The sequence below is a fragment of the Cellulosimicrobium protaetiae genome (assembly GCF_009708005.2).
GTDB classification, from domain to species: domain Bacteria; phylum Actinomycetota; class Actinomycetes; order Actinomycetales; family Cellulomonadaceae; genus Cellulosimicrobium; species Cellulosimicrobium protaetiae.
Map to the genome: position 1 here is coordinate 2239841 of NZ_CP052757.1, position 461373 is coordinate 2701213.

Annotated in this window: 395 protein-coding genes, 7 tRNA genes, 1 other RNA gene and 1 pseudogene (2 of these 404 only partly in view); 242 read left to right on the forward strand and 162 right to left on the reverse strand. The window is 73.9% G+C overall.

Annotated features, from left to right (window positions below):
* Together FIC82_RS09380 and FIC82_RS09385 are read left to right on the forward strand one after the other, a co-directional pair.
* Positions 1 to 641 carry the end of a ThuA domain-containing protein gene (locus tag FIC82_RS09380; RefSeq protein ID WP_154798369.1) on the forward strand. Its footprint begins 4060 nt before the window's first position, so 641 of the gene's 4701 nt are visible here — the last part of the coding sequence; the start codon falls outside the window, past its left edge; it ends in the stop codon at positions 639 to 641.
* 136 nt (positions 642 to 777) lie between these two features.
* Positions 778 to 1623, forward strand: coding sequence for an aldo/keto reductase (locus tag FIC82_RS09385; RefSeq protein WP_154798370.1), 846 nt, complete (start codon positions 778 to 780; stop codon positions 1621 to 1623).
* A gap of 96 nt (positions 1624 to 1719) precedes the next feature.
* Here the strand turns inward: FIC82_RS09385 and FIC82_RS09390 are convergent, their stop codons facing one another.
* Positions 1720 to 2166 carry a ScoMcrA-related endonuclease gene (locus FIC82_RS09390; RefSeq protein ID WP_168731672.1) on the reverse strand — a complete coding sequence of 149 codons (447 nt, stop codon included), beginning with the start codon at positions 2164 to 2166 and terminating at the stop codon, positions 1720 to 1722.
* A 79-nt stretch (positions 2167 to 2245) separates the two neighbouring features.
* Positions 2246 to 3178 carry an aldo/keto reductase gene (locus FIC82_RS09395; protein ID WP_154798371.1) on the reverse strand — a complete coding sequence of 311 codons (933 nt, stop codon included), beginning with the start codon at positions 3176 to 3178 and terminating at the stop codon, positions 2246 to 2248.
* 133 nt (positions 3179 to 3311) lie between these two features.
* Here FIC82_RS09395 and FIC82_RS09400 point away from each other — a divergent pair, with 133 nt between their 5' ends.
* From FIC82_RS09400 to FIC82_RS21080, 3 genes are read left to right on the forward strand one after another with little or no spacing between them, the layout of a single operon-like run.
* The gene (locus tag FIC82_RS09400; protein ID WP_154798372.1) at positions 3312 to 4265 is read left to right on the forward strand and encodes a LysR family transcriptional regulator; all 954 of its coding nucleotides are present in this window, start codon (positions 3312 to 3314) and stop codon (positions 4263 to 4265) included.
* The gene (locus FIC82_RS21075; RefSeq protein ID WP_253691673.1) at positions 4262 to 4894 is read left to right on the forward strand and encodes an MFS transporter; all 633 of its coding nucleotides are present in this window, start codon (positions 4262 to 4264) and stop codon (positions 4892 to 4894) included. The genes FIC82_RS09400 and FIC82_RS21075 overlap by 4 nt, the downstream gene beginning before the upstream one ends.
* The gene (locus FIC82_RS21080) at positions 4827 to 5585 is read left to right on the forward strand and encodes an MFS transporter (protein ID WP_253691675.1); all 759 of its coding nucleotides are present in this window, start codon (positions 4827 to 4829) and stop codon (positions 5583 to 5585) included. The genes FIC82_RS21075 and FIC82_RS21080 overlap by 68 nt, the downstream gene beginning before the upstream one ends.
* On the opposite strand, the gene FIC82_RS09410 is transcribed toward FIC82_RS21080, so the two are convergent.
* Positions 5558 to 6160, reverse strand: coding sequence for a response regulator transcription factor (locus FIC82_RS09410; RefSeq protein WP_154798373.1), 603 nt, complete (start codon positions 6158 to 6160; stop codon positions 5558 to 5560). The genes FIC82_RS21080 and FIC82_RS09410 overlap by 28 nt on opposite strands.
* Positions 6157 to 7260, reverse strand: a complete 1104-nt coding sequence (locus FIC82_RS09415) for a sensor histidine kinase (protein WP_154800048.1) — start codon at positions 7258 to 7260, stop codon at positions 6157 to 6159. Before FIC82_RS09415 ends, FIC82_RS09410 begins: the two co-directional genes overlap by 4 nt.
* A 312-nt stretch (positions 7261 to 7572) precedes the next feature.
* Here FIC82_RS09415 and FIC82_RS09420 point away from each other — a divergent pair, with 312 nt between their 5' ends.
* The 6 genes from FIC82_RS09420 (at position 7573) to FIC82_RS09445 (ending at position 11872) form a co-directional block, all read left to right on the forward strand.
* Positions 7573 to 8487 (forward strand): ABC transporter ATP-binding protein, encoded by a 915-nt coding sequence (locus FIC82_RS09420; RefSeq protein WP_154798374.1) that lies wholly within the window; start codon positions 7573 to 7575, stop codon positions 8485 to 8487.
* Positions 8488 to 8528: 41 nt separating this feature from the next.
* Complete coding sequence (locus tag FIC82_RS09425; protein WP_154798375.1) at positions 8529 to 9248, forward strand: ABC transporter permease; 720 nt, start codon at positions 8529 to 8531, stop codon at positions 9246 to 9248.
* Positions 9245 to 9934, forward strand: coding sequence for a GOLPH3/VPS74 family protein (locus tag FIC82_RS09430; RefSeq protein ID WP_154798376.1), 690 nt, complete (start codon positions 9245 to 9247; stop codon positions 9932 to 9934). Before FIC82_RS09425 ends, FIC82_RS09430 begins: the two co-directional genes overlap by 4 nt.
* 98 nt (positions 9935 to 10032) lie before the next feature.
* Positions 10033 to 10284, forward strand: a complete 252-nt coding sequence (locus FIC82_RS09435) for a hypothetical protein (protein WP_154798377.1) — start codon at positions 10033 to 10035, stop codon at positions 10282 to 10284.
* Positions 10285 to 10391: 107 nt separating this feature from the next.
* Entirely contained in the window at positions 10392 to 10985 is a 594-nt protein-coding gene (locus FIC82_RS09440) for a carboxymuconolactone decarboxylase family protein (RefSeq protein WP_168731673.1), read from the forward strand.
* Positions 10982 to 11872 (forward strand): RNA polymerase sigma-70 factor, encoded by an 891-nt coding sequence (locus tag FIC82_RS09445; protein WP_168731674.1) that lies wholly within the window; start codon positions 10982 to 10984, stop codon positions 11870 to 11872. Before FIC82_RS09440 ends, FIC82_RS09445 begins: the two co-directional genes overlap by 4 nt.
* On the opposite strand, the gene FIC82_RS09450 is transcribed toward FIC82_RS09445, so the two are convergent.
* Positions 11859 to 12077 carry an SCO4848 family membrane protein gene (locus tag FIC82_RS09450; protein WP_168731675.1) on the reverse strand — a complete coding sequence of 73 codons (219 nt, stop codon included), beginning with the start codon at positions 12075 to 12077 and terminating at the stop codon, positions 11859 to 11861. The genes FIC82_RS09445 and FIC82_RS09450 overlap by 14 nt on opposite strands.
* Positions 12078 to 12247: 170 nt before the next feature.
* On the opposite strand from FIC82_RS09450, the gene FIC82_RS09455 reads away from it, so the two are divergent.
* Complete coding sequence (locus FIC82_RS09455; RefSeq protein WP_253691677.1) at positions 12248 to 13078, forward strand: siderophore-interacting protein; 831 nt, start codon at positions 12248 to 12250, stop codon at positions 13076 to 13078.
* A 75-nt stretch (positions 13079 to 13153) separates the two neighbouring features.
* Here the strand turns inward: FIC82_RS09455 and FIC82_RS09460 are convergent, their stop codons facing one another.
* Both FIC82_RS09460 and FIC82_RS09465 read right to left on the reverse strand, forming a co-directional pair.
* Entirely contained in the window at positions 13154 to 14263 is a 1110-nt protein-coding gene (locus FIC82_RS09460; protein ID WP_154798378.1) for a fatty acid desaturase family protein, read from the reverse strand.
* A gap of 178 nt (positions 14264 to 14441) precedes the next feature.
* On the reverse strand, positions 14442 to 15395 hold the full coding sequence (locus FIC82_RS09465) for a helix-turn-helix domain-containing protein (RefSeq protein ID WP_154798379.1): 954 nt from the start codon (positions 15393 to 15395) through the stop codon (positions 14442 to 14444).
* 90 nt (positions 15396 to 15485) lie between these two features.
* Here FIC82_RS09465 and FIC82_RS09470 point away from each other — a divergent pair, with 90 nt between their 5' ends.
* Positions 15486 to 15902, forward strand: a complete 417-nt coding sequence (locus FIC82_RS09470; protein ID WP_154798380.1) for a hypothetical protein — start codon at positions 15486 to 15488, stop codon at positions 15900 to 15902.
* 153 nt (positions 15903 to 16055) lie between these two features.
* On the opposite strand, the gene mqo is transcribed toward FIC82_RS09470, so the two are convergent.
* The 4 genes from mqo to FIC82_RS09490 form a co-directional block, all read right to left on the reverse strand.
* A complete protein-coding gene (mqo, locus tag FIC82_RS09475) occupies positions 16056 to 17576 on the reverse strand; it encodes a malate dehydrogenase (quinone) (protein ID WP_168731676.1) in 1521 nt (506 codons plus the stop codon).
* Positions 17577 to 18562: 986 nt separating this feature from the next.
* Positions 18563 to 19438, reverse strand: coding sequence for a maleylpyruvate isomerase family mycothiol-dependent enzyme (locus tag FIC82_RS09480; RefSeq protein WP_253691679.1), 876 nt, complete (start codon positions 19436 to 19438; stop codon positions 18563 to 18565).
* The gene (locus tag FIC82_RS09485; RefSeq protein WP_154798381.1) at positions 19429 to 20106 is read right to left on the reverse strand and encodes a pyridoxine/pyridoxamine 5'-phosphate oxidase; all 678 of its coding nucleotides are present in this window, start codon (positions 20104 to 20106) and stop codon (positions 19429 to 19431) included. The genes FIC82_RS09480 and FIC82_RS09485 overlap by 10 nt, the downstream gene beginning before the upstream one ends.
* Complete coding sequence (locus FIC82_RS09490; protein WP_168731677.1) at positions 20103 to 20675, reverse strand: TetR/AcrR family transcriptional regulator; 573 nt, start codon at positions 20673 to 20675, stop codon at positions 20103 to 20105. Before FIC82_RS09490 ends, FIC82_RS09485 begins: the two co-directional genes overlap by 4 nt.
* Positions 20676 to 20796: 121 nt before the next feature.
* Here FIC82_RS09490 and FIC82_RS09495 point away from each other — a divergent pair, with 121 nt between their 5' ends.
* A complete protein-coding gene (locus FIC82_RS09495; RefSeq protein WP_253691682.1) occupies positions 20797 to 22188 on the forward strand; it encodes an MFS transporter in 1392 nt (463 codons plus the stop codon).
* A gap of 37 nt (positions 22189 to 22225) precedes the next feature.
* Here the strand turns inward: FIC82_RS09495 and FIC82_RS09500 are convergent, their stop codons facing one another.
* Complete coding sequence (locus FIC82_RS09500; protein ID WP_154798384.1) at positions 22226 to 23404, reverse strand: aminopeptidase P family protein; 1179 nt, start codon at positions 23402 to 23404, stop codon at positions 22226 to 22228.
* A 124-nt stretch (positions 23405 to 23528) separates the two neighbouring features.
* Between FIC82_RS09500 and FIC82_RS09505 the strand changes: the two genes are divergently transcribed.
* Positions 23529 to 23909 (forward strand): cupin domain-containing protein, encoded by a 381-nt coding sequence (locus FIC82_RS09505; RefSeq protein ID WP_154798385.1) that lies wholly within the window; start codon positions 23529 to 23531, stop codon positions 23907 to 23909.
* A gap of 77 nt (positions 23910 to 23986) precedes the next feature.
* Here the strand turns inward: FIC82_RS09505 and FIC82_RS09510 are convergent, their stop codons facing one another.
* The 4 genes from FIC82_RS09510 to FIC82_RS09525 all read right to left on the reverse strand — a co-directional run bounded on the left by FIC82_RS09510 (position 23987) and on the right by FIC82_RS09525 (position 28020).
* Positions 23987 to 24922: an NADP-dependent oxidoreductase gene (locus tag FIC82_RS09510; protein WP_154798386.1), complete on the reverse strand. Its 936-nt coding sequence runs from the start codon at positions 24920 to 24922 to the stop codon at positions 23987 to 23989.
* Positions 24923 to 25022: 100 nt separating this feature from the next.
* The gene (locus tag FIC82_RS09515; RefSeq protein WP_154798387.1) at positions 25023 to 25430 is read right to left on the reverse strand and encodes a VOC family protein; all 408 of its coding nucleotides are present in this window, start codon (positions 25428 to 25430) and stop codon (positions 25023 to 25025) included.
* Positions 25431 to 25531: 101 nt separating this feature from the next.
* Positions 25532 to 26776 carry an amidohydrolase gene (locus FIC82_RS09520; protein WP_154798388.1) on the reverse strand — a complete coding sequence of 415 codons (1245 nt, stop codon included), beginning with the start codon at positions 26774 to 26776 and terminating at the stop codon, positions 25532 to 25534.
* Positions 26773 to 28020 carry a YncE family protein gene (locus FIC82_RS09525; RefSeq protein WP_154798389.1) on the reverse strand — a complete coding sequence of 416 codons (1248 nt, stop codon included), beginning with the start codon at positions 28018 to 28020 and terminating at the stop codon, positions 26773 to 26775. The genes FIC82_RS09520 and FIC82_RS09525 overlap by 4 nt, the downstream gene beginning before the upstream one ends.
* Positions 28021 to 28071: 51 nt before the next feature.
* Between FIC82_RS09525 and FIC82_RS09530 the strand changes: the two genes are divergently transcribed.
* A complete protein-coding gene (locus FIC82_RS09530; RefSeq protein WP_154798390.1) occupies positions 28072 to 28779 on the forward strand; it encodes a GntR family transcriptional regulator in 708 nt (235 codons plus the stop codon).
* A 5-nt stretch (positions 28780 to 28784) separates the two neighbouring features.
* Here FIC82_RS09530 and FIC82_RS09535 read toward each other — a convergent pair whose 3' ends face one another.
* The gene (locus FIC82_RS09535; RefSeq protein WP_154798391.1) at positions 28785 to 29282 is read right to left on the reverse strand and encodes a nitroreductase/quinone reductase family protein; all 498 of its coding nucleotides are present in this window, start codon (positions 29280 to 29282) and stop codon (positions 28785 to 28787) included.
* A gap of 84 nt (positions 29283 to 29366) precedes the next feature.
* Positions 29367 to 32078 (reverse strand): ATP-dependent DNA ligase, encoded by a 2712-nt coding sequence (locus FIC82_RS09540; protein ID WP_154798392.1) that lies wholly within the window; start codon positions 32076 to 32078, stop codon positions 29367 to 29369.
* Positions 32079 to 32334: 256 nt separating this feature from the next.
* On the opposite strand from FIC82_RS09540, the gene FIC82_RS09545 reads away from it, so the two are divergent.
* A complete protein-coding gene (locus FIC82_RS09545) occupies positions 32335 to 33033 on the forward strand; it encodes a GTP pyrophosphokinase (RefSeq protein WP_154800054.1) in 699 nt (232 codons plus the stop codon).
* Between the two features lie 51 nt (positions 33034 to 33084).
* Here the strand turns inward: FIC82_RS09545 and FIC82_RS09550 are convergent, their stop codons facing one another.
* Positions 33085 to 33891, reverse strand: coding sequence for an ABC transporter permease (locus tag FIC82_RS09550; RefSeq protein WP_154798393.1), 807 nt, complete (start codon positions 33889 to 33891; stop codon positions 33085 to 33087).
* Positions 33888 to 34859: an ABC transporter ATP-binding protein gene (locus tag FIC82_RS09555; protein ID WP_154798394.1), complete on the reverse strand. Its 972-nt coding sequence runs from the start codon at positions 34857 to 34859 to the stop codon at positions 33888 to 33890. The genes FIC82_RS09550 and FIC82_RS09555 overlap by 4 nt, the downstream gene beginning before the upstream one ends.
* 172 nt (positions 34860 to 35031) lie before the next feature.
* Here FIC82_RS09555 and FIC82_RS09560 point away from each other — a divergent pair, with 172 nt between their 5' ends.
* Together FIC82_RS09560 and FIC82_RS09565 are read left to right on the forward strand one after the other, a co-directional pair.
* Positions 35032 to 36228, forward strand: coding sequence for a sensor histidine kinase (locus FIC82_RS09560; protein WP_154798395.1), 1197 nt, complete (start codon positions 35032 to 35034; stop codon positions 36226 to 36228).
* On the forward strand, positions 36225 to 36893 hold the full coding sequence (locus FIC82_RS09565) for a response regulator (RefSeq protein ID WP_154798396.1): 669 nt from the start codon (positions 36225 to 36227) through the stop codon (positions 36891 to 36893). Before FIC82_RS09560 ends, FIC82_RS09565 begins: the two co-directional genes overlap by 4 nt.
* Positions 36894 to 36934: 41 nt before the next feature.
* Here the strand turns inward: FIC82_RS09565 and FIC82_RS09570 are convergent, their stop codons facing one another.
* On the reverse strand, positions 36935 to 37237 hold the full coding sequence (locus FIC82_RS09570; RefSeq protein WP_141390492.1) for a DUF1905 domain-containing protein: 303 nt from the start codon (positions 37235 to 37237) through the stop codon (positions 36935 to 36937).
* A 140-nt stretch (positions 37238 to 37377) separates the two neighbouring features.
* Between FIC82_RS09570 and ku the strand changes: the two genes are divergently transcribed.
* The 3 genes from ku to FIC82_RS09585 all read left to right on the forward strand — a co-directional run bounded on the left by ku (position 37378) and on the right by FIC82_RS09585 (position 40877).
* Positions 37378 to 38409, forward strand: coding sequence for a non-homologous end joining protein Ku (gene ku / locus FIC82_RS09575; protein WP_154798397.1), 1032 nt, complete (start codon positions 37378 to 37380; stop codon positions 38407 to 38409).
* A 150-nt stretch (positions 38410 to 38559) separates the two neighbouring features.
* Positions 38560 to 39012, forward strand: a complete 453-nt coding sequence (locus FIC82_RS09580; protein WP_154798398.1) for a VOC family protein — start codon at positions 38560 to 38562, stop codon at positions 39010 to 39012.
* Positions 39013 to 39146: 134 nt separating this feature from the next.
* Positions 39147 to 40877 (forward strand): hypothetical protein, encoded by a 1731-nt coding sequence (locus FIC82_RS09585; RefSeq protein WP_154798399.1) that lies wholly within the window; start codon positions 39147 to 39149, stop codon positions 40875 to 40877.
* A gap of 79 nt (positions 40878 to 40956) precedes the next feature.
* Here the strand turns inward: FIC82_RS09585 and FIC82_RS09590 are convergent, their stop codons facing one another.
* Entirely contained in the window at positions 40957 to 41583 is a 627-nt protein-coding gene (locus tag FIC82_RS09590) for a TetR/AcrR family transcriptional regulator (protein WP_253691684.1), read from the reverse strand.
* A gap of 220 nt (positions 41584 to 41803) precedes the next feature.
* Between FIC82_RS09590 and FIC82_RS09595 the strand changes: the two genes are divergently transcribed.
* From FIC82_RS09595 to FIC82_RS09625, 7 genes are all read left to right on the forward strand, one after another.
* The gene (locus FIC82_RS09595; RefSeq protein WP_253691686.1) at positions 41804 to 43372 is read left to right on the forward strand and encodes an MFS transporter; all 1569 of its coding nucleotides are present in this window, start codon (positions 41804 to 41806) and stop codon (positions 43370 to 43372) included.
* Positions 43373 to 43468: 96 nt separating this feature from the next.
* Positions 43469 to 45316 carry a metallophosphoesterase gene (locus FIC82_RS09600; RefSeq protein ID WP_168731678.1) on the forward strand — a complete coding sequence of 616 codons (1848 nt, stop codon included), beginning with the start codon at positions 43469 to 43471 and terminating at the stop codon, positions 45314 to 45316.
* Positions 45317 to 45370: 54 nt separating this feature from the next.
* Complete coding sequence (locus tag FIC82_RS09605) at positions 45371 to 46075, forward strand: YceI family protein (protein WP_154798401.1); 705 nt, start codon at positions 45371 to 45373, stop codon at positions 46073 to 46075.
* Between the two features lie 35 nt (positions 46076 to 46110).
* The gene (locus FIC82_RS09610) at positions 46111 to 46869 is read left to right on the forward strand and encodes a metal-dependent transcriptional regulator (RefSeq protein ID WP_168731679.1); all 759 of its coding nucleotides are present in this window, start codon (positions 46111 to 46113) and stop codon (positions 46867 to 46869) included.
* A 124-nt stretch (positions 46870 to 46993) separates the two neighbouring features.
* Positions 46994 to 48289: an MFS transporter gene (locus tag FIC82_RS09615; protein WP_154798402.1), complete on the forward strand. Its 1296-nt coding sequence runs from the start codon at positions 46994 to 46996 to the stop codon at positions 48287 to 48289.
* A 633-nt stretch (positions 48290 to 48922) separates the two neighbouring features.
* Positions 48923 to 50140 (forward strand): IS30 family transposase, encoded by a 1218-nt coding sequence (locus tag FIC82_RS09620; protein WP_154797467.1) that lies wholly within the window; start codon positions 48923 to 48925, stop codon positions 50138 to 50140.
* Positions 50141 to 50379: 239 nt separating this feature from the next.
* The gene (locus FIC82_RS09625) at positions 50380 to 51036 is read left to right on the forward strand and encodes a vitamin K epoxide reductase family protein (protein ID WP_253691688.1); all 657 of its coding nucleotides are present in this window, start codon (positions 50380 to 50382) and stop codon (positions 51034 to 51036) included.
* Positions 51037 to 51078: 42 nt separating this feature from the next.
* Here FIC82_RS09625 and FIC82_RS09630 read toward each other — a convergent pair whose 3' ends face one another.
* Positions 51079 to 51525: a YbjQ family protein gene (locus FIC82_RS09630; protein WP_168731680.1), complete on the reverse strand. Its 447-nt coding sequence runs from the start codon at positions 51523 to 51525 to the stop codon at positions 51079 to 51081.
* 68 nt (positions 51526 to 51593) lie between these two features.
* Between FIC82_RS09630 and leuS the strand changes: the two genes are divergently transcribed.
* Positions 51594 to 54593, forward strand: a complete 3000-nt coding sequence (gene leuS / locus FIC82_RS09635) for a leucine--tRNA ligase (protein ID WP_418884351.1) — start codon at positions 51594 to 51596, stop codon at positions 54591 to 54593.
* 66 nt (positions 54594 to 54659) lie between these two features.
* Here leuS and FIC82_RS09640 read toward each other — a convergent pair whose 3' ends face one another.
* Together FIC82_RS09640 and FIC82_RS09645 are read right to left on the reverse strand one after the other, a co-directional pair.
* Positions 54660 to 55565, reverse strand: coding sequence for a hypothetical protein (locus FIC82_RS09640; RefSeq protein ID WP_154798404.1), 906 nt, complete (start codon positions 55563 to 55565; stop codon positions 54660 to 54662).
* A gap of 138 nt (positions 55566 to 55703) precedes the next feature.
* Positions 55704 to 57698, reverse strand: coding sequence for a helicase HerA-like domain-containing protein (locus tag FIC82_RS09645; protein WP_154798405.1), 1995 nt, complete (start codon positions 57696 to 57698; stop codon positions 55704 to 55706).
* An 84-nt stretch (positions 57699 to 57782) separates the two neighbouring features.
* Here FIC82_RS09645 and FIC82_RS09650 point away from each other — a divergent pair, with 84 nt between their 5' ends.
* The 4 genes from FIC82_RS09650 to holA all read left to right on the forward strand — a co-directional run bounded on the left by FIC82_RS09650 (position 57783) and on the right by holA (position 64034).
* Positions 57783 to 58664, forward strand: coding sequence for a DegV family protein (locus tag FIC82_RS09650; protein ID WP_154798406.1), 882 nt, complete (start codon positions 57783 to 57785; stop codon positions 58662 to 58664).
* 132 nt (positions 58665 to 58796) lie between these two features.
* Positions 58797 to 60203: a helix-hairpin-helix domain-containing protein gene (locus FIC82_RS21260; RefSeq protein WP_154798407.1), complete on the forward strand. Its 1407-nt coding sequence runs from the start codon at positions 58797 to 58799 to the stop codon at positions 60201 to 60203.
* Positions 60200 to 62926, forward strand: coding sequence for a ComEC/Rec2 family competence protein (locus FIC82_RS09660; protein WP_168731681.1), 2727 nt, complete (start codon positions 60200 to 60202; stop codon positions 62924 to 62926). The genes FIC82_RS21260 and FIC82_RS09660 overlap by 4 nt, the downstream gene beginning before the upstream one ends.
* 97 nt (positions 62927 to 63023) lie before the next feature.
* A complete protein-coding gene (gene holA / locus FIC82_RS09665; protein WP_154798408.1) occupies positions 63024 to 64034 on the forward strand; it encodes a DNA polymerase III subunit delta in 1011 nt (336 codons plus the stop codon).
* A 214-nt stretch (positions 64035 to 64248) separates the two neighbouring features.
* Here holA and rpsT read toward each other — a convergent pair whose 3' ends face one another.
* The 4 genes from rpsT to FIC82_RS09685 form a co-directional block, all read right to left on the reverse strand.
* A complete protein-coding gene (rpsT, locus tag FIC82_RS09670) occupies positions 64249 to 64509 on the reverse strand; it encodes a 30S ribosomal protein S20 (protein ID WP_047232984.1) in 261 nt (86 codons plus the stop codon).
* A 276-nt stretch (positions 64510 to 64785) separates the two neighbouring features.
* Positions 64786 to 65415: a type II toxin-antitoxin system PemK/MazF family toxin gene (locus tag FIC82_RS09675; protein ID WP_168731682.1), complete on the reverse strand. Its 630-nt coding sequence runs from the start codon at positions 65413 to 65415 to the stop codon at positions 64786 to 64788.
* Positions 65416 to 65446: 31 nt separating this feature from the next.
* Positions 65447 to 66151, reverse strand: coding sequence for a maleylpyruvate isomerase family mycothiol-dependent enzyme (locus FIC82_RS09680; RefSeq protein WP_154798409.1), 705 nt, complete (start codon positions 66149 to 66151; stop codon positions 65447 to 65449).
* An 85-nt stretch (positions 66152 to 66236) separates the two neighbouring features.
* Complete coding sequence (locus FIC82_RS09685; protein WP_154798410.1) at positions 66237 to 66794, reverse strand: type 1 glutamine amidotransferase domain-containing protein; 558 nt, start codon at positions 66792 to 66794, stop codon at positions 66237 to 66239.
* A gap of 280 nt (positions 66795 to 67074) precedes the next feature.
* Here FIC82_RS09685 and lepA point away from each other — a divergent pair, with 280 nt between their 5' ends.
* The 5 genes from lepA (at position 67075) to FIC82_RS09710 (ending at position 74892) form a co-directional block, all read left to right on the forward strand.
* A complete protein-coding gene (lepA, locus tag FIC82_RS09690; RefSeq protein WP_269808406.1) occupies positions 67075 to 68967 on the forward strand; it encodes a translation elongation factor 4 in 1893 nt (630 codons plus the stop codon).
* Positions 68964 to 70328, forward strand: coding sequence for a radical SAM family heme chaperone HemW (gene hemW, locus FIC82_RS09695; protein WP_168731683.1), 1365 nt, complete (start codon positions 68964 to 68966; stop codon positions 70326 to 70328). Before lepA ends, hemW begins: the two co-directional genes overlap by 4 nt.
* Complete coding sequence (locus FIC82_RS09700) at positions 70325 to 72433, forward strand: acyltransferase family protein (RefSeq protein ID WP_154798411.1); 2109 nt, start codon at positions 70325 to 70327, stop codon at positions 72431 to 72433. Before hemW ends, FIC82_RS09700 begins: the two co-directional genes overlap by 4 nt.
* Before the next feature lie 210 nt (positions 72434 to 72643).
* A complete protein-coding gene (locus tag FIC82_RS09705) occupies positions 72644 to 73651 on the forward strand; it encodes a DUF2189 domain-containing protein (RefSeq protein ID WP_154798412.1) in 1008 nt (335 codons plus the stop codon).
* 116 nt (positions 73652 to 73767) lie between these two features.
* The gene (locus FIC82_RS09710; protein WP_154798413.1) at positions 73768 to 74892 is read left to right on the forward strand and encodes a DUF2189 domain-containing protein; all 1125 of its coding nucleotides are present in this window, start codon (positions 73768 to 73770) and stop codon (positions 74890 to 74892) included.
* 41 nt (positions 74893 to 74933) lie between these two features.
* Here FIC82_RS09710 and FIC82_RS09715 read toward each other — a convergent pair whose 3' ends face one another.
* On the reverse strand, positions 74934 to 75560 hold the full coding sequence (locus FIC82_RS09715) for a TetR/AcrR family transcriptional regulator (RefSeq protein ID WP_171445701.1): 627 nt from the start codon (positions 75558 to 75560) through the stop codon (positions 74934 to 74936).
* Between the two features lie 59 nt (positions 75561 to 75619).
* Here FIC82_RS09715 and FIC82_RS09720 point away from each other — a divergent pair, with 59 nt between their 5' ends.
* Positions 75620 to 76027, forward strand: coding sequence for a RidA family protein (locus tag FIC82_RS09720; RefSeq protein ID WP_154798414.1), 408 nt, complete (start codon positions 75620 to 75622; stop codon positions 76025 to 76027).
* Positions 76028 to 76041: 14 nt separating this feature from the next.
* On the opposite strand, the gene FIC82_RS09725 is transcribed toward FIC82_RS09720, so the two are convergent.
* Complete coding sequence (locus tag FIC82_RS09725) at positions 76042 to 76905, reverse strand: DUF3097 domain-containing protein (protein ID WP_168731684.1); 864 nt, start codon at positions 76903 to 76905, stop codon at positions 76042 to 76044.
* Positions 76906 to 76999: 94 nt separating this feature from the next.
* Here FIC82_RS09725 and FIC82_RS09730 point away from each other — a divergent pair, with 94 nt between their 5' ends.
* The 15 genes from FIC82_RS09730 to FIC82_RS09800 all read left to right on the forward strand — a co-directional run bounded on the left by FIC82_RS09730 (position 77000) and on the right by FIC82_RS09800 (position 95202).
* The gene (locus FIC82_RS09730) at positions 77000 to 78460 is read left to right on the forward strand and encodes an MFS transporter (protein ID WP_168731685.1); all 1461 of its coding nucleotides are present in this window, start codon (positions 77000 to 77002) and stop codon (positions 78458 to 78460) included.
* 78 nt (positions 78461 to 78538) lie between these two features.
* A complete protein-coding gene (hrcA, locus tag FIC82_RS09735; RefSeq protein WP_168731686.1) occupies positions 78539 to 79555 on the forward strand; it encodes a heat-inducible transcriptional repressor HrcA in 1017 nt (338 codons plus the stop codon).
* A 121-nt stretch (positions 79556 to 79676) separates the two neighbouring features.
* Complete coding sequence (gene dnaJ / locus FIC82_RS09740; protein ID WP_168731687.1) at positions 79677 to 80798, forward strand: molecular chaperone DnaJ; 1122 nt, start codon at positions 79677 to 79679, stop codon at positions 80796 to 80798.
* A gap of 11 nt (positions 80799 to 80809) precedes the next feature.
* Positions 80810 to 81622 (forward strand): 16S rRNA (uracil(1498)-N(3))-methyltransferase, encoded by an 813-nt coding sequence (locus FIC82_RS09745; RefSeq protein WP_154798416.1) that lies wholly within the window; start codon positions 80810 to 80812, stop codon positions 81620 to 81622.
* Positions 81619 to 81981 (forward strand): HIT domain-containing protein, encoded by a 363-nt coding sequence (locus FIC82_RS09750; protein WP_154798417.1) that lies wholly within the window; start codon positions 81619 to 81621, stop codon positions 81979 to 81981. The genes FIC82_RS09745 and FIC82_RS09750 overlap by 4 nt, the downstream gene beginning before the upstream one ends.
* A 121-nt stretch (positions 81982 to 82102) precedes the next feature.
* Entirely contained in the window at positions 82103 to 83215 is a 1113-nt protein-coding gene (locus FIC82_RS09755) for a PhoH family protein (RefSeq protein WP_253691013.1), read from the forward strand.
* The gene (ybeY, locus tag FIC82_RS09760) at positions 83212 to 83664 is read left to right on the forward strand and encodes an rRNA maturation RNase YbeY (protein WP_168731688.1); all 453 of its coding nucleotides are present in this window, start codon (positions 83212 to 83214) and stop codon (positions 83662 to 83664) included. Before FIC82_RS09755 ends, ybeY begins: the two co-directional genes overlap by 4 nt.
* Positions 83661 to 85010, forward strand: a complete 1350-nt coding sequence (locus FIC82_RS09765; protein WP_168731689.1) for a hemolysin family protein — start codon at positions 83661 to 83663, stop codon at positions 85008 to 85010. The genes ybeY and FIC82_RS09765 overlap by 4 nt, the downstream gene beginning before the upstream one ends.
* Complete coding sequence (gene era, locus FIC82_RS09770) at positions 85007 to 85957, forward strand: GTPase Era (RefSeq protein ID WP_168731690.1); 951 nt, start codon at positions 85007 to 85009, stop codon at positions 85955 to 85957. Before FIC82_RS09765 ends, era begins: the two co-directional genes overlap by 4 nt.
* Positions 85958 to 86051: 94 nt before the next feature.
* Positions 86052 to 87650 (forward strand): alpha/beta hydrolase family protein, encoded by a 1599-nt coding sequence (locus FIC82_RS09775; RefSeq protein WP_168731691.1) that lies wholly within the window; start codon positions 86052 to 86054, stop codon positions 87648 to 87650.
* A 140-nt stretch (positions 87651 to 87790) separates the two neighbouring features.
* Positions 87791 to 89254, forward strand: a complete 1464-nt coding sequence (locus FIC82_RS09780) for an outer membrane protein assembly factor BamB family protein (protein ID WP_154798418.1) — start codon at positions 87791 to 87793, stop codon at positions 89252 to 89254.
* A gap of 131 nt (positions 89255 to 89385) precedes the next feature.
* The gene (locus FIC82_RS09785; RefSeq protein WP_154798419.1) at positions 89386 to 91425 is read left to right on the forward strand and encodes a DUF7937 domain-containing protein; all 2040 of its coding nucleotides are present in this window, start codon (positions 89386 to 89388) and stop codon (positions 91423 to 91425) included.
* Positions 91426 to 91713: 288 nt separating this feature from the next.
* Entirely contained in the window at positions 91714 to 93492 is a 1779-nt protein-coding gene (leuA, locus tag FIC82_RS09790; RefSeq protein WP_154798420.1) for a 2-isopropylmalate synthase, read from the forward strand.
* Positions 93493 to 93571: 79 nt separating this feature from the next.
* A complete protein-coding gene (gene recO, locus FIC82_RS09795) occupies positions 93572 to 94405 on the forward strand; it encodes a DNA repair protein RecO (protein ID WP_154798421.1) in 834 nt (277 codons plus the stop codon).
* Positions 94405 to 95202 carry an isoprenyl transferase gene (locus FIC82_RS09800; protein ID WP_154798422.1) on the forward strand — a complete coding sequence of 266 codons (798 nt, stop codon included), beginning with the start codon at positions 94405 to 94407 and terminating at the stop codon, positions 95200 to 95202. The genes recO and FIC82_RS09800 overlap by 1 nt, the downstream gene beginning before the upstream one ends.
* A 65-nt stretch (positions 95203 to 95267) precedes the next feature.
* On the opposite strand, the gene FIC82_RS09805 is transcribed toward FIC82_RS09800, so the two are convergent.
* From FIC82_RS09805 to FIC82_RS09830, 6 genes are read right to left on the reverse strand one after another with little or no spacing between them, the layout of a single operon-like run.
* Positions 95268 to 95945, reverse strand: a complete 678-nt coding sequence (locus FIC82_RS09805) for an alpha/beta fold hydrolase (protein ID WP_154798423.1) — start codon at positions 95943 to 95945, stop codon at positions 95268 to 95270.
* A 30-nt stretch (positions 95946 to 95975) separates the two neighbouring features.
* The gene (locus tag FIC82_RS09810; protein ID WP_216609891.1) at positions 95976 to 96602 is read right to left on the reverse strand and encodes a DedA family protein; all 627 of its coding nucleotides are present in this window, start codon (positions 96600 to 96602) and stop codon (positions 95976 to 95978) included.
* A gap of 3 nt (positions 96603 to 96605) precedes the next feature.
* The gene (locus FIC82_RS09815) at positions 96606 to 96998 is read right to left on the reverse strand and encodes a Fur family transcriptional regulator (protein WP_154798424.1); all 393 of its coding nucleotides are present in this window, start codon (positions 96996 to 96998) and stop codon (positions 96606 to 96608) included.
* The gene (locus tag FIC82_RS09820; RefSeq protein ID WP_154798425.1) at positions 96995 to 97963 is read right to left on the reverse strand and encodes a metal ABC transporter permease; all 969 of its coding nucleotides are present in this window, start codon (positions 97961 to 97963) and stop codon (positions 96995 to 96997) included. The genes FIC82_RS09815 and FIC82_RS09820 overlap by 4 nt, the downstream gene beginning before the upstream one ends.
* Complete coding sequence (locus FIC82_RS09825) at positions 97960 to 98784, reverse strand: metal ABC transporter ATP-binding protein (protein WP_154798426.1); 825 nt, start codon at positions 98782 to 98784, stop codon at positions 97960 to 97962. The genes FIC82_RS09820 and FIC82_RS09825 overlap by 4 nt, the downstream gene beginning before the upstream one ends.
* Positions 98781 to 99770, reverse strand: a complete 990-nt coding sequence (locus FIC82_RS09830) for a metal ABC transporter substrate-binding protein (protein ID WP_154798427.1) — start codon at positions 99768 to 99770, stop codon at positions 98781 to 98783. The genes FIC82_RS09825 and FIC82_RS09830 overlap by 4 nt, the downstream gene beginning before the upstream one ends.
* 155 nt (positions 99771 to 99925) lie before the next feature.
* On the opposite strand from FIC82_RS09830, the gene FIC82_RS09835 reads away from it, so the two are divergent.
* Entirely contained in the window at positions 99926 to 101329 is a 1404-nt protein-coding gene (locus FIC82_RS09835; protein WP_154798428.1) for a glycine--tRNA ligase, read from the forward strand.
* A gap of 99 nt (positions 101330 to 101428) precedes the next feature.
* Here the strand turns inward: FIC82_RS09835 and FIC82_RS09840 are convergent, their stop codons facing one another.
* Positions 101429 to 101587, reverse strand: coding sequence for a hypothetical protein (locus FIC82_RS09840; RefSeq protein ID WP_168731693.1), 159 nt, complete (start codon positions 101585 to 101587; stop codon positions 101429 to 101431).
* Between the two features lie 115 nt (positions 101588 to 101702).
* Between FIC82_RS09840 and dusB the strand changes: the two genes are divergently transcribed.
* Both dusB and FIC82_RS09850 read left to right on the forward strand, forming a co-directional pair.
* Positions 101703 to 102947 (forward strand): tRNA dihydrouridine synthase DusB, encoded by a 1245-nt coding sequence (gene dusB, locus FIC82_RS09845; RefSeq protein WP_154798429.1) that lies wholly within the window; start codon positions 101703 to 101705, stop codon positions 102945 to 102947.
* Positions 102948 to 103016: 69 nt separating this feature from the next.
* Positions 103017 to 103661, forward strand: coding sequence for a hypothetical protein (locus tag FIC82_RS09850; RefSeq protein WP_154798430.1), 645 nt, complete (start codon positions 103017 to 103019; stop codon positions 103659 to 103661).
* A gap of 78 nt (positions 103662 to 103739) precedes the next feature.
* Here FIC82_RS09850 and FIC82_RS09855 read toward each other — a convergent pair whose 3' ends face one another.
* Both FIC82_RS09855 and FIC82_RS09860 read right to left on the reverse strand, forming a co-directional pair.
* Positions 103740 to 105593, reverse strand: a complete 1854-nt coding sequence (locus FIC82_RS09855; RefSeq protein ID WP_154798431.1) for a glycoside hydrolase family 13 protein — start codon at positions 105591 to 105593, stop codon at positions 103740 to 103742.
* A gap of 202 nt (positions 105594 to 105795) precedes the next feature.
* Complete coding sequence (locus FIC82_RS09860) at positions 105796 to 106833, reverse strand: LacI family DNA-binding transcriptional regulator (RefSeq protein ID WP_253691015.1); 1038 nt, start codon at positions 106831 to 106833, stop codon at positions 105796 to 105798.
* A 263-nt stretch (positions 106834 to 107096) separates the two neighbouring features.
* Between FIC82_RS09860 and FIC82_RS09865 the strand changes: the two genes are divergently transcribed.
* From FIC82_RS09865 to FIC82_RS09880, 4 genes are all read left to right on the forward strand, one after another.
* On the forward strand, positions 107097 to 108329 hold the full coding sequence (locus FIC82_RS09865; protein ID WP_154798433.1) for a sugar ABC transporter substrate-binding protein: 1233 nt from the start codon (positions 107097 to 107099) through the stop codon (positions 108327 to 108329).
* Positions 108330 to 108478: 149 nt separating this feature from the next.
* On the forward strand, positions 108479 to 110116 hold the full coding sequence (locus tag FIC82_RS09870) for an ABC transporter permease subunit (RefSeq protein ID WP_154798434.1): 1638 nt from the start codon (positions 108479 to 108481) through the stop codon (positions 110114 to 110116).
* Position 110117: 1 nt separating this feature from the next.
* On the forward strand, positions 110118 to 111035 hold the full coding sequence (locus FIC82_RS09875) for a sugar ABC transporter permease (RefSeq protein ID WP_154798435.1): 918 nt from the start codon (positions 110118 to 110120) through the stop codon (positions 111033 to 111035).
* A gap of 5 nt (positions 111036 to 111040) precedes the next feature.
* Positions 111041 to 112882 (forward strand): glycoside hydrolase family 13 protein, encoded by a 1842-nt coding sequence (locus tag FIC82_RS09880; protein WP_168731695.1) that lies wholly within the window; start codon positions 111041 to 111043, stop codon positions 112880 to 112882.
* A 46-nt stretch (positions 112883 to 112928) separates the two neighbouring features.
* On the opposite strand, the gene FIC82_RS09885 is transcribed toward FIC82_RS09880, so the two are convergent.
* Positions 112929 to 113360, reverse strand: coding sequence for a hypothetical protein (locus FIC82_RS09885; protein ID WP_154798436.1), 432 nt, complete (start codon positions 113358 to 113360; stop codon positions 112929 to 112931).
* 125 nt (positions 113361 to 113485) lie between these two features.
* Here FIC82_RS09885 and FIC82_RS09890 point away from each other — a divergent pair, with 125 nt between their 5' ends.
* Together FIC82_RS09890 and FIC82_RS09895 are read left to right on the forward strand one after the other, a co-directional pair.
* A complete protein-coding gene (locus FIC82_RS09890) occupies positions 113486 to 114247 on the forward strand; it encodes a metallophosphoesterase family protein (RefSeq protein WP_168731696.1) in 762 nt (253 codons plus the stop codon).
* A gap of 62 nt (positions 114248 to 114309) precedes the next feature.
* Positions 114310 to 115602 carry a deoxyguanosinetriphosphate triphosphohydrolase gene (locus FIC82_RS09895; protein WP_253691786.1) on the forward strand — a complete coding sequence of 431 codons (1293 nt, stop codon included), beginning with the start codon at positions 114310 to 114312 and terminating at the stop codon, positions 115600 to 115602.
* 36 nt (positions 115603 to 115638) lie between these two features.
* Here FIC82_RS09895 and FIC82_RS09900 read toward each other — a convergent pair whose 3' ends face one another.
* Positions 115639 to 116091 (reverse strand): VOC family protein, encoded by a 453-nt coding sequence (locus FIC82_RS09900; protein WP_168731698.1) that lies wholly within the window; start codon positions 116089 to 116091, stop codon positions 115639 to 115641.
* A 121-nt stretch (positions 116092 to 116212) separates the two neighbouring features.
* Between FIC82_RS09900 and FIC82_RS09905 the strand changes: the two genes are divergently transcribed.
* Positions 116213 to 117106: an AraC family transcriptional regulator gene (locus tag FIC82_RS09905; protein ID WP_154798439.1), complete on the forward strand. Its 894-nt coding sequence runs from the start codon at positions 116213 to 116215 to the stop codon at positions 117104 to 117106.
* A 56-nt stretch (positions 117107 to 117162) separates the two neighbouring features.
* Complete coding sequence (gene dnaG / locus FIC82_RS09910; RefSeq protein ID WP_168731699.1) at positions 117163 to 119109, forward strand: DNA primase; 1947 nt, start codon at positions 117163 to 117165, stop codon at positions 119107 to 119109.
* Positions 119110 to 119122: 13 nt separating this feature from the next.
* On the opposite strand, the gene FIC82_RS09915 is transcribed toward dnaG, so the two are convergent.
* Together FIC82_RS09915 and FIC82_RS09920 are read right to left on the reverse strand one after the other, a co-directional pair.
* Entirely contained in the window at positions 119123 to 120589 is a 1467-nt protein-coding gene (locus FIC82_RS09915; RefSeq protein ID WP_472843487.1) for an MDR family MFS transporter, read from the reverse strand.
* A gap of 147 nt (positions 120590 to 120736) precedes the next feature.
* Positions 120737 to 121522, reverse strand: a complete 786-nt coding sequence (locus FIC82_RS09920; protein ID WP_154798440.1) for a hypothetical protein — start codon at positions 121520 to 121522, stop codon at positions 120737 to 120739.
* A 151-nt stretch (positions 121523 to 121673) separates the two neighbouring features.
* Between FIC82_RS09920 and FIC82_RS09925 the strand changes: the two genes are divergently transcribed.
* From FIC82_RS09925 to FIC82_RS09935, 3 genes are all read left to right on the forward strand, one after another.
* Positions 121674 to 122207 (forward strand): hypothetical protein, encoded by a 534-nt coding sequence (locus FIC82_RS09925; protein WP_154798441.1) that lies wholly within the window; start codon positions 121674 to 121676, stop codon positions 122205 to 122207.
* An 89-nt stretch (positions 122208 to 122296) separates the two neighbouring features.
* Positions 122297 to 122479, forward strand: a complete 183-nt coding sequence (locus FIC82_RS09930) for a hypothetical protein (RefSeq protein ID WP_168731700.1) — start codon at positions 122297 to 122299, stop codon at positions 122477 to 122479.
* A gap of 219 nt (positions 122480 to 122698) precedes the next feature.
* Positions 122699 to 122971, forward strand: coding sequence for a hypothetical protein (locus FIC82_RS09935; protein ID WP_154798442.1), 273 nt, complete (start codon positions 122699 to 122701; stop codon positions 122969 to 122971).
* 394 nt (positions 122972 to 123365) lie between these two features.
* Here the strand turns inward: FIC82_RS09935 and FIC82_RS09940 are convergent, their stop codons facing one another.
* From FIC82_RS09940 to FIC82_RS09960, 5 genes are all read right to left on the reverse strand, one after another.
* Positions 123366 to 123974, reverse strand: a complete 609-nt coding sequence (locus FIC82_RS09940; protein WP_154798443.1) for a hypothetical protein — start codon at positions 123972 to 123974, stop codon at positions 123366 to 123368.
* A 195-nt stretch (positions 123975 to 124169) separates the two neighbouring features.
* Positions 124170 to 124688, reverse strand: a complete 519-nt coding sequence (locus FIC82_RS09945) for a hypothetical protein (RefSeq protein ID WP_154798444.1) — start codon at positions 124686 to 124688, stop codon at positions 124170 to 124172.
* 77 nt (positions 124689 to 124765) lie between these two features.
* On the reverse strand, positions 124766 to 124981 hold the full coding sequence (locus tag FIC82_RS09950; RefSeq protein WP_154798445.1) for a hypothetical protein: 216 nt from the start codon (positions 124979 to 124981) through the stop codon (positions 124766 to 124768).
* Positions 124982 to 125159: 178 nt separating this feature from the next.
* A tRNA-Asn gene (locus FIC82_RS09955) sits at positions 125160 to 125232 on the reverse strand.
* Between the two features lie 55 nt (positions 125233 to 125287).
* Complete coding sequence (locus FIC82_RS09960; RefSeq protein WP_168731701.1) at positions 125288 to 125803, reverse strand: hypothetical protein; 516 nt, start codon at positions 125801 to 125803, stop codon at positions 125288 to 125290.
* A gap of 59 nt (positions 125804 to 125862) precedes the next feature.
* Here FIC82_RS09960 and FIC82_RS09965 point away from each other — a divergent pair.
* Positions 125863 to 125939 (forward strand) — tRNA-Ile (locus tag FIC82_RS09965).
* 59 nt (positions 125940 to 125998) lie between these two features.
* Positions 125999 to 126358 (forward strand): DUF488 domain-containing protein, encoded by a 360-nt coding sequence (locus FIC82_RS09970; protein WP_154798446.1) that lies wholly within the window; start codon positions 125999 to 126001, stop codon positions 126356 to 126358.
* Here the strand turns inward: FIC82_RS09970 and FIC82_RS09975 are convergent.
* Entirely contained in the window at positions 126331 to 127443 is a 1113-nt protein-coding gene (locus FIC82_RS09975; RefSeq protein ID WP_154798447.1) for an acyltransferase family protein, read from the reverse strand. The two genes, FIC82_RS09970 and FIC82_RS09975, sit on opposite strands and share 28 nt — an antisense overlap.
* Positions 127444 to 127584: 141 nt before the next feature.
* On the opposite strand from FIC82_RS09975, the gene FIC82_RS09980 reads away from it, so the two are divergent.
* The 3 genes from FIC82_RS09980 (at position 127585) to FIC82_RS09990 (ending at position 129617) form a co-directional block, all read left to right on the forward strand.
* Entirely contained in the window at positions 127585 to 128391 is an 807-nt protein-coding gene (locus FIC82_RS09980; RefSeq protein ID WP_253691019.1) for a DUF1206 domain-containing protein, read from the forward strand.
* Positions 128392 to 128459: 68 nt separating this feature from the next.
* Positions 128460 to 128945, forward strand: coding sequence for a peptide deformylase (gene def, locus FIC82_RS09985; protein ID WP_047233027.1), 486 nt, complete (start codon positions 128460 to 128462; stop codon positions 128943 to 128945).
* 171 nt (positions 128946 to 129116) lie between these two features.
* Entirely contained in the window at positions 129117 to 129617 is a 501-nt protein-coding gene (locus FIC82_RS09990; protein ID WP_154798448.1) for a DUF3145 domain-containing protein, read from the forward strand.
* Positions 129618 to 129753: 136 nt separating this feature from the next.
* Here the strand turns inward: FIC82_RS09990 and FIC82_RS09995 are convergent, their stop codons facing one another.
* The 5 genes from FIC82_RS09995 to FIC82_RS10015 form a co-directional block, all read right to left on the reverse strand.
* On the reverse strand, positions 129754 to 130998 hold the full coding sequence (locus FIC82_RS09995) for a beta-ketoacyl-[acyl-carrier-protein] synthase family protein (protein ID WP_154798449.1): 1245 nt from the start codon (positions 130996 to 130998) through the stop codon (positions 129754 to 129756).
* 96 nt (positions 130999 to 131094) lie between these two features.
* Positions 131095 to 131343 carry an acyl carrier protein gene (locus FIC82_RS10000; protein WP_154798450.1) on the reverse strand — a complete coding sequence of 83 codons (249 nt, stop codon included), beginning with the start codon at positions 131341 to 131343 and terminating at the stop codon, positions 131095 to 131097.
* Between the two features lie 165 nt (positions 131344 to 131508).
* Positions 131509 to 132516 (reverse strand): beta-ketoacyl-ACP synthase III, encoded by a 1008-nt coding sequence (locus FIC82_RS10005; protein ID WP_168731702.1) that lies wholly within the window; start codon positions 132514 to 132516, stop codon positions 131509 to 131511.
* Entirely contained in the window at positions 132513 to 133508 is a 996-nt protein-coding gene (locus FIC82_RS10010; RefSeq protein ID WP_168731703.1) for an ACP S-malonyltransferase, read from the reverse strand. Before FIC82_RS10010 ends, FIC82_RS10005 begins: the two co-directional genes overlap by 4 nt.
* Positions 133509 to 133650: 142 nt before the next feature.
* Positions 133651 to 134850 (reverse strand): PucR family transcriptional regulator, encoded by a 1200-nt coding sequence (locus FIC82_RS10015; RefSeq protein ID WP_168731704.1) that lies wholly within the window; start codon positions 134848 to 134850, stop codon positions 133651 to 133653.
* Positions 134851 to 134970: 120 nt separating this feature from the next.
* Here FIC82_RS10015 and FIC82_RS10020 point away from each other — a divergent pair, with 120 nt between their 5' ends.
* The gene (locus FIC82_RS10020; RefSeq protein WP_154798452.1) at positions 134971 to 135657 is read left to right on the forward strand and encodes a hypothetical protein; all 687 of its coding nucleotides are present in this window, start codon (positions 134971 to 134973) and stop codon (positions 135655 to 135657) included.
* Between the two features lie 97 nt (positions 135658 to 135754).
* On the opposite strand, the gene aceE is transcribed toward FIC82_RS10020, so the two are convergent.
* The gene (gene aceE / locus FIC82_RS10025; RefSeq protein WP_168731705.1) at positions 135755 to 138517 is read right to left on the reverse strand and encodes a pyruvate dehydrogenase (acetyl-transferring), homodimeric type; all 2763 of its coding nucleotides are present in this window, start codon (positions 138515 to 138517) and stop codon (positions 135755 to 135757) included.
* A gap of 430 nt (positions 138518 to 138947) precedes the next feature.
* Here aceE and FIC82_RS10030 point away from each other — a divergent pair, with 430 nt between their 5' ends.
* The 12 genes from FIC82_RS10030 to FIC82_RS10085 all read left to right on the forward strand — a co-directional run bounded on the left by FIC82_RS10030 (position 138948) and on the right by FIC82_RS10085 (position 156008).
* On the forward strand, positions 138948 to 139361 hold the full coding sequence (locus tag FIC82_RS10030; protein ID WP_168731706.1) for a DUF3052 domain-containing protein: 414 nt from the start codon (positions 138948 to 138950) through the stop codon (positions 139359 to 139361).
* Positions 139345 to 139842, forward strand: coding sequence for a peroxiredoxin (locus tag FIC82_RS10035; protein ID WP_269808392.1), 498 nt, complete (start codon positions 139345 to 139347; stop codon positions 139840 to 139842). Before FIC82_RS10030 ends, FIC82_RS10035 begins: the two co-directional genes overlap by 17 nt.
* Before the next feature lie 121 nt (positions 139843 to 139963).
* Positions 139964 to 140040, forward strand: a tRNA-Val gene (locus FIC82_RS10040).
* Positions 140041 to 140165: 125 nt separating this feature from the next.
* On the forward strand, positions 140166 to 141104 hold the full coding sequence (locus tag FIC82_RS10045) for an HIRAN domain-containing protein (RefSeq protein ID WP_154798454.1): 939 nt from the start codon (positions 140166 to 140168) through the stop codon (positions 141102 to 141104).
* Between the two features lie 255 nt (positions 141105 to 141359).
* Positions 141360 to 141872, forward strand: coding sequence for a hypothetical protein (locus FIC82_RS10050; protein ID WP_168731707.1), 513 nt, complete (start codon positions 141360 to 141362; stop codon positions 141870 to 141872).
* A gap of 110 nt (positions 141873 to 141982) precedes the next feature.
* Complete coding sequence (locus FIC82_RS10055) at positions 141983 to 145717, forward strand: DUF4132 domain-containing protein (protein WP_154798455.1); 3735 nt, start codon at positions 141983 to 141985, stop codon at positions 145715 to 145717.
* A gap of 13 nt (positions 145718 to 145730) precedes the next feature.
* A complete protein-coding gene (locus FIC82_RS10060; protein WP_154798456.1) occupies positions 145731 to 147062 on the forward strand; it encodes a YihY/virulence factor BrkB family protein in 1332 nt (443 codons plus the stop codon).
* 55 nt (positions 147063 to 147117) lie between these two features.
* Entirely contained in the window at positions 147118 to 148251 is a 1134-nt protein-coding gene (locus FIC82_RS10065; RefSeq protein WP_216609892.1) for an ATP-binding protein, read from the forward strand.
* Positions 148242 to 150752: a DUF5682 family protein gene (locus FIC82_RS10070; protein WP_154798457.1), complete on the forward strand. Its 2511-nt coding sequence runs from the start codon at positions 148242 to 148244 to the stop codon at positions 150750 to 150752. The genes FIC82_RS10065 and FIC82_RS10070 overlap by 10 nt, the downstream gene beginning before the upstream one ends.
* Positions 150749 to 151993, forward strand: a complete 1245-nt coding sequence (locus tag FIC82_RS10075; protein WP_253691021.1) for a VWA domain-containing protein — start codon at positions 150749 to 150751, stop codon at positions 151991 to 151993. Before FIC82_RS10070 ends, FIC82_RS10075 begins: the two co-directional genes overlap by 4 nt.
* A complete protein-coding gene (locus tag FIC82_RS10080; RefSeq protein WP_154798458.1) occupies positions 151990 to 154311 on the forward strand; it encodes a hypothetical protein in 2322 nt (773 codons plus the stop codon). The genes FIC82_RS10075 and FIC82_RS10080 overlap by 4 nt, the downstream gene beginning before the upstream one ends.
* Entirely contained in the window at positions 154308 to 156008 is a 1701-nt protein-coding gene (locus FIC82_RS10085) for a bifunctional 3'-5' exonuclease/DNA polymerase (RefSeq protein ID WP_154798459.1), read from the forward strand. The genes FIC82_RS10080 and FIC82_RS10085 overlap by 4 nt, the downstream gene beginning before the upstream one ends.
* A gap of 58 nt (positions 156009 to 156066) precedes the next feature.
* Here FIC82_RS10085 and FIC82_RS10090 read toward each other — a convergent pair whose 3' ends face one another.
* The 3 genes from FIC82_RS10090 to FIC82_RS10100 are packed head-to-tail and all read right to left on the reverse strand — an operon-like array spanning position 156067 to position 157860.
* On the reverse strand, positions 156067 to 156537 hold the full coding sequence (locus FIC82_RS10090; protein WP_253691023.1) for a VOC family protein: 471 nt from the start codon (positions 156535 to 156537) through the stop codon (positions 156067 to 156069).
* Complete coding sequence (locus FIC82_RS10095) at positions 156503 to 157441, reverse strand: AraC family transcriptional regulator (protein ID WP_216609893.1); 939 nt, start codon at positions 157439 to 157441, stop codon at positions 156503 to 156505. The genes FIC82_RS10090 and FIC82_RS10095 overlap by 35 nt, the downstream gene beginning before the upstream one ends.
* 29 nt (positions 157442 to 157470) lie before the next feature.
* Positions 157471 to 157860, reverse strand: coding sequence for a hypothetical protein (locus tag FIC82_RS10100; protein WP_154798460.1), 390 nt, complete (start codon positions 157858 to 157860; stop codon positions 157471 to 157473).
* A gap of 88 nt (positions 157861 to 157948) precedes the next feature.
* Here FIC82_RS10100 and FIC82_RS10105 point away from each other — a divergent pair, with 88 nt between their 5' ends.
* Genes FIC82_RS10105 through FIC82_RS10115 form a run of 3 tightly spaced genes read left to right on the forward strand, consistent with a single transcriptional unit; the run spans position 157949 to position 160986 of the window.
* Positions 157949 to 158959 (forward strand): Nif3-like dinuclear metal center hexameric protein, encoded by a 1011-nt coding sequence (locus FIC82_RS10105; RefSeq protein WP_154798461.1) that lies wholly within the window; start codon positions 157949 to 157951, stop codon positions 158957 to 158959.
* A 51-nt stretch (positions 158960 to 159010) separates the two neighbouring features.
* Positions 159011 to 159754: a zinc ribbon domain-containing protein gene (locus FIC82_RS10110; RefSeq protein ID WP_154798462.1), complete on the forward strand. Its 744-nt coding sequence runs from the start codon at positions 159011 to 159013 to the stop codon at positions 159752 to 159754.
* Positions 159751 to 160986 (forward strand): bifunctional RNase H/acid phosphatase, encoded by a 1236-nt coding sequence (locus tag FIC82_RS10115; protein WP_168731708.1) that lies wholly within the window; start codon positions 159751 to 159753, stop codon positions 160984 to 160986. Before FIC82_RS10110 ends, FIC82_RS10115 begins: the two co-directional genes overlap by 4 nt.
* 124 nt (positions 160987 to 161110) lie before the next feature.
* Here FIC82_RS10115 and FIC82_RS10120 read toward each other — a convergent pair whose 3' ends face one another.
* Both FIC82_RS10120 and FIC82_RS10125 read right to left on the reverse strand, forming a co-directional pair.
* The gene (locus FIC82_RS10120) at positions 161111 to 161458 is read right to left on the reverse strand and encodes a TfoX/Sxy family protein (protein ID WP_154798463.1); all 348 of its coding nucleotides are present in this window, start codon (positions 161456 to 161458) and stop codon (positions 161111 to 161113) included.
* Positions 161459 to 161522: 64 nt separating this feature from the next.
* On the reverse strand, positions 161523 to 162365 hold the full coding sequence (locus FIC82_RS10125) for a YaaA family protein (RefSeq protein WP_168731709.1): 843 nt from the start codon (positions 162363 to 162365) through the stop codon (positions 161523 to 161525).
* A gap of 86 nt (positions 162366 to 162451) precedes the next feature.
* Between FIC82_RS10125 and FIC82_RS10130 the strand changes: the two genes are divergently transcribed.
* Positions 162452 to 162835 carry a tautomerase family protein gene (locus FIC82_RS10130; RefSeq protein ID WP_154798464.1) on the forward strand — a complete coding sequence of 128 codons (384 nt, stop codon included), beginning with the start codon at positions 162452 to 162454 and terminating at the stop codon, positions 162833 to 162835.
* Between the two features lie 66 nt (positions 162836 to 162901).
* On the opposite strand, the gene recQ is transcribed toward FIC82_RS10130, so the two are convergent.
* Entirely contained in the window at positions 162902 to 164731 is a 1830-nt protein-coding gene (recQ, locus tag FIC82_RS10135) for a DNA helicase RecQ (protein WP_168731710.1), read from the reverse strand.
* Positions 164732 to 164801: 70 nt separating this feature from the next.
* Positions 164802 to 166880: a HelD family protein gene (locus FIC82_RS10140; RefSeq protein WP_253691025.1), complete on the reverse strand. Its 2079-nt coding sequence runs from the start codon at positions 166878 to 166880 to the stop codon at positions 164802 to 164804.
* A gap of 117 nt (positions 166881 to 166997) precedes the next feature.
* Between FIC82_RS10140 and rnpB the strand changes: the two genes are divergently transcribed.
* The 4 genes from rnpB (at position 166998) to FIC82_RS10160 (ending at position 171844) form a co-directional block, all read left to right on the forward strand.
* Positions 166998 to 167410: RNase P RNA component class A (gene rnpB / locus FIC82_RS10145), an RNA gene on the forward strand.
* A 60-nt stretch (positions 167411 to 167470) separates the two neighbouring features.
* Positions 167471 to 168289 (forward strand): bifunctional hydroxymethylpyrimidine kinase/phosphomethylpyrimidine kinase, encoded by an 819-nt coding sequence (gene thiD / locus FIC82_RS10150; RefSeq protein ID WP_154798465.1) that lies wholly within the window; start codon positions 167471 to 167473, stop codon positions 168287 to 168289.
* A 238-nt stretch (positions 168290 to 168527) separates the two neighbouring features.
* Positions 168528 to 171149, forward strand: coding sequence for a phosphoenolpyruvate carboxylase (locus FIC82_RS10155; protein WP_168732257.1), 2622 nt, complete (start codon positions 168528 to 168530; stop codon positions 171147 to 171149).
* A 329-nt stretch (positions 171150 to 171478) separates the two neighbouring features.
* The gene (locus tag FIC82_RS10160) at positions 171479 to 171844 is read left to right on the forward strand and encodes an STAS domain-containing protein (protein WP_253691026.1); all 366 of its coding nucleotides are present in this window, start codon (positions 171479 to 171481) and stop codon (positions 171842 to 171844) included.
* Between the two features lie 37 nt (positions 171845 to 171881).
* On the opposite strand, the gene ppgK is transcribed toward FIC82_RS10160, so the two are convergent.
* Together ppgK and map are read right to left on the reverse strand one after the other, a co-directional pair.
* Entirely contained in the window at positions 171882 to 172679 is a 798-nt protein-coding gene (gene ppgK, locus FIC82_RS10165; protein ID WP_154798467.1) for a polyphosphate--glucose phosphotransferase, read from the reverse strand.
* The gene (map, locus tag FIC82_RS10170) at positions 172676 to 173587 is read right to left on the reverse strand and encodes a type I methionyl aminopeptidase (protein WP_154798468.1); all 912 of its coding nucleotides are present in this window, start codon (positions 173585 to 173587) and stop codon (positions 172676 to 172678) included. Before map ends, ppgK begins: the two co-directional genes overlap by 4 nt.
* A 69-nt stretch (positions 173588 to 173656) precedes the next feature.
* Between map and FIC82_RS10175 the strand changes: the two genes are divergently transcribed.
* Complete coding sequence (locus tag FIC82_RS10175) at positions 173657 to 173878, forward strand: SPOR domain-containing protein (RefSeq protein WP_154798469.1); 222 nt, start codon at positions 173657 to 173659, stop codon at positions 173876 to 173878.
* Entirely contained in the window at positions 173875 to 174795 is a 921-nt protein-coding gene (locus FIC82_RS10180; protein WP_168731711.1) for an N-acetylmuramoyl-L-alanine amidase, read from the forward strand. The genes FIC82_RS10175 and FIC82_RS10180 overlap by 4 nt, the downstream gene beginning before the upstream one ends.
* A gap of 13 nt (positions 174796 to 174808) precedes the next feature.
* On the opposite strand, the gene FIC82_RS10185 is transcribed toward FIC82_RS10180, so the two are convergent.
* Positions 174809 to 175228, reverse strand: a complete 420-nt coding sequence (locus FIC82_RS10185) for an Lrp/AsnC family transcriptional regulator (RefSeq protein ID WP_154798471.1) — start codon at positions 175226 to 175228, stop codon at positions 174809 to 174811.
* A 69-nt stretch (positions 175229 to 175297) separates the two neighbouring features.
* On the opposite strand from FIC82_RS10185, the gene FIC82_RS10190 reads away from it, so the two are divergent.
* Entirely contained in the window at positions 175298 to 175948 is a 651-nt protein-coding gene (locus FIC82_RS10190; protein ID WP_154798472.1) for a LysE family transporter, read from the forward strand.
* A 58-nt stretch (positions 175949 to 176006) separates the two neighbouring features.
* Here the strand turns inward: FIC82_RS10190 and panB are convergent, their stop codons facing one another.
* Together panB and FIC82_RS10200 are read right to left on the reverse strand one after the other, a co-directional pair.
* Complete coding sequence (gene panB / locus FIC82_RS10195) at positions 176007 to 176855, reverse strand: 3-methyl-2-oxobutanoate hydroxymethyltransferase (protein ID WP_154798473.1); 849 nt, start codon at positions 176853 to 176855, stop codon at positions 176007 to 176009.
* Positions 176856 to 176913: 58 nt separating this feature from the next.
* On the reverse strand, positions 176914 to 178617 hold the full coding sequence (locus tag FIC82_RS10200; protein ID WP_154798474.1) for an NAD+ synthase: 1704 nt from the start codon (positions 178615 to 178617) through the stop codon (positions 176914 to 176916).
* A 117-nt stretch (positions 178618 to 178734) separates the two neighbouring features.
* Here FIC82_RS10200 and FIC82_RS10205 point away from each other — a divergent pair, with 117 nt between their 5' ends.
* Genes FIC82_RS10205 through FIC82_RS10215 form a run of 3 tightly spaced genes read left to right on the forward strand, consistent with a single transcriptional unit; the run spans position 178735 to position 183622 of the window.
* Positions 178735 to 180072, forward strand: coding sequence for a glutamine synthetase family protein (locus FIC82_RS10205; RefSeq protein ID WP_154798475.1), 1338 nt, complete (start codon positions 178735 to 178737; stop codon positions 180070 to 180072).
* On the forward strand, positions 180069 to 183227 hold the full coding sequence (locus FIC82_RS10210; protein ID WP_168731712.1) for a bifunctional [glutamine synthetase] adenylyltransferase/[glutamine synthetase]-adenylyl-L-tyrosine phosphorylase: 3159 nt from the start codon (positions 180069 to 180071) through the stop codon (positions 183225 to 183227). The genes FIC82_RS10205 and FIC82_RS10210 overlap by 4 nt, the downstream gene beginning before the upstream one ends.
* 2 nt (positions 183228 to 183229) lie before the next feature.
* Positions 183230 to 183622, forward strand: a complete 393-nt coding sequence (locus tag FIC82_RS10215) for a hypothetical protein (protein ID WP_154798476.1) — start codon at positions 183230 to 183232, stop codon at positions 183620 to 183622.
* 21 nt (positions 183623 to 183643) lie between these two features.
* On the opposite strand, the gene FIC82_RS10220 is transcribed toward FIC82_RS10215, so the two are convergent.
* Complete coding sequence (locus FIC82_RS10220; RefSeq protein ID WP_418884318.1) at positions 183644 to 184375, reverse strand: NADPH-dependent F420 reductase; 732 nt, start codon at positions 184373 to 184375, stop codon at positions 183644 to 183646.
* Here FIC82_RS10220 and FIC82_RS10225 point away from each other — a divergent pair.
* Complete coding sequence (locus FIC82_RS10225) at positions 184374 to 185969, forward strand: SLC13 family permease (protein ID WP_154798478.1); 1596 nt, start codon at positions 184374 to 184376, stop codon at positions 185967 to 185969. The two genes, FIC82_RS10220 and FIC82_RS10225, sit on opposite strands and share 2 nt — an antisense overlap.
* A 125-nt stretch (positions 185970 to 186094) precedes the next feature.
* Complete coding sequence (locus tag FIC82_RS10230; protein WP_154798479.1) at positions 186095 to 187798, forward strand: flavin-containing monooxygenase; 1704 nt, start codon at positions 186095 to 186097, stop codon at positions 187796 to 187798.
* Between the two features lie 64 nt (positions 187799 to 187862).
* On the opposite strand, the gene FIC82_RS10235 is transcribed toward FIC82_RS10230, so the two are convergent.
* Together FIC82_RS10235 and glnA are read right to left on the reverse strand one after the other, a co-directional pair.
* On the reverse strand, positions 187863 to 188762 hold the full coding sequence (locus FIC82_RS10235; protein ID WP_154798480.1) for a glycoside hydrolase family 19 protein: 900 nt from the start codon (positions 188760 to 188762) through the stop codon (positions 187863 to 187865).
* Between the two features lie 438 nt (positions 188763 to 189200).
* Positions 189201 to 190625, reverse strand: a complete 1425-nt coding sequence (gene glnA, locus FIC82_RS10240; RefSeq protein WP_154798481.1) for a type I glutamate--ammonia ligase — start codon at positions 190623 to 190625, stop codon at positions 189201 to 189203.
* A gap of 261 nt (positions 190626 to 190886) precedes the next feature.
* Here glnA and FIC82_RS10245 point away from each other — a divergent pair, with 261 nt between their 5' ends.
* Positions 190887 to 191363 carry an RDD family protein gene (locus FIC82_RS10245; protein ID WP_168731713.1) on the forward strand — a complete coding sequence of 159 codons (477 nt, stop codon included), beginning with the start codon at positions 190887 to 190889 and terminating at the stop codon, positions 191361 to 191363.
* A 130-nt stretch (positions 191364 to 191493) separates the two neighbouring features.
* Here FIC82_RS10245 and FIC82_RS10250 read toward each other — a convergent pair whose 3' ends face one another.
* From FIC82_RS10250 to FIC82_RS10270, 5 genes are all read right to left on the reverse strand, one after another.
* Positions 191494 to 192237 (reverse strand): DUF4191 domain-containing protein, encoded by a 744-nt coding sequence (locus FIC82_RS10250; RefSeq protein WP_154798482.1) that lies wholly within the window; start codon positions 192235 to 192237, stop codon positions 191494 to 191496.
* Positions 192238 to 192247: 10 nt separating this feature from the next.
* On the reverse strand, positions 192248 to 193258 hold the full coding sequence (gene lipA, locus FIC82_RS10255) for a lipoyl synthase (RefSeq protein ID WP_168731714.1): 1011 nt from the start codon (positions 193256 to 193258) through the stop codon (positions 192248 to 192250).
* 106 nt (positions 193259 to 193364) lie between these two features.
* Positions 193365 to 194723 (reverse strand): MFS transporter, encoded by a 1359-nt coding sequence (locus FIC82_RS10260; RefSeq protein ID WP_154798483.1) that lies wholly within the window; start codon positions 194721 to 194723, stop codon positions 193365 to 193367.
* A gap of 83 nt (positions 194724 to 194806) precedes the next feature.
* Positions 194807 to 195493 carry a lipoyl(octanoyl) transferase LipB gene (gene lipB, locus FIC82_RS10265; protein ID WP_154798484.1) on the reverse strand — a complete coding sequence of 229 codons (687 nt, stop codon included), beginning with the start codon at positions 195491 to 195493 and terminating at the stop codon, positions 194807 to 194809.
* Between the two features lie 9 nt (positions 195494 to 195502).
* Positions 195503 to 196006, reverse strand: coding sequence for a MarR family winged helix-turn-helix transcriptional regulator (locus tag FIC82_RS10270; RefSeq protein WP_253691028.1), 504 nt, complete (start codon positions 196004 to 196006; stop codon positions 195503 to 195505).
* Positions 196007 to 196110: 104 nt separating this feature from the next.
* Here FIC82_RS10270 and FIC82_RS10275 point away from each other — a divergent pair, with 104 nt between their 5' ends.
* Positions 196111 to 198405, forward strand: coding sequence for an MMPL family transporter (locus FIC82_RS10275; protein ID WP_336240018.1), 2295 nt, complete (start codon positions 196111 to 196113; stop codon positions 198403 to 198405).
* On the opposite strand, the gene FIC82_RS10280 is transcribed toward FIC82_RS10275, so the two are convergent.
* Positions 198318 to 199031: an HNH endonuclease family protein gene (locus FIC82_RS10280; RefSeq protein WP_253691030.1), complete on the reverse strand. Its 714-nt coding sequence runs from the start codon at positions 199029 to 199031 to the stop codon at positions 198318 to 198320. The two genes, FIC82_RS10275 and FIC82_RS10280, sit on opposite strands and share 88 nt — an antisense overlap.
* 163 nt (positions 199032 to 199194) lie before the next feature.
* Between FIC82_RS10280 and FIC82_RS10285 the strand changes: the two genes are divergently transcribed.
* Both FIC82_RS10285 and FIC82_RS10290 read left to right on the forward strand, forming a co-directional pair.
* Positions 199195 to 200235, forward strand: coding sequence for a Gfo/Idh/MocA family protein (locus FIC82_RS10285; RefSeq protein ID WP_154798488.1), 1041 nt, complete (start codon positions 199195 to 199197; stop codon positions 200233 to 200235).
* A gap of 248 nt (positions 200236 to 200483) precedes the next feature.
* Positions 200484 to 201980 (forward strand): hypothetical protein, encoded by a 1497-nt coding sequence (locus FIC82_RS10290; RefSeq protein ID WP_154798489.1) that lies wholly within the window; start codon positions 200484 to 200486, stop codon positions 201978 to 201980.
* 49 nt (positions 201981 to 202029) lie between these two features.
* Here FIC82_RS10290 and FIC82_RS10295 read toward each other — a convergent pair whose 3' ends face one another.
* The 3 genes from FIC82_RS10295 to lpdA form a co-directional block, all read right to left on the reverse strand.
* On the reverse strand, positions 202030 to 202923 hold the full coding sequence (locus tag FIC82_RS10295) for a TIGR01777 family oxidoreductase (RefSeq protein ID WP_154798490.1): 894 nt from the start codon (positions 202921 to 202923) through the stop codon (positions 202030 to 202032).
* A gap of 148 nt (positions 202924 to 203071) precedes the next feature.
* Entirely contained in the window at positions 203072 to 204880 is a 1809-nt protein-coding gene (gene sucB, locus FIC82_RS10300; RefSeq protein ID WP_154798491.1) for a 2-oxoglutarate dehydrogenase, E2 component, dihydrolipoamide succinyltransferase, read from the reverse strand.
* 30 nt (positions 204881 to 204910) lie between these two features.
* A complete protein-coding gene (lpdA, locus tag FIC82_RS10305; RefSeq protein ID WP_168731715.1) occupies positions 204911 to 206293 on the reverse strand; it encodes a dihydrolipoyl dehydrogenase in 1383 nt (460 codons plus the stop codon).
* 225 nt (positions 206294 to 206518) lie between these two features.
* Between lpdA and FIC82_RS10310 the strand changes: the two genes are divergently transcribed.
* Positions 206519 to 206866 (forward strand): oxidoreductase, encoded by a 348-nt coding sequence (locus FIC82_RS10310; protein ID WP_418884355.1) that lies wholly within the window; start codon positions 206519 to 206521, stop codon positions 206864 to 206866.
* Between the two features lie 94 nt (positions 206867 to 206960).
* On the opposite strand, the gene FIC82_RS10315 is transcribed toward FIC82_RS10310, so the two are convergent.
* Positions 206961 to 208460 carry a leucyl aminopeptidase gene (locus FIC82_RS10315; RefSeq protein WP_168731716.1) on the reverse strand — a complete coding sequence of 500 codons (1500 nt, stop codon included), beginning with the start codon at positions 208458 to 208460 and terminating at the stop codon, positions 206961 to 206963.
* A gap of 103 nt (positions 208461 to 208563) precedes the next feature.
* Here FIC82_RS10315 and FIC82_RS10320 point away from each other — a divergent pair, with 103 nt between their 5' ends.
* From FIC82_RS10320 to FIC82_RS10335, 4 genes are read left to right on the forward strand one after another with little or no spacing between them, the layout of a single operon-like run.
* Complete coding sequence (locus tag FIC82_RS10320) at positions 208564 to 208920, forward strand: hypothetical protein (protein WP_168731717.1); 357 nt, start codon at positions 208564 to 208566, stop codon at positions 208918 to 208920.
* A gap of 16 nt (positions 208921 to 208936) precedes the next feature.
* Positions 208937 to 209479: a hypothetical protein gene (locus FIC82_RS10325; protein WP_154798492.1), complete on the forward strand. Its 543-nt coding sequence runs from the start codon at positions 208937 to 208939 to the stop codon at positions 209477 to 209479.
* Positions 209476 to 210588, forward strand: a complete 1113-nt coding sequence (locus FIC82_RS10330) for a quinone-dependent dihydroorotate dehydrogenase (RefSeq protein WP_154798493.1) — start codon at positions 209476 to 209478, stop codon at positions 210586 to 210588. Before FIC82_RS10325 ends, FIC82_RS10330 begins: the two co-directional genes overlap by 4 nt.
* Positions 210585 to 210794, forward strand: a complete 210-nt coding sequence (locus FIC82_RS10335) for a hypothetical protein (protein WP_154798494.1) — start codon at positions 210585 to 210587, stop codon at positions 210792 to 210794. The genes FIC82_RS10330 and FIC82_RS10335 overlap by 4 nt, the downstream gene beginning before the upstream one ends.
* 38 nt (positions 210795 to 210832) lie before the next feature.
* On the opposite strand, the gene yczR is transcribed toward FIC82_RS10335, so the two are convergent.
* Positions 210833 to 212344 (reverse strand): MocR-like transcription factor YczR, encoded by a 1512-nt coding sequence (gene yczR / locus FIC82_RS10340; RefSeq protein ID WP_154798495.1) that lies wholly within the window; start codon positions 212342 to 212344, stop codon positions 210833 to 210835.
* A gap of 62 nt (positions 212345 to 212406) precedes the next feature.
* Between yczR and yczE the strand changes: the two genes are divergently transcribed.
* Entirely contained in the window at positions 212407 to 213120 is a 714-nt protein-coding gene (gene yczE, locus FIC82_RS10345) for a membrane protein YczE (protein ID WP_154798496.1), read from the forward strand.
* Between the two features lie 63 nt (positions 213121 to 213183).
* On the opposite strand, the gene FIC82_RS10350 is transcribed toward yczE, so the two are convergent.
* The 3 genes from FIC82_RS10350 to FIC82_RS10360 are packed head-to-tail and all read right to left on the reverse strand — an operon-like array spanning position 213184 to position 216044.
* Positions 213184 to 214194: an aldo/keto reductase family protein gene (locus FIC82_RS10350; RefSeq protein ID WP_154798497.1), complete on the reverse strand. Its 1011-nt coding sequence runs from the start codon at positions 214192 to 214194 to the stop codon at positions 213184 to 213186.
* 25 nt (positions 214195 to 214219) lie between these two features.
* Positions 214220 to 215407 (reverse strand): epoxide hydrolase family protein, encoded by a 1188-nt coding sequence (locus FIC82_RS10355; RefSeq protein ID WP_154798498.1) that lies wholly within the window; start codon positions 215405 to 215407, stop codon positions 214220 to 214222.
* A gap of 43 nt (positions 215408 to 215450) precedes the next feature.
* Entirely contained in the window at positions 215451 to 216044 is a 594-nt protein-coding gene (locus FIC82_RS10360) for a DUF3043 domain-containing protein (RefSeq protein ID WP_253691032.1), read from the reverse strand.
* Positions 216045 to 216171: 127 nt separating this feature from the next.
* Here FIC82_RS10360 and FIC82_RS10365 point away from each other — a divergent pair, with 127 nt between their 5' ends.
* The 3 genes from FIC82_RS10365 to FIC82_RS10375 are packed head-to-tail and all read left to right on the forward strand — an operon-like array spanning position 216172 to position 219792.
* Positions 216172 to 217626 (forward strand): MFS transporter, encoded by a 1455-nt coding sequence (locus tag FIC82_RS10365; protein ID WP_253691034.1) that lies wholly within the window; start codon positions 216172 to 216174, stop codon positions 217624 to 217626.
* A gap of 24 nt (positions 217627 to 217650) precedes the next feature.
* Positions 217651 to 218334, forward strand: coding sequence for a TetR/AcrR family transcriptional regulator (locus tag FIC82_RS10370; protein ID WP_154798501.1), 684 nt, complete (start codon positions 217651 to 217653; stop codon positions 218332 to 218334).
* A 57-nt stretch (positions 218335 to 218391) separates the two neighbouring features.
* Positions 218392 to 219792 (forward strand): dipeptidase, encoded by a 1401-nt coding sequence (locus tag FIC82_RS10375; RefSeq protein ID WP_171445702.1) that lies wholly within the window; start codon positions 218392 to 218394, stop codon positions 219790 to 219792.
* A gap of 37 nt (positions 219793 to 219829) precedes the next feature.
* Here the strand turns inward: FIC82_RS10375 and FIC82_RS10380 are convergent, their stop codons facing one another.
* On the reverse strand, positions 219830 to 220651 hold the full coding sequence (locus FIC82_RS10380; RefSeq protein ID WP_154798502.1) for a VOC family protein: 822 nt from the start codon (positions 220649 to 220651) through the stop codon (positions 219830 to 219832).
* 45 nt (positions 220652 to 220696) lie between these two features.
* Positions 220697 to 221227 (reverse strand): acyl-CoA thioesterase, encoded by a 531-nt coding sequence (locus FIC82_RS10385; RefSeq protein ID WP_168731720.1) that lies wholly within the window; start codon positions 221225 to 221227, stop codon positions 220697 to 220699.
* 94 nt (positions 221228 to 221321) lie between these two features.
* Between FIC82_RS10385 and FIC82_RS10390 the strand changes: the two genes are divergently transcribed.
* Positions 221322 to 221714, forward strand: coding sequence for a DUF3817 domain-containing protein (locus tag FIC82_RS10390; protein WP_253691035.1), 393 nt, complete (start codon positions 221322 to 221324; stop codon positions 221712 to 221714).
* A 29-nt stretch (positions 221715 to 221743) separates the two neighbouring features.
* On the opposite strand, the gene FIC82_RS10395 is transcribed toward FIC82_RS10390, so the two are convergent.
* Together FIC82_RS10395 and nadA are read right to left on the reverse strand one after the other, a co-directional pair.
* Positions 221744 to 222343 (reverse strand): DJ-1/PfpI family protein, encoded by a 600-nt coding sequence (locus FIC82_RS10395; protein ID WP_154798504.1) that lies wholly within the window; start codon positions 222341 to 222343, stop codon positions 221744 to 221746.
* Positions 222344 to 222396: 53 nt separating this feature from the next.
* On the reverse strand, positions 222397 to 223605 hold the full coding sequence (gene nadA / locus FIC82_RS10400; protein ID WP_168732259.1) for a quinolinate synthase NadA: 1209 nt from the start codon (positions 223603 to 223605) through the stop codon (positions 222397 to 222399).
* 114 nt (positions 223606 to 223719) lie between these two features.
* Here nadA and FIC82_RS10405 point away from each other — a divergent pair, with 114 nt between their 5' ends.
* Positions 223720 to 224940, forward strand: coding sequence for a glycerate kinase (locus FIC82_RS10405; RefSeq protein ID WP_154798505.1), 1221 nt, complete (start codon positions 223720 to 223722; stop codon positions 224938 to 224940).
* Between the two features lie 12 nt (positions 224941 to 224952).
* Here the strand turns inward: FIC82_RS10405 and FIC82_RS10410 are convergent, their stop codons facing one another.
* Entirely contained in the window at positions 224953 to 225381 is a 429-nt protein-coding gene (locus FIC82_RS10410) for a VOC family protein (RefSeq protein ID WP_154798506.1), read from the reverse strand.
* A 191-nt stretch (positions 225382 to 225572) separates the two neighbouring features.
* Between FIC82_RS10410 and erpA the strand changes: the two genes are divergently transcribed.
* Positions 225573 to 225923 carry an iron-sulfur cluster insertion protein ErpA gene (gene erpA / locus FIC82_RS10415; RefSeq protein WP_047234275.1) on the forward strand — a complete coding sequence of 117 codons (351 nt, stop codon included), beginning with the start codon at positions 225573 to 225575 and terminating at the stop codon, positions 225921 to 225923.
* 98 nt (positions 225924 to 226021) lie between these two features.
* On the opposite strand, the gene FIC82_RS10420 is transcribed toward erpA, so the two are convergent.
* Positions 226022 to 226273: a sulfurtransferase TusA family protein gene (locus FIC82_RS10420; RefSeq protein ID WP_168731721.1), complete on the reverse strand. Its 252-nt coding sequence runs from the start codon at positions 226271 to 226273 to the stop codon at positions 226022 to 226024.
* A complete protein-coding gene (locus FIC82_RS10425; RefSeq protein WP_168731722.1) occupies positions 226270 to 227415 on the reverse strand; it encodes a cysteine desulfurase family protein in 1146 nt (381 codons plus the stop codon). Before FIC82_RS10425 ends, FIC82_RS10420 begins: the two co-directional genes overlap by 4 nt.
* 400 nt (positions 227416 to 227815) lie before the next feature.
* On the opposite strand from FIC82_RS10425, the gene ctaC reads away from it, so the two are divergent.
* Genes ctaC through FIC82_RS10440 form a run of 3 tightly spaced genes read left to right on the forward strand, consistent with a single transcriptional unit; the run spans position 227816 to position 230954 of the window.
* Positions 227816 to 228736, forward strand: coding sequence for an aa3-type cytochrome oxidase subunit II (ctaC, locus tag FIC82_RS10430; RefSeq protein ID WP_154798507.1), 921 nt, complete (start codon positions 227816 to 227818; stop codon positions 228734 to 228736).
* Entirely contained in the window at positions 228736 to 230559 is a 1824-nt protein-coding gene (gene ctaD / locus FIC82_RS10435; protein WP_154798508.1) for an aa3-type cytochrome oxidase subunit I, read from the forward strand. Before ctaC ends, ctaD begins: the two co-directional genes overlap by 1 nt.
* Positions 230556 to 230954, forward strand: a complete 399-nt coding sequence (locus FIC82_RS10440; RefSeq protein WP_168731723.1) for a cytochrome c oxidase subunit 4 — start codon at positions 230556 to 230558, stop codon at positions 230952 to 230954. Before ctaD ends, FIC82_RS10440 begins: the two co-directional genes overlap by 4 nt.
* 224 nt (positions 230955 to 231178) lie before the next feature.
* Here FIC82_RS10440 and FIC82_RS21085 read toward each other — a convergent pair.
* The 5 genes and pseudogenes from FIC82_RS21085 to ctaE all read right to left on the reverse strand — a co-directional run.
* Positions 231179 to 231497: pseudogene (locus FIC82_RS21085) on the reverse strand (superoxide dismutase); the annotation flags it as partial.
* Between the two features lie 278 nt (positions 231498 to 231775).
* On the reverse strand, positions 231776 to 233521 hold the full coding sequence (qcrB, locus tag FIC82_RS10450) for a cytochrome bc1 complex cytochrome b subunit (RefSeq protein ID WP_168731724.1): 1746 nt from the start codon (positions 233519 to 233521) through the stop codon (positions 231776 to 231778).
* Positions 233518 to 234579: a cytochrome bc1 complex Rieske iron-sulfur subunit gene (qcrA, locus tag FIC82_RS10455; RefSeq protein WP_418884319.1), complete on the reverse strand. Its 1062-nt coding sequence runs from the start codon at positions 234577 to 234579 to the stop codon at positions 233518 to 233520. The genes qcrB and qcrA overlap by 4 nt, the downstream gene beginning before the upstream one ends.
* On the reverse strand, positions 234576 to 235355 hold the full coding sequence (qcrC, locus tag FIC82_RS10460; RefSeq protein WP_168731725.1) for a cytochrome bc1 complex diheme cytochrome c subunit: 780 nt from the start codon (positions 235353 to 235355) through the stop codon (positions 234576 to 234578). Before qcrC ends, qcrA begins: the two co-directional genes overlap by 4 nt.
* 73 nt (positions 235356 to 235428) lie before the next feature.
* Positions 235429 to 236079, reverse strand: a complete 651-nt coding sequence (ctaE, locus tag FIC82_RS10465) for an aa3-type cytochrome oxidase subunit III (RefSeq protein WP_154798511.1) — start codon at positions 236077 to 236079, stop codon at positions 235429 to 235431.
* A gap of 318 nt (positions 236080 to 236397) precedes the next feature.
* On the opposite strand from ctaE, the gene FIC82_RS10470 reads away from it, so the two are divergent.
* Together FIC82_RS10470 and trpD are read left to right on the forward strand one after the other, a co-directional pair.
* Positions 236398 to 236835: a response regulator gene (locus FIC82_RS10470; RefSeq protein ID WP_154798512.1), complete on the forward strand. Its 438-nt coding sequence runs from the start codon at positions 236398 to 236400 to the stop codon at positions 236833 to 236835.
* A 33-nt stretch (positions 236836 to 236868) separates the two neighbouring features.
* Positions 236869 to 237966 (forward strand): anthranilate phosphoribosyltransferase, encoded by a 1098-nt coding sequence (trpD, locus tag FIC82_RS10475; protein WP_168731726.1) that lies wholly within the window; start codon positions 236869 to 236871, stop codon positions 237964 to 237966.
* 42 nt (positions 237967 to 238008) lie between these two features.
* Here trpD and FIC82_RS10480 read toward each other — a convergent pair whose 3' ends face one another.
* Positions 238009 to 238290, reverse strand: a complete 282-nt coding sequence (locus FIC82_RS10480; RefSeq protein ID WP_154798513.1) for an Lrp/AsnC family transcriptional regulator — start codon at positions 238288 to 238290, stop codon at positions 238009 to 238011.
* Positions 238284 to 240128, reverse strand: a complete 1845-nt coding sequence (locus FIC82_RS10485; protein ID WP_154798514.1) for a DEDD exonuclease domain-containing protein — start codon at positions 240126 to 240128, stop codon at positions 238284 to 238286. The genes FIC82_RS10480 and FIC82_RS10485 overlap by 7 nt, the downstream gene beginning before the upstream one ends.
* A gap of 152 nt (positions 240129 to 240280) precedes the next feature.
* Between FIC82_RS10485 and FIC82_RS10490 the strand changes: the two genes are divergently transcribed.
* Entirely contained in the window at positions 240281 to 241678 is a 1398-nt protein-coding gene (locus tag FIC82_RS10490) for an NYN domain-containing protein (protein WP_154798515.1), read from the forward strand.
* Between the two features lie 58 nt (positions 241679 to 241736).
* Here the strand turns inward: FIC82_RS10490 and FIC82_RS10495 are convergent, their stop codons facing one another.
* Positions 241737 to 243548: an AMP-dependent synthetase/ligase gene (locus tag FIC82_RS10495; RefSeq protein WP_154798516.1), complete on the reverse strand. Its 1812-nt coding sequence runs from the start codon at positions 243546 to 243548 to the stop codon at positions 241737 to 241739.
* A gap of 240 nt (positions 243549 to 243788) precedes the next feature.
* On the opposite strand from FIC82_RS10495, the gene FIC82_RS10500 reads away from it, so the two are divergent.
* A complete protein-coding gene (locus FIC82_RS10500; protein WP_154798517.1) occupies positions 243789 to 244736 on the forward strand; it encodes an ROK family glucokinase in 948 nt (315 codons plus the stop codon).
* 39 nt (positions 244737 to 244775) lie between these two features.
* Here FIC82_RS10500 and FIC82_RS10505 read toward each other — a convergent pair whose 3' ends face one another.
* Complete coding sequence (locus FIC82_RS10505) at positions 244776 to 245453, reverse strand: hypothetical protein (protein ID WP_154798518.1); 678 nt, start codon at positions 245451 to 245453, stop codon at positions 244776 to 244778.
* A 57-nt stretch (positions 245454 to 245510) separates the two neighbouring features.
* Between FIC82_RS10505 and FIC82_RS10510 the strand changes: the two genes are divergently transcribed.
* The 3 genes from FIC82_RS10510 (at position 245511) to FIC82_RS10520 (ending at position 249011) form a co-directional block, all read left to right on the forward strand.
* The gene (locus FIC82_RS10510; RefSeq protein WP_253691036.1) at positions 245511 to 246296 is read left to right on the forward strand and encodes a lysophospholipid acyltransferase family protein; all 786 of its coding nucleotides are present in this window, start codon (positions 245511 to 245513) and stop codon (positions 246294 to 246296) included.
* A gap of 125 nt (positions 246297 to 246421) precedes the next feature.
* A complete protein-coding gene (locus tag FIC82_RS10515; RefSeq protein WP_154798519.1) occupies positions 246422 to 247648 on the forward strand; it encodes a pyrophosphate--fructose-6-phosphate 1-phosphotransferase in 1227 nt (408 codons plus the stop codon).
* 13 nt (positions 247649 to 247661) lie between these two features.
* The gene (locus FIC82_RS10520; RefSeq protein ID WP_154798520.1) at positions 247662 to 249011 is read left to right on the forward strand and encodes a class II 3-deoxy-7-phosphoheptulonate synthase; all 1350 of its coding nucleotides are present in this window, start codon (positions 247662 to 247664) and stop codon (positions 249009 to 249011) included.
* 96 nt (positions 249012 to 249107) lie between these two features.
* Here FIC82_RS10520 and pknB read toward each other — a convergent pair whose 3' ends face one another.
* Entirely contained in the window at positions 249108 to 251138 is a 2031-nt protein-coding gene (pknB, locus tag FIC82_RS10525; RefSeq protein WP_168731727.1) for a Stk1 family PASTA domain-containing Ser/Thr kinase, read from the reverse strand.
* 91 nt (positions 251139 to 251229) lie between these two features.
* On the opposite strand from pknB, the gene FIC82_RS10530 reads away from it, so the two are divergent.
* The gene (locus FIC82_RS10530; RefSeq protein WP_168731728.1) at positions 251230 to 251655 is read left to right on the forward strand and encodes an Rv2175c family DNA-binding protein; all 426 of its coding nucleotides are present in this window, start codon (positions 251230 to 251232) and stop codon (positions 251653 to 251655) included.
* 51 nt (positions 251656 to 251706) lie between these two features.
* On the opposite strand, the gene FIC82_RS10535 is transcribed toward FIC82_RS10530, so the two are convergent.
* Together FIC82_RS10535 and FIC82_RS10540 are read right to left on the reverse strand one after the other, a co-directional pair.
* Positions 251707 to 252882 carry a polyprenyl synthetase family protein gene (locus FIC82_RS10535; protein WP_168731729.1) on the reverse strand — a complete coding sequence of 392 codons (1176 nt, stop codon included), beginning with the start codon at positions 252880 to 252882 and terminating at the stop codon, positions 251707 to 251709.
* 56 nt (positions 252883 to 252938) lie between these two features.
* Positions 252939 to 253508: a hypothetical protein gene (locus tag FIC82_RS10540; protein ID WP_154798521.1), complete on the reverse strand. Its 570-nt coding sequence runs from the start codon at positions 253506 to 253508 to the stop codon at positions 252939 to 252941.
* A gap of 150 nt (positions 253509 to 253658) precedes the next feature.
* Between FIC82_RS10540 and FIC82_RS10545 the strand changes: the two genes are divergently transcribed.
* The 3 genes from FIC82_RS10545 to FIC82_RS10555 all read left to right on the forward strand — a co-directional run bounded on the left by FIC82_RS10545 (position 253659) and on the right by FIC82_RS10555 (position 257211).
* Complete coding sequence (locus FIC82_RS10545; protein WP_154798522.1) at positions 253659 to 254822, forward strand: DUF4192 domain-containing protein; 1164 nt, start codon at positions 253659 to 253661, stop codon at positions 254820 to 254822.
* Positions 254823 to 254895: 73 nt separating this feature from the next.
* Positions 254896 to 255297 (forward strand): universal stress protein, encoded by a 402-nt coding sequence (locus tag FIC82_RS10550; RefSeq protein ID WP_154798523.1) that lies wholly within the window; start codon positions 254896 to 254898, stop codon positions 255295 to 255297.
* A 348-nt stretch (positions 255298 to 255645) separates the two neighbouring features.
* Positions 255646 to 257211: an RNA polymerase sigma factor gene (locus tag FIC82_RS10555; protein WP_168731730.1), complete on the forward strand. Its 1566-nt coding sequence runs from the start codon at positions 255646 to 255648 to the stop codon at positions 257209 to 257211.
* Between the two features lie 198 nt (positions 257212 to 257409).
* On the opposite strand, the gene FIC82_RS10560 is transcribed toward FIC82_RS10555, so the two are convergent.
* Positions 257410 to 257622, reverse strand: coding sequence for a DUF7455 domain-containing protein (locus tag FIC82_RS10560; RefSeq protein ID WP_253691037.1), 213 nt, complete (start codon positions 257620 to 257622; stop codon positions 257410 to 257412).
* A gap of 164 nt (positions 257623 to 257786) precedes the next feature.
* Between FIC82_RS10560 and FIC82_RS10565 the strand changes: the two genes are divergently transcribed.
* The 4 genes from FIC82_RS10565 (at position 257787) to FIC82_RS10580 (ending at position 261557) form a co-directional block, all read left to right on the forward strand.
* Positions 257787 to 259916 (forward strand): DNA gyrase/topoisomerase IV subunit B, encoded by a 2130-nt coding sequence (locus tag FIC82_RS10565; RefSeq protein ID WP_168731731.1) that lies wholly within the window; start codon positions 257787 to 257789, stop codon positions 259914 to 259916.
* 156 nt (positions 259917 to 260072) lie between these two features.
* Complete coding sequence (locus FIC82_RS10570; protein WP_154798525.1) at positions 260073 to 260531, forward strand: DUF4430 domain-containing protein; 459 nt, start codon at positions 260073 to 260075, stop codon at positions 260529 to 260531.
* Positions 260528 to 261106 (forward strand): DUF6580 family putative transport protein, encoded by a 579-nt coding sequence (locus FIC82_RS10575; RefSeq protein ID WP_168731732.1) that lies wholly within the window; start codon positions 260528 to 260530, stop codon positions 261104 to 261106. Before FIC82_RS10570 ends, FIC82_RS10575 begins: the two co-directional genes overlap by 4 nt.
* Positions 261107 to 261188: 82 nt before the next feature.
* Positions 261189 to 261557 carry a DUF2200 domain-containing protein gene (locus FIC82_RS10580; RefSeq protein ID WP_154798526.1) on the forward strand — a complete coding sequence of 123 codons (369 nt, stop codon included), beginning with the start codon at positions 261189 to 261191 and terminating at the stop codon, positions 261555 to 261557.
* Positions 261558 to 261569: 12 nt separating this feature from the next.
* Here the strand turns inward: FIC82_RS10580 and FIC82_RS10585 are convergent, their stop codons facing one another.
* Positions 261570 to 262010, reverse strand: coding sequence for a VOC family protein (locus FIC82_RS10585; protein WP_154798527.1), 441 nt, complete (start codon positions 262008 to 262010; stop codon positions 261570 to 261572).
* Between the two features lie 46 nt (positions 262011 to 262056).
* Positions 262057 to 262704 (reverse strand): dihydrofolate reductase family protein, encoded by a 648-nt coding sequence (locus tag FIC82_RS10590; RefSeq protein WP_154798528.1) that lies wholly within the window; start codon positions 262702 to 262704, stop codon positions 262057 to 262059.
* A 289-nt stretch (positions 262705 to 262993) separates the two neighbouring features.
* On the opposite strand from FIC82_RS10590, the gene FIC82_RS10595 reads away from it, so the two are divergent.
* The 3 genes from FIC82_RS10595 to FIC82_RS10605 are packed head-to-tail and all read left to right on the forward strand — an operon-like array spanning position 262994 to position 267680.
* On the forward strand, positions 262994 to 264016 hold the full coding sequence (locus tag FIC82_RS10595) for a 3-oxoacyl-ACP synthase III (protein WP_168731733.1): 1023 nt from the start codon (positions 262994 to 262996) through the stop codon (positions 264014 to 264016).
* Complete coding sequence (locus FIC82_RS10600; protein ID WP_253691038.1) at positions 264013 to 266679, forward strand: alpha/beta fold hydrolase; 2667 nt, start codon at positions 264013 to 264015, stop codon at positions 266677 to 266679. The genes FIC82_RS10595 and FIC82_RS10600 overlap by 4 nt, the downstream gene beginning before the upstream one ends.
* A complete protein-coding gene (locus FIC82_RS10605; RefSeq protein WP_168731734.1) occupies positions 266676 to 267680 on the forward strand; it encodes an NAD-dependent epimerase/dehydratase family protein in 1005 nt (334 codons plus the stop codon). Before FIC82_RS10600 ends, FIC82_RS10605 begins: the two co-directional genes overlap by 4 nt.
* A gap of 55 nt (positions 267681 to 267735) precedes the next feature.
* Here the strand turns inward: FIC82_RS10605 and metH are convergent, their stop codons facing one another.
* Entirely contained in the window at positions 267736 to 271329 is a 3594-nt protein-coding gene (gene metH, locus FIC82_RS10610; RefSeq protein ID WP_154798531.1) for a methionine synthase, read from the reverse strand.
* A 194-nt stretch (positions 271330 to 271523) separates the two neighbouring features.
* Between metH and FIC82_RS10615 the strand changes: the two genes are divergently transcribed.
* On the forward strand, positions 271524 to 272657 hold the full coding sequence (locus tag FIC82_RS10615; RefSeq protein WP_154798532.1) for a GNAT family N-acetyltransferase: 1134 nt from the start codon (positions 271524 to 271526) through the stop codon (positions 272655 to 272657).
* Positions 272658 to 272954: 297 nt separating this feature from the next.
* Here the strand turns inward: FIC82_RS10615 and ypfJ are convergent, their stop codons facing one another.
* Positions 272955 to 273863, reverse strand: a complete 909-nt coding sequence (gene ypfJ / locus FIC82_RS10620) for a KPN_02809 family neutral zinc metallopeptidase (RefSeq protein ID WP_168731735.1) — start codon at positions 273861 to 273863, stop codon at positions 272955 to 272957.
* A gap of 257 nt (positions 273864 to 274120) precedes the next feature.
* Here ypfJ and FIC82_RS10625 point away from each other — a divergent pair, with 257 nt between their 5' ends.
* Positions 274121 to 275719 (forward strand): ABC-F family ATP-binding cassette domain-containing protein, encoded by a 1599-nt coding sequence (locus FIC82_RS10625; protein WP_168731736.1) that lies wholly within the window; start codon positions 274121 to 274123, stop codon positions 275717 to 275719.
* Here FIC82_RS10625 and FIC82_RS10630 read toward each other — a convergent pair.
* Genes FIC82_RS10630 through FIC82_RS10640 form a run of 3 tightly spaced genes read right to left on the reverse strand, consistent with a single transcriptional unit; the run spans position 275692 to position 277327 of the window.
* Positions 275692 to 276717 carry an SURF1 family cytochrome oxidase biogenesis protein gene (locus tag FIC82_RS10630; protein WP_168731737.1) on the reverse strand — a complete coding sequence of 342 codons (1026 nt, stop codon included), beginning with the start codon at positions 276715 to 276717 and terminating at the stop codon, positions 275692 to 275694. The genes FIC82_RS10625 and FIC82_RS10630 overlap by 28 nt on opposite strands.
* Positions 276714 to 276962, reverse strand: coding sequence for a hypothetical protein (locus FIC82_RS10635; RefSeq protein ID WP_168731738.1), 249 nt, complete (start codon positions 276960 to 276962; stop codon positions 276714 to 276716). The genes FIC82_RS10630 and FIC82_RS10635 overlap by 4 nt, the downstream gene beginning before the upstream one ends.
* Positions 276959 to 277327, reverse strand: coding sequence for a DUF3099 domain-containing protein (locus tag FIC82_RS10640; protein WP_168731739.1), 369 nt, complete (start codon positions 277325 to 277327; stop codon positions 276959 to 276961). Before FIC82_RS10640 ends, FIC82_RS10635 begins: the two co-directional genes overlap by 4 nt.
* A 210-nt stretch (positions 277328 to 277537) precedes the next feature.
* Between FIC82_RS10640 and fabG the strand changes: the two genes are divergently transcribed.
* The 3 genes from fabG (at position 277538) to FIC82_RS10655 (ending at position 279706) form a co-directional block, all read left to right on the forward strand.
* Positions 277538 to 278263 (forward strand): 3-oxoacyl-ACP reductase FabG, encoded by a 726-nt coding sequence (gene fabG, locus FIC82_RS10645; RefSeq protein WP_168731740.1) that lies wholly within the window; start codon positions 277538 to 277540, stop codon positions 278261 to 278263.
* 124 nt (positions 278264 to 278387) lie between these two features.
* Positions 278388 to 279155: an enoyl-ACP reductase FabI gene (fabI, locus tag FIC82_RS10650; protein ID WP_154798534.1), complete on the forward strand. Its 768-nt coding sequence runs from the start codon at positions 278388 to 278390 to the stop codon at positions 279153 to 279155.
* Between the two features lie 14 nt (positions 279156 to 279169).
* Positions 279170 to 279706, forward strand: a complete 537-nt coding sequence (locus FIC82_RS10655; RefSeq protein ID WP_154798535.1) for a SixA phosphatase family protein — start codon at positions 279170 to 279172, stop codon at positions 279704 to 279706.
* Between the two features lie 75 nt (positions 279707 to 279781).
* On the opposite strand, the gene serB is transcribed toward FIC82_RS10655, so the two are convergent.
* Together serB and glgC are read right to left on the reverse strand one after the other, a co-directional pair.
* Entirely contained in the window at positions 279782 to 280450 is a 669-nt protein-coding gene (gene serB / locus FIC82_RS10660) for a phosphoserine phosphatase SerB (RefSeq protein ID WP_256390420.1), read from the reverse strand.
* Positions 280451 to 280566: 116 nt separating this feature from the next.
* The gene (gene glgC / locus FIC82_RS10665) at positions 280567 to 281808 is read right to left on the reverse strand and encodes a glucose-1-phosphate adenylyltransferase (protein WP_154798536.1); all 1242 of its coding nucleotides are present in this window, start codon (positions 281806 to 281808) and stop codon (positions 280567 to 280569) included.
* Between the two features lie 188 nt (positions 281809 to 281996).
* On the opposite strand from glgC, the gene glgA reads away from it, so the two are divergent.
* The 4 genes from glgA (at position 281997) to FIC82_RS10685 (ending at position 285428) form a co-directional block, all read left to right on the forward strand.
* Positions 281997 to 283208: a glycogen synthase gene (glgA, locus tag FIC82_RS10670; RefSeq protein WP_168731741.1), complete on the forward strand. Its 1212-nt coding sequence runs from the start codon at positions 281997 to 281999 to the stop codon at positions 283206 to 283208.
* The gene (locus FIC82_RS10675) at positions 283205 to 283687 is read left to right on the forward strand and encodes an SRPBCC family protein (RefSeq protein ID WP_168731742.1); all 483 of its coding nucleotides are present in this window, start codon (positions 283205 to 283207) and stop codon (positions 283685 to 283687) included. Before glgA ends, FIC82_RS10675 begins: the two co-directional genes overlap by 4 nt.
* 189 nt (positions 283688 to 283876) lie before the next feature.
* Positions 283877 to 284461 (forward strand): DUF6318 family protein, encoded by a 585-nt coding sequence (locus tag FIC82_RS10680; RefSeq protein ID WP_154798537.1) that lies wholly within the window; start codon positions 283877 to 283879, stop codon positions 284459 to 284461.
* A gap of 187 nt (positions 284462 to 284648) precedes the next feature.
* A complete protein-coding gene (locus FIC82_RS10685) occupies positions 284649 to 285428 on the forward strand; it encodes a hypothetical protein (RefSeq protein ID WP_154798538.1) in 780 nt (259 codons plus the stop codon).
* 296 nt (positions 285429 to 285724) lie between these two features.
* Here the strand turns inward: FIC82_RS10685 and FIC82_RS10690 are convergent, their stop codons facing one another.
* A complete protein-coding gene (locus tag FIC82_RS10690) occupies positions 285725 to 286549 on the reverse strand; it encodes a hypothetical protein (RefSeq protein WP_253691039.1) in 825 nt (274 codons plus the stop codon).
* 27 nt (positions 286550 to 286576) lie between these two features.
* Between FIC82_RS10690 and FIC82_RS10695 the strand changes: the two genes are divergently transcribed.
* The 6 genes from FIC82_RS10695 (at position 286577) to FIC82_RS10720 (ending at position 294267) form a co-directional block, all read left to right on the forward strand.
* Complete coding sequence (locus FIC82_RS10695; protein ID WP_154798539.1) at positions 286577 to 287365, forward strand: ABC transporter ATP-binding protein; 789 nt, start codon at positions 286577 to 286579, stop codon at positions 287363 to 287365.
* A gap of 73 nt (positions 287366 to 287438) precedes the next feature.
* Entirely contained in the window at positions 287439 to 287915 is a 477-nt protein-coding gene (locus FIC82_RS10700; protein ID WP_336240030.1) for an NfeD family protein, read from the forward strand.
* Between the two features lie 73 nt (positions 287916 to 287988).
* Positions 287989 to 289299: an SPFH domain-containing protein gene (locus FIC82_RS10705; RefSeq protein ID WP_154798540.1), complete on the forward strand. Its 1311-nt coding sequence runs from the start codon at positions 287989 to 287991 to the stop codon at positions 289297 to 289299.
* A gap of 224 nt (positions 289300 to 289523) precedes the next feature.
* On the forward strand, positions 289524 to 290300 hold the full coding sequence (locus FIC82_RS20850; RefSeq protein WP_216609895.1) for a TetR/AcrR family transcriptional regulator: 777 nt from the start codon (positions 289524 to 289526) through the stop codon (positions 290298 to 290300).
* A 125-nt stretch (positions 290301 to 290425) separates the two neighbouring features.
* A complete protein-coding gene (locus tag FIC82_RS10715; RefSeq protein WP_154798541.1) occupies positions 290426 to 292159 on the forward strand; it encodes an ABC transporter ATP-binding protein in 1734 nt (577 codons plus the stop codon).
* Complete coding sequence (locus FIC82_RS10720; protein ID WP_154798542.1) at positions 292156 to 294267, forward strand: ABC transporter ATP-binding protein; 2112 nt, start codon at positions 292156 to 292158, stop codon at positions 294265 to 294267. Before FIC82_RS10715 ends, FIC82_RS10720 begins: the two co-directional genes overlap by 4 nt.
* A 99-nt stretch (positions 294268 to 294366) precedes the next feature.
* Here FIC82_RS10720 and FIC82_RS10725 read toward each other — a convergent pair whose 3' ends face one another.
* The 6 genes from FIC82_RS10725 to FIC82_RS10750 form a co-directional block, all read right to left on the reverse strand.
* Positions 294367 to 294639, reverse strand: a complete 273-nt coding sequence (locus FIC82_RS10725; protein ID WP_168731743.1) for a metal-sensitive transcriptional regulator — start codon at positions 294637 to 294639, stop codon at positions 294367 to 294369.
* A 346-nt stretch (positions 294640 to 294985) separates the two neighbouring features.
* On the reverse strand, positions 294986 to 295345 hold the full coding sequence (locus FIC82_RS10730; RefSeq protein ID WP_154798543.1) for a rhodanese-like domain-containing protein: 360 nt from the start codon (positions 295343 to 295345) through the stop codon (positions 294986 to 294988).
* Positions 295342 to 297108, reverse strand: coding sequence for an FAD-dependent oxidoreductase (locus FIC82_RS10735; RefSeq protein WP_154798544.1), 1767 nt, complete (start codon positions 297106 to 297108; stop codon positions 295342 to 295344). Before FIC82_RS10735 ends, FIC82_RS10730 begins: the two co-directional genes overlap by 4 nt.
* A 206-nt stretch (positions 297109 to 297314) precedes the next feature.
* A complete protein-coding gene (locus FIC82_RS10740) occupies positions 297315 to 300227 on the reverse strand; it encodes a cation-translocating P-type ATPase (protein WP_154798545.1) in 2913 nt (970 codons plus the stop codon).
* 70 nt (positions 300228 to 300297) lie between these two features.
* Complete coding sequence (locus FIC82_RS10745) at positions 300298 to 300711, reverse strand: type II toxin-antitoxin system VapC family toxin (RefSeq protein ID WP_168731744.1); 414 nt, start codon at positions 300709 to 300711, stop codon at positions 300298 to 300300.
* A complete protein-coding gene (locus FIC82_RS10750; protein ID WP_154798546.1) occupies positions 300708 to 300959 on the reverse strand; it encodes a type II toxin-antitoxin system Phd/YefM family antitoxin in 252 nt (83 codons plus the stop codon). The genes FIC82_RS10745 and FIC82_RS10750 overlap by 4 nt, the downstream gene beginning before the upstream one ends.
* Positions 300960 to 301046: 87 nt before the next feature.
* Here FIC82_RS10750 and FIC82_RS10755 point away from each other — a divergent pair, with 87 nt between their 5' ends.
* A complete protein-coding gene (locus tag FIC82_RS10755; RefSeq protein ID WP_168731745.1) occupies positions 301047 to 301928 on the forward strand; it encodes a TrmH family RNA methyltransferase in 882 nt (293 codons plus the stop codon).
* A 102-nt stretch (positions 301929 to 302030) separates the two neighbouring features.
* Positions 302031 to 304250 (forward strand): HelD family protein, encoded by a 2220-nt coding sequence (locus tag FIC82_RS10760; RefSeq protein WP_253691041.1) that lies wholly within the window; start codon positions 302031 to 302033, stop codon positions 304248 to 304250.
* A 9-nt stretch (positions 304251 to 304259) separates the two neighbouring features.
* On the opposite strand, the gene FIC82_RS10765 is transcribed toward FIC82_RS10760, so the two are convergent.
* Positions 304260 to 305030 carry an alpha/beta fold hydrolase gene (locus FIC82_RS10765; protein ID WP_253691043.1) on the reverse strand — a complete coding sequence of 257 codons (771 nt, stop codon included), beginning with the start codon at positions 305028 to 305030 and terminating at the stop codon, positions 304260 to 304262.
* 150 nt (positions 305031 to 305180) lie between these two features.
* On the opposite strand from FIC82_RS10765, the gene FIC82_RS10770 reads away from it, so the two are divergent.
* The 5 genes from FIC82_RS10770 (at position 305181) to helR (ending at position 313054) form a co-directional block, all read left to right on the forward strand.
* A complete protein-coding gene (locus FIC82_RS10770; RefSeq protein ID WP_168731746.1) occupies positions 305181 to 306041 on the forward strand; it encodes an ABC transporter ATP-binding protein in 861 nt (286 codons plus the stop codon).
* 119 nt (positions 306042 to 306160) lie between these two features.
* The gene (locus tag FIC82_RS10775) at positions 306161 to 307159 is read left to right on the forward strand and encodes an ABC transporter substrate-binding protein (protein WP_154798547.1); all 999 of its coding nucleotides are present in this window, start codon (positions 306161 to 306163) and stop codon (positions 307157 to 307159) included.
* An 82-nt stretch (positions 307160 to 307241) separates the two neighbouring features.
* Positions 307242 to 309446, forward strand: coding sequence for an iron ABC transporter permease (locus FIC82_RS10780; protein WP_269808393.1), 2205 nt, complete (start codon positions 307242 to 307244; stop codon positions 309444 to 309446).
* Between the two features lie 80 nt (positions 309447 to 309526).
* Positions 309527 to 310519: a siderophore-interacting protein gene (locus FIC82_RS10785; protein ID WP_168731747.1), complete on the forward strand. Its 993-nt coding sequence runs from the start codon at positions 309527 to 309529 to the stop codon at positions 310517 to 310519.
* 267 nt (positions 310520 to 310786) lie between these two features.
* Complete coding sequence (helR, locus tag FIC82_RS10790; protein WP_154800123.1) at positions 310787 to 313054, forward strand: RNA polymerase recycling motor ATPase HelR; 2268 nt, start codon at positions 310787 to 310789, stop codon at positions 313052 to 313054.
* Between the two features lie 79 nt (positions 313055 to 313133).
* Here helR and FIC82_RS10795 read toward each other — a convergent pair whose 3' ends face one another.
* Positions 313134 to 313715, reverse strand: a complete 582-nt coding sequence (locus FIC82_RS10795; RefSeq protein WP_154798548.1) for a YbaK/EbsC family protein — start codon at positions 313713 to 313715, stop codon at positions 313134 to 313136.
* Positions 313716 to 314017: 302 nt separating this feature from the next.
* On the opposite strand from FIC82_RS10795, the gene FIC82_RS10800 reads away from it, so the two are divergent.
* From FIC82_RS10800 to FIC82_RS10820, 5 genes are all read left to right on the forward strand, one after another.
* Entirely contained in the window at positions 314018 to 315034 is a 1017-nt protein-coding gene (locus FIC82_RS10800) for a hypothetical protein (RefSeq protein WP_154798549.1), read from the forward strand.
* Positions 315031 to 316755, forward strand: coding sequence for a DNA polymerase Y family protein (locus FIC82_RS10805; RefSeq protein ID WP_154798550.1), 1725 nt, complete (start codon positions 315031 to 315033; stop codon positions 316753 to 316755). Before FIC82_RS10800 ends, FIC82_RS10805 begins: the two co-directional genes overlap by 4 nt.
* Positions 316748 to 320509, forward strand: a complete 3762-nt coding sequence (locus FIC82_RS10810) for an error-prone DNA polymerase (RefSeq protein ID WP_154798551.1) — start codon at positions 316748 to 316750, stop codon at positions 320507 to 320509. The genes FIC82_RS10805 and FIC82_RS10810 overlap by 8 nt, the downstream gene beginning before the upstream one ends.
* Before the next feature lie 319 nt (positions 320510 to 320828).
* Positions 320829 to 321209 (forward strand): hypothetical protein, encoded by a 381-nt coding sequence (locus FIC82_RS10815; RefSeq protein WP_154798552.1) that lies wholly within the window; start codon positions 320829 to 320831, stop codon positions 321207 to 321209.
* 175 nt (positions 321210 to 321384) lie between these two features.
* Entirely contained in the window at positions 321385 to 322185 is an 801-nt protein-coding gene (locus FIC82_RS10820; protein WP_154798553.1) for a hypothetical protein, read from the forward strand.
* Between the two features lie 10 nt (positions 322186 to 322195).
* On the opposite strand, the gene FIC82_RS10825 is transcribed toward FIC82_RS10820, so the two are convergent.
* From FIC82_RS10825 to FIC82_RS10840, 4 genes are all read right to left on the reverse strand, one after another.
* On the reverse strand, positions 322196 to 322597 hold the full coding sequence (locus FIC82_RS10825) for a DUF6841 family protein (protein ID WP_154798554.1): 402 nt from the start codon (positions 322595 to 322597) through the stop codon (positions 322196 to 322198).
* Positions 322598 to 322657: 60 nt separating this feature from the next.
* A complete protein-coding gene (locus FIC82_RS10830) occupies positions 322658 to 323674 on the reverse strand; it encodes a Gfo/Idh/MocA family oxidoreductase (protein WP_154798555.1) in 1017 nt (338 codons plus the stop codon).
* 88 nt (positions 323675 to 323762) lie between these two features.
* Positions 323763 to 324701: a serine protein kinase RIO gene (locus FIC82_RS10835; RefSeq protein WP_253691047.1), complete on the reverse strand. Its 939-nt coding sequence runs from the start codon at positions 324699 to 324701 to the stop codon at positions 323763 to 323765.
* A gap of 269 nt (positions 324702 to 324970) precedes the next feature.
* Entirely contained in the window at positions 324971 to 325798 is an 828-nt protein-coding gene (locus FIC82_RS10840; RefSeq protein WP_154798556.1) for a metal-dependent hydrolase, read from the reverse strand.
* Positions 325799 to 326251: 453 nt separating this feature from the next.
* On the opposite strand from FIC82_RS10840, the gene FIC82_RS21190 reads away from it, so the two are divergent.
* The 4 genes from FIC82_RS21190 to FIC82_RS10855 all read left to right on the forward strand — a co-directional run bounded on the left by FIC82_RS21190 (position 326252) and on the right by FIC82_RS10855 (position 328018).
* Positions 326252 to 326380: a hypothetical protein gene (locus FIC82_RS21190; protein WP_256390391.1), complete on the forward strand. Its 129-nt coding sequence runs from the start codon at positions 326252 to 326254 to the stop codon at positions 326378 to 326380.
* Positions 326381 to 326535: 155 nt separating this feature from the next.
* Positions 326536 to 326607: transfer RNA gene (locus tag FIC82_RS10845), tRNA-Arg, on the forward strand.
* A 44-nt stretch (positions 326608 to 326651) separates the two neighbouring features.
* Positions 326652 to 326727, forward strand: a tRNA-Arg gene (locus FIC82_RS10850).
* A gap of 58 nt (positions 326728 to 326785) precedes the next feature.
* A complete protein-coding gene (locus FIC82_RS10855; RefSeq protein WP_154798557.1) occupies positions 326786 to 328018 on the forward strand; it encodes an RtcB family protein in 1233 nt (410 codons plus the stop codon).
* 103 nt (positions 328019 to 328121) lie between these two features.
* Here FIC82_RS10855 and FIC82_RS10860 read toward each other — a convergent pair whose 3' ends face one another.
* Positions 328122 to 329702, reverse strand: a complete 1581-nt coding sequence (locus tag FIC82_RS10860) for a sensor histidine kinase (protein ID WP_253691049.1) — start codon at positions 329700 to 329702, stop codon at positions 328122 to 328124.
* The gene (locus FIC82_RS10865; RefSeq protein WP_154798558.1) at positions 329699 to 330460 is read right to left on the reverse strand and encodes a response regulator transcription factor; all 762 of its coding nucleotides are present in this window, start codon (positions 330458 to 330460) and stop codon (positions 329699 to 329701) included. The genes FIC82_RS10860 and FIC82_RS10865 overlap by 4 nt, the downstream gene beginning before the upstream one ends.
* Before the next feature lie 285 nt (positions 330461 to 330745).
* On the opposite strand from FIC82_RS10865, the gene FIC82_RS10870 reads away from it, so the two are divergent.
* Positions 330746 to 332191 carry a ThuA domain-containing protein gene (locus FIC82_RS10870; RefSeq protein ID WP_154798559.1) on the forward strand — a complete coding sequence of 482 codons (1446 nt, stop codon included), beginning with the start codon at positions 330746 to 330748 and terminating at the stop codon, positions 332189 to 332191.
* A 110-nt stretch (positions 332192 to 332301) separates the two neighbouring features.
* Here FIC82_RS10870 and FIC82_RS10875 read toward each other — a convergent pair whose 3' ends face one another.
* A complete protein-coding gene (locus FIC82_RS10875; RefSeq protein WP_154798560.1) occupies positions 332302 to 332883 on the reverse strand; it encodes a CueP family metal-binding protein in 582 nt (193 codons plus the stop codon).
* Positions 332884 to 332972: 89 nt separating this feature from the next.
* Here FIC82_RS10875 and FIC82_RS10880 point away from each other — a divergent pair, with 89 nt between their 5' ends.
* The 4 genes from FIC82_RS10880 (at position 332973) to FIC82_RS10895 (ending at position 340361) form a co-directional block, all read left to right on the forward strand.
* Entirely contained in the window at positions 332973 to 333707 is a 735-nt protein-coding gene (locus FIC82_RS10880; protein ID WP_154798561.1) for a LacI family DNA-binding transcriptional regulator, read from the forward strand.
* A 323-nt stretch (positions 333708 to 334030) separates the two neighbouring features.
* A complete protein-coding gene (locus FIC82_RS10885; RefSeq protein ID WP_154798562.1) occupies positions 334031 to 338587 on the forward strand; it encodes a TIM barrel protein in 4557 nt (1518 codons plus the stop codon).
* Between the two features lie 247 nt (positions 338588 to 338834).
* The gene (locus FIC82_RS10890) at positions 338835 to 340028 is read left to right on the forward strand and encodes an iron-containing redox enzyme family protein (protein WP_154798563.1); all 1194 of its coding nucleotides are present in this window, start codon (positions 338835 to 338837) and stop codon (positions 340026 to 340028) included.
* Between the two features lie 12 nt (positions 340029 to 340040).
* Positions 340041 to 340361, forward strand: coding sequence for a CDGSH iron-sulfur domain-containing protein (locus tag FIC82_RS10895; RefSeq protein WP_336240031.1), 321 nt, complete (start codon positions 340041 to 340043; stop codon positions 340359 to 340361).
* Here FIC82_RS10895 and FIC82_RS10900 read toward each other — a convergent pair.
* The 4 genes from FIC82_RS10900 to FIC82_RS10915 all read right to left on the reverse strand — a co-directional run bounded on the left by FIC82_RS10900 (position 340301) and on the right by FIC82_RS10915 (position 343945).
* Positions 340301 to 341131 (reverse strand): SDR family NAD(P)-dependent oxidoreductase, encoded by an 831-nt coding sequence (locus tag FIC82_RS10900; RefSeq protein ID WP_168731748.1) that lies wholly within the window; start codon positions 341129 to 341131, stop codon positions 340301 to 340303. The genes FIC82_RS10895 and FIC82_RS10900 overlap by 61 nt on opposite strands.
* Complete coding sequence (locus tag FIC82_RS10905) at positions 341128 to 341730, reverse strand: DUF2231 domain-containing protein (RefSeq protein WP_216609896.1); 603 nt, start codon at positions 341728 to 341730, stop codon at positions 341128 to 341130. Before FIC82_RS10905 ends, FIC82_RS10900 begins: the two co-directional genes overlap by 4 nt.
* Positions 341731 to 342509: 779 nt before the next feature.
* Entirely contained in the window at positions 342510 to 342761 is a 252-nt protein-coding gene (locus FIC82_RS20855; protein WP_216609897.1) for an FAD-dependent oxidoreductase, read from the reverse strand.
* On the reverse strand, positions 342752 to 343945 hold the full coding sequence (locus FIC82_RS10915) for a zinc-dependent alcohol dehydrogenase (protein ID WP_154798565.1): 1194 nt from the start codon (positions 343943 to 343945) through the stop codon (positions 342752 to 342754). The genes FIC82_RS20855 and FIC82_RS10915 overlap by 10 nt, the downstream gene beginning before the upstream one ends.
* A gap of 416 nt (positions 343946 to 344361) precedes the next feature.
* Here FIC82_RS10915 and FIC82_RS10920 point away from each other — a divergent pair, with 416 nt between their 5' ends.
* Positions 344362 to 345489: an aromatic acid exporter family protein gene (locus FIC82_RS10920; RefSeq protein ID WP_154798566.1), complete on the forward strand. Its 1128-nt coding sequence runs from the start codon at positions 344362 to 344364 to the stop codon at positions 345487 to 345489.
* Positions 345490 to 345615: 126 nt separating this feature from the next.
* On the opposite strand, the gene FIC82_RS10925 is transcribed toward FIC82_RS10920, so the two are convergent.
* Together FIC82_RS10925 and FIC82_RS10930 are read right to left on the reverse strand one after the other, a co-directional pair.
* Complete coding sequence (locus FIC82_RS10925) at positions 345616 to 349512, reverse strand: PQQ-dependent sugar dehydrogenase (protein ID WP_253691051.1); 3897 nt, start codon at positions 349510 to 349512, stop codon at positions 345616 to 345618.
* A gap of 288 nt (positions 349513 to 349800) precedes the next feature.
* Complete coding sequence (locus tag FIC82_RS10930; protein WP_154798567.1) at positions 349801 to 350277, reverse strand: SHOCT domain-containing protein; 477 nt, start codon at positions 350275 to 350277, stop codon at positions 349801 to 349803.
* A 184-nt stretch (positions 350278 to 350461) separates the two neighbouring features.
* On the opposite strand from FIC82_RS10930, the gene FIC82_RS10935 reads away from it, so the two are divergent.
* The 3 genes from FIC82_RS10935 to FIC82_RS10945 are packed head-to-tail and all read left to right on the forward strand — an operon-like array spanning position 350462 to position 354972.
* Positions 350462 to 350845, forward strand: a complete 384-nt coding sequence (locus tag FIC82_RS10935; protein ID WP_154798568.1) for an SHOCT domain-containing protein — start codon at positions 350462 to 350464, stop codon at positions 350843 to 350845.
* A gap of 2 nt (positions 350846 to 350847) precedes the next feature.
* The gene (locus tag FIC82_RS10940) at positions 350848 to 352242 is read left to right on the forward strand and encodes a hypothetical protein (RefSeq protein ID WP_154798569.1); all 1395 of its coding nucleotides are present in this window, start codon (positions 350848 to 350850) and stop codon (positions 352240 to 352242) included.
* Between the two features lie 60 nt (positions 352243 to 352302).
* On the forward strand, positions 352303 to 354972 hold the full coding sequence (locus FIC82_RS10945; RefSeq protein WP_154798570.1) for a winged helix-turn-helix domain-containing protein: 2670 nt from the start codon (positions 352303 to 352305) through the stop codon (positions 354970 to 354972).
* A 10-nt stretch (positions 354973 to 354982) separates the two neighbouring features.
* Here FIC82_RS10945 and FIC82_RS10950 read toward each other — a convergent pair whose 3' ends face one another.
* Positions 354983 to 357727: a cation-translocating P-type ATPase gene (locus tag FIC82_RS10950; RefSeq protein ID WP_154798571.1), complete on the reverse strand. Its 2745-nt coding sequence runs from the start codon at positions 357725 to 357727 to the stop codon at positions 354983 to 354985.
* Between the two features lie 299 nt (positions 357728 to 358026).
* Between FIC82_RS10950 and FIC82_RS10955 the strand changes: the two genes are divergently transcribed.
* Positions 358027 to 358761, forward strand: coding sequence for a hemerythrin domain-containing protein (locus FIC82_RS10955; RefSeq protein ID WP_168731749.1), 735 nt, complete (start codon positions 358027 to 358029; stop codon positions 358759 to 358761).
* Positions 358762 to 358826: 65 nt separating this feature from the next.
* Positions 358827 to 359273 carry an SRPBCC family protein gene (locus FIC82_RS10960; protein ID WP_171445703.1) on the forward strand — a complete coding sequence of 149 codons (447 nt, stop codon included), beginning with the start codon at positions 358827 to 358829 and terminating at the stop codon, positions 359271 to 359273.
* A gap of 63 nt (positions 359274 to 359336) precedes the next feature.
* Here the strand turns inward: FIC82_RS10960 and FIC82_RS10965 are convergent.
* A tRNA-Leu gene (locus tag FIC82_RS10965) sits at positions 359337 to 359421 on the reverse strand.
* Between the two features lie 195 nt (positions 359422 to 359616).
* On the opposite strand from FIC82_RS10965, the gene FIC82_RS10970 reads away from it, so the two are divergent.
* Positions 359617 to 360909: an AI-2E family transporter gene (locus FIC82_RS10970; RefSeq protein WP_253691053.1), complete on the forward strand. Its 1293-nt coding sequence runs from the start codon at positions 359617 to 359619 to the stop codon at positions 360907 to 360909.
* Between the two features lie 9 nt (positions 360910 to 360918).
* Here FIC82_RS10970 and FIC82_RS10975 read toward each other — a convergent pair whose 3' ends face one another.
* Both FIC82_RS10975 and FIC82_RS10980 read right to left on the reverse strand, forming a co-directional pair.
* Positions 360919 to 361221 carry a DUF1905 domain-containing protein gene (locus FIC82_RS10975; RefSeq protein ID WP_154798574.1) on the reverse strand — a complete coding sequence of 101 codons (303 nt, stop codon included), beginning with the start codon at positions 361219 to 361221 and terminating at the stop codon, positions 360919 to 360921.
* A gap of 75 nt (positions 361222 to 361296) precedes the next feature.
* Complete coding sequence (locus tag FIC82_RS10980; protein ID WP_253691055.1) at positions 361297 to 362640, reverse strand: APC family permease; 1344 nt, start codon at positions 362638 to 362640, stop codon at positions 361297 to 361299.
* Between the two features lie 108 nt (positions 362641 to 362748).
* On the opposite strand from FIC82_RS10980, the gene ald reads away from it, so the two are divergent.
* From ald to FIC82_RS10995, 3 genes are all read left to right on the forward strand, one after another.
* Positions 362749 to 363864 (forward strand): alanine dehydrogenase, encoded by a 1116-nt coding sequence (gene ald / locus FIC82_RS10985; protein WP_154798576.1) that lies wholly within the window; start codon positions 362749 to 362751, stop codon positions 363862 to 363864.
* 96 nt (positions 363865 to 363960) lie between these two features.
* On the forward strand, positions 363961 to 364587 hold the full coding sequence (locus FIC82_RS10990) for a GNAT family N-acetyltransferase (protein WP_168731750.1): 627 nt from the start codon (positions 363961 to 363963) through the stop codon (positions 364585 to 364587).
* Between the two features lie 81 nt (positions 364588 to 364668).
* Positions 364669 to 366822 carry a M3 family metallopeptidase gene (locus tag FIC82_RS10995; protein ID WP_154798577.1) on the forward strand — a complete coding sequence of 718 codons (2154 nt, stop codon included), beginning with the start codon at positions 364669 to 364671 and terminating at the stop codon, positions 366820 to 366822.
* Between the two features lie 68 nt (positions 366823 to 366890).
* Here FIC82_RS10995 and FIC82_RS11000 read toward each other — a convergent pair whose 3' ends face one another.
* Positions 366891 to 367616: a response regulator gene (locus tag FIC82_RS11000; RefSeq protein ID WP_154798578.1), complete on the reverse strand. Its 726-nt coding sequence runs from the start codon at positions 367614 to 367616 to the stop codon at positions 366891 to 366893.
* Complete coding sequence (locus FIC82_RS11005; RefSeq protein ID WP_216609898.1) at positions 367613 to 368911, reverse strand: sensor histidine kinase; 1299 nt, start codon at positions 368909 to 368911, stop codon at positions 367613 to 367615. Before FIC82_RS11005 ends, FIC82_RS11000 begins: the two co-directional genes overlap by 4 nt.
* 166 nt (positions 368912 to 369077) lie before the next feature.
* Between FIC82_RS11005 and FIC82_RS11010 the strand changes: the two genes are divergently transcribed.
* The 3 genes from FIC82_RS11010 to FIC82_RS11020 all read left to right on the forward strand — a co-directional run bounded on the left by FIC82_RS11010 (position 369078) and on the right by FIC82_RS11020 (position 373502).
* Positions 369078 to 369602 (forward strand): hypothetical protein, encoded by a 525-nt coding sequence (locus FIC82_RS11010; RefSeq protein ID WP_216609899.1) that lies wholly within the window; start codon positions 369078 to 369080, stop codon positions 369600 to 369602.
* A gap of 273 nt (positions 369603 to 369875) precedes the next feature.
* Positions 369876 to 371594 carry a multicopper oxidase family protein gene (locus tag FIC82_RS11015; protein ID WP_154798580.1) on the forward strand — a complete coding sequence of 573 codons (1719 nt, stop codon included), beginning with the start codon at positions 369876 to 369878 and terminating at the stop codon, positions 371592 to 371594.
* 528 nt (positions 371595 to 372122) lie between these two features.
* The gene (locus tag FIC82_RS11020) at positions 372123 to 373502 is read left to right on the forward strand and encodes a M20/M25/M40 family metallo-hydrolase (protein ID WP_154798581.1); all 1380 of its coding nucleotides are present in this window, start codon (positions 372123 to 372125) and stop codon (positions 373500 to 373502) included.
* A 15-nt stretch (positions 373503 to 373517) separates the two neighbouring features.
* On the opposite strand, the gene FIC82_RS11025 is transcribed toward FIC82_RS11020, so the two are convergent.
* Both FIC82_RS11025 and FIC82_RS11030 read right to left on the reverse strand, forming a co-directional pair.
* Positions 373518 to 374378 carry a fructosamine kinase family protein gene (locus FIC82_RS11025; protein ID WP_168731751.1) on the reverse strand — a complete coding sequence of 287 codons (861 nt, stop codon included), beginning with the start codon at positions 374376 to 374378 and terminating at the stop codon, positions 373518 to 373520.
* Between the two features lie 36 nt (positions 374379 to 374414).
* Positions 374415 to 374648, reverse strand: coding sequence for a DUF5703 family protein (locus FIC82_RS11030; RefSeq protein WP_009861400.1), 234 nt, complete (start codon positions 374646 to 374648; stop codon positions 374415 to 374417).
* A 101-nt stretch (positions 374649 to 374749) separates the two neighbouring features.
* Between FIC82_RS11030 and FIC82_RS11035 the strand changes: the two genes are divergently transcribed.
* A complete protein-coding gene (locus FIC82_RS11035; RefSeq protein WP_171445704.1) occupies positions 374750 to 375076 on the forward strand; it encodes a primosomal protein in 327 nt (108 codons plus the stop codon).
* 9 nt (positions 375077 to 375085) lie between these two features.
* Here the strand turns inward: FIC82_RS11035 and FIC82_RS11040 are convergent, their stop codons facing one another.
* On the reverse strand, positions 375086 to 376054 hold the full coding sequence (locus FIC82_RS11040; RefSeq protein WP_154798582.1) for an aldo/keto reductase: 969 nt from the start codon (positions 376052 to 376054) through the stop codon (positions 375086 to 375088).
* Positions 376055 to 376263: 209 nt separating this feature from the next.
* On the opposite strand from FIC82_RS11040, the gene FIC82_RS11045 reads away from it, so the two are divergent.
* Positions 376264 to 377139, forward strand: a complete 876-nt coding sequence (locus tag FIC82_RS11045) for an undecaprenyl-diphosphate phosphatase (RefSeq protein ID WP_168731752.1) — start codon at positions 376264 to 376266, stop codon at positions 377137 to 377139.
* Positions 377140 to 377193: 54 nt separating this feature from the next.
* Here the strand turns inward: FIC82_RS11045 and FIC82_RS11050 are convergent, their stop codons facing one another.
* A complete protein-coding gene (locus FIC82_RS11050) occupies positions 377194 to 378303 on the reverse strand; it encodes a CorA family divalent cation transporter (RefSeq protein ID WP_253691057.1) in 1110 nt (369 codons plus the stop codon).
* Between the two features lie 140 nt (positions 378304 to 378443).
* Between FIC82_RS11050 and mshC the strand changes: the two genes are divergently transcribed.
* Entirely contained in the window at positions 378444 to 379718 is a 1275-nt protein-coding gene (mshC, locus tag FIC82_RS11055; RefSeq protein ID WP_168731753.1) for a cysteine--1-D-myo-inosityl 2-amino-2-deoxy-alpha-D-glucopyranoside ligase, read from the forward strand.
* Between the two features lie 13 nt (positions 379719 to 379731).
* Here mshC and FIC82_RS11060 read toward each other — a convergent pair whose 3' ends face one another.
* On the reverse strand, positions 379732 to 380598 hold the full coding sequence (locus tag FIC82_RS11060; RefSeq protein WP_154798583.1) for a PAC2 family protein: 867 nt from the start codon (positions 380596 to 380598) through the stop codon (positions 379732 to 379734).
* Between the two features lie 138 nt (positions 380599 to 380736).
* Between FIC82_RS11060 and FIC82_RS11065 the strand changes: the two genes are divergently transcribed.
* Entirely contained in the window at positions 380737 to 381450 is a 714-nt protein-coding gene (locus FIC82_RS11065; RefSeq protein ID WP_168731754.1) for an HAD family hydrolase, read from the forward strand.
* Here the strand turns inward: FIC82_RS11065 and FIC82_RS11070 are convergent.
* From FIC82_RS11070 to FIC82_RS11080, 3 genes are all read right to left on the reverse strand, one after another.
* Positions 381447 to 382193, reverse strand: coding sequence for a phosphotransferase (locus tag FIC82_RS11070; RefSeq protein ID WP_253691059.1), 747 nt, complete (start codon positions 382191 to 382193; stop codon positions 381447 to 381449). The two genes, FIC82_RS11065 and FIC82_RS11070, sit on opposite strands and share 4 nt — an antisense overlap.
* Positions 382194 to 382244: 51 nt before the next feature.
* The gene (locus tag FIC82_RS11075) at positions 382245 to 384437 is read right to left on the reverse strand and encodes an alpha/beta fold hydrolase (RefSeq protein WP_253691061.1); all 2193 of its coding nucleotides are present in this window, start codon (positions 384435 to 384437) and stop codon (positions 382245 to 382247) included.
* An 80-nt stretch (positions 384438 to 384517) separates the two neighbouring features.
* Positions 384518 to 385615: a class I SAM-dependent methyltransferase gene (locus tag FIC82_RS11080; protein WP_154798585.1), complete on the reverse strand. Its 1098-nt coding sequence runs from the start codon at positions 385613 to 385615 to the stop codon at positions 384518 to 384520.
* A gap of 156 nt (positions 385616 to 385771) precedes the next feature.
* Here FIC82_RS11080 and FIC82_RS11085 point away from each other — a divergent pair, with 156 nt between their 5' ends.
* The 27 genes from FIC82_RS11085 to FIC82_RS11215 all read left to right on the forward strand — a co-directional run bounded on the left by FIC82_RS11085 (position 385772) and on the right by FIC82_RS11215 (position 421100).
* Complete coding sequence (locus FIC82_RS11085; protein ID WP_216609900.1) at positions 385772 to 388513, forward strand: helix-turn-helix transcriptional regulator; 2742 nt, start codon at positions 385772 to 385774, stop codon at positions 388511 to 388513.
* A 49-nt stretch (positions 388514 to 388562) separates the two neighbouring features.
* Positions 388563 to 389741, forward strand: coding sequence for a site-2 protease family protein (locus tag FIC82_RS11090; RefSeq protein WP_168731755.1), 1179 nt, complete (start codon positions 388563 to 388565; stop codon positions 389739 to 389741).
* Positions 389742 to 389811: 70 nt separating this feature from the next.
* Complete coding sequence (locus tag FIC82_RS11095) at positions 389812 to 390942, forward strand: tRNA (adenine-N1)-methyltransferase (RefSeq protein WP_168731756.1); 1131 nt, start codon at positions 389812 to 389814, stop codon at positions 390940 to 390942.
* A gap of 182 nt (positions 390943 to 391124) precedes the next feature.
* Entirely contained in the window at positions 391125 to 392783 is a 1659-nt protein-coding gene (gene arc / locus FIC82_RS11100) for a proteasome ATPase (RefSeq protein WP_154798587.1), read from the forward strand.
* A 169-nt stretch (positions 392784 to 392952) separates the two neighbouring features.
* Positions 392953 to 394572, forward strand: a complete 1620-nt coding sequence (dop, locus tag FIC82_RS11105) for a depupylase/deamidase Dop (RefSeq protein WP_154800136.1) — start codon at positions 392953 to 392955, stop codon at positions 394570 to 394572.
* Positions 394573 to 394724: 152 nt separating this feature from the next.
* Entirely contained in the window at positions 394725 to 394925 is a 201-nt protein-coding gene (locus FIC82_RS11110; protein WP_154798588.1) for a ubiquitin-like protein Pup, read from the forward strand.
* A 19-nt stretch (positions 394926 to 394944) separates the two neighbouring features.
* Entirely contained in the window at positions 394945 to 395877 is a 933-nt protein-coding gene (prcB, locus tag FIC82_RS11115; protein WP_154798589.1) for a proteasome subunit beta, read from the forward strand.
* Entirely contained in the window at positions 395874 to 396653 is a 780-nt protein-coding gene (prcA, locus tag FIC82_RS11120; RefSeq protein WP_168731757.1) for a proteasome subunit alpha, read from the forward strand. The genes prcB and prcA overlap by 4 nt, the downstream gene beginning before the upstream one ends.
* 6 nt (positions 396654 to 396659) lie before the next feature.
* On the forward strand, positions 396660 to 398021 hold the full coding sequence (gene pafA, locus FIC82_RS11125) for a Pup--protein ligase (protein ID WP_154798590.1): 1362 nt from the start codon (positions 396660 to 396662) through the stop codon (positions 398019 to 398021).
* A 13-nt stretch (positions 398022 to 398034) separates the two neighbouring features.
* The gene (locus FIC82_RS11130; RefSeq protein ID WP_154798591.1) at positions 398035 to 399069 is read left to right on the forward strand and encodes an FKBP-type peptidyl-prolyl cis-trans isomerase; all 1035 of its coding nucleotides are present in this window, start codon (positions 398035 to 398037) and stop codon (positions 399067 to 399069) included.
* Positions 399066 to 399836: an imidazole glycerol phosphate synthase subunit HisF gene (gene hisF, locus FIC82_RS11135; RefSeq protein WP_047232850.1), complete on the forward strand. Its 771-nt coding sequence runs from the start codon at positions 399066 to 399068 to the stop codon at positions 399834 to 399836. The genes FIC82_RS11130 and hisF overlap by 4 nt, the downstream gene beginning before the upstream one ends.
* A 291-nt stretch (positions 399837 to 400127) precedes the next feature.
* Positions 400128 to 402041 carry an ABC transporter ATP-binding protein gene (locus tag FIC82_RS11140; protein ID WP_154800138.1) on the forward strand — a complete coding sequence of 638 codons (1914 nt, stop codon included), beginning with the start codon at positions 400128 to 400130 and terminating at the stop codon, positions 402039 to 402041.
* Positions 402038 to 403918, forward strand: a complete 1881-nt coding sequence (locus FIC82_RS11145) for an ABC transporter ATP-binding protein (protein WP_154798592.1) — start codon at positions 402038 to 402040, stop codon at positions 403916 to 403918. The genes FIC82_RS11140 and FIC82_RS11145 overlap by 4 nt, the downstream gene beginning before the upstream one ends.
* An 82-nt stretch (positions 403919 to 404000) precedes the next feature.
* On the forward strand, positions 404001 to 404459 hold the full coding sequence (gene hisI, locus FIC82_RS11150; RefSeq protein ID WP_168731758.1) for a phosphoribosyl-AMP cyclohydrolase: 459 nt from the start codon (positions 404001 to 404003) through the stop codon (positions 404457 to 404459).
* On the forward strand, positions 404456 to 406033 hold the full coding sequence (locus tag FIC82_RS11155) for an anthranilate synthase component I (protein ID WP_168731759.1): 1578 nt from the start codon (positions 404456 to 404458) through the stop codon (positions 406031 to 406033). Before hisI ends, FIC82_RS11155 begins: the two co-directional genes overlap by 4 nt.
* Positions 406030 to 406716: a Trp biosynthesis-associated membrane protein gene (locus tag FIC82_RS11160; RefSeq protein ID WP_154798593.1), complete on the forward strand. Its 687-nt coding sequence runs from the start codon at positions 406030 to 406032 to the stop codon at positions 406714 to 406716. Before FIC82_RS11155 ends, FIC82_RS11160 begins: the two co-directional genes overlap by 4 nt.
* A gap of 109 nt (positions 406717 to 406825) precedes the next feature.
* On the forward strand, positions 406826 to 407092 hold the full coding sequence (locus tag FIC82_RS11165; protein ID WP_154798594.1) for an HGxxPAAW family protein: 267 nt from the start codon (positions 406826 to 406828) through the stop codon (positions 407090 to 407092).
* Positions 407089 to 407541 carry a DUF4190 domain-containing protein gene (locus FIC82_RS21265; RefSeq protein WP_168731760.1) on the forward strand — a complete coding sequence of 151 codons (453 nt, stop codon included), beginning with the start codon at positions 407089 to 407091 and terminating at the stop codon, positions 407539 to 407541. The genes FIC82_RS11165 and FIC82_RS21265 overlap by 4 nt, the downstream gene beginning before the upstream one ends.
* A gap of 15 nt (positions 407542 to 407556) precedes the next feature.
* Positions 407557 to 407982 carry a DUF2752 domain-containing protein gene (locus FIC82_RS11175; RefSeq protein ID WP_154798595.1) on the forward strand — a complete coding sequence of 142 codons (426 nt, stop codon included), beginning with the start codon at positions 407557 to 407559 and terminating at the stop codon, positions 407980 to 407982.
* Positions 407983 to 408170: 188 nt separating this feature from the next.
* Positions 408171 to 408983: an indole-3-glycerol phosphate synthase TrpC gene (trpC, locus tag FIC82_RS11180; protein ID WP_154798596.1), complete on the forward strand. Its 813-nt coding sequence runs from the start codon at positions 408171 to 408173 to the stop codon at positions 408981 to 408983.
* A gap of 127 nt (positions 408984 to 409110) precedes the next feature.
* Positions 409111 to 410379 carry a tryptophan synthase subunit beta gene (gene trpB / locus FIC82_RS11185; protein WP_418884356.1) on the forward strand — a complete coding sequence of 423 codons (1269 nt, stop codon included), beginning with the start codon at positions 409111 to 409113 and terminating at the stop codon, positions 410377 to 410379.
* Entirely contained in the window at positions 410376 to 411293 is a 918-nt protein-coding gene (gene trpA, locus FIC82_RS11190) for a tryptophan synthase subunit alpha (RefSeq protein ID WP_168731762.1), read from the forward strand. The genes trpB and trpA overlap by 4 nt, the downstream gene beginning before the upstream one ends.
* Positions 411290 to 412303 carry a prolipoprotein diacylglyceryl transferase gene (gene lgt, locus FIC82_RS11195; RefSeq protein WP_154798597.1) on the forward strand — a complete coding sequence of 338 codons (1014 nt, stop codon included), beginning with the start codon at positions 411290 to 411292 and terminating at the stop codon, positions 412301 to 412303. The genes trpA and lgt overlap by 4 nt, the downstream gene beginning before the upstream one ends.
* A 138-nt stretch (positions 412304 to 412441) precedes the next feature.
* Positions 412442 to 417025: a glutamate synthase large subunit gene (gene gltB / locus FIC82_RS11200; RefSeq protein ID WP_154798598.1), complete on the forward strand. Its 4584-nt coding sequence runs from the start codon at positions 412442 to 412444 to the stop codon at positions 417023 to 417025.
* Positions 417018 to 418484: a glutamate synthase subunit beta gene (locus tag FIC82_RS11205; RefSeq protein ID WP_168731763.1), complete on the forward strand. Its 1467-nt coding sequence runs from the start codon at positions 417018 to 417020 to the stop codon at positions 418482 to 418484. Before gltB ends, FIC82_RS11205 begins: the two co-directional genes overlap by 8 nt.
* Positions 418485 to 418596: 112 nt before the next feature.
* Positions 418597 to 420027, forward strand: a complete 1431-nt coding sequence (gene pyk / locus FIC82_RS11210) for a pyruvate kinase (RefSeq protein WP_154798599.1) — start codon at positions 418597 to 418599, stop codon at positions 420025 to 420027.
* A 200-nt stretch (positions 420028 to 420227) separates the two neighbouring features.
* Complete coding sequence (locus tag FIC82_RS11215) at positions 420228 to 421100, forward strand: nucleotidyltransferase domain-containing protein (protein WP_154798600.1); 873 nt, start codon at positions 420228 to 420230, stop codon at positions 421098 to 421100.
* Here the strand turns inward: FIC82_RS11215 and FIC82_RS11220 are convergent.
* The 3 genes from FIC82_RS11220 to FIC82_RS11230 all read right to left on the reverse strand — a co-directional run bounded on the left by FIC82_RS11220 (position 421072) and on the right by FIC82_RS11230 (position 424866).
* Positions 421072 to 422400, reverse strand: coding sequence for a glycosyltransferase (locus FIC82_RS11220; protein ID WP_154798601.1), 1329 nt, complete (start codon positions 422398 to 422400; stop codon positions 421072 to 421074). The genes FIC82_RS11215 and FIC82_RS11220 overlap by 29 nt on opposite strands.
* Positions 422397 to 424640: a glycoside hydrolase domain-containing protein gene (locus FIC82_RS11225; RefSeq protein WP_168731764.1), complete on the reverse strand. Its 2244-nt coding sequence runs from the start codon at positions 424638 to 424640 to the stop codon at positions 422397 to 422399. Before FIC82_RS11225 ends, FIC82_RS11220 begins: the two co-directional genes overlap by 4 nt.
* A 152-nt stretch (positions 424641 to 424792) precedes the next feature.
* Positions 424793 to 424866: transfer RNA gene (locus tag FIC82_RS11230), tRNA-Leu, on the reverse strand.
* Positions 424867 to 425058: 192 nt separating this feature from the next.
* On the opposite strand from FIC82_RS11230, the gene FIC82_RS11235 reads away from it, so the two are divergent.
* Both FIC82_RS11235 and FIC82_RS11240 read left to right on the forward strand, forming a co-directional pair.
* Positions 425059 to 425679 carry an ANTAR domain-containing response regulator gene (locus FIC82_RS11235; RefSeq protein ID WP_154800145.1) on the forward strand — a complete coding sequence of 207 codons (621 nt, stop codon included), beginning with the start codon at positions 425059 to 425061 and terminating at the stop codon, positions 425677 to 425679.
* Positions 425680 to 425912: 233 nt separating this feature from the next.
* Positions 425913 to 426578 carry a GNAT family N-acetyltransferase gene (locus tag FIC82_RS11240; RefSeq protein WP_154798602.1) on the forward strand — a complete coding sequence of 222 codons (666 nt, stop codon included), beginning with the start codon at positions 425913 to 425915 and terminating at the stop codon, positions 426576 to 426578.
* A 53-nt stretch (positions 426579 to 426631) separates the two neighbouring features.
* Here FIC82_RS11240 and FIC82_RS11245 read toward each other — a convergent pair whose 3' ends face one another.
* Positions 426632 to 427015 carry a hotdog fold thioesterase gene (locus FIC82_RS11245; RefSeq protein WP_154800146.1) on the reverse strand — a complete coding sequence of 128 codons (384 nt, stop codon included), beginning with the start codon at positions 427013 to 427015 and terminating at the stop codon, positions 426632 to 426634.
* A 97-nt stretch (positions 427016 to 427112) separates the two neighbouring features.
* On the opposite strand from FIC82_RS11245, the gene polA reads away from it, so the two are divergent.
* Positions 427113 to 429815, forward strand: coding sequence for a DNA polymerase I (gene polA, locus FIC82_RS11250; RefSeq protein ID WP_154798603.1), 2703 nt, complete (start codon positions 427113 to 427115; stop codon positions 429813 to 429815).
* Positions 429816 to 429822: 7 nt separating this feature from the next.
* On the opposite strand, the gene FIC82_RS11255 is transcribed toward polA, so the two are convergent.
* Positions 429823 to 430686 carry a class I SAM-dependent methyltransferase gene (locus tag FIC82_RS11255; RefSeq protein ID WP_154798604.1) on the reverse strand — a complete coding sequence of 288 codons (864 nt, stop codon included), beginning with the start codon at positions 430684 to 430686 and terminating at the stop codon, positions 429823 to 429825.
* A 228-nt stretch (positions 430687 to 430914) separates the two neighbouring features.
* Between FIC82_RS11255 and FIC82_RS11260 the strand changes: the two genes are divergently transcribed.
* On the forward strand, positions 430915 to 431940 hold the full coding sequence (locus tag FIC82_RS11260; RefSeq protein WP_168731766.1) for a 6-phosphofructokinase: 1026 nt from the start codon (positions 430915 to 430917) through the stop codon (positions 431938 to 431940).
* Between the two features lie 229 nt (positions 431941 to 432169).
* Positions 432170 to 433654 carry a 30S ribosomal protein S1 gene (gene rpsA, locus FIC82_RS11265; RefSeq protein WP_047232834.1) on the forward strand — a complete coding sequence of 495 codons (1485 nt, stop codon included), beginning with the start codon at positions 432170 to 432172 and terminating at the stop codon, positions 433652 to 433654.
* A gap of 215 nt (positions 433655 to 433869) precedes the next feature.
* Here the strand turns inward: rpsA and FIC82_RS11270 are convergent, their stop codons facing one another.
* A complete protein-coding gene (locus FIC82_RS11270; RefSeq protein ID WP_154798605.1) occupies positions 433870 to 435837 on the reverse strand; it encodes an ABC transporter ATP-binding protein in 1968 nt (655 codons plus the stop codon).
* A gap of 158 nt (positions 435838 to 435995) precedes the next feature.
* Here FIC82_RS11270 and FIC82_RS11275 point away from each other — a divergent pair, with 158 nt between their 5' ends.
* The 3 genes from FIC82_RS11275 (at position 435996) to FIC82_RS11285 (ending at position 437849) form a co-directional block, all read left to right on the forward strand.
* Entirely contained in the window at positions 435996 to 436532 is a 537-nt protein-coding gene (locus FIC82_RS11275) for a MarR family winged helix-turn-helix transcriptional regulator (RefSeq protein ID WP_253691063.1), read from the forward strand.
* A gap of 61 nt (positions 436533 to 436593) precedes the next feature.
* Positions 436594 to 437235: a dephospho-CoA kinase gene (coaE, locus tag FIC82_RS11280; protein ID WP_154798607.1), complete on the forward strand. Its 642-nt coding sequence runs from the start codon at positions 436594 to 436596 to the stop codon at positions 437233 to 437235.
* Complete coding sequence (locus FIC82_RS11285; protein WP_154798608.1) at positions 437232 to 437849, forward strand: pyroglutamyl-peptidase I; 618 nt, start codon at positions 437232 to 437234, stop codon at positions 437847 to 437849. Before coaE ends, FIC82_RS11285 begins: the two co-directional genes overlap by 4 nt.
* A gap of 73 nt (positions 437850 to 437922) precedes the next feature.
* Here the strand turns inward: FIC82_RS11285 and FIC82_RS11290 are convergent, their stop codons facing one another.
* Positions 437923 to 439272, reverse strand: a complete 1350-nt coding sequence (locus FIC82_RS11290) for a choice-of-anchor A family protein (protein WP_154798609.1) — start codon at positions 439270 to 439272, stop codon at positions 437923 to 437925.
* A 246-nt stretch (positions 439273 to 439518) separates the two neighbouring features.
* On the opposite strand from FIC82_RS11290, the gene uvrB reads away from it, so the two are divergent.
* The 4 genes from uvrB to FIC82_RS11310 all read left to right on the forward strand — a co-directional run bounded on the left by uvrB (position 439519) and on the right by FIC82_RS11310 (position 445173).
* Complete coding sequence (gene uvrB, locus FIC82_RS11295; RefSeq protein WP_154798610.1) at positions 439519 to 441627, forward strand: excinuclease ABC subunit UvrB; 2109 nt, start codon at positions 439519 to 439521, stop codon at positions 441625 to 441627.
* A gap of 283 nt (positions 441628 to 441910) precedes the next feature.
* Positions 441911 to 442915 carry a TerC family protein gene (locus tag FIC82_RS11300; protein WP_154798611.1) on the forward strand — a complete coding sequence of 335 codons (1005 nt, stop codon included), beginning with the start codon at positions 441911 to 441913 and terminating at the stop codon, positions 442913 to 442915.
* Positions 442915 to 444045 carry a TerC family protein gene (locus tag FIC82_RS11305; protein WP_154798612.1) on the forward strand — a complete coding sequence of 377 codons (1131 nt, stop codon included), beginning with the start codon at positions 442915 to 442917 and terminating at the stop codon, positions 444043 to 444045. The genes FIC82_RS11300 and FIC82_RS11305 overlap by 1 nt, the downstream gene beginning before the upstream one ends.
* Before the next feature lie 30 nt (positions 444046 to 444075).
* Entirely contained in the window at positions 444076 to 445173 is a 1098-nt protein-coding gene (locus FIC82_RS11310; protein ID WP_168731767.1) for a protein kinase family protein, read from the forward strand.
* A 67-nt stretch (positions 445174 to 445240) separates the two neighbouring features.
* Here the strand turns inward: FIC82_RS11310 and FIC82_RS11315 are convergent, their stop codons facing one another.
* Together FIC82_RS11315 and FIC82_RS11320 are read right to left on the reverse strand one after the other, a co-directional pair.
* Positions 445241 to 445540, reverse strand: coding sequence for a YciI family protein (locus FIC82_RS11315; RefSeq protein ID WP_154798613.1), 300 nt, complete (start codon positions 445538 to 445540; stop codon positions 445241 to 445243).
* A 96-nt stretch (positions 445541 to 445636) separates the two neighbouring features.
* A complete protein-coding gene (locus FIC82_RS11320; RefSeq protein ID WP_154798614.1) occupies positions 445637 to 446344 on the reverse strand; it encodes an MBL fold metallo-hydrolase in 708 nt (235 codons plus the stop codon).
* Positions 446345 to 446482: 138 nt separating this feature from the next.
* Between FIC82_RS11320 and uvrA the strand changes: the two genes are divergently transcribed.
* Positions 446483 to 449515, forward strand: a complete 3033-nt coding sequence (gene uvrA / locus FIC82_RS11325) for an excinuclease ABC subunit UvrA (protein ID WP_154798615.1) — start codon at positions 446483 to 446485, stop codon at positions 449513 to 449515.
* 103 nt (positions 449516 to 449618) lie between these two features.
* Here uvrA and FIC82_RS11330 read toward each other — a convergent pair whose 3' ends face one another.
* On the reverse strand, positions 449619 to 450104 hold the full coding sequence (locus FIC82_RS11330) for an OsmC family protein (RefSeq protein ID WP_154798616.1): 486 nt from the start codon (positions 450102 to 450104) through the stop codon (positions 449619 to 449621).
* Positions 450105 to 450232: 128 nt separating this feature from the next.
* Here FIC82_RS11330 and uvrC point away from each other — a divergent pair, with 128 nt between their 5' ends.
* From uvrC to FIC82_RS11375, 9 genes are all read left to right on the forward strand, one after another.
* Entirely contained in the window at positions 450233 to 452332 is a 2100-nt protein-coding gene (gene uvrC, locus FIC82_RS11335; protein ID WP_154798617.1) for an excinuclease ABC subunit UvrC, read from the forward strand.
* Positions 452333 to 452352: 20 nt separating this feature from the next.
* The gene (rapZ, locus tag FIC82_RS11340) at positions 452353 to 453339 is read left to right on the forward strand and encodes an RNase adapter RapZ (protein WP_154798618.1); all 987 of its coding nucleotides are present in this window, start codon (positions 452353 to 452355) and stop codon (positions 453337 to 453339) included.
* A gap of 5 nt (positions 453340 to 453344) precedes the next feature.
* Complete coding sequence (locus FIC82_RS11345; protein WP_171445705.1) at positions 453345 to 454310, forward strand: gluconeogenesis factor YvcK family protein; 966 nt, start codon at positions 453345 to 453347, stop codon at positions 454308 to 454310.
* A gap of 85 nt (positions 454311 to 454395) precedes the next feature.
* Positions 454396 to 455376 (forward strand): DNA-binding protein WhiA, encoded by a 981-nt coding sequence (whiA, locus tag FIC82_RS11350; RefSeq protein ID WP_154798619.1) that lies wholly within the window; start codon positions 454396 to 454398, stop codon positions 455374 to 455376.
* Positions 455377 to 455727: 351 nt separating this feature from the next.
* Positions 455728 to 456732 (forward strand): type I glyceraldehyde-3-phosphate dehydrogenase, encoded by a 1005-nt coding sequence (gene gap, locus FIC82_RS11355; protein WP_168731768.1) that lies wholly within the window; start codon positions 455728 to 455730, stop codon positions 456730 to 456732.
* 157 nt (positions 456733 to 456889) lie between these two features.
* A complete protein-coding gene (locus tag FIC82_RS11360; RefSeq protein ID WP_154798620.1) occupies positions 456890 to 458089 on the forward strand; it encodes a phosphoglycerate kinase in 1200 nt (399 codons plus the stop codon).
* A 109-nt stretch (positions 458090 to 458198) separates the two neighbouring features.
* A complete protein-coding gene (gene tpiA / locus FIC82_RS11365; protein ID WP_154800150.1) occupies positions 458199 to 458972 on the forward strand; it encodes a triose-phosphate isomerase in 774 nt (257 codons plus the stop codon).
* A gap of 207 nt (positions 458973 to 459179) precedes the next feature.
* Positions 459180 to 459422, forward strand: a complete 243-nt coding sequence (gene secG / locus FIC82_RS11370) for a preprotein translocase subunit SecG (protein ID WP_087472975.1) — start codon at positions 459180 to 459182, stop codon at positions 459420 to 459422.
* Between the two features lie 127 nt (positions 459423 to 459549).
* Positions 459550 to 459897 (forward strand): RNA polymerase-binding protein RbpA, encoded by a 348-nt coding sequence (locus tag FIC82_RS11375; protein ID WP_168731770.1) that lies wholly within the window; start codon positions 459550 to 459552, stop codon positions 459895 to 459897.
* 40 nt (positions 459898 to 459937) lie between these two features.
* Here FIC82_RS11375 and FIC82_RS11380 read toward each other — a convergent pair whose 3' ends face one another.
* On the reverse strand, positions 459938 to 460624 hold the full coding sequence (locus FIC82_RS11380) for an O-methyltransferase (RefSeq protein ID WP_168731771.1): 687 nt from the start codon (positions 460622 to 460624) through the stop codon (positions 459938 to 459940).
* Positions 460621 to 461373 carry the 3' portion of a 6-phosphogluconolactonase gene (pgl, locus tag FIC82_RS11385; RefSeq protein ID WP_168731772.1) on the reverse strand. 39 nt of this gene lie beyond the right edge of the window, so 753 of the gene's 792 nt are visible here — the last part of the coding sequence; its start codon lies off the right edge, out of view — the gene reads right to left on this strand; its stop codon occupies positions 460621 to 460623. Before pgl ends, FIC82_RS11380 begins: the two co-directional genes overlap by 4 nt.

Here is a 461373-nt window from a genome sequence, read left to right on the forward strand (position 1 = left end):
CCACGGGCGACTCCCTGGGCGGCGGGCTGAACGTCGGCTGGCTCCGGGACGGTGCGACGATCCGGTACGACGACGTCAACCTGCGCGGGATCGACTCGATCCGGTTCCGGATGGCGTCGAGCAGCATCGGTGGCACCCTCGAGCTGCGCCAGGGCTCGGCGACGGGCGCCCTGATCGGGTCCACGCCGATCACGAACACCGGCGGCGGTCAGGCGTACCAGTGGTTCGACGTGCCCGTCACGGACCCGGGGGAGACGTTCTCGCTCTGGCTCGTCTTCCGCGCGACCGGTTCGCACTACATCGCGAACGTCAACCTCTTCGAGCTGGTCGGCGACGGCGTCTCCGTCGAGCCCGGACCGGCGGACCTCGCGGTCACGACGGAGGCTGCCGCACGGTGCCTCGCCGGCAAGGCGTACGTCGCGGTCCGCGCGACGAACGACGAGGCGTTCCCCGTCGACGTGACGCTGACGACGCCGTACGGCACCAGGACGTTCACCGACGTCCAGCCGGGCAGGAGCGCCTACCAGTCGTTCGCGACCCGGGCGACGTCCGTCGAGGCCGGCGCGGTGCAGGTGAGCGTCACGGGCGACGGGAGGAGCACCGAGGTCGAGGTCGACCACGCCGCCATCGCCTGCGGCTGAGCACGACCGGTGGCCGTCCCGCGTCCGACCGGGGCGGCCACCGGGCTCCTGCGCGTGCGACTCATGCCTGCGGGCTCTGAGTCGCATGCGCGGCAGTCGTTGGACGCGTCGACGGCCGGTTCCTACGCTGGAGGGCATGACCGTTCCCTCTGTCCCCACCGTGACGCTCAACTCCGGGCACACCATCCCCCAGCTCGGTTTCGGTGTCTTCCTCGTGCCGCCGGACGAGGCCGAGAAGGCCGTGAGCGAGGCCCTCGAGGTCGGCTACCGCCACATCGACACGGCCGCGATCTACCGCAACGAGGAGGGCGTCGGCGCCGCGATCGCGAAGAGCGGCGTCCCGCGCGACGAGCTCTTCGTCACGACCAAGCTCTGGAACGACCGCCAGTCCGGCGAGCAGCCGCACGACGCGATCCGCGAGAGCCTCGACAAGCTCGGCCTCGAGTTCGTCGACCTGTACCTCACGCACTGGCCGGCGCCCGCCCAGGACCAGTACACGAACGCGTGGGCCAAGCTGATCGAGATCCGCGACGCCGGCCTGGCGCGCTCGATCGGCGTGTCCAACCACCTGCCCGAGCACCTCGACCGGATCGTCGCCGCGACCGGTGTCGTCCCCGCCGTCGACCAGATCGAGCTGCACCCGGCGTACCAGCAGCGCGACGTCCTCGCGTGGGCCGACGCGCACGGCACGAAGATCGAGGCGTGGGGACCGCTCGGCCAGGGCAAGTACCCGCTCTTCGAGAAGCAGGCGGTCGTCGACGCCGCGGAGGCCCACGGCGTGACCCCGGCGCAGGTCGTCCTGCGCTGGCACCTGCAGCGCGGGTTCATCGTCTTCCCCAAGTCGTCGCGCAAGGAGCGCATGGCGGAGAACATCGACCTCTTCGGCTTCGAGCTCACGGCCGACGAGGTCGCGACGATCGACGCCCTCGACACGGGCGACGGCTCGGGCCGCGTGAGCGCGCACCCGTCCGAGGTCAACTGACCCGGTCGCCCGCGGCCCTCAGGGGCACCTCGCAGCACGACGAGGGGCGCCGTCCGGACGGACGGCGCCCCTCGTCGTGCGCGGGAGGAGACCCGGTCAGCCGCAGTCGTCGCAGATGCCCGTCGCGGGCAGCACCGTGAAGCACGTGGGGCACACGGCCGGCGGCTTCTCGGGCTCAGAGGCGCGCGGCGTCGTCTTGCGGGGGGTGCGGGGTGCGGTCGCGGCCTTCGCCGCGGTCCGACGGGCGGGCGCCGGCGCCGCGGGCGCCGCACCCGGCACGTCGAAGCCGCGCTTGCGCAGCAGGTCCGCGACGCCCACGGGGCTGTTGCGGAACTCCTCGGCGGTCGCGACGCGGCCGGTCGCGTACCGGTGCGCGACGCCGAGGATCGCCTGGGCGTCGTAGGCGCGGTCCTCGTGGAGGAGGGGCGTGCCGGGGGTCGCGGTGAACCCGTAGACCCCGAGGAAGGCGTCCCGGCCCCGGTCGTCCCAGTCCGCGATCGCCTGGAGGATGTGCTGCCGGGTCACTGCCGAGAAGGTTGCCACGGGACGAGCCTAGACCGCCCCGCACGGCGGCCCGGACGGACGGCGCGTGACCTCCGACACCGGCATCCGGGCGCGCCCGTCAGGGGATGGTGTAGCCCGCCGCGCGGAACAGCTCGTACCACTCTGCACGCGTCAGCGGCACCTCGGAGCCGAGGGCCGCGCCCGCGACGCGCTCGGGGTTCGTCGTGCCGAGCACGACCTGTATCCGTGCCGGGTGCCGCGTGATCCACGCGGTCGCGATCGCGATCGGCGGCACCTCGTAGCGTGCGGCGAGCCGGTCGATCACGGCGTTGAGCTCCGGGTACTCCGGCGAGCCCAGGAACACTCCGGTGAAGAACCCCGCCTGGAACGGCGACCACGCCTGGACCGTGATGTCGTGCAGGCGGCAGTAGTCGAGGATCCCGCTGTCGCGGCTGATCGACTGGTCGAGGCCCTGCATGTTCGCCGCGACGCCCTGCGCGACGACCGGCGCGTGCGTGATCGAGAGCTGGAGCTGGTTCGCGACGATCGGCTGCTCGACGTACCGGCGCAGCAGCTCGATCTGGCCCGGCGTGTGGTTGGACACCCCGAACGCGCGCACCTTTCCCGCGGCGTGCAGGTCGGCGAACGCGCGCGCGACCTCCTCGGGCTCGACGAGGGCGTCGGGTCGGTGCAGCAGGAGGAGGTCGAGATAGTCCGTGCGCAGCGCGCCGAGCGACCCCTCGACGGACGCGACGAGGTGCTCGTACGAATAGTCGAAGTACGGGCCCTCGCGCACGATCCCGGCCTTCGACTGGATGACCCACTCCGCACGCTCGGCGGGGGAGAGGCCGAGGGCCTCGGCGAACCGGCGCTCGCAGCCGTGCAGGTCGGTGCCGTAGACGTCGGCGTGGTCGAGGAACGTGATGCCGGCGTCGCGTGCGGTGCGCACGAGCGTGCGGACCTCGTCGTCGGTCTTGTCCTGGATGCGCATGAGGCCGAGCACGACGTTCGGGACGACGAGGTCCGTGCCGGGCAACGTGAAGGTCTTCATCGGTGGAGCTCCTTCGTCGAAGGTGTCGGACGGCCGGTCGGGTGTGACGGGTCCCGACCGGTGCGAGCCTAGGAAGCGATAACCTAGAAGTCCAACGATTGTCAGCAATGAGATAAAGAAATGTGAGTCATCAATGGACCTTCGGCAGATGGAGTACCTCGTCGCGCTCGCCGACGAGCGCCAGTTCACCCGTGCTGCCCAGCTCGTCGGCGTCTCGCAGTCGGGCCTGTCCGCCGCGGTGCGCAGCCTCGAGGAGGAGCTCGGCGCGAGCCTGTTCACGCGCACGACGCGTCGCGTCGAGCCCACCGAGGCGGGCCTGGCGCTGCTGCCGCACGCACGGTCCATGCTCGCGCAGGCGGCCGCGGGCCGCGACGCGGTCGTCCGCGCCACGCGTGCCCTCTCCGGGTCGCTGCGCGTCGGCTCGGAGCAGTGCCTCGGCGTCGTCGACGTCACCACGCTGCTCGAACGCTTCCACCGCCGCTACCCCCAGGTGGAGATCCACTTCGCGCAGGCCGGTTCGCACGACCTGCTCGCGCGCGTGCGCGAGGGCGACCTCGACGTCGCGTTCGTCGCGACCACCGAGCACCTGGGCCCGCTGTCGCAGACCGTGCTGGGCAGCGAGCCGCTCGTGCTCGTGTGCGCGCCCGAGCACCCGCTCGCCGCGCGCGGCCGGGTCGACTGGGCCGACCTCTCCGGCCAGGAGTTCGTCGACTTCGACCCGTCGTGGGGCGCGCGCCCCGTCAACGACGCGACGTGCGCCGCGCACGGCGTGCACCGCCGCGTGCGGTGCTCCGTCAACGACGTGCACACGCTCCTCGAGCTCGTCGACCGCGGGCTCGGCATCGCGCTCGTGCCGCGGCACGTCGCCGCGAAGCCGCAGGCCGAACGCCTCGTCACGCTCGCGCTGCCGGAGGGCGGTGCGCCGAGCTGGACCGTGTCGGTCGTGACCGGGCGCTGGGACAGCGCGGCGTCCGCCGCCCCCCAGCTGCTCGAGCTCCTCGCCGACGCGCCCGCGTGCCGCGGCGTCGACGTGGTGCGACCCGAGGGCGAGACCGCCGGCGTCGAGGTCGTGGCGGAGGTGCGGTGACCCCGCCCGCGGGCGCCGACGCACCGCTCTTCCCGCTCCGCAGCGTCGTCCTCGGCGCGTTCGTCCCGACGCTCGTCCTCGAGATCGGCATCGGGGCGATGCTGCCCGTCGTCGCGGTCACCGCGACGGGCCGTGGCGCGAGCCTCACGGTCGCCGGGCTCGTCGCGGCACTCGTCCCGATCGGCAAGATCCTCTTCGACCTCCCGGCCGGGGCCCTGGCCCAGCGGCTCGGCGACCGCACGGCGATGCTGCTCGCGGGCGGGGTCGCGGTCGTCGCGTTCACGACGGTCGCCCTCACGCCGAACCTGTGGGGGCTCGCGGCCGGCGTCCTCGCCCTGGGGGCGTCGACCGCCGTCTTCAACCTCGCCCGCCAGGCGTACCTCACGGAGATCACCCCGCCGCTGCGGCGGGCGCGCGTCCTGTCCACGCTCGCGGGCGTGCACCGCATCGGCCTCTTCCTCGGCCCGTTCGCCGGGGCCGCCGTCATCGCGGCCACGGACGTGCGGGGCGCCTACTGGCTCGGTGCGGGCCGCTGCCGCGGCCGTGGTGATCCTCGCCGTCGTGCGCCCGGAACCGGGTCCGGCGGCGCACGACGGGTCCGGCCGCGAGCACGCCCGGGTGCGGCGTGAACGGAGCGGGCCGCGCGTGACCATCGCGCGCGTGGTGCGCGAGCACCGGCGTCTCTTCGCGACGCTCGGCGTCGCGATCCTGCTGCTCAGCGCGGTGCGCGGTGCGCGGCAGACGGTCATCCCGCTGTGGGGCGAGCACCTGGGCCTCGACGCCGAGGTGACGTCGCTCGTCTTCGGCGTCTCCGGCGCGCTCGACATGCTGCTCTTCTACCCGGCGGGGAAGATCATGGACCGGTTCGGCCGGCTCTGGGTCGCGGTGCCGTCGATGCTCACCATGGCGCTCGCGCTCGCGCTGCTGCCCTTCGCCCACACCGTCGTCGCGGTCACGGTCGTCGCGGCGCTGCTCGGCGTCGGCAACGGCATGGGCTCGGGCATCGTCATGACGCTCGGGGCCGACGTCGCGCCCGCGGACGTGCGCCCGACCTTCCTCAGCGTGTGGCGGCTGTTCCAGGACACCGGTGACGCACTCGGCCCGCTCGTGCTCTCGGCCGGGGCGGCGCTCGGGTCGCTCGCCGCCGGGGTGTGGGCGACGTCGCTCCTCGGCGCGGGGTCCGCGGCGGCCCTCGCGCGCTGGGTGCCGCGCTGGTCGCCGCTCGCGAACCTCGTGCGGCGCGGTCGCGGCACCGACCTTCCGCCGCCCGGCGACGCCGGGGCGGACGCTCGTCAGATCCAGTCCCGCTCGCGGGCGTAGCGGGCGGCCTCGTGCCGGGTCCGCGTCTGCGTCTTCTGCATCGCGCTCGACAGGTAGTTGCGCACCGTGCCCTGCGCGAGGTGCAGGCGTCCCGCGATCTCGGCGACCGAGTACCCCTCGCGGGTCACGCGCAGCACGTCGAGCTCGCGGTCCGTGAGCGGGACGTCGTCGATGATCGCCGCGGCGGAGACGTCCTGGTCGACCCACCGGCGGCCCGCGTGCAGCGCCGCCAGGACCTCCGCGATGTGCGTCGGGTCGGCGGACTTGCTCACGAACCCCTGCACGCCGAGCCGCAGGGCCTTGCGCAGCACCCCGGGCCGCGCGTGCCGGGTGAGCATGAGGATGACCTGCTCGGGCAGGGCGCGGCGGATCTCGGCGACGGCGGCGAGTCCGTCCGTCCCCGGCATCTCGAGGTCGATGACGAGCACGTCGGGGCGGTGGGCGAGCGTCGCACGCACGGCGTCGTCGCCGTCGACCGCCTCCGCGAGCACCGTGACGTCCCCCACGAGCGGGAGCAGCGACGCGAGCGCCCTGCGGAGCAGGACCTCGTCGTCGGCGAGAACGATCGTCGTCATCCGGCCCCGCCTCCCGGGCCCGCGCCGGACGGACGGGCGGTGCGTCCCGGCGCCGGGAGCCTGACGGAGGTCCGGAACCGCCCGTCGGCGACCTCGGCCGTGAGCTCGCCCCCGTCGTCGGACACCCGCCGGGCCAGCGCGGCCAGCCCCCGCAGGGTCGGCTGCCCGTCGTCGTCGTCGACGACGCCGTCGTTGACGACGGTGAGACCGTCCCCGGTCACCGCGACGTGCACGAGCGTCGCCCGCGAGTGGCGCAGGACGTTCGTCGTCGTCTCGCGCAGCACCTGCCCGAGGAGGTCGTCGGCGCGCTCGCCCAGGTCCGGCGGCCGGTCGACCCGGACGTGGATGCCCGCCGCCTCGAAGAGGTGGCGCGCGTTCTCGAGCTCGGCCGAGAGGTTGAGCCGGCGCTGCCCGTAGGCGAGCTCTCTCGCCTGCGCGATCGTCTCCCCGACCAGGTCGTACGTCTCGCGCAGCTCCTGCTCCGCCCGGGCAGGGTCCCTCGTGACCAGTCGCTGCGCGAGGGCGATCTTCAGCTTCACGACGTGCAGCGTGTGGCCCTGGATGTCGTGCAGGTCGCTCGCGAAGCGCATCCGCTCGCGGACGACGGCGAGCTCGGCCTCGCGCTCGCGGGCCTCCTCGAGCTCTCGCACGACGTCGTAGAACCCCTTGTTCGGGTACCGCAGGCCGATCAGCGCCACGGTGAAGCCCGTAGGGATGATGACGAGCGAGACCAGGCCGCCCGCCGTCGGGGCGCCGTCGGCGAGGAGGCCCCACGTGCCCACGGCGGCGACGTACGCGCCGACCGCGACCGCCGCCTGGGCCCGGCGGCGCGGGAGCTCGGGGACCACCAGGCAGGCCACGATCGCGAGCGCGTAGTACGCGCCCTGGACGTCGCCGCCGACCGCGAGCACGCCGTACGGCCAGACCGCCGCCGACACGACGAGGCACGGGAGCGCCACGCGCAGCACGTCGCCGGCCGTCCACCGCTCGAACGCGACCAGGGCCGCGACCAGGCCGGCACCCAGCACGAGGGCGTCGGCCCAGGTCTGCGCCTGCCGGGCGATCAGGAGCACGCCGACCGCGACGAGCAGGGGGAGCATCGTCACGAGGTTGAGCCGACGGAACCGGCGGGGCGTGCCCCGCTGTGCCCCTCGGGTGGCCTCCGGGCTGCTCGTCCGGCCGGCCCCTCGCGGCCACGGACGCGCCGTCGTCGGCGCGCCCGGCCCGGCGGGAGCGCGGTGGTCGTCCATGGGCGGCTCGCTGTCTCGAGGGAGGGTTGCCTCCCAGTATCCGGTCGCCGTCGCGGGCTCGGCCAGTGACACCACGTCATGCCCGAGGGGTCCGGGACGTCACGTCGAGAACCTGACGGCACGACACTGGGCACGCCGGGCCGTCGGGAGTCTGATGGAGCCATGACTCCCCACCCTGCGACCACTCCCGTGATCGACGTCGACCGGCTCGGCGTCGCGTACGGCGACTTCCACGCCGTGAAGGACCTGTCGTTCCAGGTCGAGCGCGGCGAGCTCTACGCCCTCCTCGGGACCAACGGCGCCGGCAAGACCTCGACGCTCGAGGTCGTGGAGGGCCACCGCCGGGCGACGTCGGGCTCGGTCCGCGTCCTCGGCTCCGCCCCGACCGACCGCCGCGCCGTACGCCCGCGCACGGGCATCATGCTCCAGGAGAGCGGGTTCGCGCCCGACCTCACCGTCGTCGAGACCGTCCGGCTGATCGGCCGGCTGTCCGGGCGCGAGGACTCGGCCGAGCGCGTGCTGGGCCTCGTGGACCTCCCGCACAAGGCCGAGACCCGGGTCGCCCAGCTCTCGGGGGGCGAGAAGCGACGGCTCGACTTCGCCACCGCCGTCTACGGCCGCCCCGAGCTGATCTTCCTCGACGAGCCCACCACCGGTCTCGACATCCAGTCCCGAGACGCCCTGTGGGACACCGTCCAGCAGCTGCGCGACGACGGCGCGACGGTCGTGCTGACCACCCACTACCTCGAGGAGGCGCAGCAGCGCGCCGACCGCATCGGTCTCATGCACGGCGGGACCCTCCGTCGCCAGGGGACCGTCGCGGACCTGACCCGCTCCCTGCCCGCGTCGATCCGCTTCTCCCTCCCGCCCGACGCCCCGACGCCCCCGAGGCAGGCAGCCCCGCTCGGCGACCGGTCGTGGGCCATCGAGACGTTCGAGCTCCAGCGAGACCTCAAGCACCTGCTCGACTGGGCGGCCGCGGGCGACGTGGCGCTCGAAGGACTGTCCGCCGCCCCCACCCGCCTGGACGACGTCTTCCGCGCCGTCGGCAACGAGCCGGCGGACGTCGCGGCGTGACCGCCGTCCCCCGCTCGTCGACCTGAACCCCAGGAGAACCCATGCTTCCCATCGCGCAGAGCGAGCTGGTCCAGCTCGTCCGCAACCGGGCCGTGCTCGTCACCAGCCTGCTCATGCCCGTCGCGGCCAGCATCTTCTTCATCGGCTACCGCGACGTCTTCGCACGGATCGGCAGCCTCGGCTACGTCGCGGCCGTGCTCGTCTTCACGATCGCCGCGTTCACCCTGTACGCGACGACCGTGACCACCCTGGCCGGACGCCGTCAGGACCTCTTCCTCAAGCGGCTGCGCTCGACCGCCGCGGGCGACGCGGCCATCCTTTCCGGCCTCGTGCTGCCCGTCGCCGCGATCGCCGTCGTCCAGATCGCGGTGATCCTCGCGGTCTTCGCTGCGGTCGGCGGTGCCCCGGCGGACGCGCTGCTGGTCGTCGTCGCGGTCGTCGCGACCTTCGTCATGATGCTCGCCCTCGGGGTCGCGACGGCCGGTGTGACGACCTCGCCCGAGCACGCGCAGGTCACGACCCTGCCGCTGAGCCTGGGGACGATCGCCGTCGCGAGCTGGGTGGGGATCACCGGCACGCAGGACCTCGCGGCCCTCAAGCGCGCGCTGCCCGGCGGCGCGGCCACCGAGCTCGTGGTGGCGGCCTGGAACGGCGGCGTCCCGCTGACCGACGCGCTCCTGCTCCTCGTCCCGACGGTCGCGTGGGTCGTCGTGGCCGTCGCGCTCGCGGCGCGGATGTTCCGCTGGGAGCCTCGGCGATGAGCGCGCGCGAGCTGCTGATCGTCGACGACCTCATGCTGCTGCTCCTGGACGACGACGGGGCATCCATCCAGGCCGCCGGGACGCTCTACTACTCGCTTGGCGGGGCCGTGCTCACCGAGCTCGCGCTCCTCGGCCGGATCGAGGTCGACGAGTCCGGGGTCCTCAACGGCCCGCGCGTCTCCCCGGCGGGCGAGGGTCCGCTGCCCGACCCGCTGCTCCAGTCGGCGTACGACACCATCGCCGAGAAGACCCAGCGCGTCCAGCCGCTGCTCGTCGCGATCGGCGCCGACCTGTGGCGCGAGGTGATCGAGCGCCTCGCGGCCCGTGGCCTCGTCCGGCGCGAGGAGCGCACGGTGCTCGGCCTGTTCCGCAGCACGCGCTGGCCGGCCGCGGACGAGGAGCACGAGGCCGCCCTCCGGGCGCGGATCCGGCGGGTCCTCGAGGACGGCGAGGCACCGGACGCGCGGACCGCGGCGATCGTCGGGCTGCTGTCCGCGAGCGGTGCCCTGCCGTCCCTGCGGCCGCCGCTGCCCTGGACGTCGGTGACCGTGACACGGGCCAAGGAGCTCGAGGTCGGCCACTGGGGACCGGAGGCGGTCGCGTCGGCGGTCACCCGCACGGCAGCCGCGGTCGCCGCCGCGAGCGCGGTCGCCGCGGTCAGCGTCTCGACGGCGGGCGGTCGTTGACGGCGCTCCCTCCGCCCGGTCGGCTGTGCAGGGGGCGTCGAGAGCGGGGCGCTGGGAAAGGGGGTGCGCCGCCCGTCCGGCGCCCCTAGCGTGGCGTGATGGCGAGCCCCCCGACACCCCCGGACCCGTTCCCCGACCCGTTCGACCACCAGGTGACCAAGGACGGCCGCGTCCGCGTCTCGCGCGGCGGGCGCGTCGTCGTCACCGTCGCGGGGACGGCGGCCGACCGGCTCGCGGAGGCCCTGGAGCGGGCCGTGGCCCGCGACGACGAGGGCGAGGTCCAGCTCCTGCTCGCCCGGGCCACGGGGAACTACCGTCGCGGCAACGAGAAGCGCGCGCACCGCCCGTGACGCAGGTCACCCGCCCGGATGTCACGCGGGGCGTCCGGGACGCGTCTGGATGGTCGACCAGTCGCTCGACCGGCGCGCACCGCGCCGGCTGACGGGAGGAGACCCTCGTGGCCCGCATCTCGCTCGACCCGCCCCGGACCCTGCTCAACCGCACGCTCGCCGCGCTCTCCCGGCGCCGGTACGGCGCCGTGCTCGAGCCGCTCGCCGCCGTCGGGCACAACCCGCGCGTCGCGACCACCTACTGCGTCCTCGAGGCGGGCGTCGCGCGCTGGCGTGCGCTCGACCCGGCGCTCGCGGCGCTCGCGGTCATGGCGACGGCCGTCCGGATCGGCTGCTCGTGGTGCGTCGACTTCGGCTACTGGGAGTCCGAGCACGACGACGTCGACCCGCGCAAGCTCCACGACGTCCCCGCCTGGCGGGAGAGCGAGGCGTACACCACCGCCGAGCGACGCGTGCTCGAGTACGCCGAGGCGGCCACCGCCACCCCGCCGACGGTGACGGACGAGCTCGCTGCGGCCCTGGTCGACGACCTGGGCGAGCCGGCGTTCGTCGAGCTGACGGCCCTCGTCGCGCTCGAGAACCTGCGGAGCCGGATCAACGCGGCACTGGGTCTGTCGAGCCAGGGCTTCAGCGACCGGTGCGAGATCCCGCTCGCGGGCGGCCTGCGCACGGCGGGGACGGCTGGCAGGCTGGCGGGGTGAGCGACGACGCGACCCCACCGGTCGAGGCGGCCCTGGAGCCGTTCGCGGCCCACCGGCGCCTGCTCTTCACGGTCGCCTACGAGATGACGGGCTCCGCGGCGGACGCCGAGGACGTCGTGCAGGAGGCGTGGCTGCGCTGGTCGGCCGCGGACCGCTCGGACGTCCTGGACCCGCGCGCCTACCTGGTGCGTGTCACGACCCGGCTCGCGCTCGACCGGCTGCGCACGCTGCGGGCGCGGCGCGAGACGTACGTCGGGTCGTGGCTGCCCGACCCGCTCCTGACGACGCCCGACGCGGCGCTGCAGGTCGAGCGCGCGGAGGACGTGTCGATGGCGCTGCTCGTCGTCCTGGAGACGCTGAGCCCGCTCGAGCGCGCCGTGTTCGTGCTGCGCGAGGTCTTCGACCTCCCCTACGACGAGATCGCGGCCGGGCTCGACCGAGCGCCCGAGGCCGTGCGCCAGACCGCGCACCGCGCGCGCGAGCACGTGCGCGCGCGCCGCCCGCGGTTCACACCGCCCGACGATGCGCAGCGTGCCGCCGTCGAGCGGTTCATGGTCGCGTGCGCGACGGGCGACACGGCGGCGCTGGTCGAGACGCTCGCGCCGGACGTCGTCGTCGTGAGCGACGGCGGCGGGAAGGCGCGGTCGGCCCTGCGACCCGTCGCGGGCGCGGACAAGGTGGCGCGCATGCTCGTCGGCCTCGCGGCCAAGCCCGAGACGATCGCGATGGCGTACGAGCCCGCCCTCGTGAACGGCGCGCTGGGCGGCGTGTGGACAGTGGACGGGGAGACCGTCATGGCGGCGGCCGTCGAGTACGACGGGGAGCGGGTCGCCCGCGTCCTGCTGTTCCGGAACCCGGAGCGGCTGGCGGGCCTCAGACGAGCGTGAGGACGCCCAGCACACCGACGGCCAGGGCGAGCGCGAGCGAGATCGCGATGAGCGCGACGTGCACCGTGAGGAAGCGCGTCGCGCGACCCTCGGCGTCACGCGCACGAGGGTCCTTGGCGATGCGCTGGAGGAAGCGGGGCCAGATGAGCAGGTTCCACGCGGCCGTCACGAGCAGGACGACCGACCAGACGACGGGGAGTTCCACGCGACGAGCATGACAGCGGGTGGCGGCCTCCCGGGACGGGACGGACCGTGCGGCCTGTGGGATCGACCACATCGACTCCGAGGGTCAGGTGAGGCTACCCTTGCCGACGGTCACCGTGGTCGCGGGGCCGCCGTCCGCCCGGTCCCGGGCCGCACACCGAGGAGCCCCAGGTGGCCACCTTCAAGATGGTCAAGCCCACCGACGCCCACGTCGTCACGCTCGACGTCGTCGGGAGCAAGCGGGTGAGCCCGAACGTCGTGCGGGTCACGCTCGGCGGCGAGGGCATGGACCTCTTCACGCCCATGGGCTACGACCAGTGGTTCCGGCTGTTCCTGACCCGCGACGACCAGGACTCCCTGCGCCTGCCCACCCGCACGTCGGGCATGTGGTACGTCCAGTACCTCGCGACGCCCAAGGCGCGCCGCCCCTGGGTCCGCAACTACACGGTGCGCGCCGCGCGGCCCGACCTGCGCGAGATCGACGTCGACTTCGTCGTGCACGGTGACGCCGGTCCCGCGTCGTCGTTCGCACTGTCCGCGCAGCCGGGGGACCGCGTCGGCCTGCTCGACCAGGGCGTCGGCTACAACCCGCGCGTCCCGCACGACTGGACGCTCGTCGTCGCCGATGAGACCGGCCTGCCCGCCGTCGCCGGCATCTGCGAGTCCCTGCCCGACGACGCGCGCGGCCTCGCGATCGTCGAGATCCCCGAGGCGGCGGACGCCCAGGACTTCCGCGTCCCCGCCGGGGTCGAGCTGCGCTGGGTCGTGCGCCAGGACGCGGCGCCCGCGGGCACCGACCCGCACGCGCTCCTGCCCGGCGCGCTGGCGCTCGAGGCCGTGCGGTCGGCGGACCTGCCGTCGGGGCCCGTCTACGCGTACGCGGTGGGGGAGGCGGCGCTCGCGACCGGGGTGCGGCGCCACCTCGTCAACGACCGGGGCGTGCCGAAGACCACCATCGACTTCGTCGGGTACTGGCGGCACGGGCACGCCGCGTCGGCCTGACCGGCCGCGGCGAGGTCGGTCCGACCGGTCCGCGCGCCGTCGGGCCCGCAGGCTCGACGGCGCGCCCGTGCCGCGTCAGACCTTGCGGAGCTGGCGGAACATCGGGCAGTCGAACGGGTCGCGCGCGGACAAGCCCACGCGGTTGAGGTAGCGCACGACGATGCCGTACGACTGCACGAGGCTGGTCTCGGTGTACGGCAGGCCGAGGTTCGCGCAGTGCTCGCGCACGATCTCGCGCGCCCGGGCGAGGTGGGGCCGCGGCATGCTCGGGAAGAGGTGGTGCTCGATCTGGAAGTTGAGCCCGCCCATGAGGATGTTCATCCACCAGCCGCCGCGGATGTTGCGCGACGTGAGGACCTGCTTCGACAGGAAGTCGATCTTCGTGTTCTCGGGGATGATCGCCATGCCCTTGTGGTTCGGCGCGAACGACGCCCCCATGTAGACGCCGAAGACGGCGAGCTGGACCCCGAGGAACGCGAACGCCAGGCCGAGCGGCAGGACCCAGAAGATCGCGCCGACGTAGAGAGACAGGCGCAGCGTGAGGATCACGAGCTCCACGACGCGGGCCCGGACGTTGCCGCGCTTGCGGCCGCCCGCGAGGAGCGAGCGGTACGCCTGGACGTGCAGGTTGAGGCCCTCGAGCGTGAGCAGCGGGAAGAACAGCCAGCCCTGGTACCGGTTGATCACGGCCCGGAAGCCCTTCGCAGCCGCCGCGTCCTCGTCGAGGAAGACCACGACGTCCGGGGCGATGTCCGGGTCCTTGCCGCGCTGGTTGGGGTTCGCGTGGTGGCGGGTGTGCTTGTTCATCCACCACGAGTGGCTGATCCCCACGACGCCGTTGGCGAGCGTGCGACCGAGGCGGTCGTTCGCCGGTCCGGACGTGAAGACCTGCCGGTGCGACGCCTCGTGGGCGACGAACGCGAACTGGGTGAAGATCAGCCCGAGCGCCCCGGCGATCAGGAGCTGGAACCACGAGTCGCCGAGGAGGACGAACCCCGCGACGGCCCCGCCGAGCGCGAGGGTCAGCACGGCGAGCGTCCACAGGTAGTAGCCGTGCGTGCGGTGGAGCAGCCCGGCGTCGCGCACGGTGCGCGACAGCGCGCTGTACGTGCTGGTCACGGCGCCGGGCTCGTCGGTGCGGGGGCGGGTGGCCCGGAAGCCCGGGCGCACTGCGGCAGAGGTCATGTGCGGCCTCGCAGGGTGTCGGTGTCGACTTCCCAGCCGCGGAGGTGAGCGGGTGCTCGTGGTGCAGATCACCCCACCCTACGGGACCGTAGGTTGCACGCGCGAGCGCGGGGGGTGAAGAAGCCGCGCAGGAGTTCGTGGTGCGGTGTCGGCAGGGCGTCTCCCGGCCGGCCGGCCGCTAGGCCGCGAAGCGGAACGTCTGGCGGTACTCCGTCGGCGTGATGCCGACCGCGCGGCGGAAGTGGTGCCGCAGGAGTGCCGCGGACCCGAACCCGCAGCGACGTGCGACCTCCTCCAGGTCCAGCGTCGACTCCTCGAGGAGAGCCTGGGCGTGCGCGACGCGCTGCGACGTCAGCCACGCGAGCGGCGTCGTCCCGGTCTGGGCGACGAACGCGCGCGCGAACGTACGCTCCGAGGTGACGGCGCGCCGCGCGAGGTCGCGGACGGTGAGCGGCTCGTCGAGGTGCTCGGTCATCCATTCGAGGAGCTCGGCGAACGAGTCCTCCGCGCACTCCGGGACCGGCCGCTGGACGAACTGGCGCTGGCCGCCGTCGCGCTGCGGCGGCACGACCATGCGCCGCGCGATCGTGTTGGCGACCTTCGCCCCGAGCTCGCGCCGGACGAGGTGCAGGCACGCGTCGATCCCGGCAGCGGTCCCGGCGCTCGTGACGAGGTTGCCGTCGTCCACGAACAGCACGTCCGGGTCGATGTCCAGGTTCGGGTACTGCCGCCGCAGCTCGTCGGCGTGCATCCAGTGCGTCGTGACCCGGCGCCCCTCGATCACCCCGGCCGCGGCGAGCAGGAAGACGCCCGAGCACACGCTGAGCAGCAGGGCGCCGCGCGCCGACGCGCGCCGCACGGCGTCCAGCACCTCGGGCGGGTAGTGCGAGCCGATGCGGATCGCCGGGACGATGAGGAGGTCGACGTCGTCGGTCGCGTCGAGCCCGTGCTCGGGGACCACCAGTGCCCCGACCGACGTGCGCACGGGGGCGCCGGCGACGGGGCCGCACACCCGGAAGTCGAAGGACGGCACGCCGTCCTCGCTGCGGTCGAGGCCGAACACCTCGCACACGACGCCGAACTCGAACGGGGCCAGGCCGTCGCACACGACGGCCGCGACGGAGCGCACCATGCACGGCACGCTACGCCCGTGGCGGGATCTTGTCGAGAGGTGTCAGTCCTGCCACTCGTCGGTCGAGGCGAGCGGAGCGAGGGTGGAGCCATGGACATCTTCTGGGGTGTGGTGGTTCTTCTCCTCGTCGTCGGCCCGACCGTCGCGGCGCTCGCGGTGCGGCGCGAGGACCCTGCGCGGCCGTGGTTCCCCGCGGGGTCCGACGGCGCGTGGCCGGGTGCGGGCGCGTGGGGCGACCGGACGGTCCACGGCGAGCGCTGGGACCGCGACGCGCAGCGCCTCGACGCCGACCTGCGGGCAGCGGCCTCCCGGCCCGAGTCCCGGCCCGCGTCCGTGGATGCGCACGAGGTCGCGGCCGAGCTCGTGCTGCGGCGCGTCGTCCCGAACCCCGCCGTGCGCGACGGCGTCCGGGGCGTCCTCCCGGCATCGGTGACGCCCGCCGAGCCGTCGTCGGCAGGAACGAGCACGTCGGCGCGCGCGGCGCGGCGTGTGCCGCTCCCGCGCTGACCGTCCCGAGGATCGGCGCGGGCGGAGGGCATCACGCGGCCGCCGACCGGCGGGCGGCTCTGACCGGGCGGGCGCGTCACCCGGGTTCCCACGCACGACGGCCCGGAGCGTGGAGGTCCGGGCCGTCGTCGGGGGAGGGGCGTCAGATCGTGGTCACGCTCGCGAGCCGACGGTGTCGACGTCCGCGCCGCCCGTGAGCTGGTCGAGACCCTCGAGCTCCTCGGCCTCCCACGGGGCCTGGCCGAGGCTCGGGATCATCGTCGCGAGCTCGGGGCGCCACTTGGTGAAGCGGGCGGGGAAGCAGCGCTCGAGCAGGTCGATCATCGCGGGGACCGCGGTCGACGCGCCCGGGGACGCGCCGAGCAGGCCGGCGATGGAGCCGTCGCCCGCGGCGATGACCTCGGTGCCGAACTCGAGGACGCCCTTGCCGTCCTCGTCCTTCTTGATCACCTGGACGCGCTGGCCCGCGGTGATGGTCTCCCAGTCCTTCGGGTGCGCCGTCGGCATGAAGCCCTGGAGCGCCGTGAACTTGGTCTCCGGGCTCGCGAGGAGCTGTCCCACCAGGTACTGGGTGAGGTCGAGGTTCTTCAGGCCCGCGCCGACCATCGAGCCGAGGTTGTGCAGGCGCAGCGACGTGAACAGCCCGAGGTACTTGCCCTTCTTGAGGTACTTGGGGCTGAACCCGGCGTACGGGCCGAACATCAGGTACGTCTTGCCCTCGACGACGCGCGTGTCCAGGTGCGGGACGGACATGGGCGGCGAGCCCACGTCGGCCTTGCCGTACACCTTGGCCTGGTGCTGCGCGACGAGCTCGGGGCTGGCGGTGCGCAGGAACTCGCCGCTGATCGGGAAGCCGCCGTAGCCCTTGGCCTCGGGGATGCCCGCGGCCTGGAGCAGCGGCAGCGCGCCGCCGCCGGCGCCCACGAACACGAACCGGGCCTCGACGGTCGAGCGGCGCTTCGGGGCGTTCCACGAGCGGTCCTTGACCGTCAGGCGCCAGCGGCCGTCCTTCGTCTTCTTGAGGTTCTTGACCTCGTGCTCGAGGTAGAGCTGCGTGCCCTGCGAGACCAGGTAGTCGACGAGCTGCTGCGTGAGGGCGCCGAAGTCGACGTCCGTGCCGCTCGTCGCGCGCGTCGCCGCGACGGGCTCGTCCTCGTCGCGCTCGGCGACGAGGAGCGGCGCCCACTCGGCGATCACGGCGGGGTCGTCGCTGAACTCGAGCTCGCTGAACAGCGGGTGCTGGCGCAGCGTCTCGAACCGGCGGCGCAGGTACTCGACGTTCTCCGCGCCGCGCACGAACGTCATGTGCGGCGTGCGGGAGATGAAGCTCGCGGGCTGCGGGAGAGCGCCCGTCGTGAGCAGGTGGTGCCAGAACTCGCGCGACACCTCGAACTGCTCGTTGATCTTCACCGCCTTGGTGATGTCGATCGAGCCGTCCGCCTTCTGGGGCGTGTAGTTCAGCTCGCACAGGGCGGCATGACCCGTCCCCGCGTTGTTCCACGGGTTCGACGACTCCTGCGCCACGGCGTCCAGACGCTCGTAGATGCGCACGGTCCAGGAGGGCTCCAGGACCTTGAGGAGAGCTCCCAGCGTGGCGCTCATGATGCCACCGCCGATGAGGGCTACGTCGATCTGGTCTGCGCTGCTTGCGGGGTTGCTCGCTCGACTCGACACGCTCCGATTCTACGCTTGTGAAAGAGTGCACTAAGTGTGCGGTGCGTCACGGGCGTGCGTCACACTTTCGCGGGACGAACGTCCCGAGCGGCACAGGCCGGACGTCTCACCCTGCACGGAAGGACCCCGATCTCGCCGAGGTGGAACCGTGGTCGCGCGAGGTAGAACCTTGGTCGGTCGAGGCAGAACCGTGGTTCTTGTGCTCGACGGCGGTCTGGTCGCCCTGGGTGGGCGGGGTGGGTGGTGGTGCCGCGTCTACCATCCGCCGCTCGTTCCTCGCGGCTCCCGCCAGGCCCGCCACGACGCGGCACCACCACCCACCCCGCCCTACTCCGTCTCACCTTGGTCGTCGCTCACCCGGGCGACCGCCCGCGGTGCTGAGTCCGGCCTGCGCCGCACGACCGGCCGGGTCGCCGTACCTCGGCGCCACGCCACTATCGCCGGCTGGAGCGCCGTCGCGTCGAGCAGGTGGTCTTGGTGCGTCGTGCTCGCGGGACGCGCCCAGGTCGCCTGCTCGACCAGCCGGGACGACCTGGTCGGCGTCTCGCTGACCATGGCACGGGTGTCCCGATCCTCACGGGCGCCCGTTCCAGGGGGCACCGGCGATCGCGAGCGGCACGTCGCCATCCCGCTCAGGCGAGACGATCGCCGAGCGGTGGGGGTGGGCTCGGATGCGAAGGGGCGTCAGAGCCGCGCTCCTCGAACCCACGGCCGAACGACCGGGGTGACGGCGCGGCAGCCCCGAGCACCGAGACCACCCCCGCCGCGGACGCAGCCACGCGGGCTCGGGACGCGACCACGCGGGTTTGGGACGCGACCACGCGGGCTTGCGACGGCGACGCCGACGACGGCGAGTGACCCACCGCCGTCGGGCACGACCATGTCGAGGGGGCCCGACCGCACCAGGCGGTGTGACCCCTATCCCGGCGGGCGACCGATCGTCGTCGGGCACCGCAACCAGCGTTCTCCTTCGGCGGACTGTGGGTCTACCTCGCGTGACTGCGGTTCTCCTTCGGCGGACCGGGGTTCTCCTTCGGTGGGGAGTAGGGGGAGGGCCAGGGGCCGATCTCGGGGAGGGAGGCGGCGGCGTCGGCGCGGTGGGCGACCGGCTCGACGGCGGGGGTGCGGCCCGCGAGCCAGGCGGCGATGTCGGTGAGGCGTCCGCGGACGACGACCGCTCTCGGCGCACCGGACCCGGGGGCGTTCTCCTCCTGGGCGTCCGCGTGGGGGATCGACCCGGGTTCGGTCGCCGTGCGGAGACCGGCGGGGCCGACGACGAAGGACGCGGGCTGCCCGACGACCTCGACCACGACGTCGTCCGTGAGCCGGACCCCGAGGAAGTCGAGGAGGTGCAGGCCGAGCGGACGCGGCCAGGTGTCGAGACCGATCCCGGCGTCGAGGTCGACGGCGTGGATCCGGACCTCGCGCCACCAGGCGACGAGGGCGTCGGCGACCGTGCCGTCGCGGTACGTCACCGGAGCGTCCCACCCGGCCGAGCCGGGACCGGGCCACGCGGCGTCGAGGCGCTCGGCGAGGGCCTCGAGCGCGGCGACGTGCTCCGCGACCGACCGGTGTGCGCCCTCCTGGATGCCGGCCTCGCGCCCGGCGGCGCCGCCGTCGTACACCTCGACGAGCTCACCGTGGGCGGCGTGCTCGGCCTGGCGGGCCATCGCGGTACCGATCGCCGTGACGTGCGCGAGCACGTGGCTGCGCGACCAGCCGGGCAGGGCGGACGGGCCGGCGAGGCCCGCCGCGTCCAGGGCACGCGTCGTGGCGGTGACGACGTCGAGTGCGGCGCGCGCGTCGCGACGCACCTCCTCGATGTCGGGCACGGCGAGCGGGCTGGTTCCGGTCAGGGCCACAGGAGCTCCTTCGTCCAGTCGGCGGGCGCGTCGGACGACGCCGTGTAGCGCAGGCGGGTCTGGCCGTCGGGTGAGGACGCCCAGAATTCGACGCTCGTCGGCTCGAGCGCGTAGGCCGTCCAGGCGTCGAGCACGAGGTCCGGCTCGGCGCGCACCCGTTCGAGCGCGGCGTCCCACGCGGCCCGGTAGGCGCCCCGCGACGCGAGCGGGGTGCTCTGCGGGCCCGCGAGCGCGGTCGCGCGCGAGAAGCCGGAACGGGCGAGGAAGTCGGCTGCCGACGCGTCCGGGCCGAGCGGGACGACCGGCCCGCACACCCGCACCTGGCGGCCGTGCTCGCGCCAGAAGAAGGTCAGCGCGGCGTTCGGGTTCTGCGCGATGGCCACGCCCTTGGGTGAGTCGGCGCGGGTCGCGAAGACCCAGCCGTCGCCGTCGACGTCTTTGAGGATCAGCGTCCGGGCGTCGACCCGGCCGCCCGCGTCGGCCGTGGAGAGCGTGGCGGCGTGCGGTGCGGGCAGGCCGGCGTCGATCGCCTGCTGGAGCCAGTCGACGAAGAGCGTGCTCGGGTCGTCCGGTGCCGAGCCGACGTCGAGGCCGGGCAGGTCTGGACCGAACACCGGCAGTGCGCGCAAGCGCTCACGAAGCGTCGGGGGGTCGGGTGTCTCGGTCATGCGTCCTCCGGGGTGGTCGGGCCGGGGTCGAGCAGCGCGACGAACCCGCGGGCCGCGGCGGTCATCGCGTCGGGGTCGTCGAGGGCGCGCGCGAGGACGTACCCGCCCTGCACGATCGCGACGGCGGCGTGGGCGCGGTCGCGGGCCGCGTCGTCGGGCAGCCCGTCCTCCGTGAGGACGGCGGCGGCCAGGTCGACGAGCCCGCGGAAGTAGGCGCGGACCTCGGCGGCCAGCACGTCGTCGTCCATGACGGCCTGGTCGCTGACGAGGCGACCGACCTTGCACCCGGCGAGCGCCGGGCGCGGTCGCTCGAGGTAGCGGACGAGGCGCTCGACGGCGGAGCCGCTCGCGTCGAGGTCGCGGTGCGCGGCGTCGAGCCCGGCGGCCGTCGTGGCGTGGACGGCCGCGGCGGCGAGGTCGTGCTTGGTGGGGAAGTGGTGGTACAGGCTGCCCTGGCCCACACCGCTCACGGCGAGGACCTGGCGCGGGCTGGTCGCGCCGACGCCCTGGGCCCAGAACAGCTCCTGCGCGGCGGCGACGAGGCGCTCGCGGGCGTCGGTCGTCGTCATGCGACCACCGTACCTACCTCTAGGTATGGTGTCGAGCCGTCTCTCTGCGGAGCGCCAGCCGTCACACCTCGCCGTCCCGCTCGGTCGGGACGGCATGAGAGTCCAGTCGTACGGTGGGTCGGTGACGGTGCAGCAGCGGGTGCTGGTGGTCGCGGTCCTCGCGTCGTTCGTGTCGTTCCTGGACGGCTCGGTGGTCAACGTCGCGCTGCCCGCGATCTCGGCCGAGCTGACGACCGGTCCGGTCACGGGGCTGGCGCTGCAGCAGTGGGTCGTCGACGCCTACATGATCACGCTGGGCGCCCTCATCCTCCTCGCGGGATCGCTGTCGGACGTCCACGGCCGGCGCCGCATCATGGCGATCGGCCTCGTCGGCTTCGCGGTCACGTCCGTCGCGTGCGCGCTGGCCCCCGACGGGCTGTTCCTCGTCGTGGCGCGCGGGCTCCAGGGCGTCGCGGGCGCCCTGCTCGTGCCCAGCTCGCTCGCCATGATCATCTCGACGTTCGACGGCGAGCGGCAGTCCCGCGCGATCGGCTCCTGGACCGCGTGGACCAGCACGGCGTCGCTCGTCGGGCCGCTGCTCGGTGGGATCCTCATCGACACGATCTCGTGGCGCTGGGTGTTCTGGATCAACGTGCTCCCCGTCGCGGTGACGCTGTGGCTGCTGCGGGGCGTACCGCGGTCCGCCGCGGAGGAGCCGGGCGCCGGGGCCACCCGCCGCATCGACGTCGCCGGGGCGACGCTCGCCGCCGTCGGGCTCGCCGGGACGGTGTTCGCGCTCATCGAGCAGGGCCGGTTCGGCTGGGCGAGCCCGGTGGTGTGGGGACCGGGCGTCGTCGGGGTCGCGTGCCTGGTCGTGTTCGTGTGGTGGGAGCGGCGCGCCCCCGACCCGATGCTCCCGCCGCGGCTGTTCCGGGTGCGCAACTTCGCGTGGGGCAACCTCGCGACCGCCGCCATCTACGGCGCGCTCTACTTCGGCGGGTTCGTCGTCACGCTGTTCCTCCAGCAGGTCGGCGGGTACAGCGCGACCGCCGCAGGGCTCGCGCAGCTCCCCGTGACGCTCGTGCTCCTCGCGCTGTCGACGCGGTTCGGGGCGCTCGCGGGCCGCTACGGACCGCGCCTGTTCATGACGGTCGGGCCGATCGTCGGCGGTGCCGGCTACCTGCTCCTGCTCACGACGACCGAGGACGCCGTGTACGTCACCCAGGTCCTGCCCGGTCTCGTGCTCTTCGGCCTCGGCCTCGCGATGACGGTCGCGCCCCTCACCTCCGCGATCCTCGGTTCCATCCCGGCGGCCGACGCCGGGATCGGCTCGGCGGTGAACAACGCGGTCTCCCGCGTCGCGGGGCTCGTCGTCATCGCGCTGGCGGGCGTGATCGTCGGCGGCGTGCTCGACCTCGACGGCTTCCACCGCTCGCTCGTCGTGACCGCCGCGCTCCTCGTGCTGGGCGGCGTGCTGAGCTGGGTCGGCATCCGCAACGAGCGCGTGCGCGACGCGGCGCGGACGACCACGTGAGCGGTCACGGTGAGACTGCTTGGCCGGCGCGCGTCCCTCACCGGACCGTCTGCAGGTCGTGCGTGGAGGTGTTGAGGCGACGTGCGCCGTCGGGCACGTCGGGCGGGAACGCGACGACGATGTCCTCGATCCGGACGCCGAAGCGGCCGGGCAGGTAGATGCCCGGCTCGACCGAGAAGCACATGCCGGGCTCGATCGGGCGGTCCTCGCCCTCCACCATGTACGGCGGCTCGTGGGTCGTGGTGCCGATGCCGTGCCCGGTGCGGTGCACGAAGAACTCGCCGTAGCCCGCGTCGGTGATGACGGCGCGTGCGGCGCGGTCGACGTCCTGGCAGGTCGCGCCCGGCCGCACGGCGTCGACCCCGGCCTGCTGGGCGCGGCGGACGACGTCGTAGACCTCGCGCTGCTGCGCCGCGACGGCGTCGTCGGTGCCGCCCTCGACGACGACCGTGCGCGTCGTGTCGGAGCCGTACCCGTCGCGCAGCCCGCCGAAGTCGAGCACGACGAGGTCGCCCGGCTCGATCACGCGGTCGCCGGCGTCGTGGTGCGGGTCGGCGCCGTTCGGGCCCGCGCACACGAGCGTGAAGTCGACCTGCTCGTGCCCGTGCTCGCGCAGGAACCGGTCGAGGTCGGCCGCGACGTCCCGCTCGCGCCGACCCGCGAACGTGACCTCGCGGATCTGGGCGAACGCGGCGTCGGCGGCGACGCCCGCGGCGGCGAGGCGCTCGACCTCCTGCGCGTCCTTGACGGCGCGCAGTGTCGGGACTGCGTCGGTGAACGCGGTGAACCGCGCGTCCGGGAGCGCGCGCTGGAGCCCGAGCACGTGCAGCGCCCACGTCGAGTCCGAGACGGCGTAGGTTCCGGCCGGGTCGAGGAGGCGCGCGGCGGCGTCGTGCTCGTCCTCGCCGTCGCGCCAGGTCGCGACGTCGAGCCCGTCCGCGCCGGGCGCCGCGGCGAGGTCCCCGCGCTCGAGCAGCGGCACGACGACGGAGGGCCGGCCCGAGTCGTCCGGCACGCCCGCGGGGATCGCGAGCAGCGTCAGTCGCTCGGTCTCGGGCGGGGCGTACCCGGTGAAGTACGCGAGGTCGGGTCCGGGGGAGACGAGAAGGCCCGCCATCCCGGCGTCGCGGGCGTGCGCGGCGGCGCGTTCGCGCCGGGCGGCGTAGACCTCGGGGCCGAAGCCGGCCCCCGGACGTGCGGCGTCGGTGCTGCTCATGGTGCCAGCCTGGCATCCCGCACCCGCGAGATCGACCCGAGCGCTCCGTCGTCGACCCCCTGACGCTCCATCTCGGACGTACGGGTCGATCTCGCGACGGGCAGGGCCGTGGCAGGGTGGGCGCATGAGCGACGTGCGCAACCTCTTCGCGGCCCTCGGCGCGTTCGCCGGGCACTGGCAGCCGCACCGCGTGGCGAGCCTCAACGACGAAGACGTCAAGGTGGTGAAGGTGCTCGGCGAGTTCGTCTGGCACACCCACCCCGAGACCGACGAGCTGTTCCTCGTGCTCGCGGGCGAGCTGACGATCGACCTGCGCGAGGGCGGCGTCGAACGGGCGGTCGTGCTGGCCCCGCACGACCTGTTCGTGGTGCCGCGCGGCGTCGAGCACCGGCCACGGGCCGCCGTCGAGACGTCCGCGGTGCTCGTCGAGCGACGGGGGACGGTGAACACGGGGGACGCGGGTGGTGACCTGACGTCGCCGTTGCGCGAGCTGCCCGACGCCTGACGACGAGTTCGACCCGAGCGGCCGAGTTCGACCCTCGGTGGGCCGATCTCGCGACGCTCGGGTCGATCTCGCGGGACTCAGACCCGGACGACGACCTTGCCGCGCACGTGGCCCGACTGGCTCGCGCGGTGCGCGTCGGCGGCGTCGGCGAGGTCGAACACCTCGGCGACCTCCGGGCGCAGCAGGCCCTCGTCGCCAAGGCGCGCGAGCTCGGTGAGGTCCGCCACGTCGGGGCGCACCCAGACGTAGTGCCCGCCGAGCTCGTCCCGGGCGCGGGCGTCCGTGATCGAGGCGACCGTCCCGCCGTCGCGCAGGACCTGGGGCACGGAGTCGAGCGCGTCGCCGCCCACGTAGTCGAGGACGACGTCGACGCCCTCGGGCGCGAGACCCGTGACGCGGTCCGCGAGACCCTCGCCGTACGTCACCGGCTCGGCGCCCAGCGAGCGGAGGAAGTCGTGGTTGCGCTCGGACGCCGTGCCGATCACCCGCGCGCCGAGCGCCCGCGCGATCTGGACGGCGAACGACCCGACGCCCCCGGCCGCGGCGTGCACGAGGACCGTCTGCCCCTCGGCGACCCCGGCACGCCGGATCGTCTGGTACGCCGTCAGGCCCGCGAGCGGGACCGCGGCGGCCTCCTCGAACGACCACGCCGCGGGCTTGCGCGCGAGCGTGCGGACCGGCGCCGCGACCAGCTCGGCGAACGTCCCGCCCGACACCTCGCCGCCGACGACGTCCTTGCGCACGTATCCGTACACCTCGTCACCCACCTGGAGCTCGGGGGTATCCAGCCCGACGCGCTCGACGACGCCCGCGACGTCCCACCCGGGGACGACCGGGAAGACGGCGTCCATGAGCTGGTCGAGGTACCCCTCGCGGACCTTCCAGTCCACCGGGTTGACGCTCGCGGCGCGCACGCGCACGAGCACGGAGTCGGGCCCGACCTTGGGGGTCGGGAGGTCGGTCGTCTCGAGGACGTCTGGGCCGCCGTAGCGGGAGTACGTGATGGCTCGCATGAAGGCGGCAACCGCGTGACCGCCCGCCCGATTCCCGCGGTCGCCGAGACAGAGCCTCTTCCGAGGGGCCCGTGGTCTGCCGAAGTAGAACCGTGGTCGGTCAGCCCTCGAACGCCGTGGGGTCCATGAAGAGGACCTCCCACTGGTGGCCGTCGGGGTCGGCGAAGCTGCGGGAGTACATGAAACCGCCCTCCTCCTGGGGGTCCTTGACGGCCGTCGCGCCGGCGGCGAACGCGGCGTCGGCGAGGCGGTCGACCTCCTCACGGCTGTCGACGCTCAGCGCGTTGATGACCTCGGTCGTCGCGGTCGCGTCGGCGACGGACTTGTTCGTGAACTGCTTCGCGAACTCCTCGGTGAGGAGCATGACGTAGATCGTGTCGCTGATGACGATCGAGGACGCGTTCTCGTCCGTGAACTGCTCGTTCACGGTGTAGCCGAGCGCCGTGTAGAACGCCTTCGAGGCGTCGAGGTCCTTGACGGGCAGGTTGACGAAGATCTGCGTGCTCATGAGTGCGCCTCCGGCGTCGTGGGCGGTTCGCCCGGTACGTGGTGTCGTGGGGATAGACGACGGGTGCCCCACGAACTCATCGGCGGAGGGCTACGCGTGCCTCAGACGAGCACGTCGCCGTCGCGCGCGACGACCCGGCCCCCGGCGATGACGAGCGCGCGGCGCGGGGCGCGCACGACGGCGTCGGGCACGTTCTCGGCCTCGACGAGCACGACGTCCGCGGGCGCGCCGACGGCGAGGTCGTGCACGTCGCGGCCGACGAACCGGGCGGCGTCGGACGTCGCGACGCGCGCGGCAGTGACGAGCTCCTCGTCGTGCCGGAACCGGGACAGGCGCGCGAGCTGCGTCGTGAGGGCGAGGAGGTCCCCGGTCCCGTAGGGCGACCACAGGTCACGGATCCCGTCGGTGCCGAGCCCGACGGCCACGCCCGCGGCACGCAGCGCGTGCACCGGCAGGGGCGCGGCGCCGATCGGCGCGACGGTCGTCATGGTGATGCCCGCCTCGCCCATCGCGGCGACGAGGTCCGCCTGGCGCGACGCCGGGACGTCGCCGACCGCGAAGCCGTGCGCGACGTTGACCCTGCCCTGGAGCCCGGCGCGCAGCGTGCGGTCGATCATGAGCTCGACCTGGAACGCCCCGAGCTCGCCACCGTCGTGCAGGTGCACGTCGATCCCGACGCCGCGCCGCTCGGCGATCGCGAAGAGCCCGTCGAGCTGGCCCACGGGGTCGCGGTCGATGGACGCCGGGTCGAGCCCGCCGACGTGCTCCGCGCCCGCAGCCGCGGCCGCGTCGAGGAGGTCGAGCACGCCCGGGCGGCGCAGCACGCCGTCCTGCGGGAACGCGACGATCTCGGCGTGCACGGCGCCGGCGAGCGCGGCGAGCGCCTCGCGCACGACGTCGATGCCGCGCAGGCCCAGGCCGAGGTCGACGTCCACGTGGGTGCGGATCGCCGTCGTGCCGTGGCGGACGAACTCGCGCAGCACCGCGAGCGTGACGTCGACGCCGGGGATCCCGAGCTCGTCGCGGTGCGCGCGCTCGTGCGCGATGCGCCCCTGCGTCGTCGCCTCGCCGCCGTAGCTGACCCACGGCTTGCCCCACCAGCTCTTGTCGACGTGCGCGTGCGCGTTGACCAGTCCCGGCAGGGCGAGCAGACCTCGACCGTCCACGACACCGTTCGCCCCGCCGTCGCCGGGCGCTCCGGTGCCCGACGGTGCAGGCGCGGCCGGGTCGTGCGGCGTCACCGCGGTGATCAGACCGTCGGTGACGTGCAGGTCGACCCGCTCGCCGCCCCACGGGCGGACGTCGCGCAGGACGCTGACGGTCTCGGGGGTGCTCATGCTGGTCATGCGGCGGGTCCTTCCGGGAGCGGGACGACGACCTGCGGCCGTCCGGGGATCTGGATCTCGTACGACTCGAGCGTGGCGAGGTCGACGACCGTCGCGCCGTCCCACGCCTCGGCCTGCGTGTACCCGCCGGCGAGCACGGCGCTCAGGGCGCCGGTCCCGGGGTCGGTCCACGTGGTGACGGTCTCGTGCCGGCGCGTCAGGGGAGCGACCCGCTCCTCGCCGGTCGCGGGATCGAGGACCGCGACGTTCGGGCCGCCGGTCGCGTTGCCGAACGGCCCGTTGCCCACGACGACGACGCGGCCGTCGGGCGTGCGCGCGACGCCGTGCTGGTGGCTGTCCGCCGCGGAGGGCACGGTCGTCGTCGTGCCCGTAGCCGGGTCCAGGCGGACGAGCACGCGCCCCTGGTAGGGGAGCAGGAGCGCGCCGTCGTCGTCGAGCACCGAGTAGTGCGGCTTCTCGAACGACGCGAGGCCGCCCTCGGTGCCGAACGGCGCGACCTCGATCCGCCGCGTCTCGAACGTCGTCGTGTCGACGACGTGCACGGAGAACTGGTCGTGGTCGACGGTGTACACCTCGCCGCCGTCGGTCGCGACGAGGACGTCGAAGGTTCGCAGCCCGACGGGCGTGCTCGCCACGACCTCGCGCGCCGCGACGTCGACGGTCTCGAGCGTCGACGAGTCGCCGCGGTGGACCGCGACGTGGACGCGTGCGCCGTCGGGCGACACCGCGATGCCCATGCCCCCGCGCCGGTGCTCGCCGAACCCGACCCGGGCGGGCGAGTCCCGGTAGGGGATGAGGTCGACGCGCTCGCGCGACGTCAGGTCGACGACCGCGACGCCCTGCGCCGTCGAGACGTACGCGCGCATGCTCGGGGCGTGCACGGCGATGCCCCACGGCGCGGCCCCGACCTCGACGCGGTCGACGACGGCGCTGCCCTCGCGGACCGTCGGGTCGACGACGGCGAGACCGTCGGACTCCGCCTCGGTCGCGAGGAGGTAGCGGGGGGCTGCGTCCTCCGGCTCGACGGTGGGCTCGGCCTCGGGCGCGGGCACCTCGGGGTCCGAGGCGGGGGAGCTCGGGCCGGGCGGAGCCGGGTCGGGCGTGGTGGGGTCGGCCGGGCTCCCGGGAGAGCACGCGGCGAGGAGCACGGCCAGGCTCGTGATCCAGAGCGCGCCGCGGCGCCACGCACGGGTCGCCGCGGTCGTCCGACCGGGCGCGGTGGTGTGCCGAGGGTTCGCCAGCATGGCAGAATGGTATACCAAAACCCGCTCAGGGGAATCCGGGAGGATGACGGCATGGCACCTCGCTCCGCCTCCGCCACCGGCGCGCCCGGGCTCGACACGCCCGAGCCCGACACGTCCGAGCACGGGACGTTCGAGCCCGAGGCGCTGCGGGTCGCGCGCGTCCTGCGCGACCAGATCGTCGACGGGGAGCGCGGTCCCGGCAGCAGGCTCGTCGAGCGCGAGCTCGCCGACGAGCTCGGCGTGAGCCGCGTCCCCGTGCGCGAGGCGCTCCGCGCGCTCGTCGCCGAGGGGCTCGTCACGCCGCGACCGCGCAGCTGGGCCGTCGTGCGCACCTTCTCGCCCGACGACGTCGCGCACCTGCTCGAGGTGCGCGCGGCCCTCGAGGTGCTCGCCGCGCGTCGGGCCGCCGAGCGCGCGGCACCGCAGGACCTGACCGCGCTCGCCGACGCGCTCGCGCGCGAGGAGCAGGCCGCGGCCCGCGACGACGCGACGGCCGCACGCCGGGCGGCCGCCGACTTCCACGAGGCGCTGCTCGCGGCCGCCGGCAACAGCGTGCTCGACGAGCTCACGGCCGTCACCGCCAGCCGGTCGCGCTGGCTGCTCGGCCAGCACGAGGACCTCGCAGGCATGGCGGGCGAGCACCGCCACCTGCTCGACGCGATCCGCGCCGGCGACGCCGACGAGGCGGCGCACCAGGTGGCCGCCCACCTGGAGACGTCACGCCGCGCCCTCACCGCACGACGCGCCGCCGCGGACTGACCACGTCAGCCCGCGGTGCGCTCCGCCCGCGGCTCCAGGACGACGACCGCGGTCTCGGAGGGGCGACGCGCCGCGAACCCGTCGAGCCCGTCGTCGTACGTACGCCACCGCTCCCAGAGCCGGGCCCGCTCCGCACCCTCGGCCGCCCGGCCGTGCACGGCGCGCGACTCGCCGTGCAGCTCCACGGTCGTGTCCGGGTGGGCCTGGAGGTTGAGCCACCACGCGGGCTCGGGCGCCGCCCAACCGTTCATCGCGAGGGTCACGAGGTTCGGTCCGTCCTCGAAGTACCCGACGATCACGGCGTGCTGGCGACCGGTGCGCCGGCCCACGGTGCGGAGCAGGAGCGTGCCCCACTTCTGCTCCCGGGGCTTCCAGAGGCCGCGCCGGCGGCCCGTGACGCGGTAGTACGCGCGGTGCACGACCCAGGCCGTGCGGACGAACCAGCGCGGTGGGAGCCGGGGCGGGCGCTCGGGGGCGGGAGGTGCGGACGACGTGTCGGTCATGGTCACCGTCCTGCGTCGGAGGGGAGCCGAGGAACCTCGACGCAGCAACCGTCCCGCGAGGCCGCGGTCGACGTCAACGGTCGGTCAGCGGTCTAGCCTCGCGGGCTCCTCGCGCACGACGTCGGTCGGCGCCTTGTCGCGCCGCCACCCCTTCCACACGGGGTGCCGCAGCTTGCCGAACGGGATGTCGTCCGCCTCGCCCTCGCCCGGCCCCGTCCACTCGGCGTAGACCACCTCGGCGACCCGGCGTGGGGAGACCCAGCGCGCGTCGCGCGCGTCCTCGCGCGGGACACCCGTCGCGGGCGGCGTCGTGCGCTCGATCCGGCCGAGCTCGGCGACGAGGTCGCGCCGCTCGGCGTCCGTGAAGCCCGACCCGACGCGCCCCACGTACACCAGCCGGTCGCCGTCGGGCACGGCGAGCAGGAGAGAGCCCATCAGGTGCGTGCGGTCGCCGTGCCCCGGGCGCCACCCGACGACGACGACCTCCTGCGACTGTGCGTGCTTGAGCTTGAGCCAGAGCGCCGACCTGCGGCCCGACGAGTACGTGCCGTCGCGCCGCTTTGCGACCACACCCTCGAGCCCCAGCCGTTTCGACGTGTCCAAGGCGGCGTCGAGGTCGCCGTCGAACGCGGGAGGTACGTGGACCGGCGCGTGCGCGTCGCCCAGCACGTCCTCGAGGATCTCGCGCCGCTCGTCGTAGGGGCGCTTCGCGAGGGAGCGCCCCGCCGTCTCCAGGACGTCGAACACCATGAGGTCGACCGTGACCCGGCGCCGCGCGGCGGCGACGTCCGCCGGCTTGGCGATGTTCGCGCGCTGCTGGAGGCGCCGGAAGCTCGGCCGCCCCTGCGCGTCGAGCGCCACGATCTCGGCGTCCAGCACGACCGGCAGCGCCTCGGCCGGGACCTGCTCGGCGAGCGCCTGCAGCTCCGGGTACGTCACCGTCATGTCCTTGCCCGAGCGGCTCACGAGCCGCACACGGCCCTCGGACACGTGCGCGAGCGCCCGGAACCCGTCCCACTTCATCTCGAAGGCCCAGTCGTCGCCGTCGTGCAGGTCGCCCGCCGACGCGGGCGACGCGAGCATGGGCCGCCAGTCCGTCCGAGCCGGCGCTGGCTCGTCGTGATCGTGGCCGGGCGACACCCCGCGGCGAGGCGACGACGAAGCGGGGGGTGGGGAGGAGGTGCCGGGTCGTGGCGGGCCTGGCGGGAGCGGCGAGGAACGAGCCGCGGATGGTAGACCCGGCGCCTCCTCCCCACCCCCCGCGCCCCGACCCCCGCCCTGGCCCTGACCCTGCGGTCTTCCGCCCGCCCGGCCCGGCTTCGGCGCCATGAGGTGGATGAGCCAGTTGTCCTCGTCGCGGCCGTCGCGGCCGCCCGTGTGGATGAGGGCGAGCCGGCGCGTGCCGTGCTGCTCGCCGTGGAGGGTGACGATGACCTCCTTGCCGTCGCGCCACTTCTCCAGCTCGTACGTGCCGGCGTCCCAGATGGTCACCTCGCCCGCGCCGTACTCGCCCCGCGGGATCGTGCCCTCGAACGCCCCGTAGGCGAGCGGGTGGTCCTCGGTCTGCACGGCGAGGTGGTTCTTCTTCGGGTCGGTGGGCTCGCCGCGGGGGAGCGCCCAGCTCACGAGGACGCCGTCGTGCTCGAGCCGGAAGTCCCAGTGCAGGCGTCGGGCGTGGTGCTCCTGGATGACGAAGCTGTTGCCCTCGCTCGCCGGTGGCGCCTCGTCGGGCACGGGCTCGGGCGTGCGCCGGGCGTCGCGCATGGAGCGGTAGCGGTGCAGGCGGTCGGGCCGCTCGTCGTCGCTCCCCGTCCCGGTGCCCTCCGCGCCGTCGCTGCCCGACGTCGCGGCGCCCTTGCGCTCGAACGTCGCCATGCGCTCGGGCGTGGGCTCGAGCGCGGAGAGGTGGCCCAGCGTGAGCGCCGCGAGCGGGTCGCCGATGGTCCGCACGCGCTCGACGACCTCGTCGGCGTCGAGGTGGCTCAGGTCCGGGTCGTCGAGCTCCTCCCACGTGCGGGGCGCGGCGACGGTCGGGTGCTCGCGCCCGCGCAGCGAGTACGGGGCGATGGTCGTCTTGTTGCCGTTGTTCTGGCTCCAGTCGACGAGCACCTTGCCGCCGCGCAGCGACTTCTTCATGTCGCTCACGACGAGGTCGGGGTGCTCGGCCTCGAGGTAGCGCGCGAGCTCGTGCGCGACGGCGGACACGGCTGCGGCGTCCTGCTTGCCGTCGAGCGCGGCGTACAGGTGGATCCCCTTCGAGCCGCTCGTCACGGGCAGGGGTTCGAGGCCCATGCCCTGGAGGATCCGGCGGGCCAGGCGCGCGACCTCGGCGCACTCGGGCAGCCCGGCGCCCGGGCCGGGGTCGAGGTCGAGCACGAGCCGGTCGGGGTTCAGGTGGACGCCCGTGCGGCCGAACTGCCACTGCGGCACGTGCAGCTCGAGCGACGCCGTCTGGCCGAGCCACGTGAGCGTGGCCAGGTCGTTGACGAGCACGTAGTCGTTCGCGCTGCTCTTGTGCTGGATGCGGCGCGTACGCACCCACGACGGCACGCCCTGCCCGGCGTTCTTCTGGAAGAACACCTGCCCGTCGACCCCGTCCGGCCAGCGCTTGCGGGTCGCGGGGCGGTTGGCGCAGTGGGGGAGCATCACGTCGGCAACGGCGGCGAGGTACGCGAGGACGTCCGCCTTGGTCGTCCCCGTGGCGGGGTACAGGACCTTGTCGAGGTTCGTGAGCCGCAGCCGGTGGCCACCGACGCTCACCGTCTCGCCCGCGCTGCGGCTCGATGAGGTGGCCATGGGCCCATCGTGGCGCGCACGGGACGGCGCCGCCCGCGGGGCGGGGCCGGACGCGGGACCAAGGGCCCTGTCCGCGGGCCGTCGCGGGAACTTCCCGGCGCCCCCGACCGTGCACACTGGAGGAGGCGGCCCGACCGGACCGGGAGGACCGCCGTGACGAAGCAGGACCGAGAGGAACACCGTGACGCACCTGACGACCGACGACGTCCCGCCGTCCGGGGAGATCCGTCCCCGGGTGCGCGAGTTCCGCCGGCTGATGATGACGTACAAGTTCGGCATCGACGAGGTGATGACGAAGATCACCGTCCTGCGCGACGAGTTCCGGCACATCCACGACTACAACCCCATCGAGCACCTGGGCTCGCGCCTGAAGTCGATCGACTCGATCTTCGCCAAGGCGCAGCGCAAGGGGATCCCGATCACCCCGGAGGGCGTGCGCGAGAACATGTTCGACGTCGCGGGCGTGCGCGTGACGTGCAGCTTCGTCTCCGACATCTACCGGGTGCGCGACATGCTCGTCGGCCAGCGCGACCTCACCGTGCTGGAGGAGCGCGACTACATCGCGCACCCCAAGGGCAACGGGTACAAGAGCCTGCACCTCATCGTGAAGGTGCCGGTCTTCCTCTCGGACCGGGTCGAGGACGTCGTCGTGGAGATCCAGCTCCGCACCATCGCGATGGACTTCTGGGCGAGCCTCGAGCACAAGATCTACTACAAGTACCAGCGGGAGGTGCCCCAGCACCTCACCGACGCCCTCAAGCTCGCGGCCGACGTCGCGGCGACGCTCGACACGACCATGGAGCGCATCCACGACGAGGTCCGCGAGCTGGACGGCGCGGCCGAGCCCGTCGAGACGACGGACGCGCTCGTGTCCCCGCGCGAGATGGTCGAGAGCTTCATGCGCACGGTGCAGGTCGCCGACGAGGCGTTCCACGATCGCCGCCGCGACGGCTGACGCCGCTCACCCCACCGGGGGCGAGCGGCGACGGCCGGCGGCGGGGCGGGCTCAGGTCCAGCGGAACCAGCGCGCGGCGCCGACGGTGCCGACGACGACGGCGCCGCCGAGCGCGACGAGGTGCGCCGTGTCCAGGGGCCGTCCCGCCCACGCGTCGCCCAGGGACTGGACGGCCGCGCCGAACGGCAGCAGCTCCCCGGCCCGGGCGACGGGCTCCGGGAGGTTGGACGGGTCGCCGAACATGCCGCCCGTCGCGCCGAACGCGAAGAACGCGACGAGACCGAGCGCGAGCGCGGCGTTGGGGGTCGGCGCGACGGCGGCCACCAGCATCCCGACCGCGTACGTCGCGGCCGACGCCAGGGCCAGCACGCCGAGCGCGACCCCCGGGGACGCGGGAAGCCGCGCGTCGAACGCCGCCGTCGCGACGACGAGCGCGAGCGTGACGCCCCCGGCGGTCTGGGCGACGCTCACCACGACCTGCGCGACGAGCACCATGGCGGGCGACGCGGGCGTGACGGACAGGCGCTTGAGCACCCCGGACCGCCGGTAGTAGGCGAGGAAGCTCGGCATGTTGATGACGCCGATGATCCCGACGACGATCGCGAGCACGACCGGCACGACGAACACGTCGAACGCGGTGCGGCCCCCCGACCCCGGGACCACGACCTCGGTCGCCTCGCTGACCCCGTACATGACGAGGATCAGCACGGGCATGCCGAACGGCATGACGAGACCGGCGGTGTCGCGCACGACCATCCGGGCCTCGGCGCCGACGAGGGCGACCCACGCGCCCGGTCCGGGCCGGTGCGGGGTGCGCCGCCCGGACGGCGTCGTGACGGCGGGCGCGGTGGTGGTCATGCGGCCTCCTCGGTCGGGACGGTCGTCGCGCGGGGATCGCCCGTCGGGACCTCGGTGAGCGGGCGTCCGGTCAGCGCGAGGAACGCGTCGTCGAGCGTCGCGCGCTCGAGCCGGGTCTCGGTCGCGACGACGCCTGCCCGCACGAGCGCGGTGCTCACCTCCTGGAGCAGGTCGCCGCGCCCGGTCACCACGACCTGCTCCCCGCGGACCGCCACCTCGTCCACGCCGGGGACCCGGTCCAGGAGGGCGGGCGGGAGCGGTTCCGCGACGCGGAAGCGCACGCGCTGGTCCAGCCCGGCACCCGCGACGAGGCCCGCCGGGGTGTCGTGCGCGACGACACGACCGCTCTCGATGAGAGTCACGCGGTCGCACAGCCGCTCGACCTCCTCCATGAGGTGCGAGACGAGGAGCACGGTCGCGCCGCCGTCGCGCAGACTCTCGACCACCCGCCAGACCTGGCGGCGGGCCTGCGGGTCGAGGCCGGTCGTGAGCTCGTCGAGGATCACGACGCGCGGGTCCCCGACGAGCGCGAGGACGATCGCGACCCGCTGCTGCTGACCTCCCGAGAGCCGCTCGTAGCGCACGTCGCGCTGCTCCTCGAGCCCCAGCGTCGCGACCAGCTCGTCGGGGTCGCGGCCCGTGCCGTAGAACGTGCGGTAGAGGTGCGCGAGCTCGCGCACCGTCAGCGCGCCGTGCAGGAAGCCTGACTGGAGCTGCACCCCCAGCACCTGGCGCACCGCGGCACGGTCGGTGAACGGGTCGAGGCCGAGCACCTGCACGGTCCCCTCGTCGGGGCGGCGCACGCCCGCGACCATCTCGACCGTGGTCGTCTTGCCCGCCCCGTTCGGGCCGAGGATCCCCAGGACCTCGCCCTCGACGGCGACGAGGCTGACGTCGTCCACCGCCGTCGTCGTGCCGCCCCTGCGCCGGTAGCGCTTGGTGAGGTGCCGTGCGTCGACGGCGTCCATGTCGTCCTCCCTCGTCGTCGGTGCGTCCGTGCGACCGGTCGGGTCGGTCCCGCCCGGTCGCTCCGTCGACGCTAGGGACCACGGTGACCGTCGCGCGCGTGCCGGTCGTCACCGACGGTGCCCATGACTTCCGGCACGTCGCGCCCGGCCGGATGGTCCGTAGGGTGGAGGGATGCGACGGACCGACCCGGAGGTGTGGGCGGGCATCGCGATGCTCGTCGTGGTCCTCGGCATCGGGGCGCTCGTCCTGATCGCCGCGGCCGGCTCCGTGACGGTGCCGCTCGGCGCGTGGCTCGGGGTGTTCGCCGCGTTCGTCCTGGTCACCGTGGGGATCGCCCTCGGGCCGGGGTTCGCGACACCCCGGGCGTACACCTTGCTCGGGGCGCAGGTCGTCCTCGTCGCGACGCTCGTGCTCACGGCCCCCGGCGCGGGCTGGCTCCCGATCCTGCTCGTCGTCGTCTCGGCGCTGAGCGTCTACGTCGCCCCCGTCCGCGTCGTGGCGGTCGTCGTCGCCGTGAACACCGTCGTCGCCGGGGCCGCCGTCGGCCTGCGCGGCTCCGTCACCGACGCCCTGCTCACGGCGACGATCTACCTGCTGCTCCAGGTCGCGAGCGTCGGCTCGACCCTCGCCCTCCAGCGCGAGCGGCGCATGCGCGAACAGCTCGCCGTTGCGCACGTCGAGCTGCGTGCCGCCGCCGTGCTGCGCGACGAGTCGACACGTTCCGACGAGCGCCTGCGGATCGCGCGCGAGCTGCACGACGTGCTCGGCCACCAGCTCACCGTGCTCGCGCTCGAGCTCGAGACGGCGAGCCACCACGACGGCGACCAGGCGCGAGAGCACGTGGTGCGGGCGAAGGGCGTCGCCCGGGAGCTGCTCGGCGACGTGCGCGCGACCGTGGGTGAGCTGCGGCGGCAGGCGCCGAGCCTGCAGGAGTCGCTCGGCTCGCTCGTCGAGCGCGTGACGGTGCCGCGCGTGCGTGTCGTGGTCGACGACGGCGTCACGGTCGACGAGGAGCAGACGGTCGTGCTCGTGCGCGTCGTCCAGGAGGCGCTGACCAACGCGATCCGGCACGCGGAGGCGACCGTGCTCGACGTCGCCGTCACCGCCGAGGAGGGCAGGGTGCTGCTCGTCGCGCAGGACGACGGGTGGGGCGCGGCCCGCGTGGAGCCGGGGAACGGGCTGCGGGGGATCGAGGAGCGCGTCCGGGCCGCGGGCGGGACGGTCCGCCTCGACGGGCGGAGCGGGTTCCGAGTCGAGGTCGAGCTCGCGCTGGAACACCGGGCCGTCCTCGGCGCGGACCGTGCCGGGGGCGCCCGGGTGCTCCCGCGCGGCCCCGGTCCCGTCGGCACGACCACGGCCGACGCATGAGCGGCACCCCGGTCCGTGTCGCCCTCGTGGACGACCAGACCCTCGTGCGGCAGGGGATCCGCAGCCTCCTCGAGCTCGCGCCGGACGTCGAGGTCGTCGCCGAGGCGGAGGACGGGATGGCGGCGCTCGCGGCCGTGCGCGAGCACGCGCCGGACGTCGTGCTGCTCGACCTGCGCATGCCGCGCCACGACGGGATCTGGGCGCTCGAGGCCCTGCGCGAGAGCGGCGACGACACCCCGGTGCTCGTGCTCACGACGTTCGACGACGACGCCCTCGTCCTGCGGGCCCTGCGGGCCGGCGCGCGCGGCTACCTCCTCAAGGACGTGACGCTCGAACAGCTCACCGGCGCCGTCCGGACGCTCGCCTCCGGCGGCACGCTCGTGCAGCCGTCGATCACGGACCGTCTGCTGCGCGCGGTCCGGGCGGGGGAGCCCCCGGCCGAGGAGGCGGACGACGGTCCCGTGGTCGTCCAGGACCTCACGGAGCGCGAGCTCGAGGTGCTCCGCCTCGTCGCGGCCGGGTACTCGAACCGCGAGATCGCGCACGCCCTCTTCCTGGCGGAGGGGACCGTGAAGAACCACGTGTCGACCGTGCTGCTCAAGCTCGGGGCGCGCGACCGCACGCGCGCCGTCCTGCGCGCGCTGCACCACGGTCTCCTCGGCTGACGCGTACACCGTCGCGCCCGGGCGCCCGGCACCGCCCGACGTCAGAGCAGCGTCTCGACGCCGATCCGCACCCGGTCGCCGACGTCGACGCCCTCGGCGCGGCGCACCGCCGCCTTGATGGGGACGACGAACGTCTTGCGCTGCGCGTCCGGGAACACCGACGTCGACCAGCGCTGCGCCCCGAGCGTCACCTCGACCTTGACCGAGCCGAACCCCGCGGGCGGGAGCGGCAGCTCCGCGATCTCGTCGCTCACGTCCTCCGGCAGCGCGGCGAACACCCAGCTGTCGGTGCGCGCCTCCCACCGCCACAGCTCGGCCTCGAACTCGAACCTCGTCCCCGCCACGAGACCATGGTGCCGCGGGCCACCCACACGCGCGCCGTCGTCGTCCGGCGGGCCGCGGACGTCTCCCGGACGCCGCCCGGGCGCCGTCCTGCGAGCCGCCACCCCTCGCGGGCTCGCGGGCGGGGCGCCACCATGGACGGATGAGGGCCATCTGGAAGGGCGCCGTCACGTTCGGCCTCGTCAACGTCCCCGTCAAGGTGTACTCCGCGACGGAGGACCACGACGTGCCGCTGCACCAGGTGCACGACAAGGACGGCGGGCGCATCCGCTACCGGCGCGTGTGCGAGATCGACGGCGAGGTCGTGCCGTACGAGAACATCGACAAGGCCTACGACGACGGCGAGAGCACGGTCGTGCTGACCAAGGAGGACTTCGCCGCGCTGCCCGCCGAGCGCAGCCGCGAGATCGAGGTCGTCGAGTTCGTGCCGAGCGAGCAGATCGACCCGCTGCTGCTCGACCGCAGCTACTACCTGGAGCCCGACTCTGCCTCGAACAAGGCGTACGTGCTCATGCGCCGCACGCTCGAGGAGACCGACCGCACGGCGATCGTGAAGTTCGCGCTGCGCCAGCGCACGCGGCTCGCCGCGATGCGCGTGCGCGACGACGTGCTGGTCCTCCAGACGCTGCTCTGGGCGGACGAGGTGCGCGAGGCCGCGTTCCCCTCGCTCGACGCCGAGGCGAAGGTGACCGACAAGGAGCTCGCCATGTCGGCGCAGCTCGTCGCGAGCTTCGAGGCCGACTTCACGCCCGAGGAGTACGAGGACGACTACCAGGCGCAGCTCCGCCAGCTCATCGAGGCCAAGATCGAGCAGGGCGACGCGCTCGACACCGCCGAGACGTTCGGTGAGCAGCCCGAGGAGGGCGAGGGCGCCGAGGTGATCGACCTCATGGAGGCGCTGCGCAAGTCCGTCGCGTCGTCGAAGAGCTCGCGGGCGGGCGGGTCGTCGGCGAAGGGCTCGGGTTCGACCGGCGGGTCGACGGCGAAGGGCGGGTCGGGCGGCAAGGCTGCGTCGTCGTCGGGCAAGGGCTCGACCGGCGCGCCGTCGAAGAGCGGCGGCAGGAAGGCGGAGGGCGCGAAGAAGCCCGCCGCGAAGAAGGGGGCGAGCCGCTCGACGTCCTCGAAGGAGAAGTCGACCGCGACGAAGACGACGCGGAAGAAGGAGTCGGCGTAGGCGCTGGTCGCAGCGACGCTCCGCCGGGCCGGGCCGGGTCGGCCGGACCGGCAGGCCGAGGCGGACGCGATGAGTTCCGTCCGCGGCGCCCGTCGGAACCCGTGGGCGGTCGCCCGACGGCCCGTACGACCTTGACGAACGGAGACGACGATGCGCGCGATCGTGCCGAGCCTGTGGTTCGACGGCAACCTCGAGGAGGCCATCACCTTCTACGCGAGCGTCTTCCCCGACGCGAAGGTCGGGGACGTGTTCCGCCAGCCCGACGGTACGGCGGTGTCGGCGGACTTCGAGCTCGCCGGGCACCGGTTCGCGGCCATCAACGGCGGCCCGCAGTTCCCGTTCACCGAGGCGGTGTCGTTCGTCGTCGAGTGCGAGTCGCAGGACGAGGTCGACGAGTACTGGGCGGCGCTCACCGACGGCGGGCAGGAGTCGCAGTGCGGGTGGCTCAAGGACCGGTTCGGGCTGTCGTGGCAGGTGGTCCCCGTCGAGTTCCTCGCGATGCTCCAGGACCCCGACCCAGCCCGCGTCCAGCGCGTCGTCGACGTGATGATGACGCAGGCCAAGCTCGACCTGGGACCGCTGCGGGCGGCGTACGACGGCTGACCCCGGACGGCGCAGACGGCGGGGTGCACAGGAGGTTTGCCGGGGATGTCCAGACCGTCCCCAGGTCTGGTTGAATGCGCTCGACATCTCCGCCGACGGCACCCGCCGTCCTCTCGTGAAGGACCACGAACCGAGTGAAGAAGCTCCTTGCCGGCACCGTGGGGACGGTGCTGGCCCTCGGCGGGCTGGGTGTCGTCACCGCGACCCCCGCAGCCGCCGCCACCCAGCACGTCCAGGTCACCTGCAGCTACATCGACATCAGGCTCGACGCCTACCCGGACGGGACGTCGTTCACCTTCGCCCTCGACGGTGAGACCGAGACCACGACGTTCGACGGCTCCTTCGGCGTCTGGCGCGACGTCGACTGGTCGACCACGCACGACTGGAGCGTCGTCGTCGACGCCCCGGACGGCGCCGAGGGCGACTTCTCGGACGGCGGGACGACCACGCCGTGCGAGACCAACCCGAACACCACCGCCTGGACCGACGCCTCCTGCGGGGAGATCACCACGAGCGTCGTCGAGTACCCCGCCGGGTCGCGCGTCGTGGCGACGGTCGACGGGGCCGTCCTCGCCGACGAGACGGTCGACGGTTCCTACTGGAACCTGTGGGCGCTCGACTGGCAGACGGCGCACGACTGGTCCGTCGTGCTCGACGCGCCGGACGACTCCCTCGACCGGACGTGGTCGGGGACCACCGAGCCGTGCCTGTTCGACCCGAGCCTGCGCGTCTCGGTCAACGCCTGGTGCGAGACGTTGTCGGTCTCGGTCGACGGGTACCCCGTGGGCACGGCGGTCGCCGTGCGCGTGGGGGGCGGCGTCGTCGGCGAGGGCGCGATCGACGCGAGCGGGTACTTCTGGGGCGAGTGGGCTATCGACGGGACGTCCGCGCAGGAGTGGGCGGTCGAGATCGACGCGGCCGACGACGCGCTCGACCGCGTCGAGACCGGGTCGTCCGAGCCGTGCTGGGTGCCGCCGAAGACGGTCGAGCCCGTGTCACCGGACGTGGTGACCGACTGTGCGGCCACCCCGGCCGACGTCGTGCTGCCCGAGGACACCGAGGCGATCACCTACACCCGCACCGATGAGGGGGTCGTCGCGACGGCGTCGCCCGGCTACGAGCTCCCCTTCTGGTTCGACCAGTGGCGGCCGCACGGCGACGGGCAGCTTCTCCTCGGCTGGTATGCCGCGCTCCGCCCGTCGTGCGACTTCGCCGACGTCTCCGTCCAGCCGGTGTGCGTCGAGGGCGTCGCGTCCGTCGACATCTCCGTGACGCCGCCTCCCGGCGCGACCGAGGACAACTCGACCTTCTACATCGAATGGCAGGGGCCCGGCGGAGGCTACGACGTGGTGTACGGCGACGCCGGGTTCGGGCACCCGTGGACGACACGCCAGCCGTGGCCGGGGTTCATCACTCACGACGACGGGACCCTCTCACCGACGTACGACCCGACCTGGCGCCTCGACGACGTCGACCTCGTCCTGTACGCGACCGTGGCAGCCGACGGCGGTGCCTACTCGGTCGGGTACCGCGCGCACGTCGAGGACGCGCCGACGGCCGACCCGTGCGCCGACGACCCCGGGCCGCACTTCTCCGTCGACGTGAGCCAGCGATGGCTCGCGGGCAAGCCGTACCTGACCGTGCGTGTCCTCAACGAGGGAGACAGCACCGCGGACGTGAGCGTCGCGACGCCGTTCGGCCGCAAGCACTTCCCAGGCGTCGCGGCGGGTGCGAGCGCGTACCAGGCGTTCGCCGTCCGGACGACGGAGCCGGTCGAGGGCCAGGTGCACGTCTTCTTCACGGCCGACGTCGACGGCGAGCGGGTCACGCGGGAGCGTGTCGTCCCGTTCCGGCTCGGCGGGTAGACGCGGGCGACGCCCGAGCAGGAGGGCCCGGTGGCGCGTCGACGGACGTGCTACCGGGGCCTCCCGCGTGAGGGACTGCTCAGCCCGTCGACGCGCGGCGCAGCGCGACGAGCTCGCCGATGAGCCGGAGGAGGTCGTCGACGTCGTCGCCCGGGCGCGGCCCCCGGAAGGCGAGGTCCTCGCCCGCGGTGTCGTCGCCGTCGTCCTCCTCGTCGCCGCCGGTGTCGCGGCCGAGCACGTCGCTGCTCAGCGCGGCGTGCGCGTACAGCCCGTCGCTGAGCAGGACGATCGCGTTGGCGACGACGGGGTCGCCCACCTCGTCGAGGACGGTGCGGGTCCACGCGTCGTGCGCGCCGTCGAGCGCGGCGCGGGCGCGCGGGTACGACCCCTGTGCGAGCCGGGAGACGGCGAGGTAGACGAGCTCGAACTCGGTGTCGACGAGCGTCGAGGTGCGGATGAGGTAGTCGACGGCGCCAGCGGGTGCGGCACGCATCGCCTCGACGTCGGCGGCGGTGAGCTCGCGCAGGTGCGCGGTGAGGCCGTCGGCGAGCGCGTCCTTGGACCCGAAGTGGTAGAGCAGCCCGCCCTTGGAGACCCCGGCCCGCTCGGCGACCGCCTCCAGGGTGGCGGCGCGCTCGCCCTGCTCGACGAGCAGGGACGCGAACGCGCGCAGGACCTTGGCGCGGGCGGCGGGGGGTGGGGGCATGGTTCCGAGGGTAGTGGGAGGGCGTGCTGCCCCGGCCGTCCGACCGGGGCGGAGCCTGTCGACCAGGGCTCGGCAGGGGAGAGGTCGCGGTGCGCGACGTCACACCGGGCTCGGGATGACGGCGACTCTTTGGATCGTTACTGTACCGTCTGGACGGTCTGGAAGTCCGGCGCCACCGCGCCGCCCCGACCGCCCGCAGAACGTGGAAGGACCTCTCGCCGTGACGACCCCCGTGACGACGACCCCGACGGCCGTCTCGACCGAAGCAGCCCAGCGCGCACCCGCGACGCGCGGACCCGCGCGCGGCTCCGCCGGTCGCTGGTTCGCGCTCGCCGTGCTGATGCTCCCGGTGCTGCTCGTGTCGATCGACAACACCGTGCTGAGCTTCGCGCTGCCCCAGATCTCCGAGTCGCTGCGCCCGAGCGGGACGCAGCTGCTGTGGATCATCGACATCTACCCGCTCGTGCTCGCCGGCCTGCTCGTGCCGATGGGCTCGTTCGCCGACCGCGTCGGCCGCCGCCGGCTGCTGCTCCTCGGTGCCGTGGGCTTCGCCGCCGTGTCGGTCGTCGCCGCGTACGCGCCCACGGCCGGCGCGCTCGTCGCGTCGCGTGCCGCGCTCGGCTTCTTCGGCGCGATGCTCATGCCCTCGACGCTCTCGATCCTGCGCAACGTCTTCGTCGAGCGCGAGGAGCGGCGCCTCGCCATCGCGATCTGGGCGGCCGGGTTCGCCGCCGGGTCGGCGCTCGGCCCGATCGTCGGCGGGTTCCTGCTCGAGCACTTCTGGTGGGGCTCGGTCTTCCTCCTCGCCGTCCCCGTGCTCGTGCTGCTGCTCGCGCTCGCGCCGTTCTTCGTGCCCGAGTCGCGCGACCCCGCCCCGGGCCGCATCGACGTGCTGTCGATCGTGCTCGTCATGGCGACCATGACCCCCGTCGTCTACGGCATCAAGATGCTCGCCAAGTCCGGGGTGAGCAGCCTCGCGGTGGGGAGCGTCGTCGTCGGCCTCGTCGCGGGGGCGCTGTTCGTGCGCCGCCAGCTGCGCCGGCCCGACCCGATGATCGACGTGCGGCTCTTCACGCACGGCGCGTTCAGCGGTGCCGTGCTCGTCAACCTGCTGTCCGTGTTCTCGCTCGTCGGGTTCCTGTTCTTCGTGTCCCAGGACGTGCAGCTCGTGCTCGGGCTCACCCCCATGCAGGCGGGCGTCGCACTCCTGCCGGGCCTGCTCGTCATGATCGTGGCGGGCCTCGGCGTCGTGCGCGTCGTGCGCCGCGTGCGCCCGGCGCACGTCGTCGCCGTCGCGCTGCTGTTCTCCGCGGCCGGGTACGCGATCGTCGCAGCGGGCGCGGGGGAGAGCACCCTCCTGCTGCTCGTCGTGGCGTTCGTCGTCCTGTCGCTCGGCGTCGGCGCGGCCGAGACCGTGTCGAACGACCTCATCGTGTCCTCCGTCCCCGCCGCCAAGGCGGGCGCGGCGTCCGCGATCTCCGAGACCGCGTACGAGGTCGGCGCCGTGCTCGGCACCGCCGTCCTCGGGAGCATCCTCACCGCGTCGTACCACGCGAACGTCGTCGTCCCCGCGGGAGTGCCCGCGGCCGACGCCGTCGCCGCGGCCGAGACGCTCGGCGGCGCGACGCAGGTGGCGTCCACCCTGCCCGCCGGGCAGGCGCAGTCGCTGCTCGACTCCGCGCACGCTGCGTTCGGCAGCGGCGTGGGCACGACGTCGCTCATCGGGGTCGTGCTCATGCTCGTCGCCGCGGGCGTGGCGCTCGTCACGCTGCGCGGCGCGAGGTCCTGACGACGCCCCGCCCCGCGCGTCCCGCGCACCCGAGCGGCGGGACGCGCGGCGCTCGCGGTTGGCGAGGGCGCCACGGATCCGGGAGGCTGGGCGGTGATGAGTCGTCCGCACCGCACCCCGCCCCGCTGGGTCCGCTGGACCCTCTCCGTCCTGCTCGCGCTCGTGCCGTGCTTCGTGTGGGGCGTCACGACCGCGACGGCCGAGCGCAGCCTCGGGCCGCACGAGGCGCTCTACGAGGTGACGACGAACGGCCTCGTCACCGTCGACCTCGGCCCGCTCGGCACGCTCCAGATCGAGTCCCCGCTGCCGCTCGGGCTCGGCGCCGACGTCACGGTGCAGGAGATCCCCGCCGACCTCACCGCGGTCGGCCAGGCGGACACGCTCGAGGGCCTGTCGCAGGACCTCGAGGACTACCTGCGCTTCTTCGGCGGCCCGCAGGAGACGATCGGTTCGGTCTCCCGGGCCCTCGTCGTCGACGCGCTGCGCCGGACCGGGTTCGCGATCCTCGTCGTCGCAGCCGTCGGCGCCGGGATCTACCTCTTGCTCGGCGCGCAGCGCCGCCGCGAACTCACCGGTCGCGTCGCGCCGCGGACCTACGAGATCACCGCGGGGGTCGTCCTCGTCTCGCTCGTCGGCGCGTCGCTGGTGGCCAGCGACCCGGGCACCACGACCGGCCAGTCCCAGCGGGCGTCCGCCGTCTTCGACGGGACCCCCCTCGAGGGGGCGCGGATCACGGGTCGCCTCGCGGGCGTCGTCGACACCTACGGCGCGCTGCTCATCGACCTGTACCGGGAGAACGAGGACTTCTACTCGCGCGCGAACGCCAACCTCGTCGCCGCGTGGGACCGGCGCGAACGCATCCAGCGCCTGACGCGGCCGCTGCCCGCGGCCGAGAGGCCCGACGACGAGACGTCCGACGACGAGGCGCCCGACGGGGGCTCCTCCGAGGGCGAGGCGGGGGCCACGACCGACGGGCCGCCGTCGGGCACGGAGGCCGAGGCGACGGACGACGCGACCGATCCCGGCACGGGCGTCCCCGGTGCGGAGGGCGGGGCGGACGCCCAGGTGACGGAGGAGCCGACGCCCGAGCCCGCTGCCGAGGAGGAGCTCGTGACCCTCCTGGTGGTGAGCGACCTGCACTGCAACACCGGCATGACACCGCTCATCCGGACCGTGGCCGAGCGGTCGGGCGCGACGATCGTGCTCAACGCCGGCGACACGACGATGAACGGCACCGCGGTCGAGTCGTTCTGCGTCGACTCGTTCGCGTCGGCGGTCCCGGACGGCGCGACCATGGTGGTCGCGGACGGCAACCACGACAGCGTCGAGACGTCGGGCCAGGAGCGGGCGAACGGTCAGACCGTCCTGGACGGCAAGGTCGTCGAGGTCGACGGGATCCGCATCCTCGGGGACCGCGACCCGCTCGAGACACGCCTCGGTCTCGGCAGCCAGCCCCCGCGCGAGGAGACGCCCGAGGAGTACGCGGCCCGCCTCACCGAGGTCGCGTGCGCGGAGCAGGAGGACGGCGACGGCATCGACCTCCTCATGATCCACACGCCGCGCATGGGCAACGAGGCGCTCGACTCCGGCTGCGTCCCGAACCAGATCTCCGGCCACATGCACACCCGCTCCGGCCCGGAGCGGATGGGTGGCGGCGTCCGGTACGTGAGCGGCAGCACCGCCGGGGCGGTCAAGGACCAGCTCCGGGTCGGCCCGCTCAAGGGCACGGCCGAGATGACCGTGCTGCGCTTCGACCCCGAGCAGCGACGCATCGTCGACTGGCAGCTCGTGCAGATCGGGACCGACGAGTCCGCGAAGGTGTGGCCGCGGATCGCCTGGCCGACGCCGTCGGGCGTGCCCGTGGTCGAGGAGCCCGACACCCCGGAGGGCGGCGACGTCCCCGCGGACGAGCCGACCGGCGACGTCCCCGCCACCGAGGGCTGACGCGTCGCGCGTCGGTCCTCGCCGCGGGTGGCCGAAGACGGCAGGATGTGAGGTATGAGCAGGTCCACGCGCTGGATCATCGTGTCGGTGGTCCTTGCGCTCGTCGTGGTGCTCCTCGCACCGTTCGTGTACTCGGAGGTGCAGGACGGTCGTACACCGCCCCCGCTCGGCCTCCAGTCGCCGGGGGAGGGGACGGCGTCGGCCGCCCCCGCCGAGCCTGGTCCCTTCGACGTGGACGGCGAGTGGGTCGTCGGGCCGGGCTCCGAGGCAGGCTTCCGGGCCGACGTCCTGGACGCGCCCGTCGACGAGGCGGTCCTCCTCGGCACCACCTCGGACGTCACGGGGACCTTTCGCGTGCGGTCGGGCGAGCTCCAGACGGCGTCGGTGACGGTCGCGACGACGTCCCTGCGGACCGGGTCCGCGGTCGCGGACCGGCAGCTCCAGCAGGCCCTCGAGTCGGACCTCTACCCGACGACCCTGTTCTCCCTGACCTCCCCGCTCGACGTGAGCGAGCTCGCGAGCACGACGGACCCGGTCCTGCTCGAGGCGTCCGGCGCGCTCACGCTGCGCGACGAGACCGAGGCCGTGACGGTGGCGCTCGAGGCGCAGCGGTCCGGGGACGGCGTCCTCGCGACGGGTGCGATCGGCGTGCGCTTCTCCGACTTCGGCATCGCGGTGCCGCCGAGCGCGCCCGTGCAGGTCCGCGACGAGGGCACCGTCGAGGTGCGGCTCCAGCTCGTCCGACCCGCGACTCCCTGAGGCCCGGGGGCGAGCCCGTGACCTAGGGTGGTCGGGTGGACCACCCGACCGACCTGACGCCCGTCGCCCAGGACTACCTCAAGGTCGTCTGGGCCGCCCAGGAGTGGTCGGACGAGAAGGTGACGACCAAGCTCCTCGCCGAGCGCATCGGCGTCGGCGCCTCGACGGTGTCGGAGACGGTGCGCCGGCTCAGCGCCCAGGGGCTCCTCGACCACGCGCCGTACGGCGCGATCACGCTCACCGAGCGCGGCCGCAGCCTCGCGCTCGCCATGGTGCGACGCCACCGGCTCCTCGAGACCTACCTCGTCTCCGAGCTCGGCTACGGCTGGGACGAGGTGCACGACGAGGCGGAGGTTCTCGAGCACGCCGTCTCCGACCTGCTCGTGGAGCGGATCGACGCGCGCCTCGGGCACCCGACGCGCGACCCGCACGGCGACCCGATCCCGGGCGCGGACGGGACCGTCGTCCGCCCGCCCGCCGTCCCGCTCGCGGACCTCGTCGTGGGCGACCGGGGGACCGTGGTGCGGATCTCCGACGCCGATCCCGACGTCCTGCGCTACCTCGCGGAGATCGGGGTCGGGCTGGACACCGGCGTCGAGGTGCGCGAGCGGCGCGAGTACGCCGGCATCCTCTCGGTCGTCTGGTCGCCGCCGGCGACAGCCGACGGGGGTGGCCCCGCGGCGGGTACCGGGTCGGGCGAGCGCGACGCGCCGGGCCCGACACCGCCCGCCCAGCTCGGCCTGCGCGCCGCCGACCACGTGTGGGTCGTGCGCGCGGAGCCTGTGCCCGCCTAGACTGACGGCCAGCCCCTGCTCTCGTCGCCGACGCCGCCGACACGCCTCGAATCGATTCGACACTCGTCGGTCCGAGGTCTCCCCGACACCGACCGACCCACGACGCCCGAGGCACGAGGACACGATGACCGACCGCACCACGCCCGCGCCCCCGGCCGGCGCGACCGCTCCGAGCCCAGGACGGTTGCGCGGGGCAGGCCCCGCGCTCCTCGCGCTCGCGATGGGCGGCTTCACCATCGGCACCACCGAGTTCGCGACGATGGGCCTGCTCTCCGACATCGCGACCGACCTCGACGTCTCCATCCCCACCGCGGGCCACGCGATCACGGCCTACGCCGTCGGGGTCGTCGTCGGGGCGCCGCTGCTCACCGTCGTCGCCGCACGCCTGCCGCGCAAGACGCTGCTCGTCGCCCTCATGGCGTTCTACACGCTCGGGAACCTGTTCTCCGCGACGGCGGGGAGCATCGAGACCCTCGTCGCCGGCCGGTTCCTCGCGGGACTGCCGCACGGCGCGTTCTTCGGTGTCGGCGCGGCGGTCGGTGCCGCCGTGGCCGGTCCGGGACGGCGCGGACGAGCCGTCGCGACGATGATGGCCGGGCTCACCATCGCCAACGTCGTCGGCGTCCCGCTCTCGACCTTCGCCGGGCAGCAGCTCGGCTGGCGCGCCGCGTTCGTCGTGGTCGGCGCGCTCGGCCTGGTGACGCTCGCCGCCCTGTGGTGGCTGATCCCGGCCGGCGCGGGCAACGAGGACTCCAGCGTGCGCCGCGAGCTCGGCGCGCTGCGCAACGGGCCGCTCTGGCTCGGGTTCGTCGGTGCCGCGGTCGGGTTCGGCGGCATGTTCGCCGTCTACTCCTACGTCGAGCCGACGATCACGCGCGTCACCGGGCTGTCGTCCGCCGCGGTGCCGCTCGTGCTCGCGATCTTCGGCGTCGGCATGACCGTCGGCACCGTGCTCGGCGGCCGCCTCGCCGACCGCTCGGTCATGCGCACCGTCTACCTCGGGTTCGTCTCCACCGGCGTGACGCTCGCGCTGTTCGCCCTCACCGGGCAGCACCCCGTCCCCGCCGTGCTGTCGCTCTTCCTGCTCGGCGTGACCTCCCAGGTCCTCGGCCTCGCGCTGCAGACGCGCCTCATGGACCTCTCGCCCGCCGCGCCCTCGCTCGGCGCGGCCCTGTGCCACTCCGCGCTCAACGTCGGCAACGCGAACGGGGCCTTCCTCGGCGGCCTCGTCATCGCCGCCGGCTGGGGCTACCTCGCCCCGGCCTGGACCGGCGTCGTCCTCACCGCCGCCGGCCTCGGGATCATCCTCCTCGTCGGCCGCCGCCCGGCCGGCGTCGTCGTCGCCACCCTGCCGAACGCCACCCAGCCGGACGACGCCCCGGCACCCGCCGAGACCACCACCCCCGCCCTGCCGAAGTAGAACCGTGGTCGCGCGAGGTAGAACCGTGGTCGCGCGAGGTAGAACCGTGGTCGCGCGAGGTAGAACCGTGGTCGCGCGAAGTAGAACTCTGGTTCGCCGAGGTAGGACTCTTGGTCGGGTCAGGCCCGCGGACCCGGGCCACGACGGTGGTCCTGGGTCTCAAGCTCGCGAGGTCGGGCCCACGGCGACCGTGCTCGGTCCTCAGGTCCGCGGGTTCGGGCCCGGGGCGCCCGCCGTCGGACCCGCCATCGCCCGGCGACCGGCCGACCAGGCCGTCCCGGCAGACCGAACAGGCGACCATGGCTCGTCAGACACCCCGGACGAACCGAAGCCACCTGCTCGACACGACGGGGCGACGGCTCGGCGTGCCGCAGCGACGGCGGCCGCCCGGGTGAGCCACGACCAGGGCGAGACGACGCCGGTCGGGGTGGGTGGTGGTGCCGCGTCGTGGTCGGGCCTGGCGGGAGCCGCGAGGAACGAGCGGCGGATGGTAGACGCGGCACCACCACCCACGCCGACCACCCAGCGCAACCACACGCCGTCGGGCACAAGAGCCAGGGTTCTACTTCGCGCGACCTGGGTTGGCGGTCTCAACTGGTCATCGCAACATCCTGATTCGAGGGGTGTTTTCGGATGGTGCGTGGTGGGGTGTCGGTGCCGCGGCAGTGGCGGCGGGAGTTCTGGCGGGCGTTCGTCGATGGCGTGCCTGTGGTCGCGGCGGCCGCGGGGGTGGGCGTGTCGACCCGCACGGTGCAGGCCTGGATCGCTGAGTCTGGCGGGGTGCCTGATATCGATCTCGCCGCGCCCACGGGCCGGTTCGTGTCGTTCGAAGAACGCGAGCGGATGGCGTTGCTGCGTGCCGAGGGTCATTCGTACGCGGCGATCGGGCGGCGGCTGGGCCGTCCACGCTCGACGATCTGGCGTGAGTTGACCAACCCGGGCCGGCGGGCGAGCGATGGTCGGTATGTGCCCTCGGTCGCGCAGGCCCACCGCGACCGGCAGGCCGCGCGTCCCAAACAGGATCGGCGCAAGCTCGCGCTCGACCCGCGCCTGGCGGGCTATGTCTGCGACCGGCTGGACGGCACCGTGCGACCGGACAGCCGCCGCGCACGGGTGTGGAGCCCGCAGCAGATCGCGAACCGCCTCCCGGTCGACTTCCCCGATGATGAGTCGATGCGGATCAGTCACGAGGCGATCTATCAGGCGTTGTATGTCCAGGGCCGTGGCGGGCTGCGCGCCGAGCTGCACACCGCGCTGCGGACCGGACGCGCCCGCCGCCGCCCTCGGGCCCAGGCCCGCACCAAGCGTCAGGGGCAACGCCTGCTACCGCCCGATGTCCTGATCAGCGAACGCCCGGCCGAGATCGCCGACCGCGCCGTGCCGGGCCACTGGGAGGGCGATCTGATCATCGGTGCCGGCAACAAGTCCGCGATCGGGACCCTGGTCGAGCGCAGCACCCGGTTCGTGATGCTGCTGCACCTGCCGCACGGCTACGCCGCCGAGCAGGTCGCAGAAGCGATGCGGACCAAGATCCGGGCCCTGCCCGAGCACCTACGACGCACCCTCACCTGGGACCGGGGCCGAGAGATGACACCGAACGTCGGCATCGACATCGGATTCACCGATCCCATCGACCTGTTCTTCTGCGACCCGCACGCACCCTGGCAGCGCGGCAGCAACGAGAACACCAACGGGCTCCTACGCCAGTACTACCCCAAAGGCACCGACCTGTCCGTGCACCCCGCATCCGACCTCGAAGACGTCGCAGACGCCCTCAACACCCGACCCCGCCAAACCCTCGGCTGGGCCACCCCCGCCGAGAAGCTCGCCGCGCTACTCTCACCAACCTGACCAACCCGATGTTGCGATGACCGGTTGAGACCAAGGTTCTACCTCGCGCGACCACGGTTCTGTCTCGCGCGACCAGAGTTCTACGTCGCGCGACCACGGTTCTATCTCGGCGACGAGTAGCGCGGCTTCGGGGCGCTCCCAGCCGGGATCCAGCGACGCGCGGTAGGTTGTGCCCTGCGCGCACCGCCGTGCGCGCCGTCACGTCCGGCGCGAGCCGGTGACCCACGAGGAGCGTCCCCGTGAGCAAGAGCGCCACCGCCGGTGCGAGCGTGTCCGCCGGCCACGACGACGAGCCGCTGCCGTCGTCGGGCCCCCGCCCGATCAGCACGCGAACCATGGGCTGGCTGCTCGTCGTGCTGGGCGCGATCGGCCTCTTCGGCTCGGCGGCGCTGGCGATCGAGAAGTTCCTCAAGCTCGCGGACCCGAACCACGTGCCGTCGTGCAGCATCAACGCGCTGCTCGATTGCGGCGACGCGATGGACTCCTGGCAGGGGTCGCTCCTCGGGTTCCCGAACCCGCTGCTGGGCATCGCGGCGTTCCCCGTCGTCATCACGACGGGGGTGGTCGTGCTCGTCGGCGCGCGGCTCCCGCGCTGGTACTGGCTCGCGCTCCTCGGTGGGACGACGCTCGGGATGGGCCTGGTCGTCTTCCTCGTCTGGACGACGATGTACGCCATCTCGGCGATGTGCCCCTACTGCATGGTCGTGTGGTTCGCCATGCTCCCGCTGTTCTGGTACCAGGTGGTCCACGCCGTCCAGGAGGGGTACCTGCCCGCGGGTGACGGCGTGCGGCGCACCCTCGTCGGCAACCGGCACCTGTTCCTGGCGATCGGCTACGTCGCGCTGGTCGCGTGGATCTTCCTGGTCAAGGGCCCGGTCATCATCTCGATGTTCTGACCGCTCCGGGAGGTGTCGCCCGACCCGCCATGAGGCCGCTCGTCAGCGCCAGGCGGGCTGGTCCGGCGCGGCGTCCTGCGGGTGTCCGTGGCCGCCCGGCTGCTGAGCGGCGGGCGGCGCCACCTGGGCCTGGTGGGCCGACTGCGCCGTCGCGCCGGGCTGACCCGCCGGGATCGGGCTGACCACGACCGCGGTGCCGTACGCGCACACCTCCGAGAACGACGCCGCGATCTCGCCCGTGTCGAAGCGCATGCCGACGACGGCGTTCCCGCCCCGACGCTGCGCCTCCTGCACCATGCGGTGCATGACCTCCTGGCGGGACTCGTAGACGAGCTTCGTGTACTCGGTCACCTCGCCGCCGCCGATCGAGCGGAACGAGGCGACGAAGTTCGCCCCGATGTTCGCGCTGCGCACGGTCATGCCCATCACCTCGCCGAGCACCGCGTCGATGCGGTAGCCGGGCACCTCGTTGGTCGTCACGATGATCACGGCGCACATCCTCGCACGGGGTGGACGGGCCGCCGTCGGGCCTCTCGCCGGCCGGTAAACTCGGCCGGGTGACCACGCCTGACACCACCTCGATCCCGCACGCCCCGGACACCCCCGCCGCGGGTGGCCCCGCCCACCGCTACACGCCGGCGCTCGCGGAGCAGATCGAGCTCAAGTGGCAGGAGCTCTGGGAGCAGCGTGGCACGTTCTTCGCCGCGAACCCCACGGGGGAGCTCACGGACGGCGACGGCAACGGCCCCGAGGGCGCGAGCCCGTACTTCATCATGGACATGTTCCCGTACCCGTCGGGGGCAGGCCTGCACGTGGGGCACCCCCTCGGGTACATCGCGACGGACGTCGTCGGGCGCTTCCGGCGCATGCGCGGCGAGAACGTGCTGCACGCGCTGGGCTACGACGCGTTCGGTCTGCCCGCCGAGCAGTACGCCGTGCAGACGGGCCAGCACCCGCGCGTCACGACCGAGGCGAACATCACGAACATGCGTCGCCAGCTGCGCCGCCTCGGCCTGGCGCACGACTCGCGCCGCACGTTCGCGACGATCGACCCCGACTACGTGCGCTGGACGCAGTGGATCTTCCTCCAGATCTTCGACTCCTGGTACGACGCCGACGCGCTGCGCCCCGACGGCGGTCGCGGTCGCGCACGCCGCATCGGCGAGCTCGAGGCCGAGCTCGCCTCCGGTGCGCGGCCGGTCCCGGGCGGCGTCGAGGGCGTCGAGGAGGGTGCGGACTGGGCGACGCTCACGCCGGAGCAGCGCCGCGCCGTCGTCGACTCCCAGCGCCTCGCGTACGTCGACGAGTCGCCGGTGAACTGGGCCCCGGGCCTCGGTACGGTCCTCGCGAACGAGGAGGTCACGGCCGACGGCCGCTCCGAGCGCGGCAACTTCCCGGTCTTCCAGCGCAGCCTGCGCCAGTGGAAGATGCGCATCACCGCGTACGCCGACCGCCTCGCCGACGACCTCGACCTCATCGACTGGCCCGAGAAGGTCACGGCGATGCAGCGCAACTGGATCGGTCGCAGCGAGGGTGCGCTCGTGCGGTTCGCCGTGCTCGGCACGCCCGACGGCGCGAACGACGCCGCGGCGGAGTCCGGCGGCGAGATCGAGGTCTTCACGACGCGACCCGACACCCTGTTCGGTGCGACGTTCATGGTCGTGTCGCCCGAGCACCCGCTGCTCGACGAGGTCCCGGCGCACTGGCCCGACGGCACGTCGAGCGCGTGGACGGGCGGGCACCGCTCGCCGGTCGAGGCGGTCGCCGCCTACCGCCGCGAGGCCGCCGCGAAGACGGCGGTCGAGCGCCAGGCCGACGCCGGCAAGAAGACGGGCGTGTTCACCGGGCACCTCGCGGTGAACCCCGTGAACGGCCAGACGATCCCCGTGTTCACCGCCGACTACGTCCTCATGGGCTACGGCACCGGTGCGATCATGGCCGTCCCGGGTGGCGACGAGCGCGACTTCGCGTTCGCCGAGGCGTTCGGGCTGCCGGTCGTGCGCACGGTCGAGCCCGCGGGCGGGCTGCCGGAGGACTTCACGGGCCCGTACACGGGCGACGGGGTCGCCGTCGGCTCGTCGAACGACGAGGTGTCGCTCGACGGCCTCGACGTGGCGGAGGCCAAGCGGCGCATCACCGAGTGGCTCGTCGGCAAGGGCCTCGGCGAGGGCACCACGACCTACCGCCTGCGCGACTGGCTGTTCAGCCGCCAGCGGTACTGGGGCGAGCCGTTCCCGATCGTGTGGGACGAGAACGACCAGCCCGTCGCGATCCCCGACGCCCTGCTGCCCGTCGACCTGCCCGACGTGCCCGACTACGCGCCGCGCACGTTCGACGCCGACGACGCCGACTCGTCGCCCGAGGCACCGCTCGGCCGCAACGACGAGTGGGTCAACGTCACGCTCGACCTCGGTGACGGCCCGAAGCAGTACCGCCGCGACACCAACACCATGCCCAACTGGGCTGGGTCGTGCTGGTACTACCTGCGCTACCTCGACCCGCGGTGGGACGGCGGCGCGGACGACGTCGTGGTCGACGAGGGCCTCGAGCGGTACTGGATGGGACCGGAGCACAACCCGAGCGCCGGTCGCGCCGGGGGAGTGGACCTGTACGTCGGCGGCGTCGAGCACGCCGTCCTGCACCTGCTCTACGCGCGCTTCTGGCACAAGGTCCTCTACGACCTGGGTCACGTGACGAGCGTCGAGCCGTTCCACAAGCTCTTCAACCAGGGCTACGTCCAGGCGTACGCGTTCACCGACGCGCGCGGCCAGTACGTCCCCGCCGCCGAGGTCGTCGAGGAGCCGGCGTCCGACGGCTCCGGCGAGGTCGTGTACCGCTGGAACGGCGAGGTCGTGCAGCGCGAGTACGGCAAGATGGGCAAGTCGCTCAAGAACGTCGTCACGCCCGACGAGATGTACGCCGAGTACGGCGCCGACACGTTCCGCGTCTACGAGATGTCGATGGGCCCGCTCGACCTGTCGCGCCCGTGGGAGACGCGCGCCGTCGTCGGGTCGCAGCGGTTCCTCCAGCGCTTGTGGCGCAACGTCGTCTCGGAGGAGACGGGCGAGGTGACGGTCGTCGACGAGCCCGCGTCGCCCGAGACGCTGCGCGCCGTGCACCGCGCCATCGCCGACGTGCAGGTCGAGATGGAGCACATGCGCCCCAACACGGCGATCGCGAAGCTCATCACGCTCAACAACCACCTCACGTCGCTCGACCGCGTGCCGCGCGAGGCCGTCGAGCCGCTCGTCCTCATGACGGCGCCCGTCGCGCCGCACATCGCCGAGGAGCTGTGGCAGCGCCTGGGCCACGAGCGCTCGCTCGCGCACGAGCCTTTCCCGACGGCCGACGAGCGCTACCTCGTCGAGGACACCGTGACGTGCGTGGTCCAGGTCAAGGGCAAGGTGCGCGCCCGCCTGGAGGTCCCGCCGTCGATCTCGGAGGAGGACCTCACGGCTGCCGCGCTCTCGGAGCCGAACGTCGTGCGCGCGATCGACGGCGCGGAGGTCCGCAAGGTCATCGTCCGCGCCCCGAAGCTGGTCAACATCGTCGTCTGACGCCCCTTTCGCTGAGTGCATGAAATAGTCGCGTCCGACCTGCTCGGGCGCGACTATTTCATGCACTCACGGGCGGGTGGATGTCCGACGGCGGTCCCGTGCCGCACGCACGCGGCGCACCAGGCGCTCCGGGTGGCGGAGCACGTCGTCGGCCGTCGCCGTGACGATGATCCAGCCGGCGTCCTCGAGCCGCTGCCGCCGCTCCACGTCACGCCGCCACGTCGCCGGGTCGGTCCGGTGGACGTCGCCGTCGTACTCGATCGCGATGCGCAGCTCGGGGTAGGAGAGGTCGGGCAGGGCGAGGAACCGACCGGCGTCGTCGTACGCCGGGACGTTCACCTGCGGGCACGGCAGACCGGACTGGACCAGGAGAAGCCGGGTGCGCGTCTCCATGCTCGAGTCCGTCCCCGGCCTGACGAGGTCGATCGCCTCGCGGCACCGCACGATGCCGCGCATCTTGTACGTTGCGTCCAGGAGACGGCGTAGCTCTCGCACGGTCGTGGCAGGGGCCTTCCGCCGGGTCGCGGAGTCGGCGAGCACGACGACGTCGTCCGGCGGGAGCGAGTGGGACAAGTGCAGCCAGGTCTGGGCTGCGGAGGTCACCGGGAGCCCGTGCGCGGTGGTCGTCGTCAGTGCACGCTGGCCGCAGAAGTGCGCGACGACGTTCGCCCGCTGCAGCCTCTGGTCGCGGCGCGGCGTCACGACGTGGATCCGGTCGTCGTCGGCGAGCCGCCAGGGCACCTCGATCCCGAGCAGCCGGAGTGCCGTGACGTGGCTGAACGCCGCGCCGTCGGGCAGTACCCTGGCCGCGGCCCTGCACACGTCGAGGACGGACACGAGGCTCCCGCGCGGGACCCGCACCCCGGCGAACGGTGCCTCGAGCGAGGGGCTGCGCAGCGACGCGGGCGTCATCCCGAAGGTCTGCGCCGTGCGCGTACGGAAGGGGCGGGTCGGGCTCTGCCGGGTCACCATGCCGACCGAGGATGCCGCCCGCTCCGACCCAGCGAAACCCCGCCCCCCGCGGCTGTGGACAACCACACCGTGAGTGCATGAAATAGTCGCGCTCACCAGGCCCGGACGCGACTATTTCATGCACTCAGCGAGTCAAGGTCAGCGGCGGCGCGTGCCGAAGATGGTGCGGGTGAGCTCGCGGCCGAGCTGGGTGCCTGCCGAGCGGAGGAACGAGTCGAGCGGGTTCGCCGGGCGGGAGCGCGACGAGCCGGACGAACCCGACCCGGACTGGGGCTTCGCGGCGTCGCGCTCGAGCTTCGCGCGCATCTTCTCCAGCTCGGCCTGCTCCTTCTTGGCCGCGCGCTCGGCCTCCCTGGCGGCCTCCTTCGCCGCCTTCTCCTGGGCGGCCGCCTCGGCCTCGGCGGCCGCAGCGGCGGCACGGGCGGCGGCCTGCTCCTGCACCCTGACCTGCAGCAGCTCGAACGCCGACTCGTTGTCGACCGCCGTCCCGTAGCGCGCGAACCCGGGGGACGCCGCGACGATCCCGTCGAGCACGGCCGCGGGCGCTGGCTCCATCGACGACTGCGGCGCCCGCACGCGGGTCCAGGCCACCGGGGTCGGCGCGCCCTTCTCCGTGAGGACCGTGACGACGGCCTCGCCCGTGCCGAGCGACTGGAGCAGGCGTTCGAGGTCGTACGGCGAGGTCGGATAGGTGCGCACGGCCGCTCGCAGGGCCGCGGCGTCGTCGGGCGTGAAGGCGCGCAGCGCGTGCTGGACCCGGTTGCCGAGCTGCGCGAGCACGTCCGCGGGGACGTCCTTGGGGCTCTGCGTCACGAAGAACACGCCGACGCCCTTCGACCGCACGAGCCGCACCGTCTGCACGACCTGCTGGAGGAACTCCTTCGACGCGCCCGTGAACAGCAGGTGCGCCTCGTCGAAGAAGAACACGAGCCTCGGCTTCTCCGCGTCCCCGACCTCGGGCAGTTCCTGGAACAGGTCGGCGAGCAGCCACATGAGGAACGTCGAGAACAGCGCGGGCCGGTCCTGCACCGCGGGGAGCTCGAGCGCGGAGATCACGCCCCGCCCGTCGGGCGCCACGCGCAGCAGCTCCGACGTCGCGAACGCCGGCTCGCCGAAGAACACGTCCGCGCCCTGCGCCTGGAGCGCGACGATCTCGCGCAGGATGACGCCCGCCGTCGCGCTCGACACCCCGCCGATGCCCTTGAGCTCCGCCTTGCCCTCGTCCGACGTGAGGTAGGCGATCGTCGACTGGAGGTCCTTGAGGTCGAGCAGCGCGAGCCCCTGGGAGTCGGCCCAGTGGACGATCAGCCCGAGGCTCGACTCCTGCGTCTCGTTGAGCCCGAGGACCTTGGAGAGCAGGAGCGGTCCGAAGTCCGTGACGGTCGTGCGGATCGGCACACCGGCCCCGAGCCCGCCGAGCGAGTAGAACTCGACGGGGAAGGTCGTCGGGCTCCAGGTCTGCCCGATCGACGCCGAGCGCTCCACGATCTTCTCGTTCGACTCGCCGGGTACGGCGAGCCCGGACAGGTCGCCCTTGACGTCCGCGAGGAACACGGGCACGCCCGCGGTCGACAGTCCCTCCGCCATGCCCTGGAGCGTCTTCGTCTTGCCGGTCCCGGTCGCGCCTGCGACGAGCCCGTGCCGGTTGAGCATGCTCAGGGCGAACCCCACCTGCACGTCGGCGCGCGGCGTCGGGTCGGCGCCCGGCTCGCCCTCGAGCAACGCGCCGAGAGCGAGCGTGCCGCCCCGGTAGGCGTAGCCCGCCGCCACCTCGGCGGCGTATCCCTCGAGCGGCCCGGTGCCCGACGACGGCGCCTCCTCGGCAGGCGCGCTCGCCTCCGCGCCCGGTCCTGCGCCCGACGGCGACGCCCCCTCGCGGGAGCCGCTCGCCTCGGCGGTGTCGGAGGGCGAGGACGTGCCGGTGGTCCCGGTGGGGTCGCCTGCAACCGTCGCGTCGGCACCCCCGGGAGCCGCGACGTCGGGAGCGGTACCCGCCTGCGCGGCTGCCTCCGCGGCCTCGAGCGCTGCCTGTGCGGCGACGGCCTTGGCCTCCGCAGCCTCGGCGGCCGCCTGCGCAGCGGCCGCGCGCAGGGCGGCGAGCTCGATCGGGGACTGTGCGGCGTCGTCGGCCATGCTCGGATCGTAGGGGCGGCGGCGGACGGCCGCAGCCGGGCCGGGATGCGCGGCGACCCGTGCGCGCCGTAAGGTGGCGCGGCCATGTCAGACCACCACGTGCACGTCGTCACCGACTCGACGGCGTCGCTCCCGCCCGGCACGGACGAGCGGCTGCGCTCCGTCCCGCTGCACGTGATCGTCGACGACGAGTCCTCCCTCGAGGGGGTCGACCTCACCGCCGACGACGTCGCCGCGCACCTGCTGGCGGGACGCCGCGTGACGACGTCGCAGCCGACCCCGCGCGCGTTCGGCGAGGCGTACGCCGCGGCCGCGGCCGCGGGCGCGAGCGAGATCGTCTCCGTCCACCTGTCGGGCGAGCTGTCGGGCACCGTGCACGCGGCAGCGCTCGCCGCGGCCGACGCACCGGTGCCGGTGCGGGTCGTGGACTCCCGGACCGTCGCGATGGGGTTGGGCTTCGCGGCGCGGGCCGCGGCGCGGGCGGCGGTGGCGGGGGCGGGCACCGACGTCGTCGCCCGCCGTGCCATCGAGGTCGCCGACGCGAGCCGGGCGGTCTTCCTCGTCGACTCGCTGGACCACCTCCGGCGCGGCGGCCGGCTCAGCGCCGCCTCGGCGGCCCTCGGTACGGTGCTCGGCGTGCGACCGCTGCTGGCCGTGCGGCACGGACGGATCGAGGTCGTGCAGAAGGTCCGCACCAAGGCGGCTGCCGTCGAGCGGCTGACGACGGTCGCCGTCGAGTCGGCGGGTCGCCGGTCGAGGCCGGCGCTCGCGGTCCACCACGTCGGCGACGACGACGGCGCGCACCGCCTGGCGGTCGAGCTCACCGACCGGACGGGTCTCGACGTCGTGGTCACCTCGGTGAGCGCCGTGCTGGGAGCGCACGTCGGGCCGGGCGTGCTGGCCGTCGTGGTCGCGGACCTTGCCGACCGCGGGTCGGGAGTCGGGGAGCTCACGGGCTCGCTCTGAGGCACTCTCGACCGCTCCGAGGCGGGTCGGTGCGGGTCGTGGCCGTGCACAGGGCCGCGAGGCGGTGCTCCCGTCCACAGCGTCACTCGCCGACCCGGCACGGCACCGCCCGACGTCCGTACGGTGCGCGACGTGAGCACTCCTCGGCACGAGCCGCGCCAGCACGCCCGCCCCGGTCGCGACCCCGCACGGGAGAGCGCCGTCGTCCGTCAGCGCCTCCGGGCCGTGGCCGGAACCGGGCGGCCCGCGCTCGCCTGGCACCCGGCGACGGCGGCCCTTCCGACGGTCTCCCGGGCTGACGCGGACGCGCGCCCGGTGCACTGGGACGTCCCGCACCCCGCTGCGGACGACATCCCGTGGCGGGGAGCCCTCGGCCTGCCGACGGACGCTCCCCACGACCGTGCAGAGGCGTCGGAGCCGGGCGAGGCCGCGGTCGGGCGCGGGTCGGAGGCGCGACGCGTCGAGAGGACCGGCTGGCTCCCGGAGAGGCCGGGTGCCGTCGACGCATCGCCCGCGCACGAGCCGGTGCCGGGCCACGACCCGGCGCTTCGGCACGACCTCGCACCGGACCATGACCCTCTGCTGGACCACGACTCTTCGTCGGGGCACGACCGCGAGCCGGGCGACGGCAGCGGTCTCGTGCCGGGTCGCCGACAGCAGTCCGAGCCTTCCGGCGCCCGCCCGTCCGTCGGTGCGCGTCCGGGCAGCGCCGAGGCAGCCGTGGACCGCCTGCGGTACCGGGCGGCGGCGACCGCGGCGAGCGCGTACACCGCTGCGCACGGGCACCCGACGGCGCACTCGGGGTTCGCCGACCTCGGTGAGGAGGGCCGCCCCCGCTGGGGGCTGCGACCCCGGGTGGCGGTCGCGGCACTCGTCGTCGTGCTGGCTCTCGCGGCCGGGGTCGTGCTGCTCCGGTCACCGGTGGGCGGTGTGGAGCCGATGGCCCGGCTCGACGTGGCGGGGGCCGGGGCGGTCGCCACCGGACCAGGCTCCGAGGCGGGAGCCGCCGGCGGCACGGGCGGGACCGACGCCGCACCCGACGGTGGCGAGACCGGGTCGCCAGACGCGGGTGACGGCACCCCGGTACCCACCGCCGGCGACCCCGGAGCCGAGGTGGTCGTGCACGTCGTCGGGCAGGTCGCGGCGCCGGGGCTCGTGAAGGTCGCGGCGAAGGCCCGCGTCGCGGACGCGCTCGAGGCCGCGGGCGGAGCGACGCCGGAGGCCGATCTCGCCGCCCTCAACCTCGCGCGGACGGTGACCGACGGAGAGCAGATCGTCGTCCCGCGACCTGGCGAGGCCGTTCCCGCCCCTGCGCCGGCGTCCGGTGCCGTGGCTGGAACGGCCGGCGCTCCGGTCGACCTCAACGCCGCCGACGCCGCGGCTCTCGACGCGCTGCCCGGCATCGGGCCCGTGCTCGCCGAGCGCATCGTCGCGTGGCGGACGGAGAACGGTCCGTTCACGACGGTCGACGAGCTCGGCGAGGTGAGCGGGATCGGGCCCGCCGTCCTCGCGGACGTGCGCGACCTGGTCCGCGTGTGACCGACCTGCGGCTCGTCCCGGCGGCGCTCGCGGCGTGGGCGACGGCGTTCCTCTCCGTGGAGGCGTCTCCGGGGGCGACCCTGCGCGGGGCCGGAGTCGCCGTCGTGCTGCTGGCAGTCGTGCTCGGGGTCGTGGTGCTCGGGGCCGTGGTGCTCGGGGCCGTGGTGCTCGACGGCACGCCGCGCGGGACGCGGTGGGTCCGCCGCGGTGCGACGGCGGCCGCGTCCGGCCCGTCCGCCGGGTCGGCGCGTGCGACGACGTCGGACCGGGCAGTCCCACGGCTCCCGGGGGGCTCCGGGACGCGCGCGCTCGTGCGAGCGGTCGCACGGGCGCCGGGACAGGTCGTCCTCGTGGTCGCGTGCGTGGCGGCGGTGCTCGTGTCCGCCGGCGCGCAGTCCGTCGACCGGGCGGCGCTGGCCGACCTGGCGGGCACGGGCGCGACCGCGACCGTCACGGCGACCGTGCGTTCCGCCGTCGTGCCGCGGACGAACCCGTGGTCCGGAGCGACCGACCGGCACGAGGTCCGGGTCGCCCTCGACGTGCTCACCGCCCGGGGCGTGACGACCGCGGCGCGCGGTCCCGTCGTCGTCACCGGGTCGGGCGAGGGCTGGATCGACCTCGCGTACGGTGCGACCGTCGTGGTCACGGGCCGTCTCGACGTCCAGGGGGACCGGACGGTGCTGCGCGCGGACACCCCGCCGCGCGTCGTCGAACGACCGGGCGCGTTCCTGCGCGGGGTGGACGCGATGCGACAGGGGCTCCTGGAGGCGACCGACGGGCTGAGCCCGCAGGCGCGCGGACTCGTGCCCGGCGTCGCGGTCGGCGACACGTCGCGGCTCGACCCGGAGCTCGACGAGGCGATGCGGACGACGTCGCTCACGCACGTCACGGCCGTGTCCGGCGGACACTTCGCGATCGTCGTGGCGTGCGTCGCCGCGCTGTGCGTCCTCGCGCGTGCGCCACGCTGGGCGCGCGTGGTCGTGACGGGAGCGGCCATGGCCGGCTTCGTCGTGCTCGTCCACCCGGAGCCGAGCGTCCTGCGGGCGGCGGCGATGGGGGTGGTAGGGGTCGTCGGCATCGCGCTCGGGAGGCCGTCGCGCGCGGTCGCCGCGCTCGGCGCCGGCGTCGTCGTGCTGCTGGTCGTCGATCCCTGGCTCGCGCGTTCGTACGGGTTCGTCCTCTCGGTCGCGGCGACGGCCGGTCTCGCGCTCCTCACCGCGCCGATCGCCCGGCGGCTGTCGCCCTGGTGCGGGCGGACCGCCGCGCACGTCCTCGCCGTGCCGGTCGCGGCGCAGGCGGCCTGCGCGCCGGTCCTCGTCCTGCTCGACCCGAGCGTGAGCACGTGGTCCGTCCCGGCCAACGTCGTCGCTGCCCCGGCACTGGGGCCCGCGACGGTCCTGGGCGTCCTGGCGACGCTCGTCGCGCCGTGGTGGCCGGCGGCGGCGACCGCGCTCGGGTGGACCGCGGGCCTCTTCACGGGATGGATCGCGGGGGTCGCGCGGGTGTTCGCCGACCTACCGGGCGCGCGGCTGCCCTGGCCAGGGGGACCCGGTGGGACGGCGCTGCTCGCGGTCGCGACCGCCGTGCTGCTCGCCGTGGTGCTCCGGTCTCGCGCGCTGCGGGAGGCGGGGGAGCGGCGCGCGGTCCGGCGGGCGTCGTCGCCATCGCTGCGCGAGCGTGCCTCCCGCGCCGTGCGTGCGGTCCGGCACACCTGGTCGTGGGACCGGCGCCCTCCGTGGCGCCCCGCCGGCGCCGTCCGAGGCGGGGCGCGCCGCTCCTCGGGGCGCGTCGTCCCCGTGCTGCTCGTCGCGTCGGCGCTGGTCCTCCTCGTCGTGCTCGTGCGGCCGCTCGTCGTCCGGGGCGGGTCGGTGCCGCAGGACTGGGTGGTCGTGGCGTGCGACGTCGGGCAGGGCGACGCGCTCGTCCTGCGCTCGGGGCCCGCCGCGGCGGTCGTCGTCGACGTGGGGCCGCCCGGCGACGCCGCGGACCGGTGCCTCGACCGCTTGGGGGTCGAGACCGTCGACCTGCTCGTGCTCAGCCACTTCCATGCCGACCACGTCGGCGGGCTCGACGGCGTGCTGCGGGGCCGGACCGTCGAGCGCGCCCTCGTGACCGGGACGGCGGACCCCGCGGCGCAGACCGAGCGGACGCTCGGGGCGTTGGAGGACGCGGATGTCCCGGTGCAGGTGGCGCAGGCGCGCGCCGTCGGTGGCGCGGGCGGACCCGAGGGCGCGGTGCCGGGGCACGGCGGCTCCTCGGGCGGCGCGAGCGCCGGCGTGCGCTGGGAGGTGCTCCAGGCCGGAGCGGGTCGCGGAACGTCGGCCGCAGCCGGTACCGACCTCGTGGAGTCCGACGGCGGGGCGAACGACGCGAGCGTGGTGCTCCTCGTGCACGTGGCGGGGCTGGACGTCGTCGCGCTGGGCGACCTGGAGGACGCGGGTCAGACGGCTCTCGCCCGGACGCTCGCGCGGCGCGGCTCCGGTCCCGTGGACGTCGTCAAGGTCGCCCACCACGGCTCGGCGACGCAGTCCGACCGCCTGGCCGAGGTGCTCTCGCCGACGGTCGCGCTCGTCAGCTCGGGGGAGAACACCTACGGGCACCCGACCGACCGCGCGCTCGACCTCTACCGCGGGGTCGGTGCGACGGTCCTGCGGACCGACACCTGCGGGACGTTCGCGCTCGTCGTCCGCGACGGCGTCCTCGCGGCCGCGGGGTGCGGCTGAGCCGGGAGCGCTGCGGTCGCGGGGTGCGGCCGAGCCGGGACCGCCGAGGACGGGGCGCCCTGCTCCCGCCGTGGGCGACTCGTGGGAGGCTGGTGCCATGCCCGCGCCGACCCGTTCCGCCCGTCCCTCCGCCGGTCCGTCGCTCGCGTGGGACGACGTGCGTCTCGCACCGGTCGTGCTGGTCCAGGGCCCGGAGTCGCTCCTCGCGGAGCGTGCGGTGGACGCGATCGTCGGGCTCGCGCGCGAGCGGGACCCCGAGGTCGAGAAGGTCACCCTGGAGGCCGCGACGTACCAGGCGGGCATGCTCACCGTCGCGGCGAGCCCGTCGCTCTTCGGTGAGGCGAAGGTCGTCGTGGTCGAGGGGGCCGAGGGCGCGACCGACGCGCTCGTCGCAGACGTCGTGGACTACGTCCCCGTCGCGGACCCCGCGACGACGGTCGTCGTCGTCCACGGGGGCGGCGTGCGCGGCAAGCGCATGCTCGACGCGATCAAGGCGAGCGGTGCGCCCGTCGTCCCGGTCGAGGCGATCAAGAAGGACTCCGACAAGACCGCGTTCGTGACGGCCGAGTTCCGCCGCGCCCGCCGACGCATCGACGCGTCGGGGGTGCGGGCGCTCGTCGAGGCGCTCGGCAACGACCTGCGCGAGCTCGCCGCCGCGTGCCACCAGCTGGTCACCGACACGGACGGCACCGTGAGCGAGGCCGTCGTGGACCGCTACTACGGGGGTCGGGTCGAGGCGACGGGGTTCCGCGTCGCCGACGCCGCCGTCGCGGGGAACGCGGGGGAGGCGGTCGCGCTCCTGCGCCACGCGCTCGCGACCGGCGCGGACCCGGTGCCGCTCGTCGCGGCGCTCGCGATGAAGCTCAGGGCGCTCGCCAAGGTCGGCGCGATGCGTGGGCGCGGCGGGATCACGGCCAAGGACCTCGGGCTCGCACCCTGGCAGGTCGACCGTGCGCGTCGCGAGCTCGCGGGCTGGACCCCGGAGGGACTCGCGACGGCGATCAGCGCCGTCGCGCAGGCCGACGCCGAGGTGAAGGGTGCGGGGCGGGACCCGGTGTTCGCCGTCGAGCGCGCGGTCCTCACCATCGCGCGCGCCCAGGGTCGCTGACCAAGCCCTACCTGGATCACCAGAGTTCTCCCTCGGGTGACCAGGGTTCTACGTCGGGAGACCGGAGTTCTACCTCGCGGTTCCACGCTCTTGCCCCGGCAGGGCCGGACGCACGGAGGGGCGCCGACCCGTGCGGGTCGGCGCCCCTCCGTGGGAAGCCTGTGCGGCCGTCGTGACGCTCAGCGTGTCACGCCGACGCGGGCGAACCGTGCGCTCAGAGAGCGTTGACGGCCTTCGCGATGGCCGACTTGCGGTTCGCGGCCTGGTTCGCGTGGATGACGCCCTTCGAGACGGCCTTGTCGAGCTTGCGCGACGCGGCCTGGAGCGCGGTGCTCGCCGCGTCCTTGTCGCCCGCGGCGACGGCCTCGCGCACGCGGCGCACGTACGTCTTGAGCTCGGACTTGACCGCCTTGTTGCGCAGGCGAGCCTTCTCGTTCGTACGGATGCGCTTGATCTGGGACTTGATGTTTGCCACGTGTGGACTCTCTGGTTCTGTTCGCCGGAGCGAGCGGATAGGTCGTAGAGGGCGGCTCCAGCTCCGGGACTGGGGTGGGGAACCCGTGGAGAGGTGCTGGGGCTGTGCCCGCCGACCTGGGCGGACACGCGACCACCAAGACTACCAGCGGTCGTGGTCCGAACTCCAATCCGTCGGACTCGCCGCAGGATCCGCCGACCGCGGCCCCGACGGAACCCGCCGCATACCGCGCGTCAGACCCTCCGCGACGGGACCCTGGTGCACCGCTCCGCGCTCTCAGCGGTGCTGCGAGACGCCCGCCACCACGCGGTCGAAGACGTCGCGGCCCACGACGGCACCCTCGCGCCGGACGGCACCCGGGTCGACGCGGATCACGCGGTCGAGCCGGACCTCGCTGTCGCGGCCCCTCGCGTCCCACGGGCCGGACCCGATGTCGAGCCAGTAGCGTCCCCAGCGCGCCTCGTCGCGCGCGTCGCGCGAGTGGTCCTTGCTCGTCAGCATCACGCCGAGGAGCCACGCCCCGTCCGACCCGACGAGCAGCACGGGGCGGTCCTTGCCCTGCGAGAAGTCCTCCTCGAACGGCACCCAGGTCCAGACGATCTCGCCGGGGTCCGGGTCGCCGTCCAGCCGCGGAGCGTACCGGGCGCGCACGCGGCCCTCGTAGTCGCCGGGGTAGCCGCCGCCTGCCGCCTGCCGAGCAGGAGCTCCGGGCCGGGCCGGGGGCGTGGGGCGGGGCCCCGGGCGCGGGGACGGGGTCCGGCCCGACGTCGTCCGTTCCCTCCCCGGAGCGCGGGTCGCCCCGGTGCCCGAGCGCGAGCCGCCCCGCGAGTGCGACGAGCGCGTGAGCCCGGAGACGACGGCGCGTGCCGCGTCGGTGAGAAGTCCCAGCCATCGGTTGCGTGCCACGCGCGCACCCTACCGGGCGTCGTCGTCGTGGTCAGGGCGTGATGCGCCCGCCGAGCGCGGCGGACAGCGCACCGGCGTCACCGTCGACCACCACGCCCGCCTCGGCGGGTTCGAGCCGCCCCCACAGCAGGAGCGCGAGCTCGCGCGCGGGCGCGGAGGCCGTCGCGGCAGGGCTTCCGTCGCCGAGCACCCACGACCGTCCGGCGTCCGTCGCCCGGAGCGCGACGGGCAGGGAGATCGGCTCCGCGCGCCCGAGGCGGACCTGGCGGGGTGCCACGACCGTGACGAGCTCGTCCACGGTGTCGGCCCAGACCTCGGGCGCGACGTCGTCCACCGTGGATCCCGTGGCGGCGCGCAGGTCGTGCAGGTGCACGAGCGTCTCGTGGACCTGGCGCCGGTGCCAGAAGCGCACGGTCGAGGCCGGGTCGTCGGGCTCGATCAGCGTCCACGCGCGGGAGTCCGGGTCGAGCCCGCCGAGCGTCGCCCGCAGCTCCGCCGCGTGCTGCGCGTAGAAGGCAGGCAGGTCCGACGGCGCGGGGTCGACGGGGGAGTCCTCCTCGCGGCGCGCCTGCGCGGCCGCCCAGTGGTGCACGTACCCGAGGTGCTGCGCGAGGTCGCGCACGCGCCAGCCGCCGCACGCCGGCACGGGAGCCCCGGGGTCGGCGCCGGCGAGGCCGGCGAGGAACGTGTCCTGGAACCGCGACAGGAGCGCGAGGTGGTCGAGGGCGTCGTCCATGGCGGGAGTATGCCCGCGTCAGGTGCCCGCGCGGCAGTCCCCGGCGCACGGGTCGGGCGCGCTGCCTCGCCCGGCGGCCCGCTGCTCAGCCGGCGAGGACGGCGTCCACCTCGCGCAGGAAGTCGTCGAGGTCGCCGGGGTTGCGCGACGTGACGAGCGTGTAGCCGTCGTCGTCGCGCACGACCGACCGGTCGACCCACGCCCCGCCGGCGTTGAGCACGTCGGTCTCGAGCGACGGGTAGCTCGTGAGCGTCTTGCCCTCCACCGCCGCGGCCTCGACGAGCGCCCACGGGCCGTGGCAGATCGCCGCGACGGGCTTGCCCGCCGTCGTGAAGGCCCGCACGAGGCTCACGGCGTCGTCCTGCAGGCGCAGCGCGTCGGCGTTGATCGTGCCCCCGGGCACGAGCAGCAGGTCGTACTCGGCGGGGTCGGCGTCGGCGTGCGTGAGCGTCGGGGTCACGGTGCGGCCGGGGTCCTTGTCGTCCACGAGCGTCTGCACGTCGTCGGCGGAGACGGCCGCGACGTCGACCTCGACCCCCTCGGCGCGCAGGTGCGCGAGCGGCACGACGAGCTCGTCCTGCTCGACGCCGTAGTTCGTCACGATCGCCAGCACGCGGCGTCCGGCCAGGTCGGTGGCGGGCATCGGGGCTCCTCTCGTCGACCGGCCGACGACGTGTCGGCCGGTCTCTCACGCTATGCCGGGCGTCGCGGTCCCGCAGGACGGCGGGCGAGCGCGTCCGCGCACGGCAGGGAGCGGGTCGAGCGGCGGGCGGACGGGCCGACGCAGGACGCGGTGGTGCGCGGACGGGCCCGACGCAGGACGTGGGACAATGGTCGTTCCCGCCCGCCCGAGAGCGACCGTCGGCGCGCCGCCCCCGAGCGCGCGGCCCGACCCGCACGCCACTCCCAGGAGCGCACCCGCGTTGTCCCCGATCCCCAGCGCCCAGCTGAGCACCCGCATCCAGCCCGCGGCCACGCCGCCCGAGCTGATCCGGAACTTCTGCATCATCGCGCACATCGACCACGGCAAGTCGACCCTGGCCGACCGCATGCTGCAGCTCACCGGTGTCGTCGAGCCGCGCGCCATGCGCGCCCAGTACCTCGACCGCATGGACATCGAGCGCGAGCGCGGCATCACGATCAAGTCGCAGGCCGTCCGCATGCCGTGGGCGGTCGTCGAGGACGGGGTCGAGACCCCGCACGCGCTGAACATGATCGACACCCCGGGGCACGTCGACTTCACGTACGAGGTCTCGCGCTCGCTCGCCGCGTGCGAGGGCGCGGTGCTGCTCGTCGACGCCGCGCAGGGGATCGAGGCGCAGACCCTCGCGAACCTCTACCTCGCGATGGAGAACGAGCTCGAGATCATCCCGGTGCTCAACAAGATCGACCTCCCGGCCGCGCAGCCGGAGAAGTACGCGGAGGAGCTCGCGAACCTCGTCGGCGGCGACCCGGACGACGTGCTCAAGGTGTCGGGCAAGACGGGCGCGGGCGTCGAGGTGCTGCTCGACCGCATCGTCGAGCGCGTCCCCGCCCCGGTCGGCGACGCGGACGCCCCGGCGCGCGCGATGATCTTCGACTCGGTCTACGACACCTACCGCGGCGTCGTGACGTACGTGCGCGTCATCGACGGCAACCTCAACCCGCGCGAGCGCATCGTCATGATGTCGACGCGCGCGACGCACGAGCTGCTCGAGATCGGCGTCATCTCGCCCGAGCCGATCGTCACGAAGGGCCTCGGCGTCGGCGAGGTCGGCTACCTCATCACGGGCGTGAAGGACGTGCGCCAGTCCAAGGTCGGCGACACGGTGACGAACTCCGCGAAGCCCGCGGCGGAGGCGCTCGGCGGCTACTCGGACCCCAAGCCCATGGTGTTCTCGGGCCTGTACCCGATCGACGGCACCGACTACCCGGTGCTGCGCGACGCTCTCGACAAGCTCAAGCTCAACGACGCCGCCCTCAACTACGAGCCGGAGACGTCGGTCGCGCTCGGCTTCGGTTTCCGCGTCGGGTTCCTCGGGCTGCTGCACCTCGAGATCGTGCGCGAGCGCCTCGAGCGCGAGTTCGACCTCGACCTCATCTCGACCGCGCCCAACGTCGTCTACGACGTGACGCTCGAGGACGGCACGCTCGTCAAGGTGACCAACCCGTCGGAGTTCCCGGGCGGCAAGATCAAGCAGGTCAGCGAGCCCGTCGTGCGCGCGACCATCCTCGCGCCGAGCGAGTTCGTGGGCACCGTCATGGGACTGTGCAACGACCGTCGCGGGCAGATGCTCGGCATGGACTACCTGTCCGAGGACCGCGTGGAGCTGCGCTTCACGCTGCCGCTCGCCGAGATCGTGTTCGACTTCTTCGACCAGCTCAAGTCCCGCACGCGTGGGTACGCGTCGCTCGACTACGAGCCCTCGGGCGACCAGGTCGCCGACCTCGTCAAGGTCGACATCCTGCTCCAGGGCGAGCAGGTGGACGCGTTCAGCGCGATCGTGCACAAGGACAAGGCGTACGACTACGGCGTGATGATGACCGCCAAGCTCAAGGAGATCATCCCGCGCCAGCAGTTCGAGGTGCCGATCCAGGCCGCTGTCGGCGCGCGCGTCATCGCGCGCGAGACGGTGCGCGCCATGCGCAAGGACGTCCTCGCCAAGTGCTACGGCGGCGACATCAGCCGCAAGCGCAAGCTGCTCGAGAAGCAGAAGGAGGGCAAGAAGCGCATGAAGAACATCGGGTCCGTCGAGGTCCCGAAGGACGCCTTCATCGCCGCGCTCTCCTCCGACGCCGCGGGCGGCAAGGACGCCAAGGACAAGTCCAAGAAGTGAGCCCGGCCCTGCCCGACGGCGAGCCGGTCCCGCCCGACGGCTCGCTCCCCGCGTGGGTCGCGGCGGGCGGGGCGGCCGCGGACGGCGGGGGAGCGTCGGGCCCGACGACCCCGCGCGGGTTCGGCGTCTACCTGCACGTCCCGTTCTGCTCGGTGCGGTGCGGGTACTGCGACTTCAACACGTACACGGCGTCGGAGCTCGGCGGGGGCGCGAGCCAGGCGTCGTACGCGACGACGGCGCTGCGCGAGATCGACCTCGCGGCGCGCGTCCTGCGCGACGCCGGTCTGCCCGAGCGGCCGGTGTCGACCGTCTTCGTCGGCGGCGGCACGCCCACGCTGCTCCCTGCGGGTGACCTCGCACGCCTGCTCCACGGCGTGCGCGACGCGTGGGGCCTCGCGCCGGGTGCCGAGGTGACGACCGAGGCGAACCCCGACTCGGTGACGCCGGAGTCGCTCGCGCAGCTCGCCGACGCCGGGTTCACGCGTGTCTCGTTCGGCATGCAGTCGGCCGTGCCCCACGTGCTCGCGACGCTCGAGCGCACGCACGACCCGCGGCGCATCCCCGACGTCGTGCGGTGGGCCGGTGACGCCGGGCTGAAGGTCTCGCTCGACCTCATCTACGGCACGCCGGGGGAGAGCCTCGACGACTGGCGGGCGAGCCTGGAGGCCGTGCTCGCGACCGGCGCCGACCACGTGTCGGCCTACGCGCTGGTGGTCGAGCCGGGCACCAAGATGGCCGCCCAGGTGCGCCGCCGAGAGGTCGCGCTGCCGAGCGAGGACGACCAGGCGACGAAGTACGAGCTCGCCGACGAGCTCCTCACCGCCGCAGGGCTCACCTGGTACGAGGTGAGCAACTGGGCGCGAACGAACGACGACCGCTGCCGCCACAACCTCGCGTACTGGCGGGGCGACGACTGGTGGGGGATCGGGCCCGGGGCGCACTCGTACGTGGCCGCGCCGCCGGTCCCCGCCGCGCACGCGACGACGGACCCGAGGACGGACCCGACGACCGTGATCGACGACACGGGCGCGCCGGGGCAGGACCCGCGGGTCGGCGTGCGATGGTGGAACGTGAAGCACCCGCGCCGGTACGCGGCGCTGCTCGAGGCGGGCACGAGCCCCGCGGCAGGGCGTGAGCTCCTCTCGCGGGACGAGGGACGGCTCGAGCAGGCCATGCTCGGCGTGCGGCTGCACGAGGGTCTCGACCTCGCGGTCCTGTCCCCGGCGGGACGCCGTGCCGTCGCCGGGCTCGTCGCGAACGGGCTGCTCGACGGCCGCGCGGCGATCGCCGGACGCGCGGTGCTCACCCTGCGGGGGCGGTTGCTGGCGGACACGGTGGTACGGGAGATCACGGACGAGTGACGACGACCCACGAGGCACCTCGACCCGGGACGACCCCTGCGCGGGCCGATCGCCCGACGTCGGAGGAGCCTCGCGTCGTCGGGCACGTGCGCGCGCCCGAGGCGGGCCGGCGGCCGGGCCGACCGACCGTGCGCTACCGCCGCATGCCGGGTCTGGACGGGCTGCGGGCGCTCGCCGTCGTGGTCGTGGTCGCGTTCCACCTCGCCCCGGCGACGTTCCCCGGCGGGTACGTCGGGGTCGACGTGTTCTTCGTCCTCTCGGGCTTCCTCATCACCACCCTCCTCGTGCGCGAGCACCGCGACCGGCACCACGTGGGCCTGCGCTCCTTCTGGGCTCGCCGGGCCCGTCGCCTGCTCCCGGCGCTCGTGCTGGTCGTCACCGTGTGCACCGCGGTCGCCGCGGTCGTGGGCGGCGACGTGCTCGTCGGCATCGGGCCGCAGCTCTTCGGCGCCGCGACGTTCACGAGCAACTGGGTCGACGTCGCGAGCGGCGCGACCTACTCCGGCGCGCTGCTCCCGCACCTCTTCGGGAACCTGTGGTCGCTCGCGGTGGAGGAGCAGTTCTACCTGCTGTGGCCGCTCGTCGTCGTGCTCCTGTGCGTCGTGCGGCCGCTGCGCCGCCGGGCGCCGTGGATCGTCACCGGGCTGGGGCTGGCGTCCGCGACGCTCATGGCGCTCCTGTACGCGCCCGGCACCGACCCGACCCGCGTCTACGTCGGCACGGACACCCACCTCTTCGCGCTCATGGCCGGGGCCGCGCTCGCGTTCTGGCACGTGCGCCCGGTCCCGCGGCCAGCCGTCGACGCCCCGGTGAGCGGCGACGCGCACGCGCTCCTGCCGGGCGGTCCACGGGTCCGGACGGCACGCGGCCGCCTCGCGGTCCTCGTCGCCGGGGTGGTGGGTGCCGTCGTGCTCGTCGTCGCGGTCGCGACGATGCGCTGGGACGACGCGCTCGCCTACCGCGGCGGGCTGCTCGTGTGCGCCGTCGCGGCGACGGGGGTGCTCAACGCCGTCGTGTGCCTGCCGGGGATCGGCACGCAGCTCGACCGTGGCGTGCTCGGCTGGGTGGGACGCCGGTCGTACGGGCTCTACCTGTGGCACTGGCCGGTGCTCGTGCTCACGGCTGCCTCGCTCGCGTCGGTGGTCGGTCCCGTCCCGCCGGGCACCGTGCACCCCGTGGTCGTCGTCGTGACGCTCGTCGTCACGGTCGCCGCGGGGGCTCTGTCCTTCCGGTACGTCGAGCGACCCGTCCTGCGGCGCGGGCTGCGCGGCGCGGCGCGCGACCTCGCCCGGCGCCTCCAGCCGACGCCCGGCGAGGGCGGGCCGCGCGTCCTCACGCGCCGGGGCTGGGCGCTCGCGGCGTCGTGCGCGCTGGTCGTCGGGCTCTCCGTCGCGGGGGTGGTCAACGCGCCGTCGACGACGAGCGTCGAGCAGCAGATCGCCGCAGGGGAGCGGGCCGCGCGGGCCACGCAGGTCGTGCCCGACGACGCGGCGCCGGTCGTGCCGGGACCCGCACCCGGGGAAAGCGGTCCCGCGGACGGCACCGCGCCGCCGGCCCCGCCCGAGCAGAGCCCGCCCCCGGAACCCGACGTGCCGCCCGTCGTCGCGCCGACCGGCGACCAGGTGACCGTCGTCGGGGACTCCGTGACGCTGGCGAGCGCGCCCGCGCTCACGACGGCGCTCCCCGGCGCGTACGTCGACGGCGCCGTCTCGCGCCAGGTCAAGGACGGGCCGGCCGCGCTCGCCGCGGCCCGTGACGCAGGCGCGCTGCGCCCGTACGTGGTGCTGTCGCTCGGCACCAACAGCACCGCCGGTGCGGCCGCGCTCGACGAGCTGCTCGCCGCCGTCGGTCCCGGCCACCGCGTCGTGCTCGTCACCGGGTACGCGGACCGTCCGTGGGTCCCCGGCACGAACGCCGAGATCGTCGCCGCGGCCGGTCGTCATCCTGGCGTCGTCGTCGCGGACTGGTCCGCCGCGGTCGCCGCGGACCCGTCGGTGCTCGGCCCCGACGGCGTGCACCCCACGGCGGGAGGGACGTCGGCCTACGCGGCCGTCGTCGTCGACGGGCTCGCCCGCGCGGCGGCGCTGGGCTCGACCACGGTCTGAGGGCCAGCCCTCCCGCGCTTCTCCGACGCTCGCGAGCGGGTGACTTCTCGCGCGACACCGGCCGATCCCGGCGTTTCCTCTAGCGCGCCCGGCGGAATCCCGACAGGGTGTACCCGACCGCGAAATGTGCGACCGACACAGGACGTCCACATCCGCGTCCTGCGGCGAGCACGCGCACCACGGTCCGAGGACGACCGACCGAGGAGACCCATGAGCGAGAGCACCGCCGGCGGCCCGCCGCGCGACGAGAACGAGCCGCAGCCATCCGAGGGCGCCGCACCGGTTCCCCCGACCCCACCCGCGTCCCCGCAGACGCCGCCGTCTCCCCAGCCGCCGGCGTCTCCGCAGCCGTCACCGTACGGCGCACCGCCCGCCGGTGCGTACCCGCCCCCGGCGGGGCCGCCTCCCGCGCAGCCTCCCTACGGCCAGCAGCCGCCCGGGCAGCCGCCGTACGGCGGACCGCCGCCGGGGCAGCCGCCCTCCGCGGGCCAGCCGGGCGGCTACCCGCCGCCCGCCGCGCCGTACGGGCAGCCGGGCTACCCCGGCCAGCCGATCCAGGTCCAGGACGCGTTCTCCTACGGCTGGAACAGGTTCACGCAGAACGCCGGAGTCATCATCGGCGGCGTCCTCACGTACGTGGCCGTCTTCGCGGGGCTGTCGATCGCCTTCTGGGCGATCCTCGTCGGGACGGCGACGACGACCGTGGACCCGGAGACGGGCGCCGTCAGCACGGCGGGCGGCTTCGCGTTCGGGTTCGGGCTGTTCGCCTTCATCGCGATCGTCGTGGTGCTCGGCTTCCTCGTCCAGGCTGCCGTCGTCAACGTGTCGCTCCTCGTCACGCGGGGCAAGAAGCTCGAGTACGCGGACTTCTTCCGGTACCCGAACCTCGGGAACGTGATCCTCGTGGCGCTGCTCGTCGGCCTCGCGACCGGCGTGCTCGCGATCACGTTCGTGGGGCCGATCGTCTTCGTGTTCTTCGCCCAGTTCACGCTGTTCTACGTCATCGACAAGAAGCTCGGGGTGTTCGACGCCTTCAAGGCGAGCTTCACGGTCGTCAGCAGGAACCTCGGCACCGTCGTGCTGCTGTTCCTCGGCGTCTACCTCGCGCAGCTCGTCGGGACGCTCCTGTGCTACGTGGGCCTCCTCGTGGCGCTGCCCGTCGCGCAGATCGCGACGGCGTACGTGTACCGCCGCCTCAACGACGAACAGCCCGTCTGAGCCCGGGGACGGTGCGCCTCCCCGCGCGGGCAGGCCCCTGAACAGCCAGGATAGGACCGAGCACGTCGAGGACGCGTGCTGCCCGCAGCACGTGACGACGAGGAACGAGGTGCACGATGACGGACCCCACGAACCCGGGCGGTCAGCCGCCCCGCGAGGACGAGCCGACGCCGGGGGACGGTTCCGGGACCCCGCAGCAGCCCACGGAACCGCCGACCGGCCCGGTCCCCGACCAGCCCGCCGGTCCGCCGGCGTCGACCCCTGACGCGGACGTCCCGCCGGCCTCGCCGTACGGCCCGGGCGGCGCGGCGCCGCAGGACCCGGCCGCTCCGCCGTCGGGCCCGCCTGCGTGGGGCGCACCGCAAGAGCCTGCCGCTCCGCCGTCGGGCCCGCCCGCGTACGGCGCGCCCGGTGCGTACGGCGCTCCCGCGGGTGCGCCGGGCGACCCCACGGCACCGGGCCCGACGGCGCCGCCGTCGGGCGCGTACCCGCCCCCGTCCGGCTCCTACCCTCCGCCGCCCGGCTCGTACCCGGTCGCGGCCGGTGGCTACGGCGCCCAGCCCGGGTACACCGGTCCCGCGTTCGCGGTGGGTGAGGCGATCTCCTACGGCTGGCGCAAGGTCACCTCGAACCTCGGGCCGTGGATCCTCGTCGCGCTCATCTTCATCGCGGTGAACGTCGCGTGGAGCTGGATCACGGGCGGGTTCGACCAGTTCCAGGACCAGTACGACTTCACGGACACGAACTTCGCCGCCGTCAGCGGCATCACGTTCACGAGCATCCTGCTCGGGATCGTCGGCACGGTCATCGGCTACCTCATCACCGCGTTCTTCACGCGCGGTGCGCTCCACGAGGTGGACGGGCGCCGGCCCGACGTCGCGGCGTTCTTCCGGATCGGCAACGTCGTCAACGTGCTGCTCGCGGCGCTGATCGTCGGCATCCTCACGGGCGTCGGCCTCGTGCTGTGCATCCTGCCCGGCCTCGCGGTGCTGCTCTTCTCCGCGTTCGTCTACTACGTCGCGCTCGACCAGGGCGTCGACGCGATCACGGCGATCCGGACGAGCTTCTCCCTCGTGGCCAAGAACTTCGGGCAGGTGTTCCTGCTCCTGCTCGCCCTCGTCGGCATCAACATCCTCGGCGCGATCCCGTGCGGCCTCGGGCTCTTCGTCACGATCCCGCTGAGCTACGTCGCGGTGGGCTTCGCGTACCGCCGCCTCACCGGGGGCGTCCCGGCCGTCTGACCCGGAGGCGTCGTGCCGGCTACGCCCCGGCGCGACGCCTCTCAGAGATCCGTGCCGAGCCCCCTCGCCCAGCCCCGCTCCACGGACCGGGCGGCGCTGCGGGCATCGTCCCCCGCAGCCCGGTAGAGGTGCACGAGCCCCGACGTCACGACGGGCTCGACCTGCTCGAACGAGAGCACCCGGGTGACGAGCAGCATGCACGCACCGTGGCCCAGCATCCACAGCTCGTGCGCGAACCCGAGGACGTCGACGTCGTCGTCGAAGCGACCGGAGGCCACCGCACGACGCACGGCCCCGACGAGGTGACCGAGCGTGGCGTCCGCCGCCCCGGAGTCGGGCAGCGGCAGCGAGCCGTCGAACATCAGCGAGTACAGCTCGGGGATCTCCCGGGCCGAGGCGGCGTAGGCCGCCCCGGCGGCGGCAGCGTCGCCGACCGGGTCGTCGGTCGCGGAGAGCGTGCCCAGGCGTGCGGCGAGCCGGGTGAACCCTTCCTGGCGCACGGCGCCGAGAAGGCCCGGCATGCCGTCGAAGTACGTGTAGACGGCCATGGTCGAGACCCCGGTCCCGGCGACGACGCCGCGCAGGGTGACGGGCTCGCGGCGGGCCAGCATGCCGGCGGCGCGGTCGATCAGCAGACCGCGGACTTCGGGGCGAGGAGGACGGACCACTGGACCATTCTATATCGGCGCTATAAAATAGCAGCGATACAGAATCGAGGAGGTCCGCCATGTCCGTCCGACTGATCAACCCACCCGCCCTGCCGCAGCCCGAGGGCTACGCCCAGCTGTCGGTCGCGGAGGGCTCCCGGCTCGTGTTCGTCTCGGGGCAGGTGGCGCGCGACGCCGAGGGCAACCCCGTCGGGGACGGCGACCTGGTCGCCCAGACCGAGCAGGCCTACGTCAACGTGCACGCTGCGGTCGTCGCCGCCGGCGGGTCGTTCGCCGACGTCGCCAGGCTGACGGTCTACGTCGTGGACTGGGAACCGCCCAAGATGGCGCAGCTCGTCGAGGGCGCGGTGCGCGCGGCGCAACGCCTGGACCTCGACCTCGTCCGTCCCATCACCCTCGTGGGCGTCGCAGCCCTCGGCGAGCCCGACCTGCTGGTCGAGGTCGAGGCGGTCGCGGTGCTGCCCTGACCCGGACGGTCCGGTCAGGGTGCCGTCACGAAGTCGATGAGCTCCTCGACGCGGCCGAGCAGCGAGGGCTCGAGGTCGGCGTAGGAGCGCACCGTGCCGAGGATGCGCTGCCACGCGCGGCCCACGTCCTCGGCGGTGTCCGCGGGCCAGCCGAGCTCGCGCAGGATGCCGCGCTTCCACTCGGTGCCCCGCTCGATCACGGGCCAGCGATCGAGGCCGACGCGCGCGGGCTTCACGGCCTGCCACACGTCGACGTACGGGTGACCGAGCACGAGCACGGTGCCCGCGGGGGAGCGGCGCAGCGCCTCGTCCGCGATGCGTCGCTCCTTGCTCCCGGGGACCAGGTGGTCCACGAGCACGCCCACGCGGCGTTGCGGCGTCGGGCCGAAGTCCGCGAGCGCCGCCGCCAGGTCGTCGACACCGTGCAGGGGCTCGACGACGACGCCCTCGACCCGCAGGTCGTCACCCCACACCTTCTCGACGAGCTCGGCGTCGTGCTTGCCCTCCACCCAGATGCGGCTGCCGCGGGCCACCCGGGCACGCTGCCCGACGACGGCCCGCGAGCCGGACGCGGTCCGCGTCGGGGCGGCGGGGGCCCGCGAGGTGACGGGCGGCGTGAGCTCGACGGGCTCGCCGTCGACCCAGAACCCGGGCCCGAGCGGGAAGGTCCGCGTGCGGCCGGAACGGTCCTCGAGCACGACGACGTGCATGCCGCCCGACTTCTCGACCCGGACGACGGCGCCGACCCAGCCGGTCTGCACCTCCTCGACGACGAGACCCCGTTCCGCCGCCTGCGGTCGGGACACCGGTCGCACGCGGTGGTGGGCGGGGGCGGGCGTGCCGCCGAGGACGTCGGAGCCGTAGCGGTCGAAGGACACGGCGTCACCCTAGGTCAGTACAGGGTGGCTGCGCGCGGTATCGGCTGCGGCTCCCGACGCGCGCGGAACCGGGCGCGGGTGGTACGACGGACCGGTGAGCCAGCAGAGCGCGGAGCCGGACCCGAACCGCTGGCGCGTGCTGCCCGTCTGCCTCGCGGTCGGCTTCATCACGACGCTCGACGTCTCGATCGTCAACGTCGCGCTCCCGTCGATCGAGTCGTCTCTCGACGCGGGCCCGACGGAGCTCCAGCTCGTCGTCGCCGGGTACACGCTCGCGTTCGGCCTTGCGCTCGTCCCGGCAGGCCGCCTCGGCGACGCGGGCGCCCGGCGATCCCTGTTCATCGCCGGGCTGGTGGGCTTCGCCCTCATGAGCCTCGCGTGCGGGCTCGCGCCGACCGACACGTGGCTGGGCGTCGCGCGCCTGCTGCAGGGCGTGAGCGCGGGCATCCTCAACCCGCAGGTCGTCGGGCTCATCCAGCAGCTGTTCTCCGGGTTCGAGCGCGGCCGGGCGTTCGGCATGTTCGGCGCGACGATCGGCGTCTCGACGGCGCTCGGCCCGCTGCTCGGCGGCCTCATCATCGCGGCGGCCGGGTCCGCGGCCGGGTGGCGGTGGGTGTTCCTCGTGAACATCCCGGTCGTGGCCGTCCTGCTGCCGTTCGCGTGGCGGCTCGTGCCGGGCCCACCACCCCGTGCGCCCGGAGGAGGGCGGCGACGGCGCCTGGACCTCGTCGGGCTGGGGCTGCTGGGCGCCGCGACGCTCGGCGTGATGATGCCGTTCGTCACGACGACGGGCCAGGGCGACGACGCGTCGCGGTGGTGGTGGCTCGTCGCGGCCGCCGCGGCGGGGCTCGCCGCCGTCCTCTGGGAGCGTCGGTACCAGCGGCGCACGGGAGAGGCCGTGCTCGACCCGCAGGTCGTCGGGCTCGGGTCGTTCCGCAACGGCGCGCTGCTCGGCCTCGCGTACTTCGCGGGGTTCACCGGGATCTTCCTCGTGGTGACGCTCTACCTCCAGGACGAGCTCGGCTACACGCCGCTCCAGGCCGGGCTCGTCGGCACGCCGTTCGCCGTCGCGTCCGGGGTGTCGGCGTGGTTCTCGGGCCGTTGGGTCGCGCGCTGGGGCCGCCAGCTCGTCGTGGGCGGCGTGCTCCTCGTCCTCGTCGGGGTGGTCGCGGCCGACGCCGTGGTGCGGCTGCTCGGGGACGACCCCGGCGCCGTCGGGCCGGCGCTCGCGGGCGCGCTGCTCATCGCCGGAGCGGGCAGCGGCACGGTCATCGCGCCGAACCAGACCCTCACGCTGTCCGAGGTCCCCGTGAGCCGCGCGGGGGTCGCGGGGAGCATGCTCCAGCTCGGCCAGCGCATCGGGTCGGCGGTCGGGATCTCGGTCGTGCTGTCCGTGTACTACGGCGGACTGGCGAGCGGTGACTCGGCGGCGCACGCGACGGGGCGCGCGCTGCTCGTGACGATAACGCTCGTCGCGCTCGCGCTCGTCGTCGGGCTCGTGGACCTGCGTTCGCGACGAGCGGAGGACCGCGGGGCGGGCCGCGCGGACGCGTAGGATTGGCACTCGGAGGTCGAGAGTGCCGACGCCCGCCCGCCCGCCCGGGCGGCACGGTGCGGCACGCGGGAGGTGGACGTGAGCGAGGAGCGCCGGCTCGAGGTGCTGCGGGCGATCGTCGAGGACTACGTCCTCACGCGCGAGCCCGTGGGGTCGCGCGTGCTCACCGAGCGGCACAGCCTCGGCGTGTCGCCCGCGACGATCCGCAACGACATGGCCGCGCTCGAGGACGCCGGGCTCATCGCGCAGCCGCACACGTCCGCCGGGCGGATCCCGACCGACAAGGGCTACCGCCTCTTCGTCGACCGCCTCTCGGGCGTGAAGCCGTTGTCGGCGCCCGAGAAGCGCGCCATCGAGACGTTCCTGTCCGAGGGGGTCGACCTCGACGACGTCATCGCACGCGCCGGTCGCCTGCTCGCGCAGCTCACGGGTCAGGTCGCGGTCGTGCAGTACCCGTCCCTGAGCCGGTCGGGGCTGCGCCACCTCGAGCTCGTCCCGGTCGGGGAGTCGCGCCTGCTCGTCGTGATCATCACCGACACCGGGCGCGTCGAGCAGCGCACTCTCGAGGTCGGGAGCGTGCCCGACGAGGGCACGCTCGTCGAGGTGCGTGCGCGGCTCAACGCCGCGGCCGCGGGCAAGCGGCTCACCGACCTCGCGTCGGGCCTCGCCGCCGTGACCGAGAGCTTCCACCCCGACGACGCCCCGCTCGTGCGGGCCGTCGGCGACCTCGTCGCCCAGACGCTCGCCGAGGAGAGCGAGGAGCGCCTCGTGCTCGCGGGCACCGCGAACCTCGCCCGCGCGGGCATGCGGTTCGAGCACGCGCTGCGCCCGGTGCTCGAGGCGCTCGAGGAGCAGGTCGTGCTGCTCGGCCTCCTCACCGAGATGGCCGCGGAGTCGGGCGTGAGCGTGCGGATCGGTCACGAGACCCAGCTCGAGGGCCTCGTCGACACCTCCGTCGTGACGACCGGTTACGGTAACGACGGGGACACTGTCGCGCTGGTCGGCTCGATCGGCCCGACCCGCATGGACTACCCCGGCACGATCGCGGCGGTGCGTGCCGTCGCGCGCTACCTGTCCCGGGCGCTCGGCACGTGAGCCGCGCCGCGCTCGCCCTGCCCGCGACGGTCCGCCTCCACGGGCGCCCGACGCACCCACCAGCCTCTTCCCCGACCGGCCCGGCGCCGGCCTCACCACCCGCACCAGCAGAGAGTGACGCGTGAGCGACTACTACGAGATCCTCGGCGTGGCCCGTGACGCCAGCCAGGACCAGATCAAGAAGGCGTACCGCAAGCTCGCGCGCGAGCTGCACCCCGACGTCGCCGGCGAGGAGGCGGGGGACCGCTTCAAGGACGTCGCGCGCGCGTACGAGGTGCTCTCCAACCCCGAGAAGCGTCAGCAGTACGACCTCGGCGTCGACCCGAGCGCGCCCGGCGGCGGCAGCGGCCCCATGGGCGGAGGCTTCGGCTTCCAGGACATCTTCGAGACGTTCTTCGGCGGCGGGCAGGCGCAGCAGGGTCCGATCCCGCGCGCCCGTCGCGGGCAGGACGCGCTCGTGCGGCTCGACATCGACCTGTCCGAGGCGACGTTCGGTGCGCAGCGCGAGCTCCAGGTCGACACGGCCGTCGTGTGCGGGACGTGCGGCGGGTCGTGCTGCCGCCCGGGCACCTCGCCGCGCACGTGCGACGTCTGCCACGGCCGCGGCACGGTCCAACGCGTCGCGCGCTCGTTCCTCGGCCAGGTCATGACGAGCGCCCCGTGCGCCGCGTGCCAGGGTTTCGGCACCGTCATCCCCGAGCCGTGCGCGGAGTGCTCCGGCGAGGGCCGCGTGCGCAGCCGCCGCAGCATCACCGTCAACGTCCCCGCGGGCGTCGACACCGGCACGCGGATCAAGCTCACCGCGCAGGGCGAGGTCGGCCCGGCCGGCGGCCCCGCGGGCGACCTCTACGTCGAGATCCGCGAGCGCAACCACGACACGTTCGTGCGCCGCGGCGACGACCTGCACTGCACGCTCCAGGTGCCCATGACCGCGGCCGCGCTCGGCACGGTGCTCGAGCTCGAGACGCTCGACGGCGCGCAGGAGATCGACCTGCGCCCGGGCACGCAGCCGGGCCAGATCGTCACCCTCAAGAACCTCGGCGTGGGGCACCTGCACGGCAGCGGTCGCGGCGACCTCAACGTGCACATCGAGGTCCAGGTGCCGCGCGAGCTCGACGAGGAGCAGGAGCAGCTCCTGCGCTCGCTTGCGACGCTGCGCGGCGAGGAGCGGCCCGAGCCGCGCCTGTCCGCCGCGCACCCGGGCGTGTTCTCGCGCCTGCGCGACAAGCTCTCCGGTCGCTGAGCGGGCCGCGCATGAGTGCTCCGGTGTTCCTCGCCGAGACCGGGCTCGACGCCGTCGGGCCGGGCGACCGCTACGTCCTCGACGGGGCGGAGGGGCGCCACGCGGGCGTCGTCCAGCGTCGCGGGACGGGGGAGCGGGTCGACGTCGTGGACGGGGACGGGCTGCGCCTGCGGTGCGTCGTCGAGCAGGTCGAGGCGGGCCGCGTGATCCTGCTCGTCCAGGAGGTCGACCGCGAGCCCGCTCCCGCCGTCGTCGTGACGCTCGTGCAGGCGCTCGCCAAGGGCGACCGCGACGAGATGGCGATCGAGGCGGCGACGGAGATCGGCGTGGACGTCGTCGTGCCGTGGCAGGCGGAGCGCTCCGTCGTCGTGTGGCGCGGCGAGCGCGCCGCGAAGTCGCGGGCGCGCTGGCTCGCGACCGTCCGCACCGCGACGAAGCAGGCGCGGCGCGCGCGGCTGCCGCACGTCGAGGTGGCGCTCGACTCCCGCGGCCTCGCGGCACGGGTGGCCGACGTCGTCGCGGCCGGCGGCCAGGCGATCGTGCTCCACGAGGAGGCCGCGTCGCCGCTCGCCGACGTCGCGCTGCCCGACGGCGTGACCACGGAAGGTGGCGCGGCACCCGAGGTGCTGGTCGTCGTCGGCCCCGAGGGCGGGATCTCCGAGCGTGAGGTCGCCGACCTCGCCGCGGCCGGGGCCGTCGCTGCCCGGCTGGGCCCGCACGTGCTGCGCACGTCGACCGCGGGACCAGTCGCCGTCGCGCTGCTCGCCGAGCGGCTCGGCCGCTGGGGCGTGGCGGGCGGGCCTGGACTACCCTCGGGCGCATGACGAGCACCGCACCGCGCACGGAACCGGACTGCCTCTTCTGCCGCATCGTCGCGGGCGGGCTGCCCGCCGACGTCGTCGCGACGAGCGAGCGCGCGATCGCGTTCCGTGACATCAACCCGCAGGCGCCCGTGCACGTGCTCGTCGTGCCGCGCGACCACCACGGCGACATCGCCCAGCTCGCCGCGGCCGACCCGGCGCTGCTCGCGGACGTCGTCGCGCTCGCCGACGAGGTCGCGGGCGAGCAGGCCGACGGGCAGTTCCGGCTCATCTTCAACTCCGGGCCGCGCGCCGGGCAGAGCGTGTTCCACGTGCACGGCCACGTCATCGCGGGTGCCGAGCTCGGCTGGACGCCCGCCTGAGCCCTGCGCGAAAGGACGTGTGGGGCCCGGGCGCGCTCGGTACGATGGAGGCGATCTGCGGGGCCGTGGCGGCCCCGGCCCCACCGCCCGACCGAAGGAGCGCAGCGGCGCAAGCCGGCTCATGACCTCTCTCTCCCGAGACCTGCCCCGAGAACCCGACCCCCAGCCGCACCGGGTCGAGCACCGCATCGTCATCCCGACCCACGTGCCGATGGTGGCGCTCCTCGGCAGCCGTGACTCCGTGCTCCGGGCCGTCGAGTCCGGTTTCCCCTCGGTCGACGTGCACGTGCGCGGCAACGAGATCGCGGTCTCCGGGCCTCCGGGGGACGTCGCGCTCGCCTCGCGCCTGCTCGACGAGCTCGTCGAGGTCGTGGAGGCCGGCACGCAGCTCACGGCCGACGTCGTGTCGCGCTCGATCGCGATGCTCACGGCCGCGACGGCGTCGCGACCGGCCGAGGTGCTGACGCTCAACATCCTGTCGAGCCGCGGCCGCACGATCCGGCCGAAGACGGTCGGGCAGAAGCGCTACGTCGAGGCGATCGACGCGAGCACCATCACGTTCGGCATCGGGCCCGCCGGTACCGGCAAGACGTACCTCGCGATGGCCAAGGCCGTCCAGGCGCTGCAGTCGAAGCAGGTCAACCGGATCATCCTCACGCGCCCCGCCGTCGAGGCGGGGGAGCGGCTCGGGTTCCTGCCCGGTTCGCTCACCGAGAAGATCGACCCGTACCTGCGCCCGCTGTACGACGCGCTGCACGACATGATCGACCCGGACTCGATCCCCAAGCTCATCGAGGCGGGCACGATCGAGGTCGCTCCGCTGGCCTTCATGCGCGGCAGGAGCCTGAACGACTCGTTCATCATCCTCGACGAGGCGCAGAACACGACGACCGAGCAGATGAAGATGTTCCTCACGCGCCTCGGGTTCGGGTCGCGCATGGTCATCACGGGCGACGCGACGCAGGTCGACCTGCCCGGTGGCACCCAGTCGGGGCTGCGCGTGATCGAGGACGTCCTCACGGGCGTCGACGACGTCGAGTTCTGCCGGCTCACGTCGTCCGACGTCGTGCGCCACCGGCTCGTGAGCGAGATCATCGACGCGTACGCGCGGTGGGACCTCGCGTCCGGGTCGGGTACCGGCGCGCGACAGGGGACGGGCGGCGGTCGCCGCCGCGACGACGAGCGCCGCGGACGCCCCGCGGGCAGGGACCGACGGACGAGGGACGACGCGTGAGCATCGAGGTCAACAACGAGACCGAGACCGAGGTCGACGAGGCCGAGTTCGCGGCTCTCGCGCGCTACGTGCTCGACGCGATGCGCGTGCACCCGCAGAGCGAGCTGTCGATCCTCTTCGTCGACACCGACGTCATGACCGAGCTGCACGTGCGCTGGATGGACGAGCCCGGCCCGACCGACGTGCTCTCCTTCCCCATGGACGAGCTGCGGCCCGGCCGCGACGGCGAGGTGTCCGGTCCCGGCCAGCTCGGCGACGTCGTGCTGTGCCCCGAGGTGGCCGCTCAGCAGGCGGTCACCGCGGGTCACTCGACGGCGGAGGAGATGCTGCTGCTCACGACGCACGGCATCCTGCACCTGCTCGGCTACGACCACGTCGAACCGGAGGAGGAGAAGGAGATGTTCGCGCTGCAGCGCAAGCTGCTCCTGACCTTCCTCGCCGGCCGGTGAGCGGCGAACCCGTCGCGCTCCTGGCGGTCCTGACCGTCCTGACGGTCGTGCTGGCCGCCGCGCTGAGCGCCGGCGAGGCGGCCGTCCTGCGCGTGACGCGCGCCGCCGTCACCGACGCGACGACGGGCGACGACCCGGCAGCCCCGGCGATGCCGTCCGGGCGCCGTGCGCTCGCGCTGCTCGTCGACCCGGCCGCGACGGCCCGCTCCGTCGGCTTCGTGCGCGTCGTCGCCGAGGTCGCGGCGATCACGTGCCTCACGCTGCTCGTCGCGGCGTGGCTCGAGCCGTGGTGGCAGGTCCTGCTCGTCGCGCTCGCGGTGAGCGTCGTCGTGGGCCTCCTGGTCGTGCGGGTCAGCCCACGCTCTCTGGGCCGCCGGCACGCCGTGCGTGTCCTCCTCGCGCTCTCCGGCCTCCTCACGGGGATCGTCGCCACGACCCGCTGGCTCACGCGCCTCGCTCCTGCGCCCGACTCCGGGGCGCACGAGCGCGAGCTGCAGGACATGGTGGACCGCGTCAACGAGTCCGAGGTCATCGAGGAGGAGGAGCGCGAGCTCATCCGCTCGGTGTTCGGGCTCGGCAGCACGCTCACGCGCGAGGTCATGGTCCCGCGGACCGACATGGTCACGACCTCACGGGACACCCCGCTGCGCAAGACGCTGACGCTGTTCCTGCGCTCGGGCTTCTCCCGCATCCCCGTGACGGGCACGTCCGCGGACGACCTCGTGGGCGTCGCCTACTTCAAGGACGTCGTACGGGTCCTGCAGGGCGGCGCGGGGTCGGACGCCCGACCGGTCGGCGACGTCGCGCGTCCCGCGATCTTCGTTCCCGAGTCCAAGCCCGTCGACGACCTGCTGCGCGAGATGCAGGCGTCGTCCTCGCACATCGCGATGGTCGTCGACGAGTACGGCGGCATCGCCGGGCTCGTGACCATCGAGGACGCGCTCGAGGAGATCGTCGGCGAGCTCACCGACGAGCACGACCAGCCCGAGCCCGAGGTCGAGGACCTCGGCGAGGGCGTGCTGCGCGTCCCCGCACGGCTCGGCGTGGACGAGCTCGGCGAGCTCTTCGGGCTCGACCTGGACGACGACGACGTGGACACCGTCGGCGGGCTGCTCGCCAAGGCCCTCGGCAAGGTCCCGCTGCCCGGTTCCGTGGCGGACGTCCACGGCCTGAGGATCGAGGCGGACCGGGTCGAGGGCCGGCGCAAGCAGCTCGCGACCGTCCTCGTCTCCCACGCCGCGGCACCTGCCGCACCCGCTCCACCCGCCGACCCCGGCGGGCCCGACGCGCCGGAGACCCCGGCCGGCACCCGATCCTCCCTCCCGACCGTGAAGGACACCCCGTGAGCACGACCACCCCCGAGCACCGCTCCGGATTCGCCTGCCTGGTCGGACGGCCCAACGCGGGCAAGTCGACCCTGACCAACGCGCTCGTCGGCCAGAAGGTCGCCATCACGTCCGGGCGCCCGCAGACGACGCGCCACACGATCCGCGGGATCGTGCACCGGCCCGACGCGCAGCTCGTGCTCGTCGACACCCCGGGCCTGCACCGGCCCCGCACGCTGCTCGGCGAGCGACTCAACGACCTCGTGCGCGAGACGCTCACCGAGGTCGACGTCATCGCGTTCTGCCTGCCCGCGGACCAGAAGATCGGTCCGGGCGACCGGTTCATCGCGAACGAGCTCGCCGAGCTCATGCGGGGGCGCCGCGGGACGCCGGTGGTCGCCGTCGTGACGAAGGCCGACCTCGTGGACCGCGGCACGCTCGCCGCGCACCTGCTCGCCGTGGACCGGCTGGGGGAGATCGCGGGCGGCTGGGCGGACATCGTGCCGGTCTCGGCGCAGGACGGCTACCAGGTCGACGTCCTCACCGACGTCCTCGTGTCCCACCTGCCCGAGGGACCGGAGCTCTACCCGGGCGGTGAGCTCACGGACGAGCCCGAGGCCGTGATGGTCGCCGAGCTCGTGCGCGAGGCCGCGCTCGAGGGCGTGCGCGACGAGCTCCCGCACTCCCTCGCCGTCCAGGTCGAGGAGATCGTGCCCCGCGAGGGCAGCGGGGACGAGGCCACGGGACGCCCGCCGCTGCTCGACGTGCGGGTGAACCTCTTCGTCGAGCGCGACTCGCAGAAGGCGATCGTCATCGGCCGCGGCGGTTCGCGGCTGCGCGACGTCGGGACGCGCGCCCGCCACGGCATCGAGGCGCTCCTCGGGACCCGCGTCTACCTCGACCTGCACGTCAAGGTCGCCAAGGACTGGCAGCGCGACCCGAAGCAGCTGCACCGCCTCGGGTTCTGAGACCGGTCACCCGGAACAGGCGGGGGAGAGCCCCCGTCCGCGCGTCGGGGCGCCACCAGGGACCGAGGCCGGGGCCGCGACGTACGATTCCTCGGTGATCTTCCGGACCGCCGCGACCACCGCCGCCCTCGCGATCGTCCTCGCGGTCGTCGGCGCGGTCACGGGACCGCAGTGGGACCCGGTGCCCGTGACCGAGCACCTGCGGCCCGCGACTCCCGACACGACGATCGGCGGGCAGCCCCCCGGCGGGGCCGACCCGGTCGGGACGTACGCCGTGCGCGAGACGGACGTGACGATCCGGCTCGACGGCGCGACGGTCGGCGGCATCCTGCGCGAGCCCGTCGACGCCGGGGACGACCTCCCGGGCGTCGTGTTCGTGCACGGCGCGGGTACCGGGCTGGCGACCGAGGCGTTCGTCGACGTCGCAGCCGACCTCGCGAGCGCGGGCGTCGTCACGCTGGTCCCCGACAAGCGCCTCGACACGTACACGACACGGCACCGCGACTACGAGGCCATGGCGCGCGACTACGCGCACTCGGTCGACCTGCTGCGCGCCCGGCCGGGCGTCGACCCCGACCAGGTCGGGCTGTACGGGGAGTCGGAGGGCACGTGGATCGTGCCCGTGATGGCGGTCGACGACCCGACGATCGCGTTCTCGGTGCTCGTGTCCGCACCGGTCGTGCCGCCACGCCAGCAGGCCGCGTTCGCGGTCGACAGCTACCTGCGCAACACCGACGTCCCGCACGGGGTGTTCCGCGCGATCCCGCGCGCCGTCGGCATGGCGATCCCCGGGGGCGGGTTCGAGTACGCCGACTTCGACGTCGAGCCGTTCCTCGAGCGGCTCACCCAGCCCGTCCTCGTCGTCTACGGCACCGCGGACCCGTCGATGCCCGTCGAGCAGGGGGCGCGGCAGGTCCTCGACGCGACGGGCCCGTCCTCCTCGTCCGGCGGTGCCGACGTGACCGTCCGGTTCTACGAGGGGGCGAACCACGGGATCAAGATCGACGACGTGCTCGTCCCCGACTTCCCGCGCGACCTCGGCGCGTGGATCACCTCCCTGCCGGCCAGCGCGTCCGCGCTGCCGCAGGTCGCGGGCGCCCAGCCGAACCAGCAGTACCTCGCCGGACCGGTCCCGACCCCGCGGTGGCTCGGCAACGGCGACCTCCTCGTCGCGATCGTGCTCGGCGCCGTGGGTCTGCTCGTGGTCGGTCCGCTCGTCGCGCTCGCCGGGGGTCTCGTGCGGCGCCTGCGCCGTGTCGCCGGGCGACCGAGCGCCCCTGCCGGGCTCGCGCCGGGCTTCCGCGTCCCCCTCGCCGGCCTCGGTGCCGGGGCGCTCGGCACGACGGTGGCCCTCGTGGTCTACCTCGTCGGCGTCGCCCGGCTCGCGCTGGACTACGAGAAGGACGCCTGGGTCGTGCAGGGCGGATGGATCGGCGTCCGGCTCGTCGGGCTCGCGACGCTCGTCGCGGCGGCCCTCCTCATCAACCGCTCCGCCGAGGTCCGGGCGGCGCGACGCGCCGCGGCGGACGTCGCCGACGCTCCCGCGGCGGGTGCCGTCGAGGAGGGCCGGGCCGGTGTGCCGAGGGTCGCGCGCGGCGTGACGACGCGCGTCATGCTGTGGTGCGTCGTCGCGGGCTCCGCGACCCTGCTCGTGATCCTCGCGTACTGGGGCGTCTACCAGCTCGGCATCTGACGCCTCGCGCGGCACGACGGTCGTCGCGTGCGTATCGTGGACGGGTGAGGCGTCGTCGGCTCGCGCAGGACCGGGCGGCTCGTGCACGGCAGGTCGCCCACGAGCCGGCACCGGGCGGTGCCAGAGGGTCGTCGCACGTCGTGAGCTTCGAGCTCCTGCCTCCCGAGCTGCGCACGGACGAGCGCTTCGACGCCGTGTTCGACGGCGATCGTGGCCCGGGCACTCCCGATCCCTCCGTGAAGACCCCCCGCTCCCCGGACGCCCACCGCGCGCAGCACGGTGCGGCCGACCGGGCCGACCGTGACGGCCGTGACGACGCCCACCCGGACGTCGCGTCGGACGGCGACGGCCCGTCGCGGCGCGCGTGGTACGCGCACCCCGTCCCCTGGGTCGCCGTGGCCGTGGCCGTGGCGTTCGCCGGGTCGGTCGCGTTCACCGCGTCGATGGAGGACGCCCGGCCGGTCGACGTCACGGCGCTCTCCGGGGGGATCCGCCCGCTGGAGGCGCCGCCCGCGCCGCGCTGGTCGGTGCCGGTCGCGCCGGGGACGGAGGTCGTGCCGGCGGTCGGCGCGGTCGTCACGGTCGCGGACGAGCTCACCGCGTACGCGGTCGAGGACGGGTCGGTCCTCTGGCGGTCGGACCCGCTCGGGGAGCGCGTCACCTGCCTGCCCGGTCCGGGGCGGCCGGCGCGCGAGGTGGTCGTGTGCGCCACCTCGACGGGGTGGCGCGAGCAGGCCGCCCGCCTGACCGTGGTGCGCTCGACGACGGGCGAGACCCTCGGTGAGCGGACGGTCGCGACCGCCGGACGGCTGTCGGTCGCGCCGATCGGTGCCACCGACGTCGTCCGTGCGTGGTGGCGAGCGGGAGAGGTCGTTCTCGTGCGGGAGGACGCCGTGACGGGAGAGGTGCGCTGGGAGCGGACGCTCCCCCACGACGGGCTCCGGAGCGGGGGAGACGTCGTGCTCGACGTCCGGCGCGGCGTCGTCGACGTCCTGGCGCCCGGCGTCGCGGCCGCGGTCACGGAGGACGGGCACTCGTTGGTCGAGGACGACGTGTGGACCATCGTGCGGCTCCAGGACGGGCGCTACGTGGGGAACGAGTACGGGCGGGGGACCGCGACGGTCTTCACGGCGGAGGGCGACCCCGCGTTCCGGATCACGGGCCGGGTGCTCGAGGCCCCCCTCTCGGACGGGTCGGCCCCCGGGGTCCTCGTCACGAACTCGCTCGGGAGCGTCGTCGGCGTCGACGCGGCGACGGGCTCCGAGCTCTGGTCCCTGCCCGGCACGGGCCTGCGAGCGGTCGCCCGCGTGGACGGCCGGATCGTCGTCCAGACGGACTCGTCCTACCGCAGCGTCGACGTCCGCACGGGCGAGGAGGCGTGGACCCTCGACCTCGAGGACGGCGGACCGTGGCCGGTCCTCACCGACGGGGAGTCGCTCTTCGTGACGGAGCGCCGCCGGGACGGCACGGGACTCGTGTCGTTCGCCCTCGCCGACGGGACCGTGGACTGGCGCTGGACCCTGCCCGACGACACCTACGACGTCGTCGCGGTCGAGGGCCGACTCTTCCTGCTCGGCGTCGACCGGCTGACCGCCGTCTCCTGAGCCCTCGTCGGATCCGGGTCCGCGCCGCGTGGGCGCTTGAAGACGGACGTGATGAACCGGTAGAAACGGTCGGGGCCCGTCGGCCCGGCGTGCGTGCGTCCGGCACCGCGCGACAGCGTAGGGAGTGCACGATGACCAACCAGACAGAGCCGGCCGAGGACCCGCAGCCCGGTGCTGCGGGCGCCGGGCCGACCACGGCGCCCGAGGGCGTCGCGGTGGGTGACGGTGAGTCCACGGCCGAGCGCGCACCCGCGGGCGAGGAGGCGGAGAAGGCGACCACGGGGGCGGACGAGGCGCCGGCCGGACCGCGCGCCGTCTCGCCCTTCGCCGGGATCCCCGTGAGCGACTACGTGCGCGACGGCGTCGCCGCGCTCCTGCTGCTCGTGTCCCTCGCGCTGCCGTGGGACGTCGCGAGCCGCGCGTCCGACAAGATCGAGGTCGTCCTGCTGACGATCCTCTCGCTGCTCACCCTCGCGCTGCCGTACCTCGCCCGCACCGGGGTGCTGCCCGCGACCTGGACCGTGCACACGACGCGCAGGGTCCGCCTGCTCGCCAACGCCCCGTACGTCCTGCTCGTCGGCGTGTACCTCGTCGTCGACGTCGTCGGGGGTGGGGACTTCAGCGACGGGTGGGGCGGCGTCGGGTCCGCCGCCGCGCTCGGCCTCGCCGGCGCGCTCCTCGCGGCGCAGCCGCGCGAGAGCGAGCTCGGGCCCGACGACCAGGACCGTGCGGTCACGAACCGCTGGCTCCAGGTGCTCCTCGCCGCGGCGGCCGTCCTCGCGGCGACCGTGCTGCTCACGGTCATCCTCACCGTCACGGGGACCCGCCTCGGCGGGGCGCTCTTCGTCCTGCTCGTGCTCGTCTCCGCGCTGTTCGTGCTCGCGCTCGTCGGGCTGCCGACGTACGGGACGTGGCGCAGGTCCGAGGCGTCGCGCCTCACGCTCGTCGGGCTGGGTGTGATCCTCGCGGTCGCGTTCGTGCTCGGCTCGGGCAACAACGGGCTCGTCACGATCGAGAGCACGCACGGCGGCCGCTTCGGCCTCGTGCTCGTCCCGGCGCTCGCGGCGATCGCCTCCGCGCCGGCCGTGCACCGGGCGATGACCGTGGCCGACCCGGTGACGACCTGGGTGCGCGTCGCGGTGAACGCCCTCGACCTCGCGCTCGTCGTCGCGGGGTACGTCGCCGTGAGCGCGGTGCTCACGCTGGCCGACGGCGCGCGGGGCGTGCCCGTCGTCCTCGCCGTCGTGGTGGGGGTGCTCGCGGCGGCGGTCGCGTTCGTCGCGCGCCGTTCGCTGTCGCGCGACGCCGCGACGGGTCGCCCGCTCGCGCTGGGCGGTGCCGGCGTCGTGGCCCTGCTCGGGATCGTCCTGCTCGTCGTGACGTCCAACCGGGTCGTGCTCGGTGGCGGCGTCGAGCACGTGCTCCTCGCGTTCGGGCTCCCGCTGCTCGTCGTCGGTGCGCTGACCGTCCCGCGCGAGGTGCGTGCCTACTTCGCGGAGCACCGTCCCGTCCCGGCGGCGGCCGCCGGCGACTCGGCCCGCGCGTACGTGTGGGAGCCGCCGGCGCCCAAGCCTGCGCGCCCGGCACCGGTCGCGCCCGTGGCGCAGGCCCCCGGCGGCGAGGGGCCCGCGGCCGCGTACCCGACGACCGCGCACACCGGCCCGGTCGCCGGCCAGGACCGGTGGGCACCCGCGGGCGGGGGCGCGACCGAGGTCATGCCGGTCCAGCAGGTCGAGCCCGAGCGCAGCGGGTACGCGGCCCGGCCCGGGCTCGACCCCGACCAGGGTCCCGCGACGGCCGTCCTCCCGGCCTACCAGGAGGGGCAGCCGGGCACCGGTCCGCAGCCGACGACGTCGTACGACCCGAGGCAGCCCCAGCAGGGCTACGGTCAGCAGGGCTACGGCCAGCAGGGCTACGGCGCCGGCCACGGGCAGCAGCCCGCGGCGCAGCCGCAGCAGTCGTACGCGCCGCCGGCGCAGCCCGCGGGCTTCACCGCGGCCCAGGCGCTCGACCCGGGCACGCCGCTCGAGGTCCTCGCGCAGATCGTCCAGGACGCCCCGCACCTGCGCCCGCAGGTCGCCGCGAACCCGTCGACCTACCCCGCGCTGCTCGAGTGGCTCGGCAACCTCGGCGACCCCGCGGTCGACGCCGCGCTGCGCTCGCGCCGCTGACCACCCGACGACGCCCGGCCGCCTCCCCGCGGAGGCGGCCGGGCGTCGTCGTGCCACCAGCGAGGAGGACGTGCGCCGCGGAGCCCCGGGCCTCCGCGGCGCGCGGACGCGACGTGCCCGAGGAGCGGACGTCCGCAGGGCACGGATCGCGGAGGAGTACAGTGGGCGTCGTGCACCTGATGCGGCAGCTCCTCCTTCGTTGCCGCGGCGAGGCTCTCTAGCCGGTCCCTCGTCGCGGTGGTCGGTGTGCCCGGCTGACACCCGTCAGGACGATCCGAAGGACCCACGATGAACGCCTCAGCCCCTGTCTCGACGCCCACGACCGCGGCCAACGCGCAGCGCCCGTCGGGCATGCCGATCCACAAGTACCTGCCGTTCCACCGGCAGATCGACGTCTCCCTGCCGGACCGGACCTGGCCGGACAAGCGCATCGAGACGGCCCCGCGCTGGTGCGCGGTCGACCTGCGCGACGGCAACCAGGCCCTCATCGAGCCCATGAACGCGGAGCGCAAGCTGCGCATGTTCGAGCTGCTCGTCGAGATGGGCTACAAGGAGATCGAGGTCGGCTTCCCGTCCGCCTCGCAGACCGACTTCGACTTCGTCCGGATGCTCATCGAGGAGGACCGGATCCCCGACGACGTCGTCATCCAGGTCCTGACGCAGTCCCGCGAGCACCTCATCGCGCGCACCTACGAGGCGATCAAGGGCGCGAAGCAGGCGATCGTCCACCTGTACAACTCGACCTCGGTGCTGCAGCGCGAGGTCGTGTTCCGCTCCGACGAGGACGGCATCATCGCGATCGCGGTCGACGGCGCGCGGCTGTGCAAGAAGTTCGAGGAGACCGTCCCCGGGACCACGGTCTACTACGAGTACTCGCCGGAGTCGTACACCGGCACCGAGCTCGAGTTCGCGGCGAGCATCTGCAACGCGGTCCTCGAGGTCTTCGAACCGACACCCGACCGCAAGGTCATCATCAACCTGCCCGCCACGGTCGAGATGGCCACGCCCAACGTCTACGCCGACTCGATCGAGTGGATGAACCGGCACCTGAACCACCGCGAGAACGTGGTCCTGTCGCTGCACCCGCACAACGACCGCGGCACCGCCGTCGCCGCGGCGGAGCTCGGGTACCAGGCGGGCGCCGACCGCATCGAGGGCTGCCTGTTCGGCAACGGCGAGCGCACCGGCAACGTCTGCCTGGTCACGCTCGGCATGAACCTGTTCAGCCAGGGCGTCGACCCGCAGATCGACTTCTCCGACATCGACCACGTGCGCCGCACCGTCGAGCACTGCAACCAGCTGGGCGTGCCCGAGCGCCACCCGTACGCCGGCGACCTCGTCTTCACGGCGTTCTCCGGCTCGCACCAGGACGCCATCAAGAAGGGCTTCGACGCGATGGCCGCGCGCGCCGAGGCCGAGGGCAAGACCGTCGACGACCTGGTCTGGGCGGTCCCGTACCTGCCGATCGACCCGAAGGACGTCGGCCGCTCGTACGAGGCCGTGATCCGCGTCAACTCGCAGTCCGGCAAGGGCGGCATCTCGTACCTGCTGAAGTCGGAGCGCCACCTCGACCTGCCGCGGCGCCTCCAGATCGAGTTCAGCCAGGCGGTGCAGCACCACACCGACGAGCACGGCAGCGAGGTGACGGGCGACGACATCTGGCGGATCTTCTCCGACGAGTACCTGCCGGTCGAGGCCGGCTCCGGCCTGGAGCCCTGGGGTCGGCTCAAGCTGCGCTCCACGCGCGCGTCGTCGAGCGAGGACGGGCCGGACACGCTGAGCGTCGACGTCGTCGACCGGGGCGAGCAGCTCACGCTGGAAGGCACCGGCAACGGCCCCGTCGCCGCGTTCGTCGACGCCGTCGCGCAGGTGGGCGTCGACGTCCGCGTCCTCGACTACGCCGAGCACGCGCTGTCCGAGGGCGGGGACGCGCTCGCGGCCGCCTACGTCGAGTGCCAGGTGGGCGACGACGTCCTGTGGGGCGTCGGCATCGACCCGTCCATCACGACGGCCTCGCTCAAGGCCATCGTCTCCGCGGTCAACCGCGCGGAGCGCACCGCTTCCTGAGTCGTGCCGGAGCCCCCGCCCGACCCGTCGGGCGGGGGCTTCGCCCTGCGCGGTCCGGGTAGCACGAAGCGTGGGTGGGATGACGGACAATGGGGGCGTGGTGCTGTACCGAGACGACGCGATCGTGCTGCGCGCCCAGAAGCTGGGCGAGGCGGACCGTATCGTCACCCTCCTCACGCGCGAGCACGGCAAGGTGCGCGCCGTGGGCAAGGGCGTGCGGCGCACGTCGTCCCGGTTCGGGGCGCGGCTGGAGCCGTTCATGGTCGTGGACGTGCAGCTGTACGTGGGCCGGTCGCTGGACACGGTGACGCAGGCGGAGACGATCGGGCCGTACGCGCGCCGGATCTGTCAGGACTACGGCCTGTACACCACGGGCACGGCGATGCTGGAGACGGCGGAGCGGCTCGTCGCCGACGAGCGGGAGCCGGCGGTGCAGCAGTACTGGCTGCTCGCGGGTGCGCTCCGGGCGCTGTCCGAGCAGTCGCACGCGCCCGGGCTGGTGCTCGACTCCTACCTGCTGCGCGCGCTGGCCGTCGCCGGCTGGGCGCCGTCGTTCCTCGACTGCGCCCGCTGCGGCGAGCCGGGACCGCACCACGCGTTCGCCGTCGCGCAAGGGGGTGCGGTGTGCTCGCGCTGCCGCCCGCCGGGGTCGACGTCGCCCGCGCCCGAGACCTTCACCCTCCTCGCCGCGCTGCTCGCGGGGGAGTGGGGCACCGCCGACGCGTCGGACGTGCGGCACCGCAAGGAAGCGAGCGGCCTCGTGGCCGCGTACAGCCAATACCACCTGGAGAGAACGTTGCGATCACTGCGCATGGTCGAGCGGGACGCGCCCGCACGAACCGCCGGGCCGGCCACCGGTCCAGACGAGGCCGTTCCCGACCTCGCGCGCCGGGCCACCGGGGCGGACGCCTGATGGCGAGGCGCGCCTACGCGGCGCCGTTCCCGCACCCGAGCGGCGCGCGGCCGCCGGCGATCCCCGCGCAGTTCGTCCCGAAGCACGTGGCCGTGGTGATGGACGGGAACGGGCGCTGGGCGAACGCCCGGGGGCTCCCGCGGACGGCGGGCCACCAGGCCGGAGAGGCGGCGCTGCTGGACGTCGTCGCCGGGGCCATCGAGATCGGCGTGAAGCACGTGTCGGCGTACGCGTTCTCGACCGAGAACTGGAAGCGCTCACCGGAGGAGGTGCGGTTCCTCATGGGGTTCAACCGCGACGTCATCCGGCGGCGTCGCGACGAGATGGACTCCTGGGGCGTGCGCATGCGCTGGGCCGGGCGCCGGCCGAAGCTGTGGACCTCCGTGATCAAGGAGCTCGAGGTCGCCGAGGAGCAGACGCGGGACAACGACCGCTGCACGTTGACGATGTGCGTCAACTACGGCGGCCGCGCGGAGGTCGCCGACGCCGCGGCCGCGATCGCGCGGGAGGTCAAGGCCGGTCGGCTCGACCCGGGGAAGGTCACCGAGCGCACGATCCAGAAGTACCTCGACGAGCCCGACCTGCCGGACGTCGACCTGTTCCTGCGCAGCTCGGGTGAGCAGCGCACGTCCAACTTCATGATCTGGCAGGCGGCGTACGCGGAGCTCGTGTTCCTGCCCGAGCCGTGGCCCGACGTCGACCGGCGCCACCTCTGGCGTGCCGTGGAGGAGTACGCGCGCCGCGACCGCCGCTACGGCGGGGCCGTGGACGCCGTGGACGCGGGCTCGCCGGCCTGACGACGGCCCGGGGCTCGCAAGGGCTCTCGGCTCGCACCCGGCCGCCCGTCCCCGGGCTCGGCCGGTCAGACGGCGAGCGCATCGAGCCGGGCGGCGAGCTCGACGGGCCTGCTCAGCGCGACGAGGTGCCCGCCGGGAAGGGTCTCGACGTCGGCGCCGAGCCGCTCACGCGCGACGGCGCGCTGGAAGGGCACGGGGAAGAGGCGGTCGTCGGAGCCCTGGAGCACGACGGTGGGCACCTGCGGCCAGGCGGTCGCCGGCCACGGCTCGGCGAAGGACCGCTCGGACGGCTCGCGGTCGCTCCGCCGCACGACGGCGGCGACGGCCTCGGGCACGTCGTGGAGGAAGTCGTCCACGGGGTCGAACGGCCCGAGCCCCGTCGCGGCGCGCCGCGCGGCGTGGTCGGTGGCACGCCACCAGTCGGCACCGCTCTCGCCCGGCGCGGGGATCATCGGGTTGAGCAGCACGAGCAGGCGCACCGTCTCGCGCTCGCACACGAGCGGGCCGACGTACGCGCCCATGGACTGGGCCACGACGACGAGGTCGCCCCGCGCGGCCGGGGCCGCCGCCCGGTGCAGCGCCGCGACCGCGACGTCGGTGAGGTCGGCCCAGCCGTAGCCCTCGTCGTGCTGGGGCAGGTCGACAGGGACGGGGAGGTGGCCGAGCCGGGCGAGCTCCGGTGCGAGCGCGTCCCAGTACGCGGGGTCGCCGCCGGCGCCGGGAAGCAAGAGGAAGGTCGTCATGCACGTTCGGACGGCCGGGCGCGCGTCATCTCATCGGTCGAGGCGTGGCGCGTCCTTCCCGTCCCGGACGCGTGCGTCGTCTCCGTCGGCTGCGAGGTCGTTCTCGTCGGGGGCGACCGGCGAGCCAAGCGAGCCCGCCGATCCCGCCGAGACGGCGGGCCGTCGCGCGGCACGACGGCGCACCGCGACGACCACCGCGACGGCCACGGCGAGGACGAGGGCGACGAGCGCCGCGACGCCCCCGGGCGACCCGGTCGCCGCGGCGAAGGCGGCGGTCCAGACGGCCCAGCCGACGGTCGCGTAGATCGTGGCGTGGATCGCGCACCCGAGCGCCATCGCGACGAGGTAGCGCCCGAACGGCATCCGCACGACGCCCGCGGCCGCGTTGACGACCGTCTTGGTCCCTGTCGCGAGGAAGGACGCGGGGACGGCGAGGACGCCCCACCGGCGGACGGTCTCGATCCCGCGCGCCGCGGAGCGCCCGGACAGCCAGGCGTGGACGCGTGCGACCCACGGCCTCACGGGCCGGGTGCGGTCGAGCGTCCACGTCGTGACGAGCCGCGCGATCCAGTACGTCGCCTGCGTGCGCACGAACGCGATCGCGAAGAAGAACGCGAAGAGTGCGGCGAACGGGGCGCCGTCGAGCGCGTCGGGCACGGCTCAGTCCTGCGCGGTGGTGGTCCGTGAGCACCCCGCGCACGTGCCGAACAGCTCGATGGTGTGCTGGATGTCGACGAACCCGTGCGACGTGCCGACCTGGTTGGCCCACGCCTCGACGGTCGGGCCGTCGATCTCGACGGTGCGTCCGCACGTGCGGCACACGAGGTGGTGGTGGTGCTCGCGGCGCTCGCACCGGCGGTAGAGGTTCTCGCCCTCCTCGGTGCGCAGCACGTCGACGTCGCCGCCGTCCGCGAGGCTCTGGAGCGTGCGGTACACGGTCGCGAGCCCCACGTTGTCCCCGCGCGTGCGCAGGATCTCGTGGAGCTGCTGGGCGCTGCGGAAGTCGTCGAGGTCCTCGAGCGCGTCCGAGACGGCGGCGCGCTGTCGGGTCATGCGCTGCACGTGTCACCTCCGGGTGTACGGTCCGACGCGCCCGAGGGTACGAGGTCGAGCTCGACGTCGTCGGGGATGTCCGGGTGCGGGTCGCGGACGACGCGCGGACGGCGGCGGACCCACAGGGGGCGCAGGGCGGCCACGACGAGGTAGGTCGCGATCGCGAGGACCACGATGGTCGCGCCCGGGGAGACGTTGTTCCAGTACGTGAAGGACAGCCCGACGACGCACACGAGCACGCCGACGACGCAGGCGACGAGCATCGTGCGTCGGAACGAGCGCGTCACGAGCTGCGCGACCGCGACGGGCACGATCATGAGCGCGCTGACCAGCAGCAGCCCGACGACGCGCATCGACACGGTGACGGTGAGCGCGGCGACGACCGCGACCGCGATGTTCAGGCTCCGCACCGGCAGGCCGGACGCGCGCGCGAACTCCTCGTCGTGGCTCACGGAGAACAGGGCCGCGCGCAGCCCGACCCCGACGAGCAGGATCACGGCGCTCAGCACGACGGTGAGGACGAGGTCCGCCGAGGTCACGGTCGAGATCGAGCCGAAGAGATACTGCATGAGGCTCCCGGAGGAGCCCCCGGCGAGCCCGATGAGGAGCACGCCGCCGGCGATGCCGCCGTAGAAGAGGAGCGCGAGCGCGAGGTCACCGCTCGTGCGACCGCGTTCGCGCACCAGCTCGATCGCGACGGCGCCGAGCACGGCCGCGACGACCGCTCCGGGGATCGCGAGCGCGTCGTTCGGGACGACGCCCATCGCCGCGCCGACGAGCCACCCGAGCGCCACGCCGGTGAGCGCGACGTGCCCGATGCCGTCGCCGAGGAGCGAGAGCTTGCGCTGCACGAGGTAGGTGCCGACGACGGGCGCGCTCACCCCGACCAGCAGCGCGGCGAGGAGCGCGCGCTGCATGAGCGGGTCGGTGAGCATCAGGGAGATCTCGGAGAACAACGTGGTCATGAGGCTGTCCTGGGTGCGTGGCTCGCGGCGGGGTTCAGGGCGTCGGTGAGACCGGTCTCCGGGCCGGCGGGCCGGTTGTCGCCGTCGGAGGGCTCGTGGGGGTGCAGGTGCTGGTGCGTCACGCCTGCGTGCGTCGACGACGCGCGGGGCGGGGCGCCGTCGTGCACGACGCGCCCGTGCCGCAGGACGACCGCGCGCTCGATGAGCGGGGCGAGGGCCCCGAGCTCGTGGAGCACGACCAGCACGGTGAGACCGTCCTCGACGAGCCGCGTCATGGTCGCCGCGAACGCCTCCTGGCTCGGCTTGTCGACGCCGGCGACGGGCTCGTCGAGCACGAGCAGGTCGGGCCGCCGGACGAGGGCGCGCGCGATGAGCACGCGCTGCTGCTGGCCGCCCGACAGCTCCGCGGTGGAGTCGTCCGCACGGTCCGCGAGGCCGACGAGGTCGAGCGCCTCGACGGTGCGGTCGCGCCAGCCACGGGGGAGCCGCAGGCGACCCCCGCCGAGGAGGCCGGACGCGACGACCTCCGACGCGGTGGACGGCATGCCCGACGGCGCGGCGACGCGCTGCGGCACGTACCCGAGCCGACGCCAGGGCAGGCGCGGCCCGAGCGGCTCGCCGAACAGGTCCACGGAGCCGTGGGAGAGGGGGACGATCCCGACGAGCGCGCGGACCAGCGTCGACTTGCCCGAGCCGTTGGCGCCGAGGAGCGCGACGACCTCGCCCGACCGCACCGTCAGGTCGATGCCGCGCAGGATCTCGCTCCCGCCGAGAGTCACGTGGACGTCGCGCGCGGCGACGAGCTCCGGTGCGCCCGTCATGAGCAGGCGAGGCCGGTGGTGAGTGCCTCGAGGTTGGACTCCATCACCTCACGGTAGTCCGTCGCACCCTCCGCGAGGCTCTCGAGCGGGTCGAGCAGGGCGGTCTGGACGCCGAGGTCGTCGGCGAGCGTCTGGGTCACCTTGGGGCTGACGAGCGTCTCGAAGAAGAGCGTGGTCACGCCGTTCTCGCGGACGATCTCGCCGACCTCGCGCAGGCGCGCGGGCGACGGCTCGGCCTCGGGGTCGATGCCGGTGATGCCGACCTGGTGCAGGTCGTAGCGCTCCGCGAGGTAGCCGAACGCCTCGTGGGACGTCACGAGGGTCGCGCCCGCGCACGGCGCGAGCGCCTGGGCGTACTCGGCGTCGAGGGAGTCGAGGTCCGCGGTGAGCGCCGCGGCGCCTGCGGCGTAGTCGTCGGCGTGGTCGGGGTCGATCGCGGAGAGCTCGTCCGCCACGGCGTCGCCGACGGCGGCGAGCCGCGTGGGGTCGAGCCAGAAGTGCGGGTCCGTCGGGCCGTGGTCGTGGCCGTCGCCCTCGTCCGCGTGCTCGGCGTGCTCCTCGGCGCTCTCGTCGGCGTGCTCGTCGCCGTCCTCGCCCGGGTGCTCCTCGAGCCCGGCGGGGCCGGCGGCGTCGACGACGTGCTCCGGTGCGCGCTGCTCGATGCCCTCGTCGACCGCGGGCTGGAAGCCCGAGAGGTAGACGACGAGGTCGGCGTCGCCGATCGAGCGCACCTGGGCGGGCGCGAGCTCGAGGTCGTGCGGCTCGGCCGCGGGCGGGGTGAGGTTGGAGACGTCGACGTGCTCCCCGCCGACCTGCTCGACGACGTACTGGAGCGGGTAGAACGACGCGAGCACCTGGAGCCGCCCGTCGTCGGAGCCGCCGTCGCCGGGGGAGTCGCCGGGGGAGCACGCCGCGACGAGCGCGGCCGTGGCGAGGGCGGCGATGGTGGCGAGGGCGCGACGGCGCCGGGCGGGGGAGCGGTGCATGGGTACCAGTGTCCGCCTTCTTGAGAATGGATGTCAAAACCGTTCCCGGTGAAGCCCGTCACGGCCGGGTACGCTGGTCGGTCGGCGCCCGTGCGGGCGCCGCCCACCCGTCCAGCCCCCACGAGCCACGTGCGGGGCCGTGAGCACCAGGAGTGATGTCCGTGGCCGCAGCGCCCTCACCCACCGCCCGTCTCGACGCCGTCGTCTCCCTCGCCAAGCGGCGCGGGTTCGTCTTCCCCTCGGGCGAGATCTACGGCGGCACCCGCTCCGCGTGGGACTACGGGCCACTCGGCACCGAGCTCAAGGAGAACATCAAGAAGCAGTGGTGGCGTGCGATGGTCACGAGCCGCGACGACGTCGTCGGCCTCGACTCGTCCGTCATCCTCCCGCGCCAGGTGTGGGTCGCCTCGGGTCACGTCGGTGTCTTCACCGACCCGCTCACGGAGTGCCTGCACTGCCACAAGCGGTTCCGCGAGGACCAGATGATCGAGGAGTTCGAGGAGAAGAAGGGCCGCGCGCCCGAGGGCGGTCTTGCCGAGATCGTGTGCCCCAACTGCGGCACGCGCGGCCAGTGGACCGAGCCGCGCGACTTCAACATGATGCTCAAGACCCACCTCGGCCCCGTCGAGGACGAGTCCGGGCTGCACTACCTCCGGCCCGAGACGGCGCAGGGCATCTTCGTGAACTTCGCCAACGTCATGGGTGCGAGCCGCAAGAAGCCCCCCTTCGGTATCGGCCAGATCGGCAAGTCGTTCCGCAACGAGATCACGCCGGGCAACTTCATCTTCCGCACGCGCGAGTTCGAGCAGATGGAGATGGAGTTCTTCGTCGAGCCGGGCACGGACGCCGAGTGGCACCAGTACTGGATCGACACGCGCACCGACTGGTACGTCGACCTCGGTATCGCGCGCGACAACCTCCGCCTGTACGAGCACCCGCAGGAGAAGCTGTCGCACTACTCGACCCGCACGGTCGACATCGAGTACCGCTTCGGGTTCTCCGGCTCGGAGTGGGGCGAGCTCGAGGGCATCGCGAACCGCACCGACTTCGACCTCAAGACCCACGCGGAGCACTCGGGCAAGGACCTGTCGTACTTCGACCAGACCAAGAACGAGCGCTGGGTCCCCTACGTCATCGAGCCCGCCGCGGGCCTCACGCGGTCGCTCATGGCGTTCCTCGTCGAGGCGTACACCGAGGACGAGGCGCCCAACGCGAAGGGTGGCGTCGACAAGCGCACCGTCCTGCGGCTCGACCACCGCCTCGCGCCGGTCAAGGCGGCGGTCCTGCCGCTGAGCCGCAACGAGCAGCTCTCGCCCAAGGCCAAGGACCTCGCGACGGAGCTCCGGAAGTACTGGAACGTCGACTTCGACGACGCCGGCGCCATCGGCCGTCGGTACCGCCGTCAGGACGAGATCGGCACGCCGTTCTGCATCACGGTCGACTTCGACACGCTCGACGACCAGGCCGTGACCATCCGGCACCGCGACTCGATGGCCCAGGAGCGCGTCGCGCTCGACAAGGTCACCGAGTACCTCGCCGGGCACCTGCTCGGCGCCTGACCGTCAGCCCGGCGCGCGCCGGGCACGCAGGAGGGGCGGGACCTTGCGGTCCCGCCCCTCCGTCGCGTCTCGGGACGCGTCGCCCCCTGCGGCCTCGCGCTAGCGGGCCGCGCCCTTCGCCCGGTTGAGCAGGCCGATCACCAGGCTCACGACGAGCACGATGACGCCGATCCAGATGAGGATCTTCGCGGCCTCGATGGCGACGCCGAGGATGAGCAGCACGGCGCCGACGATGACCAGGATGAGCCAGAGAGGCATGTCGTCCCTTTCGTCCATGTCCGGCCTGTATTGCCGGACCTCCCCACCGTGCCACGGTTCGACGCACCTCGCTCGTCGAGGGACTCTCGCGGACCGATCTGCGGCGGATGGGACAATGGAGCGCGTGACTGCTCCCGCCCCCGTCCTCAGCACGACGACCGCCGGCCCCGGCGCGGCCTCCGCCGGCACGGGTCCGCTGCTCGCGCCGTTGCGGATCGGCCCGATCGTCGTCGAGACGCCGGTCGTCCTCGCCCCGATGGCAGGCGTCACGAACCGTGCCTTCCGCACGCTGTGCCGTGAGGCCGGCGCGAGCGGTGGCGACGACCCCGGGCTCTACGTGGCCGAGATGGTGACGAGCCGCGCTCTCGTCGAGCGCAACACCGAGGCGTTGCGCATCGTGACGTTCGGCGCGGAGGAGACGCCGCGGTCCGCGCAGGTGTACGGCGTCGACCCGGCCACCGTCCGCGAGGCCGTGCGGATCATCGTGGCCGAGGACCGCGCCGACCACGTCGACCTCAACTTCGGCTGCCCCGTGCCCAAGGTGACGCGCAGGGGCGGGGGAGCGGCGCTGCCCTGGAAGCGGGACCTCTTCACCGCGATCGTGCGCGGCGCCGTCGAGGCGGCGCGCCCGTACGGGGTGCCGGTCACCGTGAAGATGCGCAAGGGCATCGACGACGACCACCTCACCTACCTCGAGGCCGGCAGGATCGCGGAGGGCCTGGGCGTCGCCGCGGTCTCGCTGCACGCGCGCACCGCCGCCGAGCACTACTCGGGCACCGCGGACTGGACCGCGATCGCGCGCCTCAAGGAGACGGTCACGAGCGTCCCGGTGCTCGGCAACGGCGACATCTGGTCCGCCGAGGACGCCGTACGGATGGTCCGGGAGACCGGCTGCGACGGCGTCGTCGTCGGTCGTGGCTGCCAGGGGCGGCCGTGGCTGTTCGCCGACCTCGCCGCCGCGTTCGCGGGCCGGTCCGAGCGCGTGCGCCCCGGGCTGCGCGAGGTGGCCGACACGATCTACCGCCACGGCGAGCTGATGATCGAGTACTTCGACGGCGACGAGGGCAAGGGCATGCGCGACCTGCGCAAGCACATGGCCTGGTACCTCAAGGGCTACGCGGTCGGCGGCGACGCGCGCCGCGCCCTCGCGATGGTCTCGACGCTCGACGAGCTGCGCGGTCACCTCGACGCGCTCGACCAGGACGCCCCGTACCCCGGAGAGGCCGCCGAGGGACAGCGCGGTCGGGCCGGCTCGCCCAAGACCCCGCACCTGCCCTACGGCTGGCTCGACTCGCGCGAGCTCGACGCCGAGCACGAGGAGCGCCTGCGCGAGGCCGAGCTGAGCGTCTCCGGCGGCTGACGGCGGTCCGGCGGGCGAGCGGGGGACGCGGCGATGCGGCGGGCGGGCGAGCCGTCGTGGCGTCTGTCCGTGACGGAAGGTTACGACCTCGACCTCCTGCTCTGGTTCCGCGACGCGCTCGGGCTCGTCGTCCTTGGCGACGACGTCCCTCCCCGCGCGGTCCCGCGGTCGCCGGACCGGTCGGATCAGCTGGCGGACGACGAGCGCGTGGCGGCCGCCGGCCGGTGGGCGGCGTGGTGGCGTGCCGCCCTCGCGTTCGCGGGCGAGAGCCAGCGGGCGGAGGCGCCCGCGGGAAAGGGCCAGTTCCTCGCGTGGGTGCACGAGCGCGCCGTCGTGCACGAGGCGATCGGGGTGCCACCCGACTTCGCCGCGCTGAGCGACGTGCCCTCGCTGCGCGACGCCGTCGTGCGCCTCTTTGCTGACGCGCGCCGCGACCTCTCGGGGCGAGAGGCGGCCCGCGCAGGGGCGCTGCCCCGGCGTGCGACGGCTGAGGACCATCGCGGGCTGGCCGCGCTCGCCGAGGACGTGGCGCGCGCGCACGGCGTCGGGATCGGGGCGGTGCGCGGCGCCGTGCTCGTCGTCGCCGTGGAGGGACCCTGGTGGCGGCTCGTGGGCCCGGGCGTCGTGGTGTGCTCCTCGTCCGCCTACGGCGACGACGCGGCGTTCACCTCCGAGGTCGTGCGGGCCGCGTTCGTGTCCGCGCTGCGGGCATGAGGTCGGCCGGGGCCCCTGGGGACCCCGGCCGTACCCGGCGGGCGTCGCCGCCCTGTGTCGTTCCGCCGAGCGCGCAGGTCAGCGCGCGCGCAGCCAGACCGTCGTGTCTGACGGGACGCGGACCTGCGGGTCGGCCGACCGGTCCGTGAGCACGGGCCCTGACGCCACGAGGACCTCCGTGCCGCGCGGCAGCACGACGGGCTCCGTGCCCAGGTTGGCCAGCACCACGACGTCGCGGTTGCGCAGCGCGACGACGTCCGCAGAGCCGGCGTAGTCCTCGACCCACGCGAGCGTGCCCGAGCCGAGGCGCTCCGCGCGGCGCGTCGCGAGCGCGGTGCGGTAGGTCTCGTACGTCGAGCCCTCGACGCCGCGCTGCACGTCGGCGGCGTAGCGCGCGTAGGACGCGGGCTGGGGGAGCCACGTCCTCCCGGACGGTCCGAAGCCGAAGCCGTCGGCGTCCGCGTGCCACGGGATCGGGATGCGGCAGCCGTCACGGCCCGCCTCGGCGCCCTGGGTGCGGAAGAACGCGGGGTCCTCGCGCACGTCGTCGGGCAGCGCGGTGTGCTCGGGCAGGCCCAGCTCCTCGCCCTGGTAGAGGTACGACGACCCGGGCAGGCCGAGCATGAGGAGCGACGCAGCACGCGCGCGGCGCAGGCCGAGGACCTCGTCGGGCTGTGCGTCGTGCGCGAAGATCCCGTTGGGGCGCAGCCCCGGGTCGGCGAGACCGAGGCGCGACGCGTGCCGCACGACGTCGTGGTTCGACAGGACCCACGTCGTGGGCGCGCCGACCTCGTCGTTCGCGCGCAGCGACGCCGCGATGACGGTGCGCAACGGCGCCGCGGACCACGCGGTCGTGAGGAACGAGAAGTTGAACGCCTGGTGCATCTCGTCCGGGCGGACGTAGCGCGCGAGGCGCGAGAGCGGCTCGACCCACGCCTCCGCGACGAGGGCGCGGTCGCCGTCGTACTCCGCCAGGACGCGGTGCCACGCGCGGTAGATCTCGTGCACGCCGTCCTGGTCGAACATCGGGCCCGAGTTGCCGGCGCCCGTCGAGCCGTCCTCGGGCGCGCCCGGGTCGGTCTCCTCGTCGCCGTCTGCGGCCTCGGTGCCCTCCACCATGGACACCGTGCCGTCCCAGTCCGGCAGGCCGTCGGCCTTGATCATGCCGTGGGCGACGTCGACGCGGAACCCGTCCACGCCCTTGTCGAGCCAGAACCGCAGGACCTGCTCGAACTCCTCGCGCACCTCGGGGTTCTCCCACGCGAGGTCGGGCTGCGTGGAGTCGAACAGGTGGAGGTACCACTGGCCGGGTGTCTCGCCCTCGGCGCCGGTGACGGGGCGGGCACCCGGGCCCGCGGTGACGCGGGTCCACGCGGGGCCGCCGAAGATCGACTGCCAGTTGTTCGGGGGCAGCTCGCCGTGCTCGCCCTCGCCCTCGCGGAACACGTAGCGCGCGCGCTCGGCCGAGCCCTCGGGCGCGGCGAGCGCCGCCTGGAACCACGCGTGCTGGTCCGAGGTGTGGTTCGGGACGAGGTCGACGATCACGCGGATCCCCCGCGCGTGCGCCTGGGCGAGGAGCTCGTCGAAGTCGGCGAGCGTGCCGAACAGCGGGTCGACGTCGCGGTAGTCGGCGACGTCGTAGCCCGCGTCCTTCTGCGGGGAGCGGTAGAACGGGCTCAGCCACACGGCGTCGACGCCGAGCTCGGCCAGGTGGTCGAGCTTGGACGTGATGCCGGGCAGGTCACCGACGCCGTCGCCGTCGCCGTCCGCGAACGAGCGCGGGTAGACCTGGTAGATCACGGCGTCGCGCCACCACTCCGGCGCCTCGCCCGGGCCGGTGTGCACGAGCGCCCCGGTGCTGAAGGGCGCGGGCGCGTCGGCCGTCGCGGTCGCGGTCGCGGTGGCAGTCGGCGTCGAATCGATACGAGTCATCGAGCTGTCGGTCCTCACGTGCGTTGGTGTCAGGGTTCTCAGGGGGATCACTCGGCGGGTGGAGCGGGGGTGACGCCGACCCTCCATCGAGTGTAAGCGCTTGCGGTGGCCGTTCGACGGTGGCCGACGAGGTCGGCACAAGGCCTCTCGGCGGTTCGTGACACGGCCGCGCGTCGCGTGCGGCGACGCGGGCCCGCAGTCGTCAGGCGGTGGGGGATCCCACCGCCGGTGCGGCGCCCGTGGAGTCACGGACGATGAGCTCCGGCTGGAACAGGAGCTCCGTGCGCGGCGCGCGCTCGCCCGCGATCTCGGTGAGCAGCGCGCTCACCGCCGCGTGCGCCATCGCGGTCACGGGCTGACGCACGGTGGTGAGCGGCGGGTCGGTGAAGGCGATGAGCGGCGAGTCGTCATAGCCCACGACCGAGACGTCCTGGGGCACGCGCAGGCCGCGCGACCGTGCCGCCCGGATCGCGCCGAGCGCCATGAGGTCGGAGCCGCAGACGATCGCGGTGTGGCCGGAGTCGATGAGCTCGCCGCCGGCGGCCTGCCCGCCCTCGACCGTGTAGAGCGTGACGACGACGTGCTCCGCCGCCCCGCCCTCGTCGGCCACGAGCCCGTGCCGGACGAGCGAGTCGGCGAAGCTCGCGAGCTTGCGCCGGGCGGGGACGAAGCGGTCGGGTCCGATCGCGAGGCCGACACGGCGATGGCCCAGCGACACGAGGTGGCGCACCGACAGCTCGACGCTCGCGACGTCGTCGGGCGACACGAACGGTGCGTCGATGCCCTCGGCGAAGCCGTTGACGAGCACGATCGGGATGCCGCGGCTGCGCAGCCGCTCGTAGCGCTCGTGGCTCGCCTGGGTGTCGGCGTGCAGGCCCGACACGAAGACGATGCCGTCGACCGCGTGGTCCATGAGCATGTCGACGTAGTCGTCCTCGGTGGTGCCACCGGGGGACTGCGTGCACAGCAGCGGGGTGTAGCCGCTCTCCGAGAGGAGGGACTCGATCGTCTGGGCGAACGCGGGGAAGACGGGGTTGGTCAGCTCGGGGACGACGAGACCGACGAGACCGGCGGAGCGGGTGCGCAGCGTCGAGGGGCGTTCGTAGCCCAGCACATCGAGCGCGGCGAGCACCGCCTGGCGGGTCTCGCTCGCGACGCCGGGCTTCCCGTTGAGGACGCGAGAGACCGTCGCGGTGGAGACGCCGGCCTGGGCGGCGAGATCGCTGAGACGGGTGCGCACATGGGGAAGCGTAGGGGACACCGGACCTCCTCGTCCTGGTCGTCCGGTCGGTGAGTCGCGCGGCTCGTGCGGAGGCGCGCGGACCCGACGACCGGGGGAGGCGGGTGGGCGTCGGTCGACGCCCTGCAATGCGTTGCATGAAAGTTACCGCAACAACTTGCATCCGTGCCACCTCGCGCTCTACCGTCGTCGCATCAGGGCCACGGTCGGTGCGAACCGACGTCGGCCGCCACCGCACTGCAACATGCTGGGAGTGACCACTGATGCGACGGAGCATCCTTCTTGCCGCCGCGCTGACCACGACGTTGGCGCTGGCCGCCTGCTCGTCCGGCGGCTCGGGAGACGAGACCACAGACGAGCCGAGCGCCGAGGACACCTCCGCCGCCGGCTCGCTCACCGTCTGGGTCGACGAGACCCGCCAGGACGCCGTGACCGCGGCGGCCGAGTCCTTCGAGACCGAGACGGGCACGTCCGTCGAGGTCGTCCTCAAGAACTTCGAGGACATCCGCGCGGACTTCCTCGCGCAGGTCCCGACGGGCGAGGGCCCCGACATCACGGTCGGTGCGCACGACTGGCTGGGCGAGCTCACGACGAACGGCGTCGTGGCTCCCCTCGAGCTGGGCGACAAGGCGGCCGAGTTCGAGGACGTCTCGATCGAGGCGTTCACCCAGGACGGCCAGGTCTACGGCCTGCCCTACGCGATCGAGAACATCGCGCTGATCCGCAACACGCTGCTCGCCGAGACCGCGCCGGCGACGTGGGACGAGGCCGTGGCCGCCGGCCAGGCCGCGGGCACCCAGTTCCCGATCCTCGTCCAGTCCGACGGCGACAAGGGCGACCCCTACACGCACTACCCGTTCCAGACGTCGTTCGGCGCCCCCGTCTTCACGCAGAACGAGGACGGCAGCTACTCGTCCGAGCTCGCGATGGGTGGTCCCGAGGGCCAGGCGTTCGCGCAGTGGCTCGGCGCGCAGGGCGCGGCGGGCGTGCTCAGCCAGGACACGACGTACGACATCGCCGTCGAGGCGTTCAAGAACGGCCAGTCGCCGTTCATCGTCGGCGGCCCGTGGATGATCGACTCGTTCGAGGGCATGGACCTCTCGATCGACCCGATCCCGACCGCGGGCGGGCAGCCCGCGCAGCCGTTCGTCGGCGTCCAGGGCTTCTACCTCAGCGCCGAGAGCAAGAACGCGATCGTCGCGAACGACTTCCTCGTCAACTTCCTCTCGACCGAGGAGGCGCAGCTCGCGCTCTACCAGGCGGGCAACCGCCCGCCGGCGCTGACCTCCGCCGCGGACGCCGCGTCCGCCGGCGACCCGATCGTCGCGGGCTTCCGCGCCGTCGGTGCCGAGGCCGTGCCGATGCCGTCGATCCCCGAGATGGCGTCCGTGTGGAGCTTCTGGGGCGTCACGGAGGCCGCGATCGTCAGCGGTGCCGACCCCGTCCCCACCTGGGACAAGATGATCGCCGACATCCAGGGCGCGATGGGCTCCTGACCCGGCTCGGACCGGACCGCCGTCGCGGTGCGCAGGGTCACCTGCGCGCCGCGGCGGCGTGACCGCCGGTCCGGCACCGGCCGCGACACGGCACGACGACACACGGGACGACGCGGGACGAACCGCGTCACGACCTCGGAGGCACCAGGATGTCCGCCCCACAGACCACGACCGACGCGGAAGTCGGCGCTCTCGGAACCGACGGGCCGCCGCCGCGGCGAGGGCTGCGCGCGGCGGACGCCTCGCACGCGCGGGACTACAGCCCCGGCTTCTTCGTCAAGCTCGCGCTCATGGCCGTCGTCGACGCGCTCGGCGTGTACGTGGTCTGGTCCGCGTGGACCGCGGGCTCGTACGGGATCCTCGCGGCGACCCTGGCGATGCTCGTCGTCGCCAACTGGGTGTACTTCTCGAAGCGCGCCCTGCCCCTCAAGTACATCCTCCCGGGGCTGCTCTTCCTCCTCGTCTACCAGATCTTCGTCGTCGGGTACACGGGCTACGTGGCGTTCACCAACTACGGCACGGGCCACAACTCGACGAAGGAGCAGGCGGTCTCCGCGCTGCTCATCCAGAACGAGCGGCGCGTCGAGGGGTCCCCGTCGTCGACCCTGACCGTGGTCGAGGACGGAGACGCGCTCGGCTTCGCGGTCGTCACCGAGGACGGCGACGTCGAGGCGGGCACGGCCGACCGGCCGCTCGCCGTCGTGGACGGCGCGACCGTCACGGACGGCCGGGCCGTCGAGATCCCCGGCTTCACGGTGCTGCCCCGTGACCAGGTGCTCCAGCGCCAGGCCGAGGTCACCGAGCTCCGCGTCCCCGTCTCCGACGACCCCGAGGACGGGTCGATCCGCACGACGGACGCCCGGACCGGCTACGTCTACACGTCGGCGCTCGAGTGGGACGCCGCCGCGGACACCATGACCGACACGACGACCGGCACCGTGTACACGCCGAACGACGAGGGCCAGTTCGAGGCGCCCGACGGGTCGACCCTCGCGGTCGGGTGGCGCGTGCCCGTCGGGTTCGACAACTTCGTCACCGCGTTCTCCGACGCCCGCTACGCGCAGCCGTTCGTCAAGATCCTCGTGTGGACGTTCGTCTTCGCGGTCGGGTCCGTCGTCACGACGTTCCTGCTCGGCCTGTTCCTCGCGATCGTCTTCAACGACACGCGGATGCGCGGGCGCAAGGTGTACCGCACGCTCATGATCCTGCCGTACGCGATCCCCGGGTTCCTCGCCGCGCTGCTGTGGTCCGGCCTGCTCAACACCCGGTTCGGGTTCGTCAACGAGGTGATCCTCGGGGGCGCGCACATCCCGTGGCTCACCGACCCGTGGCTCGCGAAGCTCTCGGTGCTCGGCGTGAACCTGTGGCTCGGCTTCCCCTACATGTTCCTCATCTGCACGGGCGCGCTGCAGTCGCTGCCCGGGGACGTCATGGAGGCGGCCAAGATCGACGGCGCCGGGCGCTGGCGGACGTGGCGGGCGATCACGCTGCCGCTCCTGCTCATCGCGACCGCGCCGCTGCTCATCTCGTCGTTCGCCTTCAACTTCAACAACTTCACGCTCATCTACATGCTCACGGGAGGCGGTCCACGCTTCGCGGACGCGTCGGTCCCGCTGGGGCACACGGACATCCTCATCTCGATGGTGTACTCGATCTCCGGCGTCGACGGGTCGGCGCAGAAGGACTTCGGGCTCGCGAGCGCCCTGTCGATCGTCATCTTCGTCATCGTGGGGACGATCTCGGCCATCGCCTTCCGCAGCACGCGCAAGTTCGAGGAGATCAGCTGACATGGCGACCACCCAGGCACCCCCCGTCGTCGGCGGTCGTCCCGCCCCGTCCGTGACCTCGCGGAACCGGATGAAGCCGGGCCGCTGGTTCTCCGAGCTCGGCTGGCGGCACGTCGTCGGCGTGATCGCCGTCGTCTACGCGGCCTTCCCGCTCGTGTACGTCCTCTCGGCCTCGCTGTCGGAGAACGGGACGCTCACCGGCTCCAACACGCTCTTCTCGGACGTGAGCGGCGCGAACTACGCCGAGCTCGGCACCACGATGTTCTGGACGTGGATGGGCAACACCCTCGTCATCGCGATCGCGACGTCCGTCGGCACGGTCCTCATGGGCGCGGCCGCCGCCTACGCCTTCTCGCGCTTCCGGTTCGCCGGGCGCCGCATGGGCCTCACGTCGCTGCTCATCGTCCAGATGTTCCCGCAGATGCTCGCGTTCGTGGCGATCTTCCTGCTGCTCATCGGGCTCGGGAACGTCGTCCCGATCCTCGGCCTGAACAGCAAGATCGCCCTCATCGCCGTCTACCTGGGCGGCGCGCTCGGCGTGAACACGTTCCTCATGTACGGGTTCTTCAACACGGTCCCGCGCGAGCTCGACGAGGCCGCCAAGATCGACGGGGCCACGCACTCGCAGATCTACTGGACGATCATCCTGCGCCTGGTGGCGCCGATCCTCGCGGTCGTCGCGCTGCTGTCGTTCATCAGCACGTTCGGCGAGTTCATCATCGCGCGCATCGTCCTGACGTCGGAGCGCAACTGGACGCTCGCGGTCGGTCTCTACGGCTGGGTGTCGTCGCTCAAGGAGGCGAACTGGGGCCTGTTCACGGCCGGCGCCGTGATCTCCGCGCTGCCCGTGCTCGCGCTGTTCCTCTACCTGCAGAAGTACATCGTGGGCGGCCTGACGGCCGGCTCCGTGAAGGGCTGAGGCGCGTGCACGACGTCGCCGCCCCCACCCCGCACCACGACGGCTCGGCATCGTACGTCCCCGAGGGCGTGCCCGCCCTCGGGGACACGGTCCCTGTCCGTGTGCGCGTCCCCCGTGCCGCGGGCGTGCGCGACGTCTGGCTGCGCACCGTGCGCGACGGCGAGCCGCGGCTCGCGCCCGCGCGGCTCGACCGCTCGGACGAGCACGAGGACTGGTACGTCGCCGAGGTGCTCGTGCACAACCCCGAGACGGGGTACCGGTTCTTCCTCGACGAGGGCGAGCGCGGCTACCGCTGGCTCAACGGCCGCGGTGTGTGGGACCGCGACGTGCCCGACGCCGCGGACTTCCGCCTCACCGTCCACGAGGGCGCGCCCGCGTGGATGCGCGACGGCGTCGTCTACCAGGTCTTCCCCGACCGGTTCGCCCGGTCGGCCGCGGCCGACGGGCGCCCGCTCCCGGAGTGGGCCGTCCCCGCGGCGTGGGGCGACGAGCCGCACGGCGCGGGGCCCGACGTCGGGACGCAGTTCTACGGGGGCGACCTCGCGGGCGTCGAGGAGCGGCTCGACCACCTGGTGGCGCTCGGTGTCACGACCCTCTACACGACGCCCGTCTTCCCCGGGCGCTCCAACCACCGCTACGACGCGAGCACGTTCGACCACGTCGACCCGCTGCTCGGCGGCGACGCCGCCTACGCGTCGCTGATCCGCGCCGCGCACGCGCGCGGCCTGCGCGTCATGGGCGACCTCACGACGAACCACACGGGCGCCGGGCACGAGTGGTTCGGCCGGGCGCTCGCGGACCCTGGCGCGCCGGAGCGCGACTTCTACTACTGGACCGACGGCGAGCCCGGGTACGTCGGCTGGCTCGAGCACGCGTCGCTGCCCAAGCTGTCGTACGGCTCGGCCGAGCTCGGGGCGCGCATGATCGACGGGCCGGGCTCCGTCGTCGGGCGCTACCTGGGCGAACCGTTCGGGCTCGACGGGTGGCGCATCGACGTCGCGAACATGACCGGCCGCTTCGGCGCCGAGGACCGCACGCTCGAGGTCGCGCGGCGCCTGCGCGCGACCATGCGGGCCGCGAAGCCGGACGCGGCGCTCGTCGCGGAGCACTTCCACGACGCCTCGGGCGACCTCGCGGGCGACGGCTGGCACGCGAACATGAACTACTCGGCGTTCACACGCCCGGCCTGGACGTGGCTGTCGCCCGCGGACTCACCGGTGCCCTACCTCGGCCTCCCGGTGCGCACGCCGCGGCGCGGCGGCCGCGACGTCGTCGCGACGATGCGCGAGTTCGACGCCGTGCTGCCGTGGCGCGTCACGGCGTCGCAGTGGAACATGCTCGGCTCGCACGACACCCCGCGCCTGCGCTCGATCGTCGGCTCGCGCGAGATGGTCGAGGTCGCGGCGACCCTCCTGCTCACCTATCCGGGCACGCCCGTGATCTTCGCGGGCGACGAGGTGGGGCTCAGGGGCCTCAACGGCGAGCACGGGCGCGCGACCATGCCGTGGGACGACGCGTCGACGGGTTCGGGTCGCTGGGACGCCGCGACGTTCGACCTGTACCGCGACCTGATCGCCGTCCGGCGCGGCGCGGACGCGCTGCGGCACGGCGGCCTGCGTTGGGTGCACGTGGACGACGACGCCCTCGTCTACCTGCGGGAGACGCCCGAGGAGCGCGTGCTCGTCGCGCTCGCCCGCGCGCCGTGGGACGGCGTCACGCTGCACCCGGCGCTCGTGGGGTCGGGCGACGTCGAGCGGCTGCACGGCACGCTGGACCTCGCCCGGCACGACGGCGGCGCGCGGCTCGCGGGGGACGGCCCGGCGGTCGGGGTGTGGCGCCTGGGCTGACCCGCCCGTCCTGGCGGACGTCTGCGCGCGGCCCGGCCCGGCGCGGTCAGTCGAAGAGGTGCGCGACCTGGCGCACGGCGTCGTCGTACTGCGCGCGGTCGAACGTGAACGCGCCGAGCGCGGAGTAGTCCCACTCGGGCCGGAAGGGCTGGGTGAGGTCGCGCCAGACGACGGTCGTCGCGTCGGCGGCGACCGTCACCTCGAACGGCCAGCACCCCGCCTCGTGGCAGTCGCACGCGAGGACCCACGCGTGCCCGCCCGCCGGGGTCCGTCCGCGTCCGTACCACTGGTGCGCGGCGTCCCCGTACCGGAAGAACTCCGGGACCAGCCCGCCGTACGCCCCCGCAGGGGAGTAGCCGCATGCTTGCTCGTGCCGTCGCACGACGTCCACGAGCGAGCGGCCGTCGACGTACGGGACGACCTCGACCAGGCCGTCGACGGTGATGGCCCGGAGCTCGAGCGCGTGCGTTGCACCCATGTGCGCGAGGCTACGCCCCCGCCCGGCACCCCGCTGCCGAGAAGGGAGATCTCTTGCCCCGAACGCGCCGGACTCGGGGCAAGGACTCCCTTCTCGGCGCGGTGCGGCCGTGGCAGGATCGCGACGTGACCGTCGAGCGCATCGCGATCCTCTCGGACGTGCACGGCAACCTGTCCGCGCTGGAGGCGGTGCTCGCCGACGCACGGACCCGGGGCGTGACGACGATCCTCAACCTCGGGGACATGGTCGGCAAGGGTCCTCGGGGGCAGGCGGTCGTCGACCGGTGCCGCGACGCGTGCGCGGTCACCGTCCGGGGCAACTGGGAGGACTTCCTGCCCCGGACCCCCGACGACGGGGTCCCCGAGCACGTCTGGTGGCGGGACGAGCTGCGCGCGGACCAGCGCGACTGGTTCGGCACGCTCCCGCTGAGCCACGACCTGCTGCTCAGCGGCCGCCGGGTCCGCCTCCTGCACGCCTCGGCCGCGTCCGTGCACGTCAAGGTCTTCCGCGACCACTCCCCGGCGGAGCTCGACGGCATGTTCGCGGCGACGGCGCTCACCGGCGCCGGCCCCGAGCCGACCGTCGTCGTCTACGGCGACACACACGACGCGTACGTCGAGACGTCCCGAGGGCGGACCCTCGCCAACGTCGGCAGCGTCGGGAACCCGCTCGACGAGCCGACGCCCGTCTACGCGATCCTCGAAGGCGTCCCGGGCTCGCCCGACCCGGCGCCCTTCGCGATCCAGCACGTGCGCGTGCCGTACGACGCCGAGGCGGAGATCGCCGTCGCGTACGACCTCGGCATGCCCGAAGCCGACGCGTGGGCGGGCGAGCTGCGGACCGGCGTCTACCGCGGCCTCGCGGACCCGGCTCCCGCCACGCCCTGACCGGCGTCGTTACGCTGGGGCCCGTGCAGACGTTCGAGCAGGAGGCGTTCGACCCCGCGGTCGTGGGGACGGGGCCGCGCCCGGCGCGCGGCGAGGAGGGCACGGCGTCGTACACCGACGCCGACACCGAGCGATGGTTCGTCGAGTCCGCCAAGTCCCGCGCGCGCACGCCGTTCGAGCGCGACCGTGCGCGCATCGTGCACTCCTCCGCGCTGCGTCGGCTCGGCGCCAAGACGCAGGTGCTCGGTCCGGGCAGCGACGACTTCGTGCGCACCCGACTCACGCACACGCTCGAGGTCGCGCAGGTGGGCCGCGAGATCGGCAAGGCGCTCGGCTGCGACCCGGACATCGTCGACACGGCGTGCCTCGCGCACGACCTCGGGCACCCGCCGTTCGGGCACAACGGGGAGCGGGCGCTCGCTGACCTCGCGGTCGACGTCGGCGGGTTCGAGGGCAACGCGCAGACCCTGCGGCTCCTCACGCGGCTCGACCCCAAGGTCGTGGACGCGGACGGGCGGTCGTACGGGCTCAACCTCACGCGCGCGAGCCTCGACGCGAGCGTCAAGTACCCGTGGGGCGCGGGCGAGGCGCCGCTGCGCGCGGACGGCCGCCCGACGCACAAGTTCGGCGTCTACGAGGACGACCGACCCGTGTTCGACTGGCTGCGCGCGGGCGCGCCGAGCCAGGTGAAGTGCCTCGAGGCGCAGGTCATGGACCTCGCGGACGACGTGTCGTACTCGGTGCACGACGTCGAGGACGCGATCGTGGGCGGGCGCATCGAGCTCGCGGTGCTGGCCGACCCCGACGAGCGCGCGCGTGTCGTGCGCGCGGTCCACTCCTGGTACGGCACCGCGTACGACGAGGCGGCGCTCGACGCCGCGATCACGCGGCTGCAGGGCACCGGGCACCTGGTCTCCGGGTTCGACGGGTCGCGCCGCGCGCTCGCCGCGCTCAAGGACGCGACGAGCCAGCTCATCGGCCGGTTCACGGGGGCGGCGCAGGACGCGACGCGCGCCCTCTACGGGGACGGGCCGCTCACCCGGTACGCCGCGCGGCTCGTCGTGCCGGACGAGACGGTGGCGGAGATCCTCGTGCTCAAGGGTGTCGCGGTCGCCTACGTCATGGCGCCGCGCGAGCAGGAGCCGCTCTACCAGCGCCAGCGCGAGGTCATCGCCGACCTCGTGCACGTCTTCTCCGACCGCGCGCCCGTCGCGCTCGAGCCGTCGTTCGCCGCGGACTGGGAGGCCGCGCCCGACGACGCGGCCCGGCTGCGCGTCGTCGTCGACCAGGTCGCGTCCCTCACGGACGTCTCCGCGATGCAGTTCCACGCGCGCCTCGTGCGCCCGCCGGCCTGAGCGGCCGGCGGGCAACCGCCGTCGGGCCGGGCGGGGTCAGCCGCGCTCGGCGACCCAGGCGTCGCTCGCGCGCTGGACGTCCTCGGCCGTCACCGAGCCGGCAACCGTCGTGAAGTACCAGCGGTGCCCGAACGGGTCGCGGACGGCGGCCTGGCGGAACCCCTCGAACCAGTCGGCGGGTTCGGCGAGGCTCGTCGCTCCGGCCGCGAGCGCCCGCGCGTGCGCGGCGTCCGTGTCCTCGACGGGGACCGTGAACGACGCGTGCGTCGGCGCACCGGGCTCCGGCGCGACCGAGTCCGGCGGGAACGCCTCCGCGACGGTGAACGTGCTCGTCCCAGCGGGGGAGACGAGGCGCAGGTCGGAGTGGATGACGGCGTCGCCTGCCGTGATGGTGTCGACCACCTCCGCGCCGAGCGCGGCCTCGTAGAACGCGATCGCCTCGCGTGCTCCGCTCACCGTGACGTTGGGGTGCAGTGCCGACATCTCCATGGTGTCCTCCTCGTCGTGGTCGGCCACGCGGGGTGCGGGCCGTCCCACCATGCTCGTGTCGGCGGGCCGTGCCAGTCTTGGAGGAATGCGACAGGTGTTCGAACCCGAGGATCGTGCGGACGTGCGATCGGAGTCCCGGCGCAGCCCGACGACGTCCCTGCGGGGGATCGTCGACCCCGCCGCCGCGCGGCGCGGGTTCGAGCTCGTGCGTGTCGAGCCGACGCCGGACCTCGCGGACCTCGTCGAGCGGCACTGGGTCGTGCGCTGGGACCTGCCGCCGGGGCAGTCGTTCACGCAGGTCCTGGTGCCCCACCCCGTCGCGAACGTGGTCGCCGAGGAGTCGGGCTACGTCGCGCACGGCATCCCGCCGGGTCTGTTCGAGCGCACCTTGACCGGCTCCGGCGCCGTCGTCGGCACCAAGCTGCGGCCCGGCGCGTTCCGGGTGCTGCTCGGGCACCCGGACGCCGTGCGCCCGGGGGCGCAGGTCCTCGCCGCCGCGTTCCTCGGCCCGACGGCGGAGCGCACCGGGGCGACCGCGCTCGGCCTCGCCCGTTCGGGCCGGGACGAGGACGCGGCGCGCGCCGTCGAGCCGCTCCTGCGCTCTCGGGCCGAGCGCGCCCGGACCGTCCGTGCCGAGCGCGACCTCGACCGCGTCGGGCGCGTGTTCGCGGCCCTCGTGGGCGGCGAGCTCGGACCAGGTGCAGGCGTCGGCGACCTCGCGGCGGTCGTCGGGACGTCGTCGCGCTCGCTCCAGCGCCTCTTCGCCGCGTACGTCGGCGTGAGCCCCAAGTGGGCCCTGCAGCGCCACCGCGTGCACCTCGCCGCCGACCTGCTCGCGGCCGACCCCGACCAGGACCTCGCGGCGCTCGCGACCGCCGTCGGCTACTACGACCAGGCGCACCTCGGCACCGACTTCGCCCGAGCGACCGGGGCCACGCCCGGCGCCTACGCGCGACGCTGCGCCGCGTCGCGCGCCGCGCTCGTCCCGGCGGCGTCGGGGCCGGCCCGGGGGTGACCGACGGCGCCGTCGAGCCATCCCCGGGGCACCGCCCGGGCGCATAGACTCGCTCCGTGGCAGGCCTGATTCGACGCGAGGACGTGGAAGCCGTCCGCGACCGCGCACGGATCGACGAGATCGTCTCCGCGCACGTCACCCTCAAGACCGCGGGCGTCGGCTCGCTCAAGGGTCTGTGCCCCTTCCACGACGAGCGGTCGCCGTCGTTCCACGTGCGTCCCGGGGTGGGGCGCTGGCACTGCTTCGGGTGCGGCGAGGGCGGCGACGTCATCTCGTTCGTGCAGAAGATCGACGGCCTGACGTTCGTCGAGGCCGTCGAGTACCTCGCCGACCGCGTCGGGATCCAGCTCCGCTACGAGGACTCGGGCGGACCCCAGCGCCCGCGCGAGGAGCCGGGGCGGCGCCAGCGGCTGCTCGAGGCGCACCGCGTCGCCGCGCAGTACTTCTCCGAGCAGCTCTTCGCGTCCGGCGCGCAGGCGGCCCGCGCGTTCCTCGCCGAGCGCAGCTTCGACCGCGCCGACGCCGAGCACTTCGGCGTCGGGTACGCGCCCACCGGCTGGGACAACCTGCAGCGGCACCTCCAGGGGCGCGGCTTCACCCAGCCCGAGCTCGTCGCGTCCGGGCTCATGAGCCAGGGCCAGCGCGGCATCTACGACCGGTTCCGCGGACGTCTCGTGTGGCCCATCCGCGACGTCACGGGCGAGATCGTCGGGTTCGGCGCGCGCCGCCTCTACGACGAGGACCAGGGGCCCAAGTACCTCAACACCCCGGAGACCTCGCTCTACAAGAAGTCCCACGTCCTCTACGGCATCGACCTCGCCAAGCGCGAGATCGCCAAGCAGAAGCGCGTCGTCGTCGTCGAGGGGTACACCGACGTCATGGCGGCGCACCTGTCCGGCGTGACGACCGCCGTCGCGACGTGCGGCACGGCGTTCGGCTCCGACCACGCGCGCATCGTGCGCCGCCTCCTCGGCGACACGACGGCCGGAGGCGGCATGCAGCTCGCGTCGGGCGCGTCCGTCGGGGGCGAGGTCGTGTTCACGTTCGACGGCGACGCCGCCGGGCAGAAGGCCGCCGTCCGCGCGTTCGGCGAGGACCAGCGCTTCTACGCCCAGACCTTCGTGGCCGTCGAGCCGAGCGGCATGGACCCGTGCGAGCTGCGCATGGCGCGCGGCCCCGACGCCGTGCGCGCGCTCGTCGACGGGCGCCAGCCCCTCTTCGAGTTCGTCATCCGCACGACCCTCGCGACGTTCGACCTCGACACCGCGGAGGGTCGCGTCGGCGCGCTGCGCGCCGCCGCCCCCGTCGTCGCGGGGATCCGCGACGCCGCGCTGCGCCCCGAGTACGCCCGCATGCTCGCGGGCTGGATCGGCATGGACGCCGAGCGCGTCCGGCGCGAGGTCGCCGCGGCTGCCAAGCGGGGCAGCGCTCCCGGGCCGGTCCGGTCGTCCAGGCCCGACGCCTCGCGCCCGGGCGGCGAGGGCACCGAGCCCGAGCCCACGGTCCCTGCGCTCCCCACGCCCGACCCCCGCGACCCGGTGGCGCGCCGCGAGCGCCTCGCGCTCGTCGCGGTCCTGCAGTACCCCCAGCACGTGCCGCCCGTGTTCGACGACCTCGGCGAGGACGCGTTCGCCGTCCCGGCGTGGCGCGCCGTCCACGCCGCGATCCGCGCCGCGGGCGGGGTGCGCGAGGGCGCGACGCTCGGCGCCGGGCACTGGGTCGAGGCCGTCGTCGAGCAGGCCGCCGAGCCGGTGCGCGGCCTCGTGACCGAGCTCGCCGTCGCACCCCTGCCGGAGGACCGGGAGAACGTCGTCGGAGGCTACGTCGCCGGGGTCGTGCGCGGCCTCGTCGACCTCGGGCTCACCCGCCGCGTCGCCGACGCGAAGAGCCGCCTCCAGCGCCTCGACCCCGCCGCGGACCTCGCCGCCTACCAGGAGGCGTTCGCCGCGCTCCTCGCCGTCGAGGCCGAGCGCCGGACTCTGCGCGAGGGCGAGATCGCCTGAGCCGTCCGCGAGGTCAGGTCGTCGCGTCCGCGGTCGCGGCGGCCGTCGCCGCCCGGCGGTCGCGCGCGGCCTGGCGGTCCGGCGGCATGAGGGCTGCGAGGATCACGAGGACGGCGGCGCTCGCGGTGAGCAGGACGAACACCACGTGGACCGCGGCCATGAGGCCCGGACCCTCGGGCGTGCCGTCGGGGCCGAGCGTCGTGCGGGCGTTGACGATCGCGCCGCAGACCGCGACGCCGACGGCCGAGCCGAGCGACCGCGCGAACATGTTGGTCCCCGTCACCGCGCCGCGCTCCGTGAACGCCGCCGACGACTGCGCGGCGATGAGCGTCGGGACGGCCGTGAGCCCCATCCCGACACCGACGACGAACGTCGTCGCGGCGACCGCCACGACGGGCGACGACGCGCCGAGCAGCAGCGTGAGCGCCGTTCCCGCGAGGACGAGCGTGGAACCGATGACGGCGGTCCAGCGGAAGCCGATCCGCAGGTAGAGGCGCCCGGCGTTCGAGGCCGAGACCGGCCAGCCGACCGTCATCGCCGCGAGCGCGAAGCCCGCGACGAGCGGACCGACGCCGAGGACGCCCTGCGCGTAGATCGGCACGTACGTGGACAGCGCGAGGACGATCACGCCGACGAGGAGCGAGACCGCCGTCGAGACGCCGACGACTCGCCGGCGCAGGATCGCGAGGTCGACCACGGGGTAGCGCGTGCGGCGCGCGTGCACGGCGAAGATGCCGAGCAGGAGGAGCGCGGCACCCAGGACGGCGACCGAAGCGGGGGAGGACCACGCCCACGTCGATCCGCCCTCGAGGAGGCCCAGGAGGAGCAGCGTGCTCCCGCCCGTGAGGAGGAGGGCGCCGAGGTAGTCGATCGGCTCGCGGGCACCCTCGCGCGGTGTCTCGTGGTACCGGCGGTGCAGCATCCACGCGGCCAGCGCGCACAGCGGCACGTTGACGAAGAAGATCCAGCGCCAGCTCACGAACTCGGAGAACCCGCCGCCCAGCGTGGGACCGACGACGGACGAGATCGCCCACACCGACGCGAGGTAGCCCTGAGCCTTCGCGCGCTCCTCGAGGGTGTAGATGTCCGCGGCGATCGTCTGCGAGACAGGCATGACCGCACCGGCTCCGAGGCCCTGGAGCACGCGCCCGGCGACGAGAGCGGGCATCGACCACGCGAACCCGCACAGCACCGACCCGAGGAAGAAGAGGGCGACCCCCGCCAGCACGAGGCGCTTGCGGCCGAGGACGTCGGACAGCCTGCCGAAGACCGGCGTCCCGACCGCCTGCGCGAGCAGGTAGCTCGAGAACAGCCAGGGGAGCTGCTCGAACCCGCCGAGCTCGCGCGCGATCGTCGCCGACGCCGTCGCGATGATCGTCGCGTCGAGCGCGACGAGGGCCGTGGACAGCATGAGGGCGAGGAGGACGGGGCCGCGCTCCGAGCGCAGGCCGATCCCGGCGGGGGCAGTCACGGTCTGCAACGGAACGGGGGTGGGATGCGGACTGACCTGGTGCAACGGAACGAGATGCAACGCTCGCGATTTCGCTAACCCCGGGACAGCGAACCCCCCTGGCCGAGGGGGCCACCCCCCACCCCCCGGGGGCCACGCGACCGATGGGAGGCGTACCTACGGAGTAGGTTCCGTAGGCGCAGAGAGGCTGGTCTTCGGCTCGATCACCTCGGCGGATTCCCACTTCTCCTCAAGGTACTCACGGACTGCTGCCGCGCCAGGCTCGGGTACCGGGACGATGACGGTGAAGTACTTGTGCAGACCATTCAGTGACGCGCCGATCATCGAAACGGAGTCGTCCTCGGCGAGAAGGTAGCGATCGTGGAACGCGGTTGGGGGTAGGCACCGGATCTCTAGATCCCGCCCGTCCTGCAGGGCCGCGCCGGCACCGAGCTCGAGGAGTGCTCGGTCCTTCGGTTTGCGGCACAGTAGGAGCCTCTTGATGGACGTGGAGCTCATCAGCCATGGAACGAGTTGGTCCTGAAAGTAAGGGTCGGCCAGCATCCCGGAACGTGCCTCTGCGATCGCGCCTGTGAGGCTGAACAGGTTCAGGGCGTCGTCCGGTGAGAGCACCGTCACGCTCTCCCCGTCTTGGTCCGGCTCTGCATCTGGCACGGCGAGAACCTTGACGATTGCCCTTCCGGCCGACGTGAGTCGGGGCGAGGTGATGCTGTGGTTGAGCCAGCCGACGTCCTGCATGTACTGAGCCGTTCCGCGGTCAAGCATGAACCCAAGCCTCGTTCGCAGGTACTCAGTCGAAGACATCGAGATCGTCGCGCTGGGCGGAGGTGACGATGCGAAGGCGTCGATGTCGTGGTCGGACAGGACGCCACCACCTCGATCGATGAGATCGACGTAGCGCAGCACACGCACCAAGTGATCAGGAATCAGAGCCGCGTCCATGCACGCAATTTAGCCTCCGGCCGATACAACCTCTGGGGTGGTTTCAGAACGGGACCGGCACGACCGTCCCGATTTCACCCGACGCACCCTCTTTCCCGTCACGGCCAGAGCACTACGTTGTGGCCAGCAACACCGGATCTCAGGAGAACCCATGCACGAGCAGCCAGTACCTGCGCCGCCCCCGCCTGCTGAGGGCATCGCTGAGCCCGAGGGTTCACCAGTTCCCACGCCCGCACGGCGCCCGGGTTGGGTGCTGCCAGTCGTCACCGGTGTGGTCGGCGTCGCCATCGGTGTGGTCGGGACACTCGGAGTGACGTCGGCGCAGCAGGCTGCCGACGAGCAAGCACAGGCGGACGCCGCTGCAGCAGCCGAGGAGGCTCAGCAGTCGGTCCTCAAAGACGCGATGGCCACGTGCGGAGTGAACGACGGTGAGCCGGGGATCCGGGTGGGGGACGCTGGCCGCACCCTGACCGTGGACCACAAGGGCGACGACGACTTCGAGGGGGCGTCGTCGGAAGACCTGTTCTGCATCGTCGGGGCGCTGGACACGCCTAGTTCGGTTACGTCGCACATGGAGCAGACGACATCGATGGATGGCCGGCAGACGGAGTCGTGGGACAACGTCACTGTCTCCTGGTCCTATCACCCGGACCGTGGCATGGACTCCGTGTTCACCGTCGAGTAGGCCCGGCCGCCCCTCGCCCCGATCCGCTCGAGGACGGCCCGTGGTCCGAGCGGCGCCCGCTGAACTACGACGACCCACCGCGCTCGTCCGTGAAGCCGTCTGGCGACCTGCCCGTGATCGTGCGCTTGCTCTGGGAGACGCACGAGGAGCTCCTGCCAGCGCGCGCGATCAAGCCGCCGACGCCGCCGTACAACCACCACGAGCTCATTGTCTGGCTGCGCGTCGAGGACGTGTTCCGCACGATCCCGCGGCGGCCACCAATGCGCTGGTGACCGCGCGGCCGACGGGCGCGGGTGTCGTCAAGGGGTGCCCATGGGGTGAAGTCTGCGACGGGCGGCTGACAGCGGCTCCTTAGTGGCTATGGTCCAACCATGGCTACGACACAGGGGTGGGACGCCGGTAGCGTCCCATGGTTGCGAACGCAGGGAAAGGATGCCAAGACGACCTGCCCGTTCTGCGGGCAGTCGACGGCGGTCCTTTCCTGGGGTGACATGCCCGACGACGACGGGCGCTTGCAGGTCTATTGCGACAGTGAGATGTGTGACGCCCGCGAGGTCGAGATCATCGTGACGCGGGACGGACATCAGGCGCGCGACCGCGCTGACGTTCGCGCGTTGGTGGCGATCGACGATGGGCCCGAGGGGGACCTGGCTCCGGGTTCGCCGGCGGATATCATCCGCCAACTCGACGAGCGCGGGAGTCCGGTGCCGCGCCGCAAGTCGGTCGCTCCGCTCCAACTGGACCTACGCGGTCTCGAGGATTGAACAAAGGCCCCACCGCTTCGGCGGTGGGGCCTTTGTTTCATTGGATGCGGGGTGAAATTGCCAGCGAGGCGCTGGCACTGGGAGGCAGGCGGTGGGACGATCGCCTTGTGGAGTACACCGTCGAAGTGGACTGCCCGACGTGTGGTGGCCCCGCTGTGGGCGCGATCGACCACATCAGCGCCTGGCCGGAGGACGCCCATCGCGTTGCAGTTCGCTGCCCCGAAGGGCATCGAGTAAGTGCCACCGATGCGCGGATGGCTCTCATCCGGTGCCCCGGATGTGGGATGGCGCTGGACTAGACCGGACCTGCTGGAACTCCGAGAAGGAGCCCGCGGTGACCCGCCCCTTGACCGGTCGCCCGATGCTATGCGCTTGTTCCGTTCACTGGATCCGGTCACTGCTCAGCCAGCACCTCCGCGCGGTCGCGCTGAATCTCCTCGACTGCATCTTGGAAGGCGACCCGAGCTTCATCGAACCGTGAATCTGCCTGTGTGCCAGAGGCCGCGGCCCGGGGGTTGTACTTGGAATTAGCCCACTCTCGGATGTCCATGACTGCCTCCCTGAGCTCACGGGTGCATCGAGGGTTCGCGGCGAGGATTTCTCCTGTGCCGAGCACGCGCCCGATGTCATGGAGTTCTTGCACGGAGCCGACCGCGTCGAGGAACGCGACAAAGTCGGCACGTAGTCGTTCCTCCTCGCGGTCGAGTGCGGCCACGCGGTGGTTGACGCTGGCGATGGCTCTAGCCCCAGCGGTCGCCCGGCGTTGCGAATTCCACGAGACAAGGGCGGCGGCGATGCTGGCGAGGGCTGCTATGACAGCAACGACCAATTGAACATCCATGACGCAGAACCTAGTGGACGCCCTGCGGGCGGCTCTCTCCCGGAGCCGGACCCCTCCCCAAACAACCCCCGATCCAATGCCCGGACTCGGAACCGGCCACGACCAGTAGCCCGCCCCGGTGTCGGGAGCGAGCTTCGCGTGGACCCTGGCGACGTCGTGCACTACGAGGCGAGGGTGCCGCGGCCGGTTCCGCGGACTGTGCCACCGGACCCCATCGGTTCACGGCTGAGGGGCAGGAGCGCCGTTGTGGAGAGCAGATGGGGTCCGCACTATGGACCCCATCGACCGCTCAGTCCCGCCAAGGGGGGCATAGTGTGCACACCCTTGGCGAGGCTCAGAGGTCGAGCTGCTGGCTGGTCATGCAGCGAGGCGAGACGACTTCTCGACGAGCTCCGCGGCCTGGACGAGAAACGCGGCGAACTCGCGTGCGTCCGCGGCAGCGTCGCCGCTTGCCTCGCCGCCGAGCGTCTCGTTGTACAGGTCGATCTGAATCCCGATCGGGTCCGACGTGACGTTGCCGGCGCGGTCCATTGCCTGGAACTGCTCGATCTCGATGCCGCCGCCGTCCGGCCAGCCGATGCGGTGCGAGACGATGCGGTTCCAGCCGTCGCCGCCGTCGGAGGACCACCCGTTGTCGGTGGTGGCCCACGCGGGGCGAGGAACGCCGATCGAAGGTGCGGTGGTGGTGCTGGACATGGTGGTGCTCCTCTCGTTGGTGCCGCCGTCGTTGGCGGTGATCTCAGGCTGCTGCGGCGCGTCGGCCACGGGAAGGTGCTCGATGATGTCGAGCACGTGAGGGGATTTCAGCCATGCGTCGTCGCCGTCCCACGAGACCGGGACCATGCCTGGGTACTCCGCGAGCAGGTCCGTCTCCACGGCCGTGTAGTCGACCGTCCCCGTGCGCCCGTTGTCGGTACGTCGGACGCGTGTCCCGGGCGCGAACGTCGCGGCGCTCACTGGACGCGCTCCGGGTACGTCAGGTGCGTTGTCACGACGGGCGTGATCCCCGGCGTCCACTTCACGTCGCACCTGGCCGTGCCGAGGGCGTCAGTGCCGCACGACATGCACGACGACTCGATCACGAGACCGAGCGCCGGCGAGCTGAGGATGAGCGTCCCGTCCGCGGGTGCTCCGCACGAGCACCGGGGATCGGTAGGGTTGTGCCTCACGGTCTGCACCTCTCACTAGGTGCCCGACCGAGGGCCAGGTTCGCGGTTGCCGCCGCTGCCTGGCCCGACCTGTCTGCGGTCGGGCTCTGGGGGAGGCCAGTTGCCAACACGTTGCCATGCGCAACGCGAAAGGCCCCTGACCCGGGTTACTTCCCAGGTCAGGGGCCTTCTCTACGTGCTCCCGCGGTAGGACTTGAACCTACGACCGTCCGATTAACAGTCGGATGCTCTGCCAGCTGAGCTACGCGGGATCGTTCGTGGCTTCCGCGGTCTTCACCGTGGCGGCCGGGGAAAACTCTAGCAGGCTCAGAGGGGTAGTCCGGACGCCGAGCGGACCCGGCCCTCCGCCGCGTCGACGCGGCCCGCGACCTCCGGGTCGTCGAGGTCGACGCCCGGGTCGGCGACGACCTGCGAGAAGAGCTCGCCGTCGCCGTCCCGGCGCACGGCGACCCGGGCGGTGAGCCCTGCGGCGAACGTCACGGTCTCCGAGAGCACGACCGACGACTGGACGCGTTCGCGCAGCGTCTGGGCGAGCGACGACCGGCGCGGGTCGGCGAGCCGCAGGACCAGGGGAGCCGCGCCGTCGACCCACGAGACCGTGATCGCCGCTGTCTCGGGCGCGTACCCCGCCCGGTCCACGTCCGACCACGGGCGTCGCGCGACCGTCCCGCCCGCGGCGTCGCTCGTGAGGAGCTCGGTGCGTGTCGCGACGGCCCACGAGCCGTCGGTCAGCTCGGCCGAGGCGAGCACGCGGTCGTCCGCCGGGACGTCGAGAGCGCGGCGCACGGAGTCGGGCAGGCTGGGACGGCGGAACCAGGACACGTCCCCCACCGTAGCGGCTCCGGCTCCGCGTACCGGACGAGCGGTATGCTCGCCCGCGCGCCCCGTTAGCTCAGCTGGTCAGAGCAGGAGACTCATAATCTCTCGGTCGCGGGTTCAAGTCCTGCACGGGGCACCAACCGGACGACGGTCGGCGCTGCGGATGCGGTGTGCCCGTCGCACGGGTGTCATGACGACATGACGATCCGGATCAAGCGCGTCTACGAGCCGGCCGACGAGGGTGACGGGTTCCGCGTGCTCGTCGACCGGCTGTGGCCGCGCGGCGAGACCAAGGAGAAGGCGCGCGTGGACCTCTGGCTCAAGGAGGTCGCGCCGTCCACGGAGCTGCGCCGCTGGTTCCACCACGAGGAGAGGCTGTTCGACGACTTCGCCGAGCGGTACCGGGCCGAGCTCGACGCGAACGGCGAGGCGGTGGGAGAGCTGCGGGCCGTCGTCGGGCGGCATCCCGTCGTGACGCTCCTGTTCGGGGCGAAGGACGAGCAGCACAACCAGGCGGTCGTGCTGCGCGACTACCTGGCCGCGACCGCCTCGTCCTGACGAGCGAGGGCCCGCCGGCCCGGTGGTCCCGGGTCGCGCCGCAGGTCGCGGTCGAGCGCACGGCGCAGGCGTGGGCCGAGCGGGCGCTCGACCGCACGGTGGATCGCCCACGCGAGCGCGAGGCACGCGACGGCGGCCACGGCGAGCGTCGCCGCGCGCGACAGGTACGGGTGCACGGACTCGATCACCCAGCGCCCCCACGACGAGTGCACGAGGTAGAGCGGGTACGTCAGGGCGCCGAGCGCGGTGAGCCAGCCCCAGGAGATCCGGGCGAGCGGGGTGAGGGTCGCGGCCGCGACGACGGCGAAGCAGAGGACGATCGCGACCCACCAGACGGCGGGGGAGACGACGACGTCGGTGCTGTTCTCGACGCGGGCAGCCTGGATCCGGCCCGAGACGGCGGCCGCGAGCACGACGTCGAGGGCGAGCGCGAGCCAGAGGACGGGCGAGCGGCGGTCCCGGGTGAGCAGGTAGAGCACCATCCCGCCGGCGAAGAGCGGTGCGTCGGGCGCGACGAGCACCGTCGCGACGAGCTCGGAGCCGGTCTGGGTGGCGATCGCGCCCGCGACGGGCCACAGCACGACGAACGCCACCACCCGGGCCCGGGTGAGCCCGACCGCGACGAGGAGCCCGACGAGGACGTAGAACCGCAGCTCCGACCAGAGCGTCCAGTAGACGGCCTCGAGGTCGGGTATCCCGAACGCGCGCTGGACCATGGTGAGGTTGGCCGCCGCCTGCGGGAGGTCGACGTCGCGCCGGCCCGGGATCACGAGGACGAGCAGGACGAGCGTGAGGATCACGGCGGCCCAGTAGGCAGGGAACAGCCGACCGGCGCGCGAGGCGACGAAGCCGCGCACGTCGCGACCCCACGCCGTCATGAGGATGACGAAGCCGCTGACCACGAAGAAGAGCTGGACGCCGAACGAGCCGTAGGCGGCGACGCCCTGCGCGCCGGGCAGGGAGTCGCTCGTCCGCTCGCCCCACGCGTGGTGGTTGACGGCGACGAAGTGGTAGACGAGCACCGCTGCTGCGGCGGCGAACCGGAGTCCGTCGAGGACGGCGAGGCGCGGGGTCGTCGAGGGCATCCGGGGCACGTTACCAAACCGTGATCTGGTCGACCTGGGGGTGCCGTTCGGCGTGCGTGCGGGGCGCAGGGCTGCCACCGTGTCCGGGCCGGAGAACCCGGCGACGCTGGGGGCGGCGTCTCGACGACCCGAGGAGGTCCTGTGGCACCGAGCATCAGCTCGACCGGCAAGGCGGCAGCACGAGGAGCACGAGGCAGCAGGACGCTCGAGCTGCTGGCCCGCGCGGGATACGCCGTCAGCGGTCTGCTCCACCTCGTCGTCGGGGTCCTCGCCGTGCAGGTGGCGACCGGATCGACGTCGAGCGAGCAGGCGGACCAGACCGGCGCGCTCACCGCCATCGCGCAGACGCCGGGCGGGACCGTCCTGCTCTGGTTCGCGGTCGTGGCGTTCGCCGCGCTCGCGCTGTGGCAGCTCACGGTGGCGCTGAGCGGTGCGGCCGAGACGTCCGACCGGCTCAAGGCCGCCGGCAAGGCGGTCCTGTACCTCGCGCTCGGCGTGCTCGCCGTGCAGGTCGTGAACGGGTCCGCGGGTGGCTCCGGCCAGGAGGAGGGCATGACGGCGACCCTCATGCAGAAGCCGGGCGGTGTGCTCCTCGTGGGTGCCGTCGGCGTCGGGATCGTCGCCGCCGGCGTCTACCACGTGGTCAAGGGCTGGCGGAAGAAGTTCCTCGAGGACCTGAAGGGCGGCACGGGCGGTCACGTGGGGCGCGCCGTCGTGACGCTGGGCCGGGTGGGCTACGTCGCCAAGGGCGTCGCGCTCGGGGTGCTCGGCGCGCTCTTCGTCGTGGCCGCCGTGCAGCACGACCCGGAGCAGGCGGGCGGGCTCGACGCCGCGTTCGCGACCCTCGCCGCCCAGCCGTTCGGCGCGGTGCTGCTCGTCGCGATCGGGCTCGGGTTCGCCGCGTACGGGCTCTACTCCTTCGCCCGCGCCCGGTACGCCCGCATGTGACGCGGTGGGCAGGCGCGCCGGCCAGGGAGCCGGCCGCCTGCCCTCGCGCGCATGGAAGAATGGCGGCCATGGCGATGAGAGAGATCCGGACCATCCCGGACCCCGTGCTCCGCACCCCCTGCGACGAGATCACCACCATCGACGACCGCGTGCGCTCGCTCGTGGCAGACCTCGTCGAGACCGTCGACCACGAGGGACGCGCGGGCCTCGCCGCCAACCAGATCGGCGTCAACCTCCGGGCGTTCTCCTGGAACATCGACGACGAGATCGGGTACGTGCTCAACCCGCGCATCGTCGAGCTCTCCGACGACTACCAGGACGGCGACGAGGGCTGCCTCTCGGTCCCCAACCTCTGGTACCCGACGCGCCGCGCCTGGTACGCGCGCGTCGTGGGGACGGACCTCGACGGCAACGAGGTCGTCGTCGAGGGCACCGAGCTCATGGCCCGCTGCCTCCAGCACGAGTGCGACCACCTGGACGGCATGCTCTACCTCGACCGTCTCGACCGCTCCGTGCGCAAGAAGGCGATGCGGGAGCTGCGCGCCCACCTGTGACGACGCGCGTCGTCCGACCGCGGCCGGGCGCGCCCGGCGAATCTCTCGCGCGAACGCGCGATGTCGTGCAAGATGGGCACGAGACACGCCGCGACGTACCTGTGACGTGCTGTGACACCACCCTCGGTGAGGACGTTGGGGAAGACGCAACCTCGACCTAGGGAGGCAGACATGGCCGGTGCCATCACCCGCGGTGTTCTTTACGTGCACTCAGCACCCCGTGCTCTGTGCCCGCACATGGAGTGGGCCGCGGGCAACGTCCTCGGTGTGCGCGTCTCGCTCGACTGGACCGAGCAGCCCGCCGCGCGCGGCCTCTACCGGGCCGAGCACTCCTGGCAGGGCCCGCAGGGGACGGGCGCCAAGCTCGCCTCCGCGCTGCGCGGCTGGTCCCACCTGCGCTACGAGGTGACCGAGGAGCCCAGCCACGGCGTCGACGGCGGCCGCTGGTCCCACACCCCTGACCTCGGCATCTTCTACGCCCAGACCGACGTGCACGGCAACATCGTCGTCCCCGAGGACCGCATCCGCGCCGCCCTGGACCAGGTGAGCGAGCCGTGGGCCATGCGCGACGCGCTGCACCTCGCGCTCGGCAAGGCGTGGGACGACGAGCTCGAGCCGTTCCGCTACGCCGGGGCCGGCGCACCCGTGCGCTGGCTGCACCGGGTCGGCTGACCGGGCGGTCCGACGGCGCGGCCCAGCCCCTGCGCCTCACCGGCACGGCCGACCCGGGTCGGCCGCGAGCGGCACGAAGGCCGCCTCCTCGTACGAGGAGGCGGCCTTCGCCGTCATGGGTGGTGCTGCGCCGCGGTCAGACGCTCGCGACCGCGAGGGCCACGTTGTGGCCGCCGAAGCCGAACGAGTTGTTCACCGCGACGATGTCGCCCGCGGGCAGCGGGGCCGGGGTGTCGCGCACGAGCGGGACCTGGAGCTCGGGGTCCGGGTTCGCGACGTTGATCGTCGGGGGAGCGATGCGCTCGGCGACCGCCTTGATCGTGAAGATCGACTCGAGAGCGCCCGCGCCGCCGAGGAGGTGACCGGTCATCGACTTGGTGGCCGAGAGGAGCACGTGGTCGGTGTCGGAGCCCAGGAGAGAGCGGATCGACCGGGTCTCGGTGAGGTCGCCCACCTTGGTCGAGGTCGCGTGCGCGTTGACGTGCACGACGTCGCGGCCCGTCACCCCGGCCTCCTCGATCGCCCGGCGCATCGCGGCGACCTGCCCGCGGCCGTCCGGGTCCGGGGACGTGATGTGGTACGCGTCCGCGGACAGGCCGACGCCGGCTAGCCGCGCGTACACGCGGGCGCCGCGCGCGGCGGCGTGCTCGGCGCTCTCCAGGACGACGACGCCCGAGCCCTCGCCGATGACGAAGCCGTCGCGGTCGACGTCGTAGGGGCGTGAGGCGCCCTGCGGGTCGTCGTTGCGCAGCGAGAGCGTGCGCGACGCGGCGAAGGCCGCGATCGGCATGGGGTGGATCGTCGCCTCGGTCCCGCCCGCGACGACGATGTCCGCGCGGCCCGCGCGGATCATGTCGACGCCGTAGCCGATCGCCTCGGCGCCGGACGCGCAGGCCGAGACGAGCGCGTGGGCTCCGGCGCGGGCGCCGAGCTCGAGCGACACGTACGCGGTGGGGGAGTTGGGCATGAGCATGGGCACGGTCATCGGCAGCATGCGGCGCGCGCCGCGCTCGCGCAGCGTGTCCCAGCCGTCGAGCGTGGTCCAGATACCGCCGATCCCGGACGACACGACGGTGCCGAGCCGGTCGCCGTCGACCTCGGGGCTGCCCGCGTCGGCCCACGCCTCGCGCGCCGCGATGATGGCGTACTGCGTCGAGGGGTCCATGCGCTTGATCTCGGGTCGCGCCAGGACCTCGGCGGGGTCCACCTTGAGGGTCGCGGCGAACGTCACCGGGATCTCGTAGCGCTCCGCCCAGTCGTTCTCGAGGGTGCGTGCGCCGGACTCGCCGGCGAGCGCCGCGGCCCAGGTCGAGGGCACGTCGCCGCCGAGCGGCGTGGTGGCGCCGAGGCCGGTGACGACGACTTCAGTAGCGGCGGACATGGTGCTCCTCGGGTGGGGTTCTGGGGCGGGAGGACGGGCGGGCCGGCGCGGGTGACGCCGACCCGCCCGCAGGCCTGCGAGGCAGGCGGGGCGTGCTCAGGCCTGGGCGCCCGTGATGAAGGACACGGCGTCGCCGACCGTCGCGAGGTTCTTGACCTCGTCGTCCGGGATGCGGACCCCGAACTTGTCCTCGGCGTGCGTGACGATCGTCATCATCGACAGCGAGTCGATGTCGAGGTCGTCGGTGAAGGACTTCTCGAGCGCGACGGCGTCGGTCGGCAGACCCGTCTCCTCGGCGACGATCTCCGCGAGGCCGGCGAGGACTTCCTGCTCGGTGTAAGCCATGGTTTCTCCTTGTCGTGGGGCCGGCGGCGACCGGTCCCGGTGGCGGTTGCCCGGTGGGTGTCCCGGGCGGTACAGCGATAGACGGTACGTGCGACGGACGGGTCCGCCGACGGCGTGGGGCCTCCCGCAGGGGGAGGGCGGCCGTCCGTCCAGGGTGATTCTCCCCTACGGCAGGACGACCACCTGCGCCGCGTAGACGAGCCCGGCGCCGAAGCCGATCTGGAGCGCGAGGTCGCCGGAGCGGACCTGGCCCTCGTCGAGCAGGCGGCGGGTCGCGAGCGGGATCGAGGCGGCCGACGTGTTGCCGGTCTCCGCGATGTCGCGGGCGACCGCGACCGTGTCGGGGAGCTGGAGCTGCTTGATCATCTGGTCGATGATGCGCATGTTCGCCTGGTGCGGCACGAACGCGCCGATGTCGCCGGGGGCGACCCCGGCCTCGGCCATGGCCTTGGCCGCGACGGGCGCCATCTGGAACGCCGCCCACTTGAACACGCTCTGCCCGTCCTGGCGCAGCGTCGGCCAGCCGAGCGACGGGTCCTCGCGCAGGTCCGACCAGGCGTGCGTCTGGCGGATCGCCTGGGCCTTGCCGCCGTCGGAGCCCCACACCGTGGGGCCGATGCCCGGGGTGTCGGACGGCCCGACGATCGCCGCGCCAGCGCCGTCGCCGAGGAGGAACGAGATCGACCGGTCCGTCGGGTCGATGAAGTCGCTCATCTTCTCGGCGCCGACGACGAGCACGTGCGTCGCGATCCCCGCGCGCACCAGCGCGTCGGCCTGCGCGATCGCGTACGCGTACCCGGCGCACGCGGCGGAGACGTCGAACGCGGCGGCGGGCGTGGCGCCGATGCGCTCGGCGAGCACCGCGGCGGCCGCGGGCGTCTGGTGGAAGTACGTGACGGTGGAGACGATGACGGCGTCGATGTCCGCGCCCTGCAGCCCCGCGCGGTCGAGCGCGTCGCGCGCCGCCGCCTCCGAAAGGTCGAGCACGTCGACGTCCGCCCCGGCGCGGCGGCGGGTCACGATCCCGGTGCGCTGACGGATCCACTCGTCCGACGAGTCGATCGGACCGGCGATGTCGTCGTTCGTGACGACGTTCTCGCCTCGCACACCACCGATCGCGAGGATCCGCGAGTGCGCCGGGCCGGTGGCCTGGCGCAGCGTCGCGCCGCTCACGCGTCGTCCCCGTCCGTACCGGTGGACGCGCCCCCGGCGACGGAGTGGCGGGCGATGAGGTCGCGGGCCGCCTCGACGTCGTCGGGCGACTTCACGGCCACCGACTCCACGCCCTTGAGCGTGCGCCGCGCGAGCCCCGTGAGGACGCCGCCGGGGGCGAGCTCGAGGATCGCGGTGACACCGAGCTCGGCGAGCGTCTCCTGGCACAGGTCCCAGCGCACGGGCGCGGCGATCTGCGCGGTGAGGCGGCGCACGACGTCGCGCGCCTTGCCGAACTCGCTGCCCTCGATGTCGATCGTCGCGTACGGCTCGCCGTCGGCGTTCGAGAGGAACGGCAGGCGCGGGTCGGTGACGTCCCACGACGCGGCCACGGGCTCGAACGCCTCGAGCGCGGGCTGCATGAACGGCGTGTGGAACGCGCCGGCGACCTGGAGCGGGATGACGCGCGCCTTGGCGGGCGGGTTCTCGGCGAGGGCCGCGAGGTGGTCGAGCGCCCCCGCGGCGACGACCTGTCCGCCGCCGTTGACGTTGGCGGGCCACAGGTGCGCGGCCTCGATCGCCGCGAGCACCTCCTCCGGGTCGCCCCCGACGACCGCGCTCATGCCCGTGGGCGTCGCGGCGGCGGCCGCGGCCATGGCGCGCGCCCGGTGCGCGACGAGCCCCACGGCGCCGACGTCGGTCAGGGCACCCGCGACCGCGGCGGCGGCGAGCTCGCCGACCGAGTGGCCCGCGGTCACGTCGACGACGTCCGCGGTGCTGCGACCGTCGAGGATGGCCCGCAGGGCGACCAGAGACGACGCGACGATGAGCGGCTGGGCGACCGCGGTGTCTCGGATCGTGTCGGCGTCGGACTCCGTCCCGTGCGACCGCAGGTCGAGGCTCGCGGCCTCGCCGAACGCGGCGACCTGGTCGGCGACGCCGGGCAGGTCGAGCCAGGGGGCGAGCATTCCGGGGGACTGGGAGCCCTGTCCAGGGCACAAGACGGCGAGCACCCGTCAACTGTGCCAACCGAGGGCTCGCGCGCCACGTCACGACCCGCACCAACCTTGCCGAGGGTGGTTGTGCCGAACCTACAAGCGGGAGGTGTCGCGCGCGGTACCGGCACCGTCCCGTGACCCGGCCGCCCGCGACGGGTCAGCGTGCGGTCGAGAGCTGCCCGAGCGCGAGCGCGACCTGCAGGACGAAGGACTCGCGCGCGTCGAGCGGGTCCCAGCCGGTGATCTCGGAGACCTTGCGCAGGCGGTAGCGCACGGTGTTCGGGTGCACGTAGAGCGACCGGGCGGCCGCCTCGAGCGACCGCCCCGTGCCGAGGTACGCCGACAGCGTCTCGAGCACCGACCCCGTCGCCTCGGCGAGCGGGCGGTACGCCTGCGCGACGAGCGTGCGTCGCGCCGTCGTGTCTCCCGTGAGCACGCGCTCGGGCAGCAGGTCGTCGGCGAGGACCGGGCGCGGGGCCTGCGGCCAGGCCGGGGCGGCCCGCAGGCCCGCGAGCGCCGCCTGCGCCGAGCGCGCCGCCTCCTCCAGGCCCGGGACGGTCGGCCCGATGACGACCGGGCCGGGCCCGAACCGGGGAAGCAGCGAAGCAGCCGCGGCCTGCAGGTCCCCTTCGCCGCCGAGCACGAGCACGAGGCGGTCGCCGTGGATGCCCACGAGCGCGTCACCCGCCGCGCGCCGCGTCGCGCGCCGCAGCTCGGCCGTGCGCACCTCGTCCAGCGTCGACGCGATGGTCCCCGCCATGACCAGGGTCGGGCCGTGGCCGCCCCAGCCGAGCGCCGAGACGCGCGAGCGCAGCGAGTCGTCGCCGTCGCCGCGGATCAACGCGTCCACGACGAGCGCCTCGAGGCGCGCGTCCCACGCACCGCGCACCTCCGCGGCGCGCGCGTAGACCTCCGCCGCGGAGAAGGCGACCTCGCGCGAGTAGCGCAGGACGGCCTCGCGCAGGTCCCGCTCGCCCCCGGGGGCGGCGAGCTGGTCGGAGTACGCCTCGACGACCTCGACGACGATGCGGACGAGCTGGAGCGTGTTCTGCAGCGAGATCGAGCGTGTCAGCTCGGGCGGCGCGGCAGCGAAGATGTCGCTCACGCCGTGCGGCGGGGCCGCCGGGTCCGCGTACCAGGTGACGAACGCGGTGATGCCGGACTGTGCGACGAGACCGACGTACGAGCGGTCCTCGGCCGGCAGCTCGCGGTACCACCGGATCTCGTCGTCGAGCCGGCGCAGCGCGGCCGACATCAGGAGGCCGCTGCCGTCCCGCAGACGCTGGAGGTTGTCGGCGTTGCCCGCCGGGCCGCTCGGGGCGGGCGTGCTCGCCGGGGTCCTGGGGGTCGCCGTCACGCGCCGAGCATACGGGCCGCGCTTGTGGACAGTCCACAAACGGTGTCGGGGCGCGGACCGTCGAGGCCGGTGACGTCCGGCTGCTGGGTGAGCGTCCGGGCGACCCGCTAGGGTCGAGACATGGCCCTCATGCCCCGACTCCGACAGCTCATGCGTCGGCCGACGTCCGCGTCGACCGTCGGCACGCGCCGCCCGCGGTCCGGGGAGAAGCGCGGGGACACCGTGCACGAGGACGCCCTGCGGGCGATGCTCGTGGACGACCCCAACGACGAGCGGGCGTTCGGTGCGCTCGCCGAGCTGGTCCGCCGCCGCGCCGCCGAGGGCCCCGCCACGGACGACCCGCTCGCCGCGCCCGTCGACGAGACCGAGAAGCAGCGGGCCGCCGACCTGGCGGTCTGGGCGCTCGCGGAGGAGCTCGCCGGGCACCCCCGCGGCTGGTACCCCCTCGTCGAGCTCGGGCGCCTGTCCCTCGACGACGACCAGGAGTCCGCGCTGCGCCGGTTCGCGACGGCCGCGGAGCGCGACCCGTCGGGCCGCGCGCTCGCGCAGTCGATGGAGGTGCTGCGCACCGCGGGCCTGCCCGTCGAGGCGCTGGGCCTCGGCGTCGGGCACTGGCGGGCGCGGGAGCACGAGCCCGAGGTCGGGCGCCAGCTGGTGCTCGCGGCGATCGAGGCCGACCGCCCGCTCGAAGCACGGCACCACCTGGAGTCCCTGGTCGAGTACGGCGACCCGGAGGGGGTCGCCTCCCTGCGCGCGGACCTCGAGCGTACGGTCGCGCAGGCCGAGCAGCACCGCGCCGGGACCTGAGGCTCGTCGCCCGCCGGAGGGCGCGCCACGTGGACGGACGACGGCCGGTCACCCCACGGGGGTGACCGGCCGTCGTCGTGCTACCGGGCGGGGACCGTCAGGACTCGCCGCCGGCGTTGCCGGACGTGCCGGCGGTGACGTCCATGAGGCGGTACTTCTCGATCGCCTGGGCGGACGCGTCCGCGGGGACCTTGCCCTGCTTCGCGAGCGCCTGCAGCGTGCGCACGACGACGGACGGGCCGTCGATCTTGAAGTGCCGGCGGGCCGCCGCGCGCGTGTCCGAGAACCCGAACCCGTCGGCCCCGAGCACCTCGTAGTCGCCCGGGACCCACTTGCGGATCTGGTCGGGCACGAGGTGGTCGTAGTCGCTCGTCGCGACGAACGGGCCCTCGGCGCCGGACAGCTTCGCCGTGACGTACGCGGTCCGCGGCTCGGCGGCCGGGTCGAGGAACGCGGCCTGGTCGGCGGCGAGTCCGTCGCGGCGCAGCTCGTTCCAGCTCGTCACGCTCCACACGTCGGCCGCCACGCCCCAGTCGTCGTGGAGGAGCTGCTGCGCCTCCAGCGCCCACGGCACGCCCACGCCCGAGGCGAGGATCTGGGCGCGCGGGCCGTCGCCCTCGCCGACGGAGAGGCGGTGGATGCCCTTGAGGATGCCCTCGACGTCGACGTCCTCCGGCTCGGCCGGCTGGACCATCGGCTCGTTGTACACCGTGAGGTAGTACATGACGTTCTGGTCGCGGCCGTCCGCGCCGACCCCGTGCTCGCCGGGGCCGAACATGCGCTCGATACCGTCGCGCACGATGTGGCGGATCTCGTACCCGTACGCCGGGTCGTACTGGACCATCGCCGTGTTCGTGCCCGCGATGAGCGGCGAGTGGCCGTCGGCGTGCTGGAGGCCCTCGCCGGTCAGGGTCGTGCGGCCCGCGGTCGCGCCGATGATGAACCCGCGCGTGAGCTGGTCGCCCGCCGCCCAGAACTGGTCACCGGTGCGCTGGAAGCCGAACATCGAGTAGAAGATGTAGAACGGCACCATGATCTCGCCCTGTGTGGCGTAGGACGTGCCGACCGACTGGAACGCGGCCGCGGAACCGGCCTCGTTGATGCCGGTGTGCATGATCTGGCCGGCCTCGGACTCCTTGTAGCTCAGCATGAGCTCGCGGTCCACGGCGAGGTAGTGCTGGCCCTGGGTGTTGAAGATCTTCGCCGACGGGAAGATCGAGTCCAGGCCGAACGTGCGCGCCTCGTCCGGGATGATCGGCACGATGCGCTTGCCGAACTCCTTGTCCTTGATGAGGTCCTTGAGGAGCCGGACGAAGGCCATCGTTGTGGCGATCTCCTGCTGGCCCGAGCCCTTCTTGAGGATCTCGTAGGACTTGTCGCCCGGCAGCGTGATCGGCTTGGGCGACGAGCGCCGCTCGGGGACGAACCCGCCGAGCTGCTGACGACGGCCCAGGAGGTACTGGATCTCCGGCGCGTCGGGACCCGGGTGGTAGTACGGGGGCTCGTACGGGTTGGCGTCGAGCTCCTCGTCCGTGATCGGGATGCGCAGCGAGTCGCGCAGCGTCTTGAGGTCGGCGAGGCCGACCTTCTTCATCTGGTGCGTCGCGTTGCGCCCGGCGAACGTCGAGCCGAGGCCGTAGCCCTTGACCGTGTGGGCGAGGATGACCGTCGGCTGGCCCGTGTGGGCGCGCGCCGCCGCGTAGGCCGCGTAGATCTTGCGGTAGTCGTGGCCGCCGCGCTTGAGGTTCCAGATGTCGTCGTCGGTCATGTTCTCGACGAGCTGCTTGGTCCGCGGGTCGCGGCCGAAGAAGTGCTCGCGGATGAACGCGCCGGACTCCGCACGGTACGTCTGGTAGTCGCCGTCGGGCGTGACGTTCATGAGGTTGACCAGGGCGCGGTCCTTGTCCGCGTTGAGCAGGACGTCCCACTCGCGGCCCCAGATGACCTTGATGACGTTCCAGCCCGCGCCGCGGAACTGCGCCTCGAGCTCCTGGATGATCTTGCCGTTGCCGCGCACCGGGCCGTCGAGGCGCTGCAGGTTGCAGTTGACGACGAACGTCAGGTTGTCGAGCTGCTGCTGCGCCGCGAGCTGGAGCATGCCGCGCGACTCCGGCTCGTCCATCTCGCCGTCGCCGAGGAACGCCCACACGTCCTGCTGCTCCGTGTCGCGGATGCCACGGTTGTGCAGGTACTTGTCCGTCCACGCCTGGTAGATCGCGCTGGCCGGGCCGAGGCCCATGGAGACCGTGGGGTACTCCCAGAAGTCGGGCATGAGGCGCGGGTGCGGGTACGACGGCAGGCCGCCGCCCGGGTGCGACTTCTCCTGGCGGAACCCGTCGAGCTGGTCCGCCGAGAGGCGGCCCTCGAGGAACGCGCGCGCGTACACGCCGGGGGAGGCGTGGCCCTGGAAGTAGACCTGGTCGCCGCCGCCGGGGTGGTCCTTGCCGCGGAAGAAGTGGTTGAGGCCCACCTCGTACAGCGTCGCCACCGACGCGTAGGAGGAGATGTGGCCGCCGACGCCGATGCCGGGCCGCTGCGCGCGCGTCACCATGACGGCCGCGTTCCAGCGGATCCACGAGCGGTAGCGGCGCTCGAGCGCCTCGTCGCCGGGGAAGTAGGGCTCCTCGTGCACACCGATCGTGTTCACGTACGGAGTGGTGAAGGAGGTCGGGACGGCGACGTTGCGCTCCCGGGCCCTCTTGAGCAGGTTCAGCAGGACGTAGCGGGCGCGCGGGCCCCCGCGGTCGTCGATCAGGCCGTCGAGGGCCTCGACCCACTCGCCGGTCTCGGCGGGGTCGAAGTCCGGAACCTGGCTGAGCAGACCGTTGATCAGCGGTCCGGTCTCGTCGTACGAAGCCACCAGCAACCTCATATCTCGTCGGATGCCGGGCGCACGGCCGCGCGGTACACGGCCGACTCCCGTCTTGGGGCCACTCCGGGCACGCGGCCGCGGCCGCTGGTGGCGACCGCGCCTCTTCACGAGACCAGGGTGGTCTACCCATTGTGTTCACAACGCGCGCGTAAGTCACACCATCGAGTGGTCAAGAGGGCGTGATTTCCACGACACGGCGGTGCGGACGCCCGTCCCGGCGGCGTGCGGGCGCGCGTCGGACGGCGACCTGGGCGCCTGGGCGCGGACTCGCCGTCCGTGGTGGGCACCTTGCCAAGCAACGGATCCTCCGGTGGGCTACCTTTGCCAGACACGGCAGGTCGTCGTGCGCGCGGGCGCCCGCCCGGGCGCACGCGACGACCGGCCGCACGCACAGGACGAGGAAAGGAACGACACGACAGTGACCGACAGCGCAGGGCCCAGCGGGGCGGACCGTCTCGGGTTCGCAGCCGGCAACGTGGTCCAGGAGTTCGGCTGGTCGGAGGACGTCGACGACGACCTGCGCGGTGAGCTCGAGCAGCTCGTCGGCGGCGAGCTCGTCGACGAGGACTACGACGACGTCACCGACGGCGTGATCGTGTGGTACCGCGAGGACGACGGCGACCTCACGGACCTGCTCGTGGACGTCCAGACGGTGCTCGACGACGGCGGGCTCATCTGGGTGCTCACGCCCAAGCCGGGACGCTCCGGGCACGTGGGCCACAACGACATCCAGGAGGCCGCGACCACGGCCGGGCTGCACGCGACGAGCACGTTCGCGATCGCGCCCGACTGGTCCGCGACGAAGCTCGGGACCCGTGGCCGCGGTCGCTGACGAGGGAATCGCCGCCGTCCGGGCCACGCCGCCCGGGCCGGGCGACCCCGCACCCGACTTCACGCTGCCCGACACGCACGGCACGCCCGTCCACCTCGCCGACCTGCGCGGCGGGCCGGTGCTCCTCGTGTTCTACCCGTTCGCGTTCTCCGGCATCTGCACCGGCGAGCTCTGCGAGCTGCGGGACAACCTCGAGGACTTCGAGGCGGCCGGCGTGACCCTGCTGGGAGTCTCGTGCGACTCGGTGTTCACGCAGAAGGCATGGGCGGCCCAGGAGGGCTTCGAGTTCGACCTCCTCTCCGACTTCTGGCCCCACGGCGACGTCGCCCGGGCCTACGGCGTGCTGGACGAGGAGAACGGCCTCGCCCTGCGCGGCTCGTTCCTGCTCGACGCCGACGGGATCGTGCGCTGGTCCGTCGTCAACCCGCGCGGGCAGCGCCGCGACCTCGACGGGTACCGGCGGGCGCTCGAACAGCTCTGACGCGGCGTGCCCCGCTCGATGAGCAAGGCGGAGCGGCCGACGGCGGTCCTCGCGTCGGCCGTCACGACCGGCGTGGCCGGTGGTGGGGTACACACCCGGTAGGCTGTGCTCCGCTGTTCCGGGGCCTGTAGCTCAGTTGGTTAGAGCGCCACGCTTACACCGTGGATGTCGGGGGTTCGAGTCCCTCCGGGCCCACCATCCAGCGTTTCGCGTTCTGACCTGCCCCGTAGAGGCGGTACGGGAAGATTCGGTCGTGGCCGGCGACAGAAGTTCACCATAGGAACCCATCACGACCGGCTCGAGCGGCGATAGCCTCGGTCGACATGGAGATCGTTGTCGGACTCATCATCGTCGCGATCGTTCTGTTCTGGCTTGCCAGTAGGTCGTCACACCGCCGCAAGCAGGAGCCGAGCATGCCCTCGACACCTACGCCTGTGGCTTCCGACATCTCGGAGTCGGTGCCGACGCCCGTAGACGCACACGGGACCGTCGCGCTCCGGACATTCGAGCTGTGGGGTTCTCACCGTCCCGACTTTGAGGTGGTCGGAGAGGCCTACCGCCGCGACGCGTTCCGGAAGATCTACAAGAAGTGGTCGCTCGCTCCAGGCCAAGAGTTCTACGGCGAGGCGGTGTTGATACCGGAGCGGGGCAACGTGCATGACGCTAGCGCCGTGCGTGTCGACGTTGATGACATTGCGGTTGGTTACCTGCCTCGGGAGGACGCCTCGCGATATCGGCCGACCCTCGACAATCTGTTCGAGAGAGGGCGTGTCGCGGTCACCCGCGTCCGCGTGTGGGCGACCAACGCAGACGGGACCTGGCGCGCAAGGGTGACCATCGCACTAGGGGATCCGAGCGAGATCGTCCCGGCTAACGAGCCGCCCGGAGGGGATATCGTCGAGATTCCGCCTAGCTCCCGCACAGTGCAGGTCACGGGGGAGGAGCACCACACGGACGTGCTCGCCCCGTACGCGCGGGGCGCGCGTACGAGTGTGTGGGTGTCGCTGCACGGTATCGAGAAGCCGGGATCGAGGAATGGCCAGCGAGTCGTCGAGGTCCGGATCGATGGCCAACGCTGCGGCGCTCTGTCACCTGTCACGTCTACCGACCTCCTGCCCGTGATCGACAGGATCGAGGCATCGGGGAAACTCGCGGTCGCACGTGCCTCGGTGAGGGGAAATTCCCTTAAGGCCGACGTCTGCCTCGACGTGATGAAGGCCGGAGACCTCAACGAGGAATGGATCGCAGATAACCTGAACTGAGGCGCTGTACTTCAAAGTGCGGCAGCCAGTTGATATCGCTGCGTACCGCGTTTCCCTCCCCATGGCGTGGCACGGTAGATGGATGCAGGGTTGCTCACCGTCGCGCCCCCGCTCGGGGCCCCGCCGACCGCGAATACGGAGGGCACGATGCGGTTTCGTTCGAGGTGATCGGGCGGTCGGGCCGGATAGTCTCTCGGCGTGACGAACGCCAACGTCGGACTGCCAGGTACGTATCGGACCTCGGACGGTTCGCCGGTGCCGTTCTCTGACGCGCTTCGCATCTGGGTTCCTCTTGCGCACGCCGAGCTCGTCTCGACGGCTCACCGGTACCACGCCGTCACGACCTACAAGGCGTTGAGCGAGCACGTGCAGGAGCGCTCCGGGATCCGCACGCGCCAGCTCCTGACCAACTGGATCGGCAAGCTGCTCGAGCAGGTGGCGGTCGTGGCCAAGGACAACATGGAGCCCCCGCTGACCGCGCTGTGCGTCCGTCAGGACGGCACCATCGGTGAGGGGTACGCCAAGGCGCCCAAGTTTGTGGACGACACTCCCGGGGACGACATCGAGCAGTACGCGGCCGCGCACCGGCTGCTCTGCTACCGGACGTTTGCCGAGGACCTTCCTGCTGACGGGGGGACGCCTGCGCTCACACAGGCTGTGGCCGACCGGCGGGCGCGAGCAGCAGGACAGGAGCCCAAGAGCCGGCCGACGTGCCCGCAGTGCTTCATGGTCCTGCCGTTCACGGGCATCTGCGACGACTGCGGTTGATCCGGGGTTGGCTGCCCTCGACGTGCCGACGGCAGGAGGCCGCGGTCGTGTCGGCGCCGCCCCCTAGCATCGGCCCCACCAGCAGCGACGACGTGACGGTGAGGTAGAGGGTGCTCGAGAAGGTCAAGGGTCTGTTCCGACGCGACGAGGAGCAGGCGGGAGGTGGCCGCCCGAGCGCTCGGCTCGTCGACGCGCTGAAGGTGCTCGCCGTCGAGTCGCCGGGGCTCGCGGACCGCGCGGTCGCGTACGTGCACCGGGGCGAGGGGCCGGAGGTCCTGCTGGAGCTCGAGTCACTGCGCGGCGGTGACGTCGAGGCGCTGCTGGGGCGGCCGGGCCAGTCGGGGATCTACTCGTGGACGACGCCGGCGCAGGACGAGCGACTCAAGGCCGCGGTGCCGGGCTGGACGTCCGCGAAGGCCGTCACGTCCCGGTCCAACCTCTACACGCTGAGCGACTCGGTGACGATCCCCGAGCTCGTTCGGCTCGGCCGAGTGCTCAGCGCCGTGTCGTCGGAGGTCGACCGCGAGCGCCCCACCGACCCGCGCTGGCTGACGGTGCTGGTCAACGACATGTCGCGACGCGCGAACGACCGCCGCAAGGGCAAGAACGGGAAGGCGGCGCCCGACCGCTGGACGCCGGACCTGCTGGTGGCGCTCGCGGTCGAGGGCGGCGTGCCGGAGGCCGACGCGACGGCCGTCGTGCTGCGCGAGCTCTTCGAGCGCCCGACGTCGTCGGGCTGGGCCTCGCGGCACCTCGGCCCGGCGCTCCTCGGCGCTCCGGCGCGCGACTTCGTGGTCGCGCACGTCGACGTCGCGACCGAGGCACTGCCGGGCGTGAGCGCCGCGGGGCGGACGGAGCTGGTCGAGCTCGTGGCGTCCGACCCGGCGGCGACGGACGCGCTCGCCCCGCTCCTGGCGCGGCTCGCCGCGGACACGAGCAAGGGCGTGCGCGAGGCGGCGGTGGCCGCCGTCGCGCAGCTCCCGGGCGAGCGTCAGCGCGAGATCCTCACCCCGCTGCTCACCGCCCTCCCGCCGTCCCGGCTCGGGGCGGTCGTCACGCGCCTCGCGCAGGTCGACGGCGGGCTGGTCGACCTCGAGAAGGCCGCCGAGCAGGCTACCGGGGCCCGCGCGACGCTCCTGCACGACACGGTCGAGCGTGCCCGCGTGCTCGACGCGGCGCAGGAGGACGAGCCCGCGATCGAGGTCCCGCCCTTCGAGCCGCTGCCGGAGACGGTACTCGGCGACGACGTCGTGCAGGCCGCGCGCGCCGCGATCGACACCGCGCTCGACCGGGCCCGCGCAGAGCGGGCGGCGCACCCCGGCAAGGGCAAGGGCGACGACGACGGGTGGCCGCGGTGGCGCCGCGAGGCAGTCGAGCAGGACCTCAAGGAGCTGCCCGCCATCACCGACGAGGACGTTCGGGTCTTCGCAGCGTTCCTGTCCGGGACGAGCACCCGCCGCCCCGGCGGCGTCGCGATGCGCCGGCTGTCCGCCCCGGGCGTCTTCTCGCGCCTCCCGGGCATCACGCTCCTGCACCGGCTGCGGCTCCAGGCGAACGAGGCGCGTGGCCACAGCGAGCGGTTCGGCTGGTACCGGCTCAACGAGGGCGACATGCTCGACGTCGACCTGCGCGCCCTCGACGACGCGCTGCGCCGCATCGGCCGCGACGACGCCGAGGCGTTGATCGACGAGCTCTACTTCTCCACGTGGTGGGCGACCGACACGGTGAGGCCCGAGAACGCGTGGCCGTACTACGCGGGGCGGCTCGACCGGCTCGCGGCAGCGCTCGACGACCGCGAGCGCACCTACGGCACGACGAGGCCCGCGCGGGCGCTCGCGGTGCTCGCGCAGCTCCCGCACGTCCCGCGGCGGTTCCTGCCGCGCCTCACCGAGCTCGCCCTGGGCGAGGGCCGCACGTACCGCGCGACGGCGCAGGAGGCGCTGAGCACCCATCCCGGCGTGCGGGGGCTGGCCGAGCAGGGTCTCGGGAACGGTCGGTCCGAGGTGCGCCGCACCGCCGCGGAGTGGCTGGCCCGGCTCGGCGACGCCGCCGCGGTGCCCGCGCTGCGGGCCGCGCTGGCGAAGGAGCGCGCCGAGGTCGTGCGCGCCGCCATCCTCACGTCGCTCGAGGCCCTGGGCGAGGACATCTCCGTCGACCTCGCGCCGCAGGCGCTCCTGGCCGAGGCCACGAAGGGCCTGCGCACCAAGGCGCCGGTGAGCATGGCCTGGTTCGGCCTGGACTCCCTGCCTGCCGTGCGCTGGGCGGCGGACGGTTCGCCCGTCGACCCGTCGATCCTGCGCTGGTGGGTGGTGCTCGCGGTCAAGCTCAAGGACCCGAGCGGCGCCGGGCTGCTCGAGCGGTACCTGTCCCTCCTGCAGGAGACGGACCGTGCGCGGGTCGGGAGCCACGTGCTGAGCGCGTGGGTCGCGCAGGACACCCGCAACCCCTCGCCCGAGGAGAGCAGCGCGCACGCGCAGGGCGGCGCCCAGCGCCGGTACGACATGTACCAGGACTGGGCGAAGCGTTCCCCCCAGTACTACGCGGTCGAAGCCTCCAAGACCGTCGAGGACCACTACCGGGACCTCTACCGCGAGCACCAGGCGACGTACGTCGGCTCCGCCGTGAAGGACAAGGGGATGCTCGCGCTCACGGTCGCGATGCCGGGCGGCGAGCTCGCCGCGACGTTCCAGCGCTACGTGAAGGCCCACATCGGCCGCCGCTCGCAGACCGAGGCGCTCGTCCAGGCGCTCGCGGCGAACGGTCAGCCGGCCGCGATCCAGGAGCTGCTCGCGGTCTCGCGCCGCTTCCGGCAGGCGACCGTCCAGGAGACGGCGCAGCGCCTCGCGGCCGAGCTCGCGGAGCGCCGCGGCTGGACCGCGGACCAGCTGGCGGACCGGACGGTCCAGACCGCGGGCTTCGAGGACGACGGCCTGCTCCACCTCGACCTCGGGTCGCGCGAGTACGTCGGGCGCATCACGCCCGCGTTCACGCTCGAGCTCACGAGCGACGCGGGCAAGGTGGTCAAGGCGCTCCCGGCCGCGCGGGCGCAGGACGACCCGGAGCTCGTCTCGGCCGCGAAGAAGCAGCTCGCGGCGAGCCGCAAGGAGCTCAAGGCGGTCGTCGCGCTCCAGACGCAGCGGCTCTACGAGGCGATGTGCGTGGGCCGCACGTGGACGGCGCAGGAGTGGCAGGAGTACCTGCACGGCCACCCGGTGATGTCGCGGCTCGTCGAGCGGCTCGTGTGGGTCGAGAACCCCGGCACGGAAGGCGCCCGCCCGTTCCGTCCCGACGGCGGCGCGCTCCTCGACGCCGACGACGAGGACGTGGAGCTCGGAGAGGGATCGACGGTCGGGCTCGCGCACGCGGTCCTGCTCGGCCCGGACGCGACGACCGCGTGGTCGGCGCACCTCGCGGACTACGAGGTCGCCCCGCTCTTCGCGCAGCTCGACGTCGCGACGCCCGACGTGGCCGCCGGCGCGACGGCGATCGAGGACCACAAGGGCTGGTTCTCCGACAGCTTCTCCATCCGCGGGCGCGCCACCAAGCGCGGCTACACGCGGTCGCAGGCCGAGGACGCCGGGTGGTTCAGCGCGTACACGAAGCCGTTCGCGAGCGCGGGGATCGTCGTCCGGATCGAGTTCACGGGCTCCTTCGTCCCGGAGGAGAACATCCCGGCGGCGGTCACCGCGCTGACGTTCGAGCACACCGGACGTCGGCCGGGCCGTGGCACGACACGGATCGTCGACCTCCCCCCGGTGCTCGTCGCGGAGGCGTACCGCGACTACGTCGCCGTCGCAGAGGCCGGTGCGTTCGACGCGGACTGGGAGAAGAAGAGCCAGTGGTGAGACCGTAGGGCCCGTGCTCGCCCTCGCGACCCTCGTGTGGCTGGCCGTCGCCCTTCTCGCGCGCCGCGCGCCGCGTGTCCGGTCGACGGTCAGCACCGCGACGTCGACGCTGCTCGCGCTGGTCGCCGTCGGGGGCGTGACCGCCGTCGTCGCGGCGGTCGTGGGCGACCGCGGTCTCGCCGGTCTCCTCGTGGTGGTCGTGGGTGCCCCGGTCGCCGCGGGCGCGATCGCGGCAGGGGTCTGGTGCGCTCGGTCGGTGGTCGTCCCGTGGCAGGCGTGGCGACGCGAGCGGGCCGCGGGTCACCCGTCGTGGCAGGAGCGCGTGCTCGAGCGGGCTGCCAGGACCGGTCCCCGTGTGCACGGGGTGCGGGTGGTCGACGTCGTGGCGCGCTCCGCGTTCCGCGTCGCCGGGGTGCGGGTCACCGGGCTCGCCGCCGAGATGTCGTACTACGGGCTCATCTCGCTCGTCCCGCTCACGACCGCGGTCGGGGCGAGCCTGGGCTTCCTGCGTCCGCTGCTCGGCGACGACGCGGTCGACTCGATCCGGGCGTCCATCGTCGACGCCCTCACGACGGTGTTCGCCGAGCACGTGTCGGTCTCCGTCGTGGCCCCGCTCGTCGACGGGCTCCTCGACGAGCAGCGCACCGGGTTCGCGATCGGGTCCTTCCTCGTCGCCCTGTGGCTCGCGAGCCGCGTCTTCCGCGCCGCGGTGCGTGCGCTCGACGACGCGTACGGGGTGGACCGGCGGCGCGGCGTGGTGGCGCAGTACGTCCTCGGGATCGCGCTGGCGCTCGGCGCCATCGTCACCGCGGTGTCCGTCGTCGCGCTGGTCGTCGTGGGGCCGTTGCTCGGCGACGGCCAGGAGCTCACCGAGCGCCTGGGGCTCGACGCGGCGTTCCGGCAGACGTGGGACGTGCTGCGCTGGCCGACGGTCGTGCTCGTCTGCGGGGCCTACCTGACGCTGCTCTACCGCTATGCGCCGAACGTCGACGTGACCTGGACGCGGTGCCTGCCGGGTGCCGCGGTCGGGACCTCCGGCGTCCTCCTGGTGTCGTGGGGGTTCAGCCTCTACCTGCGTGTCGTCGTGCCGACGGCGCCGGGGACGGAGCCGGGGAGCGCGGCCGTCGTCCAGGCTGCCGGGCAGATGCTCGGCCTGGTCCTCGTCGGGGTCCTGTGGGGATGGCTCACGAGCATCGTCGTCCTCGTCGGCGGGGTCGTGAACGCGGAGGCGGACCCGGCCCGGGACGTGCCCGCGGGGCGTGCGACCGGGTGGCCGGCGAGCGCCGTCGTGCCCGAGCGTGGCGAGGAGAGGGCGGCCGCCGGGCGTGTGGGTCCCCCCGCCTAGGCTGACCAGCGAGGACGGGCGGCGTGCGCCCGTGACCGGACGAAGGAGGACGCGCGTGACGAGCCTGACCACGGGGGCGGCGGGCTCGCCCGACGCCACGACCGAGCTCCGGCCCCCGGCCGAGTTGCGCTTCGCGGACGAGCTCGCGGTGCTGGCCGAGGCGGACGCGCGACGCGGGGCCGACGTCCCGCCGGGATGGCGGCTGAGCCCCCGCGCGGTGCGCGCGTTCGTCGTGGGCGACGCCGAGCTCGGCGTGAGCCGCAAGTTCTTCGGTGACGACCCGCTCGTCGACCGCGCGGTCGTGTCGTTGTTGGGCCGGCAGGGGCTCATGCTCGTCGGCGAGCCGGGCACGGCGAAGTCGCTCCTGTCCGAGCTGCTGACCGCGGCGGCGAGCGGCACGTCGACGCTCACGGTCCAGGGCACCGCGGGCACGAGCGAGGACCACGTGCGCTACTCGTGGAACTACGCGCTGCTCATCGCCGAGGGGCCGAGCGAGCGCTCGCTCGTCCCCTCGCCGGTCTTCCGGGCGATGGAGAGCGGTCGCGTCGCGCGCTTCGAGGAGATCACGCGCTGCGCCCCGGAGATCCAGGACACCCTCGTGTCCGTGCTCTCGGAGAAGCAGCTCATGGTCCCTGAGCTCGGCGCCGACGCGCGCGTCGCGGCACGACCCGGCTTCAACGTCCTCGCGACGGCGAACCTGCGCGACCGCGGCGTCCACGAGATGTCGGCGGCGCTCAAGCGACGCTTCAACTTCGAGACCGTCGCGCCCATCCGCGACCGCGCGTTCGAGATGGAGCTCGTCGAGAGCCGGCTCACCGCGGAGCTCGGCCCGGCCACGGAGCGCCCGCGGCTCGACCGCGACGTCCTCGAGGTGCTCGTCACCGTCTTCCAGGACCTGCGCACGGGCACGACGGCGAGCGGCGCCCCGGTCAAGAGACCCGAGACGGTGATGTCGACGGCCGAGGCCGTGAACGTGGCGATCGCCGCGTCGCTCGAGGCGCGGTACCTGGGCGACGGCACGGTCACCGCCGGCCAGGTCGCGCGGCAGGTGGGCGGGGTCGCGCTCAAGGGCGACGAGGAGGACGCGCGGCGCCTGCGGCACTACGTCGACAACGTGGTGCGCGAGCGCGCGCGCTCGGACGCGCGGTGGAAGGACTTCCTCACCGCGGCGGGCGACCTGTGGCGGTAGGCCTGCGCGCGGCGTGGGACGCCGCGCCGCCCCGGCTGCGGCAGGCGGCGCAGGACCTGGCGGCCCTGCGCGAGCGCGACGGCGTGCACCTGTTCGGCGTGCGCCACCACAGCCCCGCGTGCGCGGTCGCCGTGGCCGCCCTGATCGAGGAGGTCCGGCCCGCGGTCGTGCTCGTCGAGGGGCCGGAGGAGTACACGCGGCTCCTGCCCGCGCTGCTCGACGAGCGGACGGTCCCGCCGGTCGCGGTGCTCAGCCTCGCCGGCGACCCTGCGGACACGGCCGGAGGAGGCGCGCGCGGCGCGGGGTTCTACCCGCTCGCCCGCTACTCGCCCGAGTGGGTCGCGCTCCGGGCGGGGCACGCCCTCGACGCCGAGCTCGCGTTCGTCGACTCCCCGTGGGCGGCCCGGGGGCCGGGGGAGGACGACGCGGCCGAGCACCCGACGGCGCGCACGGTCCTCGCGGAGCGGCACCTCGCGCACTCGCGCACCGTCGCGCGGCTCGCGGAGCGGCTCGGGTGCCGCGACCACGACGAGCTGTGGGACCACCTGTTCGAGGCGCGCGAGACGGCGCGCCTGCGCGACTGGCGCGAGCTCGCCGACGACGTGTTCGCGTGGGCGGCGCTCGCGCGCCTCGACTACGAGGACGAGGTGCTCGTCGCGGACGGGTCGCTCGACCGGGAGGCGCGCATGTCGGCGCGCGTCACCGAGCACGCGGCGCGTGCGGCCGGTCCGGTCGTCGTCGTGACGGGCGCGTTCCACACGCTCGCCCTCGTCGAGGCGCTGACGGGGAGCGAGCACGGCGAGGCGGTCGTCGCGCGCCGCCCGGCGGGTGGGTATGGCGACCTCGCCGACGCCCCCGCCTGGCTCGTGCGGTACGACGACGAGCGGCTGGACGCGCTGCGCGGGTACGGCGCCGGGATGCCGACGCCCGGGTACTACGACCGGCTGTGGGCCGCGCACCACGACGCGGGCGGCCCCGCGGGTGCGGCGAACGGCGTCCTGGTGGACGTCGGGCGCGGGGCGAGCACGCGCGGCGCGCTCGTGAGCGTCGCGCAGTCCCAGGCCGCCGTGGAGCACGCGCACCGGCTCGCGGCGCTGCGCGAGCGGCCGTGGCCGTGCCGCACGGACCTGCTCGACGCGATCACGTCCTGCTACGTCAAGGACCCGGACGACCTCGACGCGGCGGGCGACCGACCGCTCGGCCTCGCGGTCGCGGAGGTGTTCGCCGGGCGCGCCCTCGGCGACGTGCCGCCCGGCGGCGCGTCGCCACCGCTCGTGGAGGAGGCGCGCTCGCGCGCACGTGCGCTGCGTCTGGACGTGTCCGACGCGGTGCCGCGCACCGTGCGGCTCGACGCACGGCGCCGGGTCGCGCACCGCGACCGGCGCCGGTTCCTCGCGCTGTGCGCGTTCCTCGAGCTGGGGTTCGCGCGCCGCGTCTCGGGTCCGGACCACGTCGCCGGGCGCGGGCTCGGCCTCGTGCTCGAGGAGTGGGAGTACGCGTGGACACCGCTCGTGGAGGCGCGGCTCGTCGAGCTCTCCCACCGCGGTGCGACGCTCGAGGCGGTTGCGGTCGCGCTGCTCGACGACGCGCGGGAGCGGGCGCGCGAGGAGCGGTCGAGCGACGCCGTGGCGCGGCTCGTCGCGCAGTGCGTGGTCGTCGGTGTGCCCGAGCGGCTGCCCCCGCTCGTCGCGCTCGTGCGCACCACGCTCGACGTCGACCCGTCCCTCGCCTCGGTGGTGGCCGGCATGCGGCGCCTCGTCGGGCTCTGGCGTGCCCGCACCGAGCTGGAGCTCGGCGAGCACTCCGAGGCCCTGCTCGACCTCGCGGAGCAGGGCCTCGCCACCGCGGCCTACCTCGTGCCCGACCTCGCGGCCGCCGACGAGGCGACGCAGGACGACGCGCTGGCGAGCCTCGTCGCGCTGCGCTCCCTGGTCCGGGACCTGCGCGACGCGGGTCGCGGCGGTACCGGCTCGGCGGCGGAGTCCGTCGCCCGGGCGCTCGCGCACGTGCGCGAGGAGGACGACGCGTCACCCGCGGTGCGTGGCGCGCTCACGGCGTTCGCGGCCGTCGACGACGAGCTGGACGACGAGCCCAGCGGCGACGGCCTCGTCACGCGCGTCCGGGCGCACCTCGCGCCCGGCGCGGACCCGGTCGCGGCGACGGCCTTCCTCGGCGGCGTGATGCGCGCCGCGCCCGACCTCCTGCTCCACACCCCCGAGATGTTCGAGGCGGTCGACGACGGCCTGCGCGGCCTGGAGGAGGACGCGTTCCGTGCCGTGCTTCCCGACCTGCGCCGGGCGTTCACGTGGCTGCGGCCGACGGAGACGCACCGCCTCGCGGAGCGTGTCGCGGCACGGACCGGGACGAGCGCCGCCGCGCTGGACCGGCACGTGGGCGTCACCGAGGACGACCTGCGCGCGGCGCTGCTCGTCGAGCGCGAGCTCGTCGCGGTCCTGGAGCGCGACGGCCTCGGCGCCTGGGCCTGCGGAGGAGCGTCGTGACGGCGGCGGGCCTCGGCACGGCGGACGTGCCGGACGCGGCGTCGGCCGGGACCACGCGCGGCGGGCTCGGGCCCGGCGCGGGAGGCCGAACCGGGCGCCGCGCGGACGACGAGGAGGCCGCACGCCGGTGGCGGCTCGTGCTCGGCCGGTACGCGGGCGACGCGCTGCCCGTCGCGACGCAGGACCAGGGCCTCGACCGGACGCTCGGGCACCTGTACGACAGGGAGTACACCGCCCGTGGGCACCGGCACGGCGACGGCGACGACTCCCGCACCGGGCGTGGCGGGGGCGGGCGCGGGGGCTCGGTCGTCGCGGGCCTGGACTGGCTCGAGTCGGCGCGGGAGCTGTTCCCGCGCGAGACGTTCGAGCGCATGCAGGTCGAGGCCGTGGGCCGCTACGGGATGACGGAGCTGCTCGCGGACCCGCGCGCCGTCGACGCGGTGGAGCCGAGCACGGAGCTCGCGTCCGCGCTGCTGCGCGCCCGCGGCCGACTCGGCCCGGGCGTGCAGGACGGGCTGAAGCGGCTCGTCGCGCGCGTCGTGGAGGACGTCGTGCGGCGCCTGCGGCCCCGCTTCGAGACCGCGGTGGACGGTCGCCGCGACCGCTCGCGCCGCTCGTTCGTACGGTCGACCCGCACGTTCGACGCGGCCGCGACCGTCCGCGCGAACCTCGGGCGATGGGACCCGGAGCGGCGGCGCCTGCTCGTCACCGACCTCCGGTTCTCGGCGCGGCGCCGGCGCGCGCTGTCGTACGACGTCGTGCTGCTCGTCGACCAGTCCGGCTCCATGGCCTCGTCCGTGCTGTACAGCGCCGTGAGCGCCGGCATCCTCGCGGGGCTGCCCGGCATCACGGTGCGGCTCGTCCTGTTCGACACGTCCGTCGTCGACATGTCGCACCTCGCGCACGACCCCGTGACGGTGCTCCTCACCGCCCAGCTCGGCGGCGGCACGGACATCGCGCGCGCGGTGCGGTACGCGGAGCAGCACGTGCGCGACCCGCGCCGGACCGTCGTGGCGCTCGTCACCGACTTCGAGGAGGGCGGCTCGGTGTCGCAGCTCGTCGCGAGCGTCGGGCGGCTGCACGCGTCCGGCGTGCGGCTGCTCGGCCTGGCGGCGCTCGACGGCCAGGCGAACCCCGCCTACGACCGTGGCGTCGCCCGGCGTCTCGCGGAACAGGGGATGGAGATCGCGGCGCTCACGCCGGAGCGGTTCGCCGAGTGGCTGGGGGAGGTGCTCCCGTGAGCGGCACCACCGGGCTCGGCGCGTGGGCGGCGGTCTACGCCGGGTACGACGACGCCGCGCTCGCCACCCTCGCCAACGCCGGCCTGGTCCGTCGCGCGCGCAAGGACGTCGCCGCGGGCAGGGTCGAGGTGCTCGAGCTGCGCCCGGACGAGGCCGTGCTCTCGGTCGGCGGCGCGTGCGTCGAGCTCGACGCACGCGGTCCCGCGGGTGCGCGGTGCGCGTGCCCGACGCCGGGCGCGTGCCAGCACGTCGTCGCCGCGTGCCTGTGGGCGCGCGACGCAGCCGCGGAGCCGGCGGATGGCACGGCGGCCGAGCCGGCGGATGGCACGGCGGCCGAGCCGGTGGGGCCGGTCGCGGTGGCCCACGACGACGTGGCCATGGTGCAACCCTCGGCCGCCGAGTCCGGTGCCGAACCGGATGCCAACCATGACGCCGATCGGGAAGCCCGTGCTGAGCCTGATGCTGGTCGTGCGGACGCCGCGGGCCGGGCCGGGGCCGGCGCGGTGGGTCCGGCGATGCTCCAGGCCGGGGTGGGCGCGACACCCGAGCCCGACAGGGGCCGTCGCACCGGGTCGGGAGCCGACCCGCTGGCCGAGATCCTCGCGCTCGACCCGCGCGCGGTGCACCGCGCCGCGGGTGCCGCCGTCGTGCGCGTGGTCGCTCGGGACCTGCGGGAGGTGCCGGGCGCGTCGCCGGACGACACGACGGAGATGACGGTCGACGGTCCGCGCGTGGTGGTCTCCTGGCACGGCGCTCCGCGCGTCACGTACGTCGCGGGCGCGGGCTTCGCCGGGATGCTCGTAGAGCGCGAGCGCGCTGGTGGCACGGCCCAGCCCGCTCGTGCGGACGACCGCCGGTGGCGGCTCGAGGCGCTGGCGCGCGTCTGGCGTGCGAGGGACCGCACCTGGCCGTGGCCCGAGGAGCCGGACGTCGCCGCGCCGCGCGCGACCGGGGTGCCCGACGCCAGGACGGTCGCGGACGACGTCGCGCGTGCCGTCGAGCGGGTGCTCGACGTCGGGCTCTCGCACCTCGGCCGCGACGACCTGGAGGAGCTTCGCGGCGCCGGGGTGCTCGCCCGGCTCGGGCGCCGCCCGGTGGTGCAGAGGCTCGTCACGTCCGCGGTCGGGCGGCTCGAGGCGCTCGCGGACCGTCGCGACGCCGTCGACGAGGAGGAGTGCCTCCTCGCCCTGGCCGAGCTCTGGGCGTTCGTGCGGGCCGAGCCCGCCCCGGACACGGTCGCGCCGGACGAGCGCGTGACGGATCGCCCGCGACTCGTCCCGCTGGGGGCCCGCTGGTGGGTCGCGGCGTCGGGCGCGCGGGGTGTGACCGTGCACCTGTGGGACGCCGACGAGGGCCGGACACGGTCGGTCACCACCGGGCGGCCGCCCGGCGCCGACCCGACGTTCCGCCGCTCCTGGGACCTCCCGCTCGTCTGGGGCCGCTCGCTGGAGGCGCTGTGCCGCGGCCCGTTCGCCCTGCGCGGGGCGACCGAGCGGGCGGGGGGGCTGCGCGCGGGCGACGGGCCGGTCGTGGAGGCGCTCGGCGCGCTCACCGCCGACGCGCTGCGCGACGTCGCGGAGCGGACCGCGGCGACCGACGCGCGGGCAGAGGTCGGGTTCGGCCGCAGGCCGACGGTGGTGCGGGTCGTCATGGTCCGCGACGCGGGGCCCGTCGGCGTCGACGAGGTCGCGCAGGAGGTCACGTGGACTCTCGTCGCCGCGGACGGCGCCCCGACCGTCGTTCGCGTCGACGCCGCGGACGAGGCGGCCTGCGACACCCTGCTCGGGGTCGCGGCGGGGAACCGTCGTGTCGTCGCCGTCGCGACCGAGCACGACCTCGAGTCCGACCGGTCCGAGGCCGTCGGTCTGTTCGTCGAGCACCCCGGGGGAGAGCTCCGGCTCGTCGTACCGACGCTCACGCCCGCCTACGACCATCGCACGTGGTCGACCGCGTGGACGCGGCTCCGCGCACGGGTCCGTGCCCTGCGTGGCCGCGCGACGACGCACGCGCGCGAGGTCGTGGTGCCGTCCCCGGTCGAGGACGTGTGCGACACGGTGCTCGACGCCGCCGTCGCGCTCGCGGCGACCGGCCGTCGGCACCTGAGCCCGCACCAGGTGGCCTCGCTCGCCCGTGCGGCGCGGACCGCGGACGACCTCGGTGCCTCGACGCTCGCGGGCGCGGTCGCGCTCGTGGCCCGCGAGCCCGACGCCGCGCGCCTCCTGCGGGCGGCGCTCGTCGCCTCGCGCGGTCGCGCCCTCGCACGCGCCGTGGCGGCGGCTCCCGGCCACCGCCCGATCGACCGGGCGGCGCGCGCATGAGCACCTACGCCGTCCACGTCGGGTCGCCCGAGCAGCGCCGGGTCGAGCACGTCGTCGACGGACTACCGGAGCCGGTCCGCGAGACGTGGGACGACACGAACCGGTGGTACCCACGCCTCCTCGCCGAGGGCCGGCGCGTCGAGCGGTCGCACGACCTGCGCCTGTCCCACGTCCTGCTGCGGCGCTCGCAGCTCGCCGCGGGCTCCGCGCTCGCGCAGCGCGACCCGGGGCCGTGGGACTCGCTCGCCGCGGTCCCCGCGGGGCGCGAGCCGACGACGGCACCTCGGCCCGTGGGCCTGTTCGAGCTCGGGCCGCAGCACGCGCCGCGCGTCGAGCTCGACACGGTGGCCGAGCTGCGCGACCAGCTCGCCGCCGTCGCGGGCGCCGACGGCCCGGACGGTCCAGGGCGGCTGCGCATGCTCCTCGCCGCCGAGTCCGCGGGGGCGCTCGTCGCGGCGGAGATGCACCACGCGGGCGTCCCGTGGCGCGCCGACGTGCACGATCGGATCCTCCGCGACGCGCTCGGCCCGCGGCCGCGCCCCGGCGAGCGCCCGGCGCTCATGGAGGACCTCGTGGCGCGCATCCGGGCGGCCCTCGACGCGCCACCGACCCTCAACCCGGACTCGCACCCGGACCTGCTCAAGGCCCTGCAGTACGCGGGCGTCGGCGTGCGGTCGCTGCGCAAGTGGGAGCTCGAGCGGACGGACCATCCCGTCGTCGAGCCCCTGCTCGAGTACAAGAAGCTCTCGCGGCTCCTCACGGCGAACGGCTGGTCCTGGCTCGACACGTGGGTCCGTGACGGGCGGTTCCGCACCGAGTACGTCGTGGGCGGCGTCGTCACCGGACGGTGGGCGTCGAGCGGCGGCGGGGCGCTGCAGCTCCCCCGGCAGGTGCGCCGCGCGGTGGTCGCCGACCCGGGCTGGAAGCTCGTCGTCGCCGACGCTGCGCAGCTCGAGCCGCGCGTCCTGGCCGGGCTCGCGCACGACGAGCGCATGGCGGCGGCCGGACGCGGGGGCGACATGTACGCGGGCATCGTCGCGTCGGGCGCCGTCGCGACCCGCGACCACGCGAAGGTCGGGATGCTCGGGGCGATGTACGGGGGGACGACGGGCGACAGCGCGCTCGTCCTGCCGCGGCTCGCCAAGGCGTTCCCCGACGCGATCGGCCTCGTGGAGCGCGCCGCGCAGGCCGGGGAGCGCGGCGAGGTGGTCTCCACGCTCCTCGGCCGGAGCTCGCCACGCCCCGGCGAGTCGTGGCAGGCGGCCCAGGAGGGCGCGTACGCGGCCGACGACGGCGGCGGGGCCGACGACGCCGAGGGCGGTCGCTCGGGTCCTGACGCACAGGCGCGCGCCCGGTCGTACACCCGGGCGTGGGGCCGGTTCACGCGGAACTTCGTCGTGCAGGGCACGGCGGCCGAGTGGGCGCTGTGCTGGCTCGCGTCGATCCGGCGCAGGTTGTGGGACCTGCCCGTCGCCGCGGCCCCGGGCGCCGCGCCCGCGCCCTTCGCCGATCGGGCGCACCTCGTGTTCTTCCTCCACGACGAGGTCGTCGTGCACGCGCCGGCCGAGCTTGCCGAGGCGGTCGCCGAGGAGGTCCGCGCGGCCGCGGCCGAGGCAGGGCGGCTGCTCTTCGGGGAGTTCCCGGTCGACTTCCCGCTCACCGTCGCGGTCGTCGACCACTACGCCGAGGCGAAGTGAGGGACGGGCGACGGGCCGCAGCGGACCCGTCGCCCCGTGGTGCCGTCGCCCGGCAGGGTCAGGGCCGCGGCTCGCCGCGGTAGGTGCCGAACGACCACAGGTTGCCCTCGGGGTCCTGGAGCACGAGCTCGCGCGTGCCGTAGTCCGTGTCCCGGAGCGGGACGACGACGCGGCCGCCCTCCTGGGGAGCCCGCTCCCGCAGCCGGGCATCGAGCGCATCGATCTCGTCGTCGGGGACGACGACGTACGTGCCGCAGGTCCCGGGCTCGCGCGACCACTCGCGGTCGGGGGAGTGGCTACCGAGCATGACCCCGCCGCCGTGCGGCCAGTCGAGCTGGGCGTGGGCGACGTCACGGTCCTCGCCGGCCATGACCGTCGTCGCGACGAACCCGACGACGTCGGTGAGGAACGCGACGAGCGCGCGGGCGTCGTGCGCCTGGAGCGTGGGCCACACCAGAGGCTGGGGCCGTGCTCCGTCGGTGGCGATGGTGCCCTCAGCGTGCTGCGCCGTGCTCTCGTGGATGCTCATGCTCGTCCTCCTGCTCGTCTGGGTGCTCGTGCTCCCAGCCTGGGCCGTCGGTGTGGCCGCCGGCTTGGATGTTCCCGAGCTCTTCACGCACCCAGGCGGTCGGGCTCGTGCCGGCGAACCGGCGGAAGTCGCGCACCAGGTGGGAGTGGTCCGCGTACCCGGTCCGCGCGGCGACGTCCGCGAGCGTCCGGGCGCCGTGGCCGAGGGCGAGGCGCTGCACCTGGCGGCGCGCGGCGTCGAAACGCACGAGGCCCCGCGCCGCCCGGGGCGTGACGCCGAGCTCGGCCCGGAACAGCGTCTCGAGCTGCCGCTCGCCGAGGGCGACGTGGCGCGCGACGTCGCGCACGTGCGCCCGTCCTCGGCTGCGGACGAGCAGGCGCCAGGCCGCCGCGACCTCGGCGCGCACCTCGGCCCGGACCGGCGGGGCTCCGGGGCCCCCGGGCGGGCCGTCCCGGCCCGCGAAGGCCGCGAGCACGGCGTCGAACGCGCCGGCCCACGAGCCCGCCTCGGCGGCTCGCTCGCGCAGGCGCGCGGAGGCGGGCCCGAGGACGGCGTCACCGTCCTCGACGAGGCCGAGATCGCCTGCGCGCACGCCCAGCAGGACCCGGCAGGCGAGCGGGTCGAGCGCGAGCTGCACGCCCGCCTGCTCCTGCGGCTGGTGGATCAGGGCCGGGCGGGTGTGCAGGCCGCCGACGAGCGACTCGTAGCGCACAGGGACGGCGTCCTCCCCGGATGACGTCGGGACGACGCCCGCGGTGCTCACGACCAGGGTGAGCCACGGCGACGGCAGGCCGCGGTGGACGGACGGCGTGCCGTCCGCCGTCTCCGTCCTCAGGCGGTAGCCGACCATCGACACGACGCCGGGCGGCAGCGCGTGGGACGGGGCTCGCACGAACTCGTGCACCCGACCACGCTATGCGGCGGCCACGCCGCTCACAGCCCGAGCGGACGGTGCCATCCGACGTCGACGCGGAGCGTGGCGTCCGGTGCCTCGTCGTCGACCTCCCAGACGCACCGGACCCGCCGGTCGAGGAACGACATCGCGTGGCACTGCCGCCCCGCATCGTCGAGGCCGACGCGTGCGCGGACGGCGTCGCGGTCGTGCCCGGGCCACGAGAGCGTCAGCTCGCGCCAGCAGCCGCCTGAGCCGCAGCCCATCCCCTCGTCGACGACCTGGACACCGTCGGCGAAGGTCGGGACCGGGGGCGTGCTCGCCTCGTCGAGCTCGACCCAGAAGACGGGACCGACCAGCCAGACGAGGAGGAGGGCCAGCCCCACGGCGAGACCCGCGACCCGGGTGCGACGGCCCGCCCTGCCCTGCATCGCCGCATCGTACCGACGGGCGCTCGCAGCAGGGCAGGAACGGGTCGCCGAGAACACCTCGGCTGCCGGTGCGGGATAGCCTGCCGCCATGACCGTCGCACCCGGCCCGAGCCCTGACCCGACGAGCGGCGACCCGGCGACGGGCGTCCGGGAGGCGGCGCCGGGCCCGGGGCCGACGCTCGCCACGGTCGTGCGGACCCTGGACGAGCTCTACCCGCCGTCGACGGCCGAGGACTGGGACGCCGTCGGGCTCGTGGCCGGGGACCCGGGCGCGCCCGTGCGCAAGGTGCTGTTCGCCGTCGACCCGGTCGAGGAGGTCGCGGACGAGGCGCTCGCGTGGGGCGCGGACCTCCTCGTCACGCACCACCCGCTGTTCCTGCGGCCCGTGCACTCGGTCGCGGCGACGACGTTCAAGGGCTCGCTCGTCCACCGGCTCATCCGGGGCGGGTGCGCGCTGTACGTCGCGCACACGAACGCCGACGCCGCGGAGCGCGGTGTCGCCGACGCGCTCGCGGACGCTCTCGACCTGCTGCACCGCGTGCCGCTCGTCGCCCACCCGGCACCGTCGCCGCACGAGGCAGCCACGACCGGGACGGGCCGCGTCGGACGCCTTGCGGAGGCGATGACGTTGCGCGGCTTCGCGCAGCGCGTCGCCGAGGTCCTGCCCCCGACGGTGCAGGGCGTGCGCGTCGCGGGGGACCTCGACGCGACCGTGGAGTCCGTCGCGGTCGTCGGCGGCTCGGGCGACTCGCTGTTCGACGCCGTCCGCGCGAGCGGTGCCGACGTCTACCTCACGTCAGATCTGCGGCACCACCCGGTCTCGGAGCTGCGCGAGCGCGCGCGGCTCGAGGGCGACGGCGAGGCGGGCACGCCCTTCCTCGTGGACGTGCCGCACTACGCCTCCGAGTGGCCCTGGCTCCGCTACGCTGCCGAGGACCTCGCGCGCACCCTGGAGCACGCACAGCCGGGGACGGTCGTCGAGACGCGGGTGAGCACGCTCGTCACCGACCCGTGGACCGCACGGATCGCGTCGTCGCCTGCCGAGCTGCCCGCGGACCCGCGCTCCGACCGGCCCGACCCCGACGCCCAGTCCGCCTGACGTCCGACCCAGCACGCCGGCCCCGCACGGGGCCCACGAAAGGAACCACCCGTGGCCACTGCACCGCCCGCCGACCAGCTCCGCCTGCTCGACGTCCAGGAGCTCGACACGCGGGCGCAGCAGCTCGCGCACCAGCGCAAGAACCTGCCCGAGCACGCGCGCATCGCCGAGCTCGACGCCCAGATGGGGGACCTGCGGGGCAAGCTCGTCGAGTCCCGCACCGCGGTGAGCGACCTCAAGCGCGAGCTCACCAAGGCCGAGAGCGACGTCGAGCAGGTGCGCAACCGCGCCGCGCGCGACCAGTCGCGGCTCGACTCGGGCCAGGTCGGTGCGAAGGACGCGCAGGCGCTCGTCGCGGAGCTCGAGTCCCTCGCGCGGCGCCAGGGTGTGCTGGAGGAGGTCGAGCTCGACGTCATGGAGCGCCTCGAGGCGCACGAGGAGGCGCTCGCCAGGCTCGAGGCCGCCAACGCCGAGCTGGAGGCCGCGAAGGCCGAGGTCGTGGCCGCGCGGGACGCGCGCTACGCCGAGCTCGACGCCGAGGCGGGCCAGGTCGCGGGCAGGCGCACGGACGCCGTCGCGGGTCTCGACGCCGGGCTCCTCGCCCTCTACGAGCGTGTGCGTGACCAGAACGGCGGCCGGGGCGTCGTCGCGCTGCGCGGCCAGCACGTCGACGGGCTCAACGTCTCGCTGAGCCCGGCCGAGCTCGCGACGATCACCTCCGCAGCCCCCGACCAGGTCGTGCGGCTCGAGGACTACGGCCACATCGTCGTGCGGCCGGAGGGCGCCGGCGCGTGAGCACGGGCGGTCGGCGGCACCTCGTCGTCGAGGCCGACGGCGGGTCGCGGGGCAACCCCGGCCCCGCAGGCTTCGGCGCGCTCGTGCGCGACGGCGAGAGCGGTCAGGTCCTCGCCGAGCGCGCCGCGTTCCTCGGGACGACGACGAACAACGTCGCCGAGTACTCCGGCCTCGTCGCCGGGCTGCGCGCCGCGGCCGAGATCGACCCGGACGCGCGGGTGACCGTGCGGATGGACTCGCGTCTCGTCGTCGAGCAGATGTCGGGTCGATGGCAGATCAAGCACGACGACATGCGCCGCCTCGCGGCTGAGGCCGCGACGGTGCTGCCGGCCGGGCAGGTCGCGTACGAGTGGGTGCCGCGCGCGCAGAACTCCGCGGCGGACGCCCTCGCGAACGAGGCGATGGACACGGCAGGGACGGTCGCGCGCGACTACCCGCCCGCCGCCGCGCCGGGTGCCGGCGACGACGCGCCCGACCCCGCCGCTGCCGACGCGCCCGCCGAGGTCCCGGGGGAGTCGGCCGCGTTCGACACCCCGGCGCGCCCGTCGGGTGCCGCGGTCCGGTTCGACGACGCGCCCGCCCTCACGGTCGTGCTCGTGCGGCACGGGCAGACGCCGCTCACCGTCGCGGGAGCGTTCAGCGGGTCGTCTGTGCCGGGCCCGTCTCTCACGGCGCGCGGCCGCACGCAGGCCGCACAGGCCGCCGACCTCGTGTTCCGGGTCGGGCGCCAGGCCTGGCCCGACCTGCCGCGGCCGACCGCGATCGTCGCCTCGCCCATGGTGCGCGCGCAGGAGACGGCGCGGGCGGTCGGCCGCCGGCTCGGCGTCCACGTCACGACGGACGACCGGTTCGCCGAGGTCGACTTCGGAGAGTGGGAAGGGCTCACGGCCGCGGAGGTCGACACCGCGTGGCCGGGCCGACTGCACGCGTGGCACACGACCGGCACGACCGCGGCCCCGGGCGGCGAGTCGTACGCCGACGTCGGTGCGCGCGTCTGGCACGGGCTGCAGCACCTCGTCGAGACCCTGCTGCCGGGAGCAGGACCCGCCGGCCGGACGGCGGTCGTCGTCGGTCACGCGGTGCAGGTGCGTGCCGCGATCGGCACCGCGATCGGCGCGCCGCCGTCGCGGTGGTCCCGCGTGCGCGTGCCCCCGGCGTCGGTGAGCATCCTGCGACTGTGGGCCGACGGCACGAGCGAGCTCACCGCCCAGGGCGTCCCGAGCGACCTCTGAGGTTGTCGCGACGTCCTTCCTCCGCGAGGTAGAACGTCCGGTCCCGAGGTAGAGCTCCGCGCGCTCTATCTCGGGGCGGCGGGTTCTACCTCGCGGGCTGAGTCCGTGCTCGCCGGGGGCGGGTTCACCCCTTCCGGGGCTTCTTCACCTTGGCGGGTTCCGCGAGGGCGTGCTCGACGGCCGTCGCCACCCACGCGTCGAGCTCGTCGGGGTCGGCGACGCGCGCGCCGTCGACGAGGATCATCCCCGTCATCGTGCGACCGCCCATCTCCATGACCGTGCCGCCACGGTCGAGCGCCGCGGCCGTACCGTCCTTGCCGACCCGCACCATGAGGTCGTCCCGGGTGACGCCGAGCGCCATGTGGGTGTTGACGAGGAACGCGATCCCGCCGAACATCTTCCGCTCGTCGAACGGGGCGCGCGGCCCCAGGGCGGCGCGGATCCGCTCGGCGAGGTCCTCGCTGTAGACCATGGGTCCACTGTGGACCGTGACCCGCAGAACCGCAGCCGCTGCCGCCGCGCCGCCGGCGGATCGCTCAGGCGATGACGAGCTCGAGCGTGCGCGGGCCGCTGCGGGTCGTGGCGTCGTGCAGCGTGGCCTCGATCAGCCGGTAGCTGAGCCCGGTGCCGACCTCGGTGCCGATCACGGTGTCGACGAGCTCGCCTGCGGCGTCCAGCAGCCCGGCGGCCGAGGTCGGCGGCGCTGCTTCCCGGCGCAGCAGGTGCCCGGCGAGCACGCCGCGCGTGTGCTTCGCGTTGTGCGAGACGACGGTGCGCTTCCCCGCGTGCTCGCGCACCACGCGGACGGCGACCCAGTCGGCCGCGCGCGACCCTGTCACGGCGGGCTTCCACGCGCCGACGTACGTCGCCGACCGGCCGTCGACGACGACGTCCCCGGCCGCGCGCTCGTCGAGCACGGGGCCCAGGTGCGGACGCCACGCGGTGGCGAGCTTCCCGATGCCCGGCAGGTCGACCGCCATGGAGAGTCGGTACGCCGGGACCCGGTCGGCGGGGGAGAGAGCGCCCCACAGCGCGGACACGACGCGGACGTCCTCGCGCGCCCGCCGCGCGGCCTCGCCGCCGGACGCGAGCGCGCCCCCGAGGTCGGCGGCGCCGTAGAGCACGCCCGTGTAGACGTCGGCCGCGGACCCTGCGGGCGCGGTGCGCAGGACCGTGTTGCGCCGCACCTCCTCGGTCAGCCCCGGCGTCGTGCCGAGGACGTCGTGCGCGTCCGGGCGCGCGCTCGCGGCCGCGAGCGCGTCGAGGACCTGCGCGCGGTGCGCGGTGAGGGCGGGAGAGCTGAGCGAGCCGAGGTCGACCGGCGCGGCGCCGTCGGGCGCGGGGGTCTTGCCCTCGGACGGGGGGAGCAGCACGAGCACGCGGCCACTCTACGAGCGGTCGCCGCGTCGTCGCGGCGGGTGACCGGGGACGACGGCGTGGGGTGCGTCACGGCTACGCTCGCCCGATGGCCCAGGTGAAGATCTACGGACGGCGCAGCGTGTGGGGCGAGCGGCGTGCGGAGGTGTCCGACGTGCTGCACGACGCGCTCGTGCGCACGTGGCAGCTCCCGGCCGACAAGCGGTTCCACCGGTTCCTGCTCCTCGACGACGACGACCTGGTCGCCCCGCGCTCGGACGCGTACCTCGTCGTCGAGGTCGTGTGCTTCACGGGCCGCACGCGCGAGGCCAAGCGGGCGCTGATCGCGGCCCTGTACGACGACGTCGTGCCCGCCCTCGGCCTGACCCCGGACGACGTGGAGCTCGTGATCCTCGAGAGCCCGCGCGAGAACTGGGGCATCCGCGGGGTCAGCGGCGACGAGCTCGCGCTGTCGTACCGCGTCGACGTCTGACACCGACCCCAGAACCTTCCCGCGCCTCAAGCGGCGGGGGCGGCCCCGAGCTCGGTGTGCGCCGGGTCATCCCGCCTCGGCGACGACGGCCAGCACCGCGTCGCCGTACCGGGCGAGCTTGTTCTCGCCGACGCCGCTCACGAGCGCGAGCCCGTCGAGCGAGCCCGGCCGGGCGGTCGCGATCCCGCGGAGCGTCGCATCCCCGAACACGATGTACGCGGGCACGCCCTGCGCCTTCGCTTCCCCCGACCGCCAGGCGCGCAGAGCCTCGAAGAGCGGGACGTCGGCCTCGGCCAGCTCAGCGGCGGCGGCACCCTTCCGTGCCTTGGGCGCACGCATCGGACGAGCCGGCTCGTGCCGCATCCGGACCTCGCGCCGCTGCGCCAGGACCTCCCCGCTCCCCGCGGTGAGCACGAGCGTCCCGTGCACGCCCTCGACGGTGAGCAGCCCCTGGGCGAGGAGCTGACGCACCACGGCCCGCCACTCGTTCTCGGACAGGTCCTTCCCGACCCCGAACACCGACAGCTCCTGGTGCCGGAACCGTCGGACCTTCTCCGTGTCCCTGCCGAGGAGGATGTCGACGACCTGCCCGACGCCGAAGCTCTGCCCGCGCTCGCGGTCCAGACGGAACACCGTCGAGAGCACCTTCTGCGCGGCGACCGTCCCGTCCCAGGCCTCGGGCGGGGCCTGGCACGTGTCGCACGACCCGCAGCCTCCTGGGTGGGTCTGCCCGAAGTAGGCGAGGAGCTGGGCGCGGCGACACTCGACGGTCTCGCAGAGGGCGAGCATCGCGTTCAGGTGCTGGCCCAGGTTGCGCCGGTGCGCGGCATCGCCGTCGGACGTCTCGATGAGCTTGCGCTGCTGGACGACGTCGGCGAGACCGTAGGCCAGCCAGGCGGTGGACGGTAGCCCGTCACGCCCGGCGCGCCCCGTCTCCTGGTAGTACCCCTCGACGGACTTGGGCAGGTCGAGGTGCGCGACGAACCGCACGTCGGGCTTGTCGATACCCATGCCGAAGGCGATCGTCGCGACCATGACGAGGCCGTCCTCGCGCAGGAACCGGGACTGGTTCGCGGCGCGCACCGACGCGGGGAGGCCCGCGTGGTAGGGCAGCGCCTGGATCCCGTTCTCGACGAGCGTCGCGGCGGTCTTCTCCACCGACGCGCGCGAGAGGCAGTAGACGATCCCCGCCTCCCCGGCGTGCTCGGTGCGCAGCAGGTCGAGCAGCTGCTTCTCCGGCCGGTCCTTGGGCACGATCCTGTAGGTGATGTTGGGCCGGTCGAAGCTGGAGACGAAGTGCCGTGCGCCCTCCAGGTCGAGGCGCTGGGCGATCTCGGCCCGCGTGGCCGCCGTCGCCGTCGCGGTCAGCGCGATGCGCGGGACGGACGGCCAGCGCTGGTGCAGCACCGACAGCTCGAGGTAGTCGGGCCGGAAGTCGTGGCCCCACTGGGACACGCAGTGCGCCTCGTCGATCGCGAAGAGCGCGATCTGCGTCCTGTCGAGCAGGTCGAGGGTGGCGCGGCTCCGGAGCCCTTCCGGTGCCACGTAGAGCAGGTCGAGCTCACCCGCCACCAGCGCACGCTCCACGGCGCGGCGGTCCTCGAGGGACAAGGTGGAGTTGAGGAACGCCGCGCGGACGCCGAGCGCCGCGAGGGCGTCCACCTGGTCCTGCATGAGGGCGATGAGCGGTGACACCACGACGCCGGTCCCCGCGCGGACCAGGGCGGGAATCTGGTAGCACAGGGACTTGCCCCCGCCGGTGGGCATGAGCACCAGGGCGTCGCCGCCACCGACGACCGTGTCGATGATGGCCGCCTGCTCGCCCCGGAACGAGTCGTACCCGAAGACCCGCCGGAGTACGTCGAGCGCCGGGTCGGTCGCAGTCGCTGTGGCCACCCGGGCACCCTACCGACGATGACCGACACGACGGTCCCGGCGCATCGACTCTCTGCGCCGAGGCGCCCCGTCACGGACGGTGGAGCTCGGCGGGCAGGTCGTCGCGGTGACGGACGGCGAGGGACGTCACCGCGCGGGTCAGGCACACGTACAGCCGCCGCAGGCCCGTGACCCGGTCGGGCTCGCCCCGGACGACGCCCTCCGGGTCGTCCAGCACGACGTGGTCGAACTCCAGCCCCTTCGCGAGCGATGCGGGCACGAGGTCGAGGCGCGCGTCGAACTCGACCGTGCCGTCGTCGTCCGACGCCTCGCCGACGACCGCGAAGGCGAGGCCCGCCGCGGCGAGCGCCGTACGTGCGGCGCCCGTGCCGGCGTCGGGCACGATCAGACCGACCGACCCCTCACGGGCGAGCGCCGTGCGGACCAGGTCCACCAGCGGGTCCGTGGTGAGCACCAGCTCGCCCCGGGCGCGGCGGACGGCGACCGGCGGGTCGAGGTCCGGAGCGATCGACGGCAGGAGGCGGGCTGCGTACTCGATGACGTCGCCGGGGACGCGGAAGCCGGCCGTGAGCTGCTCCACATGGCCGTCGGGCTTGCCGAGGTGCGTCAGCGCGTCGGTCCACGAGGAGACCCCCCAGGGTGTCGTCGCCTGGGCCAGGTCGCCCAGCACCGTCAGGGAGCCGGTGCGCGCCCGGCGCCCGAGCGCGCGCAGCATCATCGGCGACAGGTCCTGCGCCTCGTCCACCACGACGTGCGCGACCGACGCGCCGCGGGCCAGCAGGTCCGCGACCTCGTCGAGCAGGACGAGGTCGGCCAGCGTCCAGCGGGCCGTGCCCGGCGTCCGGGAAGGTCGGGCCGGGCGCAGCAGCTCCTGCTCGGCCGCGGTGAGGAGGCCGTCGGCGCTCGCGGCGAGGAACGCGGGGTCGACGAGGAGCCGGTGCAGCAGCGCCGTCGGCGTGACCTTCGGCCACACCGCGGCGGTGTAGTCCCGGACCGGGCGCGTGCGCGCGAGCGCGTCCCAGGCCCGCTCGTCGAGCGCCTCGCCCGACTCCTCGATCTGCACGAGGATCCGGTGCGCGAGCGCGTGGCGCAGGTGGTCGCGACCGGCGTCGAAGCGCGGCTCCCGGCCGACCACCTGCGCCACGGACTCGCGTGCCTCGTGCGCGGCGACGCGCCAGCGGCGCGCACCGCGCGGCAGCACGAGGGCCTCGGTCGGCTCGACGAGGTGCGACCACACGGCGCGTCGGAGCACCTCGGCCATGCGTCCGTCGCCCTTGAGCCGGGCGACGTCCGCGGGCTCCGTCCCGCGCAGGCGGCCGTGCGCCGTGACGATCTCCTCGACGGTGGTCTGGGTCGCGTCGACCTCGCCGAGGGCGGGCAGGACGTCGCGGATGTACCGCAGGAAGCTCGCGTTGGGCCCCACGACGGTCATGCCGGCGCGGCTCACCCGCTCCCGGTGGGAGTACAGCAGAAATGCGGCGCGGTGCAGCCCGACGGCGGTCTTGCCGGTGCCGGGCGCGCCCTGCACGACGACGGTCCGGTCGAGCCCGCTGCGCACGATGACGTCCTGCTCGGGCTGGATGGTGGCGACGATGTCGCGCATCGGCCCGGTACGGGGTCGCTCGATCTCGGCCTCGAGGATCGCGGAGGGCTCCGCGCCGGGTCCCGGGGCGGTGAGCGCCTCGTCCTCGAAGCCGGTGAGGGCACCTCGCTGGAAGCCGTAGCGGCGGCGGGCCGTGACTCCCATCGGCTCGGTGCGGGTGGCGCGGTAGAAGGGCGTGCTCACCGGGGCGCGCCAGTCGACGACGAGCGGGTCGCCCTCGGGGTCGGAGACGTGACGGCGCCCGATGTGGAAGACCTCGGCGGGCTCGTGGTCCACGCCGTCGAGGTCGATGCGTCCGAAGAAGAGCGGGACCTCGGGGTCGTCGGCGAGCTGGGCGAGCCGACGGGCGAGCGCCGCCTCGAGGTACTCGGCGCTGACCCGGTCCCCCGCGAGGGCGTCGAGCGACCCGGCCTGCTCGCGCATGCGGGCGAGCTGCGTGCGAGCGTTCGCCAGGAACTCCTGCTCCCGTGCGAGCTCGCCCGAGGTGTCCCCGGCAGGTGTCGCGGTCCAGGCGTCGGGGGCGGACGGTACGGCGGGGGCGGGCACGACAGACCTCCGGGAGCCGGCATCGAGGGGTGGGCCATCCTACGGGGCCGCACCCTCCCCGTGGACCGGTCGCTGGTTCGACGAGTCGCGAGGGAGCGGTAACCTTTCCGGTGCGGACGAGTCGGTCGGACGGTCGCGTCGAGGGGCCTCGGTCCCTCGCCGAGGAACGTCCGGGCTCCGAAGGGCAAGGTGGTGGGTAACACCCACCCGGGGTGACCCGCGGGACAGTGCCACAGAGAACAGACCGCCGCGTCAGGCAGGGCTCCGGCTCCGCCCGGCGCGGTAAGGGTGAAACGGTGGTGTAAGAGACCACCAGCGGGCCGGGTGACCGGCCCGGCTCGGTAAACCCCACCTGGAGCAAGGTCAGACAGACTGTGTCTGAGGGCTGCCCGCCCGATTCTCCACGGAGAAGCACAGTCGGGTAGACCGCTCGAGCCCTGCGGCGACGCAGGGCCTAGATGGATGACCGTCGCCCGCGCGAGGGCGACCTCGCGCGGGAACAGAACCCGGCGTACAGACCGGCTCGTCCGCCCGCCTCTCCCGGCACGACCGGGAGGACGGACCCCGTCCTACTCGTGCCGAGGAGCACCATGTCGCACCACGACTCGCACACGCCTCCGCTCGCCTACGTCATCGCCGGGTCGGAGGCGACCGGCGGCGCCGGGATCCAGGCCGACCTCAAGACGTTCCAGGAGCTGGGCGCGTACGGCGTCGGCACGCTCACGTGCATCGTCTCGTTCGACCCGAAGAACGACTGGGGCCACCGGTTCGTCCCCGTCGACCCGCAGGTGATCGCCGACCAGTTCGAGGCGGCGACGGTCACGCACGAGCCGTCGGTCGTGAAAATCGGCATGCTCGGCACGCCCGCGACGATCGACGTCGTCGCGCAGTCGCTGCGCTCGCGCACGTGGGAGCACGTCGTGCTCGACCCGGTCCTCATCTGCAAGGGCCAGGAGCCGGGCGCCGCCCTCGACACCGACACGGCGCTGCGCGCGCAGGTGCTCCCGCTCGCGACCGTCGTGACGCCCAACCTCTTCGAGACGCGCACGCTCGCGGGCGTGGACTCGATCGAGACGGTCGAGGAGCTCGTCGAGGCGGCGCGCAAGGTCCAGGCGCTCGGCCCGCGCGCCGTCGTCGCCAAGGGCGGCGTCGAGCTGCCCGGTCCCGACGCGGTCGACGTCCTGGTCGACGGTGATGAGGTGCACGTGCTGCGCACCCCGAAGATCGGCGAGGAGCGCGTGAGCGGGGCGGGCTGCACGTTCGCCGCCGCGATCACCGCGGAGCTCGCGAAGGGCGCCTCGGTGCTCGACGCCGCGCGCGTCGCCAAGGACGTCGTCACCGCGTCGATCGAGGACCGGGTGGCGTCGAGCGCGCCGTTCGACGCGGTCCGCGTCGGCGCGCGCCGCTGACGGCGGCCCGCCGGGGTCGCCGGCTGCGACCCCCTGTCGACCCGCGCTCGACCGACGATCACCCCTCGGACGCCTTCACGTCCCCTGACGGTCAAGGAATACTCTCGTCACCGTGAACGACCTCTCCCCTTCGGAACTGTCCCCGTCGCCGGGTGCTGCCGACGGCCCTGACCGGGCCGTCGCCGACGTCTCCGACGACACTGGGCACGGCCCGGGCCGCGGTCTGGCCCGCCACGACGTGCCCGCCCCGCTGCGCGACGACGTCCGCCTGCTCGGCGGACTGCTCGGCACCGTGCTCCGCGAGACGGGCGGCCAGGAGCTGCTCGACGACGTCGAGCGCCTGCGCGAGCTGTCCATCCGCGCGTACGACGACCCGTCCGGCACGGTGCTCGCTGAGGCCGAGACCCTCGTCGAGGGTCTCTCCATGGCGCGCGCCGAGCAGGTCGCCCGGGCCTTCACGTGCTACTTCCACCTCGCGAACCTCGCGGAGGAGTACCACCGCGTGCGCGTCCTGCGTGAGCGCGAGGCCGAGTTCGCGACGCGCGCGACGACGCCCGACGACTCCCTCCCGGAGGCGTTCGACCAGCTCGTCGGCGAGGTGGGCCGAGAGGAGGCGCTGCGTCGTCTCCGCCGCCTCGAGTTCCGCCCGGTGCTCACGGCGCACCCGACCGAGGCCCGCCGTCGTGCGGTGTCCGGAGCCGTGCGCCGGATCGCGACCCTGCTCGACGAGCGGGACGCGCAGCGTCTCGGCGGTACGTCGCTCGCGGAGAACGAGCGCCGTCTGCTGGCCGAGATCGACACGATGTGGCGCACGGCCCCGATCCGCGAGCACAAGCCGTCCGTCCTCGACGAGGTGAAGACGGCGCTCGGCGTGTTCGACGCGACGATGTTCGACACGTTCCCCTCGGTCTACCGGCGCCTCGACGACTGGCTGCTGGGCGACGAGGCGGGACGCGAGGAACCGCTCGTGCGGCCGTTCGTCAGCCTGGGCACGTGGATCGGCGGCGATCGCGACGGCAACCCGAACGTCACCGCCGAGGTCACGCGCCAGGCCGCCGCGATCGCGGCGGACCACGCGCTCGCCGCGCTCGAGCAGCAGACGCGCCTCGTCGGGCGCAAGCTCACGCTCGACCAGGACGGCACGCCGCCGTCGGACGGGCTGCGCGCTCTGTGGGAGCGGCAGCGCCGGCTCTCCGAGGCCGTCACGTCGTCCGCGTCCGCGGCGTCACCGCGCGAGCCGCACCGCGCCGTCCTGCTCGTCGTGGCCGACCGCATCGCCGCGACGCGCGCCCGCGACGCGGACCTCGCGTACCCGACGGCCGAGCAGCTCGAGTCCGACCTGCGGGTCGTCCAGGAGTCGCTCGTCGCGGCGGGCGCGCCCCGTGCGGCGTACGGGGACCTGCAGCAGCTCGTGTGGCAGGTGGAGACGTTCGGGTTCCACCTCGCGGAGCTCGAGGTGCGCCAGCACTCCCAGGTCCACGAGGCGGCGCTCGCGGAGATCGCGGAGAAGGGCCTGCACGGAGACCTGTCCGACCGGACGCGCGAGGTGCTCGACACCTACCGCGCGCTCGGCGCGGTCCAGGAGCGCTATGGCGTGCGCGCCGCGCGCCGCTACATCGTGTCCTTCACGCAGAAGCCCGAGCACCTCGCGGCCGTGTACGAGCTCGCGGAGCTGGCGTTCGACGGCGCGGACGAGGCGCCCGTCATCGACGCGATCCCGCTCTTCGAGACCTTCGCGGACCTTCGCGCGAGCGTCGACATCCTCGAGTCGATGCTCACGCTGCCGCAGGTGCAGCGGCGGCTCGCCGAGAACGGTCGCCGGGTCGAGGTCATGCTCGGCTACTCGGACTCGTCGAAGGACGTCGGCCCGGTCTCCGCGACCCTCGCTCTTCACGACGCGCAGAGCCGCATCGCGCAGTGGGCCGAGCGCCACGACATCACGCTCACGCTGTTCCACGGCCGCGGCGGTGCGCTCGGCCGCGGCGGTGGCCCGGCGAACCGTGCCGTGCTCGCCCAGCCCCCGGGCTCGGTCGACGGCCGGTTCAAGCTCACCGAGCAGGGCGAGGTCATCCTCGCGCGCTACGGCGACCCGACGATCGCGTCGCGCCACATCGAGCAGGTCGCCGCGGCGACGCTGCTCGCGTCGGCGCCGTCGACGGAGAAGCGCAACGCCGAGGCGACCGAGCGATACCGCGACCTCGCGGCCGCGCTCGACGAGTCGTCGCGCCGCCGGTTCCACGACCTCGTGCGCGCCGACGGGTTCCCGCAGTGGTTCGCGCAGGTGACGCCGCTCGAGGAGGTCGGCCTCCTGCCGATCGGCTCCCGGCCGGCACGTCGCGGCCTGTCGGTCTCGTCGCTCGACGACCTCCGCGCGATCCCGTGGGTGTTCTCCTGGTCCCAGGCGCGCATCAACCTCGCGGGCTGGTACGGGCTCGGGACGGCGCTGAAGGAGTTCGGCGACCTCGAGCTGCTGCGCGAGGCGCACCGCGAGTGGCCGCTCTTCGCGACCCTTCTCGACAACGTCGAGATGTCGCTCGCCAAGACCGACGAGCGGATCGCGGAGCGCTACCTCGCGCTGGGGGAGCGCGACGACCTCGCCCAGGCGATCCTCGACGAGCTCCGCCTCACGCGCGAGCAGGTCCTCGCCGTGACGGAGAACGCGTGGCCGCTGGCCGGGCGCCGGGTGCTGGGTCGCGCGGTCCAGCTCCGCAGCCCGTACGTCGACGCGCTCTCGCTGCTCCAGGTCCGGGCGCTGCGCGGTCTGCGCTCCGGCGCGGAGGGGACCGTCAAGGACGAGCTGCAGCACCTCCTGCTGCTCACCGTCAACGGTGTCGCCGCGGGTCTGCAGAACACCGGCTGACCCTCGCAGCGTCTCGCGCACGACGGCCGCCACGTCGACCCGGCACCGGGTCCGTGGCGGCCGTCGCCGTCTGGACACCCGTCCAACTGTTGAATGAACCCTCAACGATCGCTCCGGTGAACGATATCGACGGCGCTCTGGGTAAAGTCTTCGCCAGAGCCCTACCAGCCGGTGGCATCCGTGGGGTACGCTGGCGACGTCCGATCACGCCGGAGCCTTCTCGTCGCCCGATGACGTACGACAGCAGGCCTCGACCGATCGACAGCGTCAGGCAGGTGGCGCGTACTCGTCGGGGTGGGCGAGGCAGGGGCAGGACGAAGGGCGGGGCAGTGTTGGTGCAGGAGCTGGAGCGGAGCGACGTCGAGTCGGGAACGGGCGGCATCCGGCTGCTCGAGGAGCCCGAGGCGAGCGTCGTGGACATGTGGGGCGAGATCGACGTCGCCCTCCGCAGCGAGGCGAGCGCCGCGCTCGCGAACGCGCTCGAACGGGACGTCCCCGTGGTGATCGACACGTCCAAGGTGACGTTCATGGACTCCACGGGCATCGCGTTCCTCGTGCAGTTCTACACGATCGGCTCCGAGGAGGGGCTGTCCGTGACGCTGCGCAACCCGCCGACGGTGGTCACGGACGTCCTCGAGATGCTCGGCGTCATCGACATCTTCGGCACCGAGCGGCACGAGGTCGCGACGAGCTGACCGGCCTGCCGCGCGCGACCTGCTGTGGCCGCCGACGTCAGTGCGCGTCCGCCGCGAGCGACGCCGCGCCCACGATGCCGGCCGCGTTGCGGAGCTGGGCCGGGACGATGGGTGCCCGCAGGTGCAGCAGCGGCAGGAAGTGCTCGTGCTTCTTGCTCACGCCGCCGCCCACGACGATGAGGTCGGGCGAGAACAGGTCCTCCACCACGCCGAAGTAGCGCTGCAGCCGCTCGGCCCACTGCGCCCAGTCCAGGTCCTCCCGGTCGCGCGCGGCGTCGGAGGCACGGGTCTCGGCGTCGTGGCCGTCGATCTCGAGGTGCCCCAGCTCGGTGTTCGGGAGCAGGTGGCCGTCGACGACGATGGCGCTGCCGATCCCGGTGCCCAGCGTCGCGACCAGCACGACACCGTGCGCGTCGCGCGCGGCGCCGTACCGGACCTCGCCGACCCCGGCGGCGTCGGCGTCGTTGACCGCGACGACGTGTCGCCCGGTCTCGCGCGCGACGAGCGCGGGCAGGTCGACGCCGGTCCACGACTGGTCGAGGTTGGCGATGAACCGCACGACGCCGTGCTGGAGCGGCGCGGGGAACGCGACGCCGATCGGCACGTCCGGCGGGAGGTCGTACTCGCCCACGAGCTCGGCGATCACCTCGGCGACAGCCTGCGGCGTCGACGGCTGGGGCGTCGGGATGCGGTGGCGCTCCTGCGCGAACTCGCCGGTCGCGAGGTCGACGGGCGCGCCCTTGATGCCGCTGCCGCCGACGTCGATGCCGAAGGCGGTGCGGGGGCGGTCGGTGCGCGCCGGAGGCGCGGCGTGAGAGTCCTGGTGAGCGTTCATGGCAGTGTGAGGATCTCCGCTCCGTCGTCGGTCACCAGCAGCGTGTGCTCGAACTGCGCGGTCCGCGACGCGTCCGCGGTGACTACCGTCCACCCGTCGTCCCACATCCGCCACTCGGACGTGCCGAGGGTCAGCATCGGCTCGATGGTGAACACCATGCCGGGCTCGATGACCGTCGCGTGGTCCGGTGCGGCGTCGTAGTGAGGGACGACGAGGCCCGAGTGGAACGCGCGCCCCACGCCGTGCCCCGTGTACTCCCGGACGACCCCGTACCCGAACCGGGCCGCGTAGCGCTCGATGACGCGTCCGACCACGTTGATCTGGCGACCCGGTGCGACGGCCTTGATGCCCCGGTCGAGCGCCTCGCGCGTGCGCTCGACGAGCAGCGCGGAGTCCTCGTCGACCGCGCCCACAGTGAAGGTGGCGTTCGTGTCGCCGTGCACGCCGCCCACGTACGCCGTGATGTCGACGTTGACGATGTCGCCCTCGACGAGCTCCGTCGAGTCGGGGATGCCGTGGCACACGACCTCGTTGAGCGACGTGCACAGCGACTTGGGGAAGCCGCGGTACCCGAGCGTGGACGGGTACGCGCCGTGGTCGAGGACGAACTCGTGCCCCACGCGGTCGAGCTCGTCGGTCGTGACCCCGGGGGCGACGTGGCGCCCGACCTCCGCGAGGGCCTGCGCCGCGATCCGCGACGCGACACGGATCCGCTCGACCGTCTCCGGGTCGTTGACCTCGTTCCCGGTGAACGGCCGCGGCCCGGGCCGCCCGACGTACTCGGGCCGCTCGATCGACGCGGGCACCGGTCGCAGCGGCCCGACGACGCCGGGCACGAGCGGGCCGCGACGTCCCGCGCGAGGTGGCGCGACGGCGTCGGGCGAGGTCGGGGAGGGGGTGGGGCTCATGGCGGCCAGTCTACGAAGGTGCGTGCGCCGCGGACGGACACGCGGGCCGGGATGGGGGAAGATCGGGACATGAGCACCGGATCACGCTTCACCGACGACGGCGAGCCCGCGGCCGAGGACCAGTACTACTTCGACACCCGCACGGGCGAGGTGCACCGCGGACCGAGCGGCTCGTGGTCGCACCGCATGGGCCCGTACCCGACGCGCGAGGCCGCGCAGAAGGCGCTGGAGACCGCGCGCGAGCGGTCGGACGCCTGGGACGAGGAAGACCGCCGCGAGCGCGGCGAGTGACCCACGCCCCTCCGCCCGGCCCGCGCCGGGTCTGGTCGGGTCGCCTCGGCCTGCTCCTCGCCGGGCTCGCCGTCGGCGCGCTGACCTTCCTCGTCGCGCTCCAGGTCCGTGCCGGGTCCGGGGGAGGCCCGACGACGCTCTCCCCGTCCGACGAGACCGTCGCCTCGGCGCCCGAGCCGGAGGCGACGACCGCGTCCCCGGACCCCACCGTCACGGAGACCGGGCCGCCGCCCCCGCTCGCCGGCCTCACGATCGCCGTCGACCCCGGGCACAACGGCGGCAACGGCGCGAACCCGCTCACGGTGAACGCGCCCGTGCCCGACGGGCGGGGCGACACCAAGGCCTGCAACACGGTGGGCGCGTCGACAGACACGGGCTACCCGGAGCACGCCTTCACGTGGGACGTGAGCAGACGTCTCGCAGAGCGGCTGACCGAGCTCGGCGCAGTGGTCGTGCTCACACGGCCCGACGACGCGGGCGTGGGCCCGTGCGTCGACGCGCGTGGTCGCTTCCCGCAGGAGAACGACGCGGACGTCCTCGTCTCGATCCACGCGAACGGCACCGAGGACCGCGGCGCGCACGGGTTCTTCGCGATCGTGTCCGACCCGCCCGTCGTCGACGCGCAGGGGGAGCCCAGCGTCGCGCTCGCGCACGACCTCGTGGGGGCGCTGACCGAGGCCGGGTTCGCACCGTCGTCGTCGGTCGCGGCCGACGACGGCCCGATCCAGCGGCGCGCCGACCTCGCGACGCTCAACCATGCCGAACGTCCCGCGGTCGTGCTCGAGCTCGCCGAGATGCGCAACCCCGAGGAGGCGGCGGTCCTGGAGTCCGAGGAGGGCAGGCAGCGCTACGCGGACGCGATCGCCGCCGGTCTCGTGGCCTGGGCAGGCACGGGCGAGGCGGGCCCGACGGGCTGAGGGCACGCTGGCGTCAGCGCAGCGCCATCCTGGTCTGTGTCTGCATCGCCCCTCCGTCCCGCTTGAGCATGCGCAGCAGCCGGTCCAACGCACGCATGTCCTGCACCCGGACCCGCAGCAGGTAGTCGTACGGACCGGTCACGTGGACGGCGTCGGCCACGCTCGAGAGCCCCTTCACCCACGCCAGGAACTCCTCCGAGTCCCGGTCGGGTTGCAGCCGGACGTCCAGGAACGCCTCGATCCCCGGGGACCGGTCGGGCTCGTCGTCGGCGAGCAGGACCGTGAATCCCGTGATCACCCCGGCGGTCTGGAGCCGGCGCACCCGCGCCGCGACGGCGTTCGTGCTCAGGCCCACCTCACGGCCGATCGCGGTGAACGATGCGCGGCCGTCGGCCCGCAGGACACCGAGGATCTGCTCGTCGATCGCGTCCATGCCGCGAATCTACCCGTCGGGCCGCGCAGATCGCGGTCCGTCCCGCGACGACGGAGGACCGTCTCCGTCATGGAGGACACCACCACGGCGTTCGCAGGCGGCCTCGTCGCGGGCCTCGCCGTCGCCGTCCCGCTCGGTGCGATCGGCGTCCTGCTGCTCACCGAGGGACTGCGGCACGGCCTCCCACGGGCGTGGGGTGCCGCGGCCGGGGTCGCCACCGCGGACGCCCTCTGTGCCGTCGCCGCCGTCCTCCTCGGCGCCGCGGCGGCGCCACTGGTCACGGGGCTCGCGCCGTGGCCCGCGGTGACCGGAGGGTTCGTCCTCCTCGCCGTCGCAGCGCGTGGCCTCGTCCGCGGACTTCGCACGCCGGCCTCCGACGCTCTCGCCACGACGGCGTCCTCCTCGGGGCACGGACGCTCGCCCGGTACTCTGCGGCGACCGGCGACGTTCTTCGCCCTGACGATGGTCAACCCGGCGACGCTCGTGTACTTCGCGGCGGTCACGACTAGCCTCGACGGGGTCGTGCGGACGCTCGCGTCGGGCGCGGCCTTCGTCGTCGGCGTCGGACTGGCGTCCCTCTCCTGGCAGACGCTGCTCGTCGCGGCCGGGAGCGCCCTCGAGGGGCGCGTCGGGCCGGGTGTGCAGAGTCTCACCACGCTGGCCGGGAACCTCGTCGTGGCCGTCCTCGGTGTGGTCGTCGTCGCCGACGCGCTCCGGTGACCGCCTCAGGACCGTCCGGGCCGCCTGGGGAGGTGGTGAGCAGCAGCGGACGGCGGTGTCAGCGAGGGAAGCTGTGCGCGTCGTCGGGGAACGTCCCGCCGCGGACGTCCGCGGCGTAGTCCGCCGCGGCCTGGCCGAGCGCCGCGCCGATCTCGGCGTAGCGCTTGGCGAAACGCGGCGACCAGTCGGTCATGCCCGCCATGTCCGTCCAGACGAGCACCTGGCCGTCGCACGCGGCGCCCGCGCCGATACCGATCGTCGGGATGCGCAGGATCTCCGTGATCCGCGCCGCGACCTCGACCGGGACCATCTCCAGCACGACGGCCACGGCTCCCGCCTCGGCCACGGCGAGCGCGTCCTCGCTGAGCCGCTCGGCGGCGTCGTCGCCCCGGCCCTGGACCCGCGGCCCGCCGAGCGCGTTCTCGGACTGCGGCGTGAAGCCGAGGTGCCCCACGACGGGGATGCCGGCGTCGGTCAGGGCGCGGATCTGCGCCGCGATGCGGCGCCCGCCCTCGAGCTTGACCGCGTTGACCCCGGTCTCCTTGAGGAACCGCACGGCCGTCGCGAGCGCCTGCTCCGCGCTCGCCTCGTACGAACCGAACGGCAGGTCGACGACCGTGAACGCGCGGCGCGCGGCGCGTGCGACGGCGCGAGCGGGCGGGATGAGGTCGTCCACGGTCACCGGGAGCGTCGTCGTGTGGCCGTGCATCGTGTTGCCGATCGAGTCGCCGACCAGCAGCATGTCGATCCCCGCGTCGTCGAAGATGCGCGCGGTCACGGCGTCGTACGCGGTGAGCATCGTGATCTTCTCGCCGCGCGCCTTCGCCTCGGCGAGGTGGTGCACGCGGACGCGGCGCGGTCCCGTGCCGCCGGTCGTGGCGGGCTCGGGGGCGGTGTGAGCAGACATGACGGCCTTTCCTGGGTGCGGGGTACGGGTGGGACGGCGCGCGGGGTGGCGGGCGCCGTCAGTCGAGCGGCTCGCGCCAGCGGTTGGTGATGGGCAGGCGACGGTCGCGGCCGAACGCGAGGGCGGTGACCTTGGGGCCCGGCGGGTACTGGCGCCGCTTCCACTCGGCGCGGTCGACGAGCGTGACGACCTTGTCGACGACCTCGGAGTCGAACCCGCGCGCGAGCAGCTCGGCGCGGCCCTCGGCGTGCTCGATGTAGGCGTCGAGCACCTCGTCGAGGAGGTCGTAGGGCGGGAGCGAGTCCTGGTCGGTCTGGCCCGGGCGCAGCTCCGCCGACGGCGGCTTGGTGATGGACGACTCGGGGATCGGCGGGATCTCGCCCCGGTCGACCGCCTGGTTGTTGCGCCAGCGCGCGAGCTGCCACACGCGCGACTTGTCCACGTCCTTGAGGGGCGCGAAGCCGCCGATGCTGCCCGCGTCGTAGATCGTCGCGTACCCCGTCGCGAGCTCGGACTTGTTTCCGGGCGCGATGACGAGGTGGCCCTCGCGGTTGGAGATCGCCATGAGGATCACGCCGCGCACGCGCGCCTGCAGGTTCTCCTCGGCGACGCCCTCGAGCGCGAGCTCGCCCTGGAAGGCCTCGACCATGGGCGCGATGGGCTGGACGCGGTAGTCGGCGCCGAGACGCTTGGCGAGGTCCGCGGCGTCATCCTTGCTGTGCTTGGACGAGTACTGCGACGGCATGGAGACGCCGACGACGTTCTCGCCGCCGAGCGCGTCGGCGGCGATCGCCGCGGTGAGAGCGGAGTCGATCCCGCCCGAGACGCCGAGGACCACGGAGCGGAAGCCGTTCTTGCGGACGTAGCCGGCCAGCCCGGTGACGCACGCCCGGTAGACCTCCTCGTCGGGGTGCAGCTCCGGGACGCGCGGTCCGCGGGGGGCGCCGTCAGCGGGGAGCTCCCACACCAGCAGGTCCTCGACGAACTGCGGCGAGCGCGCGACGACGGTGCCGGTCGCGTCCGTGACGAACGAGCCGCCGTCGAACACGAGGTCGTCCTGCCCGCCCACGAGGTTCACGTACGCGACCGGGGCGCTCACCTCGCGCGCGCGGCGCGCCGCGAGATCGGTGCGGACGTGGCCCTTGCCCTCCTCGTACGGGGACCCGTTGAGCACGAGCAGGAGGTCGAGCCCGTTCCCCGCCTCGTCGAGCGTCGCCATCTCGGCGACCGGACCGCCGTCCTGCCAGATGTCCTCGCAGATCGCGACGCCGACGCGGCGACCCGCGACCTCGACGACCGTCGTCGTCTCGCCCGGTGCGAAGATGCGGAACTCGTCGAACACGCCGTAGTTGGGCAGGTGGTGCTTGTCGTACGCGGCCTGCACGACGCCGTCGCGCAGCACGACCGCACGGTTCGTCGGGAGGTCCGCGGGAGAACCGGAGGCCTCGCGCTCCGCGGCGCCCGCGCCGCGGGGGGCGCCCGCGGTGCCGACCGTGCCGAGCACCACGGTGACGTCGCCCAGCCCCTCCGCGGCGAGCCGGGCCGCGATGTCCGCGGCGGCGTCCCACGCCGCGCGGCGGAACGACGCGCGCAGGGCGAGGTCCTCGATCGGGTAGCCCGTGAGGGTCATCTCCGGGAACGCGACGAGCTGTGCGCCCGCTGCCGCGGCCTCCCGGGTGCGCTCGAGGACGAGGGCGGCGTTGCCGTCGAGGTCCCCCACGCACGTGTCGACCTGTGCCAGCGCGACGCGCAGATCTGCCATGCCGCCAGCCTAGACGAGCGGCGCCGTGCGGCCGGTCCGCGGGGCGGTCCCGACGCGCGACGTCCGCCACACGATCGTGTCACCCGTTCGTCACACGGATCAGGCAGGATGTACCGCATGGACAGGCAGCAGGAGTTCGTGCTCCGCACGGTCGAGGAGCGCGACATCCGCTTCATCCGGCTCTGGTTCACCGACGTGCTCGGCATGCTCAAGTCGGTGGCGATCGCGCCGGCGGAGCTCGAGTCGGCGTTCGCCGAGGGCATCGGGTTCGACGGCAGCTCGATCGAGGGCCTCACGCGCGTGTACGAGGCCGACATGATCGCCAAGCCGGACCCGACCACGTTCCAGGTGCTCCCGTGGCGTGGCGAGCGGCACGGGACCGCGCGCATGTTCTGCGACATCCTCACGCCCGACGGCGAGCCGTCGCTCGCGGACAGCCGCAACGTGCTCAAGCGCGCGCTGGCCAGGGCGAGCGACAAGGGGTTCACGTTCTACACGCACCCCGAGGTCGAGTTCTACCTGTTCAACCAGCCCGCCGACGCCGAGTCGCCACTCGTCCCGGTCGACCAGGGCGGGTACTTCGACCACCTCGCGCGGGGGTCGACGCACGACTTCCGCCGGGCCGCGATCACGATGCTCGAGTCCATGGGCATCTCGGTCGAGTTCTCCCACCACGAGGCAGGGCCGGGTCAGAACGAGATCGACCTGCGCTACGCCGACGCGCTGACCACGGCGGACAACCTCATGACGTTCCGCACGGTCGTCAAGGAGGTCGCGCTCGAGCAGGGCGTGTTCGCGTCGTTCATGCCCAAGCCGATGGCCGAGCACCCCGGCTCCGGCATGCACACGCACCTGTCGCTCTTCGAGGGCGACCGCAACGCGTTCCACGAGCCCGGCGCCCAGTTCGAGCTGTCGAAGACGGCGCGCCAGTTCATCTCCGGCCTGCTGGTCCACGCCGCGGAGATCACGGCGATCACCAACCAGTACGTGAACTCGTACAAGCGCCTGTGGGGCGGCGCCGAGGCGCCGAGCTACGTGTGCTGGGGCCACAACAACCGCTCCGCGCTCGTGCGCGTGCCCATGTACAAGCCGGGCAAGGGCAACTCGAGCCGCGTCGAGTACCGCGCGCTCGACTCGGCCACGAACCCGTACCTGGCGTTCGCCGTGATGCTCGCCGCGGGTCTCAAGGGCATCGAGGAGGGCTACGAGCTCCCCGAGGCCACCGAGGACGACGTCTGGGAGCTCACGGACGCCGAGCGCCGCGCGCTGGGCATCAAGCCGCTCCCGCAGTCGCTCGACGAGGCGATCGCCGTCATGGAGAAGTCCGAGCTCGTGGCCGAGACGCTCGGCGAGCACGTCTTCGACTTCGTGCTGCGCAACAAGCGGCAGGAGTGGGACGGCTACCGCGCGCAGGTCACGCCGTTCGAGCTGAAGCGGTTCCTCCAGGTCCTGTGAGCGGGCCCACGACGACGTCAGGTCGGTCCGGCGGGTCCCGCCGGCCGACGCTCACCGGTCGCCTCGCGCGCGTCGGCTTCGCCGACATCTCGCGCTCGGCGGGTCTGCTCGCGGACCCGGACCTCGCACTCCTGCTCGACGGCGGGCGAGGTCCGGCAGCGGACGACAGGGACGCGGAGGCTGCCGACCCGGCGTCCGCCGTGAGCGACGAGCTGCTCGCCGCGTTCGGCGGGTCGGCCGACCCCGACCTCGCGCTCCTGCAGGCCGTGCGCCTGGCGGGCGCGCTGCGCCCCGACGTCGAGGCGCGCGGCCCGCTCGCGGACCTCGCGCGTCGCACCCTGCGGCCCGGCGAGGCGCGCGACCGCCTGCTGGCCGTGCTCGGTGCGTCGGTCGCGCTCGGCGACGACGTCGTGCGGCGTCCCGCGCTCCTCGAGGTCGTCGCCGACCCGACGCCGGGGACGGGGGTGGACGCCCGCGCCGTGCGGGCAGAGCTCCTGCACGCGGTGGGCGCGGACCCCGACGCCGCCGTGCCCGTCGCCGACCGGCCCGGGCCCGAGAGCGTGGACGCGCTGCGCCGCGCCTACCGGGAGCGGATCCTGCGCATCGCCGCGACCGACCTCACCGTCGCCGACCCGCTCACCCGCATGCCCGCCGTCGGGGCGGCGCTCGCGGACCTCGCCGCCGCCGCGCTCGAGGGGGCGCTCGCCGTCGCCCGCGCGGAGCTCGACGACCACGGGTCCGGTGTGCGCCTGGCGGTGATCGGCATGGGCAAGTGCGGGGCGCGCGAGCTCAACTACATCTCCGACGTCGACGTCGTCTACGTCGTCGAACCGGTCGCGGGACACGACGAGGCGTACGCGACGACCGTCGGGGCCCGTCTCGCGACGAGCCTCGCGCGCGTGTGCTGGGGGACGTCGGGGGAGCCCGCGCTGTGGCAGGTCGACGCCGCGCTGCGCCCCGAGGGCAAGCAGGGCCCGCTCGTGCGCACGCTCGCGAGCCACGTCGCGTACTACGAGCGCTGGGCCAAGACCTGGGAGTTCCAGGCGCTGCTCAAGGCGCGCACGGTTGCGGGGGACCGGGACCTGGGCCGCGCGTACGAGGACGCGATCGCGCCGTTCGTGTGGTCCGCCGCGGGACGCGAGAACTTCGTCGAGGACTCGCAGGCGATGCGCCGCCGGGTCGAGGACCACGTCCCCGCGGCGGAGGCGGACCGCCAGCTCAAGCTCGGCAAGGGCGGCCTGCGCGATGTCGAGTTCACCGTGCAGCTCCTGCAGCTCGTGCACGGGCGGTCGGACGAGTCGATCCGCAGCCGGGGCACGCTCACGGCGCTCGCCGAGCTCGCCGCGGCGGGGTACGTGGGGCGCGAGCACGCGGCCCGGCTCGGGGTCTGCTACCGGTTCCTGCGCGCGCTCGAGCACCGCATCCAGCTCTTCCGGCTCCGACGCACGCACCTCGTCCCGACCGCGGACGACGAGCTGCGTCGTCTCGCGCGGTCCCTCGGGATGCGCACCGACGGCGCCGAGGGCCTCACCGAGCGCTGGCGCGCGACGCGACGCGAGGTGCGCGGCCTGCACGAGGAGATCTTCTACCGCCCGCTCCTGCCCGCCGTCGCGCAGCTCTCCCCGGACGAGGTGAGCCTCGCCCCGGAGGCGGCGAAGGCCCGCTTCGCGGCGATCGGCTACCGCGACCCCGCGGGCGCGATGCGCCACGTCACCGCGCTCACGGAGGGCGTGAGCCGGCGCGCGGCGATCCAGCGCCAGCTCCTGCCCGTCATGCTCGGCTGGTTCGCCGAGGGCGCGGACCCCGACGCGGGCCTGCTCGCGTTCCGCACCCTGTCCGAGACGCTGGGCGCGACGCACTGGTACCTCAAGCTGCTGCGCGACTCCGGCTCTGCGGCGCAGCGCCTCGCACACCTGCTCTCGAACTCCCGCTACCTGGCCGACGCCCTCGCCCGGTCGCCCGAGTCGGTCCGCTGGCTCGCGGCGGACGCCGACCTCACCCCCCGCGGCATCGAGCGGCTCACGGCCGAGACCGACGCCATCCTCACGCGCGCCGACGAGGTCGACCCCGCGACGGTGAGCCTGCGCGCGGTGCGCCGCCGCGAGCTCGCCCGCACGGGCGCGGCCGAGCTCCTGGGCGTCGTCGACCCGGTCGCCGCGGCCCGGAGCATCTCCGACGCCGCGGACGTCGTGCTCGCGGGCGCGCTCCGCATCGCGGAGTTCGTCGCGCGCGGCGACCTCGGGTACGACGCGCAGGACCCCGGCTCGGCGCCCGCGCGCCTGCTCGTCGTCGCGATGGGCCGACTCGGCGGGCGTGAGATGGGCTACGGCTCGGACGCCGACGTCATGTTCGTGCACGACCCGGCGCCCGGCGCGGAGAGCAGCGACGCCCAGGCGTACGCGCTCGCGGTGGCGACGCGCCTGCGTCAGCTCCTGTCCGCCGTCGGCCCGGAGCCGGCGCTCCCGGTCGACGCCGACCTGCGGCCCGAGGGGCGCAACGGCCCGCTCGTGCGCTCGCTCGCCTCGTACGCCGAGTACTACGAACGCTGGTCGAGCGTCTGGGAGTCGCAGGCGCTCCTGCGCGCGCGCCCGGTCGCGGGCGACCTCGACGGCCTCGGCGAGGCGTTCACCCGGGTCGTCGACGGCCGCCGCTACCCGCGGGGCGGCCTCGACGCCGCAGAGGTGCGCGAGGTACGCCGCATCAGGGCGCGCGTCGAGTCCGAGCGGCTCCCGCGCGGCGTCGAGGCGTCGCGCCACCTCAAGCTGGGCCGCGGGGGAGTGTCCGACGTCGAGTGGAGCGTCCAGCTCCTGCAGCTCCAGCACGCCCACGAGGTCGCGGCACTGCGCACGACGTCGACCGTCGACGCGCTCGCGGCCGCCGTGGCGGCCGGTCTCGTCGACGCCGACGACGCCGCGGTCCTGGGTGAGGCCTGGCACCTCGCCTCGCGCCTGCGCAGCGCTCTCGTCCTGTGGTCCGGACGGACCACGGGCACCACCGTGGACGTGCTCCCGCACGACCGGTTCGCGCTCAACGGCCTCGCGCGCGTGCTCGACCTCCCGGACGTCGACACGGGCGCCGAGCTCGAGGACCACTACCTGCGCACCGCGCGGCGCGCCCGGACCGTCATGGAGCGCGTCTTCTACGGCGAGGACTGACCGTGGCCCGGCGCGACGAGCCGCCCGTCCCGGGCCTGCTCGACCGACGCGAGCCCCGTGTGCTCGGCGGTGCGGGCGACCGCGGCGCTCCGGCGTCTCGGCACGGGCGCCGGCCGGCCGGGTCGTTCTACGGCTCGCGCCTGCGCTGGGCGGGGTGGATCGCCTGGGCGCTCGCGGCGTTCGCCGTCGTGCTGACCGCCGTGTGGCAGCGCCCCGAGCCCCTCGGCGCCGCGGTCCTGTGGGGCCTGGCCGGCCTTGGCTGCCGACGGTCCGCGCGCCTCGTGGAGGGCCCGATCGGACCCGTTCGCGCGCTCGCGCTCCTCGGCCTCGTGCTCGCGCTCCTCGTGCTGCTGATCGTGGGTGCGGGTCTCGTCGCCCGAGGCGAGCGCGCCTGACGCGCCCGCCCCGGGACCGGGTCAGATCGTCCGGGGCGCGCGGGCGAGGTTCGCGCGCAGCTCGTCGGCGTCCTGGCGCGCGACGTAGGCCGGGCGGTCGCGCTCGACGCGCCACGACTCCGCGAGGGGGCTCGTGTCGACGGCGTCGAATCCGAGCTCGTCGTAGAACCGCGCGACCCAGGCCGCCGCCTCCGGAAAGTCGCTCGACGTCGCGAGCGCGCGGCGTCCTGGGGTGCCCGCAGGGGTCCCGTCGGTCGTGATCTGCCCCGACTGGATGTGGTTGAACGCCTTCGCGACCTTCGCTCCCACGAGGTGCTCCTGGAGCAGCCCCGACGTCGTGGCCGCCCCGCGGTCGAGCGGGTCGACGTGCCCGTCACGCTCCCAGTAGTAGTTGTTCGCGTCGAGCACGATCTTCCCCTCGAGCGGCTCGACGGGCACCTTGCGGTACGCGCCGAACGGCACCGCCACGACGGCGACGTCCGCGGCGCGCGCCGCCTCCTCGGCGGTTGCCGCGCGCGCCCGCGGACCCAGGTCGGCGACGAGGTCGTCCAGCGTGCGGGGATCCCGCGAGTTCGCGATGACCACGTCGTAGCCGTGGGCGATCGCGGCCCGCGCGACCTGGGAGCCGATGTTGCCTGCACCGATGATGCCGAGAGTCGTCATGGTCATCGACAACACACCGGCGCGCCCTCTATTCCGGTGATCTTCCCGACGCGCGACGTGTGGCATCCTGACGTCCCAGGGGGTGCCCATGATCGATCCGCTGGTCGCGACCTTCGTCATCCTGGCGCTGGCGGTCGTGGGCTTCATGACCAACCGGCTGCCGCTCGTGGTCGTCGCGCTCTTCGTGCCGGTCGCCCTGTGGGCGACCGGGGTGCTCACGCTCGACGAGGCGCTGGGCGGGTTCAGCGACCCGATCGTGCTGTTCATCGCGACGCTGTTCGTGCTCAGCGACGCGCTCGACTCCACCGGGATCACCGCGTGGATCGGGCAGTGGCTCGAGCGGCGCGCGTCGCTCGGTCGCGCGGGGCTGCTCGCGCTGATGGTCGGGGTCGCGGCGCTCCTCGCTGCCGTCATCAGCATCAACGGTGCCGTCGCGGCGCTCCTGCCCGTCGCCGTCGTGGCCGCCGCGCGGGCCGGCATCGTCCCGTCGCGCATGCTCCTCCCGCTCGCGTTCGCCGCGGGCGCAGGGTCGCTGCTCACGCTGACCGGCACGCCCGTGAACATCATCGTCTCCGAGGCTGCGGCCGAGGCGGGCGGCCGGGAGTTCGGCTATTTCGAGTTCGCGCTGGTCGGGATCCCGCTCGTCCTCGCCACGGCCGTGCTCGTCGTGACGCTCGGCGACCGGCTGCTCCCGGAGCGCGTCCCCGAGCACCTGGCCGACACCGCCGCCGACCCGCGCGAGCGCGTGCGCTCGTGGCGCGAGAGCTACCCCGCCGAGCTCGACACGGGGCGCCTCTTCACCGGCGGCACGGGGGTCGTCGAGGTCCTCATCGCGCCCCGCTCGACGCTCGTGGGGCGCAAGGTGAGCCCCGGGATGACGACGCGGGACGAGGGACTGGTCGTGCTCGCCATCCGCCGCGGCGACGGCAGCTCGACCGGGCAGGGCACCGAGGCGCCCTCGGGTCCGATGACCATCCAGCCCGGTGACGCCGTGCTCGTGCGCGGGCCGTGGGACGCCCTCCACCGCTACACGCAGTCGCCCGACGTCATCGCCGTCGACTCCCCGCGGAGCCTGCAGCGCGGCGTCCCGCTGGGGCGCGGCTGGCGCCGGTGCCTCGCGGTGCTCGTCGTGACGATCGTGCTGCTCGCCACGGGTGTCGTCCCGCCCGTCATCGCGGGCCTCCTCGCGGCGGGCGCGCTCGTGCTCCTGCGGGTCGTCACCGTGCCGCAGTCGTTCCGCGCGATCTCGTGGGACACCGTGGTGCTCATCGCGGCCCTCATCCCGCTCTCCGCGGCGTTCGTCTCCTCCGGTGCGGCGGACGCGATCGCGGACGTCGTGCTCCGGGTCACCGGCGGCGGGTCCCCGCACCTCGCGCTCCTCGTCGTGTGCGTGCTCACCATCGTCCTGGGCCAGTTCATCTCGAACGTCGCGACGGTCCTCGTCATGGCCCCGGTCGCGGTGTCGTTCGCGCAGACGCTCGACGTGAGCGTGGAGCCGTTCATGATGGCGCTCACGGTCGCCGGCGCCGCGGCGTTCCTCACCCCGATCGCGACACCGGTCAACCTCATGGTCCTGCAGCCGGGGGGTTACCGGTTCGGCGACTACTGGCGCCTCGGCCTGCCGCTCGCGGTCGTGTTCCTCGCCGCCGCCGTCCTGTACGTGCCGCTCGTCTGGCCGTTCTGAGCGGACGCCGCGAGCTGTCACGGCTCTCCGTGGCAGGAAGGTCGTCCGCGTGGGACGGTATCCGCGTCGCGCGGGGCCGTCCGCCCCGGCGGCGTCCGGACGGATCTGAGACAGGGGAGCGGCCCATGGGCGATGTGGCGAGTGGTGGCGGGACGTACGACGCGGTCGTGATCGGGGCGGGGTTCTCGGGGCTGGCGATGCTGCACCACCTGCGCGAGGCCGGGCTCTCCGTCCTCGTGGTCGACGGCGCCGGGGGAGTCGGCGGGACGTGGTGGGCCAACCGGTACCCGGGCGTGCGCACCGACTCCGAGTACCTCGCGTACGCGTTCTCGTTCTCGCGCGAGGTGCGGGACGAGTGGGACTGGAGCGAGCGCTACCCGCGCGGCGAGGAGATCCGCGCGTACCTGGAGTTCGTCGCCGACCGGCTCGACCTGCGGCGCGACATCCGGTTGGGCGCGACCGTCGAGCGGGCCGAGCACTCGGACGCCACGAACCGGTGGACCCTCACCCTTGCCGACGGGTCGTCGCTGCACGCGACCTACCTCGTGTCGGCGACCGGGCTGCTCTCTCGTCCCCTCTACCCGGAGCTCCCCGGCCTCGATACGTTCGCCGGGCCCGCGTACCACTCGGCGAGGTGGCCGCACGAGGGGGTGGACCTCTCCGGCAAGCGCGTCGGGCTGATCGGCGTCGGCGCCTCCGGGATCCAGATGCTGCCCGAGCTCGCGGACCAGGCGGCCCACGTCACCGTCTTCCAGCGCACCCCGAACTACGTCCTGGAGACGACGAGCCCCGCGGTCACCGCGGACGAGCTCGCCGCGCTGCGCGCCGACTACGACGCGGTCTTCGAGCGGGCCGCCCAGCATCCGTTCGGCGTGCCCATGGAGATCCCGACGCGGTCCGCGCTCGAGGTGGACGACGACGAGCGCCGCCGGGTGTTCGAGTCCCGGTGGGAGGCGGGTGGCTTCCGGTTCGCCAACGAGTGCTTCACCGACCTCGTCTCCAGCCCCGAGGCGAGCGCGCTCGCGTCCGAGTTCCTCCGCGGCAAGATCCGCGAGATCGTCACCGACCCCCGGACGGCCGACGCGCTCAGCCCGTCGACGTACACCTTCATGGGCAAGCGACCACCCACGGGCCACGGCTACTACGCCGCGTACAACCGGGAGAACGTCGAGCTCGTCGACGTGCTCACGACCCCGATCGCGCGGGTCACGCCGCGCGGCGTCGTCGTCGCCGCGGACGGGTCCGGGGAGGTCGAGCACGAGATCGACGTCCTCGTGCTCGCGACGGGCTTCGACGCCATGACCGGCGCGCTCACCGCGTTCGACGTCGTGGGGCGCGACGGCGTGACGCTGCGCGAGCGCTGGGAGCGCGACGGGCTGCGCACGTACCTGGGGATCTCCGTGCACGGCTTCCCCAACTTCTTCCTGTCGCTCGGGCCGCAGACGCCGCTGTCCAACCTGACCGTGCCGGTCCAGCGCGGCGCGCAGTGGCTCCAGCGCGCGCTCGCACACGCGCGGGAGAACGGCGTCGAGCAGCTCGAGGCCACGCGCGAGGCCGAGGAGTGGTGGTACGAGGAGACCGAGCGCGCCGGGCGGGCCACGGTCATGTACGAGGAGGGCAAGAAGGCCGGCGCCTGGTTCGTCGGCGGCAACGTGCCCGGCAAGCGCGCGGAGATGGCGGTGTACCTCGGCGGAGGACCCGTCTACCAGGACGAGTGCGCACGGGCCGCGGCGGAGCAGTACGCCGGGTTCCGCCCGGGTTCGGGGTTGCCGACCGTCCACGTGCCGACGGCCGCCGTCGAACCGGTCCCGGTGCCGTCTCGAGGCTGACAGGCGGGTGCGGTGCGCCCCCTGCGCGCACCGCACCCGCCTCGCTGCTCGCGGGACAGCCCGGTCAGCAGTACAAGCCCGAGCCCGGGGCCACGCCCAGGACCTCGGTGATGCGCGCGTACCGGTCGACCCGGGACTGGACGGACGCGGGGTTGCCGCCGTCGCACTCGAGCGCACCGTTGAGCGAGTTGATCGTCTGACCGAACCCCGAACCGCTCACCATCGCCTCGTGGGAGGTCATGACGCCCGGACCGTTCTGGGTGTTCCAGTACCAGAGCGCCGTCTGCCAGGCGATCGACGGGTCCTCCTCGACGAGCCACGGGTCGTTCAGCAGGTCGATCCCGAGCGCGTCGCCCGCAGCCTTGTAGTTGAAGTTCCAGCTGAACATGATCGGCCCGCGACCGTAGTACGCCGTCTGGCCGGCGGGGCAGCCGAACGGCTGGGACTGGTCGCACTTGATCCAGTAGTTCGCCTCGTTGATCTCCTTCACGTACCGCAGCCCGACCGACTCGAAGTCGGCGTGCGTGAGGAACGCGGCGACCTCGCGCGTCCGCGTCTCGAGCGTGCCCGTGCTCGCGAACGCGGGGTACGCACCCAGCGCGTCGACGAACCCGTCGTACGTGTAGAACGGGTGCCTGTTCGGGAAGATCGCGTCGAACTCCGCGCGGCTGACGACGAAGTCGTCCCCGCCCCCGACGCACCGGCCCGCGTCGACCCAGACGCTCGTCGACCCGGGCGTCTCGCGCTGCGTCCACCAGCGGGCTGTCCAGTTCCGGCCGTGGTGCGACGCCGTCTGGCCGCCCGAGTAGGCCGTCGTGGCCGACCACGTCGCGGCACACGTGGAGGCGGCGGCGCTCGCGGTGGACGTGTCTGCGCTCGCCGGCGCGGCGAGCGACGCGGCGACGACGGTCGACACCAGCGCTGCTGTGACGGCCGTGAGGGCGCGCCGAAGGCCTGTAGTCATGAATCCCCCTGCTCTCGATGCGGCATCGTTACCGCCGCTCACAAACCTAGCGCGCGCGACGCATCGCGACAAGCAAGACCTGGGACGTTCTGCGCCAGCCGGGTGATCGCCCCGCTGACCGGGCGAGAGACTTGGGGCGCCACGGTCTCGCGGAGAGGTCGGGCGCCGTGGCGCCCGAGTCCTTGAGCAGCGGGGCCGTCGAGGGGCCCCTCGTCGCTGCCGGCTTCTGGTTGGACGCGTTCGACCATGATCGCCGCACGAGACGCTCTGAGCGAGCGGTTCTCTACGTGGCTCTCGCCTCGCGCGGACGGGCTCTGAGGGCTGACGCGTCGCCGTCACACTCGCCGTGCACGGCGGAACGGCGCCCGGCCGGCACCGGAGCGGTGCGGGTCGGACGCCGTTCACGGTCATCCTCCGGAGGGCCTGAGGGCCCGCCGATCAGATGTCGTAGTAGAGCTCGAACTCGTGCGGGTGCGGGCGCAGGCGGATCGGGTCGATCTCGTTGGTGCGCTTGTAGTCGATCCACGTCTGGATGAGGTCCGGCGTGAACACGTCGCCCTGCGTGAGGAACTCGTGGTCGGCCTCGAGGTTGTCCAGCGCCTCGGCGAGCGAGCCGGGGACCTGCGCGATCTGCGCGTGCTCCTCGGGCGGCAGCTCGTAGAGGTCCTTGTCGATCGGCTCCGGCGGCTCGATGCGGTTCTTGATGCCGTCGATGCCGGCGAGGAGCTGCGCGGCGAACGCGAGGTACGGGTTGGCCGACGGGTCCGGGACGCGGAACTCGACGCGCTTCGCGGCGGCGGACGAGCCGGTCACCGGGATGCGGATGCACGCGGAGCGGTTGCGGGCCGAGTAGACCAGGTTGACCGGGGCCTCGTAGCCCGGGACCAGGCGGTGGTAGGAGTTCACCGACGGGTTGGTGAACGCGAGGAGCGACGGGGCGTGCTTGAGCAGGCCGCCGATGTACCAGCGCGCGAGGTCGGAGAGACCGCCGTAGCCCTTCTCGTCGAAGAACAGCGGCTTGCCGTCCTTCCAGAGGGACTGGTGCGAGTGCATGCCCGAGCCGTTGTCGCCGAAGATCGGCTTCGGCATGAACGTGACGGACTTGCCGGCCTCGAACGCCTCGTTGCGGATGACGTACTTGAACTTCATCAGGTCGTCGGCCGCGTGGAGCAGCGTGTTGAAGCGGTAGTTGATCTCCTGCTGGCCGGCGGTGCCCACCTCGTGGTGCGCGCGCTCGACCTCGAGGCCGACCTGCTCCAGCGTCGCGCACATGTCGTCGCGCAGGTCCGCGAAGCGGTCGGACGGGGAGACGGGGAAGTAGCCGCCCTTGTAGCGCGTCTTGTACGCGAGGTTGCCACCCTCCTCCTCGCGGCCCGTGTTCCACGCGGCCTCGATCGAGTCGAGGTAGTAGAAGCTCGAGTGCTGGTTCGTCGCGAAGCGGGCCTCGTCGAAGAGGTAGAACTCGGCCTCGGGCGCGAAGAACGCGGTGTCGGCGATGCCGGTGGAGCGCAGGTACGCCTCGGCCTTGGCCGCGATGTTGCGGGGGTCGCGCGAGTACGGCTCACCCGTGAACGGGTCGACGATCGAGAAGTTCACGACCAGCGTCTTGCGCTTGCGGAACGGGTCCACGAACGCGGTCTTGACGTCCGGCACGAGCTTCATGTCCGACTCGTGGATCGCCTGGAAGCCGCGGATCGACGACCCGTCGAACATCAGGCCGTCCTCGAACGCCGACTCGTCGAACTGCGAGACGGGGATGTTGAAGTGCTGCATGATGCCGGGCAGGTCGCAGAACCGGACGTCGACGAACTCGACGCCTTCGTTCCGCGTGAAGGCGATTGCCTCCTCCGCGTTGTTGAACATCCGTTGCTCCTTGATCGGGTGGTGCCGTCGGGCTGCGCGGCGAACCTGCCGCTGTCGTGGCGCCCACGAACCTAGGCCGAGGCGGTTTCCCCGCCGTGTACCCATTGTTTCGGTCGTGTTACGTCCTGCGTCCCCGTGTGACGTTCGTGCTACACGAGGGCACGCTGCAGCCGCCGGCGGGCGGTGTGCCGTTCGGCACGATACCGCCGGGGGACGCGACGGCGTCGGGGGTGTCCATGTCGCGGCACGTACCCTGGTCCCGTGGTTTCACGCGAGGACATGGGTTCGTGGCTCGAGGGCTCCCCGAGCGGTCAGCAGGACGGCCGTGGTGCGCGGCTCGGGCTCCCGCCCGACGGGCCGGGGTCGCTCGCGACCCTGGGTCGGCGCGTCGTCGCGCTCGTCATCGACTGGGTGCTCGCGACGCTCGTCGCCTTCCTCTTCTTCAAGCCCGCTGCGCCGGGCTTCTTCGAGGGCATCTCCGCGCTCCCGGTCTGGTCGCAGCCGCTCGTCTTCGCGATCGAGAACGTCCTGCTCGTGAGCACGCTCGGCTTCACGGTCGGGCACCGGGTGATGGGGATGCGGGTCCGCCGCCTCTCCGAGCCCGCGCGCATGGTCGGCATCGGCCGCGGCGCGCTGCGCACCCTGCTCCTGTGCCTCGTCATCCCCGCGGTCGTGTGGGACGCCGACGGGCGCGGCCTCCACGACCGCGCCGCGGGCACCGTCCTCGTCCGCACCTGACGGCGGCTCCGGGCGGCGCACCCGCTCTCCCTGCCGCCCAGAGGGCCCGGGCTACCCGGACGACGACGCCCGGCCGGTGAGGAGCGATCCTCGCCCGGCCGGGCGTCGTCGTGCAGCAGGAGAAGCTGGGTCAGCGGCCCTTGAGGCCCTTGCGGTCGGGGCGGGCGCGCGTCGGGTCGATGCCCTTGGGGATCGGCAGGCGCGAGACCCCGAGCGCGCGCAGGCGCTTGGAGACCTCGGCCGTCTCCGGCTTGGTGAGCGTCGGCTTGAGCTTCTGGACGGCGCGCGGGAGCTTGGGCAGGGCGACCTGGCCCTCCTCGTCGCCGACCTGGATCGTCGTGATCGGCACGTTCGGCAGCACGCGCGCGACGCGCTTGCGCTCGGCGTCGAGCTGACGCTTCGCGCGGTGCGCCGGGCCCTCGCTCACCAGGACGACGCCGGCCCGGCCGACGCCGCGGAACACGAGGTCCTGCGTGCGCGGGTCGATCGCGACGGGCTCCTCGTCGAACGTCCAGCCGCGGCGGATCGTCCCGAGCGCGGCACGGGCGGCGCCGGGCTGGCCCTCGATCTGCTTGTAGGCGGCACGCTCGGCCCGACGCGTGAGGACGAACATCGCGCCCAGCGCCGCGAACGGGATGCCGACGATGAGGGTGTAGACCCACTGGCCCCACCACAGGCCGATGCCGAGCGCGACGGCGATGATGCCGACGAACACGCCGAGCATGACCCACGTGACCGCCGGGTCCTGCTTGCGCGTCATCTGGTACGCGGCCCACACCTGGTGGTACCAGCGCTGCTTCTTGGGCTTCTTCTGCTTCGCGACCTGCTCGCCGGCGGCGGGCGCGCCGGTGCTGTCCGAGTTCTTGCGGGCCATGGCGGTCAGTCTAGTGGGGGGAACGGGCCAGCAGGCTCGCGGCCTCCTGGCGGGACGTCGTCGGCTCGGCGAGGTGTGCGAGCGCGGCGGGAATCTCCATGCCGCGGCGCGTCATGGCCTGGCCCCACAGGCGTCCCGCGCGGTACGACGACCGCACGAGCGGGCCCGACATGACGCCGAGGAAGCCGATCTCCTCCGCGGCGTCCGACAGCTCGACGAACTCCTCGGGCTTGACCCACCGGTCCACCGGGTGGTGACGCAGCGACGGGCGCAGGTACTGGGTGATCGTCACGAGGTCGCAGCCGGCGTCGTGCAGGTCCTGCAGCGCGTCCTTGGCCTCGTCGATCGTCTCGCCCATGCCGAGGATGATGTTCGACTTGGTGACGAGCCCGGCCTCGCGCGCCCGCGTGAGCACCGAGAGCGAGCGCTCGTAGCGGAAGCCCGGGCGGATCTGCTTGAAGATGCGCGGCACGGTCTCGAGGTTGTGCGCGAGCACCTCGGGGCGCGACGCGTTCACCTCGTCGAGCAGCTCGGGGATCGCGTTGAAGTCCGGGATGAGCAGCTCGACGCCGGTGCCCGGGTTGAGCTGGTGGATCTGACGGACGGTCTCCGCGTAGAGCCAGGCACCGCCGTCGGGCAGGTCGTCGCGCGCGACGCCCGTGATGGTCGAGTAGCGCAGGCCCATCGCCTGGACGGACTCCGCGACGCGACGTGGCTCGTCCGCGTCGAAGTCGGCCGGCTTGCCCGTGTCGATCTGGCAGAAGTCGCAGCGCCGCGTGCACTGGTCGCCGCCGATGAGGAACGTCGCCTCGCGGTCCTCCCAGCACTCGAAGATGTTGGGACAGCCCGCCTCCTCGCAGACCGTGTGCAGGCCCTCGCGCTTCACGAGCCCCTTGAGCTCGGAGTACTCCGGGCCCATGGTCGCGCGGGTCTTGATCCACTCGGGCTTCTTCTCGATCGGCGTCGCGGCGTTGCGGGCCTCGACCCGCAGCATGCGCCGTCCTTCAGGTGCGATCGTCACGGGTGTCTCCCGGTCGTCGTGGCGAGTGAGCGCCGACGTCGCGCCGAGCAGGCAGGTGGGCGGCGCACCGTTCGGGTGCGCGCCCTGGTACGACGCCGGACTCCGGTCAGACTACGCGCTCGCCACCGGCGTCTCCCGCGCCTCGCTCACCCTGTGGACGTGACGTCAGCGACACCCCGGTCACGACGAGCAGGACCGCGGCGACGACGGGCAGCGCGAAGGCAGCCGTCGTCGAGACGGCGTCGGCGAGCGCGCCGCCGCCGGACGCGCCGATCGCGACGCCGACGACGTTCGCGCTCGCGACGAGGGTCATGGCCGACGCCGTCCGCCCGGCGGGCGCGCGGTCGCCCGCGACCGTGAACACCGTGACCATGACGGGCCCGACGAACAGACCGGTCGCCGCGACCGCGACGACGACGGCCGTCAGCGAGCCGCTCGCGGCCGCGAGGGCAGCGGAGACGACGAGGGCGACCGTGCCCGCGACGAGCCCGGCGGCGAAGGTGATCCACCGGCTGCGCAGGCCCCAGTGGCGGGGGAGCGCGACGACCGACAGCGCGGTGACGGCGGAGCCCACCCCCATGACGGCGTAGACGAGACCCGCGCTCCCGGGCGCGCCGGCGTCGCGGGTCAGCGCGGTGAGCGCGGCCTGGGTCCCCCCGAACAGCAGACCCATCGCGAGCATCCCGACGAGCACGACGGCCTCGCGCCGCACGAGGGTCGCGATCCCGACCGACCGCCGGCCAGGCGCTGCCTCGCCCGGGTGCAGGGCGTCGTCGGGCACGACGGAGGCCCGCGGGACGACCGCGCGCGCCGTCGGGTGGAGCGCGAACGCGGTGCCGAAGACGGCGATGCCGCTCGCTGCGACGAGGACGGCGACCTGCGGCGAGCCGGTGGACGCGAGCACCCCGACGAGCGCGGGCCCGAGCACGAAGCTCACCTCGTCCGCGGTGCTCTCGTAGCTCATCGCGGCCTCGACGGTGCGTGGCTCGTCCGCGGCGAGCCGGAGCCAGCGCACGCGCGCGAGCGGGCCGACCTGGGGCGCGCTCGCGCCTGTCACCGCCGCAGCCGCCAGGACGGCAGTCGTCGCGCCGGGCGCGGAGGCGGCGAGCACGAGGCCGAGGACCGCGAGCGTCGCCACGGGGACGGCGACGAGCAGGACCCGGCGCTGGCCCACGCGGTCCGCGAGCGCGCCCTGGGTCGGACCGCCGAGCGCCGTCCCCAGCGCGGTCGCGGCCGAGGCGAGCCCGCCGAGCGCGACGGACCCCGTCGTCGACGACACGAGGAGCAGCGTCCCGATGGTGAGCATCGAGAAGGGGAGCCGAGCGAGGAACGCCACGGGGAGGAATGCGCGCCCGGCGAGCTGGGGCAACCGGCCGTAGCCGGTGCGCGCGGGTGCCGCGGGCGGTTCGGGCAGGGGTGGGGTGGTGCGGGCGCGCGACTCCGCGCGCGCGGGGGTGGTGGTCATGCGGTCCAGGTCCTCGGGGTACGTCCTACCGCGCGCCGACCCACCCGTACTCCGGCGCGCGAGGATTCCCTGGAGTCCCCAGCCTAGCCCGCGAGCGCTTCCTGCGGGGCGGGCCGGGGCGCGTCGTCGGTCACGGTCGCGGCGAGCAGCGGCGCGAGCGCGTCCTCCAGCGCGGTGACGAGCAGCGGCGCGACCTCGGCGAGGGTGACCTCGCGCCCGAGCTCGGCGGTGAGCGACGTCACGTCGGCGTCCTCGATGCCGCAGGGGACGATCCGGTCGAAGCGGGAGAGGTCGGGGGCGCAGTTGAGGGCGAGCCCGTGCATCGTCACGCCTTTGGCGACGCGCACGCCGATCGCGCAGACCTTGCGCTCGCGGCGTGTCTCGTCGGCCGCGACCCAGACCCCGCTGCGCCCCTCGACGCGCATCGTGGCGAGGCCGAGCCGTGCGCACACGTCCATGACGGCCTCCTCGAGCGCGCGCACGTACGCGACGACGTCGACGGGCTCGGCGAGCCGCACGATCGGGTACACCACCTGCTGCCCGGGGCCGTGCCAGGTGATCTTCCCGCCGCGGTCCACGTCCACGACGGGCGTGCCGTCGTCGGGCCGTTCGTCACGACGCGTGCGGCGGCCGGCGGTGTAGACGGAAGGGTGCTCGACGAGGATCAGGGTGTCCGGCCGGGCGACAGCGACGACGTCGTCGTGCACCGCGCGCTGGAGGTCCCAGGCCTCGTGGTACTCCGTGATCCCGGGCAGCGCGAGCAGGTCCATCGGCCCAGGCTAACCCTCGTCGTGAGGAGTGCGGGGCAGGGTCTCGAGCAGGGCCAGCAGGGCGTCCCGCAGCGCCGCGACCTGCGCGTCGTCGAGGCCGCGGGTCGCGAGCTCCTCGGCGGGGCGACGACGCGCGGCGGCCAGACCGGCGTCGCGACCGGCGGGAGTGATCGCGACGGCGCGACGGCGCCTGTCGGTGGGGTCGTCTGTGCGGGTCACGTACCCCGCGCGCTCGAGCCGGGCGACGACCCGGCTCATGGTCTGCTCGGTCACGCCCGACTCCGCGGCGAGCACGCGCTGCGAGCGAGGGCCCGCGAGGAGGTGCATGAGCACCGGGAAGCCCGCGTGGTTGAGGTCCCACTGCCCGAGGTGGGCGTTCCACTCCCGCTCGATCCGGCGCGCGACAGCGAACAGGAGGCGGCCCGTGGCCCACTCCTGGGGGTCGGCGGGCGTGGGGTCGCCGACGTCCGGGTCGGCGTACGGCCCGGTGCGGTCCCTCGGTGACTGCTCCAACGTGCATTCCTCCCTCCACCATGGCACCATTCCTCAGCATGCTGAGCAATCGGACGGGCGGGTTCCTCCGCGGACTGATCATTGTCGCAGTCATCGGTCTGTGGATGGCCATCGGCGCACTGGGCGGCCAGGCGCAAGGTCGCCTGAGCAGCGTCCAGACGAACGACGCCGCCGCGTTCCTCCCGGCCAGCGCCGAGTCCACGCGCGCGGCGGAGGTCGCGCAGGAGTTCACCGACTCCGAGACGCTGCCCGCGCTCGTCGTCGCGACGACCGGCGACGGGAGCGCGCTCACGCCGGACGACCTCGCGGCGCTCGACGCCTACGCGAAGGCCGTGCCCGGGGCACCGCTCGAGGGGACCTCGGGCGACGAGCCCGCCACCGTGGGCGACGTCTCGATCGCCGACCCGGTCGTCGTGCCGTCCGAGGACGGGGAGGCCGCGCTCGTCGTCGTCTCGCTCGACGCGTCCGTCGCGTCCGACCGCATCGGGGCGGACGAGAGCAGCGTGAGCGAGCTCGCCGTCGGCGCGCTGCGCGACCTCGCCGCCGCGGACGCGGCCGACGGCGGCCTCGCCGGCACGTCGCTCGACGTGTGGGTCACCGGCCCCGCCGGGTTCGTCGCCGACCTCGTCACGGCGTTCGGCGGGATCGACACCGTGCTGCTGCTCGTCGCGCTCGGAGCGGTGCTCGTCATCCTCGCGGTCGTCTACCGGTCGCCGATCCTGCCGTTCATCGTCATCCTCACGGCCGTGCTCGCGCTGACGCTCGCCGGCCTCGTCGTGTACCACCTCGCCGCCGCCGACGTGCTCACGCTCAACGGGCAGTCCCAGGGCATCCTCTCGATCCTCGTCGTCGGCGCCGCGGTCGACTACTCGTTGCTCGTGGTGGCCCGCTACCGCGAGGAGCTGCGCCTCGTCCGGTCGACGCCGACGGCCCTGCGCCGTGCCGTGCGGGCCTCGGTCGAGCCGATCGCGGCGAGCGCCGGCACCGTCATCGCGGGCCTCCTCTGCCTGCTCCTGTCCGACCTGTCGTCCAACCGGAGCCTCGGCCCCGTCGCCGCGATCGGCATCGCCGCGGCGTTCGTCGCCGCGCTCACGCTCCTTCCCGCCCTGCTGCTCGTCGCCGGCCAGCGGTCCCGCGCGCTGTTCTGGCCGCGCATGCCGCGGTACGACGCCGAGCACGCGGCCCACGAGGCCGCTGCCGACCAGGCGTCGCCCGAGAGCGAGAACAGCGTGAGCATCGACGGGCACGGCGTGTGGTCGCGCGTCGCGAGCTTCGTCGGGCGCCACGACCGGCGCGTGTGGATCGTCACGGCACTGGTCCTCGCCGCGTGCGCGGCGTTCGTCCCGACGCTCGACGCCGAGGGGACCGGCGACTCGGAGGTGTTCCTCGCGGACGTCGACTCGGTCGCGGGCGAGGAGGCGCTCACCGCGCACTTCGAGGGCGTGTCCGCGCAGCCGGCGACCGTCGTCGCCCCCGAGGCGGACCTCGACGCCGTCGTCGCGGCCGCGGAGGGCACCGACGGCGTCGCCGCGGCGACCCCGGTCACCGACCAGCCCGCCGTCGCTCCCGGTGCGCCCGCCCAGGGCGACCCGCTCGTCGTCGACGGGATGGTCCGCGTCGACGTCACGACCGAGGCGCCGTCCGACAGCCAGGAGGCGGTGGAGACGGTCTCCGCGCTGCGCGACGCCGTGCACGAGGTCTCACCGGAGGCCGTCGTCGGCGGTGCCGCGGCCGAGCGCCTGGACACCCAGCTCGCCGGGCAGCGCGACCTGCGGGTCATCGTGCCCGTCGTGCTGGTCGTGATCCTGCTGATCCTCATCCTGCTGCTGCGGTCCGTGCTCGCGCCCGTGCTGCTGATGCTCGCGAACGTGCTGTCGTTCGGTGCCGCGCTCGGCGTCGCCGCGATCGTCTTCAACCACGTGCTGGACTTCCCCGGCGCGGACCCGGCCGTCCCGCTCTACGCGTTCTGCTTCCTCGTCGCGCTCGGCGTCGACTACTCGATCTTCCTCATGACGCGCGTGCGGGAGGAGAGCCTGCGGGTCGGGACGCGGCGCGGCGTGCTGCGCGGTCTCGCGGTCACCGGGTCGGTCATCACGTCGGCGGGCGTCGTGCTCGCGGCCACGTTCGCCGCGCTCGGGATCATCCCGCTGCTCTTCCTCGCCCAGCTCGCGTTCATCGTCGCGTTCGGCGTCCTCGTCGACACCCTCGTCGTGCGGTCGCTCCTCGTCCCCGCCCTCGTGCACGACGTCGGCCGTCGCTCCTGGTGGCCGAGCGCCCTCGGACGCCTGGACCGCGGACCGGGGGAGCCTTCTCAGCCCGCCGGGAGCGGCTCGGCGGGGCAGTCGGCCAGCACGCGCGCCATCGCCTCCGACTCCGACGGCGTGACCGAGAGCTCGTAGGTGGCCTTCACCGCAATCTGCCGCGCGACGTACGGGCAGCGGAACGCGTGGTTCGGGGGCAGCCACGCCGACGCGTCGCGCGCGCCCTTCGACTGGTTCGACGGACCGTCGGACGCGAGGAGGTTGAGCGGGTCGTTCGCGAACTGCCGGCGCGTCTCGTCGTCCCAGGCGCGGGCGCCCTTGCGCCACGCGTCGAGCAGCGGGACCACGTGGTCGATCTGCACCGCCATGCTCGTCGCGTTGCCGCGGCGGAAGTCGATCGTCTCGCCCGTGTACGGGTCCTGGAACGTGCCGGTCCGCACCTCGCAGACCTCGCCCCGGGTCGAGAACGTGAGGTCCGTGAGGTCGCGCGCGAGGACGTCGTTGCGGGTGTCGCACCCGTTGCCGTCGACGTCGGCCCACGCCGCGCCGAACAGCGATCGCTCGTACCCGGTGTCGGGCCCCGGACCCTTGACCTCCAGCCGGGCCAACGCCTCCAGCGCGCTCCCCGGGGTCGGGTCGGGCTCGTCGTCCGCCGCGACCGACTGCTGGTTGATGACGTTCGCGACGACGATCGCGACCGCCAGCGCGATGAGCAGGTAGCGCAGGACACTCCGACGAGGGACTCGGCGGCTCGTGGTGCTCAAGGGACGACCTTCCCGAAACCGATTCTCGGCCCGACCCGCGCGAGACGGCACGCAGCGCTCCATACCGGACCAACGCGCACATTCTGCCAGGTATCGGAGGGTGCCCCGACCACCGCTCGACAGCCCGCCGGAACCCGTCGTGGCCGCCGCTAGATTGGTCGCCATGGACACCGCCGCACGCACGCTCAGGGTCGGGATCGTCGGGTACGGAGGCGCCGGCCGCGGCATCCACGCGCGCCTCGTGCGCGAGGCCGGGCACGTCGTCACGGCCGTCGTGGTCCGCTCGCCGGAGCGCCGCGCGTCGGCGCAGGAGGACTGGCCCGGTGTCCACCTGCACGACGACCTCGAGTCGCTCCTCGCCGATCGCGACGCGTACGACGTCGTCGTGGTCGCGAGCCCGTCGGCCCTTCACGCCGACCACGCCACGGCGCTCGCGCGTGCCGGGGTGCCGGTCGTCGTCGACAAGCCCCTCGCGCTCGGGGCCGTCGCCTCCGCCGCCGTCGTCGCGACCGCCGAGGAGGCGGGGACGCCCCTCACGGTCTTCCAGAACCGCCGCTGGGACCCCGAGCAGCTCACCCTGCGCTCCGTGCTCGACCGGGGCGAGCTCGGGCGCGTCCACACGTTCGAGCGTCGGTGGGAGCGGTGGCGCCCGGTGCCGCAGCAGCGCTGGAAGGAGAACGACCTCGTCGGCGGCGGCCTGCTGCTCGACCTCGGGCCGCACCTCGTCGACTCGGCGACCCAGCTCTTCGGGCGCGTCACGGGTGTCTGGGCCGAGCTGCGCTCGCACACCACCCCGACCGAGGACGACGTGTTCCTCGTGCTGCACCACGAGCCCGACGGCGACGGGAACGCCGTCGTGAGCCGGCTCTGGGCGGGCTCCGTCGTCGGCGCCCCGGGGCCGCGCACGCGCGTGCTCGGGACGGCCGGGGCGTACGTCGTCACGACCTTCGAGAACGACGCCTCGCCCTTCGAGGTGTTCGACGACGCCGCCCCCGACGGCACCCTCGGCTGGGTCACGCGCGGGCGTGAGCGCGAGCCCGTCGCGCAGGCACCGGGCGGTCACGCCGACTTCTACCGCGCGGTCGCGGCCTGGGTCCTCGACGGCGGTCCCGTCCCCGTGGACCCCCGCGACGCCGTCCGCACCGCCGAGGTCCTCGACGCCGCACGCCGCAGCGCCCGCGACGGGTGCCTCGTCGCCGTCTGACCCGCACCGAACGACCCGTCGGCGGGCGAACCGTGGCGCGTGAAGGAGAACCGTGGCCGGCCGAGGTAGAACCGTGGTCGCGCGAGTCCGCGGGCGGGGCTCCGTCCACGCGACGACGCGACTCAGGACCGCGGTGGTCGACGGCGGGCGGTGGGGGCGGACGCGCCCGCGCGCGCCGCGGGACCCGGCCCGCGATCCGGCCTGTGGACAACCGCTCCGAGGGCTCCGGCACGGGGTGAGATGGGGGTATGCCGTCGTCGCCCCGCCGTCCGCGACCGTCCGCCGAGCCGGACCTCGACCTCGTGACGGCGCTCGCCGTGGCCGGGTGGTCCGTGCGCCGGGAACCGGGCGCCCGCGGCGGGACGGTCGCGCACGACGGCGCAGGGACCGTGTGCGAGGTCGAGCGGCTCGTCGCCCCCGCGGAGCCCGCGGCCCGCGACGCCCTGGTCACGCACCTCCGCGAGCTCTCCCGCGAGAGCGAGCACCTGCGGTCGGTCCGCGACGTCGTCGAGGCGGGGGAGTCGACGCTCGCCGTCCTCGTCGACCACGTCGACGGGCTGCGTCTCGACGAGCTCGCCGCGGCCCGGGAGCCGTTCCGGGCGGCCGAGGCGGTGACCGTGCTCGTTCCCGTGGCGCAGGGACTGGCGGGTCTGCACCGGTCCGGTCGTGTCCACGGGAGCCTGGACGCCGCGTCCGTCGTCGTCACGCCCAGCGGCCGTGCGGTCCTGACGCCCCCGTTGACGCCCGCGAGCGGGACGGCGGCCGACGACGTGGGTGACCTCGCCCGGCTCGTGCTCGACCTCGTCCCGCCGCCGGCGACGAGCCACCCCTCCTACCGGGCCCCCGACGACCCGGACGAGGCGCGTGACCTCGCGGCGCTGCACGCCGAGCTCTCCGTGGCGTTGCGCGACGAGCCCTCGGCGCGCCCCGCGGTGGGGACCTTCGCGGCGCGCTGCTACGACGCGGTCGAGCCGCGGCCGGTCGTGATGCCCGATGCCGCCCGCCTCGTCGCCGGGGCGTTCGGCGGGCGTCGCACGTCGTCGCCTGCGTCAACCGGGTCGCCGTCGCCCGCGCTGCCGACGCCCACGTCGCGGCGCGCGCGGCGGGATGCCGGCGGTGCGCCACGGGGATCGCGCCGGTCGCGCGCGCACGGGAACGGGGGGCGCGGGAGCGCACGACGACGAGGCGCCGTCCGCGCGGTGGTCGTGAGCGCCGGGATCGTCCTCGCGTGCGGAGGCCTCGTGGCGGTCCTGGCGTTCCTCGGCCCGACGGGGTCGTCGCCGGAACGTGACGACCCCGTGCCAGGCACGGTGGCGACGACCGACGGCGCGGCGCCGCCTGCGGACGCGGTGCTCGACCCCGCCGACCCGAGCAGCGCCGCGCGGGAGCTCACCGCGCGTCGGCTCGCGTTGCTGACCGACGGCGCCGGGGACCTGTCGTCCGTCGTCGTCGCCGGTTCACCGGCGGAGGCGCGCGACGCCGCGGTGCTGGTCGAGCTCGACGGTGTGGACGTGCTCGATGCGCAGGCGGAGGTCTTCGACGCGCGGCCGGCGGAGCCGTGGTCCCCCGCGACCGCGGGGGCGGACGGACCCGTGGACGCGGTCGTGGAGGTGGACTACGCCGTCAGCCCGCACCGCCAGCGCACCGACGAGGGGGAGGTCCACGTGCCTGCGACCCCGCGCACCACGGTCGTCCTCGTGCTCCGCTGGACGGACGGAGGGTGGCGGGTTCTCGAGGTGCGGTGACCGGGCGCGTCGACGGCACCGTGAGCCGACGGCACCGTGACGAGGGAGCTCAGAGGTTCTCGGCGACCCAGCGCGCGGCGTCGTCGAGGTGCGGGTCGGAGTACGTGAAGCCGCTCGCCTCGAGCACGGTCGGCAGGGCGCGCTGGGAGCCGAGGATGTCGGACGCGAGCTCTCCGAGCACGACGTGCAGCGCGATCGACGGCACGGCCAGCACCGCCGGCCGGTGCAGCTCGTGCGCGAGCGCCCGCGTGACCTCCGCGTTCGTCGCGGGGTGGGGCGAGCACAGGTTGACCGGGCCGTGCACGGGCGCGGTGAGCAGGTGCCGCAGCGCGTCGACCTCGTCGCGCAGCGTGATCCAGCTCCAGTACTGGGTGCCGGGGCCGAGCCGCCCGCCGACGCCGAGCCGCAGCAGCGGCAGGAGCCTGCCGAGCGCGCCGCCCTCGGAGGACAGCACGATCCCCGTCCGCGCGTGGACCACCCGGACGCCCGCCTGCTCGGCCGGGGCCGTGGCTGCCTCCCACTCGCGGACCAGCCGGGCGAGGAAGCCGTCGCCCGACGCCGAGGTCTCCGTCAGCACCTGTGCGCCCCGGTCGCCGTAGTAGCCGATCGCGGAGCCCTGGACCCACACGGGCGGCGGCGCGTCGAGGCCGGCCATCGTCCGGGCGAGGAGGCCGGTGGTCCGCGTCCGGGACGTGACCAGCGTCCGCTTGTACTGCGTCGTCCACCGGTGGTCGCCGATCCCCGCGCCGGCGAGGTTCACCACGGCGTCGGCCCCCTCGATCGCACCGGGGTCCAGGACACCCGCGTCGGGGTCCCACTCGTGCTCGTCGGACGTCTGCGGCGCGCGCCGCACGAGCCGGCGCACGTGGTGGCCGTCCTCGCGCAGCCGCTCGAGCAGCTCGCCGCCGATGAATCCGTGCGAGCCCGCCACGACGATGTCCATGGGACCACGCTACGGGTCCGCGACGACCCTGCGCACCTGTGGCGGGGAACTCCTCCGCGGCCCGGCGCCGTTGCCGGTGCGGATACGCCGAGGGGCCCCGACCGTGACGGTCGGGGCCCCTCGGTGGTGCGTCAGGGGACGCGGCCTGTCAGAGGCCGACCTCGGCCTCGAACGCGCCCTCCTCGATGCGGTTCTTGATCGTGGTGAGGAAGCGCGCTGCGTCCGCACCGTCGACCAGGCGGTGGTCGTACGACAGGAAGATGAAGCACGTCGAGCGGATGCCGATCGTGTCGTTCCCGTCCGCGTCCGTCACGACGACCGCGCGCTTGGTGATGGTCCCCGTGCCGAGGATCGCCACCTGGCCGACCGGGACGATCGGCGTGTCGAAGACGGCGCCGCCCGAGCCGGTGTTCGTGATCGTGAACGTCCCGCCCGCGAGCTCGTCCGGCCCGACCTTGTTGGCGCGCGTGCGCGAGCCGAGGTCGGAGATCTTGCGCGCGATGCCGGCGAGGTTGAGGTCGCCCGCGTCCTTGATCACCGGGACGACGAGGCCGCGCTCGGTGTCGACCGCGATGCCGACGTTCTCCTGGCCGTGGTAGGTGATCTCGTCCTCGGCGAAGGTCGCGTTGATCTTCGGGTAGGCCTTGAGCGCCTCGACGGCGGCGAGCGTGAAGAACGGCAGGAACGTGAGGTTGGCACCCTCGCGCGCCTTGAAGTCCGCCTTGGCGCGGTTGCGCAGCGCGGCGACGCGCGTGACGTCGACCTCGACGGCCGTCGTGAGCTGGGCCTGGGTGCTCAGCGCCTCGACCATGCGGCTCGCGACGAGCTTGCGCAGGCGGCTCGTCTTCTCGGTCGTGCCGCGCAGCGGCGAGACCGCCGGGACCGGGGCCTTCTTCGGAGCACCACCGGCCGCGGGAGCGGCGGGTGCGGCCGCCGCGGGAGCCGACTTGGCCTCCTCCGCCTTGCGCGCGGCGTCGAGCACGTCCTCCTTGCGGATGCGGCCGCCGACGCCCGTGCCCGTGAGGGACGAGAGGTCGACGCCCTTGTCCGCGGCGAGCTTGCGCACGAGCGGCGTGAGGTAGGTGCCGCCGGCCTTCGCGGCCGGAGCCGGGGTCGCACCCGGAGCCGACGGCGCGGCCGGCTTCTCGGCGGAGGGGGCGCTCGGCGCCTGGGCGGGCGTCTCCTCCTGCGCGGCCTGCGCGGGGACGTCCGCCTCGCTCGCGGGCGTGCGCGCCTCGGTCGGCGCCTCGGCAGGAGCGGACTCCTGCTTCGGGGCCTCCTGGGCGGGCTGCTCGGCCGGGGCCGCGGGTGCCGCGGCCGGGGCGGCGCCCGACCCGACGATCGCGAGCACGGTGCCGACCTCGACGGTCTCGTCCTCCTGGACGAGGATCTGCTGGACGGTACCGGCGACGGGGGAGGGGACCTCGGTGTCGACCTTGTCGGTCGAGACCTCGAGCAGCGGCTCGTCGACCTCGACGGTGTCGCCGACCGACTTGAGCCACCGGGTCACGGTGCCCTCGGTGACGGACTCGCCGAGCGCCGGGAGCTTGATCTCCTCGCCCCCGCCGGCGGAGTCGCCGGACGGCGCGGGCTGCTCGGCCGGAGCGGGTGCTGCGGGCGCCTCCTGGGCGGCGGGCTGCTGGGGCTCGGGCTCGGGCTCGGCCTGCGGGGCGGGGGCCTCGGCCTCGGCGGGGGCCGGCGCGGAGCCGCCACCGCCCGAGCCGTCGCCGATCACGGCGAGGTTCGCGCCGACCTCGACGGTCTCGTCCTCCTGGACGAGGATCTGCTCGAGGGTGCCCGCGACGGGTGACGGGATCTCGGTGTCGACCTTGTCGGTCGAGACCTCGAGCAGCGGCTCGTCGACGGCGACGGTGTCGCCGACCGACTTGAGCCAACGGGTGACGGTGCCTTCGGTGACGGACTCGCCGAGGGCCGGCATCTGCACGTTCTCAGACATGACCTGCCTGGTCTCCTTCGATCGTTGGGGTCAGTTGTGGGCGTGCAGAGGCTTGCCGGCGAGTGCCAGGTGCGCCTCTCCGAGTGCCTCGTTCTGGGTGGGGTGGGCGTGGACCAGTGCGGCGACGTCCTCCGGGTACGCCTCCCAGCCCACGATGAGCTGCCCCTCGCCGACGAGCTCGCCGACGCGCGCGCCGATCATGTGCACGCCGACGACGGGACCGTCCTTGCGACGTACGAGCTTCACGAAGCCGCTGGTCGCGAGGATCTTGCTCTTGCCGTTGCCGGCGAGGTTGTACTCGAGGGACTCGACCTGGTCGGCGCCCCACGTCTCGATCGCCGCGGCCTCCGTGACACCGACGGACGCGATCTCCGGCTCGCAGTACGTGACGCGCGGGATCGACGACTCGACGATCGGCGTCGGGTCGAGCCCGGCGATCTGCTCGGCGAGGAAGATGCCCTGGGCGAACCCGCGGTGCGCGAGCTGGAGCCCGGGGACGATGTCACCCGCGGCCCAGATGTTCCCGACGCCCGTGTGCAGGCGCTCGTCGACGATCACGAACCCGCGGTCGAGCGTGACGCCCTGCGCCTCGAACCCGAGGTCCGCGGTGCGCGGGCCGCGCCCGACGGCGACGAGCAGCAGCTCGGCCTCGAAGGTCTTGCCCGACTCGAGGGTGACGGTGACGCCCGAGTCGGTCTCCTTGACGCCCGCGAACCGGTCGCCCAGGGAGAACTTGATGCCGCGCTTGCGGAACGCGCGCTCGAGCGACTTCGACAGCGCCTCGTCCTCGTTGGGCACGAGGTGAGGCAGTGCCTCGACGATCTGCACGTCGGCGCCGAAGGACTTCCAGACGCTCGCGAACTCGACGCCGATCACGCCGCCCCCGAGGACGACGACCGACTTCGGGACCCGGTCGAGCCCGAGAGCCTGGTCGGAGGTGATGACCCGCCCGGCGATCTCGAGGCCCGGCAGGGAGCGCGAGTACGAGCCGGTCGCGAGCACGACGTGGCGGCCGGTGTACCGGGTGCCGTCGACCTCGACGGTGTCCTGCGACACGAGCCGGCCGTGGCCCTGGACGAACGTGATGCCGCGCGAGGACACGAGTCCCTGCAGTCCCTTGTAGAGACCGGCGACGACGCCGTCCTTGTAGCTGTTGACGCCCGCCATGTCGATGCCGTCGAACGTGCTGCGGACGCCGAACCTCGCGCCCTCGCGGGCGCCGTCGGCGAGCTCGGCCGCGTGGAGCAGGGCCTTGGTGGGGATGCACCCGTTGTGCAGGCAGGTACCACCGAGCTTGCCCGACTCGACGAGCGCGACGGAGAGACCGAGCTGGGCGGCGCGCAGCGCGGTGGCGTAGCCGGCGCTGCCTCCGCCCAGGACGACGACGTCGAATGGTGTGCCGGGTTCGGCCACGTGCGACTCCTTCAGCGAGGGGAGAGCGAGGGCGGACGTCCACGGCACGTCGACGGGCCGGACGGGAACCGCGGGCCCACGGTGCGTGAACGTTCTCCGGGTGCCATCTTGGCACCTCGGGCACGGGCTCCCCAATCGAAACCAGGGCCTCGCGGCTGTGACGCTGGAGACAGCGGCACCCACCGGAGGACCAGGGTCACGCTGTACCCTGCCGCTGTGCCCCGGCTGCCCAAGCTCTCCAGCCTGTTCTCGCGCCGTCCCGCGACGACCACGTCCGCGAGCGGTCCCGGTGCCGCGCCGTCGGACGCCCGCCGTGCGACGCTCGCGCACCTCCAGGACTTCGTGCGCACGCGCGTCGGGGTCGAGGCGTACGTCGAGCCGCCCACGCAGGACACGGGCGCGACGCTGCTGCTCATCGCGACGACGGGCGAGTGGACGCGGCGGCGCGTCCCGGACGAGAAGACGGCGTTCGACGTCGCCGGCTCGCTGGGCGTCCCCGTCTACAACGTCCGCTTCACGGGCTACCCGCAACGCATGCGGGACTGGAACTCGCGCCAGCGCCGGAGCTCCTGACCGCCGACCAGGCGATCTTCCAGGGTCGAGCAGGTGGTCCTGGTCCGTCCGGTGGACCTGACGGACCAGGACCACCTGCTCGGCGAGGGGTCGGTCAGCGGCGGGTTCGGGCCTCGACCAGGTGGAGGAGGGTGCGGACGGCGACGCCCGTGCCGCCGACGGGGGTGTAGCCGTGCGCGGAGCTCTCGTTGAACGCCGGGCCGGCGATGTCCAGGTGGGCCCACGGCGTCTCGCCGACGAACTCCTGGAGGAACAGGCCCGCGACGAGCATGCCGCCGAACCGGTCGCCGATGTTCGCGAGGTCCGCGACCTTCGACTTGAGCGACGCGCCGAGCTCCTCGGGCAGCGGCATGGGCCAGAACTGCTCGCCCGCGGCGTCCGCGGCCGCGACGACCTCGGCGCGCACGTCGTCGGCGCCCATGACGGCGGAGACGCGGTTGCCGAGCGCGACCATCTGCGCGCCGGTGAGCGTCGCGACGTCGAGCACGACGTCCGGCTTCTCCTCGACCGCGGCGACGAGGCCGTCGGCCATGACGAGGCGGCCCTCCGCGTCGGTGTTGAGCACCTCGACGGTCTTGCCGCCGCGGATCGTGATGACGTCCGACGGGCGCTGCGCGGTGCCCGACGGCATGTTCTCCGCGAGGCACAGCCAGCCCGTGACGGCGACGGGCAGGCCGAGGCGCGCGGCCGCGATGACCGTCTGGAGCACGGCGGCGGCGCCGGCCATGTCGGACTTCATCGCCTCCATCCCCTTGGCGGGCTTGATCGAGATGCCGCCCGAGTCGAACGTGATGCCCTTGCCGACCAGGGCGACCTTCGCGGCCGGGCGCGACGGGGCGTAGGCGACCTTGACGAGGCGCGGCCCGCGCGCCGAGCCCTGGCCGACGCCGACCAGACCGCCGTACCCGCCCGCGGCGAGCGCCTTGTCGTCGAGCACCGTGACCTTGAGGCCCTTGGCGCCCGAGTCCTTGACGGCCTGCTTCGCGACGTCGGCGAACGCGGCCGGGAAGAGGTCGTTGGGCGCCGCGTTGACGAGGTCGCGCGTCGCGTTGACCGCGGCCGCGACGACCTTCGCACGCTCGACGGCGGCCTTGGCCGCGGAGCTGCGGGCGCCCGTGGCGAGGACCTCGACGGTCGCCGGCGGGCGGCTCGCCGCCGACGCGTCGCCCGTGCGGTAGCGCGCGAACGCGTAGGCGCCGAGCAGCGCGCCCTCGGCGACGGCGCCGAGCTCTGCCTCGTCCTCGACGGGGAGCGCGACGGCGACCGACGCCGTCCCCGCGAGCGCGCGCAGTGCGGCACCGGCGGCGCGGCGCAGCGCCTCGGCGCTGAAGGTGCCGTCGGCGCGTCGCGCGCCGAGGCCCACGAGCACGAGGACGTCGGCCTTGAGCTCGGGCCCGGCGGGCACCTTGCGGACCTCGTCGGCCGCGCCCGTGATGCCGAGCGCGGGTGCGAGGTCCTCGAGGGCGGCGACCACCGGGCGGGGCAGGTCGCCCCCGACGATCGCGACGCCGTCGGACGTCGTGTGGGTGCCGACGACGAGCGCGTCGACCTTGGCACCGGCGGGATTCTTGCTGGAGACGGTCAGTTCAGCCACCCCGCGATGCTATCCCCGGGGACGCCGCCCCTGCCCCCGCGCGGTCGGCGAGACCTGCGGACGGATTCCGTGGCCGCGCGTCGCCCCCGGTACGCTCGGCCGCGTGGTCCTTCCCCTCCTGCTGCTCGTGGTCGCGGCGTGCGTCGCGCTCGCCGGGTGGGCCGTCGTGTTCGTCGCGCGCGACCGTGCGGTGATCCTGCGCCAGCTGTGGGGCGCCGCGGTGATCGAGGGGCTGATCCTCGTGCAGGCCGTCGTCCTGGGCGTGCTCGGCGCCACCGGGACCGCGCCGAGCGACCCCGTGCTGCTGTGGGGCTACCTCGTGACCACCCTCTTCATCCTGCCCGTCGCCGCGCTGTGGGCGTTCGCCGAGCGCTCGCGCTGGAGCTCGGTCGTGCTCGCGGTCGCCGCGCTCACGGTCGCGTTCCTCGAGTGGCGGCTGTGGCAGATCTGGAACGCCTGACCTGGAGGTCCACGCCATGAGCGCACCCTCCGCCCCCGACGGGACGGACTCCTCGGCGACGCCGACGGCGCACGGCACGACGCCTCGACCGCGGCGTACGAACACCGGCTTCGGGCGGGTGCTCGTCGCCGTGTACGGCATCTTCGCCCTCGCGGCCACGGCCCGGGCCGCGGTCCAGCTCCTGCGCGACTGGCACGAGGCACCCGTCGCCTACGCCCTGTCGGCGCTCGCGGCGGCCGTGTACGTCGTCGCCACGGTCGCGCTCGCGCGCGGCGGTTCCGTCGCGCGCCGCGTCGCGTGGGTCGCGGTGGGCGTCGAGCTCGTCGGCGTGCTCGCCGTCGGCGCCTTCTCGCTCGCCGACCCCGAGGCCTTCCCCCGTGCCACCGTCTGGTCCGGCTTCGGCCAGGGCTACGGCTACGTGCCGCTCGTCCTGCCGTTCGTGGGGCTCTGGTGGCTCTGGCGCACCCGTCCGGGCGCGTCCACGGGGAACGCCGCCGCACCGACGGAACCCGCCAGCACCGACACCACGACCACCGACGCCCCGGAGGACGCCGCATGACCCGCCGCCGCCCGGTCCTGTACGGACTGCTCTTCGACACCGTCTTCCGCCGCATGGACCCCGAGCGTGCGCACCACGTCGCGTTCGACCTCATCGGAGCCGTCGGCCGCGTGCCGGTGCTGCGCGACGTCGTGCAGGGGGCGCTCGCGCCGTACCTGGGTCGCGCGGCCGGGGGCCGGGGCAGCGTCGAGGTCCTGGGCAAGGTCTTCCCCGCGCCGTTCGGCCTCGCGGGCGGGTTCGACAAGGACGCGCGCGCCGTGCGCGGACTCACGATGCTCGGTTTCGCTTTCGTCGAGATCGGCACGGTCACCGCGCACGCGCAGCCGGGGAACGAGAAGCCGCGGCTGTGGCGCGAGCTCGACGTGATGGGCGTGCGCAACCGCATGGGCTTCAACAACGAGGGCGCCGCGGCGGCCGCCCGCCGGCTCGAGGCGCTGCGCTCGACGAGGTCGGGGCGTGCCGTGCTCGTGGGCGCCAACATCGGCAAGACGAAGGTCACGCCCACGGCCGAGGCCGCGGCGGACTACGCGACGAGCGCGGGCCTGCTCGCGCCCTGCGCCGACTACCTCGTGGTCAACGTCTCGTCGCCCAACACCCCGGGGCTGCGCGACCTCCAGGAGGTCGAGTCGCTGCGCCCGATCCTCGTGGCGGTGCGCGAGGCGGCCGACGCCGCGACCGCGGGCGCGGGCGTCGCCCGGGTGCCGCTGCTCGTCAAGATCGCGCCCGACCTCGCGGACGAGGACGTGGACGCGGTCGCCGACCTCGTCGACGAGCTCGACCTCGACGGCGTCGTCGCCGTGAACACGACCATCGGGCACGACCGCGGACCGGGCGGGCTGTCCGGGCCGCCCGTCCGTGCACGGGGGCTCGCCGTGGTCGCACGCCTGCGCGAGCGCCTGGGCCCGCGCCGGGCGATCATCGGCGTCGGGGGCATCACGACCGCGCACGACGCCCGTGACTACCTGCACGCGGGTGCCGACCTCGTCCAGGGGTACACCGGGTTCCTCTACCAGGGCCCGCTCTGGGCGGCGCACATCAACCGGTCGCTCGTGCGCCACCCGGAGCCGGGCGAGCACGTGCGGGGCGCCGAGGCGAGGGAGGCACGATGATCCGGCCGCAGTGGGTCTGGGAGCTCGACGACGCGGAGGGCCGGGCCCTCGTGTCGCCCGTGAGCCCCGTCTTCACGACGCAGTACGACGCCGAGCAGTGGCTCGGCGAGACGTGGCGCACGCTCGCCGCCGAGGGGGCCGCGGTCGCGAGACTCCTGCACGACGGCACGCAGGCGACCGCACCCGTGGAGCTCCGCTCCCGCTGACCTGCTGGTCAGGAGTCAAGACCGGTCCGGGAACGGTCTCACCCCGCGACGCGGGTCCATGCAGCGACGAGCCGCGGCACCGCCCGCTGCAGCTCCTCGGGCGGGCGTGAGAACGTGAGGCGCAGCCGGTCCGTGGCGGTGCCGTCGGGGGTGAACGTCGGGCCGGCGTTGACGAGGACGCCCTCCGCGGCCGCGGCGGCGGCGAACGCCTGCGCGACCGGCGCGCCGAGGTCGACCCAGAGGGACAGCCCGCCCTCGGGTACCTGCACGCGCCAGTCCGGCAGCGCGTCCCCCAGGAGCCCGCACAGCAGGTCGCGCTGTGCGCGCAGCATCCGGCGGCGCTCGGCGAGCACGCTCTCGGCGTCGTCGAGCAGCTCGACGACGGCCAGCTGCTCGAGCACCGCGGACGCGATGTCGGCGGACTGCCGCGTCCGCGCCAGTCGCGCGACGAGGTCGGGGTGGGCGCGGACCCAGCCGACCCGCAGCCCGCCCCAGAACGACTTGGACGCCGAACCGACGGTGACCACGTAGGGCGACGTCCCGTCGCCCGCGAGCGGTTCGGCGACGGGTCCGACGGCGTCCGGGTCGCCGTCGAGGTCGAGGTCGGTGAGGGTCTCGTCCCCGACGACGGTCACGCGGTGGCGCGCCGCGGCGTCGCGCACCCCGGCCCGCTCCTCGGGGGTGAGCGTGTAGGCGGTCGGGTTGTGGAAGTCGGGCACGAGGTACACGAGGCGTGGTGAGACCTGGCGCAGCGTCGAGCGGAAGAGGTCGACGTCGAACCCGGGCGCGTCGTGGCCGTGGCCGTCGTGCGGGTCTCGGTCGCCGCGCCCGACGGGGACCGGCACGAGGCGTGCTCCCGCGCGCCGCAGCGCCTCCATCGCGTGGTAGTACGTGGGCGACTGCACGACGGCGCGGTCACCGGTGCCGAGGAGCGTCCCCGCGAGCGTCGTGATGGCGTGCTGGGCGCCGGTCGTGACGAGGACCTCGTCGGGCGTCGTCGGCGTGCCGCGCCGGGTGTGGTGGTCGGCGACGGCCTCGCGCAGCACCCCGACGCCGTAGGGCTCGTACCCGCCGCCGGACAGGTACTCGGGCAGTCGCTCGAGCGCGCGCGAGTACGCGGCGTGCAGGCCGCTCGGGGCGGCGGAGGTCGCCTGCGAGAGGTCGGCGAGGTCGATCGGCGCGGCGTGGGCGGCGGGCGCGGGCGGGGCGTCGCCCCCGGGTGCGCGTGGTGCGGTCCGAGGCCGGGTCGCTCGGGGTAGCACGACGACGGTCCCCGAGCCCGTGCGCGAGCGCGCGAAGCCCAGCTCGCGGAGCCGCCCGTACGCGGCCGCCGTCGTCGTGCGCGAGACGCCGAGCGCCGCCGCGAGGTCGCGCTCCGACGGGAGCCGCGTGTGCGGGGCGAGCGTGCCGGCGAGGACGGCGGCGCGCAGGCCGTCGGCGAGCGCGGTGTAGGCCGGGCCGCCCGCGTGCCAGCGTCCCAGCAGCCGGGCTGCGGCTGCGGGGGAGAGGTGGCGGTGGACGTCGACGGTCCCGACCGGGGCGAGGCTCATGAGGCCACTATCTCGCCATTGGCTATGGATGTCGATGCCACTTCGTCGTCAGGATGGCGTGCATGAGCCCCACCCGACGTGCCGTCCAGCTCCTCCTCGGCCTCCTCGCCTACGCGCTCTCCATGGCGCTGCTCCTGCACGCGGGCCAGGGCGGGATGCCGTGGGACGTGCTGCACCAGGGCGTCGTGCGCCGCACCGGGCTGCCGTTCGGGGTCGTCGTCGGGTCGCTCAGCGTGCTCGCCCTCCTCGCGTGGATCCCGCTGCGGCAGCGTCCCGGGATCGGGACGATCGCGAACGTCGTCGTCATCACGCTCACGATCGACCCGGCGATCGCGCTCGTCACGCGCCTCGTGCCCGAGCCGGGCGTCGCCGCGAGCGTCGCGCTCGCCGTCGGAGGGATCGTGCTGAACGGGCTCGCGACGTCGGCGTACCTCGGGGTGCGCCTCGGCCCCGGCCCGCGCGACGGGCTGATGACCGGCCTGGTCGCGCGCACGGGGTGGTCGGTGCGCCTCGTGCGCACGCTCATCGAGGTCGTCGTCGTGTCGCTGGGCTGGGCGCTCGGCGGCACGGTGGGCTGGGCGACCGTCGCCTACGCGCTCGGTGTGGGGCCGATCGTCCAGGCGACCGCGCGCTGGTTCGCGCCGCGCGGGCTCGTCGGTCCGGCGCGCGCCGGGCGGCGTGCCGGGACAGGTGGTGCCGCCCGGTCACGGGAGCCCGTCCCTGCGGCCGCAGACCCCCGGCCGGGCGAGGGAGGCATGCCCGCGCCCGGTCGGTGAGGAGACGGCGACGGCCCCGGCGGAGTACCGCCGGGGCCGTCGTCGCGCCTGGGTGTGCCGGACTCAGACGACGCGCGTCTGCGGCGCGTTCTCCGCCGTCCTGCCCGGGTCGCGCTCGACGACGTCCCCGAGGACGTCGTCGATGCGCGCGAGGAGCTCGGCCGGGATCGTCACGCCCGACGCCTTGACGTTCTCGGCGACCTGCTCGGGCCTCGACGCGCCGACGAGCGCCGCGGCGACGTTGTCGTTCTGCAGGACCCAGGCCACCGCGAGCTGCGGCATGGTCAGGCCCAGCTCCTCCGCGACGGGCTTGAGGTTCTGCACGCGCGTGAGCACGTCGTCGGTCATGAAGCGCTGGATCATCCGCGCGCCGCCCTTGTCGTCGGTCGCGCGCGACCCCTCGGGCAGCGGTCGGCCGGGGACGTACTTGCCGGACAGGACGCCCTGCGCCATCGGCGACCAGACGATCTGCGAGAGGCCGAGCTCGCGTGACGTCGGCACGACCTCGTCCTCGATGACGCGCCACAGCATCGAGTACTGCGGCTGGGAGGAGATGAGCTGGAACCCGAGGTCCTTCGCGAGCGCGTGGCCCGCCCGGATCTGGTCCGCCGTCCACTCGGAGACGCCGATGTACAGGGCCTTGCCCTGCCGGACGATGTCGGCGAACGCCTGCATCGTCTCCTCGAGCGGCGTCTCGGTGTCGTAGCGGTGCGCCTGGTAGAGGTCGACGTACTCGGTGCCGAGGCGCCGCAGAGAGCCGTTGATCGACTCCATGACGTGCTTGCGCGAGAGCCCCGTGTCGTTGGGGCCGCCGGGGCCGGTCGGCCAGTACACCTTGGTGAAGATCTCGAGCGACTCGCGACGCTGGCCCTTCAGCGCGTCGCCGAGGACCTGCTCGGCCTTCGTGTTCGCGTAGACGTCCGCGGTGTCGAACGTCGAGATGCCGGCGTCGAGGGCAGCGTGGACGCACTGCGTCGCGACGTCGTTCTCGACCTGGGAGCCGTGGGTGAGCCAGTTGCCGTAGGTGATCTCGGAGATCTTGAGTCCGGAGTTGCCGAGGTATCGGTAGCGCATGGTCCCGAGCCTACGGCGCGCGTCGTCAGTGCGCGGTCGGCTCCAGCAGGTCGACGAACGACCGCAGCTCGTGGGCGTAGCTCTCGGGCTGCTCGAACGGGGCGAAGTGCCCGCCGCGGGGTGGCTCGGTGGCGTACACGGTGTTCGCGACGCGGTCGAGCCAGGCGCGCGGGGGCCGGACGACGTCGCCGGCGAAGACGGAGAACCCGGACGGCACGTCGACGTAGCGGGCGAGCTGCTCGCGGGGGATCGCGGCGTTGGCTCGGTAGGCGCGGACGCCGGCCCCGACGTTGCCGGCCGCCCAGTGCTCGGTGAGGAGGGCGAGGACCTCGTCGCGCGTGTACGCCGTCTCGAGGTCTCCGCCGCAGTCGCTCCACGACCGCAGCTTCTCGACGACCCAGGCCGCGAGGCCGGCGGGGGAGTCCGTGAGGCCGACCGCGAGGGTCTGCGGTTTGGTGCCCTGCACCGCCGCGTAGGCTCCCTCGGCCGTGCGCCACCGCGCGCTCTCCTCGAGCCAGTCGCGCTCCTCCTGCGTGAGCAAGGCGGGGTCGCCCGCGAACACCGGCAGCCCGGCGTCGGTGCGGTGCACGGCGATGACTCGGTCGGGGAAGTCGAGCGCGAGGAACCGGGCGACGTGGCTGCCCATGTCTCCGCCGGCGACGAGGAACCGGTCGTACCCCAGGGCGGTCATGAGCTCGGCCCACAGGGCGGCGACCGCGCGGTTGTCCGGGGTCGGGCCGGAGGGAGTGTCGGAGAAGCCGAAGCCGGGCATGTCGGGGACGACGAGGTCGAAGGTTCGTCGCCCCGCGTCGCCCGTGCCCGCGCCGCTGCCCGGGGCGGTCAGGAGCGGCACGACCTTGCGGTACCGCCACGCCGAGTCCGGCCAGCCGTGGGCGAGCAGGAGCGGGAGCGGGGGAGCGTCGCCGGGACGCCGGCTCGCCGGCGCGTGGAGGAGGTGGACGCGCGTCCCGCCGAGGGTCACGCGCCTGCTGGGGAGCGAGGCGAGCTGTGCCTGGTGCGCCGCGAAGTCGAAGCCGTCGGCCCAGTACGCGACCAGGTCGCGCAGGTACGCGACATCCGTGCCCGCGTCCCACCCGAGCCCCTCCGGGGCGTCGACCCATCGGGTCGCGCGGAGGCGGGACCGGAGGTCCGCGACCACCGCCTCGGGGATCTGCGGCGTGAAGCTCTCGAGGGCGGTCGCGCGGTGCACCATGACCCCGAGGCTATCGGGACCGGGAGGCCGGGAGAGCGGACCGCTACTCCGGGAAGACGCCGTGCTTCTTGTGCGTCGGCTTGGGCAGGCGCGCGCGGCGCAGCTGGAACGCACGCATCACGGCGTACATCGTCGTGCCCTTGGGGATCTCGCCGAACTTGCGCAGGAGGCGCTTGCGCAGGCGGCGCCACATGATGAAGCCGTCGACGACCGTCAGCAGCACGATGACGTAGAGCGTCATGACCGTGAGGAACGCGAGGTCCTGGTTCTGCGCGGTGAGGAACGAGAAGACGATGAACACCAGCGCGACGGGCAGGAAGAACTCGCCGAGGTTCCAGCGCGCGTCGACGTACTCGCGCACGTAGCGCTTGACCGGGCCCTTGTCGCGCGGCGGAAGGTAGCGCTCGTCGCCCGTCTGCATCGCCTGGTACTGGCGGTCGCGCGCCTCGCGCTGCTTGTCCCGCGCGGCCTTGGCCGCGGCGCGCCGGTCGTTCGGCACGAGGGGTCGCTTGTTCGCGGCCTCGGAGACCTTGCGCTTGGGCGTCGGGCGACCCTTGCCGGCCTGCTCGATCTCGGCCGCCTGCTCGACGGGGTCGGGGGCGGCGGGCGTCGCGGCGGGCTTGTTGCGGGAGAACACCCCTCCAGGGTAGTCGAGCCGGAGGGGTGCCCGGCATCGGTTCCAGGCCTGGCAGGGGTAGCGGGACGATGGACGAGGCAGTAGCGTTACATATCGAAACGTAATGCTACCGCGTCGAGGAGGACCCGTGAGCCCCGCAGCCGAGACCACTGAGACCACCGCCGTCCGGGCGGGACCCCGCGCGTGGGCCGGGCTGACCCTGCTCGTGCTCCCGATGCTCATGGTCGCGACCGACCTGACCGTGCTCTTCTTCGCGCTGCCCTCGATCACCGCGGACCTGGACGCCTCGGCCACCCAGGCGTTGTGGATCTCCCACGTCTACGGCTTCCTCATCGCCGGGACGCTCGTCACCGCCGGGCGGCTCGCGGACCGCGTCGGGGCCCGCCGCCTCCTGCTCGTCGGGGCGACGGCGTTCGCGGTCCTGTCGGTGCTCGCCGCGACCTCGACGAGCGCGGAGACGCTGATCGTCGTCCGGGCGCTGCTCGGCGTCGCGGGCTCGACGCTCATGCCCGCGCTCTTCTCGCTCCTGCGCCTGATGTTCCCCGCCGACGCGCAGCGGCGCCTCGCCATCGCGATCCTGTTCAGCGCGTTCTCGGTCGGAGCGGCGATCGGGCCGGTCCTGGGCGGGGTGCTGCTCGAGCGGTTCTCGTGGGGGTCCGTCTTCCTCGTCAACGTGCCGCCGATGCTCCTGCTCGTGCTCCTGGGCCCGCGGCTCCTGCCGACGGGACGCGGGACGAGCGGCGGGGGACGGCTCGACCTGACGAGCGTCGCCCTGTCCGTCGCGGGCATGCTCGGCGTCGTCTACGGGCTCCAGGAGCTCGCGGCCGGTCCCTCCGGCGGTGCGACGGCGGTGCGCGACGCGGCCGTGCTGGTCGCCGGCGCGCTCGTGCTCGGGCTCTTCGTCCGACGCCAGCACCGGCTGCCCGACCCCCTGCTCGACCTGCGGCTCGTCACCGCGCGGCGCCCGGCCGCAGCCCTCGGGACGCTGCTGCTCACCGGTGTGGGCGTCGTCGGGGTGTACTACCTGTTCACGCAGCACCTGCAGGTCGCGGCCGGCCTCGGCCCGCTCGAGGCGGGACTGTGGACGCTGCCGTACGTCGCGGTGAACATCCTCGGCGCGCTGCTCGCCCCGGGCCTCGCCTCCCGGTTCCGCCCCGAGACCGTGGTCGCCGCCAGCCTGGTGGTGATCGTCGCCGGGGCCGTGCTGACCGGGGTGGTCGGGTGGGCGGGCGTGCCCGTGCCGGCGCTCGCGGCGTCGGTCGCGGTGCTCGGCCTCGGCCACGGGGCTGCCGCGGCGCTCGTGAGCGACCTCGTCATCTCGTCGGCTCCGCCCGCGCAGACGGGTTCGGCGGCCGCGACCCAGGAGGTCTCCGCCGAGCTCGGCACGGCCCTCGGCATCGCGGTGTCCGGGGTCGTGGCCGTCCTCGTGCAGCGCGCGGCGCTCTCCGACGGCGCGGCCCCCGCGGGTGACGGCGCGTCCGCCCTGGCGCTCCCGGCCTACGCGGTCGTCGCCGCGGTGCTCGTGGGTCTCGCGGCGACGCTCGTGGTCCGGGTGCTCGTGCGCCCGGCCCGACCTACCTGACCGTCGACAGCTACGATCACGACCATGTCCAGCGCTCCCGGCACCGCAGCCCCTGGCGGTGGCGGCCGGCCGCGCGACCCCCAGATCGACCGCGCCGTGCTCGACGCGACCTCCGAGCTCCTGGACTCCGGGGGGTACGCGGAGCTGACGCTGGAGAAGGTCGCGCGCCGCGCCGGGACGACGAGGCCGGCGATCTACCGTCGCTGGGCCGGTCGCGCGCCCCTGGCTCTCGCCGCGGTCGCGGCCCGGCTGAGCGTCCCCGAGGCGCCGGACACCGGCTGCACGCTGTGCGACCTGGGCGAGAGCCTCGGCGTCTTCCTCGCCGCCTACCGCGCGACCCGGCCGGACGTGCTCGCGGCGCTGTACGCCGAGTGCGCGCCCGACCCGGCGCTGCGCGAGCGCTACCTCGCCGTGGTGGTCGAGCCGTCACGCCGGGCCGTGGCGGCGACCCTCGCCCACGCCGCGACGCGCGGCGACCTGCGCGAGGACGTCGACCAGAACCAGGTCGTCGACCTGTTCGCGTCGTTGGTGCAGTACCGCGCGCTGTTCGGCGACGCGCACCTGAGCGACGAGGAGGCGGAGGGCGCGATCGAGCTCGTCCTGCGAGGCCTCGCCGTCGACTACGACGCGCTCCTCGCACGCAGCGCGGCGCTCGAGCTGGAGCACCGGGGCGGGCCGGACGCCCCGCACGTCCACCTGCCGACCTGACCGGGCGGGTGCCGCGACCGAGGGCCTCGGCGCGCCCGGTGTCGTACGGTGCTCGTCGTGACGAACTCACCCGAACCCACCGCAGATCCCGCTCTCGCGACCACGCTCCGCGAGACCGTCGCCCGCCTGTTCCCCGCGCTGCGCGCGGACCTCGAGGCCCTCGTGCGCGTGCCGAGCGTCTCGAACGCCGCGTTCGACCAGGCGCACGTCGCGGCGAGCGCCGACGCCGTCGCCGCGCTCCTGCGCGCGGCGGGCCTGCCCGAGGTGCAGGTGCTGCGGGCCCGGGCCGCCGACGGCACCGAGGGGGCGCCTGCCGTCGTCGCGCGCCGCCCCGCGCCCGACGGCGCGCCCACCGTCCTGCTCTACGCCCACCACGACGTGCAGCCCCCGGGCGATGCCGCCGCGTGGGAGACCGACCCGTTCGAGCCGACCGAGCGCGACGGCCGCCTCTACGGCCGCGGTGCGGCCGACGACAAGGCGGGCGTGGTCGCGCACCTGGGCGCCCTGCGCGCACTGTCCGAGCTGGGCGACCTGCCGGTCGGCGTGACCGTGTTCGTCGAGGGCGAGGAGGAGGTCGGCTCGCCCTCGTTCCTGCCGTTCCTCACGCAGTACCGCGACCTGCTCGCGGCCGACGTCATCGTCGTCGCGGACTCGCAGAACTGGAAGGTCGGGGTCCCGGCGCTCACGACGTCCCTGCGCGGCCTCGTGGACTGCGAGGTCGAGGTCGCCGTGCTCGGCCACGCGGTGCACTCGGGCATGTACGGCGGGCCGGTGCTCGACGCCGTGACGCTCCTCGCCCGCCTGATCGCGACGCTGCACGACGACGCGGGCAACGTCGCGGTCGACGGTCTCGTGGTCGGGGTCGAGCCGTCGGTGGACTACGCCGAGGCGGACTTCCGTGCGGACACCTCGCTGCTCGACGGGACGGTGCTCGCGGGCGAGGGCAGCATCGTGGGCCGCCTGTGGACCAAGCCCGCGATCGCGGTCATCGGCCTGGACGCGCCGAGCGTCGCGCACGCGTCGAACACGATCACCCCGCGCGCGACCGCGAAGCTCTCCGTCCGCCTGGCCCCGGGGCAGGACCCGGCGGCGGCGATGGCGGCGCTGCGCACGCACATGGAGTCGAACGCCCCCTTCGGGGCGCACGTCACGGTGCGCGACGGCGAGCAGGGCAAGCCGTTCCTCGCGCCCGGCGACTCCGAGGCCATGCGGGCCGCGCGCTGGGCGTTCGCGACGTCGTGGGGCACGGACCCCGTCGACATCGGCGTGGGCGGGTCGATCCCGTTCATCGCCGACCTGCTCGAGGTGTTCCCCGATGCGGCGATCCTCGTGACGGGCGTCGAGGACCCCGACTCGCGCGCCCACGGAGCGAACGAGTCGGTGCACCTCGGCGAGCTCGAGAAGGTCGTGCTCGCCGAGGCGCTCCTGCTCGCCCGGCTCGGCGGCGCGGTCGCCTGACCCGCGCCCGCGTCCCCGCGCGGCGACGCTCGCCCGGTCAGTCGGCGAGCGCCGTCCGCAGGTCCGCCGCCTCGGCGAGGGGCGGCCCGACGGCGGTGCGCACCTCCGGGGAGAGGGCGCCCGCCAGCGCGTCGAGGTCGTCGAGGTGCGTGCGTGCCCCGTCGGGGTCGCCCGCGCGGACGGCGAGCTCGGCCAGGTACGCGAGCGCGCGCACGCGGTCTGCCGGCTCGGCGTCGTCCCCGGCGCGCCGCAGCGCGCCGCCGAGGATCTTGCGCGCCTGGACGGGGTCGCCGTGCGAGTCGGCCTGCACGACGGCGTCGTCCAGCGCGCGGGCGAGCCGCCCCTCGGGGCGCGCGGCGTACGCGTCGACGGCGGACGCCCCGGCCGTGTCCGTGGTGGGCGCCGCGGCGGGGGAGCGGCGCATGAAGCGGACCCAGTTCCCGGCGGGGTCGACCAGGCTGAAACCCGTCGTGCCGCCCGCGTTCGCGCGCCGCCGGGGTCGGGTGACCCGGGGGAATCCCGTGAGCGGCAGCCGCCCGTAGCGCGCGCGCAGCCCGGCCGCGAACGCCTCGAAGACCGGTGCCGTGTCCTCCACGACGACGATGCACGTGCTGTAGCTGTCCTGCGGCTCGATCCCGTCGAGCCCGAAGTAGTGGATGTCCACGCCGCCGCGCCGCACCGCGAGGTACGGGTTGGGCCGGAGCTGGCGGTAGGTCACGTCGAAGCCGAGCGCGGTCCAGAAGTCGCGCAGCTCGTCGATGTCCCGGCAGGGCAGGGCCGGGACCATGGTCGCGTCGAACGGGTCAGTGGCGGGGTGATCGGGGGACGGCTCGGGGTCAGGTGCTCGGTCGGCGGTCACCGCACCATCGAAGCACCCGGCTCCCGGCGGGGCCAGGGTCCGTCGTCAGCCGCGGTGCGCGACGTCCACGGCCCGGGACCACCGGGCGACGTCGTCCGGGAGCTCGGGGGAGGTGACGTCGCCCCCGAGGAGGCCGACGACGTCGGGCGCGGCGATCCGGTCGCCGGACCCGCGCGCGAGGAACCGGCCCGCGACGAGGCCGCGCGCGCACAGGTCGCCGCCGCGCGAGAACACCTGCTCGAGGTAGACGACGCGCTCGTCCCACCCGAGGACGCGCGTCGCGATCTCGAAGCGGTCCCCGAGCTGCAGGGAGCGGCGGTACTTCATGGTCGACGCCGCGACGACCGGGTACCAGCCCTTCTCCTTGAGCAGGGGGAACCCGCCGAGGTCGGCGATGAAGTTGCTGCGCGCGACGTCCATCATCTGCAGGTACACGCCGTTGTTGACGTGCAGGTAGAAGTCGAGGTCGCCCGGGCGCACGCGCATGCGGGTGACGGACGGCTCGAGGACGCCGCGGCCCGGCACGGCCTTGCGCGGCAGCGTGCTGGCGACGAGGAGCTGGATCTGGCGGGTCACCCGGGCAGGCTACTACCCCGCACCAGCGGTATCGGGTACTTGTCGCGCCGATGCCTGGAAACGCCTGTCATCTCCGTGTGCGAGGATGCGCGCCGTGACGACGACGAGCCCCGCCCCTCGCCCCACCGCCACCGCCGACACCGGGTCCACCCCGGCGCACCCGTGGCAGGTCCGCGCCTTCCGTGCGGTCGCGATCGCCGAGGCGTTCTCGTGGGCCGGGCTGCTGGTCGGCATGTACCTCAAGTGGGTCGCCGGGACCACCGAGCGCGGCGTGGAGATCTTCGGACCGATCCACGGCGCCCTCGTGATCGTCTACGTCGTGCTCGCCGTGCTCGTCGCCGTGCGCGTCCGCTGGTCGCTCTGGACGACCTTCCTCGCCCTCGCCGCGACGGTCCCGCCCTTCTGCACCGTCGTCTTCGACGTCTGGGCGCACCGCACCGGTCGCTACGCCGCCACGGCACGCAGGTCGGACGCCGCCGGCACCTGACCCCGCGTGCCGCGTCGGTCGTCCGCGACTCAGACCGGCGGGTCGGGGTCGTACTGGATCGCTCGCCGCACCGCGCGCGCGACCTCGTCGCTCTCCAGGCGCGCGACGAGGTGCAGCGCCATGTCGATCCCCGCGGACACGCCCGCGGACGTGACGACGTCGCCGTCGTCGACGAACCGCGCCTCGGTGTCGACCACGACACTCGGGTCGATCTCCGCCAGCTCGTCGTAGTGCTCCCAGTGCGTCGTCGCGGGCCGACCCGCGAGCAGCCCCGCCGCGGCGAGCACGAGCGAGCCCGTGCACACGCTCGCGATGACCGGGGTCTGGGCGCGCACCGCGCGCAGCCACTCGAGGTGCACGCGGTCCGCGAGCAGGGAGCGGGTTCCCCACCCGCCCGGGTAGACGAGCAGGTGCAGGGGGCCGACGTCGTCCGCCGAACGGTCCGGGAGCAGGCGCAGCCCCTTGGCGAGGCGCACGCCACCGCCGTCCCACGAGAACGTGGACACGTGCGGCTTGAGCGCCGAGTGCTCGGCCCAGGCGGACAGCACTTCGAACGGACCGGCGACATCGAGCTCCTCCGCCTCGTCGAAGACGAAGATCCCGACGTTCATCCCGTTCCCGGTGCTCATGCCTACCTCCGCGTGCCCCGGACGTCGCGCCGGGCCACCCCGGCGGGTACCCCCTAGATGCCCGGCAGGGCGAGCATCTGGTCGAGCGCGACGCGCGCCCAGTGCGCGTCGTCGGCGTCCACGACGATCCGGTTGACCACGCGGCCCGCGGCGAGCGACTCCATGGCCCAGACCAGGTGCGGCAGGTCGATCCGGTTCATCGTCGAGCAGAAGCACACCGTGGAGTCGAGGTAGTGCACCTGCTTGTCCGGGTGGGCGCGCGCGACGCGACGCACCAGGTTGAGCTCCGTCCCGATCGCCCACGACGAGCCCGGCTCGGCGGCGTCGAGCATCTTGATGATGTACTCCGTCGACCCGACGAAGTCCGCCGCCGTCACGACCTCGTTCTTGCACTCCGGGTGCACGAGCACGTTGACGTCCGGCACCGCGGCGCGCATGTCGCTCACGTTCTTCGCGGAGAACCGCCCGTGCACCGAGCAGTGCCCGCGCCACAGGATCATGCGCGCGTCGCGCAGCTCGGCGTCCGTGAGGCCGCCGTTCGGCTTGCGCGGGTCGAACACGACGCAGTCGTCGAGCGACATCGCGAGTTTGAGGACCGCGGTGTTGCGGCCGAGGTGCTGGTCCGGCAGGAACAGCACCTTGCCCGTGCCGTCCACGCCGCCCACCTGGTCGAACGCCCAGCGCAGCGCGACCTCCGCGTTGGACGACGTGCACACCGTGCCGCCGTGACGACCCGTGAACGCCTTGATCGCGGCCGAGGAGTTCATGTACGTGACGGGGATCGTGGAGTCGGCGATGCCGACCTCCTCGAGCACGTCCCACGCGTCCTCGACCTGGTCGATCGCGGCCATGTCGGCCATCGAGCAGCCGGCCGCGAGGTCCGGCAGCACGACCTGCTGCGCGTCGGACGTGAGGATGTCCGCGCTCTCCGCCATGAAGTGCACGCCGCAGAACAGGATGAACTCGGCCTCGGGCCGCGCCGCGGCCTCGCGCGCGAGCTTGAACGAGTCGCCCGTCACGTCGGCGAAGTCGATGACCTCGTCGCGCTGGTAGTGGTGGCCCAGGACGAACGCGCGCTCGCCCAGCGCGGCGCGCGCCACCCGGGCGCGCTCCACGAGGTCCGGGTCGCTCGGCGCGGGCAGCTCGCCCACGCACTCGACCCCGCGCTCGGACGCGAGGTCACGGCCCTGACCCAGCAGGAGCAGGGCGGAAGGGCTGGGTTCGGCGAACCCGCCCTGGCGCGAGGTGTTCGGCCCGCTCACGGACGACAGCAAGGTGCTACCAGTGCTCACGGCACCATCGTCGCACAGCGCCGCCACGGTCGAGCGGGCGTCCCGCGGGGACCGGACGGGCCTCGGCCCTGGCACAATCCGGGCATGCGCGTGCTGCTCACCGGGTCCGCCGTCCCGCCCGTGCCCGACGGCGCATGGCCGGCCGGCGAGACCTCGTCGCCACCCGCCCCCGCCGGTCCGACGCTCGACGACGTCGCGGGTTGGTGGGCGTCGCACGCCACGGTCGAGACCGTGGCGCTCGCGGCGTCCGGGCCGGCGTTCCTCGACGCGGTCGCGCCCGTCGCGCCGGAGGTCCTCGCCGGGGTGGTCCCGGGGCCGGGCGGGGGCGACGTCCCGGTCGCGGTCCGCCGTCGGACGCCGGGCGGCGACGGCGCCGGCACGCGCCGGACCGTCTACCTCGACACCTCCCAGGTGCCCGCGACCGGCGCGGTCGAGGTCCTCGAGCTCGTCGCAGGGCGCGTGGCCGTTCCCGCGCGGTCCTCGACCGCCGTCGGGCACCTCCTGGCGCTCGCGGCCGACGCCGCGCGCGGACCGGGCGGGGCGCCCGGGCGCGTCGTCCTCGCCACCGGTGGGAGCACGAGCCACGACGGCGGGCTCGGCGCGCTCCTGGCGCTCGCCGGGGCGCCGGAGCGCGCCGGAGGCCTCCCGACCGCCGTCCCGGCCGACGTCGTGCGGGCCGCGCGGGCCGCGCTGGGCGGCACCGACCTCGTCGCAGCCGTCGCGGCCGACGTCCCGCTCCTGGGGTTGCACGGGGCGAGCGCGGCGCTCGACGCCCGCAGTGTGGACCCTGCGGTGGCCCAGCACCTCGAGCGCGCGCTCGGCGCGGTCGCGCACGACGTGGCGTCCGCCGTCGACCGCGTGACGGCGGACGACAGCGGCCCCAGGGGTGCGCTCGCCGGACGGGACCTCCTCGCCGCGTCGACGGCGGGCCGTCGCCTGGCGGGTCTGCCGGGGTCCGGCAGCGGGGGCGGGCTCGCCCACGCCGTCGTGGCCCTGGGCGGGCGGCTCGTGCCCGCGCTGCGCGTCGTCGCCGACGACCTGGGCCTCGACGCTCGCCTCGCGGGCGCGGACGTCGTCGTCGTGCTCGCGGACGAGCTCGGGGCGCACGAGCTGGGGGACGGGACGGTGCACGAGGTCGCCTCCCGCGCCGCCCAGCACGCGCTCCCCGTCGTCGTGGTGGCGCGCGCGGTCGTCGCCGGGCGGCGCGAGCAGGCCGCCGCGGGACTCAGCGGCGCGTACGCGTGGGGCGACGGTGATGCGCGCGCCCTCGTGGAGCGCGTCGCGCGCACATGGTCGCGCGGCTGACGTCAGCGCTCCTCAGCCGAGGTCGACGGACCCGTCCGTGCGGACGGACCAGGCCGGGTTGTGCGCGACCTCCCACACCAGGCCGTTGGGGTCGGCGACGTGGGCGTGGAAGACGCCGCCGAACTCGCCCTCCTGCGGCTCCTTGCGGACGGTCCCGCCCGCGGCGACCATCGCCTGCACGAGCTCCACGACCGCGGCCCGGGACCGCACGTTGTGCGACAGCGTGAGGCCCGTCGTCGCCGGCGTGGCGTCCGGCGTGCCGGCGTCGCGCGCGAAGGCCGACTCCTCGAAGAAGCCGAGGAGCTGGCCTGCCGCGGAGCGGTAGAAGACGATCTCGCCGGGCACGTCGAGCTGCGCGGTCCAGCCGAGCGCGCCGTAGAAGCTCCGCGCGGCGTCCAGGTCGCGCGTCGCGACCGTGACGAAGTGCAACGACTGGTCCATGCGTCTCCCGTCGGCGGGTCGCGCCACCGGTGCGGCGCGGGCTCCGTTCGACCGTACGCCGCCGGGTGGTCGTAGACTCGGGAACACGACCGGCACGAGTGGTGTTGAGGACCTGACGGGATCTCTCTCGAGAGGTCCGTAGAAGCCGGCCACCACCGGGGCAGCACTGCCCCCGACAGCGCGGAGACGAGATGAGCGAGACCACCGACATTGCCACGCACGGCGTCAACCTGACCGACGGGGCCGCGGACAAGGTCCGCACCCTCCTCGAGCAGGAGGGTCGCGACGACCTGCGCCTGCGCGTCGCGGTGCAGCCCGGCGGCTGCTCCGGCCTGATCTACCAGCTCTACTTCGACGAGCGCGTGCTCGACGGCGACGCGCTGCGCGACTACGACGGCGTCGAGGTCGTGGTCGACAAGATGAGCGTCCCCTACCTCGAGGGCGCGACGATCGACTTCGCGGACACGATCGAGAAGCAGGGCTTCACGATCGACAACCCCAACGCGGGCAGCGCCTGCGCCTGCGGCGGCTCCTTCAGCTGACCGCCCGGCGTGCCGCGCGCACGCCGATCACGACCGCACGAGCCCGGTCACCCGCCCCGCGGGTGGCCGGGCTCGCGTCGTCCTGCGCGAGACCGCCGTCAGGGGCCGAGCTCGACCGTGATGGCCCAGGCGTCGGCGTTCTCGGTGCGGGGGAGCGGCTCCTCGTCGACCACCGCGTGACCGCGCATCCGCGCCCAGGCCGGGACGTCGAGGCGCGCCGCGGGATCGGTCGACCACACGGTCAGGCGCGTCCCGGGCTGCCGGTCGCGTGCCGCCGCGGCGAGCCGGATCACCGGGAGGGGGCAGCGCAGCCCGCGCGCGTCGACCACCTCGGGGGCCTCGTCCGTCACAGGCCCTGCACCCCCAGCGTGGCGCGCACGCGGGCGACGGCCCCGGGCAGCGCGGCGAGCAGGCGGTCGACGTCCGCCTCGCTCGTGGAGCGGTCGAGCGCGACGCGCACGTTGCCGTGCGTGAGGACGCCCATCGCGGCCAGCACGTGCGACGGCTCGAGCGTGCTCGACGTGCAGGCCGAGCCCGAGCCGACGGCGATCCCCTCGCGGTCGAGGTCGGTCAGCAGCGCCTCCCCGTCCACGTAGAGGAACGAGAACGTCACCACGTGCGGCAGGCGGTCGACCGGGTCGCCCACCACCTCGACGTCGGGGATCTGGGCGACACGCGTGCGGACCCGGTCGACGAGCGCGCGCCGCCGCGCGTCCTCGGCCTCGCGGTCCGCCAGCACCGCCTGGAGAGCGACGGCGGCCGCGAACGCCGCGGGCACGGACACCCCGCCGGGGGACCACGGGTCGGCGTCCTCGGGGAACGGGCTGCGCCGTCGTACGCGAGACCGGATCGCCAGGACCCCGACGCCGGGACCTCCGCCCCAGTCGGCAGGGTCGGCGGCCAGCGCGTCCCACGCCTGCGGGATCTCGTCGTGGCCCACGCTCGCCCCCGCGTCGACGAGCAGGGGGACACCCGAGGCGCGCGCCACCTCGTGCACGGCTCCGACCGGCTGGCGCGTGCCCACCTCGCCGTTGGCGAGCTGGAGGGCTGCGAGCGCGACGCCCGGGCGGGCGACGGCGTCGGACATCGCCGCGGCGTCGACCCGACCGACGCGGTCCACGCCGACGACCTCGCGCTCGAGCCCGCCGTGCTCGGCGGCGTGCAGGACCGCGGCGCGCTCGACCGCGCCGACCACGACACGTCGTCCCACGCGCGACCGGCCGCCGGCGAGCGCCGCGACCCCGGTGTGCAGGGACGCCGTGTGGTTCGCGGTGAAGACCACCTCTTCCGTCCGCGCGCCGAGCGCGGCGGCGACGGCCTCGCGGGCACCGTCGAGCAGCGCGGCGGCGCGGCGACCCTCGGCGTGCAGACGGCGCGGGTCGGCCCAGCCGTCGTCGAGCGCGCGGTCGAAGGCCTCGCGCGCGAGCGGGTGCCAGGGCGCCCGCCCGCCGTTGTCGAGGCGGGCCCGGCGATCGGGGGTGGTGTGTGTCACATGGCCTCCTGGGCGCTGGCGGTCGCGTCGCGGGGCGCGACGAGTGCGGCGGGGAGCCGGCCGACCGTGCCCGGGTGGGCGCCCGTGCCCTCCCGCGGGGCGTCGGATCGTTGCGCTCGCGCGGACCGCGACGGGGCGTCGGGACGAGCCCGCACGCTCCACCGGCACGGTACCGCTCCGCCGGGCTGAGCATCGGTGTGGCAAGGATCTGACAGACCCGGCGCGGGTGTGGTGAACCCGTCCTGACCGGCCACGACGTGTGCCGTATCTCGCCCGCCCGCAGCGCGTTCCGGGCCACGAAGGGCGGAATCCCGCGCTAGGCTTCGTGTGTCGAGGACGAAGGTCCTGTGCTGGGCTCGTAAAGACGGGCACGGGCAGGACGTGACGTGAAAGGCCCCCCTTGCACTCGCAACCCCCTAGCCGCACACGGCGCACCATCCTGCGGGCGACGGCCCTCGCCGTCGCCGTCGCTGCGGTGGCGTCCGGCTGCGCCAGCGACACGGTCCAGCGCGGGTTCCTGCCCGGTTACGAGGACGGGGAGGTGACCAACCAGACCGCCCGGATCACGTCGCTGTGGACCGGCTCGTGGATCGCCGCGCTCATCGTCGGCGTCATCACGTGGGGCCTCATGCTGTGGTGCGTCGCCGCCTACCGCAAGCGCAAGGACGACCACCGGCTCCCGGTCCAGACGCGGTACCACCTGCCGCTCGAGATCATGTACACGGCCGTGCCGATCATCATGGTCCTCGTCCTGTTCTTCTACACGGACCGCGACATGAGCGCGATCCAGGACAAGGACGTCGAGTCCGACCTGACCGTCCAGGTCATCGGCAAGCAGTGGAGCTGGGACTTCAACTACGTGGACGACGACGTCTACGAGACCGGTCAGCACCTGGCCGACGTCGGCGACACGATGACCGAGGACGCGACGATCGACGGCGCCCCCGGCACCGCCGCGGAGCTGCCGACGCTCTACCTGCCCGTCGGTGAGTCCGTGCGGTTCGTCCTCGACTCGCGCGACGTCATCCACTCGTTCTGGATCCCGGCGTTCCTCTACAAGCAGGACATGATCCCGCACCGCACCAACGAGTTCGTCGTCACCCCGGAGCGCGAGGGCGTCTACGCCGGCAAGTGCGCCGAGCTGTGCGGCGAGCACCACTCCGGGATGCTCTTCAACGTCGAGGTCGTCGACCGCGCGGAGTACGACGCGCAGATGGAGGCGCTCCGCGAGAAGGGCCAGGAGGGCCAGATCCCGGTCGAAGGGTTCAGCCGCCTCCAGGACCCGAACCCCGTCACTGCTAGCACGGAGGGTGAGCACTGATGGTCGCGCAGGCCGAAGTCATCCCCGGTCTCGCCCCCCGGCGTCAGACCCTCGGTCGGACCGTGATCAAGTGGGTCACGTCGACCGACCACAAGACCATCGGGTACATGTACCTGATCACGTCGTTCATCTTCTTCTGCATCGGCGGCCTCATGGCCCTCGTGATCCGCGCGGAGCTCTTCGAGCCCGGGATCCAGATCGTGCAGAGCAAGGAGCAGTACAACCAGCTCTTCACGATGCACGGCACGATCATGCTGCTGCTGTTCGCGACCCCGCTGTTCGCCGGGTTCGCCAACGTCATCATGCCGCTGCAGATCGGTGCGCCGGACGTCGCCTTCCCGCGGCTCAACATGTTCGCGTACTGGCTCTACCTCTTCGGCGGGCTCATCGCTTCGGCCGGCTTCTTCACGCCGCAGGGTGCCGCGTCGTTCGGATGGTTCGCCTACGCGCCCTTGTCGAACACGACGTTCAGTCCGGGTCTCGGGGGAGACCTGTGGGTGTTCGGCCTCGCGCTCGCCGGTTTCGGCACCATCCTCGGTGCCGTCAACTTCATCACGACCATCATCACGATGCGCGCGCCGGGCATGACGATGTTCCGCATGCCGATCTTCACGTGGAACACGCTCATCACGAGCCTCCTCGTGCTCATGGCGTTCCCGCCCCTGGCCGCCGCGCTCTTCGCGCTCGGCGCCGACCGGCGCTTCGGTGCCCAGATCTTCAACCCCGAGAACGGGGGAGCGATCCTCTGGCAGCACCTGTTCTGGTTCTTCGGGCACCCTGAGGTCTACATCATCGCGCTGCCGTTCTTCGGCATCGTGTCCGAGATCTTCCCGGTCTTCGCCCGCAAGCCGATCTTCGGCTACAAGGGCCTCGTCTACGCGACGATCGCCATCGCGGCCCTCTCCGTCACCGTGTGGGCCCACCACATGTACGTGACCGGCGCGGTCCTGCTGCCGTTCTTCGCCTTCATGACGATGCTCATCGCCGTCCCGACCGGTGTGAAGTTCTTCAACTGGATCGGCACCTTGTGGAGAGGCAAGCTGACGTTCGAGACACCGATGCTGTGGTCGATCGGCTTCCTCGTGACCTTCCTCTTCGGTGGCCTGACGGGCGTCATCCTGTCGAGCCCGGCACTGGACTTCCACCTCTCCGACTCGTACTTCGTCGTGGCGCACTTCCACTACGTCGTGTTCGGCACCGTGGTGTTCGCGATGTTCGCGGGCTTCTACTTCTGGTGGCCCAAGTTCACGGGCCGGATGCTCAACGAGCGCCTCGGCAAGCTGCACTTCTGGCTGCTGTTCATCGGCTTCCACACGACGTTCCTCATCCAGCACTGGCTGGGCGTCGAGGGCATGCCGCGCCGCTACGCGGACTACGCGCCGTCGGACGGCTTCACCTGGGAGAACCAGGTCTCGACGGTCGGGGCGTTCATCCTCGCCGCGTCGACGCTGCCCTTCCTCTGGAACGTCTACACGACCTGGCGCAACGCGCCCAAGGTCGAGGTAGACGACCCGTGGGGCTACGGCCGCTCGCTCGAGTGGGCCACGTCCAGCCCGCCGCCGCGGCACAACTTCACGTCGCTGCCGCGTATCCGCTCGGAGTCACCCGCGTTCGACCTGCACCACCCCGAGGTCGCTGCCATGGACCACGCGGAGCCGAACCCGAACGTGCTCGAGCAGGTCTACGGCGAGGCGGACCGTCGCGGTGAGAAGAGCGTCGCGCTCGACCGCCTGAGCGGTGCGGAGACCGCCAGCGACTCCACGACGACGACGATCGTCGACGAACCCCGCACGGGCACGACGGACGAGGAGGCCGGGAAGTGAAGGTCGAGTACAAGCTGTTCCTCTACGGGACGCCGTTCTTCATCGCCGCAGGGCTCGTGTACGGCTTCTGGAGCCACTGGGAGCCCGTCGGCTCGGTCGCGATCCTCCTGACCGGTGGCCTGGTCGCCATGATCGGCGCCTACCTCATGCTCACCGCGAAGCGGATCGACGCGCGTCCCGAGGACGACCCCGAGGGGCTCGTCGAGCAGGGTGCCGGAGATCAGGGCGTCTACGCCCCGTGGAGCTGGTGGCCGCTCGCGATCGCCGGGTCCGCCGCCATCGTCTTCCTCGGCCTCGCCGCGGGCTGGTGGCTCGTGTACGTCGGGATCGCGCTCAGCGCGATCGCGCTCGTCGGCTGGGTCTTCGAGTTCTCGCGCGGGCAGCACGCCCACTGATTCGACCCGACGTCCTCCGGACGTCCGAACGGCCCGGCTCCCGGAGGGGAGACCGGGCCGTTCGCCATTCCGGCGTCGTCCGACGCCGACGTCGTGCGCATCTCTCCATGACCGGGCTCTGACCCTTGTTGCCCGACAGCGCGCCGAACACGACATGAGGGCCGCTATCCACTGGATAGCGGCCCTCATGTCGTTCTCGCGGGCGGGTGGGGTCGTGCTCGCCCGTCGGCGCGGACGTTCTGGTAGTCGATGTAGTCCGCGTGCTCCCGGCCGTCGAGCAGCACGATCGGCGTCAGGCCGAGGGTGAGGTTGCCCTGCTGGTCGTAGGGCTGGACGGTGACGAGCTTGGAGCCTGGGGTCCCGGGCGAGGATGGCCCAGCCCGAGCCCTGGACGCCGGCCGCGACGGGGGCGAACTGCTTCTTGAACGCGTCGAAGGAGCCGAAGTGCTCGTCGATCGCGGCGCCGATCTGACCGGTGGGCTCGCCGCCGCCCTCGGGGGAGAGGTTGGTCCAGACGGCGGAATGGCCGGCGTGGGCGCCGAGGGGGTCGTGTCGATCGAGTGCCGACGTCCGTAGGGCGCAGGGGGTCAAGTCCCAGACCGGCCTCGGGAGCACGGTGGGCCCGGCCCACGGCTGCGTCCTTCGGGACGGGTGCCCTCGGCGTGGAGCGTGGAGCGTGGAGCGTGGAGCGTGGATCCTGCAGCCTGGAGCCAGGGAGGACGATGCTGCGACGCCGCATGGTGCAAGACGACGAGACCCGTGGCCCCTTCTCCCTCGGAGGGGAGCGGACCACGGGTCTCGTCGTACTGTCGTGCAGGACCTCAGGGACGCTCGTCGGCGCCCTTCTCCGGCTCCACGAGGTCGCGCCGGCCACCGACGGTGGCAGCCCCGGCCTCGATCTGCTCGTGGCTCCCGCCCTCGAGCGCGTCGTGCTCGCCGTGCGAGTGCGCGGCGGCGAGCTCGTCGGGCGTCACCGGCTCGATGCGGTCCTCGTAGAAGAACCGCGACAGGCGCTGGAGCCGCTTGTCCTTCTTGTAGCCCTTGCGGCGCACCCCGCGGGAGTCCGTCGCCGGCTCGATCGCGAGCGGCTCGTGGGCCTGGTAGTTGACCCGGAGCCAGCGCTCCTGCTCGTCGAGCGGGCGGTGGACCTCGATGTACTCGCCGTGCGCGAACCGCACGATACGGCCCGTCTCGTGACCGTGGAGCACGAGCTCACGGTCCTTGCGCTGCAGACCGAGGCAGATGCGCTTGGTGATCCAGAACGCGAACCACGGGCCGACGAAGATCAGGATGCGGAACACCCACGTGATCGTGTTGATCGACATCGAGAAGTGGGTCGCGATGAGGTCGTTCGACCCGGCCAGCGCGAGGATGATGAACGCCGTGAGGAACGCGACGCCCAGCCCGGTGCGGACCGGCACGTTCCTCGGGCGGTCGAGCACGTGGTGCTCGCGCTTGTCCTTCGTCACCGCGGCCTCGAGGAACGGGTAGACGAAGAGGAAGGTGAAGAGCAGGCCGGGGACGACGACGGCGGGGATGAGCACGTTCAGCGACAACGTGTAGCCGCCGATGACGAACTCCGTCTGCCCCGGCATCAGTCGGAGCGACCCTTCGAGGAACAACATGTACCAGTCGGGTTGAGCTCCGGCAGAGACCGGTGACGGGTCGTACGGGCCGTAGTTCCAGACGTTGTTGATCGCCATCGTGCCGCCCATGAGGGCGAGGATGCCGAACACGACGAAGAAGAAGCCGCCGGCCTTGGCCACGTACACCGGGAACAGCGGGTAGCCGACGACGTTCGTGTCGGTGCGGCCGCCGCCGGGGTACTGCGTGTGCTTGTGCAGCACGACGAAGAACAGGTGCAGGGCGACGAGCGCGAGGATCAGGCCCGGCACCAGCAGGATGTGCACGGTGAAGAGCCTCGGGATGATGTGCTCGCCCGGGAACTCGCCGCCGAAGATGAAGTACGACATGTACGAGCCGATGAGCGGGATCGACTTCACGACGCCGTCGGTGATGCGCAGGCCGTTGCCGGACAGGACGTCGTCGGGCAGCGAGTAGCCCGAGAAGCCGGCGGCGAGACCCATGATCATGAGCAGCATGCCCACGAGCCAGTTGACCTCACGGGGCTTGCGGAACGCGCCCGTGAAGAACACGCGCATCATGTGCGTGACGATCGCGGCCATGAAGATCAGGGCGGCCCAGTGGTGGATCTGCCGCATGAGCAGACCGCCGCGGACCTCGAACGACATGTGCAGCGTCGACGCGAACGCGTCGGACATGAGCACGCCGTCCATCGACGCAGGCTCGCCGTGGTACGTGACGAGCGACATGCTCGGCACGAAGAACATCGTCAGGAAGATGCCCGTGAGGATCAGGACGACGAACGAGTACAGGGCGATCTCGCCCAGGAGGAACGACCAGTGGTCGGGGAAGACCTTGCGGGCGAACTCCTTGACGGCGACGCCGATGCCGGTGCGCTGGTCCAGGTAGTCGGCCGCCTTGCCGGCCGGCGTGGTCGGCGCGGCGGACTTCTTCGGTGCGGCGGTGCCGGTGCTGGTGGTCACTTCAGACGCTCCCAGAAGCTCGGTCCGATGGGCTCGTGGAAGTCGCTCTGCGCGACCAGGTAGCCCTCGTCATCAACGGTGATCGGCAGCTGCGGCAGGGGCCGCTTGGCGGGCCCGAAGACCACCTTGGCGCTGTCGGCCACGTCGAACGTCGACTGGTGGCACGGGCACAGCAGGTGGTGCGTCTGCTGCTCGTAGAGCGCCACGGGGCAGCCGACGTGCGTGCAGATCTTGGAGAACGCGACGATGCCGTCGTAGGACCAGGTCTCGCCCTCGGGGGACTGGTCGGACTTGATGTCGCGCGGGTCGAGACGGACCAGCAGGACGACGGCCTTCGCCTTCTCCGTGATCCACTCGTGGGACTGCATCTCCTCCTGGGAGGCCTCGGGGATGACGTGCACGACCGAGCCGATGGTCACGTCCGCCGCCTTGATGGGGCGACCGGACGGGTCGATCGCGAGGCGCGTGCCGTTCTTCCAGAGGGTGTGCTTGAACTTCGAGACGTTCCAGTCGCCACCGACGCTGCCGACGAGCGGGACGGCGATGGTGAGCGGGAACAGCGCGAGCGCGGAGATGACCGCACCCTTGAGCACGCCGCGGCGGGCGATGCCGGAGTCCTTGGCGCCGGCCTCGAGCTCGGCGATCGCGCCGGCGCGCGTCTCGGGGTCGCTCGCGATCGGGTGCCGCTCGTCGACCTTCTCGTGGTCGGACATGAGGACCTTCGCCCAGTGCACGGCGCCGAGGCCGATGCCGAGCAGCGCGAAGGCGATGGCCACGCCGAGCGTGAGCGTCGACAGGCGGACGCCCGCGGTCGTCCCGTCCGGCGGGATGACGAAGTAGACGACGAGCGCGGCGATCGTGCCGATCACCGAGATGCCGAAGAGCGTGGCGACCTGGCGCTCGGCGCGCTTCGACGCCTTCGGGTCGCGGTCCGCCATGCGGCTCTTGTGCTCCGGCAGACCGGGGTCCGGGAACGTGTCGAGGGAGCCGTGGCCCTCGTGGTGCCCGACCTCGCGGTGCGAGGGCTCGGGCGACCGGGGGTTCTGGTTGTCGCTCACGAGGACTTCGCTCCGATCCACACCGCGGCCCCGATGAGGAGGCCCATTCCGACGATCCAGGCCCACAGACCCTCGCTGACCGGGCCGAGCGAGCCGAGCGAGAGCCCGCCCGCCGAACCCTCACGCTGGTCGACGAGGAACGTGATGATGTCCCGCTTCTCCTCGGGCGTCATGGTCGCGTCGTTGAAGACGGGCATCGACTGCGGACCGGTGAGCATCGCCTGGTAGATGTTGCGCTCGGACGTCTCCCACAGCGGGGGCGCGAACTTGCCCTCGGAGAGAGCGCCGCCGGCGCCGATGGCGTTGTGGCACATCGCGCAGTTGGTGCGGAAGAGCGCGGCGCCGTTGGCGGCGTCGCCGAGCTCCGCGTCGACCTGCTCGTCCGTGGGGATCGCGGGGCCGGCGCCGAGCGAGGCGACGTAGGCGGCGAGCTGCGCCGTCTGCTCCTCGTCGAACTGGCGCGGCTTCTGGATGGCCTGCGGACCGTCCATCTGCATGGGCATGCGGCCGGTGGACACCTGGAAGTCGACCGACGCCGCGCCGACACCGACGAGCGAGGGAGCCGTGGCGGTGCCCTCCGCGTTGGGCCCGTGGCACGTGGCGCAGTTGGCCTGGAAGAGCTTCTGGCCGGTCTCGATGTCCTCGGTGCTGGCGGTCTCGGCGTTGGCCGGGGTCGGTGCAAAGGCGGCGTAGACGCCACCGGTGACCAGCAGCGCCAGCAGCAGCAGCACGACCGGCGCGAAGCGGTGGTGTCTGCGGGCGGCGAGTGCCTTCACGAAATGATCCTCGTCTCGCAGGTGGGGGAGCAGGGGGCGGGTGGGCGGTCCGGGGCGGACCCCGGGGAGGTCGTCAGCGCAGGATGTAGATCACGAAGAAGAGCGCGATCCACACGACGTCGACGAAGTGCCAGTAGTAGGACGTCACGATGGCCGTCGTGGCCTCGTGGTGCCCGAAGTTCTTGGCCGAGAACGAGCGGCCGAGAAGGAACAGGAAGGCGATCAGACCACCGACGACGTGCAGGCCGTGGAAGCCGGTCGTGATGTAGAAGACCGAGCCGTACGGGGTCGACGAGATCGAGACGCCGTGCTCGACGAGCTCGGCGTACTCGAAGATCTGACCGCCGATGAAGAACGCGCCCATGAGGAACGTGAGCGTCATCCACTCGTTCATCCCCCAGCGGTTCACCTGGAAGATGGATCCGGTGCGCACGGGCTGGAAGCGCTCGGCGGCCCACACGCCCATCTGGCACGTCACCGACGACAGCACCAGGACGGTCGTGTTGATCGCCGCGAAGGTCAGGTTGAGCTTGTCCGCCTCCAGGGCCCACTCGTCTGCGGGCATCACGGCGCGGACCGTGAAGTACATGGCGAAGAGGCCGGCGAAGAACATGAGCTCGCTGGCCAGCCACACGATCGTCCCGACCGACACGGGGTTCGGTCGGTTGACGCTCACGTGCTGATGGGCGTGGGGGGCAGCCGTTGCGGTCGACACATCAGCCATTATGGCCGACGAACCGCCCCTTCGCGGCACGCAGACGGCCGCCCGGAGGCGGTGAATCTCACAATGTCTCCAGATCTTCCCACGAAGACCTGCACTTGGTGACGGATCGCTGCTAAGTGCCATGAAACCGACTGCCTCGCGAGCCCGACCAGGGCCCTTCGTCCCGGGTCCCGCGCCGGTCGGCGCCGGCACCGCGCGAGGGGGTGCTGAGACCCGCTCCGACGTGCCAAGATGCCAGTCGGGACGCGCGCGCCTCAGGTGCTGGGACGCGGCATCCCGGGCCCACCCGAGGGAACGACGAAGGCGACGGTGACGACGATGACGACGACCGTGACGACGACGCACGGGGACACGAGCGTGTCCGCGCGCGCGCCGCGCATCCTCCTCTACAGCGACGACGTGACGGTGCGCGAGCAGGTGCGTCTCGCCGTCGGGCGGCGGCTGGGTGCCGGTCAGCCGGACATCGAGTGGCTCGAGGTCGCGACCCCGGCCGCGGTCGTGACGTCCGCCGACGCGGGCGGCTGGGACCTGCTCGTCCTCGACGGGGAGGCCGACAAGGCCGGCGGCATGGGTCTGTGCCGCCAGCTCAAGAACGAGGTCTACCGGTGCCCGCCGGTCCTGGTCCTCACCGGCAGGCCGCAGGACGGTTGGCTAGCATCGTGGTCGCTCGCCGACGACGCGGTGCCCCGGCCGTTCGACGCGGTCGCCCTCCAGCGCGCCGTCGCCGACCTGCTGCGTGCCCCCGGCACGCGGTAGCCGACAGGAGACCGACCAGCCGAAGGGCCACCCGTGACCGCCACCCCGCACCCCGCCGCCTCGACCACGAGCGACTCGACGGGCACGGGGCTCACGTGGCCCGGCCTCCTGTCGGAGCTCGTCGCCGGCCGCGACCTCGACACCGACGCCACCGCGTGGGCGATGGACCAGGTGATGTCCGGCGAGGTGTCGCCCGTGCGGCTCGCGAGCTTCCTGGTCGCGCTGCGCGCGAAGGGCGAGACGGTCGCCGAGCTCACCGGTCTTGCCGACGCGATGCTCGCCCACGCGAGCCGGTTCACGGTCGACGGGCCGACGGTCGACATCGTCGGCACCGGTGGTGACCGCGCGCACACGGTCAACATCTCGACCATGGCGTCGCTCGTCATCGCGGGTGCGGGCGTCCGCGTGGTCAAGCACGGCAACCGCGCCGCGACCTCGTCCTCGGGCGCCGCGGACGTGCTCGAGGAGCTGGGCATCCGCCTCGACCACGGCCCGGACCGCGTCGCGCGCATCGTCGAGGAGGCCGGGATCACGTTCTGCTTCGCGATGGTCTTCCACCCGTCGATGCGGCACGCGGGCGTCGCGCGCAAGGAGCTCGGCATCCCGACGGCGTTCAACGTCCTCGGGCCCCTGACCAACCCGGCGCAGCCGCGCGCCGCCGCGATCGGCGTCGCCGACGCGCGCATGGCACCTCTCATCGCCGGCGTGCTCGCCGCGCGGGGGACCTCGGCGCTCGTGTTCCGCGGTGACGACGGGCTCGACGAGCTCGCAGCGACGGGCGGGGCGACGGTGTGGGAGGTGCGCGACGGCGTCGTCACCGAGCACCGGCTCGACCCCGTCGTGGACCTGAGCATGGCACCCGTGACGGTCACCGACCTGCGCGGCGGCGAGGCGGCGCACAACGCCGACGTGGCGCGCAGGTTCCTCGCGGGCGAGGCCGGCCCGGTGCGCGAGACGGTGCTCCTCAACGCGGCCGCCGGGCTCGTCGCGGACGGCACGCTGCCCGGGACGGCACAGGGCACGCTCGTCGAGCGGCTGCGTGCCGCCTACGAGATCGCGGCGCGCAGCGTGGACACGGGCGCGGCCCGCGCGGCGCTGGCGCGCTGGGCCGAGGCCGCGGCGCGCGACTGACCTGCTCGCGCGGCGGACGGGCCGGCTCTGCGGGCCGGCGCGTCAGTCGTCGAGGCCGAGCGCGAACGCCTGCTCCAGGTCGACGTTCGAGTACGCGCGGAACGCGATGAACGTCTCCGTGCGCACGACGCCGGGCACCTTGCTGATGCGGTCGGCGATGACGTCGGCGAGCTGGTCGTGCTCCCGGACGCGGACCATCGCGACCAGGTCTGCCTTGCCCGTGACCGAGTAGACCTCGCTGACGCCCTTGAGGTCCGCGACCTCGGACGCGACCTCGGGGATGCGTGCGGGGTCGGTGTCGATCAGGACGATGGCGGTCAGCATGGTTCCTCCGGGGTCGGGTCGTCGACTGGCGACCACTCTACGGTCACGCCGGGCGCCGCGTGCGACAGGTCGGGGCGGTCGCCCGGGTCGGCGTGGCGTGCGACGTCGCGGGCCGTGGCGGCGAGGTCCACGTGGGACCCCGCCGAGCGGACCGGGCACGCCCACGGGCCGGTGACGTCGACGATCCGCACCCCGGGCTCCTGGAGCCACGACAGCAGGATCTCGGCCTCGTGGGGGTGGCTCGCCGGGGCGGGCGGTACGGGCGGGGAGACGGTCTCCGCCGTCGCGACGAGGGCGTCGACGAGCGGCCACGGGTCCGCGCCGGGGTCGCTCACCCCGGTCGCGGCCAGGCGCGCGTGGCGCACCACGACGATCTCCCATCCGCCCGCCTCCGTCGGGCGGGCGGCGACGAGCTCGGCGCACGCGGCGAGCGGGGCGAGCCGCTGGGCGCGCGCCGCGCCCGTGAGGAACGCTCGCAGGCGGTGCGTGAGCTCGCCCGCCTGCTCGAACCGCTCGTCGCGGGCGAGCGCGACGATCCGGCGTCCGAGCTCCGCGACGACGTGCGACGGGTCGCCCACGAACGCCTCTCGCACGCCGGTGGCGACGGCCGCGTACCCGGTGTCGAGCTCGACGGTGGTGCACGGCGCCGAGCACCGCCCCATCTCGGCGAGCACGCACGCCGTCGCGCCGTGGGAGGCGACGACGGGGAGGCGTCGCGTGCACTGGCGCAGCGGGAACGCGTCGTGGAGGGCGTCGACGGCGGCCTGGGCCTGCTGCTTCGACGCGAAGGGCCCGATGTGCGCCGCCGGGGCACGGACGTCCCGCACGACGGACAGGCGCGGGTAGGTCTCGTCCGTGAGCCGGACCCAGGTCATGCGCTCGGGGTGGCGCGAACGCCGGTTGTAGCGCGGCGCGTGCTCCGCGATGAGGCGCAGCTCGCGCACCTGGGCCTCGAGCGGCGTCGCGCACACGACCGGGGTGACGGCGTGGGCGATCCGCACCATCTCCGTGATCCGGCTGCGCTTCTCCGAGCGGGTGAAGTAGGACCGCACGCGCCGCCGGATGGACGTCGAGGTGCCGACGTAGAGGACCTCGTCCCCGGGCCCACGGAAGAGGTACACGCCCGGTGCGTCCGGGAGGTCGTCCGCGAGGTGCCGCTTGCGCCGCACGTCCTGCGGGACCGGGTCCGTGGCCCCGGCGAGGTCCTCGAGGTGGGTGACGCCGAGCGGGCCGAGCCGCGCCAGGAGCGCGTGGAGCACGTCGACCGTCGCACGCGCGTCGGCGAGCGCGCGGTGCTCGGGCGTCACGGTGGCGCGGAACAGGGCGGCGAGGGTGGAGAGCTTGTGGTTCGGCGCCTCGTCGCGGGTGACGACGCGGCGCGCGAGCGGCACCGTGTCGAGCACCTGGTTCCCCGGCCACTCGTACTCCGCGGCCCGGCACGCGGCCTTGAGGAACGAGATGTCGAACGGCGCGTTGTGCGCGACGAGCACGGCGTCGCGGGCGAACTCGAGGAAGCTCGGCAGGACGGCCTCGATGCGCGGCGCGGTCGCGACCATCGACGACGTGATCCCCGTGAGCCGGGCCACGAAGGCGGGGACCGGGACTCCGGGGTCGACGAGCGTCTGGAACTCCCCGAGCACCTCGCCGCCGCGGACCTTCACGGCACCGATCTCCGTGATGCCGGCACCCGCGGGCGAACCGCCCGTCGTCTCCAGGTCGACGACGACGAACGTCACGTCGCGCAGCGGCGTCCCGAGGTCGTCGAGCGTGGGCTGGACGGGGACGCCCCGTGGTGCGGACCCTCCGCGGGTGGAGGCGAGGAGCGGTCCGGACGGCATGGCGGCGAGGCTAGCCACGGCCACCGACACGGACCGGGCGTCCGCGGGAAGACGCGCGCGGTACGGCATAGGGTGGTGCACGGGGAATCGGGACGATCAGGGACGAAAAGTCCGGACGCCGGGGCGGCGGATCGCGGAGGAGGGGGCGGACGATGGCCGAGGGTTCGGAGGGGGGCGGAGCTGCCGCCGACGTCCCGTCGTCGGTGCGCGCACTGCTCGTCGAGGCGGCGGCGGACGCGCTCGGCGCGCTCGACCCCGCCCTCGTCCCCGTCGCGCTCCGGCGTGTCCGTGCGTTCGCGCCCCGTCGGCGCGCGTCGGCCGGCGCGGTGCCGCTGTGGCGAGCGCTGGTCGACGACGCCGGGTTCCGGCACGCCGTCGCCGCCGCCTGGTCGCGCGAGCGCGGGACCGTGGCGGAGGCACCGCAGGAACGCGCGGTCCCCGACGGCGACGTCACGAGCGACGACGTCGAGGTCTTCGGGGACGGGGCCCTCCCTGCTCCCGGTGAGGAGGAGGACACGACGCCCGCTCGCGTCCACGAGCGCGCCGCAGGTGCGTTCCTGCTCCGTCCGGACGGCTGGGAGGCGACGGTCGGTCGCGCCCGCGCGCTCGACATGACCCTGCAGGCCGAGAGCACGGACCGCAGCGAGGCGGCTCGCCTGCGTCGCGAGCGCGACCGCCTGGCGGCGCAGGTCGAGGAGCTGCGGGCGCAGGCGCGGGACGCCGTCGCGCGCGCGGACGCGGCGGCGGCCGAGCTCGCGGGCGCGCGCAAGAACGAGCGGCGGCTGCGGGCGGACGCCGACCGCGCGCGTGCCGAGGCGCGCGCCGTCCACGAGACGGCGTCCGCCGAGCGTGCCGCGGCCGAGGCGGCCCTCCGCGACGTGCGCGAGGAGCGACGAGCGGCCGGGGTCGAGCTCGCCCGCGCGCGGGCCGAGCGGGAGGAGGCCCGTCGGACCAGGACGGCCGCCGCCGACCTCGCGACGGCACGGGCCCGCCTCCTGCTCGACACGGTGGTCGACGCCGCGGTCGGCCTGCGGCGCGAGCTCGCGCTCGGCCCGTCGACGACGACGCCGGCCGACGAGCTCGCGGCCTCACTGCCGGACGCCCCGGCCCGACCACGGCCGGGTTCCCGGGGACGTGCGGGCGACGACCCGGCCCTGCTCGACGACCTTCTCTCGGTCCCGCGCACCCACCTGGTCGTCGACGGGTACAACGTCACCAAGACCGGGTTCGGCGACCTCACGCTCGCCGAGCAGCGCGACCGGCTCCTCGGCGGTCTGCTGCGGGTTGCGGCGGCCGGGACCGAGGTGACCGTGTGCTTCGACGGTGCCGACGCCGCGGTGCACCCCGTGCACGCACCGCGTGGCGTGCGCGTGCTGTTCTCGTCCGGGGAGATCGCCGACGAGCTCATCCGGCGCCTCGTCGCGGCCGAGCCCGTGGGCAGGCCGGTCGTCGTCGTCACGAGCGACCGCGCCGTGGCCGACGACGTGCAGGCGATGGGCGCGGCGTGCGTCTCCGCGCAGACCCTCCTCGCCCGGCTCGGCCGTCGCTGACGAGCGCGAGGCCCTCCCCGGCGGGTGCCGGGGAGGGCCTCGGGTCAGGCTGCGGGCGTCAGCGGACGGTCGCCGGCCCGTCGACGTAGATCGCGTCGACGTCGCCCGCGAAGTCCTTGAGCACCTCGCCGCGCTTCACCTTGAGCGATGGCGTGAGATAGCCGTTCTCCACCGTGAAGTCCGTGGTGAGCACCGTGAACTTGCGGATGGACTCGGCCCGCGAGACGGCCTTGTTGGCGCGCGTCACCGCCGCGTCGAGCGCCGCGAGGACGTCAGGGTCCTTCGAGGCCTGCTCGACGGTCATCGGCTCCTTGCCGTGCATGCTCGCCCAGCCGGGCAGGCCCTCGGGGTCGAGGGTCACGAGCGCGCCGATGAACGGCTTCTGGTCCCCGACGACGACGCACTGCGACACGAGCGCGTGCGCGCGGATGCGGTCCTCCAGGACGGCCGGGGCGACGTTCTTGCCGCCCGCGGTCACGATGATCTCCTTCTTGCGGCCCGTGATGCGCAGGAACCCGTCGTCGTCGAGCGAGCCGAGGTCGCCCGTGCGGAACCAGCCGTCGACGAACGCGTCCGCGGTGGCCTGCTCGTTGTTGTGGTAGCCACGGAAGATGTGGTCGCCCTTGAGGAGGATCTCCCCGTCCTCGCCGATGCGGGCGGCGCAGCCGGGGAGCTGGGTCCCGACCGTGCCGATCTTCGTGGTCGCGGGCCGGTTGACGCTCGTCGGTGCAGTGGACTCGGTGAGCCCGTAGCCCTCGAGGATGCGCACGCCGATGCCGCGGTAGAAGTGCCCGAGGCGCTCGCCGAGCGGCGCGCCTCCCGAGACCGCGTACTTCGCGCGGCCGCCGAGCGCGTGACGGAGCTTCTTGAACACGAGCGCGTCGGCGACCTTGTGCTGCAGGCGCAGCCCGATGCCGGGGCCCGACGGCTCGTCGAGGGCGCGCGAGTACGCGATCGCGGTGGCCGCGGCCCAGTGGAAGATCTTCAGCTTGCCGCCCGCGGCGGCCTTCTGCTCCGAGGAGTTGTACACCTTCTCGAAGACGCGCGGCACGGAGAGGATGTACGTCGGCTTGAACGTCCCGAGGTCGTCGAGCAGCGTCTTGGTGTCGGGGGTGTGCCCGAGCACCGTGCCGCCGGCGACGACGAGGACGCCGATGAACCGCGCGAAGACGTGGGCCAGCGGCATGAACAGCAGGGTGCGCCCGCCGGGCTCGCCGAACACCTCCGGCACCGCGGCCACGGCGTTGACCGTGAGGGAGTAGAAGTTCTCGTGCGTGAGCTCCGCGCCCTTGGGGCGCCCGGTCGTCCCGGACGTGTAGATGATCGTCGCGACGTCGTCGAGGTTCGCGAGGCCACGGCGGCGCGCGATCTCGGCGTCGTCGACGCCGGCACCGTCCGCCGTGAGGGTCGCGATCGCGCCCGAGTCGATCGTGAGCACGTCGGTGAGCGCCGGGGCCTGGTCGCGCACCTCGCCGACGGTCGCCGCGTGCGCCTCGGTCTCGACGACGAGGAGCCGCACGTCCGCGTCGGAGAGGATCCACTGCACCTGCTCGGCGCTCGACGTCTCGTAGAGGGGGACGGGGACGGCGCCCGCGGCCCAGGTGGCCCAGTCGAGCAGCGTCCACTCGTACCGCGTGCGCGACATGATGCCGACCGCGTCGCCCGGCTGGACCCCGCGCGCGACGAGTCCCTTCGCGACGGCGACGACCTCGGCGTCGAACTCGCGCGCGCTGAGCGCGTGCCACGTGCCGCCGGACTGGCGCTCGACCATGGGCGCGGCCGGGTCGGCCGCGACGCGGCTCGCGAGGAGGTCGTTGAGGTTCTTCGAGGGATCGACTTCGACGATCCGTGGGGCGCTGATCTCGTCCATTCTGGCTCCAGTGGCAGTAGTCGACGGTGGGAGAACCCTACCCAGTGGCGGCGTGTGCCCGGGACCTGCCGTTGTCGGTAGGCTTCAGGTGCTGTCGATGCTTGCGCAACGTTTCGCGCAGGCGCGGAGTTCCGGCGGGTCGACCCGGGCGCTGGGTCACTGGCCCGCCGTCGCCGCGCCCTCCCGCGGCAGCACCCGGAGCCAGGACTTCCAGCGGTACCGAGCGAGTGAGGACGGGACATGCACGCCATCGGTGTGGACATCGGCGGGACGAAGATCGCGGCGGGTGTCGTCGACGAGAAGGGCGAGATCCTCGCCCAGACCCGTCGGGACACCGAGCCCGACGACGTCGCGAGCATCGACCGTGCCATCGCCGACGTGTACGCCGAGCTGACCGCCGAGCACGAGGTCGGCGCGATGGGCCTCGCGGCCGCCGGCTTCGTCAGCCCCGACCGCACGTCCGTGCTCTTCGCGCCGAACATCGCGTGGCGCGAGTACCCCCTCGCGCGCAACGTGCGCGAGCTCGTCGGGGACGACGACGTGTCGATCGTCGTCGAGAACGACGCGAACGCGGCGGGCTGGGCGGAGTTCCAGTTCGGCGTCGGTCGCGACGCGACCGACATGCTCATGCTGACGGTCGGAACCGGTCTGGGTGGCGCGATCGTCGTCGACCGCGAGCTCGTGCGCGGCAGGTGGGGCGTCGCGGCCGAGGTGGGGCACATGCGCGTCGTCCCGGGCGGGCACTACTGCGGCTGCGGCCACGAGGGCTGCTGGGAGCAGTACGCGTCCGGGCGCGCCCTGGTCCGCGACGGGCAGAACGCGCTCATCGCCCAGCCCGACCGCGCGACCCGCCTCCTGGAGATCTGCGGCGGCGACCCGGAGAAGCTCAACGGTCCGCAGATCACGCAGGCCGCGCAGGAGGGCGACGACCTCGCGGTCGAGCTGCTCGCGACCCTCGGGCGCTGGATCGGCGAGGGCGCGGCCTCCGTGACGGCGCTGCTCGACCCGGAGCTCATCGTCATCGGTGGCGGCGTCGGCGCGGCCGGCGACCTGCTGCTCCAGCCCGTGCGCCGCGCGTTCGCGGACCAGCTCTCCGCGCGGGGGCACCGCCCCGAGGCGCGGATCGAGCTCGCCGAGCACGGCAACGAGGCGGGCATCGTCGGCGCCGCCGACCTCGCCCGTCGCTGACGAGGGCGACGCGATCCCGCCGCGGCCGAGGCCCGGGCGTCAGACGACGGCGCCCGGGCCCTCGTCGTCGTCGTCGCGGCGGTGCGGCATGCGCCAGAGCAGGATCGCCAGGCCGACGAGGAACGCCGCGCCACCCACCTGCGCCACGATCACCGGGTACGGGCGCACGACGACCAGCACGACGAGGAGCAGCAGCGGAACCCCGACGACGAGCGCCCACGCCATGGTCAGCAGAGGGTCGCGGCCGAGCACGAGCGGCGGGTCCGGCGGGACGAAGTGGCTCTCGGCCTCCTCCAGGTCCTCCACCTCGGGCGTCGTCGGCCAGTCGCGCGGACCGCTGGCGCGCACCCACGGCGCCACGGGGACGGACCCGAGCACGTCGCGCGGACCGCGCCCCGGGTCGGCCGGGCGTCCCGGGGCGGCGGGTGTCTCGCCGGTGCCGCCCGCGTCCTCCCGGCCGCCGCGTTCTCCCTCCGTCCCGCGGTCCAGGCCCGAGAGGTCGCCGAGCTCCGCGACGATCCCGGCCCACTGCGCGTCGACGTCCAGGGCGGGTTCGCGGGGCGCGTCGTGGGGCCCGTCCTCGGGAGCGGGAACCTCCTGGGGCCCCGGGTCGTCGGGCAGGGAGCGCCCTCCCTCGTCCCGGGGGCCTTCGTCGGGTCCGGGGTCGGGGGCGTCGTCGGGCTGGGGGGAGTCCGGCTGGGCGTTCGGTGCGGCCATGGGAATCACTCTAGAGTCGGATGCACGTCCCGCGCCGGGACCCCGCGAGGAGGAACGTTGTTCTACTGGTTCATGAAGCAGGTGATGGTCGGCCCGATCCTGCGGGTCCTGTACCGTCCCTGGACGCGGGGCGTCGAGCACGTGCCGGACGAGGGCGGCGCGATCCTCGCGAGCAACCACCTCGCCGTGATCGACTCGTTCATCCTGCCGCTCGTCCTCGACCGCAAGGTCCAGTTCCTCGGCAAGTCTGACTACTTCACGGGCACGGGGGTCAAGGGGCGTCTGACGGCCGGTTTCATGCGCGGCGTCGGCACGATCCCCGTCGACCGGGCCGGCGGCAAGGCGAGCGAGGCCGCGCTCGAGACCGGGCTGCGCGTCCTGCGCGAGGGGGACCTCTTCGGCATCTACCCCGAGGGCACGCGCAGCCCGGACGGACGCCTGTACCGGGGCAAGACGGGCGTCGCGCGCCTCGCGCTCGAGTCGGGCGCTCCCGTGGTCCCGGTCGCGATGGTGGGCACGAACATCGCCCAGCCGATCGGCAAGGTCATCCCGAAGCCCATGCGGATCGGGGTCGTCGTCGGCGAGCCGCTCGACTTCTCGCGCTACCGCGGCATGGAGAACGACCGCTTCATCCTGCGCGCCGTCGCCGACGAGATCCAGTACGCGATCATGCGGCTCTCGGGCCAGGAGTACGTCGACATCTACGCCGCGACCGCCAAGGCGCGCCTCGCCGCGGGGCACACCGGGGGCGCGGAGGCGGGCGGGGCCCCCGGCGGCCGCCCGGCCCCCGACGTCCAGGTCCCGGAACCGCCGCCGGAGCCCGGCGCGACGTCAGTAGACTGAGCGACGGCCGGTCGCGCAGTGCTCGTGGTGCCCCCCGCGGGGCACGTGCCCGCCGCCGTCGCCGCCACCCCGCCGGACCGCGTCCGTCCGGCCAGGATCCGTCCTACGAGAGGTTCTGAGTTCACATGTCGGTTCGTCGCGTCGCCCTCCTCACCGCGGGCGGTTTCGCCCCGTGCCTGTCCTCCGCGGTCGGGGGTCTCATCGAGCGGTACACGGAGCTCGACCCGGAGATCGAGATCATCGCCTACCAGTACGGCTACCACGGCCTGCTGACCGGCACGAAGATCGTCGTGGACGACGAGGGCCGCAAGCAGGCCGGCGTCCTGCACCGCTTCGGCGGCTCGCCGATCGGCAACTCGCGCGTCAAGCTCACCAACGCGGCCGACTGCGTCAAGCGCGGCCTCGTCCAGGAGGGCCAGGACCCGCTGCAGGTCGCGGCGGAGCAGCTCAAGGCGGACGGCGTCGACGTCCTGCACACGATCGGCGGCGACGACACCAACACGACGGCGGCCGACCTCGCCGCGTACCTCCACGAGAACGGCTACGAGCTCACGGTCGTGGGCCTGCCGAAGACGATCGACAACGACGTGATCCCGATCCGTCAGTCGCTCGGCGCCTGGACCGCCGCCGAGGAGGCCGCGGGCTTCGCCGCCAACGTCATCGGCGAGCACCGCTCGGGCCCGCGCATGCTCATCGTGCACGAGGTCATGGGGCGCCACTGCGGCTGGCTCACCGCGGCGTCGGCGGCCGAGTACCGCAAGTGGCTCGACGCGCAGGAGTGGGCTCCTGCCCTCGGCCTGACGCGCGAGCGCTGGGACGTCCACGCGGTCTTCCTGCCGGAGCTCGCGCTCGACATCGACGCCGAGGCCGAGCGCCTCAAGGCGATCATGGAGGAGCAGGGCAACGTGAACATCTTCCTGTCCGAGGGCGCCGGCATGCACGAGATCGTCGCGCAGCTCGAGGCGGCGGGCGAGGAGGTCCAGCGCGACCCGTTCGGCCACGTCAAGCTCGACACCGTGAACCCCGGCCAGTGGTTCGCCAAGCAGTTCGCCGACAAGCTGGGCGCCGAGAAGGTCATGGTGCAGAAGTCCGGCTACTTCTCGCGTGCGGCGGCCGCGAACGCCGAGGACCTGCGCCTCATCAAGTCGATGACCGACCTCGCGGTCGAGTGCGCGCTGCGCGGCGAGTCCGGCGTCATCGGCCACGACGAGGAGAACGGCGACCGCCTGCGCGCGATCGAGTTCCCGCGCATCGCCGGCGGCAAGGCGTTCGACGTCACGCAGCAGTGGTTCGGCGAGCTCCTCGAGGGCATCGGCCAGCCGCTCGTCGCCGCGGCACCCGCCGCGCACTGACCCGGGAAGCGGGATGACCACCACGAGCGAGCCGGGGACGGACGCCGGGCTCGACCACTTCCGCACGCTCGTCGCGCTCCAGCAGCCGACGTGGCCGGACGAGGCGGCGCTCGACGCCGTCCGGGACCGGCTGGCGGCCTCCGCGCCGCTCGTGGTGCCCGCCGCGGCCGACACGCTGCGCTCCCGCCTGGCCGCGGCCGGGCGGGGCGAGGCGTTCCTCCTCCAGGGGGGCGACTGCGCCGAGACGTTCGCCGAGGCGAACGCCGACCGGATCCGCAACAAGATCCGCACCATCCTCCAGATGGCGGTCATCCTCACGCACGGCGCGAGCATGCCCGTCGTGAAGATGGGCCGGATGGCCGGGCAGTACGCGAAGCCGCGCAGCTCCGACGCGGAGACGCGTGACGGCGTGACGCTGCCCGCGTACCGCGGCGACATGATCAACGGCCACGCGTTCACGCCCGAGGCGCGCGTGCCCGACCCGGAGCGCCTCGTCCAGGCGTACCAGATCTCGTCGGCGACGTGGAACGTCGTGCGGGCCTTCACGACCGGTGGGTTCGCGGACCTGCGCCAGGTCCACGAGTGGAACCGCGGCTTCATGCGGAACCCGGCCTACGCGCGCTACGAGCGGACGGCGTCGGAGATCGACCGCGCGATCCGCTTCATGGACGCGTGCGGCGCCGACTTCGACGCGCTGCGCACGGTCGAGTTCTTCGTGAGCCACGAGGCGCTCGTGCTGGACTACGAGCGCGCGCTCACGCGCCGCGACACCCGCACGGGCGACGCGTACGACACGTCGGCCCACTTCCTGTGGATCGGCGAGCGCACGCGCCAGCTCGACGGCGCGCACGTGGACTTCCTGTCGCGCGTCGCCAACCCGATCGGCGTCAAGCTGGGCCCGACCACGACGCCCGACGTCGCGCTCGAGCTCGCGCGCCGGCTCAACCCCGACGACGTCGAGGGTCGCCTCACGTTCGTCACGCGCATGGGCGCGGGGAACGTGCGGGACGCGCTGCCGCCGCTCGTCGAGGCGGTGTCCCGGGCCGGCGTGCCCGTCACGTGGGTCACCGACCCGATGCACGGCAACACCATCACGTCCGCGAGCGGCTACAAGACGCGCCGCTTCGACGACGTGCTCGACGAGGTCCGCGGGTTCTTCGAGGTGCACCGCGCGGCGGGCACCGTCCCGGGCGGGCTGCACGTCGAGCTCACCGGCGACGACGTCACCGAGGTGCTGGGCGGCAGCGAGGAGATCGACGACGCGGGCCTCGCCCTGCGCTACGAGACGCTCGTCGACCCGCGACTCAACCACCAGCAGTCGCTCGAGATGGCGTTCCAGGTCGCGGAGATGCTGCGCGGCTGAGAGCGCGGGGAGACGGCTGTCTCCCCGCCGAGCACAGGGCCGTGGCCCCGTCCCGTGGTCGGGGCGGGGCCACAGCCCTCTGTCCGGGACGCGAGGTCAGAAGACGTTGATGACGATCGTCGAGCCCTTGGGTGCGGTGCGGCCGTCGCCGCCCGGCGGGTCCTGGGCGTAGACGATGTTGAGCGGGCTGATGCCCTGCGGGTGCCGGACCTCGACCTCGAACCCGGCGTCGCGCAGAGCCTTCTCGGCCGCCTTGACGTTCGTGCCGTAGGTGTCAGGCACCTCGACGAGCGGCGGGCCGAGCGACACGACGACGTTCACCGTGTCGGTCCGGCGCGCGTCCGTGCCCTGCTCGGGGTCCTGGCGGATCACGAGGCCCGCGGCGACGGACTCGGAGTACTCCTCGGTGACCGCGGCGACGAGGCCCTGGTCCTCCAGGGCCTGGACCGCGGCGTCCTTCGCGGACCCGGTGACCTGCGGCACGACGACGGGCGCCGGCCCGGAGGACACGGTGAGCACGACCGGGACGTCGTGCCGGATCGTGGCGCCCTCCTCGATCACGTTGCCGTCGCCGTCCTCGACCGCCATGACCTGGCCTTCGGGTACCTCGTCGTGCGCCTGCGCGACGGGCTCGCCGACCGTCAGGTCGGCGCCCTCGAGCGCCGCGGTCGCCTCGTCCTGCGTGGCGCCCACGAGCCCGGTCGGCACCGTGAGCATCCGCACGCCCTTCGAGACCACGAGCTGCACGCTGCCGTCCTTGCGCACCGACTCGCCGGACCCGGGCTCGCTCGCCACGACGGCGCCCTCGGGGACCGTGTCGTCGTAGCGCTCCTCGATCGTGTGGTCGAGGCTCGCGTCGTCGAGGATCGCGGCGGCCTCGGTGCGGGACGCCTCGACGAGGCCGCTGGGGACCAGCGTGTACGCGCCCGGTCCGGAGGAGAACCACCAGGCCGCGCCGCCGCCGGCGCTCGCCAGGACGAGCAGCACGACGAGCGACCAGGCGAGGACCCGGCCTCGGCGTCGGCGGCCGACGGCGACGGCAGGAGCGGGAGGCGGCGGGGGGCCGGGTCGCGTCGTCGGGGTGACGACGTGCCCCACGGCGAGCGGCTCGGTGAGGCCGGCGGCCTCACGGTCCTGCAGGCTGAGCACGGCGAGGGGTGCGGTCGCCGCGGTCCGGTGCTCCGCCGCCGGGCCGGGCTCGGCGCCCTCCGACGCGGGGCCGACGGCGTCCGCGGTCACGGGCGGGTCGACGCGCCGTTCGAGGTCGGCCGGGTCGAGCGCGGCGCGGACCGTGCGGACGAGCGCGAGGGCGGCTCCGGCGTCGGCAGGGCGGTCCGCGGGGTCGCGTGCGGCGAGCGCGCACAGCAGGTCGTCGACCTCCGGCGGGATCCACGGCGCGACGTCCGACGGCGGCGGTACGTCGTTGTTGACGTGCTGGAACGCGACCTGGATCGGCGTCGTGCCCGTGTGCGGGACGGTCCCCAGCAGCATCTCGTAGGCGAGGATCCCCACGGCGTAGACGTCGGTCCGCGCGTCGCACGCACCCGTCGCGATGAGCTCGGGGGAGAGGTAGGCCACGGTCCCGAGGATCGTGCCCGTCGTCGTGGCGGTGACCTCGTTGACGGCGCGCGCGAGCCCGAAGTCGGTGACCTTGAGCCGTCCCTCGGTGTCGAGGAGGACGTTCTCGGGCTTGACGTCGCGGTGCACGAGGCCCGCGCGGTGGGCAGCGGCGAGCGCCTCGAGGACGTCCTCGAGCACGTCGAGCGTGCGGCCCAGCGGCAGGGTGCGCTCGGTCAGCATCGTGCGGCGCAGGTTCGATCCCGCGACGTACTCCATCGTGAGGTAGCTCGTGTCGCCGTCGAGCCCCTGGTCGTACACGGCGACGAGGCCGGGGTGCGTGAGGCGGGCCGCCGCGCGCGCCTCACGGCGGAAGCGCGAGACGAAGTCCGCGCCGGAGGCGCCCTCGGCGAGGTGGGCGTGCATGACCTTGAGCGCGACCTCGCGCTCGAGCCGGCGGTCGACGGCCAGGTACACCGTCGCCATGCCGCCTCGCGCGATGCGCGAGACGACCTCGTACCGCCCGTCGACCAGGCGGCCGACGAGGGGATCGGTCGTCACGGTGGCCACGGGGAGAGTCTAGGTGTCCGGTCGTCGCGAACCGGTGACCGTCGTGTGCACGGCGTGGGTGTCGTGCGGAGGCACGCCGTACGCTTGGCCGGTGACCGATCGCGATCCCAGCCCCCGCCCCTCGCTCGACGACCTGGTCGGGGAGTGGCTGACCCTCCCCGACGTCGCGGAGGCGCTCGGCACCGACGTCGGCAAGGTGCGCCGGATCGTGCAGGAGCGCCGCGTTGTCGGCGTGAAGCGCGGTGAGCGCACGACGTTCCAGATCCCCGCGCGATTCCTCGTGCCGCTGCACCTCGTCGATCCGGCGAACGCCGGACGCCCGGACGACCGGGGCCGGGTCGGCGTCCTGTCGAGCCTGCAGGGCACGATCGTCGTCCTCTCGGACGCCGGGTTCGGCGACGCCGAGATCCTCGAGTGGCTGTTCACCCCGCACGACGAGCTCGGCGAGCCCCCGTTCGACACGCTCCTCAGCGGCCACAAGGCGCGGGTGCGCCGGGCTGCCCAGTCGGAGCTCTGACCCGGACCGCCCGATCCTGCCGTGCCCCCTGACCGGCTCCTCAAGGTCGTGTCAGGCGGTGCGCTCGACCGCGGCCCGCGCGAGCAGCCCGAGCATCGTGGACCCCGGCTCGGCGAGCCGCGCGCGGGAGAGCGCTGCCGCCGCCCGGTCGGTGAGCTCGGCGATGAGCGACTCCACGGCGTCGCGCGCACCGGTCTCGACGAGCACGGCGCGCAGGTCCTCGACGGTGCCCGCGTCGAGGTCGGGGTCGCCCAGGTGCGTCAGCAGGAGGTCGCGCTGCGCGGGCGTCGCCGCGGCGAGCGCGCGCACGACGAGCACGGTGCGCTTGCCCTCGCGCAGGTCGTCGCCCGCGGGCTTGCCGGTGACGCGTGCGTCGCCGAACACGCCGAGCACGTCGTCGCGGAGCTGGAACGCCTCGCCGACGGGCAGGCCGAACGCGCTCGTCGCGGCGACCGCGTCGTCGTCGGCGCCGGCGAGCGCCGCGCCGAGCGCGATGGGGTGCTCGACGCTGTAGCGCGCCGACTTCGAGCGGATCACGGCGCGCGCACGCTCCTCGTCGGTCGCGGGGTCGTCACCCCACGGCAGCACCTGCGCCTGCACGTCGAGGTACTGCCCGACGATCACCTCGGTCTGCATGCGACCGAAGACGCCGCGCGAGCGCGTCGCGACGTCGGCGGGGAGGGCGTCGATCGCGTCGCCCAGCTCGCGGTGGCTCGCGATGAGGGCGAGGTCGCCGAGCAGGATCGCGGCGTTCTCGCCGTAGCGGTCGGCGTCGCCCGACCAGCCGAGCCCGCGGTGCCGCGCCCCGAACGCGCGGTGCGCGGTCGGGTGGCCGCGCCGGGTGTCCGAGGAGTCCATGACGTCGTCGTGGAACAGCGCCGCCGCCTGGAAGAGCTCGAGCGCTGCGCCCGCGCGCAGCACGACGTCACGGTGCGGGCCCTCCGGGTCGCCGCCGTGCGCCCGCCAGGACCAGTAGCAGAACGCGGCTCGCAGTCGCTTCCCGCCCGCGAGCAGCTCGTCGGTCGCGTCGGAGAGAGGGTCGGCGTCCGGGTGCGTGGAGGAGAGCTCGGCGCGCAGCGCGACCGTCGAGACGCGCAGCGCCTCGTCGACCCCGGCGCGCACCCCCTCCGCGTCGACGAGCGCGCTCGGGCTCGTGTCGGTGAGGTCCGCGGTCCCCGGGGCGTGCGGGACGGGAGAGGGCGAGGTCGACGGCGACGGGTTCGGCACGGGAGCAGCCTAAGCGGTGCCACCCGTCGGTGGCGCCGTGCCCGCGCCGACGTCTCTCAGCCCGCGACGACCTGCCCGCTGATCGTCACGAGGCGCTCGGACTCGTCGTCGAAGACCCCGACGGCGAGAGACTCGGTGGGTGCCTCCGGCGCCGGTGTGCGGACGAAGGTCGTGAGCGACGTGAGCGCGCTGGGTACGCTCGACGGCGACACGACGAACCCGGCGGTGCCGAGCGCGTCGGTGTAGTAGGCGGTGAGGGCGTCGACGGTCTCGTCCGACCGCAGGTTGAGGGTGACCTCGACCAGCGCGCCGTCCTGCGAGGGCCGGGCGGAGCTCGCGAGCACCTGGGAACCCGGTGGGACCGTGACGAGCTCGGCGGGGAAGCCCTCGACGAGGTCCCCGACGGCCGACGCGGCGTCGTACTGCGGCAGCGGCGTCCCCGGCGCGCCTGCCGCCGCGTCCGGGGACTCCTGCGCGTCGCGCGCGGCGGCGGCGCCCTGGACGTCGTCGAGGTTCGGCTGACAACCCCCGAGCGTCACGCCCAGGAGCCCGGCGGCGAGCAGGGCGGCGCCCCGCTCGTGGAGAGCCTGCGTCCGGGGGGCGCGAGCCCGGCTTCGTGGTGGCACGCGCACACCGTAGTCATCCGGACGCCCGTGAGCCACCACCGGCGTCGTGGGTAGACCACAAGAGCGCGGCGTCGCGTGGCGACGCCCCGGCCGTCCACAGGTGCCGCCACGACGGCTCCGTCGCGCGCCGGGACGGGCTGTGATGGGTGCATGACCACCCTCATCCGGGCCCAGGGCCCGCGCGACCTGCTCGCCTACGTCCCGTACCGGCTCGGCTACCGGCCCCGGGACAGCGTCGTCCTCGTCGGGCTCCGGCCGCCGCGCGGTCGCATCGGTCTCGTCGTGCGCGTGGACGTCTCCGACGTCGCGGAGCTCGAGCACGGCCCGCAGCTCGCCCGCACCCTCGTCGGGCACCTCGTCGCCGACGGCGCGCAGCGGACCGTCCTCGTCGTCTACACGGACGCCCCGCTGCGAGCGGACGGTGCTGCCGCCACCCCCGTGCGAGCCGCCGTCGAGCACTGCCGCGACGCGGTCGAGCCCCTGCACGGGCCGGTGGACGTCTGGGTGGTGTCGTCGACCGGCTGGTACGCGCTCGACTGCCGGGAGGACGACTGCTGCCCACCGGGCGGACGGCCCCTCCACGAGCTCGAGTCGAGCGAGGTCGGCGCGCACATGGTTCTCGCGGGCACCGCGCTCGCGGACTCGCGCGAGGCGGCGCTCCGGATCCCTCGGGCTCCCGCCGACGCCCGGCGCCGCGCCGCGCGCGCGGCGCGCCGGGTGCAGGATCGCGCTCCGGCGCCCGAGGGCGGCCGGCCGGGGGCGTCGGGCGACGCCGCCTGCCTGGCGGAGTGGCGCTCGGCGGTCGACCTGGCGGCCGCGTCCGCCCGCACCGCCGGGTCTCCTACGGCGGGGTCGGTGCCCGCCACCGTCCTCGGGCGGCTCGCCGCGGGTCTCGGCTCCGTCCCCGTCCGCGACGCGGTGCTCGTCTCGCTCGTGCCCGGGACGCGCGACCTGGCCGACCGCACGGTGCGTGGTGGTGACGTCGACGCGGGGACGGGTCGGGCGATCGCCGCGCTCGTCGACCCGGTGGCGGGGGTCGCGCCGGACCCGGCGGTGACCGACCCCGCCCGAGCCGTCCTGGAAGCCGTGGTGGGCCACGCGCCCCGCGGGTGCACGGCGCCGGCGCTGACGCTGCTCGCGCTCGTCGCGTGGTGGCACGGTGACGGCGGCCGCGCGGGGCGCCGGCTCGAGGAGGCGCTCGCCGAGGACCCGACGTACCGGCTCGCCCTGCTGCTGTCGAGCGCGCTCGACGCCGGGGTGCCGCCGGGTTGGATCCGAGGCGACGTGCGCGCCGGCGCGGGCGGGTTCGGGTAGGTTCGACCGCAACACGACCTGCGGCCGACCTCCCCGCGGCCGGCCGCACCCACGAGCAGTTCCCGGAGGACACATGAGCGTCGTCGTCGCGCACCTGAGCACGCCCGAGGGTCGCGAGGCCCTCGACAGCGCGGCCACCGAGGCCGTCCGTCGCGGCACGGAGCTCGTGGTCGTCGTGACCGAGGGGTCGACGGCGACCCCGGAGCTCGTCGCCGCGCACGAGGACGACCTGCGCCGCGTCGAGGAGCGTCTCGCCGGGACGGGGGCGTCGTTGCGCCGTGAGCAGGGCACGTCCGACCTCGCCGACGACCTGGTGAGCGCGGCGGAGCGCGCGTCCGCAGACCTCATCGTCATCGGTCTGCGACGGCGCAGCCCGGTCGGCAAGCTGATCCTGGGGACCAACGCGCAGCGCATCCTGCTCGACGCCCCGTGCCCGGTCCTCGCGGTGAAGCCCGAACGGTCCACGGGGGCCTGAGCGGGTCGCCCGGCGGCGGGCGGGGCGCCGTCGCGCCTGGTCGCGGGGCGAGGGCACGGGCACGGGCACGGGTCGGGGAACCGGGAATCTTCGCGGGCGTCCGCCCGTTGTACAGGCCAGGACCCGGGTGACGGACGTCGCCGCGACGTGGTGTGCGGACCGCCGCGAGGAGGTCAGGTCCGACATCACCCCGTGTCGCGGCGTCCGGTGCACGGATCGCCGGTACAATATAGGTATCCGCCAGAGCCCGACGACTCACCGTGAGAGTCCACGAGAAGCCTGACTTCACGGTTCACGTCCCCGCTCCGGCGGCCCTACCGCCCCCCATGATTGCCGAAAGGTCGGTTTGTGGCGCCCTCAACCCCGATTTCCGCACTCCCGCGAGAGTTCGAGCACCCCGCCCTGCAGGAGCTCCTGCGGCGCGGCAGCGCGAACGGTCGCGTCGACGCCGAGAGCTTCCGCACCGCGTGCGAGCAGGCCGCCGTCAACGACGCCAAGCGGCTGAAGGCGGTCTTCCGCGCGCTCGCAGGCGCCGGCGTCGAGGTCGACATCCCGACCACGACGAAGGTCGCCGCCGCGGCGTCGCCGCGCAGCACCACGACGGCGCGCGCGAAGTCCGCCGCCGCCACGAAGCCGACGTCGGCGACGACGAAGCGCGCGACGACCACGACCAAGGCTGCCCCGGCGGCCGAGGGCGACGCCGCCGAGGCCGAGTCGTCCACCGGCCCCGCGAAGCCTGCCGCGCGCAGGACCGCGGCGAAGACTCCCGCCAAGGCGAAGGCCACGCCCGCGCGCGCCAAGAAGAAGGACGACGCCGAGGACGACGCCGACGTCGAGGTCGAGGACCTCGAGATCGACGTGACCGAGGACGAGGAGGCCGCCGACCAGGGCGCCAAGAAGCCCGCCGCCGGCGCCGCGACCGACGAGCCCGAGGAGACGGGCTTCGTCGTGTCGGACGCGGACGAGGACGACGCCCCGGTCCAGCAGGTCGTCACCGCCGGTGCGACCGCGGACCCGGTCAAGGACTACCTGAAGCAGATCGGCAAGGTCGCGCTGCTGAACGCTGAGCAGGAGGTCGAGCTCGCGAAGCGGATCGAGGCCGGCCTGTTCGCGGAGGAGAAGCTCGCGGCCGAGGGTGACGACCTGGACCGCAAGCTCAAGCGTGAGCTGCAGTGGATCGCGCACGACGGCAAGCGGGCGAAGAACCACCTGCTGGAGGCGAACCTGCGTCTGGTGGTGTCGCTGGCCAAGCGGTACACGGGTCGTGGGATGCTGTTCCTGGACCTGATCCAGGAGGGCAACCTGGGCCTGATCCGTGCGGTCGAGAAGTTCGACTACACCAAGGGCTACAAGTTCTCGACGTACGCGACGTGGTGGATCCGCCAGGCGATCACGCGGGCGATGGCGGACCAGGCGCGCACGATCCGTATCCCGGTGCACATGGTCGAGGTCATCAACAAGCTCGCGCGCGTGCAGCGGCAGATGCTCCAGGACCTGGGTCGGGAGCCCACGCCCGAGGAGCTCGCCAAGGAGCTCGACATGACCCCGGAGAAGGTCGTCGAGGTCCAGAAGTACGGCCGTGAGCCCATCTCCCTGCACACGCCGCTGGGCGAGGACGGCGACTCCGAGTTCGGCGACCTCATCGAGGACTCCGAGGCGATCGTCCCGGCCGACGCGGTGAGCTTCACGCTCCTGCAGGAGCAGCTGCACCAGGTGCTCGACACGCTCAGCGAGCGCGAGGCGGGCGTGGTCTCGATGCGGTTCGGCCTGTCCGACGGGCAGCCCAAGACGCTCGACGAGATCGGCAAGGTCTACGGCGTGACGCGTGAGCGCATCCGTCAGATCGAGTCGAAGACGATGTCGAAGCTGCGGCACCCGAGCCGCTCGCAGGTGCTGCGCGACTACCTCGACTGACGTTCCGCCGTCGGCGGTCGGCCCGTGGTCGGCCGCCCGCGGCGAGGAGCGGGAGCGAGACGCGCGAAGGCCCCGAGGAGATCTCCTCGGGGCCTTCGTCGTGTCGTCGGCTGTCGACCTCGGGACCGGGCGGTGGAGGCCGGTCTCGTGGTCCCGCTCTCGCGGGGCAGGTGCCGTGCTCGGCGGTCGTGCGGCGCGTCAGCGCGCGCCGTGCTCCGCGAGCAGCTTGTCGGTCTCGTCCTGGATGGTCGTCGCGAGGTCGGTGTAGGCATCCGCGTGCGCCCGCGCGTGGTGGCCGCAGAACAGCAGCTCGCCGCTCGGCAGGACCACACGGACGTACGCCTGGGCCCCGCAGCGGTCGCAGCGGTCGGCCGCGGTCAGCGGTTCGGTGGTGGTCGTCGTAGCAGTCACGTGAACATCAAACCATCTGCCCCGGAGGATTCGTCCCGCACGGGCCCCGGGTTCGCTACCCGCGAAGCCTCGAGGGCCCGGCGCGAGGACCGGCGCTCGGCCCGAGCGCGGACCAGCGGCGGGGGAGCGCAACGGTGTGGGCGCGCTCGTCTAGGCTTGCCGCCGTGACGACCACCTCCGCTGAGTCCAGCTACACCGCTCGGCACCTGTCCGTGCTCGAGGGCCTCGAGGCCGTGCGCAAGCGCCCGGGCATGTACATCGGGACCACCGACTCGCGCGGTCTCATGCACTGCCTGTGGGAGATCATCGACAACTCCGTCGACGAGGCGCTGGCCGGCAACTGCTCCAAGATCCTCGTCGTGCTGCACGCCGACTCGTCCGTGACGGTCGAGGACGACGGCCGCGGCATCCCCGTGGACATCGAGCCCAAGACCGGCCTGTCCGGCGTCGAGGTCGTCTTCACCAAGCTGCACGCGGGCGGCAAGTTCGGCGGCGGGTCGTACACCGCGTCGGGCGGCCTGCACGGCGTCGGGGCCTCCGTCGTGAACGCTCTGTCCTCGCGCCTGGACGTCGAGGTGGACCGCGGTGGCAAGACGCACCGCATGACGTTCCACCGCGGCGAGCCGGGCGTCTTCACGGACCCGAGGACCGGCCCGACGCCGGACGCCCCGTTCGAGCCGTTCGTCTCCGGGTCCGAGCTCGCGGTCGTCGGGAAGACGAAGCGCGGCGTCACGGGCACGCGCGTCCGGTACTGGGCGGACCGCCAGATCTTCCTCAAGACCGCGGTGTTCTCCTACGACGAGCTCGTCACGCGCGTGCGCCAGACGACGTTCCTCGTCCCCGGGCTCGAGATCACCGTGCGCGACGAGCGCGGGGTCCCCGGGACGCCGGGGGAGTCCGGGCCGCACGAGGAGACGTTCGTGCACACCGGAGGGTCGGTCGACTTCGTCGACTTCCTCGCGCCGGACACGCCCGTCACGGCGACGTGGCACCTCACGGGCTCGGGGTCGTTCACCGAGACCGTCCCGGTGCTGGACGACCGCGGCCACATGACGCCCCAGGCCGTGCAGCGCGACTGCGAGGTCGACGTCGCGCTGCGCTGGGGCACGGGGTACGAGACCGAGGTCCGCAGCTTCGTCAACATCATCGCCACGCCCAAGGGCGGCTCCCACCTCGGCGGGTTCGAGCAGGGCCTGCTCAAGGTGCTGCGCAAGTCCGTCGAGACCAACGCGCGCCGCCTCAAGGTCTCGACCAAGGACGCCTCCGAGCGCATCGAGAAGGACGACGTCCTCGCGGGCCTGACCGCCGTCGTGACGGTCCGCCTCGCCGAGCCGCAGTTCGAGGGCCAGACCAAGGAAGTCCTCGGCACGGCGCCCGTGCGCGGCATCGTGACCCGCGTGGTGGAGAAGGAGCTCAACGCGCTCCTCACGTCGACCAAGCGCGACGAGAAGACGCAGGCCGCGCTGCTGCTCGACAAGGTCGTGGCCGAGATGCGGGCGCGCATCACCGCGCGCAAGCAGAAGGAGATCTCGCGCCGCAAGAACGCGCTCGAGACGTCGTCCCTGCCGGCCAAGCTCGTCGACTGCCGCAGCGACGACGTCGAGCGCAGCGAGCTGTTCATCGTCGAGGGCGACAGCGCGCTCGGCACCGCACGCCTCGCGCGCAGCTCCGACTTCCAGGCGCTCCTGCCGATCCGCGGCAAGATCCTCAACGTGCAGAAGGCGTCCGTGAGCGACATGCTCCGCAACGCCGAGTGCACCGCGATCATCCAGGTGCTCGGGGCCGGCTCGGGGCGGTCGTTCGACCTCGAGGCCGCGCGCTACGGCAAGATCGTGCTCATGACGGACGCCGACGTCGACGGCGCCCACATCCGCACGCTGCTGCTCACGCTCTTCTACCGGTACATGAAGCCGCTGGTGGAGGCCGGCCGTGTGTTCGCGGCGGTGCCGCCGCTGCACCGCATCGAGGTCATCGGCGCCGGCCGGCGCAAGAACGAGTACATCTACACCTACTCGGAGGCCGAGCTCGCCGCGACCCTCAAGAGGCTCGACAGGGCCGGGCGCCGCTACAAGGAGGACATCCAGCGGTACAAGGGCCTGGGGGAGATGGACGCCGACCAGCTCGCGGAGACGACGATGGACCCGCGCCACCGCACGCTGCGCCGCGTCACGGCCGAGCACGCCGAGGCGGCCGAGCGCGTGTTCGAGCTGCTCATGGGCAGCGACGTCGCGCCGCGCAAGGAGTTCATCGTCGCGGGCGCGGCCGAGCTGGACCACGCACGCATCGACGTCTGACGGCCGTCGGACCGCTCGACGCACCACCGGGCGGTCGCTGGCGACGCTGCCCACGCCCGCTCCGTGCCCGGCAGGTCGCAACCGCCTGCCGAGGCCGCGCCGTCCGGCAGGCGGGCGACCGTGCACGGAGACGCGACGGGTCTCTACCCTGGGGACGTGACCCTGCGAACGCTCCGCGACGCCTCCGCGCGCCCGCTCACCGCCCTGACCGCCGCCCTGCTCACCGCGGGCCTCCTGGCCGGGTGCTCGTCGAGCGACGAGCCCACCGCCGACCCCACGTCCGCCTCCGGGTCGACCGCGACCGAGGAGACGAGCGCGCCCGCCGACGAGGCGACGGACGAGTCCGGCGAGGCGCAGGACGCGCCCGAGTTCTCCTACGCGGGCCGGGAGGGTGCCGTGGCGCTCGACCTGCTGCTCGAGGCCGACCCGTCCGCCCAGGTGACCGGCGAGGGTGAGAACGCGTTCGTCACGGCGATCGACGGTGTCGTGGCCGACCCGGACAGCGAGTTCTGGGCGCTGTACGTCAACGGCGAGATGGCGAGCGTCGGGGCGGGTTCGCTCGAGACGAAGGACGGGGACGAGATCACGTGGAAGCTCGAGACGTTCACCTCGTGACGGGCTCACCCGCCTCGCTGGTGACGCGCTGGTGGCGCCCGGCGCTCGTCGTGGCGCTCGCGGCGCTCGCCGTCATCTGGCGGCTCGTGCGCGCCGACCTCGGTGCGCCGCCGAACCTGGAGCTGGTGACCGCGGCGACGTTCGCGGCGACCATCCTGCTGCGCTCGCGGTGGGCGTTCGTCGTGCCGCTCGCCGTGACCGTCGTGTCCGACGTCGTGCTGGGCAACACCGCGATCGCACTGTTCACGTGGAGCGCCTGGCTCGTCGTCGGGCTGGGCTCGCTGCTCGCGCGGAACACGACCGGCTGGCGGCGCGTGGGCGCGGGCGCGGCGTTCGGCGTCGCGGGCTCGCTCTGGTTCTTCGCGTGGACCAACTTCGGCGTCTGGCTCCAGGGCCGCGGCGTCTGGTACCCGGCGGGAGTCGACGGGCTCGTCGCGAGCTATGTCGCGGGGCTGCCGTTCCTGCGGACCATGCTGCTCGGCAACCTCGTGCTCGTGCCGCTCGTCGCGGCGGGCACGCTGCTCGTGGACCGGCTCGAGGCGTCGCACGGGATGGTCGCGGCCCGACCGGCGTGACCCGCGCGGTAGCGTGGTCCGTGCCGGACGGCCGCTCGGGCTGAGTCGGCGACGGGCTCGGCCGGGCAGGAGGAGGACACCCATGGCGGGACACCGGATCTTCGGGATGAGCTTCGCGAGCATCTACCCGCTCTACGTGACCAAGGTGGAGCGCAAGGGACACTCGACGGACGAGCTCGACCAGGTCATCACCTGGCTGACCGGATACGACGACACCGGCCTGGCGCAGGCGATCGCGGACGAGATCACGCTCGAGGAGTTCTTCGACCGGGCGCCGGCGATGAACCCGAACGCCTCGCTCATCACCGGCGTGATCTGCGGCATCCGCGTCGAGGACATCGAGGATCCGCTCATGCAGAAGATCCGCTACCTCGACAAGCTCGTCGACGAGGTAGCGCGCGGGAAGAAGATGACGTCGATCCTCCGCGGGGAGCCCGCGACTGCCTCGTAGCCGCCCGCCGACTCAGCCGAGCTGTTGCGCGATCCCGACGATGATCCCGCCCGGCCCGCGCAGGTAGCAGAGCCGGTAGGCGTCCTCGTACCGCACGATCTCTCCCAGCACCTCGCCGCCGTGGCTGCCGAGCCGCTCGACCGTGTCGTCGATGTCGTCGACGGCGAACATCACCCGGTGCAGACCCAGCACGTTGGGCGGTGCCGTGCCCAGGCCGAGGTCGAGCGGCGTGGGCGCGTGGTACCGCGTGAGCTCGAGCCGCCCGGGACCGTCGGAGACGCGCATCATCGCGATCTCCGACCGCAGGCCGTCGAGCCCCACGACGCGCTCGGCCCACCTCCCTTCGATCGTCGTCCGGCCCTCGAGCTCCATCCCGAGCTCGGCGAAGAACGCGACGGCCGCGTCGAGGTCGTCGACGACGACGGCGACGTTGTCGAGGCGCTGGAGCGCCATGGGGTGCCTCCTCGGTCCGTGGAAACGGTGATGTCCGGTCCCAGGATCACGCGTCGTGGTCGACGCCGCGCCCTGGTTCGCTCATGTCGCCCGTCCCTGGTGTGCCGTCCGCGAGGCCGTAGCGCAGCAGGACGGTGCCCGTCGGGCTGGGCGCGGGCGGCTCGAGGAGCGTGAGGTTGGTGGGGACGGCGCCGCCGTCGAACACGGACTTGCCGGTGCCCAGCACGATGGGGTGCACCCACAGGTCGAGGCGGTCGAACAGCCTCTCGTGCAGCAGCGTCTGCACCAGGTCGAGGCTGCCGACGACCTTGACGTGCTCGTGGCGGTCGCGGATCTCGCGCACCGAAACCGGCAGGTCCGGGCCGAGCAACGTCGACCCGGCCCACGACAGGTCGGGCGTGCCGCGCGACGCGACGTACTTGGGGATGCGGTTGAACAGGGCGGCGAAGTCGTCGTCCTGCCCGCCCTCCTGGAACGGCCAGTACGACGCGAAGATGTCGTACGTGCGCCGCCCGAGCAGCAGCGCGTCGGTGCCCTCGTACGCCGCGGCGATCTGCGCGCCCGCGACGTCGTCGAGCAACGGCGCCTGCCAGCCGCCGAACGCGAACCCGCCCTCCGGGTCCTCTTCCGGCCCGCCGGGCGCCTGCCCGACGAGGTCGAGGGTCGTGAACAGCTCGATCTCGATGGATCCCATGGTCGTCTCCAGGTCGGCTCATCGTCTCGGTCCAGGGGTAGACCGCGTGGTTCCGGGGAACTCATCGAGCAGGGGAGCGAGCGACGGCTGCGCCGACGTGTCGCATCCCACAGCGTGTGGTTGGAACGGCGGGGATCCGCCGAGCGTCCTACGCTCAAGGACGCGGGAGTGGGCGGCACCAGCCGCTGCCCCCGCCCGGCGCGGTCGCGCGGCCGCGCCGGCGGTCACGCGCCCCCGGTCGTCTCGTCGCTGAGCCGGACGCTGGTGCGTCCGGCCGTCTGGAGATCGTGTGTCAGGAAACGCCACCACCAGGTTCACCAACGTCGCCTTGCTGTCCGTCACCAGCCGGCTCCCCACCGGCGTGCGGACGTCTGCCGAGGTGCAGGAGCGTCTCGCTCCCGCGCTGCGACGGCTGGGCCTGCCGTCCACGCTGCTGCAACGTGTGGCGGGCGTGCACGAGCGGCGCGCCTGGACCGCCCAGGAGGACGTCGACGCCGCCACGGTCGCCGCGGGGCAGGAGGCGCTGCACGCCGCCGGGGTGGACCCGAGCGACGTCGGGCTCCTGATCAACACGTCGGTCACGCGCAAGCACCTCGAGCCGTCGGTCGCGGTGCGGCTGCACCACGGGCTCGACCTGCCGTCGTCGGCCACCAACTTCGACGTCGCCAACGCGTGCCTCGGCTTCATCAACGGCATGAGCCTCGCGGCGGGCATGATCGAGTCCGGCCAGATCCGCTACGCGGTCGTCGTCGACGGCGAGGACGCCGACATCATCCACGACCGCACGATCGAGCGGCTGCTGCGCGAGGATCGGGACCGCGACGACTTCATGCAGGAGTTCGCCTCGCTCACGCTCGGCTCCGGCTCGGCCGCCGCCGTGCTGGGCCGCGCCGACGAGCACCCGCGCGCCCACCGCGTGCTCGGTGGAGTCACCCGCGCCGCGACCCGGTTCCACGACCTGTGCGTGGGCAGCACGGAGGGCATGTTCACCGACGCGAAGGCGCTGCTTGAGGGCGGCCTCGAGCTCGTCGTGGACGCCTGGAAGGACGCCGTCGCCGACTGGGACTGGTCGTCCATGGACCGGTACGTCACGCACCAGGTCTCGCGCGTGCACACCGACGCGATCGTCGAGGCGGTGGGCCTGGACCGCTCCCGCGTGCCCACCACGTACGAGCGGTTCGGCAACGTCGGGCCGGCGTCCGTGCCGATCACCCTCGTCGAGGAGCAGGACACGCTGAGCGCGGGCGACCGCGTGCTGCTCATGGGCGTGGGCTCGGGCATCAACACGGCGATGCTGGAGCTGGCCTGGTGACCGGGCCCGCCCTCACCTCCGTGACCGACTCCCTCGCGCGCCCCGCCCGCACCGTCCCGCACGGGCTGCCCGGCCTGGAACCGCGGTACAGCCACGTGCTGCGCGACGCCCGGGGCGCGACGTGGCACTACCTCGACACGGGCCCCGAGCTCGAGCGGCACGGTGTCGCGCCCGTCGGCACCGTGCTCGCCGTGCACGGCAACCCCACGTGGTCCTACCTGTGGCGGGGGCTCGTGACCGACTCCGTCGCCGCCGCCCAGGGCGGCCGTGCGGCGTGGCGCGTCGTCGCCGTCGACCAGCTCGAGATGGGGTTCTCCGCCCGCACGGGCGAGCACCGCCCGCTCGCCCGCCGCGTCGCCGACCTGGGTGCCTTCACCGACGCCCTCGGCCTCGCCGGGCCCGTCGTCACGCTCGGTCACGACTGGGGCGGCGTCGTCTCCCTCGGCTGGGCCGTCGACCACCCCGACCTCCTCGCCGGCGTCGCGCTGCTCAACACGGCCGTGCACCAGCCCGACGGAGCCCCGGTGCCCGCGCCCCTGCGCCTCGCGCTCGCCGGCCCCGTGCACCGGCTCGGCACCCGCACGACGCCCGCCTTCCTCGACACGACGCTCGCCTTGGCGCGGCCACGGCTGGCTGCCGACGTCGCGGACGCCTACCGGCTGCCCTACCGCGCCGCGCACGACCGCGACGGGATCGAGGGCTTCGTCGCCGACATCCCCGTCGACGCGACGCACTCCAGCGCGCCCGAGCTCGACCGCATCGCCGACGGCGTCACACGGCTCCGCGTGCCCGCCGTGCTGCTGTGGGGACCGCACGACCCGGTGTTCTCCGACCGCTACCTCGACGACCTCGCGCGGCGACTGCCGCACGCGCACGTGCATCGCTTCGCGGACGCCGGCCATCTCGTCGGCGAGGACGCGGACTGGACTCCTGCCGTCCTCGGGTGGCTCGGGAGCGAGGTCCTGTCGGGTGCCGATGCCGGTGGTGGCGCCGACCCTTCTGCGCGCGACGACCGCCGTTCGTTCGTGCCGCTGTGGGCGGGGCTGGACGCGCGCGCGGAGGACGACGCGCCCGCGGTGCTGGACATGGCGGCGACCGGTACCGACGGCTCCGCCCGGGCCGTGAGCTGGCGGGCGCTGGACCGGCAGGTGCGGCGGGTGGCCGCGGGGCTGCACGCGATCGGGGTGCGTCGGGGCGACCGGGTGTCGCTGCTGGTGGAACCGGGGCCCACGCTGACCGCGCTCGTCTACGCGTGCCTGCGGATCGGGGCCGTCGTGGTGGTCGCCGACGCCGGGCTCGGGGTCCGCGGGCTCACCCGCGCCCAGCGCGGGGCGTGGCCGCGGTTCGTCGTCGCGCAGACCAAGGGGCTGGCCGCTGCGCGCGCGCTCGGCTGGCCCGGCGTGCGGATCTCGGCCGACCCGCTCGCGCCCGCCGTCCGTCGGGCGCTGGGCGTGACGCACGAGCTCGTCGACGTCGCACGCGCCGGGGAGGGCGCGACGCTGCCGTCCGAGCCCGGACCCGACGACGAGGCAGCCGTGCTGTTCACGTCCGGGTCCACGGGCCCGGCCAAGGGCGTCGTGTACTCGCACGCCCAGCTCTCCGCGCTGCGCGACACGCTCGGCGAGCACTTCGACGTCGGCCCCGACACCGGGCTCGTCACCGGCTTCGCCCCGTTCGCGCTGCTCGGGCCCGCGCTCGGCACCCGGTCGGTGACGCCGCGCATGGACGTCTCCTCGCCGCGCACGCTCACCGCCCGGGCGGTCGCCGACGCCGTGCGCGCGTCGGACGCGCGCATCGTGTTCCTCTCGCCCGCCGCGATCCTCAACGTGGTCGCGACCGCCGACGCGCTCGACGCCGCCGACCGCACCGCCCTCGCGCGCGTGCGCACGTTCCTCTCCACAGGTGCGCCGATCTCGGCCGAGCTGCTCGGCTCGGCCGCCGAGCTCATGCCCGCCGCCACCGCGCACACCCCGTACGGGATGACGGAGTGCCTGCTGGTCACGGACGTCACGCTCGACGGCATCCGCGACGCCGCCGCGGCCCCGGACGCGGGCGTGTGCGTGGGCCGCCCCGTGCCCGGTGCGGCGGTGCTCGTCAGCGCGCTCGACGACGACGGCGCCGCGACCGGCGCGCCGTCGGCCACGCCTGGCGTGCTCGGCGAGGTCCTCGTGCGGGCCGGGCACCTCAAGGAACGCTACGACCGGCTGTGGCTCACCGACCAGGCCGCCGAGCGCGGCACCCCGCCCGGACGCTGGCACCGCACCGGCGACGTCGGACACCTCGACGCGCACGGCCGACTGTGGATCGAGGGTCGGCGCGGGCACGTGCTCCGCACCGCCGACGGCCCGCTGGCACCCGTGGGTCCGGAACAGCACGTGGAGCGGGTGGCACAGGTACGGCGGGCCGCCGTCGTCGGCGTCGGCCCCGCGGGCCTGCAGCAGGCGGTCGCCGTGGTCGAGACCGTGTCCGGCGCCCGGCGCCCCGGGCTGGCGTCCGAGGCGCTCACCGCCGCTGTGCGCGCCGCGTCGCCCGTGGCGCTCGCGGCCGTGCTCGTGGTGCCGCGCATGCCCACCGACGTGCGGCACAACTCCAAGATCGACCGGGCGCGCCTCGCCGCCTGGGCGGACGGCGTCCTCGCCGGTGGGCGGGTGGGTCAGCCGTGAACGTGCTCGTGACCGGGGCGTCGGGGCTGCTCGGAGGCGCCGTCGCCCGTGCGCTGGTGGCACGCGGCGACGGGGTCCGCACCCTCCAGCGCCGCCCCTCCGGCGTGCCGGGCGCGGAGGACGTCCAGGGGTCCGTGACCGACCCAGCAGCCGTCGCGCGCGCCGTCGAGGGGGTCGACGCGGTCGTGCACCTCGCCGCCAAGGTGTCGCTCGCGGGCGACCCCGCGGAGTTCCACGCCGTGAACGTCGAAGGCACCCGCGCGCTCCTCGACGCGGCCGAACGCGCCGGGGTCGAGCGGTTCGCGCAGGTGTCGTCGCCGTCCGTGGCCCACCTGGGCTCGTCCTTGGTCGGGGCGGGCACGACGCCGGCCGACCCCCGGCACGCGCGCGGCGACTACGCACGCACCAAGGCCGCGGGCGAGCTGCTCACCCTGGGCCGCGACCGCCGTCACCGGCTGGACGGGTCGGGCGAGACCGGACCGAGCGTCGTCGCCGTGCGCCCGCACCTCGTGTGGGGGCCGGGCGACACCCAGCTCGTCGAGCGGGTGCTCGAGCGCGCGGCGGGCGGGCGCCTGCCCCTGCTGGGGCACGGCGCGGCGCTCATCGACACGCTCTACGTGGACAACGCCGCGGACGGCATCCTCGCCGCGCTCGACCGCGCCCACGACGTGCACGGTCGCGCGTACGTGCTGACCAACGGCGAGCCGCGCACCGTCGCCGACCTGCTCACGGGCATCTGCCGGGCGGGCGGCGTCGAGCCACCGCGGTGGCGCGTGCCGGCCGGGGTCGCGCGAACGGCGGGCAGCCTGGTCGAGGCCGTCTGGCGTGTGCGCCCGGGCGCCGACGAGCCGCCGATGACGCGCTTCCTCGCCGAGCAGCTGTCGACCGCACATTGGTTCGACCAGCGTGGCACGCGTCGAGACCTGCGCTGGCGCCCCGCCGTGAGCGTCGATGAAGGGCTGCGGCGCCTGGCCGCGTACTACGGCGGCACCGCCGCCTGACATCGGTCCTTGGTGCCCGTCGAGCCCCGGCGACGGTGCTCGGGCGGAAAGGACGTCAGACGCTGAAGTACTTGGCCTCGGGGTGATGCATGATAAATGCGTCGGTGGATTGCTCCGGGTGGAGCTGGAGCTCCGCGGAGAGCTCGACGCCCACGCGCTCGGGGCGCAGCAGCGCGACGACCTTGGTGCGGTCCTCCATGTCGGGGCAGGCCGGGTAGCCGAGCGAGAAGCGCGCGCCGCGGTACTCGAGCTTGAACATGCCCTCGACCTCGGTCGGGTCCTCGTCGGCAAACCCGAGCTCGGCGCGCACGCGCGAGTGCCACATCTCCGCCAGCGCCTCGGTGAGCTGCACGGACAGGCCGTGCAACTCCATGTACTCGCGGTAGTGGTTCCCCGCGAAGAGCTTGGCCGTGTGCACATCGACCGAGGCGCCCATCGTGACGAGCTGGACGGGCAGCACGTCGTACCGGCCGGTCTCCTCGACCCACGACCGTGGCTTGACGAAGTCGGCGAGGCACAGGTGCCGGTCGCGGCGCTGGCGCGGGAAGGTGAAGCGCAGCCGCTCGGTCCCCGGCTCGCCGTCCGACCCGCCGTCGGGCGCGCCGATGCCCGCGAGCCCGGCACCGTGGTGCGCGACGACGACGTCGTCGCCCTCCGACCACACCGGGAAGTACCCGTACACGACCGACGGGTCGACGACGCCCTCGGTGCGGATCCGCTCGTACCAGGCGTTGAGCCGCGGGCGACCCTCGGTCTCGACGAGCTCCTCGTACGACGCTCCGTCGTCACCCCGGCCGGGCTTGAGCCCCCACTGACCCATGAACGTCGCGCGCTCGTCGAGGAACGCCGCGTACTCGGCGAGCTGGACCCCCTTGACGAGGCGCGTCCCCCAGAACGGGGGAGCGGGCACCGGGTTGTCGGCCGCGACGTCGGACCGCGCGGGCAGGTCCTCGACGGGCGTCTCAGTCACGGTGACCACCGCGTGCCGGCGCTTCTTCAGCGCGGGCAGCCCGACGGCGTCGGGCGACTCGCCGCGAGCGACGCGCACGAGCGGCTCCATGAGGCGCAGACCCTCGAACGCGTCGCGCGCGTACCGGACGACGCCCGGGAACTGGCCCGCGAGGTCGTCCTCGACGTACGTGCGCGTGAGCGCCGCGCCACCGAGCAGGACCGGCCAGCGGCCGGCGAGCCCGCGCGACGCGAGCTCCGCGAGGTTCTCCTTCATCACCACGGTCGACTTCACGAGCAGCCCGGACATGCCGATGACGTCGGCGTCGTGCTCGTCGGCAGCCTCGATCATCGCGGAGATCGGCTGCTTGATGCCGATGTTGACGACCGTGTAGCCGTTGTTGGTGAGGATGATGTCGACAAGGTTCTTGCCGATGTCGTGCACGTCGCCGCGCACTGTCGCGAGCACGATCGTGCCCTTGGACCCGGTCGAGCCCTCGATCTTCTCCATGTGCGGCTCGAGGTACGCGACCGCCGTCTTCATGACCTCGGCGGACTGGAGCACGAAGGGGAGCTGCATCTCGCCGCGCCCGAACAGGTCGCCCACGACCTTCATGCCCTCGAGCAGGTGGTCGTTGACGATCTCGAGCGCCTTGATCCCGGACGCCATCGCCGCATCGAGGTCCTCCTCGAGACCCTTGCGCGCGCCGTCGACGATCCGCCGCTCCAGTCGCTCGCCGACGGGGAGCGCCGCGAGCTCCGCCGCGCGCTGGTCCTTGAGCGCCGCCGAGTCCACGCCGTCGAACAGCTCGAGCAGCCGGGCGAGCGGGTCGTGCACGAGGTTCCCCTCGTCGTCGTACCGCCGCCGGTCCCACACGAGGTCGAGCGCGGCCTCGCGCTGCTCGTCGGGGATCTGGGCGAGGGGGAGGATCTTCGCGGCGTGCACGATCGCGGAGTCCAGCCCGGCCTCGACGGCCTCGTGGAGGAACACGGAGTTGAGCACGGTGCGCGCCGCGGGGTTGAGGCCGAACGACACGTTGGAGACGCCGAGCGTCGTGTGGATGCCGGGGTAGCGGCGCGTGATCTCGCGGATCGCCTCGATCGTCTCGATCGCGTCGCGGCGCGTCTCCTCCTGGCCGGTGGCGATGGGGAACGTCAGGGCGTCGACGATGATGTCGTCGACCCGCATGCCCCAGTCGCGCGTGAGCGTCTCGACGAGCCGCGTCGCGATCTCCACCTTGCCCGACGCGGTGCGCGCCTGGCCCTCCTCGTCGATCGTCAGCGCGACGACGGCCGCCCCGTGCTCGACGACGTGCGGCATGATCCGCGCGAACCGCGACGTCGGCCCGTCGCCGTCCTCGAAGTTCACCGAGTTCACCACGGCGCGCCCGCCCACGAGCTCGAGCCCCGCAGCGATGACCTCGGGCTCGGTCGAGTCGATGACGAGCGGGAGCGTCGAGGCGCTCGCGAGGCGCGAGACGACCTGCTTCACGTCCGCGACGCCGTCGCGCCCCACGTAGTCGATGCACACGTCGAGCAGGTGCGCGCCGTCGCGCGTCTGGGCGCGCGCGATCTCGACGCACTCGTCCCAGTTCTCGGCGAGCATCGCCTCGCGGAACGCCTTGGACCCGTTGGCGTTGGTGCGCTCGCCGATCGCGAGGAACGACGCGTCCTGGTGCAGGTCCGTGTGCGAGTACAGGCTCGCGACGCCGTTCTCCCGCTCGGGGTGCCGCTCGACGACGGGTCGGGCGCGCACGGCCTCGACGACGCGGCGCAGGTGCTCGGGCGTGGTGCCGCAGCAGCCCCCGACGAGCCCCAGGCCGAACTCGGTGACGAACTGCGTGTGCGCGGCCGCGAGCTCGTCGGGCGTGAGCGGGTACGTCGCGCCGTTCGGCCCGAGCACGGGCAGACCCGCGTTGGGCATGCACGTCACGGGGATCTCCGCGTGGCGCGACAGGTGGCGCAGGTGCTCGCTCATCTCGGCCGGGCCGGTCGCGCAGTTGAGGCCGATCGCGTCGACGTCGAGCGCCTGGAGGGTCGTCAGCGCGGCCCCGATCTCGGAGCCCATGAGCATGGTGCCCGTGGTCTCGACCGTCACCTGGACGATCACGGGGACCTCGCGCCCGACGTCGCGCATCGCGTTCCGCGACCCCGTCACCGCCGCCTTCGCCTGGAGCAGGTCCTGGCTCGTCTCGACGAGGATCGCGTCGACCCCGCCCTCCAGCAGACCCGCGGCCTGCTCGGTGAACGTGTCGCGCAGGTGCGCGTACGTCGTGTGCCCGAGGCTCGGCAGCTTGGTCCCGGGCCCCATCGAGCCGAGCACCCAGCGCGGCTGCTCGTCGGTCGTGAACGCGTCCGCGCGCTCGCGCGCGATCCGCGCCCCGGCCGCGGCGAGCTCGCGGATGCGGTCGTCGATGTCGTAGTCCGACAGGTTGGACCAGTTGGCCCCGAACGTGTTCGTCTCGATCGCGTCGACCCCGACCTCGAGGTAGGCATCGTGCACCGCGGCGATGATGTCGGGCCGCGAGACGTTGAGGATCTCGTTGCAGCCCTCGAGCCCCTGATAGTCCTCCAGGCTCGGGTCCTGCTCCTGGATCATCGTGCCCATCGCGCCGTCGGCGACCACGACGCGCGAGCGCAGCGCGTCGGCAAGGGCCCGGGAACGGGCGTCGGCGAGGTCCTGGGGTACGACGATCGGCATGCTCGCAGCGTAGATCCCGCGCGCCCGGTCGTGGGATGGCGTCTCAGCGGCACCCGACCGTCGCCGAGCGACGCGTCTCGGGGCGAGCGATGCGTTCATGGACGCATCGATCGAGCCGGGACGCATCGCTCGGCGTCCGGGGCGTGCGGGAAAAGCGCGTGCCCGACGGCGCGGGCGCACCTACCGTGGTCGGCATGTCCTCTTCCGCGACCGACCAGGTCGAGCACCCGGCCTCCACTACGCTCGCGCCGATCGCCGAGCGCGCCGCCGCGCCGTCGACCCTGCCGCCCGTGACCGCGGGCGACCTGACGTGGCGCGCCGCCGAGCCGGCCGACGCGCCCGCGCTGCTGGCCCTGCGCAACGGCATCGCCGAGGCGGACCAGGAGCCGTACCGCGAGACGATCGGCGAGATCGAAGAGCTGTTCACCGCGCCGTGGCGCGACCTCGCGGCCGACTCGCTCGTCGGCGTCGACACCGACGGGACGCTGCGCGCGTACGCCCTGGTCGACACCAACCCGGGCGACGCGAACACCGTGCGCGCGTTCCTCTGGGGCGGCGTCCACCCCAGCCACCGAGGGCGCGGCGTCGGGCGGGAGCTGTTCGCGTGGGAGATCGCGCGCGGACGCCAGCTCCTCGCGGCGAGCGGCAAGGAGCTGCCCGCGCGCCTGCTCACCTACGGCGAGGACACCGACCCGCCGGCGAAGGCGCGGCTCTACGCGCGCTTCGGGCTCGAGACCCGCCGCTTCTACTCCGACCTGCGTCGCGACCTCACCACGCCCATCCCCGAGGTGCCGCTCGACGGGTCGCTGCGGCTCGTCCCGTGGTCGACGGAGCTCGACGAGGCGACCCGCCTCGCGCACAACGACGCGTTCCGCGACCACTGGGGGAGCGAGCCCCGCACCTCCGAGGCGTGGACGCACGGCCGCAGCGAGTTCGCGCCGCAGTGGTCTTTCCTCGTGGTCGACGACGCGCCCGACGTCGACGCGCTCCTCGCCGACCCGACGACGGACCCCGAGACCGCCGCGGCGCTCCGTGCGGGCGAGCCGCTCGTCGTCGGCTACGAGATGGCGGGCCGCTACGACGAGGACTTCCCCGTGCGCGGCTACACGTTCGGCTACACCGAGATCCTCGGCGTGCGCAGCGCGTACCGCGGGCGCCGCGTCGCCGTCGCGGCGCTCGCGGCCGGGATGCGCGCCTTTGCCGCCGACGGCATGCAGTACGCCGCGCTCGACGTCGACACCGAGAACCCCTCCGGCGCGCACGGCCTCTACGCGAGCCTGGGCTACGAGAAGGTGACCGGCTCGCGCATGTACTCGATCGAGCTCTGACGGCGCCGCCGAGGTAAAGGCTGTGGTCGGGTCTCATCCCCGCGGGGGTGGGTCTGCAGCGGGGGCGGTCTCGGTGCTCGGGCTGCCGCGCCGTCACCGTGGTCTGTCCGGCGTGGGTTCGACGAGAGAGGCTCTGACGCCCCTTCGCATCCGAGCCCACCCCCACCGCTCAGCGGCACCACGACCCACCCGACCACCGAACCCAGCCACGCGTCGTGGGGCACAAGAACCACAGTTCTACCGCGGCCGCCTACGGTTCTATCTCGCGCAACCGGGGTTCTACCTCGGCGGGTCGGGTCAGAGGGTCGACGCGGACAGGGCGTTGCAGTCCTGGATCGTGCCGCCGTTGTAGCCGATGGTGAACCAGCGCTGGCGCTGCTCGCTCGAGCCGTGAGTCCAGCCCTCGGGGTTCACCTGACCGGTCGCGGCCTCCTGGATGCGGTCGTCTCCGACGGCGGACGCGGCGGACAGCGCGTCGTCCAGCTGCTGCTCGGTGATGGGGGCGAGGAACGTCACGCCGGTGTCCGGGTCGACGGTGCTCGCGGCGTGGCCCGCCCACATGCCCGCGAGGCAGTCGGCCATGAGCTCGATGCGCACGGAGTCGGACTCGGGGCCGGAGCCCTGGCGGTCCGCGGCGTCCATCGCGCCGACGAGCTGCTCGATGTGGTGGCCGAACTCGTGCGCCACGACGTACATGCGGGCGAGCCCGCCGTCGTTCGCGCCGAAGCGCGACGTCAGCTCGTCGTAGAAGGTGACGTCGATGTAGACGGTCTGGTCGGGAGGGCAGTAGAACGGCCCGACGGCGCTCGTCGCCGCGCCGCAGCCGGTGGAGACCTGCCGCTCGAAGCTCACGACCTCGGGCAGCGAGTACTCGACGCCGGCCTGCTGGGGGAGGGCCTCGGCCCAGAACGCGTCGAGCGACTGCGCGGTCGCGCTGAGCTCGCACTGCAGGTCCGTGTTGGCCTGCTCGGCGGTGCAGTCCTCGACGTACTGGGACTGACCCTCGCCGAGCCCTTCCGACGCGCTGTCGCTGCCGCCGTCCGTCAGCGCGCTGAGGTCGACGCCCGTCTGGTTCCCGACGAACGCGATGAGCAGCGCGACGAGGACCGCACCGATCCCGCCGCCCGCGATCATCGTGCCGCGGCGCCCGCCGCCGCCCTTGCGGACCCGCCCGCCCTCGAACGAGCCACCCTCCTGGAAAGTCACAGGTCAACGCTACCGCCGGGCCGGGCGGCAGGCGTCCCGGCGAGGCGGTGGCGGAGGTTCCGACGGCGTCCCTCGCCCGCGCGGCCCACGTCACCTGCGCCGTCGGTGGAATGGGGTGGGACGCGACGCCGGGCCCCCGTAGAATCGACGAGGCCCGGACGCCGGGGCGCACGCACCCGGCCCCACGACGAGCCGCCGGCCGACCGGCCGGGCGAGGGCCGTCGTCGGGCACCCGCACCACCCGAGAGGACCCTCCCGTGATCACCGCTCACGGCGTCGAGCTGCGCGTCGGCGCCCGCGTCCTGCTGCACGAGGCGACCTTCCAGATCGCCTCGGGCGACCGGATCGGTCTCGTCGGGCGCAACGGCGCCGGCAAGACGACCCTGACCAAGACGCTCGCGGGGGAGACCCAGCCGACGGCGGGGAAGATCACGCGCGGCAACGACATCGGCTACCTGCCGCAGGACCCCCGCACGGGCGACCTCGACGTCATCGCGATGGACCGGGTGCTCTCGGCCCGCAGCCTCGACAAGATCGTGCGCCAGATGCGGGAGACCGAGGGCGCGATGGCGAGCGCCGACGTCGAGACGCACGAGGCCGCGATGGAGCGGTACCCGAAGCTCGAGGCGCGCTTCCTCGCCGCCGGCGGGTACGCCGCCGAGAGCGAGGCGCACCGCATCACGAGCAACCTCGGCCTCGACGACCGCGTGCTCGGGCAGCCGCTCAGCACGCTGTCCGGCGGTCAGCGCCGCCGCATCGAGCTCGCGCGCATCCTGTTCTCCGGGGTCGAGACGCTGCTCCTCGACGAGCCGACGAACCACCTCGACGCGGACTCGATCATCTGGCTGCGCGACTACCTCAAGTCGTACAGCGGCGGGTTCGTCGTGATCTCCCACGACGTCGAGCTGCTGCGCGCGACCGTGAACAAGGTCTTCCACCTGGACGCGAATCGCGGCGAGCTCGACCAGTACAACCTCGGCTGGGACGCGTACCTCGCGCAGCGCGAGTCGGACGAGCGTCGCCGTCGTCGCGAGCGGCAGAACGCCGAGAAGAAGGCGGGCGCGCTGCTCGCCCAGGGCGAGAAGATGCGGGCCAAGGCCACCAAGGCCGTGGCCGCGCAGCAGATGATGCGCCGCGCCGAGAAGATGCTCGCAGGGCTGGAGGGCGAGCGCCAGAGCGACAAGGTCGCCAAGCTGCGGTTCCCCAAGCCGGCGCCGTGCGGGCGCACGCCGCTCACCGCGAGCGGGCTGTCCAAGGCGTACGGGTCGCAGGAGGTGTTCGCCGGGGTCGACCTCGCGATCGACCGGGGGAGCCGCGTCGTCGTGCTCGGTCTCAACGGCGCGGGCAAGACGACGCTCCTGCGCATCCTCGGCGGCGTCGAGAAGCCCGACACGGGCGAGGTCCACCCCGGGCACGGGCTGAAGATCGGCTACTACGCCCAGGAGCACGACACGCTCGACATGGACGCGACCGTCGTCGAGAACCTGCGCCACGCCGCGCCCGACCTCACGGACACCCAGGTGCGCTCCGTGCTCGGGTCGTTCCTGTTCTCGGGCGACGACGCGGAGAAGCCGACGAACGTGCTGTCCGGCGGGGAGAAGACGCGCCTCGCGCTCGCGACGCTCGTCGTGTCGGCTGCGAACGTGCTGCTCCTCGACGAGCCGACGAACAACCTCGACCCCGCGTCGCGCGCGGAGATCCTCGGGGCGCTCAAGACGTACGAGGGCGCGGTCGTCATGGTCACCCACGACGACGGCGCGGTCGAGGCCCTGGAGCCGGAGCGCGTCCTGCTGCTGCCGGACGGCGACGAGGACCTGTGGAGCGACGACTACGCGGAGCTCGTCTCGCTCGCCTGACCGGGCCGCTGGCCCTGGGCGGTCCCGACGCGCCCGTCGAGCTGGGCCTCGATGAGGGCGTCCTCCTCGTCCTCGGCGCTCGGCCGGCGGGACCGCGGCTCGCGACGCGCCCGGGCGGCATCCGGGTCATGGGCGGCGAGCAGGTCGCCCGCGGTGAGCGCCGTCTCCTCGCCGCGCGCGTCGCGCCGGTCACGGCGGACCAGGAGCCAGAAGCCCGCGACCGCGCCGATCGCGAACACGCCCCACTGGAACGCGTAGGACAGGTGCGACCCGGGGTCGGTGTCGGGCTTCGGCAGCGCCTCCAGCCTCTCCGCGGCCGGGGGAACCTCCGTACGGAGCTGCCCGTACGCCCCGACGGTCCGGCCGTCGGCCCACGCGGCGCCGTCAGGCCCGGCGGCGAGCACCTGGTCGGTCGAGATCGCCTGGACCTGCCCGTCGGGCGCGTCGCGGTCCGACGGCGGCTCGTCGCCCCGGAGCGTCACGGTCGCCTCGACCTCGCCCGCCGGGGCCACGGGGACGTCGCCCGGCGTGACGGCATCCGTGCCGAGCGGGACGAACCCGCGGTCGACGACCACGACGAGCCCGTCGGGTGCCGACGGCGTGGGGTTCGTCACGAACGGGACGAGCACGTGGAAGCCCGGGCTCCCACCGACGGGGCGGTTGCGCAGGAGGACGGTCGCGTCGGTCGCGTAGCGGCCCTCGAGCGTCACGGGACGCCACAGGTCCGACTCGTCGAGCGCGTCACCCGGGGCCGCGAGCACGTCGTCGACGGGGACCGGGTCGGACGTGTAGTTCGCCTCGATGCGCTCGATCTCCGCCTCGCGCGCGACGTACCGGTTCCACTGCCAGCGCCCCGCCACGAGGCACAGCGCGACGAGCACGACGACGCCGACTGCGAGGGTCACCCACTGCCGCGGCGTGCGCGGCTGGTGCGCGTCGGCGGTCGCGCGCGCCGGCGTCGGGCCGGACGGAACCTCCTGCGACGTGCCCTGCGTCACGGGGCCGCCCGGCGCTCGAGCTCGCCGACGGGCACGGTGGAGCGCCAGAACGAGCGTGCGCCGAGGAACGTCTCCAGGTGCTCGCGGTGCGCGTCGCACGCGAGCCACACCTTGCGCCGCTCGGGCGTGTGGATCTTGGGGTTGTTCCACAGCAGCCCCCACACGGCGGGCTCGCGGCAGCCCTTCGCGCTGCAGACGAGCTCGTCCTCGCCGACGGGGTCGGCAAGGCCCAGGACGTCGGTCACCGGTGGTCCTCCTCGTGGTTCTCCGGGTCGTGCGGTGCGGAGCCGGTGATCCCGTGGGACCCCGGCACCCCAGCGCTGGGCAGCGCGTGGTGCTCCATCGGCGAGGTGTCGTACCGGGCCTGGTCGCGCCCGGCGTTGGCGACGAGCACCGCGCTGTACGGCAGGACGATCGCGCCGACCGCGAGCACCCAGGTCAGCCAGCTGCCCTGCGCGAGGATCGCACCGAAGATGCACACGATGCGGATGCCCATCTGGATCAGGTACTTGCGCTCACGGCGCGCCTGGTCCGCGGCCAGCGGCTCCGGTGCTGACGTGATGCTCGGGACCGCCTCGGCCGACCTGCGGGCCGTGCGTCGTGTGCTCACCCGACCAGTCTACGTTTGTCGGGACCCGACAAAGCGCGGCCGACCGCTGTGACCGTGCCGCACCGCGCACGACGGCACCACCGCACGGTACGGTCGGTGCGGCGCGTCCGCGGGGGCCTGTCACGAGCCCGCACCAGGCCCACCCGGCACCGGCCGTGCGGGGCCAGACCCCGGCCGCCGACCCACCCGACCGTCCCGAGGAGCCGCACCGTGTCCGAAGCCACCGCACCCGCCCCGCGCACCGTCGTCGTCACCGGCGCGAACCGCGGGATCGGCCGTGCCATCGCCGAGCGGTTCGTGGCGAACGGCGACCGCGTCGCGACCGTGTACCGCGGGGGCGACCTGCCCGAGGGCGTCTTCGGGGCCGTGGCGGACATCACCGACACCGCGGCCGTGGACGCCGCGTTCACCGAGATCGAGAAGGAGCTCGGGCCGGTCGAGGTGCTCGTCGCGAACGCGGGCGTCACGCACGACCAGCTCCTGCTGCGCATGACCGACGAGGACTTCGAGTCCGTGATCGACGTCAACCTCACCGGTACGTTCCGCTGCGTGCGCCGCGTGAGCAAGGGCATGATCCGCCTGCGCCGCGGCCGCATCGTGCTCGTGTCGTCCGTGATCGGCCTCTACGGCGGTGCGGGGCAGGTCAACTACGCCTCCTCGAAGGCCGCGCTCGTCGGCATGGCGCGCTCGATCACGCGCGAGCTCGGGTCGCGCAACATCACGGCGAACGTCGTGGCGCCCGGGTTCATCGACACCGCGATGACGGCCGAGCTCCCCGAGGAGCGCCAGACCGCCTACAAGGCCGCGATCCCCGCCGGGCGGTTCGCCCAGGCGGACGAGGTCGCCGGGGTCGTGCAGTTCCTCGCGTCCGACGACGCCGCCTACGTCTCCGGGGCCGTCATCCCCGTCGACGGCGGCCTCGGCATGGGTCACTGAGCCGACGCACCGCGCGGCGCCCCGCCCGGTCGCGAGCGCTGTCACCGATGCGCCCGCGCCCCCTCTCTTTCAGTACGCTCGCCCCAGCGCGCCCGCACAGCGGGCGCACGACGGAAGGAAACCGATGGGTCTGCTCGACGGCAAGAAGCTCCTGATCACCGGAGTGCTCACCGACTCCTCGATCGCGTTCCACGCGGCGCGCCTCGCGCAGGAGGAGGGAGCCGAGGTCGTGCTCTCCTCGTTCGGCCGCCAGATGAAGCTCACGCAGGCCTTCGCCAAGCGCCTGCCCGCCGAGGCGCCCGTCGTGCAGCTCGACGTCACCGACCAGGCGGACCTGGACGGCCTCGCCGACGCGGTGCGCGAGCACACCGACCGCCTCGACGGCGTCGTGCACTCGATCGGCTTCGCGCCGCAGAGCGTCATGGGCGGCAACTTCCTCTCCGGCACCTGGGAGGACGTGGCCACCGCGCTCCAGGTCTCGACGTTCTCCTACAAGTCGCTCGCGGTCGCCGCGAAGCCGCTCATGACGGACGGCGGCGCCGTGGTGGGCCTCACGTTCGACGCGCAGTTCGCGTGGCCGGTCTACGACTGGATGGGCGTCGCGAAGGCGGGCCTCGAGTCCGCGAACCGCTACCTCGCCCGCGACCTCGGCCCGGACGGCATCCGTGCCAACCTCGTCTCCGCGGGCCCGATCCGCACCACGGCTGCCAAGTCCATCCCGGGCTTCGAGCAGATGGAGGACGGCTGGCCGAAGCGCGCGCCCCTCGGCTGGGACCAGACGACGGCGGAGCCCGCCGCGCGCGCGGTCGTGGCCCTCCTCTCCGACTGGTTCCCGGCGACGACCGGTGAGATCGTGCACGTCGACGGCGGCGTGCACGCCATGGGGCAGTGACTCAGGAGGAGAGCATGGGCGTGGCGACCACCGAGGGCGGCGTGCGCCGCCTCGTCCTCCTGCGCCACGCGAAGGCGGAGCCGGGTGGCGGGAGCGTCGACGACGTGCTGCGCCCCCTCGCCCTCAACGGGCGGCGCCAGGCGGGTCGCGTCGGCGGCGCGCTGCGCGAGACCGGGCTCGTCCCCGAGCGCGTGCTGTGCTCGTCCGCGCTGCGCACGCGTCAGACCTGGGAGCTCCTCTCCGCCCACCTGGGCGACGTGGACCCCGACGTCCTCGTGAGCGACGACCTCTACGCGGCCGACGTGAGCGACGTGCTGGACCTCGTCCGTTCGACGGACTCGCGCGTGCGGACGCTGCTCGTCGTGGGCCACGAGCCCACGATGGCGGCGACGGCGTCGTACCTGGCCGACCCGTCGTCCGACTCGGGCGCGCTCGCCCAGGTCCGCGTCGGCGTGCCGACCGCGACGTACTCCGTCCTGGAGTCCGCGACGGCCTGGGACGCCTGGGTCCCTGCCCGTGCGCTGCTCACCTACGTGGGTCGCCCGTCCTGACGGGCGTGCCCCGCGTGTGACGTGGAAGAGCCCTGGTCCGTCCGGACCAGGGCTCTTCCACGTGCGGGACGCGGCTCAGCGCGCGGCGTCCACCCGGTCGACGACGTCGAGGACCTCGTCGATGCGGGGGCCGTCGACGCCGTAGGGCGCCTGGGCGCGGACGACCGGCTTCGCGGCGAACGCGACGCCGATGCCCGCTGCACCGATCATGTCGAGGTCGTTCGCGCCGTCGCCCACGGCGATCGTCGCGCTCATCGGCAGGCCTAGCTCGGCCGCGAACTCGCGCAGCGCGACCTCCTTCGCGGCCCGGTCGACCACGGGGCCGGTGGTCCGGCCGGTGAGCCGGCCACCCGCGACCTCGAGCCGGTTCGCGCGGAAGCGCGTGATGCCCAGCTCGGCCGCGAGGTCGGCCACGATCTCCTCGAAGCCCCCCGAGACGAGCGCGACCTCCCAGCCGCGGCGGCGCGCCTCGGTGACGAGCTCACGCACCCCGGGGGTGAACGTCGCGCGCGCCCGCACGTCGGCGAACGCGTCGACGGGCACGCCGGCGAGGGTCGCGACACGTTCGCGCAGCGAGGCGCCGAAGTCGATCTCGCCGCGCATCGCGCGCTCCGTGACCTCGGTGACCTCGGCGCGCGTGCCCGCGTGGTCCGCGAGGAGCTCGATGACCTCCTGCTCGATGAGCGTCGAGTCGACGTCCATGACGAGGAGCCGGACGGCGCCGCTCGGGGGTTCGGGGGACACGGGGAGGCTCCTCGTGGTGTCGGTCTCGTGCGGGGCGGTGCTCGGCGCGCTGCCGGGAGCAGCGTCGGGCACGGCGAGAAGCGCGGCGTCGGGCACGACGCCGGTGGGGGCGGGCGTCACTCGACGACCGTCCCCTTGGGGACGACCGTGATCCCGGACTCGGTGACGGTGAAGCCGCGCGCGCGGTCCCGCTCCGGGTCGAGCCCGATGCGTGCCTGTTCGCCCACGACGACGTTCTTGTCGATGATCGCGCGGTGGATCTGCGCGTGGCGGTGCACCTGGACGCCGTCCATGAGCACGGAGTCCGAGACGGACGACCACGAGTGCAGATAGGTGCCGGGGGAGAGGACCGAGCCGACCGCCGTCGCGCCCGAGATGATGACGCCGGGCGAGACGATCGAGTCCGCCGCGTGCCCGAGGCGTCCGCGCCCCGCGTGCACGAACTTCGCGGGCGGCAGGCCCGTGTACCCCGTGTGCAGCGGCCACTCCTCGTTGTAGAGGTTGAAGACCGGCGTGACGGCGATGAGGTCCTTGTTCGCGTCGTAGTACGAGTCGATCGTCCCGACGTCCCGCCAGTAGTCGCGGTCGCGGTCCGTCGAGCCCGGGACGTCGTTGCGGATGAAGTCGTAGACCGCCGCGGTGCCCTTCTCGACGAACGCGGGCACGATGTCGCCGCCCATGTCGTGGCGCGAGTCCGCGTTCGCGGCGTCCGACGTCACGGCGTCGACGAGCGCGTCCGTGTCGATGACGTAGTTGCCCATCGACGCGAGCACCTCGTCGGGGGAGTCGGCGAGGCCGACCGGGTCCTTGGGCTTCTCGCGGAACGCCGCGATCTTCGTCGGGTCCTTGGGGTCGGTCTCGATGACGCCGAACTGGTCGGCCATCGAGATCGGCTGGCGGATGCCCGCGACGGTGAGCTGCGCGCCCGACTCGACGTGCGCGTCGACCATCTGGGAGAAGTCCATGCGGTACACGTGGTCCGCGCCGACCACGACGACGATGTCCGGCCGCTCGTCGTCGATGATGTTGAGGCACTGGTAGATCGCGTCCGCGCTGCCGAGGTACCAGTGCTTGCCCACGCGCTGCTGCGCGGGCACCGGTGCCACGTAGTTGCCCAGGAGCGACGACATGCGCCACGTCTTCGTGATGTGTCGGTCGAGGCTGTGGGACTTGTACTGCGTGAGCACGATGATGTGCAGGTAGTGCGAGTTCACGAGGTTCGAGAGCGCGAAGTCGACCAGGCGGTAGATGCCCCCGAACGGCACCGCGGGCTTGGCCCGGGACGCGGTGAGCGGCATGAGGCGCTTGCCCTCGCCCCCGGCGAGGACGATGGCGAGGACTCGTGGTGCGGCGGCCATGCCCAGACGGTAGCCCCTCGGGGCGGCACCCCGCAGCAGGGACCCGCATCCTGGGCGCGGCGCGTCCGTGCGCCTCGCTCCCGGGGTCCGGGACGAGACCCGGAACGTGGTCCCGAGGGCGGCGCGAGACCGGGGACGGGCACGGTCATCGCGGGACCGGGGCGGGCGACTCGGCTACGGTGTGGCGCGTGAGAGTGGACCTGCTGACCCGTGAGTACCCGCCGCACGTCTACGGCGGCGCCGGCGTGCACGTCGCCGAGCTGTCCGCGGTCCTGCGCCGCCACGTCGACGTGCGGGTGCGCTGCTTCGACGGCCCGCGCGGCGAGGTCGGCGTGACCGGCTACTCGGTCCCGGGCGTCCTGTCCGGCGCGAACGCCGCGCTCGGGACGTTCGGCGTCGACCTCCAGATGGCCGACGACGTCGCGGGCGCCGACCTCGTGCACTCCCACACCTGGTACGCGAACCTCGGTGGCCACCTGGCCGGGCTCCTGCACGGCGTGCCGCACGTGCTCTCCGCGCACTCGCTCGAGCCGTTGCGCCCGTGGAAGGCCGAGCAGCTCGGCGGCGGGTACGCCCTGTCGTCCTGGGCCGAGCGCACCGCGTACGAGGGAGCGGCGGGGATCGTCGCGGTGTCCGGCGGCATGCGCGACGACATCCTGCGCGTCTACCCGCAGGTCGACCCCGCGAAGGTGCACGTCGTGCACAACGGCATCGACCTCGACGGCTGGCGACGACCCGAGCCGGGGACGCAGACGGACGTCGCGGCGCGGGTCGTGCGCGACCTCGGGATCGACCCCGACCGTCCCGCCGTCGTGTTCGTCGGCCGGATCACCCGCCAGAAGGGGCTGCCGTACCTGCTGCGGGCCGCTCGCTCGCTGCCCGACGACGTCCAGCTCGTGCTGTGCGCCGGCGCCCCCGACACCCCGGAGATCGCCGCCGAGGTGAGCGGCGCCGTCGCCGAGCTGCAGAAGGAGCGCAGCGGCGTCGTCTGGATCGAGCAGATGCTCCCGCGCGCCGAGCTCGTCGCCGTGCTCGCCGCGTCCACCGTGTTCGTGTGCCCGTCCGTGTACGAGCCGCTCGGCATCGTCAACCTCGAGGCCATGGCCGTGGGGCTGCCCGTGGTCGGGACCGCCACGGGCGGCATCCCCGAGGTCGTTGACGACGGCGTCACGGGCCTGCTCGTCCCCATCGACCAGGCGGACGACGGCACCGGCACCCCGCTCGACCCCGACCGCTTCGTCGCGGACCTCGCGGCCGCGCTGACCCAGGTCGTGAGCGACCCGGACCGCGCTGCCGCGATGGGCCGCGCCGCGCGGCAGCGCGTCGAGGACCACTTCGCGTGGGACGCGATCGGGGAACGCACGCTCGACGTCTACCGGACCGTGCTGGAGCGGTCGTGACCGGCGCGGGGAACGACCGGGTCGACGAGGCGACGCGCCTCGTCGACGCCGCGCCCCACGACGTATACCGCGCGTTCGTCGACCCGGACGCGCTCGCCGCCTGGCTCCCGCCCGAGGGCATGACCGGCCGCTTCGAGCACTTCGACCTGCGCCCCGGCGGCAGCTACCGCATGGTCCTCGCCTACGACGACCCGCAGGCGGACCCTGGCAAGACCGGCGACGGGACCGACGTCGTCGACGTCGCGATCGTCGACCTCGTCCCGGGCCGGTGCGTCGTGCAGCAGGTCGACTTCCCCTCGGACGACCCGGCGTTCGCCGGGACCATGACGATGACCTGGACCGTCGAGCCGGTCGGGGACGGGACGCGCGTCACGGTCCGCGCCACGGACGTGCCCTCGGGCATCTCGCCGCAGGACCACGCCGTCGGCCTGGCATCCTCCCTCGCGCACCTCGACGCGTACGTGACGTCGCGCTCCTGAGGTTCCGCCCCGGGCCCGCAGGTTGTCCACAGATCGGGACACGTGGTTCCGCCGTCGACCCCGTTTCGCTAGGTTGCTGGGCAGCCCGCGCGTCCCAGGGGAGCGGCGCGCGGAGTTTCGCATCGATCTGCAGGGGGTCTCGTGCGTCGTTCTCGTGTGCCGTCCCGTGCCCGACGACGGTCGCTCGCCGTGGGCGCCGTCCTCGTCGTGGGGTGGATGGTCGCCGGGTGCACCGGGGGTGGCGAACCCGGTCCGTCGCCGTCCGTCGACGACCCGGTCGTGCCGTCACCGGCCGAGTCGGAGACACCCGAGCCGTCGGCGGCCGAGACCGGGCCTGTCAAGCCCGAACGTCCCGCCGCGATGGACCGCGACGACGCGGAGGGTGCCGCTGCGGCGGCTAAGTACTTCCTCGAGCTCTACCCGTACGTCATGACCTCGAGTGATACCGCCGAGTGGGAAGCCATGTCCCATCAGGAATGCGGGTACTGCTCGAACGCACTGGCAAGCGCGACGTGGCTCGCGGACAACGCCGCCACGTTCGTGGGCGGTGGAACCACGGTTCAGGTACTCGAGAGCTACGGGCGCGACACCGAGACCGGGATCTACCCCCTCGATGTCGCTTCGACACAAGAAGCGATCACCGTTTCCGGTGCGGGTGGGGAGGCGATCGACAACGTTCCGAAGAGTGATTCGAAGTTCCGTGTCGAGGTAGGGCGGAACAGTGGCGCATGGGTCGTGGTCGAGGTTGCACCGCTTCCCGAGGCGGGAGCCTGAGATGGGACGCGTCGCTCTAGCACTCTGCCTGGCGATGACCACCCTTGTGGGCCTTGCACCCGGCGGACTCGGCAACAACTCGGTCTCTCAGACGCCGTCACCGCGGCCAGCGCCCCCAGCGCCCGCCACCACGTCAGGTGCGGAAACGCCGGGCTTTGGGCAGGACAGCCATGCAAGGGACCAGCGCGTGACGCTGGAAATCTGGCAACAGACGATAGGAGGCATCGCCTACGGCGCCGGAAGCGACGGGCCCCCGACGGAGCGGTACTACCGGGCCGCGCAGACCACGTGCTCGGTCTTCAACGGTCTGGACGACCCGACGTCGGACCTGTCGGGTCGGTGCGCGGACTGGGAACGCCTGGTCGCCGAAGGGCTCGAGTGCGACGCGAGCTCGTACTACCTCGGTGCCCTCTACCGCCAGACCCGCGAGATCGGGACCGACGGCACACCGGGTGAGTGGTCCGCGGCCGGGGACCCGGTGGCCGAACACTCCTGCATCACCCCGGCCGACCTCGCCGACGAAGCCGCGCGCGCCCTGGCGACCCTGACCATAGCTCCGTCCCCGGTGATCGTGCAGCCCCCGGACGGGTGGACGCTGGTCAACGTCCCCACGATCACGTACACGGAGCCCGGTGAGCAGACCCTGGACACGACGCTGCTCGGCATCCCCGTCCAGATCCGCGCCACCCCCCGCACCTACACATGGGACTACGGCGACGGCACCACCCCGCTCGCCACGACCGACCCCGGCGCCGCCTACCCCGACCACACCGTGCACCACACCTACGACCAGCCCGCCGACCAGGTCCAGATCACCCTCACCACGACCTGGTCCGGACAGTTCCGCATCACCGGCACCCCCACCTGGACCGACGTCACCGGCACCGCCACGACCACCAGCACCGCCGACCCGCTGCGCGTCTACGAGGCCCGGTCTCGGCTCGTCACCGACGACCTGCCCGGATGACGCGGCCCCCGGCCGTGATCACACTCCACGGATGCGGCCGCCGTCGCCTGCCGACGACAGCGCACACCACGCTGTCCGTGTCGGTGGGAGGGCGGAAGACCCCGGCGACGTCGTCGAGCACGGGGCACCACGCCGTGCGGTCGAGACCAACTCCCGCGTGCGAGACCAACTCCCGCGTGCGAGATCGACCCGAGCGTTCGAGATCGACCCTCGGGTGGTCGACCTCACGACGCAGGGTCGACCTCGCGAGTCAGCGGGAGGCCTGACGCTGTCTCGGGACGGCCAGAGCCTTCGGATCAGGAGGAGGCGATCCAGAGCGTCGCGGCGCCGACGGCGTGACGCGAGGCGCGGTCGACCTCGCGCAGGGCGGTGGAGCGCTGGTCGGCCTGCCAGAGGTTGACGGAGCCGCCGTCGTCGGCGGTGGCGAGGTCGACGATCGCGCGCAGGCGGACGGCCTGGGTGAGCACCTGCACGGCGCGCGGCGCGACGGACGACGGGAGCTGCCACGCCGGGGCGCCGCCGGCGCGCAGGTCGGCGATGGCGCCCGCCGCGTCGTCACGCCAGCGTGCGACGTCGAGCTCGTCGAGGGCGCGGGTCGCGAGGAGCAGCGCGGTGCGCAGGTCGCGCTCGGCCTCGGCGAGCGAGCCGAGGGCGCCGAGGACGCGCGTGCTCCACGGGCCGACCGCGGTCACGTGCCACGTCACGAGGTGCCCGGGTTCGAGGTCGCTGCCGAACTCGGTGACCTCGGGCACGAGCGCCCACGAACCGGACGACGCGGTGACGACGACGCACTCGCCGGCGTCGGTCGCGCGCGCTGCGGCCTCGGGCGGGACGCCGGTCACGTCGCCGGGGGCCGGGGCGAGCGCCACGACCTCGCGCGTGTCACCGGCCCATGCGCCGGCCAGGTCCTCCAGCCGGACGTCGCCCAGCGCCCCGGACACGACGTGGGGCTCGTCGTCCCGCTGGACGGCGCGCAGCATCCGCGCGAGCCCGTCGTCGTCGCCGAGGCGCGAGGCACGCAGCCAGAGGGCGAGGAGCGCGCTGCGGGGGAGGGCTCCGGCGCTCGACGCGGAGCCGGGGCCGGACGCGCCGTGCGGGCCCTCGGACGAGTGTGAGACCACGTCGGCCAACCTATAGGGTCGGTGACCATGAGCGCGGTTCTCGACCTGAAGGGCGTCACCGTCCGACGCCACCCCAAGACCATCCTCGACGCGGTGGACTGGCAGGTGAACGAGGGCGAGCGGTGGGTCGTGCTGGGGCGCAACGGCGCCGGCAAGACGACGCTCCTGCAGATCGCGTCCGCGCGCATGCACCCCACGTCCGGCACGGCGGACGTCCTCGGCGAGCGGCTCGGCCGCGTGGACGTGTTCGAGCTCCGACCGCGCGTCGGGCTCGCGTCCGCGGCGCTGGCCGACCGCATCCCGGGCGACGAGACGGTGCGCGACGTCGTGCTCACCGCGGCCTACGGCGTGACGGGCCGGTGGCGCGAGGAGTACGAGGAGTTCGACGCGGAGCGGGCGGGCGACCTGCTCGCGGCGTTCGGCGTCGACCACCTGGCGGACCGGACCTTCGGCACGCTCTCGGAGGGTGAGCGCAAGCGCACCCAGATCGCCCGCGCCCTCATGACGGACCCGGAGCTCCTGCTGCTCGACGAGCCCGCGGCCGGTCTCGACCTGGGCGGGCGCGAGGAGCTCGTCGGTGCGCTGGCGGAGCTCGCGGGCGACCCGGCCTCGCCGGTGCTCGTGCTCGTCACGCACCACGTCGAGGAGATCCCGCCGGGCTTCACCCACCTGCTGCTGCTCAAGGACGGCGCGGTGCACAGCGCCGGACCGATCGCCGAGGTCCTCACGGCCGAGAACCTCAGCGACGCGTTCGGCCTGCCCTTGCTCGTCGCGCACGGCGGCGGACGCTGGATGGCGCGCGCCGCCCGCGTGTGACGCAGCCGTCCCCGGCGACGCGCACCGGGGCACGTGCACGACGGGCGGAAATTCGGTAAAGTACACGTAAAGCGTGCACGTGGGAACGGGGGTCGAGATGGACTGGCTGTGGTGGGTCGGAGCGGCGCTGCTCCTCGGTCTCGTGGAGATCATCTCGCTCGACCTCGTGCTCATCATGCTGGCCGGCGGCTCGCTCGCCGCGGCCGGCGTCAACGCGGCCGGCGGGCCGCTCTGGCTCCAGATCGTGGCCTTCGCGGTCGTGAGCGCCGTCCTGCTGCTCACGCTGCGGCCGTGGCTCCTGCGGCACCTGCGCTCGCGGGTCCCGCTGACCGAGACCAACGTCGCGGCCCACGTCGGCCGCACGGCGCTCGCCGTCGACCGCGTGAGCGAGTTCGGTGGCCGCGTGAAGCTCGTCGGCGAGGTCTGGACCGCGCGGACCGAGGCGGACGCGCCGCAGATCCCCGTGGGGACGGAGGTGCGCGTCGTCCGGATCGACGGCGCGACCGCCGTCGTTGCGCCGCTGCCCGCGCAGCACCCGACCGGGACGTGACCGACCGGCACGACCCGCACCGTGCCGCGCCACCGGGCGACCGGTCGCGCGACCGACGACCAGGAGGAAGTCGATGAACGACCCCAGTCCCGGAACGATCCTCGCGTACGTCGTCCTCGCGCTGATCCTGATCTTCGTGATCGTCGCGCTCGTCAAGGCGGTACGCATCGTGCCGCAGGCGGTCGCGATCATCGTGGAGCGGCTGGGCCGGTACTCGCGCACGCTCGAGCCGGGTCTGCACCTGCTGGTGCCGTTCATCGACCGCGTGCGTGCCTCGGTCGACCTGCGCGAGCAGGTCGTCTCGTTCCCGCCGCAGCCCGTGATCACGTCGGACAACCTCGTGGTCAGCATCGACACGGTGATCTACTTCCAGGTCACCGAGCCCAAGTCGGCGGTCTACGAGATCGCGAACTACATCACGGCGATCGAGCAGCTCACCGTCACGACGTTGCGCAACGTCATCGGCTCGATGGACCTCGAGCAGACGCTCACGAGCCGTGACCAGATCAACGGCCAGCTCCGTGGCGTCCTCGACGAGGCGACCGGCCGCTGGGGCATCCGCGTCAACCGCGTCGAGCTCAAGTCGATCGACCCGCCGCCCAGCGTGCAGGGCTCGATGGAGCAGCAGATGCGCGCCGAGCGTGACCGTCGCGCCGCGATCCTCACGGCCGAGGGTGTGAAGCAGTCGCAGATCCTCACGGCCGAGGGCGAGAAGCAGGCCGCGATCCTGCGGGCCGAGGGTGACGCGCAGTCGAAGATCCTTACCGCCGAGGGTGAGGCGCGCGCGATCCTCCAGGTGTTCGACGCCATCCACGAGGGCGACGCCGACCCCAAGCTGCTCGCCTACCAGTACCTGCAGATGCTCCCGCAGATCGCGAACGGCAGCGCCAGCAAGCTGTGGGTGGTGCCGACGGAGTTCACCGCGGCGCTCGGGTCCATCGCCAAGGGATTCGGCGGCGTGCCGGGGATCGACGGCGGTGGGGTGCCGAGCGCGACGCCCGCCCAGGACGCGGAGGCGGCCGAGGCGAGCGCCGAGGCGCGCCGCGAGCGTGAGCGCGACCGCGTGAAGTTCGGCGTGCCGTCGCTCACCGACCCGTCGGAGGCGCTGGCCGAGGCACGCCGCCAGGCCGAGGCCGCCACCGCCGACGCGACGAGCGCGGGGACGCGCTCCGGGCTGCCGTTCGACCCGCAGACCGAGCGCGGCCAGCACCCGGGCGGCTCCGGCGAGCATCGCGCAGCCCCGCCGGAGCCGGGCGCGGCGTCCCCGCGCCCGCTGGGCGGTCCGTCGCAGTACGCGCCCCCGCCGCCGCCCGTGGAGGACGCGCCGTCGGCGGACGAGCCGCCTGCCGACGAGCCGCCGCGGTCGTACCCGCCTCAGCGCTGACGCCCGTGGTCGACGCCACGTGGCCGACGGTGCCGCGACGCTGACGGTCGCGTCGCCGCCGCGGACCTGGTGACACGTGGCACGCCTGTCCGCTCCCGCAGAGCCCCGCCCCGTCCTGGGTGCGGGGCTCTCGCGCGTCGCGGGACGCCGACGAGGGGGCCTGGTCGTTCCGCCGAGAGTGGAGTGTGTTGAGAGTGAGTGCTCACTCAGTTAGCCTCGGTGGCGTGACACCCGCCTCCGTCCCGCACGACGCCCTGCCCGGGTCGGCCGGGGACCCGCCCGTCGCGGAGCGCACCCGCGCCCGCCCGCTCTCGCGAGAAGAGCGTCGCGACGCGATCGCCGCCGCGACGATCCCGCTCCTCGTCCAGCACGGCGCGGCGGTGACGACGCGCCAGATCGCCGACGCGGCAGGCGTCGCCGAGGGGACGCTGTTCCGCGCGTTCGCCGACAAGGACGAGATCCTGCACGCTGCCGTCGTGCGCTCGCTCGACCCCGCGCCCGCGGTCGCGGCGATCGGCCTGCTGCCGGACGACGACGGTCTGCGCCCGCTCGTGGTGAGCATCGTCGAGTTCCTGCTCGAGGCGCAGCGGGTCGGCATGCGGATCTTCGCCGCCGCGCACCAGGTGCTCGACCCGCACCGCCACTCAGCCGGTCGGGGAGCCGACCCGCACGGGGACGCGGTGCCCGACCGCACCACCGCGGACCGCGCCGCCGCGGTGCGCCGGATGCGGGCCGGGGAGGACGCGGACGCTCGCCGGACGGGGTTCGACGCACGGGAGCGCTCCGCGCGGGAGATCGTCGGGGCGATCGAGCGCAGGCTCGCCGACCACCGCGCGGAGCTGCGCGTGGGCCCGGGGCTCGCGGCCCGCGCCGTCTTCTCCCTCGTGTTCGGAAACGCCTTGCCGCACCTCTCGGGCGGTGACAGGCTCGACGCCGTGCAGCTCGCCGACCTGATCCTGGGCGGCATCGGAGCGGACGTCACCACCGACCCCTCACCCTGACGAGTCGCCGGCCGACCACGTCTCGCGGCAGCCCTCGCCCGGCTCCGCTCCCGGATCGAGCCCCCGGCACCCCGGATCGTCCACGGCCCGACCGCCCCCGTAGCCCCCACCCGGACAGGAACCCCATGCTCGTCAGCCTCCTGCGGACGCGGTTGCGTCCCTACCTGACACCGATCCTCATCCTTCTCGGCCTCCAGCTCGTCGCGACGCTCGCGTCGCTCTACCTGCCGAGCCTCAACGCCGACATCATCGACCAAGGCGTCACGCAGGGCGACACCGCGTACATCATGCGCACCGGCGGCCTCATGCTCCTCGTGAGCCTGGGCCAGGTCGTGTGCGCGGTCGCGGCCGTCTACTTCGGCGCACGGGTCGCGATGTCGTTCGGCCGCGACGTGCGTGCCGGGCTGTTCACCAACGTGCAGCGCTTCTCGGCCCAGGAGATGGGCCAGTTCGGCGCGCCGTCCCTCATCACGCGCACCACGAACGACGTGCAGCAGGTGCAGATGCTCGTGCTGCTGTCCCTGACCATCATGGTCATGGCGCCGATCATGCTGGTCGGCGGCGTGGTGATGGCCCTGCAGGAGAACGTCGAGCTCTCCGGGCTGCTCCTCGTCATCGTGCCCGTGCTCGGCGTGAGCGTCGGGCTCATCATCTGGCGGATGGTCCCTTACTTCCGGCAGATGCAGAAGAAGATCGACGGCATCAACGCCGTGCTGCGCGAGCAGATCACGGGCATCCGCGTGATCCGCGCGTTCGTGCGCGAGCGGCGCGAGGCCGAGCGGTTCGACGTCGCGAACGATGCCCTGTTCGACGTCTCGCTCAAGGCGGGCAAGCTCATGGCGCTCATGTTCCCGACCGTCATGCTCGTCATGAACGCGTCGAGCATCGCGGTGCTGTGGTTCGGCGGCCGCCAGATCGACGCGGGCGACATGGAGGTGGGTGCGCTCACCGCGTTCCTGTCCTACCTCATGTACATCCTCATGGCCGTGATGATGTCGACGATGATGTTCATGATGGTGCCGCGCGCGGCGGTCTCCGCCGAGCGCATCACGGACGTCCTGCGCACGACGGCCACGGTCGTCGAGCCCGAGCGTCCCGTCGCCCTCACGTCGCGGACCGGGCGCGTCGAGCTCGACGGCGTCGAGTTCCGCTACCCCGGCGCCGAGGAGCCCGTGCTGCACGACGTCTCGTTCGTGGCCGAGCCCGGACGGACGACGGCGATCATCGGCTCGACCGGCTCCGGCAAGACGACGCTGCTCAACCTCGTGCCGCGGCTGTTCGACGTCACGGGCGGCTCGGTGCGCATCGACGGGACCGACGTGCGCGACCTCACGGGCGCGGACCTCGGGTCGCTCCTCGGCCTCGTGCCGCAGAAGGCGTACCTGTTCTCCGGCACGGTCGCGGACAACCTCCGGTACGGCCGCCCCGACGCGACCGAGGAGCAGATGTGGGAGGCGCTCGACGTCGCCCAGGCACGCGACTTCGTCGAGGCCCTGGACGGCGGCCTCGACGCACCCGTCGCGCAGGGCGGGACGAACTTCTCCGGCGGTCAGCGCCAACGGCTCGCCATCGCCCGCGCGATCGTGCGCGAGCCCGCGGTCTACCTGTTCGACGACTCGTTCTCCGCGCTCGACTACGCGACCGACGCGCGCCTGCGCGCGGCCCTCGCGCCCCGCACCCGGCAGTCCACGGTGATCGTCGTCGCGCAGCGCGTCGCGACGATCCGCGGCGCCGACCAGATCCTCGTGCTCGACCACGGCCGCATCGTCGGCCGCGGCACGCACGCCGAGCTCCTCGAGTCCAACGAGACGTACCAGGAGATCGTCTACTCCCAGCTCTCGATCGAGGAGGCAGCATGAGCGGCGAGCAGGACGCCCCGCGCACGCCCGCGCCGTCGGGCCCGGACGCGACCGCACCGGGCACCGACGCGCCCGCCGCGAAGAACGACGTCGCGTCGACACGCCTGGCCGGACGGCCGCGCGGCGGTGGCGGCGGCCCCATGGGCGGCATGGGGATGCCCGGGGAGAAGGCGCTCGACTTCAAAGGCTCGCTGCGCCGGTTCGCGGCGTCGCTGCGGCCCGAGCGCGTGCCGATCGTCGCCGTCGTGATCCTCGGCGTGGTGTCGGTCGCGCTCGCGGTCGCCGGCCCCAAGCTCCTCGGCAACGCGACGAACATCATCTTTGCCGGCGTCGTCGGCTCCCAGCTCCCCGCGGGCGTGACGCAGGCCCAGGCCGTCGACGCGCTGCGCGCCCAGGGACAGGACCAGATCGCGGACCTCGTCTCCGGCGTTCCCGGCCTCGTCCCCGGCGAGGGCATCGACTTCACGGCCCTCGCGACCGTGCTGGCGTGGGTGCTTGCCGTCTACGTCGGCTCGTTCCTGTTCGGGTGGCTCCAGGGGCGCATCACGGCGATCGTCGTGCAGCGCACCGTCTACCGCCTGCGCGGCGAGGTGCAGGCCAAGCTCGGGCGCCTCCCGCTGTCGTACTTCGACCGCAACGCGCGCGGCGAGATCCTCTCGCGCGTGACGAACGACATCGACAACATCTCCCAGACGCTCACGCAGACGCTGTCGCAGCTCGTGACGTCGGTGCTCACCGTGGTCGGCGTGCTCGGCGTGATGTTCTGGATCTCGCCGCTGCTCGCGGTCGTCGCGCTCGTGACGGTGCCCCTGTCCGTGATCATCACGGCGCAGATCGCGAAGCGCTCGCAGCCGCAGTTCATCCAGCAGTGGGCCGCCACGGGGCGTCTCAACGCCCACATCGAGGAGATGTACACCGGCCACACGCTGGTCAAGGTCTACGGTCACCAGCAGGCCGCGATCGACGACTTCGAGCGCGAGAACGGCGCCCTGTACGACGCGAGCTTCAAGGCGCAGTTCATCTCCGGCACCATCCAGCCGGCGATGGGGTTCGTGGCGAACCTCAACTACGTGATCGTCGCCGTGGTCGGCGGCCTGCGGGTCGCGTCGGGCACCATGACGCTCGGCGACGTGCAGGCGTTCATCCAGTACTCGCGCCAGTTCACGCAGCCCATCACGCAGATCGCGTCGATGATGAACCTGCTCCAGTCGGGCGTCGCGTCGGCCGAGCGGGTCTACGACCTGCTCGACGCCGAGGAGCAGACGCCGGACCCGTCGCCCGCGCAGACGGTCGCCCCGGTGCGCGGCCGCGTCGCGTTCGACGACGTGTCGTTCTCCTACAGCCCCGACACGCCGCTCATCGAGCACCTCGACCTCGTCGTGGAGCCTGGCCAGACGATCGCGATCGTCGGGCCTACGGGCGCGGGCAAGACCACGCTCGTCAACTTGCTCATGCGGTTCTACGACGTGGACTCGGGCCGGATCACGCTCGACGGCGTGGACACGCGCGACATGACGCGCGACGACCTGCGCTCCGACATCGGGATGGTCCTCCAGGACACGTGGCTCTTCCAGGGCACGATCGAGGAGAACCTGCGCTACGGCGTCCGCGACGGGCGCGAGGTGGGCGAGGAGGAGTTCCTCGCGGCGACGCGCGCGACGCACGTCGACCCGTTCGTGCGCACGCTGCCCGACGGCTACGCGACGGTGATCGACGACGAGGGGTCGAGCGTGAGCGCGGGGGAGAAGCAGCTCCTCACGATCGCGCGCGCGTTCCTCGCCGACCCGGCGATCCTCGTGCTCGACGAGGCGACGAGCTCGGTCGACACGCGCACGGAGGTGCTCGTGCAGCAGGCGATGAACGCGCTGCGCGAGGGCCGCACGTCGTTCGTGATCGCGCACCGCCTGTCGACGATCCGCGACGCCGACACGATCCTCGTCATGGAGCACGGCACGATCGTCGAGCAGGGCTCGCACGACGACCTGCTCGCGGCGGGCGGCGCGTACGCGCGCCTGTACGAGAGCCAGTTCGTGGCGCCAGTCGGGGCCGAGGCGGAGGACGCGGTGGACGCCGCCGCGGCCCCCGCGGGGCGGCCGGCGGGCGACTGACACGGCTCGGCCCGCGCCGGTCCACCCGAGAGGTGGGCCGGCGCGGGCCGGGTGCGGGACGACCAGGGTCCGCGGTGGACGGTGCGGGAGCTCAGGCGCTCAGGCGAGCGAGAGGAACAGCTTCTCGAGCTTCGCCACGTCGAGGGTCGGGTCCGCGCCGTCCTCGGACGGCTCGGTGAGGCACTGGCGCATACCGGACGCGATGATCGCGAAGCCCGCGCGGTCGAGCGCGCGCGACACGGCCGAGAGCTGAGTGACGACGTCCTCGCAGTCCCGCCCCTCGTCGATCATGCGCACGACGGCCGCGAGCTGGCCCTGGGCGCGCTTGAGCCGGTTGACGACCTTGTCCATGTCGGTGCGGTCGAGCTCCACGGGTGATCTCCTGCGTTCGTGTCGGTGTTGCGTCGCGGTGTTGTGTCCGGGTGTTCGTCGTGCCGTCCACGGCGGCGGCCTGCCGAGGTGCTCGGCGTGCGGGGTGAGCCGCGGGCGGCTGTCAGGCGCAGGTGCAGCGCTGCTCGGGTGGCACCTCGGCCATGACCTCGTCGGCATGCAGGCCGCATCCGGTCCAGGTGGTCTTGCCGCACGCGCGGCACAGGGCGGGACTACACATGGTGTCTCCTCGGGTTCTCGGGGGCTGTCTGTCTTGGGGTCGGGTTGTCACGGATGTCAGCGCGGTGGTCGACGGGTGGCCCCCGTCGTGGTGCCGCCGTGCTCGGTATCAGCGTCGCACGGTGCCGCCTGCGGCCTGCCACGCGCCGATCCCGCCGGACAGGCTCGTCGCGGCGTAGCCGAGGGAGCGGAGCTGGCGGGCCGCGGTGCGCGAGCGCATCCCGGACGCGCACACGACGACGACGGTCGCGCCGTCCTTGAGGCGCCGCGGCCCGGCGGTCGGGACGTCGGCGAGCGGCACGTGCACGGCCTGGGGTGCGTGCCCGGCGCGCCACTCGTCGCGCTCGCGCACGTCGAGGAGCGTCGCGCCGTCCCGGACGAGCTGCACGGCCGTCGCGGCGTCGACCGTGGGGCGGACGCCGCCGTCGTCGGCGGAGCGGGAGAACAGGCGGCGGAGGCGGTCGATCATGCGGGGACTCCTTCGAGGGCGTTCGCGGCGCGCGGCGTCGTGGTCAGGGTGAGCCAGCCGCCGGAGATGTTGCGTGCGTCGAGCCCGGCGGCGAGCAGGATGCGGGTAGCGAGGTAGGAGCGCACGCCGCTCGCGCAGTGCACGGCGACGGGCCGGCCCGCTGCCGCGGCGCGCACCTCGTCGAGCCGCTCGCGCAGCTCGGTGTGCGGGACGTTGAGGGCGCCGTCGAGGTGGCCACCCGCGTGCTCGGCGCGCGACCGGACGTCGAGCACGAGCGACCTCGCGGCGACCTCGTCGAGGTCGGCCGCGTTCCACTGCGGCATGGTGCCGTCGAGCACGTTCTGCGCGACGAACCCGAGCATGTTCACGACGTCCTTGGCCGCGCCGTACGGCGGCGCGTACGCGAGCTCGAGCTCGGCGAGGTCGTCCGCGGTGAACCCGGCGCGCAGCGCGGTCGCCAGGACGTCGATGCGCTTGTCCACCCCGGCGCGGCCGACGGCCTGCGCGCCGAGCAGGCGGCCGTCGGGCGCGAAGCTCGCCGTCACGTGCACGGGCTCGGCCCCGGGGAACCAGCCCGCGTGGTGCGCCGCGTGCACGCGGACCTGCTCGTGCGCGATCCCGGCAGCGGCGAGCGTCGTGTGGCTCGGCCCGGTCACGGCGGCGGTCAGACCGAACACGCGCACGATCGCGGTGCCGAGCACGGGCGCCTGCGGCGTCGTCCGACGGCCCAGCATCGCGTCGGCGGCACGCCGGCCCTGGCGGTTGGCCGGCCCGGCGAGCGGAACCGGGCCGGTCGCCCCCGTCACGGCGTGCACGACCTCGACGGCGTCGCCGACGGCCCACACGTGCGGGTCGGACGTGCGCTGGTCGGCGTCGACGCGGATCGCGCCGCGCTCGCCGAGCGCGAGCCCCGCGGCCGCGGCGAGGTCGCTCGCGGGCCGCACCCCGACGCTCACGAGCACGACGTCCGCGTCGAGCACCGTGCCGTCGGCGAGCTCGAGCGCGACGGCGTGGTCCGCGCCGGCGCGCCGGGCCACGACGGAGGTCGCGGACGTCCCGAGGTGGAGCCCGACGCCGTGGTCGCGCAGCTCGTCCGCGAGCAGCGGCGCGAGGTCGGGCTCGAGCGGCGGGAGGACCTGGTGGGCGCGCTCGACGACGTCGACCACGAGCCCGCGCGCGACGAGCGCCTCCACCGCCTCCAGGCCGATGAACCCCGCGCCCACGACGACGACCCGCACCGGGGCGGTGCGCCCTGCCACGACCTCGGCCTCGAGGCCGGCGAGCCGCTCGGCGAGCGCGTCGAGGTCCGCGATCGTCCGCAGCGTGTGCACCGCCGGGTGGTCGAGGCCCTCGACCGGCGGGAGCACGGTCGTCGCGCCCGGCGCCAGGAGGAGCGCGTCGTAGGCGAGCTCGTAGGTCCCGCCGTCGGCCGCGACGGTGACCGTGCGCGCGGTGCGGTCGATCGCGGTGACGCGGTGCCGGGTCCGGACGTCGAGGTCGAGGCTCGCGCGGAGCGACGCCGGGGTGTGCAGCAGGAGGGCGTCGCGCTCGGCGATCTCGCCCGACACCTGGTACGGCAGGCCGCAGCCCGCGAACGAGACGTGGTCGGACTGCTCGAGCACGACGATCGACGCGTGCTCGTCGAGGCGGCGGGCGCGCGCGGCGGCGCTCATGCCGCCCGCGACGCCGCCGACGACGACGATGCGACGCGCCCCGTCGGAGTCGGACGGGTGGGTCGTCGGGCCGGAGGGCGAGAGGATCATGGGTCGAAGATACCCCGGGGGGTATCACCTCGGGCAAGTCGACCGGCTGAGAGGTCGGTCACGGGGCGCCCCGGGTGGCCGGCGTGGCACCCGCTGCCGACCAGACAGCCCTGACACCCGGGAGGCGCACGCCCGTGCCGTCGAGACCGGCACCGACTCCCTGCGGGTGTGGGCGCCGCTGCAGCGGAGGGTCGTGTTCGCTCGTCTCACCCCTGGTCGTCGCGGCGGCCGACGGCGGGGCTCGGGTGGCGCTCGACGAGCGTCGGCACGTGGTCGCGCGCGGTCCAGCGCCGGCCGACCCACTTGATCACCTCGACGAGCAGGAACACGACGACCGCGAGGCCGAGGGTCTTGCCCCACTCCGACAGCGCGATGGGTGCCGAGTCGAACCAGGTGTGCATGAACGGCGCGTAGACGAACACGGCCTGGAGCGCGAGGAGCGTGACCGCCGAGACCCAGACGACGCGGTTCCCCCGCAGCACGTCGAGCGTGAGGCTCGACCGGTCGAGGAAGCGGCAGTTGAACAGGTACGCGAGCTGGCCGAGCGCGAGCATCGTCACGGCGGTCGTCTGCGCCTCGGCGAGCGGGACGCCCTGCGCCCGCTCGACGTAGAACAGCAGGATCGTCGCGCCGCCGATGATCAGCGAGACGAGCAGGACGCGCCGCACGTACGCGCCGTCGAGGATCGACGCCTTCGGGTCGCGCGGGGCGCGGCGCATGACGTCGGGCTCCGCCCTCTCGTACGCGAGCGCGAGGGAGAGCGTGACGGCGGTGATCATGTTGATCCACAGGACCTGGACCGGCTGGAGCGGCAGCGTGAGGCCGAACAGGACCGCGACGAGGATGACGAGCGACTGCGCGCCGTTGGTCGGCAGGAGGAAGAGGACGGACTTGCGGATGTTGTCGTAGATCCGCCGCCCCTCCTTCACGGCCCGCTCGATGGTCGCGAAGTTGTCGTCCGCGAGCACGACCTCCGCGGCCTCCTTGGTCGCCTCCGTGCCCTTGATGCCCATCGCGACGCCGACGTCCGCCTGGGTGAGCGCGGGGGCGTCGTTGACGCCGTCGCCCGTCATGGCGACGACCTCGCCGTGCGACTGGAGCGCGGACACGATGCGGATCTTGTGCTCGGGGCTCGTGCGCGCGTACACGTCGACGTCGCGCACCACCTGGCGCAGCCGCTCCGTGCTCATCTCCTCGAGCTCCGGCCCCGTGAGGACGGCCGGTGCGGCGTTCTCCCCGGTGCCGTCGTCGGGGTCGACGATGCCCATCTCGCGGCCGATCGCGAGCGCGGTGCCCGCGTGGTCGCCGGTGATCATCTTCACGCGGATGCCGGCGTCGCGGCACTCGGCGATGGCGTCGATCGCCTCCGGCCGCGGCGGGTCGACGATCCCGACGAGCCCGCACAGCTCGAGCCCGTCCGCGACGTCGTCCACGTCGAGGTCGTCGGTGCCGTCGGCTGCAGTCCGCCGCGCGGCGGCGAGCACGCGCAGCCCACGCCCGCCGAGCGCGTCGATCTGCGTCTCCCAGAACGCGCGGTCGAGCGGCCCGGTGCCACCGTCCTCGCCCACCTGGGTCGTGCAGCGGTCGAGCACGCGGTCCGGGGCGCCCTTGACGTGCACGTGCAGACCGCCGTCGGGGTCGGCGTCGAGCGTCGCCATGAACTTGTTCTCGGACTCGAACGGCACGACGGCGACGCGCCGCCACCCCGTCGGGTCGACGCCGGACTTCATGCCGAGCGTGCGCAGCGCGCCCTCGGTCGGCTCTCCCACGAGCCGCCACCCGTCGGCGTCCGACTCGTCCGGGACGATCCGCGCGTCGTTGCAGAGCATCATGACGGTCGCGAGGGCCGCGAGGTCGCGGTCGTCGGCGAGGTCCGCATGCCTCGTGCCCGACGCCGGTGCGTCGCCCGAGCCGTCCACCTCGCCCGGTGCGCCGGTCGCCCCGGGGCGAGACGCGTCGTCGGGCACGGTCACGTCCCCCACGGGCGCGTACCCCGCGCCCGCGACCTCGAACGTCCGTCCGCCCGTGCGGACCGTACGCGCGGTCATCTCGTTCTTGGTGAGCGTGCCCGTCTTGTCCGAGCAGATCGTCGTGACGGACCCGAGGGTCTCGACCGCGGGCAGCTTGCGCGTGATCGCGCGGCGGCGGGCCATCTGCTGCACGCCGAGCGCCAGCGTGATCGTCACGAGCGCGGGCAGGCCCTCCGGCACCGCGGCGACCGCGAAGCCGATCGACGCCGAGATCAGCTCGGGCACGGAGAAGTCGTGCACGACGCGGCCGATGATCACCATGACGACGGCCATGCCGAGGATGAGCACCGCGAGCAGCTTGCCGAAGCGGTCGAGCTGACGCGTGAGCGGCGTCGCGAGGCTGCGGACCTCCGAGATCATCGTCTGGATCCGGCCGATCTCCGTCGCCGTCCCCGTCGCGGTGACGACCCCGACGCCCTGGCCCGCCGCCACGAGCGTGCTCGAGAAGAGCATGCTCGACCGGTCGCCCACGCCCGCGTCCGCCCCGACCGCGTCGACCTTCTTGGCCGCCGCGACGGACTCGCCCGTGAGCGCCGACTCCTCGACGCGCAGGTTCGTCGCCTGGATCAGTCGCACGTCCGCGGGGACGCGGTCGCCCGAGCGCACCCGCACGACGTCGCCCGGTACGACGTCGTCGGCGTCCACGCGCGCCCACGCGCCGTCGCGCCGGACCTCCGCGTTGACCGAGAGCATGTTGCGGATGCCCTCCAGCGCGCTCTCCGCGCGACCCTCCTGGATGAAGCCGATGGCCGCGTTGATGACCGCGACCGCGAGGATCACCGTGAAGTCGACCCAGTCGCCCAGGATCGCCTTGAGCACCGCGGAGACGAGCAGGATGTAGATGAGGATGTCGTCGAAGTGGACGAGGATCCGCTTCCACAGCGGGTCGCGCTCCGGCGGGGGCAGCCGGTTGGGGCCCACCTCCGCGAGCCGCGCCGCGGCGTCGGCGTTCGAGAGGCCACCCGCGTCCGTGCCCAGCTCGGCGAGGACCTCCTCGGGAGGGCGCGACCACGGCGCGTCGAGCGGTCGCTCGGCCGTGGGAGAGACGGTCGTGGCGGGGGTCGGTGCAGCGTCCGGCGCGGATCCCATGCCCCTATTCGACCCCCGATGACCGCATCGCGCGAGAGACGAAGGACCGTGAGCCACACCACGTCACCGGTCAGGGCGAGGAGAACGGGTTCACGACGGGAACGCCGCTGTCGACGAAGTCCTTGGTGTTCCGCGTCGCCACCGTGAGCCCGTGGGCGAGCGCGGTCGCCGCGAGCAGTGCATCGACGACGGGCAGCGGGCGCGCCGCGTGCACGGCAGGCCATCGCTGCGCGATCTCGAGCGTCACGGGGAGGATGCGGTCCCCGTACGTCTCCTCGAGACCATGGACCCACGTCTCGAGTGTGGCTGCCCGTGCGGCATCGCGGGACACGAGGCGCTGGACACCTGTGCGGATCTCGCCGATGGTCAGCACCGAGAGGTGGATCTGATGGGTCCGGAGCCCGCGGAGCCAGGCGACGACCTGCTGGTCCACGCGGGGTCGTACGAGCTCGGAGACGACGTTCGTGTCGAGCAGGTACCTCACGCGTCGATCCCGAGATCGAGCTCACGCATCGGAGTCCGGTCGCGGACGATCTCGAGGCCGTCTGTCGTGGGCGCCTGGAGGAGGTAGTCGGCGAGCTCCACGCGGATCCCCGCAAGCTCGTGGTAGAGGTCGATGCCGACGACGACCGCGATCTCCTTGCCGTGCCGGGTGATGACCTGCGGACCGTTCTCGGCTTCTCTCAAGACCTCGCTGAGGCGTTGCTTCGCGTCCTGCACCTGCCAGCTCATGCGAACCTCCCGCGTGTCCTGTCTGGACAGTCTAGACAGAATGCGGAAGGCGGCCAAGACTCGTGGCGGTGCTGGGAGAATCGACGCGTGAGCGACACCAGCACCCGGCTCGACCTGCGGGTCGTGCACGTCACCGACCCCGCCGACGACCGCCTCGCGGACTACAACCGCCTGACCGACGTCGCGCTGCGGTCCAAGCACGAGCCGGAGAAGGGCCTCTACATCGCCGAGAGCTCGACCGTCATCCGCCGCGCGCTCGCCGCGGGGCACCGGCCGCGGTCGTTCCTCATGGCCGAGCGCTGGCTCGACGACCTCGCCGAGGACATCGCCACCCTGCCGGTCGACGACGCCCCCGGCGGGACCGGCGAGCAGGTCCCGGTCTACGTCGGCGCGCCCGACGTGCTCGAGGCGATCACCGGGTTCCACCTGCACCGCGGCGCGCTCGCGGCGATGCACCGCCCGCCGCTGGATCCCGTCCACGACCTGCTCGCGGCGGCCCGCGGCGGTACGGGGGCACGCCGCGTCGCGGTCCTGGAGGACATCGTGGACCACACGAACGTCGGCGCGATCTTCCGGTCGGCCGCCGCGCTCGGGGTGGACGCCGTGCTCGTCTCGCCGCGCTGCTCCGACCCGCTGTACCGGCGCTCGGTGCGGGTGAGCATGGGCACGGTGTTCCAGGTGCCCTGGACGCGGTTCGAGACCTGGCCGGGCGGGCTGGACGTGCTGCGCGACGAGGGCTTCGTCGTCGCCGCGCTCGCGCTCGCCGACGACGCGGTGAGCCTCGACGCCGTCGTCGCCGACCCGCCCGAGCGGCTCGCGCTCGTGCTCGGCACCGAGGGTGACGGGCTCTCGCGCGGTGCGATCGAGGCGGCGGACCGAGTCGTGACGATCCCCATGGCCGGAGGAGTGGACTCGCTCAACGTCGCCGCGGCGTCGGCGGTGGCGTTCTGGGCGACGCGCGTGCCCTGACCGCGGCGCGCCCTGTCTCGGAGACGACGCCCTGCCTCCGGGAACAATCGGGCGGCACGGTGCGTTCGGCCCGTGTCCGTACGTCGTACGAGAAGAGGTTCCGTGCCGGTCCAGCCGTCCCCGTCCCTGTCTGACACCGCTCCGTCCCACGCCGCCGCTCCCTCCGACGCCGCGACGCACGCCGTCGCCGAGGAGCAGCAGCATCTCGACGCCGCGCTCGTGCGTCGCGCCCAGCTTCTCGCCGACCTGGACGACCAGCTTTCCGGGCCCACCGACCCGGACCGTCCCGGTGCCGAGGACGTCGTCGAGCGCTCCCGCCGGGCCGGGCTGCGTCGTCGGCGCACCGAGCTCGAGCGCGCGGAGAGCGGGCTCGTCTTCGGCCGCGTCGACACCGTCGAGGGGGTCACGCGCCACGTCGGGCGCGTCGGCATCGCCGCGTCCGACGACGACGCCGACCCGCTCGTGCTCGACTGGCGTGCCCCGGGCGCCCGCGCGTTCTACACCGCGACCGCGCGCGAGCCCCAGGGCCTCGCGCGGCGCCGGCACGTGCGGACCGCGGGCGACCGCGTCACCGGTGTCGACGACGAGCCGCTCGACGGGTCGGCGGCCGGGCTCGACGGCGAGGACGGCCTCGTCGGCGAGGGCGCGCTGCTGGCCGCCCTGTCCGAGCGGCGCACGGGCCGCATGGGCACCGCGGTCGCGACCCTTCAGGTCGAGCAGGACGCGATCGTGCGCGCACCGGCCGAGCAGACGCTCGTCGTGCAGGGCGGCCCGGGGACGGGCAAGACGGTCGTCGCGCTGCACCGCGTCGCGTACCTGCTGTTCACGCATCCGCACCTCGCGGAGCGGGGCGTGCTCCTGCTCGGCCCGTCGTCGCGGTTCCTCGAGTACGTCGCCCAGGTGCTGCCCGCGCTCGGCGAGACGGCGGTCGTGTCGGCCACGTGCGACGCGCTCGTCCCGGGCGTCGCGCCCGAGCGTGACGAGGGCCGGGACGTGGCCGAGCTCAAGGGCCGCGCGCTGTGGCAGGACGTCGTCGCCCGGTACGCCGACGCCCTCGTCCCGGACGCGCGGGCGCTCACGGTGCGCCTCGACGGCGAGCCGCTCACGCTCGACGCGGCACGGGTCGGCGAGGTCCTGCGGGCCGCCCGGGCGGGCGGTCGCAGCGTGCTCGCGGCTCGGCGTCGGGCCGTGGACATCCTGCTCGACGCGCTCGTCGACGAGGCCGCGGCGCGGCACGCGGAGCTGCTCGAACGCGTCGAGGAGGGGTTCGAGGACGTGCTCGGAAAGCTCGACGCCGGGCTCGCCGCGCGCGACGACCGCGCCCCGACGACCGGCGCGCGCGGCGGTGACGTCGACGGCGAGCTCACGGACGACGACCTCGACCGGCTCCACGGCGACCTCGCGCACGACGTCGGGTTCACGGCGGTCCTCGACGCGTGGTGGCCCGTCGTCGACGCCCGCACGGCGCTCGCGGACCTGCTGGGGGACGCCGCCCTCCTCGCGCGTCACGCGCCCGAGCTCTCACCCGACGAGGTCGGCCGTGTGACGGGCGAGCCTGCCGCGCTCGCGCCGAGCGACGTCCCGCTCCTCGACGCGCTCGCCGACGCGCTGGGCACCCCGGACACCCCCGGCGAGCAGGGCGAGTTCCTCGCGCAGCGCGCGGCGACGCGCCGCGACTGGGTGTACGGGCACGTCGTGGTCGACGAGGCGCAGGAGCTCTCGCCCATGCAGTGGCACATGGTGCTGCGCCGTTGCCCGACGCGTTCGGTGACCGCCGTCGGGGACGTCGACCAGACCGAGGCGCCGCACCGCCACACGGACTGGGCGGACGTCGTCGGCCCGGTCTTCGGGGAGCGCTGGCACCGCGCTGACCTGACGATCTGCTACCGCACGCCCCGCGAGGTCATGGGGCTCGTCGGGCCGGTGCTGCGCGCGGCGGGCAGCCGCAACGCGCCGCCCCGTGCGGTGCGCGACGCGGGGGTCGCGCCGCGCGACGTCGTCGTGCCCGACGGTGCCTCGGACGCGACCCTGGGCGCGGCGGTCGCGGCCGAGGTCGCGCGCCTCGCGGAGCGCTACGACGGCGGTTCCGTCGGGGTCGTGGCACCGCGCGACCGGCTCGGGCACCTGGGTGCCGCCGTGGGCGGCGTCCCCGTCCTCAGCACGTCGGAGGCGAAGGGGCTCGAGTGGGACGCGGTCGTCGTCGTCGACCCGGACGGCATCGCGGCGGAGCCGCGGGGCTGGAACGGGCTGTACGTCGCGATGACCCGGTGCACGCAGGAGCTCGCGCGCGTCACCGTGGGCGCGCCGTCCGGGCCCGGCTGACGCTCCCGCTCAGTCGCGGGAGGGCGACCGGGCGAACCGGTCGACCTCCCGCGCGACGACCTCGACGAGCGTCGGGTCGCCCAGGGGCAGGAAGTGCCCCGCGAGGGGCAGCTCGACGTTCCGGCCGCCCTCGATCCGGCCCGTCTCGGGGATGTGCGGGTCGAAGCGCGGGTACACGGCCGTGATGCGCGCGTCCACGTCGCGCTCGGCAGCGAGCGCGAGGAGCGCCGCGTCCCGGGGGGAGAACGCGCGCAGCGTGCGGCCGACGAGGTAGCGGGCGTACCGCGAGCCGCTGAAGGGGGTCGCGACCGCGACCATGCCGGCGACCCGCGGGCCGGCGGGGGAGAGCATGACGCTCTTGCCGACGAGGCCACCCTTGCTGTGGGCGACGAGCACGACGTCGCGCAGGTCCGCCTCCTCGAGGAAGCGCGCGGCGAGTCGCGCGCCCTCGGCGAAGGGGCGCCGGTTGTACCCGAGGCCGGGCACCGCGAGGACGCGGTACCCGGCCGCCGCGAGAGCCTCGGCGACGGAGGTGAGCAGGTGCCACGTCTCGAGCACCCCGGGGAGCAGGACGGCGGTCCCGCGCACGCCCGTCCCCGTCGGGACGGGGCGGCGTCGGTGCCGGACCGCCGCGACCTGGCGCGCGGCGACGTACGCGTAGTCCACCGCGCGGGCGCGCAGGTGGAGCCCACCTGTGGGCCTCCGGGTGCTCGCTGCGTCGCGCTCCGTGCCGCGGTGGCGGACGTCCGGGCGCGGGGCTCGACCGAGGGGCTGGGCCATCGCCCCAGCATGGCGCGCCGGGCGGGACGGTGCGAGGGCGCCCACCCGACCCGCAGTCCCCTGGCCCACGGACGACGGCGCCCGGTGAACCCCGTCACACGACGGCCGGGGGCTGGTTCGGACCCGGCGCCATAGATTAGCCTCACCTATGTGAGTGGAACCTCAGTTGTCCCGAGCCCGACCGGGGCGCCCGCCGCCCCGGCGCTCGCCGGGCACGACCTGCGGCTGTCCTACGACGCGCGCACCGTCGTGCACGGCGCCGCGCTCGAGCTCGCGCCGGGAGCCGTCACGGCACTGATCGGCCCCAACGGCTCGGGCAAGTCGACGCTCCTGCGCTCGCTCGCGCGCCTGCACCGCCCCGACTCCGGGACCGTCGCGCTCGACGATGCGACCGACGCGCTCGCCCTGCACCCCAAGGACTTCGCGCGGCGCGTGACGCTCCTGTCGCAGAGCCGGCCCACGCCGTCGGGCGTGAGCGTGCGCGACGTCGTCGCGTACGGGCGCCACCCCTACCGCGGCCGGTTCCGCTCCAACGACCCCGACGGCCCGCGCGCGATCGCGCACGCCATGGACGTCACGGGCATCACGACGATGGCCGACCGCGGCGTCGACGAGCTGTCGGGCGGCGAGCTCCAGCGCGTGTGGCTCGCGACGTGCCTCGCGCAGGACACGCAGGTGCTCCTGCTCGACGAGCCGACGACGTACCTCGACCTGCGCTACCAGGTCGAGCTGCTCGACCTGGTGCGCGACCTCGCGACGGAGCACGGCGTGGCCGTCGGCGTCGTGCTGCACGACCTCAACCAGGCGGCCGCCGTCGCCGACCACGTCGTCCTGCTCCACTCGGGCGTCGTGCGCGCCACGGGGCCGGCCGACACCGTCCTGACGTCGGAGCTCCTCACCGAGGTCTACGGCATCCACGTCGACGTCTACACGCACCCCCTCACGGGGCGCACGTGCTGCGAGCCGCTCGGGCGGCACGCGGCGCGCCTCGACGCGGCCGTCCTCGCCTGACACCACCGCACCACCTCTCGACCAACCCGCACCGACCCACCGCCCGGCCCCGACGCGCGGCCACCGGCCCCGCACCGACGGAGCACGGCCCGGGCACCGACAGAAACCGAAGGACACCCATGCGCTCGACCACCCGTTCCCTCGCCGCGGGCGCCCTCGCGCTCGCCACGGCGCTCGCGCTCACCGCGTGCGGCACGACCGAGGACCCCGCGACCGCCGACGACGCCGAGGCGACGACCGACACGGCTGCTGGCCCCGTCACCGTCACCGACGAGCGCGGCGAGGTCACGCTCGACGCCCCGGCGACCGACATCGTCTCGCTCGAGTGGGGCCTCACGGAGAACCTCGTGGCACTGGGCGTCGAGCCCGTCGGCCAGGCGGACGTCGAGGGCTACAACACGTGGGACACGGTCGCGCCGATCGACGCGAGCACCCCCGACGTCGGCACGCGCGGCGAGCCCAGCCTCGACGCGATCTCCGCGCTCGAGCCGGACCTCGTCGTCACGACGACCGACCTGCCGGAGAACGTCATCGCCCAGATCGAGGAGGTCGCGCCCGTGCTCGCGCTGCGCGGCTCCGACGGCGAGGACCCGATCGGCTACATGCGCTCCACGGTCGAGACGCTCGGCACCGTCACGGGCCGTGAGGACGAGGCCGCCGCCGCGCTCGAGACCTACGACGCGAAGATCGCCGAGGCCACGACGGCGCTGGACGAGGCGGGCCTCGCCGGGGCCGACTTCACCATGGCGGACGGCTGGGTCACCAACGGCGCCGTCTCGATCCGCATGTACACGCCGGGCTCGTTCTTCGGCGCGATCGGCGAGGAGATCGGCCTCGTCAACGCGTGGACCGAGGGCGGCGACCCCGACTACGGCCTCGCGCAGACCGACGTCGAGGGCCTGACCCAGCTCGGCGACGTGCAGTTCCTCTACGTCGCGAGCGAGTCGGAGGCGAACCCGTTCACGGACGGCCTCGCCGGCAACGCCGTGTGGGAGCAGCTCCCGTTCGTCACGGCCGGGAACGTGCACCGTCTGCCCGACGGCATCTGGATGTTCGGCGGCCCGCTGTCCGCGGCGGCCTACGCCGACGCGGTCGTCGAGGTCCTCACGGCGTCCTGACACCGGTCCGCACCACCACCGGGCGTGACCGCACCGGGACGACGAGAAGGCTGACGAGAACCACTGTGCTGACGAGGACATCGTGACGCGGCGCGAGCCGCGCACGACGGCGGAGCCGGACACCCTCCTCCTGGAGGACCCGGCTCCGGCCGTCGTCCCGGCGCCGGGCGCGACCGGTGACGGGGGAGCGAGGGACGGCGCGACCAGCGACCCGACGGCGGCCGCGCCGCGCGTGCGGACGTCGCGCCTCGGGATCGCGGGGGTGTTCGTCGTCGCGGTCGTGGTCGCGGCGGTGCTCGCCGCGGTGCACCTCACGCAGGGCACGGCCGACGTCGGCCCGCTCGACCTGCTGCGGCTGGCGACCGGGGGCGACGGCGTCGACCAGACGGTCGCCGTCCTCGTCGCCTCGCGCGTGCCGCGGCTCCTCGCGGGGCTGCTGCTCGGCGTCGCGCTCGGCGTCGCCGGTGCCGTGCTCCAGTCGGTCGCGCGCAACCCGCTCGCGTCCCCGGACACCCTCGCGGTCAACGCGGGCGCCTACCTCACGGTCGTGGTCGTGGCGGCGTTCGGCATCTCGATCCCGTTCTACCTCCAGGGCGGCCTCGCGTTCCTCGGCGGTCTCGCCGCGGCCGGTCTCGTGCTCGTCCTCGCGCGCGGCGGCGCCGACGGCCCGACGCGCCTCGTGCTCGCCGGGTCGGCGATCATGCTCGCGCTGCACTCGCTGACGATGGTCCTGCTCGTGCTGTTCGAGCAGGAGACCCTCGGCCTGTTCGCGTGGGGGAGCGGGTCCATCGTGCAGTCGGGCACGCGCACCGTCACGATGGCGACGCCGGTCGTCGTCGTGGGCGTCCTCGCCGCCCTGCTCCTCTCGCGCCGCCTCGACCTCCTCGGGCTCGGGGACGACGCCGCGACCGTCCTCGGCGTCGACGTGCGCCGCACGCGCGTCGTCTCGGTGCTCGTCGCCGTCCTCCTGGCGTCGATCGCGGTCACCGTCGCCGGTCCCGTCGGGTTCGTCGGTCTCGCGGCGCCCGTCGTGGCGCGGCTCGTCGCGCGGCGCGTGCCCGGGCTCGGGCGGCACGTGCTGCTCCTGCCGTTCGCGGCGGTCGTCGGGGTGATCGTCGTCCTCGGCGCGGACGTGCTGCTGCGCCTGCTGCTCCCGGGCACGCTGTCGATCGCGGTGCCGACCGGCATCGTCACGACCGTCCTCGGCGCGATCCTCCTCATCTGGCTCGCGCGGCGCCTGCGCGACTCCGGGCCGGCGTCGTCGCGCGGCGCGCACGGCGCGCTCAGCCGCCCGCGCTCGCGGCGGGCCGTGCTCGTGGTCGTCGTCGTGCTGTCGCTCGCGGTCGCCGCGGCCGCCGTCGCGGGCCTGCTGCTCGGCGACCGGGTGGTGCTGCTCGGCGACGTGGCGAACTGGTGGAACGGCGTCGCCGGTCGCCACGTGACGTTCGTCCTCGACCAGCGCTTCCCGCGCGTGCTCGCCGCCCTGCTCGCCGGCGCCGCGCTCGCGCTCGCCGGCACGATCGTCCAGGCCGTGTGCCGCAACCCGCTCGCCGAGCCCAGCCTGCTCGGCGTGACGTCGGGCGCCGGGCTCGGCGCCGTGACGATGATCCTCCTCGTCCCCGGCGTCGGGATCTGGCCCATGTCCGCCGCCGCGGCCGTCGGGGCGTTCGCGGTGTTCGGCCTCGTCTACGGGCTCTCCTACCGTGGCGGTCTCAGCTCGGACCGGCTCGTGCTCATCGGCATCGGCGCGCAGGCCGGGGTCATGGCGCTCATCACCCTCCTCGTGGTCGTCGTCGCGCCGTGGGACGTGAACCTCGCGCTCACGTGGCTCTCCGGCTCGACGTACGGGCGCACGCTCGAGCAGCTCATCCCCGTCGCGCTCGCGCTCCTGGTGCTCACCCCGCTCACCGCCGTGTTCCGGCGCGACCTCGACGTCCTGGCACTCGACGACGACACCCCGCGCGTCCTCGGGGTCGCGCTCGACCGCACGCGCCTGCTCCTGCTCGGCGTCGCGGCGCTGCTCACGGCCGCGGCCGTGTGCGCGATCGGGGCGCTCGCGTTCGTGGGCCTCGTCGCGCCGCACGCCGCGCGGGCGCTGGTCGGCGCGCGGCACGGCCGGGTCGTCCCTGTCGCGATGCTGCTCGGCGCGCTCCTGGTGTCCGTCGCGGACACGCTCGGGCGCGTCGTCATCGCCCCCGAGCAGATCCCCGCGGGCCTCGGCACCGCGCTGCTCGGCGCCCCGTACTTCGTCTACCTCCTGTGGCGCAGCCGCGGCCGGGGCGCGTGACGCGTCTCACGCGCCGGGGGGCGGGTCCGGGGCCCGGACGGGTTGACCCCGCCGAGGGCGCGTAGGTTAGCCTCACCTGTGTGAGTCAGTCCGTCGCCGCACCCAACGCCCGTGCCCGTCGTCCCGTCGCCCGGGCGACCGCTCCGTGGCGCTTCTTCGACGTCGAGGTGGCGCGCGTCGAGCAGCTCACGCCGAGCTTCCGCCGGTTCACGTTCACCGGCCCGGAGCTCGACCTCTTCGGCGACCCCGGCCTCGACGTGCGGATCAAGTTCGTCCTGCCCGCGCCCGACGGCGGCTACGAGCACCTCGTGCGCGACGCCGAGTCCTGGTACGCCGCGTGGCGCGACCAGCCCGAGGAGCGGCGCAACCCGCTGCGCACGTACACGACCGTCGCGGTGCGTCCAGAGGTGCGCGAGGTCGACGTCGACGTCGTCCTGCACGGTGACGCCGGCCCCGCCTCGCGCTGGGCGCTGGCCGCCGAGGTCGGCACGCCACTCGTCCTGCTCGGCCCGGACGCGACGTTCGACGGCCCGGTCGGCGGCATCGAGTTCCGCCCCCCGACCCGTCCGCACGCGCTCCTGCTCGCGGGCGACGAGACCGCCCTGCCCGCGATCGCCGCGATCTGCGAGGACCTGCCCGCAAACGCGTGGGGCGAGGTCTACGTCGAGGTGCCGCACGTCGGCGACGCGCGCGACCTCGTCACGCCCCCCGGCGTCCGTGTGACCTTCCTGGCCCGCGACGACGTCCCCGGCGGGTCGCACGACGCCCACGGCGCGCGCCTGGTGCCCGCCGTCAAGGAGGCCGCCGAGCGCATCCTCGGTGCGGGCGTCCTCGGGACGGACCCACCCGCCCAGTGCCGCACCGCGGAGGACCTGGAGGACGTCGACGTCGACGCGTCGATCCTCTGGGAGGTACCCGGGCTGCTCGAGGAGGACACCGTCCTGTACGCATGGCTCGCGGGCGAGGCGAGCGCGATCAAGACGCTGCGGCGCCACCTCGTCGCCGAGCTCGGCGTCGACCGCCGCGCCGTCGCGTTCATGGGCTACTGGCGCGAGGGCCGCGCCGAGAGCTGACCCGCCTGCACGAGACGCGAGACGTGGCCCCCCACCGAGCACGGTGAGGGGCCACGTCTCGCATCTGGGCGCGCCGTCGCGACCGCGCGGGTCCGACCCTGGTCGGGTCGAGGACGGGAACGACAAAGGGAGGCCGACCGGCCTCCCTTTCCAAGGTATAGCGCACGGGGGGTCTTGCGGCAAGGCCCCCCGGGGGGCGCAGAATCTCCGTTCGTGCGCGGTCCGTCGTCGGTCCGCGCCGTCCCGCTCGACCTCGGACCGGAGCTGATGACGTTGCCCGACGCCCCCGTGACCGCCGACCGCACGACCGACCCGACCCCCCGTCCGGACCTGCGCGTCCCGGGGGTCTTCGACCTTCCCGACCGCCTGGCCGCGAAGGCCGACCCCGTGCTAATCGCTGCCGACGAGCGCCACTTCGCCGCGATCGCGGCGAGCCTCGAGCACTCCGCCGCCGACCTCGCGCAGCGCCTCGACGCGGCTCGGCGTGCGCCGGGCGGCAGTGGGACCGAGGCCCTCGAGCGCGACCAGGAGATCCACCGGCTCAGCGGCCGTCTGCGGCTGCTCCAGCGCTACGGCGTCGACCTGTGCCTGGGCCGCATGACCTTCGCCGACGGCTCCGCTCCCGTCTACGTGGGCCGCGTGGGCCTCACGGACCCGGCGGGGGAGCGGCTGCTCGTCGACTGGCGCTCGCCCGCCGCGGAGCCGTACTTCGCCGCGACACCCGCTCACCCCCTCGGCCTCGCGGCGCGCCGCCGCTACCGGTGGACGCGCGGCCGCGTCACCGACTACTGGGACGAGGAGCTCGTGCCCGACGGCGCGGGGTCGGGCGCGGCGCTCGACGACCAGTCGGCGTTCGTCGCGAGCCTCGGGGCGGGCCGGTCGCCGCGCATGCGCGACGTGCTCGGCACGATCCAGGCGGACCAGGACGCGATCGTGCGCGCGGGCTCGCGGGGCGCGCTCGTCGTCGACGGCGGCCCGGGCACGGGCAAGACCGTCGTGGCGCTGCACCGCGCCGCCTACCTGCTCTACGCCGACCCCCAGGTGGGCGGCGCGCACGGGGGCGTGCTCGTCGTCGGGCCGAGCCGCCCGTACCTCTCGTACGTCGCCGACGTGCTGCCCGGGCTCGGCGAGGAGGGCGTGCAGACCTGCACGCTGCGCGACCTCGTCCCGGAGGGTGCGGCGGCGCGCGAGGAGACGGACCCCGAGGCGGCCCGGCTCAAGGCGTCCGCCGCCCTCGTCGCCGCGATCGAGCCGGCCGTGCGCTTCTCCGAGCGACCGCCGGCCGAGGGCATGGAGGTCGAGACACCGTGGGCGGACGTCTGGCTGTCCACCGCGGACTGGGCGGAGGCGTTCGAGTCCGTGGACCCCGGCACCCCGCACAACGAGGCGCGCGACGACGTCTGGGCCGCTCTCGTCGAGATCCTCGTGGACAAGACGGTGGGCGAGGGAGACGTGGAGGACGCCGGGGACCTGTCGGCCGACGACGTGCGCCGCTCCCTGCGGAGCCACCGCGCGCTCGGCGCCGCGTTCGACCGCGCGTGGCCGCTCGTCGAGGCCACCGACCTCGTGGCCGACCTGTGGTCGGTGCCCGCCTACCTGCGCCTGTGCGCGCCGTCGCTCACGCCCGAGCAGGTGCGCACGCTCCAGCGTGCGGACGCCCAGGCGTGGACGACGGCGGACCTGCCGCTGCTCGACGCCGCGCGACAGCGCCTGGGCGACCCCGAGGCGTCGCGCCGCCGTCGCCGCAACGAGGCCGCGGTGGCGGCCGAGCGCGCCCGCATGGACGACGTCGTCGACCACCTCGTCGCGTCCGACGACAGCGAGCTCCAGGTGATGACGATGCTCAAGGGGCAGGACCTGCGCGACGCGCTCGTCGACGACGGCGCGCTCGTGACGGCCACGCCCGACCGCCTCGCGGGGCCGTTCGCGCACGTCGTCGTCGACGAGGCGCAGGAGCTCACCGACGCGGAGTGGCGGATGGTGCTGAGCCGGTGCCCGTCGCGCAGCGTCACGGTGGTGGGGGACCGGGCCCAGGCCCGCCACGGGTTCGCGGAGGGCTGGTGTGAGCGGCTCGCGCGCGTCGGGTTCGACCGGGTCGAGGAGGCGTCGCTGAGCGTCAACTACCGCACGCCGCAGGAGGTCATGGCGGCGGCGGAGCCCGTCATCCGGGCCGCGCTCCCGGACGCCAACGTCCCGACGTCGGTGCGCAGCACGGGCGTGCCGGTCGCCTACGGGGCGGTCGCGGACCTCGACGGGGTGCTCGACGGCTGGCTCGCCGAGCACGCCGAGGGCACGGTCTGCGTGATCGGCGGCGCGGGGTTCGCCGCGGCGTCGACCGAGCCGATCGTGGCGAGGCTCGGCGAGGACGGGGCGTCGCGCGTGCGGGTGCTCACGCCCGAGACGGCGAAGGGCCTCGAGTTCGACCTCGTCGTGCTCGTGGACCCGCAGACGTTCGGCGACGGCATCGAGGGTGCCGTGGACCGCTACGTCGCGATGACGCGCGCGACGCAGCGGCTCGTCGTCCTCGAACGCTGACGATCTCCCGCCGAGCACGACATGAAGGTCGTCGAGAAGCCTGTGGCGACCTTCATGTCGTGCTCGGCGGAGAGGACGGTCAGGCGACCGAGACGGCCAGGTCCTCGATGACCTCGACGCCCGGCAGGCGTCCGAGCAGGTTGCCGGGCAGCAGGAGCTTCGAGGCGCGCACGCCGCTGCCGATGAGCGCGGGCTCGCCGTCCGTCACGACGCGCGAGTCGACGAGCACGCGCCACCCCGCCGGCAGCCCGACGGGCGTGATGCCGCCGTACTCCATACCGGACTCGGCCGTCGCGCGGTCGGTCGGCAGGAACGACGCCTTGCGCACGTCGAGGAGCTTGCGTACGCGCGTGTTGACGTCGGCGCGCGTGTGCGCGCGCACCACGGCGGCGGCGATCCGCTCGTCGCCCGCCCGGGCGCCGCCCACGACGACGCAGTTCGCGGACGCCTCGACGGGCAGGTCGAACGCGGCGTTGAGCGTCGCGGTGTCCGCGAGGTCGGGGTCGATCTCCGTCACGGCGACGAGCGCCGCGACGTCCGGGTCGGCCTCGGCCCAGCGGCGCAGTGCGTCGGCGGTCGCCGGGGCGACGAGGTCGAGGTGGTCGAGGGCCGGCTCCCAGGTGAGCGAGCCGAGCGTGGGCAGGGTCGTGCGGGCGTCCATGACGTCAGCCTGCCATCCGGTGGGCCGTCGTGCGGCGGGGGCCGGATGCCGAGCATGCGCGGCGGGGATGAGGTTCAGGTAGAAGCCGAGGGTTGGGGTCAACCCTCGAGCGACGGTCGAGAGTTGCGTCGGGCATCTCGGACGAAGCCGACGGCTCTCACCTGCGGAGTTGACACCCCGCGACGGCGGTCGTTCACTGGAAGTGTTCGAACATCTGTTCGAACACCGGTGGGTGCAGAACGACGCCCACGAGCAGTCGACGCGTGACGACGCGTCCCGTCCGAGCAGCACCGGGAGGCGAGATGACCCTTCTCGCCGACCCCACCGAACGGGCGGGGGCACCGGTCGTCACCTCCGGGGACGACAAGGCCGAGCGCGCCCGCGCCGTCCTGCGCCGTGCGGAGGAGCGTACGGGCGTCCGCCGACACCGCCCGGTCGTCACCCCCGCGGTCACGGCAGCACCGGTCGCCGTCCCGCGAGCCGACGCGGCACGCCCCGCCGACGTCTCGTTCACCGACGTCCCGGTCACCGATGGCTCCTCGCTGCCGGCCCGGCCGGCCCCTGTCGCGCCGGCCGAGGGTCCGGTGCGCGCCCGCGGTCGCCACGTCGCGATGGGTGACGCGAGTCGGGAGGTGACCACGGACGAGCGGGCGTGGCCCGTGCACGACGCGCTCGCCCCGCTCCTGCCGCTCGGCGGGCTCCAGCGCGGCACGGTGGTCGCGGTGCGCGGGTCGACCAGCCTCCTGCTCGCGCTCGTCGCGCGACCGTCGCGAGCCGGGGCGTGGACCGCCGCCGTCGGGTTCCCCGCGGTCGGGCTGCTCGCGGCCGCCGACGTCGGCGCGGACCTCGACCGCGTCGTCCTCGTCCCTCGGCCGGGACCGGACGCGGCGCTCGCGATCGCGGCGCTCGTCGACGGCCTGGACGTCGTGGTCGTCGGGCCCGACGCCGCTCTCACCGACACCGACCGGCGCCGCCTCACCGGCCGCGCACGCGAGCGCGGCGCGCTGCTCGTCGCGGCCACGGCGTGGCCGGGCGCGCACGTCGCGCTCACGGTGACGGGCGGCGGCTGGTCCGGCGCGGACCGCGGGGCGGGCTGGCTGCGTCGGCGCACGCTGGTCGTCGAGCGCGCGGGCCGCGGGGGTGCCGCGCGACCCACGCGGGTCGAGGTCGACCTCCCGCTCGCGCACGAGGACTGGCCGGCGTTCCTCGCGGAGCCCGAGCCGGTGAGTGCGGGGGATCTGCAGTCCGTCGGCTCCCGCGACGACGAATACCCCGCACTCAGCGAGCCGGGTGGACCCGGGTTGAGGCTCGTCGGATGAGCACGAGCCCGACCCGCACGGCGGCCCTGTGGGTGCCGGACTGGCCGGTGCTCGCGGCGATGGCGGTGCGCGACGTCCCCGCGCACGTCCCCGCCGCGACGCACGACGGCCGCCGCGTCGTCGCCGTCTCCGCGACCGCTCGCGCCCAGGGCGTGCGCCGCGGCATGCGTCGCCGCCGGGCCCGCGAGTGCTGCCCCGAGCTCGAGCTGCTCGACGTCGACGACGCGCGCGACGCCCGCGAGTTCGAGCCCGTCGCGCTCGCAGCCGAGACCGTCGTCGCCGGTCTGGAGATCACCCGGCCCGGCCTGCTGCTCCTGCCCGCGGCGGGGGCGAGCCGGTACCACGGGTCCGACGCCGCGCTCGCGGAGGCGCTCGTCGCGCGCGTCGCCGACTCCGGGTACGAGTGTCAGGTGGGCGTCGCCGACGGCATCCTCGCCGCCGTGCTCGCCGCGCGGGACGCCGCCGTCGTGGTCCCCGGCGGCTCGGCCGCGTTCCTCGCGCCGCGGCCCGCGCGCGACCTCGTGCACGTCGCGGCCCGCCCCGACGCCGCCGTCGCGATCGACGAGCTCGTGGACCTCCTGGGCCGGCTCGGCGTGCGCACCCTCGGGGCGCTCGCGGCCTTGCCGCCCGCGACCGTCGAGGGACGGTTCGGCGACCTCGGCGCGTGGGCGCACCGGCTCGCGCGCGGCGAGGACCTGCGCCCGCCCGCGCGGCGCCGCGTCGAGCCCGACGTCGCGGTGAGCGCCGAGCTCGACCCGCCCGCCGAGCGCGTCGACGTCGCGACCTTCGCCGCGCGGCGGCTCTCCGAGGACCTGCACGACCAGCTCGTCGCGCGCTCGCTCGTCGCCGGGCGGCTGCGCATCACCGCGCGGACCACCGAGGGCGACGACCTCGAGCGGACCTGGCGGCTCGACGGGCCGGGCGCGATGAGCCCGGCGCGCCTCACGGACAAGGTCCGGTGGCAGCTCGAGGGCTGGCTCACCACCACGTCCGTCCGGGCCGGGCGTGCGGCCCGGGCAGCACGGCAGGGCAGCCGTGGTGGCGAGCGCGGCGGCTCGCCCGGCGGCGCCGACGTCGTGCCCGACGTCGCGCCGCTGGCTCGCCTGTCCCTCACGGCCGAGGAGGTCGTCCCGGCGGGGGCGGAGCAGCCGCGCCTGTGGGGCGCGTCGAGCGGGGAGGACGCGCGCGCCCACCGTGCGCTCGGGCGCGTGCAGGGGATCCTCGGCGGCGACGCCGTCCTGCGCGTCGAGGTCCAGGGCGGTCGCGACGCGACCGACCGCGTGCACCTCGTGCCGTTCGGGGAGGACGTCGCGCGCCCGCGCGACCCGGCCCTGCCGTGGCCCGGCGCGCTGCCGAGCCCCGCGCCGGCGGTCGTGCCCGTCGAGCCGCAGGACGTCGTCGTGCTCGACGCGGCGGGGCGGCCCGTCGTCGTCGACGCGCGCCTCGCGATGAGCGGCGAGCCCGTCACCGTGCGGTGGCCCACCGCTGCGCCGGAGGCGGGCGCGCGCCGCCCGGCGCCGCCTCGACGCGAGGGGACGCTGCCCGGCCCCGGGTCGGTGCGCGCCGTCGTGGACTGGGCCGGGCCGTGGCCGCTCGCCGAGCGCTGGTGGACCCCCGCGCCGCGGCGCCGGGTGCACGTGCAGGTCCTGCTCGACGACGGCCGCGGGCTCCTCCTCGCGAGCGCCCGCGGACGCTGGACCGTGGAGGGCCTCTATGACTGACCGGACGACCGGGCCGCGCTACGCCGAGCTGCACGCCCACTCCGCGTTCAGCTTCCTCGACGGCGCGTCGCACCCCGAGGAGCTCGCCGCCGAGGGCGCCCGGCTCGGGCTGTCGGCGCTCGCGGTCACCGACCACGACGGTCTGTACGGCGTCGTGCGCTTCGCCGAGGCGGCGCGCAAGGTCGGGCTGCCCACGATCTTCGGCGCCGAGCTGCACCTGCCCGTCGTCGACGACGGGCGGACGCCCGCGGGACTGCCCGTGCTCGACCCGCCCACCGGCGTGCCCGACCCGCGCTCGACCCACCTGCTCGTCCTCGCGCGGGGGGCGCAGGGCTACCGCCACCTGTCGAGCGCGATCGCCACCGCGCACCTCGCGACCGGGACCAAGGGCGCCGCCCGCTACGACCTCGACGCGCTCGGCGCGCAGGGCGCGGGCGAGTGGCTCGTGCTCACCGGCTGCCGCAAGGGCTCTGTCCGGCGGGCGCTCGTCACCGCCGGACGCGCCGCGGCGCGCCGCGAGCTCGACCGGCTCGTCGCCGTCTTCGGCGCGGACAACGTGGCGGTCGAGATCACCGCGACCGACGACCCGCGCGACGCCGACCTGCACGCGGCGCTCGCCGACCTCGCCGCGGACGCCCGCCTGCCGCTCGTCGCGACGACCGCCGCGCACTACGCCAGCCCGCGCGACGCCGACCTCGCGGGGGCGCTCGCCGCGGTGCGCGCCCGCTCGTCGCTCGACGACCTCGACGGGTGGCTGCCCGGCGCCCCGACGACGCACCTGCGCTCGGCGGCGGAGATGCTCGCGCGCCACCACCGGTACCCGCAGGCCGTCGTGACCGCGGCCGCGCTGGGGGACGAGTGCGCGTTCGACCTGCACCTCGTCGCACCCGACCTCCCGCCGTACCCCGTGCCGGACGGGCACACCGAGGCGACCTGGCTGCGGGAGCTCGTGCGGCGCGGCGGGGAGAACCGGTACGGGCCGCGCGGCCAGGAGAAGATCACGGGCGCGTGGGCGCAGATCGACCACGAGCTGCGGGTCATCGAGGACCTGCACTTCCCGGGGTACTTCCTCGTCGTCTACGACCTCGTGGAGTTCTGCCGGGTGAACGGGATCCTCGCGCAGGGCCGCGGGTCGGCCGCGAACTCCGCGGTCTGCTACGCGCTCGGCATCACGGCCGTCGACGCGGTGAAGCACGGCCTGCTGTTCGAGCGCTTCCTCGCGCCCGAGCGCGACGGCCCGCCGGACATCGACGTCGACATCGAGTCGGGGCGGCGCGAGGAGGTCATCCAGCACGTCTACGGGAAGTTCGGGCGCACGCACGCCGCGCAGGTCGCGAACGTCATCTCCTACCGGCCCAAGTCCGCGGTGCGCGACGCCGCCCGCGCGCTCGGGTACGACGTCGGGCAGGCCGACGCGTGGAGCAAGTCCATCGAGCGCTGGGGGTCGCTGCGCGGCCCCGACCCGTCGTCGCCCGCGGCCGACCGCAAGGCCAAGGAGGTCGCCATCGCGACGAAGACCGCCGAGAAGGACGCCGAGAAGGCTCGCCTGTGGGGGCCGCACGAGGTGGGTTCGGCTGGGAGGGAGGTGGGGTCGTCGCGCACCGGGACCTCCCGAGTCGCCGCCTCTCGCGACGAACGTCCGCACACCGGGCACCGTGGCGACTGGTCGCCCGACCTGAGCGGCCGGGGCGGGCGCGTCGTCGACCCGCTCGCCGTGGACGAGGGCGAGGTCGTGCGCGCGGACGACACGCACGACGTCGTGCCCGCGCACCGGCCGCCGTCGGCCGCGCAGGAGGGCGAGATCCCCGACGCGGTGCTCGACCTCGCCGACCGGATGCTGCGGCTCCCGCGGCACCTGGGCATCCACTCGGGCGGCATGGTCATGTGCGACCGCCCCGTCATCGAGGTGTGCCCCGTCGAGTGGGCGCGCATGGAGGGCCGCACGGTCCTGCAGTGGGACAAGGAGGACTGCGCGGACGCGGGGCTCGTGAAGTTCGACCTCCTGGGCCTCGGGATGCTCACGGCGCTGCGCATCGGGTTCGACCTGGTCGAGCGGCACGAGGGCGGCCCGCGCCTCGCGCTGCACACGCTGCCCGAGGACGACCCGGCGGTGTACGACCTGCTGTGCGCGGCCGACACCGTGGGCGTGTTCCAGGTCGAGTCGCGCGCGCAGATGGCGACGCTCCCGCGCCTGCGGCCGAGGACGTTCTACGACATCGTCATCGAGGTCGCGCTCATCCGCCCCGGGCCGATCCAGGGTGGGTCCGTGCACCCGTACATCAACCGCGCGCGGGGCCGGGAGGAGGTGACGTTCCTGCACCCGCTGCTGGAGAAGTCGCTCGGCAAGACGCTCGGCGTGCCGCTGTTCCAGGAGCAGCTCATGCAGATGGCGATCGACGTCGCGGGGTTCTCGCCCAAGGAGTCCGACCAGCTCCGGCGCGCGATGGGGTCCAAGCGGTCCGTCGAGCGCATGGAGGAGCTGCGCGGGCGGCTCATGGACGGGATGCGGGAGAAGGGCGTCACCGACCCGGCCGTGCGCGAGGAGATCTACGACAAGCTCAAGGCGTTCGCCGACTTCGGGTTCCCCGAGTCGCACGCGTACTCGTTCGCGTTCCTCGTCTACGCGAGCTCGTGGCTCAAGGTGCACCACCCCGCCGCGTTCTACGCGGGCCTGCTCGCGGCGCAGCCCATGGGGTTCTACTCGCCGCAGTCGCTCGTCGCCGACGCGCGCCGGCACGGCGTCACCGTGCTGCGCCCCGACGTCAACGCCTCCGACGTCGAGGCGACGATCGAGCGGCTGCCGGCCGGCCACGCGGCTGCGCCCACCGATCATGCGGGTACCGACCATGAGGACGCCCGGACGGGTAGCAACCGCATGCTCGGCGGGGAGGTGCGGATCGACACCGCGTTCGGGCCGGAGCCCGACCTCACGCTCGCGGTGCGGCTCGGGCTCGCGAGCGTGCGCGGGCTCGGCAAGGAGGCGGCCGAGCGGGTCGTCGCGGCGCGGGGGACGCCGGACGGAGACGTCGCGCGCCCGGCGGGCGAGGGTACGGGCGAGACAGGGGAGCGGCGGGCGTTCCGGGACCTGCGCGACCTCGTGCGGCGCGTCGACCTCACGACGGCCCAGCTCGAGGGGCTCGCGACCGCCGGGGCGACGGACTGCCTCGGTGTGACGCGGCGCGAGGCGCTGTGGGCGGCCGGCGCGCTCGCGCAGGAGGGCCCCGGGACGCTGCCCGGCGTGAGCGTCGGGGTCGAGGCCCCGGCGCTGCCCGGCATGACCGACGTCGAGACCGCCGTCGCCGACGTGTGGGCCACGGGCGTGTCCGCCGACTCCTACCCGACGCAGTACGTGCGCGACGGCCTGACCGCGGCGGGGGTGCTCACCGTCGTCGGCGCGGTCGAGGTGTCGCGCGAGATCGAGCAGGTCGACGAGGCCGAGCGCGCGGCGGGCGAGGTCCCGGGGACGCGCCCGCACCCGTCGTCGCGCGTCGCGGTGGGCGGCGTCGTCACGCACCGCCAGCGTCCCGGTACCGCGGGGGGCGTGACGTTCCTGTCCCTCGAGGACGAGACGGGCATCCTCAACGTCGTGTGCTCGCCCGGGCTGTGGCAGCGGTTCCGGAAGGTCGCGCGCGGGTCGGCGGCGCTCGTCGTGCGCGGGCGGCTCGAGCGGGCCGACGGCGCCACGAACCTCGTCGCGGAGCACCTCGCCCCGCTCTCGCTGCAGGTCGCGACGACGTCGCGCGACTTCCACTGAGCGGGCGGGACCACACCGCCGTATCAGCCTGCTCGCGCGCCGTCTCCCTCGTCGTAGGAGGACTCACGAGGAGGGCCGAGCGATGGTTCCGGCGGCGCGCGACGCAGGACGCGGTGGACGACGAGGCAGAGCAGGCCGCGCGATCCTGGGGATGCTGCTCGGACTGGCGGTCGCGTGCGCCTCGGCCTGCAGCTGGGGTGGTGAGGGCTCCCCGGGCAGCCCCACCTCGTCCGGCCCGAGCAGCGTCGCACCGGACAGGGCCGACGTACGGACACCCGAGAGACCGTCCGGTGGCGGCCGCGGAGGGTCGCCCGTCCAGATGGCGACTGCGGCCCAGGAACTCGGTAACCCGTTCCTCGACGTGCGCGGGCGGTTCGTCGCCGAGATGACGACCAACTGCGGCGGGACACTCTGCGTGACGGTCGAGTCCGCACCGCGCGAGGCCGACAACACGTGCGGCTACGCGGGGTCCGACCCGCCTTGGCGTGACGGAGGCTTCACGATCCCGCGCGGCTCGACCGTCGTGCTGCTCGCGGACTGCGGCACCGCCACGGGCGGATCAGGAGGAGCCGAGGAGCCCGAGACCGAGACCGGCACGGAGACGGGCGGCGAGAGCGACGGCGCGGACGTCCCGGGTGACGAAGGTGCAGACCCGGGTCGCGAGGGCGGAGGTGCCGAAGAGACGGGTGGCGCGCCATGATCGACAGCGACCGTAGGCCCGTCACGAAGGACGAGCCGCGCACGGAGGACCCGAGGTCGGACGTGCCGCGCCTCGCTCGGATCGCGACCGAGATCGTGGCACCCGCAGGCCTGATCGCCGGGCTGCTCTACTTCTTCGGCCGGCAGCGAGCCATGTCTTCTACTACTACTTCGGCGTGGACGTCACGTCCCTGCAGCTCACGTCGACGGACTACATGGTCCAGGCGCAGGACGGGCTCCTGCTGCCGCTCGCCGCGGTGGCGACCGCCGTGCTCGTGTCCCTGTGGGCGCGGGGCGGATCGACCCGCGCTCCCGGAGCACGGCGGCCCGGTCCGCGTGCGCTCCTCGCGATCGGCGCGGTCGGGACGGTGCTCGTCGTGTTCGGGCTGTTCCAGGCGATCTGGCCCGGGACCGGTCTCGCCGACGGCGTCCCGAGCTGGGTCGCGCCGGTGTGCCTCGCGCTCGGGGTCCTGGCGCTCGTCGCCGTCGTGCAGACGTGGCGTTCGGAGCTGCGACGGACCCGGCCCGAGTGGCGGACGCCGTCCGTCGGGGCACGCCTCGCCGAGTGGGCGGCGGTCTTCACGCTCGTCGCGGTGTCGCTCTTCTGGGCGGTGGCGAACTACTCCGCGGAGGTGGGGGAGAGCCGCGGACGCCAGTTCGAGGCGGAGCTCGCGGACTATCCCGGGGTCGTGGTCCGGAGCACCGCCGACCTCCAGCTCGTCGCGCCGGGGGTGACCGCGAGCCGGTGCGGACCCGACGGGACGGCCTTCCGTCACCGGTACGACGGCCTCGTGCTCCTGCAGCAGGCGGGTGGTACCTACTTCCTCGTCCCACGGGACTGGGGGCGCGAGGCGGCGGACTCCGCGGTCCTGGCCGTACCGGTCGGGGACGGGGTGCGTCTCGACTACCTCCCGCCGGGAGCCGACGGCACCGCGCCGCGCTCGGGCCCGCTCGTCGCCGAGGGCAGCGCGTGCTGAGACGGACCCGTCAGGCGGCCAGCGGCGCGACGACGCAGACCTCGAACGTGTCGCGGGCACGGCGCAGCAGGTACCGGACCTCCTGCGCCTCCTGCTCGTTCGCGTACTCGTCGCGGTAGCTCCAGCGCACGCGCGCCCACACCAGCGCGTCGCCGACCTCCTCCACGTCCTCGAGGTGCGCGACGACACCCACGAGGCCGCGCTCGCGGAACCCGCGCTCGGTCTCGGTGGTCGACTCGCGCACGTCCTCCGGGTCGGCGAGGAGCACCGACCCGCTCGATCCGACCACGAGCGCCGGGAACGCGTAGCTCTCGCCGATCGTGTCGAGGTCGCCCGTCGAGAGCGCGACCCCGTAGGTCGTGAGGAACGTCTGGACGTCGTCGGCGTCGAAGGACTCGGTGGAGGGCTGCATGCTCCCGTTCTACCCCGTCCGCCCGGCGTCGGCGCGGCCGGGCAGCCTCGTCCGCGTGCGTCAGGCGGGCAGGGCCGCGGCGATCTGCTCGATGAGCGCCAGGTCGGCGAGGATCGTCGCGTGCTCGACGCCGGCCCGGTCCGCGTCCTCGGGGGCCCTCGCCGCCGCGTGTGCGGTCACGCTCGTCGTCGCGCGGACCGCCGGCGCGAGGACCGCGAGCGCGTGCTCGACCACCGGGTCGAGGTAGTCGGCGTCGAGCACGACCTCGGTCCGCTCGACACGGCCGGGCGTGCGCACGGCGACCGCGAACCCCGCGGCGGGGTGGGCGCCCGGGTCCAGGAGTCGCAGCCGGACGGCGACGCCGTCCAGCCGGGTCGTCGCGACGATCCCGTCCGCCGAGGTCGTCACCGCGGGCGGCGCCCACGCCGCGCCGGGTGCACCGCCGACGACGGCGCGCGCGGCCTCCACGACGTGGACGCCGAGGAAGAACAGCCCGTCGCGCTCGTCTCGCGGGTCGGCGGGGCCGGTCACCTCCACGACAGGCCCGGACGTCGCCGCCCCGTCCGGCGGCGTTCCTTGCGCGCCCGGGGCGACGGGGACAGCAGTCTCGACCGGTACGCCCGCCCCTGGCGTGCGACTACGGACCGCGGCGGCCAGGACGTCGTGCGCGGCTTCGACCTCGGGCGCGAACCGCAGCGCGGACGCCGTGGTCACGGCGGTGCCGCGGGCGCGGGCCACGTCGAGCGTGGCGCGCGCGTCGGCGACCGACGCCGAGAACGGCTTGTCGACGAGCACCGGGACGCCCGCGCGCAGGAGCGTGCGGGCCGCGGCACCGTGGAGCCGGCCCGCACGGTGGGCGACGATCGCGGCGTCGACCCGCCCGACGACGTCGGGCACGGTGAGCTCGCCGGCCGGCAGGGACAGCCCGCCCGCCGCGGCGAGCTCGGCTCGTCGGGCCGGCTCGCCCTCGACGAGCGCGACGACCCGCACGCCCGGCCAGCGCCGCTCGACCTCGACGAGCCGCACGTAGTGGTCGGCGTGGGACGAGTCGAGTCCGACGAGGGCGAGGCGCAGCACGCGGCGATCGTCCCACGCCTCGGCCCTCGTCCGGCCCTGCCCGGCGACCCGCCCGGCCGTTGCTCGGCGCTCGCCGGACGCGCCGCCGTCACCACGCCTCGGCGAGCAGGAGCGCGAAGAGCTCGTCGGCGTCGGTCTCCAGCCCGCGCGCCGCGAACCACGCGGCCATCGTGCGGCAGTCGCGCAGCAGGAGCTCGGTGCCGAACGGGTTGGCCACGAGGTCGACGACCTGCGGCAGGTCGATGACGACGAGCCGGTCGCCGTCCGCGAGGACGTTGTACGGCGACAGGTCGCCGTGCGCGTAGCCGAGCCGGGCCAGCACCGCCATCCCGTCGCGGAGCTGGTCCCACCACGACGCGAGCAGGTCCGGGTCGGGACGCGTGCGCGCGAGCCGGGGCGCGGCCTCGTGCGCGACGCCGTCGGACGTCCCGACGAACTCCATGAGGATCTCGTTCCCGTCGATCTGCACGGGGTACGGGACGGGCGCCCCGGCCGACCACAGCTCGCCGAGGGCGGCGAACTCCGCCGCGGCCCACTGCCCTGCCGCGACCTGGCGGCCGTAGCGCGACTTGCGGTCGAGCGCGCGCCGGTCGCGCGTGCGGCGCACGCGGCGGTCCTCGGTGTAGACCGTGTCGCGCCGGAACGCGCGGTGGTCGAGGTCCCGGTAGCGCTTCGCGGCCAGCAGCGTGCGCTGTTCCGCATCGTCGGGCACGGCACGCTCGACGAGGAAGACGTCCGCCTCCTTGCCGGTCTTGAGCACGCCGAGCTCGGTGTCGACGGCCGCGTCGGCGGTGACGACCCAGTCGGGGCGCGGCTCCGGTCCGCGTTGTCCCTTCTCGACGGCGGACCACGTGGACCAGCGCTGGTCGTCGCCGAGCGCGGCGTCGAGGACGCCGGCCGTGGCCCCGGGATCGAGGTCGGTCGTGTCGTCACGGCGCCGCAGGCGGCGGGGCGGGGGAGTGCGGGGGTCTCCCGCGAACGTCGGCGGGAGGTGCGGGTCGGGGTACAGCAGGTCGTGCTCGGGCACGGGTGGGCTCCTTCGGGCGGGGAGCGCACGGCGCTGCCGCTGCCGCCTCGCGGGCGGCGGCGGGCGCGGACCGTCTCGGACGGTCGCCGACCGGCCTAGCGGCGGTCGGTGCTCCCGGGGGTGGTGGACACGCGAGCGTGGGTCGTCCAGCTCATGGCGTTCCTCCTTCCTCCGGTGCCCGACGGCGCGGGCGACACTCCCGGACCGTCCCACCCGGGCGCGGGGCGGGGCAAGCGAATTACCGGGCCGGTCCCGTGTCCGTACCCGGCTCAGGCCGCCCCGGACGTCAGCGTCTGGATCGCCGACGCGACGCGCTCGTACGTGCCGTACGTGTCGAAGCCCATCTGGTCGAGCGCCGACCACACGAACCCGACCGTCGCGTAGAGACCCACCGCCGTCGCGAGGATCCACTCGCGCACCGACCCGGTGTCGCCGAGCAGGGGGAGGGCGAAGCTGCCGCCGGGGCGCCACACGTCGTCGACGACGAGGGACTTTCGCACCCACCGCGGGGAGCGGAACTTGACCGGCCACAGGAGCGGTGCCCCGTTGGTCGTGAGGACGTCGCCCAGGATGTGCACAGTGACGCCGATCCCGACCGCGACCGGGAGCCAGTTCCACTCCTCGGGCGAGAAGAGTGCGACGAGGGCCGCGACGGTGAGCGACGTGACCCACGGCATGAGCTTGCCGCGGCGCGTGAGCTTGAGCGCCTTGAGCGCGAGGGCGACGAGCAGGACCGCGAGGAGACCGCCGCCCACGTAGACCGTGCCGAAGCTCTCCGTCTCGATCGTGACCAGGCCCACGAGCCACGCGAGCGCGGTGAACACCGCGATGCCGAGGAACGAGTGCGTGCCCTGCCGGTGACCGCCGGAGATGGCCTCGACCGCGTCGGACACCCACTCGCTCACGGGCGGCAACGAGTGCGCGAACGTGCCGTTGTGGTGGTCGGCGTCAGGGAGGAGCGCGGCGCCGGCGCACACGACGGCGCCCGTCATGACCCCGACGGACGACACGGGGTGCCAGCCGAGCGCGAACGGCGCCGTCGAGGTCACGGCGATCCACGCTGCTGCACCGGTCGCGGCGTGGTTGGCACCCATCATGGCGGCGGGGTCTCCTGTCGTCTGCCCGGCCGGTTCGTCGGCGTCGGGAGGTGTGTCCGGAACGTCCGGAACCTTACCGGGTGCCGCCGACAGCCCCGGTCGTCCGTCCGGAAGGCTGGGATGGGCGCCCCGGTAGAAAAAGTGTGCCAAGCGGAGCGATCCTCCGGCCGGGACCGGGTCACCGAGCCCGGACGGGGGAGGTGGCCGCCTGTCGCGTCCGAAGTCTGCGCGCGAGCCGGAGATGCCACCGGGCGCGCAGGGCGCACGAGCTCCGCGACGGGCAGGAAAGCGTCGGCCGGCGGGTCCTCGGTCGGCCCGCGGAGCCTCGGCCGAAGAATTTCTGTCGAATTCAGGAAATGGGGTTGTGCCGATCGGGAGAGGCGCGTACGGTCTTCCTCGGTCGACGACATTCCGGTGCGTGGGCCACCCGACATGACCGAGAGGAGCAGTGCCGTGCGCGAACCTGTCCAGCAGGACCGGCGACGTCCCGCGCTGCCCTGCGAGCGGCCGCGCGTCGTGCTGCCCGCGTATCTCAGCGTGTCCTCGCTCCTCGCCGGCGACCCCGGCGGTCCTGTCGTCTGACCACAGCGTCGTACGACAGGCCGTCCCGGACATCGCCGGGGCGGCCTTTTTTCTTGTGCATGAATGCGCCCGTGACGGGGGTGCATTTGTCGTGCTGCCATTCTGCTCGATCGCCGTCGGCGCGCATTTGTCGTGCGCCCGCGGTGAGAAGCACTGCCTTCGTGGTCCAACGGACACGACGCCGCTCTACGGAAGCGGAGACGGGGGTTCGACTCCCTCCGAGGGCACCTGGACGCCTCGCGTCCCGTCTGCTCGACGTTAAGGAGCACCAGCGCGCGTAGCTCAGCGGACAGAGCGCCGGCTTCCGGAGCCGGGCGTCGGGGGTTCGAGTCCTCCCGCGCGCACCAGCGTCGCCCCGCCGGGGCTGCGCACGACCCAGCAGAACGACCCGAGGAGGTCAGCACCGTGAGCACCGAGGCCCACGCGTTCCCCGTCCCGCTGTCCGGTGCGAAGGCGCCGACGCTCATGTGGGCGCACGAGCACGCCGTCGAGCCGGCTGCCCTCCAGCAGCTGCGCAACATCGCCGCGCTTCCGTGGGTCGAGGGCGTGCGCGTCATGCCCGACGTCCACCTGGGCAAGGGTGCGACGGTCGGCTCGGTCATCGCGATGCGCGACGCGGTGTCGCCCAACGCCGTCGGCGTCGACATCGGCTGCGGCATGATCGGCGTCCGCACGTCGCTGACGGCGGAGGACCTGCCCGACGACCTCGGGCCGATCCGAAGCCGCATCGAGGCCGCGATCCCCGTCGGGTTCCACGCGCACGACGAGGCCGTCGACCCGCACCGGCTCCGGTCGATCTCCGGGCGCGGCCCGGCCGAGGTCGCGCGCGGCGCGGACGCGTTCTGGTCGCGGTTCTCCGGCCTGCACGGGCGTGTCTCGGACATCGAGGGTCGCGCGCGCCGTCAGCTCGGGACGCTGGGAGGCGGCAACCACTTCGTCGAGCTCTGCACGGACACCGACGGGCAGGTCTGGCTCCAGCTGCACTCCGGGTCGCGCAACATCGGCAAGACGCTCGCCGAGCAGCACGTCGCGGTCGCCAAGCGGCTCGAGCACAACCAGGGGCTCGTCGACCGCGAGCTCGCGGTGTTCCTCGGCGGCACCCCGGAGATGGACGCGTACCTCGCCGACCTGTGGTGGGCGCAGGAGTACGCGGCGCGATCGCGAGCGGTCATGATGACGCTCGTCGTCGACGCCGTGCGCGCGTCGTTCCCCGGTCGGGAGATCGCGTTCGACGAGGCCGTGAACGTCCACCACAACTACGTCGCGGTCGAGCACGTCGACGACCAGGAGCTCGTCGTCACCCGCAAGGGCGCGATCCGGGCGGGCAAGGGCGACCTCGGGCTCATCCCCGGGTCGATGGGCACCGGCTCGTACATCGTGCGCGGCCTCGGGAACCCGGAGTCGTACTGGTCGGCGTCGCACGGCGCGGGGCGACGCATGTCGCGCACGAAGGCGAAGAAGACCTTCACGCTCGACGACCTCGCCGCCCAGACCGCGGGCGTCGAGTGCCGCAAGGACGCCGGGGTGCTCGACGAGATCCCGGGCGCGTACAAGGACCTCGACGAGGTCATCCGCGCGCAGTCCGACCTCGTCGAGGTCGTCGCCCGCCTCACGACGCTCCTCTGCGTCAAGGGCTGACCACGGGGTCGCGACCAGGCGATCCGGGCGAGCCGAACAGGTGGTCCTGGCGCGTCCGGTGGTCCGGACGAGCCAGGACCACCTGCTCGGCATCGGCCGGGGGTCAGGGGCGGTCGCGGGGGAGGCGGACGGTGAACGTCGTGCCGGTGGGGCCAGGTTCGTCCGCCGTGGCGGACGACACGGCGACGGTGCCGCTGTGGGCCGTGACGATCGCGTCGGCGATGGCGAGGCCGAGGCCGGTGGAGCCGCCGGTGCGGTTGCGCGCGTCGTCGCCGCGGGTGAAACGGCGGAAGAGCGTCGGGCGCAGGGGCACCGGGATGCCGGGGCCGTCGTCGGTGACGGAGAGCACGACGTCGTCGCCGTCGGTCGTGAGCCGCACCTCGACGTGGGTGCCGGGCGGGGTGTGTGTGCGCGCGTTCGCGAGGAGGTTCGCGAGCACCTGCCGCAGGCTCGCCTCGTCGCCCGTGATCTCAAGGTCGACGTCGAGGTCCTCGCCGGGCAGGTCCAGGGCCCAGTCGTGGTCGGGGCCGGCGGCGTGGGCGTCCATGACGGCGTCGACGGCGAGCGCCGCGAGGTCGACGGGTGCGCGGTCGAGCGGGCGGCCCGCGTCGAGCCGGGCGAGGAGCAGCAGGTCCTCGACGAGACCGGTCATGCGCACGGCCTCGGACTCGATGCGGTCGAGCGAGCGGGCGGTGGCGGGCGGGACGTCGTCGGGCGAGCGGCGCACGAGCTCGGCGTACCCGCGGATGGAGGCGAGGGGCGTGCGGAGCTCGTGGCTCGCGTCGGCGACGAACCGCCGCACCTGGGTCTCGGAGTCGTGACGGGCCTGGAGCGAGGTCTCGACGTTCTCGAGCATCCGGTTGAGGGCGGCGCCGACCTGTCCGACCTCCGTCCGCTCGTCGGTGAGGTCGTCAGGGACGCGCGGGATGGCGTCGATCTCGCCCTGCGCGAGCTCGAGCTCGGAGACACGGCTCGCGGCGGCGGCGACGTCGTCGAGCGGGCGCAGCGAGCGACGCACGAGCCACCACCCGACGAGCGCGGCGGCGAGCAGTCCGACTGCGCCGAGCGCGACCTCGACGAGCACGTAGTCCTCGACCGTCGCGTCGACCGTGGCCGTGCTCGAGGCGACGACGACGGGCTGCCCGTCGTCCGTGGTCCCGTGCACGGCGCGGAACGACCCGAGGTCGGGCAGGTCGACGTCGTGCGGGGCGCCGTCGGCGGGGACCTCCTCCAGCGCGGCGATCTGGCCGGCGTCGAGCCTGACGCGCTCGAGGGTCGGGGTCACGTACTCGGCGAGCACGATCTCCCCTGCGTCGTAGCGCAGGACGGCGCTCCCCGGCCCGGTGCCGGCGGGGAACCGCGACGGGTCGTCGACGTCGGGCAGGTCGGCCGGGGCGGGCGTGTCACCGGACCCGTCGGTGGGCTGGCCGGGCCCCTCTGAGCCCGGCCTCTCGCCGAAGCCCTGCGTGAGCCGGTCGCTCGCCTGGTCGAGCTCGTGGTCGACCTGCGCGACGAGCTGGGATCGCAGCAGCGCCGTCGACGCGGTGGCGATGCCGAGCGTCACGAGGAGCACGACCGCCGCGAGCACGAGGACGAGACGGCGTCGCAACGCCGTCGGCCGCCGCGTGGGGGCGCCGTCCCCGGTCCCGGGACGCGCGGGGACGCGTGCGCGACGGTCCGTCACGCGTCCGTGCCGCTCGCGGGCTTGAGCACGTACCCGACGCCGCGGAGCGTGTGGATCATCGGTTCGCGACCCTTGTCGATCTTGCGGCGCAGGTAGGAGATGTAGAACTCGACGATGTTGGCCTGGCCGCCGAAGTCGTAGTTCCAGACGCGGTCGAGGATCTGCGCCTTGGACAGCACGCGGCGCGGGTTGCGCATGAGGTAGCGCAGCAGCTCGAACTCGGTGGCCGTGAGGCGCACCTCCTCGCCCGCGCGGCGGACCTCGTGCGCGTCCTCGTCGAGCTCGAGGTCGCCGACGACGAGCACGGAGTCCTCGCGCTGGGCGGTCGCGCCGCCCCGGCGCAGCAGCCCGCGCAGGCGGGCGACGACCTCCTCGAGGCTGAACGGCTTCGTCACGTAGTCGTCGCCGCCGGCGGTGAGCCCGGCGACGCGGTCCTCGACGGCGTCGCGCGCGGTGAGGAAGAGGACGGGGACGTCGGTGTCGCGCTCCCGCAGCCGGCGCAGCACGGTGAGACCGTCCATGTCGGGGAGCATGACGTCGAGCACGACGACGTCGGGGCCGGACTCGCGGGCGGTGCGGATGGCGGAGTTCCCGTCGAGCGAGGTGGAGACGTCCCAGCCCTCGTACCGCAGCGCCGAGGTGAGCAGCTCGGCGAGGTTGGGCTCGTCGTCGACCACGAGCACGCGGACGGGGGAGCCGTCGGGACGCGTGAGGCGCGGCTGGTCGGGACGGCCGACGGGGGCGGGGGCTGCGGTCATGGACCCAGCGTCCCGCGGCTCGCGTGGTCGTGCCTGTGGTGACCCTGTGCGCCCGCTGTGCCCGGGTGCGGGTTGTGACGCCGTCGCGGGAGGGCGGGTGAGATCGCCTCACCGGGTCGTTGAATCCTTGACTTTTGATCAGTCGCCGTCAAAACTCGCAGCATCGGCAGCAGCCGACGTCCACGCACGCAGGAGTGCGCGCGCCGCCGAACGCCGAGCGCCCCCGGCGATCTACCGGGGTCCGAGCGCCCGGCTCGCGCTCTCGACGACGAGGGAGAAGCACGCATGGATTTGTTCAGCGGCACGACTTTCAAGCGGGCGGTGGCGGCAGCGGTCGCGCTGCCCCTCGCGGGCGGGGCGACGCTCGTGGCGGCCGGCCCGGCGGCCGCGGACGAGGAGGACTACAAGATCCTCGTCGTCGGCAAGACGCTCGGGTTCCGGCACTCGCACATCGACGACACGACGCGCGCGCTGATCGACCTCGGTGAGGACAACGGCTTCACGGTCGACGTGTGGGACCCGCCGAACGACTCCGCGGGCTGGTGGGGGAGCGGCTCGCCGGGTCAGCCCGACCTCACCATGGACTCGACGCCGTTCACGAGCGCCGAGGACCTGTCGCAGTACGCGACCCTGGTCTTCGTCTCGCCCGTCGACAACACGAACTCCCTGAACCCCGCGACGCCGCGCCTGCTCGACGACACCGAGCTCGCGGCCCTCCAGGGCTACGTCCACGGTGGCGGCGGCTTCGTCGGGCTGCACGCCGCGACCGACACGATGCACACCGTCCCCTGGTACGGCGAGCTCACCGGCGGCGGGGCGCGGTTCGCCAGCCACCCGCAGCAGCAGACCGCGACCATGCGCGTCGAGAGCCCGGCCCACCCCTCGACCGCGCACCTGCCGGCCGTCTGGGAGCGGTTCGACGAGTGGTACAACTACACGACCAACCCGCGCGCGGACGTGCACGTGCTCCTCACGCTCGACGAGTCGACGTACTCCCCGGGCAACAACGCCATGGGCGAGGACCACCCGATCTCGTGGTGCCAGAACTTCGAGGGCGGACGCTCCTGGTACGAGGGCGCGGGTCACACGGACGCGTCGTGGACCGACCCGCTCTTCCTCGAGCACGTGCTCAAGGGCGTCGAGTGGACCGCGGGAGTCGTCGAGGGTGGCGGCAACTGTGTCACGTTCCCCGAGGTCGACGCCGTCGTGGCCGGCCTGAACACCTCGGCTGTGGGCGACGGCGTGATCGCGGGAGCGATCGCCTCCCTGCTCGGCAGCGCGCGCACCGCGGCCGAGGCGGGCGACCCGGCCACGGCGGTCCAGGTGCTGGGCGGCGCGCGGTCGCTCGTCGACCATCTGTCCGCCGCGGCGGGCGACCGGGACCTCCTCGCGTCGAAGATCGACGACCTCGTCGACTGGCAGACCGGTCTCGTCGACGACGGTCCCGCGCTCGACCTCGCGGCCGAGGCCGAGCTGCGGACCATGGGCGGCAAGCAGTACCTCGCGGTGCGGGTGCTCAACGAGGACGACGCCGCCGTCGACATCACCGTCACGACGCCGTACGGGTCCAAGGAGTTCGCGGCCGTCGCCCCCACCAAGAACGCCTACCAGGCGTTCGCGACGCGCCTCGTCGAGGTCCCTGCCGGGGAGGTGACGGTCACCGCGACCGCCGTGCTCGACGGCGAGACGGTCACCGAGGAGGTCGCGGTCGCCTACGCCGGCACCGCCTGACAGTCCTTCCCACCGGGACAGTGCGCACCGACGGCGCCCGTCGCACCGTGCGACGGGCGCCGTCGCGCGGCGGGCGTCCGTGACGACACGGTCCGCCGTCGTCGGCTGAGTCAGGCGAGCTGGAGCGTCGTGAGGCACGTGGGGTCGTCGTCGCCCGTGGAGACGGTCGTCGTGCCGACCCGGCCGTCGTGCTCCACGCGCAGCTCCGCGTCGACGTCGCGGGGGAGCCAGTAGCCGACGAACCCGTTGGCGCCGAGCGTCGTGTCCTCCTCGACGAGGACGTCCCCGGTCGCGGCGTCGACGACGCTCACGCTCACGGGCTCGCCCGCGAGCTCTCCCTGGCACGTGGTGAGCGAGTGGAAGAAGCACTCGTGCGTCCCGTCCACGTAGGGCGCGACCGAGAGGTAGAACACGTCGTCCGGCAGGGGGACGGTGGTCTCGTACGCCTCGTCGGCGAGCACGAGCTCCGCCGCGCGGACGGAGGCGACGAGGTCGGTGGGCCGGTCCGCCGTCTCCAGCGCCTCCAGGCGGTCCACGACCTCCCGCCCCGAGAGGCCCGCGAGGTCGTGCCGCTCGAGCAGCGCGTCGAGCGCGGTGGGTTCGGCCGTCCCGGCCGAGCAGCCGGCGAGCACGAGGGCGAGGGCGGTTCCGGCGGCGGCGGTCACGAAGGTCGGGAGGGCGCGTCGTCTCATGGGCCGATCCTCCCAGAGCGCACCGCCGTGACCAGGGCCGGGAGGTCGCGCGCCTCGCGGGCGACCGGAGGGTCCCGCTCGTCGTCGCGCTGTCGACGAGGCACGGGGACGCGGAGTCGGGCCTCGGCCAGCTCCTCGCGAGCGACGGCTCGCTCGGCGGCGTCGTCTACGTGGGGATGTCGCGCACCGACGACCGGCTCGCCCGCGCCGTCGCGGACGGCCTGCCCGTCGTCGTCATCGACGAGGAGGTCGACCTCGACCTGCCCGTCGAGACGATCACCGTGGACAACTACGGCGGCGCGTACCAGGCCACGAGCTACCTCGTGCAGCAGGGCCACCGCCGCATCGCGCACGTCGCCGGCCCCGCCGAGCTCTCGACGACGCAGGACCGCCTGCGGGGCTACGTCGACGCGATGCACGACGCCGGGCTCGACGTCGACCCCGACCTCGTGCGGCACGGCCCGTACACCGAGCAGTTCGGCGCCTCGACGTTCCCCTACCTCACCCGGCCCGGCGGCGCGCCGACGGCGGTGTTCGTCGGCAGCGACATCGTCGCCGTCGGGATGCTCGGGGCGGCGGAGCTGCACGGCATCTCGATACCCGACGACCTCTCGGTCGTCGGGTGCGACGGCATCCGCGTCGGCCAGTGGCTGCGCCCCAAGCTCACGACGCTCGAGCAGCCCGTCGCGGCGCTCGCGCTCGCCGCGATGGACGCGATCGAGCGGTCCATGACCGGTGAGCGCCGCGCCGGCGCGCCCGCCCGCACGGTCCTGCCGCTGCACCTCGTCGTGCGTGGCTCGGTCGCGCGGGTCGAGGCGTCGTAGCGCTGCGGCGACGACCGCGCCCCCGGCGACGGGCGAGCGCCCGCTGCGCCACACCGACCGACTTGCAGTGAACGGTCGCCGAAACATTCGCACGCGCATTTCAACTTTTGGCTTGGCAACGGCGAAAGCCGACCGTAAGGTCGGACCAGTGCGGCGGCGGGGCATGGCACCGCCCGTCGCACCGGGTCTCACGTTCGAGGCCCAGCCATCCGGAGCCGACCGATCAGCGGAGATCGTCGTGCAGCGGCATCGGGAGCGCGCGCGTGCCTGGCGCTGCCGGTCCGGCGATCACCGTCTTCTCGTTACGCGTCAAGGAGGACGTTGTGCACAGACGAACGATCACGAGCCCTCGCAGGCTCGCCCGACGAGGTGTCGCCGCGGTCCTTGCCGCCGCGGTGCTGGTACCCCTCTCGATCAGCGCGGCCGGCGCCCACCCCGGTCACGAGGAACCGACACCGGCCGCCGACGAGGCGACCGACTGGGACAGCTACGAGAAGGTGCTGCTCAGCAAGAACACCGGCGAGCCCATCGATCTCGCCGTCCTGCCCGACTCCCGTGTCCTGCACACCGCGCGCGACGGCGTCGTACGCCTCACCGACTCCGCGACGGGCCTGACCACCCAGATCGCGGACCTCGACGTCTACTCCAACTCCGAGGACGGGCTCCAGGGCATCTCGCTCGACCCGGCCTTCGAGGAGAACCACTTCCTGTACATGGTCTACGCGCCCCGCGTGATGGATGGCACGTCGCCCTCCGGCGTGGAGTACCCCGAGACGACCCCGGCGGGGAGCGCGCCGAACTCGCTGCCGGCCGGCGAGGACGAGAGCTACTGGGACCAGTGGCTGGGCTACAACGTGCTGTCGCGCTTCACGTGGGACCCGGCCACCGACGCCATCGACCTGTCCACCGAGCGCGAGATCCTCAAGGTCGACGCGCAGCGTGGGCAGTGCTGCCACGTCGGCGCCGACATGGCGTGGGACGACGAGGGGAACCTGTTCCTCTCCACCGGTGACAACACCCCCGCCAGCACCCCGGGTGCGAACGGCTACGCGCCGAACAACAACGCCCCGGGCATGAACCCCGGCTTCGACGACCGTCGCGGCGCCGGCAGCACCAACGACCTGCGCGGGAAGATCCTGCGGATCAACCCGATCGAGGACCTCGCCGCCGGCACCGAGGTGGGTCCGGGGAGCACGTACACGATCCCGGAGGGCAACCTCTTCGACGACGCGCAGTACGACGACGTCCGGGACCTCGTCCGCGACGAGACGTACGTCATGGGTCTGCGCAACCCGTTCCGCATCGACTACGACGTCGAGTCCGGCGCGCTCGTGTGGGGCGACTACGGCCCCGACGCGGCCGCCGCGAACCCCGACCGCGGCCCGATGGGCTACGTCGAGTGGCAGCTCACGACAGAGCCGATGAACGGCGGCTGGCCGTACTGCCACGGTCCCAACGCCAACTACAACGAGTGGGACTACGCGACCCAGACGCCGGGCGAGTGGTTCGACTGCGAGGCCGGCGCCGTGAACAACTCGACGTGGAACACCGGTCTGGACGTCCTGCCGCCCGCGACCGCGCCGCAGGTCTACTACGGCGACAACCCGGGCGACCAGCCCGAGGTGCTCGACCCGCTGACGGCGTGGGGCGGCGGCGGCCAGGCCCCGATGGGCGGCCCGATCTACCGCTACGACGAGACCCTCGACTCGGACGTCAAGTTCCCCGAGTACTGGGACGGGCACCCGCTGATGGCGGAGTTCTCGCAGGACTACGTCGCGGCGTTCACGCTCGACGAGCTCACCTCGGCCGGCCAGGTCACCGCCGTCGAGGACTTCCTGCCGAACGCTCACCTGGAGACGGTCAACCAGCCGATCTGGGACAACGTCATGGACATGGAGTTCGGCCCGGACGGCGCCCTGTACGTCCTGGAGTACGGTGACGGCTTCTTCCGCCAGAACCCGGACGCCGGCCTGTACAAGGTCGTCTACGGGTCGGAGAACACCCACCCGCGTGCCTTCATCGACGCCGACCCGATCTCGGGCAGCACCGCTCCGCTCGAGGTGACCTTCGACGCGTCGGCCTCGACCGACGCCGAGACCCCGGCCGGCGAGCTCGTCTACGACTGGGACTTCGACTCCGACGGCGTCTACGACGCCCAGGGCGTCACCGTCACGCACACGTTCACCGAGCTCGGGCAGTACAACGTGCAGCTGCGCGTCACCGACGCCGGTGGCAACTTCGGCCTCGCGATCCAGCAGGTCACGGTCGGCAACACCGCCCCCGTCATCACCCTGGACCAGCCGGACGGCGCCATCTTCAACTGGGGCGACGCCGTCCCGTACACCGTCTCGGTCGAGGACGCCGAGGACGGCAACCAGCCGACGTGCCGCAACATCCAGTACACGTTCGGTCTCGGCCACAACACGCACGCGCACCCCGAGGTGAGCGGTCGGGCCGCGGACACCGCGGACGGTTGCGGCTTCACCATCCAGACCAGCCCCGACGCCGTCGAGCACGGGGAGGGCGAGAAGATCTACGGCACCCTCGTCGTGACCTACACGGACCAGGCGCAGGGCGACGTCCCGGCCATCCGCGGCGAGGCCACGCACGTCCTCAAGCCCGAGGAGCAGCAGGCCGAGTGGTACGACGCGGCCGAGGGCATCGAGGTCGCGGACGACGCCGAGGCCGACGCGGGGAAGTACGTGACCTCGCTCGACGAGGGCGACTCGTTCTCGTACCAGCCGATCGCGTTCTCCCACGCCCCGACCGGTGACGCCATCAACGCCGTGACCATGATCGGTCGCGGCGAGGGCACCGTCTCCCTCGGCTGGGTGGGCGCGGACGGCGAGACCGTCGACTCGCTCGCCGAGTTCCGGTTCACCGGTGACACCTGGAAGGACGCCACCCGCACGCTCACCGAGGTGCCGGAGGGCACCGGGACCCTCGTCGTGACGAGCACCGGTGGCGTGGACGTCGACAACCTGACCTTCGGGAAGAACGTCGTCGTCCCGGCAGAGCAGGTCTCCATCCAGATGTTCTCGCTCATCCCGTGGGTCCGGGCGGACGGCCAGCAGGCCGTGCTCGACCGGCTCGGGGAGATCGGGTTCCAGAACGTCGAGCCCTACGGCGGCAACTTCTCCGGCCTGACGGCCGAGCAGTTCCGTGCGCAGGCCGACGCCGCGGGTGTCACGGCGAAGTCGTCGCACTACAACGTCAACGAGGCGACCTTCGACCAGACGCTCGAGTACGTCGGGACGGTCGGGCAGGAGTACGTGGGCTCGGGCGGGTTCCCGCAGCCGGGCATCGGCACCCTGGAGAACACGCTCGCGACGGCCGAGGCGATGAACCGTCTCGGTGAGCGTGCCGTGGCCGCCGGGTTCGAGAAGTTCTTCGGCCACAACCACGACGGTGAGTTCCGGACGACGTACATGTACAACGGGGTGGAGACGTCGGCGTGGGAGATCCTCGTCGCGGAGACGAACCCGGAGTACGTGACGTTCCAGCTCGACGTCGCCTGGGCGGCGCACGCGGGCGTGGACGTCCCGGCGCTGATCGAGCAGTACGGCGACCGGATCGAGCTCCTGCACGTCAAGGACGCGACCGGCATCAACGCCGGTGGTCGCCCGACCTTCACCAACCTCGGTGACGGCGACGTGCCGCTGCAGCAGATCCTCGCTGCGGCGCAGGAGGCCGGTGTCGTCTACTACGTCATGGAGTACGACCAGGCCCCGAACGGCGAGGACTTCGCCACCACCGGGTACGAGTACCTCACCGGTGAGCCCGCGGGCGGGCCCACCGGGCCGGTCGTCGTCCCGGTGGACCAGGTCTCGATCCAGATGTTCTCCCTGATCCCGTGGGTGAACGCGGTGGGCCTGCCGGCAGTCCTCGAGCGACTGTCCGAGATCGGGTTCAAGAACATCGAGCCGTTCGGCGGCAACTTCGCGGGCTACACGGCCGAGGAGTTCCGGGCGCTCGTCGACTCGTACGGCCTGAGCGTGAAGTCCTCGCACTACAACGTGAACGAGGGCACGTTCGACCAGACGCTCGACTTCGTCACGACGCTGGGCCAGGAGTACGTGGGCTCCGGCGGCTTCCCGCAGCCGGGGATCGGCACGTACGAGAACACGCTGGCGACGGCCGAGGCGATGAACCGTCTCGGTCAGCGCACCGTGGACGCGGGGCTGGAGAAGTTCTTCGGCCACAACCACGACGGCGAGTTCCGCACCACGTACGAGCACGACGGCGAGACGCTCTCGGCCTGGGAGATCCTGGTCCGCGAGACCGACCCGGAGTACGTGACGTTCCAGCTCGACGTGGCGTGGGCCGCCCACGCGGGCGTCGACGTCCCGGCGCTCATCGCGGAGTACGGCGACCGGATCGAGCTCGTGCACGTCAAGGACGCCACGGGTCTGAACGCGGGCGGACGCCCGACGTTCACCAACCTCGGTGACGGCGAGGTGCCGCTCCAGGAGATCCTCGCCGCCGCCCAGGAGGCCGGGGTCAGGTACTACGTCATGGAGTACGACGTGGCCCCCGACGGCGAGGACTTCGCCACCACCGGGTTCGAGTACCTCACCGGCCAGGAGGCCGGCGCGAACGAGCGGACGGTCGCGGTGACGGCACAGCCGCGGTGCCTCGCGGGCAAGGCCTACCTCGCCGTCCGTGCGCTCAACGACGAGGACGTCCCGCTCGACATCACGATCGAGACGCCCTACGGCAGCCGGACCTTCGAGGACGTCGCGCCGGGCAAGAACGCCTACCAGTCGTTCAACGCCCGGGCCGACCAGATCGAGGCCGGCACGGTGAGCGTCACGGCGACCGACGCGGAAGGGGGGACCGCCACGGTGACCGCCGACCACGCCGCGCAGACGTGCGGCTGACGCGGTCCTGACGGGGCCGGGTGGGGCGGGCGTCCGACACCGCCTCACCCGGCCTGCCGAGGGCACCGCGCGAACGACGGCCCGGGAGACGACTCCTCGTCTCCCGGGCCGTCGGTGCGTCTCGTCGAGCAGGTCGTGGCGGAACCGGTGGCGAGTGGCGTCCCGGCTCGCGAGCGAGGCCGACCCTGGGGAGCATGGCGGTGGTGTCGAGCAGGGGCGCCGTCCGCGCGAACGCGAGGAGCCCAGCATGACCTCCACCGCCGTCCCCCGGGTCCCGGGCGCAGCACCGGCGTCCCCGACCGCCCCGTCAGCGGGCGAGCCCGCCGCCGCGCCGGGCACGGGTCGGCTGCCCCTGCCGCGACCGCGCGGCCCGCTGACCGCGGCGCTCCTGGGGGCGCTCGTCAGCGGCCCGCCCGGGGACGACGCGGCCGAGCGGCTGCGACCCGTCGGGGACGCCGTCGGCCCCGCGCTGGACGAGGCCGCCGGGCGCGTCCTGCGCGACGACGACGTGCAGCTCGCGCTCGCGGTCCTCTACGAGCTGCACTACCGCGGGGTCGACGGGGTCGACGACGCGTGGGAGTGGGAGCCGGCGCTGCTCGCCCTTCGCGCGAGGCTCGAGGCCCCGTTCGAAACCGCCGTGCGCGAGCGCGCGGGCCGGCCCGCGTGCGCGGAGACGGACGCCGCGGGCGTGGCGCGGCGGCTCTTCGAGCTCGCCGCCGCCGACGACGGCCCGAGCCTGTCGCGGTACGTCGCCCGGCGCGCGGACGCCGAGCAGGCGCGCGAGCTCCTGGCCCTCAAGTCGCTGTACCAGCTCAAGGAGGCCGACCCGCACACGTGGGCCGTGCCCCGGCTCGCGGGGACGCCCAAGGCCGCCCTGGTGGAGATCCAGGCCGACGAGTACGGCGGCGGACGCCCCGGGAGGATGCACGCGGAGCTCTTCGCGCGCACGATGCGCGGCGTCGGGCTCGACGACACCTACGGGCGCTACGTCGACGCCGTGCCGGCGGTGGTCCTCGCGGCGGTGAACACGATGTCCCTGTTCGGCCTGCACCGTCGGTTGCGGGGCGCGATCGTCGGGCACCTCGCCGCGTTCGAGATGACGTCGTCGGTGCCGAGCCGGCTGTACGGCAACGGCTTCCGGCGCCTGGGCCACGACGCGGACACGACCTGGTACTTCGACGAGCACGTCGAGGCGGACGCGGTCCACGAGCAGATCGCGGCCCGCGACCTCGCCGGCCGCCTCGTCGAGCAGGAGCCCGCGCTGCGCGACGACGTCCTGCTGGGCGCGGCCGCGTGCCTCGCCGTCGAGGGCGACGTCGCCGCGCACGCGCTCGAACGCTGGCAGGCGGGGGAGTCGGCGCTGCGCGCGCCGCTCGATCCCGTCGTGGCGAGCCCGTCGCCGGAGGGGCCCGCCGAGGACGGAGACCGCCGGCGTGCTTGACGACCGCGGGACGTGGACTCGCTGCCCCCGCTCGACGGCAGGGCCCTGCGGGACGGCCGGGGAGGGGCCGCGGTGACGGGGGAGCCACGCGGTCACGCGGAGGAGGTCGTCGTGACGGCCTGCCCCGACGGCCCGCTGCTCGTCCGCGGCCCCGCGCGCCTCGTCGACCAGGAGGGGAACGAGATCGAGCGGCACCGCGCGACCGTCGCGCTGTGCCGGTGCGGGGGCACGGCGATCCCGCCGTGGTGCGACGGGACGCACAAGGTCAACGGCTACCGCAGCGGGGACGACGACGGCCGCGCCACGGCGAGCGAGGCCGGGACGGGCGCGTAGAACCAGCCGTGGAACGCGGCGCGGGCGGGCTGGGGCAGCACGCGCGCGACCGCCAGCATGGCCTTGCCCTGGACACCGTGGATGACCTCCGGCCGGCCGTGGAGGAGCGCGTCCACGGCTCGTCGCGCCACCGCGGCGGCGCTGGGCTTGGGCAGGCGCCCCACGTGGGTGCGCTCCATGCCCGCCTCCCGGAAGAACGGTGTCCGGGTAGGCCCAGGCAGGAGCGCGGTGACCGTGACGCCGGTGCCGGCGAGCTCTGCGCGCAGCGACCACGCGAAAGAGCGCAGGAACGCCTTCGACGCGGCGTAGGTCGCGAAGTGCGGTGCGGGCATCTCTCCGGCGACCGACGCCGTGAAGAGCAGCCGGCCCCGTCCCTCGGCGAGGAGGTCGGGCAGCAGCAGGTGCGTCAGGTGAGCGACTGAGCGCACGTTGAGGTCCACGAGCCGCAGCTGCGCCTCCAGCGGGGTGCGCGCGTACGCGCCGTGCACACCGACCCCCGCGTTGAGGACGACGGTCGAGACGCCGAGCTCGCGCGCGCGCCGGGCGGTCGCCTCGACCCCGCGAGGCGTCGTCAGGTCTACCGTCAGCCCCTCGTGCGTGCCGCCGTGCGCGAAGAGGTCGCGCTCGGTGGGCGCGACGTCGCGGTCCGCGACCACGAGCACGTCGTTCCCCCGGCGCGCGAGCTCGACCGCGAGCGCGCGCCCGATCCCGCTCGTGGCGCCGGTCACGAGGGCGGCACCGCGGTCCGCCGGCGGCCGCGCGGCGGTCACGGCAGGTCCGAGGAGTCGTCGCCGCTCAGCGCGACCTCCGCGGGCGGCTCGCGCAGCGCCTGGGCGAGGTGCCCGCCCAGGAACGCGCTCGCGCCGGCGACGACGCAGCCGAGCATCGAGACGGCGACCCCGGAGCGGTGCCGCCCGCCGCGGCGGAGCAGCCACGACGCCCCGTAGAGCAGCGAGGCTCCCGTGTTGAGCGCCGCGTGCACGGCGCCGACGCGGCGGGCGCGCCGGTCGACGTCGAGGTAGTCGGCGAGCCCGGTGAGGGCCGTCGGCGCGACGGCCAGCACGCCGAGCCCGACGAGCCGCTGCGCCGCCGGGGCGCTCCGCTCGCCACCGACGAGGTCGAGCACGGCCGCGCTGGTCCACAGCCCGACCGGGACGTCGATCAGGGTCGCGTGGAGCGCATGGCCCAGCGAGCGGCCGTGCAGCTCCTCACGCAGGCGGCCGTGGGAGGGGACGACCGCGAGCGCGACGCCACGAACCGTGCTCGAGAGGCCGTCGAGCGCGGTCGCGTCCTCGAGTCGCCGCGCGAGGCGCACGAGGACGGGGGAGCCCGCGCCGTCGGTGGTGGCGGTGCTGCGGGGATCGGACATGGGCGCTCCTCGGGTCGTCGTGCTCCCGTTCTCGAAGCCCTGCGTCGACCGTAGGCACGATCGCCCGCGCTCGCGCGCGAGGCCCCCGGACGCACGTCGCCCTCGTCCTGGCGGGGCCGGGACGAGGGCGGTCGTCGCGGGGCAGGCGTGCGGCGGGCTTCTTCACCGGCTGCCATGCGACGGGAACCACGCTGGGGTGGTCGCGGGCCGCACGTCGCCCTCCGGCGGCGGGTGAACGTCCGAACGGCGCGCGCACAGGCTCCCCCTGCGCTCCGGGCTCGCGCGGGCTAGGGTCGTCGCTCCGGGTCAGGACGTGGCTCGCGACCGTCTCGTCGACGAGGCAGGCAGCATGAGCACCGACCACGACCAGAACCGCGCCCGCGCGCTGCCGGGCGACGGCTTCCTCGGCAAGTACCGCTACGACGTCGTGCGCGAGGAGTCGCCGCCGCGGGCGCGCAGCCGGGCGACCAGCGCGTTCGGGAGGCGCCCGGCGCCCCCGGTCGGGACGGGAAGCCGACCTCCTGTCCGAGCATGGCGAGCAGGCGCGCGAGATCCAGCGTCCCCGCCGCCCCCAGGCGGCGCAGCACGCGCAGCACCGGCCCGGCGGCCGGGAGCGGGCTGAAGAGCGCGTCGAGGAGCGGGTCGCGCACCCGGTCCCAGCCGGCGACGAGCTCGAGCCACGCGTCGCCGTCCCCGGCCGCGAACTCCTCCAGCCCGGCGGCGGTGTCCGCGGTGCGCTCGCCGTCGAGCACGTGGGCCAGGGCGTCCGGCGCGCGCGATCACGACAGCCCATGGTCCTCCAGGTGCAAGCCCCGGATGACGGGCGACCCGGCCGCGAGCGGGTAGAACGCGCTGAAGAGGTCCGTCTCGTACCTCGGTGCCGCGACCTCGGCGGAGCGGACCGCCCCGCCGGAGGTCTCCTGTGCCTCCAGGACGAGGACGTCCCACCTGGCGTCGGCGAGCGCGTGCGCGGCGACGGGGCCGTTGGGCCCCGCGCCGACGACGACCGCGTCGACGGTGGTCAGGCCCACGGGTCGAGCACGACCTTGATGCAGCCGTCCTCCTTGCGCTGGAACGTGCGGTACGCGGCCGGGGCGGACTCGAGCGGGAGGCGGTGCGTCCGCAGGTCCAGGACGCCGAGCGGGTCGGACGCGTCGGCGGCCAGGGGGAGGACGTCGTCGGTCCACCGCCGCACGTTCGCCTGGCCCATGCGCAGCGTCACCTGCTTGTCGAAGAGCTGCATCATCGGCAGAGGGTCCTTCGCGCCGCCGTAGACGCCCGAGATCGAGACGGTGCCGCCGCGGCGGACGAGCTCGAACGCCGAGTACAGGGCCGCGAGGCGGTCCGTCGCAGCGCGCTCGGTGAGGGGCGCCGCGATCGCGTCGGGCAGGACGCCGACCACCTTCTGCGTGGCCTCCGCGACGGGGGAGCCGTGCGCCTCCATGCCGACCGCGTCGATCACGGAGTCGGCGCCACGCCCGGACGTCAGGTCGCGCACCGCCGCGGCGAGGTCGTCGACGGCGGACGGGTCGAGGGTCTCGACGCCGTGCCGCTCGGCCATCGCGCGCCGCTCCGGGACGCGGTCGACGCCCACGACGCGGGACGCCCCGCGGTGGAGCGCGATCCGGGCCGACATCTGCCCGATGGGGCCGAGGCCGAGGACCACGACCGTGCCGCCCGGCGGGACGTCGGCGTACTCGACCGCCTGCCACGCGGTGGGCAGGACGTCGGAGAGGTAGAGGTAGCGCTCGTCCGGCGACCCGTCGTCGGGCACGACGACGGGGCCGTACTGCGCCTGCGGCACGCGCAGGTACTGGGCCTGGCCCCCGGGGACCTGGCCGTAGAGCCTGGTGTACCCGAAGAGCGCGGCACCCTTGTCCTGGGAGCGCACCTGCGTCGTCTCGCACTGCGTCTGCAGGCCGCGCTCGCACATCCAGCAGTGCCCGCACGCGATGTTGAACGGGATCACGACGCGGTCGCCGACCCGGAGGTTCCCGGCCTCGGGACCGACCTCCTCGACGACGCCCATCGCCTCGTGGCCCAGGACGTCGCCCGCGTCGAGGAACATCCCGAGCACCCCGTACAGGTGCAGGTCGGATCCGCAGATCGCGGTCGACGTGACGCGCACGACCGCGTCCGTGGGCTCCTCGATGCGGGGGTCGGGCACGTCCTCGACGCTTACCTTCTCGCGTCCCTGCCAGGTCAGTGCTCGCATGGTGCTGCCATCCTTCCGTCGATGGTCGTGCGGTGCGGCGTGCTCAGCCCCTGCTGCACGTCTGCTCCGACCGTGGCCGGACAGGACGTCGAGCGGGTCGAGCCTGCGGGGATCCGTGGACGTCGCCGAGTTCGGCTGGGAGACGAGCGACGCACGAGGCCGGCCACAGCCGGGCCCCGAGGAGGATCGTCAGGACGAGGGCCGCCCGGCACAGAGCGGTTCGTCCGTGCCGACGGTCCGAGCCGGTTCCCGACGCCGACCGCCGTTCGCGCGGCTGCCGCGCCGCGTCGGCGGCTGGCTGCACCGACGCCGCCAGTGAAGCACCGGCCCTGCCCGCTCACACGCCGAGCCGGTTCTCCGGCACGCGCGGCCCCGGTGGGCGTGCGGGCGCCCGGGGCGCGCGGCACCCTCGTTCCGTGACGAGCGAGGACCGGACCGCGGGCAGCAACCGACGCGGCTCGCGGGCGGTCGAGGCCGGGACGCGCCCGCGTCGCGTCGTGGCGGCCGCGCAGCGGCAGTGGGTGCGCCACCCGCGGTGGTCGCTCGCGGTCAAGGGCGCGGTCGCCGCCGCCATCGCGTGGTTCGCCGGCGTGCTCGCGCCCGAGCCGTTCTCCGACTACCCCTACTACGCCCCGCTGGGCGCCGTCGTCGCGACGACGAGCACGCTCGCCCGCTCGGTCCGCGAGTCAACCCAGGCGATCCTCGCGATCCTCGTCGGAGCGGCGATCGCGCGCGGCGTCGACCTCGTCCTCTTCCCGAGCGCGCTGTCGGTCGCGCTCGTCGTCGGGCTCGCGCTCCTGTGCTCCGGGTGGCGCCACTTCGGCGAGATGGGCACGTGGGCGGTGACGTCCGCGCTGTTCGTCCTCATCATCGGGAACGCGGCCAAGGTCGAGTTCGTCGGCGCGTACGCGGGGCTCGTCGTCGTCGGCGCGGCCATCGGTGTGGTGATCAACCTCCTGGTCCCGCCGCTGCCGCTCACGCCGACCGAGGACGCGCTCGACGGGCTGCGCGACACGCTCGTCGACCAGGTCGAGGCGCTCGCGGACGGGCTCGCGGGGGAGCGGCCGCCGTCCGCGGAGGAGTGGGAGGAGCGTCGCCGCGAGGTGGAGCCGACGCTCGCCCGTGCGCGCGACGCGGTCTCGCGCACGCGAGAGGCCGCGCGCGCCAACATCCGCCTGCGCCGGCACCGGGACTGGGCCGTCTCCCAGGTGCGGCGTGCGCAGGAGCTCGAGGTGTCGGCGGACGTCGTGGGCTCCCTCGTCCGGCTCCTCGTCGAGTGGGAGCGCGAGGGGCGCGACGACCTCGCCCTCGGTGCCCGGTTGCGCCCCGTCGCGGCGCGCGCGCTCGACGCCTACGCGGCCGCGCTCCGCTCCGTCGGCTCCGAGCCTGCCGACGAGGAGACGCTGCGCACGGTCGCCGCGAGCGCGGAGGACCTGCGCGCGGCGGTCCGGGAGGCGCGGCAGGAGGTCGACGCGGACTACTTCGTCGCCGGTGCGGTCGTGCTCGCGCTCCGACGTGGCGCGGCCGCCCTCGCCGCCACGTGACCGTCGGCGACGGCGACGGGCGAGGACGCACGAACCGCCCCGGTCCCGCGGGCTGGTCGGACGCAGCCTGCGGGCCGGGGCGGTTCACGGTCACGAGCTCCGGGTCAAGAGCTCGGGGGGCACCTGTCACCCACAGGTGTGCGCCGCGTGCTCGACGACCACCTCGCTCGACACCTCCTCGCCGTCGACCGTGGCGGTCGCGGAGACGGTGACGGACCCGGCGTCGATCGCGGTGGCCCGCGACGCGAACGACTGGTAGGCCGCCTGGCCGGGCTGGACGTCCGCCACGGTCTTCGAGCCGAACTCCGTCGTGAGCGTCACGTCGGCCGGCACGTCGGACGTGTTCGTCGCCGCGACGGCGAGGTACGCCTTGCCCGCGAGGCAGCGCGGGGAGACCGCCACGTCGAGCTCGACCCCGGCCGGCTCTGCGGCCGGCGTGACCACGAGGCCGCGCAGGCTGCCGGTGTTGTCGAACGAGCCGAAGCCGACGCGCCCCTCGGTGAACGTCGTGTCGTTCGCCGTGAGGAGCGGGGTGTCGAGGCCGTCGAGGTACACGGCGACGTCGCCGCTGTCCGCGCAGCGCACGACGCGCACGTCGTGCCACTCCTCGTCGGTGACGGCCGGGGGAGCCCCGACCGCGCCGTCCCACTGGTCGTCGATCCGCTCCCGGTCCTTGCCGTCGACCTTGAAGATGCCGTTGTGGGCGTAGATCGTGTTGTCCTGCGACAGGTGGGCGTAGTAGTACTCCGTGTCCGACTGCCAGCCGAACACCACGATCACGTCCCGGTTGTTCACCGATGCCGGGGCATCGAGCTTGACCTCGGCGTCGAGCGCGAACGAGCCGAGCTCGGGGCCCTCGGCGAGGACGGCGTACTCGAACGGGCGGCGGATGCCGTCGTTCGGGTTGTCGCCCGCCTGGGCGAGGACGACCGCGTCCCCGGGGAACTGCCACTTCGACGGCGTGCGCGGCGCCCAGCTCTCGGCCGCCATCACGTCCGTGATCGGCTCGCCCGCCGGGGCGCACGACGGCGGCGCCGGGGGCTCGACCGGCTGCGCGCCGAACCGGGCGTACTGCGCCGCGACCTGCTCCGGCGTCGGGACGGTGTCGAGGAACATGAGGTCGTCCATGCGGCCGTGGAACGGGTTGGCCTCGCGCGTGTTCTGCGGGAAGCTGCCGCCGATCTTGAGGCCCGCGGGGTCGGTCGGGGAGGTGGCCCCGGCTCCCCACGGGTTCGAGGCCGTGTACTCGCCCTCGAGCTCTTCTCCGTTCATGTAGAGCTTCATCTCGCCGCCCGCGAAGTCGAACGTCGCGGCGAGGTGGACCCAGCGGTTGCGCTCGAGGATCTGGTCCCACGGCAGGTCGGCCGCGAACGTCCAGGACCCGGCGCCGTCGACCCGGCGGCCGAGCGCGACGAGCTTGAGCTCGTTCCCGACCGTGATGACCTCGAGCAGCGCGCGCACGGCGTGGCCGTCCGACGTCCCGGTGAGGACGCCGGCGAGCCCGATCGCGTTGTAGCGGTCGTCCGGGTTCGCGGTGCCCGAGTTGAGGGCCGGGTGCTCGCCGGTCGGCTTGAACCAGCCCATGACGGAGATCTCCTCGGCGTCCGCGAAGGCCCCGAGCGAGTCCACACCCGTGGGGTCGTGGACGCCGGCCTTCCAGTCGTCGTTCGACGACGTGAGCGGGCTCATCTGCTGCGTCTGGAGCGCCTCGCCCGCGCCCGGGTAGGCCCGGTCGGCCACGCGCATCTCCACCCCGCCGTTGACGAGCTGGATGTTCGTGCCGGACCAGCCCTGGTCCGCCTCCCACGTCGTCGAGCCGGCGACCGGGTGGTCGAAGTCGTAGTGCGCCGCGACGTTCCCGGCGAGCTCGGGGAGCACGACGGGCGAGGACGCCCCGACGCGCCGCGCGTCGGTGACCTGCCAGATCTTCCCGTTGGCCTTCGAGACCAGGTAGAGCTCGCCGTCGGCGTCGGACCCGAAGCGCAGGTCGACACGCTGGTCACCGACGAGCTCCTGGAACGTGGTCTCCTGACCGTCGGCGAACACGCGCAGGTGCTCGATCTCGGCGAGGTCGTCGAGGTCGCCGTCGTTGCGCACCATCTCGTCCGCCTCCGTGCTCAGCACCCAGCCGCGCACGAGGTCGGTGAAGAGGTAGCGTCCGCGCAGCTCGGGGATGTCGCCGCGGTAGACGAACCCGCCGTTGAGCGCGACGCCCGCGTCGCCGGTCTGGCCGGGGTCGCGGTTGTGGTCGTAGGCGGCCACGGGGTACGTGAAGCCGTTCTCGGCGTCGTCCGCGGGCAGCGGGTAGATCTGCCGGTTGTCCGCGCGGAACGACCCCTCGCGCACGGACCACCCGAAGTTGTCGCCCGGCTCGACGGCGTAGACCGACTCGACCTGCCACTCGCCGATGTGCCCGAGGTACATCGTGTGGTCACCCTCGGGGTCCCAGCTGATGCGGTGCGGGTCGCGCAGGCCGACCGCGTAGATCTCCGGCAGCGCGCCCGGCGTGCCCACGAACGGGTTGTCGGCCGGGATGCCGTACCGACCGTTCGCGGCGTCCGTGCCCAGCGGGTCGATGCGGAAGACCTTGCCCTGGGGCGTGGCGAGGTCCTGCGGGTTGCCGTTGCCGACGCCGTTGCCGCCGTCGCCCACGAGGACGTAGAGGTTGCCGTAGTCGGCGTCGCCCTCCGTGACCGTCGGGTTGAACGCGATCTGCTGCACCGTGTGCACGCGGCCGGCGAACGGCACGCGCAGGACCTCGCGGCTCGTGCCCGCGAAGACCGGTGCGGACGGGTCGGTCGCCTTCCACTCCGTGACGACGCTGTGGAACTGCGTGTTGCCGTACGCCGGGTAGTCCGGGGTGTCCTGGGTCAGCGCCGTGCCGCCCTCGGTGTGCACCGTGTAGAACAGGCCGTTCTCGGCGAAGTCGGGGTGGAACTCGGCGGAGCCGAGACCGGTGCCGAGGCCCGCGCTGTTGTGGAAGTTGTCGAGGAACTGCTGGCGCACGTCGAGGTACGCCACGTACTCACCGGTGTCCTTGTCGACCGTGTAGAGCACCGCGTTGTTGTCGGGCACCATGAGGCGGCCCGAGCCGTCCGGGATCTCGTCGAGGTGCGTGATCCGGTTGTGCCGCACGAGGCGCTGGTCCTGCGTCGCCGGGGTCGTCTGCGACTCCGGGAGCTGGGCGAGCTCCGTCACCTCGATGCCGAGCGTCGACGGCGTCGGGTCGGGCAGCGGGTTGAGCAGCGGCTCGTCCGGCGTCGTGCCGCCCGCGGCGCAGTCGGCCGGGTTGCCCGTCGGGACCGCGAGGTTCTGCCCCGCCGTGTCGACGGCGACGTCGTCGAGCAGGAGGCGGCCCGCGCTGCTGGCGCCGTTGATCCAGAAGAAGCGGTCGAGCGCCCCGGTCACACCCTGGCGGAAGCCGAACTGCTGCTCCGTGCCCTCGGGCAGCCGGGTGATCTCCTCGTACGGGCCGCCCTGGCTGTAGACGCTGACCTTGTCCGTCGCGTTGTCGGCCACGATCCAGACGCACTGCCACGTGTCGCGCGACCAGACGCCCGCGGGCTTGAAGGCGCCGCCGTCGCGCACGAGCATGACGTCGTTGTTCTGGTTGTTCACGTACGCGCGGCTGTGCGCGTAGTCCGACGGCGCGTCGTTGTCGGTGATGCCGAACGACGTGTCGACGCTGCCCGTCCGCAGGAAGCGGAAGAACACGGTCCCGGTCGTGCCGTCCGCGATCCCCGGGACGGCGCGGTGGGCGCGCTGGGTGCCACCGACCATCTCGAGCACCTGGTTGTTGCCGTTGAGCGGGTCGGCGACGACCCGGGCGGCGGTCGAGGCGGACCAGCCGTCCTGGCCGTTCAGCGCGGTGCGTTGGTAGGCCTCGAAGCTGAGGACCTCGCTGAACTCGTCCGCGGCCTCCTCCGCGGCCGCCGGTGGTCCGAGGAGGGTGACCCCCAGGACGGCCGTGAGCGAGAGGGCGACCGCCGCTCTCCCTCGTCGGCTCGAATGCGTAGACGTCATCGTCTGCTCCGTTTCGTCGGGTGGTGCCGGCACGACAGCGGTGAGCGCTGTCATGTCTCCGACCCGCCGGCCGTCCGTCGCCGGGTCGGGTTCCTGCACTCCGCCGGTTCCCCTCGTCCGCATCGTCGCGCCGGGGTCCGCACGGGCCGCGCGCACGGTCGTGACGGCCTCGGCCGCCGCGTCCTGCTCTCCCGTCCGGTTCGAGCTGCACGTCCGTGTGCGCGACCCTCGCAGCGTAGGAAGGCGCTTTCCGAGTGTCAACAGGGACGCGCGACCACACGTGTCGGGTCATGCACCCAGGACGAGCGCCTTCTGTGCCTCGAGCTCGGTGTCCGTGAGCACGCCCTGGTCGCGCAACGCCGCGAGCGCACGCAGCTGGGCGATCTTCACGTCCGTCTGACGAGCGCCGGCCAGCACCCCGAGGAGCCCGGCCACGTCGTGGTCCGGTGCGCGGGACGTCGTGAGCGCACCCGGGCGGGTGCTCTCGACGTCGCGCAGCATCTCCTGCACGAGCGGACCCACCGGGCCGCGGACGACGACCTCGACGTCGGCCCGTCGTCCCGGTGCCGCGGTGCGCAGCCCGAGCAGGTCGAGGCCGAGCGCGGCGAGACGCTGGAGCAGGCCATACAGAGCGGCCTGGTCGCGCACGGTCGCCTCCAGCAGCGTGCACTCCACGGACCGGGTCACACCGAGCTCCGCGAGGTCGGCCGCCGCGAGCGCCACCGGACCCAGGATCGTCACCTCGACCGACGTCGTGCCGTCCATCGGACTCCTCACCTCGCCCGTCGTCGGACCAGGATCGTCGCCGTCCCGGCCGGTCGGATCACCCGGCGCGGGTGCCTCGCCCGCCGCGGCCCCGACTACCCCTCGTGGGTGATCACGAGCGCGTCTCGTGGGCCCGAGAGTGGGATCGTCACGGACCTCCGTGACCTGACGCGAGGGGTGCTCGATGGACGGCTTCTGGGACTGGTTCTGGCTCATGGTGTGGTGGTTCTTCTTCATCGCGTACCTCGTGGTGCTGTTCCAGATCGTCGCCGACCTGTTCCGCGACAAGGCCCTGAGCGGCTGGTGGAAGGCGCTGTGGATCGTCGCACTGATCTTCGTCCCGTACCTGTCGGCGCTGATCTACGTGATCGCGCGCGGTCGGGGCATGGCCGAGCGGCACGCCGACGAGGACCGCGCCCGACGGCAGGTCATGGACGACTACGTGCGCGCGACCGCGAGCACCGGACGGTCGCCCGCGAGCGAGATCGCGGACGCCAAGGCCCTGTACGACGCCGGGACGATCGACGCGGACGAGTTCGCCCGGCTCAAGGCACGGGCGCTCGCCTGATCGTGACGGCCTCCGGGAGCGACCCCACACCGCGCGACGACGCCGTCGCCGAACGACTCGCGGCCCTCGAGCGGGAGAACGCGGAGCTGCGTCGCCGGCTCGACGAGAGGTCGGCGGAGCCGGGCGGCCCGCACGGCACGGCCGCGACGTCGACCGTGCCGCGAGCCCCTCGTCGGGGCCTGCGGGCCGTCGCCTGCGTCGTCCTCGTCACCCTCGGTGCTCTCCTCGCCCCGCTCGGCGCGGTCGCAGCGTGGGCGCAGCGGGAGCTGACCGACACGGACCGGTACGTCGCGACGGTCGGCCCGCTTGCCGGGGACCCCGTCGTGCAGTCCGCGGTGGCCGAGCGGCTGACCGGCGTCGTCATGTCCCGCATCGACGTCGGTGCGCTCCTGGACGACCTCGTCGGGGGCCTCGAGGAGCGCGACGTCCCGCCCCGGGCCACCCAGGCGCTCGCGGCTCTCGAGGCGCCGCTCACGAGCGGCGTCGAGTCGCTCGTCCACGAGACCGCGACACGGCTCGTCGAGAGCGACGAGTTCGAGGGGGCCTGGCTCCAGGCGAACCGCGTCGCGCACCAGCAGCTCGTCGCCGTCATGCGCGGGGAGGACGGCGAGATCCTCCAGGTCGACGACGGCCGCCTGACCATCCAGCTCTCCGGCCTCGTCGACCTGCTCAAGGAGCGGCTCGTCGAGCGCGGGCTGGGCGTCGCCGCGCGCATCCCGTCCGTCGACGCGACGTTCACGATCGCCCAGTCCGCCGAGCTCGTCATGCTCCAGAACCGGTACGGGCAGATCGTCACCCTCACGACGTGGCTGCCGTGGGTCGTGCTCGGTCTGCTCGCCGCCGGCGTCCTCGTCGCGAACCGCCGCTCGCGTGCGCTCGTCGTCGCCGGTCTCGCGCTGACCGGTGCGATGGTGGCGCTCGGCGTGGGGCTCGCGGTCGCGCGGGGCCTGTACCTCGGCGCGCTCTCCGGGCAGGTCCTGCGGCTCGATGCGGCCGAGGTCGTGTTCGACCAGGCCGTGGGGTACCTGCGGCTCACGCTGCGCACCGTCGGCGTGCTCGGCCTCGTCGTCGCCCTCGCCGCGTACCTCGGGGGGTCGAGCGAGTCCGCGCGCAGCCTGCGCGCGGGCCTCGGGCGCGCGGGCGCCGCGGTGCGCGGGTGGGGGGAGGGGCGTGGGGTCTCCGCAGGGCCGGTCGGCGACTGGCTCGGACGGCACAAGGCGTTCGTGCGCGTGGTCGTCGTCGGGGCGGCGGCGCTCGTCCTCCTCCTCGCGGGGGGTCTCACGCCCGGCCTCGTGATCGGCGTCGCGCTCGTCGCGGGCCTCCTGCTCGTGGTCGTCGAGATCCTCGCCCGGCCGTCCGACGCCGCCGCGTCGCCGCCCGACGCAGGCCCGGCCTGACATCGAATTCCACCCGCGGCTCGCCCGGCGCTCTCGGCGTCCCGGGCATAGCCTGCCCCCATGGCCTCGGTCGAGCCAGGTGCCGAGCAGGAGGGTCGCACGCGCGTCGTCGACACCTCCGGGTCGCTGCACGCCCGGACCGCGGTCCCGCGGCTGCCCCGCTCGACCGTGCCCCGTCCCGCGATCGACACCCTCGTCTCCGCTGCGGCGACCCGCCGCCTGACCCTCGTGTCGGCAGGCCCGGGATGGGGGAAGACGACCGCCGCGGCGCGGTGGGCCCGCCGTGGTGACGGCCCCCGGGTGGCGTGGCTGACGCTGGAGCCGTTCGACGACACACCGACGGCGTTCTGGGCGGACGTCCTCGCGGCGCTGCGGGAGGCCGGGGCGGTCCCCCCGGGACACCCGCTCGCGTCGCTCGTCGTGCCACCGCGCCTCTCGCCGGCGCTCCTGCGGCGCGTCCTCGCGGGGATCGAACGGTTGCCGGAGCCCGTCGTGCTCGTGCTCGACGACTTCCACCACGCGGCGTGCCCGGACGTCGCGGCGACCGTCGACGACCTGTTGCGTCATCCTGTGCCCCTGCACCTCGTCGTGCTCACCCGCGTCGACCCGCTGCTCCGGCTCCAGCGCCTGCGCGCGCAGGGCGAGGTCGCGGAGATCGGTGCCGCCGACCTCGCGTTCGACGCGGGGGACGTCGAGACGCTCGCTGCCGCCCACGGGCGCCCCCTGCTCCCCGGCGACGCCGACCACGTGCTCGACGAGACCGGCGGGTGGGCCGTCGGCGTCCGGCTGCGCGTCGAGGCGGACGACGACGTGGGCCGGGCGCGTGCGGACCGGTCCGCCGCCGAGTTCCTGCTCGCCGAGGTCCTCGACGGCCAGGGACCCGTGGCCCGACGCTTCCTGCTCCGCACGAGCGTGACGTCGGCGGTGTGCCCGGACCTCGCGGCCGAGCTCGACCCGGGGGCGTCGGCGGAGCGGCTCCTGCCCGACCTCGCCACGGCGGACGGGTTCGTCATGCGGGCGGGCGGGCGCCGCACCTGGTACCGGTACCACCCGCTCCTGCGCGACATGCTCCTGAGCCAGCTCCGCGTCGAGGACCCGGCCGGCCTGCGCGACGCGCACCGGGCCGCCGCCCGGTGGTTCGCGCGGGACGGCGACTCCCTGCGAGCCCTCGAGCACGCCGCCGCCGCGGAGGACTGGTCCCTCGTCGGGGAGGTCTTCGTCGAGGGAGCGGCCGCCCAGCTCGCGGGCCCGCACCGGGAGACCGTCGCCCAGACCCTGCGCCGCGTGCCCTACGCCCGCCTCGGAGCGGACCCGCGCCTGCACCTGTGCGCCGGATCGCTCGCCTACGTGGACGAGCGCTTCGACGCCGCGCGCCGCCACGTCGCGGACGCCCGCGACCTCCTCGATCCCGCCGAGCAACCGGCCACGGCCGTCCTCCTGGAGCTGCTGGACGCGGGCACGGCACGGGCGACGGGCGACGTGCGCGGCCTCGCGACCGCGGCCGGGGCGGCGCTGGCGGCGGCCGACGGCGCGCCGTACCCCTTCCCGGCGCTCGACACGTACCGGGGGCTCGCTGCGGCGCACCGGTCGTCGGGCCTGGCCTGGTGCTCGGTGGACCCGGAGTCGTCGAACGGCAGCAACGGCGGCGCGCTCGGCCCGTCGGCGCCCCGCACCTGGCGCGCCCCGCAGCTCTTCGTCCTCGGCGCGCGGGCCGCCGCTGCGCTCCTCGCGGTCGCCGAGGGCCGGCTCGACGAGGGCGACGCCGCGGCGCTCGCCGTCGTGGGGGAGGCGGAACCGCTCGGCTGGGACGGGTACGCGCACGTGCGGCCCGCGCACGCGGCACGGGCCTGGGTGCGGTACGTGCGGGCCTCGGACGAGGCCCTCGACCGGGAGCTCGCGCACGCGCTGGCGGCGGACGCCGGCGGGCGCGAGCCGGCGTCCGACGCGGCCGTGCGGCTGCTCCAGGCCCTGGTGGCGGCGGACCGTGGGCACGGCCGTGCGGCGCGCGACGCCCTGGTGGCGGCGGACCGGGCGCTCGGGCCGGTCCCGTCGCCGCCGGTGCTCGCGGACCTGTGGGTCCGTGCGACCACGGCCGTCCGCCTGCTCGACGACGTGATGCGGTCCCCGATCCCGGGGCGGGTGGGCCGTGAGCGGCTCGGATCGGACGCCGTGGTCGCGGTGTGCGGGGCGCGCGAGCTGCTCGCGACGGGGCGGACCGGTGCGGCGCTGCGCGCGGTCGAGGGGCTCGTGGACGCACCCGACGGCGAGGTCGACACCCTCGTGCGCGTCGAGGCGGCGCTCGTCGAGGCGTCGGCGCTCGCCCGGGCGGGGACGCGTCGCGTCGACGTGCCCCTGGGCCGCGCCCTGGACCTCGCCGAGGCCGAGCGCTGCGCCCGTCCCTTCCTCACCGTCGCGACGACCGAGCTCCGCCCCGCCCTCGCCCGCGCGGTCGCCGGGCGCGCAGGCCCGCTCGCCGCCCGGCTCCGTGCGTGCCTCGAGCCGCTGGGCCGGGTGCCGGAGCCCGCGCCCCTCGTCGAGCCGCTCACGGAGCGTGAGCTGGCGATCCTCACGGTGCTCCCGTCGATGGCGAGCAACGTCGAGATCGCCGAGGACTTCTTCGTCTCGGTGAACACGGTCAAGGCGCACCTCAAGTCGGTCTACCGCAAGCTCGGGGTGAGCTCGCGGCGCGACGCGGTCCGTCGGGGACGCGAGCTCGGCGTCGTGTCCTGAGGCCGTCCCCTCAGCCCGGGGGGAGCGCGGAGGTGTGCGCGGGTGCCGTCCGGCGCCGGTCCACCAGGCGCAGCACCAGCTTGCCGGTCTCGACGAGCACCAGGTACCCGAGCGCGACGAGCCCGCACACGCCCCACTGGCCGCCGTCGAGGTCGACGGTGCCGAAGATCCGCTGGAGGCCGTCGAGCGTGGTCACGAGGAACGTCAGCCCCAGCGAGGCGAGCAGCAGCACGACGAACCGGCCGTTCGCGAGCGTCTCGAACGAGAGGATGCTCGCCCGCGGATCGCGCCACTCCAGCGCGGCCACGACGTGCAGGAGCGACATCGCGGTGAGGCCCATGGTGGTCGCGACCGCGAGGTCGGCGTCAGCCTCGCCCCACGCCACCGCCACGAGAGAGCCGACCGCGATGAGCACGCCGCCCACGGCGAGCCGTGCCCCGAGACCGCGGCCGATGACCGGCTCCGTCGGCGGGCGCGGCCTGCGGCGCATGAGACCGGGCGTCGCGGCGTCGAACCCGAGCCCGATCGCGAGCAGCACGTCGATGGCGAAGTTCACCCAGAGGATCTGCAGCGGCGTCAGCGGGGTGCCGCCTGCGATCGTGAAGATCCCGGCGCCCACGAACGTGAGGATGAAGCCGATGAGCACGACCATCTGGAAGCGGATGTACTTCATGAGGTTGTCGTAGAGCCCCCGCCCGCCCTCGACGGCGGCGACGATCGTGGAGAAGTCGTCGTCGGTGAGGATCATCTCGGCGGCGTCCTTGGTCACCTCCGTACCGGTGATGCCCATCGCGACCCCGATGTCCGCGCGCGTGAGCGCGGGCGCGTCGTTGACGCCGTCGCCCGTCATCGCGACCACGTCGCCCTGGCGCTTGAGCACATCGACGAGGCGCACCTTGTCCTCGGGTGCGACGCGCGCGACCACCCCGATCTCCGCGACCTCCGCCTCGAGCTGCGCGTCGGACATCGCCGCGAACTCGGCGCCGGTGAGCGCGCGGCCCTCGATGCCGAGCTGTCCCGCGATCGCCGCCGCCGTGGTCACGTGGTCGCCCGTGATCATCCGGACCCGGATCCCCGCGTCGCGGCACTCCGCGATGGCGTCGCGCGCCTCCCGGCGCGGCGGGTCGACGATGCCGACGAGCGCGACCAGCTGGAGGTCGCGCACGGTGTCGAGAAGGTCGCCCGCGAGCTCGTCCCGGCCGACGTCTCGCCGGGCCACCGCGAGCACGCGCATGCCCTCGCCCGCGAGCGCGTCGTTCTCCGCGAGCACGCGTGCGCGGGCGTCGTCGTCGAGCGGCGCCGACCCGCCGTCGGCGGTGAGGTAGCGGCTCGACCGGGCGAGCAGCACGTCCGGGGCGCCCTTGACGAAGCAGGCCAGCACGCCGTCGATCTCGTGGAAGGTCGCCATGAACTTGTACGCGGCGTCGAACGGGACCTCCGCGACGCGCGGGTGCTCCGCCCGCGTCTCCTCGACGTCCAGCCCGGCCTTCGCCGCCAGCACCACGACGGCGCCCTCGGTAGGGTCGCCGATGCACTCGCCGTCGCGCACGACGGCGTCGCTCGCGAGCGCCAGGGGCAGCGCGACGGGCTCGAGCGGGACGTCGGTCGAGCCGGCGGCCGCGAGGATGCGGCCGGTCGTCGAGTAGCCCTCGCCGTCGACCGAGAACCGGCGCCCGGCGAGCACCAGCCGGCGCGCCGTCATCTGGTTGAGCGTGAGGGTCCCGGTCTTGTCCGAGCAGATGGCCGACGTCGAGCCGAGCGTCTCGACCGACTTGAGGCGCTTGACGATCGCGCCCTCCTCGGCGAGCCGGCGCGTGCCGAGCGACAGCAGCATCGTCACCACGGCGGGGAGGCCCGTCGGGATCGCGGCGATGGCCAGGCTGATCCCGACGACGAACAGGCTGTCGAAGTCCTCGCCGCGCACCAGGCCCAGGACCACCACGACGACGAGGGCGACCGCCGCCATGACCGTGATGATCACGGTGATGCGGTCGAGCTGGCGCGTGAGCGGCGTCTTGTCCTGCTCGACGCCGCTGAGCATGCCGGAGATGCGGCCCACCTCGGTCGTCATGCCCGTCGCGGTGACGACCATCTCGCCGCGCCCGCGCGTCACCTGCGAGTTCATGTACGCCATGTCCGTGCGGTCGCCGAGCGGCGCGTCGTCCGCGGCGACGGTCGCGACGCTCTTGGCGACCGGGGTGCTCTCGCCCGTGAGTCCGGCCTCCTCGATCTCCAGCGACGCCGCGACGAGCAGCCGCCCGTCCGCCGGGATCTTGCTCCCGGCCTCGAAGCCGACGACGTCGCCGGGCACGAGCTCCTCCGCGGGCACCTGCTCCTGCCGCCCGTCGCGGCGCACCGTGGCCGTCATGACGAGCATCTGCTGCAGGGCTGCGACGCTCTGGGCGGCCTTGCCCTCCTGGTGCAGGCCCATGAGGGCGTTGAGCACGGTGAGCCCGAGGACGACGACGCCCGTCGTGACGTCGCCGAGCGCGATGATGCTGACCACGGCCGCCCCGACGAGCACGAGCTGCATGAGGTCCCGGTACTGGCGCAGGAACGCCTGCCACGGCTTCTCCTTGCGCTCCTCCGCGAGAGCGTTGGGCCCGTACCGGGCGCGCCGCTCGGCGACCTGCGCCGACGTCAGCCCGACCGCCGGGTCGACGTCGAGCGCCGCGCACACGGCCTCCGTCGACGCGGTGTGCCAGGGGCCCGTGGCGGGAGGGACCTGCTGTCGGGGGATCTGCGCAGCCGTCATCGTGGGCTCCTCTCCGGCGCTCGTCACCACGGTCGCAGCGGAGCGTGCGGCGCAGCCTCACCCTTCGGGGGTGAACGGTCGACGACCGACGCGATAGGCTGGTCGGCATGCTTCCGGCGTGAGAGCGCCGGCGGGATCCGATGAGACAGCGGATCGAGAAGCCCCGTCGCTCCACACGGCGGGGCTTCTCGCTACCCGGGTGAATGCGTGGAGCGGGGATTGTCGCCCGGCGGCGGGCGGGCGTAGCGTCGGAGAGCGCCAGGACGACGCCGAGGTCGACCGATCGGGCGGAGGACGAGATGACCAGCAGGCTGCCTCCCCCCGGACCGCTGCCCGCGGGCCAGCACGCCGGGTGCGACACCTCGGGCATGTTCCTCGTCCACCGGATCTTCCGCTGGCTCTACCGCGAGCTTCCCGCGCTGGTGCGCGAGGTCGCGCCGGGGGACACCGCGCGCTCCGCCGTCGTCGGGCGCTACGCCCACCTCGACTTCTTCGCGCTGCACATGCACCACGAGACCGAGGACCTGGTGCTCTGGGACCGGCTGGAGGCCCGCGCGCCCGCCTGCGCGCTGCACGTCGGGCAGATGCGGGCGCAGCACGCCGAGGTCGCGGTGCACCTCGCGCGGATCGAACCACAGCTCGCACCGTGGGTGGCCACCGCCGACCCCCGGCTCCGCGACGCCTTCGCCGCCGACGTCGAGGCGCTGCGGGACCTGTTGTCCGCGCACCTCGGGCAGGAGGAGGGCGACATCCTCCCCGTCGCGGGGGAGGTGATGTCGCAGCAGGAGTGGGACTTCATGGAGGAGCACACGCGCGCGACGCTGATGGCGCACCGCAAGGAGCTCGGCAAGGACGTCATGGCGCTGCAGCTCGGGCTGCTGGTCGCGAGCGTCCCCGAGGCCGAGCGGGAGGACTGGTTCCGGGCGAACGTGCCGGCCCCGGTCCGGGTGCTCTACCTCCTCCTCCTGAAGCGGCGGTACGACCACGCGATGCGTGAGCTCTACCCGGACCGCCCCGTGCCCGCGATGGTGTGAGCCCGAGCCCGAGCCCGAGCCCGAGTCCGAGTCCGAGTCCGAGGGGGACGACCGTGTGGCGACGCGTGACGCTCGACGTCCACCTCGACCACCCGCCCTCGCGCGTCTTCCCGTACTTCGCCGACCCCGGCCGGTGGCCGCAGTTCGCGCCCGCCGTCGCCTCCCGTCGGCTGCTGGACGAGGGGGCGCTCCAGGTGGGGAGCCGCTGGGCGGCCGTCGACCGCGTCGGGCCGTTCCGGGTGCGGTTCACCGACGTGCTCGAGGTCGTCGAGCCCGACCGGCGGGTCGTGTGGCACTCGACGGCCCCCTGGAACTCCCGCGTCGAGTACGTCACGACGCCTGACGGCGGCGGCACGCGCGTCCGCGCCGACTACCACGGCGACGTCGCCTCCGGGCTCCGGCTGCTCGCCCTGCTCCCGACGCCGGTCCTGGCGCGCATCCTGATGCGCGACTTCACGGGCCTTCGCCGGGTCCTCACCGCGGAGGACCGCGAGCGCGCCCGGGGCGTGTGAGCGGCTGCGCGCACGAAGAAGCCCCTGGGCTGCGTCTCCGCAGCCCAGGGGCTTCTCCTTCGGTGTCCGGAGGGGGACTTGAACCCCCACGCCCGATAAAGGGCACTAGCACCTCAAGCTAGCGCGTCTGCCATTCCGCCACCCGGACGAGTGGACCTTCCCGGCGTTTCCGCCGTTCCGGTGCGGGGAAAAACATAGCACGGTTCGGGCGTGGTCCTCACATCGCGGTCACCGGTCGGCACCGCGCCACGGCCACGACGACGGACCCGGTGCGGCACAGGGCGTGGGGGGACGACCTGGGGCACACTGGGCGGATGGTGGCCACGAGCGGGCGGAGGCACGCGTGACGGACGAGCAGCGGCCGGCGGCAGCAGCGCCCACCCCGCGGCCGGGCTCCGGGTCGGACCGCGCGGCGGCGTCGGTGAAGCACCTCGCCGGGGCGTCGAGCGCGGCGCGCAAGGTGGCCGGTGCGCGGCGCAACCCGTCGGTCGTCGGCTACGACGAGACGGTGCCCGCATGGCTGCGGACCGCGGCGGGGTGGTCGTGGCGGCTGCTCATGATCGTCGCGGCGGTCGCGCTCATCTTCTTCGCGACGGCGCAGGTGCAGCTCGTCTTCGTCGCGGTGTTCCTCGCGCTCGTCATCACGTCGGTCCTGCGCCCCGTGACCGACTTCTACGCGAAGGTCATGCCGCGGGGCCTGGCGACCGGGCTCGCGATCTTCTCGGCGCTGCTGTTCATCGCGGGACTGCTGACGTACGTCATCACCTCGGTCGCCGGCCAGTGGCAGAGCCTCGCGGACCAGTTCAGCAACGGCATCGACCAGATCTTCGAGTTCCTCGAGAACGGCCCGCTGCCCGTGACGATCACCGCGGACGACGTCAACGGCTGGATCGAGAACGGTCGGCAGTGGCTCGCCGAGCACGGTGGCGACATCGCGAGCCAGGCGGCCGCGAGCGCCGGCTCGGTCTTCGAGGCGTTCGCCGCGATCGCGCTCGCCATCTTCTGCACGGTGTTCTTCCTCGCCCGCGGCAAGGACATGTGGACGTGGTTCCTCAACCAGCTCCCGGCGCGCTCGCGCGACAGCTGGAAGATCGCGGGCGGCGCGGGCTGGTACACGTTCTCGGGCTACGCGCGCGGGACCGTGATCATCGCCCTGGTGGACGGCATCCTCGCGGGCATCTTCCTGGGCATCCTGGGCGTGCCGCTCGCCGCACCGCTCGCGGTGCTCGTGTTCATCGGCGCGTTCATCCCGATCATCGGCGCCCCGCTCGCCATGATCATCGCGGCGATCGTGGCCCTGGCCGCGAAGGGCATCGTCATCGCGCTGATCGTGACGATCGGGATCGCGCTGATCGGCCAGTTCGAGGGTCACGTGCTCCAGCCGCTCGTCATGGGCAAGCAGGTGTCGCTGCACCCGGTGGTGGTCGCGATCGCGGTGACGGCGGGGACCCTCCTCGCGGGGATCCTCGGCGCCGTCGTCTCGGTGCCGCTCGTCGCGGTCGCGTGGTCCGTGTTCGCCCACCTGCGGCACAAGGACCCGCCCATGGAGGAGGACCTGCCGACGGCGAAGGAGATCGCGCTCGGCGATGCGGGCCCCGAGCAGACGGGCCGTGCCGCCGAGGACGCCGCCGGCTGACCGGCCGGGTCAGCGCGGGACGGCCGAGACCTCGGCGGCGAGCCGCACGGTCACGTGCACGGTGTCTCCCACGCCCTTGCCGGTCGCGGCGCGCACCGACCGCAGCACGGAGAGCAGGTGCGGGCCGCCGTACGCGACGAGCGACGCGTGGTACCGCACGCCGTCGACCTCCGCGACGACCGGGACGCGGCCGCGCGTGCCGAAGAGGTCGACCGCGTCGAACGGGAGTGCGACGAACGCTCCCGAACGTGTCCCGGCGGCGATCACGACGGCGTCGAACGTCACCGGGCCCGGGTCCGTCCACGTGGGCATGCCGTCGACCGTAGCGGACGCTGCCGGAGCGGGGAACGCCCCGGGCGGGCGAACCTCGGGTGGGGGTGGGCGCGCTCAGCGTGCGGTGCGCGGGCGACGGCGCCGCACGAGCGCGACCCCGACCGCGGCCACGGCGAGGAGTGCCGGGGCGACGAGCGACGCCCCCGCGAGGACCAGCAGCACGCCGGTGAGGACGGTCGCGACGGCGGCGAGCCACCAGCCGACGGTGCGGCGGGGGAGCAGGAGCAGGGCGGCGACCATCCCGAGCGCGTACACGGCGACCATGCAGCTCGTGTGCACGCGCACGAACGGCTCGAGGTCGAGGCCGGTGGCGACGAGCACGGCGAGGTAGGCCGCGCCGAGCACGAGCGTGACGGCGAGCGCCCGGCGGGGCACGCCCGCGCGGCCGGAGAGCGCGGCGAGCGGTCGCGGCAGGTCGCCGTCGCGTGCGAGCGCCTGGCCCAGGTTGGCGAAGGCCGCGAGGTAGGCGGTGAGGACGCCCGACGTGACGATCGCGGCCACGACGCCGACGACCACCGGCCCGGCTGCGGGCGCGCCCGTGCGCGCGAGGTCGAGCAGCGCGACCGTCCCCGACCCGGCGTCGGTCCCGAGGACCCCGACCGTCGTGACCTGCAGCGCGAGGTACGCGACCCCGACGACGACGAGCGCGACGCCCGTCGCGGCGGGGATGGTGCGGCGCGGGTCACGGAAGTCGGCCGAGACGTGCGTGCCGACCTCCCAGCCCGCGAACGCCCACACGAAGAGGCTCACAGCAGAGCCGACGCCGGTCCACCCCTCGCTGAGGAACGGGGTGAACCGCTCGGCGCTCGCGGCGGGCGCCGCGACGGCCACCACCACGACGACCGCCGCGAGCAGCAGGGACGTGAGCGCGAGCTGGACGGCGCCCGCCACGCGGACGCCGAGCCACACGGCGACGGCCGGCACGACGACGAGCGCGACGGCCACGACCGGGACGGCCCCGCGGTCCGCGCCAGCCACCGCGACGACGTACTCCGCCCCGAGCGCCGCGACGACGGGCACGCCCACGCACACGCCCAGGTAGAACCAGTAGCCCGTGGCGCGGGCCGCCGTGGGGCCGAGGGCCGTGCGCACCGCGCTCGCGACGCCGCCCCGGTCGGGGTGCCGCGCCGCGAGCGCGGCGAACGTGCCCGCGAGCGGCACGCTCGCGACGAGGACGAGCGCGACGGCGAGGACGGACGCGGGGCCCGCGACGCGAGTGGCGAGCCCGGGCAGCGCGAGCACGCCCGTGCCGAGCACGCTCGCCACGTACAGGGCGCTCCCGCGCGCGAGCCCCAGGGTGCCCGTCGGCGCGTGCTCGGCCGGGGCAGAGGAGGAAGCCTCGGGCACGGACGACGTGGGGGCGGTGCGGTGGGGTGCGAGCGGGGTCGGGGTGTCCACGCGCTCACCCTGACAGCCTGGGCGCGCGGCGACGAGTGGCGGAAAGGACACCGCGAGGCAAGATCCTGCCATCCTGCGGAGGGCCGCTCTCTGCGGCGACACTGGACCATGAAGATCGGGATACCCACCGAGGTCAAGAACCACGAGGACCGCGTCGCGCTCACCCCCGCCGGCGCCCACCACCTCGTGCGGGCCGGGCACGACGTGCTCGTCCAGTCCGGGGCCGGGACCGGCTCCCACCTGTCCGACACCGAGTTCGAGGCCGCGGGGGCGCGGATCGTGGCGACGGCGGAGGAGGTCTGGGGCGAGGCAGAGCTCGTGTGCAAGGTCAAGGAGCCGGTCGCGAGCGAGTACCCGCTCCTGCGCGAGGACCTCCTGCTCTTCGCCTACCTGCACCTCGCGGCCGACGCGGCCGGCACGCGCGCCCTGCTCGACGCCGGCACGACGTCCGTCGCCTACGAGACTGCGCAGGCGCCGGACGGGACGCTCCCGCTGCTGGCGCCCATGAGCGAGGTCGCCGGGCGCATGGCGACCCAGGTCGGGGCGTGGTTGCTCCAGCGGCCGGCCGGGGGTCGCGGCGTCCTGCTCGGCGGCGTGCCCGGCACCCGGTCCGGGCGGGTCGTCGTGCTCGGCGGCGGGACCGCGGGCCGCAACGCGGCCGAGATCGCCGTCGGCATGCGCGCCGAGGTCACGGTCGTCGACCTGTCGCTGCCCGTGCTGCGGTCCGTCGACCAGGAGTTCTCCGGCCACGTGCGCACGGTCGCGTCGAGCGCGTACGCGATCGAGCGCGAGGTGCTCGACGCCGACCTCGTCGTCGGTGCCGTGCTCGTGGCGGGGGCCCGTGCCCCGCGGCTGCTCACGGACGACCTCGTCGCCCGCATGCGCCCCGGTGCCGTGCTCGTGGACGTCGCCGTCGACCAGGGCGGCTGCTTCGAGGGGTCGCGACCCACCACGCACGACGACCCGACGTTCACGGTGCACGGCACGACGTTCTACTGCGTCGCGAACATGCCCGGCGCGGTCCCGGTGACGAGCACGCTCGCCCTCACGAGCGCGACCCTGCCGTACCTCGCGGCGCTCGCGGACGGCGGCGTGGACGCCGTCCGGGCCGACCCGCTCCTGGGGTCGGGGGCGTCCACCCACCGTGGCGCACTCCTCAACGAGGCGGTCGCCGCCGCGCACCGCCTGCCCTGGACACCCGTCGGGGACGCCCTGCGTCCGTGACGCAGCCCTGGTCCGGGGTCGCGGGTCGGTGACGGCGCAGGTCGGCGACGCGGAATCCGGGTGACGTCGCGCCGCGGACGTGCCAGGGTCGTGCGGGTGCACCCCTTCGCCCTCGACGACGGCCGCATCCACCTGTCCACCCCGACCCTCGACGACGTCGACGCGATCACGGCGGCATGCCGGGAGCCGGGCATGGCCGAGTGGACCGTCGTCCCGGACCCGTACGAGCGCACGGACGCCGAGAGGTTCGTCCTCGAGGAGGTCGTCCCGGGATGGGAGCGCGGCACGGCGCTCACCTGGACCGTCCGGGAGTCGGGCGGTCCGCCGTTCGTCGACGGCCGCGGCCCGCTGCTGGGGATGATGGGCATCGGTCTCGACGACGGTGCGCCGGGCGCGCGGTCGGGCGAGATCGGGTACTGGCTCACCCCGGCGGCACGAGGGCGCGGGATCGGGACGGCCGCGGCCCGGCTCGTCGCCGACTGGGCGTTCGACGTCGAGGGCGCCGGTCTCTCTCGGCTCGTCTGGCAGGCGTACGTCGACAACTGGCCGTCGCGCCGACTGGCCTGGCGTCTCGGCTTCCGCGTGGAGGGGACGATCCGTCGGCAGCTCGTCCAGCGGGGCGTTCGGCGCGACGCGTGGTTCGGCACGCTCCTGCCCGACGACCCGCGCGAGCCGAACGAGCCGTGGCCCGCCGACGCTCCGCCGTCGGGCCGCACGACCTGACGCGCAGGCCGTGCCGCACCGACACCCGGGGTGGACGAATGCGTTTCCGTCGCACCCGCCCCCGGGGTCAAGATGGGCACCATGACCTCCGAGCCCACGACGCGCACCGGCGCGCCCGCGCCCACCTCCGCGCCGGCCACGACTCCCGTCCCGATCGACCTCGACCCGGCGAACCCGTTCGCCGCCCCGTCGGCGCTCCCGTACGAGCTGCCCGACTACGACGCGGTCCGCGAGGAGCACTACCTCCCGGCGCTGCGCGCGGCGACCGCGGCCCAGCGCGCGACGATCGAGGCGATCGCGACCGACGACGCGCTCCCGACCGCCGCGACCGTGCTCGAGGCGCTCGAACGGTCGGGCCGCGACCTCGCGCGCGTCCTCAACGCGTTCTACAACCAGCTCTCCGCCGACGCGACGCCGGGCCTGGAGCAGATCGAGGAGGAGTTCGCGCCCGAGCTCGCGGCGCACCACGACGCGATCTACATGGATGCCCGCCTCTACGCGCGCGCCCGCGCGCTCCAGGACGCCGTCGACGCCGGCGAGCAGGCGCTCGAGCCCGACGCCGCCTGGCTCCTCCGCACGCTCCTGGTCCGGTTCCGCCGCTCGGGCGTCGAGCTCGACGCGGAGCAGCAGGAGCGGCTGCGCGAGCTCAACGGGCGGCTCACGACGCTCGAGGCCGCGTTCGGCCGCAAGCTGCTCGCGGGCGCCAACGCGGCGAGCGTGCTCGTCACGGACCGCGCCGAGCTCGACGGCCTCGCCGAGGACGCCGTCGCGGGGGCCGCGGCCGCCGCGGCGGCGCGTGGGCACGAGGGCGCGTGGCTCCTGGAGATGCAGCTCCCGACGCAGCAGGGCGTGCTCGCCTCGCTCGCGCGTCGTGACGTGCGCGAGCGCGTGCAGCAGGCGTCGGAGTCGCGCGGCGCGACCGGCGACGACCACGACACGCGCGAGATCGTGCTGGAGACCGTGCGCCTGCGCGCCGAGCGCGCACGCCTGCTCGGCTACGAGCACCACGCCGCGTACGTCGCGGAGGACGCGACCGCCAAGACGACCGAGGCCGTGAACGCGATGCTCGGGCGGCTCGCGCCCGCCGCGGTCGCCAACGCGCGGCGCGAGGCCAGCGACCTCGAGGTCGCGCTGCGGGCCGACGAGCCCGGCGCGACGCTCCGCGCGTCCGACTGGTCGTTCTACGCCGAGCGTGTGCGCAAGGACCGCTACGCGCTCGACGACGCGCTCCTGCGCCCGTACCTCGAGCTCGAGCGCGTCGTGCACGACGGCGTGTTCCTGGCCGCGAACCGCCTGTTCGGCGTCTCGTTCGCGGAGCGCCACGACCTCGTCGGGTACCACCCGGACGTCCGGGTCTTCGAGGTCTTCGACGGCGAGACCCCGGGCGAGCCAGGCCAGGGGCTGGGCCTGTTCCTCGCCGACTGGTACACGCGCGAGTCCAAGCGCGGCGGGGCGTGGATGAACAACCTCGTCGACCAGAACCACCTGCTCGGGCAGAAGCCGGTCGTCGTGAACAACCTCAACATCGTCAAGCCGCCGGCCGGGCAGCCCACGCTGCTCGTGTGGGACGAGGTCATCACGCTGTTCCACGAGTTCGGGCACGCGCTGCACGGGCTGTTCTCGGACGTGCGCTACCCGTCGCAGTCCGGCACCGAGGTGCCGCGCGACTTCGTCGAGTACCCGTCGCAGGTCAACGAGATGTGGGCGTGGGAGCCGTCGGTCCTGCGCTCCTACGCGGTCCACCACGTCACGGGCGAGCCGATGCCGGCCGAGTGGGTCGACACGATGCTCGCCTCGCGCCAGTTCAACGAGGGCTTCGGGACGACCGAGTACCTCGCCGCGGCCCTGCTCGACCAGGCGTGGCACCAGGTCGGTCCCGACGGCGTGCCGTCCTCCGAGGCGGACGTCGTGCCCTTCGAGGAGGCTGCGCTGGAGGCGGCGGGCGTCGCGTTCGCCCCGGTCCCGCCGCGGTACCGCACCACGTACTACAACCACGTGTTCGGGGGCGGGTACGCGGCCGGGTACTACTCCTACATCTGGTCCGAGGTGCTCGACGCCGACACCGTCGAGTGGTACCTCGAGAACGGCGGCCTGACGCGCGAGAACGGCGAGCGCTTCCGCCGCGTCCTGCTCGCGCGCGGCGGCTCGCAGGACCCGCTCGTCTCGTTCCGCGAGCTGCGCGGCCGCGACGCTGACATCACCCCGCTCCTCGCCCGCCGCGGCCTCGACGCCTGACCCGAGGCCTCGTCCCCCCGAGGTAGGCCCCGGTAGCGCGAGGTAGAGGCGTGGTCATGACCACGCCTCTACCTCGGCGGGGTGCCCGGGCGGACCAGGCCGGTCTCGTAGGCGACGACGACGAGACCGGCCCGGTCCCGCACGCCCAGCTTGGTGAGGATCCGGCCCACGTGCGTGCGGGCCGTCGCCGGGCTCATGAACAGCGCCGCGCCGATCTCGTCGTTGGTCAGCCCGCGCCCCACGTGCGCGAGCACTTCGCGCTCGCGGTCCGTCAGCCGGTCGGCGACCGCCGCGACGAGCGCGTCGTCGCGCCGCCCGGCGTCGACGGCCTGCGCGACGACGCGGGCCGTCACCGCGGGGGAGAGCAGCGCGTCGCCCGCGGCGGCCGTGCGCACCGCGGCGCGCAGCTCGTCGGGGCTCGCGTCCTTGAGCAGGAAGCCCGACGCCCCGGCTCGCAGCGCGGCGAAGAGGTTCGCGTCGTCGTCGAACGTGGTGAGGACCACGACCCGCGGTCCGGGCGGGCGGTCGTGGCCCGCCGGCACGGGGTGCGCGGCGGCCGACGTCACCGGTCCCGCGGTGCCGTCGAGGATCTGCCGCGTCGCCTCGATGCCGTCGAGCACGGGCATCTGCAGGTCCATGAGCACCACGTCGGGCCGCACCCGCCGCACGAGCGCGACGCCGTCGCGGCCGTCGGCGGCCTCGCCGACGACCTCGACGTCGTCCGCGCGCTCCAGCAGGGCCCGGATCCCCGTCCGGACGAGGGGCTGGTCGTCGACCAGCACGACGCGGATCATGCGGACCCCCCGTCGACGGCCCGCCCCCGCGCCACGGTCCCGTTGGCGTTCCCGGACGCGCCCAGGGCGAGCGGGACCCGGGCGCGCAGGCGGAACCCGCCGCCGTCGGGCGAGTCGGTCGTGACGGTGCCGCCGAGCACCGCGACGCGCTCGCGCAGCCCGCGCAGGCCGAACCCCTCGCTGCTCGTGCCTCCCGACGCACCGGCGCCGTCGTCGCGCACCTCGACGACGAGCGTGTCCCGTGCCGGGTCGAGCGTCACGCGCACGACGGCGGCGCTCGCCCCGGCGTGCCGCAGCACGTTCGTCAGCCCCTCCTGCACGACCCGGTAGACCGTCGCGCCCGCCGCGCTGCCGTCCGCCGCGTCGTCGGGGAGGTCGACGTCCAGCGCGACGTCGAGGCCGGCGCCCCGGGCGGTGCGCGCGAGGTCGTCGAGCCGGTCGAGGCGGGCCTGGTCCGCGACCGCCCCGGGTGCACCGCGCAGCGAGCGCACGGTCGCGCGAAGGTCCGCCAGGGCGGACGCCGCCGAGGTCCGCACGAGATCGAGCTCGTCCCGCGCGGTCGTGACGGCGGTCTCGTGCGCCTCGGAGCCGGTCCGGCCGACGTCGTCGAGCGCCTCGCGCGCGACGCTCGCGTGCAGGGCCACGACCGCCAGGTGGTGCCCGACGACGTCGTGCAGGTCGCGCGCGACCGCCTCGCGCTCGCGGGCCACGCGGTCGGCGGCCTCGAGCGCATGCGTCTGCTCGCGGAGCGCGTCGGCGTGCCGGCGCTGCTCGTCGCGCTGTCGCCGGGCGAAGGAGCCGTGCCCGAGGGCGATCGCGGCAGCCATCAGCGCGACCGTCGTCGCGAGCTCGTACCCGACGACGTACCGGACGTCGTCGCCCTCGGCGAGCCGGAAGTACGTCGAGGCGACGACGAGCGCCGCCGCGACCCCGACCGCCCAGCGGAGGCGCCCCGCGGCGGCCGCCGAGTAGAGGGCGACCGAGACGGGCAGCGCGAGGCCGATCGCGGGCAGGTCGAGCGTGTAGTAGGCGCAGATGACGAGCGCGGTCGCGACCAGGACCGCGACCGGGAAGCGGCGGCGGCCGAGGACGAGCAGGCCCAGCACGAGGGCGATCGGGTACGCGACCCACGGGTCGGCACGCGTGCCGCCGACGTCGGCCGCGATGGCGAACGCGACGACGTCGAACACCGCGAAGCCCAGCAGGGCGTCGATGAGCCACGGCGGTGGCGTCGGGCGCGACGGACGGTGCGTCGCGCCGGTGCGCTGCTCGTGCCTGGTGTCGGAGGGCGTCACGTCCATCGAGTCTAGGAACGCCCGCCCGGGCGCGCGTCCGTCGCGAGACGGGTCCCGGTCAGGGTCGGCTACGTCGAGACGCGTACGCGCGGGGCGCGTGCCGACGCAGGGGGCCGCGCTCCGCGGCGGACGCGCGGCCCGGTCCCCGCTTCCTAGCGTCGTCGGCATGAACCCGACACCCGGCCCCGTCCCCGACCGCCCGACCCCGCCCGCGTCGCACCCTCGGCCCGGTCCCGGCGTCCCGCCGCGGGCGGGCGGGTGGTCGGCGCCACCGACCCCGCCGACCCGCCCCACGCTCGGCGAGACGGTCCGCACGCTGAGCTGGCCGCTCGTCCTCGGGCTCGGCGCGCTCGCGCTCGTGCGTCCTCTCCTCAGCGTGACCGGGGTCGACGACGCGATCGGGCGACCTGCCGCGCCGCTGCTCACCACGCTCGTGCTCACGGTCGTGTGGGTCGTCGCGATCGTCGTCGCCCGCCCGGCGCACCCGCTCGCGACCGGCGTGGCCGTCGGGCTCGCCTACGGCGTCCTGGCCCTCGTGGTCAGCGCCGTGCTGTCGCCGATCCTCACCGGCGAGCTCCAGGGACCCGTCGCGCACCCCGTGGCGATCGTCCCGATGCTGCTGACCAACGCGGTCTGGGGCGCGTTCGCGGGAGCCGTGGCGCTCGGTCTCCTCGCGGCCCGGCGCCGCTGAGGCCGGTCCTCGGACTGCCCTCGCCCCGCGTTCCCGCCCCGTCCCACCGCCCCGTCCCACCGCCCAGCGCGCACCGTCCCTCCGGCACCGAGCCGACCGGCACCACCCCGAGCCGCATCGTCGTGCCGTCGGGGTCCGTTCCGGGTCCGCGTACGCTTCCGGGCGGACGCGCCCGGCACCGCCCGGTCCCTAGCGTCGACAGCGTCGCCCGCACCGCCGGGCCCGCCGTCGGTCGCACCCGCCGACCGCCGTCGTCCACCCTGGAGAAGCCCGATGACGACCACGTACACCACCCCGCCTCCCGCCGTCCCGCCGGCACCCGGAGCACCCGCCGGACCGCCGGGCGGTCGGCCCCGACGGCGCCGCGGCCCGCTCGCCCGCATCCTCCTCGTGCTCGGGCTCGTCGTGCTCCTGTTCGTCACGGCGGTCGTCGCGGTCGTGGGCGTCGCGTGGGCGCGTGCCGCGACCAGCACGGCGGGAGCCGTCGAGTTCACGCGCCCGCTCGCCGTCCCGCCGCTCGCGGAGTCGCGCGTGGAGGACGGCGTGCGCGTCTTCGAGCTCGAGGCGCGCGAGGGTGTCGCCGACCTCGGCGCGTCCGCCCCCACCCCGACGATCGGGCTGAACGGCGACTACCTCGGCCCGACCCTGCGGGCCGCGCGCGGCGAACGCGTGCGCGTCGACGTGACGAACGCTCTCGACGAGACCACGACGCTCCACTGGCACGGCATGCACCTGCCGCCCGCGATGGACGGCGGCCCCCACCAGATGGTCGAGCCCGGCGAGACGTGGTCGCCCACGTGGACCATCGACCAGCCCGCCGCGACGCTCTGGTACCACCCGCACCTGCACGGTCAGACCGCGAGCCAGGTGTACCGGGGGCTCGCCGGGATGTTCCTCCTCGACGACCCGGCCGACGCCGACGGTCCGGCAGCGGACCTGCCGCACGAGTACGGCGTCGACGACGTCCCCGTCATCCTCCAGGACAAGAGCTTCCACGCCGACGGTCGGCTCGACGACGCCGTCTCCTTCCTCTCGCCGGTCGGCACCCTCGGCGACACCGTGCTCGTCAACGGCACCCCCGGGCCCTACCTCGACGTCACGACCGAGCGCGTCCGCCTGCGCCTGCTCAACGGCTCCGACTCGCGCGTCTACGACGTCGGTCTCGCCGACGGCGGCACGGTCCGGCTCGTCGGGACCGACGGCGGGCTGCTCCCCGCCCCGCAGGCGGTCGAGCGCGTGCGCCTCTCGCCGGGCGATCGCGCGGAGGTCGTCGTGACCCTCACCCCGGGGCAGCGCGCCGTCCTGCGCAGCTTCCCGCCCGAGCTCGGCGTCAACCCGCTGTTCGAGCGGTTCTCGGGCGGCGACGACACCCTCGACCTCCTCGAGCTCCGCGCGTCCGGGACGCTCGCGCCGAGCCCCGCAGTCCCCGGCACGCTCGCCGCCGACGACGCCGCGGACGAGCTCGACGAGGCCGACGCCGTGCGCACCCGCCGCTTCCAGCTCGCCGGGACCGCGATCAACGGACGCTCCATGGACATGGCCCGGATCGACGAGGTCGTCACCGTCGGCGACACCGAGGTCTGGGAGGTCACCGGCCTCGACGACACCCCGCACAACTTCCACGTGCACGACGTCCGGTTCCGCGTCCTCGACGTCGCGGGCGAGCCGCCCGGGCCGGACCTCGCCGGGTGGCAGGACACCGTCTACGTCCAGCCCGGCCGCGTCACGCGCCTGCTCGTCCGGTTCGACGCCGCCGAGGGCACGACCGACCCGAGCACCCCCTACATGTTCCACTGCCACCTCCTCACGCACGAGGACCGCGGCATGATGGGCCAGCTCGTCGTCGTCGCCCCGGGCGAGGAGGCGCCGTCGCGCATCGCCGTTCCTGACGGTACCGGCCACTCCGACCACGACGCCGACGGCCTCCCGGGCGACGGCACCGGCCCGCGCCGCACCCTCGCACCGGACGGGAGCCACAGCAGCGACCACTGACCCACCGAGAACCGTCCGCCGCAGGAGAACCCTGGTCGGTCGAGGTAGAACCCTGGTTGGCCGAGGTAGAACTGTGGTCATTCCCGACGGCGTGTGGTCGCTCTGGGTGGTCGGGGTGGGTGGTGGTGCCGCGTCTACCATCCGCCGCTCGTTCCTCGCGGCTCCCGCCAGGCCCGCCACGACGCGGCACCACCACCCACCCCGACCCGCGTCGTCTCACCCTGGTCTTGGCGCACCCGGGCGACTGCCCGTGGGGCCGGGCTCGTCTTCGTCCTCGCGTCGCCTCGCCTCGCCTCGCCTCGCCTCGCCTCGCCTCTCTCGGGCCGCACTCGGGGGACCACGGTTCTACCTCGCCTCACCAGGGTTCTATCTCGCGCTACCTGAGTTCTACCTCGGCCGACCAGGGTTCTGTCTCGCGCGACCAGGGTCCTACCTCGGCTCACCAAGAATCGGCCTCGGTGTTGTCCGGGATGTGGGCGGGTGGCCGGGGAGGTCGGTCGGGTCGACGGCGGCGGGTAGCGTGTGGCCATGACCGCTCCGCACCCGGACTCCCTGGCCAGCGCCCGTACCCCGGCGAACCTCGACGTCCCCTCCGGCGCGGTGCCGCGGGCGGAGGACGAGGTGGTGCGGATCTGCCGGGAGCTGCTGCGGATCGACACCTCGAACTTCGGTGACGGGACGGGGCCGGGGGAGCGGCGCGCGGCGGAGTACGTGATGGGGCTGCTGCACGAGGTCGGGCTCGAGCCGGAGCTGTTCGAGTCGGAGCCCGGACGGGCGAGCGTCGTCGTGCGCCTGGAGGGCGCGGACCCGACACGGCCCGCGCTCGTGCTGCACGGGCACCTCGACGTGGTGCCCGCGCAGGCGGCGGACTGGTCGGTCGACCCGTTCGCGGGCGAGGAGATCGACGGCCTGCTGTGGGGCCGCGGCGCCGTCGACATGAAGGACATGGACGCGATGATCCTCGCGGTCGTGCGGCAGATGGCGCGCGAGGGGCGCAAGCCCGCGCGCGACGTCGTCGTCGCGTTCTTCGCCGACGAGGAGGCGGGCGGCGTGTACGGGGCGCGCTACGCCGTCGACCACCGACCCGAGCTGTTCGAGGGCGCGACCGAGGCGATCAGCGAGGTCGGCGGCTTCTCCGTCGAGGTGGGCGGACGCCGCGCGTACCTGCTCCAGACGGCGGAGAAGGGCATCGCGTGGCTGCGCCTCGTCGCGGAAGGGCGGGCCGGGCACGGGTCCCAGGTGAACGAGGACAACGCGGTGACGCGGCTCGCGGAGGCGGTCGCGCGCATCGGCGCGCACCACTGGCCGAACACGCTCACACCGACGGTCGACAAGCTGCTGCGCGGCGTCGCGGACCTCACGGGGCTCCGGTACGACCCGGAGGACCCGGCGTCGGTCGCCGCGCTCGTCGCGGCGCTGGGCCCGGCGTCGCGCTTCGTCGGCGCGACGGTGCGCCACACGTCCAACCCGACGCAGCTCACCGCCGGGTACAAGGCGAACGTCATCCCGGGCCGGGCGGAGGCGGCGATCGACGCGCGCCTGCTCCCCGGTCACGAGGAGGAGGGGTTCGCGACGCTGCGAGCGCTCGCGGGCGAGCACGTGCGGGTCGAGGAGATCCACCGCGACATCGCGCTCGAGGTGCCGTTCGAGGGCGACCTGGTCGACGCGATGGTGGACTCGCTGCTCGCCGAGGATCCCGAGGCGACCGTGCTGCCGTACACGCTGTCGGGCGGCACGGACAACAAGTCGCTCGCGCGCCTCGGCATCACGGGCTACGGCTTCGCGCCGCTGCGCCTGCCCGGGGACCTCGACTTCTCCGGCATGTTCCACGGGGTCGACGAGCGCGTCCCGGTCGACTCGCTGCGGTTCGGCGTGCGCGTCCTGGACCGGCTGCTGCGCACCTGCTGACGTGGCGCGGCCCGGTCAGGCGTCGCCGAGCAGCGCCCGGACCGACGATCGGAGCTGCGCGCGGTACCCGCCGCCGAACAGCACCGCGTGCACGGCGACCGGGTACACCTGGTGCAGCGCGACCCGGTGGCGCCACCCGCGCGCGAGCGGGTGCGCGTCGTCGTACCCGGCGACGATCTCGTCGAGGTAGGGCGCGCCGAACAGGGCGAGCATCGCCAGGTCGGCCTCGCGGAGCCCGCCGTGCGCGGCGGGGTCGATGAGCACCGCCTCGACGCCGCTCGGACGCCCGCCCGGGCCGGGGCCCTGCGGGGACCACAGCACGTTGCCCGACCACAGGTCGCCGTGCACGCGCGCGGGGGCGTCGTCGTGCGCGGGCCGGGCGAGGTCCGCAAGGCTGCCGCCGAGCCGCTCGAGCAGGTGCACGTCGTCGGCGTCGAGGGCGCCGCGGTCCCGGCCCTGCCGCGCGACGGGGAGCAGCCGTGCCTCGGCGTAGAAGGTCGGCCAGTCGGGCCAGGAACCCGTCGGCATCGGCAGCGGGTCGTCGAGCGGACCGAAGAACCCGTCGCCCGTCCACCCTGGTGGCGACGCGCCCCACGCGGGGGCGCCGGCGTCGTGCACGACGGCGAGCGCCCGGCCGAACGCGTACGCCGCCTCGGGCGTCGGCGCGGCGGGCGGGACGCGTTCGAGGTCGAGGCGTGTCGGACTCACGTCGAGGACACGGGCGACGCGGGAGCCGCCCGCGACGCCGAGCCAGGCGAGCCCCGCGGCCTCGCACGCGAAGAACCCCGGGGGCGCGTCGGCGCGCGACTTCGTGAAGACGCCCGCCGACGGCGTGCGCTCGGCGCCGACCTCGTGACCGCGCGCCGACCTGCTCACGGGAACGGGTTCACGGGGTCGGGCCCACGAGGGAGCTCACAGGGTCGAGCTGACCCGGATGATCTTGCGGCGCAGCCAGACGCGGCGCTCGCCCCCGACGTAGAGCCGCGTCCGGGCGAGCTCCCAGCGCCCGTACTCGGCCTCGTCCGTGAGCAACCGGCTCGCGTCCGACCGGCTCGTGGAGCGGTCGATCGTCAGGACGCGGTACTCGTACTGCCCGCCGTGCGCGGCCCATCCGGACCGCCGGCGTGACGTCGGCCTCTCCTCCACGCGCCACCGTCCTCTCTCGCCTGTCTCGGTCGTCGGCCGGGCAGGAGAACCTGCCCGACTAACGAGTGCCATTGTGCCCCTCTCGGCGCTACCGTCAGGGTATGACCGCTGACCCGCGTGCCGCGCTCGACCGGTTCATCGCCGCGCTCGAGGCCCACTACAACGCCGTCGCCGCACGCCGCGGGGAGGACGACCCTGCCGTCGACGACGCCTACTACGTGCTCGCGGACGCCTTCGAGGTCTACGACGAGGCGCTCGGCCAGGTCCACGGGGAGGCGACGCCCTTCTACCTCGCGGAGGAGGACGACGACGAGGACGAGGACGACGAGGAGGACGAGGAGGACGAGGACGCGCTCGACGACGACCTCGACGACACCCTCGACGACGACGTCCTCACCGGCGAGCTGGAGACCGACGGCGCGCGCTGAGCGGCCCGGTCACCACCGCTCGGGGTATCCGACGTCGAGGTCGCTCACGTCGTCGAGCGCCGCGCGGACGGCGTCGGGAAGCTCGAGGTCGGTCGCCGCGAGCGACGTGCGGAGCTGGGCCGGGGTCCGCGCGCCCACGATCGCGCTCGCGACGGTGGGGCGTCCCAGGAGCCACGACAGCGCGACGTCGAGCGGGGCGCGGCCGAGGCCGTCGGCCGCGGTGACGACGGCCTCGACGATCCCGGACGAGGACTGGTCCAGGTAGGGCTCGACGAACGCGGCGAGGTGCGGCGACGCGCCGCGCGAGTCCGCCGGCAGCGAGCGGCGGTACTTGCCCGTGAGCACGCCCCTGCCCAGCGGGGACCAGGCGAGCAGGCCGAGGCCGAGCGACTCGGCAGCCGGCACGACCTCCCGCTCCGCGCCGCGCTGGAGCAGCGAGTACTCGAGCTCGACCGCGGCGAGGCCCACGTCGTCGGCGCCGCCGAGCAGGGTCGCGGCCCGCGCCGTCGCCCACGCAGGGTGGTTGGACAGGCCGACGTACCGTGCCCGACCGGACGTCACGGCGTGCCGCAGCGCGGAGAGCGTCTCCGTGAACGGGGTGCGCGGGTCGGGCGCGTGCACGAGGAACAGGTCGACGTGGTCGGTGCCCAGGCGCGACAGCGAGTCGTCCAGCGAGTCGAGCAGCGCCCCGCGGGACGCGTCGACGACGGGGCCCTGCGCGGTGTGGCGCACGCCCGCCTTGGTGCACAGGAGCACGTCGCGCCGGTCGACCTTCGTCCCCAGGAGCGACCCGAGCAGGGACTCGGCGTCCCCGTCGGCGTACGAGGCGGCGGTGTCGACGAGGGTCCCGCCCGCGTCGACGAAGTCGCGCAGCTGCTCGGCGGCGTCGAGCTCGTCCGTGTCCCGGGCCCACGTCATGGTGCCGAGACCGAGCTCGGACACGCGCAGTCCGGTGCTGCCGAGGTGGCGGTGTTCCATGGGAGCCGAGGGTACCGGCGCACCCTGGCGCGCGACCGTCGGGGCGCGCGGCGGGCGCCCGGGAGAGGCGAGGTTCACCCGGGCGACGGGTCCGCCGGCCAGACGCGCGGGGCGGTGTTCACCGGCTCGTCGCACGGCGTTCATCCCGGTGCGCCGACCCGCCGACGGGGTGCCGGAGAGGTCCGCGGGAGGGGGTATCGTGACCGCTCGTGAACGCGTGGGAAGCCGTCCTCCTCGGCCTGGTCCAGGGCCTGACCGAGTTCCTCCCGATCTCCTCGAGCGCGCACCTGCGCATCGTGGGCGAGCTCATCGGCTCGCAGGATCCCGGTGCCGCCTTCACGGCGATCACCCAGATCGGGACCGAGACGGCGGTCCTGCTGTACTTCCGCCGCGACATCGCCCGCATCTGCGCGGCGTGGTGGCGCTCGGTGCGGGGCGAGCACGGCACGGACTGGAAGGCGCGCCTCGGCAAGCACGACCACGACGCCGCGATGGCCTGGTACATTGCCCTCGGCTCGGTCCCGATCGTCGTGCTCGGCCTGCTGTTCCAGGACGCGATCGAGAACACGTTCCGCAACCTCTACCTCACGGCCCTCATGCTCGCCGTCTTCGCGCTCCTGCTCGGGTGGGCCGACCGGGTCGGTGCCAAGCGCCGCTCGCTGCGCGAGCTCTCGCCCGGCCAGGCCGTCGCTTTCGGCTTCGCGCAGGCCCTCGCGCTCGTCCCGGGCGTCTCGCGGTCGGGCGGGACGATCACGGCCGGTCTCCTCATGGGCTTCACGCGCGAGGCCGCGGCGCGCTACTCGTTCCTGCTCGCGATCCCCGCGGTCATGGGCTCGGGCTTCTACCAGCTCTTCAAGTCCGCGGAGGAGCCGGCGCCCGGCGCGCCCGGCGCGGGCGCGACGCTCATCGCCACGCTCGTCGCGTTCGTCGTCGGGTACTTCGTCATCATCGCGTTCCTCAAGATCGTCTCGACCTTCAGCTACACGCCGTTCGTGGTCTACCGCCTGGTGCTCGCCGCGCTCGTCGTGCTGCTCCTGCTCACCGGCGTGCTCGAGCCGGGCGGGGCGACCGCGTCGACCCCGTGACGACGCCGGACGTCCCGCGGGACGCTCACCCTGCCGGCATCCCTGCGGCAGCCGTCAGAGCCAGCCGACGCGCTTGAACACGCGGTAGAGCACGAGGCACCCGCCCGCCATGAGCGCGAGCGCGAACGGGTACCCGAGCGCCCAGTGCAGCTCGGGCATCGCCCGGAAGTTCATGCCGTAGACGCCCGCGACGATCGTCGGGTAGACGAGGATCGCCGCCCAGGCCGAGATCTTGCGCATGTCCTCGTTCTGGCGCACCGACACCTGCGACATGTGGACCTGGAGCATGTCCGAGAGCAGGTCGTCGTGCGCGTCGAGGTGACGGTCGATCCGCTCCACGGTCGTCACCACCCGTTCGAGCATGCGCCGGTCCACGCCGAGGTGGTGCGGCACGTCGGGGTCGAGGAGCTCGGGCAGCTCCGCCGAGACCGGCATGAGCGCGCGCCGCGCCTCGGTGATCTCGCGCTTGAGGTCGTAGATGCGCTCGACGGGGTCTTCGCGCTGCTGGTCGAACACGACCCGCTCGGTGTCCGCGACGGCGTCGCCCAGGCCGAGCTCGACCTGGGACGCCCCGCCCACGATCGCCAGGACGGCGGCCGACACGATCCGCTGGACGGGCGCCCCGCGCGGGACGCCCGGAGCGGCGAGCTTGTCGAGCATGGCCGCGTGCACGTCGGCGTCGCCCTCCTCGGCTGTGACGACGGTCCCGGGCCCGAGCAGCGCGGCGAACTGGCCCGTGCGCACCTGACGGTCGGCCTCCGTGAACCAGGCCGTCGGCGTGACGAGCAGGAGCCAGTCCGCGGCGACCCGGCGCACGTGCGCGAGCGGGCGGTGCGTGCGCCGGGAGAGCTCGTGGCGCACGAGGCCGGGGACCGGGGCGACCTGGGCGGCGGCGTCCAGCACGGCGTCGAGGTCGGCGACGCGCGCCCACGTCGCCGGGCCCCGCGCGGCCTCGTGGTCGTCCTGGTCGTCCTGTTCACGGGTCTGTCCGGTGCCGGCGAGCACGTCCGCGAGCACGCCGACCTCGACGGTCCGGACCTCGCCTGTCCCCGTGCCGACCGTCCACGCCTCCAGCACGCGGACACCGGGGAGCTGCGGGCCGCCGTCGTCGCCCGCCGCCCCGTCCGGAGGGGCGCCGACAGGGGGATCGGTGGGCTTCGTCACGTCCGCATTGTCCCGCGCCCCGCACGGACCTGCCCGGGAGCGCGAGATCGCCGTCCGTGCGCCGGCCGTGCACAGGCACCGTGACGCCCGGGTGCCGGACGACGGTCCGGCACCAGGGCCTCGACGGATAAGGTTGGGGCGTGCACAGCTGGCCCGCCCCGCAGATCCCCGAGCTCCCCGGACGAGGCCTCCCGGTCCGGGTGCACGACTCGACGACCCGCGAGCTCGTCGTCGCCGCCCAGGGCGAGGACGCCACGCTCTACGTGTGCGGCATCACGCCCTACGACGCGACCCACATCGGCCACGCGGCCACCTACGTCGCGTTCGACCTGCTCGTGCGCGCATGGACGGACGCCGGTCAGCGCGTCCGGTACGCGTCGAACGTCACCGACGTCGACGACCCGCTGCTCGAGCGCGCCGCCGCGACGGGCGTCGACTGGCGTGCGCTCGCCGTCGAGCAGACCGCGCTCTTCGCGGAGGACATGACGGCGCTCGGCGTCGTGCCGCCGGACGTGTACGAGGGCGCGGTCGAGACGATCCCCGCCGTCGTGGAGGCCGTGACGCAGCTCCTCGACGCCGGGCTCGCCTACCGCGTCCCCGTCGAGCCCGGCGCGGGCGGCACCGACCCCGGGCTCGGCGACGTCTACGCGGACCTGTCCGCCGACGCCGGGTTCGGCTCGGTCTCGCGGCTCGCGCGCGACGTCATGCAGCACCTCTTCGCCGAGCGCGGGGGCGACCCCGACCGCGAGGGCAAGAAGGACGCGCTCGACCCGCTCCTGTGGCGCCGGGAGCGCCCGGGCGAGCCCGCGTGGGACGGCGGCGCGCTCGGCACCGGTCGCCCCGGCTGGCACGTGGAGTGCGCGGTCATCTCGCGCGACGGCCTCGGCCTGCCGTTCGACGTCCAGGGCGGGGGAGCGGACCTGCTGTTCCCGCACCACGAGATGTCGTCCTCGCACGACCGCATGCTCGCGGACGACGGCGCGCCCCGTACGCACGTGCACGCGGGCCTCGTCGCGTACGAGGGCGAGAAGATGAGCAAGTCGCGCGGCAACCTCGTGCTCGTCTCGAACCTGCGGGCCACGGGCGTCGACCCGATGGCGATCCGTCTCGCGCTGCTCGCGCACCACTACCGCGGCGAGTGGGAGTGGACGGACGACGACCTGCCCGCCGGGGTGCGCCGCCTGGAGACGTGGCGCGACGCCGTCTCCGGCAACGGCGGCCCCGACGCCACCGCGACGCTCGCCGCCGTGCGTGCCGCGCTCGCCGACGACCTCGACGCCCCCGTGGCGCTCGCGGCCGTCGACGCGTGGGCCGCGGAGTCGCTCCGTCCCGGGCGCGACACGTCGGGCGACGACGAGGGCGCGCCCGGCGTGGTCGCGCGCGCGGTCAACGCGCTCCTGGGCGTCCGTCTCTAGCCGACACCCACGGTCAGACGGTCGGGCCCTTGCCCGGGTTGCCGCGGTCGCGGCGGCGCAGGTAGCGCTCGAACTCGCGCGCGATCGCCTCGCCGCTCGCCTCGGGCAGCTCGGCGGTGTCCTTCGCCTCCTCGAGCTGCTGGACGTACTCGGCGATCTCGGCGTCCTCCGCGGCGAGCTCGTCGACGCCGTGCTGCCACGCCTCGGCGTCCTCGGGCAGGTCGCCCAGCGGGATCGGCTCGGACAGGAGCTCCTCGATGCGCGCGAGGATCGCGAGCGTCGCCTTGGGCGACGGGGGGTGTGCCACGTAGTGCGGCACGGCCGCCCAGAGCGACACGGACTGCAGCCCACGCTCAGCAGCGGCGTGCTGGAGCACCCCGACGATGCCCGTCGGTCCCTCGTACGTGCTCGGCTCGACGTCGAGCACCGCCTGCAGCCCGACGCTCTCCGACGTGGCCGTCATGGGGATGGGCCGCGTGTGCGGGACGTCGGCGAGCAGCGCGCCGAGCGTGACGACCGTGCGCACGTCGTGCTCCTCCGCGAGGTCGAGCAGCTCGCGGCAGTAGCTACGCCAGCGCATCGACGGCTCGATGCCGTGCACGAGCACGACCCGTCGCCCGGTGGGCGACAGGACCGCGGAGGCGATCGTCGTGGTCGGCCACGTGATCTCCCGGCGGCCGTCGTCGTCGGTCGTGACGACGGGGCGGTTCACCTGGAAGTCGTGGTACTCCTCCGGGTCGAGCTCGTCGACGTCCTCCGCGCCCCACACCTCGTGCAGGTGCTGGAGGGCGGCCGTGGCGGCACTCCCCGCGTCGTTCCAGCCCTCGAACGCCGCGATCATCACGGTCTGCCGGGTGCCCTCGGTCGCGTTCTCGGTCATCGCCCCAGCCTATGCGGCGAGGCCCGGCGAGGGCGGAGCGGGTTCGCGCGTGGCGTAGCGCCACGTAGGGTGGAGGTGCCGGGTGCACCGCGCCGTGCCCCGCCCGGACCCCCCACCCCTCGTCCTTGGAGCCATGCCGTGACGTCCCCGCGCCCCGCCGCCGATCCCGCCCTCCCGCAGGCCGTCCTGTGGGACATGGACGGGACGCTCGTCGACACCGAGCCGTACTGGATCGCGGCGGAGCACGAGCTCGTCGACGCGCACGGCGGCACGTGGACGCACGAGGACGCGATGTCGCTCGTCGGCAACCCGCTGCGCGAGTCCGCGCGGATCATCCGCGAGCGCGGGGGCGTGGACCTGCCGATCGACGAGATCGTCGCGTTCCTCATGGGCCGGGTCATCGAGCAGGTGCAGGCCGAGGTCCCGTGGCAGCCCGGGGCGCGCGAGCTCCTCACGGCGCTGCGCGAGGCGGGCGTGCCGTGCGCGCTCGTCACGATGTCGTACCGCGAGCTCGCGGCGCCGGTCGCCGAGCTCGCGCCGGACGACGCGTTCCAGGTGCTCGTGTGCGGGGACGAGGTCGAGCGCGGCAAGCCCGACCCCGAGCCGTACCTGCTCGCGGCGCAGCGGCTCGGCGTCGACATCACGCGGTGCGTCGCGATCGAGGACTCGCCCGCCGGCATCGCGTCGGCGCGTGCCTCCGGCGCGTCGACGCTCGGGGTGGAGGCCGTGGTCCCCGTCCTGCCCGCGCCCGGGCTGAGCCGGACGCCGTCGCTCGAGCTCGTCGACGTCGACCTGCTCGCGCGGCTCGTCTCCGGTGAGGTCGTCGACCTCATGGCGGACGACGCCGCCTAGCCTCGCGCGAGGCGCGCGGCGTCGCGGCGGTACATCCGCGCATGCTCGCGCAGCTCGGGCCTGCCCGTCTCCCGGGCGTGGTCGTCGGTCCAGGCCGCGAGGTCGAGGAGACCGTCCCGCATCGCGCGCAGGACGCCGTCGGGCCGTGGCGCGAGGTCGCGACCGTAGCCGTCGAGGAGGTCCGCGAGCCGCTCCTGCGGGGCGGGCCCGTGCGGCGCGGGCATGTCCTCGCACCATCCGCACAGGCGGTAGGCGAGGGACGCGACGTCCCGGACCCGGGGGCCGGGCGCCGCCATGTCGACGTCGATGAACCCGACGAGGGCCCCGTCCGCACGGACCATGTTGTACGGCGCGGCGTCGTTGAGGCACACGACCTCCGCCGGCTCCCGCACCGGCGAGCGCCACACCGCCCCGGCGAGCGCGAAGCCGACGGTCGCGTCGTGCCACGCGCGCAGCATCGTGCCGGACTGGTGGAGCGTCGCACGGTCCCAGAGCCAGTCGGGGAGCGGCCAGCCGCCGACCTCGCCCTCGGTCCAGGTCAGGACCTCGCGACCGGCGTCGTCGAGACCGAGCGGTGCGGGGGCCACCGAGACCCCCTGGGCGCGGACCCACGCGAGCAGTGCGTGGATCGTCGGCGTCCACGGTCCCGCCGTCCGGTGCACGGTGTCGCCGACGCGGACGACGTCGTTCACGTTCCCGCCCGACAGCTCGATCTCAGCAGGGCCGGGGTCGTCGGTGCGCACCTGCCGATGGTGGCACGGTCCGGGCTTGGGACCGCACGGAATTCTCCGGGCTCAGAGCAGCTCGGCGAGCATCGCGGCGGCGCGCTCGGCCCCGTCCGTCTCGACCGGCAGCCTCGTCCCGCCGCGGGCACGCCCCGCTCCGCGGCCGTGAGCGGCGAGCTCGGCGACCATCGCCGCGGCGAGCGCGTCCGGGTCGGACGCCTCGGCGTACTCGACGCACCGTCCGGCGCCGTAGCGCTCGAGCCGGTGCCGCACGTGGACGTTCTGCTCGAAGTGGTGCTGGAGCGGGACGTAGAGGAACGGCGTGCCGGCGGCCGCGAGCTCCATGCTCGTCGTCAGTCCGCCCTGCACGACGGCGAGGTCGCAGGCGGCCAGGTGCCGGTACAGGTCGGGGACGTACCCGCGGTACGTGACACCCTGCCGTCTCGGTAGCGTCGCGGGGTCGATCCGCGGGCCCGTCACGACGAGGAACCGCAGCCCGTCGACCGTGCGCCGCGCTGCCGGGACGGCGTCGAGCACGCGGCGCAGCAGCGACGTGCCCACCCCGGAGCCGCCGACGGTCACGACGCACAGCACGTCGTCGGGCCCGAGGCCGAGGTCACGCCGCAACGTCTCGCGCTCCGCCTCGTCCGGGGGTACGAACCCGGTGACGTACCCGGCGAAGTCGAAGTTCTGCTCGGTCCACTCCCGGATCCCCGGGAGGCCGGGCCCGAACGTGAGGTCGACGACGTCGTCCGGGTTCCCGACGAAGACCGAGCGGTCCCGGACCCGTGCGAAGCGTGCCCGTCGCTCGATCATCTCGGCGTTGTAGTCGGCGGTCAGCGCCGCCTCCGCCGGGCCGCCGTCGGGCATCGGCACCCAGCCGACGAAGTCGGTCATCCACGCGAACGAGAACCGCTTGAGCTCGGGGTTCTCGTGCAGGAAGTGGTCGACGTCCCACGCCTCGTCGCCGACCACGAGGTCGTAGCGCCCGTCCTCCACGACGTCCGCGAAGACCATGAAGTTGTTCACCATGATCTCGTCCATGCGGCGGATCGCCTGGAAGGCGTGCAGGTCGTGGTCGGCGGACTCGTCCTCGACGTGGGCGGACTCGTTCGCGAGCCAGGCCGAGGCGGGGTGCACGCGCTCGCCGGCGTCGGCGAGCACGCGGGTCACCGGGTGCTGGGTGAGCCAGTCGATCTCGAGGTCCGGGTGGTGCTCGCGCAGCCCGCGGGCGACGGCGAGGTCGCGACGGGCGTGGCCCAGGCCGATCGGCGAGGACAGGTAGAGCGCGCGGCGGTTCCGGTGCGGCGCACGCGTCCAGGTCCGGCGGCGGGGTCGCTGTGCGGCCTCGGCGGGGGCGGTGCGCTCGACGAAGTCCTGGACCAGCAGGTTGACCCGGACCGGGTCGCGCGCCGGCAGGCCGTGCCCGCCGCCGTCGACCAGGACGAGCTCGCCGCCGGTGAGCGCGGCGAGGCGCTCGCCGATCGCGGCCGGGCGGACGGCGTCGTGCGTCCCGTGCACGACGAGCACGGGGCAGGAGACCTGCGCGCACAGGGGTTCGAGCGGGGTGCGTACGGCGCCCTCCAGCCCGAGCCGGCCCGCGGTGGTGTCGGCGAGCGTCCGCGGGGCGATCTCGTGGGCCCAGCGCACGACGTCCTCGACCTGCTTCGTGGAGTGCGGCTCGGTGAACATCTTGCGGGCGAAGAAGTCGACGTAGTCGTCGTAGCCGCCGGCGAGCCAGTACGCCTTGTTGTACTTGGCCCAGCCCTCGGTGGTGTCGTGGCGCGCGTCCCAGGCGTACCGCTCGCGCTCCGGCGCCGCGACGGCCAGGCCGCACGAGGGGGCGATCGCGACGAGCCCCTGCACGCGCCCAGGGTGGGTCGCCGCGAGGTGGACCGCCCAGGCGGCCCCGCACGAGTACCCGACGACGACGGCGGTGCGCGTCCCGGTGTCGTCCAGCACCGCGGCCGCGTCCGCCGCGTACTGCTCGTCGGTGTACGCGGCGGCGCCCTCGGGTCGCCCGGCGCCCCCGCTCCCGCGACCGTCGAAGGTCACGACGCGGGAGCGTCGGGCGAGGAAGGGGACCTGGGCCTTCCAGAAGCGGGACGGCACCAGCGACCAGGTCGGCAGGAGCAGGACGGTCGGACCCGTCGTCCCGTGGACGGCCCAGGGGAGCGGCACCCCGTCGCGGACGACGACGCCGGTCCGGTCGGGCGGGCGGACGGGAGCCGGTTCTGACCGAGGCGTGGGACGGCCCGTCATCCTCGCAGTGTCCTCCTGTGCGGCGGTCATGCCCACCCTCCCGTCCTGGTTCCTCGTCCGGCGGTCGTCGCGGCCCGGCCTCAGGGCCGGATCTCCAGGACGCGGTTGAACGGCGTCTCGGCGACGGACGCGAACCGGCCGAACCCGCCCGCCGTCGCGACGTCCCGGATCCGGGCCGGACCGGCCTGCGTGCCGAGCGCGAGCCCGACGTCCTGGGACAGCGACGCCGGCGTGCAGAGCAGGGTCGAGAAGCCGTAGTACGCCCGGCCGACGGGGTGGAGGTTGTCCTCGACCCGGTCCCCGGCCATCGGCTCGACGACCATCCACGTCCCGTCCGGGGCGAGGGCGCGCCGGACCTGCTCGGCCGCACCGACGGGATCCCCCATGTCGTGGAGGCAGTCGAACATCGTGACGAGGTCGAAGCCCGACCCCGGGAGCTCCTGGGCCGAGGCGACCTCGAACCGCACCCGGTCCTCGACGCCCGCGTCCGCCGCCCGCTGCCGCGCCACCGCGACCGACTCCGGGTGGTAGTCCGAGCCCACGAACCGCGACCGCGGGAACGCCTGGGCCATGAGCACGGTCGAGGCGCCGTGGCCGCAGCCCACGTCCGCGACGAGCGCGCCCCGCTCGAGCTTGTCCACCACGCCGTCGAGCGCGGGCAGCCACTCGGCGACCAGGTGGGCGTGGTAGCTCGGGCGGAAGAACCGCTCGCACCCGACGTGGACGTCGGTGACGTGCTCGTGCCACCCGTACCCGCCGCCGCTGCGCGCGGCGTCGAGCACGTGGTCGAGGTCGTGCGTGGTGCCGAGCGCGAGCTGGAACAGGCCGGGCAGGAACGCCGGGCTGTCCTCGACGGTCAGCGCGACCGCCTGCTCGGGCGGGAGGGTGTAGCGGCCCGACGGCGGGTCGTACGTCACGTACCCGCCCGCGGCCTGGGCGTTGAGCCACTCCCGCGCGTACGGCTCCGCCGTCCCGGTGCGCTCCGCCAGCTCCGCCGGTGTCGTCGGGCCCTGGGCCGCGAGGTCGCGGTAGTAGCCGAGCTTGTCGCCGAGGACGACGAGCCCCGCGTTGAGGGTGGCCCCGACCTCGTCGACCGCGCGGAGGACGAACGCCATGAGGGCGTCCATGTCGAGGGCGGGTGCCTGCCCGGTCGTCCCCGGGCTCGTCTGGGTGCTCATCGGATGCTCCTGTGCTGTCGGTACCCGGCAGGTCTGCCGGTACCGGCGAACGTAGGACGGGGCGCGCGCCGACCGCGTCCGGTGGCCCCCCTGGTCGTCCGGGGTCCGGCACCTCGTCCTGCCGGGGCGGGCCCGCCCCTCCCTACACTCATGGACGTGGCGCTCCTCGGCAGGGCCGCCGAGCAGGAGACGGTCGCCCGCCTCCTCGCCTCGGCGCGTCTGGGCCGGGGCGGCGCGCTCGTCCTCGCGGGCGAGCCGGGCGTCGGCAAGACCGCGCTGCTCGCCGACGCGCTCGACCGCGCCGGGCGCGAGCCCGGGTCGGGGGCGGGCGTGCGCGTCCTCGCCGCGACGCCCGCCGAGGTGGAGCAGGACCTGCCGTTCGCCGCCCTCCAGTCCCTGCTGCTTCCGGCGCTGCGGCTGCTCGACGACATCCCGGCCCCGCAGGCCGCCGAGCTCGGCGCGGCGCTGAGCCTGCGGTCCGGCGGCGGCCGGGACCGGTTCGCTATCGGGGCGGCCACCCTGAGCCTGCTCAGCCGGTACGCCGAGGACGGCCCGGTCGTCGTCGTGCTCGACGACGTGCACTGGGCGGACCGGCCGTCGGTCGACGCGCTGGTGTTCGCCGCGCGTCGCGTCCGCGACGACCCGATCGCGGTCCTCGTCGCCGGCCGCAGCGGCGAGCTCCCGGAGGCGGTGCGGGGGCTTCCCACGATCGACCTGGCAGGGCTCGCCCCTGACGCCGCCGCCCTGCTGCTCGCCGCGGCGTTCCCCGCCGGCCCCGCCCGGGAGCCCGACGCGCTCTACCGCGAGACCGGTGGCAACCCGCTGGCCCTGCTGGAGCTGGCGGCCGAGCCCGCGGACGACGCGACCGCGGGCGGCGACACGGCCGGTCTCCCGCACACGCTGCCCGCGCGGCTGCAGCGCGCGTTCGCGCGGCGCCTGGAGACGCTGCCCGGGACCGCCCGCGCCGTCGCGCTCGTCGCGGCCCTCTCGGGGGGTGACCTCCGGCTGACGCGCGCGACGTGCCGTCGACTCGACCTCGACCCGGCCGGCCTCGATGACGCCGAGCGGGACGGTCTGCTCACGGTGGGGGACGGGCACGTGGCGTTCCGGCACCCCCTGCTGCGCTCGGTCGTCTACGGCGCGACGGACCGGGAGGTCCGACGCCGGGCCCACCTGGCCCTCGCCGACGAGCTCGCGGGGGTGGACGCCGACCGCCGCGCCTGGCACCTGGCGGCCGCCGCGACCGGGCTCGACGAGGGCGTCGCGAAGCTCCTCGACGGCGTCGGCGCGCGGGCGGCGGAGCGGACGGCGTTCACCGTCGCGGCGACCGCGCTCGAGCGTGGGGCACGCCTGAGCCCGGAGCCCGAGAACGCGCACGCGCGGCTCGTCGCCGCCGCACGTGCCGCCTGGGCCGGGGGGCAACCGGCCCGGGCCCTGGCCCTGCTCGACGAGGCGGAACCGCCGGCCGGGACCCGGTCCGCCGCCGGCGCCGCGCTGCGCGCCACCGTCGCGATGCGCGCGGGATCCGTGCGCGACGGCCTGGACCTGCTCGAGCGGGCGGCCGACCTCGCCTCACCCGACGACCAGGTCCTGCTCCTCGCCGAGGCGTGCCGCGCGTCGATGTACCTGGTCGACACCGCTGCCCTGCGCCGCGTCGAGGAACGCCTCGACGCCGCCCTGCCGCGTGTGACGGACCCCGTCTCGCAGGCGGTCGGCCTCGCCTCGTCCGGGGCGTCCGGCGTGCTGCTCGGCCGCGACGCGACGTCCCGGCTGCGCGACGCCGTCGCGCTCCTGGCCGAGCACGCGGACCCGCTGGCGCACCCCGCCGCGCTGCCGTGGATCATGCTGGCGCCCCTCTTCCTGCGCGACGCCGACGCCGGTGCGGAGCTGCGCGCCCTGGTCGACGAGGTCCGCTCGCGCGTCGGGGTGGGTGCCCTGCCCGACGTGCTGTTCCACGTGGCTCGCGACCAGGCGACCACCGACGCGTGGGAGCGCGCCGCAGCCAACTACGACGAGGCCGCGCGGCTGGCGCGCGAGACCGGGCAGGGCGGAGAGCTCGCCATGGCGCTCGCCGGGCTCGCCTGGCTCGACTCACGGGCCGGGCGCGGTGCGGCGTGCCGGGAGCACGCCGCGGACGCCGCCCGGCTGTGCCGGGAACGGTCGATGCTCTTCGGTCTCATCTGGTCCGAGCTCGCGCTGGGCGACCTGGAGCTCTCGGAGGGAGAGTCTCGCGCGGCGGCGGTCCGGCTCACGACGCTCGCCTCGACCCTCGACGAGCTGGGCGTCCGCGACCCCGACCTGCACCCCGGGCCGGAGCTGGTCGACGCCCTGCTGCGGACGGGCCGGGACGCCGAGGCCCGGGAGGTCGCCGAGCGGTTCGCGGAGGCGGCGGAGGCGACGGGGCGGGCGTGGACCCGTGGGCGTGCCGAGCGGGCGCTCGGGCTCGTCGCGGCCGACGACGGGCTCGACGAACGCTTCGAGAACGCCCTCGCCTGGCACGGGCGGACCCGGGACGTGTTCGAGCGCGCGCGCACCCGGCTCGCCTTCGGGATGCGCCTGCGCCGGTCCGGGCGGCGCGTCGACGCGCGGGTGCACCTGCGGGACGCGCTGGGCACGTTCGACGACCTCGGCGCGCAGGTCTGGGCGGCCACCACGCGGACCGAGCTCGAGGCGACCGGCGAGAAGGTCGCGCCACGCGAGGGCGTCGGGCCCGGCGCCCTGACCCCGCAGGAGCTCCAGGTCTGCCTGCTCCTGGCCGAGGGCCGGACGACGCGGGAGACCGCCGCGGCGCTCTTCCTCAGCCCCAAGACCGTCGAGTACCACCTCCGCAAGGTGTACACGAGGCTCGGGATCCACTCCCGGGAGGAGCTCGCCGTCGTGCTGCGCGACGCGCGATGAGCGACGTGCGGCGGACCCGCGGGGTCGGGCGAGCGCATAGGCTCTCCGGGTGGACGGACCCGAGCCCCGAGCACCCCGCACGCCCCCACCGGCAGCCCCGCGCACGAAGGGCTGGGTCATCGGCCGGGTGGTCGGCGCCCCGGTGATCCTCACCCCGTCGTGGTTCCTCGCGGCGGCGATCCTCACGGTGCTGTTCGCGCCGACGGTCCAGCGTCTCGCACCGCACCTCGGTGCCGAGATCTACCTCGTCTCGTTCGCGTTCGTCCTGCTGCTGTTCGCCTCCGTCTTCCTGCACGAGGTCGCGCACGCCGTCGTCGCCCGCGCCCGCGGACAGCGCGTCACCGAGCTCGCCGTGACCCTGTGGGGCGGCCACACCGCCTACTCGGGGACGTCGTCGCGCCCGCTCGACGGGTTCCTCATCTCGGTCGTCGGGCCGCTGACCAACCTGGCGCTCGCGGTCGTCTTCTGGGTGACGTTCCAGGCGCAGCCGACGTTCTCCGTGCCCGCGCTCCTCCTGTACGCCGGGGCGTTCTCCAACGCGTTCGTCGGGTTCTTCAACCTCCTGCCCGGGCTGCCGCTCGACGGCGGCCAGATCCTCGAGTCGGCCGTGTGGGCCGCGACGGGGTCACGGACGAAGGGCACGGTCGCAGCCGGCTGGGTCGGGCGCGCCGTCGCCGTCGGCGTCGTCGCGTGGGCCCTCGTGTGGCCGCTCACCCTCGGTCGCCAGCCCGACCTGTGGACCGTCGCGTGGGCGGCGCTCATCGGCGCGTTCCTCTGGAGCGGCGCGGGCCAGGCCATCACCGCGGGGCGCACGAGGGAGGCGGTCTCCGGGCTCTCGGTCCGCGCCCTCGCCCGGCCCGCCGTCGCGGTGCCGTCCGCGGCGTCGGTCGGCGCCGTGGGCCGCTCGGTCGCGCTCGCGGGCGGTCCGCACGTCCTCGCCGTCCTGGTCGACGGCGCCGGACGCCCGGTCGGGTACGCCGACCCCGGCGCGGCCGCGGCCGTGCCTCCGGACGCGGCGGAGACGACCCCCGTCGGTGCGGTCGCCGTCCCGCTGCCTGCGGGCGCGACGATCGACGCGCACCTGCAGGGCCAGGACATGCTCGCCGCGCTGTCGCAGGTCGGGCGCGAGGGCGCCGTCGTCGTCGTGACCGACGACGGCCGCGTGGTCGGCGCGCTCGAGGTCGCCCGCGTCGTGGCCGCGCTGCGGGACGCGCAGCGCGGGCGCTGAGGGCGCTCGTCGACCGCGTCGACCGAGGCTCCGCGACCGGTTCGTGGCCCGGCCCGTAGGATGGTCGCCCGTGACCTCCGAGCCCGCCGCCACGCCCGGCACCCCGACGCCGCCCACCGCCCCGGACGCGACCCCCGCCTCCCGGGGAGCCGCCCCGGACCGTCCCGGTGCGACGGGTGCCGACGAGCGCCGCGGGCCGCTGCGGGTGGGGGACAAGGTCCAGCTCACCGACCCGCGCGGGCGCCTGCACACCATCACCCTCGCGCCGGGTGCGACGTTCCACACGCACAAGGGGTACCTGCGGCACGACGACCTCATCGGGCAGCCCGAGGGGAGCGTCGTCCGCAACACGGCCGACATCGAGTACCTCGCGCTGCGCCCGCTGCTCGCGGACTACGTGCTCTCCATGCCCCGCGGCGCCGCGGTCGTCTACCCGAAGGACGCGGGGCAGATCGTCGCGATGGCGGACATCTTCCCCGGTGCTCGCGTCGTCGAGGCGGGCGTCGGTTCGGGTGCGCTGACGATGTCGCTCCTGCGCGCCGTCGGCGACGCGGGCGAGCTGCACTCGATCGAGCGCCGCGAGGACTTCGCGGCCATCGCGCGCGGCAACGTGGAGACGTTCTTCGGCGAGCCCCACCCCGCGTGGACGCTGTCCGTCGGCGACCTCGCCGACGTGCTGCCCACCGTCGCCCCGGACGGCACGGTGGACCGCGTGGTGCTCGACATGCTCGCGCCGTGGGAGAACCTCGACGTCGTCGCCCGTGCGCTCGTCCCCGGCGGCGTGCTCGTGTGCTACGTCGCCACGACGACGCAGCTCTCGCGCCTCGCGGAGGACCTGCGCGCCGACGGCCGGTACGCCGAGCCGGTCGCGTGGGAGTCCATGGTGCGCGGCTGGCACCTCGAGGGCCTCGCGGTGCGCCCGCAGCACCGCATGATCGGGCACACGGGCTTCCTGCTCACCGCGCGCCGTCTGGCCGACGGCGTCGCGCCGCCCGAGCGCAAGCGTCGTCCCGCCAAGGGCGCGTACCCGACCGACGCCGAGCAGTGGTCGCCCGAGGAGCTCGGCGAGCGCCCGGTCTCGGAGAAGAAGATCCGCCGCGTGCGGCGCGACGTCGGTCAGGGGCCGGAGCAGGTCCCCGGCCAGGGCTCCGAGCCGGCCCCGGAGCAGGGCGAGCACCCGTCCGACGTGTCGGGGCCGTGACGGTCCGGTAACGATCAGGACCCGGCCGTCTCACCCTGGGTGTCGTCCGTGTGCACGGGCGAGAATTGTGCCTAAGGTCTACACCCGACCGCCGGACGGTGGTCGGCACGGGTCCTCCCGCGGGTCCGCCGTCCGCCGTCCACGACGCGGTCGGGCGAGCCGCCGGCGAGAGGGGACACCCCATGAGCGAGACATTCGGCCGAAGCGACGAGGCCCCGCAGAGCAGCGCGCGGGAGCTCGCGCTGCTCTCCGCGAAGAACGAGAGGCTCGCCGAGGCGCTCCGCGCCGCGCGCGACCAGATCCTCGACCTGAAGCGGCAGATCGACGACCTCGCCAAGCCCCCGGGGACGTACGCGGTGTTCCTCGCCGCGCACCCGGACGGGTCGGTCGACGTGTCCGCCGCCGGGCGCAAGATGCACGTCGGCGCCAGCCCGAGCCTCGACGTCGAGCGGCTGCGCCCGGGCCAGGAGGTCAAGCTCAACGAGGCGATGACCGTCGTCGCGGCGGGCGGGTACGAGCGCACCGGCGAGATCGTCACGGCCAAGGAGATCCTCGACGCCGACCGCGTGCTGGTCGTCGGCCGCGCGGACGAGGAGCGCGTCGTGCGTCTCGCGGGCTCGGTCGCGCACACGGCGCTGCGCGTCGGGGACTCGCTGACGATCGACACGCGCAGCGGGTTCGTGTTCGAGGTGATCCCCAAGTCCGAGGTCGAGGAGCTCGTCCTCGAGGAGGTCCCGGACATCGAGTACGAGGACATCGGCGGGCTCGGACCGCAGATCGAGCAGATCCGCGACGCGGTCGAGCTGCCGTTCACGCACCCCGACCTCTTCCGCGAGCACGGGCTGCACCCGCCCAAGGGCGTCCTCCTGTACGGCCCTCCCGGGTGCGGCAAGACCCTCATCGCCAAGGCCGTCGCGAACTCGCTCGCGCACACCGTGGCGCGGGCGCGCGGCGAGGAGATCGAGGCCGGCTCGGGCGCGGCACGGAGCTACTTCCTCAACGTCAAGGGCCCCGAGCTGCTCAACAAGTACGTCGGCGAGACCGAGCGGCACATCCGCCTGATCTTCGCCCGAGCCCGCGAAAAGGCGTCGCAGGGCACCCCGGTCGTCGTGTTCTTCGACGAGATGGAGTCGCTGTTCCGTACGCGCGGCACGGGCCTGTCGTCCGACGTCGAGACGACGATCGTGCCGCAGCTCCTCGCCGAGATCGACGGTGTCGAGCGGCTCGACAACGTCATCGTCATCGGCGCCTCGAACCGCGAGGACATGATCGACCCCGCGATCCTGCGACCGGGCCGCCTCGACGTGAAGATCAAGATCGAGCGGCCCGACGCCGAGGGGGCGAAGGAGATCTTCGCCAAGTACCTCACCGAGGACCTGCCCATCCACGCGGCTGACCTCGCCGAGCACGGCGGCAACCAGCGCGCGGCCCTCGACGCGATGATCCGGTCAGTCGTGGAGCGCATGTACTCCGAGGAGGACGAGAACCAGTTCCTCGAGGTCACGTACGCGAGCGGCGACAAGGAGGTCCTGTACTTCAAGGACTTCAACTCGGGCGCGATGATCCAGAACGTCGTCGACCGGGCCAAGAAGTCCGCGATCAAGGACTTCCTCGCCAGCGGCCAGCGCGGCATCCGTGTCGACCACCTGCTCTCGGCGTGCGTCGACGAGTTCAAGGAGAACGAGGACCTGCCCAACACGACCAACCCCGACGACTGGGCGCGCATCAGCGGCAAGAAGGGCGAGCGCATCGTCTTCATCCGCACGATCGTCCAGAAGAAGGGCGAGGGCGGTTCCCCGCGCACCATCGACACGGTGACCAACACCGGCCAGTACCTGTAGGACCACCCGGGCGACGCCCCGAGACCCCGTCCGGACGGCGACCCGCACGCGCGGGCGCCGCACCGGCGGGGTCTCGCCGCTCCCCGAGGGGTGTGGCGTCGTCGGTGGACGCGGACCGCGGGCAGTCGGTGGGCCGACATAGGGTGAGCGCGTGAGCGTTCGACGGGTCATGGGGATCGAGACCGAGTACGGCGTCCTGCAGCCGGGGAAGCCGATGGCGAACCCGATGCTGATGTCGAGCCAGGTCGTCACGACCTACCGGGCGCTCGCCGCACGCAGCGACGGCGCGCGCGGCCGGGCGCGGTGGGACTACGACGACGAGGACCCGCTCCAGGACGCACGCGGGTTCCACGTGCCGCGGGCGTCGGCGCACCCGTCGCTGCTCACGGACGACCCGTCCACGCCGGCTCCGTCGGGACCCGTGCCGGGGGACGGCGGCACGTTCCAGGAGGTCGCGCGGCCCACCACGGAGGAGTACGACGACCCGAGCGCGGCGAACGTCATCCTCACCAACGGGGCTCGGCTCTACGTCGACCACGCGCACCCGGAGTACTCCTCGCCCGAGGTCACCGTGCCGCACGACGTCGTGTGCTGGGACGTGGCGGGGGAGCGCGTGATGCTCGCGGCGTCGCGCGAGCTCGCCCAGGTGCCGGGCGGGTCCGTGGTGCTCTACAAGAACAACGTGGACGGCAAGGGCGCGAGCTACGGCACGCACGAGAACTTCCTCGTGGACCGCGACGTCCCGTTCGGCCTCCTCGTGGAGATGCTCACGCCGTTCCTCGTCACCCGGCAGGTGTTCGCCGGCTCGGGGCGCGTCGGCCTCGGCCCGACGGGCGAGGAGCACGGGTTCCAGGTCTCCCAGCGCGCGGACTACGTCGAGGCGGAGGTCGGGCTGGAGACGACGCTGCGCCGCCCGATCGTCAACACGCGCGACGAGCCGCACGCGGACCGGCAGCGCTGGCGCCGGCTGCACCTCATCATCGGCGACGCGAACATGCTCGAGACCGCGACGTACCTCAAGACGGGGACGACGTCGCTCGTGCTGTTCGTCGTCGAGCACCTCGAGGAGCTGGGGCCCCGGGTGCGGGCGCGGCTCGCCGCGCTGCGGCTGGCCGACCCCGTCGCGGACGTGCAGCGGGTCAGCCGCGACCTGGACCTCACGCGTCGGCTCGTCCTCGCGGACGGCCGCGAGCTGACCGCGCTCGAGGTCCAGCGCGAGTACCTCGCGGTGGCGGCCGAGGCGTCGGAGCGGCTCGCCGGTCCCGACGGCGTCGACGCCCCGACGCGTGACGTGCTCGCGCGCTGGTCCTCGGTGCTCGACCGGCTCGCGACGGATCGCGACACGTGCGCGCGCGACGTCGAGTGGGTCGCGAAGCTGCGGCTGCTGGACCGGCTCCGCGAGCGCGACGGCCTCGACTGGGGTCACCCGCGGCTCGCCGCGATGGACCTGCAGTGGTCCGACGTGCGCCCCGAGCGCGGCATCTACCACCGGCTCCTCGCGGCCGGCGCGGTGGACCGGGTCGTCACCGAGCGCGAGGTCGGGGCCGCCGTGCACCACGCCCCGGAGGACACGCGGGCGTACTTCCGCGGCGAGGTCATGGCGCGCTACGGCGACCAGGTCTCGGCCGCGAGCTGGGACTCCGTGATCTTCGACGTCCCGGGCGCGCCGTCGCTCCAGCGGGTCCCGATGATGGACCCGCTGCGGGGGACGCGCGTCCACATCGGCGCCCTGCTCGACGCGAGCCCGGACGCGGCTGCCCTCCTGGCGGGTCTGGCGGGCCCGTCGTGAGCGGCGGCGACTAGGCTGGACGGACGACGGCGCCCCGCCCTTCGCGGAACGGGCGCCGCGTGCGAGCAGGGCCGGGAAGGGCGCGAGCCCCGACCGGGTTGGAACGGACAGAACGTCGGCGCGGCACCGCGCCGCCGGACGAGGAGGCAGCCATGGCGGGTACCGAACGCACCCACGCGTCGCACGAGGACCGGCGTCCCGACGACGAGCCCGAGGGCCCCGAGGCCCCGGTCGCGCCGCAGGCGCAGTCCCGCGACGCCGAGGTCGACGCGCTCCTCGAGGAGATCGACGAGGTGCTGGAGACGAACGCGGAGTCCTTCGTCCGGGGCTTCGTGCAGAAGGGCGGCGAGTAGGAAGGGTGACGGCAACCCGATGAGCACGGACCAGCCCGGGCGCCTGCCCGACGCGTTCACGACCCCCGGGTCGTCGTCCTTCCTGGACTTCCTGTCCGGGCACGCCCCCGACCTGCTGCCCTCGCGCCGCGCCTCCGGGCACGCGCCCGCGGGCGTCGTGCCCGACGCGCCGCACGCGACGACGATCGTCGCGCTCACGTTCGGCGCCGAGGGCGTCGCGGGCGGCGTCGTCATGGCGGGCGACCGTCGCGCGACGATGGGGTCGATGATCGCCAACCGTGAGATCGAGAAGGTCTTCCCGGCGGACGAGTTCTCGGCGGTCGGGATCGCGGGGACCGCCGGCATCGCGGTCGAGCTCGTGCGGCTGTTCCAGCTCGAGCTCGAGCACTACGAGAAGATCGAGGGCTCGTTGCTGTCGCTCGACGGCAAGGCGAACCGGCTGTCCACGATGATCCGGCAGAACCTGGGGCTCGCGATGCAGGGCCTGGCCGTGGTCCCGCTGTTCGCGGGTTTCGACCTCGACCGGGGCAGCGGGCGCATCTTCTCCTACGACGTCACCGGCGGCCGGTACGAGGAGCGCGCCTACCACTCGGTGGGGTCCGGCTCGGTCTTCGCCCGCAGCTCGCTCAAGAAGCTGTGGCGCACCGAGCTCGACCGCGCCGGGTCCGTGCGCGTCGCGGTCGAGTCCCTGTACGACGCGGCGGACGACGACTCGGCGACGGGCGGTCCCGACCCCGTGCGCCGGATCTGGCCGGTCGTCGCGGTCGTGACCCGGGACGGCTACGAGCGCGTTCCCGACGACGAGCTCGCGGCCGTCGTCGAGCAGATCGTGGCCGAGCGCTCCGGCACGGGCGTGCCGCGCCGCGGCCCCGCGGCGACGAACGCCGAGGCGGTCCCGCACGACCAGCCGCACGACCTGCAGGGCCCCACGTCGGGAGGTGACGCCGAGTGAACATGCCGTTCTACGTCTCGCCCGAGCAGCTCATGAAGGACCGGGCCGACTTCGCGCGCAAGGGCATCGCGCGCGGCCGGTCCGTCGTGGTGCTCGCCTACGAGGACGGGATCGCGTTCGCGACGGAGAACCCGTCCCGCGCCCTGCACAAGATCTCGGAGATCTACGACCGGATCGCGTTCGCCGCGGTGGGCAAGTACAACGAGTTCGAGAACCTGCGGGTCGCGGGCGTGCGCTACGCGGACCTGCGCGGCTACTCGTACGACCGCACCGACGTCAACGCGCGCGGCCTCGCGAACGCGTACGCCCAGACCCTGGGCACGGTGTTCACCACGGAGTCGAAGCCGCTCGAGGTCGAGCTCGTCGTCGCGGAGGTCGGCCGGACCGCGGCGCAGGACCAGCTCTACCGGATCTCCTACGACGGTTCGGTCGCCGACGAGCAGGGCGTCGTCGTCATGGGAGGGCAGGCCGACCAGCTCGGTCGCGTGCTCCAGGACGCGTGGGAGCCCGGACTCGGCCTGGCCGACGTGCTGCGGCTCGCCGTGCGCGCGCTCGGTGCGGGCGGCGACGGGGAGGAGGCGCGGACCATCCCGGCGACGCAGCTCGAGGTCGCCGTCCTGGACCGCACCCGTCCGCGGCGCGCTTTCCGCCGGATCTCGGGGAGCGCGCTCGAGGACCTCCTCGCGGACGGCGACGGCCCGACGGCAGCCGCCGACGCCGCGACCGACGACGCGGGCGACACGACCGGCGACGGCCCCGCGACGGACGAGGGGTAGGACCGCATGGACCGCAGGATCTTCGGGCTGGAGACCGAGTACGGGGTGACGTGCGCGTCCGACGACGGCCGCGGGCTGTCGGCGGACGAGGTGGCGCGCTACCTGTTCCGCAAGGTCGTCGCGTGGGGCCGGTCGTCGAACGTCTTCCTGCGCAACGGGTCGCGGCTGTACCTCGACGTCGGCTCCCACCCGGAGTACGCGACCGCCGAGTGCGACGACGTGCGCCAGCTCGTCGCGTACGACCGCGGCGGGGAGCGGATCCTCGAGGGCCTCGTGGCCGACGCGCAGCAGCGCCTCGAGCACGAGGGCCTGCCCGGGCGCATCCACCTGTTCAAGAACAACACCGACTCGGCGGGCAACTCCTACGGCTGCCACGAGAACTACCTCGTGCGGCGCCAGGGCGACTTCGCTCGCCTGTCCGACGTGCTCGTGCCGTTCCTCATCACGCGCCAGGTCCTCACGGGCGCGGGCAAGGTGCTCACGACGCCGCGCGGTGCGGTCTACTGCCTGTCGCAGCGCGCCGACCACATCTGGGAGGCGGTGTCGAGCGCGACGACCCGGTCCCGCCCGATCATCAACACGCGCGACGAGCCGCACGCCGACGCGGAGAGCTACCGGCGCCTGCACGTCATCGTCGGGGACTCGTCGATGGCGGAGACGACGACGATGCTCAAGGTCGGCTCGACCGACCTCATCCTGCGCATGATCGAGGCGGGCGTGCCCATGCGCGACCTCGCGCTCGAGAACCCGATCCGGTCGATCCGCGAGATCAGCCACGACATGACGGGCAAGCAGCCCGTCCAGCTCGCGAGCGGTCGGACGGTCACCGCGATCGACCTGCAGGGCGAGTACCTGCAGCGGGTCAAGGAGTTCGTCGAGCAGGACGTCTCGCCCACGCCGGTCGTCAAGCAGGTCCTCGACCTGTGGGAGCGGGGGCTGCGCGCGCTCGAGACGGGTGACCTCTCGCTGGTCGACCGCGAGCTCGACTGGGTCATCAAGTACCGCCTGATCCAGCGCTATCAGGCCAAGCACGGGCTGGAGCTCGACGACCCGCGGATCGCGCGGCTGGATCTCGCCTACCACGACATCTCGCGCACCGAGGGGCTGTACAACCTGCTCGCGGCGCGCGGGATGGTCGAGCGCGTCACGACGGACCTCGAGGTGTTCGAGTCGACGGCGGTCCCGCCGCAGACGACGCGCGCCAAGCTGCGCGGAGACTTCGTGCGTGCCGCGCAGGAGGCTCGCCGGGACTACACGGTCGACTGGGTGCACCTCAAGCTCAACGACCAGGCGCAGCGCACGGTCCTGTGCAAGGACCCGTTCCGGAACGTCGACGAGCGCGTGGAACGCCTCATCGAGTCGATGTGACGCGGGACGTGATGTGACGAACCTGACCCTCGCGGTCGCGCGCCCCGTGCGGGGCGCCCGGCCCGGCCGTCGTCGCGCGCCCGCGGCCCGGGCCGCGTTCGCGCTGCTCGTGGCGCTCGTGGCGACCCTCGTCCTCGCCGCGTGCACGGAGCCCGAGGACGTCACCGAGACGCCCCTGAACACCGACCTCACGGTCGCGGGGTCGTCCGGGGCGCCGCCCGAGCTGCTGTACCGGGCACCGCTCGACGTCCCGGAGGCCCGGTCGGAGGTGGTGTGGCCGGGTGCGGGCGCCGAGCTCGTCGACGGCGGACCGCTCCTGCTCAACATCTACGCCCAGGACGTCAGCGACGGGACCGTCCTGCAGAACACGTACACCGACGCGCCGCGGTGGCGGTCCCTGACGGACGAGTCGGTCGGTCGCGACCTGCGCGACCTGCTGCGCGGGCAGCGGGTGGGGGCCCGTCTCCTGCGGGTCGAGGAGGACGACGGCGTCCCCGTCGCGCTCGTGGTGGACGTGCTCCCTACCCGCGCGTCCGGCGAGGACGTCCCGCCCGTCGAGGGCCTGCCGACGGTGACGCGCGCCGAGGACGGGACGCCGACCGTCCAGATCCCGGCCGAGACCTCCGCCCCCGCCGGGCTCGTCGTGCAGCCGCTGATCCGCGGCGACGGCCGCCAGGTCGAGGTCGGTCAGGTGGTCACCGTGCGCTACTCGGGGGTGCGCTGGTCCGACGGCGAGGTCTTCGACTCGACGTGGACCGACGGCGCCGCGCCGCTGTCGATCATGATCGGGATCGGCGAGGTCAACGAGGGGTGGGAGCAGGGTCTCCTCGAGCAGTCCGTGGGGAGCCAGGTGCTGCTCGTCGTCCCGCCCGACCTCGCGTACGGCGAGACGGCCAACCCGCTCGCGGGCGAGACCCTCGTCTACGTCGTGGACATCCTCGACGCCCAGTTCCCGGTGACCGCGGAGGAGGCCGCCGAGGGCGGCGCCGACGGTGCCGGTACCGACACGACCGGCGACGCGCCGGCCGACCAAGGAGAGTCCTCATGACCGTCGCGATCCGCGTGATCCCGTGCCTCGACGTCGACGCGGGGCGCGTCGTCAAGGGCGTGAACTTCGAGAACCTGCGCGACGCCGGTGACCCCGTCGAGCTCGCGTCCCGGTACGACGCCGAGGGCGCGGACGAGCTGACGTTCCTCGACGTCTCGGCGTCGTCGGGGAACCGCGAGACGACGTACGACGTCGTGCGGCGCACCGCCGAGCAGGTCTTCGTGCCGCTCACGGTCGGCGGCGGCGTGCGCTCCGCGGAGGACGTGGACCGGCTCCTGCGCGCCGGCGCGGACAAGGTCGGGGTGAACACGGCCGCGATCGCCCGACCGGAGCTCATCGCCGAGATCGCGGACCGGTTCGGCAGCCAGGTGCTCGTCCTGTCCGTCGACGCGCGGCGCACCACGGGCGACGTGCGCACCGAGTCCGGATACGAGGTCACGACCCACGGCGGGCGCCGGGGGACGGGCATCGACGCCGTGGAGTGGGCGGCGCGCGCCGCCGGGCTCGGCGCGGGCGAGATCCTCCTCAACTCCATGGACGCCGACGGCACGACCGCCGGCTTCGACCTCGAGATGCTCGCCGCGGTCCGGTCCGAGGTCCGGGTCCCGCTCGTCGCGAGCGGCGGGGCGGGGACGCCGGAGCACTTCGTGGCCGCCGCGCGGGCCGGGGCCGACGCGGTGCTCGCCGCGAGCGTCTTCCACTTCGGTGCCCTGACCGTCGCCCAGGTCAAGGACGCGATGCGCGCGCAGGGTGTCGAGGTGCGCTGAGGCAAGCGCGCGTCGGCGGCGTGCCCGGCGAGCGGCCGCCGCCGACGGAATTCCGTCGGCTGTGTCAGGGGCGCATGAGAAGATCGTGCAACCCCCTGAACGAAAGACGAGGACCGTCCCGTGCCCGGCAGCAGGACGCGCCCCACCGGCGCCGACGCCCAGCCCGCCCCGACCGACCTGCCGGCCCCGACGGACCGGACCGACCCGCCGCGGGACCTGCTCCCCGACGAGCCGACCGTCCGCCGTCCGCACGCCCTGACCGGGTCGCGCGTGCGCCGTTCGCTCGCCCTCATGGGGCGGGGGATCCGCGACGAGCCGCGCACCTACGCGCTCGCGATCGGGTCCTCCGCGCTCTTCGGGGCGCTCACCGTGGCGGTGAGCAGCGCGATCGGCACCGCGACCGACGAGGTCGTCGTCCCGGCGATCGCGGGCGACGAGGCCGCGCGCGGCCGTATCTGGGTCGCCGGGCTCGTCCTCGCGGGCATCGCGGTCTCCCTCGCGGCGAGCGTGGCCGCGCGCCGCATCTTCGCGGGCAACGGGTACGCCGCGCTGCAGGCACGGCACCGCACTGCTGTGACGCGCCAGTACCTGCGCCTGCCGATGTCGTGGCACCGCTCGCACCCCGCCGGTCAGCTGCTGTCGAACGCGAACTCCGACGTCGAGGCGGCGACGGGCGTGTTCAACCCGCTCCCGTTCGCGCTCGGGGTCGTGGTCATGATCGGCGTCGCCGCGGTGATGCTCTTCCGGGTGGACGTCTGGCTCGCGTGCGCCGCGCTCGTCGTCATCCCGGTCGCGATCGCCGTGAACATCGTCTTCCAGCGCTCCATGTCGCCCGCGATCACGCGCGCGCAGCAGCTCCGGGCCGAGGTCTCGGACGTCGCGCACGAGAGCTTCGAGGCCGCCCTGCTCGTCACCTCGCTGGGCACCGCGGACCGCGAGGAGCGCCGGTTCGCCGAGCGCACCGACGAGCTGCGCGCCGCGAACGTGCGCGTCGGGGTCGTCCGGGCGTTCTTCGACCCGGTGATCGAGCTCCTGCCGTCCCTCGGCACGCTCCTCGTGCTGGCCGTCGGGACCGTCCGCCTCGCCGCGGGCGACGTCGCGGCGGGCGACATCGTCACCGCCGCCTACCTGCTCACGATCATGGCCGTCCCCGTCCGGGCCTTCGGCTGGGTGCTCGGCGAGCTCCCGCGCGCCCTCGTCGGGTACGAGCGCATCAGCCGCGTCGTCGACGCGGGCGGGGGGCTGCGCCCCGGGACCGGCGGGCTACCCGGCGGACGCTCCGGGCTGGGCGTGCGCCTCGACGGTGTCGGCGTGGACGTCCGGGCGGGCGGCCGCGAGATCACCCTCCTCGACGACGTCGACCTCGCCGTCGAGCCCGGCACCACGGTCGCGGTGGTCGGCCCGACGGGTGCGGGCAAGACGACGCTCGTCTCGCTGCTCGCCCGGCTCTCGGACCCGACGCGCGGTCGCGTGCTCCTGGACGGCGCCGACGTGCGCGACGTGCGCGAGCCCGACCTCACCGCCCAGGTCGCGCTCGTGGCCCAGCAGGCGTTCGTCTTCGAGGACTCGGTGCGCGCGAACGTCACGCTGGTCGACGACGGCGACCCGGGCCCCGACGACGAGCAGGTCTGGGAGGCGCTGCGCCTCGCGCGGGTCGACGACGTCGTCTCACGGCTGCCCGAGGGGCTCGACGCGCCGCTCGGGGAGCGCGGCGCGAACCTGTCCGGCGGCCAGCGGCAGCGTCTCGCCATCGCCCGTGCCCTCGTGCGTCGCCCGCGCCTGCTCGTGCTCGACGACGCGACCTCCGCGGTCGACCCGCGCGTCGAGCAGCAGATCCTCGCGGGCCTCGCCCACGAGGGGGCGGACCGCCCGACCGTCGTCATGGTGGCCTACCGCATGTCGAGCGTCGCGCTCGCGGACGTCGTCGTGCACGTGGAGTCCGGCCGTGTGGTCGACGTCGGGACGCACGACGAGCTCCTCGCCCGCGACGCCGGGTACCGCGAGCTCGCGACCGCGTACGCGCGCGAGGCGGAGCGGCGCGAGCAGGAGCGCGTCGACGCGACGGACGACACCGCGCGGGAGGCGGCCGAGGACGGCCGGGACGGGCACGACGAGGACCGTCGGGACGACGACCTCGAGCGGCAGGAAGTGATCGAGGAGGACGACGTCGTGCGGCACGTCGAGACGGGGGCGCTGGAGGAATGAGCCGAACCACCACTCAGGACGAGCGCACCGACGCGACGGGCGCGGCGTCCGCTCCGGGTACGCCCGGCGGGGCCGCCGACGCCCGGATCGCCTCGGCGAGCTCGCTCGGTGTCCTCGCCACCCTGCGCCGAGGCGTCCAGGTGTCGCCGCAGATCCTCGACGGGATCTGGATCACGCTCGGGCTCGCGGTCGCGGCCGCGCTGGGCCGCGTCGTCGTGCCGGTGACCGTCCAGCAGACCGTCGACACCGGCGTGCTCGCCGACGGCGGCCCGGACACGGCGCGCGTCGCGGTGCTCGTCGGCGCGGCCGCGGTCGTCATCGTCCTCGCCGGCCTCTGCTCGGCGTTCGTCAACGTCCGGCTCTTCCGCTCGACCGAGGCGGGGCTCGCCGGCCTGCGCGTGCGCGCGTTCCGCCACGTGCACGACCTGTCCGTCCTCACGCAGAACACCGAGCGGCGCGGCTCGCTCGTCTCGCGCGTGACGAGCGACGTCGACACCATCTCGCTCTTCGTGCAGTGGGGCGGGATCATGCTGCTCGTCTCGGTGCTGCAGATCGGCGTCGCGACCGTCCTCATGGCCGTCTACTCGTGGCAGCTCACGCTCGTGGTCTGGGCGTGCTTCGTGCCGCTGTTCCTCGTCCTGCGCCCTGCCCAGGCGCGCGTCAACGACGCGTACACGCAGGTGCGGGCGCGCGTCGGCGGGATGCTCGGCGCCATCTCCGAGTCGATCGTCGGCGCCGAGACGATCCGTGCGTACGGCGCGGGCGCGCGTACCGCGCGGCGTGTCGACGCCGCCGTCGACGCGACGCGGCGGGCGATGGTCCGGGCGCAGAAGCTCGTCGCCGTCGTCTTCTCGAGCGGCGTGCTCGTCGCGAACCTCGTGCTCGCCGTGGTCGTCGTGGTCGGGTCCTACCTCGGCGTGGCCGGCGACATCTCGGTCGGCCAGCTCCTCGCGTTCCTCTTCCTCGTCCAGCTCTTCACGGGCCCCGTGCAGATGGCGACCGAGATCCTCAACGAGCTCCAGAACGCCGTCGCGGGCTGGCGCCGGGTCCTCGCGGTGCTGGAGACGCCCGTCGAGGTCGTCGACAAGGGCGCTGACGGCGAGCGCAGCCCCCGCGGGCCCGCCCACGTGCGCCTGGAGGGCGTGCGGTTCGCCTACCCCGACGGCCCGGAGGTGCTGCACGGCGTCGACCTCGACCTCCCCGCGCGCGCGTCCGTCGCCGTCGTCGGAGCGACCGGCTCCGGCAAGACGACGATCGCCAAGCTCGTCACGCGGCTCATGGACCCGACCGCGGGGCGCGTCCTGCTCGACGGCACCGACCTGCGGGACCTCGCCGTCGACTCGTTGCGCGAACGCGTCGTCCTCGTGCCGCAGGAGGGTTTCCTCTTCGACGGCACGCTCGCGGACAACGTCGCCTACGGCCTGCGGGGCGACGCCGAGCGGGAACCTGCCGCCGAGCGTCGCGCCCGGATCGAGGCCGCCGTCGAGCGGCTCGGTCTCACCGACTGGGTCGAGGGCCTGCCCGACGGGCTCGACTCCCCGGTCGGGCAGCGGGGCGAGTCGCTCTCCGCCGGCGAGCGGCAGCTCGTCGCGCTGACGCGGGCGTACCTCGCCGAGGCCGACCTGCTCGTCCTCGACGAGGCGACGTCCGCCGTCGACCCCGCGACCGAGGTCCGCATCGCTCGCGCCCTGGCGTCGCTCACCGCGGGCCGCTCCACCCTGACGATCGCGCACCGCCTCTCCACCGCGGAGGCCGCGGACCTGGTCGTGGTCGTCGACGCGGGCCACGTCGTCGAGGTCGGCCACCACGACGACCTCGCGCGCGCCGGCGGCGTCTACGCCCGCATGCACGACGCCTGGGTCTCCCAGACCCGCTGAGCCCGGCGCCCGCCGCCCGGCTCGGCCACGGGCGAGGCGAGACGGGGACCGAGGTCGGCCCGGCGTCTGGCAGGATTCTCGGGTGCCCGACTCCACGACCGGACCCACGACCGATACGTCGAACCGAACTGAGCTCGACCCCGAGATCGCCGCGCGGCTCAAGCGCGACGACGCCGGCCTGGTCGCCGCGATCGTCCAGCAGCACGACACGGGTGACGTGCTCATGCTCGGCTGGATGGACGACGAGGCGCTGCACCGGACGCTCACGACCGGGCGGGTGACGTTCTGGAGCCGGTCCCGGCAGGAGTACTGGCGCAAGGGCGACACGTCGGGGCACGTGCAGGTGGTGCGCTCGGTGGCCCTCGACTGCGACGGGGACGCGCTGCTCGTGCGCGTCCACCAGGTGGGGGCCGCGTGCCACACGGGCACGCGTACGTGCTTCGAGGCCGGGGGAGACCTGGGCGCCGTCGTGGGCGACCTGCCCGCCGGCACCGCCGATCCGACCACGCCCGACACCGATCCTGAGGAGGAGAACCAGTGAGCGCGACCGTCGACCCGGCCGAGACCACCACCGTCCCCGCGGGCGGTCCCGCGTGGGGCGAGACGTGGCCCGTGCTCGACGGCTTCCGCGCGCTGGCCACGTCCCGACGGGTGGTCCCGGTGGTCCGGCGCCTGCTCGCCGACGACGTCACGCCCGTCGGTCTGTACCGCACGCTGGCGCAGGGCCGGCCGGGCACGTTCGTCCTGGAGTCGGCCGAGTCGGACGGCCGGTGGGCGCGGTACTCGTTCGTCGGCGTCGCGTCCCGCGCGACCCTCACGGCGCGCGACGGCCGCGCGGTCTGGTCCGGCGACGTGCCGGCGGGCGTCCCGCTCGACGGCGACGTCGTGGAGGTGCTGGAGGCGACGCTCGACGTGCTCCGCACGCCCGCCGTCGAGGGCCTGCCGCCGCTCACGGGCGGTCTCGCGGGCGCGATCGGCTGGGACGTCATCCGGCACTGGGAGCCGACCCTGCCGTCGGACGCGCCCGACGAGCTCGGCGTCCCGGAGCTGACGCTCTGCCTCGCGACGGACCTCGCGGTCGTCGACCACGCGGAGGGCAGCGTGTGGCTCGTCGCCAACGCGATCAACTTCGACGACACGGACGAGCGCGTGGACGAGGCGTACGCGGACGCCGTCGCGCGACTGGACGCGATGCAGTCCCGGCTCGTGGCCGGAGGCGCGCACGTCGCGTCGGTCGTGTCCGTGGAGGCGGCCGAGCCGGCGCTCGAGTTCCGCTCGACGCGCGAGGAGTTCGAGGCGTCCGTCGTCGCGGGCAAGGACGCGATCCGCGAGGGCGAGGTGTTCCAGGTGGTGCTCTCCCAGCGCCTGGACCTCGACTGCCCGGCGGACCCGCTCGACGTCTACCGCGCCCTGCGGACGATCAACCCGAGCCCGTACATGTACTACTTCCAGCTCACGGACGCGGACGGGCGGGACTTCGCCGTCGTGGGGTCCAGCCCGGAGACCCTCGTGAAGGTCGAGGACGGCCGCGTCACGACGTTCCCGATCGCCGGCTCCCGGCCGCGCGGCGCGACGCCCGAGGAGGACGTGGCGCTCGGCGAGGAGCTCTTGCAGGACCCGAAGGAGCTCGCCGAGCACATCATGCTCGTGGACCTGTCGCGCAACGACCTCGTGAAGGTGTGCGAGCCGACGTCCGTCGAGGTCGTGGAGTTCATGGCGACCAAGCGGTTCAGCCACATCATGCACCTCTGCTCGACCGTCGTCGGGACGCTGCGTGGCGGCGCGACCGCGCTGGACGCCTTCCGGGCGACGTTCCCCGCGGGCACGCTCTCCGGCGCGCCCAAGCCGCGCGCGATCGCCCTGATCGACGAGCTCGAGCCCGCGTCGCGCGGGATCTACGGGGGGACCGCCGGGTACTTCGACTTCGACGGGAACATGGACATGGCGATCGCGATCCGCACCGCGCTGATCCGCGACGGGCGCGCGAGCGTCCAGGCGGGCGGCGGGATCGTCGCGGACTCGGTCCCCGCCCTCGAGTACGCGGAGTCGCGCAACAAGGCGGCGGCCGCGGTCCGGGCCGTCCAGGTCGCGGCGCGGCTGCGGGGCCTCGCATGAGCCGCGGGGCGGCGCCCTCGCGCCGGACCGCGATCCTCTCCCTGCTCCTCCTCGGCGGGGCGACCCTCGCCGCCGCGGTCCCGACCTGGCTCAGCACGACGGGCGCCACGGCCCTCGACCCGGAGGTCGAGGTGGCCGTCGCCGGGACCTCCGCAGCACCGGGCGTGAGCGCGGCGGCGCTCGTGCTCGTCGCCGCGGCGCTCGCGCTCGGGCTCGTCGGCCGGGTCGGGCGGTGGGTCGTCCTCGCGGTGGCGGCCGTGAGCGGGGTCGTCGCGACGGTGTCCGCGCTCGGCGTCGCGCTCGACCCGGAGCCGAGCGCACGGTCGGCCGTCGCGGACGCGACGGGTGTCACCGAGCTGACCGCCCCGGTCGAGCTGACGGCGGCTCCGTGGCTCGCCGCGGCGCTGGGGGTCCTCACGGTCCTCGTGGCGGTGTGGGTCGCGGTCGGGTCCCGGTCGTGGGCCGAGGCGTCGACGCGGCACGAGCGTGCGCCCGGACCGACGTCCGGTGGCTCCTCGACCCGTCCCGTGCCGGCCCCGGAGCCCTCCGGCGGCGCGGCGCCCGGGGCGGCCACGCCCGGGACGGACCGCGCGGACCCCGCCGGAGGCACGTCGCCCGACGAGATCTCCGACCACGACGCGTGGGACGCGCTCTCGCGCGGCGAGGACCCTACCGATCGCTGATCAGCGGTGACGGGCCGGGCGGACCGCGCCACGACCGTCGCACCCCGAGGACGGGCACCGGTCCGGTCCGATAGGCTCTGACCACATCTTGACGAAAGGCACGACCCTCATGGCCGAGAACCAGCAGACCGAGATCGCCTACCTCCCGACCGCGGCACCGCCCACGAACCACGGCCACACCGTCGCGGCGTGGTTCACCATGATCGGCATCATGGTCGGCTCCCTGGTGGCGGCGATCGGTGTCCTCCTCCCGGGTATGGCGCAGGTGTCCGGCGTCTGGCTCTTCTGGGTCGGGATCGGTGTCGTCGCGGTCGCGCTGGTCGGCGGTCTCGTGCTGCGCAACATGGGCTACGGCCAGAAGCAGGCCTCGCGGTGACGCAGCCGCCGGGGCCCGGTCCGTACGACCCCGTCGACCCGCAGCGCGGGCCGCAGGAGCCGTACGGGTCGCAGGCGCCCGGCGGCGCCCCGCAGTACCCCGGCCAGCAGTACCCCGGCCAGCAGTACCCCGGCCAGCAGTACCCGGCGGGCGCCTACGGCGCGCCCCCGTACTACCCCAAGAACAGCCTGGCCGTCTGGTCGCTGGTGCTGGGGATCGCCTCGTTCGTGCTGAGCTGCGGCTTCTTCACGGGCATCCCGGCGGTGATCGTCGGCAACGCCGCGAAGCGCGCCGTGGCGGAGGGGCAGGCGGACAACGACGGCATGGCGACCGCGGGGATCATCCTCGGGTGGGTCGCGATCGGCCTGTCCGTCGTCGGTCTGATCCTTCTCCTCCTCTTCCTCCCGGCCTTCCTCGTCTGGGTCGGCAGCATCCCCGACCAGTACTGAGAGGTGGGGCACCACATGACGTCCGAGGCGGTGCGTCGACGGGTCCCACGCGCGGCGCAGGCGCCGCTCGTCGTCGGGGTGCTCGTCGCGGCGGCGACGGCCTACGTCGGCGCGGTCGACCCGAACCGTCCCGGGCACTACGTCACGTGCCCCCTGCTCTCGCTGACAGGCCTGGCCTGCCCGGGGTGCGGAGGGCTGCGGGCGACGCACGACCTCGTGCGCCTCGACCTGGCCGCGGCGTGGTCGATGAACCCGCTCTGGGTCGTCGTCGCGCCGCTCCTCGTGGCGCTGTGGGCGGTCTGGCTCGTCCGTGCGTGGCGGGGCCGCGCCGCCCCGCGCCTGCCCGCCTGGCTCGCCTGGGCGTCGCTCGGTGTCCTGCTGCTGTTCGGGGTGCTCCGCAACGTGCCCGCGCTCGTCCCGTGGCTCGGCCCGGCGGCCTGAGCCGGGGGTCGAGGTCGTCGGGCAGGTCCGCGACGACCGTCTCGGGGGCTGGGCCGTGGTCATCGTCACTCGGGGGCGGCTCTACGATGGCAGGTACCTCCCTGTCAACGGGTCGGCCCGAACCTGTGGATGCACGACGGCCGACCGGCCCGGCCGGGGGGCGGGACGACACGGGGAGTGGTGGGACGATGACGGTTCTGGACGACATCGTCGCGGGCGTGCGCGAGGACCTCGCGGTACGTCAGGCGGCGACCTCGCTCGACGAGCTGAAGGAACGTGCCGCCCGTGTCCCCGGGGCGCTCGAGGTCGTGAGCCGCCTCAAGGCGGACGACGCCGTCGCTGTCATCGCCGAGGTGAAGCGCTCGAGCCCCAGCAAGGGTGCGCTCGCGGCGATCTCCGACCCGGCCGAGCTCGCGGGGGAGTACGAGAAGGGCGGCGCCGCCGCGATCTCGGTGCTCACCGAGCAGCGGCGGTTCAACGGGAGCCTGGCCGACCTCGACGCCGTGCGCGCGCGGGTCGACGTCCCCGTGCTCCGCAAGGACTTCGTCGTGACGCCCTACCAGGTGTGGGAGGCGCGCGCGCACGGCGCCGACATCGTCCTCCTCATCGTCGCGGCCCTCGAGCAGACGGTGCTCACGTCGCTCGTGGAGCGCGTCCACTCGCTCGGCATGACGGCGCTCGTCGAGGTGCACACGATCGACGAGGTGTCGCGCGCGCTCGACGCCGGCGCCCGCGTGGTCGGCGTGAACTCGCGCGACCTCAAGACCCTCGACGTCGACCGCACGACGTTCGCGCGCCTCGCTCCCGCCATCCCGGACGAGGTCGTGCGCATCGCCGAGTCGGGCGTCCGCGGTCCGCACGACGTGATGGACTACGCCCGTTCCGGTGCGCACGCGGTGCTCGTCGGCGAGGCGCTCGTGACCGACGACGCCCCGCGCGCGTCCGTCGCGGACCTCGTCGCGGCCGGGTCGCACCCGTCGCTGTGGTCCGTGCGGCCCTGAGGCTCGACGGCACCGTCCGTCACGCCGCAGGCGCCGCGCCCCGGCCCAGCACACCCCACCACGCAGGAGGACCGGCCCCGTGCCCGACTCGACACCTTCGACCACCTCCCGGAGCGCCGAGCACTCCGTGCGCGCCGACCTGACGCGCTCCCTCGCGACCCAGGAGGGTCCCTACTTCGGAGAGTTCGGAGGTCGCTTCGTCCCCGAGGCGCTCATCGCCGCGCTCGACGAGCTCGAGACCGAGTACCGCAAGGCGCTCGACGACCCCGCGTTCGTGAACGAGCTCGCGCGCCTCCAGCGCGAGTACACGGGGCGCCCGAGCCCGCTCACCGAGGTGCCGCGCTTCGCGCAGCACGCCGGAGGCTCGCGCGTGTTCCTCAAGCGCGAGGACCTCAACCACACCGGGTCGCACAAGATCAACAACGTGCTCGGCCAGGCGCTGCTGGTCAAGCGCATGGGCAAGACGCGCGTGATCGCGGAGACCGGGGCGGGCCAGCACGGCGTCGCGACGGCGACGGCCGCGGCCCTGCTAGACCTCGAGTGCGTCGTGTACATGGGCGAGGAGGACACGCGGCGCCAGGCGCTCAACGTGGCCCGCATGCGCCTGCTCGGCGCGGAGGTCGTCCCGGTCACCATCGGCCAGCGCACGCTCAAGGACGCCATCAACGAGGCGCTGCGTGACTGGGTCGCCAACGTCGACACGACCCACTACCTCCTGGGCACGGTGACCGGCCCGCACCCCTTCCCCGAGATGGTGCGCGAGTTCCACCGCGTCATCGGCGAGGAGGCGCGCACGCAGATCCTCGACCGCATCGGGCGCCTGCCGGACGCGCTCGCCGCGTGCGTCGGCGGCGGGTCGAACGCGCTCGGCCTCTTCAACGCGTTCCTCGACGACGAGGGCGTCGAGCTCTACGGGTTCGAGGCCGGGGGCGAGGGCGTGGAGACCGGTCGGCACGCGGCCCGTTTCAGCGGCGGCGCCCCGGGAGTGCTGCACGGTGCGCGCTCGTACCTGCTCCAGGACGACGACGGGCAGACGCTCCCGAGCCACTCCGTCTCCGCGGGCCTGGACTACCCGAGCGTCGGCCCGGCGCACTCGTGGCTGCACGACCTCGGGCGTGCGACCTACCAGCCCGTCACCGACTCCGAGGCGATGGACGCGTTCCGGCTGCTGTGCCGCACGGAGGGCATCATCCCCGCGATCGAGTCGGCGCACGCGCTCGCCGGCGCCCTGCGGATCGGCCGCGAGGCCGCCGCCGCGGGCCGCACCGACCACGTGATCCTGGTGAACCTCTCCGGGCGCGGGGACAAGGACGTCGCGACCGCCGCCCGGTGGTTCGACCTCGTGGACGACGACGCGATCGCCGAGACGGCGACGGGCACGGAGGGACAGCTGTGAGCGCGGCGCAGACGAAGGACGCCCCGGAGACGTCGTCCGCAGGGACGGCGTCGGCCACGGCACGACGCCTGCTCGAGCTCCGCGCCGAGGGACGCGCCGGGCTCGTGGGCTACCTGCCCGTCGGTTTCCCGACCGTGGACCGCTCGGTCGAGGCAGCGCTCGCGCTCGTCGAGTCGGGCGTGGACGTGCTCGAGCTCGGCATCCCGTACACCGACCCGGTGATGGACGGGCCGGTCATCCAGGCCGCGGCCCAGACCGCGCTCGACGCGGGCGTGCGCGTCGCGGACGTGTTCCGCGTCGTCGCCGCCGTGACGGAGCGCACGGGCGGCCGCGTCCCCGTGCTCGTCATGACCTACTGGAACCCGGTCCTGCGCTACGGCGTCGACGCGTTCGCGCGCGACCTCGCCGCCGCCGGGGGCGCGGGGCTCATCACACCCGACCTCATCCCCGACGAGGGGCGCGCGTGGCTGGACGCCTCGGAGGCGCACGGGCTGGACCGCGTCTTCCTCGTCGCGCCGAGCTCGACGGCCGAGCGGCTGCAGCTCACCGCCCGTGCGTCGCGCGGGTTCGTCTACGCCGCCTCGACGATGGGCGTCACCGGCGTGCGCGCGGCGGTGGGGCCGCAGGCGGCCCGTCTCGTCGCCGACACGCGGACCGCAGGCGCGGACCTCGTGTGCGTCGGCCTGGGAGTGTCCACGGGCGATCAGGCCGCCGAGGTCGGTCGCTACGCCGACGGCGTCATCGTCGGCTCCGCGTTCGTGCGCCCCCTGCTGGGCGACGCCCCGTGGGACGAGCGGATCGCCGCTCTGAAGGTCGTCGCGGCGGGGCTCGCCGCGGGCGTCCGCGCGGGTCGGGAAGGGGCCGGCGACGACGTCCCGGCCGGCACGGCGACGTCCGGAGAGGTGGTCGCATGAGCGCCGCACTTGCCGTCGGGCAGCTCGTGGAGGCCGCGGGCGCACTGCCCGCCGCGATCCCGAGCCCCCCGCAGCACACGTGGTACCTCGGTCCGTTCCCGATCCGCGCGTACGCGCTCGCGATCCTCGCGGGCATCGCCGTCGCCCTGTGGCTCACCCGGCGGCGCTGGGTCGCGCGCGGGGGTGAGGCGGACGACGTCCTGGAGATCGCCTTCTGGGCCGTCCCGTTCGGCATCGTCGGCGGGCGGCTCTACCACGTCTTCTCGACGCCGGACCCGTACTGGGGGCCGGACGGGAACCCCGTCCGTGCGCTCTACGTGTGGGAGGGCGGCCTCGGCATCTGGGGCGCGGTCGCGCTCGGTGCCGTGGGCGCCTACATCGGCTGCCGACGGCAGCGCGTGAGCTTCCCTGCCTTCGCCGACGCCCTCGCGCCGGGGCTGCTGCTCGCCCAGGCCGTGGGACGGCTCGGCAACTGGTTCAACCAGGAGCTCTTCGGCGGGCCCACGACGCTGCCCTGGGGGCTGCGCGTCGACGACTCCGTGGCCGCCGCGGCGGGCTATCCGCCGGGCACCTTGTTCCACCCGACGTTCCTGTACGAGATGGTCTGGAACATCGGTGCTGCCCTGCTCCTGATCTACCTGGACCGTCGGTTCCGGCTGGGTCATGGTCGGGTATTCTGGCTCTACGTCTTCGTCTACACGCTCGGTCGTGTGTGGATCGAGATGCTGCGCATCGACGAGGCAGAGCTCGTCCTCGGCCTCCGGCTGAACGTCTGGACCTCGATCCTGGTCGGCGTCGGTGCGTTGATTGCGTTTATCGTTGTCGGGCGTCGCCACCCCGGGCGCGAGGAGACGGTGTCCCTCGACGCTCCGGACGAGGCGCCCACCACGGGGCCCGAGGAGCCGGTCGAGGAGTCGACCGACGACGAGGACCCCTCGACGACCGAGGACTCCGACGACGCGGAGGAGTCCGAGCAGGCAGATGCTGCGCGACCAGACCCCGGTCGCTGAGCATCCGTCATTCATAGGCGAATCCGCCGGGCGACCGCCCGGTGGGTTCTGTCATGTCCATAGGGCCGACGACGTCCCGAACCCCCCAGCTGGAACCAGCCCGGCCGTCTCGGTCGGGCGCCTGTGAGGACGGTGTTGATGACCACGCCGCAGTATCGGGACGCGCACCGGGCACCCGCCCTGTCCGCCCCTCCCACGGCATCCGGTCTCTACGACCCCGCCGCCGAGCACGACGCGTGCGGCGTCGCCTTCGTGGCGACGCTCCGCGGCACGCCCGGACGCGACATCGTTGACGCGGGCCTGACGGCCCTGCTCAACCTCGACCACCGCGGTGCCGTCGGCGCCGAGGAGAACAGCGGCGACGGCGCCGGGATCCTCACGCAGATCCCGGACGCGTTCGTGCGCGACGTGGTCGACGCGGAGCTCCCGCCCGCCGGGCACTACGCCATCGGCATGGCGTTCCTGCCGCAGGACGCCGACGCGGCCGCCGCGGCGACCCGTGGCGTCGAGGCCATCGCGGCGGAGGAGAAGCTCGAGGTCCTCGCGTGGCGCGACGTGCCCGTCACGGCGGACCTCGTGGGGCCGAGCGCGCGCGCGTCGATGCCGCTCTTCCGGCACGTCGTGGTCGCCGACCCGTCGCGCGAGCTGTCCGGCGTCGAGCTGGACCGCCGCACCTATCGCCTGCGCAAGCGCGCGGAGAACGAGCTCGGACTGTTCTTCGCCTCGCTCTCGGCGCGCACCCTCACGTACAAGGGCATGCTGACGACGGCTCAGCTCGAGCCGTTCTTCCCAGACCTGTCCGACCCGCGGTACGCGAGCGAGATCGCTCTCGTGCACTCGCGGTTCTCGACCAACACGTTCCCGTCCTGGCCGCTCGCGCAGCCGTTCCGCATGATCGCGCACAACGGCGAGATCAACACGGTGCGGGGCAACCGGAACTGGATGGCGGCGCGCGAGGGCACCCTCGCCAGCGACGCCGTCGGCGACCTCGCCCCGCTGCTGCCCGTCTGCTCGGAGGGGTCGAGCGACTCGGCCAGCTTCGACGAGGTGCTCGAGCTGCTGCACCTGTCGGGCCGCTCGCTGCCGCACGCGGTGCTCATGATGATCCCGGAGGCGTGGGAGAACCACGCCGACATGGACCCGGACCTCCGTGCGTTCTACGAGTACCACTCGACGCTCATGGAACCGTGGGACGGGCCGGCGTGCCTCAACTTCACGGACGGCACGCTCATCGGCGCGGTCCTCGACCGCAACGGTCTGCGCCCGGGGCGCTACTGGGTGACCGAGGACGGCCTCGTCGTGCTCGCGAGCGAGGCGGGCGTGCTCGACCTCGACCCCGCGACGATCGTCCGCAAGGGTCGTCTCGAGCCGGGCCGCATGTTCCTCGTGGACACCGGCCAGGGCCGGATCATCGAGGACGAGGAGATCAAGTCCCAGCTCGCCGCGCAGCGCCCCTACGCGCAGTGGGTCGCGGAGAACGCGGTCTACCTCGACCAGCTCCCCGAGCGCGAGCACGTCGCGCACAGCCCTGCGTCCGTCGAGCGCCGCCAGCGCGCCTTCGGGTACACGCAGGAGGAGCTCAAGGTCATCCTCACCCCGATGGCGAACACGGGGGCGGAGCCGCTGGGCGCGATGGGCACGGACACGCCCATCGCCGTCCTGGCGAAGCGCCCGCGCCTGCTGTTCGACTACTTCACGCAGATGTTCGCGCAGGTCACGAACCCGCCGCTCGACGCGATCCGCGAGGAGCTCGTCACGTCCATCGGCGGTGCGATCGGCCCCGAGCCGAACCTCCTCGTCGACACGCCCGAGCACGCGCGCAAGCTCATGCTGCCGTTCCCCGTGCTCGACAACGACCAGCTCGCCAAGATCATCCGCGTCGACAAGGACCCGAAGCTCGCCGGCATCTTCCGTGCCGTGACGATCAAGGGCCTGTACCGCGTCGCGGGTGGCGGCGAGTCGCTGCTCACCCGGCTCGAGGAGATCTTCGCCGAGGTCGACGCGCACGTCGCCGCCGGCGCGAGCTTCATCGTGCTCTCGGACCGCGACTCGGACGCCGAGCACGCCCCGATCCCGTCGCTGCTCCTGTCGAGCGCGGTGCACCACCACCTGCTGCGCCGCCACACGCGGACCCAGGTGTCGCTCGTCGTCGAGGCCGGCGACGTGCGCGAGGTGCACCACGTCGCGCTCCTCATCGGCTATGGCGCGGCCGCGGTCAACCCGTACCTCGCCATGGAGACCGTCGAGGACCTCGCGCGCCGCGGCTACCTCGCCGTCGAGCCCGCGAAGGCCGTCGCGAACCTCATCAAGGGGCTCGGCAAGGGCGTGCTCAAGGTCATGAGCAAGATGGGCATCTCGACCATCTCCTCGTACCGGGGCGCGCAGGTGTTCGAGGCCGTCGGCCTCTCGCACGACCTGGTCCAGGCCTTCTTCAGCGGCACGACGTCCCGACTCAGCGGGATCGGGCTCGACGTCGTCGCGGCCGAGGTCGCGGCGCGGCACGTCGACGCCTACCCGACGTCGGGCAACCACCGCCCGCACGTGCGTCTCACGACGGGCGGCGAGTACCAGTGGCGCCGCGACAGCGAGGAGCACCTGTTCGACCCGGAGACGGTGTTCCGCCTCCAGCACGCGACGCGCGAGCGCCGCTTCGACATCTTCCGCGAGTACACCCACCGCGTGGACGAGCAGTCCTCGCGGCTCATGACGCTGCGCGGTCTGCTCGAGCTGCGCGAGGGCGAGCGCCCCGCGCTCCCGCTCGACGAGGTCGAGCCGGTCAGCGAGATCGTGAAGCGGTTCAACACGGGCGCCATGTCCTACGGGTCGATCTCCGCGGAGGCTCACGAGACCCTCGCGGTCGCGATGAACCGCCTCGGCGGCCGGTCGAACACCGGCGAGGGCGGCGAGGACCCGGAGCGCCTGTACGACCCGGAGCGGCGCTCCAAGGTCAAGCAGATCGCGTCGGGCCGGTTCGGCGTCACGAGCGAGTACCTGACCAACGCGGACGACATCCAGATCAAGCTCGCCCAGGGCGCCAAGCCCGGCGAGGGCGGGCAGCTCCCGGGGCACAAGGTGTACCCGTGGGTCGCGAAGACCCGGCACTCGACGCCGGGCGTCGGGCTCATCTCGCCGCCGCCGCACCACGACATCTACTCGATCGAGGACCTCGCGCAGCTCATCCACGACGCGAAGAACGCGAACCCGGCGGCGCGCATCCACGTCAAGCTCGTCTCCGAGTTCGGCGTCGGGACCGTCGCGACGGGCGTGTCCAAGGCGCACGCGGACGTCGTCCTCATCTCCGGCCACGACGGCGGCACGGGCGCGAGCCCGCTGACGTCGCTCAAGCACGCGGGCACGCCCTGGGAGATCGGCCTCGCCGAGACCCAGCAGACGCTCGTGCTGAACAACCTGCGCGACCGCATCGTCGTCCAGGTCGACGGCCAGATGAAGACCGGCCGTGACGTCGTCGTGGCGGCGCTGCTCGGGGCCGAGGAGTTCGGCTTCGCGACCGCCCCCATGGTCGTGTCGGGCTGCGTGATGATGCGCGTGTGCCACCTGGACACGTGCCCCGTGGGCGTCGCCACGCAGAACCCCGAGCTGCGCGCCCGCTTCACGGGCAAGCCGGAGTTCGTCGTGAACTTCTTCGAGTTCATCGCCGAGGAGGTGCGCGAGTACCTGGCGCGCCTCGGCTTCCGGACCATCGAGGAGGCGATCGGGCACGTCGAGTACCTCGACACGCGCAAGGCCGTCGACCACTGGAAGGCGCAGGGGCTCGACCTCGGGCCGATCCTGGAGCAGCCGGTGCCCGTCGAGGGTGCGTCGCTGCGCAACACCACGACGCAGGACCACGGTCTCGACAAGGCGCTCGACAACCAGCTCGTCGCCCTGGCGCAGGACGCGCTCGAGCGGCGCGAGCCGGTGCGGATCTCGCTGTCGGTGCGCAACGTCAACCGGACCGTCGGGACGATGCTCGGTCACGAGGTGACGAAGCGCTTCCGTGGCGAGGGCCTGCCCGACGACACGATCGACGTGACCCTCACGGGGTCCGCCGGTCAGTCGCTCGGCGCGTTCCTCCCGCGCGGCGTGACGCTGCGCCTGTTCGGCGACGCCAACGACTACGTCGGCAAGGGCCTGTCGGGCGGTCGGATCGTCGTCCGCCCGGACCGCAACGCGGTCCTCACCGGGTCGAGCAACGTCGTGGCGGGCAACGTCATCGGCTACGGCGCGACGTCGGGGGAGATCTTCCTGCGCGGTCGCGTGGGCGAGCGCTTCGGCGTGCGCAACTCGGGCGCGACGCTCGTCGTCGAGGGAGTGGGCGACCACGGCTGCGAGTACATGACGGGCGGCACGGTGCTCGTGCTCGGCCCGACGGGCCGCAACTTCGGCGCCGGCATGTCCGGCGGCACCGCGTACGTGCTCGACCTGCGCGAGGCCGCCGTGAACACGAGCGCGCTCGCGACGGGCGAGCTGGGCCTGAGCCCGCTCGAGGACGCCGAGGTGGCGCTCGTCGAGCAGCTCGTGCGCCGTCACCACGAGGAGACCGGGTCGCCGCTCGCGGCCGAGCTGCTCGAGGACTTCTCCGCGGCCGTCCAGCGCTTCACGCGCGTGCTGCCGACCGACTTCGCCCGCATGCGCTCGGCGCTCGAGAAGGCCGAGTCGGCCGGTCTCGACCCCGCGGCGCCGGGCGTGTGGGACCAGATCTTGGAGGTGGCCCGTGGCTGACCCCCGCGGATTCCTGAAGGTGCGGGAGCGCGAGCTCCCGCCGAACCGTCCGGTCGCCGTGCGCCTGCGGGACTGGAAGGACGTGCACGCGCACCTCGAGGAGGGCCAGGTCTTCCTCAAGGAGCAGGCGGGTCGCTGCATGGACTGCGGCATCCCCTTCTGCCACCAGGGCTGCCCCCTCGGCAACCTCATCCCCGAGTGGAACGACCTCGTCTACCGGGACCAGTGGGCCGACGCGATCGACCGCCTGCACGAGACCAACAACTTCCCCGAGTTCACCGGTCGCGTGTGCCCGGCACCGTGCGAGTCGAGCTGCGTGCTCGGCATCAACCAGCCGGCCGTGACGATCAAGAACGTCGAGGTCTCGATCATCGACGAGGCGTTCGCCCGCGGTCTGGTGACGCCGCAGGTGCCGCAGCGCCTCACGGGCTCGACCGTCGCCGTCGTGGGTTCCGGTCCCGCCGGGCTCGCCGCGGCACAGCAGCTCACGCGTGCGGGTCACACGGTCGCCGTGTACGAGCGGGACGACGCGATCGGCGGCCTGCTGCGGTACGGCATCCCGGACTTCAAGCTCGAGAAGCTGCACATCGACCGCCGCGTCGCGCAGATGGAGGCCGAGGGCACGCGGTTCCGCCCCGGCGTCGAGATCGGCGTCGACATCACGTGGGACGACCTGCGTGCGCGGTTCGACGCCGTCGTGGTCGCGACGGGCGCGACCGTGCCGCGAGACCTGTCGATCCCGGGCCGCGAGCTCGGCGGCATCCACTTCGCCATGGACTTCCTGCACCAGGCGAACGCCGTCGTGGCCGGGCGCGAGGTCCCCGACCAGATCCGGGCCGACGGCAAGCACGTCATCGTCATCGGCGGTGGCGACACCGGGTCGGACTGCCTCGGCACCTCGCTGCGCCAGGGCGCGGTGAGCGTGACGACGCTCGCGATCGGCAAGCAGCCGCCGCTCGAGCGCTCGGCGCGCCAGCCCTGGCCGACCGACCCGATCCTGTTCGAGGTGTCCACGTCCCACGAGGAGGGCGGTGAGCGCGAGTACCTCGCGTCGACCGTCGAGTTCCTCGGGGACGAGAACGGGGCCGTGCGTGCGCTGCGCGTCGCGGAGACCGAGTACCTGCCCGACGGCCGCCGCGTGCCCAAGGAGGGCACCGAGCGAGAGATCCCCGCGGACCTCGTGCTCGTCGCGATGGGCTTCACCGGGCCGGAGACGGCGACCCTCACGACCCAGTCCGGCGCGGACCTCACGGGCCGCGGCCTCGTGGCGCGCGGCGACGACTTCGCGTCGTCGCTGCCGGGGGTCTTCGTGGCCGGCGACGCGGGTCGTGGGCAGTCGTTGATCGTGTGGGCGATCGCCGAGGGTCGGGCGGCGGCGGCTTCCGTCGACGCCTACCTTCAGGGAGGGACCGAGCTGCCCGCGCCTGTGCGCGCGAACACCGTGTCCTTGCGCGCTTGACGTGCACCCCGACGTCGGGTGTCCGGCGCCGGGACGATGAGCGGGGCATCCTAGGGAGGGGCACCCCGCGACGACCGGCTCCCGGCCGGTCGGAAGACTAGAGGCTGGAGATATGCGCAGAGCAAAGATCGTCTGCACCATCGGACCTGCGACCGAGTCGAAGGAGCAGCTCCGCGCGCTCGTCGACGCCGGGATGGACGTGGCGCGGATCAACCGCAGCCACGGCAGCGCCGAGGAGCACGCGGCCGTCTACCGCGGCGTGCGCGAGGCCGCCGCCGAGTCGGGCCGGTCCGTCGCGGTGCTCGTCGACCTCCAGGGGCCGAAGATCCGTCTGGGCCGCTTCGGCGGCGACGAGAAGCACTGGCTCGAGGAGGGTGACACCTTCACGATCACGACCGAGGACGTCGTCGGCACCAAGGAGCTCGTCTCCACGACGCACAAGGGCCTGCCCGGCGACGCGCGCGTCGGCGACCCGATCCTCATCGACGACGGCAAGGTGCTCGTCCGCGTCACCGCCGTCGAGGGCCCCCGCGTCGTCACGCGCGTCGAGGTCGCCGGCCCGGTGTCGAACAACAAGGGCCTGAACCTCCCGGGCGTCGCGGTCTCCGTGCCGGCGCTGTCCGAGAAGGACCAGGACGACCTGCGCTGGGCGCTCCGTCTCGGCGCGGACATCATCGCGCTGTCCTTCGTGCGGTCCGCGAAGGACTTCGAGGACGTCAAGCGGATCATGGACGAGGAGGGCCGCACGGTCCCCGTCGTCGCCAAGATCGAGAAGCCGCAGGCCGTCGACAACCTCGCCGAGATCGTCGACGCGTTCGACGGCGTCATGGTCGCGCGCGGCGACCTCGCGGTCGAGCTCCCGCTGGAGCAGGTCCCGCTCGTCCAGAAGCGCATCGTCGAGCTCGCGCGTCGCAACGCGAAGCCCGTCATCGTCGCGACCCAGGTGCTCGAGTCCATGACGAACTCGCCGCGCCCGACGCGCGCCGAGGCGTCCGACTGCGCCAACGCCGTCCTCGACGGCGCCGACGCGGTCATGCTCTCGGGCGAGACCAGCGTGGGCGAGTACCCGATCCTCACGGTCGAGACCATGGCCCGCATCATCGAGGCCACGGAAGAGGCGGGCCGCGAGCGCATCGCGCCGCTCGGCTCGACCCCGCACACGCGTGGTGGCGCCATCACGCGCGCCGCGGCGGAGATCGGCGAGATCCTCGGCGCGAAGTACCTCGCGACGTTCACCCAGTCGGGCGACTCGGCGCGCCGCATGTCGCGCCTGCGCTCGTCGATCCCGCTGCTCGCCTTCACGCCGCGCGAGCACGTGCGCAACGTCCTGTCGCTCTCGTGGGGCACCCAGACGTACCAGGTGCCCGAGGTGGAGAACACCGACGCGATGGTGGGCCAGGTCGACACGACCCTCCAGGCCAACGGCCTCGCCGAGGTCGGCGACCTCGTGGTCGTCGTCTCCGGCGCCCCCGTGGGCCAGCCGGGCACGACGAACTCGATCCTCGTGCACAAGATCGGCGACCACTCCGACCTGCGGAAGTGACGCCGCCGCGCCCCTGACGGCGCGGTCCGTGTGACGCCCGACGGCGGCGCCCCCTCTCGCAGGGAGCGCCGCCGTCGTCGTTCCCGGTCGGGGTGGCAGTCGGTCGCTTCGCCTCCGCTCTCCCGCGCCGTCACCTCGAGCGCGTCGCCGGGCAGGGAATACGGACGACACCGAGCTCGTGGTGGCCCTAGCCTCGCGGGATGCGTGCCGTGCCGGACTCCCTGGACCCTGCGGTCGTGCGTCGGGTCGACGCGCGGCTGGACCGCGTCGTGCGCGACGAGCGGGTCGCGATCCCGCTCGCGGTGGAGAGTGGGAGCCGTGCGTGGGGGTTCCCGTCGCCGGACTCGGACTACGACTGCCGGTTCGTCCACGTGCGGTCCCAGGCGGACTACCTGGACCCGTGGCCGCGGCGCGACGTGGTCGAGACGCCGCTCGACGCGGTGCTGGACGTGAACGGGTGGGACCTGCTCAAGGCCGTGCGGCTGCTCGTCCGGGGCAACGCGACGCTGCTGGAGTGGCTGCGGTCGCCGATCGTGTACCGCGCGGACGTCGCCTTCCGGTCCGACCTGCTCGCTCTCGCGGAGCGCGTCGTCGTCGACCGCGACGCGCTGCGCAGGCACTACCTCCACGTCGCGATCGGTCAGCGGGACCGGTGGTGGTCGGACCGCGAGGTGCCGCTCAAGAAGGTCTTCTACGCCGTGCGCCCCGCCGCGACGCTGCGGTGGTTGCGCGTCCGACCGGATGCCGCGGTGCCGCCGATGGACCTTGCCACCCTGCTCGTGGAGGGTGAGGCGCCGGACGACGTGACGCGCGCGGCGGCGGACCTCGTCGCGCTCAAGGCCGTCTCGCGCGAGATGGGCGCGGGTGCGGTGCCGGAGCCGCTCGTGCGGTTCGTGACCGACGAGCTCGCCCTCGCGTCCGCGGCAGGCGACCAGCACGACGGCGACCGTGCGGCCGCACGAGCGGTTGCCGCCGCGTCCTTCCGGGACCTCGTCGCGCGGTACGGCCCGCCGGACGCCGTCCCTCCGGCTGGGTCCGGCGCTCTCAGGCCCGCACCGGCCGCAGGCCGCTGACCCACCGCGGGGCGGTGGGCGACGTCGCGAGGCGGGCGAGCATCGCGTCGAGCACGGCGGCCCGGTCGAACTGCAGCGCGTACTCCCGGGCCGCCTGGGCCCTGGCGTGCCGCGCGTCGGCGTCGAGGGCGAGGGCGTCGTCGAGCGCGGCGGCGATCGACGCGGGGGAGCGCGTCGGGACGATCGTCGCGTGCGGTCCGACGGCCTCGCCGATGCCGCCCGTGTCCGTGGTGACGACGGGCCCGCCGCCCGCGAGCATCGCCTCGGCGAGCGCGATGCCGAACGTCTCGACGAACTCGGGACGTGGCTTGCTGGGCAGGACGAACGCGGCGCTGCCCGCCATGAGGTGCGGCTTGGTGGCGTCGTCGACGTCGTCGAGGAACACGATCCGGTCGGCGGCGCCGCTCGCGGTGGCGCGCGCACGCAGGTCGGCCTCCGCCGGCCCGCGTCCGGCGACGACGAGGTGCGCGCCCGCTGCCCGGGCCGACAGCGCGAAGCCGTCGATGAGGTCGTCGACGCCCTTCGCCGCCGCGAGCCGGGAGAGGAAGAGCACGTACGGGCGGTCGGCGATGCCGCGGTGCGCGAGCACGCCGCGCGTGACGGTGGCGTCGAGGTCGGTGTACGCGCTCGTGTCGATGGCGGGGTAGGAGATCTGCACGCGCTCGGCGCACTGCTCCGCGAAGAACGTCCCGTGCCGGTCGTCGATCCCCTGGGCGCAGGCCACGACCAGGTCGCGCGTGTACCGGGAGACGGCGACGCACAGGTCGCTCGCCAGGTACCCGGACAGGACGTGCGCTGCGGCGCCGAAGCGTCCCTCCTCGACGCACGAGCGCACCACGTTCGTCACGTCGGAACCGACCGCCTCGGCGATCGTGGCGACCTCGACGGGCAGGCCCGTGCTGCGGGCGACGCGCACGGCGTCGGACACGGCGGTCGTGTGCGGGCTGAGGTAGAGGGAGAGGCAGACGGTGGGGACGCCGTCGGTGAAGAGCTCGACGAGGCGACCCGTGAGCCCGGCGAGGTACCGGCCGTCGGGCACCTTGTAGTCGCCGACGGGTTCGGGACGCTCGACCGTGATGCCCGCGCTGTACGGCAGGACGGAGCCGAGCGGCTTGAGGGGCAGCCCGGCGGCCTCGAGGCGCTCGACGGGCCAGGTGACGATCCGCACCTCGGTGAAGCCGCGGTGCAGGGCGGCCTCGGCGAGGTTGCGGGCCTCGCCGGAGTGGCCGCAGATCACGGGGTCGGCGCGCACCACGACGACGAGGCGGCGGGCGGGCGTCTGGCGCAGGGTGGTGGTCATGACGTCTCCGGGGTCTGGTCGGGAGCGTGGGGCGTCGTGCTTCCGTCGGGGTACGACGGCGGTCGGTGCTCGGGTGCGGTGCCCCAGCCGGTGGGGTGGGGCCCGAGCTCGAGGAGGAGCCGGCCGCTGCGACGCACACGCGTCGCGGGGAGCCAGGTGCTGTGGAGCGGCTGGCCGTCGAGCCATGCGGCGCGTACGTGCTGCGGTGGCGTGCGCGGGCCGGGCTCGACGAAGCCGGTGGTCTCGACCGTCAGGGTCCCGCCGGGGACGTGGAGGCGGGACTCGGCGAACGACGGCGTGCCGACGAGGAAGATCCCCTGCCCGGCGACGGGGAACAGGCCGAGCGACGCCCAGACGTACCACGAGCTCAGCGCGCCCGAGTCGTCGTTGCCCGGGAGACCTCCCGGGCCGGTGCCGAAGCGCTGGTGGACCGCGGCGTGCACGACCTCCGCCGTCCGGTCCGGTCGGCCGGCGTAGTGGTAGGCCCACGGGGCTTCCATGTCGGGCTCGTTGTTGAGCCCTTCGAACCGGTTCAGCGCGTACCCGGCGGCCATCTCCGCGGCGTCGGGCCGCACGCCGGGCTGGGTGACGGGTGGGGCGCCGAACCCGAAGAACCGGTCGAGGAGCGCGACGAACGCCTCGTCGCCGCCGGACAGCGCGATCCGCGCCGCCATGTCGTGCACGAGCCGGAAGGAGTAGTTCCAGCGTCCGCCCTCGTAGAAGGTCGAGTCGCGCAGGAGCCCGGTCGCGGGGTCGAAGGCGTTGACCCACCCCTGGGCATGCTGCGCGAGCTCGTCGGCGAGCGCGTGGTCTCCGACGCGCCGAGCGACGGACGCGGTGCACCAGTAGCCGAACGCGAGGTCGAGCGTGTGGCTGACCGGGTGGGCGACACCGTGGAGGAGGTAGTCCTCGCCGTAGGTGCGGCGCAGGTCGTTGTGCAGGTGCACGAGCGCCCAGTCCCAGTCGAGGCTGGGGACGTCGAGGGCGCACAGGTCGGCGAGGAACGTGTGCGCGAGCGCGCTGGCCTGGCGCGAGAAGCGGTCGGCTCCGCGCGCCATCCGGTACCCGATCGGGAAGTTCCCCTCCTCCTCGCAGATGTGCAGGAGCGCGGTGGCGAGCTCGACGGCGCGGTCCGGCCAGAACGCCGTGAGCAGGGGGAGCTGGGTCCGGTAGATGTCCCACATGGTCGACACGTCGAACGCGAAAGGGGTGTCGCCGGGCCAGAACGGGCTCTCGTCCGGGGCGAGGCACGGCTTGAGCAGCGCGTGGTACAGCGCCGTCGCGAAGACCGTGCGGCGCGCCGGGTCGGGGCACTCGACCTCGATCCGGTCGAGGCGCTGCGCCCACGTCGTCGCGGTGCCCTCGTGCCGGGCGCCGAAGGCCGCGGGGCCGGGGCCGCAGTCCGCACGGAGGTTCGCGCGCGCCTGCTCCGGCCCGCGCAGCGAGAAGCCGAGCCGGACCTCGACGACCTGACCGGCCGTCGTCGGGCCCGCCCAGAGGAGGCCGAAGGGGCGCAGCGTCGTCGGTCGGATGTCCGCGAAGTCGAGGCGGGTGCTGCCGGGCATGAGCCGCCGGTCGTACCAGAGCATCTGCCGCCAGGGGTGTGCGTCGCACTCGAGGTGGACGGCGAGCGGCGCACCCTCCACGACGATCTCGCCGGCGGCGGTCCCCGGCCCGAGCGTCGCGAGGTGGGCGCGGAGCGGGACGGTCGCACCGTGCGGGATCGCCAGGCCGCCGAGCGAGAGGTCGACGACGAGGCGCGCGTCGGGGTGCGCGGGGAACGTGTAGCGGTGGACGGCGCTCTTGGGCCCGACCGTGACCTCGCACCGGACCCCGTTGCCGAGCGTGGCGGCGTAGTACCCGGGGGAGGCCTCCTCGTCGACCAGGTCCCAGTGCCGCCCGAGCGCGTCGAGCGGCTCGAGCATCGGCGTGACCCGCACGTAGTTGTAGTACTTGCGGATCGCGCCCGTGCCGGACTGCTGGAAGTGGGTGATCCCCGAGGCGACCGGGCGGTCGAAGAGCGTCTCCGGAACCCCCTCCGTGCCGAAGTCGTACCGGCCGTACCCCGTCGGGTACGCACCCGAGTAGGCGCACGCGGAGACCATGCCGAGCGGGTACGCCGCCCCGGGGTGGGTGTTGCCGACGAGAGGCTTCGGGGACCACCACGTCGCGGCGAGACCCGTCGGTGCCGGAAGGTCGGTCGCACCCGTGCCGACGAACGGGTCCACGTGCTCGAGCACGGCCCACCTCCCACCCGGGCACGAGGACGTGTGCCCTGCTCCGGACGGTAGGAGGAGGGTGTGTCGGTGGTGTTACCGGCGGCTTCCCACGGCGTGACGGAACAGGAAGGTCCGGATGGAGGCACCAGCCGCCGACGGCGAGATGGTGGAGGTGCCCCGGGTGGGATTCGAACCCACACTGGATCGGGTTTGAGCCGAACGCCTCTGCCGGTTGGGCTACCGGGGCGGTGCGCCTCGGGTCGGCTCCGCCGGGTCCGCTGCGCGTGCACCATCGAACCACACGGGTGCGCCTTCACGAGAATCACACTCCTCCGAGGGCGAAACGCGGGGGCGGCAGGGGGTGCGGCGCACTACAGTGAACCCCGTGAGTGACCAGACAGCGCAGCCCGAGGACAAGCAGCCGCTCGACCTGCCCCCGATGATCGAGCCCGAGCCCGCCGCGACCCCCGCCCCGTCGGGCCGTCCCGCACGCCGCGCGATCGTCGCCGAGGACGAGGCCCTGATCCGTCTCGACGTGGTCGAGACGCTGCGCGACGCCGGGTTCGACGTCGTCGGCGAGGCCGGCGACGGCGCCACGGCGGTGAAACTGGCGCTCGAGCTCAAGCCCGACGTCGTCGTCATGGACGTGAAGATGCCCGAGCTCGACGGCATCTCCGCGGCCGAGCAGATCGGCAAGGCGCACGCCGCACCCGTCGTCCTGCTCACGGCGTTCTCGCAGGCGGAGCTCGTCGAGCGGGCGCGCGACGCGGGGGCCATGGCCTACGTCGTCAAGCCGTTCACGCCGGCGGACCTGCTGCCTGCGGTCGAGATCGCGATCTCGCGCTACTCGCAGATCACGGCGCTCGAGTCCGAGGTCGCCGACCTGGCGGAGCGTTTCGAGACGCGCAAGCGCGTGGACCGGGCCAAGGGTCTGCTCATGACCAAGATGGGCCTGTCGGAGCCGGAGTCGTTCCGCTGGATCCAGAAGACCTCGATGGACCGCCGCCTCACCATGCGCGAGGTCGCGGACGCCGTCATCGAGCAGGTCGGCGGCGCCTGATCGAGCCCGCCTCGCCCGAGGCGTCCGCTCGCGGGGTCCTGAGCAGGACCTTTGTCAGGGCGCTCCGGGCGGGCTATCGTCTTGGACTGGCGTCCAGTAGTTCCGGGGCGGTGAACACGGTCGCCACGTAGTCTCAGTCGACGGCCGACGGCGCCGTCCGAGCGACGTGGACCATCTCACGCCCCACGTCCCTCGGTGCCGCCGGTCCCACGGTGCGAACGAGGAGGAGCGCGGTGCGCCCAGCAGTGGAGGTCAGGCCTGCGGTCGGTGACGACCTGCCCGGTGTCGCGTCGCTGTGCGTCGAGGCCCGGCACGAGTCCGCGTCGGGCGCCCAGTTCTGCGCCCCGGACGAGGACCGCCTCGTCCGGCACCTCTCCGTCCTGCTGACGATCCCGGGCGGCCACGTCCTCGTCGCGCTCCTCGAGGGGCGCCCCGTCGGGTTCGTCCTCGCCCGGTCGCTCGACCCGCACCTCTTCGCGGACGAGCCGAGCCTGTACGTCGAGGCGATCTACGTCGGGAGCGAGGCCCGGCGCCGCGGCGTGGGCCACGCCCTCCTCAGCGCGACGGCGGAGCTCGCCGCCTCCTCGGGCGCGACGCACGTCTACTCCGTCCCCATCCCCGGTTCCCGCGGGGTGCAGCGCTTCCTCGCCCGTCTCGGTTTCGGGCCCGTCGCCGGGCACCGCGTCGTCCAGACGGCGGTGCTCCAGCGCCGACTGGCCACCGACCTCGCGCCGTCCCGCAAGGGGACCCGGTCGCTCGAGGACCTCATCGCCCGCCGCCGTCGTGCGCGGACCGAGACTATGTCCGGGCCGGTCGACCTGCGAGAGTTCCAGGCCGAGTACCGGCGCCGCACCGGTGTCGTGACGCCGGTCGAGGAACGCGAGACGCTGCCCGGCTGAGCCGGCGTCCGCCTCGCGGGCCCGACCCGTCCGTCCGGCCCACGAGGTGGCGGTCAGCCCAGGTCGAGGATCATGCACGTGAGCCGGGCGGTGCACACGCGCCGGCCCTCGTCGTCGGAGACCACGATCTCGTAGCTCGCCGTCGTGCGGCCGCGGTGCACCGGGACGGCCTCGCCGTGCACCCAGCCCTCGCGCGCCCCCCGGTGGTGCGTCGCGTTGACCTCGATCCCGACGGCCGCGCGCCCGGGGCCCCCGTGGAGCTGGGCGGCGATGGAGCCGAGCGTCTCGGCGAGCACCACCGACGCGCCCCCGTGCAGCAGCCCGGCGGGCTGGGTGTTCCCCGCGACGGGCATGCGGGCGGTGACCCGGTCGGCGCTCACGTCCTCCAGCTCGATGCCCATGCGCTCGATCAGCGTGCCCGCGGTGCGCAGGCCCATGGCCTCGTAGGCGTGGCGCGGGGCCCCGGGGGACCCCGTCTCGGCGGGCGCGGGCGCGGTGGGGTCGGTGGTCCGGTCGGGGCCGTGCGTGTCGGTCATGGACTGTAGGTTGGCACCCGTGACGACCTCCGCGCGACCTCGCCTCCTGCTCATCGACGGACACTCCATGGCCTACCGCGCGTTCTTCGCGCTCCCGGCGGAGAACTTCTCGACGACCACGGGGCAGCACACGAACGCGGTGTACGGGTTCACGTCGATGCTCATCAACCTCCTGCGGGACGAGGAGCCGACGCACGTCGCCGTCGCGTTCGACGCGGGCCGCCAGTCGTTCCGCACCGAGATCCTGCCGACCTACAAGGGCACGCGCGAGTCCACCCCCGAGCCCTTCCGCGGCCAGGTCCCGCTCATCAAGGAGATCCTCGAGACGCTGCACATCCCGACGCTCGAGCGCGAGGGCTACGAGGCGGACGACATCTTCGCGACCCTCGCGACCCAGGGCGCGGACGCCGGGATGGAGGTCCTCGTCTGCTCGGGCGACCGGGACTCCTTCCAGCTCATCGGCGAGGACGTCACCGTGCTGTACCCGAAGAAGGGCGTCTCCGAGCTCGCGCGCATGGACGGCGCGGCCGTCGTCGAGAAGTACGGAGTCCCGCCCGAGCGGTACAGCGACCTGGCAGCGCTCGTGGGGGAGACCTCGGACAACCTGCCGGGCATCCCCGGCGTCGGCCCCAAGACGGCCGCGAAGTGGATCACGGCCTACGGCGACCTCGACGGCCTGCTCGAGCACGCGGACGAGATCAAGGGCAAGGCGGGGGAGAACCTGCGCGCGCACCTCGACCAGGTACGCCTCAACCGGCGGCTCAACGCGCTCCTGCGCGACCTCGAGCTCCCGGTCGGCCCGGACGACCTCGCGACGCGCCCGTGGGACCGCGAGGCCGCGCACCGCGTCCTCGACGCGCTCGAGTTCCGCGCCCTGCGCGACCGGCTCTTCGCGATCGCGCCCGAGGGCGAGGTCGAGACGGAGGCGGGGTTCGACGTCGAGCTCGCCGACGTCCTGCCCGGCGGCCTCGGCGCCTGGCTGGCGGAGCACGGCGGTCGGATCGGGGTCGAGGTGGCGGGCAAGGCGGTTCCGGGCGGCGGGGACGCCTGGGGTCTCGCTCTGTCCGACGATGCCGGGGCGGCCGTCGCTCTCGAGCTCGCCGACGTCGCGGGCGCCGACGACGAGGCGCTCGCCGCGTGGCTCGCGGACCCGGGGCGGCCGAAGGTCGTGCACGGCGCGAAGTCCGCCTGGCACGAGCTCGCGGCGCGCGGCTACGACCTCGCGGGCGTGACCTTCGACACCGAGCTCGCCGCCTACCTGTGCCATCCCGACCAGCGCGGCTACGACCTCGGCGACCTCGTCGTGCGCCACCTGCACCGCGAGCTGCGCTCGGACACGGAGTCCGGCAACGACGCGCAGGGCGCCCTTGACCTCTCGCTCGACGGCAACGGCGAGCAGGAGCGCGACGCGGTACGCGCGCTCGCCGTCGCCCAGCTCGGCGACGTGCTCGCGGGGGAACTCGAGGACCGCGGCGCCACGACGCTCCTCACCGATCTCGAGCTCCCGCTCTCCCAGGTGCTCTCGCGCATGGAGCAGCGCGGCATCGCGGCGGACGTCGAGTACCTGCGCGAGCTCGAGCAGCACTTCGGCGACCTCGTCGCGACGGCCGCGGCCGAGGCGTACGCGGTGATCGGGCGGGAGGTGAACCTGGGCTCGCCCAAGCAGCTCCAGGAAGTCCTGTTCGACCAGCTCGGCATGCCCAAGACGAAGAAGATCAAGACGGGCTACACGACCGACGCGTCGGCGCTCGCGGACCTCTTCGTCAAGACCCAGCACCCGTTCCTCGAGCACCTGCTCGCACACCGCGACGCGTCGCGCCTGCGCCAGACGGTCGAGGGCCTGCTCAAGTCCGTCGCGGACGACGGGCGGATCCACACGACGTTCCAGCAGACGATCGCGGCGACGGGCCGGCTCAGCTCGACCGACCCGAACCTGCAGAACATCCCGATCCGCACCGAGGCGGGCCGGCGCATCCGGCGCGCGTTCGTCGTGGGTGAGGGCTACGAGACGCTCATGACCGCCGACTACAGCCAGATCGAGATGCGCATCATGGCGCACCTGTCGGGCGACGAGGGGCTCATCGAGGCGTTCCGCTCGGGCGAGGACCTGCACTCCTACGTCGGCTCACGGGTCTTCGAGGTGCCGGCGGACGCGGTCACGCCCGCGATGCGGTCGAAGATCAAGGCGATGTCCTACGGGCTGGCGTACGGGCTCTCGGCCTTCGGGCTCTCCCAGCAGCTCACCATCGAGGTGGGCGAGGCGCAGAAGCTCATGGACGACTACTTCGAGCGCTTCGGCGGCGTCCGCGACTACCTGACGGGCGTCGTCGACGAGGCGCGCGCGACCGGCTACACCGCGACCATCCTCGGGCGCCGCCGGTACCTGCCCGACCTCACGAGCGACAACCGGCAGCGCCGCCAGATGGCGGAGCGCATGGCCCTCAACGCGCCCATCCAGGGGAGCGCGGCCGACATCATCAAGGTCGCCATGCTCAACGTCCAGCGCGCGATCGACGAGCGCGGGCTGCGCTCGCGGCTCCTCCTCCAGGTGCACGACGAGCTCGTGGTCGAGGTCGCGCCGGGCGAGCGCGACACCGTCGAGGAGGTGCTGCGCACGCAGATGGGTGCGGCGGCGGACCTCGACGTGCCCCTCGACGTCTCGGTCGGTGTCGGTGCGACGTGGCACGAGGCGGGCCACTGACCGGCCGTCAGCCCGGGAGGCGCGTACGGAAGATCGCCGTCCCGGGCAGGTAGGCGCCGCGCACCGGCCCCCACCCGCCCCACACCTCGGCGTTGTCGGCAGGCCACTCCGGCTCGACGACGTCGCGTACCTCCAGCCCGGCGGCGACCACCTCGCGCACGTGGTCGCCCAGCGTGCGGTGGTACTCCGCGTAGACGACGCGACCGGCGTCGTCCGTCTCGACGTAGGGCCGACGGTCGAAGTAGGAGCGGTTCGCGGTGAGCCCGTGCTCGCTCGGGTCGTCGGGGAAGGCCCAGCGCGTGGGGTGCGTGACGGAGAACGTCCACGTGCCGCCCGGCCGCAGGACCCGCGCGACCTCGCGGTGCACCGCGTCGGCGTCGGGGACGAACGGGAGCGCGCCGAACGACGTGAACGCGACGTCGAAGGTGTCGTCGGCGAAGGGCAGCCGGCGCGCGTCCGCCTGAACGACGGGCACCCGGATCCCCGTCGCCCGGTCGAGCGCCGCGCCCGCGGCGAGCATCCCCCGGGAGACGTCCGTGGCGACCGCCCGGGCGCCCTGCGCGACGAGCCAGCGCGAGCACTGCGCGGCCCCGGCGCCGACCTCGAGCACGCGACGGCCTGCCACGTCCCCGAGCAGCCGGGCGTCGCGCTCCCGCAGGCCCTCGGGGCACCAGCAGAAGTCCGCCGCGCCGAGGAACGCCCCGTGCTCGTCGAGGTACTCGGCGGCGTTCGCGTCCCACCACCCGCGCCCGGCCCGACCGCCCTCGGCGTCGGGCACGTCCCGGTAGCCGGCGTCCGCCGTCGGCCCGGGCGCGCCGACGTCGTCCGGGGCCGGAACCTGTGGTGGCACGAGGGGAGGGGGCGCGCTCATGCCGCCATTCTCCCGGGCGCGAGGCTCTACGGGGTGCTGTCCCGCGCCGCACGGCCCGGACCCGCGGGACCTTGGTCGTCGGCGTGCCCGCGGGCCGGGACGCGCCGTGACCTGCGTCGCACGGTTGACTAGGGTGGACGGTGACGCGGTGCCGCGGAGGTCGGCACCTCCGTCGACGCCGGGCACGCGCGCGAGGCCGCGCGACGCGACGACGAGACGGAGGAACAGGTGCGCATCGGACTTCTCACCGGCGGAGGCGACTGCCCCGGCCTGAACGCGGCGATCCGGGCCGTGGTCAAGCAGGGGACGGGGGAGTACGGGCACACCATCATCGGCTTCCGCAACGGGTGGCGCGGTGTGGTCGACGGCGACGTGCACCCGCTCGGGCGCCAGGACATCCGCAACGTGCTGCCGGTCGGCGGGACGCTGCTGGGCACGGCCCGGTTCCACCCGCGCGAGGAGGACGGCAGCATGGATGCCGTGCTCGCGACGGTCGAGGCGGAGCACCTCGACGCGCTCATCTGCATCGGGGGTGACGGCACGCTCCACGCCGCGAGCCGCGTCGCCGAGGCGGGCGTCAAGATCGTCGCGATCCCCAAGACGATCGACAACGACGTCGAGGGCACGGACCTGTCCATCGGGTTCCACACCGCGGTGAACATCGCGACCGAGGCCCTCGACCGCGTGCACACGACGGCGGAGAGCCACAACCGCGTGATGGTCGTCGAGGTCATGGGTCGTCACGCCGGGTGGATCGCGGTCAACTCGGGCATCGCGGGCGGTGCCGAGGTCGTCCTCGCTCCCGAGGAGCCCTTCGACATCGACCAGCTGGTGAAGTTCCTGCGGCACCGGCACCGGGCGCACGCGAACTTCTCGATCGTCGTCGTCGCGGAGGGCGCCGTCCCGCGCGAGGGTTCGTCGATGGAGTTCACGCAGCAGCTCGGCCGGTTCGGCGAGATCGTCGCGGGGTCGATCGGCGAGCGCGTCAGCGCGGAGATCGCGGAGCGGACCGGGTTCGACACGCGGCTCACGGTGCTCGGGCACGTGCAGCGCGGCGGGGAGCCGACGCCCACCGACCGCATCCTCGGCAGCCGGTTCGGTGTCGCGGCCGTCGACGCGGTGAGCGCGGGGACGTCGGGCGTGATGACGGCGCTGCGGGGCGAGCGCGTCGAGCTCGTGCCGCTGGCGGAGGTCGCGGGCCGACCGAAGCGTGTCCCGGAGGAGCTGCTGCGCGTCGCGCGCGTGCTCGCGTGACGCGCCACGGCCGACGGGTGCGGGGCGGAGGAGGCTGGTGGACGCGCCCCCTGTCGCGTTGACCACCGGGGTGACACCCCGATAAGGTGGACGGCGGTGCGTTGCGCCTGCCTTCGTCCCGGACCCTGACGCCAACCATGACGTCGCCCGGTCCACGGTCCAGCGGCAGCGACGCGCCGAGAACCCTACCCGCTCGACTACACCTGTCCGCATCGGAGCATCGAACTCAATGACCATCTCTACCCCCGCGAAGTCCGCACCCCAGGTTGCCGTCAACGACATCGGCACCGAGGAGGACTTCCTCGCCGCCGTTGACGCGACCATCAAGTACTTCAACGACGGCGACATCGTCGAAGGCACGATCGTCAAGGTGGACCGCGACGAGGTCCTCCTCGACATCGGCTACAAGACCGAGGGCGTCATCCCCTCCCGCGAGCTGTCCATCAAGCACGACGTGGACCCCGGTGAGGTCGTCAACGTCGGCGACGCGGTCGAGGCCCTCGTCCTCCAGAAGGAGGACAAGGAAGGCCGTCTGATCCTGTCCAAGAAGCGCGCCCAGTACGAGCGCGCCTGGGGCACGATCGAGAAGATCAAGGAGGAGGACGGCGTCGTCACCGGCACCGTCATCGAGGTCGTCAAGGGTGGTCTCATCCTCGACATCGGCCTCCGTGGCTTCCTCCCGGCCTCCCTCGTGGAGATGCGTCGTGTCCGCGACCTCCAGCCGTACGTCGGCAAGGAGATCGAGGCGAAGATCATCGAGCTCGACAAGAACCGCAACAACGTCGTCCTCTCGCGCCGTGCGTGGCTCGAGCAGACGCAGTCCGAGGTCCGCTCCACCTTCCTGCAGACGCTGCAGAAGGGCCAGGTGCGCCCCGGTGTCGTCTCCTCGATCGTCAACTTCGGTGCGTTCGTGGACCTCGGCGGCGTCGACGGCCTCGTGCACGTCTCCGAGCTGTCCTGGAAGCACATCGACCACCCGTCCGAGGTCGTCGAGGTCGGCCAGGAGGTCACGGTCGAGGTCCTGGACGTCGACTTCGACCGCGAGCGCGTCTCACTGTCGCTGAAGGCGACGCAGGAGGACCCGTGGCAGACGTTCGCCCGGACCCACGCGATCGGTCAGGTCGTGCCGGGCAAGGTCACCAAGCTCGTCCCGTTCGGCGCGTTCGTGCGCGTCGAGGACGGCATCGAGGGCCTCGTGCACATCTCGGAGCTGGCCGTGCGCCACGTCGAGCTGCCGGAGCAGGTCGTCAACGTCGGTGACGAGGTCTTCGTCAAGGTCATCGACATCGACCTCGAGCGTCGCCGCATCTCGCTCTCGCTCAAGCAGGCCAACGAGGGCGTGGACCCGGAGTCGGACGACTTCGACCCCGCGCTCTACGGCATGGCCGCCGAGTACGACGAGCAGGGGAACTACAAGTACCCCGAGGGCTTCGACCCGGAGACCAACGAGTGGCTCGAGGGCTTCGAGACGCAGCGCGAGGCGTGGGAGGCGGAGTACGCCAAGGCCCACGAGCGCTGGGAGGCGCACCGCAAGCAGGTCGCCGAGGCCGTCAAGGCCGACTTCGACGCCGCGTCGGGCGACTCGGGCTCCTCGAGCTCGTCGTCGTCCTCGAGCAGCACGTCCTACTCGTCGGCCCCGGCCGCCGAGGCGACGGGCACGCTCGCGTCGGACGAGGCGCTCGCCGCGCTCCGCGAGAAGCTCACCGGCAACTGATCTCCTGACGACGTCCGCCGTCCCGGCGGACCCGTCGAAGGTCGCGCGAAGGCCCGCCACCCCCTCGGGGTGGCGGGCCTTCGCCATCCCCGCCATCCGTAGACACCGCCGAACAGGTGGTCCTGGTTCGTCAGCGCTCGCGGACGAACCAGGACCACCTGCTCGGCGAACCAGGATCGCCTGCTCGGCGGGCCGAGGGGAAGGCGGTCCGGCGGTCAGCTTGTGGCGGCGGTCGCCGGGGCGGCCGTCGCCGGAGCCGGGGTCTTGGCCGGGTCGGTGGTCGACGGCTGGGACGAGTCGGCGAACTGCGTCCGGTAGAGCTCGGCGTACCGGCCGTCGCGGGCGAGCAGCTCGGTGTGCGTGCCCGTCTCGACGACGCGGCCGGCGTCGAGCACGACGATGAGGTCCGCCTCGCGGACCGTCGAGAGCCGGTGTGCGATCACGAGGGATGTGCGCCCGCGCAGAGCCTCGGCGAGGGCCGCCTGGACGGCGGCCTCGGAGCCGGAGTCGAGGTGCGCCGTCGCCTCGTCGAGGACGACGAGCTGCGGCGCCTTGAGGAAGACGCGCGCGATGGCGAGACGCTGGCGCTCCCCGCCGGACATCCGGTAGCCGCGGTCGCCGACGACCGTGTCCATCCCCGACGGCAGCGCAGCGACGACGTCCCACACGTGCGCGCGCCGCAGCGCGGCCTCGAGCTCGGCGTCGGTCGCGTCCGGCCTGGCGTACCGGAGGTTCTCCGCGATCGAGTCGTGGAAGAGGTGGGCCTCCTGCGTGACCACGCCGACGGCGTCGTGCAGGCTCCCTTGCGTGACGTCGCGCAGGTCGCGACCGGCGATCCGCACGTGGCCCGCGCTCGGGTCGTACATGCGCGTGACGAGCTGGGAGACCGTCGTCTTGCCGGCGCCTGACGAACCGACGAGCGCGACCATCGCCCCGGCGGGAACGGAGAACGAGACGTCGTGCAGCGTGTCGGTGGTGGGGTCCGCCCCCTCGACCGCGACCGACTCGAGCGAGGCGAGGGAGACCTCGGAGGCGCTCGGGTAGCGGAACGTCACGCCGTCGAGCTCGAGGCTCGCGCCCTCACGATCGACGGCCTCGGTGAGGTCGTCGGCGTCGGGCGCGTCGGTGACGGTGGGCTCGAGGTCGAGCACCTCGAGCACGCGCTCGAAGCTCACGAGCGCGGTCATGACGTCGACCTGGACGTTGGACATGGCCGTCAGCGGGCCGTAGAGGCGCCCGAGGTAGGCGGTGAGCGCGACGACGGTACCGACCGTGAGCGAGCCCGAGATCGCCATGACGCCGCCGAGGCCGTAGACGATCGCGACCGCGACGGAGGCGACGACCGTGAGACCGACCCGGAAGACCGTGCCGTACATGGCCTGCTTCACGCCGATGTCGCGGACGCGGCGGGCCTGGGCGGCGAACCGGGAGGACTCGCGGGCCGGGTCGCCGAAGACCTTGACGAGGTGGGCGCCCGCGACGTTGAACCGCTCGTTCATGGTCTGCGCTGCCTCGGCGTTGAGCTCGTAGCTCTCGCGCGTGATCGCAGCGAGGCGCTTGCCGACCCAGCGGGCCGGGAGCACGAACGCGGGCAGCAGGGTGAGGGCGAGCAGCGTGAGCTGCCAGGACATGGAGAGCATCGCGGCGAGGACGAACACGACGGTGAGGAGGTTCGAGAAGACGTTCGAGAGCGTCGACGTGAACGCCTGCTGCGCGCCGAGGACGTCGCCGTTGAGGCGCTGGACGAGCGCGCCGGTCCGGGTGCGGCTGAAGAACGCGAGCGGCATCCGCTGGACGTGGTCGAAGACGGCGGTGCGCAGGTCGACGATGAGTCCCTCGCCGATGCGCGAGGAGAACCAGCGTTGGGCGACGCCGAGTGCGCCGGAGAGCACAGCGAGCCCGGCGGCGACGAGCGACAAGCCGACGACGACGCCGGCATCGCCGGCGGTGATGCCGTCGTCGATGATCCGCTGGAAGAGCAGGGGCGTGACGGCGCCCGCGGCGGCGTCGATCGAGATGAGCACGAGGAAGGCCGCGAGCTGGCGCCGGTACGGCCGGGCGAAGGTGAGGACGCGCCGGATCGTGCCGCGGTGCAGCCGACGGGACGCGACGGAGGAGTCCTGGCGGAACGAGCGCATGCCGCGCCCGCCGCCGGCGCCGGGGAGTGGTGACGTGAATGACATGGGGCCTCCTGGGTGGGGGAGGGGTGCGTCGTCCGTCGGCGGGCTGGGGGCGTCGACGGGCGCGGTCTCGTGGACCGCTCGCACTCAAAACGATAGTGAGCCTACCTCACTATGAGTTCATATCACAAGTCGGAGTGCTCCCGGGTACGCTCGGCCTCGTGACGAGCGATGCGACAGCAAGTGCCGCGACCGGCGTGCCCCGGACGGTGACGCCGTCGACGGCCGACGAGGCGGGGGAGTTCCTCGCGCTCCTGCACGGCGCGCTGCGCACCGTGCGTCGCGAGGCCAGCGAGCGGCTCGAGCCGGCGGGGACGACCCCCGGACAGTTCCGCATGCTGCGCTTCCTCGCACGGTGCGACGGACCCTGCCGTCTCGGCGCGGTGGCGTCCGCGCTCGACGTCGCGCCGAGATCGGTGACGTCCAAGGTCGACGACGCCGAGCGCGCTGGGCTCGTCCGGCGCACCCCCGACCCGCACGACCGGAGGGCGACCCTCGTCGAGCTCACGCTGAGCGGGCGCGCCGTCGTCGAGCAGGTGGGCGCCGAGCGGTCGTCGAGCGCGGGGACGATGCTCGCCCGGCTCGACGCCGTCGAGCGCGCCGAGCTCCTTCGCCTCCTGCGCGCGGTCGCCGGCGAGCGGGACGGCGACCCGGGGCGTCGCCCGGAGAGCGACGGCGGATCGGGGACGCAGCGCTGAGCGGTCGCGACGAACGAGCGTCCCGGCGCGAGGTCGCGCACCGGCTGGCAGGATGGGGCGCATGTTTCGCATCGGCCTGACCGGAGGAATCGCAGCGGGGAAGTCCGTCGCGCTCGCACGCTTCGCCGAGCTCGGCGCCGTCGTCGTGGACTACGACGGGCTCTCCCGCGACGCCGTCGCGCCCGGGACCGTGGGGCTCGACGAGGTCGTCGAGGCGTTCGGGCCGGGTGTGCTCGACGGTGCCGGGTCGCTCGACCGGGCCGCGCTCGGGAACCTCGTGTTCGGCGATGACGCCGCACGCGAACGCCTCAACGCGATCGTCCATCCGGAGGTCCGCCGGCTCGCGGCCGAGCGCGAGGCGGCCGCGGGCGCGGCCGACCCCCGGGCCGTCGTCGTGCACGACATCCCCCTCCTCGTCGAGACCGGTGACCCCGCACGGTTCCACTGCGTCGTGGTCGTGCACACGCCCGCGGAGGTGCGGGTGGGCCGGCTCGTCGAGGGGCGCGGGCTGAGCGAGGAGGAGGCCCGCGCGCGCCTCGCGGCCCAGGCCGACGACGCGTCGCGTCTCGCCGTCGCGGACGTGACGCTCGACGGCTCCGGCTCGCCGGAGGACCTGCGGGCGCAGGTCGACGAGCTCTGGGTGCGTGTGCGGGCCGAGGTCGACGCCGAGGTCCAGGCGGAGATCGAGGAGCACGAGGCATGACGGTTGTGGTCAGCGGGTTCGAGCCGTTCGACGGCGCCGTCGACAACCCGTCGTGGGAGACCGCGGAGCGGCTCGCGGAGCGCGGGGAAGAGCTCGTGGGCGAGCGCGTGGTCGCGGTGCGGCTGCCCGTGACGTTCGGCGGTGCCTGGCCTGCGCTCGACGCGGCGGTCCGCGAGCACGCCCCCACCGTCGTGGTCGCGCTCGGGCTGGCGGGCGGGGCGACCCGCGTGCGCCTGGAGCGCGTGGCGGTGAACGTCCGCGACGCGCGGATCCCCGACAACGCTGGCGACCAGCCGGTCGACGAGCCCGTGGTCGCCGCGGCGCCGGTGGGCTACTGGTCGACGCTCCCGCTCAAGGCGTCGCTCGCGGCGGTCCGGGCGGCCGGCGTCCCGGTGGAGGTGTCGAGCACGGCCGGGACGTACGTGTGCAACGACGTCTTCTACGCCCTCATGCACCGCTGGGGTGCCGAGCCCGGACGGCAGGCCGGGTTCGTCCACGTCCCGGGGGCCGACGCCGTGCCGGTCGAGGACCAGGTGACGGCCGTGGCCGCGGTCGTGCGGCAGGCGCTCCTCGGCGCACCCGAGCCGGTCCTCGCGGCCGGCACGGAGAACTGAGGCTGCAGCGGGAGACGCCGAGGGCCCGGCAGGTCGTGCCTGCCGGGCCCTCGTGCGCACTCGCGTTGAGCGGTCAGCTCGTCGCGCGTCGGCGGGCCACGACGAGGATGGTCGCGCCACCGGCGAGCAGCAGCGCGGCCACCACGCCCAGGACGACGACCGAGGCGCCCGTCGTGGCGAGGCCGCCCTCCGGCGCGGCGTCGTCCTGCTCGGCGGCCACCGGGGTGGCGTCGGGCCCGGGCGCAGCCGAGGTCTCCGCCGCGGGGGTGCTCTCCTCCGTGGGCTCACCCGGCTCCTCGACGGCCGGCGTCTCCCCGTCCGTCGGCGGCGTCGTCACGCCTTCGCCAGGGTTCGGGCCCTCGGGCGTCGGCTCCGGCTTCGGCTCCTCGACGAGCGGGGTGGACGGGCACGGGCCGGCGAACGGGTAGTTGTGGTGCTCGATGCCGGCTCCGCCGGTGTACGCGACCTCGCCGTTGGCGAGGATCCGCCCGTTGGTCGACGTCGCGAGCGTCAGGGTCGAGTCCGTCCCCGGGACGACGACCGTCCCCGGGAACTGGTCGTTCGTGCCGAGCCGGACCTGCGTCGCCTCCGGGAAGCTCCACAGGAAGTGCGACGAGAGGTACTGCGTCGACTGGAACACGCGCTCGCCCGCGTAGGTCACGTGCTGGAGGCCCGGGATCGCGACGTCGGTACCCGTTACCGTGAGCAGGACCGGGCCCGAGCCCGTGACGTCGAGCCGCGTGAGGCTCTTCGCCGCGGCAGCGGTGAGCGTGTAGCGCGAGCCTGCCGTCACGGTCAGGGCGCCGTCCTTCGGGGTGACCGGGAGCGCGTCCTGCGCCGCGTCGGCGGCGATCGCGTCCACGAGACCGGGGAGCCCCGAGTAGGGCGCGAGGGCGACGTCGCGGCCTACGCCCTGGCGGACCGTGCCCGGTGCGGTGCGGTCGTTGAAGCTCTCGGTGCCTACGGGTGCGCCGGTGATCGTCCCCCCGACGACGACGTTGCCGCCCGCCGAGGCGTGAAGCCCTACCTGGAGGTTCGGCGCCGTCGCGAGGTCACCGCCGACCACGAGCATGTCCGTGCCGCCGGCGGGCGCGATCGCCGACCCGCCGCCCCCCGCGGTCCCGACGTTCAGGGTCCCGGCGCCGGAGAAGTCCGCGTCCTCGCCCACGACGACGCGACCCTCGAGCTCGGTCGCCGTCGTGACGGTGAGCCCGCCGCCGGCCCAGATCCCGACCCCGGCGTCGTCGATCTCCGCGAGCGTGTACACGCCGACGGGGCGGTCGCTCGCCCCGGCCGTGCAGACGTCGTCGGTCGTGAACGCCGGTGCCGCGGCCGCGGGGGCGGCGAGGCCGGCCGTCGTCAGGGCGAGCGCGGACAGGACGAGCAGAGGGATTCCGCGGGGGCGCGCGGGGTGCAGGCGCATGGTGTCGGCTCCAGGTCGAGGTTTCGTTAGCGGCGCTGACGTACTGCGGTCGGACTCCGTCGCCCGTCGTCGGTGCTGTCGGTGCGGCTCCACGGGCGGTGGGGAGCTGGCAGGGTCGAGGCGACCCTAGAGGTTGCGCATGACACCTTCCAAATTACGGCGGGGTGATTTCCCGTCAGGGCCCGGTCGGCTTCCGCGAGGGTGCGCGACAGGGTCCGTGTGGGTGGCTCGACGTACCGTGGGGACATGCGTCCCGTGACCGATCTCCAGCGCGCCACCGCCCCGTTCGAGGTCATCTCCGAGTACCAGCCGTCGGGTGACCAGCCGACGGCCATCGCGGACCTCTCGCAGCGCATCCGCGCGGGGGAGAAAGACGTCGTGCTGCTCGGTGCGACGGGTACCGGGAAGTCGGCCACCACGGCGTGGCTGATCGAGGAGCTGCAGCGGCCGACGCTCGTCATGGCACCGAACAAGACCCTCGCGGCGCAGCTCGCGACGGAGTTCCGGGAGCTGCTGCCGAACAACGCCGTCGAGTACTTCGTCTCGTACTACGACTACTACCAGCCCGAGGCGTACATCGCGCAGACGGACACGTACATCGAGAAGGACTCGTCGATCAACGACGAGGTCGAGCGGCTGCGGCACTCGGCGACGAGCTCGCTGCTCACCCGGCGGGACGTCGTCGTGGTCGCGTCCGTGTCCTGCATCTACGGCCTGGGCACGCCGCAGGAGTACGTCGACCGCATGGTCCGGCTCGACGTCGGTATGCAGGTCGAGCGCGACGACCTGCTGCGGCAGTTCGTGACGATGCAGTACGCGCGCAACGACATGGCGTTCACGCGCGGCACCTTCCGCGTGCGCGGCGACACCGTCGAGATCATCCCGGTGTACGAGGAGCTCGCGGTCCGCATCGAGTTCTTCGGCGACGAGATCGAGAGCATCCAGACCCTGCACCCCCTCACGGGCGAGGTCGTCCGCTCCGAGCCGAGCATCCACGTGTTCCCGGCGACGCACTACGTCGCGGGTCCCGAGCGCATGGAGCGCGCGATCTCCTCGATCGAGGCCGAGCTCGCGGACCGGCTCGACGAGCTCGAGCGGCAGAACAAGCTGCTCGAGGCGCAGCGGCTGCGCATGCGCACGACGTACGACATCGAGATGATGCGCCAGATCGGCACCGCGTCGGGGATCGAGAACTACTCGCGGCACATCGACGGGCGCGAGGCGGGGTCGCCGCCCAACACGCTGCTCGACTACTTCCCCGAGGACTTCCTCCTCGTCATCGACGAGTCGCACGTGACTGTCCCGCAGATCGGCGCGATGTTCGAGGGGGACATGTCGCGCAAGCGCAGCCTCGTCGACCACGGGTTCCGCCTGCCGAGCGCGATGGACAACCGTCCGCTGCGCTGGGAGGAGTTCGTCGAGCGCATCGGCCAGACCGTCTACCTGTCGGCCACCCCCGGCGACTACGAGCTCTCCATGGCGGACGGCGTGGTCGAGCAGATCATCCGTCCCACCGGGCTCGTGGACCCGGAGGTGATCGTCAAGCCCACCACGGGCCAGATCGACGACCTGCTCCACGAGATCCGCGAGCGCGTCGAGCGCAACGAGCGCGTGCTCGTCACGACGCTCACCAAGAAGATGGCCGAGGACCTCACGGACTACTTCCTCGAGAAGGACGTGCGGGTCCGGTACCTGCACTCGGAGGTCGACACGCTGCGGCGGGTCGAGCTCCTGCGCGAGCTGCGCCTCGGCGAGTACGACGTCCTCGTCGGCATCAACCTCCTGCGCGAGGGCCTCGACCTGCCCGAGGTGTCGCTCGTCGCGATCCTCGACGCCGACAAGGAGGGCTTCCTCCGGTCGCCCAAGTCGCTCATCCAGACGATCGGCCGCGCGGCCCGCAACGTCTCCGGCCAGGTGCACATGTACGCGGACAAGATCACGCCCGCGATGGCCGCGGCGATCGAGGAGACCGAGCGCCGTCGCGAGCGGCAGATCGCGTACAACACGGAGCACGGGGTCGACCCGACGCCGCTGCGCAAGCGGATCTCGGACGTGACGGACATGCTCGCGCGCGAGGACGTCGACACGGCCGAGCTGCTCGCGGGCGGGTACCGGCAGCCGGGCAAGGGCGCGAAGGGCAAGGCGCCGGTGCCGGGCGGACCCAAGGAGGGCGCGTCGTCGGGCAACCGCCTCGCCGGCGCGGCGGCGAGCGACCTCGCCCAGCTCATCCAGGAGCTCAGCGACCAGATGCACGCGGCTGCGGGAGAGCTGCAGTTCGAGCTGGCCGCCCGGCTGCGTGACGAGATCTCGGGGCTCAAGAAGGAGCTGCGGCAGATGCAGGCCGCGACCGCCTGATCGGCCGCCGTCCCGGCCTGGTGCACCCCGCGCGTCGGGCGCGCGAGGAACAGTCCACGGTGGCGTGGTGTTGTCACGTCAGGAGGAGCCATGGCCTATGCTGGCTCCTCAGCGAGGGGGAGTATTCCCACACGGTGATGTCGTCATCACGGCCGGCGCAGTCGTCGGCCCGGTGTCACCGGTCCCGCAACCACCAGCCCGCGTCCCGTGCGGGTGCGCGTGGCGGTGCGTGGCGGAAGAGACCTTCGGTACACAGTGCTCCCCACGTACCGGAGGAATCTTCATGGATGTGCCTGTCTGGGCCTGGCTCGTCACCATCGGCGTGATCCTCGCGATGCTCGCCGTCGACTACGTCGGCCATGTGCGCACGCCGCACGCCCCGAGCCTGCGCGAGGCCAGCTGGTGGTCCGCGGGCTACGTCGCGATCGCGGTGGCCTTCGGTGGGATCGTCTGGGCCGTCTGGGGCTCGACGTACGGCGGCGAGTACTTCGCCGGGTACATCACCGAGAAGAGCCTGTCGGTCGACAACCTCTTCGTGTTCGTCCTCATCATGACGAGCTTCCGCGTCCCGCGGCTCTACCAGCAGAAGGTGCTGCTCATCGGCATCACGATCGCGCTGGTCCTGCGGACGATCTTCATCCTCCTCGGCGCGGCCCTGATCGAGAACTTCAGCTGGATCTTCTACGTCTTCGGTGCGTTCCTCCTCTACACGGCCTGGACGCAGATCAAGGCCGGGCAGAACCACGACGAGGAGTTCCACGAGAACGGCGCGCTCCGCCTGACCCGCCGCCTCTTCCCGACGACGGAGACGTACGTCGAGGACAAGATGACGACGAAGATCGACGGCAAGCGCTACATCACGCCGATGCTCATCGTCATGATCGCGATCGGCAGCGCGGACCTGCTCTTCGCGGTCGACTCGATCCCCGCGATCTTCGGCCTCACGCAGGAGACCTACCTCGTGTTCGCCGCGAACGCGTTCTCGCTCCTCGGCCTGCGCCAGCTCTACTTCCTCATCGACGGCCTCCTCGACCGCCTCGTCTACCTCGCGTACGGCCTCGCGGCGATCCTCGGCTTCATCGGCGTCAAGCTCCTCATCCACGCGCTGCACAAGAACGAGGTGCCGTTCATCAACGGCGGCGAGCACATCACCGCCATCCCGGAGATCCCGACCGCGCTGTCCCTCGGGTTCATCGTCGTCGTGCTCACCATCACCACGGTCGCGAGCCTCGCCAAGGACCGCGCCGACCGTCGACGCTCCGTCGAGAGCTCGGAGGGCTCACGCTGATGGTCCACGAGCTCCCCGTCTGGTTCGAGTGGGCGTCGCTCTCGGCGCTCGCCGTCCTGCTCCTCGTCGACCTGTTCGTCGTGGGGCGCCGCCCCCACGTCCCCTCGATGCGCGAGAGCGCGTTGTGGGTCGGCTTCTACGTCGCGCTCGCCCTCGTCTTCGGGGCGGTCGTCGGCGCGGTGGGCGGGGCGGCACCGGCCGGGGAGTTCTACGCGGGGTGGCTCACGGAGTACAGCCTCTCCGTGGACAACCTCTTCGTGTTCGTCATCATCATGGCGCGGTTCGCGGTCCCGCGGGACCAGCAGCAGCGCGTGCTGATGGTCGGCATCATCGTCGCACTCGTCCTGCGCGGGGCGTTCATCCTCGCGGGCGCGGCGATCATCGCGCAGTTCGTGTGGGTGTTCTACCTGTTCGGCGCGTTCCTCGTCTACACGGCGATCAAGCTCGTGGCCGGCGGGGACGAGCCCGAGGAGTACCACGAGAACCGTGCCGTGCGGGCGCTGCGTCGCGTGCTGCCGCTCGGTACGCAGTACGACGGCGGCCGGCTGCGCACGATCGAGGACGGCAAGCGGGTCTTCACGCCGCTCGTCATCGTGTTCCTCGCGATCGGCAGTACCGACCTGCTCTTCGCGTTCGACTCGATCCCCGCGATCTTCGGGCTCACGCAGGACCCGTTCATCGTCTTCACGACGAACGTCTTCGCGCTCATGGGCCTGCGCCAGCTCTACTTCCTGCTGGGGGGCCTGCTCGAGCGGCTGGTCTACCTGCCGATCGGTCTCGCAGTCATCCTCGGGTTCATCGGCGTGAAGCTGATCCTCGAGGCGCTGCACGAGAACACCCTGCCGTTCATCAACGGCGGCGAGCACCTCGACGCCGTGCCGACCGTCCCGATCTGGCTGTCGCTCGTCGTGATCATCGGTGCGCTCGCCGTCACCACCGTCGCGAGCCTGCTGCGGACGCGGGCGCTGCACGCCCAGGACGGCCCGGACGCGACGGCCGCCGCGAGCGACGTCGCCGGTCCCGTCGAGGACGCGGTCGTGGCGCCCGCGGACGAGACCGTCGAGGAGGTCGCGTCGGCCGGCGAGGCGCCGCCGTGGGGCACGGGCCCGCAGGACGGCGCCGCGCGGTAGCGCGTGCCCGACGAGCCGCGGAGCGAGACGGTGCCAGCCCGGCCCGACAGGTCCCGCGCGTCCCGCCTGGCCGCGCACGCAGCGGTCGCCACCGCGCTGTCGCTGCGCAGCGACGTCGAGCTGAGCGGGCTCGTGGATACGGCCCCGCGGATCGGCGCCGGCATCGGCGGGGAGACGGCGCTGCTCGACGTCGACGGCACACCCGTGTTCGTCAAGCACGTACGACTGACCGACCTCGAGCGACAGGCGAGGAACGTCCGCTCCACGGCGAACCTGTTCGACCTCCCGACCTTCTGCCACTACGGCGTCGGCACCATCGGCGCCGCGGGCTTCGGATCCTGGCGGGAGCTGGCCGTGCACGTCATGACGACGGGCTGGGTGATCGCCGGGGAGCACGAGGGCTTTCCCCTGATGCACCACTGGCGGGTGCTCCCCGACGCCGGCCGACCCCTGCCCGACGAGCTGGCCGACGTCGAGCGTGCCGTCGAGTACTGGGGCGGCGGCACGGCGGTGCGTCGCCGGCTCGAGGCCCTGCGGGACTCCTCGGCGAGCATCGTGCTGTTCCTGGAGTACGTCCCGCAGACGCTGCACGACTGGCTCGGCGCGCAGGTCGAGGCGGGTGGCGAGACCGCCGAGCGCGCCTGCGCGCTGGTGGAGGACGGGCTGAGCGCCGGGATCGCGTTCATGAGGTCACGTGGCTTGCTGCACTTCGACACGCACTTCGAGAACGTCCTGACCGACGGTGAGCGTCTCTACTTCGCCGACTTCGGTCTCGCGATCTCGTCAGCCTTCGACCTCTCGCGCGACGAGGTCGACTTCGTCGCCGCGCACCAGGAGTACGACGACCGCTATAGCGTCACCCACCTGGTGAGCTGGCTGGCCGTCGCCCTGTACGGGTGCGGTCCCGACGAGCGCCGCGCGCTCGTGCGTTCCTGGGCTCAGGGCAGCCTTCCGGCGGGCGCCCCCGCGGCGGTCGCGGCGACGCTGTCCCGGCACGCCCCGGTCGCGGCGGTGGTCGGGGACTTCTACCGCGCGTTCCAACGGGAGAGCCGGGAGACGCCGTATCCGTGGGAGGCGATCCGACGACTCGTCCGGAACGGCCCGCCCGGGCGCGACCGCTCGCGGTGAGCCGTCCCGGGGAGCGGAGCGGACTCCCGCCCCGGGCGGTGGGCGCGCGCCGGGAGGGAGACCCCGGTCAGGCGCGGTCGGCCCAGTCGCCGATGACCGGCGCCCACGGACGCACCGTGCGCTCGGCGACGAGGCCCACCCGCCCGAACGGGTCCTCGTCGAGGACCGCGGCGACGGCGTCGGGCGTCTCCCCGTCGAGGACGAGCAGGGCCCCGGCAGGAGCTCCCTCGTGCGCGGGCAGCGGGCCGGACGCCAGGAGCGTGCCCCTGGCGTACAGGTCTCCCAGGAACGCACGGTGCTCCGGACGCAGGGCGTCGAGCTCGGGGGCGCGGTCGGCGTAGACGTAGGTGACGGCGTGGATCGGCATGCCGTCAGTCAACCAGGCCCGCCCGACGGCGCGCGGCCGGGTCCGCGCCTCGGTCGTCACCACGGTGGCCTCCGGGGTCTGGTCGCCTGCGGTCTGCTACCAGCCGCGCTCACGCCACTCGCCGAGGTGAGGCCGCTCGGCGCCGAGGGTCGTGTCGGCGCCGTGTCCGGGGTAGACCCACGTCGCGTCGTCGAACCGGTCGAAGACGCGCTCGGTGACGTCCGTGAGCAACCGCTCGAAGCGGGCCGGGTCGCGCTGGGTGTTCCCGACGCCGCCCGGGAAGAGCGAGTCGCCCGTGAACAGGTGCACCCGGCCCGCCGCCGCCTCGGGCTCGTGGACGACGGCGGGTTCGCGGTAGGCCAGCGCGACGGAGCCCGGCGTGTGCCCGCGCAGCGCGACGACCTCGAGCACGACGTCCCCGGCGCGCAGGACGTCCCCGTGCCGAAGACGCCGCGCGACGGGTACGCCCGTGGCCGCAGCGACGGCCTCGGCGTCCGGGTCTCCGACCGCGACCGCGGCGCCCGTGGCGGCGACGACCGGGCCGAGCGCCCGCAGGTGGTCGAGGTGGCGGTGGGTCGTGACGACGACGTCGAGCCGTGCCGTGGGCGAGCCCGCCCGGACCAGGGCGAGGACGTCGTCGGGCGAGTCCGCCGCGTCGACGAGGACCTGCGCGCCGGTGCGTCGGCACGTGAGCAGGTAGACGTCGTTCGCGAGCGGCCCGACGGCGACCTTGCGGATCACGACCTCGTCGAGGTGTCGCACGTCGCCCGGCCCGCCCACCACGACCTGTCCGGTGTACGTCATGCCGACAGTGTGCCCCGGGGGCCGGAGGGAACGGCACCGGGACGGCACGCGCCTGCGAGGGCCCGGCCGCGGGCCGAGGGAGCACCTGCCCACCCCGTGAGGCTCGGGTGAGCGTTCGCCGGTGGGCCTGCGAAGGTGATGTCGAACACCTGTGCGAATGTGGGTGGTCGGTCGTACGATGCTGCGGTGAGCAATCGCCTCGTCATCTCCGGTGCCCGCGAGCACAACCTCCGCAACGTCGACCTCGACCTCCCGCGGGACAAGCTCATCGTCTTCACGGGGCTCTCCGGCTCGGGCAAGTCGTCGCTCGCGTTCGACACCATCTTCGCGGAGGGTCAGCGCCGCTACGTCGAGTCGCTGTCCGCGTACGCGCGCCAGTTCCTCGGGCAGATGGACAAGCCCGACGTCGACTTCATCGAGGGTCTGTCACCCGCGGTGTCGATCGACCAGAAGTCCACGAACCGCAACCCGCGCTCGACCGTCGGCACCATCACCGAGGTCTACGACTACCTGCGTCTTCTGTTCTCGCGCGCGGGCACGCAGCACTGCCCGGTGTGCGGTGAGCGCGTGACGGCGCAGACCCCGCAGCAGATCGTCGACCGCCTCCTCGAGCTGCCTGAGGGCACGCGGTACCAGGTGCTCGCGCCCGTGGTCCGTGGGCGCAAGGGCGAGTACTCCGAGCTCTTCAAGGAGCTCCAGACCAAGGGCTTCGCGCGCGCCCGGGTCGACGGCGAGGTGCGCACGCTCACCGACGTCCCCGCGCTCGAGAAGAAGCTCAAGCACGACATCGAGGTCGTCGTCGACCGCCTCGTGGCGCGCGAGGGCGTGCAGCGCCGGCTCACGGACTCCGTCGAGACCGCGCTCGGCCTCGCGGGCGGGCTCGTCGTCATCGAGCTCGTCGACGCCGACGCGGACGACCCGGCGCGCGAGCGCCGTTTCTCCGAGAAGCGCGCGTGCCCCAACGACCACGAGCTCGCGCTCGACGAGATCGAGCCGCGCACGTTCTCCTTCAACGCGCCCTACGGCGCGTGCCCCGAGTGCACCGGCATCGGCTTCCGCCTCGAGGTCGACCCCGACCTCGTGGTGCCGGACGTCGAGAAGTCGTTGGCCGAGGGTGCGGTGGCGCCGTGGGCGCAGATCTCCTCGGAGTACTTCGAGCGCGTCCTCACGGCGCTCGCGGACGACCTCGGGTTCTCCATGGACACGCCGTGGCGGGCCCTGCCCGAGCGCGCGAAGAAGGCCGTGCTGCACGGGCAGAACCACCAGGTCCACGTGCGGTACAAGAACCGCTGGGGCCGCGAGCGCCAGTACTCGACCGGGTTCGAGGGCGTCATCACGTTCCTGGAACGTCGGCACACCGAGACCGAGTCGGACTGGTCGAAGGAGAAGTACGAGGCCTTCATGCGCGAGGTCCCGTGCCCCGTGTGCCGGGGCGCGCGCCTCAAGCCCGAGGTGCTGGCGGTCAAGGTCGGCGGCAGGTCGATCTGGGACGTGTGCCGCCTCCCGCTGCGCGAGGCCGCGGCGTTCCTCGGGTCGCTCGAGCTCGGCGCACGCGAGCGCGCGATCGCGACGGAGGTGCTCAAGGAGATCGACGCGCGGCTGGGCTTCCTGCTCGACGTCGGCCTCGACTACCTCTCGCTGGAGCGCCCGGCGGCGACGCTGTCCGGCGGCGAGGCGCAGCGCATCCGGCTCGCGACGCAGATCGGGTCGGGCCTCGTCGGCGTGCTCTACGTCCTCGACGAGCCGAGCATCGGCCTGCACCAGCGCGACAACCGCCGCCTCATCGAGACCCTGACCCGGCTCCGTGACCTCGGCAACACGCTCATCGTCGTCGAGCACGACGAGGACACCATCCGTACCGCGGACTGGGTCGTCGACATCGGCCCGGGGGCCGGCGAGCACGGCGGGCGCGTGGTGCACTCCGGCGACTACGCGGGGCTGCTCGAGGCCCCGGAGTCGGTGACCGGCGCCTACCTCTCGGGCCGTCGGAGCATCCCGCTCCCGGCCCAGCGTCGCCCCACGGACCCGGGCCGTCAGGTCAAGGTCGTCGGCGCGCGCGAGCACAACCTCACGGGCATCGACGTGAGCTTCCCGCTCGGGACGTTCACCGCCGTGACCGGGGTGTCGGGGTCGGGCAAGTCGACCCTGGTGAACTCCATCCTCTACACGGTGCTCGCCAACGAGCTCAACGGTGCGCGCCAGGTCGCGGGTCGGCACACGCGCGTCACGGGCCTCGACCACCTCGACAAGGTCGTGCACGTCGACCAGGGCCCGATCGGGCGCACACCGCGGTCGAACCCGGCGACGTACACGGGCGTGTGGGACCACGTGCGCAAGCTCTTCGCGGAGACGACCGAGGCCAAGGTGCGCGGGTACACGCCCGGCCGCTTCTCGTTCAACGTCAAGGGCGGCCGCTGCGAGGCGTGCTCAGGCGACGGCACGCTGAAGATCGAGATGAACTTCCTGCCGGACGTCTACGTGCCGTGCGAGGTGTGCCACGGCGCGCGCTACAACCGCGAGACGCTCGAGGTGCACTTCAAGGGCAAGACCGTCGCGGACGTCCTCGACATGCCCATCGAGGAGGCGTCGGAGTTCTTCGCGGCCGTCCCGGCGATCTCGCGGCACCTCAAGACGCTCGTCGAGGTCGGCCTCGGCTACGTCCGTCTCGGGCAGCCTGCCCCGACGCTCTCGGGCGGCGAGGCGCAGCGCGTGAAGCTCGCGAGCGAGCTCCAGAAGCGCTCGACCGGGCGCACGATCTACGTGCTCGACGAGCCGACGACGGGCCTGCACTTCGAGGACATCCGCAAGCTCCTCGGGGTGCTGCAGTCGCTCGTCGACAAGGGCAACAGCGTCCTCGTCATCGAGCACAACCTCGACGTCATCAAGAGCGCGGACTGGGTCGTCGACATGGGCCCCGAGGGCGGTTCGGGCGGGGGCAAGGTCGTCGCGCAGGGCACGCCCGAGCAGGTCGCGCGCGTCGAGGCGAGCCACACCGGCCGGTTCCTCGCGGAGATCCTCGACCAGCACGGCCCGGTGCCGGTCGGTGAACCCACGAAGCCCGGCGCCGCGCAGGAGCCTGTCGCGAAGGGCACGAAGGGGCGGTCGGCCAAGGCCCGGCGGGCGACGGACGAGGGCACGACGCGGTCGCGCCGCAAGGCGTCCGCGGCCTAGCCCCGGCCCGGCCGGGGAGCGACGGCACGAGCTCCGGCCGTGAGCCCGCGGCGCCGCGTCCCCGCCGCGTCGCCGCGGGCGTCGTCGACCCCGAGCAGCGAGGTCAGGCGGCGGCGCGTCGAGCGGGCGCCGGCTCGACCAGCACGCGGAAGTTCACCGAGCGTGCGAGGAAGCAGTGGTCGTGCGCGCGGTGGTGGAGCGCGGCCAGGGACGCCTCGTCGGTGCCCGGCCCGTCGTCGACCACGACGCGGGGGTGCAGCGTGACGTCCGTGAACTGCCCCTCGCCGCCGGACTCGACGCGCATCGTGCCGGTGACGTCGTCCACGTACTCCCGCACGACCACGCCCGAGGCCGCGGCGAGGTGGAGGAACCAGAGCATGTGGCACTGCGAGAGGCTCACGACGAACAGGTCCTCCGGGCTGTAGCGCGTCGGGTCCCCTCGGAACGCCGGGTCCGACGAGCCGGGCAGCGGTGGCCTCCCGTCGAGGAGGACGTCGTGATCGCGGCTGTAGGCCGTGTAGGAGGCGGTTCCCCGCTCGCCCGCGCCCGTCCAGCGGACCGTGGCGGCGTACCCGTGCTGTGCGCTCATGGCCGCCACCCTAACGGGCGGTGACGCAGGTCACACCACGTCCCGCGGCGCGCGGTCGCACGGTGGCCGGCGCGGACCGCACCCCCCGTCCCGCCGCACCGTCGGTGGCCTGTCCTAGGCTGGAGAGCATGGCTGATCCCGCGACGTACCGCCCTGCGCCGGGGGAGATCCCCACCTCGCCGGGCGTCTACAGGTTCCGCGACGAGCACGGCCGCGTGATCTACGTGGGCAAGGCGAAGAACCTGCGCGCGCGCCTGTCGAGCTACTTCCAGGACGTCGCGAACCTGCACCACCGCACCCAGACGATGGTGACGACCGCCGCGTCGGTCGAGTGGACCGTCGTCGGCACGGAGGTCGAGGCGCTCGCGCTCGAGTACTCCTGGATCAAGGAGTTCGACCCGCGGTTCAACGTCAAGTACCGCGACGACAAGTCCTACCCCTACCTCGCGGTGACGATGGGGGAGGAGTTCCCCCGCGCTCAGGTCATGCGCGGTGCCAAGCGGCCCGGCACCCGGTACTTCGGGCCCTACGGGCACGCGTGGGCGATCCGCGAGACGCTCGACCTCCTGCTCCGGGTCTTCCCGGTGCGCACCTGCTCGGCGGGCGTGTTCAAGAGGGCGCACCAGACGGGTCGGCCCTGCCTCCTGGGGTACATCGACAAGTGCTCGGCGCCGTGCGTCGGGCGCATCACGCCCGAGGACCACCGGGCGCTCGCGGAGGACTTCTGCGACTTCATGGCGGGCGACACGCAACGCTTCGTGCGCCGGCTCGAGCGCAAGATGAACGAGGCCGCCGCGGCGATGGAGTACGAGGCCGCGGCGCGCCTGCGCGACGACATCGTCGCGCTCCAGCGCGCGACCGAGAAGAACGCGGTGGTCCTCGGCGACGGCACCGACGCCGACGTCTTCGCGCTCGTCGGCGACGAGCTCGAGGCGGCCGTCCAGGTGTTCCACGTCCGCGGCGGGCGGATCCGCGGCCAGCGCGGCTGGATCGTCGAGAAGGTCGAGGACGTGACCGACGCCGAGCTCGTCGAGCACCTGCTCCAGCAGGTCTACGGCGCGGCGGAGGAGGCCGCGGCCGGCGTCCCGGGGACCGGTCGGGGCGGGGCGCGCGATGTCGTCCCGCGCGAGGTCCTGGTCCCCGTCCTGCCGCCCGACACCGAGCAGGTCACGACCTGGCTCTCCGGTCTGCGGGGAGCGCGCGTCGACGTCCGGGTGCCGCAGCGCGGCGACAAGAAGGAGCTCGCGGCGACCGTGCGCGCGAACGCGGAGCACGCGCTCGCCCTGCACCGCACCCGCCGCGCGGGCGACCTCACGACGCGCAGCCAGGCGCTGCGCGAGATCCAGGAGGCGCTCGACCTCGACACCGCGCCGCTGCGGATCGAGTGCTACGACGTCTCGCACAACCAGGGCACCTTCCAGGTCGCGTCGATGGTCGTCTTCGAGGACGGGCTCGCCCGCAAGAGCGAGTACCGACACTTCACGGTGCGCGGGCCGGACGGCGACGGCGCCGCCGACGACACCGCGGCGATGTACGAGGTCATCACGCGTCGGTTCAAGCGCTACCTGTCCGACCGCGCGCGCTCGGGCGAGGTCGAGCTCGACCTCGAGGCGGACGACGTCGCGACCGGCTCGGACCCCGCCGACCGGCGGGCGGAGCGTGCCGCGGAGTCCGCGGGCTACGTGCCCCGCAGCGGCGAGGTGGACGCCGCCGTGCCCACCGACAAGCGCGCGCGGTTCGCGTACCCGCCGAACCTCGTCGTGGTCGACGGCGGCCCCCCGCAGGTGGCGGCCGCGGCCCGGGCGCTCGCGGACCTCGGCATCGACGACGTCGCGCTGTGCGGGCTGGCCAAGCGGCTGGAGGAGGTGTGGGTGCCCGGTGACGACTATCCCGTCATCCTGCAGCGCTCCTCCGAGGGCCTGTACCTGCTCCAGCGCGTCCGCGACGAGGCGCACCGGTTCGCCATCACGCAGCACCGTCGGCAGCGCAGCAAGGGCATGACGGCGTCGGCGCTGGACGACGTCCCCGGCCTCGGCCCGGCACGCCGGGCCGCGCTCCTCAAGCACTTCGGCTCGCTCAAGCGTCTGCGTGCCGCGAGCGTGGAGGAGATCGCGAGCGTGCGGGGGATGGGCGAGCGCACCGCGCAGGCCGTCGTGGCCGCGCTGGGGGGCGCGTCCGCGGCCGGCCGGGACACTCCGGCGGACGACGGGGCCGCGGCCCGCGCGTGAGCGGCTGGCATGCTGGTGCCATGACCTCGGAGCCGACCCCGGACCTCAGCCCGCAGGGGCGGCGTGCGCGCGCGCCGGAGCCCTCGCCGACGACCGTCCCGAGCGGGATCCCCGCGATCGAGGCCGCGACCCACGCCCCCGAGCCGAGCGAGGCCGAGGTGCTCATCATCACGGGCATGTCGGGTGCCGGCCGCACCCGGGCCGCCGCCGTGCTGGAGGACCTCGACTGGTACGTCGTCGACAACCTGCCGCCGCGCATGATCGTCCCGCTCGTGGACCTCATGACACGGTCCGGCTCGACGCTCGAGCGCATCGCGGCCGTCGTCGACGTGCGCGGGCGCGAGTTCTTCACCGACCTCGTCGAGGTGCTGGACCACCTGCGGCAGAGCGGGGTGTTCTACCGGATCCTGTTCCTCGACGCGTCCGACGAGGTGCTCGTGCGGCGGTACGAGCAGGTGCGGCGCCCGCACCCGTTGCAGGGGGAGGGGCGCATCCTCGACGGGCTCGGGGAGGAACGACGCCTGCTCGCGAGCCTCGAGGAGCGGTCCGACGTCGTCATCGACACCTCGGTGCTCACCGTGCACGACCTCGCGCGCGAGGTGCGCGCCGCCGTCGCGGACGGCACGCCCGACACGTTGCGGATCAACGTCGTCTCGTTCGGGTTCAAGTACGGGCTGCCCCTCGACGCCGACCACGTGGTCGACGTGCGGTTCCTCGCGAACCCCTACTGGATCACCGAGCTGCGGCACCTGACCGGCCGCGACGCCCCCGTGCGCGACTACGTGCTCGGCCGCCCCGGTGCGCTCGAGTTCGTCGACCGGTACGTGAGCGCGCTGGAGCCGGTGCTGGCCGGGTACCTGGGGGAGGAGAAGCGCTACGTGACGATCGCCGTCGGCTGCACCGGCGGCAAGCACCGTTCCGTCGCGATCAGCGAGGCGATCGCCGCGCGTCTGCGTGCCCAGGGCCAGCGCGTGATCGTCACCGCGCGCGACCTCGGCAAGGAGTGAGGGGCGTGGTCACCAGGCGCAACCCCGCGGTCGTCGCCCTCGGCGGCGGCCACGGCCTGTCCGCGAGCCTGTCGGCGCTGCGCCTCATGTCCGACCGGCTCACCGCCGTCGTGACCGTGGCGGACGACGGCGGGTCGTCCGGGCGCCTGCGCGCCGAGCTCGGCGTCCTGCCCCCGGGCGACCTGCGCATGGCGCTCGCGGCCCTGTGCGACGACTCGGAGTGGGGCCGCACGTGGAGCGCGCTCCTGCAGCACCGGTTCACGTCCGAGGGCGACCTCGACAACCACGCGGTCGGCAACCTGCTCATCGTCGCGCTGTGGGAGCTGCTGGACGACCCGGTCGCCGGTCTCGACTGGGTGGGCAAGCTCCTGGGCGCGCGCGGGCGCGTGCTGCCCATGGCGGCGGTGCCCCTCGGGATCGAGGCCGACGTGCGGACGGGGGACCGGCTGGAGACCGTCGTCGGGCAGAGCCACGTCGCGGTCACGCACGGTCGCATCGAGCAGCTCCGGCTCGTGCCGGCGGACCCTCCGGCGTGCGCCGAGGCGGTGCAGGCCGTCGAGGAGGCGGACTGGGTCGTGCTCGGGCCGGGGTCGTGGTTCTCGTCGGTGATGCCGCACCTGCTCGTGCCCGAGCTCGCCCGGGCCCTGCACGAGACCTCCGCGCGGCGCTGCGTGACGCTCAACCTGTCGAGCGAGACGGGGGAGACCTACGGGCTGTCGGCCACCGACCACCTCGAGGCGCTGCACAAGCACGCGCCCGGGCTCCGGATCGACGCGGTCGTCGCGGACCCGTCCGCCGTGGAGGACACGGAGCAGCTCGCGGAGGCCGCCGCCCGCATGGGCGCGCGGCTCCTCCTGCGGCAGGTGCGGCGCGGCGACGGGACCCCGCGGCACGACGCGCTGCGCCTGGCGGCGGCGTACCGGGACGTGTTCGACGACTTCCTCGGCGACGTCGGCTCGCCCACCCGCTGAGCACGCGCACCGGAGGCGGCGGACGCCCCCGTGGGCACCCGGCCCGCCGCCGCGACGCGTCGGCATCGGTGGCAGGATGTCCCGCATGGCGCTCACGGCACAGGTGAAGGACGAGCTGGCTCGACTGCGGGTGGACAAGACCTCGTGCCGCAAGGCGGAGGTCTCGGCCATGCTCCGCTTCTCGGGCGGGCTGCACCTCATCTCGGGCCGCGTCGTCATCGAGGCCGAGCTCGACACCGCGATCGCGGCGCGTCGCCTGCGCGAGACCATCGCCGACGTGTACGGCCACACGAGCGAGCTGATCGTCGTGTCGGCCGGGGGGCTGCGCAAGAGCAGCCGGTACGTCGTGCGGGTCGTGCGCGACGGTGAGTCCCTGGCCCGTCAGACGGGCCTCCTGGACCAGCGCGGGCGACCGGTGCGGGGCCTCCCGCCGCAGGTCGTCTCCGGCGGGGTCGAGGAGGCGGAGGCCGCGTGGCGCGGCGCCTTCCTCGCCCACGGCTCCCTGACCGAGCCGGGCCGGTCCTCGGCGCTCGAGATCACGTGCCCGGGCCCGGAGGCCGCCCTCGCGCTCGTGGGCGCGGCCCGGCGGCTCGGGGTGTCCGCGAAGTCGCGCGAGGTGCGCGGTGTCGACCGCGTCGTCATCCGGGACGGGGACGCCATCAGCGCGCTCCTGACCCGCCTCGGGGCGCACGAGGCCGTCCTCGTGTGGGAGGAGCGGCGTGCCCGGCGCGAGGTGCGGGGCACCGCGAACCGGCTCGCGAACTTCGACGACGCGAACCTGCGCCGGTCGGCGCGGGCCGCCGTCGCGGCGGGGGCACGCGTCGAGCGCGCGTTCGAGATCCTCGGGCCGGACCTGCCCGACCACCTGCGCGAGGCCGGGGAGCTCCGGCTCGCGCACAAGCAGGCCTCGCTCGAGGAGCTCGGGCAGCTCGCGGACCCGCCCCTCACGAAGGACGCGGTCGCGGGGCGCATCCGGCGCCTGCTGTCGACGGCGGACAAGCGCGCGTCCGAGCTCGGGATCCCCGACACCGAGGCCGGCCTGAGCCCGGAGCTGCTCGACCTCTGACCCGGCCCCACGACGAGGCGGTCGACCCACCCGGTGACGTGCCCGGCCCCTGGACGTCATGCACCGGCGGGACGATGGTCCCGAACCGTGGGATCCAGGTCACATGTCGGCGTGGTGTTGGTATAGGCTCGGATGCGTCAGGTGACAACGACGTGCTCCTTCGCTGACACCCCTCGTGGGCGTGGGTGGTCCCGGCTGTCGCCGTGGCGGTCCCGCGGGCACGGAGGGTGCTGTGCCGGGAATCGGGCAGCGGGGCACGGGCGCGATCACCACCTGCGTACGACGGCGTACGTGATCGTTCGGCATCAACCGTGTGCGTCGGGACAACCGGCGCGCCCTGAGGAGGGCATTGTGACCATCCGCGTCGGTATCAACGGCTTCGGTCGTATCGGACGGAACTTCTACCGCGCCATCGTCGAGTCGGGCGCCGACATCGAGATCGTGGGCGTCAACGACCTCACGGACAACAAGACGCTCGCGCACCTGCTGAAGTACGACACCGTCCTCGGCCGCCTCGGCCAGACCGTCGACTTCGACGACGACAACATCATCGTCGACGGCAAGAAGATCCGTGCGCTCGCCGAGCGCGACCCCGCGAACCTCCCCTGGGGCGAGCTGGGCGCCGACATCGTCATCGAGTCGACCGGCTTCTTCACCGACGCGACCAAGGCCAAGGCGCACATCGACGCCGGCGCCAAGAAGGTCATCATCTCGGCCCCGGCCAAGAACGAGGACGCGACGTTCGTCGTCGGCGTGAACTCGGACCAGTACGACCCGGCCGCGCACCACATCATCTCGAACGCGTCGTGCACCACGAACTGCCTCGCTCCGCTGGCGAAGGCGCTCAACGACTCGATCGGCATCGAGCGTGGTCTCATGACCACGATCCACGCCTACACGGGCGACCAGAACCTGCAGGACGGCCCGCACCGCGACCTGCGTCGCGCCCGCGCCGCCGCGCAGAACATCGTCCCGACCTCGACGGGTGCGGCCAAGGCCGTGTCGCTCGTCCTGCCGGAGCTCAAGGGCAAGCTCGACGGCTTCGCGCTGCGCGTGCCGGTCATCACGGGCTCGGCGACGGACCTCACCTTCACCGCCTCGCGCGAGGTCACGGTGGACGAGGTCAACGCCGCGGTCAAGGCCGCGTCGGAGGGCCCGCTCAAGGGCGTCCTGGCCTACGTTGAGGACGAGATCGTCTCGAGCGACATCGTGACGGACCCGCACCAGAGCATCTTCGACTCGAAGCTCACCAAGGTGATCGGCGACCAGGTCAAGGTCGTCTCCTGGTACGACAACGAGTGGGGCTACTCGAACAGCCTCGTCGCGCTCACCCAGCTCGTCGGCGACAAGCTCTGAGCCACCTGCTGACGCAGCACGATCCTGCGTAGCACCATGCGTCCGCGTGCGCGTCCCGGCACCGCCCGGTGACGCGCACGCGGACGTCCTCATGTACGGGCCAGGCCGGTCCCCGGCCCGCGTCCCGTGCGACGGCGACCAGACCGTAGGAGACCTCATGAAGACCATCGACGACCTGGGCGACCTGCGCGGCAAGCGCGTGCTCGTCCGCTCCGACTTCAACGTCCCGCTCGACGGGACGACCATCACGGACGACGGGCGCATCCGTGCCGCGCTGCCGACGCTGAAGAAGCTCACCGACGCCGGCGCGAAGGTGATCGTCACGGCGCACCTCGGTCGCCCCAAGGGCGAGCCCGACGCGAAGTACTCGCTCGCCCCCGTCGCCGCGCGCCTGGGCGAGCTGCTCGGCGTGCCCGTCCACCTCGCGCAGGACGTCGTCGGCGACTCGGCGCGCGAGACCGTCGCCGCGCTCGGCGAGGGCGAGGTCGCGCTGCTCGAGAACATCCGGTTCGACGCCCGCGAGACGTCGAAGGACGACGCGGAGCGCCAGTCGCTCGCGCACGACCTCGCGCAGCTCGCGGACGTGTTCGTCTCGGACGGCTTCGGCGTCGTGCACCGCAAGCAGGCGTCGGTCTACGACGTCGCCCAGGTGCTTCCCGCCGCGGTGGGCGAGCTCGTCCTCAAGGAGGTCGACTCCCTGCGCAAGGCGACGGAGGACCCGGCGCGTCCCTACGCGGTCGTGCTCGGTGGCTCCAAGGTCTCGGACAAGCTCGGTGTCATCGCGAACCTGCTCACTAAGGCGGACCGCCTGCTCATCGGTGGCGGCATGGTGTTCACGTTCCTCGCGGCCAAGGGCTACGGCGTCGGCAAGTCCCTCCTCGAGGAGGACCAGATCGACACGGTCAAGGGCTACCTCGCGGACGCCGAGAAGAACGGCGTCGAGATCGTCCTGCCGACCGACATCGTGGTCGCCGACGCGTTCGCCGCGGACTCCCCGCACGAGGTCGTGGCCGCGGACGCGATCCCGGCCGACAAGATCGGCCTCGACATCGGCCCCGAGTCGGCGCAGCTCTTCGCGAGCAAGATCGTCGACGCGAAGACGGTCGTGTGGAACGGTCCCGCGGGCGTGTTCGAGTTCGAGGCGTTCTCGGGCGGCACGCGCGCCGTGGCCCAGGCGCTCGTCGATGCGACCGCGAACGGCGCGTTCACGATCGTCGGCGGTGGCGACTCCGCGGCCGCGGTCCGCATCCTCGGTTTCGACGAGGCCGGCTTCAGCCACATCTCGACGGGTGGCGGCGCGAGCCTCGAGTTCCTCGAGGGCAAGGACCTGCCGGGGATCTCCGTCCTCGAGGGCTGAGCGCCCGACCCGAACCATCCTCACGCACCGCCCGCGCGCACGGCGTGCCGCGGGCGGTGCGACCCCCACAGAGAGAAGAAGGACCGTGGCGAACAGCCGTACCCCGCTCATGGCGGGCAACTGGAAGATGAACCTGGACCACCACCAGGCGACGCACACCGTGCAGAAGCTCGCGTGGACCCTCAAGGACGCGAAGCACGACTACGCGGCCGTCGAGGTCGCCGTGCTGCCACCCTTCACCGACCTCCGGTCGGTGCAGACGCTCGTCGACGCGGACAAGCTCGAGCTCAAGTACGGCGCGCAGGACGTCTCGGCGCACGCGGAGGGCGCGTACACGGGCGAGATCTCGGCGACGATGCTCGCCAAGCTCGGCGTGAGCTACGTCGCGATCGGCCACTCCGAGCGCCGCCAGTACCACGGCGAGACGGACGCGCAGGTCAACGAGAAGATCGTCGCCGCCGTGGGTCAGGGCGTCGCCCCGATCCTGTGCGTGGGCGAGGGCCTGGACGTGCGCAAGGCCGGCGAGCAGATCGCCTACACGCTCGCGCAGGTCGAGGGCGCCCTCGCGGGCATCCCCGCCGCGCAGCTCGCGACCCTCGTCATCGCCTACGAGCCCGTCTGGGCCATCGGCACGGGCGAGGTCGCGACGCCGGAGGACGCGCAGGAGGTCTGCGGCGCGATCCGCGGCGCACTGGGCGAGCTGTACGACGCGGACCTCGCGGACGCGACGCGCATCCTGTACGGCGGCTCGGTGAAGTCGTCGAACGTCGCCGCGATCATGGCGCAGCCCGACGTCGACGGCGCGCTCGTCGGCGGCGCGAGCCTCGACCCCGAGGAGTTCGCGAAGATCGCGCGCTACCAGTCGCACGCCACCGCGGTCTGACCTCCGCGAACGCGTCGCGCCGACGGCCCCGGGAGCGGATCCCGGGGCCGTCGGTCCCTGGCGTGAGACGCCGACGGCCGGGGTTGGCCGCGGCGGCCTCACGTCGCCTACTCTTGTCCCCTGTGCGGCAGGTCACGCCTGCGCACGACAACCGTGCGGTCGCGCTCGACTTCGGTCGGGACGGCCCTGAGCCTCAAGGACGTACTCGTGGACGTGCTGCGCATCATCCTCCAGATCCTGCTGGTCCTCACCAGCGGCTTCCTCACCCTGCTCGTGCTCATGCACAAGGGCAAGGGCGGCGGCCTCTCCGACATGTTCGGTGGCGGGATCTCGAGCTCCGTGGGCAGCTCCGGCGTCGCCGAGCGCAACCTCAACCGGATCACCGTGTCGTTCGCCCTCGTCTGGGCGGTCGTCATCGTGCTCCTGGGTCTGCTCCAGAAGGTCAGCTGACCCCGCGCGCCGTCGAGGCGCCACAGGGTCGAGCAGGGGCTCGAGGAGTCGGCAGGGGGCAGCCGCGCCGCACGGCGCGGTACGGGCAGGATCGAGTGCCGACGTCGGCACGGACGGGGGAGAGCACGTGGCAGGTGGTAACGCGATCCGCGGGTCGCGCGTCGGGGCGGGACCGCTCGGGGAGTCGGAGCGCGGCGAGATCGCGCCGCGCTTCTGGGTCTCCTACTGGTGCGCGAACGGGCACGAGACGCGGCCGAGCTTCTCCTCGGAGGCGGACATCGAGGCGCCCGAGACCTGGGACTGCCCGCGGTGCGGCTTCCCGGCCGGTCAGGACCGGGAGAACCCGCCGACGCCGACGCGCAACGAGCCCTACAAGACGCACCTCGCGTACGTGAAGGAGCGTCGCAGCGACGAGGACGGCGTCGCGATCCTCGACGAGGCGCTCGCCGCCCTGCGGGCCCGCCGCGGCCGCTGACCGGGGGCACCGGGCGCGGGGTCGACCTCGCGCCCTCTGCTCAGCGCACGCGCGCGAGCACGAACCCGTCGTAGCCCTTGGACCCCACGGTCTGCACGGCCGTGGCGTCGAGCCGGGGGTCTGCCACGACGCGGTCGACCATCTCCCGCACCCCGAGCACGTTCGGGTCGGTGCTCGCCGCGTCGGCGACGGCGCCGCCACGGACGGTGTTGTCCACGACGATGAGCGTCCCCGGCCGGGACAGCCGCACCGCGAGATCGAGGTAGACGGGGTTCGACGGCTTGTCCGCGTCGACGAACACGAGGTCGAACGGCTCGACGCCCTCGTCGACGAGGCGCCGCAACGTGTCCGCGGCCGGGCCGAGCACGATGTCGACGACACCCGCGAGACCGGCCTGAGCCAGTGACTCGCGCGCGACCGCGGCGTGGGCGGCGTCGATTTCGCACGTGACGAGCGCACCGTCGGACGGCAGCGCACGGGCGAGCCAGATCGTCGAGTAGCCGCCGAGCGTGCCGACCTCCAGCACCCGGCGTGCGCCCGCCGTGAGCGCGAGGAGCTGCAGGAGCCGGCCCTGCGCGGGGGAGACCTGGATCTCGGGCAGGCCGGCGGCCCGCGCCCGCGTGGTGGCGGCGGCGAGCACGTCGTCCTCGCCCACGAGCGGGCCGAAGTACGCGTCGACCGCGTCCCACGTCGCCGCGGGACCGACGTGCTCGGCGCCGGAGGTCACCGGTCGGCGTCCCGCGTGCCGGCCGCTGCGGCGTCGAGGAGCCACAGCGTGCGCTCGGTCCCCGCGACGGCGCCCGCCGGGATCTCGTGCGCGGGTGCGCCGGCGAGCGCCGCCGCGACGGCCGGGGCCTTCTCGGAGCCCGCGGCGACGACCCACACCTGGCGGGCTCGCGCGATGGCCTCGAAGGTCAGCGTCACGCGCTCCGGCGGGGGCTTGGGCGAACCGTGGACGCCCGCGGTCGGGACGCCCGCCACGTCGAGCCCCGGGTGCCCGGGGAAGAGCGACGCGACGTGGCCGTCGGGTCCCATGCCGAGCAGGAGCACGTCGAGCTCGGGCACCTCGGCGTCGCCGGGTGCGTGCTCGGCGAGCGTCGCCGCGTAGTCGGCGGCCGACTCCTCGGGGGTGGCCACGACGTCCGACGCGGGCATCGGGTGCACGTTCTCCGCAGGGAGCTGAGGCAGGTGGGCGAGCAGCGCCTCGCGCGCCTGCGTCTCGTTGCGGTCGGGGTCGCCGTCGGGCAGGAAGCGCTCGTCGCCCCACCAGACGTGCACGCCCGACCAGTCGACGGCGTCGCGCGCAGGGTGGCGCGCGAGCGCCGCCAGGCTCGCGATGCCGACCGTGCCACCGGTGAGCACGACGTGCACGGGCTGGCGCACGGACTGCACGTCGAGCAGCCGCGTCACGAGCCGAGACGCGACGGCCTCGGCGAGGACGCCCGCGTCGGGGTGGACGACGACGAGGCGCGCGTG

Excerpts from the sequence above, each read along its gene's own strand:
- ppgK (WP_154798467.1), bottom strand. The coding sequence starts at position 172,679 with ATGAACGCTCACCAGGACTCTCACGCCGCGCCTCCGGCGCGCACCGAC.
- recO (WP_154798421.1), top strand. The coding sequence starts at position 93,572 with ATGACGGACAATGGGGGCGTGGTGCTGTACCGAGACGACGCGATCGTG.
- FIC82_RS09420 (WP_154798374.1), top strand. The coding sequence starts at position 7,573 with ATGACTCCCCACCCTGCGACCACTCCCGTGATCGACGTCGACCGGCTC.
- FIC82_RS11165 (WP_154798594.1), top strand. The coding sequence starts at position 406,826 with ATGGCCGAGAACCAGCAGACCGAGATCGCCTACCTCCCGACCGCGGCA.
- FIC82_RS10915 (WP_154798565.1), bottom strand. The coding sequence starts at position 343,945 with ATGCGAGCACTGACCTGGCAGGGACGCGAGAAGGTAAGCGTCGAGGAC.
- trpC (WP_154798596.1), top strand. The coding sequence starts at position 408,171 with ATGACGGTTCTGGACGACATCGTCGCGGGCGTGCGCGAGGACCTCGCG.
- FIC82_RS10995 (WP_154798577.1), top strand. The coding sequence starts at position 364,669 with ATGACCTCCGAGCCCACGACGCGCACCGGCGCGCCCGCGCCCACCTCC.
- tpiA (WP_154800150.1), top strand. The coding sequence starts at position 458,199 with ATGGCGGGCAACTGGAAGATGAACCTGGACCACCACCAGGCGACGCAC.
- pafA (WP_154798590.1), top strand. The coding sequence starts at position 396,660 with ATGGACCGCAGGATCTTCGGGCTGGAGACCGAGTACGGGGTGACGTGC.
- fabI (WP_154798534.1), top strand. The coding sequence starts at position 278,388 with ATGGGTCTGCTCGACGGCAAGAAGCTCCTGATCACCGGAGTGCTCACC.
- FIC82_RS09530 (WP_154798390.1), top strand. The coding sequence starts at position 28,072 with ATGGCACCTCGCTCCGCCTCCGCCACCGGCGCGCCCGGGCTCGACACG.
- FIC82_RS09615 (WP_154798402.1), top strand. The coding sequence starts at position 46,994 with ATGACCGACCGCACCACGCCCGCGCCCCCGGCCGGCGCGACCGCTCCG.
- dusB (WP_154798429.1), top strand. The coding sequence starts at position 101,703 with ATGGAGCGCGTGACTGCTCCCGCCCCCGTCCTCAGCACGACGACCGCC.
- FIC82_RS09605 (WP_154798401.1), top strand. The coding sequence starts at position 45,371 with ATGAGCAGGTCCACGCGCTGGATCATCGTGTCGGTGGTCCTTGCGCTC.
- FIC82_RS11215 (WP_154798600.1), top strand. The coding sequence starts at position 420,228 with ATGCGTGCCGTGCCGGACTCCCTGGACCCTGCGGTCGTGCGTCGGGTC.
- FIC82_RS11320 (WP_154798614.1), bottom strand. The coding sequence starts at position 446,344 with ATGACGTACACCGGACAGGTCGTGGTGGGCGGGCCGGGCGACGTGCGA.
- FIC82_RS10500 (WP_154798517.1), top strand. The coding sequence starts at position 243,789 with ATGCACGCCATCGGTGTGGACATCGGCGGGACGAAGATCGCGGCGGGT.
- FIC82_RS10260 (WP_154798483.1), bottom strand. The coding sequence starts at position 194,723 with ATGACCACCACCCCCGCGCGCGCGGAGTCGCGCGCCCGCACCACCCCA.
- FIC82_RS09870 (WP_154798434.1), top strand. The coding sequence starts at position 108,479 with ATGTCCGCCCCACAGACCACGACCGACGCGGAAGTCGGCGCTCTCGGA.
- FIC82_RS11175 (WP_154798595.1), top strand. The coding sequence starts at position 407,557 with ATGACGTCCGAGGCGGTGCGTCGACGGGTCCCACGCGCGGCGCAGGCG.
- FIC82_RS11080 (WP_154798585.1), bottom strand. The coding sequence starts at position 385,615 with ATGAGCACCCAGACGAGCCCGGGGACGACCGGGCAGGCACCCGCCCTC.
- FIC82_RS09535 (WP_154798391.1), bottom strand. The coding sequence starts at position 29,282 with ATGACCGACACGTCGTCCGCACCTCCCGCCCCCGAGCGCCCGCCCCGG.
- FIC82_RS10225 (WP_154798478.1), top strand. The coding sequence starts at position 184,374 with ATGATCGATCCGCTGGTCGCGACCTTCGTCATCCTGGCGCTGGCGGTC.
- FIC82_RS10020 (WP_154798452.1), top strand. The coding sequence starts at position 134,971 with ATGGCCCTCATGCCCCGACTCCGACAGCTCATGCGTCGGCCGACGTCC.
- FIC82_RS09800 (WP_154798422.1), top strand. The coding sequence starts at position 94,405 with ATGGCGAGGCGCGCCTACGCGGCGCCGTTCCCGCACCCGAGCGGCGCG.
- FIC82_RS10495 (WP_154798516.1), bottom strand. The coding sequence starts at position 243,548 with ATGGACGAGATCAGCGCCCCACGGATCGTCGAAGTCGATCCCTCGAAG.
- FIC82_RS10175 (WP_154798469.1), top strand. The coding sequence starts at position 173,657 with ATGAGCACCGGATCACGCTTCACCGACGACGGCGAGCCCGCGGCCGAG.
- FIC82_RS10890 (WP_154798563.1), top strand. The coding sequence starts at position 338,835 with ATGACCTCCACCGCCGTCCCCCGGGTCCCGGGCGCAGCACCGGCGTCC.
- FIC82_RS10350 (WP_154798497.1), bottom strand. The coding sequence starts at position 214,194 with ATGCGCTACCGATACCTCGGCAACTCCGGACTCAAGATCTCCGAGATC.
- map (WP_154798468.1), bottom strand. The coding sequence starts at position 173,587 with ATGAGCCCCACCCCCTCCCCGACCTCGCCCGACGCCGTCGCGCCACCT.
- FIC82_RS10655 (WP_154798535.1), top strand. The coding sequence starts at position 279,170 with ATGGGCGTGGCGACCACCGAGGGCGGCGTGCGCCGCCTCGTCCTCCTG.
- coaE (WP_154798607.1), top strand. The coding sequence starts at position 436,594 with ATGTTTCGCATCGGCCTGACCGGAGGAATCGCAGCGGGGAAGTCCGTC.
- helR (WP_154800123.1), top strand. The coding sequence starts at position 310,787 with ATGACGTTGCCCGACGCCCCCGTGACCGCCGACCGCACGACCGACCCG.
- FIC82_RS09600 (WP_168731678.1), top strand. The coding sequence starts at position 43,469 with ATGAGTCGTCCGCACCGCACCCCGCCCCGCTGGGTCCGCTGGACCCTC.
- FIC82_RS09645 (WP_154798405.1), bottom strand. The coding sequence starts at position 57,698 with ATGGCCGACGACGCCGCACAGTCCCCGATCGAGCTCGCCGCCCTGCGC.
- FIC82_RS10840 (WP_154798556.1), bottom strand. The coding sequence starts at position 325,798 with ATGATGGGTGCCAACCACGCCGCGACCGGTGCAGCAGCGTGGATCGCC.
- FIC82_RS11160 (WP_154798593.1), top strand. The coding sequence starts at position 406,030 with ATGAGCCGCGGGGCGGCGCCCTCGCGCCGGACCGCGATCCTCTCCCTG.
- FIC82_RS10695 (WP_154798539.1), top strand. The coding sequence starts at position 286,577 with ATGAGCGCGGTTCTCGACCTGAAGGGCGTCACCGTCCGACGCCACCCC.
- FIC82_RS09410 (WP_154798373.1), bottom strand. The coding sequence starts at position 6,160 with ATGACGACGATCGTTCTCGCCGACGACGAGGTCCTGCTCCGCAGGGCG.
- FIC82_RS09395 (WP_154798371.1), bottom strand. The coding sequence starts at position 3,178 with ATGAAGACCTTCACGTTGCCCGGCACGGACCTCGTCGTCCCGAACGTC.
- FIC82_RS10800 (WP_154798549.1), top strand. The coding sequence starts at position 314,018 with ATGACCCTTCTCGCCGACCCCACCGAACGGGCGGGGGCACCGGTCGTC.
- FIC82_RS10580 (WP_154798526.1), top strand. The coding sequence starts at position 261,189 with ATGGCGGGACACCGGATCTTCGGGATGAGCTTCGCGAGCATCTACCCG.
- FIC82_RS11000 (WP_154798578.1), bottom strand. The coding sequence starts at position 367,616 with ATGATCCGCGTCGTGCTGGTCGACGACCAGCCCCTCGTCCGGACGGGG.
- FIC82_RS09620 (WP_154797467.1), top strand. The coding sequence starts at position 48,923 with ATGGTGCGTGGTGGGGTGTCGGTGCCGCGGCAGTGGCGGCGGGAGTTC.
- FIC82_RS11040 (WP_154798582.1), bottom strand. The coding sequence starts at position 376,054 with ATGGAACACCGCCACCTCGGCAGCACCGGACTGCGCGTGTCCGAGCTC.
- FIC82_RS10470 (WP_154798512.1), top strand. The coding sequence starts at position 236,398 with ATGACGACGACCGTGACGACGACGCACGGGGACACGAGCGTGTCCGCG.
- FIC82_RS10405 (WP_154798505.1), top strand. The coding sequence starts at position 223,720 with ATGCGCGTGCTGCTCACCGGGTCCGCCGTCCCGCCCGTGCCCGACGGC.
- FIC82_RS09925 (WP_154798441.1), top strand. The coding sequence starts at position 121,674 with ATGCACGAGCAGCCAGTACCTGCGCCGCCCCCGCCTGCTGAGGGCATC.
- FIC82_RS09970 (WP_154798446.1), top strand. The coding sequence starts at position 125,999 with ATGACGATCCGGATCAAGCGCGTCTACGAGCCGGCCGACGAGGGTGAC.
- FIC82_RS09720 (WP_154798414.1), top strand. The coding sequence starts at position 75,620 with ATGTCCGTCCGACTGATCAACCCACCCGCCCTGCCGCAGCCCGAGGGC.
- FIC82_RS11285 (WP_154798608.1), top strand. The coding sequence starts at position 437,232 with ATGACGGTTGTGGTCAGCGGGTTCGAGCCGTTCGACGGCGCCGTCGAC.
- uvrA (WP_154798615.1), top strand. The coding sequence starts at position 446,483 with ATGTCGAACACCTGTGCGAATGTGGGTGGTCGGTCGTACGATGCTGCG.
- hisF (WP_047232850.1), top strand. The coding sequence starts at position 399,066 with ATGACCGTCGCGATCCGCGTGATCCCGTGCCTCGACGTCGACGCGGGG.
- FIC82_RS10410 (WP_154798506.1), bottom strand. The coding sequence starts at position 225,381 with ATGGACCAGTCGTTGCACTTCGTCACGGTCGCGACGCGCGACCTGGAC.
- FIC82_RS09835 (WP_154798428.1), top strand. The coding sequence starts at position 99,926 with ATGTCCGTGGCCGCAGCGCCCTCACCCACCGCCCGTCTCGACGCCGTC.
- FIC82_RS09900 (WP_168731698.1), bottom strand. The coding sequence starts at position 116,091 with ATGGAGATGTCGGCACTGCACCCCAACGTCACGGTGAGCGGAGCACGC.
- FIC82_RS10000 (WP_154798450.1), bottom strand. The coding sequence starts at position 131,343 with ATGGCTTACACCGAGCAGGAAGTCCTCGCCGGCCTCGCGGAGATCGTC.
- FIC82_RS11140 (WP_154800138.1), top strand. The coding sequence starts at position 400,128 with ATGGGGCGGGGGATCCGCGACGAGCCGCGCACCTACGCGCTCGCGATC.
- FIC82_RS10045 (WP_154798454.1), top strand. The coding sequence starts at position 140,166 with ATGGAGATCGTTGTCGGACTCATCATCGTCGCGATCGTTCTGTTCTGG.
- FIC82_RS11015 (WP_154798580.1), top strand. The coding sequence starts at position 369,876 with ATGACGACCACGTACACCACCCCGCCTCCCGCCGTCCCGCCGGCACCC.
- FIC82_RS10330 (WP_154798493.1), top strand. The coding sequence starts at position 209,476 with ATGACCCGCCGCCGCCCGGTCCTGTACGGACTGCTCTTCGACACCGTC.
- def (WP_047233027.1), top strand. The coding sequence starts at position 128,460 with ATGGCGATGAGAGAGATCCGGACCATCCCGGACCCCGTGCTCCGCACC.
- FIC82_RS09995 (WP_154798449.1), bottom strand. The coding sequence starts at position 130,998 with ATGTCCGCCGCTACTGAAGTCGTCGTCACCGGCCTCGGCGCCACCACG.
- uvrB (WP_154798610.1), top strand. The coding sequence starts at position 439,519 with ATGCGTCCCGTGACCGATCTCCAGCGCGCCACCGCCCCGTTCGAGGTC.
- glnA (WP_154798481.1), bottom strand. The coding sequence starts at position 190,625 with ATGTTCAACAACGCGGAGGAGGCAATCGCCTTCACGCGGAACGAAGGC.
- FIC82_RS10750 (WP_154798546.1), bottom strand. The coding sequence starts at position 300,959 with ATGAGCTGGCAGGTGCAGGACGCGAAGCAACGCCTCAGCGAGGTCTTG.
- FIC82_RS10515 (WP_154798519.1), top strand. The coding sequence starts at position 246,422 with ATGTCGGTTCGTCGCGTCGCCCTCCTCACCGCGGGCGGTTTCGCCCCG.
- FIC82_RS10275 (WP_336240018.1), top strand. The coding sequence starts at position 196,111 with ATGGCCATCGGCGCACTGGGCGGCCAGGCGCAAGGTCGCCTGAGCAGC.
- rpsA (WP_047232834.1), top strand. The coding sequence starts at position 432,170 with ATGACCATCTCTACCCCCGCGAAGTCCGCACCCCAGGTTGCCGTCAAC.
- FIC82_RS11360 (WP_154798620.1), top strand. The coding sequence starts at position 456,890 with ATGAAGACCATCGACGACCTGGGCGACCTGCGCGGCAAGCGCGTGCTC.
- FIC82_RS10765 (WP_253691043.1), bottom strand. The coding sequence starts at position 305,030 with ATGGCCCAGCCCCTCGGTCGAGCCCCGCGCCCGGACGTCCGCCACCGC.
- FIC82_RS10085 (WP_154798459.1), top strand. The coding sequence starts at position 154,308 with ATGAGCACCTACGCCGTCCACGTCGGGTCGCCCGAGCAGCGCCGGGTC.
- FIC82_RS09540 (WP_154798392.1), bottom strand. The coding sequence starts at position 32,078 with ATGGCCACCTCATCGAGCCGCAGCGCGGGCGAGACGGTGAGCGTCGGT.
- FIC82_RS10930 (WP_154798567.1), bottom strand. The coding sequence starts at position 350,277 with ATGGACGGCACGACGTCGGTCGAGGTGACGATCCTGGGTCCGGTGGCG.
- FIC82_RS09435 (WP_154798377.1), top strand. The coding sequence starts at position 10,033 with ATGGCGAGCCCCCCGACACCCCCGGACCCGTTCCCCGACCCGTTCGAC.
- FIC82_RS09830 (WP_154798427.1), bottom strand. The coding sequence starts at position 99,770 with ATGCACCGCTCCCCCGCCCGGCGCCGTCGCGCCCTCGCCACCATCGCC.
- sucB (WP_154798491.1), bottom strand. The coding sequence starts at position 204,880 with ATGTCTGAGAACGTGCAGATGCCGGCCCTCGGCGAGTCCGTCACCGAA.
- FIC82_RS11220 (WP_154798601.1), bottom strand. The coding sequence starts at position 422,400 with ATGACCACCACCCTGCGCCAGACGCCCGCCCGCCGCCTCGTCGTCGTG.
- FIC82_RS09500 (WP_154798384.1), bottom strand. The coding sequence starts at position 23,404 with ATGAGCAGCACCGACGCCGCACGTCCGGGGGCCGGCTTCGGCCCCGAG.
- FIC82_RS09920 (WP_154798440.1), bottom strand. The coding sequence starts at position 121,522 with ATGGACGCGGCTCTGATTCCTGATCACTTGGTGCGTGTGCTGCGCTAC.
- FIC82_RS09525 (WP_154798389.1), bottom strand. The coding sequence starts at position 28,020 with ATGCTGGCGAACCCTCGGCACACCACCGCGCCCGGTCGGACGACCGCG.
- metH (WP_154798531.1), bottom strand. The coding sequence starts at position 271,329 with ATGCCGATCGTCGTACCCCAGGACCTCGCCGACGCCCGTTCCCGGGCC.
- FIC82_RS09875 (WP_154798435.1), top strand. The coding sequence starts at position 110,118 with ATGGCGACCACCCAGGCACCCCCCGTCGTCGGCGGTCGTCCCGCCCCG.
- FIC82_RS10480 (WP_154798513.1), bottom strand. The coding sequence starts at position 238,290 with ATGCTGACCGCCATCGTCCTGATCGACACCGACCCCGCACGCATCCCC.
- FIC82_RS10825 (WP_154798554.1), bottom strand. The coding sequence starts at position 322,597 with ATGCAGCCCTCCACCGAGTCCTTCGACGCCGACGACGTCCAGACGTTC.
- FIC82_RS09935 (WP_154798442.1), top strand. The coding sequence starts at position 122,699 with ATGCCCGACGACGACGGGCGCTTGCAGGTCTATTGCGACAGTGAGATG.
- FIC82_RS09785 (WP_154798419.1), top strand. The coding sequence starts at position 89,386 with ATGACCAACCAGACAGAGCCGGCCGAGGACCCGCAGCCCGGTGCTGCG.
- FIC82_RS10795 (WP_154798548.1), bottom strand. The coding sequence starts at position 313,715 with ATGGACGCCCGCACGACCCTGCCCACGCTCGGCTCGCTCACCTGGGAG.
- FIC82_RS10715 (WP_154798541.1), top strand. The coding sequence starts at position 290,426 with ATGCTCGTCAGCCTCCTGCGGACGCGGTTGCGTCCCTACCTGACACCG.
- FIC82_RS09825 (WP_154798426.1), bottom strand. The coding sequence starts at position 98,784 with ATGACGGGCGCACCGGAGCTCGTCGCCGCGCGCGACGTCCACGTGACT.
- FIC82_RS09485 (WP_154798381.1), bottom strand. The coding sequence starts at position 20,106 with ATGACCGAGACACCCGACCCCCCGACGCTTCGTGAGCGCTTGCGCGCA.
- FIC82_RS10945 (WP_154798570.1), top strand. The coding sequence starts at position 352,303 with ATGGCCTCGGTCGAGCCAGGTGCCGAGCAGGAGGGTCGCACGCGCGTC.
- FIC82_RS09470 (WP_154798380.1), top strand. The coding sequence starts at position 15,486 with ATGGACATCTTCTGGGGTGTGGTGGTTCTTCTCCTCGTCGTCGGCCCG.
- FIC82_RS09555 (WP_154798394.1), bottom strand. The coding sequence starts at position 34,859 with ATGGACGCCGTCGACGCACGGCACCTCACCAAGCGCTACCGGCGCAGG.
- FIC82_RS09705 (WP_154798412.1), top strand. The coding sequence starts at position 72,644 with ATGAGCGAGAGCACCGCCGGCGGCCCGCCGCGCGACGAGAACGAGCCG.
- FIC82_RS09415 (WP_154800048.1), bottom strand. The coding sequence starts at position 7,260 with ATGCTCCCCCTGCTCGTCGCGGTCGGCGTGCTCCTGATCGCCCGGCAG.
- FIC82_RS09590 (WP_253691684.1), bottom strand. The coding sequence starts at position 41,583 with ATGCCCCCACCCCCCGCCGCCCGCGCCAAGGTCCTGCGCGCGTTCGCG.
- panB (WP_154798473.1), bottom strand. The coding sequence starts at position 176,855 with ATGTCTGCTCACACCGCCCCCGAGCCCGCCACGACCGGCGGCACGGGA.
- FIC82_RS10615 (WP_154798532.1), top strand. The coding sequence starts at position 271,524 with ATGTCCTCTTCCGCGACCGACCAGGTCGAGCACCCGGCCTCCACTACG.
- FIC82_RS10235 (WP_154798480.1), bottom strand. The coding sequence starts at position 188,762 with ATGACTACAGGCCTTCGGCGCGCCCTCACGGCCGTCACAGCAGCGCTG.
- FIC82_RS11245 (WP_154800146.1), bottom strand. The coding sequence starts at position 427,015 with ATGGGCCTGCGCACCGCGGGCACGCTGATCGAGCGCATGGGCATCGAG.
- erpA (WP_047234275.1), top strand. The coding sequence starts at position 225,573 with ATGAGCGAGACCACCGACATTGCCACGCACGGCGTCAACCTGACCGAC.
- FIC82_RS10950 (WP_154798571.1), bottom strand. The coding sequence starts at position 357,727 with ATGACGGCTGCGCAGATCCCCCGACAGCAGGTCCCTCCCGCCACGGGC.
- FIC82_RS10335 (WP_154798494.1), top strand. The coding sequence starts at position 210,585 with ATGATCCGGCCGCAGTGGGTCTGGGAGCTCGACGACGCGGAGGGCCGG.
- FIC82_RS09550 (WP_154798393.1), bottom strand. The coding sequence starts at position 33,891 with ATGACCACCACCGCGCCCGCCGTCACGACGCCGTCCGGGCGGCGCACC.
- FIC82_RS10395 (WP_154798504.1), bottom strand. The coding sequence starts at position 222,343 with ATGAGCACCGGGAACGGGATGAACGTCGGGATCTTCGTCTTCGACGAG.
- FIC82_RS09465 (WP_154798379.1), bottom strand. The coding sequence starts at position 15,395 with ATGGTGCGCTCCGTCGCGGCCGTCGTGTGCGACGGCCTGGCCCCGTTC.
- FIC82_RS10190 (WP_154798472.1), top strand. The coding sequence starts at position 175,298 with ATGGAGGACACCACCACGGCGTTCGCAGGCGGCCTCGTCGCGGGCCTC.
- holA (WP_154798408.1), top strand. The coding sequence starts at position 63,024 with ATGCCCGCGCCGACCCGTTCCGCCCGTCCCTCCGCCGGTCCGTCGCTC.
- FIC82_RS09580 (WP_154798398.1), top strand. The coding sequence starts at position 38,560 with ATGCGCGCGATCGTGCCGAGCCTGTGGTTCGACGGCAACCTCGAGGAG.
- FIC82_RS09745 (WP_154798416.1), top strand. The coding sequence starts at position 80,810 with ATGAGTGCTCCGGTGTTCCTCGCCGAGACCGGGCTCGACGCCGTCGGG.
- FIC82_RS09805 (WP_154798423.1), bottom strand. The coding sequence starts at position 95,945 with ATGACGACCTTCCTCTTGCTTCCCGGCGCCGGCGGCGACCCCGCGTAC.
- FIC82_RS11290 (WP_154798609.1), bottom strand. The coding sequence starts at position 439,272 with ATGCGCCTGCACCCCGCGCGCCCCCGCGGAATCCCTCTGCTCGTCCTG.
- rapZ (WP_154798618.1), top strand. The coding sequence starts at position 452,353 with ATGACCTCGGAGCCGACCCCGGACCTCAGCCCGCAGGGGCGGCGTGCG.
- FIC82_RS10290 (WP_154798489.1), top strand. The coding sequence starts at position 200,484 with ATGCCGTCGTCGCCCCGCCGTCCGCGACCGTCCGCCGAGCCGGACCTC.
- FIC82_RS10810 (WP_154798551.1), top strand. The coding sequence starts at position 316,748 with ATGACTGACCGGACGACCGGGCCGCGCTACGCCGAGCTGCACGCCCAC.
- FIC82_RS10875 (WP_154798560.1), bottom strand. The coding sequence starts at position 332,883 with ATGAGACGACGCGCCCTCCCGACCTTCGTGACCGCCGCCGCCGGAACC.
- FIC82_RS10585 (WP_154798527.1), bottom strand. The coding sequence starts at position 262,010 with ATGGCGCTCCAGCGCCTCGACAACGTCGCCGTCGTCGTCGACGACCTC.
- FIC82_RS10815 (WP_154798552.1), top strand. The coding sequence starts at position 320,829 with ATGGCGACTGCGGCCCAGGAACTCGGTAACCCGTTCCTCGACGTGCGC.
- FIC82_RS11270 (WP_154798605.1), bottom strand. The coding sequence starts at position 435,837 with ATGTCATTCACGTCACCACTCCCCGGCGCCGGCGGCGGGCGCGGCATG.
- FIC82_RS10925 (WP_253691051.1), bottom strand. The coding sequence starts at position 349,512 with ATGACGTCTACGCATTCGAGCCGACGAGGGAGAGCGGCGGTCGCCCTC.
- gltB (WP_154798598.1), top strand. The coding sequence starts at position 412,442 with ATGACCACGCCGCAGTATCGGGACGCGCACCGGGCACCCGCCCTGTCC.
- FIC82_RS09990 (WP_154798448.1), top strand. The coding sequence starts at position 129,117 with ATGGCCGGTGCCATCACCCGCGGTGTTCTTTACGTGCACTCAGCACCC.
- FIC82_RS10865 (WP_154798558.1), bottom strand. The coding sequence starts at position 330,460 with ATGACCGCAGCCCCCGCCCCCGTCGGCCGTCCCGACCAGCCGCGCCTC.
- FIC82_RS11305 (WP_154798612.1), top strand. The coding sequence starts at position 442,915 with ATGGTCCACGAGCTCCCCGTCTGGTTCGAGTGGGCGTCGCTCTCGGCG.
- FIC82_RS11010 (WP_216609899.1), top strand. The coding sequence starts at position 369,078 with ATGAACCCGACACCCGGCCCCGTCCCCGACCGCCCGACCCCGCCCGCG.
- yczE (WP_154798496.1), top strand. The coding sequence starts at position 212,407 with ATGAGCCCCACCCGACGTGCCGTCCAGCTCCTCCTCGGCCTCCTCGCC.
- FIC82_RS10905 (WP_216609896.1), bottom strand. The coding sequence starts at position 341,730 with ATGTCCGATCCCCGCAGCACCGCCACCACCGACGGCGCGGGCTCCCCC.
- FIC82_RS10870 (WP_154798559.1), top strand. The coding sequence starts at position 330,746 with ATGGATTTGTTCAGCGGCACGACTTTCAAGCGGGCGGTGGCGGCAGCG.
- FIC82_RS09425 (WP_154798375.1), top strand. The coding sequence starts at position 8,529 with ATGCTTCCCATCGCGCAGAGCGAGCTGGTCCAGCTCGTCCGCAACCGG.
- FIC82_RS10130 (WP_154798464.1), top strand. The coding sequence starts at position 162,452 with ATGGCCCAGGTGAAGATCTACGGACGGCGCAGCGTGTGGGGCGAGCGG.
- FIC82_RS09820 (WP_154798425.1), bottom strand. The coding sequence starts at position 97,963 with ATGACCACGTTGTTCTCCGAGATCTCCCTGATGCTCACCGACCCGCTC.
- uvrC (WP_154798617.1), top strand. The coding sequence starts at position 450,233 with ATGGCTGATCCCGCGACGTACCGCCCTGCGCCGGGGGAGATCCCCACC.
- FIC82_RS09840 (WP_168731693.1), bottom strand. The coding sequence starts at position 101,587 with ATGCCTCTCTGGCTCATCCTGGTCATCGTCGGCGCCGTGCTGCTCATC.
- FIC82_RS09855 (WP_154798431.1), bottom strand. The coding sequence starts at position 105,593 with ATGACTCGTATCGATTCGACGCCGACTGCCACCGCGACCGCGACCGCG.
- FIC82_RS10735 (WP_154798544.1), bottom strand. The coding sequence starts at position 297,108 with ATGATCCTCTCGCCCTCCGGCCCGACGACCCACCCGTCCGACTCCGAC.
- FIC82_RS11145 (WP_154798592.1), top strand. The coding sequence starts at position 402,038 with ATGAGCCGAACCACCACTCAGGACGAGCGCACCGACGCGACGGGCGCG.
- FIC82_RS09430 (WP_154798376.1), top strand. The coding sequence starts at position 9,245 with ATGAGCGCGCGCGAGCTGCTGATCGTCGACGACCTCATGCTGCTGCTC.
- FIC82_RS09510 (WP_154798386.1), bottom strand. The coding sequence starts at position 24,922 with ATGCGAGCCATCACGTACTCCCGCTACGGCGGCCCAGACGTCCTCGAG.
- FIC82_RS10325 (WP_154798492.1), top strand. The coding sequence starts at position 208,937 with ATGAGCGCACCCTCCGCCCCCGACGGGACGGACTCCTCGGCGACGCCG.
- pyk (WP_154798599.1), top strand. The coding sequence starts at position 418,597 with ATGCGCAGAGCAAAGATCGTCTGCACCATCGGACCTGCGACCGAGTCG.
- FIC82_RS09460 (WP_154798378.1), bottom strand. The coding sequence starts at position 14,263 with ATGACCTCTGCCGCAGTGCGCCCGGGCTTCCGGGCCACCCGCCCCCGC.
- FIC82_RS11020 (WP_154798581.1), top strand. The coding sequence starts at position 372,123 with ATGACCGCTCCGCACCCGGACTCCCTGGCCAGCGCCCGTACCCCGGCG.
- FIC82_RS10120 (WP_154798463.1), bottom strand. The coding sequence starts at position 161,458 with ATGGTCTACAGCGAGGACCTCGCCGAGCGGATCCGCGCCGCCCTGGGG.
- FIC82_RS11315 (WP_154798613.1), bottom strand. The coding sequence starts at position 445,540 with ATGCCGATCCACGCCGTCACCTACGTCTACGCCGACCGCGCCCCCGAG.
- FIC82_RS09565 (WP_154798396.1), top strand. The coding sequence starts at position 36,225 with ATGAGCGGCACCCCGGTCCGTGTCGCCCTCGTGGACGACCAGACCCTC.
- yczR (WP_154798495.1), bottom strand. The coding sequence starts at position 212,344 with ATGAGCCTCGCCCCGGTCGGGACCGTCGACGTCCACCGCCACCTCTCC.
- FIC82_RS10285 (WP_154798488.1), top strand. The coding sequence starts at position 199,195 with ATGGACACCGCCGCACGCACGCTCAGGGTCGGGATCGTCGGGTACGGA.
- FIC82_RS09685 (WP_154798410.1), bottom strand. The coding sequence starts at position 66,794 with ATGCCCGCCACCGACCTGGCCGGACGCCGCGTGCTGGCGATCGTGACG.
- FIC82_RS09885 (WP_154798436.1), bottom strand. The coding sequence starts at position 113,360 with ATGGGTGCAACGCACGCGCTCGAGCTCCGGGCCATCACCGTCGACGGC.
- ctaE (WP_154798511.1), bottom strand. The coding sequence starts at position 236,079 with ATGGCTGATGTGTCGACCGCAACGGCTGCCCCCCACGCCCATCAGCAC.
- glgC (WP_154798536.1), bottom strand. The coding sequence starts at position 281,808 with ATGGCCGCCGCACCACGAGTCCTCGCCATCGTCCTCGCCGGGGGCGAG.
- FIC82_RS09520 (WP_154798388.1), bottom strand. The coding sequence starts at position 26,776 with ATGACCAGCATGAGCACCCCCGAGACCGTCAGCGTCCTGCGCGACGTC.
- FIC82_RS11035 (WP_171445704.1), top strand. The coding sequence starts at position 374,750 with ATGACCGCTGACCCGCGTGCCGCGCTCGACCGGTTCATCGCCGCGCTC.
- FIC82_RS10370 (WP_154798501.1), top strand. The coding sequence starts at position 217,651 with ATGTCCAGCGCTCCCGGCACCGCAGCCCCTGGCGGTGGCGGCCGGCCG.
- FIC82_RS09515 (WP_154798387.1), bottom strand. The coding sequence starts at position 25,430 with ATGAGCACGCAGATCTTCGTCAACCTGCCCGTCAAGGACCTCGACGCC.
- FIC82_RS11235 (WP_154800145.1), top strand. The coding sequence starts at position 425,059 with ATGATCGAGCCCGAGCCCGCCGCGACCCCCGCCCCGTCGGGCCGTCCC.
- FIC82_RS09505 (WP_154798385.1), top strand. The coding sequence starts at position 23,529 with ATGAGCGACGTGCGCAACCTCTTCGCGGCCCTCGGCGCGTTCGCCGGG.
- FIC82_RS10955 (WP_168731749.1), top strand. The coding sequence starts at position 358,027 with ATGACCAGCAGGCTGCCTCCCCCCGGACCGCTGCCCGCGGGCCAGCAC.
- FIC82_RS10805 (WP_154798550.1), top strand. The coding sequence starts at position 315,031 with ATGAGCACGAGCCCGACCCGCACGGCGGCCCTGTGGGTGCCGGACTGG.
- FIC82_RS10205 (WP_154798475.1), top strand. The coding sequence starts at position 178,735 with ATGGACAGGCAGCAGGAGTTCGTGCTCCGCACGGTCGAGGAGCGCGAC.
- FIC82_RS09640 (WP_154798404.1), bottom strand. The coding sequence starts at position 55,565 with ATGGTGACCCGGCAGAGCCCGACCCGCCCCTTCCGTACGCGCACGGCG.
- FIC82_RS10295 (WP_154798490.1), bottom strand. The coding sequence starts at position 202,923 with ATGGACATCGTCGTGGCGGGCTCGCACGGATTCATCGGCGGCGAGCTG.
- FIC82_RS10200 (WP_154798474.1), bottom strand. The coding sequence starts at position 178,617 with ATGGCAGATCTGCGCGTCGCGCTGGCACAGGTCGACACGTGCGTGGGG.
- polA (WP_154798603.1), top strand. The coding sequence starts at position 427,113 with ATGGACTGTAGGTTGGCACCCGTGACGACCTCCGCGCGACCTCGCCTC.
- FIC82_RS09650 (WP_154798406.1), top strand. The coding sequence starts at position 57,783 with ATGTCAGACCACCACGTGCACGTCGTCACCGACTCGACGGCGTCGCTC.
- FIC82_RS09545 (WP_154800054.1), top strand. The coding sequence starts at position 32,335 with ATGATGACGTACAAGTTCGGCATCGACGAGGTGATGACGAAGATCACC.
- FIC82_RS09385 (WP_154798370.1), top strand. The coding sequence starts at position 778 with ATGACCGTTCCCTCTGTCCCCACCGTGACGCTCAACTCCGGGCACACC.
- FIC82_RS09750 (WP_154798417.1), top strand. The coding sequence starts at position 81,619 with ATGACGAGCACCGCACCGCGCACGGAACCGGACTGCCTCTTCTGCCGC.
- FIC82_RS11330 (WP_154798616.1), bottom strand. The coding sequence starts at position 450,104 with ATGAGCGCACAGCACGGGTACGCCGCCACGGTCCGCTGGACGGGCGCG.
- thiD (WP_154798465.1), top strand. The coding sequence starts at position 167,471 with ATGTCGCACCACGACTCGCACACGCCTCCGCTCGCCTACGTCATCGCC.
- FIC82_RS10520 (WP_154798520.1), top strand. The coding sequence starts at position 247,662 with ATGACCACCACGAGCGAGCCGGGGACGGACGCCGGGCTCGACCACTTC.
- FIC82_RS10490 (WP_154798515.1), top strand. The coding sequence starts at position 240,281 with ATGGCCGAGGGTTCGGAGGGGGGCGGAGCTGCCGCCGACGTCCCGTCG.
- FIC82_RS11110 (WP_154798588.1), top strand. The coding sequence starts at position 394,725 with ATGGCGGGTACCGAACGCACCCACGCGTCGCACGAGGACCGGCGTCCC.
- FIC82_RS09710 (WP_154798413.1), top strand. The coding sequence starts at position 73,768 with ATGACGGACCCCACGAACCCGGGCGGTCAGCCGCCCCGCGAGGACGAG.
- FIC82_RS10355 (WP_154798498.1), bottom strand. The coding sequence starts at position 215,407 with ATGGTGCACCGCGCGACCGCCCTCGAGAGCTTCACGCCGCAGATCCCC.
- FIC82_RS11060 (WP_154798583.1), bottom strand. The coding sequence starts at position 380,598 with ATGACCGAGAACGCGACCGAGGGCACCCGGCAGACCGTGATGATCGCG.
- FIC82_RS11255 (WP_154798604.1), bottom strand. The coding sequence starts at position 430,686 with ATGAGCGCGCCCCCTCCCCTCGTGCCACCACAGGTTCCGGCCCCGGAC.
- FIC82_RS09680 (WP_154798409.1), bottom strand. The coding sequence starts at position 66,151 with ATGGACGACGCCCTCGACCACCTCGCGCTCCTGTCGCGGTTCCAGGAC.
- ald (WP_154798576.1), top strand. The coding sequence starts at position 362,749 with ATGAAGATCGGGATACCCACCGAGGTCAAGAACCACGAGGACCGCGTC.
- FIC82_RS10775 (WP_154798547.1), top strand. The coding sequence starts at position 306,161 with ATGCGCTCGACCACCCGTTCCCTCGCCGCGGGCGCCCTCGCGCTCGCC.
- ctaD (WP_154798508.1), top strand. The coding sequence starts at position 228,736 with ATGGTCGCGCAGGCCGAAGTCATCCCCGGTCTCGCCCCCCGGCGTCAG.
- lipB (WP_154798484.1), bottom strand. The coding sequence starts at position 195,493 with ATGGACCTGCTCGCGCTGCCCGGGATCACGGAGTACCACGAGGCCTGG.
- FIC82_RS10100 (WP_154798460.1), bottom strand. The coding sequence starts at position 157,860 with ATGCAGGGCAGGGCGGGCCGTCGCACCCGGGTCGCGGGTCTCGCCGTG.
- FIC82_RS10185 (WP_154798471.1), bottom strand. The coding sequence starts at position 175,228 with ATGGACGCGATCGACGAGCAGATCCTCGGTGTCCTGCGGGCCGACGGC.
- FIC82_RS09865 (WP_154798433.1), top strand. The coding sequence starts at position 107,097 with ATGCGACGGAGCATCCTTCTTGCCGCCGCGCTGACCACGACGTTGGCG.
- FIC82_RS10105 (WP_154798461.1), top strand. The coding sequence starts at position 157,949 with ATGACCGTCGCACCCGGCCCGAGCCCTGACCCGACGAGCGGCGACCCG.
- FIC82_RS10590 (WP_154798528.1), bottom strand. The coding sequence starts at position 262,704 with ATGGGATCCATCGAGATCGAGCTGTTCACGACCCTCGACCTCGTCGGG.
- FIC82_RS10250 (WP_154798482.1), bottom strand. The coding sequence starts at position 192,237 with ATGGCCCGCAAGAACTCGGACAGCACCGGCGCGCCCGCCGCCGGCGAG.
- FIC82_RS10720 (WP_154798542.1), top strand. The coding sequence starts at position 292,156 with ATGAGCGGCGAGCAGGACGCCCCGCGCACGCCCGCGCCGTCGGGCCCG.
- FIC82_RS09975 (WP_154798447.1), bottom strand. The coding sequence starts at position 127,443 with ATGCCCTCGACGACCCCGCGCCTCGCCGTCCTCGACGGACTCCGGTTC.
- ku (WP_154798397.1), top strand. The coding sequence starts at position 37,378 with ATGAGGGCCATCTGGAAGGGCGCCGTCACGTTCGGCCTCGTCAACGTC.
- FIC82_RS10505 (WP_154798518.1), bottom strand. The coding sequence starts at position 245,453 with ATGGCCGCACCGAACGCCCAGCCGGACTCCCCCCAGCCCGACGACGCC.
- FIC82_RS10090 (WP_253691023.1), bottom strand. The coding sequence starts at position 156,537 with ATGAGCATCCACGAGAGCACGGCGCAGCACGCTGAGGGCACCATCGCC.
- FIC82_RS10230 (WP_154798479.1), top strand. The coding sequence starts at position 186,095 with ATGGGCGATGTGGCGAGTGGTGGCGGGACGTACGACGCGGTCGTGATC.
- FIC82_RS10705 (WP_154798540.1), top strand. The coding sequence starts at position 287,989 with ATGAACGACCCCAGTCCCGGAACGATCCTCGCGTACGTCGTCCTCGCG.
- whiA (WP_154798619.1), top strand. The coding sequence starts at position 454,396 with ATGGCGCTCACGGCACAGGTGAAGGACGAGCTGGCTCGACTGCGGGTG.
- FIC82_RS11075 (WP_253691061.1), bottom strand. The coding sequence starts at position 384,437 with ATGACGGGCCGTCCCACGCCTCGGTCAGAACCGGCTCCCGTCCGCCCG.
- arc (WP_154798587.1), top strand. The coding sequence starts at position 391,125 with ATGAGCGAGACATTCGGCCGAAGCGACGAGGCCCCGCAGAGCAGCGCG.
- FIC82_RS10730 (WP_154798543.1), bottom strand. The coding sequence starts at position 295,345 with ATGATCGACCGCCTCCGCCGCCTGTTCTCCCGCTCCGCCGACGACGGC.
- lgt (WP_154798597.1), top strand. The coding sequence starts at position 411,290 with ATGAGCGCCGCACTTGCCGTCGGGCAGCTCGTGGAGGCCGCGGGCGCA.
- FIC82_RS10545 (WP_154798522.1), top strand. The coding sequence starts at position 253,659 with ATGACCACCCTCATCCGGGCCCAGGGCCCGCGCGACCTGCTCGCCTAC.
- FIC82_RS10975 (WP_154798574.1), bottom strand. The coding sequence starts at position 361,221 with ATGCCCACGTGGACGGACCCGGGCCCGGTGACGTTCGACGCCGTCGTG.
- FIC82_RS09400 (WP_154798372.1), top strand. The coding sequence starts at position 3,312 with ATGGACCTTCGGCAGATGGAGTACCTCGTCGCGCTCGCCGACGAGCGC.
- FIC82_RS10220 (WP_418884318.1), bottom strand. The coding sequence starts at position 184,375 with ATGGGCACCCCCTGGGACGTCAGGATGCCACACGTCGCGCGTCGGGAA.
- FIC82_RS11300 (WP_154798611.1), top strand. The coding sequence starts at position 441,911 with ATGGATGTGCCTGTCTGGGCCTGGCTCGTCACCATCGGCGTGATCCTC.
- FIC82_RS09755 (WP_253691013.1), top strand. The coding sequence starts at position 82,103 with ATGACCTCTCTCTCCCGAGACCTGCCCCGAGAACCCGACCCCCAGCCG.
- FIC82_RS10485 (WP_154798514.1), bottom strand. The coding sequence starts at position 240,128 with ATGCCGTCCGGACCGCTCCTCGCCTCCACCCGCGGAGGGTCCGCACCA.
- FIC82_RS10935 (WP_154798568.1), top strand. The coding sequence starts at position 350,462 with ATGGACGGCTTCTGGGACTGGTTCTGGCTCATGGTGTGGTGGTTCTTC.
- FIC82_RS10740 (WP_154798545.1), bottom strand. The coding sequence starts at position 300,227 with ATGGGATCCGCGCCGGACGCTGCACCGACCCCCGCCACGACCGTCTCT.
- prcB (WP_154798589.1), top strand. The coding sequence starts at position 394,945 with ATGAGCACGGACCAGCCCGGGCGCCTGCCCGACGCGTTCACGACCCCC.
- FIC82_RS10550 (WP_154798523.1), top strand. The coding sequence starts at position 254,896 with ATGAGCGTCGTCGTCGCGCACCTGAGCACGCCCGAGGGTCGCGAGGCC.
- FIC82_RS09490 (WP_168731677.1), bottom strand. The coding sequence starts at position 20,675 with ATGACGACGACCGACGCCCGCGAGCGCCTCGTCGCCGCCGCGCAGGAG.
- dop (WP_154800136.1), top strand. The coding sequence starts at position 392,953 with ATGGGGATCGAGACCGAGTACGGCGTCCTGCAGCCGGGGAAGCCGATG.
- FIC82_RS09560 (WP_154798395.1), top strand. The coding sequence starts at position 35,032 with ATGCGACGGACCGACCCGGAGGTGTGGGCGGGCATCGCGATGCTCGTC.
- leuA (WP_154798420.1), top strand. The coding sequence starts at position 91,714 with ATGAACGCCTCAGCCCCTGTCTCGACGCCCACGACCGCGGCCAACGCG.
- FIC82_RS09815 (WP_154798424.1), bottom strand. The coding sequence starts at position 96,998 with ATGACCCGACAGCGCGCCGCCGTCTCGGACGCGCTCGAGGACCTCGAC.